Raw genomic sequence first — 461,373 nt, 5'->3', positions numbered from 1 at the left:
GCTCGCCAGATTGTTGGCCGTGCAGGAACGGATGAAGCCTTTTGCCTACTCGTATTCCGAATTCCTGAAGCTGCTCGCCAGCACCATCGACGATCTGAACCCGCAGACGATCGGTTACTCGCAGCTGATGAGCCGCTACGCGATCATACTCGCCAAGGAGCTCGGCCTTCCGCCGAAGCAGATCCGGGATATCGGGACGGCCGCGTACTTGAGCAACATCGGGGTGCTGGGACTGTCGGAAGAGCTGTACTTGAAGGAAGGGCGATTCACCGAGATCGAGTATGAAAAAATGAAGCTCCACGTCGAGGTCGGCGCCGCCATTGCCGAGACGACGCTCGGCAGCCGGGAGATCGCCGATGCGATCCGCTATCACCATGAGCGCATCGACGGCCAAGGCTACCCGCTGGGCCTCGAGGGGCAAGCGATCCCGATCGGGGCACGGATTATCAGCGTCGTCCAGACTTTCCTCGCCAAGGTCAATGGACGCCGTTATCGCGACCCGCTCCCGTTCGACCAAGCGATCAAGTCGATGGAGTCGCTCGCGGGCACCCAGCTCGACAGCGATGTCGTCCAGGCGCTCATCCGCTGGTTCGAGCGCAGCCACAGCGGCGCGCAGTCGCCGGCCGGTACATAATTCGGAAGAGGACAAGTCAGGGCAGTAACCCGCTACGCGCAGGACCACCACCACGAGGGAGCTGATGACGCATGAGTAAAGTAATCGTAACGGGCGGCGCCGGGTTTATCGGCTCGCATATAGTCGATAAGCTGATCCGCCTTGGCCATCAGGTGCTCGTCGTCGACAATCTGAGCACGGGGCGCCTCAGCAATCTGAACCAGGGCGCATTGTTCCGCCGGATGGATATCAACGATGACCGGCTGAGCGACGTGTTCACGGCCTTCAGGCCGGAGGTGGTCATCCATCATGCCGCCCAAGTATCGGTGGCCCACTCCATGAAGAATCCGCTTCTCGATGCCAAGGTCAATATCATGGGCACGATCAACGTGTTGGAGGCATGCCAGCGCAGCGGGGCGGGCAAAATTATCTACGCCTCTTCCGCGGCCGTGTACGGCAAGCCGGAGCGGGCGGTTATCGACGAGGATCATGCGCTTAATCCGATGTCGTTCTACGGCATTTCGAAGCATACGCCCGAGCACTATATCGAGACGTATGCCGAGCTGATCGGGCTGGAATATACGATTTTTCGCTATTCGAATGTGTACGGGGGGCGCCAGGATGCGCATGGAGAGGGGGGCGTCGTCTCGATCTTCACCGATCGTCTCCTCAGCAACGAGAAGTGTCTCATCTTCGGGGACGGCGAGCAGACGCGCGACTTCATCTATGTCAAAGATATCGTCGAGGCCAACATTGCCGCGATGACGCGCGGCAGCGGCCTCATCATGAATATCAGCAACAACACGTCCACCACCGTGAACGAGCTGCTGCGGACGATGTGCGAGCTGCTGGGCAAGCCGTTCAGCCCGACCTACATGCCGTCCCGCCCGGGCGACATCAAGGACAGCATGCTAGACAATTCGCGCGCTCGTCGGGAGCTCGGCTGGGCGCCGGGCTGCACGCTCCAAGTCGGCCTTGAGGAGACGCTCCATTACGAGCAGCTGCAGAAGCGATTGCGGAAAGGCGCCAGTTGATGGCGTCTTTTTTGCGTTGTTAGGAAAATGCAAGGGAATTCTATTACTAGAACATTCTTGACGCAGAATCGGTGGAAACACTTTGTTTAATTACTTGAATTTCGCGTTAGTTAGACAAAAGTTCCCATGGTTCGCTACATACATTGTTCGATCGCTTTGGCTATAATGCGGATACATCGGCATGTTTTGCGCAGTGTCGTGAAATCTCCCTATGACAGAGCGAGGGTTATTCTTGAGCGCGATATTTGGTATTGTCCCACAAACTTCCGATCGTCCGTACGCGCCCGATCTCCCCTTGCGGATGCAGCGCGAACTTGCCCATTATCCGAAGGACCAAGCTGGCCTGTGGAACAGCGGACCGATCGCCTTAGGATCTCATAGCCAATGGATTACGCCGGAATCGATAGGGGCAACCGAACCTTGCCATGATCCGTCGCTGCGGCTTGTCATCGCCTCGGACGCCATTCTGGATAACCGGTCGGAGCTGTTCGACTTGCTCGGCATTCCCCGCCAAGCAAGGAAGCAGATGACCGACAGCAAGTTGATCCTGCATGCTTACCGCAAATGGGGAGCGGATGCACCTAAATTTTTGATCGGCGATTATGCTTTTGCCATCTGGGACGAAGCTCGGCAGGAGCTATTCGGCGCGCGGGACCTGTTAGGCTCGCGTTCGCTTTACTATACGAAGCAAACGGATTATTTTGCCTTCTGCACGGTCGTCCATCCGCTGCTGGCCTTGCCGGGAATGACGAAGGAGCTGAACGAATCATGGCTCGCCGAATTCCTTGCGATTCCGGTTGTGCTGGATGCGGTCGACGTCCAAGGTACCTTATATAAGCATGTTCAGCAGCTGCCGCCAGGCCATCGGTTCCTGTTGCGGGACGGGAGAATGACGTTGGAGCCTTATGATTCGTTGACGTCTCCCATAACTCCGTTACGTCTGCGCTCGAACGCGGAATACGAGGAAGCCTTCCGAGAGGTTTTTCAGACAGCCGTAACGAGCAAGCTTCGTACCTTTCGCAACGTAGGGATCTGCCTAAGCGGCGGACTCGACTCTGCGAGTATCGCGGCATTCGCGGCGCAGCCTTTGCGCGAGGCGGGCCAAACGCTGCATGGATACAGCTACATCCCGGCCGCGGATTTCGAAGATTGGACTTCCCGGCGAATGGCCGCGGATGAACGTCCCTTCATACGGTCGATCACGAATCATGTAGGGAGTATTCAAGCGCATTATATGGACTTTCAAGATCGGCATTCCTTCGAGGATCTGGATGAGCTGACCGCGTTAATGGAGGGACCCTACAAATTCATTGAGAACTCCTTCTGGCTCAAAGGCATATTGGCGCAAGCCGAGCAGGAAGACATAGGCATCTTGTTGAACGGGGGACGCGGCAACTACAGCATCTCCTGGGGGCCGGCAGAGGATTACTACGCGAGCCTGCTGCGAAGGTGGAAGTGGGTTGCGCTGTACAAAGAACTGAAACAGTATGGCAGCAAAATGGCGCTCGGCCGCAAGCGCCTTCTTAGTATCATCGGCCGGCAAGCCTATCCGTCGCTGTCAAGGTTCCCCTTCTTCCGCCAAGCCCGGCACGAGCCAAGGCCTTCGTTAATCCATCCCGACTTCGCCCGAAGAACCGCCGTCTTCGAACGGCTGGCCGGCCATGATGTCGGTTTGAGCGAGGCGACTGGCGGCGATATCGAAGCGAGGCTGTCCGAATTCGGCCAATATTCCGTCTCCAATCACATCGGAACCTCGCAGACGCGGTTCTCGCTCAGATACAACCTGCAAGAGCGCGATCCGACCAGCGACCCCCGAGTCATCCGTTTCTGCCTATCCTTGCCGATCGAACAATTCGTCCAGAATGGCGAGGACCGATCGCTCATCCGCCGGGCGACGCGAGGGCGGCTGCCGGATGACGTCAGGTTGAACCAACGGGTTCGGGGAGTGCAGGGCGCGGATTGGGTTCACCGCATGCGGCATGTCTGGCCGGTTTTCATGCGAGAGGCCGCTGCCTGCGCCGAGGATCCCCGGCTCGCCGCCTATCTGGATGTCGACCAGATTCGGCGTTCGGTCACGGTCATCGGCGATGCGCCCAGCGCTTCACGCGCGTTCGATCCGCATGCGCGCCTGTTAATGCTAAGCGTGATGATGGGCCGTTTTCTCAGTAGGCTATGAGCACGCATTTAGGGCTTAGGGAGAGGAGGTGAACCGAGATGGAGAACGTGAAGAAGGAATGGCAGCAACTTTCACTAGAGATCCTGGAAGTGGATCAGACAATGGGCGGTCCCAATGGCTTCGTGCCGGACAAGAACAACAAAGGAACCAACAAAGGCCAGGTCCATGATTCCTAGATCATAACGTACTTAAGCGCTCGGCTCTAGCTTGATCTAGGGCCGGGCGGTCTTTGCCTTATACGGACTCGCCATTGTTGGCGGCGGGCCGATGGGTTGCCGAAGTTGTCGAACGTAAGGGAGAGGAATGTAGGATGGCGGCAATGTGGGTGTATGTGCGCAAACTGTATGGTTACGCGGGGTTCAGACTTCCGCTCCATCTGATCGGGATGATCGCCGTGAGCATGCTCGAAGGATTGAATCTGTTTATCCTCGTCCCATTGCTGTCGCTGATCGGCTTGTTCGATTCCGCCGGTAACGGGCTTCCGTTCGTCAACCTGCTGTCCGATGCGCTGCAAGGTTTGCCGGCTACGGGGAAGCTCGCCGTGATCCTGGGCCTGTTCGTCGTGATCATCACCTTGCAGGCGGTGTTGCAGCGCGCGCAATCCGATTGGGGCGAACGAATCGAGCAAGGCTATATCCGGCATCTCCGGACGGACATCTATACGGGGTTGCTGCAAGCTCGCTGGACGTTCTTCCTGAGCAAGAAACGCTCGGATTACTTGCATATTCTGACCGCGGAACTGCCTCGGGTCAGCTTCGGCATTTATCAAGTGTTGAACCTTGCCACGGTTCTGCTGTTTACCGCCGTTCAAGTGGCGCTCGCGGTTTATTTGTCTTGGCCGCTGACGTTATGCATCCTTGCCTGCGGACTGATGCTGGCGCTCCTGACGCGGACCTATGCCAGACAAGCCCGGGTTTTGGGCGACGAGGCAACCGCATTATCGGAAACCTATTACGGCGGGATCACCGAGCATTTAAGCGGGCTGAAGGAGATCAAGAGCAACCGGCTCGAGCGGCACCATCTGCAATGGTTCCGCGCGCTTACCTCCAAGATGGAGAAGAACGTCATCGGCTTCAATCGCGTTCAGTCGATGTCGCAATTTTATTATCGCCTCGCTTCCGGCTTGCTGCTGGCTCTATTCCTGTTTCTTGCCGTTGCCGTCTTTCGCGTTCCGGGGGAGCGGCTTGTGATGATCGTGATTATTTTCTCGCGGCTATGGCCGAAATTCGCTTCTCTGCAGTCTGGCGGGGAACAGCTTGCCCAGACTTTGCCGGCCTTCGCGAGCCTGGAGCGCCTCGAGCGCGACTTGGCCGCTGTGCGTGAGGCAGGCAACGATGCAACAACCGACAGTGAACACCCCCTCGTCGTAACCGGGCACATCGAATGCCGCAATGTCTGCTATCGCTATGACACGGAGGCAGCCGGTTACACGCTTGATCATATCCAACTGCAAATCCCCGCGCATTCCATGACCGCGATCGTCGGCAGATCGGGAGCGGGGAAGAGCACGCTGATCGACTTGCTCATCGGTCTCATCGAGCCGGAGCAGGGCACTGTTCTGGTCGATGGAATCCCGTTGGACGCCAAGCGGGCTTTGGCGCTTCGCGACCGGGTCGGCTATGTTCCTCAGGAGCCGTTCCTGTTCCATGCGACCTTGCGCGAGAATCTCCGCCTCGCAGCGCCTGAAGCGACGGAGGACCGGATGTGGGAAGCTCTGCGTTTATCCGCTTCCGAACCGTTCGTCAGGCAGCTGCCGCAAGGCCTCGACACCTTGCTTGGCGACCGCGGGATCCGGCTGTCCGGCGGGGAACGGCAGCGGATCGTGCTCGCAAGGGCGCTTCTGCGCAAGCCGGCTATCCTGATCCTGGATGAGGCGACCAGCGCCTTGGACAGCGAAAGCGAGGTCTTCATTCAAGAAGCGTTGACCAGGCTTCAAGGGAGTATGACGATTATCGTCATTGCCCACCGGCTGTCCACGATCCGTGGAGCGGACCAAGTTCTCGTGATGGACAATGGCGCGATCATTCAACAAGGCGCTTACCATCAGGTTAAGTCCGATACGGACGGCATGTTCAGCCGGCTGCTGCAGCTTCAAGCCTAGGTGGGACATATCCGCGGCCGCTCCTTGCCAAGTCATGGAAATCTGTTAATTATATCCCGTTTTTGGGCTCGTCCAATGGATGAGCCCATTTTGCTGTGCGCGCTCCCGGTGAATCGGAGCGGAGTCAGCGGTTGAGGCGAGAATGGTCACGCCCCGCTTGGCCAGGTCTTGCACGAGCGCGATGCGTTCCCGCGTCCATGGCGTGGCGACGGCATGCCCGTCCCAGCCTTCCCATAGGAAGCCATCGAGCAATGGCGCGCACTGCAGCGCTTCGGCGAAGCCGCGATTTTGCACCCACATCAGCTGAGGGTAACGTCCGCGTGCCACACTGAGCAGCGAAGCATAAGCTTCCCTCATTTCCACCTGGAGCTTCCCCGGCACATAGTCTTCGATATCTCCGACCGTATCGAGCAGTATTCCGTCCAACGGCAGACTCTCCGCCATCCAGCCGATCTCCTCGAGCAGCAGCGCACGGTAGCGCGCATTCCGCAGGTCCATCAGGTACGCATCCCACTCTACAAAATGCTTCGGCCCCCCGTTGATCGTAAGCTTCATCTCCTCCGTCATTGCTGCCCATCGCTTCGTATTCCACGACGGCGTCTCCATGACCGATAAATAGCCGAACACTTGGGTGCCGACTGAGCGGAGATCGTCAAGATCATTGGCGGTCCATTGGCGCGGTTCCACGATCGCGAGGTCGACGGTTGCCAGACGCCGCTTCACTTCCGGGGTTGAGATGCCGTAATAGATAGAGAAGGAGTTTATGGATTGCAGGCGTCCAGCGGGTCTGCGTCTGAATCGAAGCCAATTCAACATCGGATACTCCTTGTGCTCTTGGATGTTCTTAGTTTGCCAACTTAAGCCGCCTTGCTATGCAAAGTTTGGGATTGCAGGAAACAGAATGCGATCACAATTTGCGTATAGGCTAAAAGAACCACAAGGGATTCGTAGTTTTTTGTCGAAAAGATAAAGTTGAAGCTTTTCCCGTTACAGATAGAAAGGAATGACGCTATGCGAAGAATAGGGCGACAAGCCTCCGCGCAGCAAGGCGGTTTTACGCTAGTCGAGATTATGGCCAGCATCGTGGTTCTGGCTATTGTCGGATTAGCGCTTTCGGCCTATTTTATTAATGCGCTCGATAATGCAAAAGGCAATCAGAACAAGACGGTTATGGTCAATCTGGCGAGGAACACCTTGTTTTATATACAGAAACAGGCGGATTTCAAGAAAATTCGCGAACAGATCGATAAGTTGGAGGACGGACAGAACTTTGTCCTCAACTCGGAAGGCTGTTCGGATACGGCGCATTGCAGCGCTTATGAAACATACGTCAGCGACCCGGATTCGCTTACGTCGATCCTGAATCCGGTGATTAACGATATTCACTACAGGGTGGAGATCAGTTATCAGGAGAGTTTGTATGCAACGCTCCAGAGCGATGTGCAGTCGGGCGGCAAGATCAGCGACTACTTGATCCCCGTGCGGGTGGAGATTGAAGAGCTGACGCCTGATGAAGAAGGCAATCTCGTGGTTTCCGATCAAAAACGCGAGAAGACGGAAGTGGAGGGGTATATCGCCGATGAGAAAATTCGTTAAACGATGGCGCCGGCACTCGGGATCGGCTAGCGAGAAGGGCTTCACGCTGGTCGAGCTGATTGCCTCCCTCACGCTGTTGTCTGTTGTTCTTGGCGTCATCTATAGCTCCATTACGTTCGGCCTTAACACATACAACAAAGTACGCATCGAGAACTCGCTGCGCGATGAAGGCGATCTCATTATGTCTTCGATCATTACGCAGCTGTATGCGTTAGGCCCAGAGAAGATCGTGCAGTCGGATAACGGCTCCAGACAGAGCATTGAACTCGTTCTTCCGAAGACCGATGCCGACCAAACGGAAAATCCGAGTTTCGTCATTAGGCTGGCGCCTTCCGAAGATGATCCCGCGAAGACGTCGCTCTACTTGCAAGACGAAGATCCGGATACGACCGATGAAGTTCCGTTGACGTCCAATATCCGCATTAATACGATCACGCTCAACTACGCCAGCGCAGATGTCACGATCGATAAGAATGCAGTGGCGGCCGGTTCAACGGCGTCCTCGGTTGCTAACGGGTCCTACATTCTCCTGCAGTGCAGGAACAGCAACGTACCGTATGGATGCAGTACAGGCCTGATTCATATCGGCCTTCGTCTCAGCCAGACCTACGACGGACGAGATTTTGAGCTGGTCTTGAACAGCAAATTCGGTTTTTAAGGGAGGGGAAGCTATGATACGCGAAGAACGAGGTTCGGCTTTCCTCCTCGTTGTTTTTATGATTTTGTTATTTATGATGATCGGCGTCGCGATCCTTGGCGCTACGATCGGCGGGGCGCAGCGGGCGCAACGCAGCGAGGATAATGTCCAGACCATTCATTTGGCGGACAAGGCATTGACGGAGTCGGTCGCGAAGATCATGGCCCGTTTTGACGGCAAATCGATCACGCCAGCGGAGTTCGTCTCGCAGCTTGAAGATTTCGTCGCCGAGAATCAAGATCCGGGCGATCTGAAAACATCGGAGATCGATGAATTGAAGACGCCAGGCTATCGGTTCGAGAATATGTGTATTGTGGCGACAGCGCCGGACATAACGAAAACAGACTTGTATTGCCCGGATCCTGTTGCTCAAAATAGCACGTCGAGCGGAATCACGGATGAAGATTCGTATCAGACTTATATTAAAGTAACCGCATCGGGGACGGTTAACGGTGTCAAACGGGAGCTAGAGCAGCGGATTGAGTTGAGTACGTATCCGGATTTCCTGAAGTATGCGATGGGATCCGAGGGGGACGTGACCGTAAACGGAGCCCCGTATTTTATAGGCGATATTTATACCGGAGAGATGCTGCGGATCCAGAATGTCGCGGAATATACGTATCACGGCAACGAAGATCCGAATCCGGAAGCCAAAACGCAGTTCCTGTACATTGATACATCCAGTGATACGAGCGGGAGCGGAGACGAGGCGATAGCGGAAGGGAAAATCCAATTAAAAACGAGCGGCAACATTGAGTATCGAACTTCTAAAGGGGATTTGACCAATAAAGATAATCCCCCTTATAGCCAGCTCATTACGGATAACTACGATGCGGGCACATTCGACCCGGCTAATCAGTTCCACGATCTCGATGATAAGATCGAATTGACCGAAACCGAGAAGTTTATTTCGATTGACGTGGGAGACTCTTTCATCGATAAGTTATATGATGCGCTGGCCACGGATTGGATCGACGATAGGAATCAATTGCGAACCGCTTATACCAGCAGCAGTACGAACCCTATCCGCAGCTTGATGGATGCGTTCGAAACCAGGTTCGTCGGGCTATACACTACAGCTCGAGTCATAACGATCCCGACCGAACCGGAGGTTCCGCTGACGGGGGAAGAGGATGAAACATACAAGGCTGAAAAGGCCGCGTATGACGAACAAATGAAAGAACTGAATGATCGATTTAGCTCATTGGATGGACCGATCATCGTCGATGGTGATTTGACGCTCGATGGGGAGAAGTTAAACAAGCTCTACTATGCAACGAAAGATAAGAACGATTGGCTGATTGTGAACGGTAATTTATCGATTGCCAATACCACTACGACGCCGATCCCGGTTCGAGCCAATATCTTGGTCGCTGGCCACGTTACGCTTAGCGGCAGCATCGAGATGGATTCGACCACTTATACGCTGAGTACGGATACCAATGAAATCGTCGATGCGCAGATTCGCGGATTGGCCGATGCTGATGGCAAACGTCGGGAACTCGTCATGATCGCGAACGGACCAATCGATATTTACCGCGTGGACTCTTTCCAACCGCTTGGGAGTGGTTATAGCAGGGACAGCGCGAATACGCTGCATGCTTTTTTCTATACCGATCAAAAAGCCGAGTTATATGGCGTAGGCTCGCTCTTCTGGATATATGGAGGCTTCTTCGCGAAAGGCGGCCTCACGGTTAATGCCGTTCTGGGCAACACCACCGAGCCGTCATCTTCGAATGCGACGGGTCTTAATTTTGATAGTCTCGCTTTAGACGGGGACAAAGGGGATGCCCGCTTCGTGATCGACTACAACAAAGATGTTTTCGAAGATCAAGGCACAGGGTTACCGCATACGAATACGATTAAAGTGATCATCGGCCGGAAAGAACTGCAGCCGGTAACGCAATAGAAGCTAAAGGCCTTATCGTCTCAATGACGATAAGGCTTTTTTTTTTCGTATGTTAGGGAGATTGTCAGCAAAAAAAAACGGCTTACGCCAAGGCGTAAACCGTTCATCGAGATCGCTTAATATTTGTCTTTATTCTTCACGACAATGGTAAGCTTCAAGGTGATTCCGAGTGCAGGCAAGGTAACTGATACGGTCGTCGTGCCTTGCTTAATCCCGGTGACTTTACCTGTGGCCGTTACAGCAGCAACCCCCGTATTGATCGTAGGGAATGTCAGCTGCGAGAGCAGTCCTGAGGCTACATTAAGCGGGTAAATCTGAATGTAATCCTTCAAGTCTTTCGTGCTTCCTGCGTCGAGGGTGACCGTCACGCTGGTCAGGTTTACGATGGTCACGGTTTTAGCGACTTCGAAAACTTTGCCGGCAGGAGATTGAACGGCGGCAACGAGTGTGAATTCCCCGGCAGTCCCTTTCGGCGCCGTAACTTTACCCGTAGTTTTATCTACAACAATCCCATTAATCGTTGAATCTTCAGCTCCCCATGTCGGCAAATAATTGCTTGCCCAGCTTGGCTTTCCGGCATCCTTGATCCAGTCCAGGCTTGGTATTACGCTGCCGCCGGCTGGAAGCTTATCGTTTACGCTGCTAATCGATAGCGCGCGATCCAGAATGGTGATCGGGAGTGAAGCCGTTAGCGTAATATCGCCGACTAACTTCACGGTTGCCGTAATCGTAGTTGATCCGGCTGCTGTCGCTTTCAATTGATTCGTCAGCGAAGTGCCGCTGCTGCTTGGCATCGAACCAAGCGATCCCGCACCGCTCCATGAGACAGACTCGATAAGACCCGTACTGTCCAGAATCGATGTAGCGGATGAAACGAGCTGTGCTGTGAGCGGGAGAACGTCGCCGACGCCAATCTGAGTTAAACCGCTCAACTTAAGCGAAGGTTGGCCAACCGTGACGACCTTTGTTTCCGTGTAAGTGACCGTCGCGTTGGTCAGATTGTTCTTCGTTGTAACGGTCTGCGTAATCGTTACGGCACCAGGTAGAATGCCCAATATATTTCCCTTCATGGAATCATTCGTATTCTTGGAGGCAGTTGCCCTCAAGATGTTCGAAGACTGCCAGCTCGAGCTGATCAAAGTCTCATAGGAGGCTTTCGTTAAGGTGCCCGTTAATAAGATCGTATCGCCGATGATTACCGCATCATCTCCGGTGATGACCAGTTTTCTCGTAATAACCGTAACGGTAGCCGTATCGCTTAATCCTGTAGTCGCATCCCTTACCGTTATGGTCGTCGTACCTTCTCTAACTGCAGTTAGTGATCCGGTAGAAGGATCAATGGTTGCTACAGCCGTGTTCGATGATGTGTACGTAAGCAAGTAAGTGTCAGCTGTTGCAGGTACTAGAGCGGCTTCCATCGGATATTGGTCACCGGCAGCCACTTGCACATCACTGATGGTAATTGCGGTAAGCGGCTGCTTTACCGTGATAACCATTTCTTGCGTATAGGTGTTCGTCGAGTTGGTCAAGCTGTTGCTGGTCGTTACGGTCTGTTTCACCGTAATGGCGCCTGAGGCAACACCAGTAACATCGCTCTTCATAGGGTCGCCGCTCGCAGCGTTCGCTCGTCCGATCGTTGGAACGGAAGAAGTCCAGGTGCTGTTGACTAGCGTTTCATAAGAAGGCTTGGTCAATGTGCCTGCAAGCTGAATCGAATCCCCAACATTCACGATGTTGCTGCCGGTAATGGCCAGACCTCTCGTAATGACGGTGACGGTCGCCGTAGCAGATTCACCGCTTAAGGCATCTTTAACCGTAATCGTCGTTGTGCCGTTTGCAATGGCTGTTACGCTGCCCGTCCCCGCATTGATCGTCGCAATTGCCGGGTTCGATGACGTGTACGTCAGCTGAGATACGTCCGCATTGGCAGGCGTGTAAGCAGCCGCCATCGGATACTGATCGCCTACAGCGACGGTGACGTTATCTAAGGTCAGCGCCGTTACTAACTGTCTCACCGTGATGTCTTTTGTTAGCGTGTAGGTTTTCGACGTGTTGGTCAGGCTGTTTCTTGTTGTTACCGTATGCATCACCGTGATGACGCCGCCTGCGATCCCGTTCACTTCGCTTCTCATCGTATTGCCGGTCGTCGCAGCAATTGTCGCGATTGCAGGATTGGAGGAACTCCACGAACTGCTGACTATCGTTTCATACGGAGGAAGGGTCAAGATCCCCGTCAGCGAGATTGCTTTGCCTGTATCCACGATATCATTGCCAAGAATACTATGGTCTCTTGTAATGACGGTAACTGTAGCTGTAGTGCTCAGTCCGCTTATGTTATCCCGAACGGTAATGGTCGTTGTGCCTGCTGCCTTTGCAGTCAGAACGCCAGTTGAGCTATCGATGGATGCAATGTCCGTGTTGGACGATGTGTACGTAAGACTGTACGAGTTAGCCGTAGCAGGCGTCCGTACAGGAATCATCGTATAGGTATCGCCAACAGCTACTTGCGCATCGCTTAGCGTCAGATTCGTAAGTTTTTGATTAATCGCAATGTCTTTGGTCTCCGTATACGTTCTCTCAGCGCCCGTAATCGTGTTTGTTGTCTTAATGGTCTGAGTAATCGTAACGGTGCCTGGAGCAACGCCTGTTACGACTCCGTTCATCGTATTGGACGTGTTTGCCGATACAGTAGCCTTTGTGGTATCCGAGCTGGTCCATGTAATGCCATTGCTGACGATCGTTTCGTAAGAAGGTTTCGTCAACGTACCAGTCAGATCCAGCTTATCGCCCACGAATACGGAGCTGTTCCCCGTTATTGTCAAGGCTCTCGCGATGACCGTTACGGTTGCCGGTGCACTCAAGCCGCTGATGGAATCCGTCACTGTGATCGTCGTTGTACCTGGAGTAATGGCAGTAAGCACGCCTGTCATGGCATTAATAGTAGCGACGCTTGTGTTAGACGACGTATACGCAGTGGTAAACGAAGCGCCGGATGTAGGCGTGTAAATCGGGCTCATCGTAAACGTATCGCCGACAGCGACCTGCGCGTCACTCAGGGAAAGGCTCGTCAGCTTCCGGCTGACCGTAATTTCTTTCGTCGCGGTGTACGTTCTCGTTGTATTCGTCAATGTATTCGTAGTCGTAACCGTCAGCGTGATCGTTACTGTACCGGATGCGACCCCGGTCACAACGCCGATCATGTTGTTCGAGGCGCTAGCCGCGACGGTAGCTATAGCGCTATTGGAGCTTGTCCACGCAACGGTCTGCACCGATTCGTAGGACGGTTTGGTCAATGTGCCCGTTAAGTTCGTCGTACTGTTGAAATTAACCGTATCGTTACCTGCAAGGGTAAGCGTGCGGTCAATGACGGTCACGGTAGCCGTCGCGTTGACGCCGCTGTTAGCGTCTGTGACGGTTATGGTCGCCGTGCCCACCGCATTAGCTGTCAGTAATCCAGACGTCGAGCTAATGGATGCGACAGAAGCATTCGACGATGTAAACGTCAAGAAGCTCTTATCTGCGGTTGAAGGCGTAACCGTTGGAACCATGGTCAATTGATCGCCCACCGCAATCTGCGCATTCGCAAGGCTAATATTTGTAATTTTTGGTGTCACCGTAATTGTTTTCGTAACGGTGTAGGTCTTAATCTCCTCGGTTAGCGAGTCCAGCGTATTAACGGTAAGCGTTACGTTCACGGTACCGGCAGTTGTGCCGGACAACTGCCGCTTCCAAATGTCGGTCGACGCAGCCAGCGTTGCCGAACCGGTGCCGGTTGCCTGGGTCCACTGGAGCGAACTGCTTACGGTACTTTCATAGGTCGGAATAAGCAGCCGGCCTGTCAATTCAATCGTACCGCCCACAGGGACCGTGTCGCTGCCGGTTATGCTGAGACCTCTCTCAATAACCGTAACAGTGGCAGTCGCGCTCTTACCGGTGATGGCGTCAACAACCGTAATTGTCGTTGTACCTGTCGCAACTGCCGTAAGCAGGCCGGTAGAGGCGTTGATTGTGGCTACATTCGTATTGGATGATGTCCAGCTGAAGCTCGGCGACGTGGCATCCGAAGGCGCATAAGTTGGAATCATCAAATATTGATCGCCTTTCGCCACCTCGGTTCCGCTAATGCTTAGGCTTGTCAGCTTCGTAATGGCATCGAACGAGATCGTTGGGAAAGGCAGTGTCATCGAATCTGTTTCGCCAACATCCTTGTACGTCAGGGTAGAGCTGTTTAATGTAAAGGCTCCGTTCTGCACGGGCTTTACGCCAATGGCAAAGGAAATCGGCGAAGCCACGTAATTCGAACCTGAGAGCGAGTAAGCGATATTGGTGAACGTACCGCTCACGGTATAACCGGTTGTTACGGTACCCGATCTCGTCATCCCGCTAGGAAGACTCGTGATTTCAAGTCCGGCCGGAAGCTTCTCGGAGAACGATATATCTCGAATGACCAGGCTTGACGCGTTGAGCGCCGTCGATGATGCAATCGCTTTTGGCGTTGCGGTATAGTTCAGCGTTGCGGTTGCGTTCTTCTCTAGACGATTGTTGGTCATCAGATCGGAAGTTGTCCGATTCAACGTCAGATAAGACGAGATCTTCTTAACGGTGATCGGGATCGTCTTGGTAACTTGAGCGCCCGTGCTGTCCGTAACGGTAATCTGAATGGAAAAATTGCCGCCATCCGGAAGCGGATTGGCAATCGTCTTCGTAATCGTCGAGCCGGATACCGCATCAGACTGCGTAAAGCTGGAGCTGCTTACGGTAGTGCCATTGACGATGACTTTCACGTCGACATTCAGCTTGCGGTCGGCAAAATCATAATCCTCCGGCATGAAACTGAGCGAAATATCCTGATAGCTCGGAATAAAATTGTCCGTCGTGGACGAGTAGTCCGTTGGGCTGTAGACCGTTACCGTCGGCGCATGGTTAGAGCCCATATATGCACGGTACATCGTATTGACGAACAGCTTCTCTTCCCAATCCGGAAAAGCGTCTGTCAAGGTAGAGTCGTAAAAGATATGGCCAGTACCCGAGTAAGTGACATTGCCTTTGGAATACGTATAGTAATGATACCAGCTGTCATTAGGATCCCGTTGATACGTATCGCCAGAAGCGCTGGTCATGTTGTACCACGGCGTGACGTTTTCATCCTCGAGGTCAAGTGTCCAGTATTGGTCATGCGTCGTTGCGACAGATGGCGTTGAATTCTCCAGATTGAAAGGGAACTCGGTGAGAAGCCCGGAGTTCACTTGCGCAACGGTTGTGGAAGGGTTATTAGCGCCTCTGCCGATTTCTGTTCTTGGCGTAATTTGTCCGGTAGCGGCTTGGAAAGAGGTAAGCCATGGCTCGCTGTTATAGATGGTGTCATGCGTAAACATCACGCTCTGACCCGTATTGATAAAGCTGGTGACGGCCGCAGCGGCAGTCGTGCTCAACGTAGAAGCCGTATTGTAATTATCACGGAAGCCAAAGATCAGCATGTCATAATTACCGTTTAAGTTCCTGTATTCGGTCGAGTTAAATGCCTCCATCGATACAACGTTGATGCTGATCTTGTAATCATTGCTCGATAGATAGGACTGTGTTAGATTCGCGGCTCTATTCAAGCTGCTGACCATGCTTTTGTCATGAGTCACTTGCAGAACGCGAACGTTCGTCACTTGATCACGATAACGGAAGACGCCGGTCTCATAGCTTTTCAGCTTGCTAGACTGGTCGACGAGCTCTAGCTTCCAATAGTAGAGGCCCGAATAGCCTTTTGGCAGCGTATAGGATACGGTGCCGCTCGTGCCGGACACCGTTGTCGACGCGACGACCTGATCGGCGGAGAAGGCTTTGGCGGAATCAAGTCCCAGGTACAGATTCGCAGCGACATTCCCGGACGTGAAGTTCGAGCTGTTCGGAACCGTAAAGTTGAAGGTAATGGTGTCGCCTGCTCGATAGATAGTGCTTGCATCCGTCGTATAGTCCACCGGCTTCGAATCGATGATCAGCTTCGGATCTTGATTCAATAGATTGCTATAAGCCGTGCCGGACAAAGTCGTTGCCAAATTGGACAGCGTCGTTGAAGTTAAGAAGATGACGTTACTTTTCTTGGTTGCGTTCTGGCTGTATCTGAAGAAGCTGTTGTATAGGATACCCTGTGAGTAGGATAAGAATGACCCTGTTTGCTGATCGACCTGTGCTTGATAAAGCAAACCGCTTCCTTTGCTGCTATTGGCAGACGAGTCGCTGTAGAGAAAGACGAGCTGGCCTTTGTTAATGAAGTCATCAATTATTTCATTGGCCTTCAAGGCGGTGATATCATTCGTCATATTCACGGTCTTATGCCCAGCCGTACGGGTGCTGGTTGTTGTTAATAAACCTAGTTTCGAAGGGTTATAGAAGCCTTTGCCGATGTAGATCGCATCATATTTGCCATCGAGCTCGCCGCGGAGGGCGACGAAGCGCTTCATGCTCATCGTATCGAGCAGATAGTTGGCTTTGTAGCCGATGATGGATTGCAGATCGGATGTGCCGCTGTCGGTTACTTCAAGTATGCGGGATACTTTAGTAGCGTGATAGAAGTTAACGGCACTGTCTGAGCTGGCCACTAACGTATTCGAAGAGCTGACTTCCGCGTATCTTGTGATAGTTTTATTTTTACTCGTGTAGGATATTTTAATGGTCAGCGTTTCAGATGATAGTGTCGCAATCGCTAGGTTAGAGTCTGAAGACGATTTATCCGCTGTCAGCGTCCTCGGGTCACTAGACGGGTAACCTACATAATATCCGGTCTGTTTTGATTTCAGATAATAAGTGCTGCCGCCGTTAATCGATACTAATTCAAACCATTGAGCAGCATTGCCGACACTGCTGCTATTCGCATACAGAACCTTGTCGCTCCCTACGGTTACATACTTCGAGTTACTCGCCTTAATCGCATAATATGTCGTCGTTGAAGCATCCGCTTCCTTGATCCCGTATCCGGGAACCGAGATTAGCGTCGTTAACAAGCTCACGACAAGAAGGCTGGCGATCATTTTCTGAAGGCTTAACCTCATTTGCATATCCTCCCCAATCCATCTTATCCATAGATAAACAAGTGTAATGTTACAAAATGATACAGTTCAAAAGTACTACTCCTTACTTAGCTACTATTATACATCGTTAGGCGTGTTAAAACATAGAGAGAAAAGAAGATTTAAGTCGTATATTGTCTAATATATCGGCTTAAGGTTATAATTATTTCAGTGCAAAAAATAGATTGATACAATTTGGTAAATTACGACTTAATTCGACAAATAATATGTGGTCTTTATACCTGAAAATATAGTTATATAGTCCTACTTCTTTTCTGATATGACGTTGCCGATAAAGTTAAGAGAACGACTGTAAGAGGAAGGTGGACGAGAGTGAGTACCGTCAAGAAGAAACGGTTGGGGGATTTGCTCGTCGAGAGCAGCGTCATCTCGGAAGAACAGCTTCAGGAAGCTTTGCGGGAGCAAGCCAAGACGAAGCAGAAGCTTGGTGACCTTCTGATTTCGCAAGGTTACATCACGGAGCAGCAGTTGATCCAAGTATTGGAATTTCAGCTCGGCATCCCTCACGTAAGCTTATTCAAATATCAGATCGACCCTTCGATCACGCAGATTATACCGGAGAGTTTGGCGAGGCGTTACCAAGCGATTCCGCTACAGAAAGAAGGCGGCAAGCTTCTCGTAGCGATGGCCGATCCGCTCGACTACTTCGCGATCGAAGAACTTCGCATGTCGACCGGGTTCCGGATTGAACCTGCAATCTCTAGTAAGGATGAGCTGCAACGCGCAATCGCTCGCCATTATGGTCTTCAGGACTCCATGACCCTGATCATGGGAGAGTTGCCGACAACGGCCGAAGAGATTCGGGAGACGGAGATTACGGATGAGGATTCGCCGGTCGTACGCCTTGTGAATCAGATGATCCAACAGGCCGTACAGCTTCAAGTATCCGATATTCACGTGGACCCGGCGGAAACCAACGTCATGATTCGTTACCGGCAGGATGGTGTGTTGCGGACGGAGCGGATGATTCCGAAGCAGATGCAGGGGTTCATTACGGCGCGTCTGAAAATCATGGCGAAGCTGAATATCGCAGAACGCCGGCTTCCTCAAGATGGCCGGATTAAGATGCAGGTGGATTTTAAGACGATCGATATTCGCGTATCCTCGCTCCCGACGATTCACGGCGAGAAGATTGTCTTGCGGATTCTGGACTTAAGCGTCGGTGTCAAACCGATTGACCAGCTGGGCTTCGGTACGAGAAATTACAATGTGTTCAAAGATATGATTACCGTTCCTTATGGGATTATTCTCATCACCGGACCGACGGGCAGCGGTAAAACGACGACCTTGTATTCCGCACTGCAGCATTTGAATAAAGAAGACGTGAACGTCATTACGATCGAGGATCCGGTCGAGTATCAGCTCGAAGGGATTAACCAAGTCCATGTAAGTCCTCAGATCGGCCTTACGTTCGCAACGGGCCTGCGTTCGATTCTCCGTCAAGACCCGAACATTGTCATGGTCGGCGAGATTCGTGATTCGGAGACAGCCGAGATTGCTATCCGCGCCTCGCTTACGGGCCACTTGGTATTATCGACCTTGCATACGAATGACTCCGTCGGCACGGTTACGCGTTTCCGTGACATGGGCGTGGCGCCTTATCTGATCGCGTCCTCGCTCGTTGGCGTAGTGGCGCAGCGTCTGGTCCGCCGGGTATGTCCGGACTGCAAGACAGCGTACGAACCTAGCGAACAGGAACTTATTTTCTTGCAGCAGCACGGATTCCATGCAGACAAGCTGTATCGCGGAGCAGGGTGCGGGAACTGCAACAAAACAGGTTATCGCGGCCGTGTAGCGATTCATGAAGTGCTCGGCATTAACGATGAGATCCGCCAGTTGATCAGTATGGAAGGGACTCTCGCAGACCTGCGCAAAGCTGCTGCGGACAGCGGGTTAATCCAACTGATGGACGATGGGCTAGACAAAGCGGTCAGAGGTATTACTTCGGTTCAAGAAGTGCTGCGGGAGACGATGACACACTAAGAGAAGGGAGGAAGAAAGAGATGGCTGAAGCTTTGCAGCAGATTCTAGATTTATTGCGCCGGACGCATGAGAGTAAGGCCTCGGACCTGCATCTTTCGGTAGGCTCACCTCCCGTATTGCGCGTGCATGGTACCTTGCAGCGAGTCGGGGACGAACCGATCACGGCGGAAGCTTCCAGCGCGATGGCGCGAGCTTTGTTGAACGGAGAACAAATGGAACGTTTTGAAGCGAACGGGGAGATCGACTTCTCGTACGAGTTGGAGGGTTGTTCGCGTTACCGGATTAATGCGTACCGCCAGCGCGGACGGGTCAGCGTAGCGATTCGGACGATTCCGACGAAGATTCCGTCGCTGGAGCAGCTACAACTGCCGCCGGTTATTAGTACGTTAACCAACAGACATCAAGGTCTCGTGCTGGTTACCGGACCGACCGGCAGTGGGAAGTCCTCTACGCTTGCAGCGATGCTCGATCATATTAACCGGACGCAGAAGAAGCATATCGTCACGTTGGAGGATCCGATTGAATTCCTTCATACGCATGCAGCTTCGGTTGTGGATCAACGTGAAGTAGGTAACGATACGAAGAGTTTCGCCAATGGCCTTCGTGCCGCGCTTCGCCAAGATCCGGATGTTATTCTGGTAGGCGAGATGCGTGATCTGGAGACGATCTCGGCAGCGGTCACGGCGGCTGAGACGGGCCACTTGGTGTTCGGCACGTTGCATACGACGGATGCGCCACAGACGATTGACCGGATTATCGACGCTTTCCCGTCGCATCAGCAAGGACAAGTTCGATCACAGCTTGCAGCCGTGCTCCTCGCGGTAATCTCGCAGCGTTTGCTGCCGCGTGCAGGCGGACAAGGCCGTGTGTGCGCAACGGAAATTATGATGAACACGCCAGCTGTAGCTAACTTGATTCGAACGGAGAAAATTCATCAGATCAAGAGCGTCATGCAGACAGGGCGTGCAGCTGGTATGCACACGTTGGAAGCGACGCTCAAAGAGCTCATGCAGCAAGGAATCATCGACCCGATGACCGCGCGTGCTTACCTGACTGAAGGTGTCCACTAATGGCACAGTTCGCTTATCATGTGAAGAGCGGCAGCGGCAAGCAGCTGAAGGGTAAGATGACGGCCGTAGACAAGTCGTCCGCAGTCGAGGAGCTTCGCAAACGCGGACTCGTCGTGTTGTCCGTCGAAGAAGAGCGCAATACGATTCTGAATATGGACATCTATATCGGTAATCCGGTAAAGGTCCAACATTTCATTATCTATTGTCGCCAGTTTGCCACGCTAATACGCGCGGGCGTTACGATTCTCGATGCGACCCACATTCTTGCGATGCAGACCGAGAGCAAGCCGCTCAAGAAGGCGCTGACCGAGGTCCATGCGAGTTTGCTGCGCGGGAATGCCTTCTCGATGTCGGTCATGGAGCACAAGAAGATCTTTCCTTCGATGTTCACGAACATGATTCGAGCAGGTGAAGAGTCCGGCGATATTGAGGGTACGCTTGAGCGTCTAGCCATCTTCTTTGAGAAGCAGCATATGACGCGGGAGAAGATCAAGTCTGCGCTGACGTATCCGACCGTAGTAGGATTGTTGGCGATCGCAGCTGTTATTTATTTGCTGAAAGCGGTTGTGCCGCAGTTCGTGACGATGTTCGAATCCATGGATGCTGAATTGCCCGCAATTACGAAAGCGGTCATGGCGCTAAGTAATAGTATCTCGAACCAATGGTATTTTTGGGTAATAGGTCTGGTTGCTATACTAGTTGCTTATTTCTTGGTGAGAAGGACTCCTATAGGAGCCTACTATATTGATGTCGTGAAGTTGAAGCTACCCGTGTTCGGGAAGCTATCGCAGAAGGGCGTAATTGCGCAGATGGCTAGAACGATGTCATCGCTTTATGCCAGTGCAGTTCCTATGCTTCAGGCGCTAACAATTGTCGAAGAGATTGTCGATAATAAAGTAGTCAGCAAATATATTCGTCAATCGGCCGATTCGCTGCGCAAAGGTAACCCGCTCTCCGATCCGCTCAAGAAGGCGTGGGTGTTTCCTCCGTTAGTAACGCAGATGATCGCGATTGGCGAAGAGACTGGATCGCTTGATCTCATGCTCTCCAAGGTAGCGGATTTCTACGAGATGGACGTCGAGAATACGGTTGACCGTTTGAAATCGCTGATTGAACCATTATTGCTCGTGTTTCTTGCCGGAGTCGTTGGTCTGATCGTTGCCGCCATTATGTTACCGATGTTCAGCTTGTACGACCAAATGGCCAGCTAGGGTGGCGCTGGCCGACAATATTATTTAGATTTGTAGGAGGAATGAAAGATGTTAGCAACAGCAATGAAACGTCTGAAGAAGAATGAGAAAGGCTTTACCCTGATCGAGTTGCTCGCGGTTATCGTTATCCTTGGTATTATTGCGGCTATTGCGGTTCCGTTGATAGGTAATATTATAACTAAGTCTCGTACTAATGCAGATCTATCAACCGCAAGGCAAATTTACGATGCTGCACGTTTATATGCTATTGGTGAGAAAAACGGCGAAATCGGCGATACTGACGTTACTCTAACTCAATTACAAGCCGCAGGGTATCTTGATGATAATCTCACTCTTCCTAGCACTAAAAAACCGTTGGACGGTGCGAATACTATTGTTGAATTTACTGGTGGCGAAGTTGATAGTGTAACTTTAGATGATACTACCAAATCTGATGATTCAGGAACAGAATATGATGCAACAAAACTAATTAAAGGCGAATAAAACTATTCTTGCTCTTAAAGGAACCGGACTTTTGTTCCGGTTCCTTTCTCATTACATTGGAAAGTGGATGACTTATGACAATCGCCATTGCGATCTACCTCTTCATCTTAGGCCTAGCCTGTGGCTCCTTTTACAACGTAGTCGGCCTTCGAGTACCTGCGAAGCAATCGGTTGTTCATCCACCTTCACATTGCACGAGCTGCGGGACGCAGCTTCGCAGGCGGGATCTCGTTCCGGTGCTCAGCTACGTGCTATCCAAGGGCAAATGCCGTCACTGCGGTGCGGGCGTTTCGTTCGTCTACCCGCTAGGGGAACTGCTCACAGGACTGTTATTCGCAGGTATGTACCTCAGATTCGGTTTTACGCTAGACATGCTCATGGGACTGCTGCTCGTCAGTTTGTCCGTCATCATTACGGTATCGGATCTGAAGTACCAACTGATTCCGAACACCATTTTATTGGCATTCTTACCGTTTCTGGCTGTATTGCGAGTCTACCATCATGATTTACCGCTATGGGAGTACTTGCTCGGGGCGCTTGTAGGGGGCGGTGTAATTGTGCTGGTCATTCTGCTTTCACGTGGAGGCATGGGTCTCGGTGACGCTAAGCTGCTTGCGGTCTTAGGGCTAGTGGTCGGCTACAAACTCATTCTTATCGCACTGTTCTTGGCTTGCCTCGTTGGCACCCTCATTGGAGGTCCGTTGTTAGCACTTCGCATCGTAAAGCGCAAACAGCCGATTCCGTTCGGACCGTTCCTGGCGCTCGGCACGCTTCTGGCTTATTGCTACGGCGACCAATTATTGAACAGTTATTTATCACTTATTTCGTAACGGGAGGTGAACAGCACACATGGCCAAACGCATTGGCTTAACGATTGAGCAATCCGGCGTACGTTATGCTTCGATTCGGAAGAAGAAAGGCTGGGCCATCGATCGTACAGGGTTTCTTCCGCTTCCGGAAGGACTAATCGTCGATGATCAGATTCTGAACGAAGAAAGCTTACGACTGGCTCTTAAGGATTGGATTAAGAAAGAAAAGCTAAAGGGATCATCGGTAACGCTTGCGGTCCCAACTTCGCAAATTATTGTTCGCAAAATGCGCATCCCGACGACAAACGCGAAGGAACTGCGCCATCTTATCGAACTGGAAGTGGAAACGACGCTTCACCTCCCGTTCGAAGAGCCGGTCTACGATTACGTGAAAATAAGCGAGGACGACGAAAGCACGCAGGTATTGATCTTCGCGGCGCCGCGTAAGTGGATCGATACGGCATCGGATATGCTGCATGAGGCGGGGCTTCAAGTCAAAGGCGCCGAGATCGCGGCGGCCGCGATGGCCAAGTCGATCTTCGCGCAGCAGTTCGAACCGATTAGCGAGACGATGATCGTCAACATAACGGATACGGCCCTGGAAGTGTACCTGTTCCATGAAGGCACGCCGTTGTTCATGCGAGCCATCAATCTGAGCGAGAATATGGAACATGAAGCCGGCAAGCTGAACGAATATCAGCTTGCGGAGTTAACGGCTGAGCTTTCCCGTATGCTTAACTTCTATCAATTCGGTCTCCATGAAGGGGCATCGCGAATTACGAAAGCTGTCATAGCCGGACCGGCACCTGCCAAATTCGGCCTTATTACGGCGCTTCGGGATTCACAGCCCGAGATCTCGATTCGGGAAGCGAACTTCGAAGCTTTTGAACCTGGATTCGGGCCGGACAAACAGAATGAGGGATATCTGCTCCCCGCTGCTATCGCTCTGCCGAGTGAACGTATTTTCAAAATCAATCTGCTGCCGAAGGTCGACAGGGAAGCGAGGCTGTTCCCGTATGTGCTCGTCAGTCTGACCCTTGTGTGGGTGGCTTGTCTTGGATTGCTAGGCTACACGTACATGAACAGCCGAGCGGAGCTGGCCGACAAGGAACTTGCCGTTCAGCAGTTGAACGATGAGCTTGTCCTGCTGCAAAATGAACTCATTAATTCGCAAAAGCCTACGACTGCGGATCCAAGAGAAGTCATCGATGCGATCAAGCAGCAGCAGGTCGATGTGGTCTCGATTCTGAACGAGCTCGAGAACCGGCTGCCGAAGCAAGCTTCCATACGCTCGCTGACCTATGCCAAGAACGGTGAACTTACGATTAATACGGTCTTCCAAGCCATGGGCGATGCTTCCCGTTATCTATTCGATCTTCGTAGAATGTCTTTTGCCCAAGGTGTCAGTATGTCATCCGTAACGAAGGAAGAGACTGTTGAAGAGACGGAGCCAGCTGTCACAACGGATACCGCTACGGAGATCATTACCGATCCGGTGACGGGTGAGATTACGGTGCCGGTTGAAACGCCGACGCCAACGCCGACTGAAGTGAAGACCGAAATTGCGTATAAAGCGTCTTACAGCGTAACGATGAAGACCGTGGAAGAGGAGGAGACGACGGATGGAGCAGTTGAATAAGAACCGGACCATGATCGTGCTCATGATGTCGCTGCTCTTCCTCCTGTTGTTCGCCGCGTATATGTACGTGGTGAAGCCGGCTGCTTCCAGCGTTGAAGAGCAAGATACCGAAATCTTAAGTTTGGAGCAACAGCGGGATCTCCTCCAAAAGAAGCTAAGCGAAAAACAAGTGGACACGACCACCGAGTTTCCGGAGGAAACCGTACAGACGCAATTGCCGCTGTGGGATAATTCGGAGCAGCTTGTGCTGGACCTGCAGCGAATTGAGCAGGAAACACAGGCTACGATGACCTCTTCCACATGGATGGCGGAAACCACGGATACGCAAGAGGAGCAAGTCAGCGAAACAAGCACGACGAGTGAATCTGCGGACGGGCAAGGTACCGAAGAAGCTGTGGTTTCGCCGCTTGAGCGAGCGAAGGAGCTCAAAGTAACGGCAACGATTAAAGGACGATATTCGGAACTGTTGGCTTATATTGAAGCGCTGCAGAAACTGACTCGTCTGACTACGATCGAATCGTTGGACGTCACCAAGCCTTCCGTCAAAGATGAGGCAACGACCGATCTTACGCTGAATTTGGTCTTCATCGCTTATTACGATCCTTCTTATAAGGACCTGGTCAAAACGATTGTCCAGCCGTACAAGGAATACGTACCTGAGGACCAAGTGAATACCGGTACCGCAGCATCCAATTCCAACGGTGATTCCGCTGATTCGGCAACGAGCGAGAATGAGTCTGCCTCCGGCAACGGCAAAACGCAAGATGCCACACTAGGCAAAATCGTCGACTCGCTGGAAGCCGATACAGCAACGCAATAACTACGTTGGCTTCACATGAACTGCTTCGAGCCCTGGCCCACCGGTCAGGGTTTTTCTTATACGGCCTTCCATCGACCATATCCATTTTCTCCAATCTCTTAATTCCTCTCCTAACCCGCCCCCTGTAAGCGCTTTTTTGCTATAATAAAACAGCCTGCAAACTATTCTCACCACGAGGAGCACGACGCGCATGAGCCAGAGCGGTACAAGCCGATGGCGGTCGAAAGTGGTCAATCTGCCGATGGAACGAAAGCTGCTGCTGGTGTTCCTGGTGCTGATCACGCTGCCGCTGTCGTTTATCGGATATATCTCGTACAGCAATTATTCGCGGTCGATCGAGGACAATACGATCGCGTATTCGACGAACATGCTCGGCAGCATGATGGATCGGATCGACGACTATATTGAGGATATGATGCGGATCTCCTCGATTCCGGCGTATCAGGACGACATTAAGCAGAATTTGATCGCGTCGAACAGCTACTATGAACAGCGCGCGAAGGTGAGCGGGGATGATACGACGGCGGTGCCGCTTGATTTTGACCTGCTGCTCTCGATTCAGCGGGGAATCGAAGGGAATATTTCGTTCATCAACAACATTAAGCGTGGCGCGAATTCGGTCTATATTTTCGACCAGTACGGCAACGGGTACTATTCGACGCAGGCGGGCGGCATCCGCAGCAACATTAAGGAGAGCTATCGCGCCTGGGTGGAGAAGGTGCGCGATTCGGGCGGGGAAGCCCATCTCATCAGTACGCAGAAGTATACGAACAACTTGCAGAATGTCCGATACGCCTTCACCGTCGTGCGCAAAATCATCGACAATTCGCTGCAGCCGATCGGACTCATCGCCGTCGATGCGAACATCAGCGTGTTCGAAGATCAGATCGTCGAGCTGGACGAGGTGACGCACGGCACGACGACGATCATCGACGAGGAGGGCAATGTCGTCTACGACAGCGACAAGCAGCTGCTGGCGACCAACATCAAGGGCCAGCCGATGGCGAAGCTGGCGACGGGTCAGAAGGGCAGCTTTTATCTGGAGGAGAACGGGCAGCGCCAGCTGTACATCTATACGACGTCGCGGGATACGAACTGGAAGGTGCTGATCTCCATTCCGGTGTACGAATTGACGAAGAATTCGGTCGTCATCCGCAATGTGACGTGGATTGCGACGTTCATTACGATCGGCATCGCGCTGCTGATCTCGATCGTGTTCTCGTTCACCTTGACCAAGCCTCTCCGCAAAATGATGCGCCTCATGCGCACCGTCCAGGAAGGCGACTTCTCCGTGAAGTTCCCGGTCAAAGGCGAGGATGAGATCGGCCAGCTCGGCCGGCAGTTCAACCGGATGATCTTCCGGATCGACCACCTCATTCAAGATATTTATCAGATGGAGACGAAGAAGAAGGAAGCCGAGCTCGCGGCGCTGCAAAGCCAGATCAATCCGCACTTCATGTACAACACGCTTGAATCGATCCGAATGGCGGCCGAGCTGAATGACGATACGGACGCGGCCGATATGCTCTCGATCCTGGGTAAGCTGCTGCGTTACAGCATTAGCGATCTGCACGAAGAAGTGACGCTCGGCGGCGAGCTTAACCATGTGCGCAACTATGTGGAGCTGCTGAATTACCGCTATCCGAACCGCTTCGACTTGGTCATTGAGGTGCCGGAGGAGCTGATGCGCATGTCGGTGATCAAGCTGTCGCTGCAGCCGATCGTGGAGAACGCGATCTATCATGGCATGGATGACAGCTCACGGCTGCTCATTGCGATCACGGCCGAGGAAGCGAGACCGAACGTGCTGATCCGCATTAGGGATGACGGACTCGGCATGGATGAAACGACGCTGACCCGGTTGAACCGCTCCTTGGGCGGAACCGAGCGGCAGGCGCCGAAACCGAGCTCGACGGGCGGCATCGGCCTGCGAAATGTAAGCGAGCGCATTCGGCTCCATTGCGGCCAAGGGTACGGGCTGCAGGCGTCGAGCGCGCTGCGGGAAGGGACGGAGATCGTCATGACTCTGCCGTATCGGGAGGGGGATCGGCCACTATGAGCAAGGATCAAGGATGGTTCCGCCGCGTTATAGGGCTGATGCTGATCGCCGCAATGGCGCTGTATCTGGCAGGCTGCCAGCTGAATGAGCCGACAGGCGAGGCTGGCAAGGAGGAAGAGAAGGCGCATGAAGCGGCCGTTCAGGGTCAGACGCTCACCGTGCTCACGAACCGGGTCGATCTGGCCGAGGACGGGACGTTCGCGCGTTATGCCGAGCGATTCGAGGCGCTTCATCCCGGCGTCAGCGTGGAATTCGAAGCGTTGACCAATTATGTCAGCGACATCATCGTCAGGATGACGACGGGCAATATCGGCGACGTGCTGCTGCTGCCGAACAATGTGACGAACCAGGAGCTGCCGAAGTTTTTTGAGCCGCTAAGCAATGAACGGTTCGAGAAGCTGCGCTTCGCGGACTTCAAGACGTACGAGGGCGGCCGTTATGGCGTAGCGACCGGCGCGTCGACCGAAGGTATCGTATATAACAAGACGGCGTTCGCCGAAGCCGGGATTACGTCGGTGCCGACGACGCTGGAGGCGTTCTACGAGGCGTGCCAGAAGTTGAAGGATGCGGGCATCGTGCCGGTCTATCTCAACTACGGCGCGCAGTGGCCGATGAAGGATTGGGGCGAGATTCTGGTCAGCTATATGACCGGAGATCCGGATTATTTGAACAAAATGGTGGAGAACGAGGCGCCCTGGCAGCTGGATAATGCGTGGGGCGAGGCGATCACGATCGTGAAGACGCTCATTGCCCGCGGCTACGTCGAGCAGGATCTGATCACGAATAACTGGGAGTCGTCCAAAAGCGAGATCGCGTCCGGCCGCGCGGCGATGTTCTTCAGCGGAAATTGGGTCATTAACCAAATCGTCGGCGCAGGGGCAAGTCCGGAGGAGATCGGATACTTCCCGTTCCCGTACAACAATGACGCGCGGCATTATGCGCCGCTTAGCCCGGATTGGTTCATCGGGGTGAGCAAATTCAGCGAGAAAAAGGCATTGGCCGAGGCATGGATCGAATATTTTGTGAAAGAGTCCGGGTACGTGAACGACTCGGGTTTCCTCCCGGTCGACCAGACGCAGCCCTCCAATATGTTGCAAGTGAACGAATTCGAGTCCTACCAGCCGATCTACGTCGAGAGCACGCCGCCGACCGACGAGCTGCTGGAGATCGCGAGCAAGGCACAGATGACCTTCTGGTCAGGCGACTATATTCAGGAGTGGATTGCGGCGAAGGATCTAGCCCAAGCGTTCGAGCAGTACAATCAGCGGTGGGCGGAGGCGAGGAAGGCGGTGCTGGGACTGCCGGTATTGCCATAATATGAGCCAAAGTAAAGTAGTAGTAAAAGAAAAAGCAAAACAAAAGCAAAAGGGCTGCCGCAGCAGCCCTTTCTCTTTGCCTGGTATGTAACCATAGCAGCGCCAACCTTCACGCATCGGCGATCGGCTGAACGCAATCTCCCGCCCGTGACGTGATCCCGCTCCATACGCGAGTATCGCCTACGCGATCGGCGTGCCGTTCGGTACCGCTTCATCCGTCCGCAGCAGCACGACATCGCCTGCATCAGGCACGCCTCCGAGAACGAGGACCTCGGACTTGAAGCCGGCGATCTTGCGCGGCGGGAAGTTGACGACCGCGGCGACCTGGCGGCCGATCAGCGCTTCAGGCGAATAGCGGTACGTAATCTGAGCGCTCAAGGTCATTGGTTTGCGTTCACAATCGAGAGAGTGGGAATGCAGCATTGACCATTGTTGCTACCGGGCCCAAGTCGATACGCAGCTTGATCGCCGGGATTCGCGCTTCCGGGAAGGGCTCCGCTTCGATGATCGTCCCCATCCGGATGTCTAGCTTATGAAAATCGTCAATCGTTGCCATCGTGAATGCCATCCTTATGCTTTCAGCCGCTACACCCGTTCGTTCGTGTACGAAACGCGGGAGGAGAGTACGAGCGATAGCGTGCGCTCATCGGCGTTCCATGCCAACTGCGGCAGATCCAGATCATAGAGCCACCATTTGCGCAGCTCGCCGGTTGCGGTATTCTCTTCAAAATAGAACAGGTTCAGCTCGCTCGCCAGCCGCTCAATCTCGCGGCCGATCGCAGGTTCGACCTGCTCGACGCGAACGGACCAGCCGTTCTCATGCGGCTCAAGGGAGAACGAGCAGCCGTTCGCTTCCGTATCGAGCAGCATTCTGCCGATTACTTGTTTGATCAGCAACTTTTGCTTCACTGGGTTCGTCAAAGGTATAGCCTCCTTAAGGCAGATCGATGAGCATGAAGCGTGTCTGCTCATTCGCCTGCAGGTTAAGCTGAGTCACGTCTGTAATGCGGGCGGAGTCGCGCCAGCCGAGCGTGTCGGAGCCGTTCAGCGTAAGCTGGCCTTCGATCACGAACAGATAGATTCGTCTGCCTGCCGGCTGCTCGAATGTCAGCTCCCGGCCTGCCTCAAGCTCTGACAGGTAGATCGTCAGGTCTTGGTGGATGTACGCGACATTCGGTCCGGATTGTTGCGATACGATCGGCAGCAGTTGGCCTTTGAGCGCGTTCGTGTCATAGGTGGTCGTCTCGTAGGAAGGCGTCAACTTGCTTTCATTCGGGGTAAACCATATTTGAAGGATCTCGCAGTCCTCTTCCGTCGGATTGACCTCGGAGTGAATAAGCCCGGTTCCGGCGGACATGCGCTGTACGCCGCCCCAAGTGGTAACGGCGCTCTCGCCCGTACTGTCCTCGTGCTTCAGATGACCGGACAGCACGACGGAGACGATCTCCATCTCGCGGTGCGGATGGGCGCCGAAGCCGAAGCCGCCCTGGATGATGTCGTTGTTGAAGACGCGCAGCGGGCCGAAGGACGTGTTATTCTCATCGTAATAATCGCCGAAGGAGAAGCTGAGCTGGCTCTTGAGCCAACCGCGGTCGCCTGCAAAGCGGGAAGAAGCGGGATAAAGATTAATCAAGGCAAATCACTCCTTTTTTCCAATGGTCACCAATCATCATTACGATACCATGGTCAGCCCTTTGGTTGCAAAGAAAAGCAAGGACCAGCCATTATGCAGTTCATCATGTTTGTTCAAGGAGTCGATACTTATGAAAACTTATCCATCTCTAACTACGCGTGCCAAACGCTTCATGGCCATTCCCCTGACGGCAGCCGTGCTATTGGGAGGAACGGCGGCGCTGCCAGCGTTGTCCGGAACCTCTTACGCGGCCGTGCAATACCAGCCGGCCATCCAGTTGCAGACGCTGCAAGTGTCCATTAACGGCAAGACGGTTGCCGTGCCGGGCGGGATCTCGGAGAGCCAGACCTACGTGCAGCTGACTTTCCTGAGCAAGCAGCTCGGCCTTACGGCAGCTTGGGACCAGAAGACGAAGGTAATCTCGGTCGCGGGCAAAGGCAAGAAGCTCTCGATGAAGCTCGATGATAACGGCTTCTACGTGTATGACGTCAACGGTCACAAGCTGTCGCTGGGCAGTCAGCAGCCGATTATCGTGAAAGGCACGACCTATCTGCCGCTGCGGTTCCTGCTCGAGCAGATGGATTACAAGATCGGCTACAACAATACCGCCAAGCTGGTGACGATCGAACCGGCGAAGGTGAATGCCCTGACGCTTCAGAACGAGACCTACAACATCTCGAAGCCGAATGTTGAAGTGGACATTCAATATCCGCAGATCGAAGGTCTGGCGAACGCCGATGTGCAGGCGAAGGTCAATGCGCTGCTGCAGGCGGAAGCGGCATCCTTCAAGAAGGATGCGGAGGCGTTCGTGAAGCAAGCCGAAGAAGAACAGGCCGATGTGCCGCCGTACTCCTACGAGATCAATTATACGGTGACGAAGAACGACAACAATTTGCTCAGCGTCCGCTTCGAATATTACGCCTACACGGGCGGCGCGCATGGCATGCCGGACTATATCGGTCATACGTACGACCTGACGACCGGCAAGGAGCTGACGCTCCAGGAAGCGGCGCAGAACAATCCAAGCTACGTCAGCATCATCAATGCCGAGGTCAGCAAGCAGTTCGCGAAGTATGAGCCGTTGTTTGAACCGTTCACGACCATCCCGGCGGATCAGCGCTTCTATCTGCGGGGCGAGTCGCTCGTCGTCTACTTCACCGTGTACGAGTACACGCCGTACGCTGCGGGTATCCCGGAATTCGCGATTCCGCTCTCGAAATTCAAGTAGCATAGCAACAGCGCATGATGCCTCACAACCGAAAGCCAGCCGTCCGCGAAGGACCGCTGGCTTTTTTGTCCCGCGCTAACCGGTCGCCACCCGAGCATGTAGAGCGGCAATATGCCATAATGAACGTATACCATTGAAGGCGGAGGCTGTTGGTCAGGATGAAAGCACTCGTATTCGACCGCTTCGGCGGTCCTGAAGTATTGGAATACCGGGAGGTGCAGGAGCCGGAGCTTGCGGCAGGGACGGTACTCGTCCGGATGCGGGCGATCGGCCTTAATTTCGCCGATGTTTATCGGCGCAAAGGAAACTACCATCTGCAAGGAGAGCCTCCATACATCCTCGGTTATGAGGGAGCGGGAGTCGTCGAACGCGTCGCGGATGATGCGGAAGGGATTCGGATTGGCGATCGCATCGCGTTTTGCGACGTGCCGTTTGCCAATGCCGAGCTCGTTCGCGTGCCGGCGGCTCATGCGATTCCGCTGCCGGACGATATCGCATGCGAGCAGGCGGCCTCCTTGCTGCTGCAGGGGTTGACGGCGCATTATCTGGTGAACGACAGCTACCGCGTACAGGCAGGCGATGAGGTGCTCGTGCATGCCGCGGCGGGCGGCGTAGGGCAGCTGCTCATTCAGCTTAGCAAGGCCAAGGGAGCCCGGGTGCTCGGGTTGACCTCCTCGGAGGCCAAACGGGAGAAGGCTCTTCAGGCAGGAGCGGATGAGGTGCTGATGTATGGGAGCGATTCTTCCTTAGTGTGGAGCGAGACGGTACGCGCATGGTCGCAGGACGGCCAAGGCGTGCAGGTCGCCTACGATTCGGTCGGCTCGACGCTTATGGACAGCTTCGCTGCGGTTCGTACCAAGGGCGCCGTGGTCTTCTACGGAATGGCGGGCGGGGACCCGCAGCCGGTTGACCCCCGAATGCTGATGGATACGTCTAAGACGCTCACCGGCGGCGATCTGTGGAACCATATCACGAGCCGGGAGGAGCGGGTGGCGCGAGCGTCGGCGCTATTCCAAGAACTGCGCGAAGGCCGTCTTCGGCTGGAGGAGCCCGCGCGGTTTGCGCTTCGCGATGGAGCGGAGGCGCACCGGTTGCTCGAGAGCCGCTTGAGCACGGGCAAGATTCTCCTCATCCCTTAATCCTTGTTACAAAAAAGCCGTACACTTGGACGCTCTTGGCGTCTACTGTGTACGGCTGTTTGCGCTGCGCTGTTATTGTCCGACGATAACGGTCTCTTTGGGATATCGGATTCGCACGGGATGATCCTCTTGCTTGAGGAGCAGGAGCATGTTCAGAATGCCTACGCGTCCGATGATCATGACCGTGATCAGGATGATTTTGCCGGCGATCGACAACTCCGGCGTAATGCCCGTCGACAAGCCGGTCGTACCGAAGGCGGAGCACACCTCGAAGATGAGCTGCTGCAGCGGGAACGGATCGGTGAACGACAGCAACACGAAGGCGGTGAAGACGAGCGCCGTGGCCACGAAGAAGACGATGAACGAGCGGCGGATATCGTCTTCGTCGAGCTCGCGCCCGAACACCTTCGAATTTCGTTGCCCGCGCATATAGGACCAGACGGCAGCGATCATGACGAAGAAGGTGGTCGTCCGAATACCGCCGCCGACGCTGCTTGGCGATGCGCCGATGAACATGAGGCCCGACAGCATCATGAGCGTCGAAGGACCGAGCGCGCCGATATCCATGGTCGTCATGCCGCCGCTGCGCGACGACACCGAGTGGAAGAGCGAATAGAACAGCGTTTCATGCCAGTTTTTGTCCGCGAGGAATTGATTGTGCTCGAAGACGAAGAACATGACCGCGCCTAAGGTCGTGAGCACGCCGAACATCAAGATCGCGATCTTCGTCAGCAGGGAGAACCGGTGGCGCTCCTTGCGGTGAAGCACTTTCCATTTCAGCTCGAGCAGGACGGGGAATCCGATCCCGCCGCTAATGATGAGCAGCATCGTCACGATCTGATAGTAGTAGTCATGGGCGAACGGGATGAGCGAAGAGCCGTTCAGATCGAAGCCGGCATTCGTGAACGCGCTGACCGAAGCGAACAGCCCGTGAAAATAAGCCGTATACCAATGGTCGTGATAACCCGTTAACAACGTATGCGTGCCCAAAAGAACAGCGCCGATCAGCTCGATCACGAACGCCAGCGCGAGAATGCTCCGCATCAGTCCCACGAGTCCCGACAGCGTCGGCCGGTTATGGTCGGCGGCAATGAACATCCGCTGCTCGAGCCCGATGCGCTGGCCGAATAGCAGCCAGAAGAAGGTGCCGAGCGTCATGATCCCGATCCCGCCGATCTGGAACAAAATAATGAGAACGATCAGGCCTGCCGTGTTGAACACATCCGAGACGGAGATGACGGTCAGCCCCGTGACGCTGATGGAGCTGGCGGCGGTGAAGAGCGCATCGGTGAAGCTGATCGATACGCCGGGCTTATGCATGAAGGGCAGTCGAAGAATGCCGGCCGAGACGAAGGTAGCCACGACATAGATCAGGACGACAAGCTGGACCGGCCTTAGCTTCTTTTTGCGGTAAATCGTGCTCAAGCGAAGTGCCTCCTGTTGTACAAGTGCTTTTTTACGGTCTATCATACCAGAAATAACCTCGACGATAAAATGCCGAATCCGCCGTCATAAGAGGCGATTCGACAATTTCCCGGGTAATAGCCGAGGGAGTTTCATTTCGATCCGGATGATGCCTTACCTCAGTTGTTTTCCGGCCGTCTGCCCGGCGGCCCATTCGTGGCGAAGAATGCCCATGACGATCAGATCGAAGCTCTGGCCTCCACGAAGCACGGCGGAGCGCAGCCGCCCTTCTTGGGTGAAGCCTGCTTTCAGATACGTCCGGTACGCAGCCTCGTTGTAGGCGATGACCTCCAGGCTGACGCGGTTCAAATTCAGCTCGTGGAACGCGTAACGGAGCGTCATGCGCACGGCGTCGATGCCATAGCCTTTGCCGCGGTCGTCCGGGTCGCCGATCCCGACCGCAAGCTTGGCGGACTGATTGTTCCATTCGATGCCGTGCAGGGCGGCGAAACCGACGAGATGGTCATCGTCGAGCGTCCGCAGCATGAACTCGATCGCATCGCGGGGGACCTCGAGCGCCCGGATCGCGTCAGCATTTTGCGGGACCGCGTATTCGGTGTCGACATCCATCATATAGGCGTAGTCTTCGGTGTATGCAGCGAGAATGTCGGCATCCTCGGGTTGCGAAGCGGCGAAGCGCAACAGCTCGCCGCGGAATAAATCCGCTCTTGTAGGTTTCATAACCATCTTTCACTCCTTAGAAGCATAAGTCGATCTTAGCGGGCGCCTTGTTGTTGCAGCAGTGCGGCAACCTGCTGGTTGCCTTGGCGAAGCGCTACCGCAAGCGGCTTCTCGCCGCCCTCTATAGCGGCGTTCACATCGGCTCCGCGTTCGAGCAGCTGCTGAATCAATTTCGTATTGTCATCGTGAAAAGCGGCCACGTGCAGCACCGTATGCCCATTGCTGTCGAATAAGTTGACCGAAGCGCCATGCTGCAGCAGCATGGAGATGACAGCTTCGCTGCGGGTACCGGCAATCGCTGCGTGGAGGGCCGTATTCGAAGGGATGAACGACAGTTTGGAATGCGAGACGGCATTCACCTCGGCCCCGGCATCGAGCAGCGCCTGCACGACATCGGGATGGCCGAAGTGGGCGGCGTAGCCGAGCGGCGTCAGGCCTTGTTCATTCTCGTGATTCACTAGATCGGGTTGTGACACGATGATCGCTTGTACGTGTTCTAGCTCGTTATGTTCGATGGCATGGAACAATGCGGATAGTGTTGTCGTGTTCATATAATCGCTCCTAAGTTGGAAGTGTTGGTGGTCTTACTGATGTGACTATTGGGCAGTCTTCAGCGGTCACTAGTCTATTCGCTAGCGAGCTTCCAGCCTTGCTTGCCAATAAGCTCGATTATCGAGCCAAGCATGGCATCCTCGTAATGATCCAGGTTATAAGCCGGTTTGATCTCATAAGGCTTGAACAATCGCTTACCGTCGGCAGATTCGACGACCATATAACTGACGTACCTCACGACCTGGCCTTCATCATTCTCGTAGCCCAACGAGTAGGTGAAGATTCGTCCCAATTGGTCTTCTGGCGGAAGGGTTGATTCCGTTCCTGAAGCCATCCAATTCTCGACGGATTGAAGCTCATCGGGCTCGTGAATAGCCTGAATCAGCTCGGGCTGCGCCTTGATGGAATCGCTGCGATAGATCGAGACCAGGACCGAGGCTAGTTGTCCGGAATCGGAAGCGGCTTCTGTATCGGACGAGGAACAGCCGTTGCCGGTACATGCCAGCAGGATAAGGCCAAGTCCAATTATAATGCGACGCGTCATCATTATCTCTCCAATATCCCATTTATTACCTTCCCTATCATAACCTAGCGGCGAAGGGCGGAGTAGTCCTATTTGCTTCGTTCCATGAGCAAGAGAGGAGGCGCTCCAAAATTGTCCGATTGTTAATCGGCTGGCGAACTCTGTTATAATGGTGCGATAACGATGATTTTTTATTGAAGGGGATAACGTTCATGAGCCCGCAAGACCAAATCGCCCAATTCAAGCAACTGAAACATACGATTACCCGCTTTATGATGGTGTACAAATTCGCGCTGGACGAGATGGAGACGAAGATCGAAATTCTGAAGGAAGAATTCCATCTGCTCCATGACTATAATCCGATTGAACATACGAAATCCCGGCTGAAGTCGCCCGAGAGCATTATGAACAAGCTGTTTCGCAAAAATCTCGAGGTTTCGCTGCCGAGCATCAAGAACAATATCCGCGACATTGCGGGCCTTCGCATCACGTGCTCGTTCATCTCGGATATCTATAAAATTTGCGATATGCTGACCCGCCAGTCCGACCTGACGATTCTCGAGATTAAGGACTACATTAAGAACCCGAAGCCGAACGGCTATCAGAGCTTGCATATGCTGATCGAAGTGCCGGTGTTCATGTCCGACCGGGTCGAGAAGGTGTGCATCGAAGTGCAGATCCGGACGATCGCGATGGATTTCTGGGCGAGCCTGGAGCATAAAATTTTCTACAAATATAATGAGGCCGTACCGGAACGTCTGCTGCAGGAACTGAAATCCGCGGCGGAATCGGCCACCGCGCTTGATCGCCAGATGGAGCGTTTGCATGTGGAGATGGGCGAGATCAAGGAGAACCAGGTGCTGGATGCGGAGGAAGAGCTCAGACGTTTTCGCATCGACAACCAGCAGTTCAATATTCCAAGCGCGCTGCTCGAGCTGATCGAGGCCGAACCGAATTCGGACAAATAAGTAACAAGCACGCGTAACCTCTCGCCGCGATGAGCAGCGAGAGGTTTTTTGTCGTGTGCCGGGCGAGCGACCGCGCATCGATCAGGAAACCGTTGATCCATTACATGTCGGTCGTGCGTCTTCATAAGCATGCATAGGACTAGAGTGACGACCATTAGTTCGCCTCTCGAATGAGAGGGTTCAACTCCTCCAAGGAGCGGACCATATAGGCCAGCAGCGAAGGAATATCCTCCATCTGGTCCTCATTGATCGTTCGGCCAAAATCCACCTCGATCGTATTGCGATAGATCGTCGGTTCCTCGCCATAGACGAAGCTTAACCGTTGGACCGGCGGCTGCTCTAGCTCCCAAATCTGCTGCACGATCCGTCCGAGCTCCGCGCATATTGCCTGTTCGCCTCGTACATTCAGGTGAAAACGAAGCAGCAGCCGGCATCCCGGCGACGCGCCTTCCTGTTCCAACAGCTCGGCGGCCAGATCTTTCAGCGATGTGGTGAGCGTCACCTCTGCCGTCACATCCTTGTGTTCCCGCAGCTCGAACAACAACGTGCATTCGCGCGACATTACGGCCATATCGATCCGATCCGCCCGCCCTGTAATGGTAATCGTCTGCTCGAGAGTATCCAGATCGTAGAGCTGATTCTCGAACGCCACCTTCAAATTCTCAAAAATCGTAGGATCAAACAGCATTATAAACCTCCGTTCATGCGTCGTTGCTTCAATATAGCACGGTTGGGTGGCGCTACGCTAACAAGTGAAGTCAGCGTGTCCCCCATCAAGGGGGGGACGTCAAGCGAGAGTCAGCACGGATAGCGCCCAGACGCTCGAACTAACGAGTAACCTCCCAAGGCATCAAAGCCGCGAACGAAGCTCGAAAGCAGAGCTTTGTCCCAGGAGGACGAGGTACATTGCCCTTATGCACCTAGTCCCCGGGACAAAAGCGGGCCCCCCACGAAAGGACAGATCGAAGACGGCCGCGTAACGTGTATGGCCCATTATGGGTGTCCAGAGGGTGATAACCCTTGCGTTCCCCTCCGAGGAGGGGGAAGGGGCGAGGCAAAGGGGGTTCTTAGGGGCGCAGCCCCGCCTAAAAGGGGGCACAGGGGGAGAAATCCCCCACCCCAACGCTCAGCGTTTTTTAAGCAAACCAACCAATCTTTATTCATGGACATTCTAACGATAGATTGATAGGATAGCCTCAGGAGAATAGAGAAACCGGAGGTATCCATGACAAACTACTCACTCAAGCAGACGATGATTGCGTCCGTGGTTGCAGCGGGGCTTGTTCTTGCGCCACTGCCTGGCCTTCAGCCGGGTCATGCCGCAGCCGCTACCGCGCAGACGCTCAGCGTACAAGTATATGTAGACGGACAAAAGCTAGCGCTTACGCCATCGCCGATCGTCCAACAAGGCACGACGCTCGTACCGATGCGCGCGATTTTTAACGCATTGGGCGCAGAGGTGACGTGGAATCAGCAGACGAAGACGGTCATGGCAACGAAAGACGGCGACTCCATTTCATTGAAGATCGGGTCCGCCAGTGCAGTCTTGAACGGCACGACCGTGAAGCTGCAAGTGCCGGCCCAACAGAAGAGCGGAAGCACGCTCGTACCGCTGCGCTTCGTCTCTGAAGCATTAGGCGCGACCGTGGCAGTGAATGGGAATACCATTCAGATTACGTCCGCGCAAGGGCAGACGGAAGAAGAGAATGACAGCACGATCGTGGATACGCGAACGAAGCTCGATACGCAGCAGATTGTGGCCAAGAACGATGAGAAAGTCGTTATGATTTCGACAGATACGGCCCAAGGCAGCGGCGTCGTGGTCGGCGGCAGCCTGATCCTGACCAACCTCCATGTGGTGAGCGATGCATCGGCAGCATCCGTCACGTTGAACGATGGGACGGTGCTCCAGGTCAAAGGCATCGTCGGCTTCAGCGAAGAGAACGATCTTGCGATCATCCAGACGACCAAAGCAATCGGCGTATCGCCGGTTACGCTGGCATCGGCGGACGATATTATGAAAGGCGATCATGTCGTCTCCATCGGCAGCCCGCTCGGAGTGCAGAATACGGCCGCTGACGGCCTGATCAGCAACATCGACGGCAATTACCTGCAGACTAGCGTTCCGATCGACCACGGCAGCTCCGGCGGCGCGCTGTTCAACGAATATGGCGATCTCGTAGGTATTACGACGTCCAAGATCGAGGATACTTCCGCCGATCTGAACTTTGCGATTTCGGTGGAGAGCGTGCTGGCGCTGCTGCAGCAGATCAGCCTGAACCCGCCGGCTACCGTCGCTTTTGCCGGGGGCGCACAACAGGTGTCGTTGGCGAATGCGACGACGGACGAGATTAAGCAATATTTTGAGACCAATTATGGCGAAATCTCGACGACCAAAGGCACGACCGAGCTGAAGCAGCTCGAAGTCAAACGAGATTCGGACGGCTGGCTTGTCGTGAGCGCGGTCATCGATTCTTCGTTCTATATGCTGTATGGCAACAAAACGGCGGACGAGCTGCGTTACTGGGCGATTACGGCCGGCAATGATCTTCGCTCCGCGATCCCGAACCAGACGATCCAGTTGGTCGTCTACTACCAGCAGGACTTCAACTTCAAGCCGCGCGGCTTCGAGGAAGACGAAGTGACGGATCTGGGCAATGGCAAATGGCGCGTGCGCTATCCGGTCATCGACTTGCAGGAGAACGACAAAATTTACGTCAGCGTTCGGACGTAACGAAACGGACTTATCCTTATTCCTATACTAGCGAGATAGGCATTCCGCTCGCGCTTGGCAACAAGCGCCAGCCGGAGTGCCTTTCTTTTTGGGCGCGGAATCCGGTACAATAAGACTATTACGCTTACTAGAAGAGGGAATGAAACCAATATGAAAGTCGTACTGGCGACCTTAAACGCCAAATATATTCACACCTCGCTCGCGCTTCGCTGTCTCAAGGCTTACAGCCAGGACGATTTCGACATCGATATCGCCGAGTATACGATCAAGGATCCTGCCATGAATATTGTGTCCGATTTGTTCGCCCGCAAGCCGGACGTGGTCGGATTCTCCTGCTACATTTGGAATATCGAAGAAACGATCGTCGTGATCGACATGCTGCGCAAGATTATGCCGGAGATCAAAATCGTCCTGGGCGGACCGGAGGTCAGCTATGACGTCGAGCATTGGATGGAACGCCTGACGGATATCGACTTCATCGTCGTGGGCGAAGGCGAGGAGACGTTCCACCATCTGCTGACCGAGATCGAGAACGGCACGAACAAATACCATATGGTATTCGGTATTGCGTACCGTAAACGGCTTAAGGACGATACGATCGAAATTCGCGTCAACCCGGGGCGGCCGAAGCTGGATTTGGCGAAACTGCCTACGCCGTACCGGTTCAAGGAAGACCTCCCGACGCTTGCCAATCGCGTCGTCTATTTCGAGACGAGCCGGGGCTGTCCGTTCAGCTGCCAGTTCTGTTTATCCAGTATCGAGGTCGGCGTGCGGTATTTCGATATCGAGCGGACGAAAGCGGATATTATCTATCTGATCGACCAAGGCGCGAAGCTGATCAAGTTCGTCGACCGGACGTTCAACATTAAGCGCGACTATGCGCTCGAGATGTTCCAATTCTTGATCGAGAATCATCGCGGCTGCGTATTCCAGTTCGAGATTACCGCAGATATTATGCGCCCCGAGGTACTCGATTATTTGGCGGAACATGCGCCGCCGGACATCTTCCGCTTCGAGATCGGCGTCCAGTCGACGAACGATCCGACCAATGAAGCGGTCAAGCGCCGCCAGAACTGGTCCAAGCTGGTCCGGACCGTCACGAAGGTGAAGGACAGCAAGAAGATCGACCAGCATCTCGATCTCATCGCAGGTCTGCCGCACGAGGACTACAACACGTTCCGCAAGACGTTCAACGACGTGTTCGCGTTAAGGCCGGAAGAATTGCAGCTTGGTTTCCTCAAAATGCTCCGCGGCACCGGCATGCGCATCGACGCGGCCAAGTACGGCTACATCTATCAGGACCGTGCGCCTTACGAGATGCTGGGCAATGACCTGATGCCTTTTGGGGATATCGTCCGCATCAAGCGCGTCGAGGACGTGCTCGAGAAATATTGGAACGCGCACCGGATGGATCATGCGCTTCTGTATTTGGTCGATCGCGTTTTCCCGTCGCCGTTCGACTTCTTCCAGCAGTTCGGCGACTTCTGGGAAGGCCGCGGCTGGCAAAAGATCGGCCATCAGCTCGAGGACCTGTTCTCGCGGCTGTGGGCGTTCCTGCAAGAGGGAGCGGCGGAGCTCAGAGACCAGTCATCCGGCTTGAATTACAATCCGGACGTCGTGCTGGGCCTTATGAAGCTCGACTACTTCCTCAACCATAACTACAAGCCGCGCAAAGTATGGTGGGACTTCACGATGGAGAAGTCCGTCTGGGCCGGATGGATGCAGCAGATTGCCGATCGTCCGGAAGACGTATCCGGCGATTTCGCCAATCTGGGCCTAGGGGAGAAAGAACTGCACAAGCACGCGGTCATCGAACGGATCCCGTTCGACCTGGCGCTCTTCCTCGAAACCGGCGAGATCCGCACCGACTCGCACACGCTGCTGATCGTCCTCTACGGCGGAGCGGGCAAACAAGAAGGCGGCGCCAAGCCGTATATGCTGCGGATTGAGCAAGCGCAACAAGCGCACGCTTAATCTAGTAGCCCACAATCAAGTAGCATGCAGCCTTCAATCGGCTCAAGCCGGTTGAAGGTTTTTTTGTGTCGGAGGTACAGCAGGCAGTAAGGAAAGCGTGCCCACGAAGTGGGCGTCAAGCAAGAGTCAGCACGTTTGATGAACTATCTTCGATCGTAGCAGGTCTCCACCCAAGGCATAAAGCCGCGAACGAAGCTCGAACAAAAGCTTTGTCCAAACGGCGGCATGCAGCTATCTGCATACGCCAGGGACAACGCGGGCCAACCGCGAAAGGACAGATCAACGACGGCCTCGTCACGTATTTGGCCACTTACGGGCGTCCAGAGGGCTGTGGCCCTTGGTTCCCCTCGGCGGAGGGGGAAGGGGCGAGGGGAGAAATGGGGTTCAAAGGGCGGCGAGCCCTTGTTCCCCTCCTTCGGAGGGTCAGGGTCTCACCACCCTTGAACGCGCGTTCACAACCGTGTATGATGAGAGAGGTTGCCAAATCATACAACCTGTTTCTAGCAGGGGTAAGGAGCGATAGAACGATGGTCTATCAAGCTAACGAAGCTCGCTATGCAACAATGAAATATAACCGGACGGGACGTTCGGGGCTCAAGCTGCCGGCAATCTCGCTGGGGCTGTGGCACAACTTCGGCGGTGTCGACAAATTCGAGAACGGCCGGGCGCTGCTCCACCGCGCATTCGATCTCGGTATCACCCATTTTGACCTCGCCAACAACTACGGTCCGCCTCCAGGGTCGGCAGAAGAAATGTTCGGCCGCGTGCTGGCAACGGACTTCAAACCTTATCGGGACGAGATGATCATCTCCACCAAAGCCGGCTACTACATGTGGCAGGGCCCTTACGGCGAATGGGGTTCGCGCAAATACCTCGTATCGTCCTTGGACCAGAGCTTGAAGCGAATGGGTCTGGACTACGTCGATATTTTCTACCATCACCGTCCGGATCCGGATACGCCGATGGAAGAGACGATCGGCGCGCTTGACCATATCGTTCGTTCCGGCAAAGCGCTCTATGCCGGCATCTCGAACTACAGTGCCGAACAAGCGGCGCAGGCAATTGAGATCGCGAACCGTCTGGGCACGCCGATTCTCATTCACCAGCCTTCGTACAGCATGCTCAACCGCTGGATCGAAGATGGTCTGCAGGACGTGCTCGAAGAGGGCGGCGTAGGCAGCATCGTATTCAGCCCGCTCGCGCAAGGCATGCTGTCGGACAAGTATCTGAACGGTATTCCGACTGATTCGCGCGCTGCAGGTTCTTCCGTGTTCCTGAGCGAGAAGAACATTACCCCTGAGTTGGTCGACAAGCTCCGCAAGCTCAATGAAGTGGCGCAAGAACGCGGTCAGTCCTTGGCACAGTTGGCGCTCGCATGGGTGCTGCGCCGCGGACGCGTCACTTCGGCCCTCATTGGCGCAAGCAAAGTGAGCCAGATCGAGGACAGCGTTGCCGCGCTGAACAATCTGGAGTTCTCGGACGAAGAGCTTGCGCGTATTGAAGCGATTCTGAAATAATCGCCGCACTTATCGCACAAACAACAACAGCCCCGACAGTAGAGGAATCTACTTCGGGGCTGTTCTTCGTTCTAAGGCGTTACGCTGCGCAATACCGTCAGCTCGCCGGACAGCTCGTAGCCGCCAAGGCTGGCAGGGACCAGGAAGCACTCGCCGGCTTTGATGTCCTGCGAACCGCCATCCCAGCTCAGCGTGCCCGTACCGTCGGCCACGACGAGAATAACGAAGCTCTCCGGCGTGGTGGACAGCTTCCACGAGCCGCGCACGACGCCTTTATCGACGATGAAATACGGCGAAGAGGCGATCTGCAGCCACTCGTTCGGTGCGGCATTGTCGGTTTTCATCCGCGTTGCGCCAGCGCCCTCATAGGCGGTTACATTGAGCGAGTCTTCCACGTGCAGCTCGCGCGGCTTGCCGTCCAGGCCTGGACGGTTGTAGTCGAAGACGCGGTACGTCGTATCGGAGTTCTGCTGGATCTCGGCTACGACCACGCCTGCGCACAGCGCATGGACCGTTCCGGCCGGAATATAGAAGGCGTCGCCGGCTTCAACCGGAACTTCTTGCAGCACGTCCATGACGCGGTCTTCTTCGATTGCGGCAGCCAGCTGAGGGCGGTCGATGCCTTCTTTGAGGCCGTAGATGATTTTGGCGCCCGGCTTAGCGTCGAGGATATACCACATCTCCGTCTTGCCAAGCTCGCCTTCCGGCAGCCCTTCATAATCGTCGGTCGGGTGAACCTGGATGGACAGGTCGTCGTTGCAATCGAGCAGTTTGATCAGAAGCGGGAAGCGGCCGTTGCGTTCGGAGAAACCTTTGGTGCCGAAGAACTCGCGTCCGTACTTCTCGCGGATCACGTCGAGGCCAAGACCGGCCAGTTCGCCGTTAACGACCTTCGTCGTGCCGTTCGGATGGTCGCCGATCATCCAGCCTTCCCCGATCGCGCCTTCCGGCAGCGTGAGCCCGAACCCTTCGAGCGCACGTCCTCCCCATACGCGTTCTTTCATTTCAGGTTGGAATTGCAGTGGATATGCTTGTACCAATGTCATTCTCTCCTCATCCATATATATGTAGTTAGCGGATGATGCCGCGGGGTAAATGGCCGCTCGCCAGACGGCACGTCTTAGGTGTTGTTGGGAATGGCTGACCGCTTACTTCGCTGCAGGCTGGAACATCTCGAGGAATTCGCCGTCCGGTCCTTCGAAGAAGAAATAGCGCGCGCCGTTCGGCAACGTCGTAATCTCGGTGTCGCGCACGACGACGTCAGGCAGCGACTTGATGCGGGCGAACTCCGCTTCGACATCATCGACGGAGAAGGCGACATGATGAACTCGGCCTTCGGCCGGCAGCTCCCCATTGTAGCCCTCGACGAGCTCAAGTTCCGTCTCGCCCGATTCCTTGCCCGCGAGGAAGCCGAGGCGAATGACGCCGTTCGTATGCGTCATCGTGTACAGGTGAACCAGTCCGACAACCTCGGTGTAGAATTGAATCGACTTTTCCATATTGCGAACCATAATACCGACATGCTCAAGCTTACGTACTGCCATGTGTAGCGCCTCCCGATAAATTATTTGCGTTTCTCCACGGCGATCAAATAAGGGGCCGCGGGCTTTTGGATCATCCGATAAATAATGGCTTGTCCCACCGCTTGCGGCAGCACGGACGCCCAAGCTTCGATCGCTGCCGCTTCCCGATCCCCGCCTTCATGGCCGGGGTAGAGGACGGCGGTGACGATACCGCCGGGACGCAGCAGCGCAAGCGCGGCTTCCAATGCCGCAATGGAGGAATGCGCCTGCGTAATGACCGATGGATCGGCTCCGGGCAAATAGCCAAAATTAAACATGATCGCCCCCACTTGCCCATGGGCGGCGGTATCCACATGCTCGCGCATGTCCGCATGGCTGCCGAGGATCAGCCGAAGCTTCGGCTGACGGCCTTCTTCTGCAAGCGGGGCAAGGCGCTCCGCGGTGCGCTGCAATGCTGCCTCCTGGATATCGAAGCCGTATAACGTGCCGCGGGGGCCGATCAACTCGGCGAGGTAGCGGGTGTCGACGCCATTGCCGCACGTTGCATCGATGACGGTGTCTCCGGTCGAGACGCGTTCTTCGATGAACCGGTGGGCAAAGCTAAGTACAGATAAGAAACCCATCGTCAGCAAGCCTCCCATGATTTGCCCTGCCAAGTATTGCGGCTGCGCAGTTCCGCGTCGATGCCGTTGAGCACGGGCCATTTGTCCATGCTCCACATCGGGCCGATCAACAGATCGCGCGGCGCGTCTCCGGTCAGGCGATGGACGATCATCTCAGGCGGGAGAATTTCAAGCGTATCGACGACGAGCTTAATGTATTCGTCCCGTTCGAGGAATCGCAGGAGCCCGGCTTCATACTGTTTCACCATCGGCGTTTTGCGCATCAGGTGGAGCAGATGAATCTTGATCCCTTGCACATCCATCTTCGCGACGGCCCGGCCCGTATCGAGCATCATCTCATGCGTCTCCTGCGGGAGGCCATAGATGATATGCGTACAGACGCGAATGCCGCGGGCGCGCAGCTTGGCGACGGCGTCCGTGTAGCAGGCCGTATCGTGCGCGCGGTTAATGAGCGTCGAGGTGGATTCGTGAATCGTCTGCAGTCCCATCTCGACCCATAGATAGGTGCGTTCATTCAGCTCGGCGAGATAGTCGACGACATCGTCGGGGAGACAATCCGGACGCGTCGCGATCGACAGGCCGACAACGCCGGGCAGCGCCAGAATCGTCTCATAATATTCGCGAAGCTCTTCGACCGGAGCGTAAGTGTTCGTATAAGCTTGGAAATAACCGATATATTGGGCTTCCGGCCACTTGAGATGCTGGCGGTCGCGTATCTTGTGGAATTGCGTGATGAGATCGTCGCGACGGCTTCCGGCAAAATCGCCAGATCCGCGGGCGCTGCAGAACGTACAGCCGCCTTTGGCGATCGAGCCGTCCCGGTTCGGACAGGTGAATCCGGCATCGAGCGTCACTTTGAAGACTTTGCCGTGGAACTGCTCGCGCATTTCGTAGTTCCAGGTATGGAAACGTTTGTCGCCCCAGATGAGGGGCTCCGGCATACCGGCTTGCGGTGAAGCTTGCATGATTCAGACTCCTATACATTGAGGTTATTGTTTATTGTAGCGAAAAACCCAGTAGATTGCTATGCTTCCAATGATCTGCCAACGCCGTTTTACCTAAAATTCAAGGAAGCCAAGCCTTTGCTAAAAGCTGACATGAAAAATGCGGAAAAGCTGTTTTAATGTCAGCTTTTAACCCGCATGAAATCTGGAAAAAGGGCTTGCGTAACCTAACATGATGTGTTATTTTAAAAGTGTAGCAAAAAAGAATTGTAAGCCTTTACACTAGTATTCACACCCTTGTCATAAAACGACGGTTTTCTGGAAACAATGAAATCAAAAAAACCGCATGAGGTGATGGATGATGACGCAAGTTAAAATTCCGCAAGGCGATCAGAAAGTAACGGTTGAACTGACAATGAAAGAACTGATGGCACTGGCTGGGATTCGCTTCCACGGCAATCACAACGTCGAAGTGTCCGCCCGCAAGAAGCTCAACCATGTACTGGAAGAGAAGTACGAACTCGAGAACAACGATCGTCAAATGCTCAACTAGAGAATAGTAACTTACACATATCAAGCCGCACGCCCTAGGGTCTGCGGCTTTTTGATTTTATGGGCATCGCCCATAAGATTTTAGGTAAGCGTGTCCACAAAGTGGACGTCAAGCGAGTGTCTGCTGGGAATCAGCCCAAACGCACCAACCAGTCGGGTCTCCTCCAGGTTGCTACGTATAGCGTGTCCACGGGAGTGGACGTTAAGCGAGTGTCAGCACAAATGAAGCTCCACGCACTAACGCAACAGGTTTCCTCCCCAAGGCAACCAAGCCGCGAACGAAGCTCGAACATGAGCTTTGTTCAGAAGTGGATTGCATCAAGCAATCCACTTCTGAACAAAAGCGGGTCACCGCCGATAGGACACATCGAAGACGGCCGCGTATCGAATCTAGCCCATTACGGGTGTCCAGAGGGCGGTTGCCCTCTGGTTCCCCTCCAATGGAGGGGGAAGGGGCGAGGATAAACCAAGGGGTTCCATAGGGCGCAGCCCTGAAAATATATTCCCCGGGGAGGGTTGTAAAGGATGGTTCCCACCTTTACAACCCCTCCCCATTCGGGCACAATAGGACTAGTTTGCTTTGAAGGATGAAGAAGGAGTAGGTTAACCATGCGTCTTAGAGGAAGAAAAGGAATATTGGAAGCGATCGAGAGCCAGACCGATCTGGTCGTGCTCGACGCGGCGCCGCATAAGGGACACTGGCGCGAGTTTTTCGGCAATGACAACCCGATTTATGTAGAGCTTGGCATGGGCAAAGGCCGGTTCATCAGCGATATGAGCGTGCGCAACCCGCACATTAATTTTATCGGCGTGGATATGTATGACGAGCTCATTCGCCGCGCGAGCGAGAAAGCGCGTGCCGCTTGGGAGAAGCAGGACGTTAGCGATCCCCCGAACCTGGCGCTGCTGCGTGCCAATATCGAGCATATCGAAGACATGTTCGCGCCGGGCGAGATCGAGCGCATTCACTTGAACTTCAGCGATCCATGGCCGAAGGCCAAGCACGCGCGCCGCCGCCTGACGCATCCGCGATTCGTGGAGAAGTATATGGAGATTCTGAACGAACGCGGCGAGATCCACTTCAAGACGGATTCCCAATCGTTGTTCGAATTCTCGTTGAACAGTTTTGCCGACATGGAGCTTGTGATGCGGAACATCTCGCTGCATCTGCATAAAGAAGAAGTGCGCGAAGATCTGGTACTCACCGAGTATGAATCCAAGTTCATCGAGCGCGGCAATAACATTCACCGCGTAGAAGTGGTCATTGGCGCCGAAGCGCTAGCCGCTCACCGAGAAGCAAAAAAGGCCCTTCAGATGAAGGACCAAAGCGAAGAGGACAATGCGCCTGCAAGCGAGCCTAGCACGGCGCCGGCCGCAACGTCCGAAGGGTAATGAAGGCCGAGGTACATCCGCGACCAGGCGACGGACAAGCCGAGCAGTAGCGCAGCAGGCAGCAGCACGATCAGCAATGTCGTATCCACGAGCAGCCAAGGCATAAGCCAAGCGAAGATCGCCGTCGTGTGGCCGGACGGAAAGGACGGATCGAGCAGCGGCTTCTTGCAGATATTCAAGTGAGGCAGCCGCTGATAGGGACGCAGCCGCTTGATTTTGCGTTTGACGATGGCCACCGGAATGTGGCTGACGATGACCGCGAATAAGGCTTGGGCGCCGGCCGCGCTCCAGGAACCCTTCAATAGTAGAAGACCACATAGGGCGGTCGCGAGCGTGAAGCTTGCGCCGCCCGTGTGCGTTATCGTATGCAGCCACCACCCCAACAAGCGCTGAATTCCCCGATTGACAGGCCTGCGGTTCATCCACACCAACATGTCGTTATCCCTGCTGCGCAGCCATCCCACCATCGTCTCCATCAAGGCGTCACCCTCCCGATAAAGCTTATGCGCTTAGCATAAGGCAGCACTGTTTCCGTGGTGTCAACGCGATGCTAACGCCATATTAATGATACCTTCGCACTTGCTTGATTTGCCGTAAACAATTTTCATGTACGCTGGTAGTAATTACAAGAACCGGCGTCTTGAAGGGGCGTATGCAGATCGCCCGGCGTCGGCCAACAGGAGGGGATTCGCGTGAGGCTCGCGCTTTTTACGGATACCTATGAACCTGAAGTCAACGGAGTGGCCAGGACACTTGGCAGATGGGTGGATTATCTGCGCAGAAAGGGCGTACCGGTCCAGGTGTTCGCGCCTGATCCCGCGCTTGGTTTACCCCATGGGGCGGCAGCTTCCGTCGAACGTTTCGCTTCGCTTCCCTTCTTCCTCTACCCGGAATGCCGACTGGCGCTAGTGAATCCCGTCCATATCCGCAGAGCGCTGCATGCGTTCTCGCCCACGCTCATCCACGTTGCGACCCCATTCAATCTCGGACTATGCGGCATCCATTACGCCCGTAAATACGAAATTCCGCTCATTGCCTCGTATCATACGCATTTCGACCGCTATTTGCCGTTTTACAATTTGCAATGGATGGTTAAGATGTTATGGAGATATATGAATTGGTTTCATTATGATTGCAGCCGTATATTCGTGCCGTCCGCTTCGACGAAGAGCGATCTTCTGCAGCGGGGGTGGGAAGAAGAGCGGTTGTCGATCTGGCCCAGAGGAATGGATACGAAACGTTTCCATCCTGCCGTGGACCGCAAGGGGCATCTGGAAAGCCACGGAATCGACAGCTCGAACTTTATCGTGCTGTACGTGGGCCGTCTGGCCCCGGAGAAGAATGTCGATGTCGCGTTGGCGGCTTTTGCCAAATTCCAGCGGACGGCATGTCCGGAGGCACGGCTAGTCGTAGCGGGAGATGGACCTTCCGCCATAAGCCTTAAGGAGCAGGCCGAGCAGCACGACATACCGGTGCATTTCCTTGGCTTCACCGCCGGGGAGGAGCTGCAGAAGTGGTATGCCGCCTCGGATATTTTCCTGTTTCCCTCGCCCACCGAGACGTTCGGCAACGTCGTGCTCGAAGCGATGGCATGCGGTACGCCAGTCGTCACCGCGAATCGCGGAGGCGTGACGGATACCGTCGAACACGGGCTGACGGGATTTTTGTGCGAGCAAGGCGACGCGGACGCGTTCTGCGATGCGTTAACCGAGCTGTACGAGAACCCGTTAATGCGTTACCGAATGGCTTCGCTTGCCCTTGCATACAGCCGCAAACAGTCTTGGGACGATATTTTTGACCGACTGCTCGCCGAGTGCCAATTGGCCGCTTGCGAGGGGCGTTCACGAATTCGTCATACGAAATAGCCCGTGGAAAATGAAACTTTTTTAATTGACGGCTCGTTTACGGAGAAACAGTGATCTTTTTTCCACAAATGGCTGAAAATAAGGGTGAAACGAAGCAAAACAAGGGATTTGGTCGTCTAGAGGTGGATTGATACCGTTTTTCTCCGATCTATCGGTCTTACAAGCGCTTTTAGCACTTTTGACAAACAGCAGCAAGGTGTGGAAAATCAATGGCTGTAGCTTACAAAAACAAAACGCTGCAAGCCGGACACACCGTAATAAAGGGGATTAGCGTAAGTCTCTTACCAAAATAAAGAGAGAGAGCTTCGCAAAAAAAGGGGTCTTAAGGGGGCACTATCCAAATCATGATCAACTTCGTATTAATCGCGCTTCAGGTGATACTCGCATTCGTCGGCGTCTATCAGTTCGTGTTAGCGTTGTTTGGCATTGTTCGCAAGCGCAGAGAGCTTAAGCATGCACCGCAAAAATCGTTCGCCGTGCTGGTAGCGGCGCACAATGAGTCGGCCGTCGTCGGCGCGCTCATCGATAATCTCAAGAACCTCGATTACCCGAAAGAACTTTACGACGTGTTCGTTATCTGCGATAACTGCACGGACGACACCGCAGAGATCTCCCGCAGCAAAGGCGTGTATGCGATGGAGCGCCACAATCCGCATCTTCGCGGCAAAGGCCATGCGATCGAATGGATGCTCAAGGAACTGTGGGCGATGCCGCGCCAATATGACGCCGTCGTCATGTTCGATGCGGATAACCTATGCAACGCCGATTTCCTGCATCACATGAACAACGACCTGTGCGAAGGCCATCAGGTCATCCAAGCGTATCTCGATACGAAGAACCCGGACGACTCCTGGGTTACCGCTTCGTACGGCATTACGTACTGGTACTGCAACCGTCTGTGGCAGCTGTCCCGCCGCAACCTTCGTATGGCCAACTTCCTTGGCGGCACGGGCATGTGTTTCGAGTCCGATCTGCTGAAGGAGATGGGCTGGGGAGCGACAAGCTTGGTCGAAGACCTCGAGTTCTCGATGCGCTGCGTCAAGCGCGGCGTCCATCCGGTGCTGAACTTCGAAGCGAAGGTCTACGACGAGAAGCCGCTTACGTTCAAAGCTTCGGCACGCCAACGTCTGCGCTGGATGCAAGGCCACTTCACGGTGGCGCGCCACTACTTCTTCCCGCTGATCTGGGCGAGCATCAAGGAACGCAGCTTTATCAAATTCGACGCGGCGCTCTACTCGATGTCGGCTTACAACACGCTGCTCGGTTTCGTGCTGACGGCGATGATCTGGATCGACAGCGCGCTTCCGGGGAGCAATGCGTTCATCTCGATCTACAGCTATTTGCCAAGCTGGATCGCGATCGTGTCGTTGACGCTGGCCGCGCTCATGTTCCCGCTTGTCATGATGCTCGAGGGCATCAAGTCGGGCAAAATGTACGCCCATCTCCTCTCGATGATCGTCTTCCAGCTGTCTTGGCTGCCGATCACGTTCTACGCCTTCTTCACGCAGAACAACAAGCAGTGGAGCCACACGCAGCATACGCGCGTGCTTCGTCTGGAAGAAGTGCAGAGCAAGCAAGCATCATAGCCATTGCAGGCTGCTTATGCGCCATGTGCAAGAAGCATGTGAGGTCGATCGTTGGCCTTGCGCTTCCCTGCACTGCCGCATGGCGGCCTTTTTTTTGCCGCACTTCTAAGCAACGAGATGTATAATCCCGCACCGCTTGAGCGATTCTAGAACGTGGACGCCTGCAAAGGCGAATCAGCGCCAAGAAGCGAAAGAGGTGAACGCGAAGATGTCAAACAATGCGAATTACAACAACAACGATCATGACCATATCGATAACAACGAGCAGCGCGAGAACGACGTTCACGGCGGCGAATTCCGCAATGGACGCAAAGCGCAGGTCAAGAACAACAATCCGGACGGCGAGGAAATCCCGAACGAATATGTGAATGACGCCAACATGTAAGGCGCGTTGTCAGCAAGACTAAAAAGCGTGTTGACTTCAGTTGTGCGGCTGTGATATATTATGTCGGTACGAAAGAACGACAAACGAAGACGCACAAGCAGAAGCACCCGCTTCTCACCTTTCCGGCTCTTAGCTGGTTGGTTATGCGACTAAGTATTGAACAGGCCCACACGCTTACATAGCGATGTTGATTGATTGCCTACAATCTTGGTTAATGGAATGCGGGTCCCCAGCGGATCCGCATTTTTTATTGTAGACGCCCGTGAGGGCGCGATATAGCAACACTATTTTTTTTGGAGGTGGCAGGTTATTAGCAGAGAACATCAAATCAACGATGAGATTCGGGCACGGGAAGTACGCCTTGTAGGCGCAGACGGCGAACAGATCGGGATCAAGCCGATCCGCGATGCACTGCAATTGGCGATTGAAGCCAACATGGATCTTGTCAACGTTGCACCGACAGCGAAACCGCCAGTATGCCGCATCATGGACTACGGCAAGTTCCGCTACGAGACACAGAAGAAAGAAAAAGAAGCTCGCAAGAACCAGAAGATCGTGGATCTGAAGGAAGTCTGGTTCCGGGCGAACATCGAGGAGAACGACTATCAGGTGAAATTCCGCAACGTCGTGAAATTCCTCGGTGAAGGCGACAAGGTCAAAGCTTCGGTCCGCTTCCGCGGGCGCGAAATTACCCATGCCGCGATCGGGCAGCGCATTCTTGATCGGCTTCAGAAGGAAGTCGCTGATATTTGTGTCGTCGAGCGGATGCCAAAGCTTGAAGGTCGCAGCATGATCATGATTTTGGCACCGAAAAACAACCAAGCTTAAATTCTTTGAGGAGGATCATCACATGCCTAAGATGAAAACGCACAGCAGTTTGAAAGACCGTTTCAAAATTACAGGTACAGGCAAAGTGAAACGTTACAAAGCGTTCCGCAACCACCTGCTCTCCGGTAAATCCGGTCGTCAAAAACGCGTTCTTGCGGGTCAACCGCTCATGGCAGCTGGCGACGTTCGCCGTCTGCAACAAGGTCTTGCAAACCTGAAATAGTCCGTACGCTTACGGATCTTTGAATATGCACTAAACATTACTCGGGAGGTTTCTACTCATGGCAAGAGTTAAAGGCGGATTCGTCCGCGCACGTCGTCGTAAAAGAATTTTGAAGCTCGCGAAAGGCTACTTCGGTTCCAAACACCGCCTGTTTAAGACAGCAAAAGAGCAAGTAATGAAGTCTCTTATGTATGCATACCGTGACCGCCGTCAGTTCAAACGTGACATCCGCAAACTGTGGATCGTTCGTATCAACGCGGCTGCTCGCCAACAAGGCCTGTCCTACAGCAAATTCATGTTCGGCCTGAAACAAGCCGGCGTTGAAGTAAACCGCAAAATGCTCGCTGACCTCGCGGTTAACGACATCAATGCATTCAACTCGCTTGCTGCAGTTGCAAAAGAAAAAGTAAACGCGTAAATTTGCGTGCTTTTATAAAAGAGGCGTCGGATTCTTGAATCCGGCGTCTTTTTGCTGTTTGTCGTCCGCGCGCGATAGGGACCGGGCCGGAGCTTTTTCCGGGGCGCCGTTGCGGTTAGAATAGGGTATAGACGATGGACAGAGGAGGCTACTACGATGATTACCCATATAGGCTTGCATCATGCGAGCGTGATCGTGACCGATCTTGCAAGGGCCAAGCAATTCTATGAGCAGGTGCTCGGCCTTAAGGAGATGGAGCGGCCGGCATTCGATTTCCCCGGGGCGTGGTATGCGGTCGGCGAGACCGGCCATCAGCTGCATCTGATCGTGCACGATGGCCAGACGAAGCGTAACGGCGGGATCGATACGCGGGATGGGCATTTTGCCATCCGGGTCGCAAGCTATGAGGAGACGATCGCATGGCTTGCGAAGCATGGGATCGAGCATAAGGCCAAGCCGGACAGTATAACGGGATTTGCTCAGATCTTCGTCCTGGACCCGGACCGTAACATCATCGAGCTGAATGCCAGCATCCGCTGATAGGTGACTGTTCGCGGGACAAAGATACAAACCAGATCGCGCCGCAATGAATAGGATAGAGGACAACTAAGCTTGCGCTTATCCGCTTAAGAGGATGGCACGTTAGCGACTTAGCTTAGCTCTATCACATCCTAGGAGGGATTCTTCCATGCAGCGCGTTACCCAAGAGCAGGTCCGCAAACTCGTTGGCAAAACGGTGTATGCCATGCGTAAAGACGGCTCCGTCGCTACAGGCAAACTCGTCCGCGTCTCGAATAATAAACTTATCCTTAAGCCGGTCGGAGCAGACAAAGGGAAGAAAGTCAAAACGAAAGCGATTCTCCCGCTTGTCCTGTTTGACTTGCTTGCTATCGGGACGCTCCCGTATTGGGGAGGCGGTTTCGGCGGCGGCTTCGGCGGTGGATTCGGCCCAGGCTTCGGTCCCGGATTCGGATATGGTCCTGAATTCGCAGGCGGCTTCGACGGTCCTTGCTGTGGTCCTGGCCCAGGATTCGGTCCAGGGGTAGGCCCAGGTTTCGGCGGTCCGATAGGTCCTTACGGTCCTTACGGAGGCTACCCGGGCATTTTCTAGTTTGACGACGATCATTGGTTTGCGTTCCAGGGGTAGGAATGCAGCATTGATCGAAAGTAGATGGGTTTGCGTTCCAGGGGTAGGAATGCAGCATTGATCGAAAGTAGATTGGTTTGCGTTCCAGGAGGGATCAAGTGGCGGAATTAAGCCTCTTCACCATTTCGTAGCAGCGGATTTGGGCGTAGTAGCGCACGGTCGCAAAACCGAGCTTGCGGTATAGCCGGTGGGCCTTGTCATTGCCTTCGTCCACGAAGAGGCGGGCAGCTGTGCAATTGTTGGAGCGGCCGTACGCCTCGCCGTGGGACATGAGCAGGCGGCCCCATTGTTTGCCCCGGTGATCCGGGTGGACGGCGAGCATGTCGTATTGGAGGATGTCACCGATGATGTACAGGTGAAGGAATCCGAGCGGCATGCTCGTTTTTTTGTGCGAAATAACGAAAGTGACGCCTTCCCGCAGCCGTTTGGGTAATTCGCGGATCGTTTGGGTATCCTTAGGATTGGCTGTATGGGACAGCGGCATCAGCTCGGTGCGGATAAGCCGGATAATTTCTTTATCGTCCGTTCGGGGACGACGTCGGCGGATCAGGGCGATGGCATTCATCCCGCTTTCTTAAAATATAGAAATTAATAAGTTTCACGCTTATGAATCATCCTCTATTTCCTCGGAATGAAGCGCGCCAGCGCCGCCAGAGGACGGCGTTAGCCGTTTCACCTTGGTAGGATGCTGTATCGTATGTGGATAAGCGGGTTGCGGTGCAAGTTAGGCAATAAGCACTTTTTCGAATTGCGAGAAAACGACTCCTTGACGAACCTGTATGGGGAGTATATAATCATCAACAAGCTAATAATTACATCTGCAATGATGAGGACGAAGTGTTAAGGGCTCTTTTGCTCAGAGAGCGGACGGATTTGCTGCAACCGTCGCCAAAATCCCTTTCCAACGAGCTCACCTCGGAGCTGTTTCCCTGAAAAGGCATCGCGCCGCATTAGGGGAAATCGTGAGGCACGCGTTAATGTGCCAAGTATGATCAGGAGCGATCGGTCGCTTACTGACGTACTTATTGAGGTTATTCTTCGCGAGGAGAATAACAAACCTGGGTGGTACCACGGAGGCTATAACCTTCCGTCCCTAGTTGTCTTATTCGAAGGCAGCTGGCGGCGGAAGGTTTTTTTGTTTTTCATAGAAGGGAGGACGACTGATGGTCGCGCAAAATGCAACGTTAAAGTCGAAAGAAGAAATCATCGAGAAGCTGAAGAAGCCTGAAGTTATTTCGGGTTCGGAGATTCTGCTTCGCAGCTTGGTGTTAGAAGGTGTGGAGTGTGTGTTCGGCTATCCAGGCGGCGCGGTGTTGTACATTTATGACGCGATGCACGGGTTCTCTGATTTTAATCACGTCCTGACTCGTCACGAACAAGGCGCTATCCATGCAGCCGACGGCTATGCACGCGCAAGCGGCAAGGTCGGCGTTTGTATCGCGACATCCGGTCCGGGGGCGACAAACCTGGTCACGGGGATCGCGACGGCGTACATGGATTCCGTACCGATGGTCGTTATTACAGGCAACGTAGCTACGACGCTGATCGGCACGGACGCTTTCCAAGAGGCGGACATTACCGGCATCACGATGCCGATTACGAAGCACAGTTACCTGGTGCGCAAGGCAGCTGACCTGCCGCGCGTTATCCATGAGGCATTCCACCTTGCGAACACGGGTCGCAAAGGACCGGTCCTGATCGATATTCCGAAGGACGTATCCGCTGAACTGACGATGTTCCAACCGGTAACCGAAGTGAACCTTCGCGGCTACAATCCGACGGTAACGCCGAAGAAACCGCAGATCGACAAGATGATCAAGGCGATCGAAGAAGCGGAGCGCCCTGTCGTATTGGCAGGCGGAGGCGTCGTTTACTCCGGCGGTCATGAGGAACTGTTCGAGTTCATTACGAAATCCGGTATCCCGATCACGACAACATTGCTGGGCCTTGGCGCATTCCCAAGCGGCAACGAGCTGTGGATGGGCATGCCAGGCATGCATGGCACTTGGACGGCGAATATGGCAATTCAGAACTCGGACCTGTTGATCAGCATCGGCGCACGTTTCGATGACCGTGTAACAGGTAAGCTGAAAGGATTTGCGCCGCATGCGAAGATCGTCCATATCGACATCGATCCTGCTGAGATCGGCAAGAACGTACCGACGGACATCCCGATCGTCGGCGATGTGAAGACGGCGCTGCAGATCGCGAACAAGGACGTCAAGTGGGCGGCCAAAGCGGACGCATGGCGCGAGAAGATCGCAACTTGGAAGGCGGAGAAGCCATACAGCTATACTGATTCCGATACCGAGCTTAAGCCGCAATGGGTCGTGGAGATGATCCACGAAGAGACCAAAGGCGAAGCGATCGTAACGACTGACGTTGGCCAGCATCAGATGTGGGCTGCTCAGTACTACAAGTTCAACCAACCGCGTTCGTGGGTTACTTCCGGCGGTCTCGGCACGATGGGTTTCGGCTTCCCGTCCGCGATCGGCGCGCAGATGGCGCATCCGGAACGCACGGTCGTATCGATCAACGGCGACGGCGGCATGCAGATGTGTGCGCAAGAGCTTGCGATCTGTGCGATCAACAACATTCCGGTCAAAGTGGCGATCCTGAACAACCAGGTGCTCGGCATGGTTCGCCAATGGCAGGAGCTGATCTACGACAACCGTTACAGCCATATCGACCTGGCCGGCAGCCCGGACTTCGTTAAGCTGGCTGAAGCATACGGCGTCAAAGGCTTCCGCGCCTCGAACAAAGAAGAAGCGCGTGCGGCTTGGATCGAAGCGATGAATCACCCGGGTCCGGCTGTCGTCGAGTTCGTCGTCCGTAAGGGAGAGAACGTATACCCGATGGTTACGCAGGGCTCCACGATCGACCAGATGTTAATGGGGGATGAAGAATAATGAAGCACACGATTGCCGTTCTTGTGAATGACCAGCCCGGCGTCCTGCAGCGCGTATCCGGCCTGTTCGGCCGCCGTGGCTTCAATATTGAGAGCATTACCGTCGGGGCGAGCGAGGAATCTGGCTTGTCCCGGATGGTAATCGTCACGACGGGCGACGAGAATACGCTCGAGCAGATTACGAAGCAATTGTACAAACTTATCGATGTCATCAAAGTCATCGACCTGAGCGCGAACCCGATGGTTGCCCGCGAGCTTGCGCTTATCAAGGTGAACGCCGAGCCGGCCTCGCGTCCGGAGATTCTGGGGGTCGTCGAGACTTTCCGCGCCTCCGTCGTCGATATCGGCACGAGCACGCTGATGGTACAGGTTGTCGGTGACACGGAGAAAATCGACGCAATGGTCGAGCTCCTCAAGCCGTACGGCATCCGCGAATTGTCGCGCACCGGCGTAACGGCGATGACACGCGGTAACGTAAGAGGGTAAGATTGCGGCACGCAGCACAAGTCCATTAGTAACGTCCAGTTCATCATAATCAGCTTATATACCCGTTTGGGCGGGGGTTAAAGCGGGGAAGACAAGCTCTGCGCAAGGGCGTCAAGGACAAGGCTTCCCCCTTCAACACCCGCTCAAAAGGGTCAAATAAAAGGAGGCATTCTTCTCATGGCAGTTACTCTCTACTACGAAAAAGACGCAGATCAAGGCGTTCTGCAAGGCAAAACAATCGCGGTTATCGGTTACGGCTCCCAAGGTCACGCACAAGCGCAAAACCTGCGTGACAGCGGTCTGAAAGTAGTTATTGGTCTTCGTGCGGGTAAATCTGCCGAGAAAGCGAAGAATGATGGTTTCGAAGTACTTTCCGTCGGCGAAGCGGTTAAAGTGGCTGACGTGGTACAAATTCTGATGCCGGACGAGACGCAAGCGAAAGTCTACGCAGAAGAAATCGAGCCAAACCTGAAGCAAGGCGCAGCTCTCATGTTCTCCCACGGCTTCAACGTGCACTACGGCCAAATCGTGCCGCGCAAAGACACAGACGTATTGCTCGTAGCTCCAAAATCCCCAGGCCACATGGTACGTCGTACGTACGTTGAAGGCTTCGGCGTTCCTGGTCTGATCGCAATCGAGCAAGACGCTACTGGCAATGCGCAAGCAATCGGCCTTGCATACGCTAAAGGCATCGGCTGTACACGTGCAGGGGTTATCGAAACTTCGTTCCGCGAAGAGACAGAAACCGATCTGTTCGGCGAACAAGCTGTCCTTTGCGGCGGCGCGAGCGCACTGGTTAAAGCAGGCTTCGAAACATTGGTTGAAGCAGGCTACGCGCCAGAGATGGCTTACTTCGAGTGCTTGCACGAGCTGAAGCTGATCGTTGACCTGATGTATGAAGGCGGACTTGCGACTATGCGCGATTCCATCTCCAACACTGCGGAATATGGCGACTATGTAACTGGTCCTCGTATCGTTACCGACGAGACGAAGAAAGCGATGAAAGCGGTTCTGGACGACATCCAATCCGGCCGTTTCGCACGCGACTTCATCCTCGAGAACCAATCCAACCGTGCGATGCTGACAGCTACTCGCCGTCGCGAATCCGAACACCAACTGGAGCAAGTGGGCTCCCAGCTGCGTGAACTGATGCACTGGATCAAGAAATAAGCCAGCATTAACGTAATGACGGCCCCTGTGCGTCCTTAACCGGTAGTACGGGGGCTGTTTTTTCTTCCTCACGTTGTGAATTTCTGTCTCTTGGGTGAATATACTAACAAGGGATATTGACAAGATGAATGCGATGGATTAAATTATGAGAATATTAAAATATGTCGATAAGGACCAGTACGATTGTATGGACGCTCAGAGAGCTGTTGGTTGGTGCGAAACAGCCGTCTTGTAGAATCGGAAACTCACCTTGGAGTAGCTCGCTGAACTTGCAGTAAGCGGAGCCGGAGCCTAACCGTTACAGTAGGAGGATGCAGGAATTCCCTGCTCCGCTAAGCGCATATCCGCCCCGAACGGATATGAAGTAGAGTGGTACCGCGTAAGATATCGATGTCTTTCGTCTCTAGTATTGGAGATGAAGGGCTTTTTTGCGTTGTTAATAACATATTTCATCTCACCTTGCGATAAACAACACTTTGACGAGAAAGAAGGTCGTTTGCATGAAGAATGTGGAAAAGTACGCCAGAGGATATTTTATGCCGCCGGCACAGAGCCTCAAATGGACGCAGAAGGAATACATTTCGGAAGCCCCGATCTGGTGCAGCGTCGATCTTCGCGACGGTAACCAGGCGCTGATCGTGCCGATGAACCTCGAAGAGAAGCTGGAATACTTCAAGCTGCTCGTGGCGATCGGCTTCAAGGAGATCGAAGTCGGCTTCCCTGCCGCTTCGGAGACGGAGTTCACGTTCCTGCGGACGCTGATCGAGCAGAACCTCATTCCGGACGACGTCACGATCCAAGTGCTGACCCAATCCCGCGAACATATTATCCGCAAGACGTTCGAATCGCTGCGCGGCGCGAAGAAAGCGGTCGTTCACCTGTACAATTCCACATCGGTGGCACAGCGGGAACAAGTCTTCCGCAAGTCCAAGGAAGAGATTATCGATATCGCACTGACAGGCGCTAAGCTGCTGAAAGAATGCGCGGAAGAGACGGAAGGCAACTTCCAGTTCCAATATTCGCCGGAGAGCTTCAGCGGCACGGAAGTGGAGTTCGCCCTTGAGATCTGTAACGCCGTGCTCGACGTATGGCAGCCGACGGCAGCCAATCCGGTCATCATCAACCTGCCTGCGACGGTATCCATGTCGATGCCGCATGTGTACGCGAGCCAGATCGAGTACATGAGCGATAACATGAAACACCGCGAGAATGTAATCATTTCGCTGCATCCGCACAACGACCGCGGCACAGGCGTAGCCGACGCGGAGCTAGGCATGCTGGCCGGCGCGCAGCGCGTAGAAGGCACGCTGTTCGGCAACGGCGAGCGGACGGGTAACGTCGACATCGTGACGCTGGCGCTGAACATGTACTCGCACGGGGTGAACCCGAACCTGAATCTGGAGAACATCCCGTACATTATCTCGGTCTACGAGCGTCTGACCAAGATGCGCGTCAGCGAGAGACATCCTTACGGCGGCGAGCTGGTCTTCACCGCGTTCTCCGGTTCCCATCAGGATGCGATCGCCAAGGGGATGAAGTGGCGCGAAGAGAAGGAGCCGAAGCATTGGTCCGTGCCTTATCTGCTCATCGATCCGAAGGACATCGGCCGCGAGTACGAAGGCGACATCATCCGCATCAACAGCCAATCCGGCAAAGGCGGCATCGGGTACATTTTGCAGCAGAAATATGGTCTGGATCTGCCGGCCAAGATGCGCGAGCACTTCGGCTATTGCGTCAAGAACGTGTCCGACCATCAGCAAAAAGAGCTCGCCCCAGATGAAATCTACGACATCTTCGCCAAGGAATACGTCAACATCAAAGAGCCGGTCGAATTCATCAAGTACCGCTTCACCGACAATGATGACTTCCAGACGGTCGTTACGATTCGGACAAACGGCGAAGTACGGGAAATTACGGGCAGCGGCGACGGACGCCTCGACGCGATCAACAATGCGCTGCAGACGGAGTTCAACCTCGAATACGGCGATCTGGTCTACACCGAGCATGCGCTCGAGACCGGTTCCAAATCGCAAGCCGTCTCCTATATCGGCATTAAAGCGAAGAACGGTACCGTATACTGGGGCTGCGGCACGGACGTCGATATTATGACCTCCTCCGTGAAGGCATTGTTCAGCGCAGTGAACAAATTGACCCAAGGTTAGGTCTAGGAATGAAGGAGTCAGATCGAACGCCCGCCGATGCGCAGACGTCCGGTTTGGCTCCTTTTTTGAAATACAAGCATTTAAAAGCGGAATGCTGCATTCTCGGTCTTACGACCGAAAACGCAAACCAATCCGTAATAAGCGGAATGCTGCATTCTCGGTCTTACGACCGAAAACGCAAACCAATCCGTAATAAGCGGAATGCTGCATTCTCGGTCTTACGACCGAAAACGCAAACCAATCCGCTTCGTTCCCATGGTATAATGATGCAAAAAAGAGTGTGATGGCGGGGTAGAAAGCGGATGTTGTTTGTTTGGATTGCGTTATGGGTGACTTCGGCGCTGCTCGTCGCGACGAACCGGGGAAACGTAGCGGTGCGGTGGCTTAGCCTGCTGTCGCTGTGCGGCGGGACCGGCGCGCTTGCCGGGACGATGGAAGGGTGGATCGTAAGCGCCGTCGATGCCGGCGGGATGACGGCTGCGGATGAGCGGTTGGCACGAATCATTCAGCGGGGATGCTCCTGGTTGAGCTACTATGGGCTGCCTTACACCTTCTTATGTTTTGCGTCGGTCTATAATCGGGAGGCGCTGCGCGCTTGGATCGTCCGTTGGCTGCCGGTCGCAGCCCTGGCGCCGCCGCTCTTCATGCTGACGCTGCCGATCGAGACGGAAACGCCGGTCAATTTCGATATTCTCGCCATTTGGGCGCTGCCCTACTTCATCGCCGGCGCGGTATTGCTGCTCCGCAAACGGGGGATGAATCCGGCTGAACGCAGAGCGCATCTGGTCGTCACGGCAGCCGTACTGCCGGCGCTGCTCATCGCGATGACGATGAACTATGGCATGCCGCTGTTCGGCGTCTATCGGATGTGGCGTTACAATGTATGGCCGATTACGATCGCCTTCCTTATTTTTATAATCGCCTTGTTTAATTTTGGCTTTTTGGGTGTACAGCTGTTTATTGAGCGGCGGAGAATGGACTATTCCTTGCGCGCCATCACGAGCGGAACCGCGATGCTCAACCATGCGATCAAGAACGATATCGGCAAGATCAAGCTGTTCTCCGACAAAATCGAACGGTCCGCGGAAGGCGAGCAGCTCGGCGAACTGCGCGAAGATATCCGGGTTATCGCCAATGCGGCGCAGCATATTGAAGCGATGATCCGCAGCGTGCATGACCGGACGCAGGAACTGCGCTTGCAGCCGCAGCGGTACGCGCTTGCCGGCCTTGTCTCGCAGCAGCTTGCCTCGCTTGCGCCGGTGATCGAAGGGCGAATCCGGTTGCGCACGAAGCTCGATCCCGACGCCGAAGCGGTATGCGATGCCGCGCAGACGCTCGAAGCGATCGGCAATGTGCTCAGCAACGCGGTTGAAGCGATGCCGCAAGGCGGGGAGCTCTACGTCGAAGTGCGCAGCAGTAAGCGCGGGAGTACCATTGAGGTGCGCGATACCGGCATCGGCATCGAGAAGCGGGAGCTGCGCAAGGTGGTCGAGCCTTTCTATACGACCAAGAGCGGCAAACAGATGAACTTCGGACTTGGGCTTGCCTATTGCTATCAGCTGATGAATCGCCAAGGGGGCGAGCTGCGTCTGGAGAGCGAGCGGGGCAAAGGGACGAAGGTGCTGTTTCATTTTCCGAAGATTAAGGGGAATAAGGCGGCTCAGCAGCCGATTGTGAAGAGCCAACAGGAGGGCAACCATGGATCCCATGCAGAACGAACGGATTAAAATAATGGTCGTCGAGGACGATCCGGACTGGCGGCGCGGGCTCGTCGCCTATTTGAACAATGAAGCGGACTTAACGGTCATCGCGCAGACCGATGCCCCGGGTGATGCGCTTGCGCTCGCGCTTCAGGCCAAGCCGGATGTCATCCTGCTCGACATTATGATGGCGGATAGTCCGGAAGGACTTAAGCTGGCCGGCGAGCTGCCGCAGGCAACCGGCGCGCGGGTCATCATGCTGACCTCGATGGAGGACAAGGCATTCGTCGTCGAGGCGTTCCGCGCCGGAGCGGTGAACTATCTCGTCAAATCGGACTTTACCGCGATCCCGGCTGCCGTTCGTCAAGCCGCGGCAGACCGGTCGGCGATCGACGGCGCGGCGGCTCAGCTGATGCTCGCCGAGTTCCGCCGGCTCAAGTCGGTCGAGCAAGAGTACGAGACCGACAAGTTCAAACGAATGGTCACGCCAGCCGAGGTGCAGCTGCTCTCGATGATCCACGAAGGGTACAGCCAATCCCAAATCGCGGAAAAATCCTTCTTGTCTCTGCGGACGGTGAAGAATCACGTCAACAATATTCTTCGCAAAATCGGAGCGAAAAGCAGTAAAGACGCAGCGCAGCAGGCAAAGGATAAGGGCTTGTTCTAGGATAGTTAAAGCTAATTAAAGTTAGTTAAAGGTATAGACAAGGTCTGGATGACATCCAGACCTTTTGTATTTTTGTGTGGGAAAGAGAGAGCCTGACAAAGAAGTAAAGCGTGTCCACGGTAGTGGACGTCAAGCGAGGGTAGGCACGGAGAAGCGTACCCGGCGCAAACGTACCAGGTCTGCTCCGCAAGGCATCAACGTAACGAACGGAGCTCAAACAAAAGCTTTGTCCCGCTAACTGGAATGGAGCATACCTGAATGCGACCCATCCCAATAAGGGACAACGCGGGCCTCGCTCGAAAGGACAAATCGAAGACGGCCGCGTCCCGTGTCACGCCATTTACGGGTGTCCTCAGAGTTTTCCGGACGGAAAACTCACTTCGGAAGCATAAGCTTGGGCCGTGGCCCTCTGGTTCTCCTCCGTTGGAGGGGGAAGGGGGAGGCAGAAATAATGGTTTATTACATTATCCTATAAAAATGATAGCTTTTATATCTTTGTCTAACGTACCCGATTATGGTACAACTGATAACAGAATGAGAATTCGTGATTATAACCCCGCATGCCGCGCAATCACGCGCACATTGGCAGCGGAATGAACCTAGAGGGAGCTGTGTACAATAATGGCTGACGTGAAGAAAATTGCTGTCATCGCAGGTGACGGAATCGGTCCGGAAGTAGTTGGCGAAGCACTGAAAGTATTGAAGAAAACCGAGGAACTCTTCGGCTACCAATTCGAGACGGAGCACGGCCTGTTCGGCGGCATCGCGATCGACGAGAAAGGCACTCCGCTGCCGCAAGAAACATTGGATATCTGTAAATCCGCTGACGCGGTACTGCTCGGTGCTGTCGGCGGTCCAAAATGGGATAACAACCCGAAAGAACTTCGTCCGGAAACGGGCCTGCTCGGCATTCGTAAAGCGCTTGGCCTCTTCTCCAACATCCGCCCGGCGAACGTATTCGATTGCCTGAAGGAAGCTTCCACGCTGAAACCGGAAGTACTCGAAGGCACTGACCTGATCGTCGTTCGCGAACTGACAGGCGGCATCTACTTCGGCGAGAAATTCCGCCGCGAAGGCGCGCAAGGCGAAGAAGCGGTAGATACTTGCGTCTACAACGTGGTCGAGGTTGAGCGTATCGTGCGCCAAGCGTTCGAAATCGCGCAAACCCGCCGCAAGAAGCTCGCTTCGGTCGACAAAGCGAACGTACTCGAGACATCCCGCCTGTGGCGTGAAGTCGTAAACCGCATCGCGCCTGAGTATCCGGAAGTTGAGCTCGAGCATGTATTGGTCGACAACTGCGCAATGCAGCTGCTCCGCCGCCCATCGAGCTTCGACGTTATCGTTACGGAGAACATGTTCGGCGATATCTTGAGCGACGAAGCCGCGATGCTGACAGGTTCGATCGGCATGCTGTCCTCCGCATCGCTGGGTGAAGGAAGCTTCGGCCTGTATGAGCCGGTACACGGTTCCGCGCCGGACATCGCTGGACAAGGCATCTCCAACCCGATCGCGACAATCTTGTCCGTAGCGCTTATGTTCCGTCTGACATTTGGGTATCATGAAGCAGCGCAACTGATTGAAGACGCGGTGAAGAACGTGCTGGATGCAGGCCATCGCACGGGCGATATCGCAGTCGACAAGAGCAAAGCAATCGGTACAACCGAGATGGGCGATCTGATCGTTGCCGCTATGGTAAAATAATCGTAGATTAAAATCATTACAGTTAAAAAGTCGTTTTCATGTTGACTCTATTTTAATCTAATGCTACTATTTATTCGTAAGTCACGTTTGTGACCGTTGTTTAAATAGAGAACCCATACTGAGGAGGTAGTGTTTCACATGACACAACGTCTTGTAGGTCGTCCGGCTCCAGACTTCGCAATGGAGACTGTTTCCGGTGACGGCAAAACTTTTGGTAAAGCTTCCCTTTCCGATTACAAAGGCAAATGGCTCGTACTGTTCTTCTATCCGCTGGACTTTACGTTCGTCTGCCCAACTGAAATCACTGCACTGAGCGACGCTGCTCCTCAATTCTCCGAGCTCGACACTGAGATCCTCGGCGTATCCGTAGACAGCATCCACAGCCACCGTGCATGGATCAACACGCCAGTTGCCGACAACGGCCTGGGCCAACTGCAATTCCCGCTTGCTGCTGACCTCACGAAGACAGTTGCTCGCGACTACGGCGTTCTGATCGAAGAAGAAGGCGTTGCACTGCGCGGCCTGTTCATCATCGATCCAGAAGGCGAACTGAAATACCAAGTCGTAAACCATAACGATGTAGGCCGCAGCGTAGAAGAGACTCTTCGCGTTCTGCAAGCTCTGCAATCCGGCGGTCTGTGCCCAATGAACTGGAAACCAGGCGACAAGCACCTGGTTGCTCAATAATATACGTACATCTACGAATCGCAGTCGGTGCAAGCGGAATTCCAATCAGGTTGATTGCGAATTCATGCCAGACACCAGAAGAACCCGGCGTCCTCCCAAGGATACCGGGTTTTTCCGTTTTTATAGCGTCGCAAGAAAGCAGGAATTACGCCTGCAGGGAGCGAATACCTTAAAAGAAGCGAAGAGGAAAGCTTAAAGATTGCTGTGGAAATGTCGATATAGATAGAGAGCCGCTTAATAGGCTAGTCTGACCCTAATGGACACGTAGCAGTCTTTTTCTATGGCGATAGAGGATTCAATCTTGAACAGATAGATGGATAAATAGGAGGAGAACGGACATGAGCTTTTGTTGTGGCGCAAGCATGATTGGGACGAACGGCACGTTGAAACACTTCCGGACTCATATTCATAATGTTCCTATTCTTTTTTGTCCGGTATGCCACCGGGTTGAGATTCATCACGGAATCGAGAACGAATACGAGATTCTCGCGGAATACGCGCATGGCGACGGTGCCTCCGAGGTGGATTTCCTGGAGTATGTGGAGCAAGACGGCACTGTATTGTTTGAAAATTGTGTAAATAACGAGAACGAGGATCCGATCGATGTGGTAACGAACCAGATCGATATGGCGCTGGATCTGCTCAGCTTTGCTTCCCAGATCGGGGATGAGGCTTGGAGCCAGGAGCTGAAGAAGCGTCTCAACGTACTCGTTCAACGCAAGATGAAGCTGCGGCAGCGGCGGACTTCGGAAGGTTATTGTTAAGTATTCAAGCCTCCTTATAATTAAGGAGGCTTTCCTTTTTTCGTTAATATACGTACCCCCTCAATACAACCACGGGATGCGAAAACTATGATCAAGAGGTGGAGCGGTTGCTACTCGTACTGTTTAAGCGATTTTTCGGCAAGCAGAGCAGGGGGGCGTCCGAATTCGGCTCACCTGAAGCATATGTAGCTCGCATTCATGCGGGTGAGGCTTCACGTGATCCATTCATCGCCTCCTATGAACCTTACATTGCAAAGGTGACAAGCAAGTTCTGCAAACGTTATGTGAACCCGGCTTGTGATGATGAATTCAGTGTGGCGCTAAGCGCATTCGACGAAGCTATTACCCAGTTCTCGCCTGAAGCGGGCCGATCCTTTCTCGGCTTCGCGGAGACGGTCATGCGTCGCAGGCTGATCGACTATGTCCGCAAGGAGCAACGGCATCTGCAAAGCGTGCCATACAGTTCCTTCGACACGACCGATGAGGACGAGCAAGTCATTAACCCGATTGAGCGGCAAGAAGCGTTAAGCCGCTATGGTCTGCAGCAGGAGGCGGATGCCAGAAGGCTGGAGATCGCGGAATATAACAACGGTTTGAAGCGTTACGACATCCAATTTACAGATTTGCCGGATTTGTCTCCGAAGCATGCCGATTCCAGGCTGCTGCTTGCGTCGATTGCGATGCAGCTGGTCGAGTCGGCTCCTTTATTCCTCTCCCTGGAGGAAAGCGGCAAGATGCCGATCAAGGAGCTGTGTGAGCTATGCGGCGTATCCCGCAAGACGATTGAACGTAACCGCAAATATATTATTGCCATCGCTTTGCTTTGGCAGGGGGATTACCCGTATCTTCAAAGTTATTTGCAACATCTTAGACCGCCAGCAATTACCCAGGATGCAAAGAGAGGAGGAAGCGCATGAATCGCGGCGTCATTATGGAAGTAGGGAAACGGTTTGCAGTCGTCATGACGCCTGATGGCGAGTTCCGGCGTATACGAGCGGCAGCCGATATGGCTGTAGGCGAAGAAATTCGTCTCGAAGACGTGACGGAAAGCCCGGGACGGGCCTTTGCACTCAAATGGAAGTTTAGTGCAGGGGCGGCGGCAGCTGCGGTCGTGCTGCTTCTTTGCGTCCCTTGGCTCACGAAATTCGGAAGCCCAGACCAGGCGGTGGCGGCTTATTTGACGATGGACATCAATCCGAGCATTGAGCTAGCCGTCGACAACGAGGAGAACGTACTCGGGTTGCTTCCGCTCAATCCGGACGCCAAGAAATTGGCGGAAGGTCTGACGTATAAAGGGCAGCCGGTCGAAGTGGTGGCGGCAAGCATAATGGAGCGCGTCGAGAATGCGCATTATTTTGACTCCGGCGATGGCGATGTCGTCATTACGAGCATTCTTGTCGGCCAGGGCGATGAGACGTACGAATCTGAGCTCACGGCTCATGTGCAGACCGCCGTTCAGGAGTCGCTTGCTTCCCACGACGAGAGCGGTACGCGCACCGTGCAGGTAACGACAGTCAGCGCGCCGGAAGAAGTCCGGGAAGTCGCGAAGAAGAGCGGCGTCTCGTCGGGCAAAATGGCTTATTATCTGCTGGCGAAGAGCGAAGGACATGATGTGGATCTGGAGGAGCTGCGCCATACCTCGATTCATAAGTCGGCAGCGGCGCTCGGCGGCGTGGATAAGGTAATCACGACCCAGCCGCAAGCTGAGCAAGGCAGCAGTAAGTCTACGACGCTCAAGTCCAAGCTCAAAGAACTGGCTGAGCAGGAGAAAGCGGCGCGCAAGCAACAAGCGAAGGAGCAAAAGGCGGTAAAGGCGCAAGACAAGAGCAAGACGCAGCCGGCAACGCCTTCAACGCCTTCAACGCCTGCCGCCGCAGGCAAAGGCGCAAGCGGCGAGGCAGCGAAACCTGCTGCCGCAACGGATCCCAAGCGCGGGGATACGAAGAAACCGCCGGCGAAGCAAGGGCAAGAGGATAAGACCAAGCAGAATAATGATCGCCAAAAAAGCAACCGTTCCGGGCAGGATGACAACGGGAAGCGGGATGACGGGCAGCAGGCTGGAAATTCCAGTACTACTGGCCGTCATGATGGCCGTTATACGTATGAGTCTAAGGAACAGGGGTCGGATAATCCGAGTTCCCAGCAAGGGAATCAAGGTAAAGACGACAAGGACGATGACTCGGACGATTCGAGCAAGAAGGAACAGAATAGCAGCAAACAATCGCAAAGCTCGTCGGGAACTCAAGCCTCCGGCAGTCAAAGCAATAGTTCGGGTTCCAAGTCCGCCGGTTCGACTGCCAATGGATCGAATTCGAACAGTTCCAAGTCGAATGGCTCGAAGTCCAATAGCGGGAAATCCACGTCCGAATCCGACGATGACGATGACCGGAACAACGAGGAGAAGCAAGCGCAACAGAAGGAGCAATCGAACGGAAACCAGTCGAAGAACAGCAGCGCGTCATCGAAGGGCAACAACCAGAAGAAGGATACTCAGAAGAACGATGATGGCGACGACGATTCGAAGAACAACGGAAGTTCCAGCCGGGACTAGCACGGGGAAAGCTCGGGCAATACAGCTGCAAGATATGCGCGTGGCAGGCTATGCCGCGCGCTGTCTTTGTTTACTGTTTTGTAGGAACGGCGGTATTCGACAATCTCTTCTGTTGCAATCGGGGAGCGCAATTACTATCATTATTTGTAAGCGCATCCTAAGAACGGGCAATAATCGTTGTCGGTTTTTCGAAAAAGGCTTTTATCCAAAAGCAAGAGCGGAGGCGATGGATTCGTGGAAATGTTGCATATTCGAGATTGGACGGATGCTATCCATGCCCGGCAGAGAGGCAGAGAACTTGCGGCTAAGCTGGGGTTTGGCTTGGTGGATCAGACGATCGTGGCATACACGATATCAGAACTGGCGCTCAAATTGATTCAGTTCCCGGAGAAAGGTCATATGGTGATTCGAAAGCTGCAGCGGAGCAAGGAGGAGTCCGACACCGGCATCGAGGTGCGGATGTACGAGCATTATCGCGGGAAGAGCCGATTGAATTCGTTTTGGGCAGAGCAGCTTGTCGATGATCTCGAATTGATTCTCGATCCTTCGCGCGGGAATGTGGTTTTATTTCGCAAATGGCGGCTCGGCCCCCTGCGTGTGGGTTCACCGATTTATGCGGCAGGAGAGGAGTAGAGCAAAGCATGTTAGCAATTCGAAAGCGCTATTTTCCAGCGCTTGCCGAATATGTACGAAGCGGAAGTGAGCAATCGCTCTACGAAGCAACGGAGATCGGCAAATGGCTGCAGGGCGTCCATCCGGAGGATATCATTGCGATTCATGAGGAATCGATGCAGATGCTCGTCGCCAATGTGGAATCGGAAGAGGCGCTGAAGCTTTACAGTCGATCGTTTATTTTCCTGATCGAGCTTATGGTGGCGTTTCGCTTCCGCGACCAACCGGAGCAGACACCGGAGCAGCGTTTCAGCGAGATGCGGGATATGCTGCTGAACTCCCATCGTTCCGTGCGAATGGTGAAGAACAAGTATGAGAACGTGCTGCAATACATGGACAGCGGCCTTGCGATCTTCGATCAGGACGGATTGCTCTCGTTCGTCAACCTGCAGATGGCCAAGCTGCTCGATATTCCGCGCAAGACGCTGATCGGCTGCAACTTGCTGGAGATTCTGAAGCATAAGCAGCTGCGCAAAGGAACGAAGCGCATCGTCTTGCGCGTTTACCAGGAGATGTTCCACCGCCGCAGCCGGTACATCGAATTCCAGGATGCGAACGGGCGGCATTTGCTCATCACGATTACATACGGCGATCAGCTCGACGGCGATTATTTGTTCAGCGTCAAGGACGTCTCCGAATACAAAATAATCGAACAGTCGGCTTATCAGAATGACAAGCTGGCGATGCTTGGCAAGATTGCCGCTTCGATCGCACACGAAATTCGCAACCCGCTCACATCGATCCGCGGTTTCATCCAGCTGCTGCGTCCGCACCTGATGCAGCTGGGCAAAGAAGAATACGCCCGTATTATCTTAACTGAGATTGATCGTGCCAATGACATCATCTATGAATTCCTCAACTCATCCAAGCCTTCGGCCCCTATGAAACAGAACGTGCATCTGCCGTCGCTCTTGCAGGAAGTCATCCTGCTGTTCGAGAGCGAGGCGCTCATGAAAGGCAGCGAGATTCAGCTCGAAGCCTATGACGAGGAGCTAATCGCTTCGATTGACGTCAAGCAAGTAAAGCAAGTGTTCCTGAATATGATGCGCAATGCGATGGAGGCGATCGAAGAACGCGGCATGGATATTCGCGGCCGCATCGATGTCGTCGCCAAGCGGGAAGGCATGCACGCCGAGATTACGGTGCGCGATAATGGCAAGGGGATGGACCATCTAACCAAGACCCGTCTATTCGATCCGTTCTTCACCACCAAAGCCGAAGGCACAGGACTTGGGCTTGCCGTCAGCTATCGCATCGTACGCAACCACGGCGGTTCGATCCGGGTGACCAGCAATTCCGGGGAAGGCACGGATTTCAAGATCTATTTGCCATTAGTCCAGTAAAAGATTAGAATCGGGTATGTCGGGACTACCCGATTTTTTGCATTTGCACGCCAGGAAAGCGAGGGTATTCATTCATGAGCCAAGTTCAATATACATATGGCATCGGAGATCGGAACGCAGCAGATTATGACGTCATCATTCGATTCGTCGACCGGGATGATCTGAAGGCAGAAGGCGCGGAGTGGATCCATCCGCAATTGGATGAGGCCGTCCGCCAGCATGCAGCCAGAGGGCTGTTCAAAGGAGAGCCGAACGAGACGCTCGTACTGCCCACGCTTGGATTGGTGCCGGCCAGCCATGCCGTGTACGTAGGCGTATCGCATAAAGCGGATACGGTGGATAGTCTGCGCGATGCGTCGGCTGCCGCGGCGAAAGCAGCGAGCAAACTGAAGGCCGTTGCCATCCAACAGCTTCTGCCGGATGCGGCAACGCTCGGATCGTCGACCTACACGCCGGAGCAAGCGGCGCAGGCGATGACGGAAGGGTATGCGCTGTCGTTGTACAAGCGTAATGCGCTGAAGAAGGAGAAGGCCAAGCAAACGGTGCAGGCGGTTGCGTTCATCCCGGGTGCCGCTGCTTCGGAGCAAGCTGCTGCCGGATGGGCCACGGGGATTCGCCGCGGCAGCGTATTCGCCAATGCCGTCAATTACGCGCGCGATCTGACGAATCAGCCGGGCAACAAGCTGTATCCCGAGCAGCTGGCGATGGACATTGAGGACACGTTCGCCGTTTATGATGACATCGAAGTCGAAGTGCTGGATGAGTTCACGGCGAAGGAACAGGGAATGGGCGGCTTGCTTGGCGTAGGCCAAGGCAGCGCGCATCCGCCGCGCATGATCGTCATCCACTATCGCGGCAATGAGGACGAGAAGGAAACGTGGGGCTTAATCGGCAAAGGGATTACGTTCGATACGGGCGGCATCTCGCTCAAGCGGGCGCCTGGCATGGAAGAGATGATCTCCGATATGGGCGGCGCGGCCGCCGTTATCGGCACGATGCGCATTCTCGCGGAACTGAAGCCGGCGATCAACGTTGTCGCGGTTATCCCTTCCGCGGAGAATATGCCGTCCGACCGGGCGTTCAAGCCGGGCGATGTCTTGACGATGATGAACGGCACGACGGTGGAAGTGGTGAACACGGATGCCGAAGGGCGTCTCGTGCTGGCTGACGGCCTGACGACGGCGATCCGCCGCGGAGCGACGAAGCTGATCGACGTGGCGACGCTGACCGGCGCGGTATTGGTATCGCTGGGCGATCTGGCGACCGGGGCTATCGGCAATGACGATCAGCTGCTTCAGAAGGTGATCCTCGCATCGAAGCAAGCCGGGGAGCGGGTATGGCCGTTGCCGAACTATCCGGAGTTCAGACGCCAGCTCGATTCGGATGCAGCGGACCTGAAGAACAAGGGAGCCAACTATGGCGCGGCAAGCATTGCCGGCTTGTTCATCGGCGCATTCGCCGAGGAGCGTCCATGGCTGCATCTGGATATCGCAGGTACCGCATGGCTCGAGCGCGCGCGCGGTTGGGAGCCGAAAGGCGGAACCGGCGTCATGGTACGGACGCTTGCCGAGCTGTTCTTGCGCGAGCAGAACGATTAATAGGAATCAGGGAACGGGCGCTAGTCTAGCAGCTGTTCCTCATGCTATTGCCGGGTCGGGCTGCCGACCCGGTTATTCGCGTTACGGACCATATTTCGTATCCTCTAAACTCCGTCTACTTCCCGATTATCTTTAATAAATTCGATCGCAGTGGAGAAAGCTATAATAACCGGATAACGATTCTACTTGCAAAGGGCGATCGCGTTGAAAATTAAAAAAAGTGTTCCGTTAATCGCCTCGGAGGTTGCCCCCTTATGGACAGGATATTTAGGCGACAGTATGGCCAATAGTGTCCTGCGGTATTTCCTAGCAACGGTGGAAGACCGCGAGGTCAAGACGGTGTTGAAATACGCGTGCTCGCTTACCGAAGAGCATATGGGATTCAAGGATCATTTATTTCAGAGAGAGAGCCTCATTCCGCCCCAAGCCTTCAGCGATCAGGATGTGAACGAGGCTGCGCCCAAGCTGTTCTCGGATACGTTGATGCTCCATTATTTGAAGCAGATGGGCACGGCGGGTATGGTCGCTTATGCATTAGCGCTTACCAGCGCGTCACGTGTGGATATCAGGGACTTTTTCAACCACAATCTGAAGACGGCCGCTGAGCTATCGGAGAAAGCGACAACCCTAATGCTGGAGAAGGGGATTTGGGTCAAGCCGCCTCATCTGACCCCGCCGCAATCGACCGAATGGGTGCATAAGGAGAGCTGGATTAACGGGCTGTTAGGCGACCGAAGACCGCTCAATGCCGTCGAGATTACGCATCTTTTCCTCAATGTGGCTTCGAACGCGCTCGGCAAGGCGATCATGATGGGTTTTGCGCAAGTAGCGGTTGCCCAGGACGTGAAGGATTTCGCCATCCGGGCGAGGGATATCTCGTCCAAGCACATCGAGGTATTCAGCAGCACCATTAAGGACGATGACCTGCCGGTGCCGACGACGCTGGAGGCGGAGGTGTTCGATTCCGTCGCTTCGCCGTTCTCCGATCGGCTGATCCTCTTCCATACGTTGTCGCTCGCGGCGACCGGGATCGGCAATTACGGCACGGCCGCCGCCGCAAGCCCGAGGAGAGATCTGGCGATTACGTATTTGCGGCTGATGGCCGAAGTCGGAACTTTCGCGGACGATGGGGCGGAATTGATGATAAAGAAGGGGTGGCTCGAGAAAATTCCGGGTGCCCTTGAGCGTGACGCGCTCATTCATTCTTAGCAGAGCAAGGTGTAACTATGGCCAAATCGATTCAAATTGAGAAAGCGTTATGGAGCATCGCATTACCGGGATTTGGCCAACTGCTGAATGGTAAATATATCAAGGGGATCGTCTTAATCGCCTCGGAAGTGCTCATCAATGTGAAGGCGCACTTGAATGAGATCATTATGCTTAGCTTCCTGGGCCGGATTGATGAAGCGGTCAGCACGACCAATTTCCAGTGGCTGTTGTTCTATCCTTGTTTCTATATGTTCGGCATCTGGGACGCTTACCGGGACGCGGGGAATGTGAACCGATTCGGTTTCTTGCCGCCCGTAACCGCCGCCTATTGCGCGACCGTAGGCGTCTTTTATGCCAACTGTCATCTATTCGGGGTCAAATGGGGGCCGGTCTGGCTCCCGATGATCAGCTGCTTCGTCGGTCTTGGCCTAGGACGGCTATTGATGGAGCTGCTGAACCGATCCATTCGCAGCGCCGAAGAGTGACTGGGTGCTTAGTCAGTCGTCGATGAACATGAATAAGGGCATAGACGGCTTTGAATTCAGCTGTCCTGCCCTGTTTTATGTATGGAGACATCGTGCGCCCGGATGCCTCGAATAGACGGTGATAGGCCTGAATTAGGCCGATTGCTCATCAGCGGCGACTGGCTTAATATCGTCCGGCTGATCGAATGGAACGCGATCCTCTTCGTAGTACATCGATTCATACCTCCTTTCCCATGCAACCTATTGTAGCCGGAAAACATTATCGCCCCGTTAACGAAATGTATCATTCACGTAAAAAATAGACCAAGCCTGGCGTTCGCCGGCGAATGCGAAAGGCCCTCATCCCGGGATGGGGGCTATGTCCAAATATAAGAATTTATAAGTTGCACGCATATAAGTCATCTTCTATTTCTCCGGAATGAAACGCGCCTACGCCATCAAAGACGGCGTTAGCCGTTTCACCTTGGATTCTCGTCCCGTAGGCCGATGTCTACAGGGCAGCAGGAGACCACTGCTTCAAGACGCGTTCAACCTCTTGGATCAGGATGGGCTTCTCGATAAAATCCTGCATGCCCGCCGCCATGCATCTGGCGCGGTCTTCCGGCCGGACAAAGGCGGTGACGGCAATGATGGCAGGGCCGTTGCCAGGACCGTAGAGCTGATTCATCGCCTCGGCTGCCTCATAACCATTCCTCACCGGCATCTGCAGGTCCATAAAGACGATGTCATAGTGCTTGCCGCCGGCGGCCCGGAGGGCTGCAGCTCCATTGTCCGCGGTATCCGGCGTGTAGCCGAGCTTAGTCAGCATCGCGGACAGCAGCTGTCGATTGACCGGATGATCGTTTACCACCAGCAGGCGAAGCGGGCCATACTGAGCGGCGTTGGAGGCAGAGATTCGCACAAGCTGGCTTTCCGCGGTTGCCGGGGCGAGGGAGACCGCGCCATGCGGTTCCGCGTCAGCCAATCCCATTGCCGCCGGCAGGCGGAATGGCAGCGTAACGGTGAAGGCGGAACCTTCGTCTGCTTCGCTGCGGACTTGGATGGTGCCGCCCATCAGCTCGGCAAGTTTCTTGCATATGGCAAGCCCGAGCCCGGTCCCGCCATACTTGCGGTTCATCATCGGGTGCAGCTGGGTGAACGACTGGAAGAGCAGCGGCTGCTTCTCGAGCGGAATCCCGATCCCTGTATCCCGTACGTTAAATCCGAGCACCAGTTGGTCCGCTTCCGGTCCGGCCATCAATAGTTGCAAGGAGAGGCAGACATGGCCGCGCTCGGTAAACTTGATCGCGTTGCTGATGAGGTTGGTGAGCACCTGCCGCAGCTTGCCTTCGTCACCGGTTACGGTTGGCGGTACGGCGTCGCCAATCTCCCAGTTAAGCGTAATCTGTTTGCCCTCAGCACGGCTCTGGAACAACGATATGATACTGTCGAGCAAGGCAGGCAGATGGAAGACATCCTCAGCGAGCTCCATCATGCCGGCTTCAATCTTGCTGAAATCGAGCACTTCGCTGACGATACGCAGCAATGCCTCGCTGCTGGCCAGGATCGTGTCCGTGTAGTTGCGCTGTTCTTCGGTCAGTTCCGTGTCGGTGAGCAGGTCCGCCATTCCGATAATGCCGTTCATCGGCGTGCGAATCTCATGGCTCATGACGGCGAGGAAGTCCGATTTGGCCTGATCGGCGCGTTCCGCCGATTCCTTCGCGAGTATAATCTCATGCTCGCTCGTCATGTCGCGGAAGACCAGAACAGCTCCCATGAGCTGGTCCTTATCCATCATCGGGGAGACGACATACTCGGCGAGGAAGCTCGAGCCATCCTTCCGCCATAGCACGCCATCTTTGCCGCGACAGGTCCGGCCGGCTTTCATCGCCTGCGCAATCACTTCCTGCACGGCGGACAAGGTCGCGCTGCCGGAATATCCGCAAGACATCGACAGAAGATAGGGCTGACCGATGAGCTCCGCCGGATCGAAGCCGATCAGCTCGGCAGCGCTTGGATTCATGAACATGGTGTTGCCGTCGGTATCCAGTCCGATGATGCCTTCGGAAACGGCGTTGAGGATGAGGGTATACTCTCGGCTCAGCTTCTCGACCTGTTCCATATACCGTTTGCGTTCCGTAATGTCGTTCGATATGCCGAATACGCCAACGACCTCATTGTCTACGATGATCGGGACATTGGTGGAGTTGATCTCGACCAGATGGCCGTCTTTATGGGTAATCGTCAAGTCGTAGCTCTGCGGATAGCCTTGCTTCGCCAGATCGAAATTGCGCAGCGTCTTGGGCAGATCCTTAGGTACGACGATCGGCCCCCAATACATGCCGATCAATTCATCCAGACTGTAGCCGGTCAGCTTCTCCAGATTCGGATTGGCTGTCAAATAATTGCCGTCCAGGCTCATCGAGTAGACGGCGGCCGGATTATGGTCGAACAATGACTTATAACGCTGTTCGCTTTCCTGCAGTAGCTTGTCGGCGCGGATCCGCTTGGTTATATCGCGCGAGACCGCAATTATTTCGCTTACCTCGCCTTGCTCATCATAGGTATAACGGCTGCTGGATTCGAGCCACACGTAGTCGCCGGACTTGTTCCGGAAGCGGAAGATAACCCGGCTGCCGTCACAATGTTTGATATCGCTGAGGAACTGCCGCACATGGTCCAAATCATCGGGATGCACGAGCGCGATGGCGCTCCGTCCGACCATTTCCTCCGGCTCGAAACCGAAGAAATCCCGGCAACTCGGCGAGGAATACACCATTGTGGCCTCCTCATCGGCGGTATGAACGCTAATCCAATCGAGCGACAAATCCGAGATGACCCCGTGCTTCTGCTGGCTTGTGCGGAACGCTTCTTGGAGTTTGCGCTGCTCGGTAATATCGGTGGCTACGACGAGATACGCATCCGCCCCTGCATCAGGCGTGGCAAGCGGGGTCAACTGGAACGATACCCATATCTCCGTACCATCCTGACGAATGAAGTGGCGTTCGATCTCGCAGGGGTCAACGGCACAGGGAACCTCTTGCGACGGGAGTTCGAAGGCAAGCAGCGGCTCGCCGCTATCGAAAGCAGATCCAGCCGATCTGCACAGATCTTCTTCCTTGCAGCCCAGCAGCTGGCACAACGCTTCATTCGCCTGGCCGAAGCTGCGGTTATTCGCATGATAGACACCGATACCGAAGGGGGCGCGATGATAGGCTTGCCGGAATAACAGGGAGTCATCGAACGTAGGGTTCATGGCGTCCTCCTTGGGATTTTACATTAACTTACTTTATCGATGAACATTAGAGCTAAAGCCAGTATACAGTAGGCACGGCACTTTTGGCAGTAAGGGCGAACCTTCCGGCATAGGAAAAAACGACTGTTCTCGCCGGCTTCCTCCGCTATAATGGAGGCAGGCAGAATTGTACCCGTGAAGGAGGCACGCAAGATGGAATCTACAACCTATATGTTGGCGATTGATCAGGGAACGACCAGTTCGCGGGCGATCGTATTCGATAAGAACGGTAAGATCGCCGGATCGGCGCAGCAGGAGATCCAGCAATATTATCCGCAACCGGGCTGGGTGGAGCATAACGCGAACGAAATCTGGGTTTCGGTGCTCAGCGTCATGGCCGGAGCGCTGTCGAACGCCGGGATTGGGCCGGAGCAGATCGCGGCGATCGGCATCACGAACCAGCGCGAGACGGCGGTCGTCTGGGACCGCCATACCGGCAAGCCGATCTATAACGCAATCGTATGGCAGTCGCGCCAGACGAGCGGAATCTGCGAAGAACTGCGTGCCCAAGGGCATGAGGAGCTATTCCGGCAAAAGACGGGACTGCTGATCGATCCTTATTTTTCGGGAACGAAAATCAAGTGGATGCTCGATCATGTGGAAGGCGCGCGGGAGAAGGCCGACAAGGGCGACCTGCTGTTCGGCACGATCGATTCCTGGCTCGTATGGAAAATGACGGGCGGCGCCGTTCATGTAACGGACTACTCCAATGCGTCGCGGACGCTGATCTATAACATCCATGAGCTGCGCTGGGACGAGGAGTTGCTCCGGATCCTGGATATTCCGGCAGTTATGCTGCCTGAAGTTCGCTCCTCATCCGAGATCTACGGCATGATCGTGGATCATCATTTCTTCGGGCATGAAGTGCCCATCGCAGGCATAGCCGGCGACCAGCAGGCCGCCTTGTTCGGTCAGGCATGCTTCGAGACCGGGATGGCGAAGAATACGTACGGCACCGGCTGTTTCATGCTCATGAATACCGGCACACAGCTTATTACCTCCAAACACGGGCTGTTAACAACCATTGCTTGGGGAATTGACGGAAAAGTCGAATACGCGCTGGAAGGAAGCGTATTCGTGGCTGGAGCTGCACTGCAATGGCTGCGCGATGGACTGCGGATGCTGAAGTCGGCCGCGGACAGCGAGCAATATGCAAGCCGGGTGACGTCGGCGGAAGGCGTGTACGTGGTGCCGGCGTTCGTAGGGCTCGGCACCCCGTATTGGGACAGCGACGTGCGCGGGGCGGTCTTCGGCCTGACGCGAGGGACGACGAAGGAGCATTTTGTAAGGGCAACGCTGGAGGCGCTGGCCTACCAGAGCCGCGATGTGCTCGATGTGATGAAAACGGATTCGGGCCTTGCGCTGAAGTCGCTGCGCGTCGACGGCGGCGCTGTGCGCAACGAGATTCTGATGCAGTTCCAGAGCGACATTCTTGGCGCCGAAGTTCAGCGGCCTGCCGTGCTCGAGACGACGGCGATCGGCGCGGCTTATCTCGCGGGCCTTGCGGTCGGCTATTGGTCCGACCGGCAGGAGATCGCGGCCATTTGGAAGGCGGAGCAGCTGTATGCGCCATCCATGCCGGAGCAGGAGCGGGATGCTCTCTATACCGGCTGGCAGAAGGCGGTTCGCGCGGCGATGGCGTTCAAATAAAAAATTCGCAAGAACTTTACTGGGAATGACAAGCAGGGTAATGGTAAGATAAAGGAGTCATTGGTTTGCGTTCATAGATTGGAACGCAGCATTGACTTAGGGTCATTGGTTTGCGTTCACGATAGGAACGCAGCATTGACTTAGGGTCATTGGTTTGCGTTCACGATAGGAACGCAGCATTGACTGGCAATACTAAGTTCATAGCGGTAAGACGAGAAGAAACCTTGGGGCTCTTTTGGTGCGTTCGTGCGCCAAGGAGTGTTCGAGGTTTTTTGGCATAGGAAGACGCTTCGGAGCCAGGGAGGGAGAGAGTCGAATGGCGGACTTGAATGCATTCCATCGGACAACGCAATTGCAGCAGATGGAGGCAAGCGAATATGACGTGCTCATTATCGGCGGAGGGATTACGGGTGCGGGAATTGCGCTGGATGCCGTATCGCGGGGGCTGAGGACGGCGCTCATCGAGATGCAGGATTTTGCGGCGGGCACCTCGAGCCGTTCGACGAAGCTGGTTCACGGGGGCTTAAGATATCTGAAGCAATTCGAGGTCCGCATGGTTGCGGAGGTCGGCAAGGAGCGGGCGATCGTCTACGAGAACGGGCCGCATGTGACGACGCCGGAATGGATGCTGCTCCCCTTCTACAAGGGCGGCACGTTCGGACCGGTTACCGCCTCATTCGGCTTGCGCCTGTACGATTACCTGGCCGGCGTGAAACGTTCGGAGCGCAGGCGAATGCTGAGCAAAGATGCCGTCGTCGGCAAGGAGCCGCTGTTGCGCCGCAAGGAGCTCAAAGGCGGCGGCTATTACGTCGAATACCGGACGGACGATGCGCGTCTGACGATCGAGGTGCTGAAGAAGGCGGCGTCGCTCGGCGCAGATCTGATCAATTACACGCGAGCGGTGCGGCTGCTTCAGGAGGACGGCAAGCTGACTGGGGTGGAAGCGGCAGACGTGCTTGATGGACGTACGCTCACGCTGCGTGCCCGCCGCGTGATTAACGCTACTGGTCCATGGGTCGATGGGCTGCGCGAGCTCGACGGCTCGAAGCAGGGGAAGACGCTGCGCCTCACCAAAGGCGTCCATCTCGTCTTCGACGGCAGACGGTTCCCCCTGCGCCAAGCGGTATACTTCGATACGCCGGACGGCCGCATGGTGTTCGCGATTCCGCGAGACGGCAAAACGTATGTCGGCACGACGGATACCGATTACGAGGGCGATCCGGCAACGCCGCGCATGGATGCTGCCGACCTGCGCTATCTGGTCCGAGCGGCGGGAGCCATGTTTCCGACCTTGAAGCTGACGGCTGCCGACGTCGAGTCGAGCTGGGCCGGGCTCCGGCCGCTCATCTATGAAGAGGGCAAATCGCCTTCCGAGGTGTCGCGGCGGGATGAGATCTTCCAGTCGCCATCGGGGCTCATGACGATTGCGGGAGGCAAGCTGACCGGTTACCGCAAGATGGCGGAGTCGGTGACGGATCTGCTCGTGCAGTCGCTGGAGAAGGAGGGCCACGGCCCGTTCCGCCGCTGCCAGACGAAGACGATCCCGATCTCCGGCGGCGATGTCGGTGGCGCTGCGGGATTCGAAGCTTTCGTCCGCAGCCAGGTGAAGCCAGGCGTCGAGCTCGGCCTGACGGAGTCGGAAGCGGCCCAGTTGGCCCGCCGTTACGGCTCGAACGCGCCCTCGATCATGTTCCGTATGCCTGCGCTGCAGGAGGAGGCAAGACGATACGGCTTGGAGCCGTACGTCATGGCCCAGCTGCAGTACAGCATGGAGCAGGAGATGGCGCACAAGCCGGTCGATTTTCTCATCCGCCGGACAGGCGCGCTTTACTTCGATATTGCCCAGGTGCGCGAGATCAAGGACGCCGTCATACGCGCGATGGCGGAGCAGCTGAAGTATACGAGCGAACAGAAGAAGCGCTACGCGGCCGAGGTGGAGACCGAGCTGAAGGCAGCGGTGACGGGGCAGTCTTCCTCGCCTCAAGTTTAAAATTCTATTAATTCCCAGAAACCTCTATTTATAGGTGGTCTGCTGTGCGCTATAATCATTCCCGTGATGATGCTGTAACGGAGGTTAAAGCGTGAATAAATTTGATCGGGCTTCATTCGTTGCTCTCAAGGATTGCAGTGAACTTGAAGCCATGTTTATCGAGCCATTGCTCGAGTCGGCGAATATTCCGTTCTATCGGGTCGAGCCGGGAACTGGCAACTATTTGCGTCTCTACATGGGGGCGGCTCCGTCTGCTATACGGCTCTATGTTCCGGTCGATTGCTATGAACAAGCGAAGGATATCGTTACATTCATCTCCGAACAGGAGACCGAGGAGGAAGTTGAGGAGAAGCCCCAACACGGTTCGAGGCTGCATGCGATCAGAGGGTTGGCGGCGTTATTCCTGCTCGTGCTTTACTTTTCGGACGCGTTGCCAGGCGCGATGTATATGATGAAAGACGTCCTGGCGCATTTTCGCGAGGATGCCGGCATCGAAACGGAGTATTTTCCTGTGCAGGCCGACCCGGGGCTCGAATTCAGCGATGACTCGGAAGAGATCTATGGCGAGGAGTACGCGGAGGAGTCTAACGATGGTACGTACGAAATCGATTTCCGGTCGATTCCGCAACTCGTGGAACCTGAGCAGGCAGACATTCCGATCAAGCTCCGACCTTAGCGGAATCGGCTTCAAATAACGCAAACGGCAGCCCGATGGCTGCCGTTTGCGTATGGACCTATTTTGTCCCTAGTCAGCGCTTCTGCTCCTACGCTTCCACCGGAATATGAGAGAACGAGTTGAAATCGAACAAGCCTTTGTCCGTCAGCTTCAAGTGCGGGATGACCGGCAGCGTCAGGAACGACAAGGTCAGCAGCGGGTTAAAAGCTTCCGAGGCTCCGATCTGCGCCATCGCCAGCCCGAGCTGTTTCAACCCCTCATACACCTCGAGATAGGGCCGATCGGACAGTAATCCGGCAATCGGCAGCGGCAAGGAAGCGAGCACCTCGCGACCGGCTACGACCGCGGCTCCGCCTCCGGTGCGCGTCACTTCATCGATCGCCGCCAACATGTCGTCGTCGGATGTCCCGACCACCACGATGTTGTGGGAATCATGCGCCACGGTGGTCGCGATTGCCCCGCGCTTCAATCCGAAGCCTTGGACGACGCCTACGCCAACGTTCCCCGTCGCGTTATGCCGCTCGATGACGGCTAGTTTCAGCAAGTCGCTGTTCACGGAAGGGAAGAAGCAGCCGTCCTTCACGTCGACCTGTTCGATCCGGTGCCGGGTCACCAGCGAGTTCGGAATGATTGCGATGACGTGGCAGCGGTCGCCTTGGAGCGGGATCGCCAGGTGAGCCGCTTCGACCTTCTTAGCATTCAGTCCGGGCAGCTTGCCGCTTGCATTGCAGCTGCCGCTCTCCGGTGCAGTCGAAGGGAAGGCCTCCTCCACCAATCGGCCTGCATCCACGACGCAGCGGCCGCGCTTATACACTTGGTGAATCGTGACCTGTTCCAGATCGTCGAGCAGCAGCAGGTCGGCCTGATACCCTGCCGCGATGGCGCCATGATGACGCAGGCGGAAACATTCGGCCGTATTGAGCGTCGCCATCTGAATCGCGGTGACCGGATCGAGTCCCCGGCCGACCGCGAGCCGCACGATATGGTCGATGCTGCCCTCGCTGAGCAGATCGTCGATCAGCTTATCGTCGGTGACGAACAGGCAGCGTCTCGCGTTGCGCGGGGTGACGGCCGGCAGCAGCGCTTCCAGGTCCTTGGCGACCGTCCCTTCGCGGATCATCAGGTACATCCCGAGGTCGAGCCGATCCCGCGCCTCTTGCAAGCTGACGCTCTCATGATCGCTTCGGATATCCGCGGCCATGTACACGTTCAACCCCTCGCGGCTGATCCCCGCGGCGTGTCCGTCGATGACGGCGCCGGCCTCTTGCGCCATCGCGATTTTGTGCAGCATGCGCGCATCCGTACTCGCCACCGATGGATAATCCATCACCTCCGCTAACCCAAGCACTTTCGGGTGGCCATAGAAGGGAGCCAGTTCTTCGGCGCCCAGCTGCGCGCCGTTGCTCTCGAACGGGGTTGCCGGGACGCAGGAGGGCAGCATGACGTAACAATCGAGCGGCAGCCCTTCCGCCGCATCGAGCATATATTGAATGCCGGCCGCCCCTGCGACATTGGCGATTTCGTGCGGATCGGTCACGACCGTCGTGACCCCGTGCAGGAGCGATACCCGGGCGAATTGCTGCGGCGTGAGCAGCGAGCTCTCAATATGAACGTGGCCGTCGATGAAGCCGGGTACGATATACCTCCCTTGCGCATCGACGATTTCTTTGCCCTCGTAGGCGCCGATCCCGGCGATCATGCCTTCTACGATGGCGATGTCGCCTTCCATCAGCTCACCCGTAAATACATTCACGATCCGGCCACCCCGAATGACCAGATCCGCTGGTTCCTGCTTGGCCGCCACTCGGATGCGAGTTTGCAATGCTGCCCGGTTGTTCCCCATCATCCACACTCCTCTTCTCGATAAAAAACAAAAAAATCCCGATCACAAAAACATGTAGGTACGATACACATTTTTGTAATCAGGATTTTACGGCTCCTGGTAGAGACCCTCAAACCATATTATTGAGGTTATACAATACGCAATAAAGTTGTAGCTATTATACGGCAATGGAAAGCTAAAGTTCAAGCAGAATCGAGTCATGTTAGAATAGAGGCAGGCCGGTCGGATAAATCGATAGGAACGGGGAAGAGGCGATAACAATGACGCGCAAGCTAGATTTTCAGCAGGCAACGATCATCTATGCCGGACTTGGTGAACGGAAGGTAGAGCGGGTGATGGACGAGACGGGCGGAAGCTTTATAGTAAAGCCAAGCAGCCATCCATCACGGGAAGCGATGGTCTATGAACAAGTGCTGCCCGCGATCTCGGCCCGCTATCCGAAGCTGCTCTCGCAGTGGGAGGAGGAAAGCAGCGGATGGCTATTGTTCGAGGATCTTGGCGAGCTGGAGCATCCCTACGACCTTGAGGCAGCCAGCCAGGTCATGACCGAGATGGCTCGCTGGCATGAGCTGCCGCCTGCTATTATGTCGGGGATTGCCGGAGAAGGCGTCAAGCCTTCGTATGCCGATATGGTTGCCGAGCTGAGGCGGGATGAGGCAAGACTAGCCGATTTGCTGGGCGGACAGGACAGCGGCGTGGACTTGCGGCGGCTATTGGCCGAGATCGGCAGCCGGACAATCGATACGGATCAAGTGATTTCGCATGGCGATCTGCATGTGGGCAATTATTCGCTGATCGGCGGCCAGTTATATATTCTCGACTGGGAGCATGCGCATCTGAGCTGCCGTTACTGGGACTTGTTCCACGTTATTGACCTCTCGCATCCGTTATATCCGAGGCGAACGGCGCTTGCTTGGCGGGAGGAGCTGCTTCAGACTTACTGGGAAGAAGCACAGCGCTTGGGCGCAAAGCTAGACCGGGAGGCGTTCCTGCAGGCATACGGGCAATTCGCCATCATATTCTCGCTATGGATGCTCAAGCTGATCGCGCAAGATTTATCCGGTGACGGGGGACCTTGGGCAAGGGAGCAGCTGCTCGTGCAGCAGGCGGAGACGTTAGCCATTACGCTGCAACTGTTTGAGCAGTACGGCAGCTGGATATAAAGCTAGTAGAGGGGCCGATGCAGCGCGCGTCGGCTTCCATTGCATTCATCCTTAACCATCCGCACCTGCCGCGCAAGTCGTTGCCAACCTCATTACCTTGCCACTTGACAAAGTTGTTTCAAACTTTTATTATGAGTGTAACTATTAAATATATAGTTAATGTGACGACGCAGCAGGTGAAGGCAGGCGGATCGTCTCATTTATTACTCTAAGTGTAATGGAACTTGTTACAGTTAAAATGAATAGACAGGTGGTGTTCGAAGATGAAATTCCAAGTCAGCGATTGGGTGCAAGGCAACACGGAGAGCGGCGAATTGATCCAAGGCTTTGTCGTCGCCAGTTATGAAGGCGGGGCGGTGGCTAAGGTGCACGTCGTCAAATCCGATAATGAAGACGCCGTAGGCCGGGTCATACCGATGCGCGAAGCGCGGCTGCGTGAGATCCCTGCGGCGGGCGAGAGCATGGGCCAACTGAAGGATCTGATCGATCTGGCGCTGACGGTACGGGATGAGGCATGGTTTCTGGAGCTTTCGGCCAGATTAAATCAGGGTCCCCGCCAGGAAGGACATCCTACGAGCCAATCCATTCCGGATACAGCCAGCTATAATCGTTTAGGCTCGCAAGGATTGAAATAATAAGAGAACAGTCAACCGACTGATTGAAGGAGCGAACCAAGCATGAAACCACAGTACCAACCTCTATTCGACAGCTTCAAACTGAAGAGCGGCGTAGAGTTGAACAATCGCCTCGTGATGGCGCCGATGACCAACTTCTCCTCGGATGAAGCAGGCCATGTAAGCGACGCCGAGCTTAGCTACTACGAGCATCGTTCCGCCGGCGTAGGCCTTGTCATTACGGCGTGTACCTTCGTTACGGCCAATGGCAAAGGCTTCCACGGCGAATTCGCCGGTCATCAGGATGAATTCGTCCCGAGCTTGAAGCGGCTTGCGGACGGCATTAAGTCGAAGGGGGCTAAGGCGATCCTGCAGATCTTCCATGCAGGCCGTCAAGCACCGGCGGCGCTTGTGCCGAATGGAGACGTGGTGAGCGCAAGCGCGGTCAGCTCGGAGCAGAATCCAAGCGTTACGCCTCGCGAGCTGAGCGAGGCCGAGATCGAATCGATCATCCGCGACTTCGGCGAGACGACGCGGCGCGCGATTGAAGCGGGCTACGATGGCGTCGAGATCCACGGGGCGAACGGCTATCTGATTCAGCAGTTCTTCTCTCCGCATGCCAACCGCCGAGAGGACCGTTGGGGCGGCGATCTGGAGAAACGCCTGGCGTTCCCGCTGGCTGTGGTGCGCGAGGTGAAGCGGGTGGTCGCCGAGCATGCGAAGGCGCCTTTCGCGGTCGGTTACCGGTTCTCGCCGGAAGAGGCAGAGACGCCGGGGATTACGATGGAAGAGACGTTCCGCCTCCTCGATACGCTCGCCCTAGAAGAGCTGGATTACCTCCATGTTTCGCTGATGGAATTCTGGTCGGCGCCAAGACGCGGAGCGGACGAGAGCAAGTCGCGCATCGAATGGATCGTCGATCGTGTCGCTGGCCGCGTGCCGGTCATCGGCGTCGGATCGATCCATACGCCGGATGAAGCAGCCAAAGCTTTCGAATCCGGCATTGAGCTGCTGGCGCTCGGCCGTGAACTCATCATTGAGCCGCATTGGGTGCAGAAAGTGCGCGATGGCCAAGAATCGGACATTGCGACAACGCTCACGCGTAATGACCAGGAGCGCCTGAACGTGCCGACTCCGCTCTGGCAGGCGATCGTGAATACGCCTGGCTGGTTCCCGGTCGCGGACTAACCGCGAACTTGCCCGTTCCTATACCAAAGCCCGCAAGCATCATGCTTGCGGGCTTTGCTGCATTCATATATAAGTCAAGACTTGTTCTTCGCTTGGTTGTACAGGGCGAGATTGACCGCCCCGAGGCTGGTGAAGATCGCGAACAGTCCGATGCTGGCGAACAGTTGGCCGCCGAACAAGCCGCTGACGAGGATAAGGACGGCGGCAGTGAAGAAGAGGACGCTGGATATGAGCTGGAGCCTCTCTTTTTCCACGTGAAACAACTCCTTATGAGGCGTTATGAGGCGATATCCTTCAAGTTTCGTCTGATCTCCCGTACGAGCAGCTTCTTCTCGTCTTCCGAGATGCCGTCCGCGATCAGCTTCCGAGCTGCGAGCGGGACGAGCCACGGCTCCACGTCGGCGTAATTAATGCCGGACAATCGCGCATACGTATCCATGAACAGATCAATAAGGTTCTCTCGAATGTGATCGAAGTATGCGGCGGCGGCACGCGGGAAGGACTTGGGCAGGACCGCATAGCGGACCATTAATATGAACTCGGCTAAGTCCGCCTCCGGGTTGCCGATCGTCGCATTCATCCAATCGATCATCGTTACCCGGCCATCGTCGGCCATAATGATATTGTTCGGATTCGGATCGCCATGGCAGATCCGGCGTTTGGCAGGCAGCGAATCGAGCATGGCCATCAGTTTGGATTTCTCGTTAATCGTTAGGTAGGGCGCGCGGAGAATGGCGTCTCTGATGATGGGACGCTGAGCTGGCAGCTGGATGTCGCTTGCTTCGCGATGGATGTTGTGGAGCACGGGAGCCGTTGCGACGAGGGCAAAGCGATCTTCAAGATGTGATCCTGCGTCAGCGCACTCGATCAATTGCCGCGTGAAGCGTCCCATGATCGTCTCACCGTCAATCCGCTCCATCACAAGCCCGTGACGGCCCTCGATGGTGGTCATCTCGTAAGGTTTGGGCGCGGGGAGGCCGTGATCCCAGGCAGCTTTGGTGTTCGTATATTCGAAGCGGAGCGCTTCATAGCTCGTGTTCGGCTTAGCCACCTTAATAATCCGCTTATCGTCTTCCCAGGCATAGACCTCTGAACATCCGCCTTCGCCAATTCGACTTCCCATACGAGGATCATTCATTCTTTAGCATCTCCTTTGCTTGATAACAGCAGATTAGCTAGCGCAAACGATTCGAGAAGCAGCAGATTACCAGTGGTGCTCGGGGGAAAAGGTCAAGTCGACGGTTACCGGTCAGAGTCGGCCACGACCTGCGTACCGGCAATGAAATCATGGATGCTGCGCTTATCGTCGCGGACGCCGACCATGATCGCGGAGATCAAAGCCCCAATACCGAAGGTGATGGCGTATAGGATATTCGAGACGATCGTTCGCAGCAGCATCGTCCCGATCCCGAGCGGCTCGCCGTTCACGCGGATGATCCGAGCGCCGATCGCTTTCTTGCCGAGGGTACGGCCGCCCCAGAGCAGCGGCAGGAAGATCATGTACAAGTAACTAAGCGCATCGACGGAATAGGACCAGACCTTGTTGCCGTTCCATTCGCCGAAAATAAGCAGGCCGACGAAGCCAAGCGGGATAGAGAAGATCAGACCGTCAATCAGCAACCCGCCGAGCCTGGCCCAGAAACCGACCGGTATGGCATAGATATGATCCATGCTTTTCTCGTCAAAGGCGTCTTCATGCATGACATCTTCACGCTCCTCATGATGTATTCCAGTAATTACTAATATTATAAGAGCGGTGGGAACGGTTTGTCGACACCGATCTCCTTGCCAAAAGCGCGAATCCCGCTGCCACTTAAAGTGACGGCGGGATTCGAATGAAGGAATGAATAAAAGGATGGCGGTTCGCGTTAGGCCAGCGCCTTGCGGAATTCTTGCGTCAGGAGAGGCACGACTTCGAACAGGTCGCCGACGATGCCGTAATCGGCAATCTGGAAGATCGGCGCATCCGGGTCCTTGTTAATTGCGATTATGATGCGCGAGCCGTTCATGCCGGCCAGATGCTGGATGGCGCCGCTAATGCCGCAGGCGATGTAGATCTCCGGCGTGACGACTTTGCCGGTCTGCCCGATCTGCAGCGAATAATCGCAGTAACCGGCATCGCAGGCGCCGCGGGAGGCGCCGACCGCGCCGCCGAGCAGCTCGGCGAGCTCCTCGAGCGGCTTGAAGCCGTCCCCACTCTTCACGCCGCGTCCGCCGGAGACGATCACCTTCGCTTCGGTCAGGTCGACCTTGCCGGACATCTTGCGCACGACATCGCGAATGACCGTACGGAGCGGCTTGGAAGGGGAGTAGTCATGTTTGACGATGCCGGCTGCCTGCCCGCCGCCTGCGCTGCCCGCTGCCGGGATATTGTTCGGACGGATCGTCACGACCCAAGGATAGGCGCGGAATATCTTCTTCTCGATCGCCTTGCCTGCATAGAGCGGACGGGTGAAGACGACCTCCTCGCCGGATTGCTCGATCGCGGTGACGTCGGACAGTTGGCCGGCGGACAGCTTCGCGGCGAGCGCAGGCGCCAGATCGCGCCCGAGCGCCGTATGGCCGAGGAAGACGCCGTCCGGCCGGATGCTATCGATGAAAGGAGCAAGCGCATCGACGTAACTTTCGGGATTGTACTGCTTCAGGCTATCCGTCTCGATGACATGAACGTCAGACAATGCGTAGGCGGCAAGTTCGCCGGCGAGTCCATCCAGGTCGCTGCCCAACAGGACGGCGGCAAGCGAATCGCCATCTTTGGCCGCGAGCGATGCTGCTTGAAGCGCTTCCAAGGTAACTTGGCGAAGCTTGCCGTCGCGGTGCTCCGCAATAATGAGAAATGTTCTGCTCATGCTGGAATTCCTCCTTTGATCGCCTCTAGGATTAGATGACTTTCGACTGCGTGCGGAGCAGCTCGACGAGCTTCGCGGCTTGCTGCGGGATGTCCCCGGATAGAATTTGGCCGGCTTGGCGCGATGGCGGAAGCGAGAGCGACGTACGCTCGGTTCGGGCTTCCAGCTGATCTGGCGTCAGGCCGACATCATCCAGCGTCAGCGTGCGCAGCGGCTTTTTCTTCGACTTCATAATGCCGGGCAGGGAAGGATAACGCGGCTCATTGAGCCCTTGCTGCGCGGTGAACAGGGCCGGGAGCGTCACGTCCAGCAGCTCCAGATCGCCCTCGGCGTCGCGCTCCACGCTGGCCGTTCCGCCTTGGAGCGTTAATTTGGTAATCGAGGAAGCATGCGGAATGCCGAGCAGTTCGGACAGACGGACCGCCACCTGCGCGCCGCCGTTATCGACGGAGAAGTTGCCGCCGAGGATCAGATCGTACGATTGCTGCTTCAGATAAGCGGCAAGAACGGTAGCTATCGCATGTTCATCCTGCGGAATCCGCGCGTCTTCGATGAGAACGGCTTCATCGGCGCCCATCGCAAGGGCGGTGCGCAGCGCTTCCGTCGTGCGCGCGGGACCGACGGAGAGCAGGGTGACCGTGCTTCCGTCCTGCTCCTTGATGCGCAGCGCCTCCTCGACGGCGTATTCGTCGTAAGGGTTGATGACGAATTTGACGCCGTCCTCGGATACCGCGCCATTCTCGATGACGATTTTCTCCTCCGTATCAAACGTTTGCTTCAGCAGCACAACCACATTCATCTGACTTGCTCCTCTCTACATGGAAGGGTGGGTAGACGATTTAGAGGTTATTCAAAAAGCCATCCATTGATCACGAAGTAAATCAGGGAGTAACTCGTCATCGAATCTTGCGTGCAGGCTTGAAGTCCGGTGCTCATTTAGGTTTGCCTAAACTCCGCTCCTCCTTCTTCGCCTTCACAGCAAGCTTCTCGGTGCTGAATGGTCGACTTTTTGAATACGCACTTTAAGGCTTCAACGCTCTTAGGAAAAAGGAAACAGTGTTGTCGATCTGCGCGGCAAGCGAATATTTCCGCCCGGCGATGAGCCAGGAGGTCACAACTTCATCCATCGCGCCGAAGATCAGCAGGCGCGTCAGCTTCACATCCAGCCCTTGTCGGAAGGTGCCTTCCTCCATCCCTTGAACCAGGACGTTCTCAATCAGCTGTATGTACGGCTTGACGGTCTGGCCGATCGCCTTGCGCAGCTCCAGGGAGCTCTGGCGCAGCTCGATCTGGGTCACATAAGCCAGATCGGGGTTGTTCTCGAGCTCCGTGTAATGAAGCTCGCATATCTTGCGCAGCGCTTCATCGGCGGTCTCGGAATCGCGGGCCGACGCTTCGAACTTGCCGACCAGCTCGCCTAACCGCTCGCGGAACAGGGAGACGAGGATATCTTCCTTGTTCTTGAAATATAAATAGATCGTTCCGTCCGCGACGCCGGCCTCGCGGGCGATCTTCGATACCTGCGATCCGTGGAAGCCGGTCTCGGCGAACACCTTCACGGCGGCACCAAGGATCAATTCAAATTTATTCATTTTTTTACTTGTCATGTGCGCACCTCGGTGATAAAATTCAAACTGAATGAATCGTCATTCATTTTTCTGATTCCATCTTATGAAATCCGCAAGGCGTTGTCAACGTTATTCGCGCATAAGATTTGTACATGTAAGCAGGCAATAGATTGTCCGCAATCGGCTGGCTGTATGTGTGTTGGAGTTTGAAGAAGACCGTCCCGCAGGCGATGTTTGGCAGGGGGCAAGACGATTCATTTTTTTATTTTCACCGTGAAAAGGCTTACATGAATAGTCTCGCAAGAAAGGACGGGTGCTCATGCTATTGTCGTGGCTGCATTATTTGCTCTTCCTGCTCGTTGCAGGGTACGCCCTTTCGTTATTTTACCGGGCCGTGTACCATCGTTATCTCTACATCCGGCTCGGGAAGAAGCCGGAGAAGCCGTTCGACTGGCGCAGCCGGGTCGGCGACTTGGCGGTTCAGGCGTTCGGGCACAGCAAGCTGCTGAAAGACCGCCGAAGCGGCATCATGCATCTGTTTATTTTCTACGGCTTCATCATTCTGCAGTTCGGCGCGCTCGATCTTATCTATACCGGCTTGTCCGGCGGCGACCCGCTGCCGATCCCCGGCTATTCGGTGTTCGGGCTGACGCAGGAGATTACGGTGCTCGTGATCCTGCTGGCCACCGGATATGCGGCCTACAGGCGTTACGGCGAGATGCTGGCGCGGCTCAAAAAAGGCTGGAAGCCGGCGATCGTCCTGTTCTTTATCTTTTTCCTAATGCTGTCCGTTATTCTGTCGCTCGGCTTCCACCGGGTATGGATGGGCCATGAGGCATCCGGGTACGCGCCAGTATCGTCATTGCTGGCTGCCTTGTTCGGCGGATTGTCTGCAGGTGCGGCGAAAGCGTTGTTCTTCGTCAGCTGGTGGGCGCATCTGGTCATCCTGCTCGCGTTCCTGGTGTACGTGCCGCAGTCGAAGCATTTTCACCTCATTACGGCGCCGATCAATATTTTCCTCGGCCGCAGCGAGCCGGTCGGCAAGCTCGCCAAGCTGGACTTGGAGGACGAAGAGGCGGAATCGTTCGGCGTCGGCAAGATCGAAGATTTCACGCAGAAGCAAATGCTCGACTTCTACGCATGCGTCGAATGCGGACGCTGCACCAACGTATGCCCGGCCTCGAATACGGGCAAGGCGCTCTCGCCGATGCATCTGATCGTGAAGCTGCGCGATCATCTGACGGAGAAGGGAGCGGCGGTCACGAGTAAATCGCCTTGGATGCCGGCCTTTGCTTTCGGAAATGGAAGCGTTCACAGCATGTCCGCACCCGATCTTGCCGCAGGTTGGGAGTCGGAGGGCGTGACGGATATTCAGCCGACGTTGAACTGGCAAAAAGCCGGATGGCAGCAGGCGGAGAAGAAGGCCGAGGAACTGTCGCTCATTGGCGACGTCATGACGGAGGATGAGATCTGGGCTTGCACCACATGCCGCAATTGCGAGGATCAATGTCCGGTCGGCAACGAGCACGTGGACAAAATCATCGACCTGCGCCGCCACCTCGTGCTGATGGAGGGCAGCGTGCCGCATGAGGGCCAGCGCGCGATGCAGAATATCGAGCGCCAAGGCAATCCGTGGGGCATCAGCCGGGCGGACCGCAGCCGCTGGACGGAGGACATCGAGGGCATCAAGGTGCCGACGGTGAAGCAGAATTCGGACTTCGAGGTTCTGTTCTTCGTCGGTTCGATGGGATCGTACGACAACCGCAGTCGCAAAATTTCCCGCGCCTTCGTCCGCCTGCTGCACGAAGCCGGCGTCAGCTTCGCGATCCTCGGCAACGAGGAGAAGAATTCGGGCGACACGCCGCGCCGGATGGGCAACGAGATGCTGTTCCAGCAACTGTGCACGGAGAACATCGAGACGTTCCGGAAGTACGGCGTCCGCAAGATTGTGACCGCATGTCCGCATACATTCAATACGCTGAAGAACGAATATCCCGAATTCGGGATGGAGGGGGTGGAAGTGCTGCACCACACGCAGCTGCTCGACCAGCTGGTGAAGGAAGGGCGCCTTACGCCGCGGCATGCGGTGAAGGAGCGCATTACGTATCACGATTCCTGTTACCTCGGGCGTTACAACGATGTGTACGATCAGCCGCGGAATATACTCCGGGCGATTCAGGGCGTTGAGCTGGTCGAGATGGCCCGTTCGCGGGAGAACGGGATGTGCTGCGGCGCCGGGGGCGGCATGATGTGGATGGAAGAGACGGCCGGCAAGCGGGTGAACGTGGCCCGGACCGAGCAGGCGCTTGCGGTGAATCCGACGATGATCAGCAGCGCATGCCCGTATTGCCTGACGATGCTCGAGGATGGCACGAAGCAGAAGGAAGCGGACGAACGCGTGAAGGCGCGCGATGTCGCCGAGATATTGGAGCAAGCCGTATTCGGTTGATAGGGTAATCCATAACTGTTCTAGGAGGGATCACGTACATGGCAGCATCCATTAAGAAAGCCGCTGTAATCGGGTCAGGCGTCATGGGCGCCAGCATTGCCGCGCATCTGGCGAACGTAGGCATCCCGAGCCTGCTGCTCGATATCGTCCCGCAAGCCTTGACCGCGGAGGAGGAAGCCAAAGGGCTGACGCTGGCCCACCCTGCCGTACGCAACAGATTGGCAACGGCGGCGCTCGCCAAGCTGCCTGCCATCAAGCCGTCGCCGCTGTATGACGATGCGCTCGCAAGCCGCATAATGCCGGGCAATATCGAAGACGATCTTCACAAGATCGCGGGCGTGGATTGGGTCATCGAGGTTGTTGTTGAGAACCTGGACGTCAAGCAGAGCCTGCTGGAGAAGATCGAACGGCATTGGAAGCCGGGCGTGATCGTCAGCTCCAATACGTCCGGCATCTCGATCAACGAGATGGCGAAGGAGCGCGGGGCGGAGTTCAAGCGGCATTTTCTCGGGACGCATTTCTTCAACCCGCCGCGCTACATGAAGCTGATGGAGATCATTCCGGGCGAATCGACTGACCCTGCGATCGTGCACAAGATGGCCGCCTTCTCGGAGCGGGCCCTTGGCAAAGGCGTCGTCATCGCCAAAGATACGCCGAACTTTATCGCGAACCGGATCGGTACTTATGGGCTGCTCGTGACGCTGCAAGTGATGGCGGATAAGGGCTTCACCGTCGATGAGGTGGACGCGGTCACCGGTCCTGCGCTGGGGCGGCCGAAGAGCGCAACGTTCCGCACGCTCGATCTCGTCGGTCTCGACACGTTCGTCCATGTGGCGAACAATGTGTTCGAGAAGGTGGATAACGCCGAGGAGCGTGCCGTGTTCGAGCCTTCGCAGCTGCTGAGGGACATGGTCGCCAGAGGCTGGATCGGGGAGAAGGCGGGGGCAGGCTTTTATAAGAAAATCAAAGGCGCGGCGGGAAGCGAGATACTGTCGCTCGATCTGAACACGATGGACTATGCCAAGGGCAAGAAACCTGCCTCTGCTTCCCTCGAAGCGGCTAAGGCTGCCAAAGGAGCAAAGGAGAAGACGAAGGCGCTGCTCGGCGGAAGGGACCGCTATTCCGATTTGGCCTGGGAGATTACGAAGCTGACGCTTGTATATTCGGCGGCGAAGATCGGCGAGATCGCCGATACGATCGAGGATATCGATAAGGCGATGAAGTGGGGCTTCAGCTGGGAGCTCGGTCCTTTCGAACTGTGGGATGCGATTGGTCTAGTGCGATCGGTCGAGCGGATGGAAGCCGAAGGCACGCAGGTGCCGGCCTGGGTGAAGGAATGGATCGCCGCGGGCAACACGTCCTTTTATAAGAAGGAAGCGGGTTCGGTTGCTTATGCCTACGAGGGCAAGTACCGCCAGGTTGAGCAGCCGAAGGAGAAAATCTCACTGCGCGCGCTGAAGGAACAGGGCAAAGTGATCCGCAGCAACAGCGGCGCGAGTCTGATCGACGTCGGCGACGGGGTGGCGGCGCTCGAGTTCCATTCGCCGAACAATGCGATCGGCGCGGATATTCTGGTCATGATCCAGCAGAGCGTCGATGAGGTCCGCAGCAATTACGAGGCGTTGATCATCGCGAACGAAGGGCGCAATTTCTGCGTCGGCGCCAATCTTATGCTGCTGCTTATGGAAGCACAGGATGAAGAGTGGGATGAGGTCGACGGCATCATCCGGCTGTTCCAGAACACGATGATGAAGCTGAAGCATTCGGAGAAGCCGGTCGTGGCCGCGCCTCATCGGATGACGCTGGGCGGCGGCGTCGAGGTATGCTTGCCGGCCGACGAAGTATGCATGTTCGCCGAGACGTATTACGGCCTGGTCGAGGCCGGCGTCGGACTCATTCCGGCAGGCGGCGGCTGCAAGGAGCTGACGCTGCGCGCCAGCTTGGCGAATCCGAATCCGGAAGTCGATCTGCAGCCGCATATCAACCAGCTATTCCTCAATATCGGCACGGCCAAAGTATCGACGAGCGCGCATGATGCCAGGAAGCTTGGCTATCTCCGCGGTTCGGACCGCGTCATCATGAGCCAGGATTACCTCATCCATGAAGCGAAGCAGGCGGCGCTGCGTCTCGTGCAGGCCGGATACGAAGCGCCTGGACAGCAGAAGATTCGCGTCGTCGGCTCGGACGGCAAGGCGGTCATGAAGATGGGCGCGCTCGGCATGCGCCAAAGCGGGTATATCAGCGACCATGACTTGCTGATCGCGAACAAACTGGCCCATGTGCTCGCAGGCGGCGATGTGCCGGCAGGGACGCTCGTGACGGAGCAGTATATGCTCGATCTGGAGCGGGAGGCGTTCCTCAGCCTGTGCGGCGAACCGAAGACGCAGCAGCGCATGCAGCACATGCTGGCCAAGGGCAAGGCGCTTCGCAACTAACGACGATCGAAGGAGAGGTGTGAACGCATGAGAGAGGCAGTTATCGTAGCTGTGGCACGAACGCCGGTCGGACGTGCGAAGAAAGGGAGCTTCGCGCATACGCGAGCCGAGGACTTAGGCAGAGCGGTGCTGGAAGCCGTGATCGATCGGGCGCCGGGCGTGAGCAAAGCGGATATCGAAGATATCATCATCGGCTGCGCGATGCCCGAGGGCGAGCAGGGGCTGAACTTTGCCCGCATCATGTCGCTGTATGCGGGGTATCCGTCGACCGTGCCGGCGCTGACGATTAACCGATTCTGTTCGTCGGGCCTTCAGTCGATCGCCTTTGCGGCGGAGCGCATTATGGTCGGAGCCGCGGATATCATCGTCGCGGGCGGCGTGGAGAGCATGAGCCATGTGCCGATGGCCGGCTTCAAGCCTGCTCCGCATCCGCGCATCGTCGACGAGCGGCCGGATATCTACATCGCGATGGGCCATACGGCCGAGAACGTGGCGGAGCGCTTCGGCATCTCCCGCGAGGACCAGGACCGCTTCGCGGCAAGCAGCCACCGCAAGGCGGCGCAGGCGCTGCAAGCCGGCGTGTTCCGGGAGGAAATCGTGCCGGTCGCGACCTCGCTCCGCGGCTTCGGAGACAACGGCAAGGCGTGGGAGAAGCCGATCGTGCTGGAGATGGATGAAGGCGTGCGTCCGGATACCTCGGTCGAAGGCTTGGCGAAGCTGAAGCCGGCGTTCAAGGCAAGCGGTACCGTCACGGCCGGCAATACGTCGCAGATGAGCGACGGGGCGGCAGCGGTGCTCATCATGAGCCGCGAGAAAGCCGACGAGCTCGGGCTGAAGCCGCTCGCGGGCTTCAAGTCGTTCGCGCTCGCCGGCGTCGATCCGGATATTATGGGCGTCGGGCCGGTCGAGGCGATCCCCAAGGCGCTGCGGATGGCCGGAATCTCGGTGGACGATGTCGATCTCTTCGAGATCAATGAGGCGTTCGCGTCCCAGTGCCTGCACATTATCCGGGCCCTGGAACTCGTTGAGGAGAAGGTGAACGTGAACGGCGGGGCCATCGCCCTTGGCCATCCGCTCGGCTGCACGGGCACGAAGCTGACGGTCAGCCTGATTCACGAGCTGAAGCGCCGCGGCGGCGGGATCGGCGTCGTCTCGATGTGCATCGGCGGCGGCATGGGCGCAGCCGGCGTGTTCGAGGTGTACGGGGAGTAGCCGGGAGACACCGCCTGGTAGTTGGCGGGCGCGTGCATCTCCAGGTGAGGCTAGACCGGAGTAGCGGTAAATTTGCGGCTAAATGGTGCGCTCGTGTGAAGGTGGATCGGAATAGCGGTAAATTTGCGGCTAAATGGTGCGCCCGTGGGAGTCTGGCTCAGGATAGCAGTAAATTTGCGGCTAAATGATGCGCCCGTGTGAAGGTGGATCGGAATAGCGGTAAATTTGCGGCTAAATGGTGCGCCCGTGTGAAGGTGGATCGGAATAGCGGTAAATTTGTGACTAAATGGCGGTGAGGCGAGCGGAAGATCGGAATAGTGAGCTGTAGTGGACTAACTGGTGGTCAGGCGAGCGAAAGGTCCAGAATAGTGAGCTGCAGTGGACTAACTGGCGGTCAGGCGAGCGGAATTGTGTAGTAGCACCAGTACGACTAGAAGGTGAGTCGAGTAGCGAGTACGTGGCTGCAGTAGTACCAGTGCGACTAGAAGGTGTGTCGAGCAACGAGTATGTAGCTGCAGTAGCGCCAGTGCGACTAGAAAGTAAGTCGAGTAACGAGTATGCAGCTGCAGTAGCGCCAGTGCTACTACAAGTCGGGCACCGCACGCAAAAATCAAAGCTTATGCTTCCGAAGCGAGTTTTTGCTAGACTAACCGTCGGGCAATGCACGCAAAAATCAAAGCCTTTGCTTCCGAAGTGAGTTTTTTGCTCGACTAATCCGTCGGGCTACGCACGCAAAAATCTCTGAGGAGTGTGCAACCATGACCCAAACCAAAAAAGTCGTCGGCGCGAGCTTTATTATCGAAGACCAGGACTTCCACTCGATTGTGACCCCGGATGAGCTGACCGACGAGCAGCGCATGATCGCCGAAACGACGGCGGAATTCGTGGAGCGCGACGTGCTGCCGGTCGACGAGCAGCTGGAGAAGCTGGACTACGACCTGACCGTGAAGCTGATGCGCAAATCCGGCGAGCTCGGCCTGCTCGGCGCGGACGTGCCTGAAGCGTTCGGCGGGCTTGGCCTCGACAAAGTCAGCTCGACGCTCATCAGCGAGCATCTCTCCCGCGCGGCGTCGTTTGCCCTCTCCATCGGCGCGCATGTCGGGATCGGGACGCTGCCGATCGTCTATTTCGGCAATACGGAGCAGAAGAACAAGTACCTGCCTGCTCTCTCGACCGGCGAGTTGATCGCGGCCTATTGCTTGACCGAACCCTCCTCCGGTTCCGATGCCTTGGGTGCCAAAGCCACAGCCAAACTGTCCGAAGACGGCCAGCACTACATCCTGAACGGCACGAAGCAGTTCATCACGAACGCGGGCTTCGCGGACGTGTTCATCGTGTACGCGAAGGTGGATGGCCAGCACTTCAGCACGTTCATCGTCGAACGCACGTATGAAGGCGTCAGCGTCGGACCGGAAGAGAAGAAGATGGGGATCAAGGGCTCCTCGACCCGTCCGCTTATTCTGGAGGATGTGAAGGTGCCGGTAGAGAACCTGTTATGGGAGGTTGGCAAAGGCCACCTGATCGCTTTTAACATCCTGAACATCGGGCGCTTCAAACTGGCGGTCGGCTGCCTCGGCGCTTCCAAGGAAGCCATCGAGCTGAGCGCCAAATACGCGAATACGCGCACCCAGTTCGGCAAGCCGATCTCCTCGTTCCCGCTCATCGGCAAAAAGCTGGCCGAGATGAACACGCGCACCTACGTACTGGAGAGCATCATCTACCGCACGGCCGGCCTGATGGACGCGGGGCTCAGCGACATCGACCATAACAGCCCGGAAGCGGGCGTGCAGTCGGCCAAGGCGATTGCTGAATATGCGATCGAATGCTCGATCAACAAAGTGTTCGGCTCCGAGGTGCTCGACTTCGTCTCCGATGAGGGCGTTCAGATTCACGGGGGCTATGGCTTCATTCAGGAGTACAAAGTGGAGCGGATCTATCGCGATTCGCGGATCAACCGGATTTTCGAAGGGACGAACGAGATCAACCGTCTCCTCATTCCGGGTACGCTGGTCAAGCGCGCGATCAAAGGCGAGCTTCCGCTGCTTCAGAAGGCGCAAGGACTGCAAGCGGAACTGCTGCAGCTCGTGCCGGGCCAAATTTTCGAAGGAACGCTCGAAGAAGAGACGCATCTGGTCTCCATGGCGAAGAAAATCTTCCTCATGGCCGGCGGCACGGCCGTCCAGAAGCTGAACACGAAGCTCGAGCAGGAGCAAGAGGTGCTCAGCGCCCTTGCGGACGTCATGATCCAGATCTATGCGATGGAGAGCGCGCTGCTCCGTACGAAGAAGCTTATCGCCAAGCAAGGCGAGGACAAATCGGCAGCCGCGATCGCGATGGCGCAGGTGTTCATTCACGAGGCGTTCGCCGAGATCGAGGCGTTGGCCAAAGAGACGTTGTCCGCCATCGAGACCGGCGACACGCTGCGCACGCAGCTGTCCGTGCTGAAGAAGCTGACGCGCCGCAGTTCCGTCAATACGGTCGCCCTCAAGCGCCAAATCGCGGCACGAGTGATTCCAGCCGAACGCTACCTGTGCTAATACGCGATTCCGAACCTAAAGAGGTGATGGGTTTTGTCACAACAGCCGTGGTACTCGCATTACCCGCAAGAGGTGCCTTCGACTTACCCGTATCCTGAGCAAAATTTGGCCGGCTTCCTTATCGAGTCGGCCTCGAAATATCCGAACAACAAAGCATTGCATTTCTTGGGCAAGGAGCTGACTTACGCGCAGCTCCTGTCCGCTTCTTACCGATTCGCCCACGCCCTGCGCGGCCTTGGCGTCGGCAAAGGGGACCGGGTGGCGATCATGCTGCCGAACTGCCCGCAGCTGGTCATTGCTTATTACGGGGTGCTGCATCTCGGCGGCGTCGTCGTGATGACGAACCCGCTGTACATGCAGCGGGAGCTAGCGCATCAGTTGCACGACTCCGGCGCTTCGGTGGTCGTCACACTTGATTTTCTATACCGCAAAGTCATGAGCGCGGTCCCGTCCATGACCGACACGCATATCATCGTGACGTCGATCAAGGATTATCTTCCGTTCCCGAGTAACGTGCTCTATCCGATTAAGGCGAAGAAGGACGGCTTGGAGCGCGAAGTCCAATACGGCGGCCGCGTGCACGCCTTCCGCAAGCTGCTGCGCGGTTCCCCGGCAACGCCGCTGCATACGGAGGTCGACGCGAAGCGCGATTTGGCCTTGCTGCAGTACACGGGCGGGACGACCGGACTGTCCAAGGGCGTCATGCTCACGCACTACAACATGATCGCGAACACGATACAGACGAGCCTCTGGGCGTACAAAAGCGTACCGGGACAAGAACGTTACTTGGCAGCTCTTCCGTTCTTCCATGTGTTCGGGTTAACCGTTCTGATGAATCAGGCGATTATGCTGGCCGGCGAGATGCTCCTGGTGCCCAAATTCGAGATCGCTGCGATTCTGAAACTCATTCATACGATGAAACCGACGATCTTCCCGGGCGCGCCGACGATGTATATCGCCCTCATTAATCATCCGGACATCCGTAATTACGATCTGTCCTCGATCCGAATGTGCATCAGCGGGGCTGCGCCGCTGCCGCATGAGGTGCAGGAGCGTTTCGAGGCGATCACCGGCGGCCGGTTGATCGAGGGCTACGGCTTGACCGAGGCTTCGCCGGTGACGCATGCGAATAATATATGGGAGAAGCGCAAATTCGGCTCGATCGGCATTCCGTTCCCGGATACGATCGCCAAGATCGTGCATCCTGAGACGGGCGAGGATGTGCCGGAAGGGCAGATCGGCGAGCTGGCCGTCTTCGGGCCGCAGGTAATGAAAGGCTATTGGAATGCTCCTACCGAGACGGCGAAGGTACTGAACAATGGCTGGCTGCGCACCGGCGACATGGCGCGGATGGACGAGGACGGCTACTTCTACATCATGGACCGGATGAAGGACATGATTATCGCGGGCGGCTTTAATATTTTTCCGCGGGAGGTTGAAGAGGTGCTGTTCGAGCATCCGGCGATCGCCGAGGCCGTCGTCATGGGCGTGCCGGACCAATACCGGGGCGAGACGGTGAAGGTATTCGTCGTGCTGAAGGAGGGCGCGAAGCTGACCAAGGAAGAGCTGGAGAAATTCTGCAGAGAGCGCCTGGCAGCGTATAAAGTGCCGCGGATTTACGAGTTCCGCGCCAGCCTGCCGAAGACGATGGCCGGCAAGATTCTACGGCGCAAGCTGGCCGAAGAGGACCAGAACCAGGAGGCCGAGAAGGTGAAGTAAGCGGGAATGCTGCTAGTTCCATGAACACGCAAACCAATCAGCGTCGCAGAATGCTACATGTTCTAACAAACATGTAAACCAATCTGCGGGAATGCTGCGTGTCCTACCAGACACGCAAACCAATCAGCTAGGGGGTAACTCAAATGGATCAAACAGGCGGACTGATGGCCGACAAGGAGCTGCTCGAACAAGCGAAGCGCACGTTCTGGGGCTACTTGGGGTGCGAACTAGCCGAATTGGATGAACAGAAGGCCGTCGTCACGCTGGATGTGCAGGAGCATCACCTGAATTTGCTGGGCATTCTGCATGGCGGCGTCCATACGTCGCTGCTCGACTCGGCGATGGGGCTGATCGCGATGAACGTGCGCCCCGGAGAGGCGGTCGTGACCGCCGGCCTTAACATGCATTTTACGGCGCCGGTCCGGAAGGGAAAGGTGACCGTCGTTGCAGAGATTGTCCACCAATCCGGCCGGATGATCACGACGGAGGGACGGCTGACCGATGAAGCGGGCAAGCTGTGCTCGATGGCGACGGCATCGTTCCGCGTGCTCGACAAGTAACGTTAATGCTTCGGCGAGTGAGGCTGGCATCTCGCGTGCATGCGGCGACAAGATAACCCGAACGCGGTATAGGTCCATGCTTGACAGACCTAGTAAAATAAGAACGGTGCAGAGGATGGGGGAGCCCATCCTTTTTGCTTTTTTCAAACACGCAGAGGGAAAAAGGAAGTGTGGCGCTATTGACACCATTGCAAACAACCGCGCTCGCCATCGGCGGCCACGCGGTCACGTACCGCGAGCTGTTCCGGCAAGGGCTGATGGCTGAGCAGTTAACGATAATCGAGCACACGATAGACAATCAATTGATCGGACAATGGGCGGACGAGCTGAATGTCCGTGCGACGCAAGAGGAGCTGATGGCCGAGCTCACCAAGTTTCGCAAAGGGCGGCAGCTGTTCACGGCGGCGAAGACGAATGCGTGGCTGTTGCAGCATGGCATGTCCGTATCGGATGCGCTCGAACTGCTCCGCCCCGTCGTTCTCGCCGCCAAGCTCGCGGAGACCGTCATAACCGATGAGACGATCGAACGCTATTTTCACGAACATCTGCCTTCGTTCGAAGAGGTGGAGTTATCTCGGCTGCTCGTGCAGGAATACGGCGAGGCGCAGGAACTGTACTTTCGTCTGGAGGAGGGAGAAGAGTTCTTCCGGTTGGCCCGTATGTTCTCCCTGGACGAGGCGACGCGGATGGCAGGCGGTTATGCGGGAATCAGCAGCAGGTCGGAGCTTGCGCTGGAGGTGGCGGCCTTGCTGCTCGGGGCGTCGGCAGGCGAGGTAGCCGGACCGATCGAGACCAAAGCCGGCTATTGGCTCGTGCGATTGGAAGCGTTGTATCCCGCCGAGCTGACCGATGAAGTGCGGGAGACGATCCGGCAGCAGCTGTTCCGGATGGAGCTGGGCGAGCGGCGGGACCGTACAGACCTGGAGCTTATGATATGGAACGGAGACGAGGACTAGGATGGCCGCGATGAACACAATCGACTATTTGCATCAGGTGCCGCTGTTCAATCTGCTCGCCGGCGAGGAGAAGCGGACGCTCGCGTCTTATATGCGGACCGAGCGTTATCGCATGGGGCAAACGATCGTAAGCGAGGACGAGCCAGCCGAGGCGTTCTATGTGATCGTGTCCGGCCATGCGCGGAAGATCGGCCTTAGCGATCAGGGCATGGAGAAGAATTTGGGCTTGCTCGGACCAGGCGAGCATTTCGGCGAACATGGACTATTCAGCAAGGCGAATTCGCCTCTGCTCATTCGGGCTTCGACCGACCTGGAGGTGCTGCGGCTCGACCGGGAGCGGTTCATGGCGCTGCTGCAGGAGCATCCGGAGCTGGACAACTATGTGCGCAACTATATTTCCTCCGAGGCGCTGAACGCTTTTCTGAAAAATAACACCGTCTTCACCCACGTCGACGCCTCGGCGATCCGCTCGCTGCTCGACCATCTCGAGATCCGCTCGTATGCGGCGGGCGAGACGCTGGTGGAGGAAGGGGAGATCGGCGACGCCTTCTATATCCTGAAGGAAGGGACGGCCGCGGTCGAGAAAGGAGCGGACCGCGCGGTCGTCAACCGCCTGTATCCCGGCGATTTCTTCGGGGAGCTGGCGCTGCTCGCCGATACGCCCCGCCAAGCGACGGTTCGCGCGGCAGTAGCGGTCACGGCGTTCCGGCTGGCGAAGTCGGATTTCGAATCGCTGACGGTCCGTTTTCCCGTCATTCTCGCGTCGATCCGCCGGATCTCCGCCCATTATTCGACCTCGGCGATGCCCGATTCACCGGTCGTAGATGAGGCAGCCGCCGAAGATAGGGGCACTGAGGAAGCGATACGGCCGATCACAGAATCGCGGCCGCATATGCTTCGCGGCGGCTTGAAACTTAGGTTCGGCAAGAAATATCCGGCCTTGATGCAGCAGAACGAGATGGACTGCGGGCCGACATGTCTAACAATGATCGCGCGCTATTATGGCATGAAGGCCAGCGTGAACCGGATGCGCGAGCGCTGCAATGTCGGCGTCGAAGGCACATCAATGCTGTCGCTGACGGAGACGGGGGAAGCGCTGGGATTCGAAGCCAAAGGCTTGAAGCTGACGGCAGCGCAGCTGCAAGACTTGGACGCGCCGTTCATCGCCCATTGGGACGGCAATCATTACATCGTCGTCTACGCCATCGAAGGCGAGCGGGCGACCGTGGCAGACCCGGCGGTCGGCTATGTGGATACGATCCCGCTATCCGCATTCGGCGAACATTGGAGCGGCCTTGTCATTACGCTCACGCCGACAGAGCGTCTTGCGCCGCTGAACGACGAGGAGAGTCTGTTCCGCCGCTATGCCGAGACATTCAAGCCTTACCGGCAGCTGCTGTTCTCGGCTTTGGCTTTATCGATCGTACTGGAGCTTGTCCTGCTCGCGTTCCCGGTCATGACGCAGCAGATTTTCGACCGGGTGCTCGAAGGGAACGAGCTCTCCTTGCTGAACGTACTGCTCCTTGCAATGCTCGCCATGGCTGGTCTCAGTACGGTCGGCATTGCTGTCCGGCAGCTGCTGCTCGGCAAGCTGGCCTATCGCATTGACCGCGCCATGCTGGACCGCTTCTATCGCCATCTGTTCCGTCTTCCTTATACGTACTTCACCAAACGGACATCGGGCGATATCATTACGCGCGTCTACGAGAACGAGAAGGTGCGGCAGTTGCTGACGAACCACGGCATCTCGCTTGTGCTCGATGTGCTGACGCTCTTCGTCTACGGCGGCTTGATGTTCTATTACCATCCGCCGCTTGCCCTTATAGCGTTATCGGTCATGCCGCTCTATGCGGCACTCTACGCTTATATCCTGCCTCGCATGCGCCGCAACTTCCGCAAGCAGATGCTTGCCGAAGGCGAATCGCAGACGCAGATCGTCGAGGCGGTCGGCGCGATCGCGACGGTGAAGGGGCTGGCCATGGAGCATTCGGTCCGCCGGCGGCTCATGGAGAAGCTGTCCAAGCAGCTGAGCTTGCGCTTCGAAGGGAATAAGCAGCAGACTTGGCTGACCGCAGGCTCCACGGCGCTGCAATCGCTGAGCAATCTCGTGCTGCTCTACTTCGGCGCGCGCTTCGTCATGAGCGGCGGGCTTAGCGTCGGCGAACTGGTCGCCTTCACCGTTCTGTTCGCGTCCTTCATGCATGCGCTGGAGGCGATCTCGCATGTGAGCGGGGAGCTGTCGGAGGCGCGCATCTCGATGGAGCGGCTGAACGATGTGTACGAGTCGACCCCGGAGCATGAGGAACGGTCGAAGCTACGGACGCTGCCGAGCATCCGGGGCCATATTCGGCTGGAGAATGTCTCCTTCCGCTATTCTTCCGGGGGCAAAATGATCCTGCAAAACCTGAACGTCGAAATCCAGCCCGGCCAGACCGTCGCGCTCGTCGGACGCAGCGGTTCCGGCAAATCCACGATCGCGAACCTGCTGCTCAAGCTGCTCACGCCGACGAGCGGAGCCATCTATATCGACGGTTATCCGCTGCAAGGCGTCCATGCCGCTTCGATCCGCCGGCAAGTCGGCGTCGTGCAGCAAGAGACCGTCATCTTCCGGGGCAGCGTGCGGGATAATATCGCGCTGGCCGGTACCGAGCATCCCTTCGAAGAGGTGGAACGCGCGGCCAGACTTGCCGGCGCGCACGAGTTCATCGAAGCGCTGCCGCTCGGCTACGGTACGATGATCGGAGAAGGCGGGATCCGCTTGTCCGGCGGCCAGCGCCAGCGCATCGTCATTGCCCGCGCCTTGCTTAGCAATCCGCGCATTCTGGTATTCGACGAAGCGACGAGCGCCCTGGATACGGAATCCGAGCGGATCATCCAGAACAACATGGAAGCGATGCTGCATGGACGGACGACGCTCGTAATCGCGCATCGGCTGAGCACGATCCGGAACGCCGACCTGATCCTTGTGCTGGACGAGGGGAGAATCGTCGAGTCGGGCACCCATGACGAGCTGCTGAACCGCAAAGGGATGTACCATTACCTCGTTCATCAACAAAGTCTCTAGCGAAAGCGGATCGCGGGGCGCTTTACTAGAAGAGATGATTCCTGCTACGGGTGGGAGTCATCTCTTTTTTCGTCATGATTCGACTTAATCCGCTTCCTATCGTTTATAATTGTTAGCGTGGGGAGGGAGCAGCTATGTCAGCAGTACCAGGCTACCAACTAAATCAACTCATTTTCGAAGATGACTATATACGCGTGTGCCACGCGCGGCACGAGCAGACCGGCGCCGAGGTGCTGCTCAAAATGGTGAAGGATAGCCAGCGCGCGATGATCGAGAACGCGAAGCTGATGAACGAATACGAGATTGCCGGCTCGCTCCATATTCCCGGCATTCTGAAGCCGCTCAGCCTGCTTCGGCAAGGCAATGGGCTTATTCTGGCGAGCGAATGGATTCACGGCTTGACGCTGCGGCACTTCTGCCAGAGCGAGCAGCTAAGTATCCCGCAATTCCTGCATATCGCCATTGCGCTCGCGAGACTGCTCGAACAGCTGCATAAGCAGCATGTGGTCCATATGAACATCAGGCCCGATACCGTGATCGTCATTCCTTCCTCGATGAAGGTCTATTTGACCGGCATGGGCCACTCCATCATCGCCGACGGCTCGGGAACGAATGCGCGCACGATGCCGCTCATCGAAGGCAGCCCGCCCTATATGGCGCCGGAACGCACAGGCCGGATGAATCAGCCGATCAGCGGCGCGACCGATCTGTATGCGCTGGGCGTAACGTTGTACGAGATGCTGACGGGCAGGCTTCCTTTCGAGGCCCATGATCCGCTGGAGTGGGCGCATGCTCATGTCGCCAAGCTGCCCAGACCGTTGGAAGAGGCGGGGCGCAACATCCCGCATATTATCTCCCGTATTGTCTTGAAACTGCTAGAGAAATCGACGGCGCAGCGCTATCAGAGCGCTTATGGCCTGCGTGCGGATCTGGAGCAATGCTGGAGCAGCTGGGAGAAGACCGGCGCTTGGGAGGAGTTCGGCTTAGGCGAGCATGAGCGGCTCCAGACGATCGAGCATGATCCTTCTTCCGGGACAGCTGCGAAACCGCTTCCTGCAACGGTCGCAAGCAATGCTGCCATCGATCCGAGCGGCTTCGATTATGCGCATATGCTCGATCTGGCGGCGGTGATGCGCGCCTCGCAAGCCTTCTCGCAGGAGAAGGATACCTCGTCGCTTATCGCAAGATTGATGCGCATTCTGATGGAGCTTGCGGGAGCCGACCGCTGCTGCTATATCGGCATTCGCCCGGAGGGGCTCGTCATCGAGCATGTGCTCGGCATGGGCGGCGACGCGTTCGAGTCGCCGGGCACGATGCTGTCGGATTACGAACCGATCAGCCAGGAGGTCGTCGGCTACGCGCTCGTCAAGCAAGGACCGGTGCTGATGAAGGAGGCCGCCGCGGAAGGGATGTTCGCGACCGATCCGTATATCGCCCGGACGGGAATGAAATCGATGTTATGTATGCCGGTGGAGATCCAGGAACAATGGCAAGCGCTGCTCTATCTGGAGAACCGGGTGCTCGGCAGCGTATTCGAGCCGGAGCGGATCGGGGTGCTGCGTACGCTCGCTTCACAGATTCACGTGGTCCAGCAGCTGCATGCGCATTTCGGCATGGCCCAGACGGCTATTCAAGGGACGCCGGCCAACGCTCCGTCTTCGGCGCTGGTCAGCCCGCTGACGGAGCGCGAACGCGAAGTGCTGCAAGGGATGGCGGAAGGCTTGACGACGAAGGAGATTGCCACGCAGCTCGTCATGTCGCCGGAGACGGTGAAGGTGCATACCCGCCACATCTTCGAGAAGCTGCAGGTGAACAATCGGGTGAAGGCCGTAACGACGGCGGTAAAGTTGAATTTGCTGCCTGCTCCGTAACAGGGGCCTGCCTTATATGATTCACGTTAAAAAGCGCACGTTCGCAAACGGTTGGCTGATTGCCGCCGTTTGCGAACGTGCGCTTATTTGGCGATTAAGAGGTCGACCACTGCAAGGCCGTAATCCGCTCGCCTTGCACCGCGCGGAAAGGGACGTGATGCGGCGTTGCGCCGGTAATCCATAGCTCGGTCGGATCGGCCGGATCGCCGCTCGCCGGACAGCCGGATAAGAAAGCAAGCAGGCTGCCGTTCGGCGACCAGGTGACCGGCGTGGAATAACAGGTCGAAGCGGTGATGGTCTGGCGTCGCCCCCCGCTGACTGCATCTAGTTCGATGAGAGAACTGTAAGTCTCCTGCTCATAAATAGTGGTACTGTAGGCGATGCGTTTGCTGTCGGGCGACCAAGCGGGATTCGCATTTTTGGCCAGAGGACCGCCTTCCAGCTGCACGGTTGCGCCTGTGACGATATCTACGGTGGTAATGAGCGAGATGCTTGCTCCCGGAGAGGTGTAGAGGGCGAATTGACCATCGGGCGATATCCGCACATTGTGAATCGGGCCCTCCGCTTGATTGGTCAGCTGCTGAATGCTCGTGCCGTCGCTGGACATTCGGTACAGCTGGCTGTTGCCCTCTGGATCCGGTGCCGCGAAGAGCAGCTCGCGGCCGGAAGGGAACCAATTGACGTCGTAAGCGCCGTCATAAGGAATCCGCCTCATTTTGTGCGCCATCCGGTCATAGAGAACGATGAACCCATCCTTGGCATAAGCAAGCACCCGGCTGTTCGGCGACCAGCTGAGCAGGGTGTAAGGTTCGAGTTGCTCGATTTGCGCCGCCGCACCGGTTAGTACATGGACCGTGTACAGCATGTTCCGCTCCCCGATGAAAGCGATTGTACGATTGTTCGCAGACCAGTAAGGAACGGAGAAGCGCTCGGCGAGTCCCCTCGTCAGCGGTGCGCCCCAGCCATCCGAAGGCCGATAGATCTCCATATGGAAGGCTCCTCCGCGATAGACCGTGTAAGCGATGAGGCCTAAGCCGTTTTGCTGCTGTCTTTCAACTTGCTGCATCTCCTCTCCTCCTTCATGATCGACGTGCTACTAAGCAGTATATTCAGCAGTTGGAAGAATACGGACTTGGGAAAAATTTCACGGAATGGATCGCCCCTTTCCTAGTCAAATTATCAAGGAGGAGGGGAAGATTATGGCTGCGATCATCAGAATCGTCATGTGCTGCGCACTGTCGGCAGTTAGTGTTCTGCTCAATGTTGCGGCCGCTTCAGGTTCAGCCGAACCGATACGCATTAGCATTCAAACATCGCCCAAAGCGGTGCCTGCGACTGAGCTGCCATTGCCATCCGCCGATTGGAAAAAGGCGTTCGAGCATGCAGCTGAGACGAAAGGCAGCGGTCCGCCTGTCACGGATATGGTTGTGTTGCAGGGTGAACATCGGTATGCCGTTAACGGAGACTATCAGCTCTACGATGCGCAGCAAGGCACGCTCATTACGCTTCCTGCAGACTATCGGCGTATGCTAAGGGGCTATATGGCCTGGTTGCGCTCCGTTCACTATGGCGAGCTGCTGACCTGGCCGCAGGCCAAGCAAGTGCTGACGATGAAGTCCCGGTTCACCGTGCACGATCTCGAGACGGGGCTCCGCTTTCACGTGCAGCGTCGCGCGGGCAGCACACATGCGGACGTGCAGCCTTTGACGAAGCAGGATACGCGAATTATGAAGCAGATTTATTCGGGCAAATGGACATGGAAACGCAGAGCCATTGTCGTCGAGAAGGACGGTCATACGATAGCGGCCTCGATGCATGGCATGCCTCACGGCGGGGACGGGATTCCGGACAATGATTTTGACGGGCACTTCTGCATTCATTTTTTGGGCAGCAGCACGCACAAAACGGCGACCGTCGATCCCGACCATCAGACGATGGTGCATAAAGCGGCGGGCGAGCTGTACCGTTACGCGGACCGTTCGTCGGCGGCCAACGTGATAGCGCTCTTTTTCATCGCCATTAACCAGCAGGATCCGGAAGTAATGAGCGCGCTGTTCCAAGTCCGGAACCATCCCGGCCTTCAAGCTGCCTTGGCCGAGCTTGGGCAGATTACCGCCATTAAGCGCGTAACCGATCTTCCCGACGAAGCGGACGACGGCATGCTGGTGCGGAACATAGAGGCTCGGGCTGTGGTCTATCGGTTGGAGAAGCGCAAGGAAGAACGAACCTTCGTCTTTCAATTGCGGAGAAGCGGGCCTTGGCAGCCTTGGAAAATCGAAGCGGTCGAATCGAAATGACGGCAATCGTGGAATGTGAGGTGGAGCGCAATGAAAGCAATATGGCTGGCGGTTCTGCTGGCCGTGACGCAGCCGTCTGGTCTGCAGGCTGAACAGTCTTCGGACCATCTGACGGTCACGCTGGGGGAAGGAAGCACGTTATCGGTGAACCGGATGGATTATGCCTTGCCGGGAATTACGATGGTCGATCTCGATAAATTCGATCAGTTGGCGGCCCGCATACGCAAGCAGACGCTGGAGCCGGCCAAGAACGCGTTCATCGGTCCCAGCGGCGGCATCGTGCCGGAGAAGCCGGGCAGACAGCTGGATCAACTGAAATTCTTGGAGCAGTTCTACGGCTACTTTCATGGCACGGGGCCAATGACGATCGACCTGCCGATGAAGCCGGTTCTGGCCAGGGTAGACCGCGAATTGCTGGCTAGCATTCGGCAGAGACCGATTGCTTATTACGTAACCTATTACAATTCAAGGAATACGAACCGCGCCCACAATATCGCCTTGGCGGCCAGCGCGATCAATAACACGGTCGTGTTCCCCGGCGAGCGGTTCTCCTTCAACAAAGTGGTGGGCAGACGCACGAAAGCCGGCGGCTACAAGGAGGCGCCGGTTATCGTCCGGGGCGAACTGTCTGAAGGCATCGGCGGCGGGATCTGCCAAGTGTCCTCGACGCTGTTCAACGCGACAGATCGTGCCGGCCTGCATATCATCGAGCGGTATTCCCACAGCCGCAGCGTGCCGTATGTCCGTTCCGGCCGCGACGCCACGGTCAGCTGGGACGGCCCGGACTTCACGTTCCGCAACCAGTACAACCAGCCGGTCCTCATCCGGGCTTACGCGCGCCACGGCACGATGTCGGTCGGTCTATTCTCCTCGGAGGAGATGGAATACAAACCGCGCAACGTCCCGGGCATGAACGAAGAACTGCCGGAAGAAGTCCCAGCGGCAGTGAAAAAGAAACCCGCGCAAGCGCATTAGGCAAGCAAAATGCCCTTCCTCGGCGGAAGGGCATTTTGAGCTGCAGTCCAGCTGCAGTATATGCAGTTAAAGAAGTCAGCGTGTCCACGCAGTGGACGTCAAGCGAGGGTCCGCTCGCTGTGCCGCCAATCCGTAGCCAAGCAGGTCCCCACAACAAAGAAGTTAAAAGTCAGCGTGTCCACGCAGTGGACGTCAAGCGAGAGTCAGCTCGCTGCCAGGCAAATCCGACTATCCCACCAAGCCCCCACCCCAAGGCATCAAAGCCGCGAACGAAGCTCGCACCAGAGCTTTGTTCTAGGAGCAATCCGCATGTCCATGGGACGTGCGAATTGCTCCTAGAACAAAAGCGGGCCAAGCCCGAAAGGACAGATCAACGACGGCCGCGTCACGTGTCACGCTTATTATCGGTGTCCAGAGGGCGATGGCCCTTTGGTTCCCCCAATGGAGGGGGAAGGGGCGAGGCTAACAAAGCTGGGTCATAAGGGCGCAGCCCTTGTTCTCCCAACGGTGGGGTCAAAGGGGAGGGCTACCTAGCTCTCCTCTTCCTCTTATGATACACAAACCAAGCCATGCCGCCGATCCCGAGCGCCAGCAACGCGCCGAGCACGATAATATAGTACAGGTGAACCAAGCTTTCACTCATTGGAATAACCTCCTTACGCCAACGCTTACCCACATAGGATGAATCTGTAGCGGCAAATTATGCGGTGGCTGTAGGAAGCGAATAAAATAACTTTCATCTGTGATTTTTTTCACATGCAGCGTGCAACGGATGGCTTATAGTAAAGGTGTAAGGAAGAACAAGCAACAAGCAGCAAGCAGGAAAGGAAGTGTTCGCGTTATGAAGCGATCCCGAACCTCCATCTCAAGAAACAGCAGCCACTCACTGCATATGAGAATGTGAAAATATTCACTAACTTAAGCGCAATCCACTTATATACGACCACAACGCATTTAACAACTACCTATATTGAGGAGTGAGTCAAGATGATGGAATTCTTACGGAAAAATGTTTACGTCGCAGGACTTATGTTGGTTCTTCGGGTTTATGTCGGCTGGCAATGGCTGAACGCAGGCTTCCACAAGCTGAAAGACGGGTTTGACGCGGCAGGCTTCATGAAAGGGGCGATCGGCAATCCGATTGCGGACAAAGCGACTGGCGAATTGGTCTATCCGACCTTTACGCGTTTCCTCGAACATGTTGCATTGCCGAATGTGAAATTGTTCAATGTACTCATCCCGCTCGGTGAATTCCTTGTCGGCCTTGGTCTCATACTCGGTGCATTGACAGCGACAGCCGCATTCTTCGGTCTCTTCATGAACTTCATGTTCCTCTTCGCCGGAACCGTAAGCACGAACCCATGGCTCATCCTGCTGGGCGGGATCGTAATGATGGCAGGCGCGAATGCCGGACGCTTCGGGGTTGACTATTACCTGCTGCCGCTGCTTCGCAAACTGATCCGCAGAGACGGCACGACAGGGCAAGGCGGCATGACGATTAAAGGCGCCAAGAAGACGGCGCACATCTAAGCGGACCGAATAACAACCGCGCAACGCGTAAAGTAGGGCTTGGGAGGTAAACTCTCCCAAGCCTTTTTGGTTTGACAACATACCCCCATGGGTATATAGTATACCCCATGGGGTATACGAAACCAACCAACAAACAAACCAGAAAGCAGGGATCATAGATGACAAGGAAAATCGTGATTGTCGGAGGCGTCGCAGGAGGGGCTTCCGCCGCTGCCAGACTTCGAAGGCTGAACGAGCAGGATGAAATTCGAATGTTCGAGCGCGGCGGGCATATTTCTTTTGCCAACTGCGGGCTGCCTTATTATATCGGGGATACGATTACGTCGCGGGAGCGGCTGCTGCTGCAGACACCGCAGGCGATGAAGAACCGGTTCGGCATCGACGTCCATATCCGTACGGAGGTAACGGCGATCGATCGGGAACGTAAGGTCGTCCGCACTGAGCAGCTCGATACGCGTGAAGTCGTGGAATATAGCTATGACGTGCTCATTCTGTCGCCTGGGGCGAAACCGATCGTGCCGGATCTTCCGGGCATTGCGGAGGCGAACAACCTGTTCACGCTGCGCAACATGGCCGATACCGACCGGATGAAGGCATTCGTCCAGGAACGCAATCCGAAGCATGCGACGATTATGGGCGGCGGCTTCATTGGAGTCGAGATGGCGGAGAATCTGCGGCACCTTGGCGTGGCTGTCACGTTGATCGACCGTAACGAGCAAGTGCTCGGCGCGCTGGATCCAGAGATGACGCGTCCGGTTGAACGGCATATGGAGCTAAAAGGGATCGAGCTTGAATTAGGCGAGACGGTAGAAGCTATCCGCAACAACGGCAGCTTAGTTAAGCTTGCTTCAGGGCGTGAGTTTGCGACCGATATGATCGTTCTGGCGATCGGCGTGCAGCCCGAGAGCCAGCTGGCAGCGATGGCGGGACTTGAGCAAGGCGTACGCGGCTCGATACGCGTGAACGAGCATCTGCGGACAAGCGATCCTTCCATCTACGCGGTCGGCGATGCGATCGAGGTGATGCATAAGGTGCTTGGCATGGAGACTGTCGTTCCGCTTGCTTGGGAAGCGAACCGGCAAGGCCGTCTGGCGGCAGACCACATCAGCGGATTGAAATCCTCCTACACCGGAGCATACGGGACTGCGATTGTGAAACTATTCGATCTGACGGCTGCTGTGACCGGCGCGAACGAAAAAATGCTGCGCAAGCTCGGCGTCCGGTACGAAGCGGTTCATACGCACCCAAGCTCGCATGCCGGCTATTATCCGGGCGCTTCGCCGATCGCGATGAAGCTGCTCTTCGAACCGGAGACCGGTCGTATTCTGGGGGCGCAGGCGGTCGGAGCCGATGGCGCGGACAAACGAATTGACGTCATCGCAACAGCCATGCGCGGCGGACTAACGGTCCATGATTTGGCTGATCTGGAGCTTGCCTACGCACCGCCGTATTCGTCGGCGAAGGATCCGGTCAACATGCTCGGCTATGTCGCCTCGAACGTGTTGGATGGATTGGTTACGACGATGCAATGGCACGAAGTGGATGCCTATGTGAACGGGGGAGGCCTCCTCATCGACGTCCGAGATCCGATCGAACGTGAGATGGGCTTTATCCCGGGCTCGACGAATATTCCGCTGAACGACCTGCGCAGCCGTCTGCACGATATTCCGAAGGACGCGCCGATCGTGGTTTCATGCCAAGTGGGACAACGGGGATATGTAGCAGCAAGATTACTGTCTCAGCACGGCTATCAGGTGCGCAACGTCGACGGCGGTTACAAAACCTACGCGGCGATGTTCGGCGGGACAGCTGCCAAGCCAACGCCTCCACCGGCTGCTGCCAATTCGGCAGTACAGTCTGCCGTCCATGCAGCCACGCATGAGCAAGCAGCCGCGCAGGAAGCGACGACTCCCGAACCTGTGCGAATCACGGTCGATGCTTGCGGACTTCAGTGTCCAGGACCTATTATGAAGGTATATGAAACGATGAATACGTTAAGCGACGGCGATCTGTTGGAAGTGAAAGCTTCGGACTTCGGTTTTGCCGCGGATATTGCCAAATGGAGCGAGAAGTCCGGTCATACGCTGGAATCGCTCGATACGGCGGGAGGCGTCATTTCGGCGGTCGTGCGCAAAGGACAGCAACTGCCATCCCTTTCCGGCAACGCCGCCGCGAAGGAAGGCACGACGATGGTGGTGTTCAGCGGCGATCTGGACAAGGCGATCGCGTCCTTCATCATCGCGTCCGGCGCTGCGGCCATGGGCAAGAAGGTAACGATGTTCTTCACCTTCTGGGGGCTCAATATCCTGCGCAAGCCGGACGGGCCCGCGGTGAAGAAGAGCGCGATCGAGCGGATGTTCGGGATGATGATGCCGAAGGGAACGAAGGCGCTTCCGATGTCGAAGATGAATATGGGCGGCCTTGGTCCGCGCATGATCCGCTACGTGATGAAGAGCAAGAACGTGGAATCGCTCGAGTCGCTGATGGCGGGGGCGATCCGCTCGGGCGTCCACATCGTCGCATGCACGATGAGCATGGACATCATGGGCATTAAGAAAGAAGAATTGATCGACGGCATCGATTATGCAGGCGTGGCCAGCTACCTCGGGGATGCGGAGGATGCAGGGGTTAACCTGTTTATCTGATAGGAGTGAACGGGCTTGGAATACGATAACGCAACGAAGAATCGGCTGAAACGAATCGAGGGCCAGGTGCGCGGCGTGCTGGCTATGCTGGAGGAAGGCAAGGACTGCCGCGATATCGTCACCCAGCTGTCGGCGATCCGTACGGCGGTGGACAAGACGATCGGTACCGTCATCGGCGCCAATCTGGAACATTGCATTCAGGAAGAACTAGCCGAGGGCCGGTCGCCCGATGCGGTCATTAAGCAAGCCGTAGATTTGCTGGTCAAGAGCCGTTAGCGGCCAGGAGAGGACCTCGCCTAACATCTTCATTGGAGATGTCGGGAGGGGTCTTTTTCATATCGACGAAGGGTAATTATGAGCTTTCATCGCAGGGATGAAAATTAATGCGAGTTTCACAGGAGGGATCACCCACGCTTGCGCTGTCGTGGTATGATAGCATCACGGCATTTTTCATTAGTTACGAGCAGAAAGGAAAGACGGCCCATGACACGATTTGTGGATGAACAGACTGGGGTATTCCCATCGGTCTGCTCACTCGATTGCCCGGACCAATGCGGGCTGCTCATTCATAAAGAAGCGGGAAGAATCGTTAAGGTGGAAGGGGATCCTTCGCACCCGGTAACGCAAGGCAAGATATGCAACAAGGTTCGGAATATGGCCGAGCGGCTGTATGACCCGAAACGGCTGGAGTATCCGATGAAGCGGATCGGCCGGAAGGGCGAAGGGCTCTTCGAACGAATTAGCTGGGAGGAAGCCGTCGAGACGATCACGTCGAAGTGGAAGCGGCTGATCGCCGATGAAGGCGCGGATTCGATTATGCCGTATTCCTTCTACGGGAATATGGGGATGCTTGGCACGGAAGGGCTCGACCGCAGATTCTTTCATCATCTTGGCGCGACGCGCCTTCAATATACGATTTGCTCGGCTGCGGGATCGGAAGGCTACGGCTATACGATGGGCGGCAGCTTCGGTATCGACCCTGAGGATACGGTTCATTCCAAGCTGATCGTGATGTGGGGCATTAATGCGGCAAGCACGAATATGCACCAAGTCATGATCGCGGAGAAAGCCCGCAAGAACGGAGCCCAGATCATCGTTATCGATGTGCATAAGAATCAGACGGGCCGCTGGGCGGATTGGTTCATTCCGATTCAGCCGGGCACGGATACGGCGCTGGCGCTTGGCCTGATGCATATTCTATTCGACGAAGGCATGGTCGACGAAGCGTTCCTTCGTGACTATACGGTCGGCGCGGAAGAGCTTCGCGAGCATGTCAAAGCCTACCCGCCGCAGCTTGTCTCCTCAATCACCGGCGTGCCGGTCGAGGATATCTACAAGCTGGCGCGTCTCTATGGCGAGACGAAGCAGTCGTTCATCCGGATCGGCAACGGACCGCAGCATCACGATAACGGCGGCATGTGCATCCGGACGATTGCGTGCTTGCCTGCGCTCACTGGCGCGTGGATGCACCAAGGCGGCGGCGCGATCAAAGGAAACGGCGGCTATCTGGAGCATAATGCGGCGAAGCTGCAGCGCCCGGATTTGCTGAAGGTGAAGACGCGCCGCGTGAACATGAACTTGATCGGCCAGGCGCTCACCGAGCTGGATCCGCCGATCCGTTCGATGTACGTGTACAACTCCAACCCGGCGGTCGTAGCGCCTGATGCGAATAAGGTTCGCGAAGGCTTGCAGCGCGAGGACCTGTTCACCGTCGTCCACGAGTTGTTCATGACCGAGACGGCCAAATATGCGGACATCGTACTGCCGGCGACCTCTTCGTATGAGAATACCGACTTCTACGCTTCTTACTGGCATCATTATATTCAGATCCAGCAGCCGGTCATTCAACCGTACGGAGAAAGCAAGTCGAACACGGATGTATTCCGCCTGCTCGCTCATGCGATGGGCTTCACCGAACCTGCGCTGTTCGATTCCGATGAGGAGCTCATCCGCCAATCGCTTGATGCCTCGAGCAATCCGGTGCTGGAAGGCATCACGTACGAATCGCTGGTGGAGCATCAGTTCGTCCGCGGCCAAGTGAAGCCGCTCATGTCGAGCAAGCTGCCTACGCCTAGCGGCAAGATCGAGTTGTACTCCAAAACGATGGAACGCAGAGGTTATCCGCCGTTGCCGACGTACACGCCGCTTGTGGAAGACGGGGATCTGCCGTTCCAGTACATCCCGGCGCCGAATCACAACTTTCTGAACTCGACGTTCTCGCATAATGACAAGCATGTGAAGCTCGAGAAAGCGCCGAAGCTGCACATGAACGAAGCCGATGCAGCAGGCCTTGGCATTGCGACCGGCGACCGGATCCGCGTCTGGAACGGGCGCGGTTCGTGCGAGCTAACGGCAGCGGTCGGCACCGACGTGCAACCGGGCGTCGTGCTCAGCCAAGGGCTGTGGGCGGACGCCTCGGTAGGCGGCGACACGCTGAACGCGCTCACCCCGGCGCGCGTCGCCGATATGGGCGGCGGCGCCACCTTCTTCTCCGGCCGCGTCCAGGTGGAGAAGTGCGGCTAGCATAGCTTGTCGATAATGGAATGCCCTGATGCTTATGGCTCGGGGCATTTCTTTTTTACGCAAGGGGGAAAGGGATAGTCGTTCGGTATTGAGCACACCATACTCGCTCGTAAGCAGGCAATTCGCACAACAAGAGCCAATCACGGAAAATGAATAACATTCATTCATAAAGCGTTTATGATAGGTTTAACATGCTTTTAAGCGCAAAAAAAAATCAACCCGATCGAAATTTACGTTAGACAGCTTGCGGATGGAGTGAATGTGGCCTTGCATTAGCAAACTACAACCAATGCGAGCTGTAAGGAGAGAGAGAAAATGAGAATCAAAGTTACGAATGTATTGGCTATCATTCTAGGATCGGCAATCATGGGTTTCGGCGTCAATTATTTCAACATCGCCAATGGGTTGGCCGAGGGCGGCATTATGGGCGTCTCCCTAATTCTGAACTATGTGCTCGGCTGGAACCCGGGCTTGACGAGCATCCTGATCAACATCCCGCTCTTGCTCCTCGGCTGGAAGGTGATGGGGCGCGTCTCCTTCATCTATGCGATGATCGGCGCAGTATCGCTGTCGGTCTTCCTGTATATGTTCGAGTTTGCGACCAAGCCGCTCGGCGATCCGTTGCTCGCATCGCTGTATGCGGGGGCGTTCGTCGGCATCGGCCTTGGCATCGTGTTCCGCTATGGCGGCATGACCGACGGCATGGATGTCGTCGCGATGCTGTGCAAGCAATATCTCGGCTGGAGTTTGGGCAAAACGTTGTTCCTGACGGACGCCGTTATTATCGTCGTCTCGCTGGTCTACCTCGATTTGCATCGTGCGATGTACACGTTCATTGCCATTACCGTCGGCGCGCGCCTGATCGACTTCGTGCAGGAAGGTTCTTATTCGGCGAAGGCGGCGACCATTATCTCGAGCCAGCCGGAGGTCATCGCCGCGAAGGTGCTCGAGCAGATGAAGCGAGGGGTTACCTTCCTTAACGGCAAAGGCGCGTATACGAGCGAGCCGAAGGAAATCGTCTACTGCGTCGTGAGCCATCGGGAGATCGGCCGACTGAAGACGATCGTGATGGAAGCGGATCCGAGCGCTTTCGTCATATTTAACGATGTCCATGAGGTGGTCGGCAAAGGCTTTAATAACCAGCCGGGTTGACTTTAGTTCCTAACCATCACCCCCAAAGAGGGTTGCACGCAAAACAAGGCTGAGCTATAGTAAGACACAAGAAAAGGAAATGAATGATATTCAGTCATTGGGGGTTGAATCGTTGTCGGCAACTACGGTAAACGACAAGTATAACGCGATCTTGCAGGCAGCTATCGAGATCATCTCCGAGAAAGGCCTATATAGCACATCCATATCGGATATCGTGAAGAAGGCGGGTGTCGCGCAAGGAACGTTCTATTTGTACTTCCGTTCCAAGAATGCGCTGATTCCGGCGATCGCGCAGAACCTGATCTCCATCACGATGGAGAAGATCAAGGAGAAGACGAAGGACCACGCGGACTTCATGGAATTTCTTCGGACGTTCATCGAGGAGATTTATAACATTACGGATGAGTACAAGGACGTGATCGTACTCGTCTATTCGGGACTCGCCATCGACCATTCGATGGAGATATGGGAAACGATTTACAAGCCCTATTATCAATGGTTCGAGGACGAGATGCAAAGGGCAATTGCGAATAACGAAATTATTGGCCAGCTGAACGTCAAGTGGACGAGTAAAATGATCGTAAACGTGGTAGAAAACGCGGCGGAACGCTTCTTCATCGGCCGTGACCAGGATATCACCCGCGAAGAGTCGCAGCGAGAGGTATTCCACTTCCTGCAGCGTTCGATGGTGGCGGCCAAGTAAGCTGCCAAGCGCAGATCCGCTATGAGTCTCCTCGAAAAGAAACGTAAAGCGTGTCCCCAAAGGGGACGTCAAGTGAGGGTCAGAACGCTGAACCATCAACGCTCAAACCGAGCGAGTCATCTCCCTAAGGCACCAAAGCCGCGAACGAAGCTCGAAGTCAGAGCTTTGTCCTAGCGATATGATACTTGTTCCATGCAAGTATCATTTCGCAGGACAAAAGCGGGCCATCCACGAAAGGACACAACGAAGACGGCCGCGTATCGAGCGACGCCGCTTACGGGTGTCCTCGGAGTTTTCCGGATGGAAAACTCACTTCGGAAGCATAGGCTTGGGCGGTTGCCCTCTGGTTCCCTTCCGATGGAGGGGGAAGGGGCGAGGCTAAATAAGGGGTTAGAGGGCGTAAGCCCTGGGTTCTAAATGGGTGCTCGAGGGTCCCCTCGAATATTCCCTCAAAGGGAAGGAAAGGGCGTTTATTATGAAGAAACAAAATCTTTTAATCGGCGGGCGCGAGGTCGAAACAACGCGCTACACGCCGCTAATCGCGCCATATTCCAAAGAAACCATTGCCGAGATCGCCGACGGCGGGCTGGAAGAAGCCAATCTGGCCATCGAAGCCGCTGCGGCAGCCAAGCCGCTTATGCGCAAGATGCCTGCCCATAAGCGGGCGGCTATCCTGGAGAAACTGGCCCGTCTGCTGACCGAGCGCAGAGAAGAAGCGGCCAGACTGATCGCGCGAGAAGCAGCCAAGCCGCTGAAGGCTGCCTATGGCGAAGTCGACCGCACGATCCAGACCTATCAATTCGCCGCGGAGGAAGCGAAACGCATTCACGGCGAGACGATCCCGCTCGACGCAGCGCCGGGCGGCGAAGGCCGCTTCGGCTATACGGTCCGCGAGCCGATCGGCGTCGTTGGCGCGATTACGCCGTTTAACTTCCCGATGAATCTGGTGGCGCACAAGCTCGGCCCGGCCATAGCATCGGGCAATACGATTGTACTGAAGCCCGCGCCGCAGACGCCGCTGTCCGCTTACTTTATCGCGGACCTGCTGAAGGAAGCGGGGCTGCCGGATGGAGCATTGAACGTCATCACCGGCGATGGCAAGCTGCTCGGGGAGAAGATCGTGACCGATCCGCGCGTCGGCATGATTACCTTCACCGGAAGCGCGGGCGTCGGTACGAGCATCCGGGCGATGGCCGGCCTCAAGCGCGTGACGCTGGAGCTTGGCTCGAATGCTGCGGTCATTATCGATCGGGGCACCGACCTGGATACGATCGTGCCGCGCTGCGCCGTAGGCGCATTTTCCAACCAAGGTCAGGTATGTATCTCGCTTCAGCGGATCTATGTAATGGAAGAGGCGTATGAGGCGTTCGTCGAGAAGTTCGTCGCCGCCGTACAGGCATTGAAAGTGGGCGATCCGTTGGACGCCGATACCGATGTCTCGGCGCTCATCGCGGATCGTGAAGCGGCACGCGCGCTCGATTGGATCGAGGAAGCGCGCAGCCTCGGCGCTTCGGTTGCATGCGGTGGAACGGCGGAGAACGGCGTCCTGCAGCCAACGGTACTGCTGAATGTACCGTCTCCTGCGCAAGTGTCGTGCAAGGAAGTTTTTGCGCCGGTGGTGCTGATCAATAAGGTGAATTCGATCGAAGAAGCGATTGAACGCGTCAATGATTCCTCCTTCGGCTTGCAAGCGGGCATCTATACGAACGATCTGAAGACGGCGATGGATGCGGCCGAACAACTGCATGTCGGCGGCGTGATGATCAACGATATCCCGACTTTCCGCGTCGATCATATGCCTTACGGCGGCGTGAAAGAAAGCGGCATCGGCCGCGAAGGCATCAAATACGCGATCGAGGATATGACGGAGCTGAAGCTCGTCATCTTCAACCGCAATTAACCGTTCAGCCATTCTTCGGCAGCAGTTATGCGCCGGGAGTGGCTTTTTCGCATGGACAATTAATCCTCCGTCAGCATAAGCTTGCAATCCCCAATCCCCAATCCCCAATCCCCAATCCGCAAGTTAGGGTGCGGCTTCCAATCGTGGTATGATAAAAACCTAAGGAAGTTCGGATTTCAAGCGGGGAAAGGAGGGCTCTCCTATGGTTCGCAATCGTTGGCTCATCTTGGCCAATGTCTCGGTCGGCACGTTCATGGCGACGCTTGACGGCAGCATTGCCAACGTCGCGCTGCCGACGATCTCGGAACAGATGGATACGCCGGTCCACGTCGTCCAATGGGTGCTGACCGCCTATCTGCTGACGATCTGCGCGACGCTGCCGATCATGGGCAAGATCTCGGATATTTTCGGCAGGAGCCGCGTCTACAACTACGGCTTCCTCTTGTTCGTGTTCGGCTCCGCGCTATGCGCGTTGTCCGTGACGCTGCCGATGCTGATCGTCTCGCGCGTGCTGCAGGCGCTCGGCGCTTCATGCCTGATGACGAACAGCCAGGCGATCGTCGCGGAGGCTTTCCCGGCGAATGAACGCGGGCGGGCCATGGGCATTACCGGAACGACGGTGTCGCTGGGTTCCTTATCGGGTCCGGCGCTCGGCGGCGTGCTGGTCGGACAGCTTGGCTGGCCGTCGATCTTCTGGATTAACGTGCCGATCGGCATCATCGGCTTTATAGCCGGCTTGTTCTTGTTGCCGAAGGGGGAGCGGAAGCCGCGAACGGAGCCATTCGATTATACCGGCTCTGGACTGTTCATGGCGGGCATGGTGCTGTTCTTGTTCATCCTCTCGAACGGTCAGGATTTGGGCTGGCTGTCGGCGGCAACGCTGGCAGGCGGATTCGGCTCGATCGCGCTGCTGGTGATGTTCTACCGGGTGGAGAAACGGACGAAGCACCCGATGCTGGACTTCAGCCTATACCGCAACCGCACGTTCGCGATCGGCAACGTGACGGCGATGTTGTCGTTCGTCTCGCTGTTTTGCATGAACGTGATGATGCCCTTTTATATGCAGAATCTGCTCGGTTTCACCCCGGAGCAGACGGGCTATACGATGATGATCTATCCGCTGACGATGGCGGTGATCGCGCCGCTCTCGGGCTGGCTGTCCGATCGGATCGGACCGAATCTGCTGACGACGGCAGGACTTGCGATGAATGCGCTCGCCTTCGCGCTGCTTAACACGCTTACCGCGGATGAGAGCGCTTGGCTGATCGGGCTGCATCTGGTGCTGTTCGGCGTGGGCGGCGGTTTGTTCCAATCCCCGAACAACGCGAGCGTGATGAGCGCGGTCCCGCGTCAGCAGCTTGGCACGGCCGGCGGCTTGAATGCGCTGGTGCGCAACGTGGGCATGGTGATGGGGATCGCGATATCCGTCTCGCTATACACGACGGTGCTCGGGCGTTACGGCGCAGTTCCGGAGAGCGCCGAGGCGGATGCGGCCATGCTCGCTGCGCTGCATACGGTGTTCTGGACGGCGGCGGGGATTTGCTTGGCCGCGCTTGCGGTCTCGGCACGGCGTCTCCGGACTAAGGGCACGCTAGAGGAGCAGCAGAGAGCGTAACCAAGACGAAGAAGAGAGTCTCTTTGAGGGACTCTTTTTTTTGTTCACTACGAATTGTATCGAAAATTCGCGTTAATTGTCGGATGTTATCAGATGAAAACGTAGATAAACAGCCAATCACACGAATTTACACACTTTAGAAAATCTAGCTATTGATACGATGTGTAACGTGCGTCTATAATAAAAACATGATCCGAATTGCTGAAGCGGCGCTGACGTTTGCATGGACAAGCTTGGGCCGGATCCGCACAGAGCGTTATCAAATCAGCTGGCGAAAGGGTGTCGTGCTAGACATGTTCAGAGGCAGAGGCAGAAGCAGCAAAATCGTATTGATCGGAATCGCACTCCTTATGTTGTTCTCCATGGTTCCACTAACGGCGATGGCGGCCGAACCGACTTTCACGTTATCGGTAAGTCCGGAGACATCCTCGGAAGGGCAGCAGGTGAACGTGAAAGTCATCGGCTCCGATCTGGCGGATGTGTATGGTTATGAGCTTAAGCTGACGTTCGACGCGCAGCAACTTAGCTACGTCAAAACTGTAAGCGCATTATCCGGCTTCTCGGTTCCGCCGAAAGATACGACGGGCGGCAAGCTGGTATTCGCGCACACGAAGATCGGCAACACCGCCGGCGTGAACGGGACGGTTGAACTGGCGACGATTACGTTCACGGCTTTGAGCAAGGTAGCAGGCGAGGCGCTCGTCACGCTGGACAACGTGAGACTGGTTAAGAGCGACCTGAAAGCATCCGACGTCGCCGCCAAAGCGACCGCGAACATCAAAATTACGGCAGTCGAAGAAGTGAAGCCGATTACCTTCACCGACCTGGACGGCCACTGGGCGAAGAACGCGATTGAACGCGCAGCAACGCTCGGTATCGTGAACGGCTATACGGATGGAACGTTCCGTCCTACAAATAACGTAACCCGCGCTGAATTCACGGCGATGATCGCCCGCGCGTTCTCGCTGGAGTCCGCAAGCGGCGTAACGCCTGAATTCGCCGACGCGGCACAACTGCCGAACTGGGCGAAGACGGCGATCGCGGAAGCGGCAGCGGCAGGCATCGTAACCGGCTATGCCGATAAGACGTTCCGCCCGAACCAGCTCATTACGCGGACCGAGATGACTGCGATCCTCGTACGCGTGCTCGATCTGCAGCTGGATGCGAATGCGCAGCTGACGTTCGCGGATACGGACAAAATCGCGGCATGGGCACGCCCTTCCGTTGCGGCAGCCGTTAAAGCCGGCATCGTGAAAGGGAGCGGCGGCAACAACTTCACGCCGATGAGCAACGCCAGCCGCGCGGAAGCGGTATCGGTCATCATCTCTGGCCTGGACTACCTTGCAGCGCAGCAGCAATAAACGAGTACACGCGGCAACGCGCACGATTAATCGTGCGCGTTGTTCTGCGTTTATAACGGTTGTTAAGGCGAACGGGTCTACATTATCGTTATACGCGGTCATCCTGCTGCAATAGCTGAAGGAATCGCTCGGCTGTAATCGACAGGGAAGCATCCTGCCTGGTGACGATGCCGATCACGCGCGGGGGAATGGGAGCGAGGAGCGGCAGCTCGAACAGCGTGCCCTCCGCCAGTTCCTGCTGCACGAAGGCGCGGGTCAAGAAGGCGGCTCCGTAGCCCCGCACCGCGAGCTCGATCAGCATGTCCAAGCTGCTCAGCTCAATATCGACTTCCGCGCTCACGCCTTGGGCGCTCAGCCACGTGTCGACGAACTGCCGCGTGCTGCTCCCGGGGGTGAACAGCAAGAGCGGAATCCGGGTCAGCTCCAGGACGGACAGCGGCTGTTCGGATCGTGCTTGATAATTCCGGCCGACGACGAAGCAATCTTGAATCTCGCATAAGGGACGAACCGCGAGCTCCGGATCCGAGAGCGGCAGGTGGACCAGTCCGATATCGAGCTGGCCGTTCTTCAGCCGGCGGGCAATGTCGGAGGTGCTGCCTTGGGAGAGGCGGATGCGCACGCTCGGGTGATCGGCGTGGAAGCGATCCAAGGAAGGCAGCAGGAGATGCTTGATCATCGGGCCGCTGGCGCCGATGCGCAGTTCGCCGCTCGCGAGATTCTTGATCGCGTGGAGCTTCGATTCTGCGGCCTCGAGCAGCGTGAACGACTTCTCCACATAGTCGAGCAACGTTGCGCCTTCGGGGGTAAGCGCGACGCCTTTGGAGAGACGGTCGAACAGCTTCACGTCCAGGCTGGCTTCCAGCTGCTTGATCGCATAGCTTACGGAAGGCTGCGTAATATGGAGTTCTTGCGCGGCTTTGGTCAAGTTGCCGAGTCTGGCCGTCGTCAGGAAGATCCGGTACCATTCCGAATTGATGATGGTTGTGATATAGAACACCTCTATGACAAATGTAATGAATTTCAATTTCTCTTATGTCTTGAACCGAATTATAATGGACATAACGATTGAGGTCAAAAAGATTCGGGAGGCATATCAGATGGCAGGAAGCACATACGGTGAAGTTTTTAAGCTGACGACGTTCGGAGAATCGCACGGGGAAGCGGTCGGCGTCATCGTCGACGGCGTTACGCCGGGCGTAGAGATCGATAACGCCTATATTCAGAAGCAGATGGACCGCCGGAAGCCGGGACAATCCTCGGTTACGACGCCGCGCAAGGAGTACGATACGATTAATATCGTATCCGGGATCTATGACGGCAAGACGACGGGTACGCCAATGTGTATCCTGCTGTACAATACCGACATGAAGCCGGAAGCGTACGATGACATTCGCAACGCGTTCCGTCCAGGCCATGCGGATTACACGTACCTTCAGAAGTACGGCATTCGCGACCATCGCGGCAGCGGCCGCGCGTCCGGCCGGGAGACGGCAGGCCGCGTAGCGGCAGGCGCAGTCGCGCGCAAGCTGCTCGAACGCCGCGGCGTCGAGATCGTCGCGTACACGAAGTCGCTTGGCGGCATCAAGTGCGAGACTTACGATGAGAGCTACATCGAGCAGAACCCGGTGCGCGCTTGCGATCCGGTCGCAGCCGAGAAGATGATCAACCGCATCCATGAATTGGCAGCAGCCGGCGACAGCTGCGGCGGCATCGTCGAATGCCGGATCCGCGGCGTGAAGCCGGGCATCGGCGAGCCGGTGTTCGACAAGTTGGACGCTGAGTTGGCGAAGGCAATGCTCTCCATCGGCGCGGTCAAAGGCATTGAGTTCGGCGCGGGATTCGCGGCGGCGGAGATGCTCGGCAGCGAGCATAATGACCCGATGGACGCGAGCGGATTCCTCTCCAACAATGCGGGCGGCATCGTCGGCGGCATCAGCAATGGCGCGGAGATCGTGTTCCGCGTCGTCGTGAAGCCGACATCGTCGATCTCGAAGCCGCAGCAGACGATGAACGTCCGGGGCGAAGAGCAGACGATCGTAACGATCGGACGCCACGACCCGAGCATTTGTCCGCGCATCATTCCGGTTGTTGAGGCGATGGCGAGCATCGTGCTCGAGGATCTGTACAAGCGCCAAGGCGCGCTGCACGATCAATAGGACAGAAGGCTTTGCCGATGGGAGCGTAGTGCTCTTGCCGGCAAAGCCTTTTTTGCATCGTATGAGGTGAGGATGGATTGCGGCGGTGCGACGAATGAACCCGCCAAGGGAGTCCACTGGTACGACAAAGCCCGCCGGACCCTTAATGGGCGGCGGGCTTTATTGTTGGCTGCTAATGAATGGATTATGCAGCGTTCTTGTTGTCGCTGCCTTTGTTCTTGTTCTGCGTCCAGAGCGCTTCGATTTGCTCGAGCGACTTGCCTTTGGTCTCGGGTACGACGCGCCACGTGAACAGCAAGGTGATCAGCGACATGATGCCGAAGACATAGAACGTAGGGCCTGCGCCGAACGAGTTCAGCATCGGCGGGAACGATTGGGAGACGACATAATCGGCTGCCCAGAGCGCCATCGAGGCGATTGCCGTTGCCCGGCCGCGAATGCGGTTCGGGAAGATTTCCGACAGAATAACCCAGACGACAGGTCCAAGGGAGACCGCGAACGATGCGACGTACAGCAGAACGAAGATCAGGACAAGCGGACCGGACGTATGACCCGTCTGGAAGGCGATCCCGATGACGAGCAGACAGACGGTCATCGATGCCGATCCGACGAGCAGCAGCGCTTTGCGGCCGACTTTATCGATCAGCCACAGCGACAAGATCGTGAAGATGAAGTTGATGAAGCCGACCAGAATGGTCTGGTAGAGCGACGCGTTCGTGCCTGCGCCTGTTTCTTTGAAAATTTCCGGCGCATAGTACATGACTGCGTTAATGCCGGTTACTTGCTGCAGCACCGCCAGTACGACGCCGACGATCAGCGCCAGGCGAAGGCCCGGGTTGAACAGTTGGCGAAGCGAGCTGCTTTCTTGACCGAACGATGCTTTGATGTCGAGCACTTCCTGCTTGGCCAATTCCTCGCCATGAATGCGGACCAGAATCGGCAGAGCTTCGGCGGGGCGGCCCTGCTTAATGAGCCAGCGCGGGCTTTCCGGTACGAAGAACAGCAGAACAAGGAAGAGCAGGCCGGGAACCGCGCCAACGCCGAACATCCAACGCCACCCGTTCTCGATGTCCCATGCATGGTCACCATAGTTTGCGATGCCGGAGTTGATGAAATACGTCAAGAAAATACCGGTTACCGTTGCGAATTGGTTGAACGCAACCAACCGGCCGCGGTATTTGGCAGGGGCGATCTCCGCATTATAGAGCGGGCAGAGCGTCGAGGTGAAGCCGATCCCGATCCCGCCGATCATCCGCGCAATAACGTAGCCGGTGAACGTGCCGGGGATGGCCGAGCCGATCGAGCCGATCACGAACAGCAGCGCAGCGGCGATGAGCACTTTTTTGCGCCCGAAGCGGTCACTGGCGACGCCGGACATCGCAGCGCCGACGATACAGCCGACGATGAGACAGGAAACGGCCCAACCGACTTGTACCTCGCTAAGCGTGAATTTCTCTTCCATAAAACCGACGGCGCCGGAGACGACGGCCGTATCGAAACCAAACAATAAACCGCCAAGCGCGGCAACGATGGAAACAAGCGTGACGAACTTCATGCTAACCCCATCCTTGGGGGTCTGAATCGTGGATTCCACAGGTGTTGAACTCCCTTCATTTGAACTAGCTTCGTCATTATAGCATGGGGCAAACGCCCGCAAATGAAGGATAAACAGCATTAAAGCGGCGTCTTCCCGCATATTTTTGAGGCGGGGTTCAGGAGGATAGGCGCAAGGTGCCATTGGCTAGCATTATGTTGAGATTCGGGGACAAGAACGTGCTAGTAGAGGGGGATTTGGGGGATGTTGGAAGGCGTGATGCTGGCGTGAGGGGGCAAGGCGTAGGACTCGCGACACAGCCGTTAACGAATCGGATCAGGCACAAGAAGCCAAGTCCGGGCGTTACCCGTGCTTGGCTTCTTTTAACGCGCTGCGGTATTCGGTGGGCGTGACGCCGGTGACTTTCTTGAAGACGCGGCTGAAGTAGTTCGGGTCGCGGTAGCCGGCGGCGAAGCAGACTTCCTTCAGGCTGAGCTGGTCGTCGGCGATGAGCGACTTGGCCCGGTCGATGCGCAGGCTGGTCAAATAGTCGATGAACGTCTCGCCGACCTGCTGCTTGAACACTTTGCTGAAATAGTGCGCGTTCAGATGCACGTAATCGGCGACCTCTTCGAGCGACAGCTCCTCCGTGAAGCGCTCCCGCATGTACTGCTTGGCCCGGTCAAGGACGGAGACGGTCTGCTGCTCGCGCTCCTCGCGGATGCGCTGCAAGGCGGAGAGCACATAGGCGCCGGTCGGGCCATCCCCGCCCGGCAGCTCCCCATCCGGAGGAATCGCAATCCCGCTGCCGCCTTCCTTCAACTCTTCAAAATGGCATACCGCCGCCCCTTCGGCCTGGCAGGTGGAGGCGAATACAGCCTCATAATACGAATGGCGGAGGCCTTCCGCGCCGTTTTGCACCGAACCGATCCCGATGCGCACCTCAAGCCCCGCGATGCGGACCGCTTGCTCGGCAAGCGATTCGGCAAAGCGAATGACCCGCTGCCGATCCACGGAAGATAGATCCGCACTAGGGACCAAGCCCCGGACAAAAATCGTCATATGGCGCTCTATCAACGAGCTGATGATGCAGGAACCCGCGGTCGACTTCACCAGCGAGCGAATACTGTCGTACAGCTTCTTGCTCTCCGCCACGTTCAACCGTTCCGGGAACGCCACTACAACCGCGCAAGCCTGCTCCAGCGGAAAATGAATCCATTCCGACAGCTGCGCGCTCCCGACTTGCTGCACATGGTCGGCCATCAGCATGAGCGCCAGCTCGTTCTCCGCCAGCGGCAGCAGCTCCGCAATCTGATGGCGCAGCGCAAGCTCCTCGGTGCGCCGCTGCTTCTCCTGCTCTAGCTCCTGTACGAGCTGCGACAGCACGGTTACGACTTGCTCGCGGCTTGCCGGCTTGACGATATATTCCTTCACCCCGAGCGTGAGCGCTTCCTTCGCATAGGCGAAATAATCGTAGGCGGTCACAAGGACCAGCTTCGCTCCCGGCAGCCGCGCCTTAATCTCGCGCAGCGCCGCAAGTCCCTGAATGCCCGGCATGTTCACGTCCATGAAAACGATATGCGGACGCAGCTCTTCGGCCCGCTCAATGGCGATCCGCCCGTTGGCGGCATGGATCACCTCGAATTGCCCGGGCATCATTTTGCTGACGATCCATTCCAATCCTTCGCGTTCGAGGTCTTCGTCATCGGCGATCAATAGGCGGTACATGGCTGCTAGGACTCCTCCTTTCTATTAGGGATATGGATGGTGATGCTCGTGCCGGCGTCTGGCTCGCTCCATACCGTGACCAGGTCGGTCCTGCCATAGAACAGCGCGAGCCGCTTGAATACGTTGCGCATGCCGAGTCCGGTTCCGCCAGCGGCAGAACGTCGTCCTGCCAATTGTCCTTCCTCCAGCCGGATGACCGCTTCGCGGACCTCCGCCGGCATGCCCCGGCCGTTATCCGAGATCGTCACTACCGCGCCGCCATCTTCGGCCGGCTGAACGTTCAGCCGGATCGTGCCGCCGCGCTCGATCCCTTCAATGCCGTGCACGAAGGCATTCTCGATCAGCGGCTGGATCGTCAGCGCCGGCAGCTCCATATGCAGGACGTCGGGGTCAGCCGAAGTCTCGAACTGGATCCGGTCGCGGAAGCGGGCTTTTTGAATGCGGATATAGGATTCGACGTGTTTCAGCTCATCCGAGAGCGGCACGGGTTGATCCAACCGCTGCAGATTATAACGGAGCATGCTGGACATCGAGACGATCAGATCGCTCGTCTGTTCGGCGCCTTCCATCAGTGCCAGCTTCGATAGTACATTAAGCGTGTTGAACAAGAAGTGCGGATTGATCTGATTCTGCAGGGCCGCCAGCTCCAGCTCCTTGACCAGACGATCCTTCTCGAGACTTTCTTTGTCCTTCTCGATCAGATGCTTCAGATCGGCTAGCATTCGGCGGAACGCATCGGACAAGGCGCCGAGCTCATCGGCGTGGCTTTTCTCCTGCGCAGGCATCGTGGAGAAATTGCCTTTGGCAATCCGTCCGGCCCAATCGACGAGCCGTGCGACGGGTCTCGTAATGCTGCGGGAAATCCAGATCGCGACCGCGATGCTGAGCGCCGTATTCACGAGGAAGACCGCCATGCCCAGCCGGTTCATCCGTTCGTTCTCCGCTTGTACCTGGGCATAGACTGGCGCATAAGCGGTCAGCTCTTGATCCACGAGTTCCGCGCCGGCCTCGCGAATAAACCCGGTGGTCTCTTCGGCTTGGTCATAGCGGGCAAAAGCTTGCTGCTGCTCGCCGGGCTTGGCCGCGACCGCCGCGCTCGCATGGTCGACCAGCGTGCTGACCAGATTGCTGTAGCTGACGAAGGCCGGCGTGCTCTCGGCATGGCCGGCCGTAAGCCCGCGCACTCGCAGCTCATCGCGCAGCAGGCCAAGGTCGCGGGAGGCGTTCACGGTCTTCGTCTTGGCGGCCTCCGTCGGATCGATCAAGTAATTATAGAGCGTCTGCAGCTGCGATTCGGAAGCTTCGGTCGTCTGCTGGACGAGCAGAATCCGGTCCATCAGCGTCTGGTAGCTGGTCTGAACGACTTTGCTGCTCTCGAACAGGAAGAACGTAATCGCGTTCGCGAGAAGCACGAGGAGCGGGAGGAAGACGAGCAACTTGGTCCGGATACTCATCGGCTACCGCTCCTCCGCCAGGCTATCTACCGTCAAGGCATCCAGCACGAAGGTGGCGGTGAACTGCTCTGCCGCGATCTGCTCGCCCTGCCAATGGCGCAGCAGCAAATCGACGGCTTGAACCCCCATCTGGCGCGGCTGCTGGATGATGGATGCTTCAATCTGACCGCTGCGAATGCCGTCCTTCGTCTCGGCGAGGTCGTCGAACGCGAAGATCCGGATATCCTCGCGCCCGAGCCGTTTGACCGCATCCATCATGCCGGCGCCGTCGAGGGCGCTGAAACCGACGAGAATGCGGATCTTCGGTTCGCTTGCGAGCAGCTCTTCCGTTTGCCGTTGGGCTTCGAGCCGCGAAATATTGGAGGAGCGGACACCGGCAAGACGAAGCGCCGGAGCCCCTTGAATCGCCGCCCGAAGTCCGGCGAGCCGCAGCTGCTGGTTGGCGGCCTGCTCATCGCCGATCAGGACGCCGATGAACGCTTCGCCGCCGGCATGCGTCTGAATCAGCTCGCCCATCTGCTGGCCGGCCTTGTAATTATCCGTGCCGACATAAGCGAGGCGAGCGCTGCCCGGCTCGTCCGTATCAATAGCGATGACGGGTATATGCTGCGACACGGCGCTATCGATCAAGGACTGGTAGGCCGGATCGACGCTGCCCAAGCCCTGCAGCAGGATGGCATCGGCTTTGGCTGCGATGGCCTTGCGCAGCAGCTTCGTCTGTTCTTCGGGATTAATGCGCAGCGGCCCCGTATATTCCAACTCCATGCCGGCGGCCTCGGCTGCCGTGCGCGCGCCTTCCGCAATGGATTGCCAGAACGGATTGTCCCGTTCCTGGGAAATCAAGACGATATGTTTTCGTGTAGCGTCAGCGTCCATGTTCGCGCCGTCCGCAGAGGGCTGCGCCAGCTTCCGGATCGAGGCCGAAGAAGAGACGAACTGCAGCAGCAGCAGCGACAGCAGCAGGAACAGGAGCAGAATGGTGACGTTCCATATGCGATTGGACACGGTTTAAGAACTCCTTGTGTTGTAGGTACAATTGCTACCATTATACCGAAACGGATCTGTTTTCCAAACGAACCGCATCTTGCCCAAAAGAAAAACAAGCCTATTCCGGCGACTCCGATTCGCCGTGAATGAGCTTGTTCTTCGTGGATTCGTCATAAAACTCATCGAGCTCTTCATCCGAACAGAAGCTGCAGCTCGATAACACATCCATATTGCGCAGCCTGGCCGTCAACTGGTTGAGGTTGCTGATCAGCTGCCGCTCCTTATTAATATCCAGATAGAACTGAATGCCGTATTCGAACAAGGCGGGCGCGATCTCGGTCTTGCGCGTGATCGCGCCGATCAGCTTGACGTTCTCGTTGAACAGCTGGAAGGAGAACTCCAGCAAGAGATTGACGTGAACCGGCAGGTTCAGCCTCGAATGCATGCGGATGCCGCCTGCGCTTATATCTTTAATGGCGATCTTGGAGTATTTGGTGTCGGTCACATTACCGCTGACAGCGATGATCTTCAGGAGCGCGGACAGCGGGATTTTGAGGTCTACTCGAAAAAACTCCCGTTTGTTAACCATTTGCATATGTTGTTCATCAGCCTTCAGGATATTTGTGGTATTTATTATACAATAAAGTTGTCCTTTTAACAGGATAGCCGGGCAAGGGATTTTTATCCAGGCAGATAATTGTAAAATTTAAATTCCTACTTTACAGATTGGAATTATTGTGATAATTTATCTTCATCGGAAATATCTTTCCAAAAAGATAAATGCCAAGAAGAACAAATGCAAAGCCTACTGGACCAACCAATGGCTTCTGACCAAGCGAGATTGCCGCTTAACGCCAGCACACGAGTGCCGACCGCGTAAGCCTTCTCGCCTTGCTCGGAAGCCTTTTTGTTTTGCGTGGAATGAGGGGGAGGAAACGATGGAAAGGCATGCGCTGCTGTCCGAACTGGACGACACCTTTCGAAAGATGATCCGCAGATTCGTTGTGGAGCGCGACAAAGTACAAATTCTAGGGGAAATCTCGCCGCCGATGATTATCGTGCTGAGCCGTCTGATCCGGGAAGGCCCGCAGAAGGCCGGCGAGCTGTCGGAGGCAATCGACTTTTCGTCGGGAGCGACGACGCAATTGTGCAACAGGCTGGTGAGCAATGGCTATATTTACCGGACGCGGCCGGAAGACGACCGCCGTACGGTGCTGCTCCACATCACGGAGAAGGGCCGCCGGTTCATGCAATGGCTGCAGAGCCATGACGACCATCAACGTTACGGCTTGTTCGAGAATTTCGATGATCGGGAGCTAGAGGCCATGATCAAGTATTGTGTCCGGATCATGGGGAATTTCGGCGATTACTTCGGGGGCTTCGCCAAGTTGACCGAGCTTACTACGGAAGAAGCCATCGGGGAAGTAGAGCAGTACCGGGAACTTAACAATGGATAGGGAGAGGGTCATTAATGAAAGTATTCATTCGCGGACAAAAACGATTCGGGTATAAAGGAACGGTATTGCTGCTCGTCGCCATGCTGACGGCGCTGCTGTCCGGCTGCGGCAACAATAGCGATTCTGCGAACGCGGGAGGAGAGGCGAGCACGGAGGCTAGCGCAGAGGCGAGCGCCGAGCCGGTGAAGGTACGTTTCGCGCTGGATACGGCGGCAACGGGTTCCTTGCAATTCCGCACGGCAGTCGCGCAAGGATTCTTCAAGAAGCATGGCATCGAGGCAGAGGTATCGAACTTCGCTTACGGGATCGACACGATCAACGCGATGCTGGTCGAGCGGGCGGATACGGGATCGGCCGCCGATTACGCCCTCTTGAACTCCCTCTCCAAAGGCGACTTCAAGGTCGTCAGCACGTTGTCCCGCGAGACGGAGCAATCGGCGGCATCGTCGGTCATTATCGCCAAGGGCGATGACATTACAAGCGCCAAAGATCTGGAAGGCAAACGCCTCGGCGTCGTGAAGGGCACCGTGTATGAGTACATCTGGTCGAAGTATCTCGAGAACGTCGGCGTCGACGAGAGCAAAGTGAAATTCGTGCCGTACAGCACGCCGGATGAAGGATTGATCGGCATGCAGAAAGGTCAGATCGACGCGGTTATCGCCGCAAGCATCTTTATCGAGAAATTCCTCGGCATCAAGGGCGCGCATCAGATCGGCGACTTGTCCGACGCCAATGCCAGCATTTCCTCCTACTTCGTCGTCCAGTCGAAGTTTATCGAGGAGCATCCGGAGGCGGTCGCGAACATTCTGAAAGCCGTCAAGGAAGCGGTCGATTATATCGCCGATCATAAGGAAGAGACGGCGCAGCTCGCGTTCGACGAAGTGAAACTGCCGAAGGAAGGCGTGCTGAAGGACCTCGAGCAGCTGACGTACACGATCGGATTTAGCCAAGAGGATTACGAACATCTCGAAGAAATGAAGAGCTTCATTAAAGACAAGGGCATTCTGAAGGTCGATTACGACTTGAAGAGCAAGCTTGCGCTGGATCCGCTCCGTGAGGCGTTCCCGGATCTGGTCACTTACAAATAAGGATCGAGAGGGGATATCGCCATGACGAGCCAACCCGCGGGCCAGACGCCTGCTGCCATCCGAATCGAGAATTTGCGCAAATCGTTCCAAGCCGGCACCGGCAGCCGCGAGCCGCATTACATCATCAAGGATATCGATCTGACGATCAAGGGCGGGGAGTTCTTCATTCTCCTCGGCCCCAGCGGCTGCGGGAAGTCGACGCTGCTCAATATGATCGCCGGCTTCATCGGCAAGACGGAAGGGCGAATCGCGCTCGGGGATAACGAGATCGAGCGGCCGGGGAGCGAGCGGGCCATGGTGTTCCAACAGGCGGACGCTTCGTTGTTCCCGTGGCTGACCGTACGCGAGAACGTGGAATTCGGGCTGCGGATGAAAAAGGTGCCGAAGGCGCGCCGCAAGGAAGTCTCCGACCGCTATATCGCGCTCGTCGGCTTGGCCGGCCACGAGAACAAATTCCCGAAGGAGCTGTCCGGCGGCATGAAGCAGCGGGTGCAGCTGGCCCGGGTGCTCGCGAACGATCCGGCGATCCTGCTGATGGATGAGCCGTTCGGCGCGCTCGACGCGATGACGCGTCGGACGATGCAGAAGGAGCTGATCCGCATCTGGCAGGAGACGAAGAAGACGGTCATCTTCGTCACCCACGATATTCAGGAAGCGATTCTGCTAGGCCAGCGGATCGGCATCATGTCGGTCGGCCCGTCGTCGCGCATTACCGATCTGTACGATATTCCGCTAGCCTATCCGCGGGATTTGTCCGACCCGAACGTGCTGGACTTGCTGAGCACGATCGAATCCCATTTTGACGAGTAGGAGTGCTTGCGATGAATCGATTGAAACGAATTCTGCAATACGGCGTTCTGCCATGGCTGGGCGCATTGCTTATCTGGCAGCTGGCTTCCATGCCATCGAACCCCGATTTCCTCCCGGGTCCTTACAGGACGCTGCAAGGAGCGATCGAGCTGGCCCAGGACGGCTCGCTGCTGACCTACATCATCTATAGCTTCTACCGCGTCTTCACGGGCTGGCTGCTCGGCAGCTTAATCGCAATTCCGGTCGGGCTTGCGATGGGCCGCATCCGCATCATCCGCGCCATTACGGAGCCGATCCTGAACTTCGTCCGTTTTATCCCGGCGCTGGCCTTCATTACGTTGTTCATGCTCTGGTTCGGCATCGGGGAGCAGTCCAAGATCATTCTCATCATGTACGGCACGATCTTCACCGTTATCATCAATACGATGACCGGGGTGCTCGCAGTCGAGGAAGACAAAATCCGTTCGGCGCGCAGCATGGGCGCTTCGGAGTGGCAAATTCTGCTCCATGTCATTATTCCGGCGACGATTCCGTACATGTTCACCGGCGTGCGTCTGGCGATGAGTACCTCGTATATGGCCATTCTCGGGGCCGAGATGGTCGCAGCCAACGAAGGCGTCGGCTTCCTGATCTGGAACGCGCGGCTCTACTTCAAGACCGACTGGATCTTCGTCGGCCTGATCGCGCTTGGCCTGATGGGCTTCGCGACGGATCGCCTGCTCGGCTTCATCGGCCGCAAGCTGCTGTATCGGTACGGCATCGTGTTCACCAGCTCTTCCGCGCGTAAGCCGGCTTAACGAATCCATAACGAATCTAATCTACCCGTAAGCGAAAAAGGAGGCTTATTCCATGTCTAATTGGAAGGTTAACAAGTTCGAAGGTATTATCGGCGCGACCGTACAGGATTCCACGCCGAATTGGCCGCAGCCGGCCGGGTCGCCGGAAGGCTCGCCTAACGTCGTCGTCATTCTGCTCGATGATCTCGGTTTCTCCCATCTGGGCAGCTACGGATCCGATATCGCGACGCCGAATATCGATAAGCTGGCGCAAGGGGGCTTACGTTACAACAACTTCCATACGACGGCGATTTGCTCGCCGACGCGGGCGGCGCTCTTGACCGGACGCAATCCGCACGCGACCGGCGTATCCTTCGTATCGGGCTTCGATAACGGCTTCCCGAACACGCGCGGCAAGATCAGCAAGGACAACGCGCTGCTCTCCGAAATTCTCGTCGAGAACGGCTATAACACGTTCGCGGTCGGCAAATGGCATCTCGTTCCGGCAGTCGAACATACGGCGGCAGGTCCGTTCGACAATTGGCCGCTGGGCCGAGGCTTCGAGCGCTACTACGGTTTCCTGGAGGGAGCGACCAACCAATGGAATCCGGATCTGGTCGAAGATAACCGTCCGGTGAAGCAGCCGAAATCGGTCGCGGAAGGTTACCATCTGACCGAGGATCTGACGGATAAGGCGATCGAATACATTCGCGACCAGAAATCCGCGGCGCCGGATAAGCCGTTCTTCGCTTATGTGGCCTACGGCGCGACCCATGCGCCGCATCATGCGCCGAAAGCTTATATCGACCGGTATAAGGGCAAGTATGACAAAGGCTGGGACGTCACACGCCAGGAATGGTTCGAGCGTCAGAAGGCGATCGGCATTATCCCGCAGGACGCCGTATTGCCGCCGCGCAATCCGAACGTGAAAGAATGGGACTCGCTGAGCGAGGACGAGAAGCGTCTGTTCGCGCGCCAGCAAGAAGCGTTCGCCGGCTTCCTTGAGCATACGGATGAGCATATCGGACGGCTCGTGGATTACATCGAGGAGATTGGTCAATTGCACAATACCGTGGTCGTGCTCTTGTCGGATAACGGCGCGTGCGCGATGGGCGGACAGGAAGGCACCGTCCATACGTGGGCGGAAGGCTTCGGCATAAAGGAGACGTTCGAGCAGAAGCTGGCGCGGATCGACGAGATCGGCTCGGACTTCGCGAACAACCACTACCCGGCCGGATGGGCGCAAGCGGGCAATACGCCGCTCAAATGGTACAAATCGTTCGTGCATGCCGGCGGCGTCAAGGACCCGCTCATCATCCACTATCCGAAGGGAATCCAAGACGGCGGAGCCGTTAGAACGCAATTCTCTTACGTAACGGATATTGTTCCGACCGTGCTTGAGCTGATCGGCATCGAGGCGCCGGAGGTGTACAAAGGCGTCACGCAGCAGCCGATTCACGGTACGAGCCTGGCGTATACGTTCGCGAGCGGGGATGAGCCGACGCGCAAGCCGGCGCAATACTTCGAGATGGTCGGCAACCGCGGCATTTGGCACAAGGGATGGAAAGCGGTAGCCGCCCACAAACCGGATACCTCCTTTAACGACGATGTCTGGGAACTGTACAACGTGGATGAGGATTTCACGGAATCGAACGATCTGGCGGCGACGCATCCGGAGAAACTTCGCGAGCTGGTCGATCTGTGGTGGGCGGAAGCCGGCCGCAATGGCGTCTTGCCGCTGGATGGCCGTTCGATCTTGGCGAAGGTACGAAGCATCGAGGCAGCTAAGCGGGCAAGCGCCGGAGCGGCGGCACCGCAAGTGACCGAGCGCGTCTTCTACCCGTCCTCGTTCCCGCTGCCGTTCGCCAAGTCGCCGGACGTGCGCAATAAGCCGTTCGAGATTCGCGCGGAGGTGTTCCGCCATTCGGTGGAAGAGGAAGGCGTCCTCGTCGTGCAAGGCGGTCGCTTCGGAGGCTACGGTCTGTTCATCGAGGCCAATAAGCTGATCTTCCATTACAATCATTCATGGGGCGTTCAATATACGGTCGTCTCCGAGCAGGAGCTGCCGGCGGGTGAACTGTCGCTGGCGTTCCGTTTCGCGAAGACGAGCGAAGCGGAGGGAGTCGGCACGTTGTATGTGAACGGAGCGCGGGTCGGGGAAGGACCGATCGGCCATGTCGCGCAGCTCGGCTTCTCGAGCGACCACTTCCACGTGGGCGAGAACGGGTCGACGCCGCTTAGCGAGACAGCAGGCGCCGCGACCGCTTATCAAGGGCAGCTGAAGCGGGTCGTCTTCACGCTGGGCGGCTACTCGAACGATCTGGCATCCCAATTGGCGGTTGAATTAGCTACGGAATAATGTAGGCGAAGTGTGAGAGAAGCTGCAGGACGGAAACAAAGATAAGAAACAGATCTAGGTAGTAGATGTAAGAGAAGGTCCATGCGAAGGCTGATCATGCCTTAGCGTGGGCCTTTTGTCGTGTACGTCAGAGGGAGCAAATCTTGCGGAAAACAGGGTAATCTTACAAAATTCTTCTGAGAATTATCCATGGTCGGAGGGGGATACGTTACGTATAATCAACAATGATAATCAATCTCAATGAGGGTAAATAATGTATTGCCAAGTGGCCCTTCGCAAGGCAGCTGCCAGGTTACAGCTAGCTTACGCACGAGAGAAGCAAGCAGTAAGGTCGATACGAAGGGAAATAGTAAAGAGCCGTGAAAAGGATCTCCAACCACAAGTAGGTGAGAGGCAGATAGCTTCAAGGAAACGCCGAGCCAAATGTCCAGGAGACAGGCAGGTTATTACAACATTCAGGGCTAAAGTAGCGTTGACGGTCTTGGAGCGGGTCGCTAATATTGGTCGTACTCAAATTGATAATGATAATCATTTTCAAAATTAAGCGCAGACTGTGCACGCAGAATTGGCGGTATCTCAGTTCGGTGGTGAAGGGATTGAAATTATGAATGGTTCAGGGATAAAGGGCAAGGTAGCGCTCGTTACCGGCGGAGCTCAAGGCATTGGGGCGGCCGTAGCCAAGGCGCTGGCGGAGCAAGGCGCTCTGGTCGCGGTCGTCGACCGGAATGAAGGCGGCGTCAAACAGGTTGCGCGCGAATTAATCGGCAGCGGGTATTGCGCGAAGGCTTACGCGGCCGACGTCAGCGACGCCAATGCGGTCGAAGCCGCAGTCGACGCGATCGAACGGGAGATGGGACCGATCGAGCTGCTGGCGAATGTCGCGGGCGTCCTGCGTATGGGACCGATCGACGCCTACAGCGACGAGGACTGGGCAGCAACCTTCGCCGTCAATGTGAACGGCGTATTCCACGTCTCCCGGGCAGTCGTCCGCAAGATGGCATCCCGAAACGCGGGCGCCATCGTCACGGTCAGCTCGAATGCCGCGAGCGTCCCGCGTACGAATATGGCCGCCTATGCCGCCTCCAAAGCGGCCTCCACCATGTTCACCCATTGCTTGGGGCTCGAGCACGCCAAGCATAACATCCGCTGCAATGTCGTATCCCCCGGCTCGACCGATACCGACATGCAACGGCTGCTCTGGCATGACGAGAGCGGACCCGCGGCTGTTATCGCCGGCTCGCAGCAGGATTACCGGATCGGTATTCCGCTGCAGCGGATCGCGGATCCGGCGGACATTGCCGACGCGGTCGTGTTCCTGCTCTCGGACAGGGCGAAGCACATCACGATGCATGACATGCGTGTCGATGGCGGCGCAACATTAGGCGCTTAATGAAGGAGGTTCTCGAGAAATGAAGCAAACAGCACTTAACGTATTGTCGAACCGGTTATTGGATGCCTATCAGGGCGGAACGTCGTTCTTCATGGCATCCTCGTCCCGTACGCTCCTGACGGAAGGCGTCGCTGCCGAATTGAGCAAGCAGGAGCAAGGCGGGCTGCAGACGCTCCCCGCCCGCGCGGCTTCGCTGCTGGCCGAGGCGCAACGTAACGGGCACAGCAGTCCGGTTCTCGTGGGCGCGATTCCTTTCGACCCGATGAAGCAAGCTCATCTGATCGTGCCTGAGAAGGTGCAGTGGAGCGGACCGCTCGAGTTCGAGAACGCGGGCGTAGGCGAACTGGCGGGGACTTCGGCTGCGGCCTATACAATCAACTCCGTCCCGACGCCGGAAGCTTTCGCGCAAGGCGTGGAGCAGGGGATTGCGCGCCTTCGCTCAGGTGAGTTGTCCAAGATCGTGCTCTCCAGGGCGCTGGAGCTGACGTCGCAGCAGCCCGTTGACCTCCAGCAGCTGCTGCGCAACTTGGCGCGTTCGAATACCCGCGGCTATACGTTCGCGGCTGATCTGCCTAAGCAGAATTCGGCCGGAGCGACAGGCGCGAAGGAACGCCGGACGCTCGTTGGCGCAAGCCCGGAGCTGTTGGTCAGACGTACCGGGCGGCAGGTCATCTCGAATCCGCTTGCCGGCTCGCGGCCGCGCAGCAAGGATCCGATCGAGGATCAGCGCATCGCCGCCGAACTGCTCATTAGCGAGAAGGATCTGCATGAACACGCGGTCGTCATTGAAGCGGTAGCTGCAGCGCTGCGGCCGTTCTGCAAGACGCTGGATGTTCCGTCCCGTCCGTCTCTCGTCCATACCGAGACGATGTGGCATTTGTCGACCGAGGTTGCGGGCGAGCTTGCCGATCCGTCCACCTCTTCCTTGGAGCTGGCGGCAGCGCTGCATCCGACGCCGGCCGTGTGCGGAACGCCGACGGACTCGGCTCGCGAAGCCATCTATGAGATCGAGCCGTTCGACCGCGAATTCTACACCGGCATGGTCGGGTGGAACGATGCGAGCGGGGACGGGGAATGGGTCGTGACGATCCGCTGCGCCGAGGTCTATGACCGTTCGCTTCGGCTGTACGCGGGAGCCGGCGTCGTGCTCGGGTCGAGTCCCGAGGGGGAGCTGGCCGAGACCTCGGCGAAGTTTCGCACCATGCTGCGCGCCATGGGGCTGCAGCAGGAATAGATAATTGAACGACTTAAGGAGGGACTATTGATGTTGGCAAATTGTAAGCCGTGGCCGGAGGAATTCGCCTCGCTGTACCGGGAAGCCGGATGCTGGGAGGGCTTGTCGTTCGGCGGGATGCTTCGGGATCGCGCGGCCAAATATAGCGACCGGACGGCTGTAGTCAGCGGCGACCGCAGACTGACTTACCGGGAGCTGGATGCGCGTGTCGACCGGCTGGCCGCAGGGTTCCGCGCGCTCGGGATCAGGCCGCTGGAGCGGGTAGTGGTGCAGCTGCCGAATATCGGCGAGTTTATCGAGGTCGTGTTCGCCTTGTTCCGTCTGGGGGCGCTGCCGGTGTTCTCGCTTCCGCTGCACCGCAGCAGCGAGATTGCGTATTTCTGCGAATTTGCCGAGGCGGCGGCTTATATTATTCCGGATATGCACGGCGGGTTTGACTACCGGGCGCTGGCCGCCGAGGTGCAAAGCAAAGTGCCTGGCCTGAGGCATGTGATTGTCGTCGGCAATCCGGAGAGCTACGGCTTCACTCCACTGGAGGCACTCGATCAGGAACCTGTTGCGCATACGAAGGTAGACCCGGCAGAGGTGGCCTTCATGCAGCTGTCCGGGGGAAGCACCGGCTTGCCGAAGCTCATTCCGCGGACGCATGAGGATTATATGTATAGCTTGCGGATGAGCGTCGAGGTCTGCAAGTTGAATGAATCGAGCGTCTATATGGCCGCGCTTCCGGTTGCCCATAATTTCACGATGAGCTCGCCGGGCGTGCTCGGTACGTTATACGCAGGCGGGACGGTCGTGCTGGCGCCGAATCCGAGTCCGGACGAGGCCTTCGCGCTGATCGAGAAGGAGCGGGTCACGATGACGGCGCTCGTGCCTCCGCTGGCCCTGGTGTGGCTCGAGGCAGCGGCTTCCCGCAATCGCGACCTGTCTTCGCTTCAAGTGCTGCAGGTCGGCGGGGCCAAATTCAGCGCCGAAGCCGCGCGCCGGGTCAAGCCCGAGCTCGGCTGCACGCTGCAGCAAGTGTTCGGCATGGCGGAAGGGCTCGTCAATTACACGCGGCTGGATGATCCCGAGGAAGTTATCGTGCAGACGCAAGGCAAGCCGATGTCGCCTTACGACGAAGTACGAATCTGGGATGAAGACGACTGCGAGGTGGTCGTTGGCGAGGAAGGGCATCTGCTGACGCGCGGACCTTACACGATCCGCGGTTATTACCAAGCCGAGGAGCATAATGCCAAGGCGTTCACGCCGGATGGATTCTACCGGACCGGCGATGTCGTCCGCATGACGGAAGAGGGTTATCTGGTCGTCGAAGGCCGAGCCAAGGATCAGATCAACCGCGGCGGCGACAAAGTGGCGGCCGAGGAGATCGAGAATCATCTGCTCGCGCACCAAGGCGTGCACGATGCGGCGATCGTCTCGATGCCGGACGACTTCCTCGGCGAGCGCTCATGCGCCTTCGTCATTCGCAGGGAAGGACAGCTTACGGTGCCTGCGATCAAGGCGTTCCTGAGGGAGCGGGGGATTGCCCCTTATAAAATTCCGGACCGCATCGAATTCATCGAGGCGTTCCCGAAGACGAGCGTAGGCAAGGTCAGCAAGAAGGCGCTGCGCGAACTGATCGCCGCGAAGCTGAGCGGCGCAGAGGTTGCGCGCGTCTAGCCAGACTCGGCGCGGGACTTAGCCGTAGCTGTAAGGCATTATTTTTCAAAACTTGAGTAGAAAAGAGGGATTTTCATGGCGCTTCCAGCCATTTTGCCATATGCAATGCCGACGCAAGCCGAGCTTCCTGCCAATAAGGTAGCTTGGACACCCGATCCGACAAGGGCGGCGCTGCTCATTCACGACATGCAGCAGTATTTCGTCGATGCGTTCACGCCGGGACAGTCGCCGATCGTGGATCTGCTCGCGAACATTAATCGCCTGCGCAGTATGTGCCATGCGCTGGGCATACCGGTCATCTACTCGGCCCAACCGGGCGCGCAGAAGCCGGAGGACCGAGGGCTGCAGACCCAATTCTGGGGTCCGGGCATGAGCGATGGGGTGCACAAGGAGATCGTCGCCGATCTGGCTCCGGAAGAAGGCGATATCGTGCTGACCAAATGGCGGTACAACGCATTCCGCAAAACGAATCTGCTGGAGCGGCTGCAGGAGCAGGGACGCGACCAGCTCATCATCTGCGGCATCTATGCGCATATCGGCGTGCTGATGACGACATGCGATGCGTTCATGCAGGACATCGAGCCGTTCTTCGTGGCGGATGCCGTCGCCGACTTCTCGCGGGAGGATCATGAGATGGCGATGTCTTATGCAGCGAAGCGGTGCGCGGTCACGTTGACGACGCAAGGGATGTTGGATGCGCTGGGCAAGGCTCAGGCCGAGCAGAGCGAAGCCAAGGCTGCGGCTGAGGTTTCCGCTTCCTCCGAGGCGCCGGGTGCGGGGGAATCGCTCACGATCGAGCACCTTCGCGTTCAGATCGCGGAGCTGCTGCATGAAGCGCCGGGGAATCTGGGGGATGACGACGATCTCATCCATGATTGGGGGATGGACTCGGTCCGCGTCATGAGCCTGGTCGAACGCTTCCGGCGCGGCGGAGCGGAAGTGACGTTCGTGGAGCTGGCGGAGCGTCCGACGATCGCGCAGTGGTGGAGCCTGTTGCTTGCGAAAGCGAAGCCGGCCTTGCCGAATATCGATTATTTTGCGGTGCAGAGGGGGTAGGAGGCGATGTCTGAAGCAAGCCGAAAGCGGCTGCGGCTGTCCGGTGCGCAAGCGGGCATCTGGTTCGCCCAGGAGCTGGACCCTCACAGCCCGATCTATAATACGGCCGAGTGCGTGGAGATTCACGGGACGGTCGATCCGGTGCACTTCGAGCGGGCGCTTCGTCAGACCATAGCCGAGACCGAGGCGCTCCATGTGCGTTTTGGCGAGGATCACGAAGGGCCTTGGCAGGAGCTGAACGAGGAGCTGAATTGGCAGCTCCAGCTGGTGGACGTAAGCGGAGAAGCGAACCCGCGGCAGGCAGCCGAGCAGTTGATGAAAGCGGACCTAGAGCAGCCTGCCAATCTGCGCAGGGGGCCTTTATTCACGGAAGCGCTCATTAAGCTCGCCTCCGACCGCTTCTTCTGGTACCAGCGCATCCACCATATCGTGATGGACGGCTACGGTTACTCGCTGTTGGCGCGCCGCACGGCTGAACTCTACACGGCGTTCGCCCAGCGGCAGCCAGCCTCTGCGCGGACATTCGGTTCGCTGCAGGCGATCCTCGCGGAGGATGAAGCCTACCGCTCGTCCGCCCGTTATGAACAGGACAGCGCGTTCTGGATGGATCTTTATGCCGATGAGCCGGAGGTGGTCGGCCTGGCCGAACGGGCGCCGAGGATGAGCGCCGGTTTCTTGCGCCGCACCGCTTATCTTACGCCGGACGCGGTGGAGCAGCTGCATGCCGCTGCCCGCAGCAGCTCGGTGAACTGGTCGGATCTGGTGCTGGCGGCAACCGCAGCTTATATGCATAGGCTGACTGGATCTAAGGACATCGTGCTCGCCTTGCCGGTCATGGGCCGGCTCGGCTCCGTATCGCTGCGCATACCGGGCATGGTCATGAATTTGGCGCCGCTGCGTGTATCGGTTCAGCCCGCTATGCATGTCCATGACCTGATGCAGCAGGTGTCGGAAGAGATCCGCCGCATCCGCAAGCATCAGCGTTACCGCCATGAAGACCTGCGCCGCGACCTGAAGCTGCTCGGCGACAATCGGCGGCTGTTCGGTCCGCAGGTGAATCTGATGCCGTTCGATTATGCGCTCCGTTTCGGCGGCCATCGCACGACGATCATGAATCTGTCGGCCGGTCCCGTCGAAGACCTGTCGATTAACGTATACGACCGGGCGGACGGCAGCGGTCTCCGGATTGACATGGATGCGAATCCTTACTTGTACAGCCAGGATGAATTGGCTGTCCATCAAGAGCGCTTCATGCGGTTCCTGGAACGATTCGCTGCGGGTGACAACCAGACGGCGATCGGGAACGTTGCGCTTCTGTTGGAACAGGAGAGGCAGCAAGTGCTGGCCGATTGGAACGAGACGGACCGCGACTTCCCGCAGCAGCGGGTACCCGCGCTATTCGAGGCGCAAGTTCGCCGCACGCCGGAAGCGCCGGCCGTCGTGTGCGAAGGTCAAGTATTAAGCTATGCCGAGCTGAATCGCCGCGCGAACCGGCTGGCGCATGAGCTGATCGTGCGCGGAGCCGGACCGGACCGCATCGTCGCGCTTGCCGTTCCGCGCTCCGCGGATATGGTCGTCGCCTTGCTGGCCGTGCTGAAGGCGGGGGCTGCGTATTTGCCGCTCGATCCCGATTATCCGGCCGACCGCGTCGCCTATATGATCGAGGACGCCCGGCCGATCTGCCTCTTGGCCAGCACGCTGAGTGCGGCCAGACTGGACAGCTGCGGGGCGCCGATCCTTGCGCTGGATGACCCTTCGACGGATGATCGCCTGAAGAATTGCCCGGATACGAATCCGCTCGCGGACAATTGGCACGCTGCCAGCGATCTGCGCGAGTTGGCATACGTCATCTATACGTCGGGCTCTACGGGCAAGCCGAAAGGCGTCATGATCGCCCACGACAATCTGACGAATTTCCTGTGCGCCATGCAAGCGCAGTTCAAGCTCGTGCAATCCGATCGGCTGCTCGCCGTGACGACCATTGCCTTCGATATCGCCGCGCTCGAGATGTTCCTGCCGCTCTTGAACGGAGCGAGTCTGCACATCGCCGCGAAGACGACGATTCAGGACCCCGCGGCCTTGTCCGCGTACATCCGCGAGACCGGAGCGACGATCATGCAGGCGACGCCGACGCTCTGGCAATCGCTCGTTGCCTACGATCCATCCTGTATTGGGGGGCTCCAAGTTCTCGTAGGCGGCGAAGCGTTGCCGATCGCGCTGAAGGAGGCGCTGCATGGGGCAGGCTGCAAGATCGCGAATATGTACGGTCCGACGGAAACGACGATCTGGTCGACGACCGAGCCGGTCCGCGCAGAAGACCGCGGCGTTCCGCCGATCGGCCAGCCGATCTGGAATACGCAGATTTACGTGCTGGACAGCGCGCTGCAGCCCGTTCCGCCCGGCGTAATCGGCGATCTGTATATTGCGGGCACAGGCCTTGCGCGCGGTTATATGGGACGGCCGGATCTGACGGCCGAACGATTCGTGGCCGACCCTTACGGGAAGCCGGGAATCCGCATGTACCGGACGGGGGATCTTGCGAAATGGCAGCCGGACGGGCGCCTTGCCTACATTGGCCGCGCCGACCATCAGATCAAGATTCGCGGCTTCCGCATCGAGCTCGGCGAGATCGAAGCGGCGCTCGCGAAACATCCCGCCGTGGCGCAAGTTTCGGTTATCGTCCGCGAGGATCAACCCGGCGATAAAAGGCTTGTCGCTTATATCGTGCCGGAAGAGGGACCGGAACCGGAAGCCGCCGAGCTGCGCAAAGATGTTGCCGGGATGCTGCCGGAATATATGGTGCCGCAGGCTTTCGTGAAGCTGGGAGCATTGCCGCTCACGCCGAACGGCAAAATCGACCGCAAGGCGCTGCCGGTGCCGGACCTGACCGCTTTCTCATCCGGACGGGCGCCGCGCACGCCGCAGGAGGAGATTCTGTGCGACTTGTTCGCGGAGGTGCTCGCCGTGCCGCGCGTCGGCATCGATGACAACTTCTTCGAGCTCGGCGGCCATTCGCTGCTGGCGGGCAGGCTAATGATCCGGGTACGCGAAGCGCTCGGCGCGGAGCTTGGCATCGCCAGCCTGTTCGAAGCGCCTTCGGTAGCCGGCCTTGCCAAGCGGCTGGATACGGCGCAGCAAGCGCGTCCTTCCGTCGTGCCTGCCGCGCGTCCGGACGAAGTGCCGCTCTCTTTTGCGCAGCAGCGTCTATGGTTCCTGCATTGCCTGGAAGGCCCGAGCCCGACCTACAACATTCCGCTCGTGGCGAAGCTGTCCGGCAAGCTGGATCTCGAAGCGCTGCAGGCATCGCTAGTTGATCTGGCGGAGCGCCACGAGACGCTGCGCACGATCTTCCCGCAAGCGGGCGGCACTTCGCGCCAGCTGATTCTGCCTGCTGCCGAAGCTAGACCCGAACTGATTATCGCGGATTCGAGCATTGATGCGATCTCGGAGCGGTTGGCCGAAGCCGTGCGATACAGTTTCGATCTGGCTGCCGAACCATCGATCCGCGTGCAGCTGTTCAAGCTCGGCGAGGAGCGGTACGTGCTGCTCTTGCTGCTCCATCACCTGGTCGCCGACGGCTGGTCGCTCAATGCGCTGACCCGCGATCTGACGGCCGCTTATACGGCACGTACGCAAGGGCAGACGCCGGTATTGCCGCCGCTCCCGGTGCAGTACGCGGACTACGCGGTATGGCAGCATAAGCTGCTCGGCAGCGAACATGACCAAGACAGCTTGATCGCCAAGCAGCTGTCGTATTGGACCGAGACGCTGCGCCATTTGCCCGACCAGCTCGAACTCCCGACCGATTTCCCTCGTCCTGCGTCGGCGAGTTATCAGGGCGGAACGATCGACATCGGCATCGACGCCGAGTTGCATCGGCAGCTGCTGGCGCTCTCGCGGGAGAGCAAAGTATCGCTGTTCATGGTCTTGCAAGCGGGATTGTCCGCGCTGTTCACCCGTCTTGGCGCAGGCAGCGATATCGTGCTCGGCAGCCCGATCGCCGGCAGAAGCGATGACGCGCTCGGCGATCTGGTCGGCCTGTTCGTCAACACGCTCGTGCTGCGTACCGACACCTCGGGCGACCCGACGTTCCGCGAGCTGCTCGGGCGCGTCCGGGCCGTCAATCTGGCGGCTTATGAGCACCAGGACGTTCCGTTCGAACGGCTCGTCGAGGTACTCAATCCGGTCCGCTCCCGTTCACGCCATCCGCTGTTCCAGGTGATGCTGGCGTTCCAGAATACGCCCGAAGCCGCGCTTGCGCTCCCGGGAATCGAGAGCAGCCTCCAGATCAACAGCGTCGGATCGGCCAAATTCGATCTGACGCTGGAGCTGACCGAGCGCCGCACGACAGACGGCGTGCCGGATGGCATTCACGGCCTCATTGAATATAGTGCGGATCTGTTCAAGGAATCGACCGTCGAGGCATTGGGTGCAAGACTGCTGCGCTTGCTTGCCGAAGCGGCGGCCGAACCGGATCGTCCGATCGGGCATCTCGATATTCTGTCTCCCGAGGAGCGTTACCAGGTTGTTACCGGATGGAATGAGCGGTTGGAAGGGCTTCCGGAAGCGGTCATTCCGCAAATTTTCGAAGCCCAGGCGGCGAGAAGCCCGGAAGCAATTGCGGTCGTGTACGAAGGGGCGTCGCTGAATTATGGGGAGCTCAACTTGCAAGCGAACCGCCTTGCCCATCGGCTTATCGCCGAAGGCGCCGGCCCCGAGAAGATCGTGGCCCTGGCCTTGCCAAGGTCGATCGATATGGTCGTCGGCGTGCTTGCGGTGCTCAAAGCCGGGGCGGTCTATCTGCCGATTGATCCCGATTATCCGGCCGACCGGTTAGCCTATACGCTTGGCGATGCCGACCCGCTGTTCATCCTGTCGAGCACGGCAGTTGCCGGCAAGCTCCCAATGGCCAAGGCTGTGCCGGTCATTCTGCTGGATGACGAGGAGACCCTTCGCGGGCTGGAACGTTATTCGAGCGGGAATCCGGACAACGCGAGCCGCCGCGAGCCGCTATTGCCGCATCATCCGGCGTATATCATCTATACCTCCGGTTCGACGGGACGGCCGAAGGGCGTCGTCATCCCTCACCAGAACGTGGTGCGGCTGTTCAGCGCCACCGATCATTGGTACCGCTTCGAAGCGGGGGATGCCTGGACATTGTTCCACTCGTATGCCTTCGACTTCTCGGTCTGGGAGATCTGGGGACCCTTTTTCTACGGCGGACGCCTTGTCGTCGTGCCGCATACGATCAGCCGCTCGCCTTCAGAGTTCCTGAAGCTGCTCGCCGACGAGAAGGTGACGGTGCTGAATCAGACGCCTTCGGCCTTCTACCAGCTGATGCAGGCGGACAAAGAACATCCGGAGGATGGATCGCGGCTGTCCTTGCGTTATGTCGTCTTCGGGGGCGAAGCGCTGGAGCTCGGCCGTCTCGCGGATTGGTATTCGCGCCATGACGACCAGGAGCCGCTGCTCGTGAATATGTACGGGATCACCGAGACGACCGTGCATGTCAGCTACCACGCGCTGAACCGCGAAATCGCGGCCGGCAGAGCGAATTCGGTGATCGGCCGGGCGATTCCGGATCTGCAGATTTACGTGCTCGATCAGGCGCTGCAGCCATTGCCGCCAGGCGTGGTCGGCGAGATGTATGTCGCCGGGGCGGGGCTGGCCAGAGGCTATCACGGGCGGCCGGACCTTAGCGCGGAGCGCTTCGTCGCCAATCCGTTCGGCGCGCCGGGCACGCGTATGTACCGTACCGGGGACTTGGCGCGCTGGCTGGCGGACGGCACGCTCGATTACATCGGCCGCGCCGACCATCAGATCAAGATCCGCGGCTTCCGCATCGAACTCGGCGAGATCGAAGCCGTGCTCGCCGGTTATCCCGAAGTTGCGCAGGTCGCGGTCATCGTCCGCGAAGACCAGCCGGGCGACAAACGCCTCGTCGCGTACGTCGTCGCAGGCCAGGAAGCCGAATTGGACTCGGCAGCATTGCGCCGCCATGCCGCGAGCAGCCTGCCGGATTATATGGTGCCGTCGGCGTATATCGTCATGTCGGATTTGCCGCTGACGCCCAATGGCAAACTGGACCGCAAGGCGCTGCCGGCGCCGGACTTCACGTTGCCTGGAGGCGGCCAAGGTCCCCGGACGCCGCAGGAAGAAATCCTGTGCGATCTGTTCGCCGAGATTCTCGGCTTGCCGCGCGTCGGGATCGAGGACAGCTTCTTCGAATTAGGGGGACATTCGCTTCTGGCCGTCCGGCTGATGAGCCGCATCCGCGAGTCGCTGGGCGCGGACCTCTCCATCGGCAATCTGTTCGAAGCGCCGAGCGTGGCGGGCCTTGCGGAACGGCTGCGGATGGGAAGCAGCCAGAGCGCGCTGGACGTCTTGCTGCCGCTTCGTTCCACGGGCGAGCAGCAGCCGGTCTTCTGCGTGCATCCTGCCGGGGGCTTAAGCTGGTGCTATGCAGGGCTGATGAAGTCGCTTGGCCCGGACGATCCGATCTATGGCTTGCAAGCCCGCGGCATCGCGAAGAAGGAGGAGCAGTTACCGCGTTCGCTCGATGAGATGGCCGCCGATTATATCGCTCACATCCGTCAGGTGCAGCCGAAGGGGCCGTATCGGATCCTCGGCTGGTCGCTCGGCGGCAACGTGGCCCACGCCATTGCCGTGCAGCTGCAGCAAGACGGCGAAGAAGTATCGCTCCTGGCCATGCTCGATTCCTACCCGAGCCACTTCCTTCCGATTAAGGATGGGCCGGATGAGAAGGAAGCGCTGATCGCCTTGCTGGCGCTCGGCGGCTATGATCCGGACAATATGGGCGACAAGCCGCTGACCATGGACGGCGCGATCGAGATACTGCGCAGCGACGGCAGCGCGCTGGCGAGCCTTACGCCGGAGACGATCATGAACTTGAAGGAAACCTACGTGAATTCCGTCCGAATTATGGCGGAATACAAGCCGAGGCCGTACAAGGGAGATCTGCTGTTTTTCCGTTCGACGATCATACCCGATTGGTTCGCGCCGATCGATCCGAAGACGTGGACGCCGTATATCGACGGCGAACTGGAGCAATACGATATCGCCTGCCGGCACAAGGACATGTGCCAGCCGGGACCGTTGGCCGAGATCGGCGAGCGTCTGGCCATCAAGCTGCACGCGCTAAGAAGCGGCCATGCAGCGCAGAATGAAAGGGAGCTAATCTATGACTAATCCGTTCGAGAATCCGGAAGGGTTGTACCATGTTCTGATGAACGAAGAGGGCCAATATTCGCTATGGCCCGCCTTCGTAACGGTGCCGGCAGGCTGGACGGTTATCCGTGAGAGGGAAAGCCGCCAGGCCTGCATCGATTACATTCAAGGCGAGTGGACCGACATGCGGCCGCGCAGCCTGATCGTCCACCAAGGGAGCGCGATCGAGGCGTGACGAATAATGCCCGTCTTAACCCGAAACTCATCGTCTGCATCATCTATGTGGCAACCATGTTCATGGTTGCCATGGATGCGAACATTCTGAATGTCGCGCTGCGCACGATCGGCAGCGAATTCGGGATGGCGCCTTCCTCCGTAGGCGTCATTAATGTCAGCTATTTGGTCAGTCTGGCGGTTGTGCTGCCGGCGGCGGGGTGGCTTGGCGACCGATTCGGCACAAAGAGGATGTTCTTGCTAGCCATTAGCATGTTCACCGTATCCTCCGCGCTGTGCGGCCTGTCCGCCAATCTGGAAACGTTATCGTTGTTCCGGGTCATTCAGGGCGCGAGCGGCGGCATGCTTACGCCGGTAGCGATGACGATCCTGTTCCGGACATTCCCGCCGCAGGAGCGGGCGAAGCTGTCCCGTTATCTAGTCTTCCCGATCGCGCTTGCACCGGCATTCGGTCCGATACTGGGCGGATTCTTCGTCGACTACTTGACCTGGCGTTGGGTATTCTTCGTCAACATTCCGATCGGAGCGGCCGCCGTAGTCTTCGCGATGGCCTATCTGAGCGAGCACCGGCAGCCGGATGCGGGTCGTCTGGACTGGCTGGGCTTAGCGCTGGCCGCGCCGGGATTCGGGATGCTCGTCTATGCGCTGCATCAAGGCGCGGCAGAAGGGTGGGCAGAGCCGGTCATTCTAATGACGGGCATTGCCGGAGCGCTGCTGATCGCCGCGCTCGTCTTCGTACAGCTGCGCACGGCCAAGCCGCTGCTTGATCTGCGTCTGTTCGGAGACCGGCTGTTCCGGACGATGGTGCTGATCTCGGTCTTTACGGCAGCGGGTCTGCTCGGCATGCTGTACGTCTTCCCGCTGCTCTACCAGGATGCCCTCGGCGCTTCGGCCTTCGACAGCGGCTTGACGACGTTCCCGGAAGCGCTCGGTCTGATGCTCGCTTCGCAGGTTGTGCCGTGGACCTATAACAAGCTTGGTCCTAGGCGCCTCATCACGATCGCGCTTATCGCGTCCGCCGGTCTGTATGCGCTGCTCTGCGAGGTAGGGGCAAGCACGAGCCCATGGTGGATCCGCGCGCTCATGCTCCTATGCGGGTTCTGCCTCGGCCACGTCGTCAGCTCCGTGCAATTCTCGGTATTCGCCAACATTCCGCCTGCCTCCATGGGCAGGGCGTCGACGCTGTTCACGATGCAGAACCGCTTATCTTCCGGGCTTGGCCTCGCGGTGATCGTCAGCATATTGGCGGCAGCGGGAACCGGTTCGAGCGCGCTGCCGGGAGAGGGAGGTTTGTCGATCGAGGCTTGCCGGATCGCGCTCTACAGCGCAGCCGGCTTCCTGCTGATCGCCTGCCTCTTCGCGCAACGAATCCGTGCAGCGGATGTCGAGCTGACGCTGCAGAAAAGGAAGGCGGCCGCTGCGGCTAAACCCGGCTCCGCGCCGGCAGCCGCCAATCCGCAGGCGAAAGGACCCGCTGCGGCCTCGAATGGATCAGCGCCAGCGGCGAAGGCGCAGAAGATGCAAGCGGAGAGCTCTTAGCGCCGTAAGCCGCCAGAGCCTCGCCCGTACACGATAACCCGACTGAAGGTGGAACTTCTCTTTCGAACAAGAGGTTCCGCCACAGTCGGTTTTTTGTGGTTCGCAGGCAGCGAGGGGCTTCCAATATTATGCGTATCGGCGCCTTGCGGTATAATGAACAGCAGCAGACATAACGTTGACCAAACAGGAGGCATCCCTATCATTGACGGCATTATTCACACTTGAACGATTGACCAAGTACCTGCCGGAGCAGCCGGAGCAGCCCTTATTCAGCGGCATTACGGCACAGATTACGGCCGGGGAACGGATTACGCTGCTCGGCGCCTCCGGCCAAGGGAAGAGCACGCTCATGCGAATCATGTCCCTGCTGGAGACGAGCGATTCCGGCAGTATCGCGCTGGATGGCAAGCCATCTTCCGCGTGGCAGGCGAAGGACTGGCGCAAACAGGTCTGTTATGTCGCGCAGCAAGCCGTAATGCTGCCGGGATCGGTGGAGGCTAACTTGCGGACGGTCAGCAACCTGCACAGCATCCCGTTCGAGAAGGAGTTGGCCGCTCAGCTGATGGAGGCGGTGGGCTTAAGCCGTATCGATTGGACGCGGCCCGCCGGCGATCTCTCCGGCGGCGAGAAGCAGCGGGTCGCGCTGGTGCGGGCGCTGCTGCTGCATCCGCGGCTGCTCTTGCTCGACGAGGTGACGGCATCGCTCGACCCCGGGAGCAAGCAGGAGGTCGAGCGGCTGCTGTTGTCCTGGTCGGAGCGGGAGCATACGGCCTATCTGTGGGTGACGCATGATTTGGCGCAAGCGGCCGAGGTGAGCGACACAGTCTGGTTCATGGCGGAAGGACGGCTGCTCGAGACGAGCGGGACCGCCGATTTCTTCTCGGAGCCGAGTACGGACCAGGCGCGTTCGTTCATCCATCGGGAGTCCGCGCAAGGTGGTGTTGCCGATGAGTAACTGGGCGCTCGCCTGCACGCTTGTGTTCGTGGTCGTCACGATCCTGCTGTCCGTGCAGCGGAAGCTGGGGCTGGAGAAGGAGATCGCGATCGGTACCGTTCGCGCCGCGGTGCAACTGCTGCTGATCGGATATGTGCTCCACTACGTGTTCGATACGAGGAAGCCGGCGTTGATTGTTTTGATCGTACTGCTCATGATTACGGTCGCTTCCTTCAATGCCGGCAAGCGCGCCGACCGGATCCCCGGCATTCGGCTGCGAATCGGCTTGACGCTGCTCGTGACCGAATCGATTACGATGGGCCTGCTGCTCTTGCTGCATATCATTGAAGCGACGCCGCAATACATCATTCCCGTCAGCGGCATCATCGTGGGCAGTTCGATGATCGTCTCCGGGCTCTTCTTAAGCCAAATGAACCGGGAACTCGAGGCGGCCCGCGGCGAAATCGAGACGCTGCTGACGCTCGGCGCGACGCCGAGGCAGGCGATCGGCCATTCGGTGAAACGTGCGATCCGCTCCAGCATGATTCCGACCTTCGACGGCATGAAGACGGTCGGCCTCGTCCAGCTTCCCGGCATGATGACCGGCATGATCGTCGCGGGAGCCGAGCCGATCGAAGCGGTCAGGTACCAGATCCTCATTATGTTCGTATTATCGTCCTCGGCAGCCGTTACGGCCATTATGCTCGGCGGCATCAGCGCGAAGTTGTGGTTCACGAAGGAAGGGCTGCTACGTAAAGGCTAGCTGAATTCAATCCTCGTTTTGTCCAATAATTGACAGCCCCTCCCTTCGCGCTTATGATGGGTGAAGAAGTTGATAATCATTCTCACAAGAGCGAATACGGGCGTGAGCGAAGAAACGGACATGGGGGCGAGGGGACGGATGGAGCAGCACGGAATGGATTTTTCGTTGGTTGAGATGTATTTCCATATTTCGCCGGAAGGCATGGAGGAGGCAGTGTTCCAGCTGCCTGCCGCGGAGTTTCGGAATAAGGAAGCGATGCAGATCGCGCTGGCAGCGGGCGGACAGATGGTGCAGGCAACGGGCAATGAGCTGGCGGCCTCCTTCATCGGCACTTCGCTCTGCAATGCGTGTTCGGTTATGCTGCTGATGGCCGCGCAATACAACCGGCTGCTCGATCTGTCCATGAACAACCTGACGCTGCAGGTGGAGCTGCATGACGATCATGCGCATCTCGGCTATAAGATCGAATCGCTGCGCTGGCAGGACTTGCCGCAGGAGGAGCCGGCATGGTCGGGTTTCTTGCTGGCGCGAATGACCGACTACATAACGAATGAAGTGGTGCCGGCTGTCGAAGCCATCGCCGAGCATGCGGGCGTCAAGAACGCCATGATCTGGAGTCAATATGCGTACCAGCTGGCTTTCGTGCGGGACTTCGTCCAGGAGAACGAGCCGCGCCAAGAGGTGCTCGCCCGCTTCCTTCGGGGGTATGAGCTCGTAACGGAAGGGATTCCGGCCGAGGCGTTCAACCGCAAGCGCAACCCGTTCCTCATGACGAGTCCGCGGTTCGTCGACAATCCTTGGGAGCCGGAGAAGCCGATAATGCTCCGATCCTCGTGCTGCATGTATAATTGCCGGGTCGGCGGCGAGAAATGCTACAATTGTCCGAAGATGACGCATGATGAGCGGGAGATTCGCAAAGCGCAGGTGCTCGCTGAACTGGAGAAATCGACGGCGACTGCCTGAGCCTTTATTTTCCTATTCCGATTGCAAATACCCCCTGCACTTCATGCGAAGCGCAGGGGGTATTTGCGTTTTTTTGCTTACGAAGGCGCAGCGCTGCGCCTAGACGCTAAGTACCTTGCTGATAAATTTCGCCAGCAGGGCTGCGGCCTCTTGCTTAAGCATCGGGGATTGCGGATTGTATTCGGCAGCGCCGTCCGCTCCGATGACGACCTCGGGTCCGTACAGCTTCGAACCGACGACATATTGCACGCCTTCCAACGCCCACGGCGCAGGCGCGGTCTTCAGGTCGGCTTCAACAGGCGGCGCGTTCAGCGCGAGATGGGCAACGCGCCATAGAATCGCCGCCGCTTCCTGACGGGTAATCGGCCGATCCGGTTCGAACCGCTGATCCGGCGTGCCTGTCAGGCCGCCAAGTTCCACGATCGTCTGCACGTAGGCCGCAGCCGGATGGCCCTCAAGATCGGCGAATACGGCCGGTTGCTGCGATGGCTTCAGACCGGACAGACGCGTCAGAATGCTGACGAAGTCGGCACGGGTTATTGTCGATGCAGGTTGGAACGAAGCTTCGCCTTCATCCCCCAATGCCTCTAGCGAGCGGAGCAGATAGATCGAATCCGCATAAGGATGGTCGCTCGCGACATCATCGTAGGCCGCGGGCGTCGCCGTTTTCTCAGACATGCTGTCAGGCGAGTTGTAGTAGAAGTAAGCGATCCCGCCTTGCTCATCTTCTTTGAACGCCGCCGGCGCACCGATCTCATCTTCGAAGAGGAGCGGCCCGGTCTGCTTCAGCTTGTGCGTCCCCATGGCGTCTGTCACGACGAGATAACCTTCTTCGGCCGTTATGTTGGATGCCATGAGCGGCGTCCTTAGCCCGCGGTAAATCCCCTCGAAGCGTGCCAGCTGCTGTTTCGTGGATGACAGATAGTTGGTCGTACTTTGCTTCTTCGGATAGAAATGGTCCATGAAGGCGGCGAAGAAAGCTTCGCGAACGCTAACGGTCACATCGCTGTTCGTAATGATTAGACCGCCGACTTTATGCTCGGGCAGCATCCACATCCAAGAGTGGTAGCCCGGCAGGTCTCCGCCCTTGCCAATGACGAGCTGATCGTTATGTTTTTGATGAAAGAAGGATTCGAATCCGTAGGACACGATCGGGACTTCTCCATCGGCGAGCGAATAGTGAATGTCATGCATGTTCTTGGCGGTCTGCTCCTGTAGAATGCGGGCATCGCCGAATTGGCCGTTATCCAGATGGGCGATCAGGAAGTTCGCCATGTCGCTGCCGCTGGCGAGCATGCCTCCTTCGGGTGCGACGGTTGGTACGACCGGATAGGCGTCATAAGCTTCTTTGTCAATCGTGTAGCCGGTGGCTAGGTTATCAGCTGCCTCTTTCGTTAGGCGCATCGTAGCGTGATCCATCTGCAGCGGCTCGAAAATATGCTCTTCCACATACGTATCGAACGGCTGGCCGGAGACGTTCTGGACGATATATCCTTGCATCGTAAAGGCGATATTATCATAGCGGTAAGCTTCGCCGGGCGTGCGAACGACGGTAGGCGTCTCTGCCTGTATGAGGTCGTGGATCGAGACTTCTTTGCCTTCTTCTGCACTCATGACCGAGTCCGTATAGTCAAAACCCGTCGTGTGGGTCATCAGATGCTCAACTGTAACGGGAACACCGGTGTCGTTCGGAATTTTGATCTCCGGCATGTAGGCGGAGATGTCTTGCTTCAGATCGATCTTGCCCTGCTCGACGAGCTGCATGACGGCTGTGGAGGTGACGGATTTGGTGATGGACGCCATTCGGAACAAAGTCGTATCCGGATCAATGGCCTTCTTCGCCGCGACATCGGCATAGCCGTAGCCTTTGTTCAGTAGAATTTGGTCATCCTTGACGACAACGGCGAGCGCGCCGGCAAGCGAAGCCGCAATCTCCGGGCGAGCGAAGAATTGGTCGGCGAATGCCTGGACTGCGGCAGCATTAACCGGCACGGCTGCCTCAGCGGCTGAAGCTGTGTTCGAGCTGGCGGTCTGCGTCAGTTGAACGGGGGCAGTGGCGTAGACGGAGGCAGGGACGGTTAACATGGCGGCCGTGAGCAGTGCGGTCAACATGATGGAAGTCGTTTTCATTGTGGAGCGTTTGCGGGACATTAGATAATCTCTCCTTCTCCTCAAGGGGGTAATTACCACTTTATGGTAGATGATAGAGAGCAGAGATTGAACCGTCCCCGGGATGAAATATGCGCGGGACCTGGGGACCGGGAATAGCGGACCTTAAGACGGATGAAGACTACGACCCGGGGATGAATCGTCATGCCAACAATGGTGCGCAATATGGGCTCAAACAGGAAGAAACCGCCGGGCCCGATAGCCGTCAGCGGTTACAGTTGTTCTTCGATAGGGCAGCGATACTGCTAGCGGCTGCCTAAGCGTCTTACGTTTCTTTTTTCTTTTTCATAAAAGGCAAATGGAGCGCGAACGGCTTGCACGGCGCTTTGGCCTGGCCGGTCCTATCGAAGTGCCGGACCGCGTTGATCTCCCCGCCAAGGACGATCACGATGCTGGAGAGGTAAAGCCAGGTCAGCAGCACGATAATGCCGCCGATGCTGCCATAGGTTTTGGAATAGTTGCTGAAATTGCTCACGTAGAAGGAGAACGCCAGCGACGTCACGATCCAGCCGACCGTGGCGAAGATCGCGCCGGGCAGCACTTCCTTGAACTTCAGATGCAGATTCGGCGCGAACATGTACAGCATGGCGAAGACGATGACCATAATGATGAGCGGCAGCACGAACTGCGCAATGCTCCAGATGATATCGATATTGCCGGGCAGCTGCGTCCAACGGTACAGATGATCGCCGATGACGCGCCCGAAGATGAGCATGACCATGCTCGAGACGATGACCAGCGCCAAGACGACGGTGAACAGCAGCGCGAGGCCTTTGACCTTCCAGAACGGACGCGATTCCTCGACGTCATAGGCTTTGTTAAGAGCTTTCATGACCGCTCCGATCCCGTTAGAGGCCGACCATAATGTCACGAGCAGACCGAAGGATAGGAGCGAACCGCTGCGGGAGTCTTGAATCTCTTCGAATGCCTCCGCGATCGTCGTGGTCGACATCTCGGGCAGCACCAGCCGTATGCCGTCGATGACGTCCCTCACCGTCAGATCCGCGAAGCTGAGCACCGCGATGATAAAAATAAGAAAAGGGAAGAAAGCTAGAATGAGATAATAGGTCAACTGAGCCCCCATTGCCGGCACCTCGTCGTCTTGGAAGCGGCAGTACAGGCTCTGGGCAAAATTCCATGCGCGCGTCTTGAAACTGTCGTTCTTGCTCGGCGCGTTCGAGCGGTTCAAGCCGGACTTTCCGGCTTGACCGGCGTTCCCCTTGGCGGGGCTGCCTTGTTGCGGATACGTATTGGCCATCGGTCCAAGCCTCCTTTCGTCAGTTCTCATTACCCGCCGCATGGACAGGTAAACCGACCCGAAGAGGAGCGCCCGACCCGAGCGCACTCAAGGCGCGGACGGATCGGCCATCGTGCCGAGGAACACCAGCGTGCCTGTGGTGGCCTCCTCAATGGCATAGAAGAAGGGCCGGTCGATCTTCATGGCAAAAGGTTCCGCGGGCGCACTTCCCGTATCCGTCATGATGGCAGTGGCAGCTGCCGCTTCCGTCCCTTGCTCGTCGACCTGAATGAACGTCTTGTGCAGCACCTCCTGGATAAAGTAGCTCGCTCCGTCTTCCGCCATGCCGGAGAAATCCGCTTGGCTCCGGTCGAAGGGATGCACCATGCCAAGTTGCTTGAGCGTCTCCTTCAGCTTGAACGACGATTGCGCAGTGAACCGCGGCAGCTCGACTGTGCCGAATGCATCGGAGAGACCATCTTGCCACAAGGACGGGTCGGCGAGCAGCTCGGGCAGCAGGGCGGCGAGATCCTTACCGGCCGCCGGCAGCACGATCGTCATGTGCCAGTTCCCGTTGCCGTAGGGCAGCTCGATCGCCTGGAAGCTGCTTTCCTGCTTGTAGGGGAACGTCTCCGTTTGCTTCATCATCGGAACGGCTACGGAACGGTCTTTGCTCAAGTAGACCGGCACTTCCCGGGTCTGCGACTTCTCGAAGGGCTCGCTCCACTTGCCCTGGAAGGAGATCGCGTTGATCAGCACCGCTGTAGACTCGTCGCTGAGCTGCTCGATGATCGTCGGTATTTTTCCTCCCGTCTGCTTGCTCACCCAGCGGTTCATCGTGTCGACCGCTTCTTGCTCATCGCCGAATTCCAACTGCTTCACGGGAGCCGCATAATACTGCTGCATGCGAGACACGTAAGGCTCGCGAAGCGGCGTACCTTCATCGGCCCATAGGGAATTGGCGATCTGGACGGTAGTATCCGAGTCGCTTGCTTCTAGCAGCTCCATCAGCACTTCGCTGCCGCGGTCCATGTCCTCCGCCGACAGGCCGCTTGCTGCAAGCGTCCGAAGCATCTCGGCCTGAGTCGCGCCCGATGCTCCGCTTGCCGCCATGGAGAGGGCGAGCGAGATGCTGAGCGGGGAGATCAGATGGTTCTGTCCATCAGCGGCGACCAGCTTCTCGGCCAGCCGCAGCGCAAAGGCGTTATGCGCTTGCACCTGGCTGGTGCTCACGTCAGCAGCCGTGAAGCGGGTAGTTGATGTCTGCTGGCCGCATGCGCTGCAGCCGAACAGAAGGCAAGCTGCGATAAGCAGCAGGAACCATGGACGCAATAGCCGTTGTAGCATGGGCAAGTCCCCCTCTGTATCGATACAATCTATAATACGAATTCCATATTAAGGTAAACGAGAAGCTAAATTGGATTGTTGCAAGGACTCGTATTTAATTATGGGAAATTTTGATTAAAACGCTTAACGCCGCTCGGATGCTGTGATAATCTGGTGGAATCCATCTCAAACAGGAGGGGCCTATGAAGCTTCAGAAATCGAAGGTTTCCATATCGCACTATGCGGCTTTAATGCGGCGCTACTTGCTGCCGCAGCGCGGCGCGTTGATCGGGCTGACGGCGCTGCTCTTCGCTTCGATCGCCCTCCAGCTGGTCAATCCGCAGATCATCCGTTATTTTATCGATACGGCGCAAGGGCAAGGGTCCATGACGCCGCTTTATTATGCGGCAGGGCTGTTCATCGCGTTCTCGCTGGTGCAGCAGATCGTGTCGGTCATCGCCACCTTTATGAGCGAGAACGTCGCCTGGCGGACGACGAACAAGCTGCGCGGCGATCTGGCGGAGCATTGCTTGACGCTCGATATGAATTTCCATAAATCGCACACTTCCGGAGCGATCATCGAACGGGTGGACGGCGATGTGAATGCGCTTGCGAACTTCTTCTCGAGCATGATTATCCACTTGGCGGGCAATGTGCTGCTCATCGCGGGCATTATCGCGCTGCTCTATCGGGAGAATTGGATGATCGGCCTTGGCATGACGCTGTTCGCGGTGTTCGCGATCTTCATCATTCAGTGGATCCGCAAATTCGCCGTGCCGATATGGAGCAGTTGGCGGCAAGTCAACGCCGAATTCTACGGGTTCGTCGGCGAGCAGCTGGAAGGAACGGAGGATATCCGGGCCAACGGCGCGTCCGGGTACGTCATGCGGCGGTTCTACGGCCTGGTGGGCCGAATGCTGCCCGTGCGCGTGAAGGCGTTTCTCGGGTTCGCGACGATGTGGAATGCGACGATCGTAATCTTCGCGCTCGGCAACGCGCTTGCCTTCGGCGTCAGCGCTTACTTGTGGCACCAAGGCGAAGTGTCGCTCGGCACGGTCTACCTGATCTTCTACTACACCGAGCTGCTGGCCAAGCCGATCGAGAAAATCCGTACCCAACTGGAGGATCTGCAAAAGGCTGACGCGAGCATCGTCCGGATCAACGAGCTGTTCGAGATGAAATCGCTCATCGCCGACGGGCCGGGCACGCCGATCGGCAGCGGTCCGCTGTCCGTCGAGCTGAGCGATGTGTCGTTCAGTTATGAGGGGGCTGAAGGCAAGCCGACGCTGAGACAGCTTGATTTCAGGCTCGCGCCGGGCGAGGTGCTCGGCCTACTCGGGCGGACGGGCAGCGGGAAGTCCACGCTGGCGAGGCTGCTGCTGCGATTCTATGATCCGCAGCAAGGAGCGATCCGGCTAGGCGGGACGGATATTCGAGACGCGAAGGTGAGCGAGCTGCGTTCACGCGTGGCGATGGTGACGCAGAGCATCGAGATTATGGAGGGAACGGTGCGGGATAACTTGACGTTCTACGACGAGCAGATCTCCGATGCGCGGATTGCCGAGGTGCTCGATGATCTGGGGCTTGGATCCTGGTACGCGTCCTTGCCGCAAGGGCTCGATACGATGCTCGCCTCCGGGGGCGGCGGGTTATCTGCCGGCGAGGCGCAGCTGCTTGCTTTTGCCCGGGTATTCCTAAGCGATCCGGGACTGATCATCATGGATGAGGCTTCGTCGCGTCTGGACCCGCTCACCGAGCAACGGATTGAACGGGCGACGCAGAAACTGCTCGAAGCGCGCACCTGTATCATCATTGCGCATCGTCTGGCGACGGTGCAGCGGGCGGACCGCATTCTCGTGCTCGAGGACGGCGAGATCGTGGAAGAAGGGCTGCGCGCGGCGCTTGCGGCCGAACCGGGTTCCAGATTCAGCCGCATGATGAAGACGGGCATGGAGGAGGTGCTGGTATGAGTACGATGACGTTCCTATGGCGGCTGATCGCCTATCGTCCTTACCGCTATATCTTCAATGCGGTAGCTTGGACCGTAATCTATCTGGCGCCGATCGCCCCTGGCCTGATTACGAAGGAGTTCTTCGATTATCTCTCCGGCAGCCAGACGCTCAGCTACGGAACGGGGGGCATCATCGCCCTGCTGCTCGGAGCCGCGCTCGGGAGGGTCGCGCTTATCTATATCGGCTTCATAACCGACGTGCAGTTCCGCTTCCGGATCGGGATGCTGCTGCGCCGCAACATGCTCGCCCATGTGCTGAAACAGCCCGGGGCGAGGGCGATCCCGGTGTCGCCCGGCGAAGCGATCAGCCACTTCCGCGACGATGTGGATCAGACCGAGGAGGCGGTGAGCTGGTCGGTCGACGCATTCGGGATGACTTGCTTCGCCATCGTCTCCGGCTTCATTCTGATCGGGATCGATGCCGAGCTGACGCTCTACGTGTTCCTTCCGCTGGTGCTCGTCGTAACGGCTGCGCAGCTGGCGACCTCCCGCATTCAGAAATACCGTGCGGCCAGCCGCGAGGCGACCTCCAAGGTAACGGGAGCGATCAGCGAGATGTTCGCCAATGTGCAGTCCATCCAGGTGGCCGGCGCGGAGAAGCGCGTCGTCGACCGGTTCCGGAAGCTCGGCGAGGAGCGTCGCGTCACGATGGTGAAGGATAAGCTGATGAGCGAGATGCTCGACTCGATCTTCTCGAACTCGGTCAATCTCGGAACAGGACTTATTCTATTGCTGGCAGGCCAGAAGATGCGGGGCGGAGACTTCTCCGTCGGCGACTTTGCGCTGTTCGTCTACTATCTGACTTTCGTGACGCAGTTCATTACGAATTTCGGCAAATTCCTGACGTTCTACAAGCAGATGGGCGTCGCGCTGGTGCGGATGGTCAACCTGCTGCAGCAGGCGCCGGCGAAGGTGCTCACCGCCTTCGAACCGCTGGATCTGACGAGCAAGGAGCGCAGGCAGCGGGAAGAAGCGGAGCGGGCCGAGGCGGACCGTGGGCCCCAAGCCGAACCTTTGGAACGCCTGGACATCGCGGCGCTCGGCTATCGGTATCCGGACACGGGCAGAGGCATCTCCGGCATCGATATTACGCTGGAGCGGGGGACCTTCAATGTAGTCACGGGCATGATCGGTTCCGGCAAAACAACCCTAGTCCGCGCGCTCCTCGGCCTCTTGCCCGCCGAAGAAGGCTCGGTGCGCTGGAACGGGCGCGCGATCGAGGATCCGGGAACGTTCTTCATCCCGCCGCGCAGCGCTTATACGGCGCAGATCCCGCGGCTATACAGCGATACGCTGCGCAACAATATTCTGCTCGGCATCGAAGAAGAAGGCGGCAATCTCCCTCGCGCGATCCATGCGGCGGTGATGGAATACGACATCGAGCATCTGCAGCACGGACTCGAGACGGTCATCGGGCCGCGCGGCGTCAAGCTCTCGGGCGGCCAGGCGCAGCGGACGGCGGCAGCCCGGATGCTCGTCCGGGACGCCAAACTGTACGTGTTCGACGATCTGTCGAGCGCGCTGGATGTCGAGACCGAGCGGAAGCTGTGGGAGCGGCTGTTCGAGGCTAGAGGCGGAGCAACCTGTCTGGTCGTCTCCCACAGGAAGGCGGCGCTCGCGCAGGCCGATCAAATTATCGTCATGAAGGATGGCCGGATCGAAGCGAAGGGCACGGCGGAGCAGCTGCTCCAAAGTAACGAATCGTTCCGGGAACTGTGGTACGGCGAGGAAGGTTCTTAGCCATCCGATAGGCGCTTCGGCAGCCACCGTTCGCGTAGTCATTGAGGAACGCTCTCTAATGTTCGTTATTAGAGAGCGTTTTTCCTATTTTTCAGCAATAACATCCCACTAAACTCCTTTAATTCCTCACACTTTCGACAATTAGTGACAAATTATGCTATATACATCTAAAATGCGCATCGGTATAATGATCCAGAGCGTTAAAAGATTAAACTTTTGCGTGCATCGTCAGACCTAATTCGACTTTTTCCGATAAAGGCAAACCAGTGGAAACATTGGGACGCAAAGCCGCGGCCTAAGGCAGCTGATCGCTTCAGCACGCTATGGTAGACAGGTTACCGATTTGCTAGGGAGCTATCCTTCCATATCGGGATGGCTCCCTTTTCTATTAGAAGTTGTTCAAAAAGTCGCCCCTTGATCGAAGCCAATCAGGGACTTCCCCGACGTCGAGTCTTGCGTGCAGGCTTGAAGTTTGGTGCTCATTCTAGGTTTGCCTAAACTTAAGCTCCTCCTTCTTCACCTTCACGGCAACCTTCCCGGTGCTGAATGGTCGACTTTTTGAACGCGCCATATTAACTAATTGAAAGCGTGGATATGACGTGAATCAGAGTGATTTTGTCGAAACGTATCATTTGGGCTTAGTGGGATTATGTCTAGTCATCGGTCTATGCGCCTCTTATCTTGCTCTCGATTTGTCGAGGCGAATTCAGCAAACGACCGGGCGCATCCGCACGGCATGGCTTTACGGAGGGGCCGCCACATTGGGCTTGTCCATATGGGCGCTGCAATTTATCGGCACGCTGGTGTACCGGCCGGCTCACATGACCGTTGCGTATAACATGCCGCTCGTTCTCTTGTCGGTCGTGATTGCGGTAATCGTCATGATCGGGGCGATCTGGACAGGGAGCAGAGCCCACGTTAAGCCCTTCCAGCTCCTCGGATCCGGGCTCGTTGCGGGGGTCGCGGTATGCGGAATCCATATTATCGGCATCGAAGCGATGCAGCCCGTGCAGCTTCAATACAATCCGCTGTTGATCACATTAGGCAGCAGCCTGACAATTGGACTGTGCATGGCCATTCAGCTCCTTGCCTACAGGTTCCGCACCCGGGTAACCGCGCTGTACAAAGTGCTGAAACTCGGCACTTGCATCATCGTTGGCGGGCTCGTCGTGGCCATCCATTATGTGTTCACGTCCGGGATTCGCGTACGGCAAACGGATATGCAGCAGGTTGCGCAAGCGGCGGAGCATCCTTCCTTCTGGGTGGCGATCGGCGTCGCTGGCTGGTCCGTGCTGGTGCTCGGCATTATGATGATATGCGCTTATGTGTCGGATCAGCGCGCCGTGGAGCAGGATGCGCTGAACGGATCGCTGCTCGAATCGGCGAGCGACGGCATCGTCATGATCGATAGCAAAGGCGTCATCATCGAGTTCAACCCGGTTGCGGCGCAAACTTTCGGCTACCGCCGGCACGAGGCGATCGGAAGACGCATGAGCGAGCTGTTGTTCTCTTCTGGATTATGCGGTGACTACGCCGAGGAGATAGAACGTTTCATGAAGCAGCCGAGCGAAAGCGTTTTTGACAGCCGCTTGGAGACGACGGGGATGCGGGCGGACGGGACGTTCTTCCCGATGGAGATTACGGTCACCCGAATTGGCAAAACGGGCCCATCCGTAGCAGCAGCCTTCATCCGGGATATTACGGAACGCAAGCGGGTCGATGCGGCGCTGCGCGAGAGCGAGGAACGTTACCGCAAGCTGATTCATTACTCGCCGGATCCGATTCTGGTTCATCTCAACGGCATTATTCTATTCGTCAACAACGCTGCAGCCCAGACGCTTGGAGCGGGTGATCCCGAGGAATTGACTGGAAGATTCCTCATTGAATTCATGCACCCGGAAGACCGCGAGTTTGCCGATATGATCCTGCATTCCGCCACGCATCGGTTAGCGGAACTCGACCCGCTCGAGATTCGCTGCTACAAGATGACCGGCGAGCTCATCGATCTGGAGGTCAAGTCCATTCTGGTCAAATGGAACGGCAAAGGCGTCGTCCAGACGATCGCGCGGGACGTGACGGTGAAGAAGCAGGCGGCGGAGATGATGAGGCGGATGGCGTACTACGATCAGCTGACCGGCCTTGCGAACCGCAATCTGTTCCTTGAGCAAGCAAGCGCGCATCTCGCTAAGGTGAAGGGGAAGATTCATCACGCTGCCGTGCTCTTCATCGATCTGGACCGCTTCAAGATGATTAATGATACGCTGGGCCACCATATCGGGGACGGGCTGCTGAGGGAATTCTCCTGGATGCTGCAAACTTGCTTGCGCAAGGAGGATATTGTATCGCGGATCGCGGGCGACGAGTTCCTGGTCATGCTGCCGGATACGACCAAAGAGGAAGCGGAGCAGATTGCCAAGTCGATGATCCTGCAAGCCAGCTCGCCGTTCTTGATTGACGGGCATAATCTGATCGTGACGCCAAGCATCGGGGTCGCGCTGTACCCCGAAGATGGCGAGGATGTCGATCGCCTCATGAAGAACGCCGACGCGGCGATGTACCGGACGAAAGAGCTTGGCAAGAACAGCTATTCCTTCTACGAGCCGAATCTGCGTACGGCGACATCGCGCGAGATGCAGCTAGAGCAGAGCCTTCACCGCGCTTTGGAGCAGGACGAGTTCATTCTTCATTACCAGCCGCGGTTCGATCTGAAGACGGGTGCCATCGCAGGCGTCGAGGCGCTCATTCGCTGGGACAGCGCCGAGCATGGACTGGTCAGCCCGCAAGAATTTATCCCGCTGGCGGAGGAGACGGGCATGATCGTGCCGATCGGCGAGCGGATTCTCCGCAAAGCCTGCGAGCAGGCCAAGCGCTGGATCGATGCAGGCAAGCCGCCGATCCGGATGGCCGTCAATCTCTCGCTCTTGCAATTCAAGCAAGTGCACCTTGTGGAGCAGATTGCCTCTATCCTGGAGGAGACGGGGCTGCCGGGCCGGTATTTGGAGCTCGAGATTACGGAAAGCGTCGCAAGCCAGAACGAGAAGGCGGTCGCGGAACGGCTGCGCGAGATTAAGGAGCTAGGCATTACCGTCTCGATCGACGACTTCGGCACAGGCTACTCGTCGCTGAGCTACTTAAGGCAGTATCCGCTCGACGTGCTGAAGATCGACCGCTCCTTCATTCGCAATCTCGTCCAATCGCCGGACGATACGGCCATCGTCAAGGCCATCATCGCGATGGCGCACAGCCTCCACTTAAGCGTCTGCGCGGAAGGCGTCGAGACGGAGGAGCAGCTCGTATTCCTGCGCGACCATGGCTGCGGCGAGGTACAAGGCTTCTTGCTGGCCAAGCCAAAGCCGGCGGAAGAAGTCGAGCATATCCTTGCCAGGACGATCACGTATCCGGTTCATGCGGCTTCATAAGCAAATACAGGGCGCTCTCATTGGGGCAATGTCATTTGGACATTGCCCCTTGAGGGCGCTTTTTTTTTCGCGGCTAGGCTCAGGGTCCGATTGCAAGTGAACAGGTGCTTTGCGATAATGGGTGAAAATGGAAATTGGAGCTGGCACTTATGAGGAAACGAACCAAGGTTAGTCTCATGGTCGTTATTGTCGTCGCCGCGAGCGTAATGATGGCCGCTGTGCAGTTCGGGAGAGAATATACCATGTCTGTGAATGTCATTTGGGTACACGACGTATCCGTGCAGCAGGGCGAGGCTTATATTACTGGCGGATTTGTCACAAGCGCTGACGATTATCGCGGCTATAAGACGCATCAGGAAGGGAACACGCTGCAACTTGAGGTGCAAGGAAGTATCCTGGCTGTCGGTCCGCGCAGCGATGCCTTCACGGTAGAGGTGGATCTGAAGGATGGTCTGCGGGATCAGATTGATGCGATCTATCTGCGGGATGACGAGACGACCCGGTTGATCTGGTCCAGGGCGGCTGCAGGTTAGCTGCAAGCAAGGGATACCGTTCACAACGCTTCCCGAGGTGCAAATTTCCACGAAAAATGTCGGTTGACGGTAACGCTTTCTTTGCGTTATGATGAGCACATATTCATACGGATGGCGTGTTACCTCGTCCGAGGGCATGAGCCAAGAGAACGATTCTGCAGCGCAGAGTCTTTTTCTTGGCTCTTTTTTGTGCCTTTTTGCCATACTAAGCCAAGGTGATGACATTGATGACAAAGAGGGATGCAGCATTGCGAATCGAACGCGCAATCAACAATAACGTCCTGCTTGTGATGGATGACCAGTCCAAAGAAGAGTTCGTGCTCATGGGGAAAGGGATCGGATTCGCCGGCAAGAGCGGCGAGACGATTCTGGCAAGCGATACGCGGATCGAGAAGCGGTTCCGCCTGGATGATCCGAAGGAGATGGTGCAGTATCACTCGCTGCTCGGGGATATGGATCCGGAAGTGATCCGCATCTCCGAAGCGATTATCCAGCTCATCACGGCGCAGCTGGGGGAGCTAGTGAATCGCAAAATATATTTTGCCCTGCCGAGCCATATTCAGTTTGCCATCTATCGCCTGCGCAACGGCATGGATATCGTCAATCCGTTCCTGTACGAGACTCGCATGTGCTACAAGAGCGAATACGAGATCGCCAGGCAGGCGGCGGAGCTGATCGGCTCCACCTTCGGCATTGCCGTGCCGGACGAGGAGATCGGCTTCTTGACCTATCATGTCCATTCGGCGGTGACGAACGTTCCGATCGGGCAGATCGTGAAATTCACGAATCTCGTGAACGAGCTTGTCGAAAAAATCGAGGAACGCCGCGCGATTCGTATTTCCCGGGAAAGTATCGACTACATTCGCCTTATTACGCATCTGCGATATATGGTAGAGCGCATCAGTCAAGGCAAGCGGGCGAGCAATCCGCTGCTCGATTCGCTCCATCAGCAAATGCCGGAAGCGTATGCGCAAGCACGCGAACTGGCTGGACTTATGGAAGAGCAGCTGAGTCAGCCGATAACGGAAGACGAGATTGGCTTCCTGGCGATTCACCTGTACCGGTTGTTTGAGGTGTTCCCTTCGCCGGTAACGGGAATTTGACTGCGAGAGGCAATAGCACAACAGAACAACAGACAGTACGACAGAACGTTAAGACACAGTCCGCGATGACTGCGCAACTAGATTGAGTCCACCATCAGGAGGTAAGCCACATGTTTGGTAAATTGTTCAAAGCAAAGAAAGAGACATTCACGATTAGAGCTCCGATCACGGGCAAGGCGGTTTCGCTGACAGAGGTTCCGGACGAGGCATTCGCTGCCGGCCATATGGGCAAAGGCATTGCGATCGAGCCAACTGTCGGCAAAGTGGTAGCGCCGTTCGACGCGATCGTAGCGCATATCATCCATACGAATCATGCGGTCATTCTCGAGCATGCTTCCGGCCTGCAGCTGCTCATACACGTCGGGATCAACACGGTCGCGATGAAGGGCGAAGGGTTCAACGGTCTCGTGCAGATGGGCGATCAAGTCCGTGCAGGTCAGACGCTGATCGAATTCGACATCGAGAAAATCCGCACGGCGGGCTATCCGCTGATCACGCCGGTCGTCATCGCCAACGAAGACGAAGCGGTCACGGAAACGGAAGTGGTGGAAGGTAAGGTTACAGCTGGCCAGGATGCGGTCATTCACGCAGTATTGGCGAAGTAACGATAGAGCATTAGACACATTTTAGGGGGATACGACATGTTAGCTTTTTTGCAACGGATTGGTAAAGCGCTTATGCTGCCGGTTGCAACGCTTCCGGCGGCTTCGCTGCTGCTTCGCTTCGGCAGCATCGATTATGTGAATGAGTTTCACCTGGGCGACAATGTAGGCGGTTTCTTGAACCAGTACATCGCGCCGTTCCTGAACGCGGGCGGCTCCGCGATCTTCGATTACTTGCCGCTTATCTTCGCGGTAGGCGTGGCCATCGGCCTTGCCGGCGACGCGGTCGCCGCGCTTGCTGCTGTAATCGCTTACCAGGTGTTGATCACGGTACTGACGAAAGTGCCTGTCGCCTTCCCGGATATCGTCGGCGCGGACGCGAAGCTGAATATGGGCGTCCTGGGCGGTATCTTGGCCGGTCTCGTCGCTTCGTTCATGTATAAACGCTATCATACGATCAAACTTCCGGATTGGCTCGGCTTCTTCGCAGGCAAACGTTTCGTTCCGATCGTCACTTCGGTGTCGATGGTACTCGTCGGTATCGTTTTCGGTCTCATCTGGGGTCCGATCCAGACGCAGCTGGATGTGTTCGGCCGCTGGATCGTCGGCCTCGGCGGCATCGGCGCCGCGATCTTCACGGTTGCGAACCGCCTGCTCATTCCGTTCGGTCTGCACCATGTCTTGAACTCGATCGCCTGGTTCCAGATCGGCGATTACACGGACGCGGCAGGCAATGTCGTGCACGGCGACTTGACCCGCTTCTTCAAAGGCGACAAAACGGCAGGGATGTTCATGACCGGCTTCTTCCCGATCATGATGTTCGCATTGCCGGCCGCGGCGATTGCCATTATCCAGACGGCGAAAAAAGAAAAGCGCAAAGCGATCGCGTCGATCTTCATCGGTACGGCGATTGCTTCGTTCCTGACGGGAATTACGGAGCCGCTCGAATTCGCATTCATGTTCGTCGCTCCATTGCTATTCGTTATCCATGCGCTGCTTAGCGGCGCGGCCGCTTACATTGTGGCCGAGATGGGCGTGAAGCATGGCTTCGGCTTTTCCGCAGGTTTTATCGATTATACGGTGAACTACTCGCTCGCAACGAAGCCGTTGCTCAGTATTCCGGTTGGTCTCGTATTCGCAGTCATCTACTATCTGTTGTTCCGCATTCTCATCGTAAAGCTGAACCTGAAGACGCCTGGGCGCGAGGATGATGAACCGGCGGCTGTAGCAGCATCGACAGGGAAGGCAACTAGTGCCGGAACTGGCAGCTTCAGCGACAAAGCTGCGAACGTGCTGGATAACCTGGGCGGATCCGACAACATTACGAGCATCGACGCGTGCATTACCCGTCTTCGCCTTGTCGTGAAAGACGAGCAAGCGGTCAATGACGCGGCGCTCAAAGGTCTTGGCGCTTCCGGCGTCATGCGTCTTGGCTCGGGTGCGGTACAAGTTATTTTCGGCACGCAATCCGAGCGGCTGAAGGACGAAATTTCGAAAATGATGAAATAGGCAGATCGCGTCAGGCGATAGAACCAATATATACAGATATAGGAGTGGAGAGCATGCAACAAACATTCACAATTGCCAACCTGCTGGGATTACACGTTCGTCCGGCGAAACAAATCGTCGAGGCGGCGAAGAAATATCCGAATACGCAAGTTTTCGTCGAAAAAGACGGTAAGAAGAACAGCGCGAAGAGCCTCGTCAATGTGCTGACGCTTGGCGCAAAGCATGGCGACGCCGTAACGCTGATCGTGGAAGGCGAGCAGGAGGCGGCAGCGCTTGCGGAGATCGGCGCGATTCTAAGCGCGAATATCGACGGACACGGTGCAAAAGCATGAAGATCCGCGGAATCGGCGCTTCTCCCGGTATCGCGCTTGGACGAGTTCTGCTGATGGAGGAGGCGTCGCCGGAAGGGGCGGCGGCTGCATCTATCGAAGCTTCGGCAGCTCCAGCTGAGCTGGCCCGTCTGCGTGAGGCGATCGGCCAAGCGGCTGCGGAAGTCGCCGCGCTGCGCGATGAGCTGAAGGAGAAGGGAAGGGAGCATGAATCGGAGATTTTCGACGGGCATCTTATGCTCCTGGAGGACGAGGAACTCGTGGACCGGGCGAAGCAGGCGATCGAAGAGGACTTGCTCAGCGCCGAGTCCGCTGTTGCGGTTGCGCGCGATGAAATCGCGGCCATGCTGGAAAGTCTGGAAGATGAATACCTGCGCGAACGCGCTGCCGATATCCGCGATGTATGCGGACGTATTATCGGGAAGCTGAGCGGTCGGTCGAACTTGCTTGCAGATAGCGGGAATAGTGAGCCGGTTATTCTAGTAGCGGGGGATTTGACGCCGTCGCACACGGCGACGCTTGACCCGCAGGCGGTAGCAGGTTTCGTCACGCTGCAGGGCGGCCGGACGTCGCATTCGGCGATCATTGCCCGCTCGATCGGCATTCCGGCGATCGTCGGGATGGGTGGCTCGCTTGCTTCGCTGCAAGGCGGCGAGTTCGTCATCGTCGACGGCGAGACGGGCGAGCTGCACGTCGAGCCGGATGCGGCGACGATCGAGCAATACCAAGCTCGCCGAGCTTCGGATCTGGCGAAGCGGCAAGAACTGCAAGCGTTGATGGGCGCCGAATCCGTCTCGCTGGACGGCGTACATGTGGAGCTTGCGGCCAATATCGGCTCGCCAGCCGATGCCGAGGCAGCCAAGGCCAAAGGAGCGGAAGGCGTCGGCCTGTTCCGCACCGAGTTTCTCTACATGGGACGCGACACGCTGCCATCCGAAGACGAGCAATATGAAGCGTATGTGAGCGTCGCGAAGACGTTCGGTCCGAATGCGCCGGTGGTCATCCGCACGATGGATATCGGCGGCGATAAGGAACTGCCGATCCTCGATCTGCCGAAGGAAGACAATCCGTTCCTCGGCTACCGGGCGATTCGGATCTCGCTAGACCGGCATGACCTGTTCAAGACGCAGCTGCGTGCCGTGCTGCGGGCAAGCGCCTATGGCAATCTGAAGGTGATGTTCCCGATGATCGCAACGCTGGCGGAATGGCGTGCCGCCAAGGCGGTCGTCGAGCAATGCAAGGACGAGCTGCGGGCGGAAGGCGTCGCCTTCAACGAAGCGATCGAGTGCGGCATCATGATCGAGATTCCGGCAGCCGCGCTGCTCGCGGACCGGTTCGCGAGCGAGGTCGACTTCTTCAGCATCGGCACGAACGATCTGACGCAGTACACGTTCGCGGCCGACCGGATGAACGAGAAGCTGACGGCGTTGAACGATCCGCTGCAGCCGGCTGTGCTTCATCTGATCGAACGCGTCATCAAAGCGGCGAGAGCAGAGGGCAAATGGGTAGGCATGTGCGGCGAGATGGCCGGCCAGCCGCATGCGGTGCCGCTCTTGCTCGGCCTCGGCTTGCAGGAATTCAGCATGAGCGCCGGTTCGGTTCTGCAAGCGCGCGCGCTGATCCGCAAGCTCGACCAATCGCGCATGGCGCAACTCGCCGCCGAAGCGCTCGAACTCGAATCGCCGGAAGCGATCCGCGCCTTCGTCGAGGAGCGCGTGCCGGAGATCCGGTTGTAAAAGGTATTGAAAGGAAGCCCCGTAAGTCACGGTTCGTGACTTGCGGGGCTTTTTGCGCTATAGCACTTGGCGGGACTTGGCAATCGATTCCATCAAGCGCAACCAAAGTTTCGGGTATGAATCGCTAATCTTCGGCATATTCCACCGCTTGTCACGCAGGTATACTTGGCATGCAAGCAAGCGATAACGCTTACCAGCCGAAGGGATGTGACATAGCCGAAGAACCGCACTGGATGACCGTTCCAACAATGAGCCGCCGGACATGTTGGACCGCCTATTCGCTACCTACATAGGAGGTTTCAGTAATGAAGTTGACTCACCAGCCCAGCACAAGGCTGCGCAAAACGCTGATCTACATGCTCTCTTTATCGATGCTGCTCTCGATGGTAACTTCGCTCACTATCCGGGAGGCGCAAGCCGCCGGATCGTATCTGCTGTCGCAAGGACGCACCGCTTATGCCTCTTCCAGCGAAGGCGCGAATGCGGCAAGCCTGGCCGTGGACGGCAATACCGCCACGCGATGGGGCAGCGCATGGGGTTCCGATCCGCAGTGGATCTACATCGACTTAGGCGCGCAGGCGACGATCGACCGCGTGAAGATTCAATGGGAAGGCGCCTATGCCAAAGCGTACAAAATCCAAGTGTCCAGCGACGAGATGACGTGGAACGACGTGTACAGCACAACGACAAGCGACGGCGCGACAGATGATGTGACACTCAGCGGTACGGGCCGCTTCGTCCGCGTCTATGGCACGCAGCGCGCGCTTGCCGCGTACGGGTATTCGATTGTGGAGCTCGAAGTATACGGGACGGGCGGCGTGAATCTCCCTCCAACTTCATATGGCCCGAACGTTGCGCTCGGCAAACCGGTTACGGCCTCTTCGTATGAGCAATCCGCTTATTTGCCGGCAGGTTCGACGCTGCCTGCCAATGCAGTGGACGGCAATCCGGCGACGCGCTGGTCGTCCAATGCGACCGACAGCGAATGGTTCGCGGTCGACCTCGGAGCCTCCCGCACGATCGGCCGGATCGTCTTGAACTGGGAAGCGGCGTACGGCCGCGCTTTCGACCTGCAAGTATCGGCGAACGGGACGCAGTGGACAACCGTGTACCGCGATCTGCGCGGAGCAGGCGGCAAGCAGGAGATTCCCGTATACGCGACAGGCCGTTATGTACGGATGAACGGTATCGGCCGCGGGACGACGTTCGGCTACTCGCTGCTCGAACTTGAAGTGTATGACTATGTGGCCGGAGAGCCGCAGCCGACGTATACGATCGAGCCGCTCCCTACGCCGCAGACGGTTCAGGCGGGAGCAGGCAGTTATCTGACGAATGATCTCAAGATGCCGCAGCCGAAATATCCGGCGAACAAGTCGGCTTCGGTAACGACGCCGATCGCTTCGAACGACTGGTGGCAATCGATCCTCATCAAGCCGATGGGCGATTACCTGATCACGTTGCCGCTGAAGTCGAAGTTTTTCCCGCAAGGGCTAGGCTTGCTCAATCCAGGGGCAGGTTGGCTGAACAGCGGGGGGACAGCGGTGAATGCGGACGGCAATCCTGACCTCTACGTCATGAATAGCGCCATCGACAGCTCGAAGATGAAACCGCGCGTGACGGGCATTGGCGATTGGTCGGTCGACACGGTTCTGAGCGATGATGCTACGGACAAAATGAAGACGACTTTCGTGAAAGGCTCGCCATATGTGTACAGCACGTTCAGCGATCCGAATTCGGTCGAGATTTATTCGCCGCTCATTACGCAGCTGTTCGATGACAGCGGAGCTTCCGTTCTTACCACGGACGGTCAGACGCTCACGACCGACCATATCGGCGTGAAGCTGGTCAATACGGACGGCAGCCCGAACGCGACGCCGCAGACGCGTTATTACGGGATCTTCGCACCGCCGGGAACGGTCATTACGAAAGCGGGCGCGAAGCTGAAGATCAAGCTTGGCGGCGGACAGAATTATCTTGCCGTAGCGGCGCTGCCTTCCGCGGCGGACCTGAACTATTTCTACCAGCATGCGTACGCCTTCGTTACGGGAACGCAGGTCAGCTACGATTATAACGAATCGACCTCCCAGGTGACGACGAACTTTAACGTCACGACATCGCTCAAGCGTACGGGATTCTCGAACCAGACGCTGATGGCGCTGTATCCGCATCAATGGAAAGTATCGTCTTCCCCGCTGACGACGCTGACGTATCCATCCGTTCGCGGCACGCTCAAAGTGCGGGAGGGCAATAGCTTCACGACGGTGGACCGCTTCTACGGCATCGTGCCGCAGTTCGTGGAGCCGACGAATCCGGAGTATAGCAAGATGGCGATGATCTCTTACTTGCAGGCGCTCGACGAAGAGACGACGAGCAATCTGATGGCGGCCGACGCCTACTGGCAGGGTAAGAAACTCCATCCGCTCGCCATGGGCGTGCTCGCAGCGAACGAAATGGGCGAGACCGCGTACCGCGACAAATTCCTTGCCCGCATCAAGACGATTCTGACCGACTGGTACACGTATACGAGCGGCGAGCCGGACTATTTCTTCTACTATAATAACGACTGGGGCACGACGTACTACCGCGTCAGCGAGTTCGGCGCGAACAACGGCATTACGGACCATCATTTCACGTACGGCTATTATGTATTCGCCTCGGCGGTGCTCGCGACGTTCGACGATAGCTTCCGCACGCAGTACGGGCCGATGGTCGAGCATCTGATTCGCGATTACGCGAATCCGTCGCATACCGATCCGCTGTACCCGTTCTTCCGCAGCTTCGACCCGTATGAAGGCCATTCGTGGGCGGGCGGCTACGCGGACAACGACAGCGGCAACAACCAGGAAGCGGCCGGCGAATCGCTGTTCGGCTGGGTTGGCCAGTACATGTGGAGCCTGCTCACGGGCGATACCGTGAACCGCAATACGGCGATCTATGGCTTCACGACGGAACTGAAAGCGGTCGAGCAATATTGGTTCAACTACGACAACGACAACTGGCTGCCGCAATGGACGCACAAGACGGTCGGCCAAGTGTACGGCTCGTCGAATTTCTACGGCACGTTCTTCAGCGGCGCGCCGGTGCATATCTACGGCATCCACTGGCTGCCGACGGCGGAATACCTGACCAGCTACGGCCTGGATCCGGCCAAAGCCGCCTCGCTGTACAACGGATTCGTCACCGATAACGGCGGTCCGGAGACCGATTGGCAGCATATCGTATGGCCGATTCAAGCGCTGAGCGATCCGCAAGGCGCTCTGGCCAAGTGGGATGCGTCGAAGCTGCAGCGTAACGAGATTTTCAACACCTACTGGTTCGTCAATAGCATGGCGACGCTCGGTACGCGTACGAAGGACGTATGGGCGACGGGCTGGAGCAGTGCGACGGTGTACAAAAAAGGCACCGCCTACACGGCCGTCATCTGGAATCCGACGGCGAATCCGGTAACGGTCACGTTCACGAACGCTTCCGGTACGACAGGCACGGCGGTCGTCGCGGCGCATTCGCTCGTGACGGTCAACCCGATGACCTCGTCGAACGCCGGCGATAACTGGGCAGCGCCCGGCAGCGGCGGCAACAATGGTGGTGGGAACGAAGGCGGAGGCGACAATGGCGGCAATACCGGCACGAATGTCGCACTCGGCAAGACGGTGACCGTCTCTTCGACGGAGGCGCCTTTTGCCGGAACGAATGCAACGGACGGCAGCGGCGAGACGCGCTGGGCATCAGTTTCGGGTGCCGATCCGCAGTGGCTGAGCATCGATCTGGGCACAACGCACACGCTGAGCAAGGTGAAGCTGAATTGGGAAGCTGCCTATGCCAAATCATACAAAATCCAAGTGTCGCAAGACGGATCGACGTGGACCGATGTGTACAGCACAACGACGGGCGACGGTGCAATTGATGAAGTGAACGTCAGCGGAACAGGCCGCTACGTTCGTATCTATGGCACGGAGCGCGGCACGATCTATGGCTACTCGCTCTATGAGGTGGACGTGTACGGCACGCTTGCCCCTGCGCAGAATGCCTCGCTCTTGTCGCTGAACCAATCGGTAACGGCCTCCTCCGTGCAAGATCCATTCGTCGCGGCAGCGGCTGTCGATGGCGATAACGGCACACGGTGGGGCTCCGCAACCGGCATCGATCCGTCATGGATAACGGTTGACCTCGGCCAATCACGAACGGTGACCCGGATTAAGCTGAGCTGGGAGGCGGCATATGCAAAATCGTTCAAGCTGCAAATCTCCGCGGACGGCACGAACTGGACCGACCTGTACAGCACGACGACGGGAACGGGCGGAGACAATGACCTGACGGTAAGCGGCACGGGACGTTACGTGCGGATGTACGGAACCGAGCGTGCGACCCCGTATGGGTACTCGCTCTGGAACTTCGAAGTGTATGGCTACTAAACGATAGACGGCTTGCAGCAGGGCTGGTCCTCTCGCATTCTTCGGGGTGTGAAGGACCGGTCTTTTTTCTTGCGCGCAGAAGCATCTGCGACAAGGTGTGGAGCAAGCTGAGAACCACAATGGGGTTGAGATAGTCCTTAGACCCTAAATTTCTCTTTTCTTGGCTGGTCATTCCTTTGTATACTGATTGTGGTTTACCGATTATTCCTTTTCCTGGAGGGGCTTATATGACAGAGAAGAACAACAACGAACCGATGGACAAGCTTGAACTGGAGGACCTTCCCGAAGAATTGTCTATGGAGGAACAGGCAGAAGTGAAGGGCGGGGATCTGAAAACAGGCTCCAAACCGCCTAAAGGGAAATCCTTTAAGGACTTGCACATTTAAGGGTGAACGTACGGATGTCGCATCAAGCGGCGAATGAGACACAGTTATGACAAACGGCCCTGCTCGCGATCGAGCAGGGCCGTTTCCGTTACGGACTGGGAGTTACTCCATTCCAGGCGGCAAGTTGCTTATTAGCTCTCCCCGCCGCGCTCGCGTGCCGTCATCTGCTGCCAGACGGAGCCGGCCGCTTCTTCGCCGCGCTCGATCCGCTCGAGCGCCATGCGCGCTTGCAAGCGAACCTCGAATTCGGGATCGTCGACGGCGCCGCGCAACGCCTCGACAGCCGTTTCGTCGCCGGCTTCGTACAGGAAGCGGGCCGCGCGCCAGCGGACCAGTTTGTTGCGGTCGGTAATTGCGATCGTCATCGGACCGATAGCTGCCGGATCGCCGAGATCGGACAGCGTGTCGCCCGCGGTCCGGCGGACGGAGGCCGAAGCGTCCTGAAGCGCCGTGAACAGATGCGGCATCGCTTCAGGCAGGCGCAGCTCGCCGAGGTAAACGACGGCCAGACGGCGGATCGAGACGTTCTCGTCGCGCAGGCATTGCGCCAGCAGCGGCAGCATCTCGGGCTCGGCGAGCGTACGCGAGAGCGCCTCGTAGCGTTCGCTCCACTCCGGCGACTGCAAGCGCTCGGCGAGCTCCTCGGTCGTCAGCGGCTTCGGCCGCACGGGCGCGGCCGGAGCTTCGCCTGCCGGAGCGCCGCCGGCCGCGATCGCATCGGCGACGAGCTCGTCGAGACGCTGCTGCGGGTAAGCGGCCGTCAGCTCCCGGACGAGCTCGGCCGCGATCTCTTCCGGCTCGCCATAGCGGACGCCCAGCTCCTCGAGCTTCCGCTCGCGGATCATCGTCGCTTGGGCCGCGGAGGTTACCGCATCGGTGAACGCCTGCGGCATCGCGGCGCGCACCTCTCGGCCGCCTTCGCGTACGCGCACCTGGATCGGGATGCCCCGATACAGCTGCACGAACGCAAGGGCTTCGCCGAAGCTGTCCGCGGCAGGGCCTGCGGCATCATCGGCGGCGGAGCTTCCTTCGCCGAGCAGTGCTCTGGCTTCGGCCAGAATCCGCTCCCAGTCCGCGCCGGGCTTGCGGTCGAGCGCAATGAAATCCGCCGTGCGGAACAAGCTACGCACGCCATCGATGGCCAGCAGGCCGCGGAGCGGCTCAGGAGCCTTGTCGGCTTCGGCAGGGACATAGGTTTCGCGCCGTCCGGCCGGAAGCTTGACGTCGACGTTGAGCTTCATCGAATTCGGGCTTGGCGTTGGTTCAATAAAAGTTAAGCGCATGTGAGGGACCTCCTATAACAGCAAGTTTCTTATTGTCGTGAGGATAAGGCATATACAGCAAGTGTACCGTATTCCCGGCGCGGAAGCGAGTCGGCGGGAAGAGCGGGGATATTCGGGCAGGCCGCAAGGCGGCGGAATGCCTGATACGGCACGGTCAGCGGGGATTTGCGATTCAATCGCCCGGTTGGTATCGTAGAGAGGAAGGGTTCATAAGGGGGATATGCGCTGATGCGTTACGCAAACTTGAATCCGGCCGCGACCACAAGTTCGATGAAGGATCTGCGCCGCTGGCGCAAGGAGCGCGCCGGGAAGATGAAGCACAAGGATTTCTCGTGGGTGGTGCCTACAGCTGCGGCTGCGAGGGCGTATAAGAAGGACGCGGCTAACGGCGAGCCATCCATCGTCTGGGTCGGCCATTCGACTTTCCTCATCCGGCATTCGGGCCTGAACATCGTGACCGATCCGGTATGGGCGGGCTCTATGGGTTTCCAGAAACGTCTAACCAAGCCCGGAATCGCAATGAACGAAATGCCGAAGGTCGACGTCATTCTGTTGTCGCACTCCCATTACGATCATCTTCATCTGCCTTCCGTTAAGGCGTTGGCCGGCCAGACAGAGGCAACCTTAATCGTCCCGGTCGGTCTGGCCGCGATGCTGCGCCGCAAGGGCTATTCTTCGGTTATTGAGCTGCAATGGTGGGAGTCTGCCACGGTCGGCGGGGCCAAATTCACCTTCGTTCCGGCGCAGCATTGGACGAGGCGCACGCTGACGGATACGAACCGCTCGCATTGGGGCGGCTTCATTATCGAAGACATGACCGCGGATCGTGAGCGGCAGCCGGAGCCGACGGTTTATTTTGCCGGAGACAGCGGATATTTCGAAGGGTTCAAGCAGATCGGCGAGCGGTTCGATATCGATGTCGCGCTGATGCCGATCGGAGCCTACGAACCGGAATGGTTCATGAGAATGCAGCACGTGTCGCCGGAAGAAGCGCTGCAAGCTTTCCTGGACGTGAAGGCCAAGGTGTTCGTGCCGATGCACTATGGCGCCTTCGCGCTGGCGGACGATACGCCGCGCGAAGCGATCGACCGGCTAGAGGCGGAGCGGGCCAGGCTTGGCATCGAACCGGAGCGCATCCTAACGCTCGCGCTGGGCGAAGTGCTGGCACTTGGGAACGCACCGCGCATGCAAGAGCAAAATCGGAACGAAAAATAACTAGCCGCCCAGTTGGCGCAATCCTGCACTGTCCATTAAACTGGAAGGATACCGTCTCTATATGAGGCAATCTATTCGTTACCATGCCAGCACTACTACCATCACCTTGTAGGAGGATTTCGTCATAATGAGCCAGACCGTCAAAATCGGCATTATCGGCGCAGGCGCCATCGGCAACGCGCATATGGGGGCTTTCCAGAAGATAGAAGGCGCGCAGGTCGCCGCAATTACGGATACATTCTTGCCGCATGCCGAGCAGCGCGCAGCCGAGCACAATATTCCGCTCGTGCATCAGAGCCCGCAGGCGCTCTTGGAAGATCCGGACATCGACGCGGTCGTCGTAGCCGTGCCGAACAAATTCCATGCGCCGCTCGCGATCGAAGCGCTGAAGCAGGGCAAGCACGTCTTGCTCGAGAAGCCGATGTCGATTAATTCGGAGACGGCGCGCGAGATCGTCGAGGCGAAGGAGAAGTCGGGCAAAATCCTCATGATGGCGCACCAGATGCGCTGGGAAGGCTTATCGCGCGCGCTGAAGAACGAGATTGACGCCGGCAAGCTCGGCCGCGTCTACAATGCGAAGGCCGGCTGGATTCGCAAGAAAGGCATCCCGGGTTGGGGCTCCTGGTTCACGCGTATGGACGAGTCCGGCGGCGGTCCGCTTATCGATATCGGCGTGCATATGCTCGATCTGACGCTGTACATGATGGGCAATCCGCGCCCGATCTCCGTATACGGCACGACCTATGCCGAGTTCGGTCCGAAGAAAACGGGCATCGGCAACTGGGGCACGCCCAACTGGGACGGCTACTACGACGTAGAGGATCTGGCGACGGCGCTGATCAAATTCGACAACGGCGCAACGTTGTCGCTCGAAGTCAGTTGGGCGGCACATGCGGCCGGTTTGAGCGAAGATCCGTTCATCTACCTGATGGGGACGGACGCCGGCGCATCGATCGTCGGCAGCACGGGCAAGATGGTCACCCACGAGAACAACATCATTATCGAGTCTTCGCTGACGGCGGAAGAGGGCGATGCGCGCCAGCTGATGAGCGAGCACTTCGTCACGTGCATCCGCGAAGGCAAGGAGCCGATCACGACGGCGCTCTCCGGCTATACGAACAACCGCATTCTCGACGCGATCTACGAGTCGTCGGCGACCGGCAACGAAGTGAAGCTGAACTGGGATTAACGGCTAGTAGCCAGCAGCAGGCAGACAGGTTAGGAAATGAAATCGAACAAGCCCAGACACCGATCGGCGTCTGGGCTTGTTTGTTGCTAACGTCTTAATCATTACGCTTCCTTCTTCGACTCATACTGGCTCATCAGATGGCGCACTTCGCCATGGCTGACATGAATATCGGACGTAATTTGCTGCTGATTGGCGCTTTGCTCGCTAACGGTTGCCGACAGCTGATCGAGCGTGGCGGACAGCTCCTCGATGAAAGCCGCGAAGTCGGAAGTCGCCGTCTTCACGTTGGCTGACTTCAGCCCGATCGTGCGGGTCTGCTCGTGGTTGCTCTTGATCTTCTCGGACAGGACGCCTACGGCAGACTCGATGGTGCGGAACGCTTCGCGGGTTCCATCGGTCATCGTGACCGACTGCACCATCTGCTCGACGTTCGTGGTCATGAGCGACTGGACGGCGTGCGTCTGGTCTTCGATCGTGCGAATGCCGTTCATCATTTCGTCGGCCAGCGCCGTGCTCTGGGAAGCGAGCGAGCGAACCTCCTGGGCGACGATCGCGAATCCGCGGCCGAGCTCCCCTGCGCGGGCAGCTTCGATACTCGCATTGAGCGACAGAATATTGGTCTGCGACGATATCTCGTTAATCGAGCGGACGGAATTGCTAATGTGGTCGATGCTGCCTTGCAGGGCCGCCATTTCCTTGCTCATATGTTCGAACGAGCGTTGGAACGCCTGGATCGTCTCCGACAGGGAGATGACCTGCTGGGAGCCGGCCTTGCTGGCTTGCTCGGATTCCGCCGCCTTCTGCTCGAGCGTCTCCGATTGCTCGACCATACGGGCGACCATCTGGTTCGTCAGGTCCAGCTCATCGGTAATTTGGCTGATCGTCGCGGCTTGCAGCGTCACGCCGGAGGCAATCTCCTGGAAGCCTTGATTGATTTGCTGCATGGACTCGTAATTGATATTGTTCTTCGTGAAGATCCGGTCAATGCTGGTCGACAGCGAAGCGGACGAAGAGCGAAGGCGCTCCTCCTGCTCTTGCTGCTCATGGAGCAGTTCGGTCAGACGCGATTGGTTCGCTTGAACATCGCTCATCAGATGCTCGGCAATATTTCCCTTGAGGAACATGACCACGCAGACGACGATGTAGATGGCAATGTGAATCGCGATCGTATTCGTGGATCCGTCCAGCATCGGATCGCCTTGATGATAGACGAAGAAGCCGGCATACATGAGAATACCTATGGCAAAGTGAAGCAGCATGACCGCCTTGCGCATATAGATGGAACCGATCGTTGCCAGCAGGTAGAGCATCATCAAGTTCGACATCGTCGCCGAACGCAGCAGGAAGATCAGAATGACCCCGGTTAGCGAGATTAACGCGACATAAGGGAAGATGTTCACGCCTTTGTGGCGCCTGTTCATCACCATGAGCACGATCATCACCAAGGTACACAAGATGAACGTAATCTTCGATGTCCATGCGTTATTCAAGGCGAACTGCATTAAGGTGCCGAGCACGCCGGCAAACAGCATGGCTGAGCCGGCCAGCCTGTTCTTGCGCTGCCGGTCGATTTGGTTTAACGACTGTAAATCCATAACTTTCCTCCCGAGTCGATCTATTCTTCTACTCTTCTTATATCGGCGGATAACCGGCTAAATTATAGACATGGACGACCCGATACGCGCCTTGCATCGGCAAGGACTTTTCTTGCCGGTTATGGTATAATGGTGCGATGAGGTTCAAATGAAACAAAAGGACGGGATCGCGCACAATGATCAGTACAAGTGGCGTAACGCTTCGATACGGGAAGCGCGCCTTATTCGAGGATGTTAATATCAAATTCACACCTGGCAACTGCTATGGTCTTATTGGCGCCAACGGCGCCGGCAAATCGACGTTCCTGAAGATTCTATCCGGTGAAGTGGAGCAAACGAACGGCGAAGTGCACATCACGCCGGGCGAGCGTCTTGCCGTCCTGAAACAGAACCATTACGAGTACGATCAGTTCAAAGTGCTCGAGACGGTTATCATGGGCCACAAGAAGCTCTATGAAGTAATGAAAGAGAAAGACGCGATCTATCTGAAGGATCCGTTCACGGATGAAGACGGCATGCGTGCCGGCGAGCTGGAAGCGGAATTCGCCGAGATGAACGGTTGGGAAGCGGAGTCCGAAGCGGCTGGCATGCTGAACGGCCTGGGCATCCCGCCCGAGCTGCATGACAAGCAAATGTCGGAGCTGTCCGGCAATGAGAAAGTCCGCGTCCTCTTGGCGCAAGCTTTGTTCGGCAGCCCGCACATCCTGCTGCTCGATGAGCCTACCAACCACTTGGATATGCAGTCGATCGAATGGCTGGAGAACTTCCTGGCCGGGTACGAAGGTACCGTTATCGTCGTATCCCATGACCGTCACTTCCTGAACCAGGTTTGTACGCATATCGCGGATATCGACTTCGGCAAGATCCAGATGTATGTCGGTAACTACGACTTCTGGTACGAGTCCAGCCAGCTGGCTCTGACGCTGATGCGCGACCAGAACAAGAAGAAGGAAGACAAGATCAAGGAACTGCAAGCGTTCATCCAGCGCTTCAGCGCTAACAAGTCCAAGGCGAAGCAGGCGACTTCCCGTAAGAAGTTGCTCGACAAGATCTCCCTGGACGATATCCGTCCTTCCAGTCGGAAGTATCCGTTCATTAACTTCAAGCCGGAGCGCGAAGCGGGCAAGCAGCTGCTGCTGACCGAAGGCCTTACGAAGTCGATCGACGGCGAGAAAATCATCGACAACCTGACGCTGACCGTGAACAAAGGCGACAAGATCGCTCTCGTCGGTCCGAACACGCTGCCGAAATCGGTATTGTTCCAACTGCTCACCGGCGAGCTGGAAGCAGACAGCGGCACATACGCATGGGGCGTTACGACAACTCAGGCTTACTTCCCGAAAGACAACTCGGCTTACTTCGACGGCGTCGAGATGAACCTCGTGGACTGGCTGCGCCAATATTCGAAGGATCAAGACGAATCGTTCATCCGCGGTTTCCTCGGACGGATGCTGTTCTCCGGCGACGAAGCGCTGAAGAAAGCCTCGGTACTCTCCGGCGGCGAGAAAGTGCGCTGCATGCTGTCCAAGATGATGCTATCCGGTTCGAACGTCCTGCTCATGGACGAACCGACGAACCACTTGGATCTCGAGTCCATCACCGCGCTCAACAACGGCCTGATCGATTTCGACGGTACGCTGATCTTCACATCGCATGACCATCAGTTCGTGCAGACGATCGCGAACCGCATCATTGAGATTACGCCGAACGGCGTCATCGACCGCATCATGTCGTATGACGAGTACCTGGAGAGCAAAGAAGTTAAAGAACTGCGCGAGCGGATGTACCCGGCTGAATAAGCCTTGCGTTCGATCGGCATAGAGAAGAGCCCTGCGGCGTGCCGCAGGGCTCTTATTTGTTCTGGCATTATGGGATGGATCTCAGACAGCTGATGCAATAACCTAGTCACGGCCGTCGACCACGGCTCGCAGCTGACTAATAATGACGTTCAGGAAGTCTTCCTTATGCAGCTCGATCATATCGGACCGGAGCAGCTCGAGCAGCTCTAACGCAACCGTAACGCTGGATTGCGCATCGGTCAGCTTGCCTGAACGGGTGAAGCGTGCGGGCGCAGGCGCAGGATAGGAAGGCGACATGCCTGGCGCATCATCTTCTTTAAGCTGCCTGGAGATGAAACTCACCATCGACTCGATCCGATCGAGCTCGACGCTCTTCGGATGACACAATAACCAGCCTTGTCCATTGTCATGCCAGGCGGGCTGCACATCGAACAGGACCGTGCCGCCTTCGCGGGGCCGCATGTTCAGCTCCACGGCATGCCGCGCCACGGCTTCCGGATTCAGCATCCGGGAAGCTTTGGTCAGGGAGCCGGGATCAAGGAGGTCCGTGAATGAGGCGGATTCGCTCAGCTCAAAGACGCGCCGCGCGGCCAGATTCGCATCTAGAATCGACAGGGTCGGATCGACGAGAAACAAGGGGGTGGGGATGGTTCTCCACTCAGGTACTGCAAGCATTAGGCTCTCTCCAGACATTGGTGTTCTTTAACCCAGCTCCTGCAGTTCGGATGATAGAGTAGTATACCTTGCAAGCCAGGATGATAAATCGACTAGATTGGGAATCAATTCGGTATTCGGCGATACGTATGGGCGCAGGTCATACGTATCGAGCAATCGGCTGCCGACCATGATCGTCGGCCCATGGAGCTGCTGCTCGAGCGCTTCGACGTAGCTTTTGACCTGCATAATTTGATCCTCCATCGTGAAGGAGATGGCAATGACGTCGGGTTTCCAACTCATCGAGCTGGTCATCGCATATTCAAGCGGCATATTAGACCCGTAGAACCGGACATCCCAATTGTATTCACGGAAGAGGGAGGCGCACATTTTGAGTCCGAGATCATGCATCTCTCCCTCCACGCAGAAGAGCATCGCGCGGTTGGGCTGTGAGCTTACGCTGGGCAGCATCGGCTCCAACTTGTCGAGCAGCCAGTCGCATACGCCCGATGCCAGATGCTCATCGGCAACCGACACGAGATTGTTCTCCCATAGATCTCCGATATAACGCATAGCGGGCATGATCAGCTGCTCGCACAAAAATAGGTTGTTCATGCCGTTCACTCGGTAACGGACAATCCGTTCCATCGCAGCGCTGTGGCTGCCTGATACAAGCAATTCTGCGAATTCTTCGACTGAGAGCTGCATGTTCAATTAACCTCCGCCAGTCTAGATTGTGCTCTCATTTTACAATAGTTTTCAAAGCGTATGCTAGAGTAGAAATCCGCGGAAAAATAGGTATTTTGACGGTTGGTGAAATGGGGAAATAAATTGGGAATACAAACCTTGTTTCATGTTTCGAAAACGGGTTTAATGGTTAATGAGTATTAATCTCGTACACTTTGGGTCTCAAATTGGAGGAGCCATTTTAATGGATGATCGATTTAAACATCGGGGAGGCAGATGATGGGCGAACAAGAGATTCGTGTCGTTGGCATCGGTGCTTCCGCCGGTGGGTTGGAAGGGCTCAAGACGTTGTTTCGCGAAGTGGGCTCCGATACGGGGCTGGCTTTTGTGATCGTGCAGCATTTGTCGCCGCATTACAAGAGCTTAATGAACGAAATTCTGTCGAAGCAGACAGACATGCCGATTCAAGTCGTTGAAGAAGGAATAGAGGTCGCTTCGAATTCCATTTATTTGGCTCCTCCTCGCAAATTAGTTCGTATCCATCAAGACAAGCTGTATCTCGAAGACCCTGAGGCAGGCGAGATACATTTTCCAATTGATTATTTCCTGCAGTCGCTGGCATCTGGCCGAGGCTCGGAAGGCATCGGCATTATATTGTCGGGCACGGGAACGGATGGGACCAAAGGCATTGCCGCATTAAAACGTTCGCGCGGGATCGTCATCGTGCAGAATGAAGCGACAGCCAAGTTCGACGGCATGCCCCGAAGCGCCATACAGAGCGGACAGGTAGACTACGTCCTGTCGCCGGAAGGCATCGCGGCCAAGCTGAACTATCCGGCAACGCTTATACCGAGCCCGTCTTCCATCGGTGATCATGAAGTGGGTACCGAGGACGAGAAGGATGAGATTGTATCGAGCATTCTCGACCGGATACGGATCGCGACGAACATCGACTTCAGCTATTATAAGCGTTCAAGCCTGATGAGACGGATCGAGAAGCGCATGCATGCGACCAACAGTCCGAACGTCGCCAGGTATTATAAATATTTTAACGAGAATGAAGACGAATTGGCTGCGCTGCGCAAAGATTTGCTCATTCATGTAACGAATTTTTTTCGCGACCCGGAAGCATTCGGCATCATGGCCGAGCAGGTCCTGCCGCAAATCATCGAGACCAAGTCGCAGGAGAAGGAAATTCGGGTGTGGACCGCAGGTTGTTCGACCGGCGAGGAAGCCTATTCCTTGGCGATGCTTATTACCGAACAGCTCGACAAGATCTCGGACGGCGCTTCGTTTACGGTCCGAATTTTCGCCACGGACGTGGACAAGCAGTCGATCGAATATGCCAATTTCGGTGTGTACCCGACGAGTATCGAAGGGACCGTCAATGCGGAGCGGCTCGCGCGCTTCTTCGTGAAGCAGGGAGACACTTATCAAGTCAGTAAAGAACTGCGAAGAATGGTCGTCTTCGCGCCGCATAATCTGATCAAGGATCCGCCCTTCAGCAACCTGGACTTGATTACTTGCAGGAATATGCTTATTTATTTGGAAGGCGATATGCAGAGCAAGGTGCTGTCGTTATTTCATTTTGCGCTGAACCCGTCAGGCTTCCTGTTCCTAGGTCCGAGTGAAACGATCGGTCGGCTGAATCATCTGTTCGAACCCTATAACAGCAAGTGGAACTTCTTCCAGCATCGAGCATACCGATTCGGAGTCGGCGGGCAGCCTCTTCATATTGAAGCCAAGGGTGCATCAGCGAGCAAACCCGAAAACTTAACGAAGCGGATGGTTAAAGAGATGCCCAAATCCATTGAGACACGCCGTTCAGACGAGTTGTACGCAACGCTTGTGAGCGAGCATATGCCCCCATCGATTCTGATTGATGAGAATCTGGATGTAAAGCACATTACCGGCAAGATGCAGCCCTACCTGTCACCGATGGAGGGAAAACCGAGCTGGAATATCCATAAGATGCTCGATCCGCGTCTTGCGATGACGATCGTAACGGCCGTCAGCAAGCTCCGCAACGGCGGGGCTGAAGTCGTTCTGAAACATGCTCGCTACGAGAGTTTCTTCGGCTCTGGCGAAGTCAATATTACGGTGCGTCCTTTCTCGCAATTAAACCGGCAGTTCCAGGGGATGCTCATCGTGCTGTTCGAGCCTAGCGAGCGCGAGGAGAGCCATGCCAGCATCGTGGACTCGATCGAAGTCGACGAGAACGTGCGCCGCCAGATGATATGGCTCGAGCAGCAGCTGCGTCTGACCGAAGAGAAGCTGCAGGCGACGATCGAGGAGCTCGAGACGTCGGGCGAAGAGCTGCAAAGCACGAACGAAGAATTGATCGCCTCCAACGAGGAGCTGCAGAGCACGAACGAGGAACTGCAGGCGGTGAACGAAGAGCTTGTGACGATCAATGCGGAGTACCAGTACAAGATCCAGGAGTTGACCGAGCTCAACAACGATATGGACAACTTCCTGGTCAGCACGAAGATCGGCACGATTTTCCTCGATACGCAACTGTGCATCCGGCGCTTCACGCCTGCGGTTACCAAGGAGATTAATCTGCTCGACGTGGATTACGGCCGTCCGTTCAGCCATATCTCGCACAATTTTTACTACAATGATTTCATGAAGGATGCCGGCAAGGTGCTCAAGACGCTCAAGTCGACCGAGAAGGAAGTCAAGAGCAAGTCGGGGCGCTGGTACAGCATCCGCATTATGCCGTACCGGACGACGGAGCTGTTCACCAAAGGGGTCATCCTCACGTTCGTGGACATTACCGAGCTGAAGAAGATCAACGAAGACTTGCTGAAGCTCTCGTATGCGACGGACCAAAGCCCGAGCGTTGTCGTCATTACCGATCTCGACGGCTCGATCGTGTTCGCGAACCGCACCTTTCATACCATTTCGTCCTACAGCAAGGAGGAGACGATCGGCAACCATCTGTCCATGTTGAACGATTGGTCCTCGGCGGGCGTGGAGTTCGCGGAGATCTGGCGCAAGCTGCAGGCCGGTCAGACGTGGGAGGGCGAAGTATCGGGCATGGCCCGTGACGGCTCGACCTATTGGGAGAAGGCGAAGCTGCATCCGATCATCAAGAAGGGCCGCACGATCTATTATATGAAGATGTCGGAAGTCATCACCGAGCGCAAGGAAGCGGAGGAAATGCTGCGCAAATCCGAGATGCTCTCCGCGATCGGCCAGCTGGCCGCAGGCATCGCCCATGAAATTCGCAATCCGCTGACATCGCTCAAGGGCTTCACGAAGCTGATGAAGGAAGACAACAAACGCAATTATATCTCGATTATGACGATGGAGCTCGAACGGATCGACCAGATCGTCAGCGAGCTGCTCATTCTGGCGAAACCGCAGGCGGCCGAATTCCAGGTGACTTCCCTCTACAGCGTGCTGAGCGACGTGGTCATGCTGCTCGAGACGCAGGCGATTATGAGCAATATCCAGATCGAGATGCACAGCGAGCCGGGCGTATTCTTGGTCGAAGGGATCGCCAACCAGCTGAAGCAAGTGTTCATTAACTTGCTGAAGAACGGCATTGAAGCGATGCAGGGCGGCGGCACGATTCGGATCCATTCCGGCGTGATCAACGGCAATATGGTCTGGACGAGCGTAAAGGATGAAGGCGGCGGCATCCCGGCCGAGATGTTGAACCGCTTGGGCGAACCGTTCTACTCGACGAAGACGAAGGGCACGGGCCTGGGTCTCATGATGAGCTACAAAATCATCGAGAACCACCAAGGCAAGCTCTACTACGAAAGCGAGATGGGGATTGGCACAACCGCCAATGTGGGCTTGCCTCTTCTCGAAGCGAAGCAAGTAAGCGAAGAAGATATCGAGGCTCAACCCGACCCGAAATCTCAAACGCAGCCCCAAATGGAGCCCCAAACGCTGGTAAGTAATCAAACCAGCGAAACCCATTAGTTCAGCCTTCGCCAAGAAGGCCAAGCCTAGCCTGCCGATAAATTCGGCAGGCTTATTTGTTTTAAAGTGCGCAGCACGAAAAAAAGGCAAAACGTAAGCGTGTCCCCGAAGGGGACGTCAAGCGAGGGTCATCTGATAGGAAGTTCACGCGTACAAATACAACAGGTCACCACCCCAAGGCACCCAAGCCGCGAACGAAGCTCGAACGTGAGCTTTGTTCCATTAGCGGATTGCATGAAGCAATCCGCTAATGAAACAAAAGCGGGCCACCGCCCGAAAGGACACATCGAAGACGGCCGCATCCCGAGTCACGCCTATTATCGGAGTCCAGAGGGTGATGACCCTCTGGTTCCCCTCCAATGGAGGGGGAAGGGGCGAGGATAACAAAGGGGGTTGAGGGGGCGAAGCCCAATTAAACGGTTGTACTTGGGGGCACGGGGGGCAAAGCCCCCATAGAAGAAGGAAGGGTGTCGAGAGGGCACAACCCTTTCGCCCCCGCCGGGGAGGCAAACACCTGTCGATTTGTGATAGAATAGGAGAAATCAAGACGAATCGCGTAAAGCTTAAAGGAGACGATCGAGCATGTCCTTTTTTGATAAAGTGAAGCAAGGCGCATCCGAAGCGGCCAAGAAAGCGCAGCAATCCGCTGCAGAGGCGGCGCGCAAGGCACAGCAGGCGATGGAAGTGACGAAGCTTAGAGGCCAGATCGCCGGCAAGGAGAAGGATCAGGAGCACATCTTCCGCCAGATTGGCGAGGCCGTTTATCGGAATCATACAATTGCAGCATCAGAGAGCGCGGACCCAGCGGCGGAAGTGGACGGGTATCTCCGTCAGCTGGATGAGATCCAGATGGAGATCGAGATGATCGAGGAGCGGATCAAACATATCCGGGCCGATCGTTCATGCGGCAACTGCGGCAAGGCCGTGCCGTTCGAGGCGAATTTCTGTCCGGACTGCGGAGCGCCGGTGGCCCAGTTGGAGCCGCGGGTAGTCGTCGAGGATGAGCTGGAAGAGTCGGACGAGATTCCGCTTGCGCTTGAGGAACCTAAACCGGCGCCCGTGCCGGCGATGAGTGATGGCGAGATTCGCGTCATCTGCAGCCGCTGTCTCCATGAGAACGAGCTGACGGCGAAGAACTGCGTGGTATGCGGCACCAGCCTAACCGGCGCGCACAACCACACCTAACAGCAAAGGCATCGCTGGCGCGATAATCGAGCCAGCGATGCCTTTTTGTATCCATTCTAGTATGAGGCCAACGTGTGGGTCATGAGCGACGACCCTTAACGGGTCTTTGCCTTAATCTCAGTGGTCTGCAGCATGTATTGGATCAACAGCGCAAGAAGAGCGATGCCTCCACCGTTCCAGAGGAAGAATTCGGCGGCGGTGAAGTCCGATTTTCGTGTCAGATCGCTAGTAAACGTGACGATCGCGTTGCTGTAGGAGCGAACTTCAAGACTGAACGAGATCAGCAGGTACAGTCCGATGCTGAACATGCCGATGATTTTACCGAAACGATAGAACGTCGTGGCAATGAAATGGCCGCCCAGAAAAGTGGAAGCGCTCAAGATCAGCCCTTCCGCCACGATGGCGGGGAAATCAACGGCAGTCTTGAATAGATGCGGCTGCGCGAACGCTTCCTGCCAGGCGTTCGAGGAATAGGCCGCATGCTCAAGCGCAAAACCGATACCCATCATGATGCCGTTAGCTAACGTGAATACGAGCGCGAACAACAAGGTCGCCAAGGCCATCTGTTTGCGGGTTACACCATGGTTCATCAGGATCGTGAGATGTCCGTAAGTAACGCGCACGCCGACTACGAAGGCATAGATATTGAGGGCCTCGAACACCTGCTCCCAATAGCTGCTCCGGATCCCGGGCGAATCGACCGCAAGCAGCAGGACGGTAAGGATTCCCGAGACCCCCCAGAAGAGCGTGAACGTGAGCCACGTGCTTCGGGCGAGAATTTGCCAGGTCAGCACGACAGGGGAAATCGGCTTCGTCATCATGATGACGGCACCTCCTTGCGGCTGGTCAAGTGAACGATAATATCTTGCAGCGGTACAGGCTGGATGTCCAGATGGTACAGATCGGCCAGCCGCTCCTGCTCCTTCGACAGCTCGCCGAAGACGACCGCCGACTTCATATTGCCGAGCACCTGGGTGTGCAGCACCTGAAGCGAATCGGTGAACCGCTCCACGTCGGGCGCCGTCCCGATGACCACGTACGTCATCATGAGCAGCTGCTCGGTTGTCTCGTGCAGTACGATCGTACCCTGGTCGACCAGGACAACCTCCTCGAACAGCCGCCCGACTTCCTCGATGAGATGCGTGGAGAGGACCAGCATTCGCGGCGACCGCATATAATCCTCAAGCAGTTCCTCGTAAAATAAATAGCGCGAAGGCGCATCCATCCCATTATAAGTCTCATCCATCAGCGTGAGCGGGGCCCGGCTGGCCAAGCCGATGATCGCGTTCAGCGAAGACTCCATCCCGAGCGACAGGCTTTGCACCTTCTTCTCAAGCGGCAGGCTGAACCGCTCAGCCAGATGCAGCGCATAGCCGTGATCCCAATTCGGCCAGGAGGCGCTTGCCAGCTTAAGCGCTTCACGTACTTTGAACGAGCCATAGGTCATGCGGGAATCGCGGACGAAACAAATCTCGCGGGCCAGAGCCCGATTCTCGAACGGTGCTTGCCCATTGATCAGCAGCTGGCCGGAAGTTGGGCGCAGCAGCCCTTTGATTAACGCGAGAAGGGTTGTTTTGCCCGAGCCGTTGCGGCCGAGCAGGCCGATGATTTTGTTGCCGGCGATGGTGCCGTTAACATGCGTGAGAGCTGAATGAGCGCCGTATGATTTGGCCAAGCCCTTCCATTCCACGGTTACGCTCATGAATCCTTCGCTCCTTCTTGCTGTTCCAGTCTTGCAATAATCTCCTTCAGCGGCATGCCGATCTTGTACGCCTCCTCGATCATCGGGTCGACGATCTTCGCGAAGAACTGCTGCCTCCGCTCGGCGAGCACCTTATCGCGCGCGTTCCGGCTGACGAACATGCCGATGCCGGGCTTCATATATAAGATGCCTTCTTCCTCCAACTGCTCGAATCCCTTCGCAGTCGTCGCCGGATTGATCTGATAGAAGGAGGCGTATTGGTTGGTGGACATCACCTGTTCTTCTTCATGCAGTTTACCGCTGACAATATCATCTTTAATCCGCTGTGCAATCTGGCTATAGATTGGACCGGCGTTCATCGAAATCACGGATGCGCCCCCCTAAATCATTCGCTTCTTAACATATGTGACTAACGTTATCATCGCGGCGCAAAAGCTGTCAATTGGTGGGAAAGTTAAAATTTAGCTATAGATGGATAACCGCGTGCGCGGCAGCCGGCGAAGAAGACAGGAGGGGCATGTTTCTTTTGGAGCGAAGGCGGACATGCTAGGGTAGGAGTTGCTAACGGTGGAGATATTTGGCGCACAGTCATGGATTGGTTTGAGCGACCCGAAGGTCGGTCAGCATTCCATTTAAGATGTTGCATACGATCACAAAGTGGGAGAAGCCGCAACATTGTTTCTCTAGACCCACACGAAGCGGCTCAAGTAACATACAAGTAAGAAGGAAAAAAGGAAAATAACTGTGTAAGTTCATGGGCGATGAGCGAAGGAGAGAGGAGGCAGGCGGACTGTGGATCAGTATCAAGAGATCAAGCAAGGGGAGAAGGGCGCCTGGGTCAGCATCGGCGCTTATCTGGTATTGTCTTCATTGAAGCTTGCCGCTGGATATGGGTTCGCCTCTGCCGCATTGGTTGCGGACGGGTTCAATAATTTGACCGATATTATCGCATCGGCCGCGGTGCTGATCGGTCTTCGGATTTCGCAGAAGCCGCCGGACAAGGATCATCCGTACGGCCATTTTCGCGCGGAGACCATTGCGGCGCTTATTGCGTCTTTCATTATGGCGACGGTCGGCATTCAGGTACTCATCGGGGCAGCCAGATCGTTATTCGCCGATCACCGGGCAGCGCCGGATCTGATTACCGCTTGGGTGGCGCTTGGCGCTGCGGTCTGCATGATCTTCGTCTATCTCTATAATAAGCGGCTGGCTAAGCGGATCAACAACCAGGCGCTGATGGCCGCGGCCAAAGATAATCTGTCGGACGCGCTAGTCAGTGTCGGCGCTGCGGTCGGGATTATCGGCGCCCAATTCGGCTGGCACTGGCTCGACCCCGTAGCCGCGCTGTTCGTCGGCGGGATTATCTGCAAGACCGCCTGGGAGATTTTCTACTCGTCGACGCATGCGTTAACCGACGGGTTTAATGAAGATGAGCTGTACAATCTACGCAGCACCATCGAACGCACGCACGGCGTCCGCTCGATTAAAGATATTAAAGCCCGCGTACACGGCAGCAATGTGCTGATCGATGTCGTCGTCCAGGTCGACCCGAATCTCTCCTTGGTAGAGAGCCATCAGATCAGCGACGAGATCGAACGCCAGATGGAGCGCAAGCACAACATCATGAGCGTGCATGTGCATGTCGAACCGCTCGAAGAACCAGCAAAAACGCTGCGCCACTAGCAAAAAAATCGAAGGCTGTTCCTTTCCAATGGAGGGAACAGCCTTTTGTGGCTGGCAAGAAGTGTCCAAAAAGTAGAGCGTGTCCACAAAGTGGACGTCAAGCGAGGGATAACTGGTATTGAAGTCTGATCGCACAAAATCAACAGGTCTACTCCCCAAGGCATAAAAGTAGCGAACGAAGCTCGACTAAGAGCTTTGCCCTGTAATGGTGCGTCCGCATGTGTATGACATGCGGGCGGTCCGTCATGGCAAAAGCGGTCCAACAACGAAAGGACAGATCGAAGGCGGCCGCGTGCCGAGTCACGCCAGTTACGGGTGTCCTCAGAGTTTTCCGGCGGAAAACTCACTGCGGAAGCATAGGCTGGGCGGTTGCCCTCTGGTTCCCCTCCAATGGAGGGGGAAGGGGCGAGGTGAAGAAAAATGGTGTCCAGAGGGCGGTAGCCCTTTGGTGAAAAAGCGTATAACCTTCCCAATGGAATGCCATTCTAATTTTGTTCGTGTCTACCGCGCAGGAAAGATTGAAGATGAGTGAAGCTTGGGAGGAGAGAGTAACATGATTAACGTTCCAGAGCTGCCGGAACGGTACGAGAAAGATTTGCTGCAGCTAATGGCGCGGGATGCCCATACGCTCTACGTGTATTGGGAGATCAGCAACCGCAGGCGGTGGCTGGCGGCGCAGCATTTTCAGACGGATTGGCATAATCTGCCGAAGGTGCTGCGCGTATATGACGTGACGAACGTGTATTTCAACGGGAACAACGCGAACGGTTATTTCGACATCGAGACTACGCCGGAGTCCTGCAGCTGGTACATCAATGGAGCCGGAGCCGGTGCTACATATATGGTCGACTTTGGTACATACACCTGGAACCGCCAGTTTGTTCCGCTCGTTCGCTCGAATTTCGTGGCGTTGCCGCGCGCGACCGCCCCGGCTTACGGCGAGCCTGTCGTTGCCGCATGGCCAACCGTGCATCCGTATGGACAACGGGTGCTGCCGCATCTGTTCGAGAACATTCAGACGCTCGCGCAAATCAAGAAAGGGGGAATCCGCCACGATGATGAACAAAATACGGCAGAGGCCGATCTGCAAAGGGTATATCACCCTGGTGCTACACATGCATCTGCCTTACATTCGCCATCATGACCGGGATGACTATCTCGAGGAGCGATGGTTCTACGAGGCGATGCTCGAGACCTACCTGCCGCTCTTGGAGACGATGGAACGGCTCGACAGCGAAGGCGTCGACTTCCGCATTACCGTATCGATGACCCCGACATTGCTCGCGCTGCTCGACGATCCGCTCATGCAGCAGCGGGTGCTTTCGCATCTGGACAAGCTGATCCGGCTGGCGGAGAGCGAGAAGCTGCGGCTGGCGAACGATTCGGGGCTGCTGCCGCTGGCGCATATGTATGCGGACAAATTCAAGCATTACAAGCAGATGTTCCTCGCGTCGGGCATGAAGCTCATCCCGCGGTTTGCGGCGCTGCAAGCGACCGGCAAGCTCGAGATTATGACGAGCGCGGCGACGCATGCGTTCCTGCCGCTCGTGAAGACCGAGGAGGGGATCCGAGCGCAGATCGCAACGGCGGTGAACGACTATGTGCGCCACTTCGGTCGCAGGCCGCGCGGCATCTGGCTGCCCGAGTGCGCCTACAGCATCGGCGTTGACCGGATTCTCCGCCAATACGGAATCGACTACTTCATCTGCGATTCGACGGCTGTGGAATATGCGACCCCGCGGGCGAACAGGGAGCTGTATGCGCCGCTGCTAACGCCTTACGGCGTCAGCGCCTTCCCGCGGGATCCCGCTTCCTCGCAGCAGGTGTGGAGCTCGACGGACGGATATCCGGGCGATTTTGACTATCGGGAATATTACCGCGATATCGGCTGGGATCTGGGCTGGGAGTCCGAGCAGGCGTGGAACTACATTAAGCCTTACGTGCTGCCGACCAACGAGCGCGTGAATACGGGGATCAAATATTACCGGATCACCTCCAAAGGCTCCTACAAAGAGCCGTATAACCCCGACTGGGCGCGCAATAAAGCGGCGATGCAGGCGGACCATTTTATCGCGTGCCGTCAGGCGGAGGCCGACCATGCTTACAACTTCCTGGATCGGACCCCCCTCATGCTCTCCCCTTACGATGCCGAGCTGTTCGGCCATTGGTGGTATGAGGGGCCGGTCTGGATCGAGGAGCTGTGCCGCAAGCTGTATTACGACCAGCATTCGGTGAAGATGATCACGCCGTCGGAGTATCTCGCCCAATATCCGCTTTCGGACACGGGGAAGATTAATGATTCGTCTTGGGGCCGCAATTCCACCGCCGAGGTCTGGCTCCAGAACCATAACGACTGGATCTACCGCCATCTGCATCAGGCGGAGGAACGAATGATCCAACTGGCCAGCGCTCATGCCGACTTGGCGGAAGAGACGATGCTCCGGCAGCTGACTCGTCGGGCGCTGAATCAAGCGGCGCGCGAGCTGATGCTGGCGCAGAGCAGCGACTGGGCGTTCATTATGGATGCCGGCACGGTCGTCGATTACGCGGTCAAGCGGACGAAGCTGCACCTGAATAATTTCCACCAGCTATGCGACGCGATCGACAGCGATCAGCTGAACCCGGAGTGGGTGGCGAAGTTGGAGGCGGAGCACAATTGCTTCCCCAACATCCAGTTCGGCGACTATATCCAGATCGATGCGCCAACCCCGGTCTCGCTGCTCTCGAAAGAGCGGTTGCAACAGGTGCTGAAGGAGACGGAGGGCAAACGCAATATTTTCATGCTCGCGTGGGAATATCCGCCTAAGAATGTCGGGGGGCTGGCGAAGGCCGTCAGCGAACTGGCGCAGGAGCTGGCCAGACGCGGCGATGATATCGTCCATGTCGTCACGACCTCGCAGTACGGAGCGCCATACTTCGAGAAAGCGGAAGGGGTCTACGTTCACCGCGTGCCCGTGCTGCATTCCGGGGATACGGATTTCTATCATTGGACGTTCGAGATGAACCTCGCGATGACCGACCATCTCGTGCAGTGGAAGGAAGCGGGCGGCCGGATCGACATGCTGCATGCGCATGACTGGATGGTCTACTACACGGCGCGCGAGATTAAGCTGAGCTATCATATTCCGCTTATAGCGACGATTCATGCAACGGAGTGGGGGCGCAACGGCGGGGCGCTGCATTCCGAACTGCAGCACAACATTCACCGCCTCGAGAGCGGCCTGTGTTATGAAGCGACCAAGGTGATCGTATGCAGCAAGCCGATGGTCGAAGAGGTGCGCCACTGCTTCAATTTGCCGGAGGACAAGCTCGCGCTCGTCCCGAACGGGATCGATCTCCATCACGCGGTGCCGGCGGTGCCGAAGCGGGAAGACGGCAAGGTGATTTTCTATATCGGCAGGCTCGTCTTCGAAAAAGGGGTGCAGGTGCTCATCCAAGCGCTCCCGCAAATCCTTCATCATGTGCAAGACGCCAAGCTCATCATCGCCGGCTCCGGACCGATGGAGCATACGCTTCGCCAACAGGCCGCGCATCTCGGAGACCGCGTCAGATTCGTGGGCTTCATTCAAGACGATGAGAAAGCCGCCTGGATGGCGCGTGCGGACGTTGTCGCCATACCGAGCCTGTACGAACCGTTCGGGCTGGTCGCCCTCGAGGCGATGCGCTACAAGAGACCGCTTGTCGTCTCCGATACCGGAGGGCTGGCGCATATCGTGGAGCACGGCGTGCAAGGCTTCAAGGCGTTGCCGGGGCATGTGGATTCGCTCGCCTGGCACGTCACGGAGATGCTGCTCTTCCCAGGCAATGCGGTGTCGATGGCGGAGAACGCCTATGAGAAGCTGGTGACGGAATACCAGTGGGATCGTCAAGCGGAACGAATCCGCGATATCTACGAGGATGCGGCTGACCGCATGTATGCAGCAGGCAATGCGAATTAAGCAACCGACCTAATCCGTTATCTTGGTAAGCAACCGATGTACGAGACGACAGAAGGGGGATGTGCCTTTCGTGAAAGCAGTCATCATGGCAGGGGGCAAAGGAACGCGTCTCAGACCGCTCACATGCTCGCTTCCCAAACCAATGGTTCCGCTGCTGAACAAACCGTGCATGAGTTATATTATCGAGTTGCTGCATGAGCATGGCATTCGGGATATTGCCGTCACCACGCAGTATATGCCGGAAGCGATCACCTCGTATTACGACGATGGCAGCTCGCATGGCGTGAACCTGCATTATTTTGACGAGACGGTGCCGCTCGGGACGGCAGGGAGCATCAAGAACGCCGAAGCTTTCCTCCAGGAACGGTTCGTCGTCATTAGCGGCGATGCCTTGACGGATATCGATCTGACGGAGGCCGTCGCTTTTCATGAACAGAGCGGCTCTAAGGTCACGATCGTGCTCGCCCGCGTCGAGCAGCCGCTGGAGTTCGGCGTCGTGCAGACGGGACCGGATGGACGCATCGCCCGGTTCATCGAGAAGCCCGACTGGTCGGAGGTATTCAGCGACACGGTCAATACCGGCATCTACATCATCGAGCCTGAGGTGCTCGGCCACATCCCGCAGGGGCAAGAGTACGATTTCAGCAAAGAGCTGTTCCCGACGCTCATGGAGGCCGGCGTGCCGCTCTTCGGCTATATCACGGAACGGTACTGGTCGGATATCGGCAGCATCGAGCAGTACAAGCAGACGCAGTTCGATATGCTCGACGGCAAAGTGAACGTACGCCTCTCCGGGCGGCAGATCAGCCCCGGCGTCTATGCGCACGAAGAGGCGGAGCTGCATCCGGCGGCTACGATCGAAGGGCCGGCCTATATCGGCGCTGGCGCCTCGATCGGCGGAGGTGCGGTGCTCGGCCCGTATACGATTATCGGCGATTCGGCGCGGATTGGCGGCAGGTCGGAGCTGGGCCGTTCGATTGTTTGGCATCGGGCGGAGGTGGGCGACGGCGTCGAGATGAACGGTTCGCTGCTGTGCAATCACAGCATTGTCGGATCGGGATCGCGGCTGAGGCAGCAGTCGGTCGTCGGCAGCCATTGCCGGATCGGCAAGAAAGCGACGCTTGCTTCGGAGGTGCATATCTGGCCGGACAAAGAAATCCGCGACGAAGCGCATGTGCATAGCTCGCTGATCTGGGGCAGCACGGTCACGAGGCGATTGTTCGCGACATGGGGCGTCTACGGCCTCGCTGGCATCGAAATGACGCCGCAATTCGCAGCCCGATTCGCACTCGCCTACGGGTCGCAATATCCGGTAGGCAGCAGGCTGCTGCTCACCTGCTCGGATAACAATTACTGCGGCGTGATGCAAGAGTCGCTGCTCGCCGGTCTGCGGACGATTGGCCTCGATATCGTGGACGGCGGCATTACGCTTCCGGAAGCGGCCAGAGCCTATGTCACCGAAGCTGGCTTGGACGGCTCCTTGCATGTCCAGCACAGCTTGGAAGATGCGAGGCTCGGCGTACGGCTCGAATGCTCGGACGGCGCAGGCTTGCCGATTCCGAAGAGCCTCGAGCGGAAGATCGAGAGCGCCTATTGGCACCAAGATTTCCGTCGCGTCGATCCGGAGCAGATTGGCGGCAGGGCCGATGTCTATGTGAACGACGTGTACGCCGAGCGGTTCACGATGGCGGTCGACTGGTCGCAGCATCAGCCTGCCGCTTCTGCTCAGCGTGCAGGCAGTGGCACCGGAGGAGGACTGATCGGCAAGGTGGCGATCTACGCGGAGCCGGCGGTCTACTCGCTTGCCGCCGCGCTGCTGGGTCCCGGGGCGGAACGCATCGTCTATGCAGGAACGCCCGGAGATGCCAACGCCCTCTCCATATTTGCCCGTACGTCCGATGTGTGCCTCGTGCTGGATGAGAGCGGACGCGGGCTGCAGGTGTTGCTGCCCGATGGAACGAAGGTTGAAGGGGACGATATGATTTGTTTGGCGATGCTCGCTGCCAGCCACCACGGCGTCAAACGGACGATCGCCCTGCCTGTCGACGCTCCTGCCGTTGCGGAGAGTATTGCGGAGGGGCTCGGATTTACGGTCTTGCGGACGAAGCATGATCCGCGTTCGATCCTGCAGGCGTCCGAGGCGCCATTGTTCCATCCGCTCTACAGCGGATTGTATGCGGCGGCGATGCTGATGCTGCATATGGCGGGTTCCGGGCAGAAGCCGGAAGAGATGCTGGCGGCGATTCCGCAGCAATACCGCCGCAGGCAATGGATCGATTGCCCATGGGAGCGCAAAGGGGCGATTTTCCGCCAACTGGCCGAGCGCGACGGCAGCAGCCGCCGCCAGGTCGAATGGTCCGGCGGATTGCGCTTCCATCAAGAAGACGGCAGCATCCTGGTGCTGCACGAAGCCAACGCGCCGCAGCTGCAGCTGATCGTAGAATCCGACTCGGCGGATAAAGCCGATGCAATAATTGGGCAATATCAGGAAGAAATTGCGCAGTACCTCATATAGATGTAAGTAGGCGGATTTTTACAAGGTCATCACATGAATTCCCCATCTAGCTGAATGCTGAGTTTCCCAAGGAAACGTCAAACCAATCAGCTGGCTGAATGCTGAGTTTCCCATGGAAACATCAAACCAATCAGCTAGCTGAATGCTGAGTTTCCCAAGGAAACGTCAAATCAATCAGCTGACTGAATGCTGAGTTTCCCATGGAAACGTCAAACCAATCAGCTGACACAAAACCAATTAACGAGGAGGGTTACTGGATGCTATTGCCGGTTGAATCGAAACAGATTGCATTCTGCTCGTACAATGAGGAGAAGGCGGAGCTTCAATTGTACTACCACACGGGAGAGGTCGTCGCGTATCACTCTGTGGGCAAAGCCGATTATCAGTCGGTTGTGGAATCCACGAACCGCCTTGACGCACTGATGAAACTGACGCAGAAGGGACATGTGCCATTCGGGACAGAGGCCTATCTGGACCATGTTGGTGAGATGACATGACACGGCATATCGCGATCGGCAACGGGCAGCTGCTCGTCAATCTGGATAGCAACTCGTACATTCGCGACATCTATTATCCGTACGTCGGCCAGTACAATCATGTCGGGGGCCAGTTGTGCCGCTTCGGCATTTGGATCGACGGGCAATTCAGCTGGCTGGATAATCCGGCTTGGCACAAGGAAAGCCGGTATGCGGATTCCACGCTTGTCGCAATAACGGAGGCGGTACATAGCAGCCTTGGCATCCGCCTGGTCATCTATGACGGCGTGCATCAGCGCGAGCCGATTCTGCTCCGGACGGTCGAAGTGTTCAACGAGTGGGACAATGAACGGGAGGTCCGGCTCTTCTTCCATCAGGACCTGAGCATCGGGGAGAGCGAAGTCGGCGATACGGCGGCGTTCCTCCCGGAGAACGGCAGCCTGTTCCACTACAAGCGCAACTTCTACTTCATGTTCAACGGCTGGTCGGACAGCGGCGGCATCGCGCAGTATTCGATCGGGATCAAACGTTTCGGCGGCGCGCAGGGGACATGGGTCGATGCGGAGGACGGCCATCTGATGGGCAATCCGATCTCGCAGGGCTCGGTCGACAGCACCGCCGGACTGACGACGCTGGTCCCGGCCAAAGCTAGTGCCAAGTTGGCCTATTGGATGAGCGTCGGCCAGAATTTGCAAAGCGTCCAATCGCTCGACGCCTACGTGCGCGAGAACCGGCCGGAGAAGCTGCTGCGCCGCGCGGCCGTCTATTGGGAGGGCTGGGCGACCAAGGTAAAGCATAACTACGGCGGCATGAGCGAGCGCGCCATTCGGCTGTTCCGCCACAGTCTGCTCACGATCCGGACCCAAACGGATATTCGCGGCGCGATCACGGCGGCCAACGATTCCGATATTCTCCAATACAACCGCGACCATTACAGCTATGTATGGCCGCGCGACGGCGCGATGATCGCGCTGGCGGTGTCCGATGCCGGATATCCGGAGCTGGTCGAGCCGTTCTTCGTGTTCTGCGCGGAGGGACTGTCGCCGGAAGGATATTTGCATCACAAATACAATCCGGACGGCACGGTCGGCTCCAGCTGGCATCCGTACCTGTCGGAAGGGGCGCCGCAGCTGCCGATCCAGATCGACGAGACCGGTCTCGTGCTGCATGCATTCTGGAAGCTGTATGAACAGCATGGCGACATCGCCTTCGCGCAGTCGCTCTACAAGCCGCTTGTCGTCCGCGCGGCGAAGTTCCTCGCGTCCTATCTGGATCCCGAGACGGGTCTGCCATCGCCTTGCTACGATCTGTGGGAAGAGCGGCACGGCATCTACACGTATTCGGTATCGGCGGTCCACGCCGGCCTAATGGCGGCTTCGAATTTCTGCCGGCTGTTCGGCAATGAGGAGCGGGCGAACCGGTTCCTTGAGGTGGCCGACAATGTGAAGGCGGCGATCTTGAAGCATCTATGGGACGAGGAAGAGGGACGCTTCATCCGCGGCTTGTACCGCAGCGGCGGCGCTTGGGTGAAGGATATGACGCTCGAGAGCAGTATCTATGGCATTGCCGCATTCGGCGTGCTGCCGACGACGGACCCGCGCGTAGACAAGACGATGCGCGCTATCTCCGAAGGCTTGCTCGTCCGCACGCATGTCGGCGGTATCGCCCGTTACTACAACGACTACTACTTCCAACGGACTGGCAACCTGAACGAAGCGCCGGGCAACCCGTGGATTATATGTACGCTGTGGGTCGCCGATTGGAAGATCGAGTCGGCCACGTCGCTCGAGGAGCTCGAAGCAGCGAGCAAGACGATCGAATGGGTTGCCGATCATGCGCTGAAGACCGGCATGCTGCCTGAGCAGCTGGATCCATTCAGCGGATCGCCGCTATCCGTTACCCCTCTGACGTGGTCGCATGCGACCTATGTAGCGACCTGCATGAAGTACATTAACAAGTACAAAGAGTTGACGAGTACATCGTCGCGTCCGCAGCAGGAGACGAGCATGGTAGGCAAAGGTTAAGCCGCTCTTGCTCGAGGCCGTTTAACCGTGATTGGCAACATTTACATGTGCTGGCCATGGAGAGCGCTTTTGTAGGACTAAAGGTATAAGAAGCCGGACCGTTCCAGAGGCAGGCCGACAAGGCGCCTAACTCACTGTTCCCTTAGCGTTGAATCGCATGGGAGCAGGAGGGAGGCGTCTTTTTGCTATGCCGCATCATCGTGATCAAGGTGGTTCCGCAAGCCTAGCGCATTCGACAAGATGGGACAAGGGGTCGATACCAAACAGTGTGTCGATCTACGTACAATTGAGCTAAGCAAAACGGCCAATGGTCAAGAAAACACGTTAGATGTCAGCACTTATCATAGATCAGATCCAGCTCTAGCAGCATCTTAGCGAACAACTAGACATTCGGAGGGAACTACTTGATGAAGAAATGGACAGCACTGACGATGGCAACGATCTTTGCCGCTTCTCTATCCGCACCACTAGCCGCATCGGCTGCAACGGGAACTGCCGAGGTACAAGCTTCCGTCAGCTTCCGCACAGAGCCTTCGACTTCTTCGGGCGTCATCCGGTATCTCAAATCCGGCGAATCCGTCAAAGTCATCAGCGAAGTGAACAGCTACTGGCTTCAAGTACAAGATAGCAGCGGACAAGTCGGCTACGTCTCGTCCAATGCCAAATATATCGATTTCGTGGAAGACAGCGTAACCGCGCCTGCAACGGCAACGGGGAATGCGACGGTAACGTCCTCGGCTTCGTTCCGCAAGAGCGCATCGGCTTCTTCGACGCGCATTCGTTATTTCAGCAAAGGCGAGAGCGTGACGATCCTGTCCCAGCCGAACAGCTACTGGTACCAGGTGAAGGACGCGAATGGCGTAGTCGGTTATGTGGACACGGATTATGTCGCGACGAGTGGGACATCCACGCCTTCGACAAGCACGCCGGTGGTAACGGCACCGGCGGACGCGAACGCGGTCATTAACGCTTCCGTCTCGTTCCGTACGGCTGCATCCACATCGGCTTCCCGTATTCGTTACTTGAAGTCGGGCGAGCAAGTGACCGTCATCGGCCAGCCGAGCAAATCCTGGTATCAAGTGCGCGATGGCAGCGGCGTCGTCGGTTATGTCAGCTCGGATGCCCAATATATCACGACGAGCTACAGCTCTGCGCCTGTCATTACCAATCCGTCGGCTGCCATCGAGTCTGTCATCGCGGCAGGCATGAAATATTGGGGCACGCCGTACGAGTACAGCTCTGACCGCAATACGACCACGACCTTCGACTGCTCGGACTTCGTGCGTACCGCTTTCCGCGACGCGCTTGGCCTGATCCTGCCTTCGGACTCCCGCGATCAAGGGACGTATGTGAAGAGCAAAGGCGCCGTGACGACGGACTACACGCAGCTGAAGCGCGGCGACTTGATGTTCTTCATGTCCTACAAAGGCTCGAAGGCGTCCTCGTACAGCGGCGTGAACAAATCGACGGCGACGATCACGCATGTCGGCATCTACCTCGGCAACGGCCAGATCCTTCATACGTATTCGACAGAATCGGGCGGCGTCAAGATTAGCGACATTGCCGGCACGCATTGGGAATACCGTTTCCTGTACGGCGGCAGCGCCCTGTAGGCGTAGTTTCTAATAATGACAAAGAGCGCAAGCCTTCAATGGCCTGCGCTCTTTGTGCTGCTTGCGGAATGTGTGCGGTTTTGCTAAAAGTCTTACGGCTATGTTCGTCGTTGTTGCCTCGAGCCCGCTAGTCACGCACCTGTCTGCGCGCGACGCCGGAATCGACGGCTGCTTGCACGACGCGGCGCCTGACCTCCTCCACGACGCGTTGATTGAATACGCTCGGGATGATATAGAGGGGACTCAGCTCTTCATCGGTGATGACGGAAGCGATCGCTTCCGCCGCGGCCAACTTCATCGCCTCGTTAATATGGCTTGCCCGGCAATCCAGGGCGCCTCGGAAGATACCCGGGAAGCAGAGCACATTGTTGATCTGGTTCGGATAATCCGACCGTCCCGTCGCGATGACCGCGACGATGTCCTCTGCCGCTTCCGGGCGAATCTCCGGCTCCGGATTCGCCATCGCGAACACGATCGGGTCGGACGCCATGCGTCCGATGTATTCGCGCTTCAAGATCCCGCCGGCCGATACGCCGATGAATACGTCCGCGCCATCCAGCGCCTCCGCCAAGCCGCCACTGCGGCGTTCCTCGTTCGTATGGTCCGCATACCATTGCCAGCTTTCGCTCGCATACGCGTTGTCCCTCGTCAGGATGCCTTCGCGGTCCACGCCGATAATATGCTTCGCGCCGCCGGCCAGCAGCATCTTCGTACAAGCGGTCCCGGCCGCGCCGATCCCGCAGACCACGAATCGAGTATCTTCGATCTTGCGCTCGGTCAGTTTCAGCGCATTGAGCATCGCGGCATAGAGCACGACGGCCGTGCCGTGCTGATCGTCATGGAAGACGGGAATGTCGAGCTCCGCCTGCAGCCTTTGCTCGATCTCGAAGCAGCGGGGAGCTGCGATATCTTCCAGATTGATCCCGCCGAAGCCTGGAGCGAGCGCCTTCACGGCAGCGATGATAGCTTCCGTATCCTGCGTGTCCAGGCAAATCGGGAAGGCATCGACATCCGCGAACTGTTTGAACAGCATCGCCTTGCCTTCCATGACCGGCATCGCCGCATAGGGGCCGATATTGCCCAGGCCGAGCACCGCGCTGCCATCGGAGACGACGGCGACGGTGTTCTTTTTGATCGTCAGATTGAACGCCTTGCTCGGATCTTCGTGAATGGCATTGCAGACCCTGGCCACTTCAGGCGTGTAGACGCGGGACAGATCGTCCCGGTTCTGAATCGGCGTCTTCGGCTGAATCGTGATTTTGCCCCCGAGATGGAGGAGGAACGTGCGGTCCGAGATATTGACCAACCGGATACCTGTCAGCTCTGCGAGCGCTTCGGAGATTCGCTGCGTCGTTCCTTGCTCGGATACTTTAATCGTTAAGTCGCGCGTGGATCGGCCTTTGCCGGTCTGTATGACGTCAATGGCGATAATGTCGCCGCCGGCCTGCTCGATCGCGGTCGCCGCCTTGCCGAATTGCGCCTGCTGGGTATCGAGCTCCAGCCGCATGATGACGGTCTTGCCGTCCAATGCTTTGTTATTGGCCATCTGCCTGTCCTCCTTCTAAGCCTATGCCGTAAAACACACCTACGCTATCTTTACCCTTCCTCCGATTACGCTATGCACGAGAGGGGGTACAAGCTTGGGCAGAGCGGCGGGAAACGAGGTGAAACGGCTAACGCCGTCCTCTGGCGGCGTATTAAGTTTCATTCCGGAGAAATAGAAGATGATTGATAAGCGTGCAACTTAGTAATTCTTATATTTCGAAGAAAAACCGTCACTGCATAAACTGCAGGACGGCTCTCGAACATTGCGTGGGATTATATTGTTGGTTGCGCTTGGACAGCAGCTTGCGGCGGTATTGCACCGCTGCGTACGGCTCTTGAATGAGGTGGAACCACTTCTCGATCGTGTCCGTCGACTCGAGCATCTCGCCGAAGCCGTTGTTGACGAAATATTCGCAGTTCTCTTCCTCCTGGCCGGGAATCGGTTCATAGAACAGCATCGGAATGCCTTTGCTGAGGCCCTCCGTGCAGGTCATGCCGCCGGGCTTCGTAACGAGCAGATCCGAGACGTCCATCAGCTTGCTGACCTCGCGGGTGAAGCCGAGCACCTTCACGTTGGGGTGCTGGAAGCGGGGATCCGCGAGGAGCCGGTCGCGGGCTTCCTCGTTGTTGCCGACGCAGTAGATCAGCTGCACGCGGTCGCGGTACTCCGTCATATGCGCGAGCAGGTCGTCGCTGTTCAGGATCCCCCAGCCGCCGCCCATAATAAGAACAGTCGGCATGTCCTTAAGGCCGAACTGGGAATGGATCTCGGCCTTGTCGTACGTATGCCAGAAATTCGGGTGGACCGGGATGCCGGTCACCTCGATCCGCTGCCGCGGAATGCCGCGATCGATCAGCTTCTGCATGACGAGCGGCGTGGAGACGAGATATTTGGTCACTTCCGTGCTGGTCCATGTGCCATGTGCGTCATAGTCGGTTATAAGAGTATAGAGCGGCACATCCAGCCCGAGCCGCTTCAGCCGCGAGACGACGGCGTTAGGCACCGGGTGAGTACATACGATAAGATCCGGCTTCAACTGATTGATGACTTGCGATGTATGAGTATAAAAAATGCGATGCAAGGCGAGTTGAGTCAGTCGGTTCAATGATTTCTTGTATTGTCTGCGGTATACGATGCCGACGAGTTTGGGTTGCTTCACGACCGTCTTGCGGTAAGCGTTGACAATCATCGGACCGAGTACCGGGTTTAAGAATTTGCCTAGCTCTATTACTCGCGTTTGAATGCCCGGATCAAGCTCACGCAGCCCGAACGCAAGCGCATAGGCGGCTTGGGTATGTCCGGAACCGAACCCCTCCGAGAGCAGAAGCACTCGTTTCTTGCGCATCTTCTCACCTGCTTTTCTGTATAAGATGAGAACAACTGTCTTAAGTTCTGCATCTGTCGTCCGTGGCGTATGTGTCTTATATCATATTACGACGCTGAGGACGGTAATACAAGATTATCGGGCTGTCCAAAGGTGGAATACGAGGTAATAATCACCTTAAATTTGGGTAAAAGTCACTGATTGGTTTGAAATCAGGTTAAGGATTTCAACATTCAGTGGAATGTTTGGTTTGTGTTTCCAATCGTAAGATTGGAAATACAGCATACAGCGTGTTAGGCTGATTGGCTTGCGATCCCGATCGGGATAGCAGCATTCAGTGGAGTGATTGTTTTGAAATCCGGTTAAGGCATTACTACATTCAGCCAATTTTAACTTTACATTTTCGCCGGCAAATCGTTTCCCCGTACTACGACGACTCAACGTGCCAAAAGGTTCGGCTGTGAGGCATAGCCCCGTCCGCTTGCTTCGGGCGGAACACTTCCTATATTCTAATGTAAGAAGATGAGAGATGGAGCGTGGGATGAGATGAGAACGAATGAAGCTTACCGGCCGGAAGCCGGCGCCCTTGTAATGGCTCAGGTGAAGACGGGGGAGTATATTGGTGAAGTCGTGGAAGTGAACGGCCCGCGTGCGCTGGTCAAGATTCTGGCCGTCGTGAAGCACCCGGAGCAGGGCGACCTGCATAACCCGTATAATCCAGATGTGCCGTTCTTCCATGAACGCCGCGCGCTTAGCTACACCGAGAAGACGAATGTGCTGGCGGGCGATATCCGCCCTTATGCCGGCAGCGTGCCGGATTATAAGGAATCGCTGACGCTGGCGCTGGCCCGCGAGATTGAAGGCTTGGACCGCTTGAAGCGTTGGGCGGAGCGGGGCCTCGAACTGCTCGAGCAGCTGGGTAAGGAGTATCGCTAGTGAGCGATGAAGCGCGGCAGGCGGCAAGCGGGCAGCGACAACCGATGAAGGAGACGATGTTTCTAACGATGGATAAACAAATGATGGCTCAGGAGATTTACAAGCTGGCGCATCTGCACGGAGCATTCAGGATGCGCAATGGCGGCACCTCCGAGAATTATGTGGATCCGTACCGGTTCGAATCCGATCCAAGATTAATGGGCGCGATCGGCTGGGAGATGTCGACCTTTATACCGGTAGGCACCGAGGTGCTGGCCGGCCTCGAGCTTGGCGGCATTCCGCTCGTGACGGTGCTGTCGATGGAGACGCGGCTGCCGGCCGTCTTCGTGCGGATCGAGCCGCGGGCCTACGGCACAGGGCGGTTGGCCGAAGGCGCCGATGTGGCAGGCAAGAAGGTCTGCGTCATTAAGGATATCGTGTCCACGGGCAAGCAGGTCATCAATAGCGTCAACGATCTGCGCGCCGCAGGGGCGATCGTGACCGATGCGATCTGCGTCATCGAGCAAGACCCGGCAGGCCGCACGAATGTAGAAGCCGAAGGCGTCCGTTTCCATGCGCTGTTCACGATGGACGAGCTGGCGACGCTCGGCGAGAGCGGCGTGCCGAACATTGCGGAATAACGCGCAGGAGAGGCAGTCGGCTTAACGTCGGCGTATCACATAAAATGTACAAATCCCCCGCATCTGCATAGCGCAAGAAACGCTGTGCGGAGTGCGGGGGATTTTTCATAAGAAAACGCGATTATTCGTTAATGAAGACCGTCTGGATCGGCTTGCGGTAGGTGACCTGATAGCCGAGGCCTTTGGACAGGGCAGCGAGCGGGAGATAGGTCGACGATGTCGTCTTGCCCGTCTTCTCCAGGTAAGCCGGCGTCGTAAGCGGGAGCGTCTGTCCGTTCACCTTCATCGTCTTGGCGCCGATCGTGAAGGAGACGACCTTGCCTTCCGACTTAAGCGTGGCCGTCTGCGTCTTGCTGTCCCAAGTGACGGATGCGCCGAGCGCATTGGCGACATCCCGCATCGGCAGGAAGGTCGTGTTGTTCTTCACTACCGGCTTGTTGCCGCCAGTCAATTCTTTGCCGCCCACGACGATGTGAAGCGGGACGCCGGCAGGCAGCGTGCTAGCTTCGCGGTAAGCGCCCCAGATCGTGTCGGCGAACTGCTGGGCGATAATCTTGTAGCCGCTATTGTTCGGATGTACGTCGCCTTCGCGGATGGACGTGAGCAAGAATTCCTTGCCCGCGAACGGGGTGGAGATGTCAACAATCGACAGATTAGAACCTTTAGCCGCATAGTCCGATTGCAGCGCGATGAGCTCATCATGCAGGTCCGCGACGCCTTGTTGGAGCACGGCATACTGCTCTTCCGTTACGGCCTGGATGATCTGATTCGGTTTCGGCACCGGCAAATATTGGTCGGCCAGCACGATGGTCACGTCCGGATTGAGCGTATAGATCGTATCCAATGATGCGGTAAGCGCGGCCTTGTACGCGTCTACCAGATCGGCGAGCAGCTTCGTGAGCTCCTCGGGCGTCACCTCGCGCGAACGGATTTCATTAAATAATGGAAGGAAATCGTTGCCCCCGATCGTCATCGTGATCAGATCGGCGCCGGTGAGCGCGTCCTTCAGCTGCGTTGTTTGCTCGATGCGTCCGGCAGTTGTCGCGTACTTGGACAACCCGGATTGCGCTTCCTCGGCCGTGATGGCCTTTCCTTGCGCAGCTGCCTCGAGCCAGGCGGCAAGGCCATTGCTCTTGAGCCCGAGCACGCCGAAGTTGGTAAGTTCTGCCGCGCCGTGATAGAGCGCTTGCTCATAGAGTCGATCGGCATAGCCATATGGCGTCGCATCCGCGGTCATCCCGAGCGTATAGCCGACCGTAAGCGAATCGCCGAGCGCGACGACTTGGAGCGGATTGTTCGCACTTGACTCGTTTTGCGTAAGGAGCGGAGCAGCCAGCGGAACCGCCGATTGTGGGGCATTCGCACCTGTACCGACTCCTGCAAAAGTATAAGTTGCTGCAGAGGCCGAAGTTTGCGGAGCGCTGCCTTGCGCGCTAGCTGCAGGGACGGCGCAGGTCACCAAGACGGCGGCTGCGGCGAGAAGGGCGAGCTGATTTTTCCTGAAGTTGCTATACAATGAGACCACTTCCTTTTGTTATAGTGAAAATATCTGAATAATCTTAACTGACACATTCGGTTAACAACTCTTATCGCGGACATAAAAATATTAAATTGATATCCCAATGGGGTGATGTTATTATCATATAAATACAAAAATTGCGCATTGGATATTCTTGCTTCGGTACATCGACGTGATAAAGCGAGATTCCGAATGTTAGAAGGTGGTATGGGCAGCAATGTTCGTACTCAAGTCGAATGCGGAAACGGTCGAGGGTTGCACTCCTTTTCCATTCTAAGCGATTGTGCTTCGAAATTGAAGCGTATGGCCGTCACTGATTTACGTTTGCACAAAAATCTTCTGATAGAAAGGTTGCACGCAATGAAAGAGAATCGTTTCGGATTGCCGCCGAAGCAAGGCCTGTACGATCCGCAGTTTGAGAAAGACGCTTGCGGTATGGGCTTTGTGGCAAACATCAAGGGGAAAAAGTCGCATAATATCGTACGTCAGGCGCTTACGGTGCTCGAGAACATGGAACACCGCGGCGGCCAAGGCAGCGAGCCTAATACGGGGGACGGAGCGGGAATCATGCTTCAAATTCCGCACACGTTCTTTGTCCGTGAGATGCAAGGGCTTGGAATCGAACTGCCAGAGAACGGCGAATATGCGGTAGGCATGCTGTTCTTGTCCCAGGACGAGACCGTACGCGGCAACAACGAGCGGGAGCTTGAGGCGATCATCCGCGAGGAAGGACAGACGCTGATTGGCTGGCGTACCGTACCGACCAATGATGAGAAGCTGGGTGCTTCCGCCAAAGCGGTGAAGCCGTATGTTCGCCAAGTGTTCATCGGCAAGTCGGCCGACCTGAAGGACGAATTGTCCTTCGAACGCAAGCTGTACGTCATCCGCAAACGCGCGGAGCTTGCGATCCGTTATGCAGGCGCCGAAGGCGGAGACATGTTCTACTTCCCGAGCCTTTCGAGCAAGAAAATCGTATACAAAGGGATGCTCACGACCGAGCAAGTTCGTTCCTTCTATATGGAACTGAACGACGAAGCTGTCGAGACAGCGATCGCGCTCGTGCACTCCCGTTTCTCGACGAATACATTCCCGAGCTGGGAGCGCGCGCATCCGTACCGCTATATGATCCACAACGGCGAGATCAACACGCTGCGCGGCAACGTGAACTGGATGCACGCTCGTCAGTCGCTGTTCGAGAGCGAGCTGTTCGGCGACGATCTGGCGAAGATCAAGCCAATCATCAATCCGGACGGCTCGGATACGGCGATGTTCGATAACACGCTCGAGTTCCTCTACCTGTCCGGCCGTTCGCTGCCTCATGTAGCGATGATGATGGTACCGGAGCCATGGTCCAACCATGAGACGATGGACGATGAGAAGAAAGCTTTCTACGAATACCACAGTACGTTGATGGAGCCATGGGACGGACCGGCAGCAATGGGCTTCACGGATGGTACGCAGATCGGCGCGATTCTCGACCGTAACGGACTTCGTCCAGCACGTTACTACGTGACGAAGGATGACCATATCATCCTCGGTTCCGAGGCGGGCACGGTGCACGTCGATCCGGAGAACATTCTGTACAAGGACCGTCTGCGTCCAGGCCGGATGCTGCTCGTTGACACGAAGGAAGGCCGCATCATCTCCGATGAAGAGGTCAAAGAATCGATCGCGAAGGCGAATCCTTACCGCGAATGGCTGAACGAGCATCTGATCGGTCTCGACGATCTGCCGGATGCCCCAGAGCTTCCGGAACCGAACCATGAGACGGTTGAACGCCGTCAGCAGGCTTTCGGTTACACGTTCGAGGATCTGCGCAAAGTGCTCGAGCCAATGGCAGGCAGCGGCGTAGAGCCGATCGCATCCATGGGTTACGACGCGCCTTTGGCGATTCTGTCCGAGCGTCCGCAGCGTCTGTATAACTACTTCAAGCAGTTGTTCGCCCAAGTAACGAACCCGCCGATCGACGCGATCCGCGAGGAGATCATTACGGCGACGACGACGACGATCGGTCCTGAGCGCAACCTGCTCAATCCGGAGCCGGAGAGCGCAAGACATATCACGCTCGCATCCCCGGTATTGTCGAACGAAGAATTCGCGAAGCTGCGCCATGTGCGCCGTCCGGGCTTCAAGTCGATCACGATTCCGATCCTCTTCCCGGCCGACCAAGGCGAAGAAGGCTTGCGCGAAGCACTGAAAGTAATGAACGAAGCGGCTGACCGCGTTATCGCGAAAGGCCATAACATTATTATTCTGTCTGACCGCGGCGTAGACCGCGAGAATGCGGCTATTCCGGCGCTGCTCGCCGTATCTGCGCTGCATCACCACCTGATTCGCGAAGGCACGCGTACGCGCGTCAGCATTCTGCTCGAATCCGGCGAACCGCGCGAAGTGCACCATTTTGCATTGCTGCTCGGTTACGGCGTAAGTGCGGTTAACCCTTATCTGGCGTTCGAGACGCTCGACGATATGATCCGCCAAGGCTTGCTGCGCGGCGTGAAGCATGAGAAGGCCGTTAAGAACTTCATCAAGGCTGCGACGAAGGGCGTTACGAAGGTACTGTCCAAGTACGGGATCTCGACGATCCAATCGTACCGCGGCGCGCAGATCTTCGAGGCTGTCGGCCTGCAAGAAGATCTGATCGAGCAATACTTCACATGGACGCCATCGCGTATCGGCGGCATCGGCCTCGATATCATTGCGCAAGAGACGCTCAAGCACCACAACCGCGCGTTCTCCGAGCAAGAAGGCCGCGTGAAGGAACTGGATTCCGGCGGCGAATACCAATGGCGTAAGGACGGGGAAGACCACCTGTTCAGCCCGATGACGATTCATACGCTGCAGACGGCATCGCGTACGAATAACTACGAGCTGTACAAGAAGTTCTCCCACATGGTCCAAGGCGAAGACAAGAAGCATCTGACGCTTCGCTCGCTTCTCGACTTCAACTTCAATGCCGAGCCTGTGCCTCTGGATGAAGTTGAATCCGTGGAATCGATCGTCAAGCGCTTCAAGACGGGCGCGATGTCCTTCGGTTCGATTAGTAAAGAAGCGCACGAAGCGCTCGCGATCGCGATGAACCGCATCGGCGGCAAGTCCAATACGGGCGAGGGCGGCGAAGACCCTGCGCGCTTCATCCCGGATGCGAACGGCGATTCCCGCCGCAGCGCGATCAAGCAGGTTGCTTCCGGTCGTTTCGGCGTAACGAGCAATTACCTCGTCAACGCAGACGAGATTCAGATTAAGATGGCGCAAGGCGCGAAGCCAGGCGAAGGCGGACAGCTGCCAGGACGTAAAGTATACCCTTGGGTTGCTGAAGTTCGCGGATCTACGCCGGGCGTAGGCCTGATCTCGCCACCGCCGCATCACGATATCTATTCGATCGAGGACTTGGCTGAGCTGATCCACGATATGAAGAACGCGAACCCGCGCGCTCGCATCAACGTGAAACTCGTATCCGAGGTTGGCGTTGGTACAATCGCAGCTGGTGTAGCTAAGGGCCGTGCGGACGTTATCCTCGTCTCCGGCTACGATGGCGGTACAGGCGCATCGCCGCTTGCATCGATCCGTCACGCCGGTCTGCCTTGGGAGCTGGGTCTTGCGGAGACGCACCAGACGCTCATTCTCAACAACCTGCGCGACCGCGTCGTTGTCGAGACAGACGGCAAGATCATGAACGGCCGCGACCTTGCGATCGCAGCATTGCTCGGTGCGGAAGAATACGGCTTCTCGACAGCTCCGCTCGTCGTACTCGGCTGTATTATGATGCGCGTCTGCCAGCTGGATACTTGTCCGGTCGGCGTGGCGACGCAGAATCCGGAGCTTCGCAAGAAGTTCATGGGCGATCCGAGCCATATGGTCAACTACATGCTGTTCGTGGCGCAAGAGTTCCGCGAGATCATGGCGCAGCTGGGCTTCCGTAACGTCAATGAGATGGTCGGCCGCGTTGACCGTCTGAAGACGAAGGAACTGATCGATCATTACAAGCTCAAAGGCATCGATCTGGCGCCGCTGCTCCATCAAGTGGAACTGCCGGCTGGATCCGAGCGTTATCAAGTGCAAGAGCAGAACCATCTGCTCCACGAATCGCTTGATATGCAGAAGCTGCTGCCGCTTGCGCAGCCTGCGATCGAGAATGGCGAGCAAGTACGCGCAACACTGCCGATTGCCAACACGAACCGCGTAGTCGGTACGATTGTCGGCAGCGAAGTGACGCGCCGCTACGGTGCGCAAGGCTTACCGGAAGACACGATCTCGTTCCACTTCGTCGGATCGGCTGGTCAGAGCTTCGGTGCATTCGTACCGAAAGGCATCACGCTTTCCCTCGAAGGCGACTCGAACGACTATGTGGGTAAAGGTCTGTCCGGTGGTAAGATCATCGTCGCACCTTCGCCGCAGGCAACGTTCAAGGCCGAAGAGAACGTCATTATCGGTAACACGGCATTCTACGGCGCTACTAACGGCGACGCTTATATCAGCGGTATCGCTGGCGAGCGCTTCGCGGTACGTAACTCCGGCGTGAAAGTCGTCGTCGAAGGCGTAGGCGACCACGGCTGTGAGTATATGACTGGCGGACGCGTCGTCGTCCTAGGCGGCACAGGCCGCAACTTCGCGGCTGGTATGTCCGGCGGTGTCGCGTATGTGCTTGACGAGGCGGGCACGTTCCTTCAGAACTGCAACCTTGAGATGGTACTGCTCGAGCGCGTCGAGTCCGAGAGCGAAGCGGCTGAGCTGCGCGGCATGATCGAGCGCCACGTTCAGAACACCAGATCGGCTGTCGGCGACCGTGTCCTGTCCGACTGGGCATCGTACCTGCCGAAGTTCGTTCGCGTTATTCCGAAGGATTACAAGCGGATGCTGGAGCAGATCGAGAAAGTCGAAGCGACTGGCCTGAGAGGCGAGGAAGCCCTTCTGGCGGCGTTCGAAGCGAACATGAGAGAATTAGCACGCGTAGGCGGCAACTAAGTCGTATACGTCAAGGAGAGCCCTGAGAAGGGCTCTCCTTTTGTTTTAGATGATACAGCTTGTTTCTGTCATTATTCGACAAAATTAGAACTGGAAAACCTGGATTTCACTTCAAGCTTCGACACACTTTGTAGCAATCATGCTTTATAATGACATTATCAGCTTGAGAGAGAGATAAATCATGGAATGGCGAGGGAGATACAAAATGATACATACAATGGACCGCGCGAAGAACACGAATAGCGGAACGAAGCCGGAGAAAATTACGATCGACGTGAATAGATTGCTGGAACAATTGGAACTGCAAGACAAGTGGGAAGCGTTCCAGAAGGACGAAATGAAGAAACGCCTGCGTAAGTAGTAGGGTGCAGGAACTAAATAAGCGGTGTAGGAGGTCTGATGTCCCCTACACCGCTTATTTTTATAGGATAAATAGAACATATTCGACAAAATTCTAATAAATTTAATGAGAATCGCTATCAAATTCCGACAGTATCTTGAGGCAAGGTTGTTTATAATGGAACTTGTTGGTTCAACCGGTCCTTGTACGGACCCATGAGATAGAAGGAATAGGAGTCGAAGCGAGATGAACATGAGCACTGCGATGACAACCGAGAACAACAGAGGCAACATAACCCTGGATGTCCTTGACGTGGTTACCCAGCTCGGCTTGAATCGCTCGAACTGGCCGTCCGATCTGCCCCCGCTAGGGGAAATTACCCCCGATACGCCCACCTGAAACGGTGTGAAGAACAAATAAACCATAGACGGCATCAAGTGCCGTACTATGGTTTTATTCCTCAAAAATAGGACCGAAAGGTCCCTTATTTATTCATCATCCGTTCGGCCCGTACGAAAGCAATGAAACGCCGGGCTTCCTCTGCGGATAAACGTTTCCCATCTATCGTGAGATCGAATTTATCTAATAGTTCATCGTCCGCCAGCTCCAGCTGATCGACGAATTCTTTGACTGGCTCATCTAATATAGCATGAGGGTTATTCGTGCGACCGACCAGGTAGTCAACAGACACATGGAACAAGTTAGCGAATTTCAATAACGTCTCGCTATCCGGCTCCCTTCGGTTCTTCTCATAATGGGACAGTGCTGCTCGCGAGATCCCCAGAGATGCCGATGTCTGTTCTTGTGTCCATCCCCGATCTTCCCTCAATTTCGCAATACGGCTGCCGATATTCATACAACGCCACGCCTCCTAAATTACTGCTCGTTATTACATATTAATACGAAACGCTTACAAATGCATTGATTGCGACAAAACGTCGCATTCTTGTAAAAACTATGAAAAACGTATTGACATGTTACGTTCTGTATCGTAAAGTAAGAAATGCGAACGATACGTTCCGTATCATACATAATATTAAGGATTTCCACAATAAGTGAATGTTATTCAAGCAAAACTTACATAGCACGACAGTAAATAGTAACAATTACTTCACAAATTGGAGGCATTTAGACGTGGAATTGAAACAGTATTGGGCGGTAGTGAGGAAGAGATTGTGGTTGATTGCAGTGATCGTTGTGCTCGTTACCGTAGCGGCAGGAATTAAGACAACTTCAACGACTCCACTTTATAGAGCAAATGCAACATTAATTGTAAATCAAGCCCCACAAATAGATGGAACTTATATTGTTAACCAAAGTACAGTTGCAACCAATATTCTTCTAATTAATTCCTATAAGGAAATCATTAAGTCTAGTGCGATTATGAGTAAAGTTAATGCTGAATTTCCTGAGTTGAATATTTCAATTAACGATTTAATTAACCATATCCAAGTCTCCGCGGCAAGTGACTCACAAGTTATGAATTTAAGTTACACAGATACCTCGTATGAAAGAGCTGCAAAAGCTGTGAATGCAATATCTATAGTATTCAAGGCTCAAATCCCTCAAATTATGAAAATTGACAATGTCACAATCTTGAACGAAGCAAATGAGCAGGCGAATGCTTCTCCTATCAACATAAATGCTGGCATGAATATAGTAGCGGGGCTTCTCGTGTCCCTTCTTCTTGCTATTGGTCTAGTGATGTTGTTGGAATATCTAGATCAATCATACAAAACGGAGTTAGATGTAGAATCTGACTTGGGATTACCGGTTTTAGCTTCTGTTATGAAAATGAATGAGAATGATCGGATGCGGCACGGTCAGAGTAAACAGAAAGTTGGTGAGGGGAAATATGCCACGTTCAACTAAAGAAAAACAGCTAGCATTAATTAGTACAAAATCGGTTGTCACAGAAAATTACAGAAACTTAAGAACAAATATACAATATGCTTCGACCGAAAAAGCAACTCAGGTGATATTAATATCCTCTGCGAAGAGGTCTGAAGGCAAAACTACAACTAGTAGTAATTTAGCAGTTGCTTATGCGAATGAAGGTAAGAGAGTAATGCTAATTGATGCCGATTTGCGAAATCCAGCATTACATAATGTTTTTTCAATACACAATACAAAAGGTTTATGTGAAAGATTGGTTGATGAGTCTAATACAAGAGAAGTCATCCGTGAGACGGGTATCGCAGGTTTGTCATTGATTACGAGTGGGATTATACCTATCAATTCAGCAGAACTTGTTTCATCAGAGGCAATGAAAAGTTTAATTGATGAACTTAGAAATAGTTACGATGTAATTATTATTGATTCGCCCCCTGTGCTACTGGTTTCCGATGGTCTTGCCTTAAGCACGCTATGCGATGGTGTGGTTATGGTGATTGATTCCAAGAAGACGGAAAAAATCCATGCTAGAAAAGCTAAGATGTTATTTGAACACGTAAATGCACGCCTTATCGGTGTGGTTCTTAATAATGTGAAAAGTAGTGAATTGCGGAAAGTTATGAACTACAGATAAAAAATATTTGCTTAGGTAATGTCTACTATACCTATATCATTGTAGACACTCGATCACGCTGTGGGTCAGCTGACCTTAGACATGAATTGTCGAGGGTGTGATGTGAGGTAGGGTTAGATGCCCTTGTTTTTCTAAAAATTGGAGCTATCGTTTTCATTAAATTAAGTGAAAGCGATAGCTCGAATTTTTAGTATTTCATAATAAATAGGATAGGGTGAAAATTATGAAAAAAGTACGCAAGGCTATTATTCCAGCAGCTGGATTGGGAACAAGATTCCTTCCAGCAACAAAAGCTATGCCAAAAGAAATGTTGCCGATCGTAGACAAACCGACAATTCAGTATATTGTTGAAGAAGCAATTGCTTCAGGTATTGAAGATATTATCATTGTAACAGGGAAAGGAAAAAGGGCGATCGAGGATCATTTCGATATTGCTTTTGAATTGGAACAGAATTTAATAGAAAAAGGGAAATATGGTTTACTTAAAGAAGTGCAAAAATCATCTTCTGTTGATATACATTACATAAGACAAAAAGAAGCAAAGGGTCTAGGCCATGCGGTATGGTGTGCGAGGAATTTCATTGGTGATGAGCCGTTTGCAGTCCTTTTGGGCGATGATATTGTTGAATCAGACACTCCTTGCACTAAACAATTAATTGAGCAATACGAACAGACAGAGCAATCTGTTATAGGAGTCCAAACTGTTTCTTATGAACAGACGGATCGTTACGGAATTGTTGATCCCATCGATTCAAGTGGCAAACTATATAAGGTAAACCGTTTTGTAGAGAAGCCTAAATTCGGTACCGCTCCTTCTAATCTAGCTATTATGGGAAGATACATTTTGACACCAGAGATTTTTGAATTCCTTGAGAAGCAGGAAAAAGGAGCTGGTGGGGAAATTCAACTAACTGATGCAATTCAGCGTCTTAATGAAACTCAAGGTGTTAATGCTTATGATTTCGAAGGAACTAGATACGATGTTGGTGAAAAGTTAGGTTTTATCACAACGACTATAGATTTTGCGCTGAAAAACAGTGAATTAAGAGAACCTTTAATTGCTGCCTTGGGACAGATTATGGAGCGTGAACAGGCAAATAAGGTTACATTAGATATGTAATAGGAGGATGAATAAATGACTCCACAACGTGGCGATTCTGAGGCTGTATTAGACGCATACTATCCTTCTATCGCATTAGAGAAGAAGAAAAACATAAGGATGTACCTAATGGCCAAGAGAGCATTGGATATTATTGGTGCCTCCATTGGTATCTTGATTCTTCTTCCGCTTTTTTTAGTTATAGTCATCATAATGAAAATTGAGGACCCTCGCGGTCCTATTTTTTTTCATCAAAAAAGGGTTGGTAAGAACGAAATACTCTTTAAGATGTATAAGTTTCGTTCAATGGTTACTAATGCAGAAGAATTACTCCAAAGTTTACTAAGCAAGAACGAAATTGAAGGGCACATGTTTAAAATGAAGGACGATCCTAGAATAACGAAATTCGGTAAAATTATGAGGAAAACAAGCATTGATGAACTTCCCCAGTTATGGAATGTGTTACGCGGGGATATGTCTTTGGTTGGACCTCGACCAGCTCTTGAACGTGAGGTTGCTGAGTATACCAAACATGACAAGTTAAGGCTTAAAGTGACACCTGGCTGCACAGGGCTATGGCAAGTAAGTGGAAGAAATAGTCTTAGTTTCTCTCAGATGGTGGATTTAGATATTCAGTATATTAGACAACGTAGTATCGTTTTTGACATTAAGATAATACTCAAGACTGTAAAAGTACTCTTTGGTTCAAAAGATGCATTTTAATATTGAGGTATGATAAATGAGGTATAAACTGGAGAAAGATAAGCTTTCCGATGAGTTCAAGTTTTTACTTTCGCTAATTGCTCATTCAAAAGAAAATAAATTTAACTCTGAAATGAACTGGGAACTATTTGTTCGTTTAGTTAGACATCATCGATTGTATCCGGTTGTGTATGGGGATATTCAGTCAATAGGAGAGAGGGAGCTTCCTAATTTCGTAATTGCTGAATTAAAGGAAGAGTACAGTAGAAACACATTCAAGATGTTTGCGTTAACCGGAGAAATGGATCGGGTGAATAAGTTATTCGCTGAGAATTCAATTAGATCACTAATACTGAAGGGACCTCCGCTAGCTCAAACGTTGTTTGGTGATGTATCTCGTAGAACATCTAAAGACTTGGATATACTCGTGCCAGTAGAGAATTTTGAGCAGGTAAATGAAATACTTATGCAAGATGGATACATACCTAAGAAGAAATTTGTTCCTGATATCTTAGGTGACTGGAAAAGAAGAAGGCACCATCTGTCGTACTTTAATCCCAAGAAACAGGTTCAGATTGAAATCCATTGGAGAATGAATCCAGAGATGGGTTGTGAGCCGAGTTTTGAAGACTTATGGCTACGAAGACAAAAAAGTAATTTAACTGGATCAGATATATTTCTTTTGAGTAACGAAGATTTGTTTTCTTATTTAATAATGCATGGGGCTAGGCACGGATGGTTTCGTCTTCGTTGGTTACTTGATATTCATTATCTATTATCAGTTAAGAATATTAATTGGAGATCAGTGAGCGATGGTTTTATAAAGAATGGACAGCAAGCTATTGCGGGTCAAACATTGATTTTGCTCCATAGTCTCTTTAAGACAGAAGTACCTTTGGAAATGGAGTACTTGTTGGATGCAAGAAAATCAGCTGTATTAGCAGAACGAGCCATGTTGTTTATTATCGGAACTAGTGATGTGTCAGTCGATTCTGAGGATAGGGATTTGGTTAGAGAGTACCAGCGATATCTATTTGCTATTAAAACGAGCAAACAAAAATGGGAGTATGTACGAGAGAGACTACTCCCAAATTCTTATGATGCAAATACATTGTATTTGCCAAGAACTTTACATTTTCTTTATTACCCTCTAAGGCCCTTCCTCTGGTTTTGGAGAAGAGTAAAAGAACAATTAACAACCTAAGAATAGATTAAAAATGCAAGCTGTTTCGTTAAATAGCTTGTATTTTTAATCTAATCTGTATGGAAATATTAGAGATATAATACAGATATATAGGAGTAGATTCGATGGAGAGCGAAGTTAAGCAAAAGGTTGTTATTATTGAACCAGCTGGTAAAGGCGGTATTTGCCACTATACTTATAAACTTGCAGCATCAATCAAGGCCCATAATTATAACACCGTCCTAATTACTAATAGAGATTATGAATTTGAAAATGATAGTAATATCAACTTTCAAGTAAAAAACTGGTTTGTTAACCTTAGATGGAATAAGAAATTTAAGAAGTACAGCAGAATGTTAAATGGAGCATTGTATGTGCTCACATTGATGCGTATCGTTCTCTATTTAATATTGAGTCAGTCAAAACAGGTTCATATGCAATGGATTTCTTCACCTACTATAGATAGAGTTTTTATAAGTATCCTAAAAATTATCGGTATAAAAGTAATTCTTACCGCTCACAATGTATTACCACATGAACCTACTGAAAGTGATCGGTTTAAATATGAACACCTTTATAACAAGGTAGATCATGTTATCGTTCATTCAGAATCTAATATAAGTCAAGTGAAAGAGAACATCAATATCACGAACTTGGATAAGTTTACTGTTATTCCTCATGGAAATTATATGTTTGAGAATATGAATCAAACGGAGCATCATGTTATCCCTAAGGAAGTAATAAAAGGTAAAAAAGTATTGCTGTTTTTCGGTGTTATTCGTCCTTACAAAGGTCTAGATATTCTACTAGATGCACTTAACAATATGAAAGGTGAATATGAGGATTGGGTGCTTGTGATTGCTGGAAGTTGTGACAATTTTAATGAATATGAAGAAATGATAAATAAATACTCCCTTGAAGAGAAGGTTATACGACATATCAAGTATATCCCTATGGAAAACATTGCAGCTTATTTTTCCATCTCTGATGTAGTGGTATTGCCATATCGTAATATATATCAAAGCGGCGTTGTCCAGATGGCCTACGCATTTGGGAAACCGGTTATTTGTTCAAGAGTTGGTGGCTTTGTTGATGTAGTGGATGAAGGAGAAACGGGGTTATTATTCGAAACAGGTTCATCAGACGAATTATCTAAAATATTGCTATTTGCTTTGACAAAAGCAGATCTTAACCAAATGGGTCAGAATGCAAGCTATCTAGCACGCACAAAGTATTCATGGGAACAAATATCGGTCAAAACAATTGGATTGTATGAAGGGAAATCAATGTATAGTAAGGCTATTTAACTGAGGAAAGGAACAGTAGCGATGTTCAAGTGGCTTTATATCTTGGCAGGAATATCATTATGGCTTCCTTCCTTTGCGGTTTTTACAATCGGTGAACAAACAGGGATTCAACTGGCATTACTGTTCTATAGTATTATATTTATTCTTCAATTTGTTGTTAATAGAACCACATTAAGAAGAGATAATACATTGATCTATGTCTACTTAATGTGGGCTATTTGTTTATCTCTATCAATTTTTGCTTCTGATAATATCTCAGCATCTGTGAGGGGAATTATCGCGTATATTAGCACGCTAACAGTATTCTTTACGATTGTTCTAAGTCAGATTGATAGGAAGATAATTATCTCCTCGACCATAAGTGGTTATTTAAGTGGTGGAATATTGTCTTCTCTATACGGAATCTACCAGTATTATGGTTTTAAATTCTCGTTACCCTATACAACATTGCTTCAAAATAACCAGGCTTTCTCAAGTTATGCTAGCAATGTAGGGGATTATTTTAGTATAGGTACTAGAGCATTTGGATTTACTGCTGAGCCCTCTCAATTCTCAGCTCTATTATTAGCAGCAGTTCTAATTGCTGCTTTAAATATTAAAGAATCTAATGGTAACATTTCACATCTAAGATTATTAAGGCTTGTTATATTATTTGTCGGATTGCTAACATCTGGTTCTTTATCTTTGCTTACATCATTGCCAATTATTTTCATATTACTTTTAGCGACAAGTTCTGAGTGGAGACGGTTACTATTAAGCTTTGTGACTGATAGGAAAAAGTTGTGGATCACTTATTTGGCTATTATTGTAGTTTGTATTGTTTTTATCAACGGATATATTGATTTAACAAGGGTCCAGTCACTACAGACTGACAAGTCTTTTCTAGTTCGTGCAGGCTCAATTGTTGCAGCAGTGTTAATTTTCTTGAACCATCCCCTGACTGGTTATGGTCTTAATGCCATGGGGCCGGCTTATCAGAAATATATGCCAGATTATGTTTTTGCTCTTCAGGAGAAGACAGGAACAGATAGTTTATTCTTAGCTATAGCAGCTGAGCAGGGCATATTTGGGCTCATTGCTATCTTGTCCATGGTTATTATAAGCCTGATAAGATCAAAAAGTAATTTAACACTATATACAGTAGTAATTGTTCTGTTGGTAACCTTTGCTATCCAAACTCCATACATGTATTTATATCATTTTTGGGTATTCTTAGCTCTTGGTTTTATTAGTAATGAAAATGGTCGCTTTGTAAATACAATGGCTCTAAAGAAAAACAAGCTCTACAATAAGGAAGGACATGAATATGCATAATATTGTAATAGGTCATAGTTTATATCCACCTCATATCCTTGGTGGGGCTGAGATTTCTACAAAGATATTGGCTGAGTGTATGTCTAAGCACTTAAAAGTTAATGTCCTGACCGTTGGTGATCAAAGAGACGCTATCGTAAGAGAAACCCAAAACGAGGTGTCAATTGTGAGATTACCAGCTAAGAATATCTTCTGGTATGGGGATAAAGATAAACAAAGTAACTTTAATATTCGGAGATGGCATGTCCAGGATATCTACGCAAATTATTATTATAAGCAAATTAGAAATGAGCTTGAAAGAATAAATCCTACATTAATACATACACAAAAGATCGCTGGTTTCAGTCTTGCAGTCTGGAAGGCAGCGCATGATTTGAAAATTCCAATCGTACACACACTTCGTGATTACTCTTTGCTGTATCCGCGATATTATAGACTTCCTGCAATATATTTCACTAAATATGTAAATGCCGTTATTGGATTGTCACAGTATACACTTGATGAACATCTGGCAAGCAAAATGTTTACAAATTCAGCGAAGTATGTTGTTCCAAATGCAATTAAGGGAATCGCAACTCCGAAAAATAAGGTTAGACATGGCGAACCGCTTATAGTCGGATACTTTGGAAGGCTTGCGGAGGATAAAGGAGTATCATTTTTAATCGAGGCTATTAAGGGGTTACCGGATACCATCGTAAAGGAACTTCGGATTTACGGAGAAGGGCCATTTGGTGAGCAGTTGATTAAGGAAGCCATAGGTGATAAACGGATAATATTTGCTGGAAAGAAAAAGGAACTAGAAGTACAAATTGCTATGGCAGATGTAGACATTACGGTTGTTCCTTCTAAGTGGAATGAGCCATTTGGTAGAGTAATTATTGAGTCATATGAGGTCGGTACACCAGTTATCGCTAGTAATATCGGGGGGATACCTGAGGTAATACTTGATAAAAGCTATTTAGTTGATGTTGGTCAACCAGAAGCTATACAAAAGGCACTATACGAATACTACCACTTGGATGAAAATAAAAAAGAAACGCTCCGAGAAATATGTTTGGAACACAGTAACAGTTTTTCAGAAGAAAATCTTATTAAGAGACAGCTTGAGATTTATGATCTTGTCTTGAAGGAAAGTAACCATGTCAACCGTTAATAATGCGAAGTGGTCTTTCTTAAATGGCGTAGGAATGCAAATGATCGCGTTAGTTACTAATGTAGTTTTAGCTCGATTATTATATCCAGAAATATTCGGTCTCCTAGGTATGGCTACAGTCTTATTGGGCCTATTGTTGATTTTTCAAGGAGCAGGGGTAAGTTCGTATATCATATATGATCAAGAATGTAGTAAGGAAGAAGTTGTTACGTCGTTTTGGCTAAATATCATAATTTCTACGTTAATAGCAACATTACTTATTATATGCTCACCCCTTATTTGTAATTTCTACAATGACGAAAGGCTTCAACCTATCTTAATAATTACTGCTGTTGGCCTATTCTTTGGTTCATTTGGTATTACAGGTAGAGCTTTGTTTACAAGGGATGGACACTTCAAAAAACTAACTATTATCGATTTTATTGCGGAACTTATCGCTTCCAGTGTTGCGATAGGAGCAGCATTGTATCATCACGAGACGTTTGCTATCACTTCACGGTTACTAATTAAACCGATTATTCAATCGGCGGCACTAGTGTTTCTAACTCATAAGGGATCAGTGGGCCTACCACAGTTTAAAAATGTAAGAAAGATACTACCTTATGGAACTAAAATTCTAGGTTCCCAGGTATTCATTTATTCAAATAATAATTTGGACTATTTGCTAATCGGGAGATTTCTTGGCAGTAGGGAGCTTGGTATATATACGATGGCATATCAATGGAGTATGATTGCGCGTATTTATATAGGCGGAGCTATTAACAGAGTGGCATTCCCGCTAATATCTAAGCAAGAAGGGAATTTAATTAGTATTAAAAAAATCTACACAAACATGATTACAAAGGTTGCTATGGTTACATTCCCCATATGTTTTGGACTTATGGCAATCTCCAACGAGTTCGTGAATTTACTTTACGGAGATAAGTGGTCTGAGGCAGTACCCGTTCTGTCAATCCTTTTGTTTGTAGGTGCAATCACTTCAGTAGTGACGGTTGGGGGATCTGTATTTAACGGTTTAGGGAAGCCAGACATAGATATGAAAATCAATATGGCATCGTTTATTGGAGCAGTAATTATTTTTCTCTTAAGTTGGCGTTATGGCATAATTGGAATCGCAGTAGGAGTTTTAATCAAATGTATCGTGTTTGATTCCTTTAAGCTCCTTTGGGTCTCGAAACTACTAAAAATGAAAGTTAAAGAATTGGCACAAATGTTCATAAAAGCATTACTACCATCCTTGATTATGTTGCTTTGTTTACTGGCAACTAAAAAAGTTATTACTGTTTTACCAGGTAGTTTGCTAATGATAATTCTGATTATCGAAGGTATCATAATATACTCGATTAGTTCGTACTACTTAAATAGAGATAATTATATGTGGTTAATTAATAAATTAGCTTCAAAGGCGCCATTTAAAACAAAAATTAAAATTAGAGAACAAGGGTTATAAACAAAAGAGATCAGCAATAACTGCTGATCTCTTTTGTTTTAGAAAAGCAAGTAGAAAGGGCTAAAATATGAGGATTGCATTTTATAACCATACGAGCGCAGTAAGTGGTGCTGAAATAAGTATGTTACTAACAGCAAAACACTTTAGTAAAGCAGAGCCGATTATTTTTGCCCCAGAAGGAGAAGTTCTTGAACGAGCGCAGTCAATAGGTATAAGAGTGATGCCTACGCCAAGCTATAGAGCACGCCTTCGAAAGAATCCCTTTTTACTGATCAAAGATATGATCGGTATGCTTGCTGCGGGCTGGAAATTGGCTTCGATATTGAAAAAGGAACCAATTGATCTTATACATGCAAACTCAATAAGAGCAGGTATAATGGCTGGATTATTTAAATGGTATCACAAAACACCTATTATCTGGCATATGAGAGATATTCCGCCAAAAGGCCTTGTAGGAAGAGCGGTTAAACTACTTGGTAGGATTACCGCGGAAGGTTTTATAGGGATTTCAAAATCTGTTCTCGAGAATTTCAGCGATTCCTCATTGAAAGCTAGATCATATTTAGTTCATAACGGAGTGGAATTAACATATATAGGTGATCAAGAAAAACAAGACTACCGTAAAAAAATTAGAGAAGAACTGCGTACTCCCCAAAATGCAAAAGTAGCTACAATCATTGGTCAAATCGCGCCATGGAAAAGACAAGAGGATGCGATTCGTGCTACTGCAAAATTAATCCAGGATGGAACAGAAGTGTTCCTCTGGATAGTTGGAATAGCGAAATTTAGGAAAGAGAATGAATTATATTTTGAAACATTAAAATCCCTTGTATATGAATTAGGGATTGAAGATCGGGTCATTTTTGCAGGGTTTAGAGAGGATGTTTTAGAAATTTGTTGTGCCTCAGACATTTTGTTATTGTGCTCAGATAATGAGCCCTTTGGGAGAGTAGTTATAGAAGCGATGTCACAAGGGACACCGGTTATTGGGACTGAAGCAGGGGGCGTTCCGGAAATAATTCGAAATGGAATAAACGGAATGATGTACCCAGTATCAGAATATATAAAGTTATCTCATTTAATGAGTCAGTTGTTTAATGATCCTCAATTAATGAAGAGATTAAGTGATAATGGATTACTAAATGCTGAACAAAATTTCTCAATTAAGCAAACAGCTGAGAAGGTTGAGAATATTTATCAAAATGTATTGCAGGGTGATGCTTCAAGAAGTATTGATCCCGCGCATTCAAGGGAAGTGGCCAAATGAATAATGGTATTAAAGTTGCTATTGTGCATGATTATTTGAATCAAGCAGGCGGAGCTGAACGAGTCGTAGGTGTATTCCGGAAGCTTTTTCCAGATGCTCCGATATATACGTCTATTGTTGATGAAAATAAGCTGCTACCGGAATTAAAAGACGCAGTTATACATACAACTTTTATGCAGAAAATACCTGGAATAATGAAAAGATTTAAGCTCTTCTTTTGGTTATATCCTTTTGCCTTCAGAACAATAGACCTGACGGAATATAATTTCGTTCTAAGTTCTAGTAGTGCATATGCAAAGGGTGTGAAAAAAGGAAAGGGTAGCGTTCACCTATGCTACTGCCATACTCCAATGCGTTTTGCTTGGGATTTTGAAGGATATATGGAAGGTGTAAATGTACCAGATTTCGTAAAGAAGACAGCTAAATTACTTACTTATCCTCTAAGAAGTTGGGATAAGAAAAATTCTAAAAATGTAGATCAATTGATAGCAAATTCAACTGTAGTTAAAGAGAGAATTAGAACCATTTATAACTTAGATGTTCCAATAATTTACCCACCTGTTAACGTAGATAGATTCTCTATTGCAAATGATCCACCAGAAGATTATTTCTTAATCGTTTCAAGACTAGTTTCTTATAAAAAGATCGATATTGCGGTTGAAGCATGTACCAGAACTAATAAACGTCTTATTATCATAGGCGAAGGGCCAGACAGGAAACGACTTGAAGGTCTAGCTGGGAATTCAATTGAGTTTCTTGGAAGAAGAAGTGATGAAGAAGTAACTTATTATATGCAAAGATGTCAGGCTCTATTGTTTCCTGGTGTTGAGGATTTTGGAATTACTCCTTTGGAGGCTAATGCATGTGGCAGACCGGTTATTGCATATTATGAAGGTGGTGCACTAGATACCATTAAAGAAGGACTTAATGGTCTATTCTTTAAGGAACAAAATGCTAATTCATTAGCAAACGTTTTGTCGTCATTTAATGAACGGAATTGGGATAGCAATTCTGTTCGTAAGCATGCTGAGACATTTAATGAACAAATCTTTATGAAAAACCTTGAAAGCAATATTAAAACACTTATAGATAAAATTGAAATAAATACAAAGACAATAAGTATGGGAGTGGAAGCGTAATGAAGGTAATTCTATTGTCAGGTGGTTCGGGTAAAAGGTTATGGCCATTATCTAACGATATCCGCTCAAAACAGTTTCTAAAGGTTCTCGATGAACAAGATGGCCAACCATATTCAATGGTTCAACGGGTTTGGAAACAACTGGAGTCCGCCAAATTGCAGGATTCTGCAATCCTAGCGACTAGCAGACCACAGGTGGAAATGTTGCAAAGTCAGTTGGGGCACGATATTGAAATTATTGTGGAACCAGAGAGAAGAGATACGTTTCCAGCCATTGCATTAGCAGCGGGTTACTTATATTCAGTAAAAGGTGTTAGCTTAAACGAAGTTATTTTTGTTCTTCCTGTGGATCCATATGTGGAAGACCACTTCTTTGCAAAGATAAAGGATCTTGAAGAAGTTGTTAAATATACTGAAGCTGAAATTGGACTGATCGGCGTAACCCCAGATCATCCTTCTGAGAAGTTCGGGTATATAGTACCTGCAGACGAAAATGTAATGGAAAATGGAACGAAATATAGTAAGGTTGAATGTTTTATTGAAAAGCCCCGTGAGGAAAAGGCGACACAGTTGATTGAACAACGTGCGCTTTGGAACTGCGGGGTTTTTGCTTTCAGACTTGAATATGTGATCAATGAATTGATCAGTCGCGGCCTACCAATTCAGTATGATGAACTACTGAAACAATATGATCGGATTGAAAAGATAAGTTTTGATTATGCAGTAGTTGAAAAAGCAAAGCATGTAGTGGTCACTTCTTACAAAGGTTCCTGGAAGGACCTGGGCACATGGAACACATTAACGGAAGAAATTAAAAAACCTTTAGTTGGTAAAGGAATTGTAACAGAAGACAGTTTTAATACACATGTAATAAATGAACTTGATATACCAATTACTGTAATTGGCTCGCCTAATTTAATTGTAGCTGCTAGTCCAGACGGGATTTTAGTCTCTGATAAAGACAGCAGTCCTCGAATCAAAGAAGTGATGAAACTCGAAGATCAAAGGCCTATGTATGAAGAAAGACGCTGGGGCCGATATCGTGTGCTTGATTATATAAAATATCCGGATGGCCGAGAGGTTCTTACTAAGCGCATATGTGTTTCTGAAGGTAGAAATTTAAGCTACCAATATCATAATAAACGAAATGAAGTATGGACTGTAATTTCAGGTCTGGGTGAGATGGTGTTGAATGGAAAAGTATCTTTATTAAAAGCTGGCGACGTTATCTCGATTCCGCTTGAGGCTAAACATAGTATTCGTGCAATACAAGAGATGGAAATTATTGAGGTGCAAACTGGTTCTGAGCTAGTAGAAGAAGACATTGTTCGCTTAGCACTTGATTGGTCAGAAATATTGGAAATGAGCTATTAAAAATATAATTAATAAAATAATCGGGAGTGGAACATTAATGAATATTACAGTAATTGGAACAGGCTATGTAGGACTTGTATCTGGAGTATGCTATTCGGAACTTGGACATAACGTTCAATGTGTAGATAAATTGCCGGAAAAAGTTGTTATGTTACAGAACGGGGAAGTGCCAATTTATGAGCCGGGCCTTCAAGAACTCATGATCAAGAATATGGAAGCTGGTAGACTGAGTTTTACTAATGAAATTTCAGATGCTATGGTAGACGCAGACTTAGTCATAATTGCAGTAGGCACCCCACCTCTCCCTAATGGTGAGGCTGACATGCAATATATTGAAGCTGCCGCTAAAGAGATTGCTCAATCTATGAATGGTTATAAGGTAGTGTGTGTGAAGAGTACAGTTCCAGTAGGGACGAATGAACATGTACGTGGGATTATTGCAAATCATTTCAAAGGACAATTTGATATCGCGTCACTTCCTGAATTTTTAAGAGAAGGAACTGCGGTAAAAGATACCTTGCATCCTGACAGAATTGTAATCGGGGCTGAGAGTGAACAAGCAAGTGCGCTTCTCACGGAATTACATCGTCCCCTTACAAAAGAGATTGTTGTTACCGATATTCGAAGTGCTGAAATGATTAAGTATGCTTCGAACGCTTTTCTCGCAACTAAGATATCCTTCATTAATGAAATTGCCAATATCTGCGAAAAAGTTGGTGCTGATGTAACTGAGGTTGCTAAAGGAATGGGGCTTGATCGTCGAATCGGCTCATCTTTCTTGAAGGCCGGTATAGGTTATGGAGGCTCTTGCTTCCCCAAAGACACTAAAGCGCTAATTCAAATAGCTGGTAATGTAGAGTATGATTTCAAGCTGCTTAAAGCGGTTGTAGAAGTAAATCGTCATCAACGCTATGGAGTGTTAGATAAATTGTTTCATGCAATAGATAATGTTTATGGAAAAACAATTGGTATCTGGGGACTATCATTCAAACCAGAGACGGACGATGTTCGTGAGGCACCAGCTATCGAAGTTATTGATCGCTTAATTGAACTTGGGGCTAAAGTTAAAGTGTATGACCCAATTGCAATGGAAAGTTTCCGCAGAATTTTAGACCATCCTTCTATTGAATGGTGCGAAAATGCATTAGAAGTAGCTCGTGGAAGTAACGCTTTGTGTCTATTAACTGAATGGAACGAGTTTGTAGAAGCAGATCTGTCCGAAGTAGAAGCTGCTCTACTGCAACCGGTTCTTGTTGATGGTCGAAACGTATTCAGTATTGAACAAATCAAGAAAACAGGTCTAAATTACTATCCAGTAGGCCGACCTGTCTTTCAAACTGAGAAGCAGTATTCTAAAGATGTAGTTTAAGTGTTATAGAGAAGGGGTTACATAATTATGTAATCCCTTCTATACGTTATGACATATAAAGCTAACTAAGGAGGTAAAATTGAAGAAAAACTTTTTCACTGGCCCAATTAGTCGTAGGGAGGCACTTATTGGCTTAGGGATAGCAGGTATTGGGGCTTTTACAATGTTGCCTTTTAAAAATGAACATGCTGAAGCCAATACTTTAAACCCTTATTCCCCTCTTGGTATTTTATTTGATGAAATCAGAGGTAAATATAAAAACGATACTGAAGCTTTACAGGCGGCGTTATATATAGTTAATGAAAAGGGTAACGGTACGATTATCCTTGGTGCAGGGAAAACATATAAAATTGAAAAAGGCATTAGTATTCACGCAGATAAGGTCAATCTTGTATGTTATAACGGTACAGCTACTTTAGATTTTTCTTCAGTGACGTCTTCACCTGCAATAAAATTAATTGGATCAAGTAGTAAGAATAACTCTCCGAGAAATAATATGCATAGAATTGAAGGAGTAATTATTAAAGGAGCTAACAGATCTGGAGTTGTAGGTGTGGATTTTTCGTCCCAAACTAGCTACACATCCTTTTATTCAATGGATAGATTCTCTATTGTGGACTTTGTTGTATGCCTTAAAATTGGGAGTAATTCTTGGGGTAATCAATTTACAAATGGTTCCATTACCACTTCTAACGGTACTTGTGTATTGGTACCGGGAGATGGTGAAAATTACGGTGAAAGGTTAACATTCCAAAATGTAACATTTTATAATTCAAAAGAAGCGGTCAATGCACAGTCTGGAAGTGCTTCAATTTATTTTATTAATTGCTCGTTTGATTATTGTTTTCGTTTCTTTAAGATTAAGAGCGGAGCAATTATGGTACAATCTTCACATTTAGAAACTGGGAAGGAAAAAGCCGATCAATCACCATTAATTGAAATAAGTGGTGATGGGGGTAGTTTGCATATCTCTAATAGCGTTATGAGAATATATGGAGAATGGACTCGAAATTATCTTGGAGTTGTTGAAGGTAACACAGAAAATTCCGTGAATTTCGGGGGGTTATATTTAAACAACTGCCACTTAGATATTCACGACAATAATTATAAGAAGGAAGCTCTAATAAGCGGCAATGGTAGGGTCGTCGCTTCAGGGTTATCAGCATATTATAATGGTTTAAAAACACCAATAGCGAAACAAATCAATTTATTATCAATCAGTGGATCGGAAAGAGACCTTTCAGAGTGGACTACGGATAGGCATGTTGGTTATCTTCCAGCAACACTAGATACAGATAATAAACGGTCAGGTAAACCATCAATTCTTCTATCGTCAAGTACAGAGGGTCAAAAAAGAAATATGAAATTTAGATTTATGTCAGATCCCTCTAAAAAACCCTTAATATCATTTAATCTAAAGACGGAATTTTTTAATAAAGATGAATTTTATATTAAATTTCGTTGCCTGAATATGAATGGAGAAATATTAGCTACGGACTCTAGTGAAAAGTATAATGAATCACATGATTGGGAAATCATTAAATATCAACCGAGAATTACTGTGGTACCTTCTGGTACTACTTACATGGAAATAGAATTTGCGACAATGGAATCAGGATGGAGCTTAAAAACAAAAGTGTGGATAAACGATTTGTTAATTAATTTAGTTTAGTAGAGCAGAGATTATAAAATATAAAATGAAAAAAAGTGAAAATGTCCATATCGTTTGGGCTATAACTAATACTTTTCGATATGGATATCACCCTTTACTTTGGTAGTTCGTTAAAGAAAAGTACCTCCTCGTAAACCTCCTTTTGATTAAGCCCCATATATCTAATCGATTGACGTTCCTTCTTTTTTGGGTTATGAATGTTTTTTGGTCTTATATCTTCCGAAAATCAAATCGATTAAACTGAGAATCTGAAGTACATTTCAAAGTTCACCTTTGGGTTATTAATTGAATATCATGTATATAAATGGTGTTGATAAGGTAGGTGAATGGATGTGAGCGCAGAACAAACGGATAACATGGGTATGCACAAATTATCAGATACTGAGCAAAGACTCGAAGACAATTTTCAAGCAATAGACGAAGAATTCAGTGATCGTGGAGTAAACATTCGATGGAAGGGTGCCGACAGGGACGGAATAATTGATAGTAGTGAGGCGATAAAAGAAGTATTTCTGACTGGTGCTTTTTCAATTTTTATACCCAAAGGTACTTATTTGATCTCTAAGAATCTTACAATTGGGACAGACAAAAAAATCGTTTTCGGAAGAAAGGCAAGACTTAAACCAGCTGCGGGAGTAACCATTACCTTGAATTGTGCAATTGATGCGCATCTGGATGATTGGATTTTTGATATTTCAGCTGGAGGTATCATAAATGGTTCGATGAAAGTAAACGATATTACACCAGAATGGTTCGGTGCTAAAGGGGATGGTGTCACAGATGACGCGCCTTTTATACAAGCAGCGGTAAACTCACATCGTCTCGGGGGTAATAAAATTTCGTTTAATGGAATGAAAACGTATAAAATAAATTCAGAGTTGCAATTTATGGTCGATAGACACACGATTGATGGCCATGGATGTACATTAGATTGTTCTGGAATTCAAAGCGGTCAAGCAATTAAAATCACTTCAAGCTTAACAGGATCAAACAAAAATGAACATGGTATAAAGGATCTCATTCTAAGAGGTTCTAATCGAGAAAACGTAATTGGTATAAATATGGATGGTTCAGATGGGAAAGTTTTAAATAGCTATTATTTTGAAAGAATAAATATCAGGGATTTTGTTACTGGCGTAAGAATTTATAGCAATGCATATATCGTGAAGTTTCATAGTGTAAATATTGTTTCTCCTATAGGGGTATGTGTGTATATTCCAGCCGGGGGTACGAATTATGGTGAAAGGATTGTATTAGATGATTGTACCCTATTTGATTCAAAAGAAGGGCTGAGAAATGAAAATGGAAGCTCTACAGTAATGCTGAATAAGGTTTCAGTTGATTATTGTTATAGAGCTATTACAATTACAGCTGGTAGGGTCTTTGCTGTAAATTGCCATTTTGAGTGTTCGAAAAATAAAACCGATCAAGACAATCAATTCTACGTATCAGGTGATGGTGGGTCTCTCCATATAGTGGCAAGTGCGATCTTAATGGGTGGCAATTGGGAAAAGTATTCAATAGGATATGTAAATCAGACTAAAGGAAATGAAACGCACTATGGTGGTTTATTAATTGATAATTGCTCAATTGAAGTTGACTATAATAATTACAATCGAAAATTTTTAGTTGATGGTGAAGGACGTGTCTTATTAAGTAACATTACCTCTTACTTCAATGGACTTCGAGGTGTTCGTATTGCGAACTCACTTAATCATTTAGCAGATGGTAGCTTTGAAAGCTCGAACCCTTTGGGACAATGGGAAACACAGTATGAATTACCTATCATAAGTAATACAAATCCAAAAGAGGGCAAACAATCGGTTATTTTTCAAACGACATTAAGACAACAAATGTTTGTTGATCTTCCATATCGAGTCCCTCAGAAAATAAACATCTCATATTGGATAAATATCGTACGGTTGGAAGTTGGAAACACATTAAGTGTAACTTTAAGTTACTTAGATTCTAATAAAAATGTTTTATCGAACGTAAGAGTAACTCATAAAACTATACAGGAATGGACACAGATTAGATGGCAGCCAGGCCCAGCCGTTCCCCCAGCGGGTACACTGTTTATAAGGCTTACATTCGATACTGCGGGGTGGCAGCAAGGAAGTGAAGTATATTTAGATGATGTATATATATACTGTATATAGAAAAGGTATCAAAACCTAGCATGAAAAACTCAGGCTATCTTGGACTATATCTAGTTCAAAGATTGCTTTTTTGTCCAATAAAAAGTGGATACATAGATTATCATATTAAGTTAATAGAAGTATCATAAAAAAAGGATGAATAAATAAGAAGCCCACTCGGTTACGGGCTTTTTATTTATTTGTCTTTTTTATTGTTGTTAATGATACAATTTGTGCCCACAATATTATAACAATTGTAATCAATTTGTAAGTTGTTCTCATAGTAGAACTGCGACATCATTTATCCTTTCAGAATTAAAGGAGTGATACTAATGAAGTCAATATTGGTCACAGGAGCATCAGGATTCTTAGGCTATAATTTATCCGTTAGTTTACATTCAATAATTGGTTGCAAGGTTGTACTTCATGATAAGGATGACTTCTGTAACAGACTAATGAGAGAACCATATACAACTATACTTTTAAGTGATCTAACACTTAATTCAGTGACGTATAATGAGACATTCGATTACATTATTCACCTCGCAGCAATGCCACACGTTGATTTCTCCTTTTATCATCCCGAAGAAGTGTATAAAAACAACGTTATTAGTACTCAGAGAGTCTTGGAACTCGCAAGAAAGCATGATATCCCGATACTAATTGGATCATCGGTTGAAGTATATGGAGGAGAAGAAAACCGAAGCTATTGTGAGGGTGACCCCTATAATCCAGCTTCGCCATATGCAGCATCTAAAGTAGCGTGTGAGGTTCTAACTCAAACATATATAAAGTGTTATGGACTTAAAGCCAGGATTGTTCGCTTTACCAACTTGTATGGCCCTTGGCAGCTGCCAGATCGAATTATCCCACGTAATATCGCTCGTATGCTTGAAGGCCAGTCTTTAGATATCCAAGGCCACGCCGTTAGAGATTTTTTATACATTGATGATGCATTAGAGGCTATACATACCGTTATGCAATATGGACAGGATGGAGAGACCTATAATATATCCACAAACATTGGGACGACAATGAGGGAGATCGGTGACCTGCTGGTCACAGGGTATGGCTATCCGGCGCCTGCAGCCTTACTAGAACAAGAACCCACGAATTCTAGAGGTTCTAGCTTAGTTATCAATTCTGATAAGCTACGCAGCCTAGGTTGGGCACACAGGACTCCCTTAACTGATGGTTTGAAGCGAACCTATGAATGGTATAAGGCTAACTATGAATGGGTGAGTCAATTCAGAGATAGTTACTCTATTCCTCGTCATGACAAAAACTTCATAATCGATACCGCAAGAAATATGTTATTTGTCTAACCTTGTTTTATTTTACTGGAATTTGTTTAATAACTTATATCTTTGCTAAAACGCGCGATTTTCAGCATTTTACTAGTTACAATTCGTATCATATACGCTATAATTACATTACGTAGTGTAACACTTAACGATTACAACACGTCTAAGAGAGCAAGTGGACCAGGAGGACTTATGAGTGTCATCGCAGGCATTCTGAACATGAATCATGACCCCGTGTCCTTTGAGAACAGCTTGAGTATGCATCGAGCGATATACAAGTATACCGCAGATCGGCAGCTCGCTTGGCAAGGCTATGGAGTCTGGCTAGGCTGCGCCGAGCGATACATAACGGAAGAAGAAGTGAATCGTCCGAATCCGCTTGAGCACCAGCAACAAAATCTGGTGATTACTGCAGATGCCATCCTGGATAACCGGGAAGAACTATTCGCTAAGTTAGATGTTCCTCGTGCGGAACGGCAGGCGATCACGGATTGTGAGCTGATCTTGCTCGCGTATGCGAAGTGGAGATCAGACGTGCCCCAATATCTGCTAGGCGATTATGCCTTCGTGATCTGGGATCGAGAGGAGCGGACGTTGTTCGGCGCTCGTGATCTGTTCGGAAATCGGACGCTCTATTACGTACAGCACGAGCAACAGTTTGCCTTTAGTACGATGATCGAGCCTTTGTTCGCACTGAATGGTATGACAAGGCGGCCGAACGATTCTTGGATATCCGATTTTCTCGCGATTCCGATTGTCTTGGATTCGGTTGACCCTCATCAGACGATCTATCAGGACGTCCGGCAGTTGCCGCCGGCTCATAGCTTCATCGTTAGGGATGGGCAGCTAAGACTTCAAAGATACGCGACGGTCGAACCGGAAGAGACGCTGCGGTTGAAATCCAACGAGGACTATGAGGCAGCTTTTCGAGAGGTATTCGGTCAGGCGGTGACTTCGAGGCTTCGCACCAATCGGGCAGTTGCCTCCAACTTAAGCGGGGGGCTTGATTCGGGAAGCGTCGTCGGCTTTGCCGCTCCAACACTCCATGCGCAGCACAAGTCGCTGCTTACCTACAGCTATATCCCTCCCCAAGACTTCGTCGCATGGACACCGCGTAATCGAGTACCTGACGAAAGGCCCTTCATACACGAGACCGTGAAGCATGTCGGGAATATTCAAGATCATTATCTTGACTTCGATGGTAGAAGTCCCTATTCCGAGATGGATGACTGGCTCGCGTTAATGGAAATGCCTTACAAGTTCTTGGAAAATTCATTCTGGATTAAAGGCATTTTCGAACAGGCTGCATCCCAAAACATCGGCGTACTGCTAACGGGTTCACGCGGTAACCATACCATCTCATGGGGTTCAGCAATCGACTATTATGTCTATCTGCTCAAGCGATTCCAATGGCTGAAGCTGCATCATGAACTGAAACGTTACAGCCGGAGAATGGGTGTCGGCCGCAAACGACTGTTACCTGTTCTTGGCCGGTATGCCTTCCCTCAATTCGATCGGGCTGCTAAGCGCGAAGCCGCAACCGAATCCCCATCCTTAATTGATTCTGGTTTCGCCCGCAAAACCGATGTATACGAACGGCTCCGGCAATATAATGTCGGTATTGATGGATTTGCCTCCTCGATCCTTGAGGAGCGCAGGAGCCACTTCAACAATCAAGCGATTTTCAGTATGCAAGGGACGAACAGCACGAAACTCTCCGTTCATTATGGATTGTTGGAACGGGATCCAACGTGTGATCCAAGAGTCGTGCGTTTCTGCCTCTCTCTGCCATTGGAACAATTCATCCAGGACGGTATCGATCGTTCCTTAGTTCGGCGTGCAACGAAGCAGATCTTACCGGATACGGTCCGGCTGAACCAACGTTACCGTGGTGTACAAGGATCGGATTGGGTTCATCGCATGCTTCCAGACTGGCCTAAGTTCGTGCAGGAAGTGCGTGAGATGCTTTATCATTCCGAGATGCGTGAATATCTGAATGTGCCTTACTTAGAAGGCACATTGGCGCGGATCGAGCATCAGCCTCGTGCAGATCTCGCTTTCGATATGGATATGCGAATGTTGATGCGAGGGCTTGTTCTGTACCGCTTCTTCAAGAAGCATTGGCTGTGAATGAATCGGTACACTCTTGAAAGGAGGTGAATGCAAATGGCTAAAAAAGCGTGGCAAGCTCCAGTATTGGAGACGTTGGATGTGAACAACACGATGGCGGGTGTCGGTACAAAATATATCGACTACATCTTCGTGGATAAGGACTTCGACATCACGGACTCTGCTGACCCAGGTTCCGTAATCGTTGCTCCAGCTCCATCCCTTCCGGATATGAGCTAATCGGGCTAATACTTAATTCTTTTGTCTTGTGTTCCTCTGTGAAGCCGAGTGCTCCACAGAGGAACCTTGCATTAATGACTAAGTAAAGGGGTTCATCCTTACATGACGGAATCATACATCTATGAAGCCTTTGGGCTGCAAATCCGTAGCCAGGTTGCTATGCCGGAACTTGTACTTACAATGGATCCATCTAAACCAGTCGATGTAGACATTCTCCTCACTGACCTCAATCCAGAATGGCAGAAATACGGAGTCACGACTAATGACTTCGTTGTAGATGGCAACAAACTCTACTTCTGTATTGAAGATACTGCGCTCTATTGTATTGAGGATGGCACGCACATCAAGATCTCCACTTTGGAAGGTTATGACGAGGACAAGCTACGACTTTTCACCCTAGGTACCTCTATGGGCGTGTTGCTGCTTCAACGCAATGTGTTACCCCTGCATGGCAGCGCAATCGAGATTGACGGCAAGGCCTATCTCATTGTTGGTGAATCCGGCGCAGGCAAATCAACGCTTGCTGCAGCCTTAATTAGCCGCGGCTACCGTATTCTTAGCGATGATGTTATTCCCGTCACCATAAATGAAGAAACACAGGAAGTTCTGATTACTCCTTCATACCCTCAGCAGAAGCTGTGGCAGGAGAGTCTGGATCGACTGGGCATGAATGACCAGCAGTACCAACCGCTGTATCAAGAATTAACCAAATTCGCGATACCTGTAACCGAACACTACCATCGGGAATCGGTTCCTCTTGGCGGGATCTTCGAATTAAACAAGACGGAAGGCGACCAGTTGGAGCTCTTAACGATTGAAGGGCTGCAGAAGCTTCCCGTGTTTCAATTCCATACGTACCGCAATTTCCTGATTCCGTTGATGCGCAAGATGGATTGGCATTTCCAGCTGACGGCGCAAATTGCCAGTCAGATCGAGATGTTCCGCATTCGTCGGCCGGAGTCAGTCTTCACGGTAGAGCAACTAGTTGATTTTGTCTTATCCAAAGCGAATAAAGGAGCGGGAGTCGCATGAGTACAGTAGCAGAACAATTTGTTCAATCCAAAGGAAGCCTAGCCAGCAACATGGATGGCGAGAAAGTGATGATGCGCGTTGAGACCGGCAAGTACTATAATCTAGGCGCGATCGGCGGACGGATCTGGGATTTGCTTGAACAGCCACAGACCGTGAATCAACTGGTTGAGGCGCTAACGCAAGAATATGAGATCGGGATGGACGAGTGCACAGCGCAAGTGGAGTCTTTCTTGAAGCAGCTTCAGAGCGAGCAATTAGTCGAGGCGGTATAAGTGGGATCAAGCGAATGGTTCGAATTCCGATGTAATCCAGTGGAACGAAAGGCGAGAAGGTGACGACATTGAAGGAACTATTGATTTTCTTGAAGCGAATGCACCACGTATCGGGCGTGAAGCTCTATTTTAACTTCTTCGGCATGATGCTCATCAGCTCGCTGGAAGGCATTGCGATCTTTTTGCTCGCTCCACTGCTCAGCATTACCGGAATTACGAACATGCAAACAGCTAGCATACCCTATATTACGCAAGTAACGGATTGGATTAAGCAGATCCCAGGCAACTATCAGCTGCTCGGCATTCTGTTGCTCTATGTTGCGTTGGTTGTAGCGCAAGCCGTTATCCAACGGAACCAGACGATCTTGAACAGCCAGATTCAGCAGGCGTTCATCAAGCAACTGCGTCTCGATACGTATCGGGAGCTGCTGCAGGCCAACTGGACGCTTTTCCTTCGTACGCGCAAATCCGATATTAACCATATCCTCAATACGGAACTTGTCCGTATTATCTCTGGTACGAGTATGGCCCTCAAGCTGGCCACCACCTTCATCTTCACGATTGTCCAAATCGCGTTCGCGATGTTTATATCCCCTAGTCTGACCGTGTTTGTCATTATCTGCGGCATCGGCCTTGCTCTATTCTCCAAACGATACAGGAAGCGGGCACAGGTTCTCGGGAAGGAAACAACGGAACTCTCGAAGAGCTATATTGCCGGTATTACGGATCACTTCAACGGCATCAAGGATATTAAGACGAATATGCTCGAACAGCAGCATTATCATTGGTTCCGCCAGATTTGTATCCAGCTCGAACGTAATTTCAATCAATTTGCCCGGCTTCAGACGACCTCTCAGCTCTTCTATAAGGTGACCTCGGCCTTTATTATTGGTCTCTTCGTTTTCTTGTCCTTCGAAGTGTTCAAGGTACAAGGCGGCGAACTGCTGCTCATTATTCTGATCTTCTCGCGGCTGTGGCCTAAATTCACCGGCATACAGAGCAGCTTGGAGCAGATCATTCAGTCTCTTCCGGCTTTCAAAAGCTTAGTCGAGCTGCAGCAGGAGTGCCGTGAAGCGCGCGAACTCGAATCCTTGGAGCTGTCTAACTACGAACAACCGTTACGCATTCGGCATGATATCGCCTGCCAGCATCTCAGTTATCGCTATGAGGGCAGTGCTTCGGCCTATGCGCTACATGATATAAATCTGACGATACCTGTCAACAGTACAACGGCGATCGTCGGTAAATCCGGAGCAGGTAAGAGTACGCTTATCGATATGCTCATCGGGTTGATCCGCCCGGAAAGCGGAATGGTGACCTTCGACGGCCGGCAGTTGAATGACCAGGAACGCATTGCGCTGCGCCAGTCGGTCAGTTATGTGTCTCAAGATCCGTTCCTTTTCCATGCCTCCATCAAGGATAATATGCGGATGGCTCAGCCGGATGCAACGGAAGCCCAAATGTGGGAAGCGCTCGAATTCTCGGCGTCGGCCGAATTTATTCGTAAACTGCCGCAAGGCCTCGATACGATTATTGGCGACCGCGGGATCCGTCTGTCGGGCGGAGAGCGGCAGCGGCTCGTTCTCGCCAGAGCAATCTTGCGCAAGCCTTCTATTCTTGTCTTGGATGAAGCGACCAGTGCGCTAGATTCCGAGAATGAAGCGAAGATTCAGCGCGCGCTCGATCAGTTGAAAGGTTCAATGACCATCATCATCATTGCGCACCGGTTGTCGACGATTCGCGATGCTGATCAGGTTATTGTCCTGGAGGGCGGGCGAATCATTCAACAAGGCGGTTATGTCCAGCTATCCAAGGAGACCAAAGGGGAGTTCAGCCGACTACTCTCTTATCAGTTCGGCGTCAATGCTTAAGGATATAGGTATTAATTCCTAATAATATGAATCCTTGTAATTATGGCAAATAATAGTTTAATAGGATAAATTGGTTACGGAATAAAACATTTGTAAAAGAAAGAGACATAAGGAGGAAAAATGTTGAAGAAGTCGTTTTTCAGTAAATTTCTCACCTCGATGCTACTCATCGTCATGCTCGTATCTGCACTAAGCAGTGCCGCTTTCGCGGCGCAGGCTAATCCGATTCGCGTCTGGTTGGATGGCACGGAGATCAAATTCGATGTCACGCCGACCGTTAAAGATAACTCGGTCTATGTACAGTTCAAGCAGCTGTTCCAGAAGCTGGGCTACTCGATTAATTTCGTGAATGAAACGAAGACGTTGACGGCTGTATCCGCTGACAAGAAAGTGAATATTACGCTCAAGACTACAGGTGCAACGGTGAATGGCAAGGCATTCTCGAATGCCAAGGCGCTGTTCGCTGAAGGCCGCGTACTGGTGCCGCTTCGTTTCGTTGGTGAGACGGCTGGACTTAAAGTGGTCTGGGATGCCAAGGCGCGTGCGGTTCAACTGACGGCGATCCCGCAAGAACCGACTGAACCGGCTCTGTCGAACGAGACGCTGGCAACGACGTTTACAGACGAGCTGTTCAAGGCGCTGAACACGAATAACGCTGAAGCTTACCTGGCGTTGTACGATCCGAAGATGGAGAACTACGAGATGACGAAAGCAGCTATCACGTACTACCTGCCGACATCCGCTAAGGTAGATAACGCTTATAGCGACCTGAAGATCATCAGCGCAACGGATTCGGAGATCAAATTCTCCTACACGATGACGATGAAGAAGCCGGAAGGCAGCACAGACTTCTACATCGATCGTGAATACAAGGTTCAATCGACGATTACGAAGAACAGCGAAGGCAAATGGCTGCTCACGGCAAGAACGACTTCCGACCAGAAGTTGCTTAATGAACAACCATTCGTCGAACAGGCGAATGTGGCGGAAGCGGACAAGAAAGCAGTCCTCGCCGTGGTTGAGAATAACATCAAAGCGCAAAATCAGGAGAATGTTGATGCATTGGCAGCAACATGGGATCAGAACTCGCCCTATTTCAACCTCTTCAAAGAGAACTACACGAAGCGTTTCAAGAACCTTGAGGTAACGACAACGTTGGAGAAAGCGGTTCTTGTGTCCTACACGGATGAGCTTGCCTATGTGTATGCCGAGATCAAGACCGAGACGAAGCTGGTGAACAGCACGTTCAAGGACAACCGTATCTCGACCGTCATCCGTCTGACTAAGGGTGCGAATGGCCAGTGGGTCGCGGATCCATCCAATGACACGCTGAAGTACCAAGAGATTTAAGTAATGGCCTAGCGCCCGCACTGCTCACCATGAGCGTGCGGGCGCTTTTTACGTTGGGGCTGCTGGTGCAGCGACTACCCATTTGCACTAAAGTGTGATACAATATGTAACTAATAAGAGGTGTAATGATACACCCTTCATTGCTCGGGAAATGAAAGGAGGCGTTTGCCTTGTTACGGAAGATCAAGAACTTGCTGGCCATGAATAATCGGATGAAACTCTACCTACTTGAGGCCCTCCTGTATTTGGGCTGGGCGCGTATTCTGAAGGCAAGGCAATTCGCTAAAGTGGCGCCGACGTTGGGAATCGAACGTGAGGAGACGAGCCATGAGCATCACGAAACAACGGAACGAACACTCGGTTATGTCTCCAGATCTGTTCGCACAATGGCCAAACATACACCGTGGGAGAGCAAATGTATGGTGATGGCGATGGCCGCGATGAAGATGCTAGAGCGTAGGGGAATCGAGAGCACGCTCTATCTCGGAACGGCCAAGGACCATACGGGGAAGATGATCGCGCATGCCTGGCTCCGCTCGGGCCCCTATTATATTACCGGTTACGAAGAGATGAACAAGTTCATAACCGTAAATACGTTTGCTAACAAACTGTCAGTCCGCGGGGAAGCGAGCAAGATGAGGCAAACTTCTTAGTATTAGGTCGCATCTAAGGAAGCAGGGTGAATCGGTCAATTCTTGTCGAACGATTCATTCGTTGGCAGCCTAGACAATTATGGATACAGATTGTATCATTATGAAGAGAATATAAAGTTGGATATCCCCTTTATTATGTCAAGTGTGTAAAGCGGGATCATTTTCGATGTCTATACAGATACGAATTGTATCTTACAAAGTAAATTTGTCGTTCAGGGAGCGGTTACGAGCATGAAGCTGAACAAGGACTTCACCTACCGGAGGCATGTCCGGATTCGCTTGTCGGATGGCACGCAAGCGAAAATTTCCATCTACAATGTGTTCGGAAGCCAGGTGCAGTCCGGTGAGATCACGGTGGATGTACATAACGTTAGCCCAATAGGCATGCAATTTGCGACGCATCTTCGATTCCCGGTGAGCAATGATTTTGCCATCCAGATCAAGCTCAAGTTGGCGGACTGGGAGTTCGCATTAATCGGCCATATTGAATGGCGCCGTAAGGAGGACAACCAGTTCCTGTATGGGTGCTCATTCCTGCCGGATCACAAGACGAGGCTAGCGATTGTAAGGGCGTTGAACGATAAGTTACGGCTGATGAGCCCTCAGCATGTCCGCATTCATGAGTTGTATCAGCGTGTGTCGGATATGGACAGGTATTGGTCCAACCAGATGGACGCCCGCGGCTAGCATTCGCTCCTGGAAGCTTCGAAGCTCGCGATTATTTTCCTAATCATCCCTGTCGGGAATGAGGTTCCCGGCATAATCTTATCGTTAAGAGGATAGTTGTGCTTAAGGGATAAGAGAGGAGTAGGAGAACGATGATGCGCTTGCTCGTTACAGGAGGTGCCGGATTTATTGGCAGCAACTTTATCCGTTACATGGTGGAGCGATACCCGGACTATACCATCGTCAATCTGGATTTGCTTACCTATGCCGGTAATCTGGAGAATTTGTCGGACGTGGAGGATCATCCGAATTATTACTTTGTCCATGGTGATATTGCAGACCCCGCTCTAGTCGAACGTACGCTGAAGGAATACACGCTCGATACGATTGTCAATTTCGCGGCGGAATCGCATGTCGATCGCAGCATTGCCGATCCGTCGGTATTCGTTCGTACGAACGTGATCGGGACGCAGGTGCTGTTGGAAGCGGCTAGAAGGCATTCGATTGCGAAGTATGTCCAGATTTCGACAGATGAAGTTTATGGTACTCTAGGTGCGACTGGTTATTTCACCGAGAAGACACCGCTAGCTCCGAATAGTCCTTATTCTGCGAGCAAGGCTGGCGCAGACTTGCTGGTGCGAGCCTATTATGAGACCTATGGGCTCAACATGAATATTACCCGGTGCTCGAATAACTACGGACCGTATCATTTTCCGGAGAAGTTGATTCCGCTCATGGTGACCAACGCTATCGATGATCTTCCGTTGCCCGTCTACGGGGATGGCAAACATGTGCGCGATTGGCTGCATGTCCGTGATCATGCCGCAGCCATTGATCTGGTACTCCATAAGGGCGAACCTGGTGAAGTATATAATATTGGCGGTCATAATGAGCGTTACAACATCGATATTGTGCAGCGCGTGCTTAAATTGATGAATAAGCCGGAATCGCTCATCCGTTATGTCCCTGACAGGCTCGGCCACGACCGCCGCTATGCGATCGACCCGACGAAGATGATGTCGGAACTTGGTTGGCAGCCTTCCTATACGTTCGACCGAGGGATTGAAGAGACGGTGGGATGGTATACAGTTCATGAAGACTGGTGGAGAAGGGTGAAGTCCGGTGAATATACGGCCTACTATAAGAAACAGTATGGCGATGTGTGACTGTAGAGAGAAGCATAGCCGAAGAGATTCGCTAAGAGAAGGCTAATAGCCTTTTCTTTTTAACGTTAATTGTAAGCGTATACACGACAAATTTTGCGATTTTTCGTTGTTCGTTATTGACAATTATCGATCAATGTCATAATCTTAAATTATCTGATACGTAATGTAACATAAATCGCGAAATTGATACATATAGTAGTATAGATAACGGGGTCGAAGGAGATGATCGTGGTGCAGAAGGAACGATTTTGTTGTGTGGGTTGTGGGGAGATGCTGGCATTCGAGCAGGCGCATATGGTATTCCAGACAGCCTTCTACCGTGTCGTGCAGAAGCTCGGCTGCTGCACGGTGTGCATGGAGAACGCTGTGAATCCTAACGGCATGGAAGCGGAACATGCGACGGAATCAAGTAAAGAAGCAAGTGTGCTGCATCTGCCGCAGGCCAAGCCGGCAGATAGCGGATATGGCGATTCGACACCGGCTGCGTCATTCGCTGTACATATTCCGATGGTAGCTTCCCTATAATCAAGTCCCGATGCCTGCTATGGCGGTCTTACGACCGGTAGCAGGCATTAATTTTTGTTAAACTTCCACACAACGAACTTCCAAACGTTTCCTGTATACCGTATAATGATGGGGCTTAGGTGCTGCAGGTTAAGGGCACTTGCGTTGACGGGAGGAAAGTACATGGATCGGCCAATACCAAATGGTTCGGTCGTGCAGCTGAAGAACGTGACCAAGCGTATCGGCAAGCGTACGATTATCGACAATTTGTCGCTCGATCTGCCGGAGGCAGAAGTGTTCGGCTTCCTCGGGCCGAACGGATCGGGGAAGACAACGACGATTCGGATGATGGTTGGGCTTATGGCGCTTACGGACGGGGATGTCATTATTCGCGGTCATAGCATTCGAACCGAATATGAGAAGGCGATTCGCCATGTAGGGGCGATCGTCGAGAATCCGGAGATGTATAAATATATGTCAGGTTATCAGAATCTGCTGCATTTCTCGCGGATGATACCTGGTATTACAAGGCAACGGATCGATGAGGTCGTAGATCTCGTCGGGCTCAAGGGAAGAATTAACGACAAGGTGAGAACGTATTCCCTTGGTATGCGTCAGCGGCTCGGCGTCGCTCAGGCCATTATGCACAAGCCGTCGCTGCTCATTCTGGACGAGCCGACGAATGGATTGGATCCGGCTGGCATACGCGAGCTTCGGGACTATCTGCGCAAGCTAGCCAAGAATGAGGGGATTACGGTATTCGTCTCCAGCCATCTCTTATCCGAGATGGAGCTGATGTGTGATCGAGTCGCGATCATTCAAGCGGGCAAGCTGATTGACGTTCAGAGCGTCCGTCAGGCGGGCACTGCCAACGATGCCTCGGCGGTATCGACCGTCGTGTTCGAGGTGGATCAGGAGGAAGGCGCGTTGCAGCTGCTCCAAGGTCGCTTCGGCGTGAAGCGGAGCGAGGGTGGGCTGACGATCGAAGCGGATCGGGATACCGTCGCAGCCGTGAATGCCGAGCTCGTTCAGCAAGGGATTAAGGTCTACAGCATTCGCGTCTTGAGCAAAACGCTCGAGGATCAGTTCCTCGAGATTACGGGAGGCGAGAGTGTTGTTTGATTTCATCCAACTGATTCGTAATGAGAATATGAAGATCTACACCCGCGTGCGCACGTGGATTATGCTCGGTATCCTGGTCGGGCTCGTGTTGGCTATCGGGATTATCGCGCTTACCATGGGCGAGTCCCCGAATAATTGGACGATGATGCAGACCGAGTCGATGATTCTATTCATGCTCGTCACGATCTTCACGGTCGTCATCTCTGCCGAGAGCGTAGCGGGCGAGTTCACGGCGGGCACGATCAAGCTGTTGCTCATCCGGCCATGGAGCCGCTCGAAGATTCTGCTCTCCAAGTATATCTCGCTCCTGCTGTTCGCGCTCTTACAAGCCGCTGTACTGTTCGTCTTCACGTTCGCGGTGAATGCGATCCTATTCGGCTATGACGGATCGCAGGCGGTGACGCAGCAGGTGCTAGGGGTTAATCGCGATATTCCGCCGCTGGCCTTAATGCTGCTTGAATATATCTGCCAGATCGTGAACCTTATCATTGTCGTGACGATGTCGTTCATGATCTCGACGGTGTTCCGCAGCGGCGGTCTGGCGATCGGTCTCTCCTTGTTCCTCCTGCTTGGCGGCAGCATGATTACAGGGCTGCTGTCGATGCTGAATAAGGCGTGGGTCGATTATATTCTGTTCCTGCATATGGATCTGACGCCGTACATCAGCTCGCCTACGATGGATATACGGGAAGGGGTCAGCGTATCGCTTGGCTTCTCGCTAGGCGTGCTGGCTGTATACTATATCGTCTTCATCGCCGTTACATGGTACGTCTTCAAGAAGCGGGATGTGGCAGCGTAAGAAGGAATAATCGGCTAGCATTCTCCTAACCGAAGCTAGCTCAGATGTCTTGAATTTGGCCTGTTGGAATAAGTTATTCCAACGGGCTTTTTGTTTTTTATGCAAAGAAATTGCCTATTCTTGGGCTGTTAGTACCATATTGTCGAAATCACCTTCCATCATTTGTTGGCATTTGTCGACGGAAATCATGTCGAATACAACCATCAATCGACGAATTGGCAGAAAAGTGGATGCTATCCTTGTAGATTCGACGAATTGTTTGTCTGAATTTAAGCGTTTTCATTGACACTATTTTTTCCAAATTTTCGGCAAAAACATCAGTGATCACCTAGGTCTATGAACGCTTTTAACTTTTTTTGGCAACTGCTATATTATTCCTTGCCACCAATGACACACGTAAGAGTCCCCTCCGATAAATTCCGCCGTATGTAGTCTTTGCGACATACGGAGAGGTCTTTATATAAAGTACATAGGGTGGAGGATGTTGGATGAAGCGCTTTGGTCCGTCTAGGAAATTTGTCATTGCCATCATGCTTGTGGTTGTCTCCTCGTTGTTATTCGCCTCTGTCAGCATGGCTGCCCCTGTCGCACCGCTTAAGCCCATCAAGGTTTACCTCGAGAAGGAGGAACTGAAGTTTGACGGCGAGCCGATCGCGGTTAAGAATGTCGTCTATGTGGATTTTCGTCCGATCCTAGAGGCGCTTGGCTTCACGATCACGTATGACAATGCCACGAAGAAAATTACGGGGAAGTCGGCTAAACACCAACTCGAATTGGTCGTCGGTTCTAGCGAAGCGACGCTCGACGGGAAATCGTACACCATTCCGCACAAGCCGTTCGTTCAGAACAACCGTCTTGTGGTACCGATTCGATTCGTCGGTGAGGCTTCCGGCCTGAAGGTCACTTGGGACCAAGTGGCGCGTACGATCGTGCTGACGCATATCGAGACGCAGAAGGAAGAAGCCGTTCCTCCAACTGCCGAAGAGCTGATCAATATCTTCAAGAAGCAGAAGGAATTGACAAGCGCCGGCGACCTGAAAGGCTTCCTTGCCACCTTCTCTGCCGATTCTCCGGTACTTGCTTACTATGGGAAGCAGGAGAAGATGTTGGCTGAGCTGACGAAGACAGCGACTACTTTCAGCGACTTTGTCGTGAAACCGGGCGCTGACGGTAAGTTCGACGTGACGTTCAAGACGACGACGAAGAAGGATGGCGAAGGCTTCTATCTGGAGTCGACGCAATGGGTTGAAGCTTCCGTCGTGAAGGGCACTGACGGCAAGTGGAAGGTATACGACATCGATACGGTCAAGACGACGTACAACAAGCCTTGGGATTCGCTCTCGAGCGAAGCTTCTGTACCAAGTGCGGACAAAGATGCGATCAAAGCCGTTATCGACGCGAACGAGAAGGCGCTGAACGAAGAGAATCTGGACGCTGTTATCGCGACTTTGGACGCGGAGACAGGATTGGTTCCGGGCCTTTCGGCAGATCTGAAGGCAGACTTCGCAGCGTATGACGTGAAGGTAACGAACGAAGTCGAGCGGATCGTTTACTTCAAGGATTCCCTCGCTTACGTGTATGTCGTGCAGAAGAATGAGCTGGTGAAGGGCACGGGCTTTACGAGCCACAAAACCTACAAAGTATTCGCAGTTCGCAAGAATGCCGACGGCAAATGGGTCATCAACCCATCGAGCCAGCTGGTGTACTATCAGAAGCTGTAGATTCAAAGAGACGGAGGGAGCAGTTTGCTCTCTCCGTTCTTTTATGTATAGAAAGTCATGTCCGGACAAGCTCCAGCATAAAAATAAAGCAAGCCCTAAAGGCCTGCTCCTATGTACGTTCGACCGTTAACCCGCCTGACGCGCTTTCTCTTTGCTGGCGGCTTCGCGAATAGCCGCTTCCTTGTTGGATGCCTCTTTGCCTATCAGTTGAGCCTGCTCCTGATCCGCTTGATGACGGCCGCGGTTCTCTCCGGGCCGATCCATCTTGCAGCTGCCGTTGAAGATAGCCCCATCCTGAATAAGCAGCGTGTGGGCAGTCGCATTGCCGTGAAGCTGACCGGAGGCGGTAATCGTCAGCCGGCCTTTCGTCACCACATCCCCGTAAACTTTGCCGGCGATCGTAACATCCTTGGCGGTTACATTCGATCTTGCAATGCCACATTCCCCGATAATGACATCGCCCTTGCACTCGATATCGCCGCGATACTCGCCTTCGATCCGAATACTCGCTTCGCTGACCATTCTTCCTTCCGCCTGCGTACCTTGGCCAATCAGCGTATCCGTGATTGCCTGCCGCTTGGATTCCTTGAACATAGGCCTTCAATCCTCCTTCACTAATCGCAAATACGGGAGCGGGTTCACTGCTTCATCCTTCTGCATGATCTGGAAGTGCAGATGCGGAGCGGTGCTGCGGCCGGTACTGCCGAGTTCGCCGATTTTGTCGCCGCGCAGGGCGGAATCGTTTAACTTGGCCGTAATGCGCTTTAAATGATAGTAGACCGTCTGAAGCCCGTTAGAGTGGGTAATGACGATATAGTTGCCTTTGCTGCTGTCGCTGCCGGTCTCTGTTACGAGACCATCTCCTGCAGCGAATACGGGATCACCGGGCTCGCCGCCGATATCAATGCCTGCATGGAAGGTGCTGCGACCGGTGAAGGGATCCGTGCGGTAGCCGAAGCTGGAGGTGAGGGTACGGGAGATCGTAGGCCAGCCGGAGGGGAGCGCATCGAGTTCGGCTTGCCGTTGCTTGGCTTGGCGCAGCGATTCGGACATCGTCTTCTCCATGGCATCGACCATAGTGGAGACGGCCTTGAAGTCGAGATTAGATTCTAGCGCGAGCCTTGCCATATAGGCCGCTTCCTTGTCTGCGGAGTAGGCCGCTTGTTCATCCGATTCACGTACGGAAGCGGCATCCTCCTTGTATACAGGGTAGGAGGGTTGGACGGTGGCGCCATAAACTTCGGTGAACTGCTTGAGCTTGGCCTCGAGCGCTTGCAGATCCGTGAGCTTGGTGTTCATGTCGTTAGCTTGCCGCACGGCTCTCGCAAGCTCGTCTTGAAGCTCTTCAATCTGTCCCTCTTTGAGGTGAATGGCTTGCCTGTGTGCGTTGGCTTGCGAAGCAAGGGTACCTTCTAGTTGATCGATCTGATAGGCGGAGCGAAGCTCGAGCCCGGCCACACAACCTGACACCACGAGGACGCAGGCTGCCGGCGCGGCGACGATGGATCGCTTCGAGACGCGGAATTGCTTCACCTTCCGGTCCGGACCGCGCATGACAAGCAGGGACCAACTGACTGAACGGCGTGGTTTCACATGCGTTCTCCTCCCGAGGGTAAGGGCCCTTAAAGTTTCGAACGTACTATAGCTATTTATTCCTGCTAGCTATAAAACATGCTAATAAACGACGTATAGCTGCAGGGCTGCGCGTAAAAACTAACGATATTTCCAGTTACAGGGGGGCGCAATCATGATCTGGATCGTACTGGCGCTGCTTGTATTCATTTTTCAGATGGGGACGATTCTTGTACTGGAATTCCGGAAACCGTCGAAGACCGTTGCATGGCTGCTCATCATGTTTATTTTTCCTATCGTAGGCTTCGTTATGTACTACTTCCTGGCACAGGAGTACCGGCATCGCAAGACGGTGCGCAGGCGTAATATTGTGGCGGAGGAGATGCGGCTCCAGGCGCTGCTTCGCTGTAAAATGGTCCATCGTCCAGCCGATCTCGGCACCGGCGAATTCAGTCACCAGGAGCGGCTATTCCGCCTGCTGTCGGGCATGTCGACATCCCCGATCACCAGCTGTAATGAGACGCGCGTCCTGACGAACGCGGTGGAGACTTATGAGGCGATCCTCGAGGCGATTGGGGAAGCCAAGGACCATATTCACGTCGAGTATTACACAATTCGTAATGACGGTATCGGCAATAGGCTCAAGGAAGCGCTTATACGCAAGGCCCGGGAAGGCGTCGAGGTACGCGTTATCTACGACGGTATCGGCAGTCTCGAGCTGCACGGCAGCTACGTGAAGGAGCTTAGGGAAGCGGGTATTCAAACGCAATGCTTCCTTGCTCCGCGGCTAGCGCTGTTCGACAAGCGGATCAATTTCCGGGACCATCGCAAAATCGTCGTCGTCGACGGTCTCACCGGTTTTGTCGGCGGGATTAACATCGGCGATGAATATCTCGGTCATAATCCGAAGCTTGGGTTCTGGCGCGATACGCATCTGCAGATTAAAGGAGACGCCGTGTACTTCCTGCAAGAAGTGTTCATGAAGAATTGGTGGTTCACGGCAAAGGAACGCCTGACGGATTCGAAATATCTGCCCGAGCATCGATGCGTGGGTCAAGAGCAGGTACAGATCGTTGCCAGCGGCCCAGACAGCATCGCGGACGCGATATTGGAATGCGTCTTCGCCGCGGTATCGGTCGCGCAGCGGCGGATCTACATCACGACCCCGTATCTGATCCCCGATGCCAGCGTACTGATGGCGCTGCGAACAGCGGCGCTCAGCGGAGTCGATGTAAGGCTCATCATCCCGTATGTCGGGGATTCGAAGCTGGTGCTGCGGGCCTCGCTCTCGTATGTCGAGGATTTGCTTGCAACGGGGGTACGGATCTACCGTTACCGCAAAGGCTTCGTCCACGCGAAGGTGCTCATCGTCGACGATCTGGTCGCCTCCGTCGGCACAGCGAATATGGATATGCGCAGCTTCTTCAGCAACTTCGAATTGAATGCGCTGCTATTCAGCAAGGAAGCGATCGATCGACTGGAGCAGGATTTCATGGCCGATCTGGAGGAATGCGAGGAGCTGAGCCTCTTTACCTTCGAACAGCGGCCCAAGCTGGAGAAGGCGAGCGAGGTAATCGCCCGCATGCTGTCTCCATTGCTATGAATGTAAGATTACGTATCATTTTGTTAGGGAAAAGGAAAAATGTTGATACATATCGTATCGAATGTGGTAAAATAGCCATAACGACGTTAAATGATGGAGAGTTCCAATGACGACAAAGGAATCCTTACTGCAGATACAGAGTGACCTGTTGACGATGAGTGCCATGGTAGAGGAGCAAATTGGGCGGATCGACCGCATTATGCTAGAGAGCGGGGCGAAGCCGGAGGGAATAACGGATGTGCTAGGAGAGCTAGAAGAATAGGAGTAAGGATGACAAGCCGATTCTTAATAGGATTCGGCTTGTCATCTATTATGAGTATAATAATCCTAATACCGTATAGTATTCATAATGAAGGGTGCTGACTTTACGTAGCATGTAGCTGTTGATAGTTGTTATATAGCATCATAGAAATCCTATATTAAAAATTTCACGCATTTTTCTAATCCTCCAGTATTTATCACAACGAGATACATATGATACATTATGATTTTTTGCATATAAAAAATATTGAAGGAGGCGATTATTAATGTCATATGTCATACACAAAACAATAAATAGAATTTACAAAAAAATCAGATATTTATTCGTAAACGGAATTGCATCCTCTATCATTACACCGCAATTTATACGCTTCATAATTTACAAGCTATTTTTAATGGATGTAAGGACAACAAAGATATTATCAAGATGTTTCTTCAGTTCAAGCAAAATAAGCATTGGAAGAGGAACACTAATAAACAACGATTGTTACTTTGAGTCATATGAAAATATAATAATTGGAAAGTATGTGTCGATTGCCCCACAAGTAATGATTTGCGCGTCTACTCACGAGATCGGCCTTGAACACAAAAGAGCTGGAAAAGCGATAGGGCAAAAGGTAATTATTGAGGATGGTTGTTGGATCGGAACACGAGTGGTGATATTACCAGGCGTGAAAATTGGTATGGGATGCATTATTGCTGCAGGTGCAGTGGTCACAAAAGATTGTGAACCGAATGGTATCTACGCTGGGGTCCCTGCCAAGCGCTTAAAAGATATTGAGAGCACGGAAGACGGTATGGAAACGATATTATTAGCTAAGACAGTTGGCTAATATAACGATATCTGCTAGCACTCTCATAGGAGGGTGCTTATTCTTTTGTAAATACTATTTTATTAAAGTCTACACGCATGATACAATATGTATCAAATAGATATAAGGAGTGGGATAGTTGAAAGTCAAAGAGAGGGATGTAAGGGTAGATATCTTACGATTTATTGCAATTGTTGGGATCATCTTAGCACACAGCGAACCGTTCGGGGCGTTGTTTCAGTTGAGAAATTTTGATGTTGTGCTTATGGTTCTACTTTTGGGGACATCTTTTTACCTTAGTAATCATAACAAAAAGGCTGTTCAATTTGGTGATTACCTAGTCAAACGCTTTAATCGTCTTGTAGTTCCGACATGGCAATTTTTGTTTATGTTCTTTGTTTTGTTTTGGCTTATTTCATTGATTAACGGAGACAGTTATTATTTTAAAATTTGGAATATAGTCGACTCTTTTGCTTTAATGAACGATGATGGGTCCAGTAGCATTGGTTATGTATGGATTATGAAAGTGTTCTTCGTGATAGCAGTAATTAGCCCATTCTTATTAAAGTTAAGTCAAGTGATCAAGAACAATTTCGTATATCTGTTACTTCTTTCAGCGGTATATGCAATCTATGCTGGGTTAGTATATATAAATGATTTTATATTTAACGGTTTAGTCCACAACATGATTGAAAACTTTTTAATTTATGGAATTGGTTACGGTCTAATTGCAGCATTTGGGATTCGATTAAAATTATTTAGCAAGAAAGAAATTAAAGTTCTAACTGCCATATTCTTTGTGCTTTTCGTCACATTGTATTTTGTACATAATCACGCGCCGACTCAGCAATTCAAGTATCCGCCAATGCTTTATTATATGGCATATGGTTTATTGGTGAGTTTACTTCTGTACCAAATTCTCCAAGTTAAATGGATCTATAGGATATTGAATAACAAGTTCGTTCTGTTCGTATCTAAAACTTCACTCTGGTTATATTTCTGGCATATAATACCGATTTATTTCGTGAAACTATTCGGTAATCTTATCCCAATCATAGATATGAATTTTATCACTCGGTTTACATTTTATTTTGTGGCCGCATTACTTTTAACTTATATTCAAGAGCTAGTCAACAATAAAAGAATGGCGATCCGTAAGAACAAGAATCTGCTAAAGGTAGGCTAGATCCTTGAATAATTAAATTGGTTAATCGAAATAGAGGTTCTAAATCCAAACGTGATACGAAGGCAGTTACAATTAATTATTGATATCTCAGGTATTGTATGAAATCATGGATCTTTTTATTGAACGTAACAAAAGCAAACAATATCGCTCCTGTCACTATCATACCAACAAAATTAGACTTATTGTCATGTTCTTCGCCATTCTCAGTATCATCGTCGAAGTCATCAAACATTATATGGCCCCCGTTTTGTTTTTCTTTCTTAATATTAAGGGATTGTAACACGCTTGTATGTCGAATTTTGGGACTAAAGATAGAAAATATTATTACAATAGTCATACAAGAAAAACCATGTATGTAATGTTGAGGAACAGTAGAACTATATATTATCTATTGGCGTATGCTGCATATCCTATATGAATTGCTAACAGCTTAAACTTCATTAGTTATAAATGTATGTATATCAGTGAAAAGGCAGTAAGACTGAGAGTTAGGGGTTAGCTAAATAAATGATGGCATTTCTAGTTAAGATTATCTATACCTTACTCTTGCCGCCTGGATTATTTGTAATCATGTTATCTTGCTTTACCTTTTATCTTTTTATGAAGAGAGTTAAGAGGTTTGCCTATGTTACGCTTATTTTCACATTGATTGCATATATTTCATCCTGCACATTTATAGGTAGCAGTCTCCATAAGCTCAATGTTAATAAATTCCCTATTCCAAGTAACCTACATTTAGGAGATAGTATCCTCATGCTTGGAGAAGGTGCGATGGCAAACTATGTATCAGTCGATGGAAAAGGGCAGTTATCCACACAGACCTCAATGAATGCAATCGCCGTAGTGAAACTATACAATAGACTAAAGTTGCCAATCATTCTTTCAGGAGGGGAAGGGCTAGGAGTCAAGGATGCAGGCAACGAAGCTCAATTAGCAAAGCGGGATTTAATTGAGATGGGCATTCCCGAAGAGGTTATTACGATAGAAGATAAGAGCCAGACAACACAAGAGAATGCTCGTCTCTCCTCGACTATTCTTCGTAAAACGGGCTATAATCACCCCATATTAGTCACCTCTGCGTCTCATTTAGCGCGATCAGTTAATCTCTTCGAAAAAGAAGGAATTGCAGTAATCCCTATGCCTTCTCAATACACCGAAGAGACAGATGAAAGATCATTTTTCGATTTTCTTCCTTCAACAAAAGGTTTAACACTGGTTAATCAATCTTTGAAGGAATTCCTTGGAAGACTGCAATAAAAGAAAAAATAGAGCCGTCTACTCTTATGTAGTCGGCTTCTTTTATCTCTTGTTTCTTTATAATTCTTCCCTTACTCCCCACGCCCCGCAATCTCAATCAGCGCCGCGATCTTCAGCGCTTCCATCTCTTCTTCCGACACGCGGCTGAGCAGCAGTTCCTGCATCTCGGCTTTCTCTTCGGCGGTGATCCCGCCTTTGGCTTTGCTCACCAGATCGAGCAGCTCGCTCTTACTGAATTTGTCCATCATGAGATCCATCGCTTCTTCACGGGACATCACAGGGGTTGTCGAAACGGGGGAATCAGCCGACGAGCTTCCCGTTCCTGATCCTTGCCCGGCATCGGACCCTGATCCTTCCCCATCCTCGCTTCCAGTCCATTGCCCCGCGCCCGTACCGCTACTCTGCTCCCCGCCAGTTCCAGTTCCTGACCCACCGCTGCTCACACTGCCAGCCAGCTCATCCCGCAGGGCAGGGACGTTTTCCTCGAGAATCTTCGCGATCTCCGGGTCGTTCTTCATCTCCTCAATCTCCGCCGGCGTGATGATTTCGTCGGCGAGCTTGTCCATCATTTTATCCGACACGTACGATTTGGCATAGGGGTAACCGATGACGCCGCCGGCAACGAGAACGGCCAACACGGATAACGTAATCTTCCATCCACGCCGCCGTTTCTTGGGCCGCCGAGGCGATAGGGTAGTGGTATCTTCATCTCGCATAGGGGATTGTTGCATGGTTCGTTCTCCTTCACCAATGGAATCTCATTTACTCTATATAGTGCAAACGAGCGAAGCCCTCTAAAAGTTACAGCCGCTTCTTCCGGGGTGAGGTTGACAATACCTTCGAATAGATACATAATGTAACCCATTATCGCAACTAGGGATGTGTGATCCGTGTTAAGATTTGCGCTTGCCGTCATTTGGATGATCTTTTTGTTCATCTGCACCTGCACGACTAATTTCCAGAACATGGTGTTACATTACGATATCAGCTTCAAGTTCGATGCTTCGCCGGACTGGAACCAACTGTTCATATTGCCCAATACCGATGTCATTCGTGATCATATCCGATGGTATTCGTTCCAGAAGATCGGCCACTTTACCGGGTTTGCGATTCTGACGCTGATCCTGACCAATATGGGACAATGGAGATTAGGCGTCATCCCGGCAGTAGGCTATGCGATCGCGACAGAGATCCTGCAGCTGTACTTCATGCGGGATGGGCGAATCGTGGATATGTTCATCGATAGCAGCGGAATTCTGCTGGCGTATCTGTTCGTCGTTCTCATCAATAGGAGAAAGCCTCCGCGTTCAGCCCGCCCTTGGCCCTTATAGTCCACTAATAGTCCACGCAAAAAACGCACCGAGTTCGCCTCGGTGCGTTTCGTCGTTCCCATATATGCTACAGCGAGCTAATTGCCGTCCTGCTTCGCAAGCTCCACGACTGCAGCTACTTTCAGCGCCTTGAACTCGGAGTCCGAGATGCGGCTGAGCAGCTTATCCTTGATTTCTTTCTTCTCCTCGGCCGTCAGTCCGCCGTTCGCTTTCTCCGCGAGCTTCAGCAGTTCGGACTTGCTGAATTTGCTCAGGAGAAGCTTGGACGCTTCGTCCTTGGTCATGACGTTGGACGTAGAGGAGGCGGAATCGTCGCTCTTAGTTGACGTCGATGTGGACTTCTCGCTATTCGTTGTTGTCGTGTCGGTTGTACCGGAAGTGCTCTTCGTCGTGCTGTCTTGCTTATCGGTGTCCTGAGCTTCCGTATTCGATGCGACCGTGTCGGTTTCCTGATCAGTTGTCGTCTCGGCAACGGTCTCCGTAATTTCCGGCAGGGAGATATTCGGGATATTCTCCTTCAGGATCTTCTGAATCTCCGGATCTTTCTTCATCTCTTCCATTTCGGAAGGGGAGACGATTTGGTCCGCGATGTTGCTCATCATTTTATCGGACACATACGCCATGGCAAAAGGGTAAGCAATGAATCCGGCAATGACAAGCACGCCAAGCGTGGATAGGGCGATCACCCATCTTTTGCGTGAGCGACTCTTGCGGGTCGGGGCTCCTCCAGATGATTCGTTTGTTTGGTTGCGCGTAGGTAAATCCAACGTTTCGTTCCCTCCTTCATGTTGTGCATGAAGGATATTCGCCACAAACGGACATAATTCCTGTTATTTCGCCAATTTTGATGCGCGACAGTATTTGGATTCCCTCTTCACGATGACGCAAAAAGCCGCGGTGCACGACCGCAGCTCCTTCATTCCCTTCACACCATCTGCAGCGTTCTCCGATCCAGCCGCACAATATCTTCGGCGGGATGGACTTCCCCGCTCAGCTTGCTCAAGATCAGCTTCGCGCCGAGCATGCAGTACACGTCGCCGTTGCCGCCGTAGCCGAGCACATAGTACACGCCAGGCCGCGCAGGGTCTTCCCCGAGGAAGGGGAGGTTGTCCCGGGAGCCGGCGAACAGCGCGTTCCATTGATACTCGGCCGGCGGGAGGAGGTCTCCCACAAGCGCCTGTACTTGCTCGTACAGCTTGCCGACGTACTTCACGATCTGCGCCGGACTGTTATACGGCACGATCGACTCCTGATCGAGCCCGCCGGCGACGATCCGGTTATCTGCAGTTGTCCGGATATACAGGTACGGCCTGGCCGTCTCCCAGAGCAGCCACTTCTGATGCCAAGGATCACGACCTGCCACCGGCTCCGTCACCATGGCAAAAGACCGGTTCATCGTCTGCTTGATGAGCTGTCCCTTCAGCTGCTCCGGCTCATAACCGACAGAGTAGACGACATGTTCGGCTTCGACGACAGCGCCGCTGGCGGTCGTCAAACGCTGTAATCCTTGTGCAGTCGTGTCATGCGAGACAATATCCGTCTGCTCGCAGATTGTCATCCCATGACGGACAGCCGTGTCGGCTACGGCATGGACGAATTTGAACGGGTTGAATTCCCCATCGCCATGGGTGACGATCGCGCCGCTCTTGCGGAAAGGGAAGCGGGCTGCGATCTGCGCCGGCTCCCAGTATTCGACGTCGAATCCATTCGCCCGCAATGCCTCATATTCGCGCTTCAGCTTGATCAAGTCCTGCTCGGTGCTCGCGTAGTACAAGCTGCTGCGGTCGAAGTAATCCACGTTCGCGCCAACCTCGGAGGCGGTCTGCTTCAGGTCCAGCACCGCTTGGCGGCACGCTTCATAGAAACGTACGGCCGGCTTATCGCCAATCTGCTTCATAAGATCCGATAGCATAATATCGTTGGAGAATTGCAGGAGACCGGTATTGGCGGATGTGCTGCCTCCCGCAACATGGCTGCGTTCCAGGAGGACGACTTCGAATCCGTTCTTCGCCAGCGTGTAGCCGACGATGCAGCCGGACATTCCGCCTCCGATGATCGCAACCTTGGTCCGTACGTTCTGCTGCAAGGCAGGATAGGTACTGGTGCTCGGCAACGTCGTGGGCCAGAACAACTTTCCATTATGTAAATCTTTGATCATCTGCGCATTCCTCCCGCCCTTAGCATGCCGGAGGGGCCGCTCGATCATTCATGCCAGCTGCTCCACCATCGTCTCGCGATCCAACCGGACGATCTCGGCAAGCGGGCTGTCTGCCTTGCCGTTGATCATCTCCAGCAAGAGGGAGGAGGCCATCATGCTGTATACCGTGCCGTTCCCGCCATAACCGAGGCAGTAGTAGACGCTGGCATACTTAGGATCGCGGCCGATGAAGGGCAGACCATCGCGGGATTCGCCGAAGGTGGCGCTCCATTGTGCGGTGACAGGGGCCGTTATGCCCGGGATATGTGCCTGTAGCTTCGCATACAGCCGCTCCGTATGTTCGCGCAGCAGCGCTTCGTCCTGGACCGGCTGCGGACAGCTTTCATCCAGCCCTCCGATGATGATGCGGTTATCCGGGGTTGTCCGCATGTACAGATAAGGCCTGGCCGTCTCCCAGATCAGCCACCTTTTGTGCCAATGCGCCAGTTCATCCTCGGATACCGGTTCGGTCACCATAGCGAAGGAGCGATTCAGGTTCGCGCCGATCAATTGCCCGCGCAGCTCTTCCGGTTCATAGCCGATCGCGTAGATGACATGCTCGGCTTCCACCCAGTAGCCGTCGGATGTTCTTAGCTTGTGCCGGCCGTTCGGTAGCTGCTCATGTCCGATGACGTCGGTGTCCTCATGAATGCGAAGGCCGCTGACCGAGCCTGCCTCAGCCAGCGCATGGACGAATCGGAAAGGGTTGAGCTCGGCATCGCCATGGGTCACGATCGCTCCGTGTTTCCGGAAGGGAAACAGCCGCTCAATCTGCTCCTCCTCCAAATATTCCACGTCGAAGCCCGCATGGAACAGCGCTTCGTATTCGCGCCTTAACCGCGGCACGTCTTCCTCGTGACTCGCATAGTAGAGGGAGCTTCTGCGGGAAAACCCGACATCGCATCCGAGCTCTTCGGCCACCCGAGCTAGATCTTCGACCGCCTCCCGGCAGGCGGCATAGAACGTATGCGCTTCGTTCTCGCCGATTCGGTCGATCATCTCGGTCAGCATCATATCGTTGCTGAATTGGAGCAACCCGGTATTCGCCGACGAGCTCCCGCCGGCAACTTCGCCGCGTTCGAGCAGAACCGTACTGATTCCTTCGCGGGCTAGGCGATAACCGCACAGCGTGCCGGACATGCCGCCGCCGATAATGGCGACTCGAACCCGCTTATTCATCCGAAGCGGAGGGTAGCTGCTGTAATCGGGCAGCGTCATTGGCCAGTACAGCTCTCCGGTATACAGTTCTTTGCTCATGCTCATCGCCTCCTAAGCTCATTGGTTAAGCTCATTGGTTTGCGTTCGCAATCGTCAGATTGGGAATGCAGCATTGAGCTGCTTACTCGCTCATTGGTTTCTTGTTCACAATCCTCAGATTGGGAATGCAGCATTGAGCTGCTTACCCGCTTACCCGCTTACTCGCTCATTGGTTCGTTCGCAATCGTAAGATTGGGAATGCAGCATGGAGCTTCTTAATTACTTTTTTATACCCGTAATTACACAAGCCGATTCTCCGTTCAGACAAAAAAGAAGACGACCCGATTATCCGGGCCGTCTCCTATCACTCCGCTATTCCTGCTTCGGATCGGGTACCAGCCCGTCCTCTTCCAGCTCCTGATTCGTCCGCATCCGCTCCATATCGTGGCCTAGCCGCTTCAGATCGTCCAGATCCTGGACCATCGAGCCGTTCTGCGCCGTCTCGACCGGCGTGGAAGCGCGGCCGGCCTGCCCGGCCCTGTTCACCGGATTAGGATTGGTAAGCAGGGGTGGGGGTAGTGGGACTGCTGCTCCCATTGGCCAAGCTATGGCCGGAATCGGATTTCTTCGCCGAAGCTTCGTCCGTTTCCTCCGCATCTTTTTTCATCTGCTGGAATGTGCCGGCTGTCGTATCTGCGACCGTGGAGACTTTCTCCGCCGCCAGTTTACCGATCTCATTCACGCGTACTCTTGCCTCGCTCGCCTTATCCTTCGCTTGGGACGCCAGTGCGGTAGCGCGCTCACGGGCTGCCGCCGTCAGATCCGACGATTTCTGCATGAGGGATTCTCTCATGTCCTTACCTGTCTTCGGTGTCAGAAGAAGAGCTGTCACCGCACCTACAGCACCACCAATAAGAATACCTTTGATTGCGTTCGCCATTGTTCGTCACTCCTTGTATCAGGTTTGGATGAAGCGTGTTTCCGATAGAGACGTTGTGTACTGTGCTACGCCTTCATGTCCTATCTATAACCATCGCCGGACAAGGTTGAAACCCGCTGCCAGGGAGAAAAACGCGCGTCGACCGATGGCGTTTCAGCGGGGTTGCCAGTGGTGTATAAGCTCAATAGGACGGCGCAGACAAGCTGCAGCCGGCGATTCTAAGGTCGCTACTAACAGAAAGGCGGGATTAACATGCTAGGATGGGCATTGTTATTTTTAGTCATCGCCCTCGCTGCGGGAATAACCGGATTTTTCTGGCTTGCTTCGGCAGCGGCGGCAATCGCGAAAGTGTTGTTCTTCATCTTTATTATCTTGTTCATCGTATCGCTGATCTTCGGCGGACGAAGACGAGCCTGATGAGGGCAGCGTCACGGAATAAATTCGAATTTCGATTTTTCTTTAGGAGGAACTCGCATATGGCTACGAATTTGACGACGCAGACGAACGTGCATACCGTCGATACGCTGCAGGAAGCGAAGGCGCAAGTAGATCGGTTTGTGGCGCAGGGGTATACGAAAGACCAGCTGTTCGTGCTGGCGCATGACAAAGACCGCACGGAGCGGCTGGTAGAGGAGACGGATACGGAGCGCATCGGCCTCGAGGAAGAGGGCGTTATGACGGCGGCGGCGAATCTGTTCCGTTCACGCGGCATGGAGCTGCGGGCCAAAATGCAGTCCGTCGGCATCCGCGCCGAAGAGGCCGAGCGTCTGGAGAAGGAGCTCGACCGGGACAAGATCGTCGTGATCGCCTGGGGCGGCAAGCCTTACGGCGACGATGATTACGATCCGGCGATTATGTTCTATCCGCCGTTCATCGTTTAAGGCAGGACGACACGAGGAGACCGTTCCCGACAAGGACGGTCTTCTTGCTTTTGAATTACATATCGGTTATCGCCAGCTATCGATAGGGTGTCGTTACAAATCCCTTTCAGCGTGAGCGAGAGACCAAGGGAAGGAGGGCATACGACATGTTGGTGCCCAATCGTTTCTTAAGAACGTGCTTGAATGTCATTGCGCTCTTGCTCATCATTTATCTGGCCTCGAAGGTCAGCTTCTTGCTGAATCCGCTCCAGACGATCTTCAACATTCTGATCGTGCCGTTCATGCTGGCCGGTTTCTTCTACTATCTGATGCGCCCGATCGTGCAGTACTTGATCGCCCACAAGATGAACCGTTTCGTGGCGATATTGTTCCTCTATCTGCTGCTCGGCGCGCTGACCGCCATATTCTTCATGCTCGTCTGGCCGACGCTGCTGCGGCAGGTCGAATATTTTACCAAGGGAGCGCCGCAGTTAATTGAAGGGTTCCAGCGCCAAATGGGAGAGCTCCAGCAGAGCAGCCTGTTCTCCTCTCTCACGACCAACGTGCCGGATATATCGACGGAGGTGACCGAGTACTTCAGCCAAGCCGTTACGTCTGCCTCGAACTATGCGAGCGGGATCGTGAACGCGGTGACGAGCTTCGTCATCGTGGTGACGACGGTGCCGTTCATTCTGTACTACATGCTGAAGGACGGGAGGACGCTGCCGCATTCGCTGCTCTCGATCGTGCCGCGCCGTTACCAGGCCGACGGCAAGGAGGTGCTCCACGAGATCGATCAGGCGCTCAGCAGCTTCATCGTCGGGCGGATGCTCATTACGTTCCTGCTCGGTCTGATGATGTTCATCGGTTTCCTCATCATCGGTCTGCCTTATGCGCTGCTCGTGACGGTCGTAGCCGCGGTGCTGAATCTCATCCCGTATCTCGGTCCGATCCTCGGCGGCATTCCCGCGGTCATCGTCGCTTTCACCGAGTCGCCTACGATGGTCGTCTGGGCGCTCGTCGTCATGATCGCCGCGCAGCAGATCGAGAATAACGTGCTGTCGCCGCTCATCTATGGCAAAAAGATGCATGTTCATCCGCTGACGACCATTCTGTTGCTCTTGGTAGCTGGCGAATGCGCAGGCATTCTCGGCATCATCCTTTGCATTCCCGTCTATATCGTGGCCAAAATTATCCTCGTCCGCATCTACCGGCTGTTCCTCGCCGAGAAGGTGGAGGAGCTAGTGGAATAGAACGCCTTACACCAGCTTCATCGATTCGCGGTACGCGCTGGGCGACATGGCATAGAACCGGCGGAATTGCTTGGAAAAATAAAGCGGGTCGGCAAAACCTGCCGACGCGGCAATCTGCTCGATCGTCAGCTCCGGCCGCTCCCGGAGCAGCTGGCGCGCCTTATCGATGCGGAACTTCAGCAGGAACGTCACCGGGGTCATGCCGGTGCGCTGCTTGAACAGCCGGGACAGATACGCGCGGTTGTAACCGAGCGTATCGGCCATCATCTCGATCGAGACCGGCTCCGCATATTGGGTCGAGAGGTAGCGGATGATCTGCGCGACGAGCGCCTCGCCGTCGTCGCTGCCCCGGTCCAGCTGGCCGCTCGTCTCCTGCACGGCCGCGCCGAATTCGGCGAACAGCAGCTGCAGATAGGCGGACGCCCGCATATGCGCGAAGCTGCCGCCGATCCGGAATACGCGCTCGATGCTGCGGAACAGCACGCCGATCCGGCGGTTCGGGCCAGTGTTGACGCATGGGCTGCCCGGCGTCAGATGCGCGGCGAGTGTCAGATCAGCCGCCTGCTTGCCCTCGAAGGCGATCCAGCGGTAGCGCCACGGGTCTGCCTCGTCCGAGGCGTAGCTGATCAGCTGCTCGGGACGGATGAGGAACGTCTCGCCCGACTGGAGCGGGTAAGTGGCGTCCCCGACGGTAAAGCTGCCTTTGCCGGACAGCACATGATGCATGAGATAGAAATCGTAGACCTTCGGCCCGATCCGGTGCCCAGGTCTTGTTTGGCTTTCGCCGGAGAATAATACGTATAAATCGCCATGCTCATTCGGCACGGGATTGGAGACGACCGAGTAGCTGAATTCGCGCTGTGTCATAGTAGAATTCCCTCGCTTGCAACCGTAATAGATTACATGTATTGTAGCACATTCGGCGGTAAGGCGAAGAATGATCCGATCATAAAGTCACATTTCTCCATGTGTGATGCACTTCCCGCCATTTTGTTTGATCCGGCCATCCGCTATACTAGCATTACAAGCAGGACCAAATCTGCACCTACAGGAAAGAGGTCACGACATGGCAAACATTCAAGAGCTTACACAGCGATTCATAGACATCTACGGCGGCACGCAGGACGGCTTGGCCGTATTCCATGCCCCAGGCCGCGTGAATTTGATCGGCGAACACGTCGACTACAACGGCGGTTACGTGTTCCCGGCGGCACTGACGTTCGGCACGACGCTGCTCGTTCGTCCGCGCCACGACCAAGTGCTCGGCTTCGCCTCCACGAACTTCGAACTGCGTAAGGAGCTGCCGCTCTCGCCGGTTGTCTTCGATGAAGCGGACGACTGGATGAACTATCCGAAGGGCATCGTCGCGACGCTGCAGCAGCAAGGCAAAACATGGAACCATGGCTTCGACATGCTGTTCCATGGCGAGATCCCGAACGGCGCAGGCCTTTCCTCCTCCGCATCGATCGAAGTGGTTACGGCTTACGCGCTGCTGAACCTCGGCGGATACGAGACGAACACGGTCGACATCGCGGTCTTGTCGCAGAAGTCCGAGAACGAGTTCAACGGCGTGAAATGCGGCATCATGGACCAGTTCGCGGTAGCCAACGGCAAGAAGGATCATGCGATTCTGCTCATGTGCGACACGCTCGAATACGATCTGGTTCCGTTCCAATCCGGCAGCTACAAGCTGGTCATCGGCAACACGAACAAGCGCCGCGGACTGGTCGACTCGGCTTACAACGAGCGCCGCAGCCAATGCGAGCAGGCGGTCGAAGAGCTGAAGCCGGCATTCCCGGGCCTGACGCTGCTCGGTCAGCTGTCCCTGGAAGACTTCAACGCCAATGCGCACCTTATTAAGGAAGACATCGTCCGCGACCGCGCGCGCCATGTTATTGAAGAGATCGACCGCGTGAAGCGTTCCATCGAAGTGCTGAAGGCGAATGACCTGGTGGCGTTCGGCGAACTGATGAACGGTTCCCATGATTCGCTCCGCGATCTGTACGAGGTCACCGGCGCCGAGCTGGACGCGATGGTTGCGGCGGCGCGCCAAGTACCGGGCGTACTCGGCTCCCGCATGACGGGCGCAGGCTTCGGCGGCTGTACCGTCTCGCTCGTGCATGAAGATTCGATCGAGGCCTTCAAGGAGCAGGTCGGCAAGCAGTACACCGAAGCAACCGGACTTGTACCGGACTTCTACGTCTGCTCGATCGGCAACGGCGTCGAGCGTCTCGTATAAGCGAGAGCGAACCTGGCGATTTAGCACGAAATACACTTAGCAGCGGCATCAGCGGATGCTATAATTTGTAAGTTGGGCGCTTGTCCGATCAAGATCAGATGCTTGAGCGCGAGATGCGCGTCCGACTGCAGATATAAATATAGGAAGACGGGAGAGATTAACAATGGCAGTATTGGTAACTGGAGGCGCAGGGTATATTGGTTCGCACGCGGTAGCGGCGCTGCTCGAGCGCGGAGAAGAGATCGTCATCGTTGACAACTTGCAGCAAGGCCATCGCGACGCGATTCTGGGCGGCAAACTGTATGTGGGCGATCTGCGCGACAGCGAGTTCCTCGATACGGTATTCCAAGAGAACGAGATCGACGCGGTTATTCACTTCGCGGCTAACTCGCTCGTAGGCGAGAGCATGAAGGATCCGGGCAAATACTATCACAATAACGTGTACGGCACGCTGTGCCTGCTCGAATCGATGAATAAATACGGCGTGAAGAAAATCGTCTTCTCCTCGACGGCGGCTACTTACGGCGAGCCTGAGAGCGTGCCGATCAAAGAAACGGACCGCACGCTGCCAACGAACACGTACGGCGAGACGAAGCTGGCGATGGAGAAAATGATGAAGTGGTTCGATACCGCTTATGACATCAAATACGTCTCCCTGCGCTACTTCAATGCGGCGGGCGCGCATGCCAGCGGCAAAATCGGCGAAGACCACAGCCCCGAGACGCACCTGATCCCGCTCGTGCTTCAGACGGCGCTCGGCCAGCGCGCGCACATCTCGGTGTTCGGCGACGACTATCCGACGGAAGACGGCACTTGCATCCGCGACTACATCCACGTCAGCGATCTGGCTGACGCGCACGTGCTGGCGGTCGACCGTCTGCGCAAAGGCGGCGACAGCGCCGTATACAACCTTGGCAACGGCACCGGCTTCTCCGTGAAGCAGGTTATCGACATCGCGCGCCAGGTGACGGGCCGCGAGATCCCGGCTGTCGTCGAAGCGCGCCGCGCCGGCGATCCGGCAACGCTGGTCGCATCGAGCGAAGGCGCACGCACGGAGCTGGGCTGGAATCCGACGCGCAATAAGCTGGAAGACATCATTAGCAGCGCATGGGCATGGCACTTGGCTAACCCGGCCGGCTATAACGATAAGTAACACGAATGTAGGCGGCGGGCACTCGCATCCATGATGAGCGCCCTAACGCTGCCGTCTGAAAGGGGCAGAATACTTATGACAGAACAACATCAGACGACCGGAGCACGCGAGGCGCTCATCCTGATCGAGAGGCTCGTTCAATTCGCCGGGCAGAATGCGATGGTGGATCCGCTCGATACGTACGCGGCACGCAATGCGCTGCTGGACCTGTTCAAGTTCACGGAGAGCCATGACGGGGTAGTAGAGGAAGAGAAACTCGACAGCCCGGTAGAGCTGCTCGAGCAGCTGCTCGATTACGGCGCGTCGATTGGTCTCATTCCGGACAATACGACGACTTACCGCGATCTGCTTGACGCCCGCATTATGGGGCTGCTCATGCCGCGTCCTTCCGAGACCGTACAGGCGTTCAAGCGTACGGCGCAGGAGCACGGCATCTCGGCGGCGACGGATGCTTTCTATAAGCTCAATATCGACTCGAACTACATCCGCATGGACCGGATCAAGAAGAATCAATATTGGGAGCAGCCGACCGAATACGGCAATCTGGAGATCACGATCAATCTCTCGAAGCCCGAGAAGGATCCCAAGGAGATTGCGCTCTTGAAGACGATGGCGCCGAGCCATTATCCGAAGTGCCTGCTCTGCATCGAGAATCTCGGTTATGCCGGCCGCGCGGATCATCCGGCCCGCCAGAATATCCGCGTGGTGCCGCTCCAGCTGCAAGGCGAGGGCTGGTACTTCCAATATTCGCCGTACGTGTATTACAACGAGCACAGCATCGTCTTCAACAGCCAGCATGTACCGATGCGGATCACGCCGACGTCTTTCGCGCGTCTGCTTGATTTCGTCGAGCAATACCCGCATTACTTCATCGGTTCGAATGCCGATCTGCCGATCGTCGGCGGTTCGATCCTGAACCATGACCACTTCCAGGCGGGACGCCATACGTTCCCGATGGAGACGGCGCCTGCCGATGCGGTATTCGCGAATCCGTCGAAGCCGGGCGTGCGCTACAGCATCGTGGCTTGGCCGATGTCGGTCGTGCGCTTGAACGCCGCGAGCAAGACCGATCTGCTCGCGGCAGCCGACGAGATGCTTAGCGCTTGGCGCGCGTACAGCGACGCGGAAGCGGACGTCTTCGCCTTCACGGAGCAAGAAGGCAGCGAGCCGATTCCGCACAATACGATTACGCCGATCGCCAGGCTGAAGGATAACGGCGAGTATGAGCTGGATCTCGTGCTGCGCAACAACCGGACGAGCGACGAGCATCCGGACGGTATTTTCCACCCGCATCAGCATCTGCACCACATCAAGAAGGAGAATATCGGCCTGATCGAAGTCATGGGTCTGGCGGTGCTGCCAGGTCGCCTGAAGACGGAACTGTCGTCGATCGCGGCGTATCTGACCGGCGCATCCGCGTATTCGACGGAAGCGGTGGCAAGCGGCGAGCTGAGCAAGCATGCCGAGTGGATCGGCGGCATGGTCGCGGCGCACGGCACTTCCTTGAGCGAAGAGCAAGCGGCAGCCGTTCTGCGTGACGAAGTCGGCCGCAAATTCCTCGACGTGCTCAAGGATGCGGGCGTCTACAAGCGTACGCCGGAAGGCCAGGCGGCATTCGCCCGGTTCCTGACGTCGCTCGGATTGACGGCGCAATAATCGAGCCATAATCGTGATAACCTATACGGTCCTGCTTGTTCCGATTGCTTCGGTTCATGCGGGACTGTGTTCTTTTGAACCGATTTTCATGGTGGAACAGCATTTAGAAAAATTGCAATATTAAAAATAAATAAATAATGGAATTTATTTATAAAAAAAATAAAGGATTATGGTTACTGTATAGCGAATAACGAGGGACAAGGTAATTCCGAGGAGGGGTTTAAGTGACGATTGCGATTTGTCCGCTCGATGACTTCCTTAGATTGACGGCAGATGAGCAGGTTGAGAAGCTAAAGCAGTACAAGATTGACTACACGCTGAAGGACATCCGTGAGGTATGGGGCTTCAAGCATTCCGCGCAGTATTACATGCTGCTGAAGAAGCTTAGAATCTATGAGCGCGTGGTGAACAAGTCCGACAAGTTTTACCCGGAGCAACTGTTGCCTTCGCGCGGCGGCTACGACACGGGCTACACGTATGCGGCAAGCGGGCGTCGTGCGCCAGCCGACCAGTTCGTGTATGAGCTGAATGTGTCGCTTAGCGGTCCGGAGCTGGCAGATAAGCTCGAGCGGCTCGCCCATTTCTTGCGCGGCGAACAGAAGAATGTCACGATCAAGCTTTCGATCTCGGGGGATACGCTTACAGGCGACGAGACAGAGGACGAATTGCTGCAAGAAGACGCTTTATAATTTTACACCTTGACGCTTTAGCGAGACAACGCATTTATGCTTTAAGTTGGGAACTTTTAGACGCACCACAGCTTTAAATCGACCGGGCCGACCGGAGCTAGCATAAAGTCTCATTTGCCACCCTCCTTCTTGGCCCTTCGCATCCGGGCATTCATTATCAACCTTAAGAGGCGTTTTCCATCATGACGAGGAAGATGCCTCTTTGCGTTATTCGCGGTGCTGCCGCTCAAGCCGAAGGCTCTTCATCGAGAAAAAGCGCCCGCACCTTATGGTGCGAACGCTTCTTGGAGTCCGTTCTATTTGCGCAGCTGGCCGATTTCCGACACGAGCGCTTCTACTTCGCTGATGCTGAACTTATCCTTGCTGGCAATGATGTCATAAATATCCTTGATATCCTCGTAGCGGGCGATATCGAAGTTGGAAGCTTGCATCGCTGCGCCGGAGGCCATCCGAAGCTTCATTTTGATCTCTTCGATCATATATTCCACGTTCTCGGCAGTTGCTTCGCTTAAGTTTCTCATCCGTGACACATCCTTTGGACATAAATTGGCTGTACGTATTGTACCACGGTGGGGCATGAGCCTGCCACATCAGGATATAGGCATCGTTATTTGTGACGACAGCGCAAGTTCGAGTACAATATGGGGTAGGGAGGTAGATGCAGCCATGGGAAGCCGGACCAGATCCGACCGCCATCGGGACAAAGAAACAACGCCCTGGCAGCGCGCTAATGGCGAGCAGCTGCAGCAATTCCTTCATCGCATCGCCCTGCAGGTACCCAGCATGGATCAGCTTGCCGTCGTATGCATCGGGACGGACCGATCGACCGGAGACAGCTTCGGCCCGTGGGTCGGCACGATTCTCGCGGAGCTCGGCTGGCCGCTCGTTATCGGCACCTTGGCGGCGCCCTGCGACGCGGAGCATTACGAGGCGATGATCGCGGGCATCCCGGAGAACAAGACCATTATGGCCATCGACGCCAGCCTTGGCCGGCCGGACGCCGTAGGCGGTTTTCTAATTGCGGAAGGACCATTGTACCCGGCAAGAGCCACGGGAGGCAGCCTGGCGCCAATCGGCCATTATAGCATTGCGGGCGTTGTTGGGCCGCATAGCCCAAGAGCCTATTGGAGTCTGCAGCGCGCTTCGCTCTATCAGATTATCCGGATGGCCAAGCAGGCCGCGGCGGCATTCTGCGAGGCTTGGGACCAAGAACAGCCGCGGAACGAACGCTGTGTGGATAGGATTGGAAGCGATCCGGCGGCGCTTGTCCGATTCATCCGCTAACAAGTAGGGTGAATGAAGAATACATAAACGCTTTGCTTATAGAGGTTTTTTTGGAACACGCACGCACGATAAAAACCGGTGAAGGACGTGGATGATATGACTTCGATTACACTAGCCAACCGACAGCTGGAACTTCCGAACGGACAACGTATCGCCTATTACGATTCGGGCGAAGTGGAAGGCATTGTGCCGCAAGGCACAGCGGTCATTCTGCTGCACGGCTTCTGCGGCAGTTCGGCATACTGGGAAGAGGTGCTACCCTACATTAACAAGCTCGGCCGTATCGTCATCCCGGATCTTCGCGGCCATGGGATGAGCTCGGCGCCTCAGGATGAGACGTACGAGATGGAGGCGTTCGCGGATGACCTGAACCAGCTGATCGGCCAGCTTGGCCTGGATCAGATCTGCTTGTTCGGCCACTCGCTTGGCGGCTATGTGTCGCTTGCTTTCGCGGAGAAGCATGCAGACAAGCTAAAGTCGTTCAGCCTCGTCCATTCGACTTCCTTGCCGGACAGCGCGCAGGCGAAGGTCGGACGGGATAAAGCGATAGCGACCATCAACGAGAGCGGTATCGGCGCTTTCGTCGAAGGCCTCGTGCCGAAGCTTTTTGCCCCTGACCATCTGGAGGGCTTGAAGGATAAGGTTGCGCGCATCAAGAAGATCGGCGAGGCGACATCGCCTGCCGGCGCTGCCGCTACGGCGCTCGGGATGAAGAACCGGATGGACCGCCGCAGCGTGCTCGAGAATCTGAAGGTGCCGCGCTTGCTCATTGCCGGATCCGAAGATGGCGTCATTCCGGCGCAGAACACGTTTACGTCCGAGGGGACCAATGTATCGCAGGTACTGCTGAGCGGTTCGGGCCATATGAGTATGGTCGAGTCTCCATCGGAGCTGGGGAACCGGATCGTGGCGTTCGTCCGTCATATGTACGTAAAAATCTAATGGCTTGACCGATGGGAGAGGTACGGGAGCGATGTTTCAACGCGATTATTTCATGCGCATGATCGAGCAGATCGGCGAAGTCAGCGGCGTGCTGCTCGGACTGCGCAAAGAGAAGAAGCAGCAAGAGGCGCTTCAATTCATCGACGAGCAGCTCGACAAGCTGTTCCGGATGAATGGCAAGCTGATCCGCTCGTTGTCGGATACGGATCTGATCAAGATGATGTCCCGCAACGGCGTGGTCGAGACCGCGAATGTGCAAAGTATCGCCCTGCTCCTGAAGGAGGAGGGCGATCTGCATGAAGAGATGGAGGATCCGGAGGCGGCTTACGCGTCCCGATTGAAGTCGCTTCATCTGTTCGCCCGGATGGCGCTGCTCGATGCGCAGCCGCTCGTCAAGCCCGCCGCGGAGATGACGATGGAGCTGCTGCAGACGCTTCGCCAGTATGAGCTGCCTAGCCAGACGAAGCTCTTGATGGCGGAGTTCTATGAAGGGGAGCGCCGCTACGACAAGGCGGAAGATATGAATTATGAGCTTATGGAGGATGGCGTGCTTCCCGCAGAAGAGATGGGCGAGTTCTATAGGCGGCTGCTGCTGCTGCCGGAGGACATCTTGACCGCGGGCGGCCTGCCGCGGGACGAAGTTAGCGACGGCTTGAGCCGTCTGAAGCTATAGTACATAGAGGAGCTGAAAGAGAAGCAACATGGAACAATGGCAGAATGAAATCCAGCAAGCAATCGAGACCGGAACCTTGAAGCAGGCGACGTTCAGTCAGCTGAAGCGCAAGGACGGCGATACGCCGGGCAAGACCGCGATCCGTCCGATCGAGCTGCGCGGCAGCCGGTATTACCAATTCGAATTTCATTACCCTACCAAAGTGACGCATGAGAACGTACCGGAGACGGAAGCGGCCGCTCGCATGACCGCATGGCTTACGGATCATTACCGTCAGGCGCTGCTCAAGACGAGCGAGGCGGACATTCAGATCCTGTTCAACAAGAAAGGCAAAGCCGCCGTCCTGAATAAGCCGTCGACCGCCAAATCCGACGCGCAGCCGCTAAGCCATAACCGCCAGAAGCAGCGCATTCTGCAGGAAGGGACCGTTGCGCCGTTCCTGGTCGAGCTCGGCATTATGACGCGGGACGGACAAGTCATCGCCAAGAAGCAGGATAAGTACCGCCAGATCAACCGCTTCCTGGAGATGGTGACCGACGTGCTGTCCGAACTGCCGGAAGGACGGGAGATCCGGATCGTTGATTTTGGCTGCGGCAAATCGTATCTGACCTTCGCGTTATATCATTTGCTTGCCGTCGAGCAGCAGCGCCAAATCTCGGTCGTCGGCCTTGATCTGAAGGCAGACGTTATCGCGTTCTGCACGGAGCTCGCCGAGAAGCTGGGTTACGATAAGCTGAAGTTCCAGGTCGGGGATATTGCGGATTACAACGAACAGAGCGCGGTGGATATGGTCGTGACGCTGCACGCGTGCGATACGGCTACCGATGCGGCGCTCGCCAAAGCCGTCGGCTGGGGAGCTTCCGTTATTCTGTCGGTCCCTTGCTGTCAGCATGAGCTGTTCAAGCAAGTGAAGAACGATATGCTGAAGCCGCTGCTCTCCCACGGGCTCTTGAAGGAGCGGTTCACGGCGCTGGCCACCGATGCGGTACGCGCGCAGCTGCTGGAGGTCATTGGCTACAAGGTCCAGATGCTTGAGTTCATCGACCCTGAGCATACGCCGAAAAATATGCTGATCCGGGCGACTTTGGGAGGGTCCAAAGACTCATCCCGTAAATGGGAGGAATATGTGGCCTTCCGCGACGGGTTGCATCTTTCGCCCTATCTGGAGAAAGCGCTCGCTAATCGGCTGGAACAGTTCAAGTAGGCGATAATCGGATGATGTTGTACTCCGTGTCCAATAACTGACAAGAATATTGTCTGCTAAATAAACGCTGTGATAGAATGAATGGGTACAGTTAGTCCTAGATCGATTTAATGATTATCAGGTTGATAGGAATGATGACAGTGGGACTGATGGCATGGATCAACCTGGGCTTGTTTCTCGTTTTATTTGCAATGTTCATTCATATTCTCACCCACAGCGTCATCACCGTTCTGCACAAGACTTACTTGCTTTTTCACTTCTGTTTGATGCTTTGGCCGCTTGGCCAATTCGCCGCCAGTATAACGGACTCCGCTCAGACGCAACAGTTTCATCTCACCTTATCGTATGTTGGCTTGTCCTTGGTCGGCTACGGCTGGCTTATGTTCGCCTTGTCGCTCACCGGGCACATTGAGGGTATGAGGCGCCGGGTAATGCTATTGCTATGCTTGCCGGCGCTTGCCGTGGCGATCGGATTCTCCTGGGCGTTCGAAGGGCACTTCGACATGCTGCTCTGGACGATGCAGCTTGAGCTTTTCGTTTATGCGTTTGGTTCCTTGGCGCTGCTGATCGATGCTTATCGCAAGGTTAGCGCCGTTCGGGAACGGCAGCGGATTGGCATGGCGATTACGGGCCTTCTTATTCTGATCGCGTTCGGACTGCTGGAATTGACGGTCAATATTCTGCTTAGGCAGCATTTTCCGTCTATTCCGGGCATTTTAACGGTCGGATCGGTCGTATCCTGCAGTTATTTCATGCTCATGATCGAGAAACGGGGGCTGCTCGACATCCTTCGGATCGCCCAACAAGACGTGTTCGATACGATCTCGACGGGTCTGATCGTGCTCGACGACGAGGATTACGTGCTGGAGAAGAACCAGTCGGTTCTTCCTTTTATGCGACAGGATGAGCAAGGACGCTTCGATCTTGAACGGCTGTTGTCTGAGGCGCTACATGGCGAGGAGCAGGAGTCATTCCTGGCTGCTTACCGGTCCGATCCTCCCAAGCGGGCCAGCACGGAGCTTACGTTGCTCGGCGATCATGGGAGAGCGGTGCATCTGCTAATCGATCAAGCCCCTGTCGTTGTCGCGCGGAGGCGGATCGGGAGAGTTATAACCGTTCATGATGTCACGCAGATGAGACAGCTAATCGATGAGACGCACATGCAGAATGAGCAGCTGATGGATCGTAACCGGGAACTTATCCGGATGCAGGACGAGTTGTTCGCAGCCAATCGCCAATTGGAGCAGCTGGCTGTGACGGATAGTCTCACCGGCTGCTATAACCGCCGCTACCTGATGGAACATATGGAGCGGGAAGTTATGGCTAACAGCCGTTATGGGATCGCTTACTCGCTATTCCTGTTCGATATCGACTTGTTCAAGTCGGTGAATGACGTTCATGGCCATGTGATCGGCGATGAGGTCATTCGTTCAACGGCGGAGATCGTGCGGAATACGCTCAGGCGGACGGATACGCTGGCACGTTACGGCGGCGAGGAATTCGCTGTCTACTTGCCTCATACAGGCGCCTCGCAGGCGGATATGCTGGCACAGCGGATTCGGACAGCGGTGGAGAATAATGAAATTAACATGGGCAACGGCGAGGACAGCATCGGGGTTACGATCAGCATCGGCGTGTTAACGATTGAGCCGTTGCATGGATCGGGCATTAACGATCCGAAGCGCTATGTGGAGGCGCTGTTCGCCAAGGCGGACGAAGCACTCTATCGGGCTAAAGGAGAAGGTCGCAACCGGGTTGTCAATTTATAAGTTTTTTCATGCAGGCGGCACAATGAAAGTTACCTTTAAAGGCGGAGTAAACGATGAGAAGAGCGCATATATCCTCAGTTAAACCGGGTGACAAGCTGGGACGCGCCATTTTTCAGGAGAATGGCAATGTGCTGCTTGGAGACGGCGTGGAACTGACCCAACGATTCATTGATCGCCTCACCAACATGGGGATCGATATGGTGTACATAGAAGATCCGTTTACCGAGGATCTGGAGCCATCGAATGCGATTTCCGACGAGACGCGGAAGAAGGCGATCAGTACAGTCCATAAGACGATGACTTCGCTCATGGATGCGCCGACGACGCGGGGAAGGGCGATTGCGCCGGAGATGGGACGAACCTTCCGGAACGTATTCGGCCAGCTGCTGAACGATCTGGCAGCGCGCGAGGAACTTCTCGTCAGTCTGACGAATATTCAGGCGACGGATGCTTATCTGTTCAACCACTCGGTGAACGTAGCGATTCTGGCCGGCATTATGGGCGTGGCGAAGGGATATAACCGCAACCAGCTGGAGGAGCTTGGCGTCGGAGCTTTGCTGTTCGACATCGGGATGACCCAGATGCCGAAGGAGCTGCTCGGCAAGACGTCGCCGATCACGCAGGAAGAGCGGGCCGTTATTGAGAAGCACGCGGAGGATGGCTTTAATCTGCTTCGCTCGCAGCACGATATCTCCTTGTTGTCCGCGCACTGCGCATTCCAGCATCACGAACGGTTCGACGGCAGCGGCTATCCGCGCAAGATCAAGGGCAGCGAGATTCATGAATATGCCCAGATCGTGGCGATCGCGGACGTCTATGACGCGCTGACCTCGCCAAGACCGCATCGCCGGAGATATACGCCGACCGAAGCGATCGAGTTCCTGTTCGCGGCCGGGGGCACGTTCTTCGATGTGAATCTGATCAAAATGTTCTGCCAGCATATCTCGATTTACCCGATCGCAACGACGGTGCTGCTCAGCACAGGGCAAATCGCGGTCGTCTGCCGGAATAACATGCTTGCGGTTCATCGCCCGACGGTACGTATTCTGCGGGAGCCGGATGGCAATCCGCCGGCTGCGCCATACGAGATCGAGTTAAAAGATACGCACAATCTGATGATTGTGAAAGAAGTGTAGGTTCGTCACGGGAATCATAACAATTGCATGCATGACAAAGGCAAACTCGTCGAAAGGCGGGGACGCAAAGCTACAGGGTCTAAGGTTCACGGGAATGGTGAACGACGACAGCCTGGCTGCCGAACGCGAGGGCATCCGTCCACAGGATGACGAAGTCGGCTCTAGGAATGAAGCGGCTTTTTTATTTTGTGCACGGAGGTCTCATCATGATGAAATCAACGAGAAACGCTCGCGATACCGGCGTCTACGGCGCTAATAATACGACGTATCCCATTCAAGCATTGCTGCACAGCCGGACTGTAGTGGAGAAGGACGGCTATGTGGCGACAGGCATGCTCACGCATATTGAAGGCGAGATTATCGAGGTCGAGATGTCCGAGTTCAAGACGTTCGAGCTGGGCGATCCGGTTCATCTGACCGTCTACGCGCCTGTCGGCATTCAGCGCCTGCACTCCACGGTTATCGGCAAAGCGGACGGGGCGCTGGCCGTCCTGCTCCCGCCGCGGGCATTCGGCGGACTCGAAGAGAAACGCGAAGCCGGCAGGGTCGATGTGCACCATAAAGGCACGCTGCTGCAGGTGTTGGCCCGGGACGTAGTGCTCAAATCAGGCGAGACCGAGCGCGTCGAGCTGGAAGAGTGGGTGCCGATCGTCATCCGCAACATCTCGGTCACGGGCGTCGGAATGGAAGTAAGCGAACATTCGGAGCTTGCGCCGGCCGACCTCTACACGGTGAAGCTGGACCTTGGCTTCGAGCTAGTGTGCGAGCTTGAGATCGTGCGCCGCGACAGCAGCAGCGGCCAAACCTTCTACGGCGCGCGATTCAACGGTCTGGACGACTTGCAGACACGCAAGCTGCGCGCCTTCTTTATCCGGGAGCAGATCGGCGCGTATTATAGAAGCAAGGCCCAGAAGATCAAACAACGGAACTTCTCCAGTTAATCCAATCAAGCGGTGGCGCCAATGCGCTCACCGCTTTTTTTGGTTACAATGGGATTAAAAGGGGCAGAGCGTGGGAGTCATGATTCGCAGTAAGCGTGTCCACAAAGTGGACGTCAAGCGGGAGTCAGTTCATAGTAGCGCCCCAAGCGCCTACGCACCGAGTTTCAGCCCAAGAAAAGTCAGCGTGTCCGCGAAGCGGACGTCAAGCGAGTCCAAGCTCATAGCTGCGCCCCAGACGCCAACGCACCGAGTATCCGCCCAAGAAAAGTAAGCGTGTCCACGCAGTGGACGTCAAGCGAGGACACGCACACAGCTGCGCCCCAAGCGCCAATTCACCGAGTTTCCGCCCAAGAAAAGTCAGCGTGTCCACGAAGTGGACGTCAAGCGAGGACAAGCACATAGCTGCGCCCAAGCGCTCAACGTAACACGTCTCCACCCCAAGGCACCAAAGCCGCGGACGAAGCTCGAACAAAAGCTTTGTCCGCACGCTGGAATGGAGCATGTTGACATGCGAATCATTCCCCTCGAGGGACAACGCGAGCCCACGCCGAAAGGACACATCGAAGACGGCCGCGTACCGAGCCTCGCCTGTTCCCGGGTGTCCAGAGGGACGGGGCCCTCTGGTTCCCCTCCGATGGAGGGGGAAGGGGGAGGCGAAGAGAACGAATGGGCTTGGGCGGAGCCCAAAAAGGCCTTTGGCTATAGAAAGGAGGTTCACATTGTCGCTAGCCGCCATATGGCTTACCGCACTTATAATAATCGTGTCCTATCGAATGGGCATGTTTTTCGACAGCGCCTTCTTCTACTGGGAAGGCTTCATGGCAATAACGCCGTTGGCCTCCATAGGCACAGCATGGGGGCTGCGGAAGCTTCGCGGAATGCGCAGCGGCGCTGCGGCCGCAAGGGGCGACGATCCCGATTGGCGCCGCATTCCGCTGGCCGCGTACGGCCTGTTCGCGATCGCAATCTGCTACGGGCTATCGCTGCTCGGCCATCCGGCTTCGCGGGAGGGGACGATCGAGCAAGCGCTGCGTTATACGGCGTATGGCGCTTTTCTGTGGACAGGCTTCTTCTGGTTTGCCGGTCGAGAGCGGCCGGGGCATGAGCAACGGAGGAAGTGGATTCCCCGCCGTACGGTATGGCTGGCAGTCATGCAACTGTCAGGGCTGTTTGTACTCGGAGGGGCGCTTGCCGGCTGGATGGGATGGCTGCACTTTCCGAATCTGATCATGGTAACGGAGGATGCGGAGCTGTCGGCTTCCGGCGCGCGGCTCGCCGGCTTCGTCCAATATCCGAACACGCTCGGGGCGCTGGCGGCGGCTTACTTGCTATGCCAGTGGCGGCTGATGGCGTATGCCCGAACGAAAGCCGAATTCCTCGTCCCCAGCGCGATGTCTACGCTTAGCGGCCTTGTATTGCTGCTCACCGAATCGCGCGGTGCATGGATCGCAGCGCTGCTCGGTTGGCTGCTTGCCTTCGTCTTCATCGGCAGAAAGTCCATCTCCAGATGGCTGGTGTTCAGCGGAGTATCGCTCATCGGGATCGGCGTCGTTTATCGGATTGCCTTGCCTGCTGTGGCGGTAGACCGTCCCGCTACGCTGCCTGGCAGCAAGGCCGCCGATTGGCAATTGATCCTCCTCTGGCTCGCGGGTCTGCTCGTCTTAATTGGATTATTTGTGGCCATTCAACGTCTCGAGCCCAAGCTTCGAATTTGGCAGGCCGCCATCTTCTGGGGGATGTCCTCCGCAGCCGCCATCGCGATATTGCCGCGCGTCGCTTCCGGCCGGTTGGAGGGCCATTATGATACGGCCGCAGCGCGCACCTTGTTCTATTGGGACAGCCTTAAGCTGATTAGCGAGGCGCCTCTGTTCGGCAGAGGCGGCGATACGTGGCGCATGTTGTTCCGGCAGATCCAATCCCAGCCTTATGTCGGCAATGAGGTGCATAGCGGATATTTGGACATCGTGCTCGATCTCGGGATTGTCGGTGCCTGCGTATTCCTGCTCGTCCTCGCGGCCCTGCTGCTGCGGGTGTGGCGATGCGACCGTTCCGGACTGATCCCGATCGGCGTGTTATTGCTTCATGCCGGCGTCGACTTTGATCTGTCTTATGGCTGTTACTGGCTCATCCTGATCGGATTCATCGTGATGCATGCGAGTGATGATGGGCATAGCCAACTTCAACAATCGCATAGTCCTAGTCCTATCCGCGTAACGCGAGCGAAATCCGTCTGCGCGATCGCCGCGCTCATCCTGCTCTTCGTCTCAGCGCTTGGAAGCTGGAGGCTGGATGAAGCGAATACGCTGTATGAGACGTCCTCAACCGCGGCAGACGAACAGCACAAGGAACAGCTGCTGCGCGAAGCGCTGGAACGCAATCCGAATTTGACGCAGGCCCGGCTCGATCTGGCCGAACTGATTCCTCTGCCTAGCAGAGAGGCGCTGCTACTTGCCGGGTTGAGCAGGGAGCCGGATTCGCCGAGGCTGTTGTTCGCGCTAGGGAAAGCTGCGGCTGCTCAGGGGCAGGTACCGCAAGCGGTGGCGTGGATGGAGGAGGCGCTGAGGCTGGACCGTTATCATGCCGAACGTCAGACGAAGGCCGTGTCAGCCATGGTGGAACTTGCCATTGCGAGCGCGAAAGAGGGGAAGCGGGAGGCCGCAATCCAAGCGGCGCAAGCAGCGGTTGCAATGGATAAACGATATGCGCAGCTTACGGAGGAGCCGCTCCGCGTGAACGGGAGGCGCTTCGAGCGGACGGAGGAAGCGGAGGAAGCTGCGGCGCGCAGCAGCGAGCTGTTGCAGCGGTTGGCGCCTTAAGAGACCGCTTTTCCCATCAGCCGAGGCACTTTCTCGCGCGAGAACATAGGGCATCCTCTCGACGACGGGTAACATCCTCCCGAAGCTGCCATCTTTATTCCACGTGCCCGGCTTCCTTTGCAAAATAGGTATCCGAATCAGTCGCTTTGTCCAATCCGCTCGCGAATCTTGGCATACGCTGAAGATAAACGTGAGAGGAGTGAAAGAGATGGCATCCACGAAAGTAAGACCGAAGCTGAACGCACCGAGCAAGGGTAAAGTCCTCAAGACCAGAACGCCCCTCGTAAAACGGTTACAGACGGGTCCTTACCTGAATCGTTTGACGGTGCTCTGGGTTCAGACCAACGGCGTTACGTTCAACACAACCGGGTTCTTCGCTCGTGTATTCCGCGGCAACACACTGATCGCAACAGCGTTCTTCGATAGGTTCGGCGTCGTTCAGTTTGCGAACATCGGCACATTGACGACCGCGAATCTCACGGTTCGTATCTTCAACTCGCAGGGCGTCCAGTTCCGCTCGCGCAGTATCCCGGCCGGATCGGAAGCATTCGCGGTTATCGGCTAAACCCGCGAGTCAGGCTCCGGCTAGAAAACACAAAAACAGCAGTGCGGCTCACGGCGGAGCTGTACTGCTGTTTTGCTGCGCGTATTAACCGCCGAAGGCGTCGCGGAACGCGATCTGCAGCTTCTCGCGGTCGACCTCCCACAGCTCGGCGATCTCGGCGGAGACGTTCTCGTCCCACCAGTCGGCAAGCTTGCGGCGGTTGCTCTGGTTCTCGGAGATCCAGATAAGGTTCGCGGCAACCTTCTTGAAGTACAATTTTTCGGCAGCCTCAAGCTTCTCCTTGGGAAGGTAGATCCCCAGCCGCTTGGCGGTCCGGTACAGCTCGTTATCGCAGGCGCGTCTGATTTTCCGCGCGGTAGGGTAGCCAGATTGATGCTTTTGCTTCGGGGTAGTGGATTTCATGATGACCGACTCCTCTCTACCCCTATATATGCGAGTACCCACCGGGCTGTCACATAGCGGAAGCGGCAGACGTTATTGGACGGAGATGTAGCCGACCATCGGCCCGTTCTGCTCCGGCGTCGTATGCGTGAGGCAGACGATTTGGTAGATGCCTTTTTGCTCGGCCTTGAAACGAACGACGGTCGTTTTGCCTTTCGACACCGTACCCTTCACATCAAGCCCCTCAATGACAAAAGGATGGTCCTGCCCGCTGATCCCCGTAATTCGGAGTTCCACCTCTTCGCCGGCTTTGACCGGCAGCGACCCAGGGAACCAGCCATACGCTTCGATCATCTTGCCGTCGGGGGAGCGGGACTCGAATTCGCCTGTCACCATCTGATACACCTTCACGCCCGGAGCGGGGTCGGCTGAGCCCATGGCAGCCTGCGATTGCTGATTCCATTTCAGACACGCGGCGGCAACGAGCAAGAGGAGCAGAACCAGCGTGGCGATGCGGACATGCTTTTTGGTAATGACCAGGAATTTCGTCATGCAACCTGCACCTGCTTTCGTCGTATTTTACTACGGCTAGTCTATGCACAGGCTTGTCATGGCATGTCTATCTATTGGGCTGGAATCTTAATTGTTCAGAGCGATACGGTGAGCAGGCTTAGAATGTCCGCGAATGAAACGCACCAAGCCTAGAGGTTGGAGCCCGGCAGACGTTTTCCCTCGATACGGATGGAATAAGATGACAAAAGTGTCACGAAGCTGTACGTAAGGCTTATGGAGGCATGTCAGCAGTTGTGCTAGAATACCGATAGAGAGAAGAAAAATGCCAAAAATTTGTATGATGGGAGACGGAGAATGGATTGGATTCACGAGCTGGCGACGACTGCCCTGCATTGGATTGAGGGGCTAGGGTATTGGGGCATTATTATCGGTCTTGGGATCGAGGTTATTCCGAGTGAAATCGTTCTGTCGTATGGCGGCTATTTGGTCTACCAGGACAAGATCACGTTCCTGGGAGCTGTTATCTGCGGTACGATCGGCGCTGTTCTGCAGCAGTGGATACTATACGCCATCGGGCGATACGCAGGCAGGCCATTCTTCGAGAAGTACGGCAAATTCATTAAGATTACACCGAAGCATCTGGATAAAGCGGAGGGCTGGTTCAACCGGTACGGCTCCGGCATCGTATTCACCGCGCGTTTCGTGCCTGTTATGAGACAAGCGATTTCCATCCCGGCCGGCATGGCGAGAATGAATTTCTGGCTCTTCACCGGTCTGACGACGGCAGCCTCCATTCCGTGGGCCATCCTGTTCGTCTATCTGGGATCGACCTTGGGCGACCAATGGGAGAACATCGACGAGAAGGCGGGCCAGTACGTACAGCCGGCAATCTTGATCGCTATCGCGCTGCTTGTCGTGTACGTCCTGTACAAGGTGCTGCGCAAACGCGGCAAGACGGTTTAATTTGGTGGAACAGGCTTCCTTTGATACAATAAAGAGAGTAAGACTCAAGCTTGTTCGCTAGCGATTCGCGAGTGGACACGGCGTCATTCTATTCGATCCTCAAGGAGGTTGCTTGAATCTATGAGCAAGAATGTAGCGTCCAAATTAGGCAAAGGCATTAGCCCGCAGCAATTTATCGATACGATGACGAAGAATAAGGAAGCGTTCGTCGATTGGTCGAACCGCTTCGAATGGCAAGACGAATCGGACCAGCGCTTCTTCGAAGGGCTGAACAGCCGCGACGATCTGCGCGTGCTTATCCTAATGGCGGATTGGTGCGGCGACGTCGTCCGCAACGTACCGGTCGTGTTCAAGGCGCTCGAAGTCACGGGCATTCCTACGGAAGTGCTCGTTATGGAGGAGCATCTCGATACGATGGATGAGTTCTTGACGATGGGCGGACGCTCAATTCCGATCGTCATCATCGCCGACGCAAGCGGACAGGTGCTGGCGCAATGGGGACCGCGCCCGGCGCATGTACAGGAAGCGATGATTGCTTTCAAGCAGGCGAATCCGGACCGTGAGGCCGCAGACTACCAGGAGAAGCTGGGAGAGACGCGCCAAGAGATGGGACGCCGCTACGGCGAAGGCACTGGATATCAACAGACGATCGTGAAAGAGCTGCGCGAGCTGCTGGCGAGTATCTGATCATGAGTTTACATATCGACACCTTCAGTCTAGGCCCCCTGCAGACGAATTGTTATTTGGTTACCGAAACGAATGAAAACCGCGCCTTCATTATCGATCCGGGCATGGGTCCGAAACGCCTCTTGGAGCGGATCAAGGATCGCGGCCTTACGATTGAGGCGATCGTGCTCACGCATGCGCATTTCGACCATATGGGCGGCGTAGAGGAAGTGCGCAAGGCGTTCGGTTGTCCGGTCTATCTTCACGATCTGGAAGCGGATTGGCTGACCGATGCGAAGAAGAACGGTTCGACGCGCTGGCCGGACGTGACCGGTCCGCTGACGACGGAGCCGGCCGAATTCGCGCTGGCGGAAGGCCAACAGCTGACGCTGATCGGCCATACGTTCCAGGTGCTGCATACGCCGGGGCATTCGCCAGGCAGCGTGAGCATCGTGAGCGGCGAGCATCTGTTCAGCGGCGACGTGCTGTTCCGCCAGTCCGTCGGACGCACCGATCTGCCCGGCGGCCGCGAGCGGGATCTTTTCGATTCCATTCGCACCAAGCTGTATAAACTGGCGCCTAACACGCGCGTATATCCCGGCCATGGCCCGCAAACGACGATCGGCTTCGAGATGGCAAACAACCCTTATGTCCCGGCTTAAGTCCGGGGATAAGGGTTCCCTTATTTTTATGCAGATAGAAGTAACTCGTGTGATGGAGGCATAGACCATTGGCTGATATGAAGCAAGTAACGAGAGTAGAAGAGTCGGAAGCGGGCGGCAAGACCGAGTTGACGCCGCAGGAGCAGGCAGCCGAGCAGGAACGTATCGTCAAGCGCATCTCGGCGGAGATCGGCGTGCCGCTGACCAAAGTGAAATCGGCGGTCAGCTTGCTCGATGAGGGCAATACGATTCCGTTCATAGCCCGTTACCGCAAGGAGATGACCGGCGAGCTGGACGAGAACGAGCTGCGCGCCATTGAAGAGAAGCTGCAGTATATGCGGAATCTCGAACTACGCAAGCGCGAAGTAATCCGGCTGATCGACGAGCAGGGCAAGTTGACCGACGAGCTGCGGGGCGCCATTATCGCCTCCGTGAAGCTGCAAGAAGTCGAGGATCTGTACCGTCCGTATCGCCAAAAGCGCAAAACCCGCGCGAGCGTAGCCAAGGAGCGCGGCCTCGAACCGCTGGCGCAATGGCTGCTGTCGCAGCCTAGAGGCGGGGAGCCGCAGAAGGAAGCGGCGCGCTATATCGATGCCGACAAAGGCGTCGCGACCGCGGAGGACGCGCTGCAAGGGGCGATGGATATCATCGCCGAGCAGATTGCCGACGACGCGAAGATTCGTGCCTGGGTGCGGCGTTACACCTTCGATAACGGGCTGATTCGCACGGAAGCGAAGGATGCGAGCGCGGAGTCCGTCTACGAAATGTATTACAACTACCAGGAGCCGATCAAGAAGCTGCCTCCTCACCGTACGCTTGCGATCAACCGCGGCGAACGCGAAGATATTCTGCGCGTGGCGCTCGATGTGCCGGTGGAGCGCATTCATGACTATATCGACCGCCAGATCGTGCGCGGCGGTACGCAGGGAGCGATTCGCGACCTGCTCGTCCAGACGCTCGAGGACGCCTACAAACGCCTTATCGCGCCGTCGATTGACCGCGAGGTTCGCGGCGAGCTGACCGATAAGGCCGAAGAGCATGCGATTCAGATTTTCTCCGCCAATCTTCGCAATCTGCTGCTGCAGCCGCCGGTCCGCGGACATATCGTGCTAGGCGTCGACCCGGCTTATCGGACAGGCTGCAAGCTGGCCGTGATCGACGAGACCGGCAAGCTGCTCGAGGTAGCCGTCACGTATCCGACGCCGCCGAACAACAAGGTGGCCGAAGCCGAGAAGCTGATCAACGGCCTCATCGACCGGTACAAGGTCGAGTTGATCGTCATCGGCAACGGTACGGCCTCGCGCGAGACGGAACAGTTCATCGCGAACCTGATCGCCGGCCGCAAATCCGCTGGCAAGGACAAGGAGCGGGGCCTCAAGTACATTATCGTCAGCGAAGCCGGCGCGAGCGTCTATTCGGCCTCCAAGCTGGCGGCGGAAGAGTTCCCGTCGCTGGACGTCGCGGAGCGCAGCGCGGTATCGATCGCCCGCAGGCTGCAGGACCCGTTGGCCGAGCTCGTGAAGATCGAGCCCAAGGCGATCGGCGTCGGCCAATACCAGCACGATGTCGCCCAGAAGCGGCTCGAAGAGAGCCTCGGCGGCGTCGTCGAGTCGGCGGTTAACCATGTCGGCGTCGATGTGAATACGGCGTCGCCATCCTTGCTCTCCTACGTCGCGGGTATCAATGCGACGACGGCGAAGAATATCGTGAAGTACCGCGAAGAGAACGGCAAATTCGGCGACCGTAAGGCGCTCAAGAGCGTGCCGCGCTTGGGGGCGAAGACGTATGAGCAGTGTATCGGCTTCATCCGCGTGCTGGAGAGCGCCAATCCGCTCGACCGGACGCCGATCCATCCGGAATCGTACGCGGTGGTGGACAAGCTCTGTAAGGCGCTGGGGCTTAAGCTGAACCAATTGTCGACCGAGGCCTTCCGATCCGAGCTGGAAGCGGTACAGACGGCTCAGCTCGCCGAGAAGCTGGACGTAGGCGAGCCGACGCTGCGCGATATTATCGACAGCCTGCTCCGTCCGGGACGCGACCCGCGGGAAGAGCTGCCGCCGCCGATCTTCAGCACCGACGTGCTGGCGATCGAGGATCTCAAGCCGGGCATGGAGCTGCACGGCACGGTGCGGAACGTCATCGACTTCGGCGCCTTCGTCGACATCGGGATCAAGAACGACGGGCTCGTGCACATTTCGCAGCTGAGCAATAAGTTCGTCAAGCACCCGATGGACGTCGTCTCCGTCGGCGACAACGTGACCGTCTGGGTACTGAGCGTCGACTTGAAGAAGGGACGCGTTAGCTTGACGATGCGCAAGCCGGAATAACGCCGCTGCGCAAGCGCGGAAGACAGGATAAGTATAGGTTAACAAAGAGGCCCCGACATCCACTGTCAGGGCCTCTTCCTGCTGTTGTAATAGCGATGAATAGGGCGGGGATTCCGCCGGATGGCTTCATCCAAATTGGTATCGGCTTGACGCCGATCTAATGCAGTTCGACACTATCGTCATCCGAACGTTGCTTCGTCCGGTAGAAGTACCAGCAGTCGTTTAACAGCCGGATCTGCCGCCGGTCTTTTTTCAAGAAAGCACGCATCAGTTGGTTGCACAGCCATTGCGGCATTCGCATCGCCCTCCTTCCTCTGCAGTCACCTTATAGTAACTAGCATATGGGCGTGGGCGAGTGTCCGTGCAGGTCCAATGAAAACGGTGAAAATTAAGCTTCGAATTCTTCCTCGTACCATTGTTCGAGCTGCGCTTGAAGCGCGCGGATCTCGGTCAGCAGCGAGATGAGCGGATAGGACTTCTCTTCAATGGACGAGAAGCTCTTCTCGAGCTCGTTCAGGTAATCCAGTCCGGAATACACGACGAGCGATTGGTTATGGAGCTCAAGATTGTCGCACTCCGCGATCGCGTACGGCAGAGAAGGGACATTGGCAGCGGTCAGCTTGTCGATCTCTTTATGTAAGCGAAGATTAAGCGCGCTTAATTGGTAAGCGTGCGATTCCGGCATTTCGACAAAGGAAATGCCTTGTTCACCGCTCAGGATGATGAATCTCATTTGTGGCATGTGGTCAGTTCTCCCCTCGAACACGTCAATACTACTTGACAGTGTAGCCTATCCTTCCATTAAAATTCAAGTAGCAAACCCTGCAAGCTTGGCATTACCGAGGCCAGCTCGCGGACAGGAGAATCGACAATGAACGACGATATGCTGCAGCGGTGGGTAGAGGAAGTATCGCTGCGTGATTTTGGACGGCCGTTCCGGCATAAGGCGACCTTCAACGGCAGGCTGAAGGCGACAGGCGGGCGTTATTTTACCAAGTCCCATAATATCGAGATCAGCCCGCATCAGCTGGCCGCTTACGGCGAGGCAGAGACCGAGAAGATCATCAAGCACGAGCTGTGCCATTACCATCTGCATATTCTGAAGATGGGGTATCAGCACCGTGACGCCGATTTCAAGAATTTGCTCGTCAAAGTAGGCGGAAGCCGCTACTGCCAGCAGCTGCCCGAGCGCCAGCAACGGAAGCCTGCGCCGTACAAATATAAGCTCGTCTGCGTCAGCTGCAAGATGGAATACCTGAGGAAGAGAAAGGTCGATCCGCGGCGTTACGCTTGTGGAAAATGCAGGGGGAAATTATTGATCCAGGCCCTTGACTTAACGAAACAGTCATGATAAATTAATACTTGTCACTGTTCAATATTCCCTGATAGCTCAGTTGGTAGAGCACTCGACTGTTAATCGAGTTGTCACAGGTTCGAGTCCTGTTCGGGGAGCCATTTATGGAGAAGTACCCAAGTGGCTCAAGGGGACCCTCTGCTAAGGGGTTAGACTGCGTAAGTGGTGCGAGGGTTCGAATCCCTCCTTCTCCGCCACAATTGAACTGACCAAGGACCGATGATATCGGTCCTTTTTTGTTGCCCAAAATCCGTCATGCGTGCGTCTGGATTAGACGGTTCAGAACGCTCTAATGAGGCGAAAAGGGCGTATATAAAAATGAAAATTGGGTATTGCAGAATTCGTCGAATGGTGATAAGATCTTACTTGTGCCTGTGAAGAACAGGCTATTATTGAGCATTCTGGCCCGTTGGTCAAGGGGTTAAGACACCTCCCTTTCACGGAGGTAACAGGGGTTCGAATCCCCTACGGGTCACCATTATCTTGAGCCATTAGCTCAGTTGGTAGAGCACCTGACTTTTAATCAGGGTGTCGTAGGTTCGAGTCCTACATGGCTCACTTTTCTATTTGCGGTCGTGGTGGAATGGCAGACACACCATCTTGAGGGGGTGGCGGGGCAACCCGTGCGAGTTCGACTCTCGCCGACCGCATCCTAAGTTAGAACGAGTGAAACCCTTGCGGAGCAAGGGTTTTTTCGTGTTTTAAACGCAATGTGATTCATGATCGAAGGCTTGCCCGTCAGAGAAACAATGCTCCCGAGGGAGTGTTCCAATTGCATTGTCTGCGAGTTATGTACGTTGCTCAGGGTTCATCGCTGAACGCAAAAAAACGGGAATGACTCGCATTCCCGCGTACAATCAACTTGCTGTTGCCTCTGCCATGAGCGAGGTGCTTATCCGAGCCTAACGTGATACCGGCCTTTCGGTACGACCATCGGTGATCCGGATACGGGGTCATCGATGACGGTGCTGTCCATGCCGAACACGGTATGGATGAGATCGCTCGTAATAACCTCCGAAGGCGCTCCCTCGGCCACCAGCTTGCCTTGACGCAGCGCGATTATATGGTCGGCATAACGGGCGGACAAGTTAATATCGTGCAGCACCATGACGATCGTAGTGCCTTGTCTGCGGTTCAGTTCGGTCAGCAGATCGAGGATCTCGACCTGATAGGTGATATCCAGGAAGGTCGTCGGTTCATCCAGGAATAAAATGTCGGTCTGCTGCGCCAATGCCATCGCAATCCAGACGCGCTGCCGTTGACCGCCCGACAGCTCATCGATATTCCGGTTGGCCAGATCCGTAATCTTCATAATTTCCATCGCTTCGGCGACGGCCTCATAATCCTTCTTGCTCCATCCGCTGAACAACGATTGGTGAGGGAACCGTCCCCGGCCAATGAGATCCGCCACATTGATGCCTTCGGGCACGACCGGGGACTGCGGGAGCAGGCCGACCACGCGGGCCAATTGCTTGGGCGGAATTTTGTCGATCGGCTTGCCATCCAGCGTAATGCTTCCGGAGGTCGGTTTGATCAGCCTTGCCAATGTTTTCAACAAGGTCGACTTCCCGCAGGCGTTAGCGCCGATAATAACGGTAATTTTGTTGCTCGGAATGGCGAGACTTACGCCTTGGACGATCGTTTTATTCTCATAGCCGGCAACGACACCTTCGGCTTGAAACTGATGTGCCTTGATCATTAGAATTCTCCCTTTCGACTCATTCGGATGAGCAGATAGATCAGATACGGTGCTCCGAGTATGCCGGTAATAACGCCGACAGGGAATCTGGTCTCAAACGCAAATTGTCCGATTAAATCAGACGCCAGCACGAGAATAACGCCGATCAGTCCTGCTGGAATAACGGTTGAGAAGCCCACGCCGACCAGCCGTTTGGCGATCGGTCCCGCGAGGAAGGCAACAAAGGCGATCGGGCCCGTAACGGAGGTAGCCAAGGCAATCATGCACACCGTGCTGGCAATAAGCAGAACCCGTGTCCGGTCCGTATGTACGCCGAGCGTAGTGGCCGACTGCTCGCCAAGCTCTAACAGGCTCAGTTGTTTACTTAGCGCGATGACGAGCGGCGCTAGAACGACAACCGATATGATCAGAGGCGGGAGCTCCTCCATCTGCGCGCCGTTCAGGCTGCCGGCAAGCCAGCGATAAGCAGCGGGGACATCCGATTGCGCGCTCTTCATCAGCAGATAGGTAATGACCGCTCCGAGCATGGCCTCGATCCCGATGCCGATTAGAATTAATCGCCCGGTGGAATAGGTTTTCCTGCGGGATAAGACATAGATAAGGGCTACGGTCGCGAGGCCTGCAATCACGGAAGAGATGGATACGATGGCCTCGCTCGTATGTAGAATGACAATGCAAAAGACAGCCGCCACACTCGAACCGGACGTGATGCCCAGTACATTCGGGTTGGCAAGCGGATTACGCAGCATCGTCTGGAACGTAGCTCCGGCAATACCGAAAGCAAAACCGGCGAACAGACCTGCGAGCATCCGCGGAAGACGAATGGTCTCCACCGCAAAAGAAACGCCTTTGATCTTCTCTCCAAGAAGCGCCCGCACGACGTCGGTAACCGGATAAATGGTGTTGCCCAGCATGAGCATGGCGCAGCAAAGCATCAGGGAGAGGAACGCAAGAAAGCCAGTGATTAGCATCCAACGGCGGCGGCGTTGACGCCTGCCCGCCATAATAAGAGCAACAGTAGTATTGGTCATAATGAGCGCACTCTCGATCTCATCGCTAGAATGATTAAGATTGGAGCGCCTATAAACGCGGTTACGACGCCGACTTCAAGCTCTCCGGGACTGCCGATCAGCCTGCCGATAACATCGGATAACGTCAAGACGATCGCTCCTGCAACCGCGGACATCGGAATGATCAAGCGCAGATCGGCACCGAGAATAAGGCGTACGATATGCGTCGACAGCAGCCCGATGAAGCCGATGGGGCCTGCAAGCGCGGTAACCGCACCGCACAAGATAACGCCTGCTACGGCGGCCACAAGCCGCAGCGTCCCTGTTCGAACGCCAAGTCCAGTCGCGGCTTCGTCTCCAAGCGCCAGCGCATTGAGCGCAGGTCCCGTAACGATGGCGACGATCACGCCGACGATTAGGAATGGGGCAAAGGTAGAGATGGAATCCCAGCTAGCTGCGCCGACACTGCCTACTTGCCAGTATCTGAATTGATCCATGACATTCGTGCGCGGGATCATAATAGCGCTCACAAGAGAGGATAGTGCTGCGCTTGTCGCCGCTCCCGCCAGAATCAGCTTAATCGGCGTAGGTCCGCCTCGGCCCATGGAGCCGACGCCGAATACGAAGATGGCTGTAAGCCCAGCCCCAGCCAAAGCCAGCCAAATATATTGGCTGGCTGTGCTGATGTGTAAGAATGCTATGCCGCAAACAACGAACAAGGCGGCGCCTGTGTTGACGCCCAGGATGCTGGGATCCGCAATCGGATTGCGGGTAATCGCCTGCATGAGCGCTCCGGATATGCCGAGCGCTGCGCCGCAGAGCAAGCTGAACACGGTTCGGGATATCCGTTTGTGTACGACGCTGGACTCGTAGGAATCTACGCCGGGATGCAAGATGGCGTTAGTCAGCTCATCCCATGTCACTAGCCTGGAGCCAAGAATGAGAGAAGCGAGCACGCTCAAGCCGAGCAGAACGATCGAGATGACGAGCACCTTCGAGAAGTGCCTCGGCTTGTGCGAGTGAAGCGAGATATTCTCCGAGATCGATGAGCTACTCATTGGCCTTGCCGGCAGCTTCAGCGACCTTGCCCAGGTACTCATCAATCGTGTACGCAATCGACAGCGGGCTTGGCGTGCCGGAAGCTGCCAGTGGCGTATTGTCGCCGATCAATGCAACTGCGCCTTTCTGGATGGCTGGAACTTTACCCATAAGCGGATCTGCCTGAAGAGTTTTCAGGAAAGCTTCATCGCCGTAAAGAACCAACAGGTCGGCGTCGTTAAGAGCGTCGGCATTCTCCGAGCTCAGCTCGATGTAGAAGGCCTTGTCATCGGTAACTTTCTCTTGGAGGCTCGAAGGGAATTCCATCCCAAGTTCAAGCAGGAACCCGCCGCGCGGATCTGCAGGCGTGTAGACATAAATTTTGGACAGATCGGAAGGCGAAAGGCTGACGAAAGCTACTTTCTTGCCTTTTATCTCTGGGTGTTTGTTCGCTGCTGTTTCAATGAGAGCTTCCGTATCCTTAACAAGCTGCTCGCCTTCCGCTTGCATGCCCATGCCGGTTGCGTTATCGAGGATTTGCTCGCGCCAGCTAGTGATCCAAGGAGCCGTTCTATAGGCAACGACAGGAGCGATTTTGCTCAGCGTATCGTAGTCTTCTTGCGTAATGCCGGAGTACGACGCAAGGATAACATCCGGGTCAGCATCGGAGATCGCTTCGAAATCAAGACCGTCCGTATCTTTGAACAGGTTCGGCTTGTCTACGCCAAGCTCCGCGAGCTTCTCCTTTGTCCATGGGAGCATGCCGCTGCCATCCGTTACTCCGTAATTTCCTTCCGAGAAACCTACTGGGACAACGCCGAGTGCGAGGGCTACGTCATGGTTGGCCCATTGAATCGTAGCAACGCGCTCCGGCTTGCTCTCGATAACAGTCTCGCCGAAGGCGTGTTTAATCGTGATCGGGTATTGCGTTGTTGCTTCTTGAGTAGCGGCGCTATTGTTAGCGGCTGCGTTATTGGTCGTTGCGTTATTCGTCGCGGCTGCGTTGGAGTCGGCCGTCGAATTGTTGGAATTGCTTCCGCAGGCTGCGAGCGGGATCGCGACGACTGCCGAGAGCAGCAGCATTTTTAGAGCGTTCTTTCTTTTTGCATTCATGTTGGATACCTTCCTTATCTTGTGTTATAGACTTACCCCTTGAGTATCATCGTTAAGTGAGAACTTATCGTTGATAATGATTATCAAAATCACTATATAATCGAAACGTCAGCATGTCAATATAAATTGTTAAAGTTTCCAGTGTAACTAGAATCATTCGCCAGGAGAGCTTCCTGATATCGGAAATTGCCCGCTTACACGAAATCGCTCATCGCGTCTAATTATATAGCCGCTCCTTAGAGGGGCCTACTTCATGGATCTTGGTATGGAGTATTATTCTGCCGCTAAGACCGACTATGGTATTCACATAAATGTACCAGAGATGGAAACGTCTGAATTAGGCGGCAAGTTGATCCGTTGGAGCAGCAGGTATCATTGGCGACTCTATTAAAAATGTACTTTTCTCCTCTATCAAATACCTTGTCCGTCGCTAGGAGACGAGCATAATCTGTAGTATCAAGTGCAAAGGAGGTGGTAATATGGCTCTTTTGTTACCTGTTCAGACGTTTAACCTGGGTGCTAACGTCGGCAAATCGTACTACGAGGATCTGGCCGGAGGCTCCAAAGCCGTCGTCATCGTGTACAACACATCGGCCAACCCTGTAAACCTGGTCCTTTATCGCGTCGATGCGACAACGATTTCTTACCTTGTCCCCGCTTTTAACTCGCTATCGATCGTTGTGGAGAAATTGCTGGTGGCTGCTCTGCTCACGACAGCTGCGGGCGCCGCTTCGGGTACGATCGAAGTAGCGACAGCGCAATTGTAATGTGATCGGCAACAAAGCGCTCAAGCCGTTCTATTCCCTCGCGGAATGGAGTGGCTTGTTCCATTGTGAGAGACGAATCAGCTTCGCTTCATCTGCTAATAACGAACGGCATATAATTGCGCCTTGTATCCCGCCGCGATATCTCCTATCGTAAGGGGTAACGAGAGATGGGGTCATGGGAGGCGAGCGAAGCATGATGGTACAGGTGGATTTGAATTGCGATTTGGGCGAGAGCTTCGGAGCCTATCGGCTAGGCGCGGACGCGGAGATTATGCCATATGTCACGTCGGTGAATATCGCGTGCGGCTATCACGCCGGCGATCCGTCAGTTATGCGGCAGACGGTTAAGCTTGCGCTAGGCCATCAAGTTAGCGTTGGCGCTCATCCTGGCTTGCCGGATTTAGTTGGTTTCGGCCGCCGAACGATGACCATTACGCCGCAAGAAGCTTACGAGATGGTCGTCTATCAGATTGGGGCGCTATGGGCGTTCACGCGCGCGGAGGGCGCAAGGCTTCGGCATGTGAAGCCGCATGGAGCGCTCTATAATATGGCGTCAGGGAGCCGCCCTATATCGGAAGCGATCGCGGAGGCTGTCTACCGGGTCGATCCTGAGTTGGTTCTGTACGGAGCGTCCGGAAGCGAGCTTGTGCAAGCCGGGGAACGGATTGGGCTGCGCACGGCGCATGAAGTATTCGCGGATCGCTCCTATGAGCAGGATGGTACGCTTACGCCGCGTTCAGAACCGGGGGCGGTCATTCACGATCGTGAAGCAAGCGTCAGCCAAGCGATTCGACTCATTAAGGAAGGCGTCGTCCGTACACGGCAAGGCGGGGATATTCATTTGCGCGCGGACACGGTCTGTCTGCATGGCGATACGCCTGATGCGCTGGCATCCGCTAAGGAGCTGCGCAGCCGATTGGAGCAAGCCGGCATCGCGCTGCGAAGGGTGGGGAGCTGACATGGCGAAGAAGCGGGATCAGCATAGCGAGGAGCCGAGCGTACCCGACCGCGAAGTGTATGAGCTGCATCCGCTGGGCGATGCGGCGGTCCTGATTCGATTGGGCGATATGATCGACCGCAGGACGAATGAGCGGGTCAATGCCATCATGGCCAAACTGGCGCAGGACCCGATTCCCGGCATGATCGAATGCGTCCCCGCATACACAAGCGTGACGGTGCATTACGACCCGATTCGCGTCCACAAGTTACATACCAGGGCGGTACAACCAAGCGGCAGCCTATACGATTCGGTATGCGCGATGCTAGAGGAGCGTATGGCTTCGATCGGGCCGGCCGCGCAAGCCGCAAGCCGAATCGTCGAGATCCCGGTCTTGTACGGCGGAGAACAAGGTCCGGATTTGCAGTACGTGGCCGATTACCACGGATTATCGGTCGAAGAGGTCGTGCAGCTGCACTCAGGTGGCGATTATCTGGTGTATATGATCGGTTTTGCGCCGGGGTTCCCGTATATGGGCGGGCTTCCGCCGCGGTTGGCGACGCCTAGACGGGCGACCCCGCGCACAACGATACCGGCCGGCAGCGTAGGGATCGGAGGAGCGCAGACCGGAGTTTACTCTTTGGCGACGCCGGGGGGCTGGCATATTATTGGGCGTACGCCGCTCGCCTTGTTCCGTCCGGATGGGACGCCGCCGAGTTATTTGGCAGCTGGGGACTCCGTGAAGTTCCGTTCCATATCTGAGGAGGAGTACGATCAGTTGGCTCAGGAGGTGCTCGCATGAGTCTCTATGTCCATCGACCGGGATTACTGACGACGATTCAAGATCGCGGCAGGTACGGCATGCAGCAATACGGCATTCCTGTGAGCGGGGCCATGGATGCGAGCGCGCCGCGTATCGCCAACGCTTTGGCAGGGAACAACGAAGAAGAGGCTGTGCTCGAGGTCACGCTGCAAGGGCCGGAGGTGTCGTTCGAGCACGGAATGCTTATAGCGATTGCGGGCGGAGATCTGATGCCTGCCATTAACGGAATGCCGGTCCCCATGTATCGGCCGGTATACGTTGCGCAGGGCGCTCGTCTAACCTTCCGAGGCTGCCGGGAAGGCTGCCGTTCTTATGTGGCTGTCGCCGGGGGCTTGGACGTGCCCGTCGTGCTCGGCAGCCGAAGCACATACCTGCGAGCGGCGATAGGCGGGGTTGAAGGCAGGGCGCTGAAGGCCGGCGATCGGGTCGGTATCCGGAATGGAGGCTGTACGCTGCCGGGTTCGTCCGCATACAGGTTGGAGCAAATATTAGCCCTTGCTGCTTCAATGGCAGGGCAGCCGTTTGCGTCCGTAGACTGGTTCGCGCCGCCGCTCGCGGATTACCGGCGTAAGGTAATCCGGATTGTGCCGGGAACGCACTATCGTTATCTGACGGAAGAAAGCCGTAATAGGCTCGTGCGGCAGCCATTCGCCGTAGCGCCGCAATCCGACCGAATGGGCTACCGGCTGAGCGCCGAGGAGCTGTCGCTTCAAGCGCCGCTTGAACTGCTATCGGAAGCGGTGGTCAATGGGACGATCCAGCTTCCGCAAGACGGTCAGCCGATCATTCTGCTCGCGGATCGTCAGACGACAGGCGGATATCCGAGAATTGCGCAGGTAGCGACGGCCGATCTGCCCGTCATGGCGCAATATAAGCCGGGTGACCGGTTCGGTTTTCAGCTCGTATCGCATGAGGAGGCGGAGCGGCTGCTGATCGATCATGAGCAGGATTGGATTAGGCTCCGTATGGCCATTAGTTTGAAAATGAAGGAATGGGGGCGATAGCTATGCGAGTTACCGTATTAGGCCCATGGGGCGCTTATCCGAAAGCAGGTGAGGCGACAGCCGGCTACTGGCTGTCTATCGGAGGCCGCAACCTGTTGATCGATTGCGGCAGCGGCGTACTGGCCCAGCTGCAGCGTTATTGTCCTTTGCATATGCTCGACGCCGCCGTCATCTCGCATCGGCATTATGACCATGTCGCCGACTTGGGGTGCTTGCAATATGCGTGTCTGATCGATACGGATCTGGCCCAGCGCAGCGACAGTCTCCCGATCTTTATTGCCGGCGAGAGGGATGAAGATCTCGGTTATAAGGCGATGAAAGGCTCGGACATTCACCGAATCTCGGACGGACAGACGCTGCATGTATGCGGCGTGGACATTACGTTCTTCAAGACATTCCATGGCGCCTACTGCCTAGGCATGATCGTTCAAGCGGGAGGCCGGAAGCTGGTGTACACGGCGGACACCTGCTATGACGAGTCGCTCATCGCTCATTGCGCGGGCGCGGACGTGCTGATCGCGGAAACTTCCTTCTATGCGGATATGCCCAATGCCAAGCAATACGGGCATATGAATGCAACGGAGGTGGGGCAGCTTGCGAAGGAAGCGGGCGCAGCTAAGCTGGTGCTGACGCATTTGCCGCATTTTGGCGACCGGAGCCGACTTGCGGCGCAAGCGGGCCAGATCTTCGGCGGGGCGATTGAGACCGCCTCCTGCGGATTAAGTTTCGACGTGTAATCATCTCTTCGCGACAACGAGAAAAGCCAGCAGCGATCAACTCGCATGCTGGCTTCTTGCGCGTTCTCCAAAACTAGTCGAAAAATAAAAAGTGCGTCGGCAGCGAACGCAAGCTGCCGTCCGAAGGGTGATTGATGATCTTGCCGTCAAAAATGAGAGACGTGGAACCTCCGCCGTCCAGATTGTAACCGTCGATCGCGCCGTACCGGCTGAGCAGCAGCTGCATCTCTTGCAGCGTCGCGCCGGAGCTGCCGGTCTCGTTATAGCCGTCCACGACCAAGAAGAGCAGCTGATTATCCTTGTAGTTGCCGATGACCGTGCGCGGCGCCCGCTTGGGGCTCGTCTGCCACTTGGACGGGATCGCCTGCATCACCTTGTTCTTCAGCAGTACCGGGACGAACGACGCGCCGAATTTCGGCTTCAGCTTGTCCAGCTGGGCCTGGGTCTTGAACTCGCCGCCGATCAGCTTCATATCCTCGCTGATGCCGACGAAGAACAGATCCTTATAGCTCGGCTCGAAGCCTGACGTATACCTGCCGTTCATGACGGTCGTGCTCAGCGGATAACGCTTGCTGCCGCTGTCGGCGAATCCGCCTGCATTCACGCCGGCAATCGCCTTGTAGCGCTTAACCGCGGAGAGCGTCGTCTCCGAACCGCCGACTTTGTCCTGGCCGAGCACCATCTTCATCGCATCCCGGCTCTTCAGCTTCACCTTCAGGGCGTAACCGGTGAAATTCTGCGCGCGGATCGTGAACAGCTGCGCGGTAATGTTGTCGGACGTAATCGTGCGCGTCGGATAGCCGATCTTCTTCGTGATGCGGCTGTCATAGATCAGAGCGGGGCGGGTCATCTGCGCGGCAGCCGTCTTCGCGATGCTGGCCATCGACTGGTTCGTCTGCGTATACAGCTGGACCGTCTTCTTGATCGACTGCGCCGTCGTGATCGCCGCTTGCTTGGCGGTATCGAGCGCGCTGATCAAGGTCCCCGTCTGCTCGGGCGCGAGCGCGGTTAAGCCAGCCGCTGCCTTGGGGAAGGCGCTGCTCGGCAATGTAATCGGGACTTGCGTGAGCATTAAGTATAGTAGGATGCCGAAGAACGGGCCGGTGACGAGCAGTCCGAACCGGTTGATTTGTTTGACGCTGATCATCATTTCAGCACGTCCAAATTCTTCTTCAGCTCATCGAGTTGCTTCTGCACGGCGCTCAGCTGCGTGAACAGCTGGTTGCTGTTGTCCGTCTTCGAGCTAATGTTGTCCTTCGAGAATTGGAGCAGCTCATTCAAGGCGTCGACCTTGCCCTGGAGCGTGGTCAGATCCGCTTGGTACTGCGTCTCCAGCTGCGTGATCCGGTTGTTATAATCCTGCTGCATAGCCGTGATCTGCGCCGAGGTCTGCGCTCCGACATCAGCTGTGATGTCCTGCTTGATCTTGTCCGTGTACCAGACTGCGCCGAGCACGCCGGTCGCGATCAGAATGACCCATACGGCGAGAAAAATAATCGGCGACGGGCCGGTCCTGCGTCTTGCTTTGCGTTCCACCATCGGGCTCGCGGAAGCGGTTGAATACTCTGTGTTCAAGGTTATCTCCTCCTACCTGTTCTTTAGACGAATCTGCGTTGGTTTAGTTACAGGACGGCTAGTAGGAAATAACATTGTATCATAGATTCCCCGATAGATTCATAGCATGGCGGATATTTTCAAAAATATGCCAAATAATGCGGGGCTGCCAGACGAACCGGTAGGCGCGGTCTACGGCGGCATGCGTGAGACAACCCTAAGAAGCGAGAGGGGAAGGATTAGCGATGGACGTCTGTCTCCTTACAGGGTCAGAATCGGTAGCCGCTCTAGTCCCCGGAACAAAATATTGTGCCTGTACTGCGGCTTGCCGGCGGCCAGCCGCATCTCCGGATAGTGCGCCAGCAGCGTCGATGCGGCGATCTCGCCTTCCATGCGGGCGAGCGGCGCGCCGAGGCAGAAGTGGACGCCGGCGGCGAACGACAGATGCCGGTTCGGGCTTCGATGAATGTCGAAGCGGTTCGGATCGGCGAATTGCTCCGGATCCCGGTTGCCCGCGGCCAGCAGAACGGTGATGTGCTGGCCCTTCCGCAGCAAGCGGCCGCTAACTTCAACATCCGCTCCAATGAATCTGCCCGTCATCTGAACCGGTGGCTCGTAGCGGAGCATCTCTTCGACGGCAGACGGGATAAGCGAAGGTTCGCGCACGAGAAGTTCTTGCTGATCGGGATGCAGCAGCAGCGACTGGATGCCGTTGCCGATCAGATTCACCGTCGTTTCGTGGCCGGCCACGAGCAGCAGAATACAGGTGGCGACCAGCTCCGCATCGGAGATCGGTTTGCCCTCGTTCTGGGATTTCAGCATGCTGCTGATCAGATCCTCCTGCGGGTTGCGCCTCCGTTCCTCGGCCAGCTTCTCGAAATAATCCGTCATCTCCAAAACCGTGACGCGCACTTGTTGAATAAACGCAGGCGTCTGATACGAAACATCGAGCAGCTTGGCGATCAGATGGGACCATTCTTTGAACAGCTCCCGATCTTCGGACGGTACGCCGAGCAGCTCCGCGATGACAATGACCGGGAAAGGGAAGGCGAAGGAGGTGATTAGGTCCGGCGTATCGCTGTCGGCCAAATCGGCGGCGAGGTCGGAAGCGATGTGCCGCAGCTGCTGTTCGAGCTGGGCCATTGCGCGCGGCGAGAAGCCGTGGCTGACGAGACCCCGCAGGCGGGTATGATCCGGCGGATCGCGGAGCAGCATCCAGTGGTGCATCATCTCGCCGATGGGCTTCCAATCATCGGCAACATCCGGGGACGGCGCGCCTTGATGCTCCTGCGGGATCTCGCGGATGAACTGCGGACTCTTGAGCACCTGCTGAATGTCGGCGTAGCGCGAGGCGACCCACATGCCGCGCTCTTCGATGTAGAACAGCGGATCTTCCTTCAGCAGCGCCGTATAGAACGGGTAGGGATCGGCGTGCAGCTCTTCTTGATAGCTGCTGAACCATTGCGACTTATGGGCAAGAACGTCTTTGCTCATGAAACCATCACTCCCTTTTGGGTTCGGATCAGCCATTGCGAGACTGACTCTTAGATATTCGATAACGATGGATGAATTACCTTTATATGGAATGTGGATTTGCCCGGGAGTTAAGAAGGAAGGTTGTTTATAGGACAGCCTTGGAGGTTAATAGAGCATACGCAGCGCCTATTCTACCTAACAGGTAAGGAAAAGCTGCTTCTCAAACAGTCCGAAAGGAAGTGGACCAAATGACAAGTCAGTCTAAAAAGGTCGCTTTTCTGCTAGCAAACGAATTCGAAGATTCCGAAATGAAAAATCCATATGATGCGATAACGAAAAACGGCAACGATGCGGTCATTATCAGCTTGCAGAAGAAGGCGGAGCTTGCCGGCAAGAACGGCACCAAATACGTATCCCATCTCGCTATAGATGAAGCGAACGCGGCGGATTACGAAGCGCTGATCATTCCCGGCGGCCATTCGCCGGCTCATCTGATGGAGGACGAGCGCGTGCTTGACTTCGTCCGGGAGATGGACAAACAAGGCAAGACGATCGCCGCGATCTGCCACGGGCCGCTCCTGCTCCAGAAAGCCGGCTTGATTCACGGGCGCAACATTACGGCGTATCCGGGGCTTCATGCGGAATTGAATGATGCAGGCGGACGATTCATCGACAAGCCGGTCGTCGTCGACGAGAACTGGATTACGTCGCGTACGCCGGAGGACGAGCCGTACTTTATTGAAGAGACGATCAACCGTCTTGGCGTGACCGCCTACTAACAATGCCTCAACTACGCAAAAGCAAAGCCGCTCCCGACAAGGAAGCGGCTTTGCTTGCGTCATGCGTATCGTATCGGTGAATGTCGATTAATGCCTAATCAAGGCTTGATGAACTGCTGCGTCCAGTAATGGCGCATGCTGCCGCCAGCGGCATAGCCGACGCCGATCTCCGTGAAGTTCGGGCTCAGGATATTCGCTTTATGGCCGGGACTGTTCATCCAGGAAGTCATGACCGCTTGGGCCGTCGTCTGGCCAGCGGCGATATTCTCGCCGGCGTACGAGTACGAGAGGCCGAACGCCTTCATCATTTCGAACGGGCTGCCGTAAGTCGGCGACTGGTGGGAGAAGTAGGCTTTGTCGCGCATATCTTCGGACTTGACGCGGGCTACGCGGGACAGCTGCCAGTTCAGCGTAAGCGGCTTGAGGCCGGCTTTGGCCCGTTCGGCGTTCACGAGCTGGGCGACCTGCGATTCGACCGATTTGGTCCCGGTCATGAGCGGAATCGTCAGCCTTTGTCCCGGGTAAATCCAGTGCGGGTTGGCAATGCTAGGGTTAGCATTGATGATTTCGGATAAGCCGATCTGATACTTGACCGATATGATCCACATCGTGTCGCCGGGCTTAACGGTATACGTGTCCGTATCGGCAGGCGCGGCGTGAACGGCGCCAGCGGCGGCCGGGAGCATGGCAAGAGCCAGCAAGGCGGCCAGAATCCTTTTCTTCATCGAGAGAACGCTCCTTTATGATATGGCTTCTTGATGGAATGCTGATCGGCCTATAGCCGTTCGAACCACCCCATCTGGTTCCACGTGTAATATGTTCATTCCGCGGGGGCGCTATCCTAATCCGGACAAGGGTGAAAAAGGCGGGCATCGTGCATCGCTACCAAAATAAGCGGCTCATGTTAGAATAACTAACAAAAAGCTCCTTCTGCCGATTGTATACGGCTGTGACTGGCACTACAATGAGAGCAATCATTGAACCGTTCCAAGCGGACGGTAGCTGCAAGTCACTTAGGGGGAGGGAATGAGATGCACAATATTATGCCTAAGGTCTATCGGGCCATGGTGGCTGCGCCGCATTATTTGGCCAGCTCGGTAGGCGCCGCGATCCTTCGCCAGGGAGGCAATGCGTTCGACGCTTCCGTTGCGATCAGCGCGGCGCTTGCCGTCGTGTACCCCCATATGACAGGGCTGGGCGGCGATGCTTTCTTCATGTGCTATCATGCCGATACGAAGCAGTTCCAAGGATATAACGGAAGCGGGCGATCCGCGAAGCTGGCGGAGCCTGATTATTATCTTGCCAAAGGGATGAACCAAATCCCGCAGCGCGGCGTAGACAGCGCCATTACGGTGCCGGGGATGGTCGACGCATGGTGGAGCGTATGGAGTCGTTACGGCAAGCTGCCATGGGCGGATCTGCTCGCGCCCGCGATTCAGTATGCGGAAGAAGGGTTCCCGGTTTCGCGCCACCTGCGGGAATGGATTCTGAAGGACGAGTCGCTTATTCGGGCGCATCGTCCGCTTGCCAAGCTGTTTCTCCGCGATGACGGAGAACTGCTCGAGGAAGGGGATCGGCTTATTCAACCGGATCTCGTCCGGACGCTTCGGACGATCCAGACCGAAGGTAGGGACGCATTCTATAAAGGCGGTTTGATGCTGAGCTTGGCCGAAGCGATCGAGGCGGACGGAGGCTTGCTGCGCGAGGAGGATTTCCGCAGCCACTACGGGGAATGGGTAACGCCGCTTACGGTTACGTATCGCGGCTATGACCTGTACCAAATGCCGCCTAACTCGCAAGGATTCTCCCTTCTCATGATGATGAACATGCTCGAGCATGTGGGGCTTGGCGAGATTCCCCGCGAATCGGCCGACTTCTACCATCTCGCCGTTGAGGTGGTGAAGAAGGCGTTCCGCGAGCGGGACGCAGTGCTGACCGACCCGGATTTCAAAGCGATACCGATGGGACGTCTCTTGTCCAAGGAATTCGGCGACCAGCTGTGGGAGGAGGTCGTGCAATCGGGCTCGCAAGCGGCGTCCTTCTTGTCGCAGGCGATGGGGCAGGATACCGCGTACGCGGCCGTCGTGGATGAGGAAGGAAACGCCGTCTCCTTTATCCAGAGCTTATATTACGATTTTGGGGCAGCCTATATCCCGGGAGACACCGGTGTCATCATGCAGAATCGGGGTTCCTTCTTCACCTTCGATCCCGCCTCGCCGAACGTGCTGGAGCCGTGCAAGCGTTCTTTCCATACGCTGATGCCGGCGATGGTGGCAAGGGATGGGAAGCCTTGCCTGCTCTACGGGACGCAGGGGGGCGAAGGGCAGCCGCAGACCCAGCTGTCGGTCGTGACCGGCGTGCTGGACTACGGGCTCACGATCCAAGAGGCGATCGGACTGCCGCGGTTTATCTACGGCCGTACCTGGGGAGAGGAGAGCGATACGCTGAAGGTCGAGAGCCGCTGCGGCGACGTAACGGTAGAACGGCTGCGCGCGATGGGCCATCAGGTCGAGGTGCTGGACGCCTGGGATGGCCGGACCGGCCAGTCGCAAGGCATCGCGATCGATGCAAGCGGCGTGATCAGCGGCGCGGCGGATCCGCGAAGCGACGGATCGGTGATCGGCTGGTAGCCGAAAGAGATAAAGAGCGAATTGCACTTATAGTTGTAAGTTCGAGCAATGATGACACAGCATCCAATGAGGCTGTAACCAATTGACGATGGCGCTGCGGGCGATAGCCTGCGGCGTCATTTTTTGTGAACATCCCCCAAAATAAATGTTAGAAAACTTAACATTATGGCTTGAAATTCCTCCTCTTATACCATAATGTAAGGTTAAATGACATTAGATCCGAGTATAGAGATACGGGGGTGCGCTGAGATGTATATGACCGTTGAACAAGCGTTGTCGGTCTACCCATTGACCGAAGCGAAGTTGATTGCGGGAGAAGCGGGTAAGCGAAGGATCGTGAAATCCGTCAACGTGATGGACGCGCCGGATATAACGGACTGGATCAAGGAAGGCGAGATGCTGTTCACGACGGCCTATCTGATTAAGGACCATCCCGAGGATGCGGAGAAGCTGATCTACAAGCTGAACCAGTGCGGCTCGTCGGGGCTTGGCATCAAGCTCGGGCGCTTCTGGACCCAGGTGCCGGAGAATCTGATCGTGAAGGCGAACGAGCTGGGCTTCCCGCTGATCGAGCTACCGTATCAATTTACGTTCTCGGACCAAATGGGCGGGCTGTTCCGCGACGAGATGAAGCGCAACACCGGCGCGCTGCAGGACATTATGGGCAAGCAGGTCCGCCTCATGCGTTACGCGCTGCAGTCCGAGCCGATCGGCAGCCTGTTCGAATCGGTCGCCGAGGTGATCGGTTATCCGATCGCCGTCATCGGTTCGCGCGGCCAGATGATGTTCAATTCATCGGGCATTCCGGATGAGCAGCTGCTCGCCAAGCGGCCGTGGCCGATCCAGCAACAGTGGATGAAGGCGCCGGAGTGGCAGGCCTACCGGATTCCGCTTATGCGCCAGCAGGAATGCACGGGATTCGCCCTCTTTTTCAGCGCGCAGCCGTTCCTCTCTTCGATGGAAGAGGGGTTGTATTCGCAGGCGGCCGAGCTGATCGCGCACCATACCAATCTGAAGCTCGAAGATTACTTCGCCATCTCGGTGCAAAAGGATTTCGCCCAACTGCTCAAGCGTTACCTGAAGCATGGCTTGCCGCTGGCCGCCCTGCAGACGTATGCGGAGCGATGGGAAATCGACTTGCTGAACCAGCCTTACCGCTGCGTCGTGACGGATCTTCGCGCTGCGCTCGACGGCAAGAAGCGGCTCGAGCTGCTCGAGAGCTTGAAGACCGCGTGCTTGAGCCATGCCCGGATGCAGGAGCTGCAAGGGGTTCACGTCGTGTTGGACGACGGCCTTGTCTCGCTGGTGCCGGATCCGGACGGCCAGGCGGAAGAGAAAGTGAAGACGGCGCTCATCTCCTGCTTCGACGGATGGAAGCGCGGTTATGAACCGCAGTCAATTATCTCCAGCCGCAAAAGGCGCGCCGATCACCTGTTCGAATCGTTCGACGAATGCTGCCGCGCGCGTCAGCTGGCTTCGGATTGGGAGCTGGGCGACTCGATTATCAGCTACGACTCGCTCGATCTGGCGCTTGTCTTCGAACAGGTATCCGAGACGCGGATGAAGACGTTCTGCGACCGATGGCTCGGCAGTCTGCTCGAGAAGGAACCGGAGTATGCGCAGGAGATGCTGCGCACGCTCGAGACTTACCTCGAATGCGACGGCCAGCTAGGCGAGACGGCGAAGCGGCTCTTCATCCACCGCAATACGGCAACCTACCGAATCGAGAAGCTGAGCGAGCTGCTGAACGTCGATTTCAAAAAAATGAACGACCTTATGCGCTTGAAGCTGGCCTTCGTCTTCCGCAAGCGGCTTGAGCGATAATGTCGGAGCATAAAGGCGCTCGTCTGTCGGGCGTGTGCGGTAAGGCGTGATGGCAGGTCCATCACGCTTTTTGCGTCTCTAGAGGCACGGTGCACAATGAAAACAGATACCTTTTAGAGCGAACGCCAATAGTATGTCAGATTAATTGACGCTGTAAGATAGACCAACTTATAGTGGGAGTAATTCGAATCGATAATTCAGGGAGGCGTTACGCGTGGATGAACGTGAAAGAGAGATTCATATCCGCCTGCTGAAGCGGTGCGTCGAGCTGTCTATCGCAGCACGGGAGTCGGGCAATACGCCATTCGGGGCGCTGCTGGCCGGACCGGGCGGGGAGATTCTGCTCGAGCAGGGCAATATCGAGATTACGCAGTCGAACTGTACCGGGCATGCGGAGACGACGTTAATGGAAGCGGCCTCGGCCAAATATAGCAAGAAGGAATTGTGGGCATGTACGCTGTATACGTCGGCAGAACCTTGCGCAATGTGCGCGGGATCGATATATTGGGGCAATGTCGGCCGGGTTGTCTATGGCATTTCGGAGAAAAGGCTGGCCGAGCTGACCGGCGAAGATGAGCAGAATCCGACGCTAGATCTGCCATGCCGGGAAGTTTTCGCACGCGGGAACAAGCCGATCACGGTAGTCGGTCCGTTCCCGGAAGTTGAAGAAGAAGCGGTGGCGGCGCATGAGGGGTATTGGCAATGAAGAAGAGCATGTCGGAATTAAATGCATTATCGCAAGAAGAGTTCGCTTCGTTCCTGAGCGAGGTGTTCGAGAATTCGCCTTGGGTGGCGGAGCAGGCGGCGGCTGGCCGTCCTTACGAAACATTGGATGAGCTGCATGCGGCGATGCTGCGGATCGTGAAGGAAGCGCCGAACGATGAGGAGCTGGCGTTCATTCGCAGACACCCGAATCTGGCGACGAGATTGTCTGTCGGCGAGAACTCGGCCAAAGAGCAACAAGGCGTAGGACTTGACCGGCTGACCCCGGAAGAGTTCGAATGGTTTACGCGGATGAACGATACGTATATGGAGAAGTTCGGATTCCCGTTCATCTTCGCCGTTCGCGGCAGGACGAGAGCGGATATCGAGGAAGCGATGAAAGTCAGGATCAATAATGCGGTCGATGAGGAACGTGCCGAGGCGATTCGTCAGATCACGCGGATTACGCGGCTGCGCCTCGATGATCTCATTGAAGGATAACGCATAAGGCGAGCAGATTGGGAAGGGCGGGGTATCCCGCCTTCGTCCGTAGCATGGGGGAGGAGAGCGATTCATGAGCGGCAGATTAACGACGCATGTGCTGGATATGGCCGCCGGCGGTCCGGCCGTCGGTTTCCGGATCGAGCTGTGGCAGGTGCCACAGGCAGATGGGGGAACGGGTGGAACCGTCCTGATCAAGGAGATTCGCACGAACGATGACGGAAGAGCAGATGGTCCTCTGCTGCAAGGCGAGGAGCTGGTACCGGGCGTTTATGAACTGGTATTCGCGGCTGGCGAGTATTTTGCGGACCGGGGCGTTACTGCGCTTGGAGAATCGTTCCTCGATCAAGTGCCGGTCCGGTTCCGGGTAGCGGATCCGAATGCGCATTATCATGTGCCGCTCTTGGTTGCTCCCGGCGGCTATAGCACGTACCGAGGCAGCTAAAGGGGGAGTTCGTCATGGCAGAGGTTGAGCGTTACGATTGGATCATTCGCGGCGGAGAAGTTGTGACGGCTGCGGAGGTGCGCAAGCTGGATATCGGCATTCGGGCCGGCCGGATTGCCGCGCTCGCCGAGACGCTTCCGCTAGAACTTGCGAATCACGTGCTGGATGCGGCTGGTCAGCTGGTATTGCCGGGGATGATCGACATGCATGTTCATCTAAATGAGCCGAACTTCGGCCATTGGGAAGGTTTTGCGACCGGCTCGGCGGCGCTTGCCGCCGGCGGCATTACCGCTTATGCGGATATGCCGCTGAACGGCAATCCCCCAACGGTGACGCGCGATGCGATGAAGCTGAAGCTTGCCCTTGCGGACGGAAGCTCGGCGGTCGACTACACGATCTGGGGCGGGCTTGTGCCGGGCAATCTCGATCATTTGGCAGAGCTGCATGAAGACGGCGTCATTGGCTTTAAGGCGTTCATGTCGAATCCGGGAGGCGAAGGCGAAGGGCGTTTCCGCGAGGTGGACGATGCGACCTTATTCGAAGGAATGAAGGTCATCGCTTCCCTGGACAGCTTTGTCGCGCTGCATGCGGAGAGCGATGAAATGACTTCGAGACTGCATGACGAGGCGGCGGCCGAAGGAAGGGCCGACGCTTGGGCGTTCATTCAGGCGCGTCCGGTCGAAGCCGAGCTCGAAGCGGTGGCGAAGGCGATCGCGATGGCGGAAGAGACGGGATGCAAGCTGCACTTTGTCCATATCAGCAGCGCCGACGGCGTGGAATTGATCGAGGAAGCGAAGCGGCGGGGGACCCCGGTGACGGTGGAGACGTGTCCGCATTATTTGCTCCTGACCGATGAAGACATGGTGCGCCTCGGACCTGTGGCGAAATGCGCGCCTCCGCTGCGCGGCTCCGATCAAGTGGAACGGCTGTGGGCGCATCTGGCCGAAGGAAGGATCGACGTCGTCGCTTCCGATCATTCGCCGAGTCCGTTCGAACTGAAGGATATGGCTGGCGGCCGGACGTTCTCGCAAGCATGGGGCGGGATCGCAGGCGCGCAGAGCAGTCTGGAACTTATGGTGGGCGAAGCGCTTAAACGGGGGATCCCGCTCACCCGGATGGCGGAGGTACTGTCCTCCGGCCCGGCCAAACGCTTATCGATCTATCCGCGCAAAGGCGAGATCGCCGTCGGCTTCGATGCGGATCTGGCCATTATCGATCCGAATGCGTCCTATACGCTGCGGGAGGAAGATCTGCTGCAGCGCCACAAACACAGCCCTTACATCGGCTGGGAAATCCCATGTCGCGTCGAGGCGACGCTTGTGCGTGGGCAGCTGGTCTATAGCAGGGAAGCCGGCTTGATTCAATCCGGGTCCGGCGTGATGGTGAGGCCAGCTGGTGCGGCTGTTGATGCTTGACCGCCGCGTTGTGGAGATGGGCAGGTAGAGGAGCAAGTCTGGAATCGAGTGAAAGTATGGGAGGGGGAGGCCTATGAAGCTGTCGGAGCATCGGGATATGGCCGCTCAGTCGACGCTTCAGCTGCTGGATGAGCTGGCGGTATTCGGAGCCGAAGAGAGCGGCGGCGTTACCCGTCTTCTCTATACGAAGCCATGGGTGGACGCGCAGCGTTTTTTGGCGGAGCGGATGCGCAAGGCAGGGCTTGAAGCGCGTTTCGACCGGGCGGGCAACTTAATTGGCCGTCTGGCCGGAACGGATTCGGGATCCGGGGCGATCGTGACGGGGTCCCATATCGATACCGTCGTCAATGGCGGTCGGTATGACGGGGCGTATGGCGTCGCCGCGGGCATTGCGGCCATCGAATATTTGCTCGAGGCCTATGGACCGCCGAAGAGGACGCTGGAGGTCATCTCCTTTTGCGAGGAGGAAGGCAGCCGGTTTCCGCTTACGTACTGGGGATCCGGACATCTCGTCGGAAGCCATAGCTGGGATCAAGCGGATGCCATTGCGGACGCAAGCGGCATTAGCTTGCGCGAAGCGATGGAGGCGGCTGGATTCGGCGACCCAGCGCAGCCAGACCCCGTGCGGCAAGATATTGAAGCGTTCGTCGAATTGCATATCGAACAAGGCATCGTGCTGGAGCGCCAGCAGCTTCGCATCGGGATCGTCGATACGATCGTCGGGCAGAAGCGGTATATCGTGACGCTCGAGGGCGAGAGCAATCATACGGGGACGACGCCGATGGGACTTCGCCGCGATGCGCTTGCCGGGGCGGCGGAGATGGTCGTAGCGATCGAGCGGCTGGCGGTTCAATATGGCGATCCGCTCGTGGCGACGGTAGGCAAGATCACGTGCGAGCCGAATACGCCGAACGTTATCGCCGGCCGCGTGAGCTTCACGCTCGACATCCGGCTCGATGACGGAGTAGCGCTCACGCAGGTTAGCGAGCGGATTCTGCAGGAGCTGGCCGCTATCGCGGAGCGCCGGGAACTTGTTTTCCAGGCGGTCAACTGGCTGTTGACCGAGCCGGCCCCGATGTCGCCTGAGCTCACCGGCATGCTGGAGCGTATCTGCCAAGAGCAAGGCGTAAGCGCAAGGCGGATGGTCAGCGGAGCGGGGCATGACGCCCAGCTGCTGACAGGCGTCGCGAAGACGGCGATGATTTTTATCCCGAGCCGAGGGGGAATCAGCCACTCGCCGGACGAATACTCTACGCCAGAGCAATTGAGCGACGGCGTCATGCTGCTGACGGATATGCTGTATGCGCTCGCGTATTAGGCGCCGCGCACATTAAGTTGATAAGGAGCAAACACCATGAACGTATTCCCGGAATTATCGCCGTCCTTGCGCACGATTATGACACCGGGTCCGGTCGAGGTCGATCCGCGGGTGCTGCGGGCGATGTCCTATCCGATTCTCGGCCAGTTCGATCCGGAATTCACGAATTTAATGAACAATACGATGGCGATGCTGCGCCAACTGTTCCAGACGAGCAATCAATGGGCCTATCCGGTAGACGGCACTTCGCGTTCGGGTATCGAAGCGGTGCTGACTGCGCTGATCGAACCGGGGGATCGTGTGCTCGTCCCGATCTACGGACGGTTCGGCCATCTGCTCGTCGAGATCGCGGAGCGCTGCGGAGCTGAAGTGTCGATCATCGAGACGACGTGGGGCGAGGTGTTCGACCCGCAGACGGTCATAGACGAGATGCACAAAGTGAAGCCGCATCTGGTTGCCATGGTCCACGGAGAGACGTCGACTGGCCGCGTGCAGCCGCTAGCTGATATCGGACGCGCCTGTCGGGAAGCTGATGTGTTGTTCGCGGTGGACGCAGTCGCTACGATCGGCGGCGTGCCGGTAGAGACGGATGCCTGGTTCATCGATGCGGTCATCGGCGGCACGCAGAAATGCATCTCGGTGCCGTCTGGCATGGCGCCGATCTCCTATAACGAACGAGCCGAACGCAAGATTCTGTCCCGCAAGCGGGTGGAGCGCGGCTTGCGGTCCGGACAGCAGGAGAAGGTCGAAGGCTTCCGCATCCAGAGCAATTACTTAGATCTCAGCCAGCTGCAGGATTACTGGAGCCCGGCGAGGCTGAACCATCATACCGAGATGACGTCGATGCTCTACGGCCTCCACGAAGGGCTGCGCATTCTGCTCGCCGAAGGGCTGGAGGCGCGATTCGCCCGCCATCTGCTGCATGAGGAGGCGCTGGTCGCCGGCCTTCAGGCGATGGAGCTGCCGCTCTACGGCAATCCGGCCTGCAAGCTGCCGGTCGTCACGTGTATCGAGATTCCGGACGGCATCGACGGCGAATCCGTTCGCGCGATGCTTCTCGAGCGATTCAGCATCGAGATCGCGAGCTCTTTTGGCCCGCTGAAGGGGAAAATATGGCGGATTGGCACCATGGGCTACAGCTGTAACCGCAAGAATGTGCTGCACCTGCTCGGCGCGTTGGAGGCGGTGCTGTTGCGCCATGGACTTAAGCTGCCCGCCGGCGCAGGCGTGCAAGCGGCGCTCGACGTGTACGACAAGCATGAGAGAATCGCATAGCGTGAAGGGAGGACGGCTGCCGACTGGGCAGCTGTCTTTTTTATGCGGAGGGGAACGATGGGAATGGTGGCGTGACGAGGCTGCCGGGTGCCGAGTGCTCTGCGGCGTTAATGAACGCGCCATTGTGCCAATAGGGCGGGTCACTGTCAGGCTTGGGTAGAGAACTGCGGCAGACGATCGGCCGAGTTGGAATCTATGGAGGTTGAGAATGTGAATGGTAGTAGATTCTAGTGCCGAGATCTGAACATTCCCCGCAAAATCGGATCGATTGTTAAGTAATTTCACACATTTCACGAATCCTCTGTGCACGAAACCAAAGAACGTTCTCTTTTTTAGAACCATTCACAAATTGATGTTAGGTAAGTTGACGCTACTATTCGACGCTCGCTATAGTGAGAGTAACAAATCACATACGTAAGCTTGATGGAGGGGAAAAGAATGGGTAAAGGTTGGTCGAAGGGAAAATGGTTCCATAGCAAAAGTATGGTGTTGATGATGCTTGCCGGGATGCTGGTGGTATTGGCAGGCTGCGGAAGCAGCAATGGTAATAACGGCAATGGCAGCAGTGAAGGAAATAATACGAAGGAAGCTTCCACGGCGTCCACAACAGAATCTACGAATACCGGGACAGAGCCTGCCGCAGAAGCGAAAGATCCGCTCGATGTGAAAATCGTGCTGAACTGGTTCGCCAAGCATGAACACGGCGGCTTGTATGCGGCAGATATGAAAGGGTTCTACAAGGACGCGAACTTGAACGTGACGATTGAGCCGGGCGGTCCGAGCGTATCTTCCATCCAGCTGGTGGCGTCGGGCAAGGCGGACTTCGGGATCGCGCACGCGGACCAAATTTTGCAGGCGAAACAAGAAGGCATTCCGCTCGTAGCGATCGCGACGACGTTCCAGATCAGCCCGCAGGCGATCATGTTCCACAAAGGCCAGCCGATCAAATCGTTCGAGGATCTGAACGGGCGCTCGGTGTTCATCCAACAAGGCCAAGCGTACTGGGAATATCTGAAGCACACGTACAACTTGACGGAAGCCAAGGAGCTTGCGTATACCGGCCAACATGCCAACTTCATTAAAGAAGAGGCGTCCGCAAGCCAAAGCTTCGTGTCCGGCGAGCCATACGCACTGGAGGCGCAAGGCGTTGAAGTCGAGACGATGCTTGTTGCCGATTCGGGATACAAGCCGTATGCAGCCGTTATTTACACAACGGAGAAATTCCTGAAGGATCACCCGCAAGAAGCGAAGGACTTCGTCGCCGCTACGGTTAAAGGGTGGAACTACTACAAGGATAACGTAGATGAAGTGCACGCGAAACTGCTCGAAGTGAACCCGAACATGAAGAAAGAAGAGTTGGAGTTCGGCGAAGTGACGCAGCGCGACTTCGTCTTCGGCAATGACGCGGCTGAGCACGGCGTCGGCTACATGACCGAGGAACGCTGGAGCACGCTGATGAAGCAGCTGGTCGAGATCGGCTTGCTGAAGGAAGAGATCGACGTGAACACGGTATTCACGACCGACTATTTGCCGCAATCCTAAGCCTTAAGGATGGGATGAAGATAGCAGTGGAGGCAGAGGGCCTGGTTAGCAGCCAGGCTTCTCGCTTGAGATATGCCTTGCGACGAAGGGAGAGATATGGATGAGCAGCCAGCATGCGTTTGCAAGTGAGACACAACGTGAGACAACGGGCAAAGGACGCCAGCTCGTGGCGATGAAAGAGCTGGATAAGGTCTACGGTAACGGCACGGTCGCGCTGTCCGATGTCAATATGACCATTAATGAAGGTGAATTCATCTGCTTCCTCGGGCCTTCCGGCTGCGGGAAGTCGACGATCTTCAAGCTGATCGCGGGCCTGGAAGAACGCACGCGAGGCGACATTGAGATTCTGGGCATGTCACCGAAGGAGGCGCGCAAGCAAAGCGATATCGCCTTCGTCTTCCAGGATCATACGTTGCTGCCTTGGTGCAGCGTCATCGACAATGTGATGCTGCCGCTCAAGTTAAGAGGCGTGCCGAAGCAGGAGCGGCTGCAGGAGGCAGAACGGGTGCTCGCACTTGTAGGATTGAGTGATCACCGGAAATCCCTGCCTCGCCATCTGTCCGGCGGGATGAAGATGCGCGTGTCGATCGCGCGGGCGCTCGCTTCGCGGCCGAAGTTGCTGCTGATGGATGAGCCGTTCGGAGCGTTGGATGAGATTACGCGCCAGTCGCTGCAGGACGAGTTGCTCAAGATCTGGCAGCAGGATCCGTCGATGACCGTCCTGTTCGTCACGCATAACACCTTCGAAGCAGTCTACCTGTCCACCCAAATTGTCGCCATGACGGCAAGGCCGGGTAGAGTATCGGCCGTCCTGAACGTCGACGAGCCGTTCCCGAGAGATGATAGCTTCCGGACTTCGGCTGCCTTCAGCCAATGGGTCCGCACCGTGTCGGAGCATATGCAGCACTAAGATTTTTACCGCCCATTGTGGCTGGAGAAGGGGGAGACGTATGAAGAACAACGTACAACCGTCCGCGGCAGGCCATGCCTATGCAAGCAGCAAGTCAACAACGGACAGCGGGAAGCCTGTAATCGCGCAGAGAAACTCCGCATTCAAAGGCTGGGGGGTAAAAATTCTGCCGCCGCTTATCGCCTTCGTCGTATTCATCGGGGGCTGGGAGCTGATCGTCAAGCTGCTCGGCACGCCGGCCTATATCTTCCCGAAGCCGAGCGACATCGTTCGCGCTGCCGCCGAGAATTTCAACAATCTGATGGTATCGGTATGGACGACGATCGTGGAGGCGGTGCTCGGCTTCCTGCTCAGCATCGTGCTCGGGATCGGCGGGGCAATCCTGCTGGCCAGCAACCGTTATATCGAAAAAGCGATCTATCCGTACGCCGTCATCCTGCAGACGATTCCGATCGTGGCCATTGCGCCGATTATCGTCATCTGGTTCGGCGCCGGGACGAACGCGATTGTAATCATTTCCTTCCTGATCGGCTTCTTCCCGATGCTGTCGAATACGCTGATCGGACTGCATTCGACCGACACGAATATGTTGAATCTCTTCACGCTGTACAATGCCAGTCCGCTGCAGACGATGTGGCGCCTGCGGATACCGGCTGCGCTGCCTTATATCGTCGCCGGTCTCAAAATCTCCTGTACGCTCGCCGTCGTCGGCGCGATCGTCGGAGAGTACGTCGCCGGAATCGGCGGCGGCAAGGGCGGCCTCGGCTACGCGATCACGATTGCGGCCTCGCAGCTGCAGACGGCGTTCCTGTTCGCGGCCGGCCTGTCGGCTTCCGTTCTCGGAATCGGGCTGTTCCTGATCGTCAACTATTTGTCGAGCCTGCTGCTCAGCTCCTGGCATGAGTCCGAGATGAAGAAGTAGCAGCCTCTGCATCATTACGGTATGAAAAAAGGTCGTGCGTCCCAATTGGGCTGCACGACCTTTGTGTATTTGATGGGGGAAGGCAAAACTACGCCTCGACGATCATCACGCCGCGTCCGGCAAGCTCGGTCACGCCGGATACGCTGCGGTCGGTCAGGAGATCGACGCCGCCGTCCTTCAGATCCACGTTCACCGCTTCGGCATTGTGGTTCATGACGAACAGGTAGGAACGTCCGTCCTTGACGCGCTCGGTCACTTCGACGCCGCTCTGCACGCCTGGCAGCGCCGCAATGCCGCGCGCCTCGCACAGCTCGCCGAGGAAGCCTTGCAGGAAGCTGGCTTCCGGGCTCGTGGCCACGTAGTAAGCTTCGCCTTGTCCGAAACGATTGCGCGTCAGCGCCGGCATCCCTTGGTAGAAGTCTTCGCCGTATACGGCAAGCACGTCAGCGCCTTCGCTGTGAATGAGATCGCACAGGATCGAGCAGCTGTATTCGCCTTGCAGATTGCCCAGCGTATCCTTCATGACGATTTTGTTCGTCTGGCCAGGGAAGAGCGCGTCGATCTCCTCGGCCCAGATGCCGAGTACCTTGCGCAGCTCGCCCGGATATCCGCCGACCGTGACCAGATCGTTCTCGTTCACGATACCGCTGAAGAAGGTGGTAATGAACGTGCCGCCGTTCTTCGTATACGCTTCGATCCGGTCGGCCACGCCTGGCTTGACCATGTACATAACAGGCGCAATAACGATATCGTAAGCGGAGAGATCGCTCTCGAAGCTGACCATATCCACGCTGATGCCCAGTTGGTACAGCGCATCATAATACTTGTGCACTTCGTCCACGTATTTAAGCGCAACGGTCGGGCCGCTGGAGAATTCGATCGCCCAACGGTTCTCCCAATCGTACATAATCGCGACTTTGCTCTTGGCGCGCGCGCCAAGGATCTTGTCCCCGAGCTTGCTCAGCTCGCTGCCGAGCTCGGCGCACTCGCGGAAGACGCGCGTATGCTCGTGGCCGACATGCTCAATGAGGGCGCCATGGTACTTCTCGCAAGCGCCGATCGAGCGGCGCAGCTGGAAGAACATGATGCTGTCCGCGCCGTGCGCAACGGCTTGGTAGCTCCACAGGCGCATGACGCCCGGGCGCTTCAGCGTGTTATACGCTTGCCAGTTCTGCTGGCTCGGCGTCTGCTCCATAAGCAGGAACGGCGCGCCGTCCTTCAGGCCGCGCATCAGATCGTGCGTCATCGCCGTAAAGCTGAACGGCGTATCGGCGGACGGGTAGTTGTCCCACGAGATGATGTCCATATGCTTGGCCCATTTGAAATAATCGAGAGGCTTGTAGGTGCCCATCAGGTTCGTCGTGACCGGAACGTCCGGCGTATGCTTCTTCAGTGCGTCGTACTCGAGCTTGTAGCAGTCGAGCAGGCCGTCGGAGTTGAAGCGGGCATAGTCGAGCGAGATGCCTTGGAAGTTCGTTCTGTCGCCATGCCATGCCTCGCTCAGGATGTTCGGAGGCACAATCTCTTCCCAATCATAGAATGTATGACCCCAGAAGCGGGTGTTCCACTGCTCGTTCAGCTTGTCCAGCGTGCCGTACTTTTGGCGGAGCCAAACGCGGAAGGCTGCCGCGCAGTTGTCGCAATAGCACTCGCCGCCGTATTCGTTGGAGACGTGCCAGAGCAGCAGCGCCGGGTGATCCTTATAGCGCTCGGCGATCTTGTCGGCAAGCTGTACCGAGTATTTGCGATAGACTTCGCTGCTCGGACAGGAGTTGTGGCGGCCGCCGAATTTACGTTTGCGTCCGTCGAAATCGACGCGCAGAATCTCCGGATATTTGCGCGCCATCCAAGCCGGATGAGCCCCTGTAGCCGTCGCCAGACAGGCGAAAATTCCGTTCTGATGCAGCATATCCATAATTTTGTCGAGCGTCTCGAAGTTATAAGTAACCTCGTCGGGCTGCAGCATCGCCCATGAGAATACGTTCACGGTGGCGATATCCATGCCGGACAGGCGGATCATGCGCATATCTTCCGGCCATACGCTCTCATCCCACTGTTCGGGGTTGTAGTCGCCGCCATATAACATTTTGGACAGTTTCGTTGTATCCAACTCATTCGCTCCTTCATTATCATGCATGCGCTTACAGGTAAGCACTTTCCTGCATGCATGGCTAGGATTATGGTTTCATTTTATGCTATCATTCAAGCTAGAGAAATATAATATATGAACAAGCAGGGTATGAAAATATGGAACAGATTGTCCGTCGAACAGAGTTTGTGGTTGAAGGTCAAACGAGGCGGTTCCTGTTCGCGCTGAGCGATAGGGATCTGCCGTTATATGTGGAGAGCATCGGCTTTAATCCCGAGCAGGAGCCGATGGTCAGACGTACCGGCTACCCGGTCTTTCACTGGTTGCAGACGCTCGAAGGCGAAGGCGAGTTCGAGCTGAGCGGTCGCAAGTTCTCGCTTCCTGCAGGCAACGGGGCGCTGCTGTTCCCTGGCGTACCGCACGCGTATGCGCCCAAAGGCAAGGTGTGGAAGACGCTCTATCTGACCTTTGGCGGCTCGCTGGCCGACGCGATTCTCGCTGCACTCGATATTCGCCATACGGAATGGTTCCATTGGAACGAGGATGCGCCGGTGACGGAGCAGCTCCTGGCGATGGTGGAGCAGGCGGAGCACGATGAGGACCGTACCGGTCTGAATGCGTCGAGCCAATTGTATCATTTCATAACCGTACTGAAGAAATACGGCCAGACCGGGAGCCGCTCGTCGTTGTTCCACCATCTGGAGAAGCTCGACCCGCTGCTGCAATGGCTGGACGTCCATTACGGCGATCCGGAGATCGGGCTGACGGATATGGCGCAGCAGTTGGAGATCAGTCCGCGGTACTTGAATGCCCTCTTCCGCCAAGCCTTCGGCATTACGGCATATGCTTATCTGATCCGGCTGCGCATCCGCAAGGCCAAGGAACTGATGAGCCGGGGTGAGCGGAGATCGGTCAAGGATATCGCGCTCGCATGCGGTTACCGGGACCCGAGCCATTTCATCGCGGCGTTCGGCAAGACGGAGAACATGACGCCGGACCAATTCCGCAAGCTGCATGGCTGGGCTACTTAATAGATCGAGCGCTTGTCCCGCTATAGGCGGCAAACTTCATAATGAAGCGGGAGGCAAGCGGTGCGAATAGATCGGAGCGACTACGAATCATGGATGTGAAACAATGCGGAGTATGCGGCCAGGAAAAGCCGTTAACCTCCTTTACGAAGCGTTCCGGGCGCAGCGGAAGGCGGGGGACGTGCCGTTCTTGCCTGCGCAGGCGCGGACGGGCGGACGATCCGGCGGAGACCGCGGGTGCTGAAGATAGGTTGCCGGAGACCAAGGATGTTGAGGCTCTGCGCCCGATGAATGGAAACGCCGTTATTGCTGCACCGGTTGATACCGGTCAAGGACATGACCAGCCCGAAGATTCGACGGTCGAAGAAACGGCCGAGGGATCGGCGCTGCTCGTACCGGAGAGCGCAGAACCAGCGAAGAAGAAAAGGAAGCGCAAGCGCCGCCGCAGACGGAAAGTAATTCAATTATCGGAACAACCGGCTGATACGGATTCGGCTGCGGAAGCGATCATAGCGGCCAAGAGTACGGATGCTAAGGTGGAGGAACAGACCGATCACGCAGACATAGCCGATGCGTCTTACGAAGAGGCTGATGACGTTACCGATCTTACGGTAGACGCCCCGGCGAAAAAACGCAAACGCAGAAGGCGGAGGCGCAAATCGAAGGCGAAGCAGGTGCTTACCAGCAGCCTGATGCCCGAAGGAGAGCAGCAGGCAGGTTTCGACTGGAAGCCGGCTGCCGCCAAACCGGGCGAGTCTGAGCTCACCCTGGTCCACGGCGCCGCGGCAGGGATCGGCAGCCTCTCTCCATCGGAAGAGCAGAAGGAAGCCGCGGATGCAGATGGCGATACATCGCCGCGCAAGCGCAAGCGCCGCCGCAGGCGCAAACGGCGGGCGAATGCAGCCGTTGTGGAGACGGAGGCAGCGCCGCCCGTACGTCCGCCTTACAAGCGGATTGTGCCGATCAAAGGCCGCTTCACGTATGACCCGTCCATTCTCGACGACCGGGGGACGGGGCTCATCCGCCTGCGGGGCCGCCGCGAGACGGGCAAACGCTGGTCGACGGAGATTCCGACGGAGATGGCGGTCCGGATGGTAGCGGAGGGAGCGGCAGGCATTATCCATCCGTCGCTCATCCACAAGCTGTATTCGAAGACGGATTTCCGATTGCTCATTCTTCAGCGGGATAACTATGTGTGCAAATATTGCGGCCGGTTCGGAGATACGATCGACCATGTGATGCCCAAGTCGAAGGGCGGCCTCTCCACGCCGGACAACTGCGTCTGCGCGTGCGCGGAGTGCAACCTGCGCAAAGCCGATCATTTGGATTTCGTCTTCGATGAACTGTAAACAAGCAAAAAATACCGCTCGCGAAAGCCTCTGGGCTTCCGCGGGCGGTATTTGTATGATTCGCCTTTATATTATGGAGAGGGGCGGTTCGTAGGGCCGAAGAACGGCGCGGAGATGGTGCTTATTCGCTGGCGTAAGCTGAATAACGTTTGTTTGCTTCGTTTGAGGTCCTCGCTCAGTTCCTGGGATGCAAGGGAGCGGTCCCGCTTCAGAATAGCCATCGCTTGGCGGCGGTACTCGGATTCGAAGAATAACATCGCACATTCCTCCTTTAGGATAAGCGTCCTTCTTTATTGCAAGCGCTTACACTATAGTTATATTATACACAATATTCTGAACATTTGAAAAGAGTGATATGCCCATCGATAGTTGAACGTCTTGAATCGTAAGCAATGATCGTATGTTACAAGTTGGAAACAAAGTAGAGATGTTGGCGAAATAAGGGTAAACTATCTTCACGATAGAGGAGATGGGTGGATATGGGTAAACGAATATTGGTCGTCGATGACGAGCAAAGCATTGCGGGCGCGATCGCATACGCTTTTCGGCGTGAGGGTTATACGGTGGAGCTTGCCCATGACGGCGAAGAAGCGCTCGCGAAAGCCGCAACGTTCGAGCCGCACGTTATGATTCTCGATGTCATGATGCCGAAGCTGAGCGGCTACGATGTGTGCCGGAAGCTAGAGAACCGCAGCGGGCTGGGCATTATTCTGCTTACGGTGAAGAACGATATTGTCGATAAAGTGCTCGGCCTTGAGCTTGGGGCCGATGATTATATGACGAAGCCGTTCGATCTGCGTGAGTTAGTGGCGCGGGCGAAGGCGCTCCTTCGACGGCTCGAGAACAAGGCGGAGGATGAGAAGCAAAGCGTCCAGGTTGGCGGCTTGACGCTTCATATACCGAACCGGACGGTAGAGATCGAGGGGAAACAGCTGGACTTGACGCCGAAGGAATTCGATCTGCTGGCGTTGCTGCTTACACATCCGGAGCGGGTCTATACGCGGGATGAACTGCTTGATCTCGTGTGGAGTCTCGATTATGCCGGCGGGACGCGCACGGTCGACATTCATATGCAGCGCCTGCGCAAGAAACTCGGCGAGCCGTATCAGCAGCTGCTGCAGACGGTCTATGGCGTCGGTTACAAATCGCTGCGGGAACTGCCGTCATGAGTGGCCAGAAGGCGGTGTCAGGCGCGGCCAAGGCCAGGAAACGGCGGCGGCCTTACATCAGCTTGCGATGGCGGTTTCTGGCCGCCTTGGCCGCGCTGCTCGTCCTGACGATCGCCGTGCTGAGCACGCTGGTGCTGCGGGATATCGAGCGGAATCAGCGGCAGCGAGTCGAGTCGATCCTGAAGCAGCGCAGCGAGCTCGCGAATTTGCGCATCTCGCAGACGTATCTGGGGGATCCGCAGGTCGATGCGCAAACTTTTCTAAGACGGAGCGGTCCCCAGCTGGCGGCGGACGTGAGCAATCTGCTCAGCGGCACGCATGTCGTGATCTACAATGCGGACGGTATCGAGGTCGGCAACTCGCAGCCTTTGTCCCGGACCGGGAATGTGGCCGATACGCTGGCGATCGCCAATCAGGGCAAGACGGTGTATCAGGAGGCGGACTCGCAGTTAATCTATATGTCGCCGCTCGTCTGGACGATCGGGCAAGTCGGCGTCGTACAATTCGAATATTCGCTTGCCGGCGATCAACAGTTCTATCACACCATCGCGTTGAGCATCCGCACGATCGGACTGATAGCGTTGGCTGCGAGCTTCCTGCTCGGTCTGATTTACGTACAGCGCGTCGTTCACGCCATTCGGAAGCTGCAGCAGGCGACGGAGCAAATTCGCTCGGGCGAATACATCGTCGAGCCCCCGGTGAAGCGCAGCGATGAGCTGGGCGATCTGAGCGAGGGGATCACGTACATGAGCCTTGCGATCAAACAGAGCATGGACCGCCAGAAACAATTCATCGGCAGCATCAGCCATGAATTCAAGACGCCGCTCACCTCGATTATCGCCTATACGGATTTGCTTGATATGTATCGTGACGATCCTGAATTGTTGGAGGAAGCGCGGTGCAATATGCGTCGGGAGGCCGACCGGCTGCTCGAAATGGTCGAGAAGGTGCTGCGGCTGTCGGCGCTCGAGCAGTACGAATTCAACCAGAACGCCGAGCCCGTGGAGCTGGCGTCGCTGCTCGCCGAATGCTGCTCCCGAATGAGCGGCAAGGCCACGAAGTTCGAGCTGTCGCTAACGACGAAGTTAGCCGAGGTCACGGTGATGGCGGATCGGGAGAGCCTCGTTCATCTTTTTCTCAACTTGCTGGATAACGCGATCAAATATAACGTGCAAGGCGGTGAAATTGTCGTCAGCAGCACAGCGGAAGGCGGTTATGCGGTCATCAGTGTCCGTGACACCGGAATCGGGATCCCGGAAGAAGCGATGGACAAGTTGTTCCAGCCCTTCTACACGGTGAGCAAGGACCGCGCCCGATCGACGGGCGGAACGGGGCTTGGCTTGTCGCTGGTGAAGCAGCTGGCGGAACTGCAGCAAGGGAAGATTGCGGTGAAGTCGGCGATCGGCGCGGGGTCCGAATTCACCGTTACGCTGCCGCTTGCTCCAGAAGCGCCGAAACGTTTACAACGCGGAAACAAGTCCGAGACGAAGGCGACATAATGCACCTGTAGGATAAAGCTATGAACTTTGACGAGGAGGCAGCAACATGAATACATCTTCGAAACCGAAGCCATTTCGCACAGCAGCAGCGGCAGCCGGCCTGGCTTGTATAATAGCGATCACAGGGTGCAGCGCAAGCAAAGCCAATGAAGACCGGGAGGTTATCACGAAGCCGGACAAGACGATTACCGTCGTCAGCAGCGAGCCGGCCAAAGCCGAAGCCGGCATCGACGTTGGCAAAATCGATAAGCTCGATGGCGTGAGGGGGATGGATTGGATCAGCGACGAGCTGCTCGTCATTACGAAGCCCAATGATCAGGCGAATCAGCTCACCTTCGAGGGGACTACGCGTTACCCGAACAATTTGTACATCCGCAATGTGACGACAGGCGCCGATGAACTGCTGAAGCAGGCCGATCTCGATCAGTACGCGGCCATCGTGTCGCCGGATAAGAAGCATCTGTTCTTCAAGCAGGACGATAACGGGACGGTATCGGGATTCATTATGGACCTGTCCACTCGCGAGGTCGTACAGACTGGTACGCTGCCGCTCGGCCTGGTGGATGCGGAGTGGGTAGACAATGAACGTTTACTGTTCACGACGGAGAGCGGAGACATCGCCAGATCCGATCTGACCGGCGCGACCGAGATCATCGTCGAAGCTGGCCATCCGGCGACGATCAATACGAAGCAGATCGGTTCGACGATTTATTATATCGGCCCGAATTACACCTTGTACGCCTACGATACGCAGGCCACCGCCAAAGAAAAGAAGGTGCTGGCTACCGATGTCGTGTGGTTCATACCGTCGCCGGACGGCAAACAGTTCGCAGTCGTCAAGAAGGTGAACAAGGACGAGGATCCGCTTAAGATGGAATTGGTCCTGACGGACACCGCGCTTAAGACGAAGAAGTCGATCGCCAAAGGAAACCAGATCTTCGGAACGAGCTGGTCGCCGGACGGTACGCGCCTGGCGTATACGGTCATGAACAGCGACGGCGGCACGCAAGGCATCTATGTCGCCGATGCGGTTTCCGGCGAGACGAAGCAGATTACGGTGGACGCGCAATATGTATCGGATACGCTGCGTTGGAACCAAGCCGGCAACAAGGTGATGGCCGTCACCTCGTCCTTCGTCGACAACGCGATTAAATTCGTGACTTATGTAACGACGTTGAAGTAAGCGGATCGATATGGCTGATCGAAAAAAAAGGACGCATTCTCTTCTTCTGACGAGAGCGCGTCCTTTTGGCATATCCGGAGATGAGGAGCGTATCGCAGCGCCTCGAAATAACAAGGTTATTCCGATCCGTTTGGCCGCTAAGACAGCCAATAGATTAGCGCAGCGATACCGAACGAGATCACGCTGCCGAGCATCAGCCAATCGGTCGCTTTCCCGCGCGCATGGCGATCTTCCTTCGTCTCGGAATAGAAATTCGCCCGCTGCCGGTCGCCCGATACGAATGTTCCGTTGAATATGGCGGCAAGGACGAAGCCAACGATGCCAATAATGATGAATACCTGCATCCCCGTAAACAGGAAGTTGCGGTGCGAAGTTGCGCGAAATCGTAACCAATGGTTATTATTGAAAAAACGAAGTCGGCGGAGCGGCATCTGCGATGACTGCGATCACATTACGTAAAGGGGCGCTAAAGTTTATGCCGGAAGCGGCCGATCGACGCAAGAGAATGACGGAAGAGATGAAGAAGTCCGTTCGCCAAGCGGCGGAGCGGCTATTCATTACGCGGGGGTATGAGGCCGTAACGATGCGCGAGATTGCGAAGGAAGCGGGATGCTCGCATACGGCGATCTACCTTTATTTCAAGAATAAGGAGGATCTGCTGCAGCAGATTGCGATCCCGTCGCTGCTCGAACTCGAGCATTCGATGCTCCGCAAGCTCGAGGAAGGAAGCGGGGATCGGGCCGCAGCGCTGGTCGAGCTGCTGAAGGCGCATGTCGTATTTTGCCTGACCCACGGCAGTCTGCATACGGTGCTGTTCAACGCCGGATCGGTACGCGTCGACGAGGACGCGCCGGAGCTTGAGATTAATCAGATCCGCAAGCGGTTGTTCGATCATATCGGCAAGGCGCTTCACCTTGCCTTATCCGCGCATCAGCAGCTGCCGGAGACCGGCGAGGAGGCGGTGAACCGGGCAAGGATTCTGTTTTATTACGTGCAAGGTTATGTCGCCACGTATACGAATCATCGCGAGCCGGTTGATCAGCTGCTGAGCCGGACGCTGCCGTATTTTGAACTTGGCATCCGCACGATGGTCAGCGGCATGCAAACCGCGCTGCATTCCGATCTGCCTGCCGATTAACGCGCGATAATGTAGACGGAACGCTGGTAGTTTTTGCACTATAACGAATGAATCCCGAGCATGAATGACGGTCGATCGCGCCCGTCGTTCATGCTTTTTCTTGAACACGCTGTCTAGCAGCGGCTGCCGAGATACCTGACATGAACCCGACTTCCGTATATTACCGCTAGAGCGGTCTGTTTGGCCGTGGTAACCTTTTACACGAGCCGAAACTTTATGTACGGGGGACTAAACAGGGGCATGCCACGCATGGAACCTGCCGCTTCTTGCTCAACCATGCAAGAGCGGAACTTCGCGAATACCGCTGCAGTTTGGACATGTCTTCCAATGCGGTTGCCGCTTGGGGTGAATCGCCAAGGACGCTTGCTTCGCGTCCGGGAGCGTAGGGCTGAACTCCTCGGCCCGAATCCGACAACTAACCTCGTAGGCCACAAGCAGGAGCAGATCTATTGAACGGTTATGTGTTCGATCTGCTCGCGATGACGAAGTCGAGCGTCGTTAGGACGGCGCGATTTCGTAAACCAAAGGAGGATATGCAATTGTTCACGAAGTTCAAAAAAGGTATGGCAGCGGCTGTCATCGGGCTGGCCCTGTTGTCCCATGCGGGCGCAGCGAGTGCGGCAACCCTCTACAAGGCAACGGACAATGATACGTTCTGGAGTATGTCGAAACGGTTTAACGTCAACATCGATGGGCTGATGAAAGCAAATCCGACGGTTAACCCGCTTAACATATACGCTGGGCTAACGATTGTCATTCCAGACGGAGGCGCAACCGCTCCAGCTGCTCCCCAAGCGAAAGAAACGTCCGTCAAATCCGCTAAAATGAGCATGATGGCGGTCGAGACCGCGGCAGCGGCAGCTCCGAGCAGCGATACGCTGACGGTAAGCGGGCAACCAATTGCGTATTCAGACAGCTTCCAGGTAAAAGCAAGTGCTTACACGGCGGCAGCAAGCGAGAATGGCGGATACGGCGCAGTCGATTATTTCGGCAACGCCCTGAAGGTCGGCACGATTGCCGTAGACCCGGAGCGGATTCCGCTCGGAACGAAAGTGTACGTAACAGGCTATGACTACAACGGATTGCCGCAAGGCGGCATGTACGCGATCGCTTCGGATACGGGCGGTGCGATCAAGGGCAACCGGATCGATATCTTCGTTCCTTCTTCCCAGCAGGAAGCACGCACATTCGGCTATCAGTACGTGACGGTATATGTCCTGAAGTAGGTCGGGCCGGGCAAGACCAAGCACATACAACAAATGACGGCGCTTCTCCTTTATTGGGAGGGGCGCCGTTTGATGTTGAAAGGCTTCGTGCGTGCGACGGGTCGGTTGATCAACTCGGGCAAGGTTACGATCTCGTAGCCTTTGGCCTGCAGCATCTTGATGAGCTGAGGCAAGGCATTCAAAGTGCCCGACAAGTCCTGCGTCGCGCCGCCGCCGGCATGCTGCAGAATGATGGATCCGGGCTGCAAGGTGCTCTTAATATTCGCCATAATCAAACTGCTGTTGATGCTGCGCCAATCCTCGGAATCGACGTCCCAGTTGACGATCGTGTATCCGTTGCGCCGAGCCCATTCGACCTGATTCGGCGTAATGGCCCCATACGGCGGCCGAATGAGCCGCGGACTGTAGCCCGCGAGCGAGCGGAGCAGCTTGTCGGCTTCGGTGATCTGCTGGCCGAACTGGTGGGCGGATAGGGAAGTGAACACCGGATGATCGTAAGAGTGATTGCCGATCATATGCCCTTCCCTGCGCATGCGCTTCACGAGATGCGGGTAGGCGGCAGCCTTCGAGCCTAATACGAAAAACGTGGCGCGCACCTTGTATTTGGCCAATATATCGAGCACCTTGGGCGTATACCGCGGATCAGGCACATCATCGAACGTGAGGGCGACTTTGCGTTTCGTTCTGGAGCCTTGGGTGAAAAAGGTTCCCGGGTAGTGGCGTTGCAGCTCAATCCACGACATTTGCTCATTGCCGTGCTGCTTGCGCTTGCCCAGTTGGCCGTTGACTTCTCTGGCGTCGCCAGCGGGGGCGGCAGCGCGAGTTGCAGCATCGTCTAGGCGTACAGTCTGGGCTAGCTTGGCAGGGACGGTGTGCGGGAATAAGGAGCAACTGCAAAGAGTGGTAGTAATCAAGCAGACGGCTAGCGAGCTAACGAGCAAACGCTTGTACCGTCCAGGCGGATGCATGCCAACCATTCCAAACTCCTCCTATTCTGTAGGGGCTCGCTTAGAAATCGTTGTCTGCTCATTTTCCCACTGATGACAGCTCTTCATGCATGCGCGCGAAGGACAACGGGAATTGGCGCGATTTTTAACTGCAAAGGTGGGAGCGCGCGATCGCCGAGATGCGTGCCGTGGATCCGCAGGTCGAGCTTGTGCCGAGCTCGTTCCAGACGCCGCTCGCCGAATGTTTCGACCTGTATTTCACGGGCGTTCGCGGAGCCCGCATCCATGTCAAATACGCCCGTCCGAGAGGCGATCAAGGACCGCATCCGGCCGTGCTGCACTTCCATGGCTACTCGGGCAATGTCGGGGATTGGAGCGAACGCCTAGGTTACGTATCGCTTGGCTATTCGGTATTCGCGATGGATTGCCGGGGCCAAGGCGGCGGGTCCGAGGATGTCGGCGGCACCAAAGGAAATACTCACCACGGGCACATTATCCGCGGCCTCGACGACGAGCCGGATAACCTGCTGTTCCGCCATATCTTCCTCGATACCGCGCAGCTGGCCTCGATCGCGATGGGGATGGACGAGGTGGATGCCGATCAGGTCTATGCGACCGGCTGGTCGCAAGGCGGGGCGCTGACGATTGCCTGCGCTGCCCTGGAGCCGCGGATCCGTAAGCTGGCTCCGGTCTACCCGTTCCTGAGCGACTATCGCCGCGTATGGGAGATGGATCTGGCCAAGGATGCGTATGGGGAGCTGCGCACCTACTTCCGTCATTTCGACCCGCAGCATAAGCGCGAGGATGAGATTTTCACGAAACTGGGGTATATCGACATTCAGCATCTGGCTGAGCGGATTCAAGGGGAAGTGCTGCTCGGCGTCGGGCTGATGGATACGATCTGTCCGCCTTCGACGCAGTTCGCCGCCTACAACAAGATCGGCGCGCCCAAATCGGTCGAGATCTATCCGGACTTCGGCCACGAAGGCTTGCCGGGGCTGCACGACAAGATCATTCAATTCTTGCTTTCATCGGAGAGCGCTTAAGGGGGATATGCAATGTTGCTGCATGCAAAATCCAAACTGGTGATGATCGGCGATTCGATCACCGATTGCGACCGGGCAAGACCGATTGGCGAAGGGCTGTTCGGCGCCAACGGCAAAGGGTATGTGTCACTCGTAGACGCGCTGCTGACTGCGGCCTACCCGGAGCTGGGCCTGCGTATCGTCAATATGGGAACGAGCGGCAATACCGTTCGCGACCTGAAAGCGCGCTGGCAGACGGACGTGCTTGATCTGAAGCCGGACTGGCTGTCGATCATGATCGGCACGAACGATGTATGGCGGCAGTACGACCTGCCGACCATTCCCGAGCAGCATGTGTACATCGAAGAATACGAAGAGACGTTGGAACAGCTGATAGCTCAGACGCGTCCGCAGCTGCAAGGTCTTATCCTTATGACTCCGTTCTACATTGAGCCGAATGCATTGGACGCGATGCGCAGCACGATGGACCAATACGGCGCGGCCGTGAAGCGTCTGGCCGCCAAGTACGACGCGCAATTCGTCGATACCCAAGCCGCCTTCAACCAGGTGATGAAGCACATCTACCCAGCCACGTTGGCATGGGACCGCGTGCATCCGACAGCGACGGGCCACGCCGTGCTCGCTCGCGCGTTCCTGCAAGCCATCGGCTACGACTACAACAAAGGTTTGTAAAAGAAGAAGGGCTCTCCAAGTCATCGAAGATGACTTGGAGAGCCCTTTTTAATTGCACTTGTATTTAGGTAAGCGTGTCCACAAAGTGGGCGTCAAGCGATAGTCAGCTCATGGTCTCGCTATCTGCTTAAAATCAGCAGGTCACCACCCCAAGGCACCAAAGTAATGAACGAAGCTCGAACGCAGAGCTTTGTCCCAAATGACGGCTTGCATGGAGAATCGACATGCAAGCGTCATCGGGACAAAAGCGGGCCAACCCCGAAAGGACAGATCGAAGACGGCCGCGTAACGAGATACGCTTATTCCGGGTGTCCAGAGGGACGGGGCCCTCTGGTTCCCCTCCGATGGAGGGGGAAGGGGGAGGCTAAGAAAGGGTTAAGGCGCCCCTTAAACTTTAAACACCGATATGGTCCGCTGTAGCTGACTCACATTCTGCTGCATCCGCTCCGTCTCCGAGATGACGGCTTGTACCGATGCGATCTGCTCGTTCATCGAGGCAGCCACCTGCTCCGTGCCGGCAGCGGATTGCTCGGTAATCGCCGAGATGTTCTGAATGGTGTCGGAAATCTTGCGCGTGCTGTCGAGCATCGCGTTGCTTTCGGCAGCGAAGTGGCCGATCTGTTCGCTGATGAACTGGACGCTTGCGATAATTTCGGCAAAGGTTTGCTCGGTCTGATGGAGCGCTTCGGTCTGAAGCTTCACGACCTCTTCATTGGCTTGAATGCCGGTAATGGCTTGCTTAACGGCGGCTTCAATGCTTTTGACCAGCGTGAAGACTTCCTTGGTAGCGGAATTGGATTCCTCCGCCAGCTTGCGTACCTCCTGAGCGACGACCGCGAAGCCGCGTCCGTGCTCGCCTGCGCGTGCAGCCTCGATGGAAGCGTTGAGCGACAGCAGATTCGTCTGCTCGGCAATCTCCGAAATCGTATGCGTGATGGCCGAGATACCGTCCGCTTTATGCGCCAGATCTTCGATCGAAGCGGCGACGTTCGCGGTCGCTTCCACGTTGCGTTTCATGCCGTCCGCTTGGCTTTCCACGGCTTGACGGCCTTTGTCGACCAGGGTAAGCGCGAGTTCGGAGCGTTCGTTCATTTGCTTGGTCGTTTCCACGTAATTAGTGAAGCTATGCTCCATATCGCGGATGGAGTCAGCCATCACGCTAATATCGGAGGAGATTTCGGAGGCGCCCGTCGCCAGCTCTCCGGCTGAGGCGGACACTTGATCCATCACTTGCTTCAGCTCATTGTTCTTGCTGAAGATCGTACTGCTTGAATCGTTGACGACCGTGGAGATACCGGAAGTTTCTTTCAGAATATCGCGAATTTTGGTGGTCATGTTGTTGAATGCATGAGCAAGCTCGCCGCCTTTGGCCGTATCGAGCTTCTGGGTGAAGTCACCTTTGGAGACGGAATACGCAATCGTCTTCATCTCCTCGATCGTGCTCGTTAAGGATCGCTCGAAGAAAAGTGCAATCGGGAAGGTAAGAATGGCGATCACAGCAATGATGATGAGACCAGCGAGCAGCGAACCATCAGAGACGAGCAATGCGACAAGCAACAGGATGGCGAACAATACCACATTCAAATAGAAGCCTATCATTAATTTCTTGCGGATGGATAAAGAGTGCAACCAATTCATCGAACGTAACGCGCCCCTTTCGACCTATAGCCAAATTATTCTAGGTAACTTTCCTTATTATAACATCGGCATTTTGGTTGTCTATATTTGTCTAAAAACAGTACTTTAGGTCGACATGTGGCACTGAAACTAATCTGATGGTGTCATTTTTGAAAGAAAAATGAAATAAGATGTAAGAATTTTATAAAAAATGTTTGAAAATTGTAAGAAGACTGGCATATAATGAGTCTTAGGAACTAATGGAAAGATTTATGAAATTTCACTTAACGAGGTGTATGGAATTGATGAGCATGGAGGCAATGCCGCTTGCGCGGCAGGTAGATTACGTTTTTCGGCAAATGGAAGCAGAATTAACGCATGCCGCAGCAGGTACAGTCATCCTACATATTCGCAACAATGTCGTCGGCAAGTATGGGATTTGCCACAATCCCATTGAGAGCCGTAACGGCATTATAGAAGAGCAGGAGAGCGAGCAAGGCCTGTCGTTCGAACAGGTGCAAGCTTTCCGCAAGCTGGCCGTGGATTCGCTTCGCTATAAGCGGGGATGGACGCACGGGGAGATCAAATTCGACTTCAGCGTCCGTAAGGGGAACTGGTCGGCAAGCATTACGATGGAGTCGAACTACAACATGAACGTCGCGAGCAGCATGTTCCGATATCAGCCGAAGCACGGACAACAAACATTCAGGGATTCGTCCTCATAGCCACATACAGAAAAATGCTGCCCCCGTAAGGAGAGGCAGCATTTTTGTTATTGCTAGAGCTCGTTATTAGCGATATGTACCAGCCAGTTGTTGCTCCGCTATTTGAACGAGCTTGCGAGTGATGTAACCGCCAATGGCGCCAGTATCGCGTGTTGCCATATAGCCGTAGTAGCCGTCTTGCGGGATTTGGATGCCGAGCTCTTGAGCGACCTCATATTTCAATTGGTCCAGGGCTTGGCTAGCTTGAGGTACAACAAGAGTGTTGCTGCTGCGGGATTGTCCTTGTCCTGCCATCTGTGTTCACCTCCCTTGTGTAATCATAGTATGGTTAGTTGGATGAATGTTTATGCGAAAACGGATACAGAGGAAACGGAAGTAATTTTTTCCAGTTAAGAGTCGAACTGTTGGTCAAAATTATAATCCGGATACACGTAAGGCGAGGACGGCGCGGCGATCGGCGTAATCCGGGTCACATTCAGCTGCAGGATGGGGCCGCCGTCGTAGCTGCCTTCCTCGACGGTTCCGGTAACGCTCACCCACGTATCTTTCTGGAATGCAGCGGCTTGATCCGATTTCACCATGAGCCCGTAAGGAAGAGAATCGGCGGAGCAGCAATTCATAGCGAACCGGCTGACGGCAAATTGCTCGCTTCCCATCGCTTCATCCCGATACACGAAGCCGCTGACGGTAACCGTCTTGCCTTGGAATGCCGACCGATATAGATCGATCGTAGTAAGCGTCTCGATGAACCACTTGTCCGTGACGTCGATCGCCGGCTGCTGAACAAGCTGCTTGCCATATGCGGCGTAGGATTTCGTATATTCGTCGTATGGAAAAAGCGCATTTGCGCCGCCGGCGCTGCTATCCATCGCCGCAGCGGGCAGCGTCGCTTGACCGCCGCTCGATGCCTGCAGCGTTTCGGCGCCGCCGAACGTCATTCCTTTCTTGGCGGCAAGCGAGCTGCCTAGCGTCGATTCCGGCAGGACGAAGCCGAGCGCGAGCGGCAGTATGAACAGGCCGTACACGATGATATTTTTGGTAATCGAGCTTGGGGGCTCATGATCGCAACCGCAGTCGGCTGCTTGTTGACCGTTCCACGCCTGCAGGGCGGCATACACTTGATAGATCGCCGTCACATACAGCGCTAGCGCGGACAGCTTGACGAAAGTTGCCATACGCGGGGCGATATACAGCCCGAGATTATCCTGCATGACCAGATGAGCGATGAATAGGGCGAAGCCCGTAAGCAGCGCGGCGCGCACCAGATGGTGAACGAACCGTCTGCGGTCATTCGTTGCCACAGTCATCATCCTTTCTGCCGTGAAAGCTTCACATGAGCAAGTGTCCGGTAATAATCGATCCCGCCAGCACGAGGACGAACAGCAAAGCAATCATGGCCGCGACAACCTTCGTACGGAATGTCGCCAACAGCATAAGCGTGCTTTTCAGGTCGACCATCGGCCCGAATACGAGGAAGGCGAGGAGCGCGCCGGGCGGGAATACGCCGTTAAACGAAGACGCGACGAAGGCGTCCGAGGTGGAGCATAACGATAGCAGGAACGCGAAGCCCATCATGAAAGCACTACCCTGGATCGCGCCGCTGCCGAGGGACAGTAATATTTCACGGTCGATCGTCGTCTGGACCAGCGCGGTCAGGAATGCGCCGAGAATGACGTATTTGCCGATGTCGAACAGCTCGTCAGAGGCATGGGCGAGCGTGGCCGTTATGCGTCCGCGCAAGCCTTTGTTGCCGGCCGAATGGTCATGCTCGTAGATGCCGGCGATGCCGTTATTGGCTTTGGCAAGGGAATAGGCATCATGCTTGAGCGGATCGCGTTTCATGAACTTGTACAGCACGACGCCGAATATGACGCACACGGCCAGCGCAAGCCCAAGGCGGGAGTAAGCCATGCTCGGCTGCCCGCGGAACGCGGTGAAGGTCGAAGTGAAGACGACGGGATTGATGATCGGTCCGGCGAAAATAAAGATCATGCCGATGTAGGCCGGCATGCCTTTGCGAATCAATCTGCGCACGACCGGGATCATGCCGCATTCGCATAGCGGCAGCAGCAGGCCGAGCAGGCTTCCGAATAGGACGCCGCCTACGGGACCTTTGGGCGTAATGCGGGCAAGCCTTTCATCCGAGACGAACACTTGCAGAATGGCCGATACGATGACGCCAAGCAGGATAAACGGGAAGGTTTCCAATATGATGCCGATAAACAGCAGCTTGAAAGATTGCAGCACCTCGCTGTCGATGGAGGAGAGCTGTTCGATTAGACCATGATCGGCCAGAATGAGCATCAGCATGAGCAGGCAGCCGACGCCCAAGAGCGGTGTGCCAAAGCGATAGACGACACTCAAGGGGCATAAACTCCTTTCGAAGAAAACTTGTCTTGGTTTCTAAAGCGTGAACTTGTCTTTGTCTTAGTTACTAAGATATGCGTGCGAGGAGCCGCACAGGACAACCACTTGAGACAATTTCATTCAATTCGCCCAATTGGCATTAAATTGGAAAGTGTTGCTTGACTTTTCGAAAACGGGAGTTATAATCTACGTAAATGCGAGGATGGGAATAAGTAATCGTGCAGTCGTATCTGTCAGAGAGCCGGTGGTTGGTGCGAACCGGTCGGAGCGAGCGCGGTGAATGGATCCCGGAGCAGGGCTGAGGAAAGCGTTCGGTCGAACGCAGTATGCGGCTATCGTTTCGTTCCGCGTTAAGGAACTCAAGGCTTGTTCGCGCATGCTTCATGTTGAAGCGGGCAGACAAGCGAATTAGGGTGGTACCACGGTCCTTCGTCCCTTACGGGAGGAAGGGCTTTTTTGTTTTAAAAGGAACTTCGTGCACCCAAGTGCACGGACGCAATTAGCGCACATCAAGTGCGCGCTAGCAGTAAGCTTGTGGCCACAAGCGAGTCCCAAAGGAACTTCGTGCACCTCAAGTGCACATTCGCAGTAAGCCTGTGACCGCAGGTCACAAGCGAGTCCCAGCACCAACGCATCAATCCACCAACGAAAGCAACACCCTTCCACTCCATCGAGGCGAACAAGCCGCGGAAGAGCGCCTAACCCGGAGCTTTGTCCGAAGCGGACAAAAGCGGGCCACGCACCCAAGTCTCATCGAAGACGGCCGCGTAGCAGAAGTCGCCGATTCGGGGTGTCCAGAGGGCGCGTGCCCTCGGAATCCCTCCTCAGGAGGGACTTAGGGAGGGGGAATTGTTTTAAAAAAGAAGAAGTTTTCTTTAAAAGTGAAGGGGAGGCATAACCACTATGCAAAGAGTCCTATCAGGCATCCAGCCAAGCGGCCAGCTGACGCTCGGCAACTACATTGGCGCGATCCAAAATTTCGTGAAGCTTCAGCACACGCATGAATGCTTCTTCATGGTCGTGGATCTTCACGCCATCACCGTGCCGCAGGATCCTGCCGCGCTGAGGGAACAATCCGAAGCGGTAGCCGCCATCTACTTGGCTGCCGGCATCGATCCGAACAAAGCGAACGTGTTCATCCAATCGCATGTGCCGCAGCATGCCGAGCTCGGATGGTTGTTCACGACGCTCGCGTACATGGGCGAGCTCGAGCGGATGACGCAATTCAAAGACAAGTCGCAGGGCAAGGACTCGGTCGGCGCAGGGCTGTTCGTCTACCCGACGCTCATGGCGGCGGACATTCTGCTCTACAATGCGCACCTGGTGCCGGTCGGCGACGACCAGAAGCAGCATCTGGAGCTGACGCGCGATCTGGCGGGCCGCTTCAACTCCCGCTTCAGCGATTACTTCAATATTCCGGAGCCGTACATTCCGAAGGTAGGCGCACGGATTATGTCGCTCGATGATGCGTCGAAGAAGATGAGCAAGAGCAACCCGAATCCGGCAAGCTATATCGCGCTGCTCGATCCGCCGGACGTCATTCGCAAGAAGCTTAGCCGCGCGACGACCGATTCCGGCCGCGAGGTGAAGTTTAACCCGGCCGAGAAGCCGGAAGTGAGCAACCTGATGGGCATTTACTCGCATTGTGCAGGCATGTCGCTGGAGGAGATCGAAGCGAAGTATGAGGGGCAGGGCTACGGCGCGTTCAAGAAGGATCTGGCTGAGCATGTCGTCGCGACGCTGGAGCCGCTGCAGCAGCGTTATCAGGAGATTCGCAGCTCCGGAGCCGTGCATGATATTCTCAAGCAAGGCGCGGAACGCGTAACGGAGACGGCGAGCAAGACGGTGCGCGACGTCAAAGAGCGGATGGGCTTCTTGCTGCCGCGCTAATAGAAGACAACAGAACAAACGCCGCGAAGGCAGGGGTTAACCCTGCGCGCGGCGTCTTAGTTTAGCTTTGAGCACGAACCCGTAGCCGATGCAGCCCATCGTCAGCACGAAGAGTGCAAGAGTGAGCCAAGCGTTGTAGCTGATGGCAATACCGGTAGCGGTCATGAGCAATACGGAGACGATAGCGAACAGTAATGAGATAGGCTTGGACATGGTGGAAGACACTCCTTTTAAGGTTTTGAAAAATAAGATTCAAATCTAAGCATATTCTTCTCGCTTACGTATCATAATAAGCTTGCAAGCTTGCAACACATACTAAGTGCAGAGGATGAAAGGAGAAATTCCACATGGCAGGACAATCTCGCAGCAGCAATACGCTGGTCGTACCTCAAGCAAGCGCAGCACTGGAACAACTGAAATACGAGGCTGCTCAGGAGCTTGGTATCCAAATTCCTGCAGACGGTTACTACGGCAATTTCGCGACACGCGATGCAGGTTCGCTTGGTGGCTACATCACTCGCAAACTTGTACAAATCGCCGAACAACAACTGTCCGGTTCGCAATTCCGTTAATTAACGGATTGTGAGTTGGCCACACCAGGCTCAAGGGAAACCTTGAGCCTTTTTATATGCGCGCAATCATGACCGTGTATCCGCCGGGAACCGAAAGATTCGCTCCCCATAGGCAAAAAGAAAGTCCCTTCTTTATTCTGCAAGAAGGGACGCTCTTTCGTCAAGGTTTGCCAGTGTGCCACTAATAGGTATTCATGCGCAGCCGTTTTTGCAGCCGTTCATCGCTGAGCCAGCCGACATAGGAGCCGAGCGTCTTGTATTCCGAGTCCATGAGCAGCACGCCGACGAAGGGATACTGCTTGCGATGGCGGTAACGAACGTCCGACCAGCGGACCTCATAGCCCCAGGAATGTTCTTTCACTTCCGCGCAGGCGAACGAGGTGAACGACAAGAATGACTGAATCGAACGGTCGTTCATCGACTGTTCGACGGCCGGATGATCCGAGCAGCGGGCACTGTCCACCCAGCGCAGCTTGCTGCCGTGTTTGAGATCTCCGATGACGTAGGAGCCGTCTGCCCGTTGCTTCACCACATTCCAATCGTATAAGGAAATGGTCGGAATGAGCAGGTACGAATCCTGGTCCTCATAATGATCATCTAGGGAAGGAAGCCGCTTGTGAAGCGAGTAGCGGGCGGTGACTCTCCATAGATAATAGACGATCAGGACGGCATACAGGCCCGGGAACAAATAAGCGGGATCTGCAAGCCGAAGCGCCCAACAGGTAATGGCGATCACATGGGCGGTGAAAATGACCGGGTCGAAGATATGGATGATGTTCCAGGACACCCACTTCTTCGAGAACGGCCGGTAAGCCTGCGTGCCATACGTGTTGAACAGATCCGTGAATACATGGATCACGACGGCAAGCAAGATCCAACCGATAAGATGGAGCCAAGGCAACGTGAACCCGTAGGCAAGTTGCAGCAAGAAGGAGATCAGTAACGTCCAGATCGCGATCGCCGGAATCGAATGCGAGGCGCCGCGATGGTTGCGAATATAGATGGCATTGCCCTTGAGCCGCAGCAGCGTATCCAAGTCTGGCGCTTGCGACCCGACAATCGTGCCGATCAGAATGGCCGAGTAGACCGTTGGATCGGCAGTGACGACAGGGTCGACGGTAGCCAGGCCGGCAAGCCCAAGTCCCATGACCAAATGCGTTCCGCTGTCCATTAGAGTAGCACCTGCCTAACGAAATGGTATACTTCTATTTGTACGTTTTAGTATTTTCTGAATCGCTGGTTATTATAACGGAGGAGGAAGTTCCCAGATGGCCGTCTGTTTTGTCGAATATCGGATTGCAGAAGAACACGAAGAGGCATACCTTGAATGGATAGCGCAGCAGCAAGCAGCCGATCCCCGGTTTCTATTATATGAAGGAACGGATCAGCCGTTATTGTTCGTCGAGGTCTGGCAGGCAACGGATGTACAAGCCGCGGAAGCCATAAAAAAAGAACGCTGCGATGAGCGTTCTTCGTGGCGCCTCTTGTCGGAGTGGATTCCCGGAGGGCCGGCAAAACTCCATGCGTGGACATTCCGTCCGGTAACTTAACGTCCGTTCGTAGCCGGAAGCGTAGTAGCTGTAGGGGCAGTCGTGGAGGCGATCGGCGTGCTGTTCGAGATGGAGCCGCCTTGGAATGGGTATTCATAGGCAATCGGGCCGTCGAACGTGACATAATCCAGATTGAGCGTCAGGAGCAGGAAGCGCATCCCGGTTGCGGGGTCGCTGATAATGATATGATCCCGGCCGGCAGCTTCAATAATGCCTTTGAAAATTTTAGCATTCCACTGACTATTGTTCTCGTAAGTCATGTAGAACGTCGCCATCTTGCCGCGGTTCAGACGTAGTATGTTCTCTACATATGATTCCTCGACAACAGGCATCGTAACGATGTTACCGCCTGTTGGTGTAACAAAAGCACCGCTAGGTACGCCTACTGGAGGCTGCGTCTGAACACCGGCAACTGCTGTTTGCGGCATCATGGAAGGCATCATGGAAGGCATCATGGAAGGCATCATGGAAGGCATCATCGACGGCGTCATCGTTGGCATGGCGGAAGGCATCATGGAAGGCATCATGGAAGAACCAAAGCCAGGTGCCGATGCAGCGGTCATACCAGGATATGGAGTGGCATGGCCGTAACCATAACCCGCAGTTGTTGCCGGACTTACTGCACCTTTGTACCCGTAACCGTTAGACATGATTCAATTTCCTCGCTTTCTGAACATTAACATGAGATAGGCTCTTGCAGGCTGCTAAGCCTTAATACACGCGTGGGCAATCGGACCGCGTAGGGATGAAGAAACAGTGAGCTTTGTAGCGTCCTGAATTGGTTTGGTCGTACCATTCAGCGGGACAGCCTCCCGCAGGCTTGAAGAACCAGAGCGCGTTCGAAGCCGGGTGCTGGCGCTCCCCGTTAACCATCCGCTTGGCAAGACGGATTTCGCGATCGCGGGCACTTTGGTAGAAGTAGCCTTTTTGCGTGGCCTCGAAGCCCCCTGGACTTTGGTAAACCATCTGCGGAATGGAACGGATATTCTTGAAGTCGAGACAGCCGCTTCTGACGCGATTAACGCCGACGTTGCCGACCATCAGCATACCGAGGTCGCCCTCGCCTTCAGCTTCGGCTCGCATGAGGCGGGCCAGCATTTTAATGTCATCGGAGGTTGCTTTTATGACGGCCATGTGTCGTAGGATCTCACTTCCTTCCGTCTTCAGTTGGGCGATAATCCACAATCACATACTATTATGGGGTGGGCGAAAAGGTTCCTTCGGATTGCGCATCCGGCTGTGGAGAAAATGTGACGGTGCAAACGCGAACATTGTCAAAGGATTGCGACTTGAGGTATGATTAACATCGACTTATTACTACTACTATAGATGGACGTGCGCCTCGCGCGTCTTTATCGGAATACGCGATGCGCGGGCATCTTGTATTCCGCCGGAATGAAACGGGCATCGTCATCCGTGGCGTAAGCCGTTTCACCTTGGTAACCTAAGCTTAGGAGGCTCTCTTGTGTTGAAAGAATACATAGCCCTGACGAAGCCGGGATTGTTGCGCTTGAATGCATTTGCCGCGTTCGGCGGGTTCTGGGTGGCTTCCAAGTGGGACATTGATTGGCTCTTGCTGATCTATATGCTGGTGGGGACGACGCTTACGATGGCATCTGCATGTGTCATCAACAACTACTGGGACCGTGAACTGGATAAGAAAATGGAACGGACCCAGAAGCGCGCGCTCGCCGAAGGCCGTTTACAGCCATTGCATGTGCTGATCTACGGGATCGTGCTGGGCATTGTTGGACTAGCCATCCTATTTACGCTGGTTAACCCATTGTCGGGCTGGCTTGGGGTACTTGGCATTTTTGCCTATGTGGTCATCTACACCATGTGGCTGAAGCGCTCCTCTACCTGGAGTACCTCGATTGGCGGGATTTCCGGAGCGATGCCGCCGGTTATCGGATATTGCGCGGTGACCAATGTGGTCGACCTGGGCGCCTGGCTGTTATTCGCCTTGCTGTTCCTCTGGCAGCCGCCGCACTTCTGGTCGCTTGCGATCCGCAGGGTCGAAGAGTATCGCGCAGCCGGGTTTCCGCTGCTGCCGGTGGTCAAAGGCGTAAGCCGTACGAAGCTGCAGATGATTCCGTACATTGTTCTGCTTATTCCGACAGGCATCCTGCTCTATGCGTATGATTATGTAGGGGTCTTTTTCTTGATTATTTCGATTGCGCTCGGCGCAGCTTGGCTCGTACAGACTTTGATGGGCATCAAGGCGCATCAGGCGATCGAGACCAAATGGGCGAAGACGAATTTTTTCTTCTCCATTAACTACTTAATGGTGATTTTCCTGCTCATGATCGCGAACACAACTTGGTCATAACCATGGTAAGCGGCACCGTCTCCTGATGGGAGCCGCTTTTTGCAATCGGCCTTAGCTGACGGCAAAGGAGGAAGAAGGCTTACTGCGCTTGGGGGAGCGTGGCGAATTCGGCGAGGGGCAGCAGGCAACATGTCCTTCACCACATCATAGGGGGAATAGGAAAGTGGCATTCATACGTAAACATCAATTCAAAATCGCGGTGCTTGCGCTGTGCGTTGCGATGGGGATTTATTTGCTCATCTCGATGCAGGACAAAACGACCGTTACCTTCGAGTCGAATGAACCTGCGCCGGAGTTTACGCTCTCGGATCTGGACGGCAATCCGGTGAAGCTGTCGGATTCGAACGGCAAAGCAAGGGTCGTCTATTTCTATTACGCGAATTGTCCGGATGTATGTCCGCCGACAACATTCCTGATGAGCGAGCTGCAGAACGAGCTGAAAGCCGACGGCACATTCGGCAAGGACGTGGAATTCATCTCGATCACGTTCGACCCCGTGCGCGACACGCCGGATGCGATCCGCAGCTTTATCGATAAGATCCCGAATGAAATCGATCAGACCGGTTGGAAATTCTTGCGCGGCGATGACGAGCAGGCGACGGCCAAGCTGATGACCGATTTCGGCATGATGGTCGTCAAGGATCCCGAGACAGGGCTGTATTCGCACAGCGATCTCATTACGTTCATTGACCGCGACGGCAATATCCGCAAATATGTGAGAGGATCGATGGACGAGCTGGTCTCCGCCGATAAGCTGAAAGAGATAACAGACGCGCTCATCGACTTATAAGGGGAATGACCGTACTTAGCTCGATCGTCATGAACAATGTGCTGCCGCTGTCGGTAATGATTGCCTTGGGCTTTATCCTGCAGCGGTCGTTCTCTCTCGATATTCGGACGTTGTCCAAGCTGAACTTTTATTTGTTCTCGCCGGCCATCATCTTTAATTTGCTGTATACGACGGCGATCTCGCTTGAGGTCGCGTTGAAGACGTTATTATTCATCGTATTGTTCATGCTGCTGCAATACGCGGTGGTGGAGTTGGTGGTACGGCTGCGCGGCCATAAAGGCGGGATGCGGGCGGCGATGCGCAACAGCGTGCTGTTCTTCAACAGCGCGAACTACGCGATTCCGCTCAACCAGCTGGTATTCGCGAACAACCCGTTCACCATGTCGGTGCAGGTGATCGTCATGATGACCCAGTCGTTGCTGCCTAACACGTATGGCATCTATAGCGTCAATGCGCATAAGAGCAGTCTGCGTGACGTCATGCGCACGATTCTGACGCAGCCGGTGCTGTACGCGATCCCGCTCGGGGCGCTGATGCGTACGTTCAAGATCGAGCTGCCCGTCGCGCTCACCGCGCCGATCGGCTATCTGGCGGGAGCGTTCATCGGAACGGCCCTCATTACGCTGGGCGTCCAGCTCGGCAGTATGAAATGGTCGCTGCGCGCACTCGCGCTGCCTGACGTGTGGCTGTCCTGCGGGCTTCGTCTTGTCGCAGGTCCCTTGCTCGCTGCCGCAGTCGTGTGGGCGATGGGCATCGACGGGCTGATGGCGCAGGCGCTGATCGTGGCCTCCGCCGTACCGACTTCGTTATCCAGCGTCCTGCTTGCCGTCGAGTTCGACAATGAGCCGGAATTCGCTTCGCAGACCGTATTCATGTCGACCGTTCTAAGCATCGTTACCGTAACGGTCGTGATCTTCGCGCTGAATATTCAAATTTGATCTTCTTTGCTCCATGGAGCGGGATCTGGGGACGGGTACAGAATGTACGACTCCAGACCCGCTTTTTCTAATTGTTCGATCAAATAATCCTCGGGCGTCTTCTCCACGCCGGGATACCCTCTGCGCGTGTAGATATGCTCGGCATCCGGGAAGGCGTCGCGCAGCATCCCGCGGATCCGCTTGCCGGACGAATCGTTATCGGTGAACAGGTAAGCCTGCTTGCGGCCGACTTGCTTGCGCAACGTTTCAATCTGGTTCGTACTTGGCGTTCCATATGTACAATAGATCGGAATTTCCTCGCTCAGTACGCGTCTTAGGCGGCTGCGGTCATTTTTACCCTCGACGATAATCGCAATGTCCATCGCTTCATCACCTCTTCCTTATTGTAGCCCATTTTGCCAGGAAGCCCATAGATTGACTGATGATTCAGCGATTTTTCAGGGCGGTGCAACTGTTACTTTTTGATCGGCTGTCTCGTCTTAAAGAAAGGAGAAAGGCGACCTGCTAGTAGCAAGCCGCCTTTAACTTAGGGGAGAAGGATTAACACCAGAAACCGCCAAGTACGATTACGAGCAGGATAAACAGTACGAGGATAATTCCTGCCGAATTGAAACCGCCAACCTTGCCATGGCAACCATGATCAACATATTGGGACATGGTATATTCACCCCTCTTTCGGATCTAAGTTTCTTTGGCTCCGACGCTTCCGCGTTTACCGCGTTAGTCGTTTGCCACACCATATCCTATGTAGGAGGGGGTTAGCGGCCCTGTGCGTTTACCCAGTTTTTGAAAAATGGGCGCTGCTCCCTCCCGAGCTCTTGATCGCGTGGAAAGGGAGAATGGAGACGGCGAGCATCAGTGCGACGAAGGCGATGTAATAAGGCGATACGTAGGTGCGGAAGTGGCCGGCCATCAGCGGGCCGATGAACGCGCCGATCGAGAACGCAATCGACAGGACGGAGAACGTTCGCCCGTACCGCGCGCCTCCGCTAAGCTCAATAAGCAGGGATGACAGAGCCGGGAAGATAACGCCTTTGGCCATACCAAGAATGAAGAGCAGGACATAGAACGGCAGCGGAACGCCGGCAGCGATCGCAAAGTAGGTAATGGCCATCATGAAAGCCCCCCACAGCGTGCGCAGATAAGGCGACTTGCGATTCAGGAACATCATGCTGAGCGTCGACAAGGCGCCGAGACTGACGACCGAGAACAGCAGTCCTGTCGTCATCATCGCCTCTTGCGTCTTGGCCATCATCGGCAGCTCGAAGGACAAGATGCCTTGCGCGCAGCTCATGGCCACCGGGATAACGAAGACGAGCCACGGGATCGTCTGTCCCGTACCTGCGTCGCTGTCTGCATCACGGCCGAGTGCCGGGGCGTCATGGCCTCCGACCTCGTCGATACCGTCGGCCGCAACGGCTTTCTTGGGCGCTTCGCGAATGAACAGGAGAGCGCAGGCAGCCGTGCCGATGAGTACCCAACCGAGCACCAGGAACGCGGTCGTGAACCCGATCTGCGCGACCAGATAAGCGCCTGCCGCTGGCGAAACGACGGACGCAAGCGTATGTACGAAGCCGTTGCCGGCCATCAGCTTGCGCTGCTCAACCTGGTTTCGGGCGATGCGCGCAAGCAGCGTCATGCAGGCAGGCGAGAGGAAGGCGAGCACGAAGCCGCTGATCGAACGAAGCGCGAGCAGCTGCCAAGGATCGGTCACCGTCGATTGGAAGATAAGAATGATTCCGGCTGCCGCAAGCGAGAAGACGATGAACAGCCGGCTTCCGAAACGGTCTACGCCGATGCCGGCGACGACGTTCCCGGGCAGATGCGTGATGGAGTATATGCCCATCATGAGGCCGATGAATGAAGGCGCAGCGCCAAGGGAGATGGCGAATGGCGTCAATATCGGGTACTGGGCATGCAAATCGAATAACGCGACGAACAAGAACAGATACAGCCATACTGCGGTTTTCAACGGTTTTTCCTCCCCACACGCCCCTTGGCGAACGACTTGCCCGTCCGCTATAGACGTTCTTCTTTAAGGTGTTACGGTTGCGGCGACGGTGCCTTGCAAGTGGACCAGCTGAGCTTGGCTTACTTGAGATACAAGATGGTATGTTCATGATCTTGTATTACGGAAGTGAAACGCGCTCCGCTCTTTAACCGGCGAATCCGCAAATGCCGGTTCACGATTGTGACCTGTTACTACTTGTACGCTTGGACATGGAAGGTTATGTCAGCCGCGTCGTGGCGCAAGCCAGCCGGAAAGCTTGTCCCTGCAGCGTTTACGGGCCTAGACCGTTCGGGTATAATGTTTTGTATTCAAGGTATGCAGGCGGTATAATGGAGGAGTTAATCGGATGGGCTTTAATTTGAATTACGATTGGGAAACGTGGGTTGAATTTTTCAAGGATAACTGGCTCATTCTGCTGATTGCGCTCGTCGTACTGTGGTTGGTCATCCGGATCGTGAAGACGGTCGTAAAGTGGCTGATCGTCGGGGTTATCGTCATCGGCATTATCGTATACAGCGGTTATACACTGGAAGACGTGAAGGGTATCGGCACCAAGGTAGCCCAAGAGGCCAAGGAGCAGGCGATCGCGGCAATGGTCGGCGAAGCGAAGGACGCGACGTTCACCAATAACGGCGACGGTACCTTTACGGTGAAGACCAAGAACGTTGAGCTTCACGGAACGCCGGGCGACAATAAGGTAGAGGTTATGTTCCGCGGCACCAAGATCGGAACGTGGGAGATTGACGATACGATCCAAGCGTTAATTACGCAGGCGAAGAACAACGGCTAGCATGCTTGACGCCGGATGATTGAACCGTGCGGCGCCGGACAGGTGCAGCTATAGGGAATGGGAGGAGAACGAAGCCATGGATTCGTGGATGCAGGCATTGATAAAGCCGGAGCCTGTAGCGCTTATCATCTTGGTCGTCCTGCTCGGCTCGCTGATTCAAGGGATGAGGAGAGGTGCGTCGGGTTCTGCGAAGCACCTTTTCTTTTTTGTATGGGATGCGGCTACCGCAGTCCTGTCCTTGATCGTGGCAGGCCGTGCTGCCTCCTGGCTGTCACCTTATGTCCGAGATTGGCTTATTGCGCGGGAAATAACGGTACCGAAGCAAGAGCTTGGCATGTTTAGCCAGCTCTGGTATACACTGATAACGAGCTTGCGGGATTTCGAGCTGATGCGCTTCGGGATCTTGTTCCTGGCCGTATACTTTCTGCTGCGCTTCCTGCTTAGCCTGCTTCATCCGCTTGGCGCGATGCTGTTCGATCTGCTGTCCCGGAGCCAAACGGAGACGCGGATGCGCGACGCCGGCATGCGATCGGCAAGCCGGGCGACCGGTGCGATTATCGGCAGCCTGCTTGGCGTTGGCCGGGCATTCATCGTGCTGGCCATTCTGTTCGTCTATGTGACGCTGCTGCCGGATGCGCCGCTCGTGGATTCCATCCGGGGGTCGTCCTTCTATGCGAAGACAGCCGATGAAGTGCTGATGCCGGTAGCCGGTGATGTGCTGGCCAAACGCGGGCCGGTGCTGACCGAAGCGGTCCAGACGGAATTCAAGCGCGTGCTGCAGCGTAAGTATGAAGTGATCGATGCGGCCGTGCCGCCGGATATCGAGGAGGCAGCGCGCCAAGTGACGCTGAAGGCCGGCAGCGACGAAGAAAAGGCGAAGGCGCTGTACGATTGGCTCGGTACGCGAATCGCTTACGATTGGGACAAAGCCCGCAATTATGAGGAGCATGGGATATGGAAGGAACAATCGCCTGCCGAGACGTTCCAGACGAAGACCGGCGTTTGTATTGACATAGCAAGACTTTATGCGGTGATGGCCCGCACGGTAGGGCTTGAAGTGAAGGTCGTGACCGGACAGGGCGCCGACGGACGGGGCGGCTTCGGGCCGCATGCGTGGAATGAAGTTCGCTTGAATGATCAAGAGGGCGGCTGGATACCGCTCGACGCGACTTGGGCATCATCAGGCAACTGGTTTAACCCGGAAGACTTTGAAGAGACGCATATTAAAGAGATTTGATGGAGAGCGGGAGGAGGCATATCCGTGCAGGAGGATCCGCAGAAGCGGGAGATTAGCAACCGGAGACATTTTTCGTTCCGGCTTAACATGTTCTTTTTCGTCACTTTTTTTCTATTCAGCATCCTGATCGTTCGTCTGGCGATCCTGCAATTCGTTGAAGGACCGCAATTGAAAGAAGAGGAGTCTTCGATGGGCTCCAAGAACGTCCTGATCCCTCCGATCCGAGGTAATATTTACGATTCCGGCAATCAGGCGGTCGCTTATTCGACCTCGACCCAGTCGCTGTATTACACGATTGAGCCTGGTACGAGCAAGGACGATTCGATCGCGCTGGCGAACCGTCTGTCTGGCGTATTCGAGAAATACGGCGATCCCAAAGCAGCGCTGACGCTCGATAAAATCATCAAGAACATGGACCTGGACTACCGGAAGAATACGATTTCGGTGCCAAGGCGGGTGAAGAGCGGGCTGAACTCGAAGGAGATCGCCTACTTCCTCGAACACCGCGACCTATACAGCGGGATTGAGGTCGTCGAGGAGAGTATTCGCCACTACGATCAGGAGACGCTGGCCGTTCAGCTGGTCGGCTATCTGAAGAAGTTCGAAGGCGGCGCCGAGTCGACCGAGACGTATAAGGACCGGGATAGCAATGAAGTGCCGGCGCTGGAGCGTTATCTGGGACAGGAAGATGTCGGCTTCGACGGTCTGGAGATGCTCTATCAGGACGAATTGCGCGGCAAGAACGGCTTGAAGACGTATCCGATCAACTCGGAAGGCCGGATTATCGGCCCGCCGGTCATCACCAAGCCGGAGAAGGGCAATAACCTGTACTTGACCATTAACCGTCAGGTGCAGCAGAAGACGGAAGAAGCGATTCTCGACCAGATCGATTACTTGCAGCATACGTCCGACTCCTCCAAAAGACAGCCGATGGCCCGGACCGGTTATGCGGTTGCGATGGAAGTCAACACAGGCAAAGTAATCGCGATGGCCAGTATGCCGGATTACGATCCGAACGTCTGGGAGGGCGGCCGGATCAGTCCGGAGGATTACGACGACATTAAGGGCATTATGTATAACGGCACGATCCGTCAGATCTACGGTCCTTATAAGGATGACAAGGAGATCAGCAAACTGCCTTCGTCCTTGGTGCCGCTCGGTTCGACGCAGAAGCCGTTATCCGTTCTGATCGGGTTGAACGAGGGTCTGTTCACGACTTCGACGACATGGAACGATACAGGCGCGTTCTATTACGGTAAAGAAGGAACGGCGCATCGCCGTAAGATCGGCAATGCCAAAGGGCATGCCTACGGCGTGCTGGATCCGGCGAATGCGATCGCCAAATCATCGAACCCGTGGATGGCGAAGATGATCGGGGATGCCTTATATCGCCGGGAATCCGGCATGGAAGCTGTAGAGATTTTCGACAAGTACGAGAAGGCCTTCGGACTTGGCGTCGTCACGGGCAGCGATCTGCCGGGCGAGAGCGCCGGCAAGATCAACTACTTTGAAGAAGCTGAAGCCGCGAGCGTGCAGTCCGCGATGATCTTCGCATCCTTCGGTCAGCAAGGCCGGTACACGACGCTGCAGCTGGCGCAGTATACGGCGATGCTGGCGAACCGCGGCAAGCGCATGAAGCCGCAATTCGTTAATATGATCAAGGATTCCGAGGGCAACGTGGTCCAATCCTACAAGCCTGAGGTTCTGAACACGATCGATATACCAGAGTCGTATTGGGAAGAAGTCGAGCGCGGCATGTCCAAGGTTAACGTCTCGGTGTTCAATGACGCGCCGTACAAAGTTAACCGCAAGACGGGTACGTCCCAGCAGGATGTCGGCGGCAAGACGATCGATAACTCGGTGTTCATCGCTTACGCGCCTGCCGAGAATCCGGTTCTCGCAGTGGCCGTTATCGTACCGTACGGCGGCTTCGGCTCGGATGGAGCAGCGCCGATCGCACGTAAAATTTTCGACGCTTACAACGATGAGATTGGCCTGCATGGCACACCGGCCAATCCTTCGACCGCTGCTACGGATAATGCGACCGGCACGGAAGTGGCCGCGAATAGCACCAGCACGGATGCATCTACGAATGCTGCTTCAGACGAACAGCAGCCATAATGATCGGCGCAAGGGCCGTCTTATTCTCGGGAGACCGAGAGGGGACGGTTCTTTTTTTGTGGCCAAAATCCGGGAGTGAAGAGTCAGGCATGCTGTAAATGGTTGTAAAAGTTGCGTTCGGGAAACTTTTTTATCGAAAATGTTGCACTAGAGAAACTTTTTTGTATAATATTAAAAAAGAGGCATAGAGTAAACTAGTGTGACCCAGGGAAATAAATATGGATGTTCGTACCAGTTTTCGGATTGTGGATACAAGCGCAAGAGTTAATTATTTTGGTAAAGGTGGTTTTATCATGCGACATAAAGTAAAAGCTCCGTTCCGTCGGTGGATGTACGTCGTTCTGTTCTTGACGGCTTCCGTACTTGTATTAAGCGGATGCGCTGACAGCAAGGAGACGACGGGCGCTGAGGGCGAAGGGAAGCTGAAGATTACGACGACGACCGGCATGATTGCCGATGTAGCGGCTAATATCGGGGGCGCATATGTTGACGTTACCGGTCTTATGGGGTCTGGCGTGGATCCGCACTTATACAAGGCAACGCAGGGCGATATCCGGAAGCTGGATGACGCCGACATTATTTTCTTCAACGGGCTTCACCTGGAAGGCAAGATGACGGAGATGTTCGACAAGATGGCGGAGAAGAAGACGGTGGTGGCCGTATCTGAGCAGCTGCCGGAATCGGCGCTGCGGACGGATGGATCAGGGGTTCATGACCCGCACATTTGGTTTAACGTGCGCAATTGGATCTCGGCGGCCGAGGTGATCCGCGACACGCTCATGGAGCAGGATCCGGAACATGCGGATGCTTACCGCACCCAAGCGGAAGCCTATCTGGCCGAGCTCGAGCAGTTGGACACCTATGTCAGCGAGCAGATCGCATCCATTCCCGAAGCGGATCGCGTGCTCGTGACCGCGCATGATGCGTTCGGTTACTTCGGCGACGCGTACGGCATTCAAGTGATGGGACTGCAAGGGATCAGCACCGCTTCGGAATACGGGTCGAAGGATGTCGCGAATTTGCGGGATTATCTGGTCGACAACAAGATCAAGGCCGTCTTCGTCGAATCCAGCGTGCCGAAAAAATCGATCGAGGCCGTCATTGAAGGAGCCGCCAAGCTGGGTCATGAGGTGAAGATCGGCGGAGAGCTGTTCTCGGACGCACTCGGCCCATCCGGCACGGAGGAAGGCACGTATATCGGAATGGTCCGGCATAATGTCGACACCATTGCAGCCGCATTGAAATAACCGCGATCCGCGAACGAATAAGGAGTGAATGTCCATGCAGCGCACAACGGAAGCCCTTACTGCCCCTCCCTTGGCGATTAGCGGCCTAAGCGTCGCCTACCAGAAGAAGCCCGTGCTTCGCAATGTATCGTTTCAGCTGCCTCATGGCGAGCTCGTCGGTGTCGTCGGCCCGAACGGAGCCGGCAAATCCACGCTCATTAAAGCCGCCTTGGGGCTCATTCCGAAGCTTGCCGGCGAGGTTCAAGTATTCGGAGCCCCTAGCGCGTCCCAGCGCAAATTGATCGGCTATGTGCCGCAGCGGGAATCGGTCGACTGGGATTTTCCGACGAACGCGCTCGATGTCGTCATGATGGGCCGCTACGGCCATCTGGGGTGGTTCCGCCGCCCCGGAGCGAAAGAGAAGCGCCTCGCGTTGGAATGTCTGGCGAAGGTCGGCATGGCCGATTATGCGAATAGACAGATCAGCCAACTATCAGGCGGCCAGCAGCAGCGGGTGTTCCTGGCCCGGGCGCTGGCGCAGGATGCGCGTCTGTATGTCATGGATGAACCGTTCGCCGGCGTAGACGCGGCTACGGAGAAGGCGATTATCGGCCTGCTGCAGGAGCTGAAGCGCGAAGGGAAGACCGTTATGGTCGTTCATCATGACCTTGCGACGGTGAAGGAATATTTTGATTCGGTGCTGCTTCTCAACGTAGAGGTGCAGGCGTTCGGCAAGACGGCCGAGGTGTTCACGACGGCTAATCTGGCACAAACCTATGGCGGGCGCTTCGCTTACTTGAACCAGCAGGATGCAGAGATGAACGAATCCGGCGCAGCTTCCGGGATCGGGAGAGGGTGATCGGCATGGAATCGTTCTGGTCGATGCTGACGGATCCGAATGCCCAATGGATTCTGCTTGGTTGTATGCTGCTCGGGCTGTGCAGCGGCGTCATCGGCTGTTTCGCGTATTTGCGCAAACAGAGCTTGATGGGCGATACGCTGGCACATGCCGCCTTGCCGGGCATCTGCATCGCTTTTATGCTGTCGGGCACCAAATCGATCGGGCTGTTCCTGGTCGGCGCAGGCATAGCGGGTCTGCTCGCAACATTCGGGATCGGTTGGATCACGCGCTATTCCCGTATTAAGAGCGATGCTGCGATGGGCATCGTGCTCTCGAGTTTCTTCGGCCTCGGCATCGTGTTGCTCACGCAAATTCAGCATAGCAATTACGGCAATCAGAGCGGTCTGGACAAATTCCTGTTCGGCCAGGCGGCTTCGATGATCGGCTCGGACGTGACGATCATGCTGATCGTCAGCCTAGTTATCGTCGCGGCCTGCACGCTGCTGTTCAAGGAGTTCAAGCTGCTTTCCTTTGACCCGGGTTTCGCTAAAGGGCTCGGATTCCCGATTGCGCTGCTGGATCAACTGCTTATGTTCTTCATCGTCGTATCGGTCGTGATCGGGATTCAGGCGGTGGGCGTCGTGCTCGTGGCGGCGCTGCTCATTACGCCGGCGGTCTCTGCGCGGTATTGGACGGATCGACTTGGCGTCATGGTGCTGCTCTCCGGATTGTTCGGCGCCTTGAGCGGCGTGGTGGGGACTTGGCTCAGTTCCACGACGGTCAGCTTGCCGACAGGACCGGTCAGCGTGCTGGCGCAGACGCTGTTGTTCGGACTATCGCTGCTGCTCGGACCGCGCCGCGGTCTGCTGGCCAAACGGCTGACGCATCGTAAGGCGAAGCTCGTCCTGCAGGAGGAGCAGCGCATGCGCGCTACGGTCAGCGGAAAAGGAGGTGTCGATGCATGACGGATTTCTGGATTATTCTGACGGGCTCGCTGGTGGCGACCTGCTGCTCGATATTAGGCTGCTTCCTGATTCTAAGGCGGATGGCGCTTATCGGCGATGCGATCAGCCACTCCGTACTTCCCGGGATCGTCATTGCCTTCATGGTAAGCGGCTCCCGAGACTCGTTCATTATGCTGCTGGGCGCTTCGGTGCTGGGTCTCGTCACGGTCTTCCTGATTCAGCTGTTCCAACAGAGCGGCGTCCAATCGGACGCCTCGATCGGCGTCGTCTTCACCGCGTTATTCGCGGTCGGCGTCGTGCTCGTCAGCTTGAATTTGCGCCAGGTGGATCTCGATCTGGACTGCGTGCTCTATGGGGAGATCGCCCACGTGCACTGGAATACGTGGACGCTCGGCGGGACGGACATGGGGCCGAAGGCGGTCTGGCTGCTCGGCTTCACGCTGCTGGTCATCGTCACGCTCGTCAGTTTGTTCTACAAACAGTTCAAGCTGTGCGCCTTCGACCCGCTGCTGGCCGCTGCGGTGGGCATTCCCGTCGCGCTGTTCCACTACCTGCTGATGGGCCTCGTGTCGATGGCGACGGTCAGTTCCTTCGAGAGCGTCGGCGCGATCCTGGTCGTCGGCATGCTGATCATCCCGGCATCGGCCGCTTATCTGCTCACCGACCGTCTGGGCCTGATGATCGTCATCAGCGTCGCGATCGGTATCGCCAGCACCGTGCTCGGCTATGCCGCGGCTTACGTGCTAGATGCGTCGATCGCAGGCTGTATGGTCTGCGCGGCAGCGGTTCTGTTCATCCTCGCGTTCTTGCTCTCGCCAACCCACGGTCTGGTGGCGCGCAAACTATGGCGCCGCATGAACCAGCAAAGCTTATAATCCATACCCTGCAAGCCCTGCGAGCCGTCAAGGCGAGCAGGGCTATTGTTTTTGTGAACTGTTAGCCGAGTTCAACTGCGTATTCGAAATGTTCTTCCGATCGCTGTTGTTCGGGGATTCCTTGATTGAAATGGTAAAGGTGGGATTCCCCTCACAAAGGCGAACGCTGCCGCTTCTTCAGAATCATTCGAACACTCCGTTTCGGGCTAACTGTTCATGAAACACTGAACAGGACAAAGAAAATCAGCGTGTCCACAACGTGGACGTCAAGCGAGAGTCAGCACGCTATTTTTAATTCGCACAATAGTTGGTGTCTGCTCCCAAGGCGCAAAGTCGCGAACGAAGCTCGAACAAAAGCTTTGTCCCGCATTGCGGGGGCTGCGTGTCAATGACATGCAAGCTAATCCGCCGTGGGACAACGCGTGCCCGCCACGAAAGGACAGATCGAAGACGGCCGCGTATCGAGCGATGCCGATTACGGGTATCCTCAGAGTTTTCCAACGGAAAACTCACTTCGGAAGCATAAGCTGGGCGGTTGCCCTTGGTTCCCCTCGGCGGAGGGGGAAGGGGCGAGGGGAAAAGGAACTTAGGAGGTTTTGGTGTAGAAGAAGGGGGCGTACGGGGCACCCCCCGCAAAATCAAACAACTTTTGCCCAATATCCGATACAGCGTTGCACAAAACGTGCACGTATAATAGGCGTTGAGTTTGGAATCAGCCCAACATGTGTTAAAATTGCTCTATGTCATGGGATGCTGCAGCCCTTAAGGGGCGCATCATGCTTAAGGAGGGCAAGGATGAATACAATCAAGCTGGTAGCGCTCGACATGGACGGGACGCTTCTTAACGATGTGCAGGAGATCAGCGCCGAGAATGCGAAGTGGATCCGCAAAGCATTGGACGCAGGCATCAAGGTATGTTTTGCGACGGGACGCGGATTTCGCAGCGCGCTGCCCTACGCGGAGCAGCTGAAGCTGGATACGCCGATGATTACGGTCAACGGCGGGGAGATCTGGTCCAAGCCGCATGTGCTGCACCGCCGCTCGCTCATGCCCGTTTCGTCGATCAAGCGGATGCACGAGCTGGCGCAGCGTTTCCCCGAGGTCTGGTACTGGGCGTATACGGTGGACGGCATCTACAATAAGGAAAAATGGATTACGCCTGCCGACGATTACGAGGCCCATCACTGGCTGAAATTCGGCTACTACACCGAGGACGATGCAGCCAGAATGAGCATCTATGAGGAAGTCGCCAGCTGGGGCGGCATGGAGATTACGAACTCGTCGCCATGGAACTGGGAGATGAACCCGGAAGGCGTCTCCAAAGCGAGCGCGCTTCGCGAGCTATGCCAAGTGCTCGGGATCGAGATGTCGCAAGTAGCCGCCATGGGCGACAGCTTGAACGATATCGCCATGATTCAAGAAGCGGGCCTAGGCGTTGCGGTCGGCAATGCGCAGCTGGCGGTGAAGGAAGCAGCCGATGCCGTCATCGTGAAGAACACCGAGCATGCGGTCGCCCATCTCCTCGAGCATTATGTGCTGAAGGGGTGACCTTGCGATGGAGATAGCCGGTTGGATTCTTGTTATCGTTCTATTCCTTGTTGGCATGGCCGGTACGATTTTTCCGATTCTGCCGGGCGCTGTCGCGATCTACGCCGCATTCTTCGTATATGGCTTCTTCCTGACGTTCGAGCATTTCGGCTTCTGGTTTTGGACGATGCAGACGTTGATCGTCGCGGTGCTTTTCTTGGCGGACTATGCGGTCAGCGCGTGGGGGGTCAAGAGGTTCGGGGGCTCCAAAGCTTCCATCATCGGCAGCACCATAGGGGCCATCTTCGGACCGTTCGTCATTCCGGCGTTCGGCCTGTTGCTAGGACCGCTGCTCGGGGCGATAATCGGGGAGCTCATCGCCGGATCGGATTTCGAGAAATCGCTGAAGGTGGGCTTCGGCTCCGTGGTCGGATTATTCTCTAGCATGGTCGTGAAGATCATTCTGCAGGTCGTGATGATCGTTCTGTTCATTCTATGGATCTTATAGAGACCCGCATATACAAGGAGGAATTCAAGAATGGTTAAAGTTACGGTATGGAATGAGTTTTTGCACGAGGTTGTACACGAAGAAGTGAAGAAGGTTTATCCGGACGGCATACATAACGCATTGGCTCAAGGCATCGGCACGGACGGTTTCGAGGTGCGCACGGCAACGTTGGACCAACCGGAACACGGCCTTACGGAAGAAGTATTGGCGAACACGGACGTTCTCATCTGGTGGGGCCACATGGGCCATGATAAAGTAGACGATGCGATTGTTGAGCGCGTGCATGCGCGCGTCATGAACGGCATGGGTCTCGTCGTCCTGCACTCCGGCCACTTCTCGAAAATCTTCAAGAAGCTGATGGGCACGGGCTGCGATCTGAAATGGCGCGAAGCGGGCGAGAAAGAACGGATCTGGACCGTCAACCCGGCGCATCCGATCGCAAGCGGCCTGCCGGAATACTTCGAGCTCGAGCATGAAGAAATGTACGGCGAGCACTTCGATATTCCGGCTCCGGACGAGCTGATCTTCGTCAGCTGGTTCGAAGGCGGCGAAGTGTTCCGCAGCGGCTGCACTTGGAGCCGCGGCCAAGGGAAGATTTTCTACTTCCGCCCAGGCCACGAGACGTACCCGACCTACTACAACAATAACGTCCTTCAAGTTATCCGCAACGGCATTCGTTGGGCAGCGCCATCCGGCGCGGCAGCTCCGGTGCGCGGCAATCACCAACCGCTCGAGGAGATCAAGTCGAAGTAAGGCATTCCACAGTAAATGGAAGGTTGACCTATGGTAAAGAAGGATTCACTCATTAAAGGTACGATCATCCTAGCGGCAGCAGCGCTGGTAGCCCGAGTTCTCGGGCTTTTCCAGCGCGTGCCGCTTGATTATTTAATGGATGATGCGGGCAATACGTATTTCAACACCGCGAATAACGTGTATTTACTGCTGCTTGTGATCGCGACCGGCGGGATTCCGAGCGCGATCAGCAAAATGGTGTCCGAGCGTTATGCGCTAGGACGCAAACGCGAAGCGAAGCAGATCTACAAGGCAGCGATTATGTTCGGCGCCGTAACCGGTGTCGTCATCGCTGTTTTGCTGTTTGCATTCGCCCCGCTCTATGCGCGGCTCGCGGATAATCCCGGCGCGCATCTGGCGGTTGCCGCCATCGCCCCATCGCTCATTCTGTTCCCGGTCATTGCGATGATGCGCGGCTACTTCCAAGGCCGCCAGTTCATGATGGCGGGGGGAATCTCGCAGATTGTCGAGCAGATTGCGCGCGTCGTCACGGCGATCGCGCTCGTACTCATCATCTTGTCCTGGAACTGGGATACGGAGTGGGTTGCCGCAGGAGCCGCTTTCGGCAGCGTATTCGGCAGCGTAGGCGCATTTGTCATCATGCTCTATTACGCTCGCAAGCTGCGTGGCCAGGACAATTCGTCACAGCTAGAGGATCAGCCGGATACGAGCAGGACGCTCCCGTTCAAGACGATCTACCGGGAAATGTTCGGCATCTCGGTCCCGATCGTGGTCGCGGCGGTAACCGTTCAATTCGTCTATTTCTTCGACACTTCGGTCTTCTACCGGTTGACCGATTACGTCAGCCGGGGAGTCGCGGAGCAAGCATTCGCGGCACTGGGCACAAGAGCGCAGGCGCTGGCCGGCATTCCGCCGATCCTCGCGATCGCGCTGAGCACATCCATCATCCCGATTATTTCTTCGGCCTACTCGATCCGTAATATGGATGAAGTGAAACGCCAGACCTCGCTCGTCATGCGGATCGTCGTGCTGACCGGCGTTCCGGCCGCGCTGGCGCTAACGGTCGCGGCCGTCTCCGCCACCGGATTCTTCTTCGAAGATACGGACGGCAGCGGTCTGGTGGCAGCCCTAACGGCGGGCACCATTTTCCAAATTACGATGATGACGACCAACTCGGTGCTCTTCGGCATGGGGAAAGCGAGAATCCCGATGAAGCATACGATTATCGGCATGCTCGTCAAAGTGGTCGGAAGCGTGGCCTTAGCGCCATTCTTGGACGCATACGGGCTCATTATCGCATCAACGTTATGTTTCTTGACGATCAGCACGCTCAACCTCCGGGTTATCCGCCAGGAAATCCCGCTATCAGTACTCGGCAAGCGGTGGACGGGCTATATCGTTACCGTAGCGGTGGCTGCTGGCGTCGGCTTTATCGTTGACCTAGCGGGTCGCAACTTGCTGGATGCGCTGCCGGCCAAGGTAACGTATTTGCTTACCCTTGGCGCGACGGGAATCGCGGCCCTCGGCGTTTATGCCGTGCTGCTTATCGTGCTTCGCGTCATTACGCCGGAAGAGATCGGTCAATATCCGGGTCCGATGCGGAAACTGCTGCGTCCGCTCATGCGGTTAACCGCGCGGAATTTGTCGAAAAGTAAATAGTCTCCAAATCTACCAGAACGCCCCCTTCCCATGATAGAATAGACCTCGGTCTCTTATATTGGGGAGGGGTTTTATTGTGATGAAAAGGTTTTTGGGGAGAAAAACATTGCTGGCCGCTGCGCTAGCGGTCGTCATGATCATTGCGGCCGGCTGTCAGGCCGTAGGCGGGCTGGACTTGAATCAAATGCTGAAGCAGTCGCTTAAGGTGACGTCTTATGAAGGCAGTCAGACTTTAGAGCTTCAGCTTCTGACCGATGAGCAAGCAATCGCCGCGATGGATGAGGAAGAAGCGAAACTGCTCAAGTTGTTCTCGAATGTAAAGCTGTCGCTTACTGATCTGAAGGTAGCGGATGAAGAGCATATGTCGCTTAAAGGCAAGCTTGAGCTGACGGACCGCAGCATCGGCTTCGCTGCGACGGTGAACAAGAACAAGGTCACGTTCGAGCTCGATGGCATCAACAAAGTATTCGATCTCAATCTGGATCGACTCGGCATGCCGCTGGACAGTTCGCTTCTCGCGGTTCCCGAAGATTTCGAGAGCGCGGAAGATGCAGCTGAAGCAGCAGCGACCGAAGAATCGGCTATGGCTGCGCTAGAGCAGCTGACCGACCTGATCTCCGGTTTCGTGATCGACCATCTTCCGAATCCGAGCGGCATCTCCGTGCAGCCTGCTGAAGTGACGGTGGGCGGTCAATCGATCAATGCCATGCATGTATCCGCTTCGCTCAGCGGCGAGCAGATCTATGAATGGCTGCTAGCTTTCATGGATGCACTCTCGCAAGATAAAGAAGGACTCAAGACGCTGCTCCATTCCATCGTCGACCTGCTGGAGAGCCAGGAATCCGCAGTCGGCGGGGAGAGCTTGGAAGAGCTGTTCGGCTCGACGACAGAGGAAGCGCGGGCGGAGATCGACGAAGCCGTGAATGATATGGTGGACAGCATTGCCGAGATGAAGGAAGAGCTCACGCAAGCCAAAACCGAAGATCCGGAAACCTTCCAGGCGATCTTCAATGCGAATACGTCCGTGAAAGCGGATCTGTATGTCGACGGCAAGCTCGATATCCGCAAATCGGTCGTTCAAGCTTCCTTCGTTGCCGGAGAAGAGCTGGTGGAAGAGGAAGTTATGCCGTTTAACGGCTTTACCGTAACGTCAACGACGGAGATGTCCAAGGTGAACGAGTCGATCACGCCGGATGTGATCTACCCAAGACCGTTCGAGACGATCAAGGATTACCAGTTCGAGCGTATGCAGCAGCACCAGTTCCTGAAGCAGATCGATCCGGGTTCGGACCTGTATAAGCTGCTGCATGACGACCTAGGCGTCTTCAAACAACAAGTCATGCTCTTCCCGGATTATGATGAGGCTTATGCGCCAATCGAGACGCCGGAGCACATTACGCTCATCCCATTGCGTTTCGTCGCGAATGAATTCGGCGCTAACGTATCCGGGAACAAGCAACAGATTCTTGTCTATGATGAAGCGACAGGGAAGACCGTCAAGTTCCAGATCGGCGGCAAACAGTTCGACGTGAATGGCGAGATCGTTGCCGCGTCGTATCCGGTGACGACGATTGACGGCGTTACTTATGTAGCCGCGCGCGACTTTGTGAAAATATTCGGCGGTAAGGTATACTGGAACTATGAAGACTATGAGGACTTCAAATATCTCGTCATCGAGCGCGATCTGTAAGACATCCGCGTTCGATGCGGGTTCTAGATGAGAGGTGCTGATGACGATGGAAATCATCCGCGAAGAGGCTTCATTCCGTGAAGCCGTTGCGCAAGAAGGCTTAAGCGTTGTCGTGTTCAAGACGACATGGTGCGCGGACTGTCATTTTATTGATCCTTTTATGCCTGACGTTGAAGCGAAATACGAAGGCAAGATCAAGTTTTACCAAATCGACCGCGACGACCTGCCGGACTTGTGCAGCGAGCTGAACATTCTCGGCATTCCGAGCTTTATCGCATTCCGCAATGGCAACGAAGTCGTCCGTTTCGTAAGCAAGCTGCGCAAGACGCGCGACGAGATCGAACAGTTTCTTGAGCGTGCGCTTCAGGTCGCAGCCGCACTTTAAGGTTTAGCAGCACCACCGAACTGCATGCTCACCGATTCTTTCATCCGCCTTGGGCGGGGGTAAGGAATGGTGGGCATGTTTGCTTTGTTTGGGCCGATTATTGCGCACAATAGAGATGATGACAAAGCTGTGAACCGGGCAGACTTTGTGATTGTGTTCACATTTTCAACATGGTATTTGATATTTGTAATCGTTATAATGAGTGAAGATCATACGCATAGAAACCAGGTGATGACTTTGATATCTAGACGCTATCGTGTACTTGTGCTTGCGGCCTGTATCGGCATGCTCCTTGTCTTGTTAGCGGGAGCGCTTGTAACGAATACGGAGTCGGGGCGTGGCTGCGGAGATGATTGGCCGCTGTGCAACGGCAAATTCGTCCCGGCTTATACGGTTGAGTCGCTCATTGAATATTCGCACAGGCTCGTAACCGGCGTGGTCGGCTTGATCGTGCTGGCGGTATTTGCACTTACACTTAAGGATTATCGGCAATATAAGGAAGCGGTATGGTATTCGGCGGGGACGGGATTCTTCACGATCCTCCAGGCGCTTCTTGGCGCTGCTGCCGTCATATGGCCGACATCGCCGCCGGTCATGGCGCTGCATTTTGGCTTCTCGATCATGGCCTTTACTTGTACAATGCTTCACGTCATGTGGGTAAGAAGGATGCAGAGAGGCTACGATGAGAGCAAGCCGGCGCGAGCGGTTCATCCTGCCGTCTTCTCGCTCACCATGGGGGCGCTGGCCTTTTCCTACGTTGTTATTTATTTGGGAGCGTTCATCCGTCATACGGATTCGGCGGGCGGATGTATCGGCTGGCCGCTATGTAACGGTGCCGTCATTCCGGAGATGGAAGGTGCCACGAGCATTGTATTCGCGCACCGCGTCGGAGCCATTATTCTGGCTTCGCTCATCGGCTGGCTGTACTTTAAGGCTTCCAAGGTTGCGTCCGACATGCCGGGTATCCGACGTTCCGCGAGAGCTTCGTTCGTTCTCGTCATTTGCCAAATCTTCAGCGGCGCGCTGCTCACGGCGACATTGACGAACGAAGATTGGTTCTTGTTCACGAGCTTGCTGCACAATGTCATTGTCTCGTTCTTGTTCGGGGTGATGACCGATCTGGCGATTCGTTCATGGCGCTGGCGGGAAGGACGTTACCGTGGATAACCCAAGCTTGGACGCATGGAATTACCACGTTTGACGGCTCCGGATGCCGGGTAAGCTAGATCAACGATGCGCCAGGAGGTGACGGACAAGCGATGCTTCGAGGAATGTTCGGCGAATCGCCGCGTGAGGCGCATGGCAGACTGCTCGAGTCCATCCAGGCGATGGAGAAGTTCGCTGCCATGCTTCACAAGCGGATCGCCGCTGGTCGAGACGATGACCATAAATTGCGCAAGTATGAAATTTGGACCTATGGTTTGCTCGCCTCGCTGGACGAGCTAGAGCAAAGCTACTATGCCGCGCAGAAATTCGCGGCGATGGTCAAATCCGATTCGTTGGAAGCCATGTCTCCACAGGAGCGGCTTAATTATCAACGGCATATTTATTACGATAAGAATGGATTTATTCGGCTATTCGCGCTTCTGGATAAGCTGGGGACGCTCTTGAATGACTTTTTATCGCTCGGAACCGAGCGGATCAAATCGCAATTTTCTTATTTTACGGTGCTTCGCAACATGCGCGAGCATAATTTGCATCAAGAGTTGTCTGGCGGGTTGAATGCGCTGAAGGACAAGCATAAGGAAGCCGTGAATCGTCTTCGCAAACGGCGTAATACCGAAATTCATTATATGAATTCCGAAATGCAGGATGATCTGAAGCAGAATCACGAAGATTACGGCGGTTACCATAAAGTCGAGGATCTTGGTGCGCAGATGGCGGATTCCCAGCAAGGGCTTGACCTTGTTATCGATAGCCTGCTGATCACGTTCGAATACGCGAGCCGGCAGATGAGGAAACTGAGGTAATGTGCTATACTCTCCATGAGCGGCAGACTTAAGGCATGTGGTGCTTAAGTCTATCGCCTCATGTCAGGGGAGGGTGGATCATGGAGCTCAAGGGGAGGACAGCGCTTATCACAGGCAGCGCCAAAGGCTTGGGAAAAGTGACAGCGCTCACATTGGCAAGGCTTGGCTGCGATATCGTCCTGAATTACGTCACAAGCGAGCAGGAGGCTAAGCAGTTGGCTGCAGATCTTGAACGTTATGGCGTCCGGGCTACCGCAATTCGCGGGGATATTGCGGAGGCAAGCGATGTGACGCAGCTGGCAGCTCAAGCGAAGCAATGGTCGGTCTCGGGAGTCATCGATATTCTCATCAATAACGCAGGCCCGTTCATCCGCGAGCGTCGTTCGTTCGCCGATTATGAAGAGGAAGAGATTACAAGGCTCGTTAATGGTAATTTATTGGGCGTGATGTTGCTTGACCATAAGCTCCTGCCTGGGATGCGCGGGCGCCAATGGGGACGGATTATCCACTTCGGCTTCGGTCATGCGGGAGAAGGGCGAGCATGGCCGCATCGGTCCGTCTATGCGGCTGCGAAGACCGGTCTTGTCTCGTTCACGAAGACGCTGGCCGTCGAAGAAGCTCCGAACGGAATTACGGTACATATGATATGTCCGGGAGATATTAGAGGCGCGAACAAGGAGAAGACGATCGATCAAGTACTCGGCGAACGGGATGAAGAATCCAGGCTTGGACGCCCGGGAACAGGGGAGGACGTCGCTCGGATGGTCGCATTCCTCTGCTTGCCGCAATCGGATTATTTGACCGGCAATATCGTCGACGTGACGGGCGGATTCGATCCGATCAAGACCTCGATCCGATAAGCCAAATAAAAGAGTCTTGCCCTTTCCGCTGGCGGACCGGGCAAGACTCTTATTGTAAGGAAGTACCTTAGAATACTTGGACAACCTCTTGTACGCCTTCGACTTCCTCAAGCAGTGCACGCTCGATGCCTGCCTTGAGCGTGATCGTGGAGCTTGGGCAGCTACCGCATGCACCCATCAGGCGCAGCTTAACGATTCCGTCTTCTACGTCAACGAGCTCTACGTCACCGCCGTCACGTTGTAGGAACGGGCGGAGCTTATCGAGAACGTCCAATACTTCATCATACATCGTTGCTGTATTATCGCTCATTGCAATCAACTCCTTTCTTCCTCTATTATAGTACAAAGTGAGTCAAATGAAAATGGATATCAACGTTAGGTGTGGTGAATGAATGTTAAAGCCAATCATTGAATTTTGTGCGAGCAATATGCATCATGGAACAGACCGGATAATGAATCGGCTCGAACAGAATCCCGATTACGATGTGATCGAGTATGGCTGTCTGGGTAACTGCGGCGAATGCTACTTGGCACCGTTCGGATTAGTGAATGGCGAGATTATCGCGGCCGAAACGGTGGACGAGCTGGAACAACTCATCCTGGAAGCCGTAGAGAAGCAGCAAGCCGAGCGTGAAGCGCTTGATCGGTTAATCGACGATATGTAACGCTTCACCGCCGCCGATTAACCGATATGGTGCTTCGATTTCCAGAGCACGCCGCTCTTCAGCATACGAGGTACGCGTCCCATAAGCGTCGTCTTGCCCATAAGGCCGAATCCGGCTTTCTTGCCGAGGGAGCCGAGCACGCCTTTCAGCTTCATTGGACCTAAGCGAATCGTCTTGTCGTTCCACATCGCTTGCATGACTTGGGCAACCTGTTTGCCCTGCGCGCCTGCGGCTTGGCCGCTCGGAGCGAATGGAATCGAGGCGCAGTCGCCGACGATGAATACTTCCGGATAATCGGGCAATTGATGATATTCATTAATGACCAGGCGGCCTTGCTTATCTTTGGCCAGCGCCATCTTTTGTACGAGCGGAACCGGCTGGATGCCTGCAGTCCATACCGTAGCATCGGTGTAGATCGGCTCAGGCGAATTCGCATCATAGAGCACGCCTTCTTCCAACCGATTCAAGGAAACATGGCTGCGCATCTCGACGTCGTGCTCCAGGAACCAAGAGGAAACGTATTGCTGCACTTTGCCAGGGAAAGCGGACATAACCGAACCGCCGCGGTCAATGATGCGGATGTTCAGATCCGGACGGCTCTCGCGAAGTTCTGCCGCAATCTCGACGCCGGACAGGCCGCCGCCGATAATGGACACCTGGCCGTATGGCTTGACATCGTTCAGCTTATTGTACGTTTGGCGTGCTTGGGAGAAGGTTTGGATACTATTGGAATACAACTCAGCGCCTTCAATCCCGTGATATTTGTCCGTACAGCCGAGCGCGATGACGAGCTTCTCGTATTCAAGCGGGTCTTGGCCGGCGAGATGGACTTGCTTCTTCTCTAGATCGACATCGGTTACTTCGCCGTAGGTGACGATCAGCCGCGGGTCGGACGGGAACGGGACGCGCAGATTGTAATCGGACACTGTACCTGCTGCCAGCGCGTAATATTCCGTCTTCAAGCCCTGATGAGGCATGCGATCGATCAGTACGATCACCGTATCATCGGGAATTTCCCCTTCAAGCAGCTCATGGGCGACCGTAAAGCCGCCATAGCCGCCCCCAAGAATCACAAAACGTTTCATAGAAAATCCCAACCTTCATATCAGCGATTATGTGTAGAACCGGTCATGGACCGGTATACATGATGAAAAAGTCCGCTAACATACGTAGTATGTGCGGATGAGGGGTCGATCACTCGTAAACCTTGACCTCGTTATAGAACGTGTCGCGCTCGACCGGAATACGTCCGGCGCCTTTAATCAACCAGATCAGATCTTCGCGGGTGATGCCTTCAGGCGTAAGCGCGCCGGCTGCGTGGCTGATCTTTTCTTTGACGATCGTGCCGTGCGCATCGGAAGCGCCCATCGTCAGCGCAACTTGGGTCAGCTGCGTGCCGATGTTGATGAAGTATGCTTTGATGTGCTGGAAATTATCGAGCATCAAGCGGCTGATCGCAATGGTCTTGAGATCTTCGAAGGCCGAATTGCGTCTTCGGATGCCGGCTTTCGGATTAATCGGCTGCATGGACAACGGAATGAACACCAAGAAGCCGTTCGTCTCGTCTTGCAGTTCACGGATCTGCGTCAAGTGATCGATGCGGTCTTCGTGTTTCTCGATGGAGCCGTAGAGCATCGTCGTATGCGTGCGCAGCCCTAATTCGTGAGCGGTGCGGTGAACTTGCAGGTATTGGGAGACATCGGCTTTGGTAACGCGCATTTTGCGGCGGTATTCATCCGAGAGAATTTCCGCGCCGCCGCCCGTAAGGCTTTTGAGGCCGGCTTTAATCAGTTCTTGAAGCACTTCTTTGTAGCTGAGTCCGCTGATGCGGGAGAAGAAGTCGATTTCCGCTGCCGTGTAAGCCTTAAGCGTTACATCGGGATAGCGCTCATGTAATGCTTTTAACGAATCTACGTAGTATTGAAACGGAACGTGCTGATTATGGCCGCCAACGATATGGAATTCGCGAACGCCAGGGTGGATGTGCTGCTCGACGTATTCGATCATTTGCTCGCCGCTGAGCGTATAAGCGCCTTCCTGGCCTTCGTCCTTGCGGAAGTTGCAGAATGCGCAGTGCGCTTCGCAGACATTCGTGAAGTACAAGCTCATATTCTCGATAAAATAGACTTTGCGGCCGTTCTTGCGCAGGTTGGCTTCATTCGCCAGCTGTCCGATCGTCAGCAGATCATCGGAACGATACAGGAAAATGCCGTCCTCACGGGTTAAGCGTTCGCCAGCGCGGACTTTCTCGATGATGGCTTGCATTTGTTTGTCTTCTGTCGGTATAACGACGTTCATGAGGGCTTCCTCCTTGTCCGCCGGGCACTGGAAGGTCCGGTCAATAGGGTGTTGGGCAGTGACTTGGTGCGCGTAAGGCTAATCAGCCACGCGGTGCTGTGCATATTCTAGCACTATGTGAAAAAAATTACTTGCACAGCGTCTTACGCCGTACCAGTCCGTCCGAAAGCAAAAGCTCCCCCTATTATAAACCTCACTTCACAGGGCGGCAACTAGAAAGTCGAACAGTGACGAACCTAACCAGCCATTACCAATGCGGAGGCGACCGTCTCTTGAGCGTTCGGGTTAAACGGAGTATACTAAAGGTAATCGAGCGTTTGACCGCTCGCGGCATGCTGGCTAATAGCCGGCGTGACACGTATACGGCCTTGCGCAAGTCAGGGAGGGAATGCAGATGATTACTATTAGCGACACAGCGAACGATAAGATAAAAGAAATGCTCGCCGCCGAAGAAACGCCGGACTTGTTCCTGCGCATCGGGGTGAAAGAAGGCGGCTGCAGCGGCTTCTCCTACGGGATGGGCTTCGATGACGAGCAACACGATGACGATCAGGTCCTGGAGATGTCCGGCCTGAAAGTAGTGGTCGATGCAGAGAGCATCCGATACCTGAACGGTCTGCAGATCGACTTCAAAGAGTCGGCGATGGGCGGGGGCTTCACGATCGATAACCCGAACGCGACGGCAACATGCGGCTGCGGTTCGAGCTTCCGTACAGCGACGGCTGCGGGCAAGCCGAGCGCTGCAGGCGAGTGCTGATCGCTTAAGCGCCGTTCAATAGAAGAACCTCCTGGCGGTTGTCCGCTTCAGGAGGTTCTTTCTTTTTTATCGCCGAATGCCAACCTCAGGTTAAAGCTATTCGTACAAGAAGTGCTCGATGCTGTGCAGCACAACCGCGAACACAACTTCAAAGATCGTTTCCATAACGACTCCTTTCTTGTTACTTGGTGATGCGGTCTTAACCGTTGTTGCGCCGGAAAAAGGATAAAGAATATCGTGCCCGGATGCCGGTCTTTTATGCATCGGAAGGGGATGGATGAACGCCGGAATGCAGATGCAGTGGAGTGGAACGCAAAGGAAAAGAGAGCCCTTGTTACAGGGCTCTCCTTGACGGTGAATTTAGAATGAGTCAACCTACAGTCGCACAATCTGTTTTAAGAAATCTGGCGTTTATAACCTTGAGCATAGCTCTGCGGCACAACCCCTCGCTTCTTCAATCAGGAATGTGTTACTTCAGCCTATCTCCTGTGAGTTCTTGCCCCAATCGGTTCAATGGAACCACACCTCTCTCCTCACCGTCCTTTATAGAATGGCCCGAATCGGCGGTTCTTATACAGCTTGGCGAGAAAATTATTTTGTTTTTGTAAAAGGTTAACGGTTGGCGCAAACCAGACCGGTTTTCCGGGCAAAAGAAAAGAGAGCCCTTGTTACAGGACTCTCCCTGACGGTGATCATAGAATGAGACAACTTCAGGTTTCACATCTGTCAAGAAATCCGGTGTTTACAACCTTGAGCATAGCTCTGCGGCACAACCCCTCGCTTCTTCGATCAAAATGTGTTACTTCCGTTTACCTCTTGTGAGTTCGTTCACCGTTTGGCTCAATGGAACCACACCTCGCTTCTCACCGTCGATATTATAATGTCCGGGAAGGGGCCGGTCTATTCATCGGGTCGAAAAAATCATTTTTCGCCTTTCCCGCAAGCAGGATCGCAGTCAGGGCAGAGACAGGGCAGGCAAAAGAAAAGAGAGCCCTTGTTACGGGGCTCTCCTTGACGGTGATTTTAGAATGAGACAACTTCAGGTTTCACATCTGCTTCAAGAAATCCGGTGTTTATTACCTTGAGCATAGCTCTGCGGCACAACCCCTCGCTTCTTCAATCATAATGTGTTACTTCCGTTTACCTCTTGTGAGTTCGTTCACCATTTGGCTCAATGGAACCACACCTCGCTTGTCACCGTCGATAATTATGATGTCCGGCTAGCGGATGTCCTATACAGGACGAGCCGCATTTTTATAAAAAAAGTTACTCTGCCGCAATCCCGCGAATCTCGACGAGCGTAGCTTCATCCAACGTTACATCGGCAGCCGGCAGAATGCCGGTAATGTGCGAAGGTTTGCGTACGCCGACCAGAGCGCTGGTCAGCGCAGGGTGGGCAAGGACATAGGCTACCGCCAGTTGAGGCAAGGTCAGATCGAAGCGGGCCGCAATGGCTTTAAGACGCTCGGCTTTGTCGACGTTCTGACGCAGGCCTTCGCCTGTATGGGCTTTATTGCGCGAACGCCAATCGTCTTCGCTGAACTTCGTATCGTAGGTGTAGTTGCCTGACAGCAGTCCGGAAGTGAGCGGACTGTATGCGACGACGCCAATCCCATGCTGCTGACAGAAGGGAAGTACCTGCTGCTCTACGGCAGGGCGGAGAATGGAGTACGGCGGCTGTAACGAATCAACGTGCCTAACCGTGAGCGAACGCTCCAACTGTTCAACAGTATAATTGGACATGCCGACATGACGGATTTTGCCGTCTTGCACGAGCTTGTCCATCGCGCGCATCGTCTCTTCCTGCGAGGCATCTTCGGCTGGCCAGTGCATTTGGTACAGGTCGATGTAATCGGTGCCGAGCCGCTTGAGGGAAGCTTCCGCTTCACGAAGGATCGATTCATAGGCGCCGCTGCGGGCAATCGTATTGCGCTCATCCCATACAAGCCCGCATTTAGTGGCTAGGATAACCTTGTGCCGGTCGCTGCCGATCGCCCGTCCGAGCACTTCTTCCGAGTGGCCAAGACCATATACCGCCGCCGTATCGTAGAAAGTTACGCCCGCGTCGAGCGCGACCCGCACGCTCTCGATCGAGAGAGCATCGTCCTGCTCGCCCCATGCGCTTGCCCAGCCGCCGCCGCCGATGGCCCATGTTCCGAATCCGATAACCGAGACGTCAGGTCCGTTCTTCCCCAGCTTGCGATATTTCATCTTCTCCTCACTCCTTCATGAATGTGTAGGCCGTTTAAGCCGCCATTTCCATTATAAAGCAGTTGCCGTTCGTATAAAAATTCGTCCCCTAGTTACTTAAAATGTTCACAGAGCTCGGCTATACTTGGTCCGAGCCTCACGTATATATAGGCATGCTCATCCAATTCATGGGATGGCAGGAAGGTGTCGTAATGTGTCGATACGTATGCTAGTATTAGAACGAACAAGCGTAACGAAGAGAGGGAACTAGCGAATGAGACATTGGGCAAAAGGCCTCCTGGCGGCAAGCATCTTGCTTGGATTCGGATCGGCATCGGCAGGGAGCCTTGTTCCGCATGTATCCGCAGCGGCCGCATTGACGGCAAGCCAAACCAAGATGCAACAGCAGCTGACCAACGCACTGAATCAGCGACTGGACTCCTATACGATTTCCTACAGCGGCACCAAGGCTTCGCTTAAGACAGACGTGGATAAGGCGCTGGAAGCCGCGATGGCCGCTAACGATTATCTCCATTACATCGTCAAATCCTATGCGACGACCGCCACATTCAAAGGGAATGCGGCAACGGTTGTGTTCAAATTTACGTATTGGGAGTCGCTTGAGCAGACAAAGCTCGTCCAGCAGCGCGTGACCAAAGTGCTGAGCAACATCGTGTCAAAGTCGATGAACGATCATCAGAAGGCCAAAGCGATCCATGACTGGATCGTCGCCAACCTTGCGTACGACACGAAGCTCGTCTCCCATTCGGCTTATGACGGCTTATTCAAGGGAAGCACGGTATGCCAGGGTTATGCGCTGCTCACCTACGAGATGATGAAGCAGGCGGGCATTCCGGTGCGGATCGTGGAAGGAACGTCGCGCGGGCAAGCCCATGCCTGGAATCTGATCCAGCTCGGCGGCCAATGGTATCATATCGATACGACCTGGGACGATCCCGTGCCGAACGTGGCAGGCCGGGTGACGTACAACTATTACAACGTGACGGATACGCAGCTGCGCGCCGACCATGCGTGGAAGAGCGCGGATTATCCGAAGGCCGTGACCGCGTATGAGCAGACGCTTCAGAAGCTGGCGGCATCGGATAAGAGCAGATCGGCCTTTTATACGAATTTGTACAACACGATGGGTTACATCTACCTGACGGACGCCTACACGGTCACAAGCGTGCAGGGGCTGATCGACAAGATTACGGCTGCCGCCAGCCAAGGGCAGAAGACGCTGACCTTCCGTTATACGAGAGGGTCGACGGTGACGGCGGACTTGAAGAAGGCGCTCGCCGCGCAGACCAATCTGTCCAAATTCAGCTATACGACCGAATCTTACAGTCGTACGCCGTCGTCCACGGACAAATTGATTCGCCTTACGCTAGTTTACGCATGAGGCACGGTAATGCGCTTCATCTCCCAGTATTTCGCCGAATCCGCCTTTATGGCGGATTTTTTTATGCGGATCAAATCATCTTAAACCACTTGCCGCTCCATCCCTAAATTAAGCATTTGATGGTAAAATTAGATTGTTAATAGCATAGGCCGAGCAAAGGAGAGACACGATGAACGGGCAGGCAACGATTCTGATCGTGGACGATGATGATGATATCCGCAGGATGATCGCTGTTTATTTACAGCAGGCCGGCATGGCTACAGTCTTGGCCGAGGATGGCTTGACGGCGTTGAAGCACGTAGCGCGAGGCGGGATCGATCTGGTCATTTTAGACGTTATGATGAAGGGAATCGACGGTATTGAAGTATGCAGGAGGATACGGGAAACCTCTTATGTTCCGCTTTTATTTCTTAGCGCCAAATCGGCCGAGTGGGATAAAGTTCATGGGCTTGCTACCGGTGCGGATGATTATTTGTCGAAGCCCTTTAGTCCCATAGAGCTTGTCGCGCGCGTGAATGCGCACCTAAGAAGGGTATCGTATATGGGCCGAACCCCGGACGTTACCTCAACCAACCGGATTGTCAGGAACGGCTTGGAGATCGATTTGCTTAGCCGGACCGTATTCCTGTTCGGGAAGGAGATCCGGCTGACGAAGACGGAATACGACATATTAGTTCTGCTCGCTCAGCACCCGAACCGTGTTTTTCCATCCGAAGAAATATTCGAGCGTGTCTGGGGAGAGCGCGGCATGGAGGGCAACAACACGGTAATGGTCCATATCTCCCGTCTGCGGGAGAAGCTGGGCAAGCATGCTGGCGAGCTGGATCTGATTGTGAATATGTGGGGTGTTGGCTATAAAATTCAAGAGAATCGCATACCGGGGAATTAGAATCAAATTGTACGGATTATTCCTGTTCAGTCTGATAGGAGCGGGCATCAGCATCATTCTTCTCCAAATCGTCATAGGGCAGTTCGGCATCCGTACGGAAGCCTTGGAACAGCACTATTCGTTCCTCTATGTGATCCTCTTCTTGCTCATATCCGGCACTTTCTTTCATGTTATGGCCAGATCGATCATCACGCGGTTGAGGTCGCTTCGCGAGCACATGTTCCATTATCGCGAAGGCCGGCTTGACGTCCGGATCGCGGATCGTACCGATGACGAGATCGGCGATTTGGCGCGAAGCGTGAACGAAATGGCGGCTAGTCTACAGGGGTCCCTTGAGCGGGAACTGCTGTCTGAGCGTATGAAAGTCGAACTGATCGCGGGCATCTCCCATGATTTGCGGACGCCGTTAACCTCGCTGACCGGTTATTTGGGTTTGCTCCACAGCAGTTTGCAGGACGCTTCGCAGGCAAGTATCGATTATGCGGAGATTTGCGAGCGCAAGACGCGCGAACTGTCGACCCAGATCGAAGCGCTTCTGGAGTATAGCTACATGGAGGTACCGGCCAGTCCGCTTCACAAGGTGAGTTTGAATCTCGTGGCGCTGACGGAGCAGGTGGTGGTGGATTTCATTCCGCAAATGGAACGTGAAGGAATCGATTGGGAATTGGCCGGCGAGAGAGTATTGCCCGTGAACGTCGATCCTAACCTCATTGTCAGGGTATTCCATAACCTGATCGCCAACAGCTTGACGCATGGCAAAGAGGGGGAGCGCATCCGGATCGAATGTCAACGAAGTGCGGACGGCTTCGCCCAGGTTCAAGTCGTCAACTATGGCGCGCCTATCGATGCCAAGGAACTGCCGCATATATTCGAACGCGGTTATCGAGGGAGCGACGCCCATTCGCTGCATTGTGACGGCAGAGGAATAGGCTTGTCCGTCGCGCTTAAGATCATCGAGCTGCACGAAGGGCGGTTAGAGGTTCATAGCGATTCGGCGCAGACCTGCTTTACGGTCATCCTCCCGCTAGCTCCAGGCTAGGATTTCTTAAGGAAGTCGTAAGAAAGAATTGCTTGAGCCGCAAGGTCGCCCCGATAGGATGGAGATATCATCTTATCCAGGGAGTGGTCGAATTGTCCAACAGCAGCAGATTGTTGTATTGGATCGGAGCGCTTGTATTTCTATTGCCGGCATTAGGCTGGGGGCTGGTATTCTTCATCGGCGGGACCATCGGGGCCGCAGCTTGGTGGGGGCTGATCGGCTTTAGCTTTGCAAGCGCGGCATGCGCAGGAGTTGCATGCGTACTGCTTATACGAGGATTGTGGGTCAGACGCCATCCCATGCGCTACTTGATGCTGCTCGTGCTCTCGCTGCCGGGGGCCGGTCCGCTAGCCCTATTATTCGGTATCTGGCACCCTGTATTTCCGGTGAATATCGATCGCGCGACGCCTGCCACGACCATCGGGCTTCCTTTGCGGGAACCTGCGATCGTGGGCTGGGGCGGCAACGAGTACAAGCATAACCGTCATGTGGTTTGGCCGATGGAGCGATTCGCGTACGATTTGATGATGGAGCCGGCCCTTACAGGCAGCCATCGCTTATTCGACTACGGAATTTATGGTGCTGACGTCATTGCGCCGGCTTCAGGCGTTATCGTCGGCGCTTATGACGAGGAGGCGGATCAGACGCCAGGCGAAGAGCAATATGAGACCATGCTTGGGAATTACGTCTATCTGCGTATGGACGATAGCCATACCTACCTCGTGCTATCCCATCTTAAGCAAGGATCGGTAGAAGTTGAAGTCGGTCAACATGTTCAAGCAGGCGAATTGCTTGGTCAAGTGGGGAATTCCGGTGCCTCCAGCGAACCTCATCTTCACTTGCATCATCAACGGCAGGATCCCTCGAAGACGAGCATGTTTCTTGCCGAAGGGTTGCCCCTCTACTTCAAGGCGATCCATGGACATTCCCAGCCTAAAGGCGGAGTCGAGATAATCGATGGCCGCAAAGTGCTGACCGGCGATGTCTTGATCCCCTTGCAGAACCCCGAATAATGAAGGCAGTCCCCATGACGCTTGGTCAAGGGGACTGCCTTCATTCGTTTGCCGGTCGCCGGTCGCCTCAGGAAGTTTCCGCCTGCGGCACTAAGCGCCGTGGCGGATGGGCAGCACCAGCGACAGCACGCAGCCTTGCTCGGCGGAAGCGATGCGCAGGGTACCCCCAAGCTGGAGGACGCGATCCTCCATAACTTTGAGACCAGGCCCCAATTGCGCTGCCGTATAAGGCAGCCCATTGTTGACGAGGGAGAAGGTGACCGAATCCTCCGACCGTGTCAGCACCAGATCGAAGCGATCGCAACGGCCGTGGCGGATGCCGTTGGCGAGTCCTTCCTGCAGCGCATGGTAGAGAACGCGCTTCTGAAGGATGGTCAGTTGCTCGGGCAACGGATCGAACCGGTGTTCGATGCTCACGCCGTAAGCGGCGCTCGTCTCGGACATCAGTTTCTCCATCGACTGCAGCAGATCATAGTAGGACGGATCTTCCTGCAGCAGCTGGAGCGAGCCGCGAATTTCTTCCAGCCCTTTGCGGACGAGCTGCTGGGCGGCATTGAATTTGAGGCGGGCAAGCTCCGCATCCTTCTCGAGCAGCCGCTTCGCCGCTTCCATCTGGACAATCGTCGCCGTCAGCGTATGGCCGAGCGTATCGTGGATCGTATACGCCATTCGCTGGCGTTCCTCGAGCACCAAGGCGGACACCATCGCTTCGGCGGAGTCGCGCATCGTGACCTCCAGCTGCTGGCTCGCCGCTTCCAACTGGCCTGTCCGTTCCTGCACGATTGCCTCCAGATTGTGATTGAAGGCCGCGAGATCCTCATTCAGTTTATCGTAACGGGCATACATCACGCGTATGAAGCAGATGAGCAGCAAGAAGATGCTCCAGAAGACGAGCGTATTGTTCCAGTAGCGAAGCAGCGGCAGCCATTGTTGGAGCTGCCAGTACAACGGAATGAAGGCGACGCTGCACAGGTGCAGCAGCGCTTGCAAGGCGACGACGGCAAAACCGGCCGTCATCCCGATTTGCTCCTTATCGCCATAGCTGCGGAAGGCACGGAAGATCGTGCGGGCAACGAACGCAAGCGTGACGAGGCAGAGAGGCGGGAAGAAGCGAAGCAGCAGCAGGTCGTAAACATACGCGGATGTCAGCGCGGCCGTGGTACAGGCAAGGCAGAACACTAGCAGCACGGCTTTCAGCCTTCGGTGGGCTTTTGGGTACAAGCCCGGGTACAGATGCGCAAGGAATCCGACGAAAGCGAACACCGCAAGCGGAAGTACGAGATCGTGCAGATAGGTAAACCAGGTGTTCGTCGAGATCAGCATGAAGGTCTGATTCCGGACGAATGCCGCATACCCGATGGCAAAGGCGAACAAGGCAAAATAGAGATAAGCCCGCTCGCGCCTCCTGTACCAGAAGAAAAGTGCAGCAGTACCGCAGAAGACGAACAAGGCCGACAGCATATAATTGCTGAACTCCTGCTGGAACAGCCATGGATACAGGGCTTCCGCCCCGGTCGTGCGAATGACGGGCAGCGGGAGATTCATTCCTTCCGTATCGAGGTAGAGGACAAGCTCGCTAGTCTTCATGCTGCCAGAGAGCGGAACCAGATACCAGATGTAATACGGATTAATCGGAGCGCTGTGCGTTGGTATGGCGCTTGGTGCTAGTTCTTCGCCGTCCGCGAAGAGCCGAATCGATCGAACATGATATATATAGAGGGAAGTCTCCGCTTGTCCCGATCTGTAGGAAAGTTCGAGAGGGAGCCTCAGCCAGTAACGTCCTGGGGGAATGTAGCCGTCGAAACGGGGGAACAGCTCCCGGATCTGATGCCACTGCGTGCCGGAAGGAGCACCGGCTGCGGCGGCATCAGCAGGCGGGTTTGCTGCCTTAGCCATCTGCATGCTGCCCATGGGGAGGGGCGGCGACATATTGACGCGTGAAGCGACCGTATGCTGCACGAGCGATATGGCGAGCAGGATCAAGAGCAGGACTGCCATAACGAGCAGGAGCCGGGAAGTCTTCAGCCAATTCGAATGGTTCAATCGGAGGTCTCCTTTGGTCCGACAGGCGCTGATGTCCGTTCGGGGGTTGTCGATACGGCAATTGTACGCCCCGAGCAGCGTCTATGACCAGTCACCGTGGTCATAGAAGAGTCATGTCTTTAAGCCAAAGGACGGCTTGTGTGCGATCGTTGGTTCCGATCTTGTCGTAGATGGTGCTGACGTAGTTCTTGACGGTGCCCTCGCTCATGAACAGCTTGCCGGCAATCTCGCGGTTCGTCATTCCTTCCATCATAAGCGCAATGACCGTCTTCTCCCGATCGGTGAACCGGATCGGAATGGTTTTGTCCAGGGCGGCACCGCGTCCCTCGGAGCCTTTCTTCTTGACGGGCTCTTTGCCGGAAAGCATCGCGATACGCTCGGCCAGCTTGGAGGCGATCGCCGTCGGCATCATGAGCTCGCCGCGAATCGCTTCGCGGATGGCTTGAAGCAGCCGGTCGCCGGGCATATCCTTGAGCAGGAAGCCGCATGCGCCGCCGGCAAGGGCATCGACGATATAATCGTCTTCGGCGAATGTCGTCAGTACGAGCACCAGCGTGCCTGGGAATTCCTTGCGAATGAGCCGCGTGCTTGCAATGCCGTCCATGACCGGCATGCGGATATCCATCAGCACAAGATCAGGCTGATGAAGCTTGACCAACTCGTAAGCCTCTGAGCCGTTCTCGGCTGTGGCGACGACCTGCATATCGTCTTCGAGCTGCACGATCGTCTGCAAGCCGTCGCGCATAAGCGTCTGGTCGTCGGCAATTATGATCCGGATTGTCATGTTTCGTTAGCTCCTCGTCTATGGGTTGCTGACCTCATTATACTGAAAAAGAACGCTGCGGCGAGCCATTTTTTTGCAGGCGGCGAAGAGGCCCTGCGGATATTTAGGCGGCTTCCTGCACTTCGAATGGCGGGATTGAACGCGAAAGGCGACGAAAGGGGCATAAGGGCGCGGCGAATCTACCAACCTCTTCAATCAGGCGACTTGCCAAGGTCAATCATCCAAGAGAAAGCTGTCTCCGGGGCATATGCTATTAGCAGATTGCTAGCAGAAAGGAGAGACGCACCATGGGTGATGAACTCGGCAGGCAGCTAGCCAGCAAGTGGGCCAAAACGGAGGCGCTGCTGTCGCACGGACGAATCGCGCCCCATATACCGCCGACCCGCAGGTTCACTTCGGATAATCTGCGCAGCATGCTGAGCAGCCACGGGATGGTTGTCGTGAAGCCGGTTAAAGGGGCGGGAGGCCATGGCGTCATCAAAGTAACGAGGGAAGGGGCGGCGGGCTATACGTATACGTACTATTCGATGACCAAGCGATTCGATAACTTCGAAGCGATGTTCCGCTCCTTGGACCGGAAGCGCAAAGGCCGCCGCTATTTGATCCAGAAGGGAATCCGCTTGGCGACCATCGGCGGGCGCCCCATCGATTACCGGGTGAAGTACGTGAAGGAAGACGGCGTATGGCGGATTCGCGCCATCGTAGGGCGACTGGCCAAGCCGGGCTTGTTCGTGACGAACCTATGCCGCGGCGGTGAGCTGCTGAGCGGCTCGGAAGGCATCAGACGTTCGCTGTCCCCCGGCAAAGTAGCTTCGAAGAAGCGGGAGATGCGGGTGCTGACGCACATCGCAACAGGCATTCTGGAGTCCAGGTTCCCTGGCATCGGACAGCTCGGATTCGATTTCGGGATCGACCGGAATGGTAAGCTATGGATCTTCGAGGTGAATACGAGGCCGCAATAATGAATGGGATGTAATATATTTGATTAATAGATTTATAGATATTCATTAAACTTTTTTATTGAAAAATGGTTGTCCCGCTCTGTGTATAAACGTATCCACATTATCCTCCTTGATTTTCCTGTTTATTCCTTGAATACGCACAATTTACACACACGCTGTCCACACCATATTGTGGATATCTCGAACGCTTGTTCTGATTTTGGGGACATGCTAAGATGAGCAAGGAAGAAACAGGAAGGGAGTGTGGAACCTTGGAGATTCTGTCTGACGAGCTGTTATTGGAAGCTTACCATGCGGCCATTTCGTTTAATTTGGAACCCGAATTCATCCATCTGCTCGCTGCTGAAATCAAACGCAGGCAGATCAACCCGGACAACTTTCGTCGTATTACCGCCTAGAGAATTACTTGGAGCTGAGTCGATCAGCCCCCGTTTGCAAGCCATTTCATGACAGCCACTTCCTGGCTTTGCCCGCACTGTGTGCAACAAACAATGTGTTTGCAATTTTGATCGCCTTCATGAGAGACGATGGTTCCATGGGAGCCGTTAACCATGCCGTAATCCGGCTCATAAGGAGCATATGGACCGGCGTAATCAGAGAGCGGGCCGCAGTCTGCCGCCGTATTCCCGCAGCTTGCGCATACCGTGGAAAGGGATTCCAACCCATTGCATACTGGACATAACATAAAGGGTATCCTCCTTGTCGCCGCTTCCTGATCAGAAGCAGGTCATCACAGGTAGGATACCCTCTTTCGTTTAAACATTCAGGGCGTTGTTACGCCAAGAACGAACCGTGCGAGGCATGCACATCGCGGTTCGCCTGGGCATATTATATTTTCATGTTATAGAATGTAATCGTCTCCATTGCAAGGTTGCGACTATTAAGGATTATAGACGTATATCTTCATTAATTGTTCGAGTTTCAAAGGACTTTGATCAACCGCCTCCAAGCGTTAGAAATTTGCACCATTATGAAGCCGTTTACAGCCTTGAGAAAGGCGGCATAATATTGTGCAAATTGTATAACCTTCTAAAGATTTTCGTATATTTGTACCTTGAACTTTGGGTGAAAAATTTGTATTATGTGTGATATTAAAAGATAGGGTTCGAATGGTGCATCATGCTTGATAATGAAGCAATTTTCATATTCTGCCTATAGAGAGAGAAAACCGATATTTTAACTGTGATTGTGTAATTTTTCACAATGCTAAAGAAACAGGAATGGATGGGATTATTGAGATGAGCAACATACCGAAGATTGTCATCCTCGGAGCGGGTTACGGCGGTATCCTTACTGCGCTTCGACTTCAGAAAGAGCTCAATTATAATGAAGCCGATGTCACGCTTGTGAATAAGCATGACTACCATTATATTACAACTCATCTACATATGCCTGCTGCCGGCACGGACAAAGCGGAGAACGCCCGTGTCAGCATCTCGAAGCTTATCGATGAGTTTAAGATTGATTTCGTCAAATCGACCGTTGTCCAAATCCGGACGCAGGATAAGAAAGTCATTCTGGAGGACGGCACGCTATCTTACGATTATCTCGTTATCGGCGTTGGCGGCGAGCCAGAGACGTTCGGCATTCCTGGCATGAACGAGTACGCGATGAATATTCGCAGTATCAACTCGGTTCGTCTGATCCGCGAGCATATCGAATATCAATTTGCCCGCTACAAGCGCGAGCCGCATCGCACGGATTACTTGACGTTCGTAGTCGGCGGAGCCGGCTTCACGGGCATCGAGTTCGTCGGCGAACTGGCCGACCGTGTACCGGAGCTGTGCAAGCAGTTCGACGTGGACCGTCAACTCGTGAAGATTATTAACGTGGAGGCGGCGCCGACCGCGCTTCCGGGCTTCGATCCGGAGCTGGTCGAGTATGCGATGCAAGTGCTGACGAAGAAGGGCGTTACGTTCCGGATCGGCACTGCCATCAAGGAATGCACGCCGGACGGCGTAATCGTCGGCGACGGCGAGGAGATTCGTTCGGCAACCGTCATCTGGGCAGCCGGCGTCCGCGGCAACCGTCTTGTCGATGAAGCAGGCTTCGAGACGATGCGCGGCCGCGTGAAGGTGGATGAGACGCTGCGTGCGCCTGGCCACGACAATATTTACGTCATCGGCGACAACTCGCTCATGTTCAATCCGGAAGGCCGTCCGTATCCGCCAACCGCGCAGATTGCCATGCAGCAAGGCGTCACTTGCGCTCACAATCTGGTTGCATCCATTCGCAATCAGCCGCTGCGCAAATTCGAATTCAAGAATAAAGGCACGGTAGCTTCCCTAGGTAAAGGCGAAGCAATCGGCCTCGCGTTCGGCAAGACGTATCGCGGCCGTACGGCGGCATGGCTGAAGAAGCTGATCGATCTTCGTTATCTGTTCATCATCGGCGGAATCCCACTCGTGCTGCGCAAAGGCAAGTTCTTCTAATGCGGCACTGCAGCGTGCAAGTACGCGGTTTGCTGACGCGCGATGAACTGGACCGCTATAATGCCCTGATGGAAGTCGGATCGTTCCTGGAATCCCAGACACGCTATGATTTGTCCGCCGTCGTCCAGAAGGAAGTGGATCTTCTCATCCAGCCCGCGATTGAACGGTTGAAGGAGAAGGGACGCGAGCGTGATCGTCAGACGGAGATTTATCTTGAGATGAAGCGTCTGATGGAGGAAGAGGAGAACGAAGATTAGTTGGTCGCCATAATAAAAGCGGATGAAGCTAAATGCTTCATCCGCTTTTTCATGGCGTTCATTTAGATCGAGAGCAATTGTCCAAGCTTCTCTTCTGTCAGCAGGTTGCCGACATAGAAGTCGCCGAAGTCGCCGAAGCGTGCGCTTACTTCGTCGAAACGCATTTCGTAGACCAGCTTCTTGAATTGCAGCGCATCCTCCGCGAACAGCGTAACACCCCATTCCCAGTTGTCGAAGCCGACCGAGCCGGTAATGATTTGTTTCACCTTGCCTGCATACGTGCGGCCGATCATGCCGTGGCTGCGCATCATCGTGCGGCGCTCGTCCATGCTCAGCATGTACCAGTTGTCTGCGCCGTCGCGGCGCTTGTTCATCGGATAGAAGCAGATATGCGCCGCTTTCGGCAGCGTAGGCTTCAGGCGGGCGACGATCTCCGGATTCTGCATCGGGTCGCTGCCCGGTGCGGCCATGTAATTGCTCAGCTCGACGATCGATACATACGAGTACGTCTTCAACGTGAATTGGGCGAACGTCGTTTTGTTGAAAGCCGTCTCGATCGCATTCAGTTCTTCGAGCGTCTCGCGCAGATGCATCAGCACGAATTCCGCCTTCTGTCCGACAATGCTGTAGAACGCGGTGCTGCCGGTCTTCGCGTCCTCCGCTGCCTGCCATTCTTTCAATAAAGTATGTAGCTCGTCCAATGCGCGCTCACGTACGCCAGCCTCTGCATTCTTCCAGGCCGTCCAATCGATGGAGCGGAAATCATGTAGCGCGTACCAGCCTTCTAGTGTCTGTGCTGCTTCACTCATCGCTATCGTCTCTCCTTTAGTCAAATGGTATTTTATTACTTGGGAACCGCTTCGATTAATCGCTCTCATTGTATCGTAATCGAACAAACAAGAGCAAATGACGGACTTGTGACAAGAAGTGGCTAGAAATTGACTTCCTTGGGCCCATCTACTAAACTAATTTGTAGTGAAAGGGGAATAACGGATATGCTCCAACTCGTAATCGCAATGGTGCTGTTCTTCGTCATGATGTTCGGGATCGGCTTTATTCTCAACATGCTGCTCAAGACCACCTGGTTTCCGATTTATTTATTTATCCTCGTGCTTGTTCCGGTGTTCATCTGGCAGACGTGGGATGACTCCAAGAATTTCGCCGGCAATTTCACTGCCTTTACATTCGTGGATATTCTGCCTGTGATCGGCGCGCTTATCGGTGCTTATGTAAGCGGGTCCACGATTCGCTACCTGCGCCGCGGCGGTTACAAAATGTTCTAGGCCAGTCGTAAACATGAAAGTCATACAGGTACGGGCATGCTAAGGAAAATAGCTCGCATCGGCATTAAGCCGAGCGTTATATCCGAGGTGATGTTGCGTGCCTTTTTTTCGAGATGGAGATATTTCAATACAATACCGTAACGAAGGTTATGGCGTACCCGTAATTTGTGTGCATCCGCCATGTACGAGCAGCCGCTTGTTTACCTATGTGAAGACGGAGCTGTATGATAAGCGGCGGATCGTGACTTTCGACGTCCGCGGCCATGGACACAGCGAAGCCGGAGAGTCTAAGCTCACTATTCCGCTTATCGCGGAAGATATGCGCAGATTGCTCGATGAGTGCGGGATCCGGACCGCGTATGTGTGCAGTTACGGTGCGGGGTCGCTCGCGGCATTGCTGGCGCTCAAGTCGTATCCGGACCGGTTCCGCGGTGGAATTCTCATCTCTGGCGCTCCCGGTTACCATGACCTGATTAGCCGAACGAAGCTGAAAGCCGCCCATCTTGCGAGCCGGTTCAACGCCAAGCGCGCCATCGCGCTGCAGTCGGCCTGGAGCGAGGCTGACAACCGGCCGGCTTTTCAAGGCATGATGGACGATGCGATGCAAGGGGATGTCAAGCGGTGGCAGGAATACATCGATGCTTGCTTGCGTGTTTCGCTTGAACGCGAGCTGCATGGGATCCGGCAGCCGATGCTGCTTATCTATGGAACGTCGGATCATGTCGGATCGCATTATGCGTCCGCCATGTACCGAATGCTGCCGAATGTGGAGATGTACGGTATTCAAGGGGCCGAGCGCAAGCTTCTCATGAAGGAGCCGGGCAAGACGGCGCTCATTATGCGGCAATGGATCGACAAGCTTGAGAACGGAGCGCTGGCCGACACGTTCGAGGAACGCGATGCATTGATGCAAGAGCTCGCCCAACATGGCATTACAGGCGGTGTGGACGGCGAGAATTGGGCGCCATAACCGAGGCTCGGAAGGACCGAGACGCAAGCGGAAAATTCCCTCAATCGAGGGAATTTTCTTTTTTTCGACTCTATCGCAAAGTGTGGTAGAATAGGAGAACAATCTAAGGGGATGGGGTAGATAGACGAATGCGGATCGGTAACTTGCATCAATTTACAGAGCATCACCGTTACTATACGTTCCGCGATTTTGCGATGAGCGCGCTGGATCGCAAAATGCTCGCGCTCATATATCAGCCCATGATCGGTGCTTTTGCAATAGGACTCTATGAGCTGCTCTATCAGCAGACGGCGGAAGATCGGATCGGATATTCGCCGCTATCGCCGCAGCGTAAGCTATTCCTGGGACTTGGCATGGACATGAATGAACGCGGGCGCCAGGAGCTGATCGACCAGTGTTCCAGGCTCGAAGCGGTCGGATTGCTGCAATGCGCGAGACTCGGCCTGACGGATAACGATGATTTCGTCTATGAGTACGAGATGGCCAAGCCGCTTATGCCGGACGAGTTCTTCAGCAATCCGCATCTGACGATGCTGCTGCGCGATAAAGTGGGCAAATACGCCGTGATCTCTTTGCGGGAAGCCTTCTATGCGAAGGAGGCCGACGAGCTTGCCGGGGCGCAGGACCTGCAGCGCGAGAGCTTGACCATGCCTTTCTATGAACTGTTCCGATTGAATGCTTATGCGGTCGATCAGGAGCTCGATCAGGCGCTTGCCGAGGTCGCGCCGGTGCGCGCCGTAACGCCGAAGCCGCAGATGGAGACGGCGGGAATACAATATGCGGAGATTATTACGCGCTTCCCGCGCAATTCGGTAAACCGCAAATATGTCGAACGTCTGCGCGGTGACGAGGAGCAGCTTGCGCAGCTGAACTACGCCGCGTACAAATATAATCTGTCCGTCGTGGACTTGTGCCGTCTGCTGGATGAAGATGATATCTTCAATTCGCGCGGCGAACTCATGTATGATGAATTACAGTTGCGCGCGAATCAAATGTACCGCCAAGGCCGCAAACGTACCGAGGAGCGTGAGCGGGTAATCGGGCGCGTTGCCGCAGCGGATACCGCCGCCGCCGTCGATCAGGGGTCGGAGGAGACGCCCGATGAGGTGGGCGTACTCGAGGAGTTCTATATGGACGTGCCGATGGCGCTTCAAGGCCGCTGCGATATCCACCAGTACAATATGTTGATGCGCAACGAACCGCATACCCGTTTCATTGCGCGTTTCTTCCCGGGGGCAGTGCCGGAATGGCTCATTCGCGTGTTCGAAGTCATTGACCTTAATTATAAGCTGAGCGGCCCCGTGATTAATGTCCTTATTCATTATGTCCTAGGCGTCAACGACGCGCAGCGGGTGACGAAGACTTATATCGATGCAGTGGCATCGAATATGCTCATGAAGCGGGTCGACACGTATGAGAAGGCGATCGGCTACGTGAAGGAGCAAATGAAGCTGGAGCAAGAACGCGGCAGCAGAAGGGAATCCGGCTACGCTGGAGCTGGCGACAGCCGCAAGCGTACGGGCGGGCGCGCCACAGGCCAATCGGCTGCGAGAGGCAGCCGTCGGAAGATGGATGTCGTGCAGGAGATGCCGAAGGGTCCGGAGATGTCGCCTGAGGAACTGGCGGAGCTCTATAGACTGGCGCAAAGCTTCGACGGTAAGTAAGAAGAGTGAGTGAATAAGGGGGATGATGGAAGATGGCGATGATGGAAGCGCTGGGCGATGTGCTGAAGCGAATGCCGAACGGCCGGGACGCGCTGAAGCAGGCGGACCGGATGATGCAGGATTTGCTGGCCGAACCGCTGGTCGTGAAGCTGCGCGCCAAATACCCCGAGCTGGACGAACATACGATCAAGCTGAACTTGAACCGCGTCTATCAGCATGTGAAGGAGTACCGGACGTGCTCGAATTGTCCGGGACTTGAGCAATGTCCGAATGATTTCGAGGGCCACTACACGATCCTCTCGTGCGAGACGGTTGCGGGTTTCACGCAGCTGATCGACCGGAAGGTGCCGTGCAAGCGGCTGCTGGCCAGACAGCGGGAGCAGCAGATCCGCAGCCGGGTACGCAGTTTCTATGTGGACGATCGTGCGCTCGAGGAAGGCTATTCGGCACAAGAAATTTTGACGAATGACCCGGAACGGATGAAAGCGGCGGGCCAAGTCATGAGATATATTGCGAAGACCAAGGAAGATGGCTTGCAGAAGCAAGGGATGTTCCTGACCGGCTCGTTCGGGACGGGCAAGACATTCCTCATGTGTTATATGCTCCATGAGCTGGCCAAGTCCGGCTTCACAGGGGTCATTGTGTACATGCCCGATTTCGTAGAGGATCTGAAGGCGCTGATGCATGATGCGGGGAAGCTCAAAGAAACGGTCGATATGTTGAAGGAGACGGATCTGCTCATCTTCGACGATATGGGCGCGGAGAATTTGAGCCCGTGGGTGCGCGACCATGTGCTTGGCGCCATCTTGAATTACCGGATGAACCGCAAGCCTACGTTCTATACGTCGAACTATGATCTGGACATGCTGGAGCAGCATTTCAGCTTTACGAACCGTGAAGGGGAAGAGCTGCACAAGGGACGCCGGCTGATGGACCGGGTACGTCCGTTCGTGGAGACCGTCATTGTAACGGGGCATAACAAGCGGGGGAATCATACCCCATAACAGATGCATTTGTAACCTTCAGCCCAAGCGGCGGGAGGTTTTTTTTGTTTGTCGCAGCGCATAAGAAAAGGCCTACTGCTTAGTAGGCCTCGCTCCTGATTATCCTTCATAAATTTGATCAAATAAGCCCCCATCGGCAAAATGCTTCTTCTGCGCTGCGTCCCAGCCGCCGAAAGCCCGAATGTTAGTTAACGTCAATGTCGGGAATTGCTTCGCATATTGCTTGGCAATTTTCGGATTGGACGGACGGTAGAAGTTCTGCGCGACGATTTTCTGCCCTTCTTCGGTATAGAGATAATCGAGATAAGCTTTCGCTACGTCACGGGTGCCGTGCTTCTCGGCGTTTTTGTTTACGACCGCGACAGGCGGCTCAGCGAGAATGCTGTAGGATGGAGTGACGATTTCAAAATCTTTGCCGTGCTCCTTGAGTGCCAGGTATGCTTCATTCTCCCAAGCGAGCAGGACGTCGCCGATGCCGCGTTCCACGAAGGTCGTTGTCGAGCCGCGGGCGCCGGAGTCGAGCACCGGTACGTTCTTGTACAATTTGCGAAGGAACTCGGTGGCTTTCTTCTCGTCATGGCCGTTCTTATTCAGCGCGTAGCCCCATGCCGCAAGATGGTTCCAACGGGCGCCGCCGCTTGTCTTCGGATTCGGCGTGATGACCGAGATATCGTCTTTGACCAGATCGTTCCAGTCTTTGATTTTCTTCGGGTTGCCTTTGCGCACGAGGAAGACGATCGTGGATGTATAGGGTGAGCTGTTGTTGGCGAACCGTTTCTCCCAGCCTTTATTGATCAGGCCCACCTTCTCGATGGCGCTGATATCATAAGCGAGAGCGAGCGTGACCACGTCGGCTTCGAGACCGTCGATGACGGAGCGGGCTTGTTTGCCGGAGCCGCCGTGTGATTGTTTAATCGTTACCTTTTGCCCCGTTTTCTTCTTCCAATAAGCAGCGAAAGATTTGTTGAAGGAGTCGTAAAGCTCGCGTGTCGGATCGTAGGAGACGTTCAGCAGCGTGATGTCTTTGGGCTTGGCTTTTGGCGCTGCCGCGAAGGAGCTAGTGCCGAGCGAGAACACCAAGGTCAGAATCGTAAAAGCGATCAACAGTTTTTTGTGCATTTTCTCATCTCTCCCCAGAGCATGTTTTGGGCCAAAGAATAGCAAAAGAGGTCCCGAATCAAGCATGCCTCGATGCAGCGAGGGGCTCGATTATTGGGACCTCTGGTGGACCAGTTGGCTCAATGGCTTCATCATAAACAGACAATTCCTACCTGTCAACTATGATTTTTTCGCGCCTTAAGGGCTGCCAACTGCAGGGGATGTTGCTTTATTAATAAGAAGAACTTATAGGCTTGATTAGAAAAGTGAAATAATCGTTGACAATTTGGAATGTCCCCTGCTATTATCATCCATATAAACCGACTAAACAGGTAGGAATTATATCGTTTTCAACCGGACCGCCGGAGTAGACGTAAGTTTCATTTATCTGTATCTAACAGGTGAGGGGTGCTTTTACATGTCAAACATGGCAAAGACAAAGAAATTCTCGTTACGCTCGATTATGATCCTTTCGGTATTCGCTCTTGCGCTTGCCGGCTGCGGCGGTGGCAATGGCAACAACAGCGGTAACACTAGCGGCAATTCTACGACTACAACGGACAATGCGAGCAACACTTCTGGCAGCAACGCGACGGAGCCTAAGCCGGCGGTTGAACTGCTGAACGTATCTTATGACCCGACAAGAGAGCTCTATGAAGCTTACAATAAACTGTTCATCGACTATTGGAAAACGGAACAAAATCAAGACGTTACCATCAAGCAGTCCCATGGCGGCTCCGGCAAACAAAGCCGTGCGGTCATCGACGGACTGAAGGCAGACGTAGTGACGCTTGCGCTCGGTTACGATATCGACGCGATCGCGGAGAAGGGCCTGATCGGCACAGACTGGCAGCAGAAGTTCGACAACAATAGCTCGCCTTACACGTCTACGATCGTCTTCCTCGTACGGAAGGGCAATCCGAAGGGCATCAAGGACTGGAACGACCTGATCAAAGACGATGTCGAAGTCATTACGCCTAATCCGAAGACAAGCGGCGGCGCCCGTTGGAATTACCTCGCGGCATGGGGGTATGCGCTGAAACAAAACAACGGCGACGAAGCGAAAGCGCAAGAGTTCGTAGCTGAATTGTTCAAGCATGTACCGGTACTCGACTCCGGTGCGCGTGGATCTACAACGACGTTCGTAGAACGCGGCCTCGGCGATGTGCTGCTCGCTTGGGAGAATGAAGCGTACCTGTCCGTTAACGAGCTGGGCAAGGACAAATTCGAGATCGTGTATCCTTCGATCAGTATTCTGGCCGAACCGCCGGTTGCTGTAGTCGACAAAGTCGCGGACGACAAAGGAACGCGCGAGGTAGCCGAAGCGTACCTGGACTTCCTGTACACCGAGGAAGCGCAGAAGATCATCGCGGAGAACTACTACCGTCCGCAGCTTGCTTCCGTGGCGGAGCAATTCAAGGACCGTTTCCCGACGCTTGAGCTGCTCACGATCGATAAGGATTTCGGCGGCTGGAAGGAAGCGCAGACGAAGCACTTTGCCGATGGAGGCATCTTCGACAAGATCTACGTGCCAGGTTCGTAAGATAACGTTAGAATGTGACGGGGGCTGACTTCACATGAAAGGTTCCAAGGCTCGCAGCGTGCTGCCAGGTTTTGGTTTATCGTTAGGATTCACCGTGTTCTACTTGTGCATTCTTGTCTTGATCCCATTGGCGGGCATCGTCGTCAAGACGACGGGCCTTACCTGGGACCAATTCTGGCAGACGGTGACGAGCCAGCGGGTCCTGGCTTCGTATAAGATTAGCTTCTTCACTTCGTTCTTCGCTGCTCTGATCAACTTGGTGTTCGGTTTAATCGTGGCTTGGGTGCTGGTGCGATACAAATTCCCGGGCAAAAAATTGGTGGACGCCTTGGTGGATTTGCCCTTCGCGCTGCCGACAGCCGTTGCGGGCGTGGCGCTGACCGCGATTTATGCACCGAACGGATGGGTAGGCTCCTTGCTGGAGCCGCTCGGCGTTAAAGTGGCATTCACGCCGCTCGGTATCACGATCGCGCTTATCTTCATCGGCCTTCCGTTCGTCGTCCGCACCGTACAACCGGTGCTGCAGGACTTAGAGAAGGAGACGGAAGAGGCGGCCGTTATGCTGGGCGCCTACCGGTGGCGCACGTTCCGCCGCGTCATTCTGCCGGAGCTCATTCCGCCGCTGCTCACAGGGTTCGCGCTTGCGTTCGCCCGGGGGCTTGGCGAGTACGGGTCGGTCGTCTTCATCTCCGGCAACATGCCGATGAAGACGGAGATCACGCCGCTCTTAATCATGACGAAGCTGGAGCAATACGATTACAGCGGCGCTACGGCGATTGCGCTTATGATGCTGCTAGCCTCCTTTGCCATGCTGCTTCTGATCAACTACATCCAATGGCGCAGCAACCGCCGCGCTGTAACGGAATAAGGAGGGCGGCTCACGATGGCAGGAGCAGTTACGTCTCATTTGTCACACGAAGCGGCCAAACGGCCGAAACATATTACGGAATCGCCTATTGTGAAGTGGGTGCTCATCAGTATCGCGTTATTATTCCTTGCTTTGGTCGTACTGCTGCCGCTGATCTCGGTGTTCATCGAAGCGTTCAAGCAGGGGATGAGCGTCTACTGGGCTTCGATTACCGATCCGGATGCGGTATCCGCGCTGAAGCTTACGCTCATGACGGCACTCATCGCGGTTCCCTTGAATACGATCTTCGGGATCGCCGCCGCATGGGCGATTACGAAATTCAGTTTCCGCGGCAAAAACTTACTCATTACGCTAATCGATCTTCCTTTCTCGATCTCGCCGGTTATCTCGGGTCTTATCTTCGTCCTGCTTTTCGGCGCGCAGGGCTGGTTCGGTCCTTGGCTGGATGATCATAACATTCAAATTCTGTTCGCGCTGCCGGGTATCGTGCTGGCGACGACGTTCGTTACCTTCCCGTTCGTAGCCCGCGAGCTCATCCCGCTTATGCAGGCGCAAGGCGTGCATGAAGAGGAAGCGGCCGCCAGTCTCGGGGCCAAAGGATGGCAGATCTTCTGGCGTGTCACTCTGCCGAATATCAAGTGGGGATTGCTCTACGGCATTATTCTGTGTAATGCCAGGGCGATGGGCGAGTTCGGCGCCGTATCCGTCGTCTCCGGCCATATTCGCGGGGAGACGAACACGCTGCCGCTGCATGTCGAGATTCTCTACAATGAGTATCAATTCTCCGCTTCGTTTGCCGTTGCTTCCTTGCTCGTGTTCTTGGCCGTTATCACGCTAATCGTCAAGAGCATCGTGGAATGGAGAACGTCAATCGTGCAGGCCGGGAAGGAAGGGGAGCAAGCAGATGCACATTGAACTTAAGGGCGTATCCAAGACATACGGATCGTTCAAAGCGGTGGATAACGTCAGCTTTGCCATCGAGCGAGGCAAATTGATTGGTCTGCTCGGACCGAGCGGCGGCGGGAAATCAACGTTGCTGCGCATCCTGGCCGGTCTCGAGACGCCTGATAGCGGCGAGATCCGGATCAATGGCAAACGGGTAAATGATGTTGCGCCGCAGGAACGCGGCATCGGATTCGTTTTTCAGAACTATGCGCTGTTCAAGCACATGAGCGTCTACGATAATATTGCGTTCGGGTTAACGATTCGCAAAGCCAGTAAAGCGGAGATCAAGAGCAGAGTCGATGAACTGCTGGAGCTGACCGGATTACGCGGGTTCGAGAAGCGATATCCGCATCAGCTGTCCGGCGGTCAACGCCAACGGGTAGCTTTCGCCAGAGCGCTTGCGCCTCGGCCGGATCTGCTGCTGCTCGACGAGCCATTCGCCGCGATCGATGCGAAAGTTCGCAAAGAGCTGCGTACGTGGCTCAAGCAGTTAATCGCCACGATCGGCATCACGTCGATCTTCGTGACGCACGATCAGGATGAAGCCGTCGAGGTTGCCGACGAGATGTTAATCGTGCAGCAAGGGAAGCTGGAGCAGCAAGGAACGCCGGTAGAGGTGTATACGCAGCCCAAATCGGCCTTTGTGGCAAGTTTCGTCGGGCATTCGACCATCATCGACGATCCTGCCGGGTTGCACGGATTCGATCAAGCGGCAATTCCGGCCGGAGCCAAAGGGATTATCCGTCCGGATTTCGTCGAGGCTGGCCGCGCCGACGAAATCAGCCTGCCTTCCGCAGCTGCCAAAGGAACGGTGAAGCGCGTATTTTTCCGCGGCACGCATCTGGAGCTGGAGCTTACGGTTCGGGCCAATCGGCTTATCGCCAATCGTTCGCTCGATCAGCCGCCGCTCCAACCTGGTGATGAAGTATCCGTCCTTATTCATCGCATCTATGTCCTTGCTGAGCAATCCGCGGTTATGGTGGAGAACCCACTCAAACTTGACCCACTGCCTGTTCATATTTAGAAGCGTGAACTTATAATTGGAGGGATTACTAATGGCTAAACCAGTCGTACTTGATCAAGAATGGTTGGATCGTATCGCGTCGCAGGTGAATGGTCTGGAATATGGTTCGGTGTTGATTACGATTCATGACGGCCGCGTCGTCCAGATCGATCGTACGGAACGCAAGCGGTTCGATGCAGCAAGCGCCCGGCAGCAAGGCCAAACACCGTCGCAAGGCAGCGATAAGCTGAAGGCTCTTCATGGATAGTGATTGTAGAATTCTCTTCTTAACAAGCTAGCGCTCTCGCCTCGTTATTCACGAAGTGAAAGCGCTAGTTTTTTATTTGTGATGAGGTTGGGCCGTTTAAGCTTCACTCCTCTATTTGAGCGTAGCCTCGCGCCCTTACGTGGGAGGTTCGTTTGGCTGCCGTTTTCTTTAGCCGCTGGCTTGCCGATTGCTCTTTGCGGGCATGACGGGCAAGCTCGCGGCTTGTTTTGTGATAGCTGCCTAGCCGTTTGCCTTCCAGTTCGCCTGCTTCGATGGCGGCCAGAACGGCGCATCCGGCTTCCGATTCGTGTTTGCAATCCCGGAAGCGGCATTGCGCCGCAAGCGTCTCGATGTCGGAGAAAGCCTCGTGCAGCCCGTCCGCTGCCTCCCACAATCCCAGTTCGCGCATGCCGGGCGTATCCATCATAATTCCGCCGCCAGGCAGGGCGAAAAGCTCGCGGTGGGTCGTCGTATGACGGCCCCTTGCATCGTCTTCGCGAATGCCTTGAACGCGTTGAAGATCATCGCCGGCGAGGTTGTTGAGCAGCGTCGATTTGCCAACGCCGGACGAGCCGGTGACGGCGATCGTTGCCCCCGGCGTAACATAAGCCGCAAGGGAATCCATTCCGTTGCCTTGCAGAGCGCTGACGGCGTGAACGGCTACGCCTGGCGCAGCGGCTTCTACGGCAGCGACGCGCAGAGCGACCTCCTCGCATAGATCCGCCTTCGTCAGCAGCACGACCGGCTGCGCGCCGCTTTCCCAGGCGGCAATCAGATAGCGCTCGATTTTACGGATATTGAAGTCATCGTTCAAGGCGCATACGATCAACAACGTATCGATGTTCGCGCCGATGACCTGTTCATGCAGGGCGGGACCCGCGGCTTTGCGGATCATCGCGCTCCGGCGAGGCAGCAGCGCGTGAATGATCGCCCGGGCTTCGCTATCGATCGGCTTCACAGCGACCCAATCGCCTACGGCCGGATAATCGCCGGGCGTGGCAGCTTGGAATTGGTAGCGGCCGGACACCTCGGCACTCCTATCGCCGAATGCCGTCACGACTCGGTACTGGTGCGAATATTGAGCCGTAACCCGCCCGGGAATCCAATCGTCATTGCCGCTGCGTGCCTCCTCAAATTCAGCCATCCATCGTTCATCCCAACCATAATCGTGTAATCCCTGTTTCGTGTTTGTGTTCAAATTCTGTTCTCCTTTTATTTTCAAATGGCGATGCACAAAAAGCCGCAGGAATACTCCTGCGGCTTTCGGACAGAGGCAGCAAACCGCGCTAGGGCGCAGCAGATTGCTTCTTTCGAAATGACAAAAAAACCGCAAGGATACCGGCGAGCGGCCGATCCTGCGGTTTTCTACACGGCACGTACAGCGAACAAGCACCAAAAAGGGTTAAGGATAACGTTCCTTCTGGGTGCCTATGCTATTTACGTGATCGTCATTTCGAATCGCAAGAGACTGCTGCGCGCGGTCGTATGAAGCTTATCGTTAAGCGTAGTCATGAACGTGCTCATCGTACATCAGTCTCCTTTCCTTTCATGTGATGCTATTGTAGCCGGAGAGGGCTTGCCAATGCAAAGCACAGAATGGTTATAGTGAATTTTTACTGTAGTGTTCCGGTGGTCGTAACGGTACGTCAACAAGTCCCCCAAAATGCAAAGGGGCTGCAAGCGCTTAACAACGCGAGCAGCCTAGTCCTTATTCCGAGGACTACGAGATTGCAAACTTGATAATGACCATGACGGCGAACACAACGAACATAAAGCCGAAGAATCCGCCGAATCCGAACATCAAATCGAAAAAGTCGTTGCGCGGTTCTTCGTTATAATGCTCGCGCGGGTCTCTAACGTTCTCCATTGCTACAGTTCCTCCTCGGACGAAGATTGCTTCCCCTAGTATACCCAACAATCAAATTAAATGTAAAGCTGATCCTTGCATTTGATTGGACAAGTTTGAAATCTTTGCCGCTTGGACGGTGCATGGGTTATGGAGCAAACAGTTGTTCGCTGTGGTACAATAAGAACAGTTCAAGAGGTAGTCGACTTGGAAGCTTAAGGAGGGGAGCGACCTGGAGCAGAAGGAAAGCAAGAACCGTTCGGCGAAGGAACAGGCGGCCGAACATATACGAAGCAAGCTGGCCTTGCTGCCGGACCAGCCCGGTTGTTATTTAATGAAGAATGGGGACGGGACGATTATCTACGTGGGCAAGGCCAAGGTGCTGAAGAACCGCGTCCGGTCCTATTTTAACGGAAGCCATAACGGCAAAACCCAGCGTCTCGTATCGGAGATTCGGGATTTCGAATATATTGTCACGTCGAGCAACATGGAAGCACTTATCCTTGAATGTAACTTAATCAAGCAGTATCATCCCCGGTACAATGTCCTGCTGAAAGACGACAAGACGTTTCCGTATATTAAAATAACGAGCGAGAAGCATCCGAAGCTGGAGGTTACGCGGCGCGTGATCAAGGATAAGGGGAAGTATTTCGGCCCTTATCCGAACGCTTACGCGGCTCAGCAGACGATGAAGCTGCTGGAGCGGCTGTATCCGCTGCGCAAATGCGGCACGCTGCCCGATAAAGTGTGCCTGTATTATCACCTTGGCCAATGTATCGCGCCTTGCGAGTATGACGTAGAGCCGGGCACCTACGAATCGATGACCCAGGAGATCGCCAAGTTCCTGAACGGCGGGCATGACGAGGTCCGGAAGATGCTGCAGGGGAAGATGGAAGCAGCCGCGGAGTCTCTGGAGTTCGAACGGGCGAAGGAGTTCCGGGATCAGATTATGGCGATCGACGCCATCATGGAGAAGCAGAAGATAACGCTCAACGATGCGATGGACCGTGACGTCTTCGGTTTTGCTACCGACAAAGGCTGGATGTGCGTGCAAATCATGTACATGCGCGGCGGCAAGCTGATCGAGCGGCGCGTGACGATGTTCCCGTATTACGGCGAGCCTTATGACGACTTCATGACGTTCGTTACGCAATATTACAGCGATAATCCGGCACTGCCGAAGGAGATTCTCATTCCTGCTGCGCCGGAAGAACAGGGAGAAGCGGCAGCGCCTGATGCAGAGGCAGACCATACGCCGGCGGCGGAGGAGTCGATCGCGGAGGCAGCGGCTGCCTATGAAGCCGTAACGGACATTGCCAGCGCGGGGGACGAGGAAGAAGACGAGCCTGCTGCCGGCAGCACGGGCGAAGAGATCCGCACGGCGCTGCAGAAATGGCTGAAGGTGAAAGTCTTCATGCCTAGACGCGGCCGTAAGCGCGATGTCGTCCTCATGGCAGTGAACAATGCGAAGGTTGGACTGGATGAGAAGTTCAAGCTGATCGAACGCGACGAGGAGCGTACGAGCAAGGCGGCCGATGGCTTGGCGCAAGCGCTTGGACTTGCTCAGGTACACCGGATCGAAGCATTCGATAACTCGAATATTCAAGGCACGAATCCCGTCTCCGCCATGGTCGTGTTCACCGATGGCAAGCCGGATAAGAACGAATACCGCAAATATAAAGTGAAGACCGTGCAAGGGCCGGACGATTACGAGACGATGCGCGAGGTGATCCGCAGGCGTTATGAACGGGTGCTGAAGGAAGGGCTGCAGCAGCCGGATCTGATCATCGTCGACGGCGGCAAGGGGCAAATCTCGGCCGCGCTCGATATTCTGGAGAACGAGCTGGGTTTGAATATTCCCGTATGCGGCATCGTAAAGGATGACAAGCATAAGACGGCGCAGCTCATGAAAGGCGAATCGCAGGAGATCGTGCCGCTTGGGCGCGACAGCCAGGAGTTCTATCTCTTACAGCGCATTCAAGACGAGGTTCACCGCTTCGCCATTACGTTCCACCGGGAGCAGCGGGGCAAGTCGATGATCGCTTCCAAGCTCGATGCGATTCCGGGCATTGGCGAGAAGCGCCGGAAGGCGCTGCTGAAGCATTTTGGCTCGATCAAAAAAATCAAAGAGGCCGGAATCGAAGATTTCCGGCCGCTGTCGATCGGCGAGAAGCTCGCCGCGCAAATCATTGAAGCACTGAGGGAGGAGCCGTGATATCACGGGCTCTTCCTTTTTTATTGGCCCACCATCGGATCAGCGCGGCTACCAACACCGGCGTGACCATGTAGAAGAGGCCGATGATAATATTGCCGGCCGAGCCGAGGAACATGAGGGAGAGGGCCATCATAATCAGATCCAGTACGGCGTGAGCGAAGATGACGGTAATCAGCCCGTACCGCAGGAAGAAGAAACTGAACAGAAGGCCCAGGATCGTCAGCTCGATCAGCCTCGTAGTCGACGGATAGATGGCATAGGTGACATGCCCCAGCGCCCAGATGATGGTCGGAATCAACGACGCAACGAAGGCGTTCTTGAACCATTTTCTCAGCAACCCAATCCCGAATAGCCGGAATACCACTTCCTCCGAGATGGCCGCGCACCAGGCGAGCGCCGGGAATACCCATGGGGCCGCGAAGTTATAGGGCGACTGCATGACATCCGTCGTGGACCAGGCGTCGGTCGATAGCTCCAGAACAATGAAGATGACGGTCTGAATGCCGAGCAGGATGAATGCGATCAGGTACCCGAGCTTCATGCTGTCCCACACATGCTGGCCATAACCGGCTTCCCCCATACGCGGCCACAGCTGTTTGCCCATGGAGCGCCATAAGCCGTCGCCGGCAACGAGCGAGAAATATACGGAGGCGGCCAGCAGCACCGTAATGATGCTCTGGATGGCCATGCCGGTCACGGCGTAGAGGAACGCATTCTCATCCTCGCCGTAGTTGGCGACAAGTCCGTCAAGCATGTTCCAGTTGTTCGCCATGTAGATCAATAGGAACAGCGCGGTCAGCAGCCAACCGCGGTTGAAGGAGGTTTGCTTGCGGTACAGCACGGCGTAGACGATGGCAAGCACGAAGAGGACGAACGACATCAGCGTACTGCCGATCAGGGACAGCCCGTTGGCCAGCTTATCCTGCTCCTTAACGTAGCTGGTATAGGAAGCGGGCACGGTGAACTCCGGCTTATATTCCGCGACGGCGAATTGGCCGCTAGCTAGTTGGATCATGCGAATCTTTAGCGTCAGGTTGGCTTCATGCGCTTGTTCGCCTTTGACTTCAAGCGTCAAGACGTCCGATACGCCGGTATCTTTCACCGTGAGCGAGCCGGATTGGAAGCCGCGCTGCTCCGCGTAAGCAATCGCTTCATCCTGCCACTGGTCGGCAGATAGCTGCTCGTCAATACTCGCATCAGGCTTATTCCAGGCGACGACCTTCCCGGTCTCCATATGAACATAGACATAAAATCGGCTCTCATCGGGGAGCTTGGCGGTCACTTGGAACGTATCGGTCGGAAAATCGGCGTCATAGCGCTTGTCGTAATCCTCCAGCAGATCTTCCTTGGACAGATAGCCATAGAAGAGACTGTCGGATTGATGCACGGTATGCGTGCTGATCGGTTGTTCGCCGAATTGCGCTTGAATGAATTGGGCGGCTGCCTGTTCGGCTGCCTGCTTCGTAATGACTTGCGCTGTTCCTGTGCCGGTAAAAGAGCCGACCGTGGCCGGCAGCACTTGAACGAACAAGTAAATAATGGCACAGACCAACGCTGTCCAGGTGTACCTTGTCCAATCCGGTTTGAGATCTAGTTGATTCAATCGTGCACCTCATTTCATTCGCGGGTAGAGTGAAAATTTTATACAAGAGCTTGTCAATGGTTTTACCCTATCATACATATGCGAGGCAGAGCGAGAAAAACCATTCAAATTGGACCAGCGCCGAGATAAATGGTCAAGAATAATAGCAAGAGAAGGATTTGTTGATACCCTATACGTATTTTGCCGCAATTCGGTGCTTTTTCTGCACGTTTTGCATTTGGTGTTTTTTCATGCCGGACTTATAATGAGTAGCAATTGGATACAACAGCCGAATTTCATGATGAAAACGGGGGAACCATAACGCTGTCCTTCATGCCTTATCCATTGAAGACAGCATGGGGTGAATTTCGTGCAGGACAATCGTTCTTGCACGAATAGGGCTGCCTTTCCAGGCCCGAATCCGTCAGCTAACCTCGTAGGCTGTGTGGAACAGGACTCATCGCAGACAGCATTGGGGTTCCAGTGCTTTTTTTTGTGCGCAAAAATGGGTAATTCTTGGAAAGCGGAGGTCGTTATGCGCGCATGATTTCATTCTTCAAATTGTCCAAATGGTCGCCGCCGCGCATACTGATGGTGGGCTTCGCCGCTATCATTCTGCTTGGAGGCGTGCTGCTGTCACTGCCGTTCGCGACTAAGGGCGGCTCCGAAACCCATATTATCGATGCGCTGTTCACGGCGACATCGGCGACATGCGTAACCGGACTGGTAACGGTCGATTCCGGCTCTCATTGGTCGTTAGCGGGACAATTGATCATCATCTGCCTGATACAGGTCGGGGGCCTCGGCTTCATGACCATGTCGACGTTGATCGCGATCGTCCTCCGTAAGCGCATTTCGCTGAAAGAAAGGCTGATTCTCCAGGAAGCCATGAATCAGAGCAGCATGGAAGGCATCGTCCGGTTGATCCGCAAGGTCGTCTTCTATTCGCTGGCGATTGAATTCGCCGGAGGATTATTGTTCGCTTTACGATGGTCATTCGATATGCCCATCGGCCAAGCGGTTTACTTCGGCATGTGGCATGCGGTATCGATGTTCAACAATGCCGGATTTGATCTGTTCGGCGAATTCGGGACGCCATTTGCCAGCTTTACCCGTTATATCGACGATCCGATTATTAATCTGGTTACCATGGCGCTCATCGTACTGGGCGGGATTGGTTTTATCGTCATGTCCGATGTCATCGAATACCGGACGCGCAAGCGGCTGTCGCTTCACTCGAAGGTTGTCCTATCGACCACAGCCGTATTGATTGGTGTTGGTGCAATCGTCATCTTTATCTTCGAATTCACCAATAAGGCGACGCTGGGCAGCGTAGGATGGGATGGCAAACTACTAGCTTCTTTCTTCCAGTCCGTCGCGCCAAGGACGGCAGGACCGAATACGTTAGATCTGGCTGCTATGCGTCAGGCGTCTCAATTCTTTATCGTCATCTTGATGTTTATCGGCGCTTCTCCTGGCTCCACAGGAGGCGGCATTAAGACGACGACCTTTACGACGCTGATCGCTGCGGTTATCGCAATGATCCGAGGCAAGGAAGATATTGTGCTGTTCCAAATGCGGCTTGCCCGTGAACGGATTTTCAAAGCGCTCACGATTACCATACTATCTCTTGCACTCGTCATCTTCGTCACAATGGTGCTGTCCACGACGGAGGATCAAGCGTTCTTGAAAATATTGTTCGAGACGACGTCGGCCTTCGGTACGGTTGGTTTGTCGCTTGGCGTCACGCCTGAACTGACCGTATTCGGCAAGATCGTGATCAGCCTTATGATGTTCGCGGGCCGTCTCGGCCCATTAACCCTTGCTTACGCGCTTGGGCCGCGGGCAGAAAAAGAACTATATAGATACCCGGAAGGGAAAATTACGATTGGTTAGGGGAAACAACAGATGAAGAAGAATCAGTTTGTCATCATTGGTCTTGGCCGCTTCGGCTCAAGCCTTGCGAAGGAACTCGTGGAACTTGGTTATGAGGTGCTCGGCGTAGATAAGGACGAAGAGGCCGTCCAGGATTTGAGCCAAATCCTTACGCATGCCGTTGTCGCAGAGGCGACGGATGAGGATGTGCTTCGCTCGATCGGCGTCCGCAACTTCGATTGCGGCGTCGTCGCGATCGGCGATGATATTCAAGCGAGCATCCTTACCGCGATCCTCCTGAAGGATCTCGGCGTGAAGAAGGTCGTAGCCAAGGCATTGAGCGAACTGCATGGCCGCGTGCTGGAGAAAATCGGCGTCGACCGGGTGGTGTATCCCGAGCGGGATATGGGCATTCGCGTCGCTCATCAGCTTGTCTCCCCGAACCTGCTGGACTATATCGAGTTATCCAAAGATTATACGATTGCCGAATTGGCCGTTCCGAAGTGCCTGAACGGCAAGTCGCTGCAGGAGCTGAACCCGCGCGGGCGCTTCGGCTGCAGCATTGTGGCGATCAACAAGCCGCAGGGCGTTATCATCGCGCCGATGGCCACGGAAGTGCTGGCCGAGAAGGACGTCATGGTTATCATCGGGACCAACTCCGGAATCGAGCAATTCGAGGAAACGATCGTTCGCTGATTTATCCATACGTTTTTTATGGTACGGAATATAAAGCATGGCACGCATTGTCTTGCCATGGATTCCTTAAGCTAATATGGTAAGAATAAAGGACAGGGCCCTTATGAGGCTGCTGTCCTTCTTGTTATGCATCGAGTTAGCAAAAAGTTGAGGGATCGTTGCCGGATTGCAGGCTTATGAACCGTTGTACAGTTTGGAGATTTCATCGACCCATTGCCGCAGCGAAGGCGGCATGCTCTCGAAACCGGCGTGGATCAAAGACGTGGTCCGCTTCGTCTCTTCGAGCTCGCGGATGCGCACGACCGTCAAGTCGTTGTCGGCCAGCAGCTGGGGACGAAGGTAAGAGCGCGGCAGCAAGGTGCAGGCGCGGCATGTATGCAGCAGCCTTAGAATCGCTTCGAAGGAGTCGATCTCCATCCGCACGTCAGGCTGAAGATGGTATTTATCGAACAGTTCGTCGGTCAGTATCCGGTACCATGTTCCTTTGGAGAAGAGAATCATCGGCAGGCCGTTCAGGTCCGCGATTTCATGCTTGCTCTTGTCCATCATGTAATGGTTGCGCGGCAGGACGAGTTCCAGGTTATCATCGAACAGCGGCATGCAGGTGAGCGACTGATCGTCGATCAACGAGGCGACAATGCCGATATCGGCGCGTTTTTCGCGAACGAGCGTAACGATTTCGTGCGTCTTGCCGGTGATCGCTTTAATGTCGAGCTCCGGATTGCGCAGCGTCAGCGCCCAGATCATATCCGGCAACGTGGCTTGGAGCGTCGTCAGGGAGGCGCCGATCGTCAGCGTCGAACGTCCGGCTTCCTTATAATCGCCGACGAGCTGCATGAAGCGCAGATGGCGTTGGCGGGTTTCGACGGCATATTCGTACGTCAGCTGGCCCATTCGCGTCAACTCAAGCCGTTTGCCGACGCGCCGGAACAATTCGACACCCAGCTGTTCCTCCAGTTTTGCAATTTTGCGGGATAGAGCGGGCTGTGACAAATTTAGCAGCGAAGAAGCTTTATTCATGCTGGATTGGTCGACAACCACGGCAAACATATTTAATTCTTCTAGCATCGCTCTCGCTCCGATCATTGCTTATGCAGAATTGTTATTAACTTTAATGAAAAATACGCAATACCATTATAAGTACAAAAGGAGTATGATGTGAAGTGTGAATAAACTGTGTCAGGTATGAACGGCATGAAACGTGCATTTTCTCCGCGTGAGCGGTAGCGGTTTCATCCATTTTTTCCGGAACGAAACGCACCACAACTTCCGATAAGTTTCGCGCCGTCTCACCTTGAAATCCAAGCATTTGTACGTCGCATTAGGTGCGAATCATCTTGTATTTCTCCGGAATGAAACTTACCTGTGCGACCATATAGGCGACGGTTCGTTTCACCTTGTTGACGCTGTTTAGGGGCGGGAGTTACAATTTAAGTGTTTTGGCGAATTTTAGCGAAAAAGAAAGCTCTAAGTCGTGAAAGGAGAACGCACAAGTTATGAATGGAAACTCTTATTTAGCACGCAAGATCCACTCCCTGCTCGGAGTGATCCCCCTCGGTTTGTTCCTCATCGAGCACATGATCACCAACTTCTCGGCCTATGAGGGCGGACCGGAAGCATTTAAGGATAGTGTTACGTTCCTGAACGAGTTGCCGCTCGTGTTCTTCCTGGAACTGTTCGGCATCTGGCTGCCGCTGTTGTTCCATGGCGTGTACGGCTTGTACGTGGCTTACCAATCCAATCTCAACACGGGCCGTTTCCAATATGGCCGTAACTGGGCGTTTACGCTGCAGCGTATTTCCGGGGTTATTACGTTCATCTTTATCGTATGGCATCTGTGGCAGACCCGCGTACAAGTGGCTCTCGGCAATGTGTCCCATGAAGAGCTTGGCGGCCTGATGCATGATGTGGCGAATAACGCGTTCTTCTTCGTGATGTACATCATCGGGGTAATCGCGGCGACTTTCCACTTCAGCAACGGCATGTGGGCGTTCCTGGTTAGCTGGGGCATTACGATCGGCCCTCGCGCGCAGCGTATCTCCTCTTATATCTGGATGGGCGTCTTCGTCATCTGCGCTGTCATGTTCCTGATGTCGCTGGCAGCATTCCGCGGTGACGAATTCAAGGACGCTGCTTCTGCCGCACTGGCATGGGCGAATCTCGTTTAGGCTTTAGGATAAGGAGCGAAGCATAATGGCAAAAAGAAAAATTATCGTTGTCGGCGGCGGTCTCGCCGGCTTGATGGCTACAATTAAAGCAGCTGAAGCAGGCGTGCATGTAGAACTATTCTCCGTCGTGCCCGTTAAGCGTTCCCACTCCGTATGCGCGCAGGGCGGCATCAACGGAGCTGTAAATACAAAAGGTGAAGGCGACTCCCCTTGGGAGCACTTTGACGATACCGTATATGGCGGCGACTTCTTGGCGAACCAACCGCCGGTTAAAGCCATGTGCGAAGCAGCCCCTGGCATTATCCACCTGATGGACCGGATGGGCGTTATGTTCAGCCGTACCCCGGAAGGCTTGCTGGACTTCCGCCGTTTCGGCGGCACGCAATACCACCGTACGGCGTTCGCCGGCGCGACGACAGGCCAACAGCTGCTGTACGCTCTGGACGAGCAGGTACGCCGCTGGGAGACTGCGGGTCTTGTAACAAAGTATGAGCACTGGGAGTTTACCGGCGCCGTGCTCGACGACGACGGCGTGTGCCGCGGCGTCTCCGCACAGGATCTGCGCTCGATGGAAGTGCGCGTATTCTCGGCAGATGCAGTTATTCTCGCATCCGGCGGTCCTGGCATTATTTTCGGCAAAACGACCAACTCGGTTATTAATACAGGTACGGCGGCTTCTGCCGTGTACCAGCAAGGCGTTCACTACGCGAACGGCGAATTCATTCAGATTCACCCGACAGCGATTCCAGGCGACGACAAGCTGCGCCTGATGTCCGAATCCGCGCGCGGCGAAGGCGGCCGGATCTGGACGTACAAAGACGGCAAGCCTTGGTACTTCCTCGAAGAGAAGTATCCGGCATACGGCAACTTGGTTCCGCGGGACATCGCGACGAGGGAGATCTTCTCTGTCTGCGTCGACCAGAAGCTCGGCATCAACGGCGAGAACATGGTTTACCTCGATCTGTCGCATAAGGATCCGAAGGAGCTAGACGTTAAGCTCGGCGGTATCATCGAGATCTACGAGAAGTTCATGGGCGACGACCCGCGCAAAATCCCGATGAAAATCTTCCCGGCAGTCCACTATTCGATGGGCGGCATGTGGGTCGATTACAACCAAATGACCAATATTCCAGGCCTGTTCGCTTGCGGCGAATGCGAATACCAGTATCACGGCGCGAACCGTCTGGGCGCGAACTCGCTGCTGTCCGCCATCTACGGCGGCATGATTACGGGTCCTAAAGCGGTTGAATATATCAAAGGTTTGAAGAAGTCGACCGATGATATCTCCTCGACGGTGTTCGATCGCGAGACTAAGCGTCAGCAGGACAAATACAACAGCATCATCAAGATGAACGGCACCGAGAACGCGTACGTGCTTCACAAAGAGCTTGGCGAGTGGATGACGAACAACATGACCGTCGTTCGCTTCAACAAGAAGCTCGAAGAGACGATCGCGAAGATCAAAGAGCTTAAGGTTCGTTACAACAATATCAACATCAACGATACTTCGGGCTGGAACAATGCAGGCGTTGCGTTCACGCGTCAGCTGTGGAACATGCTTGAGTTGTCGGAAGCGATGACGCTAGGCGCGCTGCTCCGTAACGAAAGCCGCGGCGCTCACTACAAGCCGGACTTCCCGGATCGTAACGACGAGGAGTTCCTGAAGACGACGAAGGCAACTTGGACGCCGGATGGCCCGACAATCTCCTACGAGGAAGTTGACGTCTCGCTCATCAAGCCGCGCAAACGCGACTACTCGAAAGATAAATAAATCGAAGTAAGCAAGGAAAGGAGAACAACACAATGGCTGAAGCAACTGCAACCAAAACCGTCAAGTTTATTATCGAACGTCAGGATGGACCGGATAAACAGCCGTACAACGAGGAATTCGAAGTTCCATACCGTCAGAATATGAACGTGATCAGCGCGCTGATGGAAATTCAACGTAACCCGAAGAAAAGCGACGGCAGCTCCACATCGCCGGTATGCTGGGAATCGAACTGTCTGGAGGAAGTGTGCGGCGCATGCTCCATGGTGATCAACGGCAAGCCCCGCCAGGCTTGCAGCGCCCTCATCGACCAGCTTGAACAGCCTGTACGCCTGCAGCCGATGCGTACGTTCCCTGTCGTGCGCGACCTTGTCATTAACCGCGAGCGGATGTTCAATGCGCTCAAGCGCGTGAAAGCATGGATCCCGATCGACGGTACGTACGATCTGGGACCTGGCCCTCGTCTGGCCGAGACCAAGCGTCAATGGGCATATGAACTGTCCAAGTGCATGACGTGCGGCGTCTGCCTGGAATCCTGCCCGAACGTGAATGACCGCAACAGCTTCATCGGTCCTGCTGCGATCTCGCAGGTGCGTCTGTTCAACGTGCATCCAACAGGCGAGATGAACAAAGAAGAGCGTCTCGAGACGCTGATGAGCGACGGCGGCATCGAAGGCTGCGGCAACTCGCAGAACTGCGTACGTTCCTGCCCGAAAGGTATTCCGCTTACGACTTCGATCGCAGCAATCAACAAGGATACGACGAAGCATCTGTTCAAAAAATGGCTTGGCATGTAGTAGGTTAAGCTTGTGCAATAAGCCGTCCCCATGGGGGACGGCTTATTTTCGTTAGAGGAAGCATTCGAGGCGAGAGAGGTTTAAAAATTAAAAACTGCCGTCCCATTCAGGCGGCAGCTTAGCACCAAGATTCGCCCCATTCTTGAATCGATTGAATAACCGGTTCAAGCCCGCGGCCCTTGGTTGTTAATTCGTATTCAATGCGTACCGGCATCTCCGGATAGACATGGCGTTTGACGAGCTGGCAGCTCTCAAGCTCCTTCATCCGATCAGTGAGCATCTTGTCGCTCATCTCAGGGATTTGCTCTTTAATTTCTTTGAACCGTTTGGGTCCCCCGAGCAAAACACGAATAATTAAGCCCGTCCATTTCTTGCCGAGCAGCTCGGCGGCGCTTTCATATTTCGGGCACATTTTGGAATAGTCCATAGGTATCACCCCTTTGTAGGTATTCCTATTGTAGCACATCACCCTCCCAAAAGGGAGAGGTCTCGGATAAAATCCGCTATGACTAATGTTTGACTATAAACTTAATATTTATAAGTTAATATCGAGAATTGGACAAGATTAAGCGGGTAATGGGTATATATAACAAAGTTTCATCATGTGGAAGGCTGAATGAAAATGTTGTCAACTGATCAGAATTCGTGCGAAAAGCATTAGTATAATGTCGATTGAAACCGTTATAATGGTTGTTAAGCTGACAGTAAACTAATTCTACGAATAAATGAGGTGCATCATGGCAGACGAGTGGGGGTTCTATGAACGGCTGACGGAATCGGAGCAGATGCGCATCCTCGTCAATAGCGGGTATAAGACAGAAGCGCCGCTTACGGACTACAGCGAACTATTGTCCGTAACGCTCAACCTTTATATGGTACGGAATACGAGCAAGTCGAAGAAAGCGTTGATCATGCAGTTGGAACAGTATGAGTCGAAGCTGGAGAAGTGGGCTTCTTCAACCTTTCAGGCGAAGTACGTCGGCCGTATCAATACAGCGACGAGACTGGAATTTTACTATTATACGCGTAAGGATGCCTTCTCTTCCGAGAAGTTTAAGCAGTGGATGGAGGCGGAGTGGGAGTTTCGGGCGCAGAATTACGTCAAGGAAGATGCTGAATGGTCATTCTATCATTATCTTCTCCCGAACGGTCTAGAACAGCTTTACGTCCATAATGCACATATGATCTACGCCTTAATCCATAAGGGCGATAATATTGGGCAGCCGCGGAACGTGTATCATTGGCTGCTCTTTCGCGAAGCGAAGGACCGGCAGGAAGCGCAGTCTGTGCTGCAGACGATGGGTTACAAGATTGAGAAGGAGCGGGCGACCGAAGCGGATGCCAGCTACCCGTTCCCGCTTGTCATCAGCCGCTTCGACGATGTGAAGCTCGATACGGTGAATAAACGGGTGAGGGAGCTGCACGGGCTCATTACCGATCATAACGGCCGTTACGACGGTTGGGGATCGTCCATGAAGCTGACGAACATCAAGAAGTTCCGAACGAACTTCCGCAAGCTGCTCGGGGCTACGCTGAAACGTTTGAGTCCGGGAAGGCGTTAACCGCCCCCGATCGGATTAAGAGGCTATAAGCGCAGACAGATAAGCCCGACGAAGAGCAGGAGGAAGGCGGCCGTTTGCAGCTTGCTGAGCCGTTCCTTGAACAGGATGATGGAGCCGATCGCGACGACGAGACCATTCGCGGCGAAGATCGGGGCCGCAATATTGGCTTGTCCATCTTGAAGGGATAGCGCATAGAGCTGCAGGCCTCCATAGGAGAAGACACCGGCTGCGAGGCCTAGACGTAATCCAGTCCTTGCCGGTGTCCGCGTGGTACGTGCAGCTACAGCGGGAAGAGATGGCCGGAGAGGGCCGACAGACTGGATTGCCGTCCACTCGCGAGCTGCCAATACGCCAAACCAAGCAATCGAGATGGCATAAGCGACGAATAACACGGCGGCATTGGATAACCCAAGCTCCTCCGTAACCTTCAGTCCTCCGTTACGGACAGCGAACAGCAGTATGCTTGCCGCTACATAGCCGTACCAGCGAATACTGCGGATACTAAGCTTTTCATTCGTACGGACCGAGACGAGGACGATGGCGCAGAGCAAGAGCAAGACGCCGGTCACTTCCATGGACGAGAACGGCTCTCCGTAGACGAACGTGCCGAGCATAATCACGAGCACAATGTTCATATTCGTCAGCGGCGAGGTTAAGCTGGCCGGCCCATAGTCCAATGCTTTCATGAACCAAGCATTCCCCATCGCAGATCCGATACCGATCCACACACCCGCAATCCAGACGCGAGGATCGCCAAGCGCGTCAAGCAGCGTTCCCTCTACCGTGGCATGAATGCCGAAGCCAATCGTGCCGGATATATATAAGCCGAGCAGCATGAAGGCCGTATGTCCGCCCCGCATCTGGGATACCTTCATCCACCAGCCCGCCAATCCAAACAGCAGTGCGCTTACCACTGCTTCCGTAAACCACATAACTTTCCTTCATCCCCTTATCTCGATAGGCTGGCAGAGCGTTTAAGAAATTGACGTCCATAATCACCATGAGGATGGATTCGGGCGTGCTCGGTCTGAATCGTGGCATGCTCAATGCCGTACTTCATTCGAAGTGTCTCATGAATAGCCAGGATGACGCAATAGGGTTGGATATTTTCCCGGACGAACACATGCGCCGTGAGCGAGTAGTGACCGGTAGAGATGGCCCACAGATGCATCTCATGGACGTCTTCTACACCTTCGACCTCCATAATCGAACCGCGTATTTCATCCAGATCGAATTGATGAGGCACGGCTTCCATCAGAATCGAGTAGGACTCCCGAATGATCCGCCAGCCGCCCGCGAATATGATCACGCCGATCAAGACGCTGATCAGCGGGTCGAAGAAGGTCACGCCTGTGAAATAAATGATGACGGCCGACACGATAACGCCGACGGAACTAAGCAAGTCGCCGAAAAAATGCCACAGCGCGCTTTGCACATTCAAGTTCTGTTCTTCTTTCATGCTGCGGCTTAGAATGACGGTCAGGACGATATTCACGATTAGCCCGATTGAAGCGATCGTCAGCATAAGCGGAAAATCAATGGCTTGCGGCTGCAGAAACCGCTTGACCCCTTCGATGAAGATTCCGATTGCGATGATGGCGAGCGCGGCGCCGTTCAGGAACGAGGCCAAAATTTCAAAACGCAAATAACCGAACGTGTACTTGGCGTTCGGCTCACGGCTTGCCATATAGATAGCGGTCATGCTTAATCCGAGAGCAAGGACGTCCGATACCATATGGGCAGAGTCGGACAGCAGCGCAAGTGAATGACTCATGATCCCACCGATAATTTCGACAATGGTGAAGAACAACGTTAACCCTAACGTAAGCCATAGCGTGCGCTTCGTGGCCGCCTGTTTCTTCACGTGACCGAGGTGATGGTAGTCGTACACGCGCTTCATCTCCTTATTTGTTACACAAATGAAATGTGGCTGTTACCGTCCTTTCATATAAGAGGGCTATTATAATAAACAAGACCCCCTTTTAATAATATATGGATTGGGACCTGCGGCGTGCAGGTCCATTTTTTTTGTCTAGGCTTCGGTTAAGGCAAGGGGCAAGATCTACGAGATCGGGACAATGACAGGCTGCCGTTCCTTATAATAGACCCACTGCTTGAACCCGATCTCCTTCAAACGCTGCTGGACGAGCTCCCACTCATCGCCGACCCGCGAAGGCGTGTGCGCATCGGAACCGAAGGTCACTTGTACGCCATAGAAATGCGCGCGTTCAAGAATGGCATCGGAAGGATACCAGCCGCCTACGTCCTTGGTGCTGCCGGACGTGTTGATCTCGATGGCCACCTGGCTGTCGGCGATCGCCTGCAGAGCCAGATCAACGGCTTCCGTTGCCGGGATATCGGAGAAAGCCGGATAGTAACCTTTCATCGCATCGATGTGGCCGAGAATTTGGAAGGCGCCGCTCTTCGCTGATTGCCGGATCAATTCGTAGTAGTGCAGCTTCTCGGCGATTTGCTTCTTCTCGTTCAAGCTCTTCCAACGATTGCGGTTGAAGATGCTCACGCCGTTCGTCTGATGAACCGAGCCGATTATGTAGTCGAATGGATACTGTGCATACATGCTGCGGTACAATTCGATATGTTCAGGGTAGAAGTCGGACTCGATGCCGAGCAGCACGTCGATTTTGCCTTCGTATTTGGCTTTCAGGCGGAGTACCTCATCGACATAATTCTTGAAGTCGCTCTTGGCCATCGCGATCCGCGGCTGAGGCTGATCCTCTTTGCTTGCAAAATAAGGCGAGTGATCCGAGATCCCGATCGCCGTCAATCCTGCTTTAATCCCGGCTTGGATGTATTGCTCGATATCACCGTCAGCGTGTCCGCATCTGAAGTGATGCGTGTGCAGATCGAATTTGATCGTCGTCATGACGAGCCACCTCCAGTGTTGTGTTGGGGGAATAAAATTTGAAAGTCATTGTTCTATTTTTCGCAATGCTGCGAGCCGAATACCCGCTCGCAAGCCATTGCTATCCTTTGAACAATGCTTGGTGCCGTAATTCACGCACCAAAACCAATTGCTCTACTTTTCGCAATGCTGTGTGCAATAACCTGCACACAAGCCATTGCTATCCTTTGAACAATGCTGCGAGCCTTATACCTGCTCGCAAACCATTGTTCCACTTTTCGCAATGCTGTGTGCAATAACCTGCACACAAGCCATTGCTCATTCACTACTTATAAACTGCGCCTCCGGCATTCCCTTCACGTCGCTCAAGAACTGCTGCATCGCGGAATTGAGATATCGCCCTGATTTGTAGGCTACGCCGACAGGGTGGTTGGTATCCAACTCATGGACTTTGATCATCTTGAGCGTACCGAGCCGCACCTCATTGGCCACCGCGAGCTTGGACACGACGGCCGCTCCGAGATTGAGCTCCGCCATTCGTTTCACTTCCTCGCTGCTGGACAGCTCCATGACGATATTCGGCTGAATGTTATGCTTGCGGAACATTTTATCGATGAATTTGCGCCCGAGCGCGTCCGGCGACAGCATGATCATCGGCACATCCTTAAGCGCTTCCACGCTGGTATGCTTCAGATGGGCCATCGGATGATTAGGAGCGACAACCAGCTCATAAGTATCATAGTACAAGATCGAGGTCACGATGTTCGGATTGCTTTCGGACAAATAATTAATGCCGATATCGACGGTACCGTTCTCGACGGCCGTCATGACTTGTGAGGAGGGCATGGATTGAATGGTCGTTTTGATTAATGGAAACTGATCCTGGAAATACGAGAGGACGCGCGGCAGAATCTGAATCGCGATGGATGTCGTTGTTCCCAATATAATATGTCCTTGCGGGGTCTGATTCAAATCGGAAAGCCGCGACTTCAACTCTTCGACGATGCCTAGAATTCTCTCTGCATGCTCGAGAAACACTTTGCCGCGATCCGTCAAGGTGACCGGCTGGTTCCGGTCAATGAGCACCGAGCCGAACTCGTCTTCCAGGCTCTTGATCTGGGCGGAGACGGCAGGCTGGGTAAGGTTGAGCAGCTCGCCCGCTTTCCGGAAACTCATCGTCTTCGAAATCGTTAGGAGTGTCTCCAGTTGGCTTAAATTCACGGAATTCCTCCTTGTCGATTAATATTTTTTATCACCATATATCACTATTATAAACGTATTCGCAGCAAACGGCAAAGGTGGATGGTTGTCTGTCTCATCCTTACCACACTTGGATGGCAGCGTATACATGGAATTGGTTCCTTGTGGTCTTTACAAGATTTTTAGGAGGAAATCTTGCACAATCGTCGAATGGAGTGCTCACGGAAACTGTTCAACTAGCAAGGCGACAAGAGGGGAGACCTGACATTGAACCGAAAAGCTATTCGCAGCTGGCTCATGTACGACTGGGCGAATTCCGTATTCGCGACCACGATGCTTGCTGCGGTCATGCCGATTTACTACAAGGACGTCGCCGGGGCAGGGCTGCCTGGCAACACGCCCGAGAACTACTGGGGCTATACGCAGTCGATTGCGATGCTGTGCGTCGCCGTCATGTCCCCGCTGCTCGGGGCGATCGCGGATGCATCCGGCTCCAAAGTGAAATTCCTGTCCTTCTTTGCCATCCTGGGGGCAATCGCCAGCTCGGCTATGGCATGGGCAGGCGAAGGAGACTGGCTGCTCGCCTCCATCTTCGTCATTCTGGGCACGATCGGTTACTCGGTCGGCAATACGTTCTATGACGGCCTGCTGACGGATCTGGCCGGTCCTGAAGATCGTTCCGCGATCAGCAACAAAGGCTACGCTATGGGATACCTCGGCGGGGGATTGCTGCTGGCCGTCAACATCGCGATGATCGAAGGTTGGGAGATGTTCGGATTCCCGGATAAGACGACAGCGACGCAGGCGGCTTTCTTCACGGTCGGCGTCTGGTGGATTCTGTTCACCATCCCGATTATGCGGCATGTGAAGGAGCCGGCGAGAGTGCGGTCGGAGAGCCTCGCAAAGCTTATCGGCAATGGATTCAGCCGCATCGGCACGACCTTCCGGAACGCACGCAAATATCCGGAGCTGCTCAAATACATGCTTTCCTACTGGTTCTTCAACGATGGGATCAACACGGTAATCGTCATGGCTACGATCTACGGACGAGGCATCGGCATTGAGACGACCCACTTGATCATTGCGCTCTTGATCACGCAATTCGTCGGCTATCCGAGCACGCTGCTCTTCATTAAGCTTACGCGCAGGATGGGCGACAAACGGGCCTTGTATGTATCGTTATCGATCTATGTGCTGATCGTCGTGCTCGGCTATTTCATGAAGAACGCGATTCACTTCTACATTCTGGCTACCATGGTCGGCTTAGTGCAAGGCGGAAGCCAGGCGATCTCGCGCTCCTTGTACGCCAATATGACGCCGCCATCGAAGACTGCGGAGTTCTTCGGCTTCCTGAGCTTATCCAGCAAATTCTCCTCGGTTGCCGGACCGCTCGTCTTTTCGATCGTTGGCACCATAACAGGCTCGAGCCGTACCGCGATCATCTCGGTCGCCGCATTTTTCATCATCGGGATGATTCTGCTGAAGTTCGTGGACTTGGAGAAGGGGCAGCGAGAGGCGTTGGAGGAAATATAGCCAGGGCGATTGGTTATCGTTCGCGCTCGTCTGCGTAAGAACATAAAAACCCGGTTCTCGTACGCATACGGGAACCGGGTTTGTTGTAGTTATATAGGCGATATCGTTACAGCCAATCCTTCTTGCGAAATACCCACAGCATGCCGAAGCCTAGGACGGCCATGACGCTGAGCAACACGTACGATGCGCCGTGGATATGGGCACCGGGCAGATAGTCGATGTTCATTCCATACACGCCGGTCAAGAAGGTGAGCGGCATGAAAATAACGGTGATCGCGGTGAAGACGCGCATGATTTCGTTCGCCCGGTTGGACAGGCTGGACTGATAAGCTTCTCGTAAGTTGCCCATCAGATCGCGATACGTCTCGAACGTCTCGGTAATCTTCACGGCATTCTCATGAATGTCGCCAAAATACTTTTGCAGCTGGTCGTCGATAAGCCGCAAATCTTTCTTGTTCAAGGTGCCGATCACGTCGCGCTGCGGACCGAGCATCTTCTTGAGCCATAGAATCTCGCTTCGTAGACCGATAATCTCGTTCAGATGCGACTTCTTCGTATGCATCAGTATGTCTTCTTCGAGCGCCTCGATTCTCGCTTCGATTCGGTCGCCGACCAAGAAGTAATTATCGACGACCAAGTCGACTAGATGGTAGAGGAACCGGTCAGGGCGGGTAACCTCTTCTTCCCATAGCAGCGGCTTGAGCGAGCGCAGCTCGTTAATCTTCGTTTTGGTAACGGTAAGAATGAAATGACGTCCTAGAAAGATATTGAGCGCTCTTAGAAAAATCTCTTCGTCATCGAACCGGATGCTATTGATAACGATAAAATAATGGCCTTCGTAAATTTCGATCTTCGGCCGCTGCTCCTCTTCGCTGAGGCAGTCCTCGACGGCCAGATCATGCAGTGCAAACAGCGGCTGCAACACGCTTAAATCGTCGATATCCGCATCGATCCAATAGAAGCCTTGGGCTGGTGCGACGAGCGTGGTGCTGATATCTTCGATCGGCGTAAACACGCCTTGATTGACGAGTCGGATCTTCATCCGTGCCCTCTCCCTTCATCCATGATGTGTAGCTTCCCCGGATGCCGGATGCCGTAATGAGAGGTGCCTCCTTAGCTTCTCGTCATGCTGCTTTAGGCAAGTCCTATAGTTGATAGGCGGCGTAAAGCGAACATGGCTGCTTGCCCTATTGGATGCCCGCTCACACGGTACCGGTTCTTATTGCGGATGCCCGCAGGCCTCGGGTCGCCGTCCATATTCGTAAACACCCCTTTAATCGTCGATTTTGTTGCGAGAAACTCGCTTTACTGGATAGCTGGCATAGCCGTTTCACCTTGAAATATAGGATCGTATAAGGTTACACGCTTATACATGGTCCTCTATTTCTCCGGAATGAAACGCGCCTTGCCGCCTAGCCGGCACAGCCGTTTCACCTTGAAATATAGGATTGTATAAGTTACACGTTTATACACGGTCCTCTATTTCTCCGGAATGAAACGCGCCTATGTCGCCTAGTTGGCATAGCCGTTTCACCTTGTCTAGTATACCCTCCGCTTACAATCCATACAAGCGCAAAAAGCGAGTGTTTTCGCTGATCTTCTACCATATGCGCCCGTCTATTTTACGGTGCATCCGGCCCTTGTTTTTTGCATAAAACCCGCTTGACGGAGAGCCCTGATATCCTTTAAAGTAAAACGTGAGCTTAAGCTTAGCTCACAATTGAATACGTTAAGCTATCTTATCAAGAGCAGGCGGAGGGACTAGCCCGATGAAGCCCGGCAACCGGCGTAAGCACGGTGCTAATTCTTGCGGAGACTTTTTGGTTTCTGGGAGATGAGAGGCGCATGAATGATCCCATTATGCCCCTTTCTATCTTAGGAAGGGGCTTTTTGCCTTATCATTTTCAAGGTGCCGACCAAGATCCGCTCATGACAACCAAAGACAGCCATCGTCAACAGGAGGAGTGATAGGGATGCCAATTAAGGTACCGGACAATTTACCAGCGAAGGAAATTTTGACAGCAGAGAACATTTTCGTAATGGACGAAAGTATCGCTTACCACCAGGATATTCGGCCGCTACGAATCGTCATATTGAATTTGATGCCTACGAAGGAGACGACTGAGACGCAGCTGCTCCGTCTGATCGGCAACACGCCGCTGCAGGTGGAGGCAGTCTTCATTCATCCGAAGACGCACACGTCGAAGAACACGTCGGCAGAGCACTTGGAAACGTTCTACAAGACGTTCGAGGATATTAAGGACGAATACTATGACGGCATGATCATTACCGGCGCGCCGGTCGAGCATCTGCCATTCGAAGAGGTGACATACTGGGAGGAACTGCAGACGATCATGAACTGGTCGAAGCGCAAAGTGACCTCGACGCTGCATATCTGTTGGGCTTCCCAGGCAGGGCTGTATCACCATTACGGCGTTCCGAAGTATAACCTCGACGAGAAAATCTTCGGCGTCTTCTCCCACACGCTCGAGAAGCGGAATGTGCCGCTGACGCGCGGCTTCGATGAACTGTTCTTCGTTCCGCAATCGCGCCATACGGAAGTGCGGGCGGAGGACATCGAGCAAATCAACGATTTGGAGATCCTGTCGACTTCAGAGGAAGCAGGCGTCTACATCGTAGGTTCCAAGAACGGCAGGCAGATCTTCGTCACCGGCCATTCCGAATACGATCCGCTCACGCTGAAGTGGGAGTACGACCGCGATGTCGCGAAGGGCCTGCGAATCGATGTGCCCAAGAATTATTTTCCGAAGAACGATCCGACGCTCGCGCCGCTCTCCAGCTGGCGTGCCCATGCGAACCTGTTGTTCTCGAACTGGCTGAACTACTATGTATACCAGCAAACGCCTTATGAGCTTGGAGCCGGCATCTAGACTTTTCCCCAACTTGGCAGCACGCGAATCAGACAATTACGATACCGCTTAAAGGAGCTAATAGTCATGAAAATCGAAAGCCGTTTGGCCCAAATCGGATCGGTGCAAGAGCCGGTCACCGGATCCGTCAGCTATCCGATCTACCTGGCGACTGCATTCCGTCACCCGAAGCTTGGCGAGAGCACAGGATTTGATTACGCCCGTACGAAGAACCCGACTCGTAAAGTACTTGAAGACGCCGCCGCCGAACTGGAGTCCGGCGATGCAGGTTTTGCTTGTAGCTCAGGCATGGCTGCCCTGCAGACGGTATTCTCCTTGTTCGGTCAAGGCGACCATCTGATCGTTTCGCTTGACTTGTATGGCGGAACGTATCGCCTGCTCGAGCGTATTATGAGCCGTTTCGGCGTGACTGCTTCGTATGTCGATACGAATGACCTGGATGGCATCGCACAGCTGTATACACCGCAGACCAAAGCGATTCTGATCGAAACGCCGACGAACCCGCTTATGATGATCACCGATATCGAGCGCATCAGCCAATGGGCAAAAGCCAAAGGCATTCTTACGATCGTCGACAATACGCTCCTTACGCCGTTCTTCCAACGTCCGATCGAGCTTGGCGCCGATATCGTCGTACATAGCGCAACCAAGTATCTCGGCGGCCATAACGATGTCCTTGCCGGCCTGATCGTGACCAAAGGCAAGGAGCTGTCGGAACAGATGGCGTTCCTGCACAACTCGATCGGCGCGGTGCTCGGAGCCCAGGATTCCTGGCTGCTCATGCGCGGGATGAAGACGCTGGCGCTTCGGATGGAGCGCCATCAGGAGAATGCGACGCGCGTAGCGGAGTGGCTGCTCGAGCACGAAGCGGTCGAAGAGGTGTACTATCCGGCGCTCCCGCATCACCCGGGCCATGACGTTCAGAACCGTCAGTCTTCCGGCAATACGGGCATTTTCTCCTTCCGCCTGAAGGATGCGCGCTATGTAGAGCCGATTCTGCGCTCGATCAAGCTGATTGCTTTTGCCGAGAGCCTCGGCGGCTGCGAATCGCTCATGACCTATCCTGCGGTGCAGACGCATGCCGACATTCCGGAAGAGATTCGCCGCCAGATCGGCGTCGACGACCGGCTGCTTCGCTTCTCGGTGGGCATCGAACACGCGGAAGATATTATCGCCGACCTTGGGCAGGCGCTAGCGATCGCCAAGAGCGAGATCGGGGAGGTCTAGCGGCATGGCGGATCAACGTTACGATTTTGACAAGCTGATCGACCGGACAGGCAAAGGCACGTACAAGTGGGACCAGTCCGAGAAGCTGTTCGGCCGCAAAGACATTCTGCCGCTGTGGGTGGCCGATATGGACTTCGAGCCGCCGAAGGAAGTCGTCGAAGCGGTCGTTGCCCGGGCTCAAGAAGGGGTGTACGGTTACACCATTCGGACGGAAGCTTATTATGAAGCGATTGCCGGCTGGCTCAGCCGCCGCCATAACTGGGACGTGAAGCACGAGTGGATTACATCCAGTCCCGGTGTCGTGCCGGCGCTCAGCATGATCGTGATGGCGTTCACCGAACCTGGAGACAGCGTCATTCTGCAGTCGCCTGTCTACTATCCGTTCTATGACGTCATTAAGATGAATGGACGCAAAGTTGCGGACAATGCGCTCATTCTCGAAGACGGCAAATTCAAGATCGATTTCGAACTGCTCGAACAGCAGGCGAAGGACGGAGCCAAGCTGCTGCTGCTCTGCACCCCGCATAATCCGGGCGGCCGCGTCTGGACGGAGGAAGAGCTTACACGAGTCGGAGACATTTGCGTCAAATATAACGTGCTTGTCGTGGCTGACGAGATTCATCACGATCTCGTCTTCCAAGGCCATCGTCATGTGCCGTTTGCTTCGATCTCCGAAGCTTTCGCCGAGATTTCGTTCACTTGCGTTGCGACAAGCAAAACGTTCAACCTGGCAGGCCTGCAGGCTGCCTCGGTCATCATTCCGAATGGCGAACTTCGCCGCAAGTACAACCATCTGCTCAAGGCGCTGTCGATCCACATGGAGAGCTTCTTCGGGCAGACGGCTGTAGTCGCCGCGTACAACCATGGGGATGAGTGGCTCGACCAGCTGCTCGTCTATCTCGAGGGCAACCGCGATTATTTGACGGACTTCGTAGCGAAGCATATGCCGGAGATCAAGGTAATGGTTCCGGAAGGCACGTATATGGTGTGGATGGATTGCAGCGCGATCTCGTCCAGCCCGCAAGAGCTGAAGAAGCTGATGTTCGAGGAAGCCGGAGTCGCGTTCAGTGAAGGCTCCGTATTCGGCAAGCAGGGCGAAGGCCATCTGCGCGTCAATCTCGCTTGCCCGCGTTCGATCCTCGTTGAAGCACTGGACCGTTTTGCCCAAGCGGTGCACAATCGGAAGGCTGTCCAATAGGGCGAAATGAAGAAATAACGGAAGTTAGCTGCTATATATATGTGCGTAATCCGCCACAGTTGCCAATTTGCGCGAGGTGACTGTGGCGGGCTTTTTGTGTTACGATGAATAGGAACGTACAAGGGAGCAATCAGCTCGAACGGAAGAAGGAGGGTCCGATTGAATATGAGCCAAGTGGACCGCATTTTACAGCAAGCGTTAGACGGCCAACGTCTGATGCAGGAAGATATCATTACGTTATTCGAATCCGATGAGATTGAGAAAATGGGTCATGTCGCGAACCAAATTATGATTCGCAAACATCCGGAACCGATCACGACCTTCGTCGTTGGCCGGAACATTAACTATACGAACGTCTGCGACGTGTACTGCCGTTTCTGCGCATTCTATCGCGCGCCAGGATCGAATGAAGGCTATGTCCTGTCAGACGAGCAAATTCTCCAGAAGATCCAGGAGACGATCAATGTCGGCGGTACCGAGATTCTGATGCAAGGCGGGACGAACCCGAACCTGCCATTCCAATACTATTTGGATATTTTGCGCAAAATCAAACAGCATTTCCCGAACATCACGATGCATTCCTTCTCGCCTGCCGAGATTCATAAGATGAAGGAAGTCTCGAACGGCCTCTCCCTAGAGGAGGTTATCCGCCAGATCCACGAAGCAGGGCTGGATTCCTTGCCGGGCGGCGGCGCGGAGATTCTCGACGACCGGACGCGCCGGAAGATCAGCCGTCTGAAGGGCTCGTGGACCGATTGGATGGACGCGATGAAGACGGCTCACCGGATCGGCATGAACACGACGGCGACGATGGTTATCGGCTTCGGCGAGTCGATGGAAGAGCGTGCGCTCCACTTGCTGCGCGTCCGCGAAGCACAGGACGAGTGTATCGCGGGCGGCTACAACTCGAAGGGCTTCCTGGCGTTCATCCCATGGACGTTCCAGCCTGATAATACGAACATGAAGCGCGAGAAGGCAACGCCGGAAGAATATTTGAAGACGCTGGCCATCAGCCGGATCACGCTCGATAACATCGATAACTTCCAATCGTCGTGGGTGACGATGGGCCCTGAGATCGGCAAGCTGACGCTCAGCTACGGCTGTAACGACTTCGGCAGCACGATGATCGAGGAGAATGTCGTCTCTGCCGCGGGCACGACGCACAAGGTTACGATCCAATCGACGCTGGACATCATCCGCGAAGCGGGCAAGATCCCGGCTCAGCGCAACACGAAGTACGAAATCTTGAAAGTGTACCACGAGAACGACCAAGCTGAGGTCGATTTCGTCATGCAAAACTAGTTGCAAACCCAAGCTGTATTCCGGCGCCAAGCCGGGATACAGCTTTTTTGTTTGCCAAACCGTCGTTGTTCGCACTCAAGCAAGCTTCTCGCCAAAGTAAGCCTGCGGCCACAAAGTGGACCGCAAGCAACTCCCAGCACGCCGTACAATGGGAGCCACTCCCATCATGCCAACCACATGTACCCTTGGGGTGTCCAGAGGGCCACATGGCCCTTGGATCCCCTCCGAGGAGGGGTGGGGGAGGCAAAAACGAATTTGATTTAGAAGGGTATTCTTCCATGTGGGGAGTTAGAGGGGGCGTCCCACCCTTCAACTCCCACTCCTTGTATCGTATATCTGCATTTAGTCAGCCATATACTGATTAAGGAAGGAGGAATGATCGTATGGAACTGTTCACCGTTTCTTTAATGTCCGCTTCAGACGAAGCGATGGAACGGCTCGAGCGTTACTTGCACGAGGAATTCGCCGATTTACATAGCAATGCACGCAATAGCGATCGATTCCAGCTCCACATAACGAGAGCCGGCCAAGAAATTCGCTGCTTGGCAGAACTGCCGCAATTTCGCTTGGAAGCCCACGGCCAGCTGGTGTACCGTAAGGCCGCTCTCGCTTTTGCCCAGTATATTCTGACCGAACTGGAGCCGCTGCTGATCAAGGCGATTATTCGGAAGCAGTTTAATTACGAGCATCCGGACGAAGCCGAAGCGGTGGAGCGGTATTGCCGCAATCTGTTGATAGGACCGGAACAGGCAGGGGAAGACAGTGTGCTGGATGATTATGAAGCCGATAGGCTCCGCCGCAAGCTGAAAGTCGCGGATGAACTGGAAGCGTTTTTGAACCAGCATGCCAGGATCCATCTGGACGGGTTCGTGACTTTCCGCTTAGCCCCATACTGGGAAGAGTTGCGAGAGGTAGCGGCTTATGCGGTCGATGAGTATGTCATGGATAAGCAATACCAGGAGTTTATATCGGTGCTAAAATATTTCGTGCGGATGCAAGAGGTCAAAATGCCGATTGTGCATGTCCTGCACAAAGGCGGCAGCGAATTCGCTCTTTACGACGAGAATTTCGACCTGCTTGAGTCGGCGCCTGCCGACCGGATCGTCGTCGATATGCTCGAATCCGAGATGAACATGGAAGACATGATCGTCAGCACCCTGATTACCGTGTCCCCGAAGCAAATTGTCATTCACACCAGACAGCCGGAACTTGCCGTCATGCGGACGCTGGAGACGATTTTCGAGCAGCGCGTAAAGTTATGCGTCGCCTGTGAACATTGCGGCGAATATTTTGAAGAAACGGTTCATCAACCGGATCTGGTCCGATTTAAACGGATACGTACTTGACCAACCTCGAACCGGTTGTTTATAATAACTGCAAGAAAAGCATTGACAGAGACATGTATCTGCTTAAGGCGCACGTTCCAGAGAGAGGAAACTTGGCTGTAATTTCCTTACGTTGCGAGAGTGGATATACCCCTTTGTAGCTGTGCGATTGAAGCGGATGAATGCATCTGTAGTAAGTCGTGCCGGGCCGTTCCCGTTACAGAATGCCTAAGGATCTTACTAGCGTGTTAGAAGCGGGACATCCCGTAAGCGCAGTTCGAAGATCGAATGAGGGTGGAACCACGGGTCTGACAAGCACTCGTCCCTTTGCGGGATGCGTGCTTTTTTTGTTGTTTTCAAAAGAAGTGCGCCTCCCGCGTGGCTTGAACAAAGTCGAAAAGGAGCAAGAAAAGTCATGGCAATTCAAGTAAAACTGCCGGACGGAGCTGTCCGGGAATACGAGCAAGGCGCAACAATTGAAGACGTAGCCGCATCGATCAGCAGCGGGCTTCGCAAGAATGCCGTCGCAGGTAAACTGAACGGGAAGGTCGTCGACCTGTACGCGCCGCTCGAGCAAGATGCAACGGTGGAGATTGTTACACTGGATTCTGCTGACGGCCTGGAAGTATACCGTCATAGCACAGCGCATCTCATGGCGCAGGCGATCAAGCGTATCTACGGCAACACTACAGTTAAGTTGGGTATCGGACCGGTAATCGAAGATGGCTTCTACTATGACATCGACATGGAGCAGCCGCTCAGCTCGGACGATTTGACCAAAATCGAGAAAATGATGGAGAAGATCGTGCAGGAGGATCTGCCGATCCGCCGTCGCGTCGTCAGCCGTGATGAGGCTGTCGCTATCTTCACAGAACTTGGCGATCCGCTGAAACTGGAATTGATCCGCGATCTGCCGGTGGAGTCGGAACTGACGATCTATGACCAAGGCGAGTTCTTCGATCTGTGCCGCGGCCCGCATCTGCCATCTACAGGTAAAATCAAAGCCTTCAAACTGTTGAGCGTCGCAGGCGCTTACTGGCGTGGAGACTCCAAAAATAAAATGCTGCAGCGTATCTACGGAACGGCGTTCCCGAAGAAAGCGCAGCTGGATGAGCATCTTCATTTCCTTGAAGAAGCGAAAAAGCGCGACCATCGTAAACTTGGCCGCGAGCTGAAAACGTTCACTTTTGCCCGTGAAGTCGGTCAAGGCCTGCCGATCTGGCTGCCATACGGTGCTACGATTCGCCGGACAATGGAACGTTATATCGTGGACCTCGAAGAGCGTCTCGGTTACCAGCACGTATACACGCCGGTACTGGCGAACGTTGAGCTGTACAAAACAAGCGGCCACTGGGAACATTACCAGGAAGATATGTTCCCTAAGATGGAGCTGGATAACGAAGAACTCGTGCTCCGTCCGATGAACTGTCCGCACCACATGATGGTGTACAAGAGCGACATGCGCTCGTACCGCGATCTGCCGATCCGCGTTGCGGAGCTGGGTACGATGCACCGTTACGAGATGTCCGGGGCGCTGACTGGCCTGCACCGTGTGCGCGCGATGACGCTGAATGACGCGCATATCTTCTGCCGCCTGGATCAGATCAAGGATGAATTCGCGCGCGTCGTTAACCTGATTCGTCAAGTCTATGACGACTTCGGCATCAAAGACTATCGTTTCCGCCTATCCTACCGGGATCCGCAAGATACCGAGAAATACTGGCCGGACGACGAGATGTGGGAGACAACGCAGCGCATGCTGCGCGAGGTCGTAGAAGAGCTCGGACTTCCATTCTATGAAGCGGAAGGCGAAGCGGCGTTCTACGGTCCGAAGCTGGACGTTCAGATCAAGACAGCGCTCGGCAAAGAAGAGACGCTCTCGACGGCTCAGATCGACGTTCTGCTGCCTGAGCGTTTCCAGCTCGAGTATGTCGGCGAAGACGGCAAGAAGCACCGTCCGGTCGTTATTCACCGAGGCATCATCTCCACAATGGAACGGATGACTGCCTTCCTGCTCGAGAACTTCGCAGGCGCGCTTCCGCTGTGGCTCTCGCCTGTTCAAGCGAAGATCATTCCGGTCTCCATCGCATACGAAGGCTACGCTCGCGAGCTGGCGGATAAGCTGCAAGCGGCTGGCATTCGCGTAGAGTCTGATCTGCGCAACGAGAAGCTGGGCTACAAGATTCGTGAGGCACAGCTTGAGAAAGCGCCTTACATGCTCGTCGTCGGCGAGAACGAAGCAAGCTCCGGCTCGGCTTCGGTCCGCAAACGCGGCGAGGGAGACATCGGCGCCAAATCGGTCGATGAGATTATCGCGCTGCTGCAAGAAGAGATTCGCACGAAGCAGATCTAAATAAATATCACCCGCATAAAGCTTGTCGCATTGGGAGATCCTTCGTCATAAGGAGGAGTACATCCAGATGTTGACAAGCTTTATGTCTTTGAAACGCATTATCCCCGCTGCTACTTTGGCGACGGTCGTGTATGCTGGTACAGCAAGCGGCTGTGCGGCGTGGGAGCTGACAAGCCAAGCAGGTCTTTTCACGGAAGCTGAAATGGCATTCGGCGAGGAGCCGGACCGAAGTAAGCCGAAACCGGGCAGTAAACCACAAACACAGGCTAAGAGCAATTCCGGCAAGGCCAACGCTAAGACTCCGGCGCAGGCTCACGAGGCCTCCGCTCTCCCTGGCGTGCCGATCAGCAGGGTGAAGGTTGTGGCGACGGGCTACACGGCGGGAATTGAATCGACAGGCAAGCGGCCTGGGCACCCGCAATATGGCATTACCTACTCCGGAGTAAAAGTACGGCGTGACCTAGTCTCGACGATTGCGGCGGATCCGAAGGTATTTCCGATCGGAACGCTTCTTTATGTGCCGGGATATGGCTACGCCGTCGTTGCGGACACCGGGTCGAAAATAAAAGGGAAAAAGATCGATCTCTATTTCGAAACCAAAAAACAGGTGTATAAGCAGTGGGGCAAGCGCGAGGTGACCGTCCAGGTGCTGAAAAAAGGCGAAGGCAAGCTGACGGAAGCGTGGCTGAGAACGCTGAATAACGCAGTGATAGCAGACAAAACGATACCGGCCGAGCTTCTGGAATCGTGATAGAAAAGGGCCGGCGAATAGGAGTGGGAGAAGTACGGGGGGCGGGAGCCTATCCGTACTTTTTTCTTTTTTTTTGTCAACCGGAATGGTAAAATATGTGCAAACGCTGTCACATTTAGATGGAGCGGATCAACCTATGGAGTACAAACCGTTAATCGGCGAGGCCGATGGATTGACTTTCGAGCATTATGAAACCATGCTTCGCGAATTGTACAATCAGATGATCCGGGTCGCTTATGCCAAGCTGAGCAACAAGTCGGACGCGCAGGATGCGGTGCAGGAGGCGTGGCTGCGTATGCTGCAGAAGCAGGAGATGCTTCGGGAGCAGGATAAGCTGCACGCTTGGGCGAAGACCATCACGGCCAATGTTGCCATCAACATGAACCGGAAGACTTCCCGGACGGCAACCCGATCGTTAGAAGACAATGAAGGGGCTCTCGATGGCAGCGTCCCGCATTACCCGAGAGAAGCCGAGCTGCTCATGGAGATTTCGGACTTGCTCGGCGCTCTTGACCCACGATCTCGCACCATGCTCTTATACAAGTTCTATTACGGTTTTAAGGATCAAGAAATCGCTGACGCGCTGCAGCTTCCGGTCGGCACGGTGAAGGCAAGAATCCATCGGTCGAAGGTGCAGTTGAAGCGGATGCTGCAAGAACAAACGAACGGCTGATCACCAGTTTTTTCCGTACATAGCCTCAGTCCTGACCTGCCATACTAGGTTATGTCGGGGAGGTGATTCGAATGGCTAAAAAGAACAAGAACGTTGTGAATACGTCCAACCAGTATAACGCTGAGTTCTCCGAAGAGAACGCAGCAAACACAGCTAACTCCGCAGGTAAAGCAGCTCAGCAAAAAGCTGAGAAGTAATCGGAGCAGCGTACTTAATCGAGTAGGTAAGCAGCAGAGGGGGACCGCGAGGTCCCTCTTTCTGTTTGGCTATGAAAAGGGTCTGAAGTAATAGGAGCTGACATGGGATACATGTTATGATGCAATTTAGACACGAATTAGGGGTTTGCAAACGAGAAATGATCGTGTAAAATAAGTTATGTAAATTTAAATAACATGAGTGGGATAGGGGAATTGTCATGACGGATCCGATCGTATATGCATTGCCAACTCGAATACAACGCCGGAAGGCCGCTGACGTTCTTCCATTCCTAGAAGCTTATATTGCCAAAAAAGAGCAAGAGATCGCGGAGATCGAACAGATGGTCGAGCGCTACGAGAAGCGCCGCCTGATGGAAGAACGCGCTTATCAGTCGATGTCGGCATTCCGCCGCCTGCTCGCAGGCAAGAAACCGGACCACCATCTGGCGGTTGAATACATCCATTACGTCAAGAAACCGATGGAGAAGGTTCGCATGCTTCGCCAAGAGATCGAGAGCGCCCGCGCGATCCAACAATCCTCCCCGACAGATCTAGTTACGCTATCCGGCGAATTAGCCGATGAAATGAACTAAAAGAACTCATTAAATAATAATCTCTAATCAAAACAGCCCGCCAGGCAACTGGCGGGCTTTGCTTTGCTGTGCTTTGCTTTGCTGTGCTTTGCTGTGCTGTGCTTTGCTGTGCTTTGCTGTGCTTTGCTGTGCTGTGCTTTGCTGTGCTCTGCTATGCTCTGTTTTGGTCTTTAAAAGTAAAGGCGGGTCCGCCCAAGCGGACGTAAGCCGAGCACGCGCGCATACCTCTCATCCATCCTCTACCGTCCCGAATCTCCTCTCTACCGAGGCATCAAAGTCACATTCAACGCTCGCCCTAAGCTTTGTCCCGCAAGGGACAACCGCGTTCATACCGTGAAAGAACCGATCGAAGGCGGCCGCGTTTCGAGTTTCGCCCATTACGGGTGTCCAGAGGGCCGTGGCCCTTGGAATCCCCTCCTCAGGAGGGGACTTAGGGGAGGTAGTAAAAAGGAGAGGGGACTTAGGGGAGGTAGTAAAAAGGAGAGGGGACTTAGGGGAGGTAGTAAAAAAGGAGAGGGGACTTAGGGGAGTTAGTAAAAAAGGGAGGTAGTGGAGTGGTAAAGGAGGTGGTAATGGAATTAAAAGAACCCCCTCGCATGAGGGGGCCAAAGGGAAAGGGCAACGCCCTTTATATGAGCATGGGGCCCGGGGAAGTGCTTACTTCCCCGCCTTAATCCGCTCCACATCCAAAAAGTCATGCTCCTGATTATAAGCAGGCACGCCATGGATCCCCACGTCCAGGCCGATGAGCTCTTCGTCTTTGGAGACGCGGACCGGAGCGATTTTCTTGATCAGCCAGAACGCGCCGAAGGTCAACAGGAACCCCCATGTGGCAATCACTACAAGACCCAGCGCCTGGACGCCGAGCAGATTCCAGCCGCCGCCGTAGAACAGGCCGTAGTATTCTTGGCCGACGCCCTTCGTTAGCTCCGGCTGGGCGAACAGGCCGACGGCAAGCGTGCCGATGCTGCCGCTGATTCCGTGAACGGCGAAAGCGCCGACCGGGTCGTCCACTTGTTTGCTCTCGAGGAATTCCGTAGCCAGCACCATCGCGATGCCGCAGATCACGCCGATAAGAATCGCCGCGCCGTCGGAGACGAATGCGCAGCCGGCGGTAATGCCGACAAGGCCGGCCAGCGATCCGTTAATAACCATAGGCGGATCCGCCTTCTTATATCGGAACATCGTGAATAGAATACAGGTGGCGCCGCCTGCCGCTGCGGCGAGCATGGTCGTAACCGCAATATGGCCGATGGAGCCGTTGGTTGCGCTGAGCGTACTGCCGGAGTTGAACCCGAACCAGCCGAACCAGAGAATGAACGCGCCTACGGAAGCGAGCGGCAAGTTGGAGGGCGGTACGATGTTGATCTTGCCGTCCGGCGTGAATTTGCCAATCCGAGGCCCGATGAAGATGGCTGCCGCAAGGGCGGAGAATCCGCCAAGGGAGTGGATGACGGCAGATCCGGCGAAGTCGATCATGCCCAGCTTGCCGAGCCATCCGCCTACGCCCCATACCCAATGGCCGGCCAACGGGTAAATCAATCCCGTCATCAAGATGGTATATAAGATGTATGCGCGGAAATGAATGCGTTCCGCTACCGCGCCGGAGACGATCGATATAACGGCAATGACGAACGCGCACTGGAACAGCCAGTAGGTGTCGTGCGAGATGTTCAGGTTAATATGGGACAGATCGCCGCCCATGAGGAAGCCGCTTGTCCCGATGAGGCCGCCGGCATCCTTGCCATACATGATCGCGAAGCCGAAGAAGTAGAAGATAAGCGCGCCGAAAGTGATGTCGACAAAAACTTTCATAATAATGCTGACTGCATTCTTCTGTCTGACGAACCCAGCCTCCAGAAGCGCGAAGCCGCCTTCCATCAGCAGAATCATTGCAGCCGTCAGGACGACCCAGATGGTGTCCATCCCTCGGGACAGTGTTGCTACATCCATGATTTCAGCCCCATTCTTTGAAGTAAAGATTACATGTCAGGTTATATGTCTTGTACCAGTCCGTTGATCATTATATAAATCTTGTGTTAAATATGTCAACGCATTGGAGTCATGAGAAATGACATCGTTTTCATGATTTTGGTAATTACGTTCAAACCGGCTCGGTCTGCAGACGTAGACGTTTTCAATCGGGAGACCCTTTATGCCCGCTTGCGGCATGGGGTATACTGGGAGTACAAACCTTGCAGGAGCAATTGGGAGCTGGTGAAACGAATGAACGAACATTTTGCAAATCGACTCATGTGGGGCATATTTATTATCGGAATCGGGACTGTGCTCATGCTTCGGCAGAGCGGCCTCATCGAATTCGATATCGGTGATATCGTTTCCCTTTTTTGGCCGGTCATTCTGTTGTTTCTAGGTGTGCAGAGCATGATCCGTCGAATGGCAACCGGTCATGGATCGATGTTCGGAGCGGCGATTCTGCTGCTGGTCGGCTTCGTCTTCCTAGGACGGAACCTCGACCTGTTCGAATGGTCGGTGTCTGATATCGGACAGTTCGCATTGCCGATTGTTATTATTCTGTTCGGTCTGCGGATGATTATGAAGCCCAAGCCAAAAGAGGCGCCGAAGAACCCGTCGCCGAGCGATGAGTGGCAGGCATATCCGTATCGCGCCAATGACAACGTGCCGCCAGCGCCGCCGCTTCATCCGGATCCGACGAAACAGGAGACGCCAAGCGAAGAGATGGCGCAATCAGGACCAGGCGGCATTAATCTGTCGAAACCGCCGCTCTATGGAGACGCTACTCACGCGGATAACGCTAAAGCTTCCTCTTGGCAGTCGCATGGGCATGAATCGATCGAAGCGCGCATTCGCGAGAAGATCGAGAAGAACCAGCGCAAGGCGGAGCGGGTTCACGAGAAGATGAGGCAGCACGCTGAACGGATGCACCGCCACCACCATCATGGCAAAGGCAAAGAGCGGGTGGAGTGGTGGAACAGCGATCCGAACGTACAGAACCGGTCCGGATTTATCGGCGATATCTATGTGGGGCACGATTATTTCGAGCTGAAACCGATGAACATCTCGCATTTCATTGGCGATACGGTGCTGGATCTGACCAAGGCGCAAATTCCGTTCGGCGAGACGCGGATTCATATCTCTTCCTTTATAGGGGACGTGAAAGTGTTCCTGCCCAACGATCTGGAGACGGGAATACACGTCGTATCCAGCGCCTTCATCGGAGATGTCGCGGTGCTCGATCAGAAGGATGGCGGTCTGTTCAAGAACATGGATATCGAAACGCCTTATTTTCCGGAGACGGAGAAGAAAATAAAGCTTGTGGTCAGCACGTTCATCGGCGATGTGCGCGTGACGAAGGTAGGGTGAGAAACTTCCTATGATGGTGAGACTACTTCGAAGCAGCAAACTCGAAATGATCTTATACTTTATCGCATCGTCCATTCTATCGGTGCTCGTGTGGGAACTCGGAGGACATTACATCGATTCGCAGATCGGCAAGCACGATCTGTGGATCGGTGTCGTCGCCGTTTTTTTGCTTGTCAGCTGCGCATTCGGTTATTGGTCGGCCCAGCGCATTCAGCTGCGGCTCGATATGATCCATCTGGGGCTAAAGCAGGCTGCCAATGGCAATTACGCCATCCGGCTGCCGGAGGAAGGAGCGCGTTCCTTTGCGCCTGCTATCCGCGAGTTCAATGAGCTGCAGAGCGCGCTCGAGGAACGGGTGAAGCTCATTCAGAAACATGGGGAAGAACAGGTCATGCGCGAGGCGGCCTTGAATGAAGAAGCGGTTCAGGAGGAGCGCAAACGCCTGGCGAGGGATCTGCATGACACCGTCAGCCAGCAGCTATTCGCCATCCATATGTCGGCTTCCTCGCTGCCGAAGCTGCTGGAGTTGGACCGGAATCGGGCGGAATCGCTCATGACGCAGCTGATCACGATGTCATCGACGGCTCAGAAGCAGATGAGAGGATTCATCGCGCAGCTGCGGCCTCTGGAGCTGGAGGGGCGGTCATTGCGTGAGGCGCTCGATAAGTGGTTCCCCGATTATTGCCGGCAGAATAATCTGCAGGGCGTGCTGGAATGGCGGGTGAAGGGCAAGCTCTCCGAAGCGAAGGAGCATCAGTTGTTCCTTATTATTCAGGAAGCCATGGCTAACGTCGTGAAACATGCAGGCGCACAGACGGCGCTGCTGACATTGACCGAGACGGAGCATCAGATCGTGATGACGCTGCAAGATGACGGAGCGGGCTTCCGGGCCGATCAGGTCAAACGGGGATCTTATGGACTGTCGACGATGCGCGAGCGCGCAAGCAAGCTAGGCGGGGATGCTTCGGTCATCAGCAAGCCGGGAAGCGGCACAAGAGTGCGGGTTACGCTTCCGAACTATAATCAAAAAGGGGTCGAAGAAAACGATGAGCGCAAATGAGCAATGGAGAATCATGATCGTCGATGATCACGATATGGTACGCGCGGGACTGCGCACTTATTTGATGCTGGAGCCCAAATTCGACGTTGTGGCCGAAGCGGGCGATGGCGAGGAAGCGCTTCGCATGCTGCAGCAAGGGACTATTCCCGGCGGCCCGCCTCATCTGGTGTTGATGGATTTGATGATGCCGAAGATGGACGGCGTTGAAGCGACGCGCGCGATTATGGCGGAGTTCCCGGATCTGAAGATCGTGATGCTGACCAGTTTCTTGGAGGACGAGAAGGTTGTGGCGGCCGTTGAAGCCGGCGCTGTCAGTTATGTGCTCAAGACCGTTTCGGCGGAGGAACTGATTTATGCTTTGAACGGCGCGGCCAAAGGAATGCCGGTTATGACCGCCGATGTGTCGCAGGCATTGACCCGGGGCCTTCGTCAGCGAACGGCGCAAGGAGCCGATGAAGGCTTGACCGAGCGCGAGAAGGAAGTGCTGCTCTTGATCGCGGAGGGACGCTCGAACAAGGAGATCGCCGAAGAGCTTCATATCAGCATCAAGACGGTGAAGACGCACGTGAGCAATCTGCTGATGAAGTGCGAGCTGGAGGACCGGACGCAGCTTGCCGTCTACGCGCACCGCAAAGGCTGGGTTAAGACAGGTTAAGGATAAGGCGGAATATTCGGGGCATTCTATAGCAAAAAGCACAATGCAGGAAGGAAGCTGCCGATGATCCCGCTTACGTCCAAATTGGAATCGTCCGAGAAGGAATTTAATGTGTTGAAGCAAGAACTGGAGGAGGAGCAGTTCTCGATTGGCGGGGACTGGACGTATGAGCATGGCATGTTCGACCGTGCGCTAGACGAGGCCAACAAAGTGTGGCTCCGCATCCCGTTCGAGGTGGTCTCCGGTTCAGTCGACGGTGAAGCGGACGAGAACGACGCTAAGATCCGCATTGGACAGCCATTCGTGCTGAAGCATCTGTACGAGGAAGGCATTGATCATGGCCAATCGTCTCCGGTGTTCGGCGCGTTGTTCAATCAGTTCCAGACGCCGACGGATCCGGACGCGAAGATTGAGCCGAAGTGGGTAGACAAAGCCAAGCAAGTGCTCAGCCAAGTGGAGCAGCGCATCATTCACTAGTTTCGAAACGCGGATGATAGATCGCCATACAATCATCGAAATGCCGATAAAGCTGCAATAGCTGCGTCGGTTTTTTTATTTTCGTTTATACAAATTTTAAGTTTGATTTAAGGTAGATTGTGCATGATAGAAACATAAAGAGCAAGCGCAAAACCGGAGACATCATAATAATACAACCGATATTCATGAGGAGGAGAATCAACATGGAAGACAACAAAAAAAGTCCTTACGATGATTTCTTTAATCATAACAACGATAATCAAGAAGGCGGCGACGAGCCGAGCGAGAGCAAGGTAGAGCAGGAAGAGAAGCCGTCCTATTACTACTCCTACGGACCATACAAGTCTACTGCGGATGACGCGAAAGAGCCCGTGGCGCAACCGTCGAACACGCAGGCGAATCAGCATCAGTCGCAGCCTATTCCCGAATCCCAAGTCGAGATGACCCCGCCAACCCAGATTCGCCCGTTCGCGCCGACGCAGCAGGCGCAAGGGCGCAGCGGCTGGCAGGTGAAAGAGAAGCGCAGAACTTCCTTCAAGGCGATGTTCGCTTCCTTCATGGTCGGCGTCGTAGCCGTAGGCGGCCTGATGGTATATGCGGACCAATCGAACCTGTTCAGCGGCAATCAAGCGCTCAGCTCGAGCGCGGCGACCACGTCGGTGTCGACGGCGGCGAGCACAAGCACTTCTAATGCGGGCGTAACGAATGCGGCTGACGTCGTCAGACCCAACAACATCGCGCAAATTTTCGAGAGCGCAAGCCCGGCTGTCGTAAAAATCGAAACGTACGAGCGCCAACAAAGCTCGAGCAGCATGATGAACGATTCATTCTTCCGCCAATTCTTCGGCGACCAGTTCGGCGATCAAGGCGGCAGCCAAGGCCAGACGGATTCCGGCAGCAATTCGGGCGAGCTGACGTTAAGCGGTATGGGTACCGGTTTCTTCTTTGAATCCGACGGCTATATCTTGACGAACCAGCACGTCGTGGGCGACGCCGAACAGATTAAAGTAACGGTGCAAGGCTATGACGAGCCGCTTGTCGCGACGAAGCTCGGCGCAAGCTACGATCTGGACCTTGCGGTATTGAAAGTCGAAGGCACGGGCTTCCCGACCCTGAAGATCGGCAGTTCCGACAGCATTAACATCGGCGACTGGGTTGTCGCGATCGGTAACCCGTACGGCTTCGATCACACGGTAACGGTTGGCGTGCTGAGTGCCAAAGAACGTCCGATCAGCATCTCCGATACGGAAGGCGATCGCAACTATGAGCACTTGCTCCAGACGGACGCTTCGATCAACCCGGGCAACTCCGGCGGTCCGCTGCTGAACCTGCAAGGCGAGGTGGTCGGCATTAACACGGCCGTAAGCTCGGAAGCTCAAGGCATCGGCTTCGCTATTCCGACGAGCACGATCATGGAGAACATCGAAGCGCTGAAAGCGAACCAAGAAATTCCGAAGAAGCCATCGCCGTTTATCGGCGCGACGCTGAGCGATATCAGCGATTCGATCCAGCAAGAACTTGGTCTTGAGAGCAAAGAAGGTTCCGTCGTAGCGAATATTCTGTACAAGTCGCCGGCTTATCTGGCAGACCTGCGCCAATATGACGTTATCACGGGCATTGGCGGCACGGCTTACAAGACGAAGGAAGAACTGATTGCGGAGATCCAGAAGAAAGCCGTCGGCGACAAGGTCGTATTGAACGTCATCCGCAACGGCCAGAAGATGGATGTCACGGTGGAGGTCGGCAATAAGAACGACTTTACGCAAGCGACGCAACAAACGCAGCAATAACGGCTAGGTCGTAAGAGGCGCAGGCAGCATCTGCCTGCGCCTTCGCCTGTCTATATTCGTTTTGCGCTTATTCGCAAACGGCTGGATTACGCTATAATAAGAGAAATATGACGATGATAAAGTGGGGGTTCGGCTATGAGACCGCATGTACTAGTAATTGATGACGATGACAAAATCACCTCGATGCTGAGACGTTCCTTGGCTTTCGAGGGCTATGAGGTAACGACGGCGAACAACGGGCTCGAAGGATTGAAGACGATGCTCGCGAGCGATCCGGATCTGCTCGTATGCGATGTGATGATGCCGCATGTCGACGGGTGGGAGGTGGTCCGCCGCGTGCGCGAAGGCGGCAGCGCGGTTCCGGTACTGATGCTGACGGCGAAGGATGACATTCAGGACCGGGTCAAGGGTCTTGATCTTGGCGCTGACGATTATTTGGTCAAGCCCTTCGCGCTGGAGGAACTGCTGGCGCGCGTGCGTGCCCTGCTTCGTCGCAAAGCGGACAAGATGGAGGAGGAATCGAACCGGATCGTGTACGAGGATCTGACCTTGGACTTGGATTCGCGTGAAGCGATCCGCGGCGGCAAGCGCATTGAACTAACGGCGAAGGAATTCGATCTGCTCCACCTGTTCATGCAGAATCCGCGCCGCGTGCTGACCCGGGATTCCATCATGGACAAAATCTGGGGTTACGATTACAGCGGGGAATCGAACGTGCTTGAAGTATATATCGCCATGCTCCGCCAAAAAACGGAGGAAGGCGGAACGAAGCGGGTTATACAAACGGTGCGCGGCACGGGTTATGTGCTGCGAGGGGAGAACTGACAACAATGTCGATCCGGCTGAAGCTTACCCTTTGGTATTCGACGCTCCTTGCGGTGACGCTGCTCATCCTCGGGGTCAGCATTTATACATTCGTCAACTACAACACATACCGCGATATGAAGGAGCAGCTGCAGGCCGGTTACAAGCAGGTCAAGGTGTATGCGCCGGGCGGCGACCCGTCTAATTTGCAGTTTGCACTCGGCGCAGGGCGCATCGAGCGGAACGTCTATATGCAGGTTGTGGATTACGCCAACGGTAGGTTTGCCCAATCCAACAACTTGATTGATATGAATATGCAGCTTCCTTATCCGGAGAAATCCGCGAACTTAACGGAAGGGTTCGTCACGATGCGCGTGGACAAATATAATTTCCTTGCTTATCAAGTACCGGTGGAGCTAAACGGCGAAGTGGTCGCGCTGATTCAAAGCGCAGCATATACGGGCCGCGAGGATCAATATTTGTACGACCTGCGGACGATCCTCATCTTCTCTTCGGTCGCGGTCGTGCTCCTTACCTTTACGACGGGGCTGTTCATTGCAAGGCAAGCGCTTCGTCCGCTTAAGGGAATCATTCAAGCGGCCAACCGCGTTCAGGACGGCTCGAACTTGAGCGTCCGGATCGAGCGTGGCAAGCCGAACGACGAGCTGGGCAGGCTGACCGATACGCTCAACGGCATGCTGGAGCGGATCGAGACGACGTACAATGAGCTCGATGAAGCGTATAACGCTCAGCGCAGATTCGTATCCGATGCCTCGCATGAATTGCGGACGCCGCTGACGACGATCCGAGGCAATATTGAGCTGCTTGAGAAAATGTGGTTGCCTGCCCTTGAATCCGCAGGCTCCAAAGAAAGCACGGCGCTCACGACGATCTCCGCTTCGCACGCCGAGCTGACGCGCGAAGCGATGCTCGATATTGCGGGCGAGTCCAAACGAATGTCACGCCTGGTGAACGATCTGTTGTCGCTTGCCCGCGCCGATGCCGGCCAAGTGATGGAGAAGGAAGTGCAGCCGCTGCAGCCGCTCGTGGAGGATGTTGCCCGGCGTGCGCAGATGCTGCCAAGGTCAGCCGAATGGCGCATTGGCGATTTGTCCGCGCTCGATGGCGTGGAAGTGCTCGCGAATGCGGACTATATCCGCCAGCTCTTTTTCATATTCGTGGAGAATGCCTTCAAGTATACATCATCCGGCTACGTCGATTTCTATGCGGTGAAGGCAGATGGCCAGGCGGGCGTCGTCATCAAAGATACCGGGATCGGCATGAACAGCAGCGAAATTCCGCACATCTTCGACCGCTTCTACCGTGCTGACGAATCCCGCGGCAAGACGAGCGGCACCGGGCTTGGTCTGTCGATCGCCAAATGGATTATCGACGAGCATAATGGGTCCGTGGAAGTATCGACGCGCGAGGGAGAAGGTACCACATTTACAGTTTGGCTGCCAGTTGCTTTTCTCGACAAGCCGATTCAGGTATAATAGAAGAAGTTTGAGGTTGGCTTGAAAGAAAGCAGGTGCTTATAGATGGAGATTGTCAAAATATCGCCGCGCGGGTACTGCTATGGCGTCGTTGATGCCATGGTGCTTACACTCCAGACGGTGAAGAATACGGATTTCCCTAGACCTATTTATATCTTAGGTATGATCGTTCATAATTCCCATGTCACGGAAGCGTTCAAGCAAGAAGGCGTCATTACGCTCGATGGCGAGAATCGGATGGAGATTCTGGAACAGATTGATCAAGGTACGGTTATCTTCACGGCTCACGGTGTCTCTCCCGAGGTGCGCCGCCGCGCCAAGGAGAAGGGGCTTACCGTAGTCGATGCTACTTGTCCGGATGTGACGAAGACGCATGATCTGATCCGGGAGAAAGTCGCTGAAGGCTATGATATCATCTATATCGGCAAGAAGGGGCATCCGGAGCCGGAAGGCGCAATCGGCGTCGCGCCGGATCGTGTGCATCTCATTGAGCGCGAGGACGAGGTCGCACGGCTTTCCCTGGACTCGCAGCGGATTATTATAACGAACCAGACGACGATGTCCCAGTGGGATATCCGCCATCTGATGCAACGGCTGCAGGAGAAGTTCCCGCACGCCGAGATTCACAATGAAATTTGTATGGCAACCCAGGTCCGCCAAGAGGCAGTAGCCGGCCAAGCCGGCCAGGCCGAATTGGTCATCGTGGTCGGCGACCCGCGGAGCAACAACTCCAATCGTCTGGCGCAAGTGTCGGAGGAGATCGCGGGCGTACCGGCATACCGGGTGTCCGACGTATCGGAGATCGATATTGAGTGGCTGAAGGGCAAACAGCGCGTTGCTGTCACCTCCGGAGCTTCTACGCCGACGCCGATCACCAAAGAAGTGATCAGCTATCTCGAGCTGTTCGATGAGGCGAACCCTGAGACGTGGGAAATCAAGAGAACGGTCAATATGAACAAGCTGCTTCCCACACTTCGAACGAAATCGACCGTTTAGGGAAGGGGCGCACCTCATGAACAAGCAGAAGAAGCCGCGCTCCTTGAAACGGTGGATCAAACTGAAGTATACGGAACTGATGCGCGCGCCGGGTGGACCCTCCTTCGTCGCGCTGGGCTTCTCTATCGGCATGGCGATCGAGATGTTTACGCTGCCGACATACGGGCTTGCGTTCTTCCTGATCTTCCCGTTAATCTATTGGCTGAATGGCAGCTTGGCCGGCGCTTTGATCGGATTCGTGGTGGGCAAAATCATCTTTATCCCGGTGGCCTTCATCAATAGCCGGGTTGGCGGATGGGTGCTGCCGGACCATATGAAGATCCATCTGTCATTCGCACCGGATTGGCTGAATCATATCCTCTTGGTCAACTTAAAGCTCATCGTTGGCGGTATCATTGACGGAATCGTACTCGGGTTCATCTTCTACTTTCCGATCAAATACAGCATTCGGTATGTCGCGGACAAAAGAAGAGAGAAGCGCAGAATCCGGCGCAGCATGTTCGATGCGCACGGGAACCGGACGCCTGCTACAGAATAAATGGAATCGGTCTCTTGACGGGACCGATTCTTCTCGTTATAATTGCTTTAACGGATAAAAGCGTAAAAGCTTAAAAGCATATAAGCGTTGAAGCGAAAAAGGAGTTGTCCACTATGATCGTAGTGACGAATACAAGCATTTCGGAAGAAAGAATCGGACAGATCGTACATGAGATTGAGAAGTCGGGCGTTCAAGCACATGTGTCTCGCGGGACGGACCGTACCGTGATCGGTATTATCGGGAAGGTAGAGCCGACGCTTGCCGAGCATCTGCGCCAGATGAAGGGCGTGGAGAATGTCATCAAGATTTCCAAATCGTATAAGCTCGCGAGCCGCGATTTCCATCCGGACGATACGATTATCGATATTAAAGGCGTTAAGATCGGCGGAGATAACCTTGTCATCATGGGCGGGCCATGCGCGGTGGAATCGCCAGAGCAGATTGACGAGATTGCGCGGCTAGTTAAGGCTGCTGGCGGTCAAGTACTGCGGGGCGGCGCATTTAAGCCTCGTACGGGGCCGTACAGCTTCCAAGGGGTAGGCGTTGAAGGGCTTGTTATGATGGCGGAGGCAGGACGCAAGCACGGCCTGCTCACGATCACGGAAGTCATGACCCCGGAATATGTCGATGTGTGCGCGGAATACGCCGATATTCTACAGGTCGGCACGCGGAATATGCAGAACTTTGATCTGCTCCGCAAGCTCGGCACGATCCAAACGCCGGTTCTCCTGAAGCGCGGATTCAGCTCGACCTACGACGAATTCCTCAATGCGGCGGAATACATCCTTGCCGGCGGCAATCCGAATGTCATGTTATGCGAGCGCGGAATCCGAACGTTCGAATCTTACACGCGGAACACGCTCGATCTTGCAGCGATCCCTGTACTCCAGCAACTTAGCCATCTGCCGGTAATCTCTGATCCTAGCCACGGCACCGGGCGCCGCGAATTGGTAGAGCCGATGTCCAAAGCATCGGTAGCCGCCGGCGCCAACGGTCTGATTATTGAGATGCATACCGATCCGGACAATTCCATGACGGGCGACGGCGTACAATCGTTGTTCCCGGATCAGTTTGCCAACTTGCTTAAAGAGCTGGAACAACTGGGGGCCTTGGTTGGCAGACGTTTCGAGACGCCGAAGGCGCCAGCTGAAGCGTTCGCCGTCTGGACGAAGTAATCGGCAAACTGCCTCACATAGAACTTTAATAAGGAAGCTGTTCGATCCCTGACAGGCAGGGCGGGCAGCTTCTTATTTTTGTGAACCCTTAACAAAAAAGGCATTATAACAAATGTGTGAAGATAGCTAACACTTCTACAAAAAATACCTTACATGGCTATTGACGATTGTTTGTTCAGAATTCTATAATAACAATCATAGTTTAGTGCAAAACTTGAACGTTCAACGTTCAACACATCGCTAATGTTCGGAAATGGAGGAAATAACCACATGTCAGTTCAAAATGTTTTGAGCACAATCCAAGAGAACAACATCCAGTTTGTCGATTTCCGCTTTGTAGACCTTGCAGGTCGCGCGCACCACATCACACTTCCAGCGACAGAAGTCGACGCTGATACGTTTGTAAATGGTGTAGCATTTGACGGTTCCTCGATCGAAGGTTTCCGTGGTATCGAACAATCCGACATGGTCATGATGCCAGATACGGAGTCGGTATTCGTTGATCCTTTCACAGATCATCCAACTCTGAACGTTATGTGTAATATCCACACGCCAGACGGCGAGCGTTACGACCGCGACCCGCGTTCGATCGCACAGAAAGCTGAAGAGCTTCTGCAAGCATCCGGCGTAGGCACTACTGCATTCTTCGCACCTGAATCCGAGTTCTTCGTCTTCGACGACGTTCGTTACGAGTCCGGAATGAATAAATCGTACTTCGAAGTTGATTCCGAAGAAGCAGCTTGGAACACTGGCCGTAAAGAGGAAGGCGGCAACCTTGCTTTCAAAATCGGCGTTAAAGGCGGCTATGTACCTGTAGCTCCGTTCGACTCCCAACAAGATATCCGCAGCGAAATGGTTCGCGTTATGCAAGAAGCGGGTCTTCGCGTTGAGCGTCACCACCACGAAGTTGCTACAGCTGGTCAAGCTGAGATCAACTTCCGTTTCTCCACACTGACTAAAACAGCTGACAACCTCATGCTGTACAAATATATCGTTCATAACGTTGCTCGCCAATACGGCAAAGTAGCAACATTCATGCCTAAACCGCTCTTCGGCGACAACGGTAGCGGTATGCACGTTCACATGTCGATCTTCAACGGCGACGAGCCGCTGTTCTACGACAAAGGCGCTTACGCTAACCTGAGCCCGCTCGCTATGCACTACATCGGCGGTATCCTGCACCATGCACCGGCACTGATCGCGCTGACTAACCCTTCGACGAACTCGTTCAAACGTCTCGTTCCAGGTTATGAAGCACCGGTTAACCTCGTATTCTCCAAAGGTAACCGTTCCGCAGCAGTACGTATTCCAATCGCTGCTGTAACGCCTAAAGGCTGTCGTATCGAGTTCCGTACTCCGGACTCCACAGCTAACCCTTACCTCTCGTTCGCGGCAATGCTGCTTGCAGGTCTGGACGGCATTAAGCGTAAGATCGATCCAGTTGCATTGGGCTATGGTCCTTTCGACAAAAACATCTACGAACTGTCCGACGAAGAGAAGAAAGAAATCCGTTCCGTACCAGGCACGCTGGACGAAGCGCTTGACGCTCTTGAAGCAGACTACGAGTTCTTGACTGAAGGCGGCGTATTCACGGAAGACTTCATCCAGAACTATGTATCCATCAAACGGGGCGAAGCAAAAGCAGTGGCAATCCGTATTCATCCACACGAATACAGCCTGTACTTCGGCTGCTAATACCGGGTATTATACGATCCTATATGGACAATCAACGAGCTCTCCTGATTCGGGGGAGCTCGTTTTATTTCACTATCGGCAGCGAATACTAATTTCGTTCGAAAAAGGGTTGCGATTACACGGTTCCGCAAACTTCTCCGACGAAAAACCGAATATTAAATTGACAAGATAATCGGGATGTTCGACTTTTTGACACTTGAAGGGTTAGTGTAAACTTGCTATAGTAGCCATAGGATATAAGAAGACTGGAGTGGGATACGGTGACGAAACGGGCTTACAATTTTAATGCTGGACCGGCCGCGCTGCCGCTGGAAGTGCTTCAACAGGCGCAGGAGCAATTTGTCGATTATGCAGGTGCGGGAATGTCGATTATGGAGATGTCCCATCGCAGCGCATTGTACGAGCAAGTGAATGACGAGACGCAATCGTTGCTTCGCGAATTGTACCAAATTCCGAGCAACTACAAAGTGTTGTTCCTCCAAGGCGGAGCTAGCACGCAGTTTGCCATGATTCCGATGAATCTGCTGCCTGCCGGCAAGGTCGGCGCGTATGTCATGACTGGCAGCTGGGCGGATAAGGCGCTGAAGGAAGCGAAGCTGATCGGCGAGACGGCGATCGCCGCGAGTTCCGAAGCTTTCAAGTTTAACCGGATCCCGGATTTGTCGACAATTGAAATTCCGGATCAAGCGGCGTATCTTCATGTGACGTCGAACGAGACGATCGAAGGCACGCAATTCAAGTCGTTCCCTGTCACGGGTGATGTACCGCTGATCGGCGACATGTCCAGCGACATTCTGAGCCGCCCGGTAGACGTCAGCCAATTCGGCATGATCTACGCGGGAGCGCAGAAGAATCTCGGACCTTCCGGCGTGACGATCGTGATCGTTCGTGAGGATCTCGTGCAAGAGAGCCCGAAAACCATCCCGACGATGCTGCGTTACGATACGCATGTGAAGAACAATTCGCTCTATAACACACCGCCATCCTTCTCGGTCTACCTGGTCAACCTGATGTTGAAATGGGTACAAGGCAAAGGCGGCGTTGCGGCAATCGAGCAATACAACCGCGACAAGACGCAGCTGATTTACCAGACGATCGATCAGAGCGGCGGTTTCTACAAAGGCTTCGCGGAGACGGCTGACCGTTCGACGATGAACATCACGTTCCGGATCCATACGGAAGAGCTGGAGAAGCAGTTCGTGAAGGAATCGGAGCAGCAAGGTTTTGTTGGTCTGAAGGGCCATCGCAGCGTTGGCGGATTGCGCGCTTCGACGTACAACGCCGTACCGCTGGAGAGCTGTAAAGCGCTGGCTGACTTTATGGCCGACTTCCAACGCCGTAACGGCTAAGGTTTAACAAAAGCAGGACCGCCCCAATCTCTTGGCGCATACCAATGCGCTGGTGATAAGAGATTGGGGCGGTCCTCTGTCATGGGAGCACTTGCCGTATTAGCCGATCGAAGTATCGGCAGCGGCAGGGCCCGAAAGCTTGTAACCGACGTTGCGGACGGTCATGATATATTCAGGGGAGCGTGCATTATTCTCGATTTTGTCACGCAGATGGCTAATATGCACGTCTACGATCCGCGTGTCGCCAAGGAAGTGGTAATCCCACACGCCATGAAGCAGCTGCTGGCGGCTGAGTACTTTGCCGCGGTGACGGCATAGGAAGAGCAAGAGCTCATATTCTTTGGGCGTCAGCTCGACCGGCTTGCCGTCAATATGCACTTCGCGTTGTTCCGTATAGACGCGCAAGCGTCCGATTTCATGAATGACGTTGTCGCCTACGCCGGGCAATGCCTGCGTCCTGCGGAAGATCGCCTGAATGCGGGAGAGCAGTTCTTGCGGCGAGAAAGGCTTGGTCATATAATCATCGGCGCCATTGTCGAGTCCCGTTATTTTGTCCGTCACATCCTGCAAGGCTGTCAGCATTACGATCGGTACGGCATTGTTCTGCTTGCGAAGCTCGCGGCAGACTTGAATTCCGTCCATCTTAGGAAGCATGAGATCAAGAACAATGAGGTCGGGACGAAACGGCTTTAACATGTCGAAGACAGCTTCGCCGTCCTGGACGCAGCGAACGTCATACCCGGCTAGTTTCAAGTTGAATTCGATTAACATGGAGATGGAAGGCTCGTCATCGACGACCAGTATTCTTTTCTTCATCATTCCCGGTCTCCTTTATGGATAAGTTCTTTTGTTATTATGAAGGCGGACATTTTTCCCCAGATTAAGGTAACGTTAACCGGATGTAAAAATTAGCTCGAGGTGAAATGAAACATGGCTTTTCATATCGTATTGGTGGAACCGGAAATTCCGGCGAATACAGGTAATATTGCAAGAACATGCGCGGCGACAGGAACGCATCTGCATCTGGTGCGCCCGTTAGGATTTAACACGGATGACAAAACGCTGAAGCGTGCGGGGCTAGACTATTGGTACGCGGTACAGGTGCACTACCACGATTCTTTCGAAGAGTTGAAGGCGCTGTATCCAGACGGACGGTTCTTCTGCGCTAGCACGCGCTCTTCGCGTCCTTATACGGAGTACCAGTATCAAGACGGGGACTTCTTCGTCTTCGGCAAAGAAACGAAGGGGCTGCCGCAAACGATTCTCGATGCGCACCCGGACACTTGTCTGCGGATCCCGATGACGGATAAAGTACGTTCGCTCAACCTGTCGAATTCAGCGGCGATCGTCGTATTCGAAGCGTTCCGCCAAGCAGGTTTCCCGGGGTTGGAGTAAGGAATAGAGCGGTGGATGGAAGGGATTAGAAGGGAAGAGGAAAGGCTTTGGAATGCCGGTTGTATACCGTTTTGGCCATCTTTGCATGAAATTAAGAAATAACCTTCATGGGGAGGAAAACAGCTGCTCCCCTCGAACGTTATACAAGCAATGGTTTCTAGAACTGGCTTGCGAATCTAGACTTGTAAAGAGGTGAAAACTTTGAAACCAGCTGGTGTTGTGCGCAAAGTGGATCAATTGGGACGGATCGTCCTCCCGAAGTCGCTTCGTAAAAGATATCAAATGAATGAAGGCGATCCCGTGGAGATTCTTGTCCAGGGCGACCATATTATCTTGGAACGTTATCGTCCGCGCTGCGTATTCTGTGGATCGATGGACGAAGTGCGAGAGTTCAAAGAGCGCTATCTCTGTACCCCGTGTATTACTGAGATGTCCCATATTCGTCGTGACGCCTAAATAGCGAGAATAACAAACAAAAGAAGCTTTCCGCTGCAGATCGTAAGATCAGCCGGAAAGCTTCTTTCACATGTGATGATTTAGAGGCCCTTCGTCTTGTCGTCATTGTATGACGAAGTCCAAATGGCGGTCAAGAACAACACCGAGACGGTCGTTACGATTAGAAAACCAATCGTCATTCGTGTACACCCCCAGTAATTCTGCCTGTCCATCACAGCTCGAATGCTGCGAATGCTTCGAAAGACGAAGCCTATTTTATTATACCCAACACCCAATAAAAAGAAAATCCACGAAGATGTGAACAACTTGTTACAAAGCGTTCAATGGTTTGTAACTTGCCGGATGAGGAGTGCGATATTTGCCTAGAAAATGGCGGAGATTCTATCGCATCTGGACGACGTCCGAATATTCGATGAAAGAGGTAGCTCTTTGGCCTACTCGAACGTACTATATGGTAAATGGCTCAAGGAGGCGAACGGGAAATGGATTTTCGAATCTCCTCCCGTATCCAGCAAGGAATCGAACGAGGACGTAAAACAGCAGCACGTAGGCCCATCTTGGAGGGATCAGACCTTATCCATCTGGACGGAACCCGTCTGGGCAAGGAATTGATCCCGTTCGAGGCGATTCGGGAAGCTTATGGGCAAGCGCTAGCGCCGGACAACGAGATTCAATCGGCCGCAGCAACCAGTTGCGAGCCGCTGCATGAACAGCTTCGCACGAGATTGGCTTCGGCTCAGCAGCGCATACAGCCCGGCCAGTTATTGCTCGCCCATCATACCGGTCAGGCATTGGAGCTTGCGGTCCGCACTCTAACGGAGGCGGGAGATTGCATCCTTGCGGAAGAGGCGGCAGACCCGTTTACGCTCCAGCTGTTGCGCCTTAACGGGGTAGATGTGCTGGCGGTTCCTTATGATGAAGAGGGCATTAGCCTAACAGAACTGGCAGGACTCATCCACAGCTGTAAACCGAAACTGATCTATGTGAATCCGGGATTCAGTGCGACCGTTGGCCGAACGTGGAGCATGAAGAGGCGGAAGGCATTCGTGCGTCTCTGCACGGAGCATAAGCTGCCGATTGTGGAAGAGGATCAGTCAGGGACGCTCCATGGCGGATATAAAGGAAAGGCCCCGTCCTTGTTGTCACTGACGGGCTTCATTGAAGACAGCCCGGTCATTCACATTGGCTCGTTCTCGCACGTCATTGCACCCGTCTTGTCGACCGCATGGGTGATAGGCAACATCGGCGTGCTAAGTGCAATGGCCGTGGTGCAACAAGCGTTCAGCCGTCAGGCGTCCGTGCTGGACCAGATGGCGCTCCATGCCTTGCTCGAACTGTTCGATGTGGATGCGCAGCTCCGGCGAGTGGAGGCTATATGCGAGCAGCGTCTTCGGCTGATAACGGATCTGCTCGAGCGGAAGGGCTTGCCGGATGTAACGTGGCAAATACCGAACGGCGGCAGATTTCTATGGATTGAGCTGCCGCAAGGGCTCGACGGGCATGCGCTGCAGCGGGCAGGGGAGATTGAAGGCGTCGCCTTTGATCCCGGAGCGCCTTTCTTCCTCCTTAACGGGATGCCGAATACGGTCAGGCTTAACGTTGCATGGGCATCTGAAGCGCAGCTGCAGCTCGGGATGGAACGATTCATGACGGCAATCGAAGCGTTCTTGGCTCGGGCTTAAGCGCGGGGTAAGCTTCGCAATTGAATAAGGCGTGCATCTCATTCTGCGATGAGGTGCACGCCTTTTTCTAATCAGCTTTCTTCTATTATTTCTCGAGGACCGCAAATTGGCCGTCCCGAATCTCTACAGGCCGGCATTCGAGATGCTCGCCGGGTACATTGGTCGATTCGCCGGTTAGGATATCGAACGCCCAGAAGTGAAGCGGACAGATGAGCTCATTCTCGTGCGGACGAACGAGGCCGCCGGCATGCGGGCAGATGGCGGAGACGAGCCGATAGGCGGGATCATCGTTGTCATTCGTCTGCACAAGAAAGAAAGGATCGCGGTCAATCGTAACCGTCGCCGGAAATGATGGGAAGTCATCTACATTGCCAAGTATACGGTAGCTGCCTTGTTCTTGTTCACTCATCGATTGCTTCTCCTTTAACGATAGGATGTCTCGTTTGCAGCCATGCGTCGATGACATCGGCGTGCTCGACGATCGCCTTCGCGCCTGCATCTTTTAACCGATATACCCCGCGGTCAACCCGTTCAAACCACCCGTAATAATCTTTTTGCAAAAAATGGCTCGCCCGGACGATCTCCGTCAACTCCGCCGTCTTGCGCGGCGATAAATTCCCGTGCGTGCTCAATGCCCACGCAATGCGAAGCGCCTTCTCCCGATAGGCGGTCACGAGCTTGCGCTTCGTGCTGCCTCCCGTATTATAATCCCCGCTGCGTTCGCGGAATTCGGTCAAGAGCCGGCTCTCCCGCATTCTGCGCCGGCCGCGCACAGGCAGATCGCCCGGCTCGCACAGCATCTCGACGACGGGCGCTTTCGTTTTATAGAACGTAATGGTCATAAGTCCGATGCCTAGCATGCGGCACAGCTCGGCCAGATCGCCGAAGCGCTGGTTGACGGCGCCGCTCTTCTTGCGATTGCGCTCGACGGCCAGAATGACGCGGTCGGTCAGCCGCAGCCGTTCCACGCCTTGCAGGAGAAGGGCGAGGTTGAATGTTTTTTTCATTTCTACGATAACGGTCTCGCCCGTTGCCGGATGGATCGCGACAAGATCGCAGTGCATGACTTCGGCCTTGACCTCATAGCCTCGTGCTTGCAGAAAACGTTTGATCGGCGGATACAGCTCCGTCTCATGAAGAACAGCCATGACGTGACGTACCCCTTTCGGAAAGAATGAACGATAAGACGCATTATACCATAGATAAGGAAGCGCTTTAAGCATTCAGCCGTCAGGGGAGCAGGCATTCCTAAATGCTTTTGCTTGATGATTGGCAAAATCAGCGTGCAGCTATGTAATCGACCGACTGTATTCGACGTGATGCGACTAGATCAGAGCAATCTTGCGAAGGTGGCGAACCCGGTTAAGGGATTGTAAAACAAGCCTGCCCGTGTCAGGTTCGAAAGGGAGGGCCGATCCTATTTTTCCACAATTACGACAATTGGAGCATGCCTTCGGGCGAACATGCTTTCGCTTCTGCAGCATCCCGGAGAGCCTGGCAGACGGCATCCTTTAGGTGGCTCATGGCATCTGACAAACGTCGGATTTTGCTAGATTGACGGTTAAAATATAGGGCAACTTCCCTTCCGCAAGCGCATAGGATTGTAATACTTCAACCTTATTCCTAATTGAATACCTAGCTGCCAGAGAAACGAAACGGCCCGCGGTAATGCAAGTCAGACTTGAGACGCATCGGAAGGGACGAGAGGAGGACGGCATGGATATTTTAAAACGGATATCTGCGTACAAAGCGGAGAGCGATAAGCTCGCGTGGACTGGAACTTTCAAGGACTACCTGGAGAACTTAAAGAATGACCCAACGCCCGCCATGACTGCACATGCTCGTGTCTACGAAATGATTGAGTCGTATGGGGTTGTGGAAGACAATGGCCGTAAGAAGTACAAATTTTTCGAGCAAGAGATTTTTGGCTTGGATCGGGCGATCGAGAAGCTCGTGGAGGAATATTTCCATTCCGCGGCACGCAGGCTTGATGTCCGCAAACGGATTTTGCTGCTTATGGGGCCGGTTAGCGGTGGTAAATCGACGCTCGTAACGATGCTCAAGAGAGGGCTCGAGCAGTTCTCGAGGACGCAAAAGGGCTCCGTATATGCGATTAAAGGGTGCCCGATGCACGAAGATCCGCTTCATCTCATTCCGAATGAACTGCGCGCCGAAGCCGAGAAGGAACTCGGCGTACGCATCGAAGGCAATTTGTGCCCATCCTGCCAAATGCGGCTTCGTACGGAGTTTGGCGGCGATATCGAGAACGTGCAGGTAGAGCGTGTATTTCTGTCGGAAGAAAATCGCGTCGGTATCGGGACATTCAGTCCATCTGACCCGAAATCCCAGGATATCGCCGATCTGACGGGTTCCATCGACTTCTCGACGATTACCGAATTCGGTTCGGAGTCCGATCCGCGCGCATACCGGTTCGATGGCGAGCTGAATAAGGCGAACCGCGGACTCATGGAGTTCCAGGAGATGCTCAAGTGCGACGAGAAGTTCCTGTGGAACTTGCTCTCGCTCACGCAAGAAGGGAACTTCAAGGCTGGGCGATTCGCGTTAATCTCGGCCGACGAGCTCATCATCGCGCATACGAACGAAACGGAGTACAAAGCGTTCATTGCCAATAAGAAGAATGAAGCGCTCCAATCCCGGATGATCGTCATGCCGATCCCGTATAACCTGAAGGTGTCGGAGGAAGAGAAAATTTACGCGAAGCTGATCAGCCAGAGCGATATGAAGCATATTCATATTGCGCCGCATGCGCTGCGCTCGGCGGCGATCTTCTCGATCTTGACCCGCCTGAAAGAAACGAAGAAGCAGGGCATGGATCTGATCAAGAAGATGCGCATGTACGACGGCGAAGAGGTTGAAGGCTACAAGGAAGCCGATCTGAAGGAGATGCAGAACGAGTACCTGGAAGAAGGCATGTCGGGCATCGACCCGCGTTATGTCATCAACCGGATCTCCAGTGCGCTCATTAAGCAAGACCTTCAATATATCAATGCGCTTGACGTGCTCCGCGCGCTCAAGGAAGGGCTCGATCAGCATCCTTCGATTACGAAAGAAGAGCGTGAACGGTACTTGAACTTCATCTCGATCGCGCGTAAGGAATACGATGCGCTCGCGAAGAAGGAAGTGCAGAAGGCATTCGTCTATTCCTTCGAAGAGTCCGCGAGGACGCTGTTCGAGAATTACCTCGATAATATTGAAGCGTATTGCAACTGGTCCAAAATCCGCGATCCGCTCACGGGCGAGGAGCTGGATCCGGATGAGCGCCTCATGCGCTCGATCGAAGAGCAAATCGGCGTCTCCGAGAATGCCAAGAAGGCATTCCGCGAAGAGATCCTTATTCGCATCTCCTCGTATTCCCGCAAAGGGAAGAAATTCGATTACGCCAGCCACGACCGGCTGCGCGAAGCGATTGAGAAGAAGCTGTTCAACGATCTGAAGGATATCGTCAAGATTACCACCTCGACGAAAACGCCGGACGAGAAGCAGCTTAAGAGGATCAATGAGGTCATCTCGCGCCTGGTGGATGAGCATGGCTATACGCCGGCCAGCGCCAACGAGCTGCTCAGATATGTAGGCAGCCTGTTGAACCGATAAATAAAGTTTTGGTAAAGGAAACAGCTGCGGCGGTGCGCATCTTGCGTGCTGCCACGGCTGTTTTTTGCTTTTAAAGGTGGGGATTCGTGTCAATTAATGAAATTCTTCCTTTGGTCCATACTAGCTACATAAGGATGGACATGCAGCAAGGCCAAGGAGGAAGAGTAGACGATGATCAATGTTTCCGCTGATCGCAAGCGGCAGCTGAGTTTCACGGGAATCCGCGATGAGGATGTGCAGCTGCTTGCCAAGCATCGCGATCTGTTCAGCAAAGTGGTCAATGAAGTCGTGGACCGTTTCTACGACCGGATCGGCAAGGAATCGGAACTGCGGACGATGATTAATAAATTCAGTACGATCGACCGCTTGAAGGAGACGATGCGGATCTATTGGATGTCGCTGACGGAAGGGAAGATCGATGACGATTTTATCGAGAACCGGATTAGAATCGGAATCGTGCACTCCAAGATCAGTCTGACGGCCGACTGGTATCTAGGCGCCTATGCGATCTATCTGGATATCGGGGCACAAGTGCTGCAGCGTATGCTTCCGGATGACTGGGCTAAGGTCTATCATGCGCTGACCAAGATGTTCAACTTCGATTCCCAGCTTGTGCTCGAAGCCTATCAGCGCGTGGAGAAGAAACAGGTGCAGAATCTGGCTGATGAACGGCAGGAAGTGCTGCGGTCGGTTACGAATGCGGTCCAGGATCTCGCGGGCATGATCGTCGAGCTTGAAGATAATACGAAGGTGATCGCAAGTTCAGCCCAGACGACGGCGAGGTCGCAAGAGCAGTCGAGCCGGACGCTTGGAGAGCTGATGAGCGACGTGGAGAGCATCGGCGAAGTAGGCACGCTCATTCGCGGCGTGGCGGAGCAGACGCATCTGCTCGGGCTTAACGCGGCGATCGAAGCGGCGCGGGCCGGCGAGCATGGCAGAGGATTCAGTATCGTGGCAGGCGAAATACGCAAGGCGGCAGCTTCCTCCCAACAGGCGATGGAAGCAATCCAGTCGCGTCTGAAGGAAATCGAGAAGAAAGTCGTGCTCGTGCGCAAAGATTCCGATCAGACGACGATCCAGGCGCGCGAACAGGCGGCACGTTCGGAGGAGTTGATTTCCTTCGTGTCGGCTATTGAAAAGGTTACCGAAGATCTGAAAAGGTTGAACACTCCCACCACCTAAAGAGGTGGGGGGATTCTTGGATTGTCAAACCCATCGGTTTGAAGTTGTCCTGCTTATGCAGTACCCCAAGAGAAGTTGTGGTTCCCACAACTGGTTGAGCGAGCGACTATATAGCGACTCGCTTAATATTTTGAGCGGCATTGTCGTCCCGATCATGACACGTCCTGCATGATGGGCAACTCCACTGCCGTATCGATAGCTGTTTGACTTCTGGATTCACAAAGCCGCACACATGACAGGTCTGGCTTGTAGGTGCGAAGGTATCCGCAAACTTCAAGGTGCGTCCATACCATTTCGCCTTGTACGTAAGCTGACGTTCAAACTCACCCCAGGACGCATCTGCGATCGATTTGGCAAGCTTGGTGTTTTTGAGCATGTTCGCCACATCTAAGCTTTCTATGCTGATCGTTTGGTTTTCGCGAATCAGCTTGGTTGTTAACTGTTGCAAGAAGTTCTCGCGGATGTTGGCGATCTTCTCGTAGATGCGAGCGACGTTCACCTTGGCTTTATGCCAATTCGAGCCGCCCTTGGTACGGCGGCTCATGCGGCGTTGCCAAAAGGCTAACTTCTTTTCATAGCGGAGGAATGCCCTCGGGCTTGCCACACGCAGTCCGTCTGAGCAGACGGCAAATTCCTTCAGGCCCAAGTCAATACCGATATGCTTATTGGCGGCAGGAAGCGGCTCTTGCTCAACTTCACAAAGGATGGAGACGAAATACTTGCCTGATGCACTAAGCCGGATCGTGGCTGAGATAATGCGACCTTCGCATGCCCTAGAATTAGCAAAGCGCATCCAGCCCAACTTAGGAAGTTTGACCTCATGGCCACGGATGGCGATATTGCCGTTCGTATGTTTAGCCGTGTAGCTCTGAACCGGATTACGGCGGCTTTTGAAACGCGGAGCACGGTTTTTCTTCTTGAAGAACCGATCAAAGCTGTTTGCAAGATGACGGGCGGCAGATTGAAGTGCTGTACTGTCCACATCTTCCAGCCATGGCAGGGCGGTTTTTAATGCAGGCAGTTGTGTGGCACATTTGTTGTACGACAACCCTTTGCCTGTTTCCGCATAAGTTGTATTCCACTTGTCCAGGAAGTGGTTGTAGACAAAGCGGCAACAGCCCAACGTTTTTTGAATGAGTACTTGTTGTTCATCGTTAGGGTAGATGCGATACTTGTAAGCCTTTTTTATCAACATGCCTAAAACCTCCTTTCCAAGGATGGATAGGTATATTGTAGCACATATGTTCTCATTTTGAGCAAAAAAAAGAAAAGAACTCGATTCATCCCCCGCGTAGCAAATGCTTGAAGTGGGGCATTCTCACTAGAGCAGGATAAATAGTTAAAATGCCGCATAAAGTTTAGAAAGCGGGGAAAAAGGCAAGACCTTATTACTGGAGGTCTTGCCTTTCGTGTTATATTAGTTGACATGTAAATCGTATTTCATGTATGATTTAGGTAATATCACCCGGAAACATTCGGATTTACTATCATTTATTTGACATTATACTAACATATGAGGGCTTTGGAGGCGGTTTGCATGTCAATTGCCGTACAATCACAGTTTCATTCTTATGACGCGGACTCGTTCTATGATGAGATGTTCGAGCGGGATTTGAAGGTGAGGGCGCATTACGAGGGCGTCTACCGGACGTTCTCCCGCATGAAGCCGCCAGAGCTTGCCGCCCGGCAGCAGGCCTTGCAGCAGCGCATGCTCGAGGAGGGCATAACGTTCACGCTCTACACGCCGGAACAAGCCGAGCCTCTGGAGCGGACGATCCCGTTCGATTACATTCCGCGCATTATTCCGAAGCAGGAATGGCAGTTGATCGAGCAAGGCATGAAGCAGCGGGTTCGCGCGCTGAACGCCTTCGTCCACGATATTTATCACGGACAGCAAATTGTGAAGGAAGGGATTATCCCGCGGCGCATGATCGTCGGCAACCGTTACTTCCGTCCGGAGATGGCGGGCTTGGAGGTGCCGGGCGGCGCTTATATGACGGCTTCGGGGATTGATCTGATCCGTAACGAGACGGGCGAGTACTTCGTGCTTGAAGATAATTTAAGGACCCCCTCCGGTTTCTCCTATTTATATCGCGGCCGCAGCATGATGAGCGAGCATTTTCATGACCTTTATCTCTCGAGCGCCGTCGCCGATATTGACCAAAGCCTGAATATCTTCCTCCGCTCCCTTCGCAGCCTTGCCCCTTCCGGCAAACGCGATCCGCTCATTGCGCTGCTCACTCCAGGTGCCTATAACTCTGCGTATTACGAGCATACCTTTCTGGCCCAGCAGATGGGCATTCATTTGGTGGAAGGCCGGGATTTGGTCTATAAGGATCACAAAATTTATTTGCGCGACCTGCGCGGCCTTCGCCAGGTAGATGTCATCTATCGCCGGCTGGACGACGATTATTTGGACCCGCTTGCGTTCGCGCCGGATTCGATGCTGGGCGTGCCCGGACTGATGAATGCGTACCGTGCCGGGAATATTGCCATTGCCAATGCGCCGGGTACGGGGGTTGCGGACGATAAAGCGGTATACGCCTATGTGCCGGATATGATCAAGTTTTATTTGAATGAGTCGCCTGTGCTGAACAATGTACCGACGTATATCCTGGATCGCAAGGAAGACCGGGAATATGTGCTGGATAACCTGAAGGATCTGGTCGTGAAGGAAACTTCGCTCTCCGGGGGCTATGGGATGTTGATCGGCCCGACGGCAACGGCAAAGGAAATCGAGATGTTCGAGCGGGCGATCCGTCAGGATCCCGGCAGGTATATTGCCCAGACGACGATGCAGTTGTCCCGGGCGCCTGTTATGGTCGGAGGCGAGATGACGCCAAGGCATATCGATCTGCGCGCCTTCGTGCTGATGGGGGCGGAGGAAGAGACGCACGTTATCCCAAGCGGATTGACGCGCGTAGCGCTTAAGGAAGGCTCTCTTGTCGTCAACTCCTCGCAGGGTGGCGGCGTGAAAGATACATGGGTACTGAATCGTTAGACGAATACAAGAGCGGAGGAATGAACGATGATTAGCCGAAATGCGGAGGCGCTGTTCTGGATCGGTCGTTATATGGAGCGGGCGGAGAATCATGCCCGGCTTATCGATGTCCATTATCATCTGCAGGCGGAGGAGCCGCTTGTCGCGCTCCAGCAAGGCGGGGATGAAGAGGCCAAGGATCCGCTCTGCAAATGGGGGCGAATTGTCGACGCGCTCGGCAGCCGCGGCGCCTACGAGCAGCAGTATGGCGCGTATACGGAGCAAGATGTGGTCTATTACGTTACGCTTGACCGCGAGAATCCCAATTCGCTCGTCTCCTGCGTGAACTATGCCAGAGGCAATGTGAGAACGCTGCGCGAGAAGCTGCCGGCCGAAGTATGGGATACGGCGAATGGCTTCTATCTGTGGCTGCGCGAGAAGCAGCCGGCGGATATGATGCGGGAATCGCCGCATCAGTTCTTCAGCCGCGTGAAAGAATGGACGGCGCTGTTCCAAGGGACGGTGCAGTCGGTTATGCCGCGCGAGAACGAATGGTATTTCATCGAGTGCGGCCGTTACATGGAGCGGACCGAGAATACGCTGCGCATTCTGCGCTCAGCAGGCCTGATCGCGCCGCAAGGGGCAGGCGTCTCCGACGGGTATGACCCGGTCTATCCGTATCTGCAGGCGGTGCTGCGCTCGGTCAGCGCGTATCAGCCGTTCCGCCGCTATTATGCGGATGGGTTCTCCCTCGAGTCGATCGTGGAGTTCCTCGTCCTGAACACGGCCTTCCCGCGTTCGGTGCATTTCTCGCTCCATCAGCTGGATGACCACTTGCAAGGTATCGAGCTGATGGAAAAATCGATGCGCGTGGCCCATGACCGCGTGCTTCGCCAGATTGCGAAGATCAAGGCGGATCTGGCTTGCCTCGAGCGCGAGGATCTGTCGCCGCAAGGCGAATCGCCGGTCGTCGCCCATTTGCTTCAAGCGGTGCAGCAGCTTGGGGCGTCGTTCGCTCAGACCTTTTTTCGCATCGGAGAGGCAAGCGCATGAAGCTGCAAATTACCCATACTACCCAATACGCTTACGCATCGCCGGTAACGGACAGTGTCAATGAGCTGCGATTGACTCCCTTTACCAACGAGCATCAGTCCTGCTACCAGCACGGCATATCGGTCGAACCGAATGCCCCGCTGTTCAGCTACGAGGACTTTTTCGGCAACCGCGTCCATGCCTTCTCGGTCAACGAGCCGCACCATAAGCTGACGATTCGCACGCAGATGACGATCGTGACGAACGCAGCCATGACATGGCCCAAGGATGGAGAAGAACGGATGCCGGCCGAGGAATCATGGCGCTGGCTTTCGAGCGCGGAGACGCAGAACGAGTTCGCGGAGTTTCTGCTGCCGACCGCCTATACGGGCATTAATGATGAAGTAGACGCGTTTGCGTCTACGGCTGCCGGGGATAGAGTACCGCAGGAGGCGGCCTCGGACCCGCTGTTGCCGGATGTTTACGATTGGCTGATCGGCATCTCGAAGCGGATCAAGCACGATTTTGTCTATGACCCGCAGGCGACGGACGTGCATACGGTCGTCAGCGATATGATCGTGAGCAAGCGCGGCGTATGCCAGGATTTTGCCCATCTGATGATCGCTGCCTGCCGTTCCAAGGGCGTGCCTGCCCGATACGTCAGCGGATATCACTTCGTTGGCGACCTTCAGGGCGGCAGCGCCGATTTCGAGCAGGCGTCCCATGCTTGGGTGGAAGCCTATGTGCCCGGCCTCGGCTGGTGCGGCTTCGATCCGACGAACGATGAGTTGATCGGCGAGCGGTACGTCAAGCTCGGCCACGGTAGAGACTACAAAGATATCGTCCCTGTTAAGGGCGTCTATCGCGGAACGAGCGAAGCCAGACTGGACGTAAAGGTGGATGTGCGGAAGGTTAATTGGTAAGAGATTCGTGTTATTGCAAGAGAGAGATAAACGCAATCATCACATTCGTAAACGTAGAGCAGGGATCGGGGATTGACGAGGCGTCAGACCGAGTACGGGCAAGTTAGCGGCGTCTAACGGCTGAAGGGCTGCAATAGGGGCAATGGCAGTTTACGGGTTCAAGCTGCTGCAGCAAGGGGACGGGCTGTTTCCTTCTTCGGAAGGGAAGCCCGTCTTTTCTCATTCACGGGAGAAGGGGCATGAGCAGTTGCCCGGCTATTGACTTGTAGCGGCGCGCTCACTATAATAGGGGCAACTTTAGGAAGAATCTCGGAACGGATAGCCGAATTCAGTTTATCGGCAACAGAAAGAAGGAGTTCACCCATGTCCATTAGCAGCCGCTTCTCCGTCGCTGTTCATATTCTGACGCTGCTGGATTACACCAAGGATCAACGGATCAGTTCGGAATTCATCGCAGGCAGCGTCAATACCAATCCGGTCGTCATCCGTCGGATTATGGGGCAGCTGAGCAAAGCGGGCCTCATCGCGACAAGTCCTGGCGTAGCCGGCGCCTCGCTCACCCGCGAAGCGAATGCGATCACGCTGCTCGACGTGTATCTGGCCGTGCAGCAGGAGCAGCGCGACGAGCTGTTCGCCATCCACGACAAGCCTAACCCGCTCTGCCAAGTCGGCCGCGGCATCCAAGGCGCGCTCGAGACCTCCTTCGCCAAGGCGCAATACGCGATGGAGCAGGAGCTTGCCCGCACCACGATCGCGGAGCTGGCCGCACAGATGGACCAGACATAGCAATCGCCTCCCCCTTCAACCGAAGGAGCAGGCGATTTTTTTGTGTAAGTATAGTTTTGCGTGAGTCCCGGTTAGATGAATTTGAAGCCCGTTATCTTTTTTAAAGAAGTCGCAATGGGCGAGAACGTGTGCGACAATCAGTTTGTTTTGGATCAGGGTATTACTATCGTGCAGGAAGGTATAGCAGCTGCGACAGCTAACTGATTGAAATTTTGGTAAGGATGGATATAAAAGGAGAGATGTAAGGTGACTATGCTGCTCAGTGTATTGATAGTTGCTATTTGTTACTTGCTGTTTCTGTATTACAACCAGAAAAGTTTGTTAGAGAACTACCGCAGAACTGCGCTTGATGTGATCTCCTTTGTATAACCGTTTCAAGCGGGACTTGGAGCAGAAGAAAGACGAAGATCCGCTATTGTTTGAACATTTTGTTGCTGATATCATGACAACCGTTCGAGGCGGAAGCAGCTACGTTACAAAGAGCACAGGGGATTTTGGCATCGATATTGAAGAACGGACAGAAAAAGGGCTATATCTTGGACAAGTGAAGTGCTTCAACGATACGAATCTGGTTGGGTATGCTCCGATCGCGATTATCCACTCCCAGATGGTTAAGCAAGGCGCTGTGGGCGGCTATGTGGTGACGACAAGCGATTTTACGTCTGGTGCTCGTAGCTATGCGCAGGGGTTAAATATCGAATTGATTAATGGAAGGCAGTTGGTGGAGTTATGGCTTAGGCATTTGGATACCAAGCGTGAATGGATTGCTGAACAGAAGTTAATACCACAGGTGTAGGAAGGGGCTGTGAATTTGGCGGAATACTTGGCGTGAAAGTTATATGAATAAAGTAGAAATGGAATGCCAAGAAAATGAGCTATTGAGCTGCATTATTCTTGGCACTTTTTATTCTTCATCAGGATCAATTCCCCAGAAAATATGATGAGACGATCCTGAATTTGCGAAATAGCAAGCATCAACGTAGACCTCGTGTAAAGAATGATCAACCCTATAAATAATGACTACGTTACCGATAAGGGTCCATGAATAGCCATTAAACGAAAATCCAGGGAAGTCCGAGATTCCGTATGCTTTATGATCCGGTTGAGAGGATAAGATGGCTTTTATACGCCGGAAAACGTTCATTGGATCAATTTGGTAAGGCTGCATCTTTGCAAGGGCAACGCGAGCATAACTCGTCCATAGAACTTTATATCGTTTATTTTCCATGATTCATTTCGTTGAGGAACCGGGCAAATTCATCTTCGTCATCACTGTAGGTTGAAATTCCGTTATGTCGGTCATTCTCAGCTTGGGTAAGTTGATGAATGACGTTTTGATCGCGAAAGATTTCCGAGGTGAGTTTCTTTTTTTGTGTATCCGTCAGTTCTACCGACTGTTCCAAACGAGTTAACTGAACATGATACCCAAAATGGTCCTCAATTAAATGAACAAGATCTTCAAGTTCTACGACAGATTTATCTTTGAAGCTTTGCTCTAATGCTTTTTTTGATAAAGACATGTTGGTCACCGTCCTTTAGATAACATTTTACCACATGTGCTTATTTTCTAATACGTTGTCTAAAAGATGATTGAAAATTGAAAATATCCTTTGATGACGGGGAACATATGTTCTACAATAGCATTGGATTATGATATTCAGAGGGTGAAAGAATGGACAAGAGATATACGGCTTTTATTAGCTATAGTTGGGACGGACCTTCCCATGAGCAGTGGATCAGAGACCTTGTCAATGATCTGAGATTGTGGTGCTCACCAAAGCATATGCCCAGAAAGCGGATGGCTTCCAAGGTGGAGTTGGTTTTGAAACGATGCTGTCGTTACCTGCTTTAAGAACAGAACCCGATAAATTTATTTTCCTCATGCGTGAAGGAGACTACACGAACGTCTTTCCATATCATTTTCGCGATTATTATGCCATCAACTTTAGTCAGGATTCAGAATACAAAGCAAAATTAGATGAATTAATTCGCCGTATTTACAAGAAAGGTAAATTTGAAAAAGCACCATTGGGAAATATTCCTGATTTTGGTGTAATGGATCAAATGAGTACACAAGTACGGTCAGTAGAAGTTCCTACTTCCAAAAGTGTATTTCACGATCTAGATTTACCTGGTGTGAGAAAAGTAAGCGATCTGGATAAAAAGAAATTCATCAACAAGAGCTTTATTGAAATTTGCAGTTTATTTGAACAACTATTTGATCAATTGAGTAGAAAGCATTCTGGTTTTGAATTTAGCAGCGAGCAGATTAATAATCAGAAAAAACTATTCCTTCTGTATTTGCACGGCAATCAAGTATCAGGAGTGAAAATCTGGATTGGTGGGTTAAGCTACGATTCTAATTCCATTTGCTTGAGCTACGGTAATCATATAAATGTGAGGTTAGACAGTTCAATGAACGAGATGATCAGTGTAGATGTTAATCAGCAAAACCAAATGATACTTAAAATTACACTTAGCTTTTTTACTAAACATGAATCAGTTACTCCAGAAGATGTTGTGCGAGCAATTTGGACATCTTCTTTAGCACATTCATTTAAATTCTAGTGCACCGGAATGGACAACATTATTAACGAAGGATTTCTGGCGAAAGTGAACAAGGAAAATACAGGCTTTATTTTTTTATCACTGGATCCAAAAGGGCTAACGAAAGGTAATTTTATTATAGATGATAAACCAAATAATCGAGTTTCAATGAGACGATTAAGTATAAAGGACATAATAAGTATAGATTGCACCCTTTCCAATTACGGAGCAGATTTTTATGGATATCAATTAGGCGGTGCATAGCATTGCTAATTGCTTTGGTAAAACCATACCGAATGCGCCAAAGGTTCAATTCAAATGGCAAAATTACTTGCCGGCATATTCCAACGCTTTCGACGAATTAGGGGATGGCATGTGCTTTCCTAATTCTTGAGGCATAATTCGGGGGCATTAGCAGTCATAAATGATTACGAACGTCTAAGGAGATTACGATCGTGAATGAGGATGATCTGACCCTATTGGAACGAGCTGTTTATGTACTTGATTCAGATTCAGACATCATGCAATCGATCGAACAATCCGATGAAGATATCAAACAAGGTAAGGTCTATACGACAGATGAAGTGATTGAGCAAATAAGAGAAGGCAAGCTGTAGAAGGAATCAACGGATAATCTGAAGGAGCTAGATCCAAGTGTCGAATCCGGATGAGAAAGCCATACACACCTATCAAGATTGGTTAGCCTGGGACGGAACGTGGGAATTAATTAACAGCAAGGCTTATAGCATGTCGCCGGCTCCAAACGCGCTGCACCAGTTTGTCGTTGGAGAACTGCATTTCGCCTTGCGAACCTACTTTCAAAATCAAGGCTGTTTTGTATTCGTTGCACCATTCGACGTATTCTTCAGCGAGAGGGATCAGTATGATACGCTTGATCATGTCATACAGCCGGATCTGTCTGTCGTCTGTTCCAAGAAACAGATATCCAAAAACGGGTGTCACGGTGCTCCAACGATGATTATCGAAGTACTGTTACCATCTACCGCACTAAAGGATTTCAATGAGAAATTCAATCTGTATCAGAAATATGGCGTGTGGGAGTATTGGATTGTCGACCCTGGAAACCGGACGGTTCATGTGTTGTATACGGAACAGGACAACGTACAATCGATTGTGTTCCAAGATTTCCAGGTACCCACGAGTAAACTGTTCAGCTTGGAATCGTAATTCATAGAACAATGACGGATAAAATATAGAACGTAAAAATCGCCTCCCCCTTCAATCGAAGGAGCAGGCGATTTTTTTGTGTAAGTATTGGTTTGTGCTAGTGCCGGCTTAGATGAACTTGCGGCTCGTTTTTTTGCCATCGCAGCTGAAGACGATCTTCTTGTCTTCGACGACGGTTTCGAGGTGGACGCTCTTGCCCCACAGTTGGACGACGTAAGGGAGCGTGCGCTCGACGTAACGCAGATCGAGCTCCACGCCCTCATATTGGTGCGTGAGGTACATCTCGCCGACCCGGTTATGATCGCCGTCGGTGACGACGAGGCTCGGGAAACCGCCGTTGACGCGGGAGTAGACGAGTTGCTCGCGGATGTTCTCCCAGCCTTTGTCGGTAATTTTCCACTCTTGGCCCTTCTTCTCGAAGACGTACAGGTCGAGATCCTTCACCAAGTCCTTCGTCAAGTAGTTGCGGAGGAAGGAGATATCGGAATCGAGCTCGCGCACTTCGAAAATTTTGTCGCGGCCGCCGCCCGGCTTACGGCCGAGCCTTTCCTGCTCTTCGCGAGTCGGTTTATCCCAGCGGCGCTCGATGTCTTCGAATATTTTCAACCCCAGATAGTACGGATTCAAACTGTGGCGAGACGGCTGCACGACGGAGGAGTTGAGCTGCGCGAATTCGATCGTCTCGTCGCTCGTCAGGTCGAGCTCGCGAAGGATGCGCTGATGCCAGTACGAAGCCCAGCCTTCATTCATGATCTTCGTCTCGATCTGCGGCCAGAAGTAGAGCATCTCGTCACGCAGCATCGACATAATGTCACGCTGCCAGTCCTCCAGAATGCCCGAGTATTCCTCGATGAACCAGACGAGATCCTTCTCCGGCTTTGGCGGAAAACGCTTCGGTTCCCCGGCAGAGGCTTTTTGCTCCTGCTCCGCAGCTTCTTTCGCCGCTGTATCCAAATCCCAAATATCCTCATAGCCATACGTGGCCGGCGGACTGTCGGAATGGCCCTGCTCCTTGGTGAGCAGCTCAATATAGCGGGTTTTATCCAGTTGATACGGCTTGATCAACGTCGGATCGACATGTTCCTGAATGGCGAGGACGGCATCGATGAAACTCTCGACGCGCTCGGTCCCGTACTGCATCTCGTACCGGCTGACGCGTTCGGCCGTCGCGGACATGCTCTCGACCATATTGCGGTTGGTCGCGCTGAAGCGGGCGTTATTCTTGAAGAAGTCGCAGTGGGCGAGGACGTGCGCGACGATCAGTTTGTTCTGAATGAGCGAGTTGCCGTCGAGCAGGAAGGCATAGCACGGATTGGAGTTGATGACCAACTCGTAAATTTTGCTAAGGCCAAGGTCATACTGCATCTTCATTTTATTGAAGGTTTTTCCGAAGCTCCAATGCGAGAAGCGGGTCGGCATGCCATATGCGCCGAAAGTGTAAATAATGTCAGATGGGCATATTTCATACCGCATCGGGTAAAAATCCAGATTGAAGCCTTTGGCGATTTCCGTTATCTCATCAATCGCTCGTTCAAGCGCCTTGATCTCATCCTGGTGCACGGCGCACTTCCCCCTTTGGCAGGCGATTAGCCCCTTAATCGTTCATATCTATACTTATGGGAGAAGAGCGGCTGATATGTCGATAGAGCCAAAAGCCCGCGCGAGGCGGACAAACCATAACGGCTTGTTCCCTTCGCGCGGGCTGCTGCAAGAAGAAAGGGTTTTAGTAGACGCGGCGGGCGCCGGCGTAACGCGGACCCCAATACGTGTTGTCGAGCTTCTGAATGTAGATGCCTTTGGAGCTGAGCGCCGAGATGAACTCGCCGTTGCCCAGATAGAAGCCGACATGGTCGATCGCGCCGGTGGAGCCGATCTTGAAGAACACAAGGTCGCCCGGACGGAGCATCGATTTCTCAATCGAAGTACCTTGGGTATAGAGCACGCTCGAGGAGACACGTTTCTGGGCGACGCCGAACTTGTTGAACATGAAGTAGACAAAGCCCGAGCAGTCAAAGCCCGCAGGCGTGTAACCGCCCCACAGGTAAGGCGTGTTGAGGTAATTCAGCGAGTCGGCTAACAGCGCTTTTTTGACAATGGCATGCGCAATCGCTTCACTCGTCATCGGTCCGACAACGCCATCCGGATAGAGGCCGTAGTCCTTCTGGAAGGCGATAACGGCATCGCGTGTAATCGTGCCAAAGTAATTCGTAATCGTCGGATAGGTAAAGTAGCCAAGTGCTTTCAAATCCGTCTGGAGCTTCATCACCGCATCGCCGGTCGAGCCGACTTTATAATAAGTGACTGTCGAAGTTGTGGTCGCAGTCGTCGTAGTAGATGCGCTGGTCGTGCCGGTTGCCGTCGAGGTCGTATCGGTAGTCGTAGCTGTCGTCGTGCTCGTCGTTGTAGTCGCCGCAGAGGCAGACTCAGCAAAAGATTCATGCACCGTTCCGGCTGCAGTCAGAATCATCGTAGCGCTAAGAATGGCTGCTGTCTTCTTGATCATGAGAGAATTCCTCCTTGGTTGGTGTCTTGCTGTCTGTACATAGCATAACAACCAATCTAGCAAGGATCATCTATCAATAGATGGTAACTAGGGAGCCGAGCAGGTGTAATAGGCTATAGGAATAGATTTGCAGCTATAGCGGAAATGGATGGCAAGGTACGTACAAGGGTAGACTAAGGCGTAACTGAAGCATGGGATTCGTGCATCAACCAGAACGGAGAAGGCGGTGGAGAAACAATGACTGGCCGTACCTCCACGAATCGAACAAGGCTACGGATTGTGTTGGTCTTGGCTGCGATCGCCCTAATCGCCGTAGCCGCTTATCAAATCGTTGTTTTCAAGCCAAGTTCTGTTGCTCGTAAGGCTTTGCAAAGCGATGGCGTCGTGCACGTGACCGATGCGCCGCGGTGGTGGCAGCTGGAACCGGCTCAAGCAGTCAAGCGAACGCCGTCGGTCATTTTCTATCCCGGGTTTCTAGCCGATACGGCCAGCTATGCGCCGTGGGCCAGAGAGCTGGCGGAAGCGGGACATGCCGTGTATTTGGTCAAAATGCCGCTCCATCTGTCGCCGCTCGGCTTCAATCGCGCATCGGCCATCATGAAGGCGCATCCAGACGAAACGTTCGTCATCGGCGGCCATTCCTTAGGCGGCGCGACCGCTGCAAGATTCGCGGCCAACCATGGCGAGCAGCTCGCGGGCGTCTTCCTGATGGCCTCCTTCGTAGGCGAGCGCACCGGCCAGATGGTGCAGGAGCTACCCGTCTTGCAAATCGCCGCCAGCAAAGACGGCATCGTACCGCTCAGCCGCTCCAAGGAAGAGCATGAGGAGCTGCCCAATCGAACGGAATATGTCACGATCCGCGGCGGCAACCACCAACATTTCGCGTCCTTCGCCGAACGGTGGCAAGATTATCCTTCTACCATTACGGAACAAGAGCAGCTGCATCAGGTAGCGACGATAATAAGAGAGTGGCTAGGGCGGATTGAAACCGATAATCGTTAGGGAACTGTATTCACTTCACAGTCGAATGTTCTTCCGATCGCTGTTGTTCGAGGACTCTTTGATTGAATGGTTATAAGGTAGGAGAAGTTCACTCATAGAAACAAACAAACCGATGCGCCACAGGTAATCAGCCTGTGGCGCATTTGTGTTCAGCGCCCAAAGGGCGCCACTAATCCTTTAAGTAAAGCGTGTCCACTGAAGTGGACGTCAAGCGAGGGTCAGCTCTATTGAGCGCTACACGCACCAAAGCAACAGGTCTGCTCCCAAGGCACAACGTAACGAACGAAGCTCGAACCCAGAGCTTTGTCCAAGCGGAATCGGCATGGTATCCGTCATGCCGATTCCGCAGGACAAAAGCGGGCCACGCACGTGAGGACACATCGAAGACGGCCGCGTCCCGAGTCGCGCCCCTTACGGGTGTCCAGAGGGCGGTTGCCCTCGGGGTCCCCTCCAATGGAGGGGGAAGGGGCGAGGTAAACAAAGGGTTCTTCAGGGCGAAGCCCTAAACTAAAAAAATCCCTGCCCATGGAGGTGGCGACCTCTCAAAGGCAGGGAATATTGTTTTACATAGAAGGGTCAAAGGGCAGCGCCCTTACTCTTTCGAGTGGATGGAAACCGGCGCCCCGCCAAAGCTAACGTCATCGTTAGCTTGGCGCGACATGAACGGCCACCAGTTCGCTTCGCCGAACATCCGGACCATGACCGGAATGAACAATGGCAGCATCACCATCGCATAGAGGAACAAGCCGCATAGCACGATCGTGCCGATCTGCAAGAGCGACATGACCCCGGACGGGAGCATGGCCGCGAAGGTACCGCCGAGAATGAGCGCGGCCGACATGATGACGGTGCCCATATTTTCCATTGAGCGGAGAATCGCTTCTCTTGGCGACAGGTGGCGGTACTCTTTGAACCGGTCCATCAAGAAGATGCTGTAGTCGATGCCGAGCGCCATCAGCATGACGAAGCCGAAGAACGGCACCGCCCAGCTAATGCCGGACAATCCGAGAATGCGGACGAAGATGACCTCGGTAATCGCCATCGAGGTGTAGAACGTCAGCAGCAAGGAGAGCAACAGGTAGAGCGGCATGACGATCGAACGGAACATGATGATAAGAATGAGGCCGATGCCGATCAGCATGAGAATCATCGTGCGCGAGTAGTCCTCTGCCGAGATGTTGCGCAAGTCGTTGTTGATGCTGGATACGCCGCCGACAGCGTACTCGGCTTGTTGGAAGTCCGTATTCTTGAGCGCGCGCGCAACGGCGGTCTCCAGCTCGTCGACCTTCACCAAAGTATCAACGGCGTACGGATTGCCATCGAAGACGACATCGAAGGTCACGGTCTTGCGGTCCGGAGAAAGATAAGCATCCAAAGCCTGCTGGAAGTCTTCGCCGTCGATCGCTTCCTGCGGGATATACCACCCGGTCAGCTGCTTATCCGGCGCGCTCGCCAATCCGTTCAAGTAGTCGCCAGCGGTAGCAAGGCCGGTCGACACTTGGTTCAGGCCGTCGACGCTCTGATCGAGTCCGTCGGTCAGTTGGCCGAGTTGGCCGCTAAGCTCGGCAAAGCCGGTCTTCAGCTCTTGCTGGCCCGCGGTGAGCTGATCGAATCCGCCCGTCAGGGCCGGCAGCTTCGAGACGATCTGGCCCTGGCCGTTCGCGGCTTGGGCGATGCCGTTCTTCAGCTGTTCAAGCCCAGCCGAGAGCTTCGCCAGTCCTTGCGTGAGCGCGGCCTGACCGTCAGCCGCTTGCTGGAAGCCGGCATTCGCTTGCTTCATGCCGCTTGCGGCGTCGGCAAGCTGGCTGTTCAGCTGCGCCAATCCGCCGCCGATCTGCTCCGAGCCGGATTGAAGCTCGCGGGCGGAAGTTTGCGTCCGGACGAAGTCCGGATCAGCCGCTAGCTCGGGATATTTGGTCGCCAGGCTGCTCAGGCTTTGATCCAATCCGGTCAAGCCTTGCGTGATCGCGGTTTGCTGCTTCGAAAGGCTGCTGTAGCCTGCCGACAGCTGGTCAAGTCCAGTGCCGAGCTGGGTGTAGCTGGCCACGAGCTTCTCGCTGGCGGCATGCAGCTGATCCGCGCTCGCTTTGGCTTGCTTAAGCCCCGCGCTGAGTTCGGCCGCGCCGCTTTCGCCGCTTTCGAGCCCTTGCTGCAATTGCTTCAGGCCTGCGCCGAGCTGCGTGACGCCGTTCTTCAATTCATTCGTGCCGTCGATCAATTCGCCAACGCCGCTAACGGCTTGCTCCAGTTTCGGCGCGTTGGCCGACAAGGAGCTGCTTGCTTCCGCGAGGCCGCTGCCGATCTGATCGAGGCCATCCTCGCTTTGCACAAGGCCGTCGCCCAGCTGGGTGACTTGATC

At 54.6% G+C, this 461,373-nt stretch carries 396 protein-coding genes, 5 tRNA genes, 3 pseudogenes, 6 riboswitches and 2 other annotated features (2 of these 412 running past the window's edge); of the genes and pseudogenes, 294 read left to right on the top strand and 110 right to left on the bottom strand.

Annotated elements, in window-relative coordinates; all coding sequences use genetic code 11:
• The 5 genes from FHS18_RS03780 to FHS18_RS03760 all read left to right on the top strand — a co-directional run.
• Nucleotides 1–634, top strand: partial view of an HD-GYP domain-containing protein gene (locus FHS18_RS03780; RefSeq protein WP_183597097.1) — the 3' end only. The gene continues 1,043 nt to the left of window position 1, outside the view; 634 of the gene's 1,677 nt are visible here — the last part of the coding sequence; its start codon lies beyond the left edge, outside the window; the stop codon is at nt 632–634.
• Between the two features lie 71 nt (nt 635–705).
• Entirely contained in the window at nt 706–1,647 is a 942-nt protein-coding gene (locus tag FHS18_RS03775) for an NAD-dependent epimerase/dehydratase family protein (protein WP_183597095.1), read from the top strand.
• 232 nt (nt 1,648–1,879) lie between these two features.
• Entirely contained in the window at nt 1,880–3,823 is a 1,944-nt protein-coding gene (locus FHS18_RS03770) for an asparagine synthase-related protein (RefSeq protein ID WP_183597093.1), read from the top strand.
• A 38-nt stretch (nt 3,824–3,861) separates the two neighbouring features.
• On the top strand, nt 3,862–3,999 hold the full coding sequence (locus FHS18_RS03765; protein ID WP_183597091.1) for a paeninodin family lasso peptide: 138 nt from the start codon (nt 3,862–3,864) through the stop codon (nt 3,997–3,999).
• Nucleotides 4,000–4,133: 134 nt separating this feature from the next.
• Nucleotides 4,134–5,924, top strand: a complete 1,791-nt coding sequence (locus FHS18_RS03760; RefSeq protein WP_183597089.1) for an ABC transporter ATP-binding protein — start codon at nt 4,134–4,136, stop codon at nt 5,922–5,924.
• Between the two features lie 45 nt (nt 5,925–5,969).
• Here the strand turns inward: FHS18_RS03760 and FHS18_RS03755 are convergent, their stop codons facing one another.
• On the bottom strand, nt 5,970–6,740 hold the full coding sequence (locus tag FHS18_RS03755) for a glycoside hydrolase family 66 protein (RefSeq protein ID WP_183597087.1): 771 nt from the start codon (nt 6,738–6,740) through the stop codon (nt 5,970–5,972).
• Between the two features lie 195 nt (nt 6,741–6,935).
• Between FHS18_RS03755 and FHS18_RS03750 the strand changes: the two genes are divergently transcribed.
• Genes FHS18_RS03750 through FHS18_RS03740 form a run of 3 tightly spaced genes read left to right on the top strand, consistent with a single transcriptional unit; the run spans nt 6,936 to nt 10,126 of the window.
• Complete coding sequence (locus FHS18_RS03750; protein WP_183597085.1) at nt 6,936–7,520, top strand: type IV pilus modification PilV family protein; 585 nt, start codon at nt 6,936–6,938, stop codon at nt 7,518–7,520.
• Nucleotides 7,504–8,178 (top strand): prepilin-type N-terminal cleavage/methylation domain-containing protein, encoded by a 675-nt coding sequence (locus FHS18_RS03745; RefSeq protein ID WP_183597083.1) that lies wholly within the window; start codon nt 7,504–7,506, stop codon nt 8,176–8,178. The genes FHS18_RS03750 and FHS18_RS03745 overlap by 17 nt, the downstream gene beginning before the upstream one ends.
• A 13-nt stretch (nt 8,179–8,191) precedes the next feature.
• Complete coding sequence (locus FHS18_RS03740) at nt 8,192–10,126, top strand: hypothetical protein (protein WP_183597081.1); 1,935 nt, start codon at nt 8,192–8,194, stop codon at nt 10,124–10,126.
• A gap of 116 nt (nt 10,127–10,242) precedes the next feature.
• On the opposite strand, the gene FHS18_RS03735 is transcribed toward FHS18_RS03740, so the two are convergent.
• Entirely contained in the window at nt 10,243–17,166 is a 6,924-nt protein-coding gene (locus FHS18_RS03735) for an Ig-like domain-containing protein (protein WP_183597079.1), read from the bottom strand.
• 351 nt (nt 17,167–17,517) lie between these two features.
• Between FHS18_RS03735 and FHS18_RS03730 the strand changes: the two genes are divergently transcribed.
• The 9 genes from FHS18_RS03730 (at nt 17,518) to FHS18_RS03690 (ending at nt 28,595) form a co-directional block, all read left to right on the top strand.
• A complete protein-coding gene (locus FHS18_RS03730) occupies nt 17,518–19,188 on the top strand; it encodes an ATPase, T2SS/T4P/T4SS family (RefSeq protein WP_183597077.1) in 1,671 nt (556 codons plus the stop codon).
• 20 nt (nt 19,189–19,208) lie between these two features.
• The gene (locus tag FHS18_RS03725; RefSeq protein WP_183597075.1) at nt 19,209–20,258 is read left to right on the top strand and encodes a type IV pilus twitching motility protein PilT; all 1,050 of its coding nucleotides are present in this window, start codon (nt 19,209–19,211) and stop codon (nt 20,256–20,258) included.
• Nucleotides 20,258–21,469 (top strand): type II secretion system F family protein, encoded by a 1,212-nt coding sequence (locus FHS18_RS03720; protein ID WP_183597073.1) that lies wholly within the window; start codon nt 20,258–20,260, stop codon nt 21,467–21,469. The genes FHS18_RS03725 and FHS18_RS03720 overlap by 1 nt, the downstream gene beginning before the upstream one ends.
• A 48-nt stretch (nt 21,470–21,517) precedes the next feature.
• A complete protein-coding gene (locus tag FHS18_RS34850) occupies nt 21,518–21,952 on the top strand; it encodes a type II secretion system protein (RefSeq protein WP_183597072.1) in 435 nt (144 codons plus the stop codon).
• 74 nt (nt 21,953–22,026) lie between these two features.
• Nucleotides 22,027–22,782: a prepilin peptidase gene (locus tag FHS18_RS03710; RefSeq protein ID WP_183597070.1), complete on the top strand. Its 756-nt coding sequence runs from the start codon at nt 22,027–22,029 to the stop codon at nt 22,780–22,782.
• 19 nt (nt 22,783–22,801) lie between these two features.
• Complete coding sequence (pilM, locus tag FHS18_RS03705) at nt 22,802–24,400, top strand: pilus assembly protein PilM (RefSeq protein ID WP_183597068.1); 1,599 nt, start codon at nt 22,802–22,804, stop codon at nt 24,398–24,400.
• On the top strand, nt 24,384–25,220 hold the full coding sequence (locus FHS18_RS03700) for a hypothetical protein (protein ID WP_183597066.1): 837 nt from the start codon (nt 24,384–24,386) through the stop codon (nt 25,218–25,220). Before pilM ends, FHS18_RS03700 begins: the two co-directional genes overlap by 17 nt.
• A gap of 190 nt (nt 25,221–25,410) precedes the next feature.
• Complete coding sequence (locus FHS18_RS03695; RefSeq protein WP_183597064.1) at nt 25,411–27,279, top strand: cache domain-containing sensor histidine kinase; 1,869 nt, start codon at nt 25,411–25,413, stop codon at nt 27,277–27,279.
• On the top strand, nt 27,276–28,595 hold the full coding sequence (locus FHS18_RS03690; RefSeq protein ID WP_183597062.1) for an ABC transporter substrate-binding protein: 1,320 nt from the start codon (nt 27,276–27,278) through the stop codon (nt 28,593–28,595). The genes FHS18_RS03695 and FHS18_RS03690 overlap by 4 nt, the downstream gene beginning before the upstream one ends.
• A gap of 180 nt (nt 28,596–28,775) precedes the next feature.
• Here the strand turns inward: FHS18_RS03690 and FHS18_RS03685 are convergent.
• The 3 genes and pseudogenes from FHS18_RS03685 to FHS18_RS03675 form a co-directional block, all read right to left on the bottom strand.
• A pseudogene (locus FHS18_RS03685) lies at nt 28,776–29,151 on the bottom strand (tRNA-binding protein).
• Nucleotides 29,152–29,180: 29 nt separating this feature from the next.
• Nucleotides 29,181–29,516, bottom strand: a complete 336-nt coding sequence (locus tag FHS18_RS03680) for a hypothetical protein (protein ID WP_183597060.1) — start codon at nt 29,514–29,516, stop codon at nt 29,181–29,183.
• A gap of 13 nt (nt 29,517–29,529) precedes the next feature.
• Entirely contained in the window at nt 29,530–30,228 is a 699-nt protein-coding gene (locus tag FHS18_RS03675) for a pirin family protein (RefSeq protein ID WP_183597059.1), read from the bottom strand.
• A 130-nt stretch (nt 30,229–30,358) separates the two neighbouring features.
• Here FHS18_RS03675 and FHS18_RS03670 point away from each other — a divergent pair, with 130 nt between their 5' ends.
• Both FHS18_RS03670 and FHS18_RS03665 read left to right on the top strand, forming a co-directional pair.
• Entirely contained in the window at nt 30,359–31,456 is a 1,098-nt protein-coding gene (locus tag FHS18_RS03670; protein ID WP_183597057.1) for a stalk domain-containing protein, read from the top strand.
• 158 nt (nt 31,457–31,614) lie between these two features.
• Nucleotides 31,615–32,595: a quinone oxidoreductase family protein gene (locus FHS18_RS03665; protein WP_183597055.1), complete on the top strand. Its 981-nt coding sequence runs from the start codon at nt 31,615–31,617 to the stop codon at nt 32,593–32,595.
• Between the two features lie 72 nt (nt 32,596–32,667).
• On the opposite strand, the gene FHS18_RS03660 is transcribed toward FHS18_RS03665, so the two are convergent.
• The 4 genes from FHS18_RS03660 to FHS18_RS03645 all read right to left on the bottom strand — a co-directional run bounded on the left by FHS18_RS03660 (nt 32,668) and on the right by FHS18_RS03645 (nt 35,839).
• A complete protein-coding gene (locus FHS18_RS03660) occupies nt 32,668–34,065 on the bottom strand; it encodes a TrkH family potassium uptake protein (RefSeq protein ID WP_183597053.1) in 1,398 nt (465 codons plus the stop codon).
• Nucleotides 34,066–34,173: 108 nt separating this feature from the next.
• Nucleotides 34,174–34,740, bottom strand: a complete 567-nt coding sequence (locus FHS18_RS03655; RefSeq protein WP_183597051.1) for a GNAT family N-acetyltransferase — start codon at nt 34,738–34,740, stop codon at nt 34,174–34,176.
• 35 nt (nt 34,741–34,775) lie between these two features.
• Nucleotides 34,776–35,291 (bottom strand): ankyrin repeat domain-containing protein, encoded by a 516-nt coding sequence (locus FHS18_RS03650; RefSeq protein WP_183597049.1) that lies wholly within the window; start codon nt 35,289–35,291, stop codon nt 34,776–34,778.
• 74 nt (nt 35,292–35,365) lie between these two features.
• Nucleotides 35,366–35,839, bottom strand: a complete 474-nt coding sequence (locus tag FHS18_RS03645; RefSeq protein WP_183597047.1) for a hypothetical protein — start codon at nt 35,837–35,839, stop codon at nt 35,366–35,368.
• A gap of 188 nt (nt 35,840–36,027) precedes the next feature.
• On the opposite strand from FHS18_RS03645, the gene FHS18_RS03640 reads away from it, so the two are divergent.
• On the top strand, nt 36,028–36,783 hold the full coding sequence (locus FHS18_RS03640) for a GTP pyrophosphokinase (RefSeq protein ID WP_183597046.1): 756 nt from the start codon (nt 36,028–36,030) through the stop codon (nt 36,781–36,783).
• A 154-nt stretch (nt 36,784–36,937) separates the two neighbouring features.
• Here FHS18_RS03640 and FHS18_RS03635 read toward each other — a convergent pair whose 3' ends face one another.
• Nucleotides 36,938–37,471 carry a hypothetical protein gene (locus FHS18_RS03635; RefSeq protein ID WP_343060379.1) on the bottom strand — a complete coding sequence of 178 codons (534 nt, stop codon included), beginning with the start codon at nt 37,469–37,471 and terminating at the stop codon, nt 36,938–36,940.
• 537 nt (nt 37,472–38,008) lie between these two features.
• On the opposite strand from FHS18_RS03635, the gene FHS18_RS03630 reads away from it, so the two are divergent.
• From FHS18_RS03630 to mgrA, 3 genes are all read left to right on the top strand, one after another.
• Nucleotides 38,009–39,517: a stalk domain-containing protein gene (locus FHS18_RS03630; RefSeq protein ID WP_183597044.1), complete on the top strand. Its 1,509-nt coding sequence runs from the start codon at nt 38,009–38,011 to the stop codon at nt 39,515–39,517.
• A gap of 150 nt (nt 39,518–39,667) precedes the next feature.
• Nucleotides 39,668–41,491, top strand: coding sequence for a B12-binding domain-containing radical SAM protein (locus tag FHS18_RS03625; RefSeq protein WP_183597042.1), 1,824 nt, complete (start codon nt 39,668–39,670; stop codon nt 41,489–41,491).
• A gap of 527 nt (nt 41,492–42,018) precedes the next feature.
• Nucleotides 42,019–43,008, top strand: a complete 990-nt coding sequence (gene mgrA, locus FHS18_RS03620) for an L-glyceraldehyde 3-phosphate reductase (protein ID WP_183597040.1) — start codon at nt 42,019–42,021, stop codon at nt 43,006–43,008.
• Nucleotides 43,009–43,079: 71 nt separating this feature from the next.
• On the opposite strand, the gene FHS18_RS03615 is transcribed toward mgrA, so the two are convergent.
• The 4 genes from FHS18_RS03615 to mnmL form a co-directional block, all read right to left on the bottom strand.
• Complete coding sequence (locus FHS18_RS03615) at nt 43,080–44,048, bottom strand: type I phosphomannose isomerase catalytic subunit (RefSeq protein WP_183597038.1); 969 nt, start codon at nt 44,046–44,048, stop codon at nt 43,080–43,082.
• A gap of 108 nt (nt 44,049–44,156) precedes the next feature.
• The gene (locus tag FHS18_RS03610) at nt 44,157–44,552 is read right to left on the bottom strand and encodes a VOC family protein (protein WP_183597036.1); all 396 of its coding nucleotides are present in this window, start codon (nt 44,550–44,552) and stop codon (nt 44,157–44,159) included.
• A gap of 20 nt (nt 44,553–44,572) precedes the next feature.
• Nucleotides 44,573–45,154, bottom strand: a complete 582-nt coding sequence (mnmM, locus tag FHS18_RS03605) for a tRNA 5-(aminomethyl)-2-thiouridylate-methyltransferase MnmM (RefSeq protein WP_183597034.1) — start codon at nt 45,152–45,154, stop codon at nt 44,573–44,575.
• A gap of 2 nt (nt 45,155–45,156) precedes the next feature.
• Complete coding sequence (gene mnmL / locus FHS18_RS03600) at nt 45,157–46,119, bottom strand: tRNA modification radical SAM protein MnmL/YtqA (protein ID WP_183597032.1); 963 nt, start codon at nt 46,117–46,119, stop codon at nt 45,157–45,159.
• A gap of 337 nt (nt 46,120–46,456) precedes the next feature.
• On the opposite strand from mnmL, the gene FHS18_RS03595 reads away from it, so the two are divergent.
• Together FHS18_RS03595 and trmB are read left to right on the top strand one after the other, a co-directional pair.
• Nucleotides 46,457–46,651: a hypothetical protein gene (locus FHS18_RS03595; protein ID WP_183597030.1), complete on the top strand. Its 195-nt coding sequence runs from the start codon at nt 46,457–46,459 to the stop codon at nt 46,649–46,651.
• 608 nt (nt 46,652–47,259) lie between these two features.
• The gene (gene trmB / locus FHS18_RS03590) at nt 47,260–48,042 is read left to right on the top strand and encodes a tRNA (guanosine(46)-N7)-methyltransferase TrmB (RefSeq protein WP_183597028.1); all 783 of its coding nucleotides are present in this window, start codon (nt 47,260–47,262) and stop codon (nt 48,040–48,042) included.
• On the opposite strand, the gene FHS18_RS03585 is transcribed toward trmB, so the two are convergent.
• On the bottom strand, nt 47,961–48,518 hold the full coding sequence (locus FHS18_RS03585; RefSeq protein WP_183597026.1) for a phosphatase PAP2 family protein: 558 nt from the start codon (nt 48,516–48,518) through the stop codon (nt 47,961–47,963). The two genes, trmB and FHS18_RS03585, sit on opposite strands and share 82 nt — an antisense overlap.
• Nucleotides 48,519–48,734: 216 nt before the next feature.
• On the opposite strand from FHS18_RS03585, the gene FHS18_RS03580 reads away from it, so the two are divergent.
• The 8 genes from FHS18_RS03580 (at nt 48,735) to FHS18_RS03545 (ending at nt 54,458) form a co-directional block, all read left to right on the top strand.
• The gene (locus tag FHS18_RS03580) at nt 48,735–49,907 is read left to right on the top strand and encodes a glycosyltransferase (protein WP_183597024.1); all 1,173 of its coding nucleotides are present in this window, start codon (nt 48,735–48,737) and stop codon (nt 49,905–49,907) included.
• A gap of 344 nt (nt 49,908–50,251) precedes the next feature.
• Nucleotides 50,252–51,493 (top strand): glycosyltransferase family 2 protein, encoded by a 1,242-nt coding sequence (locus FHS18_RS03575; RefSeq protein ID WP_183597022.1) that lies wholly within the window; start codon nt 50,252–50,254, stop codon nt 51,491–51,493.
• A 208-nt stretch (nt 51,494–51,701) separates the two neighbouring features.
• Nucleotides 51,702–51,878 carry a hypothetical protein gene (locus FHS18_RS03570; RefSeq protein ID WP_183597020.1) on the top strand — a complete coding sequence of 59 codons (177 nt, stop codon included), beginning with the start codon at nt 51,702–51,704 and terminating at the stop codon, nt 51,876–51,878.
• A 327-nt stretch (nt 51,879–52,205) separates the two neighbouring features.
• The gene (infC, locus tag FHS18_RS03565; RefSeq protein WP_183597364.1) at nt 52,206–52,706 is read left to right on the top strand and encodes a translation initiation factor IF-3; all 501 of its coding nucleotides are present in this window, start codon (nt 52,206–52,208) and stop codon (nt 52,704–52,706) included.
• A 22-nt stretch (nt 52,707–52,728) separates the two neighbouring features.
• The gene (gene rpmI, locus FHS18_RS03560) at nt 52,729–52,929 is read left to right on the top strand and encodes a 50S ribosomal protein L35 (RefSeq protein ID WP_183597018.1); all 201 of its coding nucleotides are present in this window, start codon (nt 52,729–52,731) and stop codon (nt 52,927–52,929) included.
• Nucleotides 52,930–52,987: 58 nt separating this feature from the next.
• On the top strand, nt 52,988–53,347 hold the full coding sequence (gene rplT / locus FHS18_RS03555) for a 50S ribosomal protein L20 (RefSeq protein WP_183597016.1): 360 nt from the start codon (nt 52,988–52,990) through the stop codon (nt 53,345–53,347).
• A gap of 156 nt (nt 53,348–53,503) precedes the next feature.
• Entirely contained in the window at nt 53,504–53,887 is a 384-nt protein-coding gene (locus FHS18_RS03550) for a VOC family protein (protein ID WP_183597014.1), read from the top strand.
• Between the two features lie 148 nt (nt 53,888–54,035).
• Nucleotides 54,036–54,458 carry a hypothetical protein gene (locus FHS18_RS03545; RefSeq protein ID WP_183597012.1) on the top strand — a complete coding sequence of 141 codons (423 nt, stop codon included), beginning with the start codon at nt 54,036–54,038 and terminating at the stop codon, nt 54,456–54,458.
• Nucleotides 54,459–54,588: 130 nt separating this feature from the next.
• Here FHS18_RS03545 and FHS18_RS03540 read toward each other — a convergent pair whose 3' ends face one another.
• Nucleotides 54,589–55,059, bottom strand: coding sequence for a GNAT family N-acetyltransferase (locus FHS18_RS03540; RefSeq protein ID WP_183597010.1), 471 nt, complete (start codon nt 55,057–55,059; stop codon nt 54,589–54,591).
• 598 nt (nt 55,060–55,657) lie between these two features.
• Here FHS18_RS03540 and ilvB point away from each other — a divergent pair.
• From ilvB to FHS18_RS03460, 16 genes are all read left to right on the top strand, one after another.
• Nucleotides 55,658–57,403 carry a biosynthetic-type acetolactate synthase large subunit gene (gene ilvB / locus FHS18_RS03535; RefSeq protein WP_183597008.1) on the top strand — a complete coding sequence of 582 codons (1,746 nt, stop codon included), beginning with the start codon at nt 55,658–55,660 and terminating at the stop codon, nt 57,401–57,403.
• Nucleotides 57,403–57,888, top strand: coding sequence for an acetolactate synthase small subunit (gene ilvN, locus FHS18_RS03530; RefSeq protein WP_183597006.1), 486 nt, complete (start codon nt 57,403–57,405; stop codon nt 57,886–57,888). Before ilvB ends, ilvN begins: the two co-directional genes overlap by 1 nt.
• 177 nt (nt 57,889–58,065) lie before the next feature.
• On the top strand, nt 58,066–59,058 hold the full coding sequence (gene ilvC, locus FHS18_RS03525; RefSeq protein WP_183597004.1) for a ketol-acid reductoisomerase: 993 nt from the start codon (nt 58,066–58,068) through the stop codon (nt 59,056–59,058).
• 155 nt (nt 59,059–59,213) lie between these two features.
• Nucleotides 59,214–59,466 (top strand) — a binding site (T-box leader).
• A gap of 92 nt (nt 59,467–59,558) precedes the next feature.
• Complete coding sequence (leuA, locus tag FHS18_RS03520) at nt 59,559–61,220, top strand: 2-isopropylmalate synthase (RefSeq protein WP_183597002.1); 1,662 nt, start codon at nt 59,559–59,561, stop codon at nt 61,218–61,220.
• Nucleotides 61,221–61,522: 302 nt separating this feature from the next.
• Nucleotides 61,523–62,947, top strand: a complete 1,425-nt coding sequence (locus FHS18_RS03515; RefSeq protein WP_183596999.1) for a sensor histidine kinase — start codon at nt 61,523–61,525, stop codon at nt 62,945–62,947.
• A complete protein-coding gene (locus tag FHS18_RS03510; RefSeq protein ID WP_343060377.1) occupies nt 62,919–63,587 on the top strand; it encodes a response regulator in 669 nt (222 codons plus the stop codon). Before FHS18_RS03515 ends, FHS18_RS03510 begins: the two co-directional genes overlap by 29 nt.
• A gap of 621 nt (nt 63,588–64,208) precedes the next feature.
• The gene (gene leuB, locus FHS18_RS03505) at nt 64,209–65,288 is read left to right on the top strand and encodes a 3-isopropylmalate dehydrogenase (RefSeq protein WP_183596997.1); all 1,080 of its coding nucleotides are present in this window, start codon (nt 64,209–64,211) and stop codon (nt 65,286–65,288) included.
• Between the two features lie 138 nt (nt 65,289–65,426).
• Entirely contained in the window at nt 65,427–65,975 is a 549-nt protein-coding gene (locus FHS18_RS03500) for a peroxiredoxin (protein ID WP_183596995.1), read from the top strand.
• Nucleotides 65,976–66,313: 338 nt separating this feature from the next.
• Nucleotides 66,314–66,739: a hypothetical protein gene (locus FHS18_RS03495; protein ID WP_183596993.1), complete on the top strand. Its 426-nt coding sequence runs from the start codon at nt 66,314–66,316 to the stop codon at nt 66,737–66,739.
• Between the two features lie 98 nt (nt 66,740–66,837).
• Nucleotides 66,838–67,656: an RNA polymerase sigma factor SigI gene (sigI, locus tag FHS18_RS03490; protein WP_425497307.1), complete on the top strand. Its 819-nt coding sequence runs from the start codon at nt 66,838–66,840 to the stop codon at nt 67,654–67,656.
• Nucleotides 67,653–69,290, top strand: a complete 1,638-nt coding sequence (locus tag FHS18_RS03485) for an anti-sigma-I factor RsgI family protein (protein ID WP_183596988.1) — start codon at nt 67,653–67,655, stop codon at nt 69,288–69,290. Before sigI ends, FHS18_RS03485 begins: the two co-directional genes overlap by 4 nt.
• Nucleotides 69,291–69,524: 234 nt before the next feature.
• Entirely contained in the window at nt 69,525–69,923 is a 399-nt protein-coding gene (locus FHS18_RS03480; RefSeq protein WP_183596986.1) for an ATP-binding protein, read from the top strand.
• Between the two features lie 8 nt (nt 69,924–69,931).
• Nucleotides 69,932–71,305, top strand: coding sequence for an ATP-binding protein (locus tag FHS18_RS03475; RefSeq protein WP_183596984.1), 1,374 nt, complete (start codon nt 69,932–69,934; stop codon nt 71,303–71,305).
• Nucleotides 71,306–71,379: 74 nt separating this feature from the next.
• Nucleotides 71,380–72,903 carry a leucyl aminopeptidase gene (locus tag FHS18_RS03470; protein ID WP_183596982.1) on the top strand — a complete coding sequence of 508 codons (1,524 nt, stop codon included), beginning with the start codon at nt 71,380–71,382 and terminating at the stop codon, nt 72,901–72,903.
• Between the two features lie 186 nt (nt 72,904–73,089).
• Entirely contained in the window at nt 73,090–74,112 is a 1,023-nt protein-coding gene (locus tag FHS18_RS03465) for a DUF3231 family protein (RefSeq protein WP_246427411.1), read from the top strand.
• Nucleotides 74,113–74,129: 17 nt separating this feature from the next.
• Entirely contained in the window at nt 74,130–74,597 is a 468-nt protein-coding gene (locus tag FHS18_RS03460; protein ID WP_183596980.1) for a hypothetical protein, read from the top strand.
• A gap of 490 nt (nt 74,598–75,087) precedes the next feature.
• Here the strand turns inward: FHS18_RS03460 and FHS18_RS03455 are convergent, their stop codons facing one another.
• On the bottom strand, nt 75,088–77,832 hold the full coding sequence (locus FHS18_RS03455) for a PAS domain-containing hybrid sensor histidine kinase/response regulator (protein WP_183596978.1): 2,745 nt from the start codon (nt 77,830–77,832) through the stop codon (nt 75,088–75,090).
• Nucleotides 77,833–78,024: 192 nt separating this feature from the next.
• On the opposite strand from FHS18_RS03455, the gene glpK reads away from it, so the two are divergent.
• From glpK to FHS18_RS03440, 3 genes are all read left to right on the top strand, one after another.
• Nucleotides 78,025–79,521, top strand: coding sequence for a glycerol kinase GlpK (glpK, locus tag FHS18_RS03450; protein WP_183596976.1), 1,497 nt, complete (start codon nt 78,025–78,027; stop codon nt 79,519–79,521).
• Nucleotides 79,522–79,837: 316 nt separating this feature from the next.
• Entirely contained in the window at nt 79,838–81,511 is a 1,674-nt protein-coding gene (locus tag FHS18_RS03445; RefSeq protein ID WP_183596974.1) for a glycerol-3-phosphate dehydrogenase/oxidase, read from the top strand.
• 91 nt (nt 81,512–81,602) lie between these two features.
• The gene (locus FHS18_RS03440) at nt 81,603–82,187 is read left to right on the top strand and encodes a putative signal transducing protein (protein WP_183596972.1); all 585 of its coding nucleotides are present in this window, start codon (nt 81,603–81,605) and stop codon (nt 82,185–82,187) included.
• An 88-nt stretch (nt 82,188–82,275) separates the two neighbouring features.
• Here FHS18_RS03440 and ade read toward each other — a convergent pair whose 3' ends face one another.
• Nucleotides 82,276–84,030 carry an adenine deaminase gene (gene ade, locus FHS18_RS03435; protein WP_183597360.1) on the bottom strand — a complete coding sequence of 585 codons (1,755 nt, stop codon included), beginning with the start codon at nt 84,028–84,030 and terminating at the stop codon, nt 82,276–82,278.
• Between the two features lie 56 nt (nt 84,031–84,086).
• Nucleotides 84,087–84,186: riboswitch (purine riboswitch) on the bottom strand.
• A 104-nt stretch (nt 84,187–84,290) separates the two neighbouring features.
• Between ade and FHS18_RS03430 the strand changes: the two genes are divergently transcribed.
• From FHS18_RS03430 to FHS18_RS03420, 3 genes are all read left to right on the top strand, one after another.
• On the top strand, nt 84,291–85,193 hold the full coding sequence (locus FHS18_RS03430; RefSeq protein ID WP_183596970.1) for a phosphotransferase: 903 nt from the start codon (nt 84,291–84,293) through the stop codon (nt 85,191–85,193).
• 263 nt (nt 85,194–85,456) lie between these two features.
• Entirely contained in the window at nt 85,457–85,828 is a 372-nt protein-coding gene (locus tag FHS18_RS03425; RefSeq protein ID WP_183596968.1) for an IDEAL domain-containing protein, read from the top strand.
• 42 nt (nt 85,829–85,870) lie between these two features.
• Nucleotides 85,871–86,995, top strand: coding sequence for an NADH-dependent flavin oxidoreductase (locus FHS18_RS03420; RefSeq protein ID WP_183596966.1), 1,125 nt, complete (start codon nt 85,871–85,873; stop codon nt 86,993–86,995).
• 74 nt (nt 86,996–87,069) lie between these two features.
• Here FHS18_RS03420 and FHS18_RS03415 read toward each other — a convergent pair whose 3' ends face one another.
• The 6 genes from FHS18_RS03415 to fadR form a co-directional block, all read right to left on the bottom strand.
• Nucleotides 87,070–87,249, bottom strand: a complete 180-nt coding sequence (locus FHS18_RS03415) for a hypothetical protein (RefSeq protein WP_183596964.1) — start codon at nt 87,247–87,249, stop codon at nt 87,070–87,072.
• A gap of 23 nt (nt 87,250–87,272) precedes the next feature.
• Nucleotides 87,273–88,133: a phosphotransferase family protein gene (locus FHS18_RS03410; RefSeq protein ID WP_183596962.1), complete on the bottom strand. Its 861-nt coding sequence runs from the start codon at nt 88,131–88,133 to the stop codon at nt 87,273–87,275.
• A 104-nt stretch (nt 88,134–88,237) separates the two neighbouring features.
• A complete protein-coding gene (locus FHS18_RS03405; protein ID WP_246427410.1) occupies nt 88,238–88,696 on the bottom strand; it encodes an RDD family protein in 459 nt (152 codons plus the stop codon).
• A gap of 167 nt (nt 88,697–88,863) precedes the next feature.
• Nucleotides 88,864–89,844, bottom strand: a complete 981-nt coding sequence (locus FHS18_RS03400) for an electron transfer flavoprotein subunit alpha/FixB family protein (RefSeq protein ID WP_183596960.1) — start codon at nt 89,842–89,844, stop codon at nt 88,864–88,866.
• A 31-nt stretch (nt 89,845–89,875) separates the two neighbouring features.
• Complete coding sequence (locus FHS18_RS03395; RefSeq protein WP_183596958.1) at nt 89,876–90,643, bottom strand: electron transfer flavoprotein subunit beta/FixA family protein; 768 nt, start codon at nt 90,641–90,643, stop codon at nt 89,876–89,878.
• Nucleotides 90,644–90,866: 223 nt separating this feature from the next.
• On the bottom strand, nt 90,867–91,451 hold the full coding sequence (gene fadR, locus FHS18_RS03390; RefSeq protein ID WP_183596956.1) for a fatty acid metabolism transcriptional regulator FadR: 585 nt from the start codon (nt 91,449–91,451) through the stop codon (nt 90,867–90,869).
• Between the two features lie 280 nt (nt 91,452–91,731).
• On the opposite strand from fadR, the gene FHS18_RS03385 reads away from it, so the two are divergent.
• The 9 genes from FHS18_RS03385 (at nt 91,732) to FHS18_RS03345 (ending at nt 108,215) form a co-directional block, all read left to right on the top strand.
• Nucleotides 91,732–93,861, top strand: a complete 2,130-nt coding sequence (locus tag FHS18_RS03385) for a (Fe-S)-binding protein (RefSeq protein ID WP_183596954.1) — start codon at nt 91,732–91,734, stop codon at nt 93,859–93,861.
• A 38-nt stretch (nt 93,862–93,899) separates the two neighbouring features.
• Nucleotides 93,900–96,296 (top strand): 3-hydroxyacyl-CoA dehydrogenase/enoyl-CoA hydratase family protein, encoded by a 2,397-nt coding sequence (locus FHS18_RS03380; protein WP_183596952.1) that lies wholly within the window; start codon nt 93,900–93,902, stop codon nt 96,294–96,296.
• A gap of 27 nt (nt 96,297–96,323) precedes the next feature.
• Nucleotides 96,324–97,508, top strand: a complete 1,185-nt coding sequence (locus tag FHS18_RS03375; RefSeq protein ID WP_183596951.1) for an acetyl-CoA C-acyltransferase — start codon at nt 96,324–96,326, stop codon at nt 97,506–97,508.
• Nucleotides 97,509–98,266: 758 nt separating this feature from the next.
• Complete coding sequence (locus tag FHS18_RS03370) at nt 98,267–100,045, top strand: acyl-CoA dehydrogenase family protein (RefSeq protein WP_183596949.1); 1,779 nt, start codon at nt 98,267–98,269, stop codon at nt 100,043–100,045.
• Between the two features lie 33 nt (nt 100,046–100,078).
• Nucleotides 100,079–101,764 (top strand): AMP-binding protein, encoded by a 1,686-nt coding sequence (locus tag FHS18_RS03365; RefSeq protein WP_183596947.1) that lies wholly within the window; start codon nt 100,079–100,081, stop codon nt 101,762–101,764.
• A gap of 143 nt (nt 101,765–101,907) precedes the next feature.
• Nucleotides 101,908–102,324, top strand: coding sequence for a PaaI family thioesterase (locus FHS18_RS03360; RefSeq protein WP_183596945.1), 417 nt, complete (start codon nt 101,908–101,910; stop codon nt 102,322–102,324).
• Between the two features lie 179 nt (nt 102,325–102,503).
• Nucleotides 102,504–103,280 carry a peptidylprolyl isomerase gene (locus FHS18_RS03355; RefSeq protein ID WP_183596943.1) on the top strand — a complete coding sequence of 259 codons (777 nt, stop codon included), beginning with the start codon at nt 102,504–102,506 and terminating at the stop codon, nt 103,278–103,280.
• A gap of 10 nt (nt 103,281–103,290) precedes the next feature.
• Nucleotides 103,291–106,344, top strand: a complete 3,054-nt coding sequence (locus FHS18_RS03350; protein WP_183596941.1) for a peptidase domain-containing ABC transporter — start codon at nt 103,291–103,293, stop codon at nt 106,342–106,344.
• Nucleotides 106,345–106,478: 134 nt separating this feature from the next.
• Nucleotides 106,479–108,215: a protein kinase domain-containing protein gene (locus FHS18_RS03345; protein WP_183596939.1), complete on the top strand. Its 1,737-nt coding sequence runs from the start codon at nt 106,479–106,481 to the stop codon at nt 108,213–108,215.
• 94 nt (nt 108,216–108,309) lie between these two features.
• Here FHS18_RS03345 and FHS18_RS03340 read toward each other — a convergent pair whose 3' ends face one another.
• Complete coding sequence (locus tag FHS18_RS03340) at nt 108,310–109,281, bottom strand: TolB family protein (RefSeq protein WP_183596937.1); 972 nt, start codon at nt 109,279–109,281, stop codon at nt 108,310–108,312.
• Nucleotides 109,282–109,414: 133 nt separating this feature from the next.
• On the opposite strand from FHS18_RS03340, the gene FHS18_RS34205 reads away from it, so the two are divergent.
• The 11 genes from FHS18_RS34205 (at nt 109,415) to FHS18_RS03285 (ending at nt 124,916) form a co-directional block, all read left to right on the top strand.
• Nucleotides 109,415–110,512, top strand: coding sequence for a hypothetical protein (locus FHS18_RS34205; protein ID WP_246427409.1), 1,098 nt, complete (start codon nt 109,415–109,417; stop codon nt 110,510–110,512).
• 30 nt (nt 110,513–110,542) lie between these two features.
• A complete protein-coding gene (locus tag FHS18_RS03330) occupies nt 110,543–111,487 on the top strand; it encodes a VanW family protein (RefSeq protein ID WP_183596935.1) in 945 nt (314 codons plus the stop codon).
• Nucleotides 111,488–112,474: 987 nt separating this feature from the next.
• The gene (locus FHS18_RS03325) at nt 112,475–113,017 is read left to right on the top strand and encodes a DoxX family membrane protein (RefSeq protein WP_183596933.1); all 543 of its coding nucleotides are present in this window, start codon (nt 112,475–112,477) and stop codon (nt 113,015–113,017) included.
• Nucleotides 113,018–113,175: 158 nt separating this feature from the next.
• Nucleotides 113,176–115,662, top strand: coding sequence for a CoA-disulfide reductase (locus tag FHS18_RS03320; protein WP_183596931.1), 2,487 nt, complete (start codon nt 113,176–113,178; stop codon nt 115,660–115,662).
• 15 nt (nt 115,663–115,677) lie between these two features.
• Nucleotides 115,678–115,938: a metal-sensitive transcriptional regulator gene (locus tag FHS18_RS03315; RefSeq protein WP_183596929.1), complete on the top strand. Its 261-nt coding sequence runs from the start codon at nt 115,678–115,680 to the stop codon at nt 115,936–115,938.
• 207 nt (nt 115,939–116,145) lie between these two features.
• A complete protein-coding gene (locus FHS18_RS03310) occupies nt 116,146–118,185 on the top strand; it encodes a molybdopterin oxidoreductase family protein (protein WP_183596927.1) in 2,040 nt (679 codons plus the stop codon).
• 315 nt (nt 118,186–118,500) lie between these two features.
• The gene (locus FHS18_RS03305) at nt 118,501–119,337 is read left to right on the top strand and encodes a YitT family protein (RefSeq protein ID WP_183596925.1); all 837 of its coding nucleotides are present in this window, start codon (nt 118,501–118,503) and stop codon (nt 119,335–119,337) included.
• Nucleotides 119,338–119,449: 112 nt separating this feature from the next.
• A complete protein-coding gene (locus FHS18_RS03300; protein ID WP_246427408.1) occupies nt 119,450–120,040 on the top strand; it encodes a TetR/AcrR family transcriptional regulator in 591 nt (196 codons plus the stop codon).
• Nucleotides 120,041–120,515: 475 nt separating this feature from the next.
• A complete protein-coding gene (locus tag FHS18_RS03295) occupies nt 120,516–121,940 on the top strand; it encodes an aldehyde dehydrogenase family protein (RefSeq protein ID WP_183596921.1) in 1,425 nt (474 codons plus the stop codon).
• A 202-nt stretch (nt 121,941–122,142) separates the two neighbouring features.
• Complete coding sequence (locus FHS18_RS03290) at nt 122,143–123,555, top strand: MFS transporter (RefSeq protein ID WP_183596919.1); 1,413 nt, start codon at nt 122,143–122,145, stop codon at nt 123,553–123,555.
• A gap of 293 nt (nt 123,556–123,848) precedes the next feature.
• Complete coding sequence (locus tag FHS18_RS03285; RefSeq protein ID WP_183596917.1) at nt 123,849–124,916, top strand: S-layer homology domain-containing protein; 1,068 nt, start codon at nt 123,849–123,851, stop codon at nt 124,914–124,916.
• Nucleotides 124,917–125,004: 88 nt separating this feature from the next.
• Here FHS18_RS03285 and FHS18_RS03280 read toward each other — a convergent pair whose 3' ends face one another.
• A complete protein-coding gene (locus tag FHS18_RS03280) occupies nt 125,005–125,940 on the bottom strand; it encodes a LysR family transcriptional regulator (protein ID WP_221401174.1) in 936 nt (311 codons plus the stop codon).
• Nucleotides 125,941–126,013: 73 nt separating this feature from the next.
• On the opposite strand from FHS18_RS03280, the gene aroC reads away from it, so the two are divergent.
• Entirely contained in the window at nt 126,014–127,072 is a 1,059-nt protein-coding gene (gene aroC, locus FHS18_RS03275; RefSeq protein WP_183596915.1) for a chorismate synthase, read from the top strand.
• Between the two features lie 184 nt (nt 127,073–127,256).
• Here the strand turns inward: aroC and FHS18_RS03270 are convergent, their stop codons facing one another.
• The 5 genes from FHS18_RS03270 to FHS18_RS03250 form a co-directional block, all read right to left on the bottom strand.
• On the bottom strand, nt 127,257–128,747 hold the full coding sequence (locus FHS18_RS03270; protein WP_183596913.1) for a sugar porter family MFS transporter: 1,491 nt from the start codon (nt 128,745–128,747) through the stop codon (nt 127,257–127,259).
• A 222-nt stretch (nt 128,748–128,969) separates the two neighbouring features.
• The gene (locus FHS18_RS03265) at nt 128,970–130,334 is read right to left on the bottom strand and encodes an AraC family transcriptional regulator (protein WP_183596911.1); all 1,365 of its coding nucleotides are present in this window, start codon (nt 130,332–130,334) and stop codon (nt 128,970–128,972) included.
• Between the two features lie 5 nt (nt 130,335–130,339).
• A complete protein-coding gene (locus FHS18_RS03260) occupies nt 130,340–131,788 on the bottom strand; it encodes a sensor histidine kinase (RefSeq protein WP_183596909.1) in 1,449 nt (482 codons plus the stop codon).
• A gap of 3 nt (nt 131,789–131,791) precedes the next feature.
• On the bottom strand, nt 131,792–132,793 hold the full coding sequence (locus FHS18_RS03255; protein ID WP_183596907.1) for a substrate-binding domain-containing protein: 1,002 nt from the start codon (nt 132,791–132,793) through the stop codon (nt 131,792–131,794).
• 100 nt (nt 132,794–132,893) lie between these two features.
• Nucleotides 132,894–133,370, bottom strand: a complete 477-nt coding sequence (locus tag FHS18_RS03250) for a PilZ domain-containing protein (protein ID WP_183596905.1) — start codon at nt 133,368–133,370, stop codon at nt 132,894–132,896.
• A gap of 343 nt (nt 133,371–133,713) precedes the next feature.
• Here FHS18_RS03250 and FHS18_RS03245 point away from each other — a divergent pair, with 343 nt between their 5' ends.
• From FHS18_RS03245 to FHS18_RS03175, 15 genes are all read left to right on the top strand, one after another.
• Nucleotides 133,714–134,232 (top strand): MarR family winged helix-turn-helix transcriptional regulator, encoded by a 519-nt coding sequence (locus FHS18_RS03245; protein WP_183596903.1) that lies wholly within the window; start codon nt 133,714–133,716, stop codon nt 134,230–134,232.
• Nucleotides 134,233–134,246: 14 nt separating this feature from the next.
• The gene (locus FHS18_RS03240) at nt 134,247–135,320 is read left to right on the top strand and encodes an ABC transporter substrate-binding protein (protein WP_183596901.1); all 1,074 of its coding nucleotides are present in this window, start codon (nt 134,247–134,249) and stop codon (nt 135,318–135,320) included.
• Nucleotides 135,321–135,341: 21 nt separating this feature from the next.
• Nucleotides 135,342–136,130, top strand: a complete 789-nt coding sequence (locus tag FHS18_RS03235) for an ABC transporter ATP-binding protein (protein WP_183596899.1) — start codon at nt 135,342–135,344, stop codon at nt 136,128–136,130.
• An 11-nt stretch (nt 136,131–136,141) separates the two neighbouring features.
• On the top strand, nt 136,142–136,927 hold the full coding sequence (locus tag FHS18_RS03230; RefSeq protein ID WP_183596897.1) for an ABC transporter permease: 786 nt from the start codon (nt 136,142–136,144) through the stop codon (nt 136,925–136,927).
• 52 nt (nt 136,928–136,979) lie between these two features.
• Nucleotides 136,980–139,265, top strand: coding sequence for an arylsulfatase (locus tag FHS18_RS03225; RefSeq protein WP_183596895.1), 2,286 nt, complete (start codon nt 136,980–136,982; stop codon nt 139,263–139,265).
• A 604-nt stretch (nt 139,266–139,869) separates the two neighbouring features.
• The gene (locus FHS18_RS03220; protein ID WP_183596893.1) at nt 139,870–140,655 is read left to right on the top strand and encodes a 2,3-dihydro-2,3-dihydroxybenzoate dehydrogenase; all 786 of its coding nucleotides are present in this window, start codon (nt 139,870–139,872) and stop codon (nt 140,653–140,655) included.
• Nucleotides 140,656–140,674: 19 nt separating this feature from the next.
• A complete protein-coding gene (gene dhbC, locus FHS18_RS03215; RefSeq protein ID WP_183596891.1) occupies nt 140,675–141,889 on the top strand; it encodes an isochorismate synthase DhbC in 1,215 nt (404 codons plus the stop codon).
• Between the two features lie 30 nt (nt 141,890–141,919).
• Complete coding sequence (locus FHS18_RS03210; protein WP_183596889.1) at nt 141,920–143,551, top strand: (2,3-dihydroxybenzoyl)adenylate synthase; 1,632 nt, start codon at nt 141,920–141,922, stop codon at nt 143,549–143,551.
• A 75-nt stretch (nt 143,552–143,626) separates the two neighbouring features.
• Complete coding sequence (locus FHS18_RS03205; RefSeq protein ID WP_183596887.1) at nt 143,627–144,607, top strand: isochorismatase family protein; 981 nt, start codon at nt 143,627–143,629, stop codon at nt 144,605–144,607.
• A 6-nt stretch (nt 144,608–144,613) separates the two neighbouring features.
• Nucleotides 144,614–151,816, top strand: a complete 7,203-nt coding sequence (locus FHS18_RS03200; RefSeq protein WP_183596885.1) for an amino acid adenylation domain-containing protein — start codon at nt 144,614–144,616, stop codon at nt 151,814–151,816.
• Nucleotides 151,809–152,030: an MbtH family protein gene (locus FHS18_RS03195; RefSeq protein WP_183596883.1), complete on the top strand. Its 222-nt coding sequence runs from the start codon at nt 151,809–151,811 to the stop codon at nt 152,028–152,030. Before FHS18_RS03200 ends, FHS18_RS03195 begins: the two co-directional genes overlap by 8 nt.
• Nucleotides 152,027–153,568, top strand: a complete 1,542-nt coding sequence (locus tag FHS18_RS03190; RefSeq protein WP_343060373.1) for an MDR family MFS transporter — start codon at nt 152,027–152,029, stop codon at nt 153,566–153,568. Before FHS18_RS03195 ends, FHS18_RS03190 begins: the two co-directional genes overlap by 4 nt.
• A 202-nt stretch (nt 153,569–153,770) precedes the next feature.
• Nucleotides 153,771–154,523, top strand: a complete 753-nt coding sequence (locus tag FHS18_RS03185) for an ABC transporter ATP-binding protein (RefSeq protein WP_183596881.1) — start codon at nt 153,771–153,773, stop codon at nt 154,521–154,523.
• Nucleotides 154,516–155,265 carry an ABC transporter permease gene (locus FHS18_RS03180; RefSeq protein ID WP_183596879.1) on the top strand — a complete coding sequence of 250 codons (750 nt, stop codon included), beginning with the start codon at nt 154,516–154,518 and terminating at the stop codon, nt 155,263–155,265. Before FHS18_RS03185 ends, FHS18_RS03180 begins: the two co-directional genes overlap by 8 nt.
• A 102-nt stretch (nt 155,266–155,367) precedes the next feature.
• A complete protein-coding gene (locus tag FHS18_RS03175; RefSeq protein ID WP_183596877.1) occupies nt 155,368–156,228 on the top strand; it encodes a hypothetical protein in 861 nt (286 codons plus the stop codon).
• A gap of 99 nt (nt 156,229–156,327) precedes the next feature.
• Here FHS18_RS03175 and FHS18_RS03170 read toward each other — a convergent pair whose 3' ends face one another.
• Entirely contained in the window at nt 156,328–158,379 is a 2,052-nt protein-coding gene (locus FHS18_RS03170) for a serine hydrolase domain-containing protein (protein ID WP_183596875.1), read from the bottom strand.
• Between the two features lie 89 nt (nt 158,380–158,468).
• Between FHS18_RS03170 and FHS18_RS03165 the strand changes: the two genes are divergently transcribed.
• A complete protein-coding gene (locus FHS18_RS03165) occupies nt 158,469–158,657 on the top strand; it encodes a hypothetical protein (RefSeq protein WP_183596872.1) in 189 nt (62 codons plus the stop codon).
• Nucleotides 158,658–158,662: 5 nt separating this feature from the next.
• Here FHS18_RS03165 and FHS18_RS03160 read toward each other — a convergent pair whose 3' ends face one another.
• Nucleotides 158,663–159,655, bottom strand: coding sequence for a YihY/virulence factor BrkB family protein (locus FHS18_RS03160; protein ID WP_183596870.1), 993 nt, complete (start codon nt 159,653–159,655; stop codon nt 158,663–158,665).
• Nucleotides 159,656–159,742: 87 nt separating this feature from the next.
• Nucleotides 159,743–160,981, bottom strand: a complete 1,239-nt coding sequence (locus FHS18_RS03155) for a serpin family protein (RefSeq protein WP_183596868.1) — start codon at nt 160,979–160,981, stop codon at nt 159,743–159,745.
• 182 nt (nt 160,982–161,163) lie between these two features.
• Here FHS18_RS03155 and FHS18_RS03150 point away from each other — a divergent pair, with 182 nt between their 5' ends.
• The 11 genes from FHS18_RS03150 (at nt 161,164) to FHS18_RS03100 (ending at nt 178,740) form a co-directional block, all read left to right on the top strand.
• A complete protein-coding gene (locus tag FHS18_RS03150) occupies nt 161,164–162,930 on the top strand; it encodes an ABC transporter ATP-binding protein (protein ID WP_183596866.1) in 1,767 nt (588 codons plus the stop codon).
• Nucleotides 162,927–164,711 carry an ABC transporter ATP-binding protein gene (locus tag FHS18_RS03145; protein ID WP_183596864.1) on the top strand — a complete coding sequence of 595 codons (1,785 nt, stop codon included), beginning with the start codon at nt 162,927–162,929 and terminating at the stop codon, nt 164,709–164,711. Before FHS18_RS03150 ends, FHS18_RS03145 begins: the two co-directional genes overlap by 4 nt.
• Nucleotides 164,712–164,958: 247 nt before the next feature.
• Nucleotides 164,959–165,054, top strand: a riboswitch (cyclic di-GMP riboswitch).
• 418 nt (nt 165,055–165,472) lie between these two features.
• Entirely contained in the window at nt 165,473–168,130 is a 2,658-nt protein-coding gene (locus FHS18_RS03140; RefSeq protein ID WP_183596862.1) for a bifunctional diguanylate cyclase/phosphodiesterase, read from the top strand.
• A gap of 149 nt (nt 168,131–168,279) precedes the next feature.
• Nucleotides 168,280–168,663, top strand: a complete 384-nt coding sequence (locus tag FHS18_RS03135; protein WP_183596860.1) for a hypothetical protein — start codon at nt 168,280–168,282, stop codon at nt 168,661–168,663.
• 227 nt (nt 168,664–168,890) lie between these two features.
• Nucleotides 168,891–169,766: a PRD domain-containing protein gene (locus FHS18_RS03130; protein WP_183596858.1), complete on the top strand. Its 876-nt coding sequence runs from the start codon at nt 168,891–168,893 to the stop codon at nt 169,764–169,766.
• A 110-nt stretch (nt 169,767–169,876) separates the two neighbouring features.
• Nucleotides 169,877–170,371 carry a PTS sugar transporter subunit IIA gene (locus tag FHS18_RS03125; RefSeq protein ID WP_183596856.1) on the top strand — a complete coding sequence of 165 codons (495 nt, stop codon included), beginning with the start codon at nt 169,877–169,879 and terminating at the stop codon, nt 170,369–170,371.
• A gap of 36 nt (nt 170,372–170,407) precedes the next feature.
• Complete coding sequence (gene nagE / locus FHS18_RS03120) at nt 170,408–171,877, top strand: N-acetylglucosamine-specific PTS transporter subunit IIBC (protein WP_183596854.1); 1,470 nt, start codon at nt 170,408–170,410, stop codon at nt 171,875–171,877.
• Nucleotides 171,878–171,930: 53 nt separating this feature from the next.
• Entirely contained in the window at nt 171,931–172,209 is a 279-nt protein-coding gene (locus tag FHS18_RS03115; protein ID WP_183596852.1) for an HPr family phosphocarrier protein, read from the top strand.
• Nucleotides 172,206–173,942 carry a phosphoenolpyruvate--protein phosphotransferase gene (gene ptsP, locus FHS18_RS03110; protein ID WP_183596850.1) on the top strand — a complete coding sequence of 579 codons (1,737 nt, stop codon included), beginning with the start codon at nt 172,206–172,208 and terminating at the stop codon, nt 173,940–173,942. The genes FHS18_RS03115 and ptsP overlap by 4 nt, the downstream gene beginning before the upstream one ends.
• Before the next feature lie 305 nt (nt 173,943–174,247).
• Nucleotides 174,248–178,354: a discoidin domain-containing protein gene (locus FHS18_RS03105; protein ID WP_183596848.1), complete on the top strand. Its 4,107-nt coding sequence runs from the start codon at nt 174,248–174,250 to the stop codon at nt 178,352–178,354.
• Between the two features lie 227 nt (nt 178,355–178,581).
• Nucleotides 178,582–178,740, top strand: a complete 159-nt coding sequence (locus tag FHS18_RS03100) for a hypothetical protein (RefSeq protein ID WP_183596846.1) — start codon at nt 178,582–178,584, stop codon at nt 178,738–178,740.
• A 131-nt stretch (nt 178,741–178,871) separates the two neighbouring features.
• On the opposite strand, the gene FHS18_RS03095 is transcribed toward FHS18_RS03100, so the two are convergent.
• Entirely contained in the window at nt 178,872–180,023 is a 1,152-nt protein-coding gene (locus FHS18_RS03095; protein ID WP_183596843.1) for a virulence factor, read from the bottom strand.
• A 228-nt stretch (nt 180,024–180,251) separates the two neighbouring features.
• Between FHS18_RS03095 and FHS18_RS03090 the strand changes: the two genes are divergently transcribed.
• Together FHS18_RS03090 and FHS18_RS03085 are read left to right on the top strand one after the other, a co-directional pair.
• The gene (locus FHS18_RS03090) at nt 180,252–181,238 is read left to right on the top strand and encodes an MBL fold metallo-hydrolase (protein WP_343060371.1); all 987 of its coding nucleotides are present in this window, start codon (nt 180,252–180,254) and stop codon (nt 181,236–181,238) included.
• 127 nt (nt 181,239–181,365) lie between these two features.
• Entirely contained in the window at nt 181,366–182,427 is a 1,062-nt protein-coding gene (locus FHS18_RS03085) for a Gfo/Idh/MocA family protein (protein ID WP_183596841.1), read from the top strand.
• 101 nt (nt 182,428–182,528) lie between these two features.
• Here FHS18_RS03085 and FHS18_RS03080 read toward each other — a convergent pair whose 3' ends face one another.
• Nucleotides 182,529–184,022, bottom strand: coding sequence for a methyl-accepting chemotaxis protein (locus FHS18_RS03080; RefSeq protein ID WP_183596838.1), 1,494 nt, complete (start codon nt 184,020–184,022; stop codon nt 182,529–182,531).
• 176 nt (nt 184,023–184,198) lie between these two features.
• On the opposite strand from FHS18_RS03080, the gene FHS18_RS03075 reads away from it, so the two are divergent.
• Nucleotides 184,199–185,821, top strand: a complete 1,623-nt coding sequence (locus FHS18_RS03075) for an ABC-F family ATP-binding cassette domain-containing protein (RefSeq protein ID WP_183596835.1) — start codon at nt 184,199–184,201, stop codon at nt 185,819–185,821.
• A gap of 102 nt (nt 185,822–185,923) precedes the next feature.
• Here the strand turns inward: FHS18_RS03075 and FHS18_RS03070 are convergent, their stop codons facing one another.
• Together FHS18_RS03070 and FHS18_RS03065 are read right to left on the bottom strand one after the other, a co-directional pair.
• On the bottom strand, nt 185,924–186,496 hold the full coding sequence (locus FHS18_RS03070; protein WP_183596832.1) for a nitrogen regulation protein NR(II): 573 nt from the start codon (nt 186,494–186,496) through the stop codon (nt 185,924–185,926).
• A gap of 27 nt (nt 186,497–186,523) precedes the next feature.
• Entirely contained in the window at nt 186,524–187,183 is a 660-nt protein-coding gene (locus FHS18_RS03065; protein ID WP_183596829.1) for a cobalamin B12-binding domain-containing protein, read from the bottom strand.
• 255 nt (nt 187,184–187,438) lie between these two features.
• Here FHS18_RS03065 and FHS18_RS03060 point away from each other — a divergent pair, with 255 nt between their 5' ends.
• Together FHS18_RS03060 and FHS18_RS03055 are read left to right on the top strand one after the other, a co-directional pair.
• Nucleotides 187,439–191,101 carry a CheR family methyltransferase gene (locus tag FHS18_RS03060; protein WP_246427407.1) on the top strand — a complete coding sequence of 1,221 codons (3,663 nt, stop codon included), beginning with the start codon at nt 187,439–187,441 and terminating at the stop codon, nt 191,099–191,101.
• Nucleotides 191,102–191,683: 582 nt separating this feature from the next.
• The gene (locus FHS18_RS03055; protein WP_183596827.1) at nt 191,684–192,286 is read left to right on the top strand and encodes a hypothetical protein; all 603 of its coding nucleotides are present in this window, start codon (nt 191,684–191,686) and stop codon (nt 192,284–192,286) included.
• Nucleotides 192,287–192,381: 95 nt separating this feature from the next.
• Here FHS18_RS03055 and FHS18_RS03050 read toward each other — a convergent pair whose 3' ends face one another.
• Genes FHS18_RS03050 through FHS18_RS03040 form a run of 3 tightly spaced genes read right to left on the bottom strand, consistent with a single transcriptional unit; the run spans nt 192,382 to nt 194,347 of the window.
• A complete protein-coding gene (locus FHS18_RS03050; protein ID WP_183596825.1) occupies nt 192,382–193,107 on the bottom strand; it encodes a hypothetical protein in 726 nt (241 codons plus the stop codon).
• Complete coding sequence (locus FHS18_RS03045) at nt 193,104–193,988, bottom strand: ATP-binding cassette domain-containing protein (protein WP_183596823.1); 885 nt, start codon at nt 193,986–193,988, stop codon at nt 193,104–193,106. The genes FHS18_RS03050 and FHS18_RS03045 overlap by 4 nt, the downstream gene beginning before the upstream one ends.
• Entirely contained in the window at nt 193,985–194,347 is a 363-nt protein-coding gene (locus tag FHS18_RS03040) for a GntR family transcriptional regulator (protein ID WP_183597348.1), read from the bottom strand. Before FHS18_RS03040 ends, FHS18_RS03045 begins: the two co-directional genes overlap by 4 nt.
• 433 nt (nt 194,348–194,780) lie before the next feature.
• Between FHS18_RS03040 and FHS18_RS03035 the strand changes: the two genes are divergently transcribed.
• The 7 genes from FHS18_RS03035 to FHS18_RS03005 all read left to right on the top strand — a co-directional run bounded on the left by FHS18_RS03035 (nt 194,781) and on the right by FHS18_RS03005 (nt 206,237).
• Entirely contained in the window at nt 194,781–195,671 is an 891-nt protein-coding gene (locus FHS18_RS03035; protein WP_183596821.1) for a cation diffusion facilitator family transporter, read from the top strand.
• Nucleotides 195,672–196,224: 553 nt separating this feature from the next.
• The gene (locus FHS18_RS03030) at nt 196,225–196,815 is read left to right on the top strand and encodes a DUF4912 domain-containing protein (protein WP_183596820.1); all 591 of its coding nucleotides are present in this window, start codon (nt 196,225–196,227) and stop codon (nt 196,813–196,815) included.
• Entirely contained in the window at nt 196,727–199,609 is a 2,883-nt protein-coding gene (locus tag FHS18_RS03025) for a 1,4-alpha-glucan branching protein domain-containing protein (protein WP_183596818.1), read from the top strand. Before FHS18_RS03030 ends, FHS18_RS03025 begins: the two co-directional genes overlap by 89 nt.
• A 70-nt stretch (nt 199,610–199,679) precedes the next feature.
• Nucleotides 199,680–202,124, top strand: coding sequence for a sugar phosphate nucleotidyltransferase (locus tag FHS18_RS03020; RefSeq protein ID WP_183596816.1), 2,445 nt, complete (start codon nt 199,680–199,682; stop codon nt 202,122–202,124).
• Between the two features lie 257 nt (nt 202,125–202,381).
• Complete coding sequence (locus tag FHS18_RS03015; RefSeq protein WP_183596814.1) at nt 202,382–202,621, top strand: KTSC domain-containing protein; 240 nt, start codon at nt 202,382–202,384, stop codon at nt 202,619–202,621.
• Nucleotides 202,618–204,624 (top strand): glycoside hydrolase family 15 protein, encoded by a 2,007-nt coding sequence (locus FHS18_RS03010; RefSeq protein ID WP_183596812.1) that lies wholly within the window; start codon nt 202,618–202,620, stop codon nt 204,622–204,624. The genes FHS18_RS03015 and FHS18_RS03010 overlap by 4 nt, the downstream gene beginning before the upstream one ends.
• A gap of 407 nt (nt 204,625–205,031) precedes the next feature.
• Nucleotides 205,032–206,237, top strand: coding sequence for a C40 family peptidase (locus tag FHS18_RS03005; protein ID WP_183596811.1), 1,206 nt, complete (start codon nt 205,032–205,034; stop codon nt 206,235–206,237).
• A gap of 127 nt (nt 206,238–206,364) precedes the next feature.
• Here FHS18_RS03005 and FHS18_RS03000 read toward each other — a convergent pair whose 3' ends face one another.
• Together FHS18_RS03000 and FHS18_RS02995 are read right to left on the bottom strand one after the other, a co-directional pair.
• Nucleotides 206,365–207,783 (bottom strand): NAD-dependent malic enzyme, encoded by a 1,419-nt coding sequence (locus tag FHS18_RS03000; protein WP_183596809.1) that lies wholly within the window; start codon nt 207,781–207,783, stop codon nt 206,365–206,367.
• 229 nt (nt 207,784–208,012) lie between these two features.
• Nucleotides 208,013–209,128 (bottom strand): MGDG synthase family glycosyltransferase, encoded by a 1,116-nt coding sequence (locus FHS18_RS02995; RefSeq protein WP_183596807.1) that lies wholly within the window; start codon nt 209,126–209,128, stop codon nt 208,013–208,015.
• A 525-nt stretch (nt 209,129–209,653) separates the two neighbouring features.
• Between FHS18_RS02995 and kapB the strand changes: the two genes are divergently transcribed.
• Complete coding sequence (gene kapB / locus FHS18_RS02990; RefSeq protein WP_183596805.1) at nt 209,654–210,043, top strand: kinase-associated lipoprotein KapB; 390 nt, start codon at nt 209,654–209,656, stop codon at nt 210,041–210,043.
• Nucleotides 210,043–210,663, top strand: coding sequence for an orotate phosphoribosyltransferase (locus FHS18_RS02985; RefSeq protein ID WP_343060368.1), 621 nt, complete (start codon nt 210,043–210,045; stop codon nt 210,661–210,663). Before kapB ends, FHS18_RS02985 begins: the two co-directional genes overlap by 1 nt.
• Before the next feature lie 121 nt (nt 210,664–210,784).
• Here FHS18_RS02985 and FHS18_RS02980 read toward each other — a convergent pair whose 3' ends face one another.
• Entirely contained in the window at nt 210,785–212,179 is a 1,395-nt protein-coding gene (locus FHS18_RS02980) for an SGNH/GDSL hydrolase family protein (RefSeq protein ID WP_183596801.1), read from the bottom strand.
• A gap of 363 nt (nt 212,180–212,542) precedes the next feature.
• Between FHS18_RS02980 and gltB the strand changes: the two genes are divergently transcribed.
• Nucleotides 212,543–217,147 carry a glutamate synthase large subunit gene (gene gltB / locus FHS18_RS02975; RefSeq protein WP_183596798.1) on the top strand — a complete coding sequence of 1,535 codons (4,605 nt, stop codon included), beginning with the start codon at nt 212,543–212,545 and terminating at the stop codon, nt 217,145–217,147.
• Between the two features lie 205 nt (nt 217,148–217,352).
• Nucleotides 217,353–217,508, top strand: a complete 156-nt coding sequence (locus FHS18_RS02970) for a hypothetical protein (RefSeq protein ID WP_183596795.1) — start codon at nt 217,353–217,355, stop codon at nt 217,506–217,508.
• A 463-nt stretch (nt 217,509–217,971) separates the two neighbouring features.
• Here FHS18_RS02970 and FHS18_RS02965 read toward each other — a convergent pair whose 3' ends face one another.
• On the bottom strand, nt 217,972–218,343 hold the full coding sequence (locus FHS18_RS02965) for a helix-turn-helix domain-containing protein (protein WP_183596792.1): 372 nt from the start codon (nt 218,341–218,343) through the stop codon (nt 217,972–217,974).
• A 278-nt stretch (nt 218,344–218,621) separates the two neighbouring features.
• Here FHS18_RS02965 and FHS18_RS02960 point away from each other — a divergent pair, with 278 nt between their 5' ends.
• From FHS18_RS02960 to FHS18_RS02820, 29 genes are all read left to right on the top strand, one after another.
• On the top strand, nt 218,622–219,359 hold the full coding sequence (locus FHS18_RS02960) for a Wzz/FepE/Etk N-terminal domain-containing protein (protein ID WP_183596789.1): 738 nt from the start codon (nt 218,622–218,624) through the stop codon (nt 219,357–219,359).
• Entirely contained in the window at nt 219,343–220,014 is a 672-nt protein-coding gene (locus FHS18_RS02955; RefSeq protein WP_183596786.1) for a CpsD/CapB family tyrosine-protein kinase, read from the top strand. Before FHS18_RS02960 ends, FHS18_RS02955 begins: the two co-directional genes overlap by 17 nt.
• Nucleotides 220,015–220,237: 223 nt before the next feature.
• On the top strand, nt 220,238–221,134 hold the full coding sequence (gene galU / locus FHS18_RS02950; protein ID WP_183596784.1) for a UTP--glucose-1-phosphate uridylyltransferase GalU: 897 nt from the start codon (nt 220,238–220,240) through the stop codon (nt 221,132–221,134).
• Nucleotides 221,135–221,149: 15 nt separating this feature from the next.
• Complete coding sequence (locus FHS18_RS02945; protein WP_183596781.1) at nt 221,150–221,836, top strand: sugar transferase; 687 nt, start codon at nt 221,150–221,152, stop codon at nt 221,834–221,836.
• Between the two features lie 16 nt (nt 221,837–221,852).
• Nucleotides 221,853–223,019: a nucleotidyltransferase domain-containing protein gene (locus tag FHS18_RS02940; RefSeq protein ID WP_183596778.1), complete on the top strand. Its 1,167-nt coding sequence runs from the start codon at nt 221,853–221,855 to the stop codon at nt 223,017–223,019.
• 104 nt (nt 223,020–223,123) lie between these two features.
• On the top strand, nt 223,124–224,305 hold the full coding sequence (locus FHS18_RS02935; RefSeq protein ID WP_183596775.1) for a glycosyltransferase family 4 protein: 1,182 nt from the start codon (nt 223,124–223,126) through the stop codon (nt 224,303–224,305).
• Between the two features lie 21 nt (nt 224,306–224,326).
• The gene (locus FHS18_RS02930) at nt 224,327–225,619 is read left to right on the top strand and encodes an O-antigen ligase family protein (protein ID WP_183596772.1); all 1,293 of its coding nucleotides are present in this window, start codon (nt 224,327–224,329) and stop codon (nt 225,617–225,619) included.
• On the top strand, nt 225,612–226,772 hold the full coding sequence (locus FHS18_RS02925; RefSeq protein WP_183596769.1) for a glycosyltransferase family 4 protein: 1,161 nt from the start codon (nt 225,612–225,614) through the stop codon (nt 226,770–226,772). Before FHS18_RS02930 ends, FHS18_RS02925 begins: the two co-directional genes overlap by 8 nt.
• Entirely contained in the window at nt 226,759–228,222 is a 1,464-nt protein-coding gene (locus tag FHS18_RS02920; RefSeq protein ID WP_183596766.1) for a lipopolysaccharide biosynthesis protein, read from the top strand. The genes FHS18_RS02925 and FHS18_RS02920 overlap by 14 nt, the downstream gene beginning before the upstream one ends.
• 67 nt (nt 228,223–228,289) lie before the next feature.
• The gene (locus FHS18_RS02915) at nt 228,290–229,489 is read left to right on the top strand and encodes a glycosyltransferase family 4 protein (protein WP_183596763.1); all 1,200 of its coding nucleotides are present in this window, start codon (nt 228,290–228,292) and stop codon (nt 229,487–229,489) included.
• On the top strand, nt 229,486–230,628 hold the full coding sequence (locus tag FHS18_RS02910) for a glycosyltransferase (RefSeq protein ID WP_183596761.1): 1,143 nt from the start codon (nt 229,486–229,488) through the stop codon (nt 230,626–230,628). The genes FHS18_RS02915 and FHS18_RS02910 overlap by 4 nt, the downstream gene beginning before the upstream one ends.
• Nucleotides 230,628–232,001 (top strand): sugar phosphate nucleotidyltransferase, encoded by a 1,374-nt coding sequence (locus tag FHS18_RS02905; protein ID WP_183596758.1) that lies wholly within the window; start codon nt 230,628–230,630, stop codon nt 231,999–232,001. The genes FHS18_RS02910 and FHS18_RS02905 overlap by 1 nt, the downstream gene beginning before the upstream one ends.
• Before the next feature lie 37 nt (nt 232,002–232,038).
• Nucleotides 232,039–233,370 (top strand): UDP-glucose dehydrogenase family protein, encoded by a 1,332-nt coding sequence (locus FHS18_RS02900; RefSeq protein WP_183596755.1) that lies wholly within the window; start codon nt 232,039–232,041, stop codon nt 233,368–233,370.
• Nucleotides 233,371–233,449: 79 nt separating this feature from the next.
• Nucleotides 233,450–235,042, top strand: a complete 1,593-nt coding sequence (locus FHS18_RS02895; RefSeq protein WP_183596752.1) for a hypothetical protein — start codon at nt 233,450–233,452, stop codon at nt 235,040–235,042.
• Nucleotides 235,043–235,374: 332 nt separating this feature from the next.
• Nucleotides 235,375–237,201, top strand: a complete 1,827-nt coding sequence (locus FHS18_RS02890; RefSeq protein WP_183596749.1) for a hypothetical protein — start codon at nt 235,375–235,377, stop codon at nt 237,199–237,201.
• A gap of 311 nt (nt 237,202–237,512) precedes the next feature.
• Nucleotides 237,513–238,505, top strand: coding sequence for an NAD-dependent epimerase/dehydratase family protein (locus FHS18_RS02885; RefSeq protein ID WP_183596746.1), 993 nt, complete (start codon nt 237,513–237,515; stop codon nt 238,503–238,505).
• Between the two features lie 171 nt (nt 238,506–238,676).
• The gene (locus FHS18_RS02880; RefSeq protein ID WP_183596743.1) at nt 238,677–240,614 is read left to right on the top strand and encodes an asparagine synthetase B family protein; all 1,938 of its coding nucleotides are present in this window, start codon (nt 238,677–238,679) and stop codon (nt 240,612–240,614) included.
• A 36-nt stretch (nt 240,615–240,650) separates the two neighbouring features.
• Nucleotides 240,651–240,833 (top strand): paeninodin family lasso peptide, encoded by a 183-nt coding sequence (locus FHS18_RS35330; RefSeq protein WP_183596740.1) that lies wholly within the window; start codon nt 240,651–240,653, stop codon nt 240,831–240,833.
• 102 nt (nt 240,834–240,935) lie between these two features.
• Nucleotides 240,936–241,865 carry an aldolase gene (locus tag FHS18_RS02870; protein ID WP_183596737.1) on the top strand — a complete coding sequence of 310 codons (930 nt, stop codon included), beginning with the start codon at nt 240,936–240,938 and terminating at the stop codon, nt 241,863–241,865.
• The gene (locus FHS18_RS02865) at nt 241,862–242,137 is read left to right on the top strand and encodes a lasso peptide biosynthesis PqqD family chaperone (RefSeq protein WP_183596735.1); all 276 of its coding nucleotides are present in this window, start codon (nt 241,862–241,864) and stop codon (nt 242,135–242,137) included. Before FHS18_RS02870 ends, FHS18_RS02865 begins: the two co-directional genes overlap by 4 nt.
• 68 nt (nt 242,138–242,205) lie before the next feature.
• Entirely contained in the window at nt 242,206–244,008 is a 1,803-nt protein-coding gene (locus tag FHS18_RS02860) for an ABC transporter ATP-binding protein (protein WP_183596732.1), read from the top strand.
• Nucleotides 244,009–244,128: 120 nt separating this feature from the next.
• A complete protein-coding gene (locus FHS18_RS02855) occupies nt 244,129–245,358 on the top strand; it encodes a copper amine oxidase N-terminal domain-containing protein (RefSeq protein ID WP_183596728.1) in 1,230 nt (409 codons plus the stop codon).
• A 200-nt stretch (nt 245,359–245,558) separates the two neighbouring features.
• Nucleotides 245,559–246,011, top strand: a complete 453-nt coding sequence (locus FHS18_RS02850; RefSeq protein ID WP_183597343.1) for a lasso peptide biosynthesis B2 protein — start codon at nt 245,559–245,561, stop codon at nt 246,009–246,011.
• A gap of 231 nt (nt 246,012–246,242) precedes the next feature.
• Nucleotides 246,243–246,698 carry a PilZ domain-containing protein gene (locus FHS18_RS02845; RefSeq protein WP_183596726.1) on the top strand — a complete coding sequence of 152 codons (456 nt, stop codon included), beginning with the start codon at nt 246,243–246,245 and terminating at the stop codon, nt 246,696–246,698.
• 134 nt (nt 246,699–246,832) lie between these two features.
• A complete protein-coding gene (gene rfbB / locus FHS18_RS02840; RefSeq protein WP_183597341.1) occupies nt 246,833–247,843 on the top strand; it encodes a dTDP-glucose 4,6-dehydratase in 1,011 nt (336 codons plus the stop codon).
• A gap of 270 nt (nt 247,844–248,113) precedes the next feature.
• Nucleotides 248,114–248,368, top strand: coding sequence for a hypothetical protein (locus FHS18_RS02835; protein ID WP_183596723.1), 255 nt, complete (start codon nt 248,114–248,116; stop codon nt 248,366–248,368).
• Nucleotides 248,369–248,530: 162 nt separating this feature from the next.
• On the top strand, nt 248,531–249,469 hold the full coding sequence (locus tag FHS18_RS02830; protein ID WP_183596720.1) for an ABC transporter ATP-binding protein: 939 nt from the start codon (nt 248,531–248,533) through the stop codon (nt 249,467–249,469).
• Nucleotides 249,462–250,268, top strand: coding sequence for an ABC transporter permease (locus tag FHS18_RS02825; RefSeq protein WP_183596718.1), 807 nt, complete (start codon nt 249,462–249,464; stop codon nt 250,266–250,268). The genes FHS18_RS02830 and FHS18_RS02825 overlap by 8 nt, the downstream gene beginning before the upstream one ends.
• Before the next feature lie 488 nt (nt 250,269–250,756).
• The gene (locus tag FHS18_RS02820) at nt 250,757–251,989 is read left to right on the top strand and encodes a copper amine oxidase N-terminal domain-containing protein (protein WP_183596715.1); all 1,233 of its coding nucleotides are present in this window, start codon (nt 250,757–250,759) and stop codon (nt 251,987–251,989) included.
• Between the two features lie 126 nt (nt 251,990–252,115).
• On the opposite strand, the gene FHS18_RS02815 is transcribed toward FHS18_RS02820, so the two are convergent.
• Together FHS18_RS02815 and FHS18_RS35080 are read right to left on the bottom strand one after the other, a co-directional pair.
• Nucleotides 252,116–252,583, bottom strand: a complete 468-nt coding sequence (locus FHS18_RS02815; protein ID WP_183596712.1) for a bactofilin family protein — start codon at nt 252,581–252,583, stop codon at nt 252,116–252,118.
• A 6-nt stretch (nt 252,584–252,589) separates the two neighbouring features.
• Entirely contained in the window at nt 252,590–253,582 is a 993-nt protein-coding gene (locus tag FHS18_RS35080) for a peptidoglycan DD-metalloendopeptidase family protein (protein WP_183596709.1), read from the bottom strand.
• A 154-nt stretch (nt 253,583–253,736) separates the two neighbouring features.
• Between FHS18_RS35080 and cls the strand changes: the two genes are divergently transcribed.
• The 5 genes from cls (at nt 253,737) to FHS18_RS02785 (ending at nt 258,680) form a co-directional block, all read left to right on the top strand.
• Nucleotides 253,737–255,164, top strand: coding sequence for a cardiolipin synthase (gene cls / locus FHS18_RS02805; RefSeq protein ID WP_183596705.1), 1,428 nt, complete (start codon nt 253,737–253,739; stop codon nt 255,162–255,164).
• A gap of 106 nt (nt 255,165–255,270) precedes the next feature.
• On the top strand, nt 255,271–255,426 hold the full coding sequence (locus FHS18_RS02800) for a hypothetical protein (protein ID WP_183596702.1): 156 nt from the start codon (nt 255,271–255,273) through the stop codon (nt 255,424–255,426).
• Between the two features lie 265 nt (nt 255,427–255,691).
• Nucleotides 255,692–256,258, top strand: a complete 567-nt coding sequence (locus tag FHS18_RS02795) for an acyltransferase (RefSeq protein ID WP_183596700.1) — start codon at nt 255,692–255,694, stop codon at nt 256,256–256,258.
• A gap of 118 nt (nt 256,259–256,376) precedes the next feature.
• Entirely contained in the window at nt 256,377–257,423 is a 1,047-nt protein-coding gene (locus tag FHS18_RS02790) for an acyltransferase family protein (RefSeq protein WP_183596697.1), read from the top strand.
• Nucleotides 257,424–257,930: 507 nt separating this feature from the next.
• A complete protein-coding gene (locus FHS18_RS02785; protein WP_183596695.1) occupies nt 257,931–258,680 on the top strand; it encodes a YdcF family protein in 750 nt (249 codons plus the stop codon).
• Between the two features lie 71 nt (nt 258,681–258,751).
• Here FHS18_RS02785 and FHS18_RS02780 read toward each other — a convergent pair whose 3' ends face one another.
• Nucleotides 258,752–259,411: a hypothetical protein gene (locus FHS18_RS02780; protein WP_183596692.1), complete on the bottom strand. Its 660-nt coding sequence runs from the start codon at nt 259,409–259,411 to the stop codon at nt 258,752–258,754.
• Between the two features lie 159 nt (nt 259,412–259,570).
• Between FHS18_RS02780 and FHS18_RS02775 the strand changes: the two genes are divergently transcribed.
• On the top strand, nt 259,571–260,011 hold the full coding sequence (locus FHS18_RS02775; RefSeq protein ID WP_183596689.1) for a VanZ family protein: 441 nt from the start codon (nt 259,571–259,573) through the stop codon (nt 260,009–260,011).
• Nucleotides 260,012–260,088: 77 nt separating this feature from the next.
• On the opposite strand, the gene FHS18_RS02770 is transcribed toward FHS18_RS02775, so the two are convergent.
• From FHS18_RS02770 to FHS18_RS02750, 5 genes are all read right to left on the bottom strand, one after another.
• Nucleotides 260,089–260,778, bottom strand: coding sequence for a hypothetical protein (locus FHS18_RS02770; RefSeq protein ID WP_183596687.1), 690 nt, complete (start codon nt 260,776–260,778; stop codon nt 260,089–260,091).
• Nucleotides 260,779–260,936: 158 nt separating this feature from the next.
• The gene (locus FHS18_RS02765; protein WP_221401172.1) at nt 260,937–262,169 is read right to left on the bottom strand and encodes an NAD(P)/FAD-dependent oxidoreductase; all 1,233 of its coding nucleotides are present in this window, start codon (nt 262,167–262,169) and stop codon (nt 260,937–260,939) included.
• Between the two features lie 48 nt (nt 262,170–262,217).
• Nucleotides 262,218–263,465 (bottom strand): NAD(P)/FAD-dependent oxidoreductase, encoded by a 1,248-nt coding sequence (locus FHS18_RS02760; RefSeq protein WP_183596684.1) that lies wholly within the window; start codon nt 263,463–263,465, stop codon nt 262,218–262,220.
• 312 nt (nt 263,466–263,777) lie between these two features.
• Entirely contained in the window at nt 263,778–263,951 is a 174-nt protein-coding gene (locus FHS18_RS02755) for a hypothetical protein (protein WP_183596682.1), read from the bottom strand.
• 4 nt (nt 263,952–263,955) lie between these two features.
• Complete coding sequence (locus tag FHS18_RS02750; RefSeq protein WP_183596679.1) at nt 263,956–264,345, bottom strand: YtxH domain-containing protein; 390 nt, start codon at nt 264,343–264,345, stop codon at nt 263,956–263,958.
• Nucleotides 264,346–264,597: 252 nt separating this feature from the next.
• Here FHS18_RS02750 and FHS18_RS02745 point away from each other — a divergent pair, with 252 nt between their 5' ends.
• The 3 genes from FHS18_RS02745 (at nt 264,598) to FHS18_RS02735 (ending at nt 266,458) form a co-directional block, all read left to right on the top strand.
• The gene (locus FHS18_RS02745) at nt 264,598–264,762 is read left to right on the top strand and encodes a DUF1328 family protein (protein ID WP_183596676.1); all 165 of its coding nucleotides are present in this window, start codon (nt 264,598–264,600) and stop codon (nt 264,760–264,762) included.
• Nucleotides 264,763–264,821: 59 nt separating this feature from the next.
• Nucleotides 264,822–265,226 carry a YflT domain-containing protein gene (locus FHS18_RS02740; protein WP_183596673.1) on the top strand — a complete coding sequence of 135 codons (405 nt, stop codon included), beginning with the start codon at nt 264,822–264,824 and terminating at the stop codon, nt 265,224–265,226.
• A gap of 146 nt (nt 265,227–265,372) precedes the next feature.
• The gene (locus FHS18_RS02735; protein ID WP_183596670.1) at nt 265,373–266,458 is read left to right on the top strand and encodes an AI-2E family transporter; all 1,086 of its coding nucleotides are present in this window, start codon (nt 265,373–265,375) and stop codon (nt 266,456–266,458) included.
• A 6-nt stretch (nt 266,459–266,464) separates the two neighbouring features.
• Here the strand turns inward: FHS18_RS02735 and FHS18_RS02730 are convergent, their stop codons facing one another.
• Nucleotides 266,465–267,325, bottom strand: coding sequence for an AraC family transcriptional regulator (locus FHS18_RS02730; protein ID WP_183596666.1), 861 nt, complete (start codon nt 267,323–267,325; stop codon nt 266,465–266,467).
• 199 nt (nt 267,326–267,524) lie between these two features.
• On the opposite strand from FHS18_RS02730, the gene FHS18_RS02725 reads away from it, so the two are divergent.
• The 4 genes from FHS18_RS02725 to FHS18_RS02710 all read left to right on the top strand — a co-directional run bounded on the left by FHS18_RS02725 (nt 267,525) and on the right by FHS18_RS02710 (nt 272,195).
• A complete protein-coding gene (locus FHS18_RS02725; protein ID WP_183596663.1) occupies nt 267,525–268,697 on the top strand; it encodes a galactokinase in 1,173 nt (390 codons plus the stop codon).
• Between the two features lie 163 nt (nt 268,698–268,860).
• On the top strand, nt 268,861–269,850 hold the full coding sequence (gene galE / locus FHS18_RS02720; protein ID WP_183596660.1) for a UDP-glucose 4-epimerase GalE: 990 nt from the start codon (nt 268,861–268,863) through the stop codon (nt 269,848–269,850).
• 75 nt (nt 269,851–269,925) lie between these two features.
• Entirely contained in the window at nt 269,926–271,506 is a 1,581-nt protein-coding gene (locus FHS18_RS02715) for a UDP-glucose--hexose-1-phosphate uridylyltransferase (RefSeq protein WP_183596657.1), read from the top strand.
• Nucleotides 271,507–271,730: 224 nt separating this feature from the next.
• Entirely contained in the window at nt 271,731–272,195 is a 465-nt protein-coding gene (locus FHS18_RS02710; RefSeq protein ID WP_183596656.1) for a hypothetical protein, read from the top strand.
• A gap of 296 nt (nt 272,196–272,491) precedes the next feature.
• Here FHS18_RS02710 and FHS18_RS02705 read toward each other — a convergent pair whose 3' ends face one another.
• A complete protein-coding gene (locus FHS18_RS02705; RefSeq protein ID WP_183596653.1) occupies nt 272,492–272,716 on the bottom strand; it encodes a DUF1128 domain-containing protein in 225 nt (74 codons plus the stop codon).
• Nucleotides 272,717–272,861: 145 nt separating this feature from the next.
• Between FHS18_RS02705 and yyaC the strand changes: the two genes are divergently transcribed.
• The 9 genes from yyaC (at nt 272,862) to FHS18_RS02660 (ending at nt 283,525) form a co-directional block, all read left to right on the top strand.
• Nucleotides 272,862–273,479, top strand: coding sequence for a spore protease YyaC (yyaC, locus tag FHS18_RS02700; RefSeq protein WP_183596651.1), 618 nt, complete (start codon nt 272,862–272,864; stop codon nt 273,477–273,479).
• Between the two features lie 96 nt (nt 273,480–273,575).
• Nucleotides 273,576–274,421: an alpha/beta fold hydrolase gene (locus tag FHS18_RS02695; RefSeq protein ID WP_183596648.1), complete on the top strand. Its 846-nt coding sequence runs from the start codon at nt 273,576–273,578 to the stop codon at nt 274,419–274,421.
• A gap of 31 nt (nt 274,422–274,452) precedes the next feature.
• Nucleotides 274,453–275,094 (top strand): DUF6483 family protein, encoded by a 642-nt coding sequence (locus tag FHS18_RS02690; protein WP_183596645.1) that lies wholly within the window; start codon nt 274,453–274,455, stop codon nt 275,092–275,094.
• A gap of 28 nt (nt 275,095–275,122) precedes the next feature.
• Nucleotides 275,123–276,298 carry a class I SAM-dependent methyltransferase gene (locus FHS18_RS02685; protein WP_183596643.1) on the top strand — a complete coding sequence of 392 codons (1,176 nt, stop codon included), beginning with the start codon at nt 275,123–275,125 and terminating at the stop codon, nt 276,296–276,298.
• Nucleotides 276,299–276,429: 131 nt separating this feature from the next.
• Complete coding sequence (locus FHS18_RS02680) at nt 276,430–278,067, top strand: GGDEF domain-containing protein (RefSeq protein ID WP_183596640.1); 1,638 nt, start codon at nt 276,430–276,432, stop codon at nt 278,065–278,067.
• Between the two features lie 53 nt (nt 278,068–278,120).
• Nucleotides 278,121–279,203 carry an HD-GYP domain-containing protein gene (locus tag FHS18_RS02675; RefSeq protein WP_183596638.1) on the top strand — a complete coding sequence of 361 codons (1,083 nt, stop codon included), beginning with the start codon at nt 278,121–278,123 and terminating at the stop codon, nt 279,201–279,203.
• Between the two features lie 29 nt (nt 279,204–279,232).
• Nucleotides 279,233–279,327, top strand: a riboswitch (cyclic di-GMP riboswitch).
• A gap of 82 nt (nt 279,328–279,409) precedes the next feature.
• Nucleotides 279,410–280,144 (top strand): PilZ domain-containing protein, encoded by a 735-nt coding sequence (locus tag FHS18_RS02670; RefSeq protein ID WP_183596635.1) that lies wholly within the window; start codon nt 279,410–279,412, stop codon nt 280,142–280,144.
• Nucleotides 280,145–280,863: 719 nt separating this feature from the next.
• Nucleotides 280,864–282,960, top strand: a complete 2,097-nt coding sequence (locus tag FHS18_RS02665) for an O-antigen ligase family protein (protein WP_183596632.1) — start codon at nt 280,864–280,866, stop codon at nt 282,958–282,960.
• A gap of 208 nt (nt 282,961–283,168) precedes the next feature.
• Complete coding sequence (locus FHS18_RS02660; protein ID WP_183596629.1) at nt 283,169–283,525, top strand: hypothetical protein; 357 nt, start codon at nt 283,169–283,171, stop codon at nt 283,523–283,525.
• Between the two features lie 84 nt (nt 283,526–283,609).
• On the opposite strand, the gene FHS18_RS02655 is transcribed toward FHS18_RS02660, so the two are convergent.
• Together FHS18_RS02655 and FHS18_RS02650 are read right to left on the bottom strand one after the other, a co-directional pair.
• Nucleotides 283,610–283,927, bottom strand: a complete 318-nt coding sequence (locus tag FHS18_RS02655; RefSeq protein WP_183596626.1) for a dehydrogenase — start codon at nt 283,925–283,927, stop codon at nt 283,610–283,612.
• Nucleotides 283,928–283,999: 72 nt separating this feature from the next.
• Complete coding sequence (locus FHS18_RS02650; protein ID WP_183596623.1) at nt 284,000–284,458, bottom strand: cupredoxin domain-containing protein; 459 nt, start codon at nt 284,456–284,458, stop codon at nt 284,000–284,002.
• A 315-nt stretch (nt 284,459–284,773) separates the two neighbouring features.
• On the opposite strand from FHS18_RS02650, the gene uptA reads away from it, so the two are divergent.
• The 4 genes from uptA (at nt 284,774) to FHS18_RS02630 (ending at nt 289,037) form a co-directional block, all read left to right on the top strand.
• A complete protein-coding gene (gene uptA, locus FHS18_RS02645) occupies nt 284,774–285,382 on the top strand; it encodes an undecaprenyl phosphate transporter UptA (protein ID WP_183596620.1) in 609 nt (202 codons plus the stop codon).
• 120 nt (nt 285,383–285,502) lie between these two features.
• Nucleotides 285,503–286,069, top strand: a complete 567-nt coding sequence (locus FHS18_RS02640) for a thioredoxin family protein (RefSeq protein WP_183596618.1) — start codon at nt 285,503–285,505, stop codon at nt 286,067–286,069.
• 2 nt (nt 286,070–286,071) lie between these two features.
• Nucleotides 286,072–286,710, top strand: coding sequence for an MBL fold metallo-hydrolase (locus FHS18_RS02635; RefSeq protein ID WP_183596615.1), 639 nt, complete (start codon nt 286,072–286,074; stop codon nt 286,708–286,710).
• A 77-nt stretch (nt 286,711–286,787) separates the two neighbouring features.
• Nucleotides 286,788–289,037 (top strand): Tex family protein, encoded by a 2,250-nt coding sequence (locus FHS18_RS02630; RefSeq protein WP_183597337.1) that lies wholly within the window; start codon nt 286,788–286,790, stop codon nt 289,035–289,037.
• A gap of 157 nt (nt 289,038–289,194) precedes the next feature.
• On the opposite strand, the gene cmpA is transcribed toward FHS18_RS02630, so the two are convergent.
• Nucleotides 289,195–289,332, bottom strand: coding sequence for a cortex morphogenetic protein CmpA (cmpA, locus tag FHS18_RS02625; protein WP_183597335.1), 138 nt, complete (start codon nt 289,330–289,332; stop codon nt 289,195–289,197).
• A 93-nt stretch (nt 289,333–289,425) separates the two neighbouring features.
• On the bottom strand, nt 289,426–289,779 hold the full coding sequence (locus tag FHS18_RS02620; RefSeq protein WP_183596612.1) for a hydrolase/acyltransferase: 354 nt from the start codon (nt 289,777–289,779) through the stop codon (nt 289,426–289,428).
• A gap of 129 nt (nt 289,780–289,908) precedes the next feature.
• Between FHS18_RS02620 and FHS18_RS02615 the strand changes: the two genes are divergently transcribed.
• From FHS18_RS02615 to FHS18_RS02590, 6 genes are all read left to right on the top strand, one after another.
• Nucleotides 289,909–290,388: a SprT family protein gene (locus FHS18_RS02615; RefSeq protein ID WP_183596609.1), complete on the top strand. Its 480-nt coding sequence runs from the start codon at nt 289,909–289,911 to the stop codon at nt 290,386–290,388.
• A gap of 28 nt (nt 290,389–290,416) precedes the next feature.
• Nucleotides 290,417–290,492 (top strand) — tRNA-Asn (locus tag FHS18_RS02610).
• Nucleotides 290,493–290,497: 5 nt separating this feature from the next.
• A tRNA-Ser gene (locus tag FHS18_RS02605) sits at nt 290,498–290,588 on the top strand.
• 206 nt (nt 290,589–290,794) lie between these two features.
• Nucleotides 290,795–290,869 (top strand) — tRNA-Glu (locus tag FHS18_RS02600).
• Between the two features lie 7 nt (nt 290,870–290,876).
• Nucleotides 290,877–290,949: transfer RNA gene (locus FHS18_RS02595), tRNA-Lys, on the top strand.
• An 11-nt stretch (nt 290,950–290,960) separates the two neighbouring features.
• Nucleotides 290,961–291,041 (top strand) — tRNA-Leu (locus FHS18_RS02590).
• A 242-nt stretch (nt 291,042–291,283) separates the two neighbouring features.
• Here the strand turns inward: FHS18_RS02590 and FHS18_RS02585 are convergent.
• From FHS18_RS02585 to FHS18_RS02570, 4 genes are read right to left on the bottom strand one after another with little or no spacing between them, the layout of a single operon-like run.
• A complete protein-coding gene (locus tag FHS18_RS02585) occupies nt 291,284–292,090 on the bottom strand; it encodes an ABC transporter ATP-binding protein (RefSeq protein ID WP_183596607.1) in 807 nt (268 codons plus the stop codon).
• Entirely contained in the window at nt 292,090–293,121 is a 1,032-nt protein-coding gene (locus FHS18_RS02580; protein WP_183596604.1) for a FecCD family ABC transporter permease, read from the bottom strand. The genes FHS18_RS02585 and FHS18_RS02580 overlap by 1 nt, the downstream gene beginning before the upstream one ends.
• On the bottom strand, nt 293,118–294,158 hold the full coding sequence (locus tag FHS18_RS02575) for a FecCD family ABC transporter permease (RefSeq protein ID WP_183596603.1): 1,041 nt from the start codon (nt 294,156–294,158) through the stop codon (nt 293,118–293,120). The genes FHS18_RS02580 and FHS18_RS02575 overlap by 4 nt, the downstream gene beginning before the upstream one ends.
• On the bottom strand, nt 294,151–295,251 hold the full coding sequence (locus tag FHS18_RS02570) for an iron-siderophore ABC transporter substrate-binding protein (protein WP_183596600.1): 1,101 nt from the start codon (nt 295,249–295,251) through the stop codon (nt 294,151–294,153). Before FHS18_RS02570 ends, FHS18_RS02575 begins: the two co-directional genes overlap by 8 nt.
• A 479-nt stretch (nt 295,252–295,730) precedes the next feature.
• On the opposite strand from FHS18_RS02570, the gene FHS18_RS02565 reads away from it, so the two are divergent.
• From FHS18_RS02565 to FHS18_RS02545, 5 genes are all read left to right on the top strand, one after another.
• Entirely contained in the window at nt 295,731–296,018 is a 288-nt protein-coding gene (locus FHS18_RS02565) for a hypothetical protein (RefSeq protein ID WP_183596598.1), read from the top strand.
• 196 nt (nt 296,019–296,214) lie between these two features.
• Complete coding sequence (locus FHS18_RS02560) at nt 296,215–296,976, top strand: LamB/YcsF family protein (protein WP_183597333.1); 762 nt, start codon at nt 296,215–296,217, stop codon at nt 296,974–296,976.
• A 1-nt stretch (nt 296,977) separates the two neighbouring features.
• Nucleotides 296,978–297,757: a 5-oxoprolinase subunit PxpB gene (gene pxpB / locus FHS18_RS02555; protein WP_183596595.1), complete on the top strand. Its 780-nt coding sequence runs from the start codon at nt 296,978–296,980 to the stop codon at nt 297,755–297,757.
• Nucleotides 297,754–298,782 (top strand): 5-oxoprolinase subunit C family protein, encoded by a 1,029-nt coding sequence (locus FHS18_RS02550; RefSeq protein ID WP_183596592.1) that lies wholly within the window; start codon nt 297,754–297,756, stop codon nt 298,780–298,782. The genes pxpB and FHS18_RS02550 overlap by 4 nt, the downstream gene beginning before the upstream one ends.
• Before the next feature lie 2 nt (nt 298,783–298,784).
• Nucleotides 298,785–299,519: an MBL fold metallo-hydrolase gene (locus FHS18_RS02545; RefSeq protein ID WP_183596589.1), complete on the top strand. Its 735-nt coding sequence runs from the start codon at nt 298,785–298,787 to the stop codon at nt 299,517–299,519.
• Nucleotides 299,520–299,592: 73 nt separating this feature from the next.
• On the opposite strand, the gene FHS18_RS02540 is transcribed toward FHS18_RS02545, so the two are convergent.
• The 3 genes from FHS18_RS02540 to FHS18_RS02530 form a co-directional block, all read right to left on the bottom strand.
• Nucleotides 299,593–300,669 carry a phosphodiester glycosidase family protein gene (locus FHS18_RS02540; protein WP_183596586.1) on the bottom strand — a complete coding sequence of 359 codons (1,077 nt, stop codon included), beginning with the start codon at nt 300,667–300,669 and terminating at the stop codon, nt 299,593–299,595.
• Nucleotides 300,666–301,094 carry a hypothetical protein gene (locus FHS18_RS02535; RefSeq protein WP_246427406.1) on the bottom strand — a complete coding sequence of 143 codons (429 nt, stop codon included), beginning with the start codon at nt 301,092–301,094 and terminating at the stop codon, nt 300,666–300,668. Before FHS18_RS02535 ends, FHS18_RS02540 begins: the two co-directional genes overlap by 4 nt.
• Before the next feature lie 240 nt (nt 301,095–301,334).
• Nucleotides 301,335–302,567: a cytochrome P450 gene (locus FHS18_RS02530; protein ID WP_183596584.1), complete on the bottom strand. Its 1,233-nt coding sequence runs from the start codon at nt 302,565–302,567 to the stop codon at nt 301,335–301,337.
• Nucleotides 302,568–302,797: 230 nt separating this feature from the next.
• Here FHS18_RS02530 and FHS18_RS02525 point away from each other — a divergent pair, with 230 nt between their 5' ends.
• Nucleotides 302,798–303,328: a DJ-1/PfpI/YhbO family deglycase/protease gene (locus FHS18_RS02525; protein WP_183596581.1), complete on the top strand. Its 531-nt coding sequence runs from the start codon at nt 302,798–302,800 to the stop codon at nt 303,326–303,328.
• Between the two features lie 98 nt (nt 303,329–303,426).
• On the opposite strand, the gene FHS18_RS02520 is transcribed toward FHS18_RS02525, so the two are convergent.
• Nucleotides 303,427–304,053 (bottom strand): CAP domain-containing protein, encoded by a 627-nt coding sequence (locus tag FHS18_RS02520; protein WP_183596578.1) that lies wholly within the window; start codon nt 304,051–304,053, stop codon nt 303,427–303,429.
• A 306-nt stretch (nt 304,054–304,359) separates the two neighbouring features.
• Between FHS18_RS02520 and ggt the strand changes: the two genes are divergently transcribed.
• From ggt to FHS18_RS02465, 11 genes are all read left to right on the top strand, one after another.
• Nucleotides 304,360–305,958: a gamma-glutamyltransferase gene (gene ggt, locus FHS18_RS02515; protein WP_246427405.1), complete on the top strand. Its 1,599-nt coding sequence runs from the start codon at nt 304,360–304,362 to the stop codon at nt 305,956–305,958.
• Nucleotides 305,959–306,207: 249 nt separating this feature from the next.
• Nucleotides 306,208–307,782, top strand: coding sequence for a PucR family transcriptional regulator (locus tag FHS18_RS02510; protein WP_183596576.1), 1,575 nt, complete (start codon nt 306,208–306,210; stop codon nt 307,780–307,782).
• A 214-nt stretch (nt 307,783–307,996) separates the two neighbouring features.
• Nucleotides 307,997–308,488, top strand: a complete 492-nt coding sequence (locus FHS18_RS02505; protein WP_183596573.1) for a deaminase — start codon at nt 307,997–307,999, stop codon at nt 308,486–308,488.
• Nucleotides 308,485–308,985, top strand: a complete 501-nt coding sequence (gene uraD / locus FHS18_RS02500) for a 2-oxo-4-hydroxy-4-carboxy-5-ureidoimidazoline decarboxylase (RefSeq protein ID WP_183596570.1) — start codon at nt 308,485–308,487, stop codon at nt 308,983–308,985. Before FHS18_RS02505 ends, uraD begins: the two co-directional genes overlap by 4 nt.
• A gap of 73 nt (nt 308,986–309,058) precedes the next feature.
• Complete coding sequence (gene uraH / locus FHS18_RS02495) at nt 309,059–309,430, top strand: hydroxyisourate hydrolase (protein ID WP_183596567.1); 372 nt, start codon at nt 309,059–309,061, stop codon at nt 309,428–309,430.
• Between the two features lie 14 nt (nt 309,431–309,444).
• A complete protein-coding gene (gene allB / locus FHS18_RS02490) occupies nt 309,445–310,845 on the top strand; it encodes an allantoinase AllB (RefSeq protein WP_183596564.1) in 1,401 nt (466 codons plus the stop codon).
• A 73-nt stretch (nt 310,846–310,918) separates the two neighbouring features.
• Nucleotides 310,919–312,163 (top strand): allantoate deiminase, encoded by a 1,245-nt coding sequence (gene allC, locus FHS18_RS02485; RefSeq protein ID WP_183596561.1) that lies wholly within the window; start codon nt 310,919–310,921, stop codon nt 312,161–312,163.
• 36 nt (nt 312,164–312,199) lie between these two features.
• Nucleotides 312,200–313,438, top strand: a complete 1,239-nt coding sequence (locus FHS18_RS02480) for a pyridoxal-phosphate-dependent aminotransferase family protein (protein ID WP_183596559.1) — start codon at nt 312,200–312,202, stop codon at nt 313,436–313,438.
• Nucleotides 313,439–313,876: 438 nt separating this feature from the next.
• A complete protein-coding gene (locus FHS18_RS02475; RefSeq protein ID WP_183596556.1) occupies nt 313,877–314,980 on the top strand; it encodes an ABC transporter substrate-binding protein in 1,104 nt (367 codons plus the stop codon).
• Nucleotides 314,981–315,152: 172 nt separating this feature from the next.
• On the top strand, nt 315,153–315,890 hold the full coding sequence (locus FHS18_RS02470; protein WP_409348528.1) for an ABC transporter ATP-binding protein: 738 nt from the start codon (nt 315,153–315,155) through the stop codon (nt 315,888–315,890).
• A 40-nt stretch (nt 315,891–315,930) separates the two neighbouring features.
• Entirely contained in the window at nt 315,931–316,812 is an 882-nt protein-coding gene (locus FHS18_RS02465; RefSeq protein ID WP_183596551.1) for an ABC transporter permease, read from the top strand.
• A gap of 88 nt (nt 316,813–316,900) precedes the next feature.
• On the opposite strand, the gene FHS18_RS02460 is transcribed toward FHS18_RS02465, so the two are convergent.
• Nucleotides 316,901–318,922, bottom strand: coding sequence for a beta-galactosidase (locus tag FHS18_RS02460; protein WP_183596548.1), 2,022 nt, complete (start codon nt 318,920–318,922; stop codon nt 316,901–316,903).
• 137 nt (nt 318,923–319,059) lie between these two features.
• Here FHS18_RS02460 and FHS18_RS02455 point away from each other — a divergent pair, with 137 nt between their 5' ends.
• Together FHS18_RS02455 and FHS18_RS34190 are read left to right on the top strand one after the other, a co-directional pair.
• Nucleotides 319,060–319,932: an AraC family transcriptional regulator gene (locus FHS18_RS02455; RefSeq protein WP_183596545.1), complete on the top strand. Its 873-nt coding sequence runs from the start codon at nt 319,060–319,062 to the stop codon at nt 319,930–319,932.
• 89 nt (nt 319,933–320,021) lie between these two features.
• Entirely contained in the window at nt 320,022–321,278 is a 1,257-nt protein-coding gene (locus FHS18_RS34190) for an HNH endonuclease (protein ID WP_246427404.1), read from the top strand.
• A 71-nt stretch (nt 321,279–321,349) separates the two neighbouring features.
• Here the strand turns inward: FHS18_RS34190 and FHS18_RS02445 are convergent, their stop codons facing one another.
• Entirely contained in the window at nt 321,350–321,535 is a 186-nt protein-coding gene (locus FHS18_RS02445) for a hypothetical protein (protein ID WP_183596542.1), read from the bottom strand.
• A gap of 222 nt (nt 321,536–321,757) precedes the next feature.
• Here FHS18_RS02445 and FHS18_RS02440 point away from each other — a divergent pair, with 222 nt between their 5' ends.
• From FHS18_RS02440 to FHS18_RS02430, 3 genes are read left to right on the top strand one after another with little or no spacing between them, the layout of a single operon-like run.
• Nucleotides 321,758–322,447, top strand: coding sequence for a response regulator transcription factor (locus FHS18_RS02440; RefSeq protein WP_183596539.1), 690 nt, complete (start codon nt 321,758–321,760; stop codon nt 322,445–322,447).
• Nucleotides 322,444–323,946 carry a sensor histidine kinase gene (locus FHS18_RS02435; protein ID WP_183596537.1) on the top strand — a complete coding sequence of 501 codons (1,503 nt, stop codon included), beginning with the start codon at nt 322,444–322,446 and terminating at the stop codon, nt 323,944–323,946. Before FHS18_RS02440 ends, FHS18_RS02435 begins: the two co-directional genes overlap by 4 nt.
• 46 nt (nt 323,947–323,992) lie before the next feature.
• Nucleotides 323,993–325,129 carry a TolB family protein gene (locus FHS18_RS02430; protein WP_183596535.1) on the top strand — a complete coding sequence of 379 codons (1,137 nt, stop codon included), beginning with the start codon at nt 323,993–323,995 and terminating at the stop codon, nt 325,127–325,129.
• A 137-nt stretch (nt 325,130–325,266) separates the two neighbouring features.
• Here the strand turns inward: FHS18_RS02430 and FHS18_RS02425 are convergent, their stop codons facing one another.
• Nucleotides 325,267–325,473 (bottom strand): DUF5316 family protein, encoded by a 207-nt coding sequence (locus FHS18_RS02425; RefSeq protein ID WP_246427403.1) that lies wholly within the window; start codon nt 325,471–325,473, stop codon nt 325,267–325,269.
• A 92-nt stretch (nt 325,474–325,565) separates the two neighbouring features.
• Here FHS18_RS02425 and FHS18_RS02420 point away from each other — a divergent pair, with 92 nt between their 5' ends.
• Nucleotides 325,566–326,267 carry a TetR/AcrR family transcriptional regulator gene (locus FHS18_RS02420; RefSeq protein WP_183596530.1) on the top strand — a complete coding sequence of 234 codons (702 nt, stop codon included), beginning with the start codon at nt 325,566–325,568 and terminating at the stop codon, nt 326,265–326,267.
• A gap of 194 nt (nt 326,268–326,461) precedes the next feature.
• Nucleotides 326,462–326,712: riboswitch (cyclic di-AMP (ydaO/yuaA leader) on the top strand.
• 4 nt (nt 326,713–326,716) lie between these two features.
• A complete protein-coding gene (locus FHS18_RS34845; protein WP_281378625.1) occupies nt 326,717–327,493 on the top strand; it encodes a 3D domain-containing protein in 777 nt (258 codons plus the stop codon).
• 50 nt (nt 327,494–327,543) lie between these two features.
• Here FHS18_RS34845 and FHS18_RS02410 read toward each other — a convergent pair whose 3' ends face one another.
• A complete protein-coding gene (locus tag FHS18_RS02410; protein WP_183596527.1) occupies nt 327,544–328,470 on the bottom strand; it encodes a polysaccharide deacetylase family protein in 927 nt (308 codons plus the stop codon).
• A 128-nt stretch (nt 328,471–328,598) separates the two neighbouring features.
• Here FHS18_RS02410 and FHS18_RS02405 point away from each other — a divergent pair.
• Nucleotides 328,599–329,486: pseudogene (locus tag FHS18_RS02405) on the top strand (alpha/beta fold hydrolase); the annotation flags it as partial.
• A 12-nt stretch (nt 329,487–329,498) separates the two neighbouring features.
• On the top strand, nt 329,499–330,158 hold the full coding sequence (locus tag FHS18_RS02400) for an SGNH/GDSL hydrolase family protein (protein ID WP_183596522.1): 660 nt from the start codon (nt 329,499–329,501) through the stop codon (nt 330,156–330,158).
• Nucleotides 330,159–330,545: 387 nt separating this feature from the next.
• On the opposite strand, the gene FHS18_RS02395 is transcribed toward FHS18_RS02400, so the two are convergent.
• Nucleotides 330,546–331,796, bottom strand: a complete 1,251-nt coding sequence (locus FHS18_RS02395) for a methyl-accepting chemotaxis protein (protein WP_183596519.1) — start codon at nt 331,794–331,796, stop codon at nt 330,546–330,548.
• 284 nt (nt 331,797–332,080) lie between these two features.
• Between FHS18_RS02395 and FHS18_RS02390 the strand changes: the two genes are divergently transcribed.
• A complete protein-coding gene (locus FHS18_RS02390) occupies nt 332,081–332,500 on the top strand; it encodes an O-methyltransferase (RefSeq protein WP_183596517.1) in 420 nt (139 codons plus the stop codon).
• A 66-nt stretch (nt 332,501–332,566) separates the two neighbouring features.
• Here the strand turns inward: FHS18_RS02390 and FHS18_RS02385 are convergent, their stop codons facing one another.
• The 3 genes from FHS18_RS02385 to FHS18_RS02375 all read right to left on the bottom strand — a co-directional run bounded on the left by FHS18_RS02385 (nt 332,567) and on the right by FHS18_RS02375 (nt 334,864).
• On the bottom strand, nt 332,567–332,794 hold the full coding sequence (locus FHS18_RS02385; protein ID WP_183596514.1) for an alpha/beta-type small acid-soluble spore protein: 228 nt from the start codon (nt 332,792–332,794) through the stop codon (nt 332,567–332,569).
• A 95-nt stretch (nt 332,795–332,889) separates the two neighbouring features.
• Nucleotides 332,890–333,807: a TIGR03943 family putative permease subunit gene (locus tag FHS18_RS02380; protein WP_183597323.1), complete on the bottom strand. Its 918-nt coding sequence runs from the start codon at nt 333,805–333,807 to the stop codon at nt 332,890–332,892.
• Between the two features lie 22 nt (nt 333,808–333,829).
• Nucleotides 333,830–334,864 (bottom strand): permease, encoded by a 1,035-nt coding sequence (locus tag FHS18_RS02375; protein ID WP_246427402.1) that lies wholly within the window; start codon nt 334,862–334,864, stop codon nt 333,830–333,832.
• 193 nt (nt 334,865–335,057) lie between these two features.
• Nucleotides 335,058–335,307, top strand: a binding site (T-box leader).
• Between the two features lie 463 nt (nt 335,308–335,770).
• On the opposite strand from FHS18_RS02375, the gene trpS reads away from it, so the two are divergent.
• Nucleotides 335,771–336,757: a tryptophan--tRNA ligase gene (trpS, locus tag FHS18_RS02370; RefSeq protein WP_183596512.1), complete on the top strand. Its 987-nt coding sequence runs from the start codon at nt 335,771–335,773 to the stop codon at nt 336,755–336,757.
• Between the two features lie 36 nt (nt 336,758–336,793).
• On the opposite strand, the gene FHS18_RS02365 is transcribed toward trpS, so the two are convergent.
• The gene (locus FHS18_RS02365) at nt 336,794–336,970 is read right to left on the bottom strand and encodes a DUF5325 family protein (RefSeq protein WP_183596508.1); all 177 of its coding nucleotides are present in this window, start codon (nt 336,968–336,970) and stop codon (nt 336,794–336,796) included.
• Nucleotides 336,971–337,104: 134 nt separating this feature from the next.
• Here FHS18_RS02365 and FHS18_RS02360 point away from each other — a divergent pair, with 134 nt between their 5' ends.
• Nucleotides 337,105–337,329 (top strand): alpha/beta-type small acid-soluble spore protein, encoded by a 225-nt coding sequence (locus FHS18_RS02360; RefSeq protein WP_183596505.1) that lies wholly within the window; start codon nt 337,105–337,107, stop codon nt 337,327–337,329.
• 181 nt (nt 337,330–337,510) lie between these two features.
• Here FHS18_RS02360 and FHS18_RS02355 read toward each other — a convergent pair whose 3' ends face one another.
• On the bottom strand, nt 337,511–338,500 hold the full coding sequence (locus tag FHS18_RS02355; RefSeq protein WP_183596502.1) for a metal-dependent hydrolase: 990 nt from the start codon (nt 338,498–338,500) through the stop codon (nt 337,511–337,513).
• Between the two features lie 97 nt (nt 338,501–338,597).
• Here FHS18_RS02355 and FHS18_RS02350 point away from each other — a divergent pair, with 97 nt between their 5' ends.
• Nucleotides 338,598–338,879, top strand: coding sequence for a hypothetical protein (locus tag FHS18_RS02350; RefSeq protein WP_183596499.1), 282 nt, complete (start codon nt 338,598–338,600; stop codon nt 338,877–338,879).
• On the opposite strand, the gene gerQ is transcribed toward FHS18_RS02350, so the two are convergent.
• Complete coding sequence (gene gerQ, locus FHS18_RS02345; RefSeq protein ID WP_409348522.1) at nt 338,876–339,310, bottom strand: spore coat protein GerQ; 435 nt, start codon at nt 339,308–339,310, stop codon at nt 338,876–338,878. The two genes, FHS18_RS02350 and gerQ, sit on opposite strands and share 4 nt — an antisense overlap.
• 10 nt (nt 339,311–339,320) lie before the next feature.
• On the opposite strand from gerQ, the gene FHS18_RS34180 reads away from it, so the two are divergent.
• Nucleotides 339,321–339,470 carry a hypothetical protein gene (locus FHS18_RS34180; RefSeq protein ID WP_246427458.1) on the top strand — a complete coding sequence of 50 codons (150 nt, stop codon included), beginning with the start codon at nt 339,321–339,323 and terminating at the stop codon, nt 339,468–339,470.
• Between the two features lie 120 nt (nt 339,471–339,590).
• On the opposite strand, the gene FHS18_RS02340 is transcribed toward FHS18_RS34180, so the two are convergent.
• On the bottom strand, nt 339,591–340,013 hold the full coding sequence (locus FHS18_RS02340; RefSeq protein ID WP_183596494.1) for a cell wall hydrolase: 423 nt from the start codon (nt 340,011–340,013) through the stop codon (nt 339,591–339,593).
• Between the two features lie 331 nt (nt 340,014–340,344).
• On the opposite strand from FHS18_RS02340, the gene cyoE reads away from it, so the two are divergent.
• The 3 genes from cyoE (at nt 340,345) to FHS18_RS02325 (ending at nt 342,936) form a co-directional block, all read left to right on the top strand.
• Entirely contained in the window at nt 340,345–341,208 is an 864-nt protein-coding gene (gene cyoE / locus FHS18_RS02335; protein ID WP_183596491.1) for a heme o synthase, read from the top strand.
• Nucleotides 341,209–341,371: 163 nt separating this feature from the next.
• Entirely contained in the window at nt 341,372–341,998 is a 627-nt protein-coding gene (locus FHS18_RS02330) for an SCO family protein (protein WP_183596489.1), read from the top strand.
• A gap of 5 nt (nt 341,999–342,003) precedes the next feature.
• A complete protein-coding gene (locus tag FHS18_RS02325) occupies nt 342,004–342,936 on the top strand; it encodes an AEC family transporter (RefSeq protein ID WP_183596487.1) in 933 nt (310 codons plus the stop codon).
• Here the strand turns inward: FHS18_RS02325 and FHS18_RS02320 are convergent.
• The 3 genes from FHS18_RS02320 to FHS18_RS02315 form a co-directional block, all read right to left on the bottom strand.
• On the bottom strand, nt 342,927–343,298 hold the full coding sequence (locus tag FHS18_RS02320) for a toprim domain-containing protein (RefSeq protein ID WP_183596484.1): 372 nt from the start codon (nt 343,296–343,298) through the stop codon (nt 342,927–342,929). The two genes, FHS18_RS02325 and FHS18_RS02320, sit on opposite strands and share 10 nt — an antisense overlap.
• Nucleotides 343,299–343,476: 178 nt before the next feature.
• On the bottom strand, nt 343,477–343,593 hold the full coding sequence (locus FHS18_RS34015) for a YjcZ family sporulation protein (RefSeq protein WP_221401170.1): 117 nt from the start codon (nt 343,591–343,593) through the stop codon (nt 343,477–343,479).
• 118 nt (nt 343,594–343,711) lie between these two features.
• Nucleotides 343,712–344,908: an MFS transporter gene (locus FHS18_RS02315; RefSeq protein ID WP_183596483.1), complete on the bottom strand. Its 1,197-nt coding sequence runs from the start codon at nt 344,906–344,908 to the stop codon at nt 343,712–343,714.
• Between the two features lie 385 nt (nt 344,909–345,293).
• Between FHS18_RS02315 and FHS18_RS02310 the strand changes: the two genes are divergently transcribed.
• From FHS18_RS02310 to FHS18_RS02235, 16 genes are all read left to right on the top strand, one after another.
• Nucleotides 345,294–345,737, top strand: a complete 444-nt coding sequence (locus FHS18_RS02310) for a hypothetical protein (RefSeq protein WP_183596481.1) — start codon at nt 345,294–345,296, stop codon at nt 345,735–345,737.
• Between the two features lie 76 nt (nt 345,738–345,813).
• Entirely contained in the window at nt 345,814–346,974 is a 1,161-nt protein-coding gene (locus FHS18_RS02305; RefSeq protein ID WP_183596479.1) for a transglutaminase domain-containing protein, read from the top strand.
• A 24-nt stretch (nt 346,975–346,998) separates the two neighbouring features.
• On the top strand, nt 346,999–349,095 hold the full coding sequence (locus tag FHS18_RS02300; protein WP_343060361.1) for a peptidoglycan D,D-transpeptidase FtsI family protein: 2,097 nt from the start codon (nt 346,999–347,001) through the stop codon (nt 349,093–349,095).
• 293 nt (nt 349,096–349,388) lie between these two features.
• Nucleotides 349,389–350,342 (top strand): metal ABC transporter solute-binding protein, Zn/Mn family, encoded by a 954-nt coding sequence (locus FHS18_RS02295; protein ID WP_183596463.1) that lies wholly within the window; start codon nt 349,389–349,391, stop codon nt 350,340–350,342.
• Between the two features lie 34 nt (nt 350,343–350,376).
• Nucleotides 350,377–351,180, top strand: a complete 804-nt coding sequence (locus tag FHS18_RS02290; RefSeq protein ID WP_183596461.1) for a metal ABC transporter ATP-binding protein — start codon at nt 350,377–350,379, stop codon at nt 351,178–351,180.
• A 5-nt stretch (nt 351,181–351,185) separates the two neighbouring features.
• Nucleotides 351,186–352,127, top strand: coding sequence for a metal ABC transporter permease (locus tag FHS18_RS02285; protein ID WP_183596459.1), 942 nt, complete (start codon nt 351,186–351,188; stop codon nt 352,125–352,127).
• A complete protein-coding gene (locus FHS18_RS02280) occupies nt 352,124–353,002 on the top strand; it encodes a metal ABC transporter permease (RefSeq protein ID WP_183596457.1) in 879 nt (292 codons plus the stop codon). The genes FHS18_RS02285 and FHS18_RS02280 overlap by 4 nt, the downstream gene beginning before the upstream one ends.
• A gap of 795 nt (nt 353,003–353,797) precedes the next feature.
• Entirely contained in the window at nt 353,798–354,550 is a 753-nt protein-coding gene (locus tag FHS18_RS02275) for a Cof-type HAD-IIB family hydrolase (RefSeq protein ID WP_183596455.1), read from the top strand.
• Between the two features lie 7 nt (nt 354,551–354,557).
• Nucleotides 354,558–355,037, top strand: a complete 480-nt coding sequence (locus FHS18_RS02270; protein WP_183596453.1) for a DUF456 domain-containing protein — start codon at nt 354,558–354,560, stop codon at nt 355,035–355,037.
• 30 nt (nt 355,038–355,067) lie between these two features.
• Nucleotides 355,068–355,790 (top strand): ThuA domain-containing protein, encoded by a 723-nt coding sequence (locus FHS18_RS02265; protein ID WP_183596451.1) that lies wholly within the window; start codon nt 355,068–355,070, stop codon nt 355,788–355,790.
• A 30-nt stretch (nt 355,791–355,820) separates the two neighbouring features.
• Nucleotides 355,821–357,449: a putative polysaccharide biosynthesis protein gene (locus FHS18_RS02260; protein WP_183596449.1), complete on the top strand. Its 1,629-nt coding sequence runs from the start codon at nt 355,821–355,823 to the stop codon at nt 357,447–357,449.
• A 79-nt stretch (nt 357,450–357,528) separates the two neighbouring features.
• Complete coding sequence (locus FHS18_RS02255) at nt 357,529–359,139, top strand: stalk domain-containing protein (RefSeq protein ID WP_246427440.1); 1,611 nt, start codon at nt 357,529–357,531, stop codon at nt 359,137–359,139.
• Between the two features lie 46 nt (nt 359,140–359,185).
• Complete coding sequence (locus FHS18_RS02250; protein ID WP_183597318.1) at nt 359,186–359,524, top strand: thioredoxin family protein; 339 nt, start codon at nt 359,186–359,188, stop codon at nt 359,522–359,524.
• Between the two features lie 237 nt (nt 359,525–359,761).
• Nucleotides 359,762–360,691, top strand: a complete 930-nt coding sequence (locus FHS18_RS02245) for a COX15/CtaA family protein (protein ID WP_183596445.1) — start codon at nt 359,762–359,764, stop codon at nt 360,689–360,691.
• 92 nt (nt 360,692–360,783) lie between these two features.
• The gene (locus FHS18_RS02240; RefSeq protein WP_183596443.1) at nt 360,784–361,494 is read left to right on the top strand and encodes a Cthe_2314 family HEPN domain-containing protein; all 711 of its coding nucleotides are present in this window, start codon (nt 360,784–360,786) and stop codon (nt 361,492–361,494) included.
• 80 nt (nt 361,495–361,574) lie between these two features.
• Nucleotides 361,575–362,354: an SDR family oxidoreductase gene (locus tag FHS18_RS02235; RefSeq protein WP_183596441.1), complete on the top strand. Its 780-nt coding sequence runs from the start codon at nt 361,575–361,577 to the stop codon at nt 362,352–362,354.
• A gap of 67 nt (nt 362,355–362,421) precedes the next feature.
• On the opposite strand, the gene FHS18_RS02230 is transcribed toward FHS18_RS02235, so the two are convergent.
• Entirely contained in the window at nt 362,422–362,664 is a 243-nt protein-coding gene (locus FHS18_RS02230) for a NifU family protein (RefSeq protein WP_183596439.1), read from the bottom strand.
• 82 nt (nt 362,665–362,746) lie between these two features.
• Between FHS18_RS02230 and FHS18_RS02225 the strand changes: the two genes are divergently transcribed.
• A complete protein-coding gene (locus FHS18_RS02225; RefSeq protein WP_183596436.1) occupies nt 362,747–363,019 on the top strand; it encodes a YuzB family protein in 273 nt (90 codons plus the stop codon).
• 17 nt (nt 363,020–363,036) lie between these two features.
• Here the strand turns inward: FHS18_RS02225 and FHS18_RS02220 are convergent, their stop codons facing one another.
• The gene (locus tag FHS18_RS02220) at nt 363,037–364,104 is read right to left on the bottom strand and encodes an NAD(P)/FAD-dependent oxidoreductase (RefSeq protein ID WP_183596434.1); all 1,068 of its coding nucleotides are present in this window, start codon (nt 364,102–364,104) and stop codon (nt 363,037–363,039) included.
• A 109-nt stretch (nt 364,105–364,213) separates the two neighbouring features.
• Nucleotides 364,214–365,317: an aminofutalosine synthase MqnE gene (gene mqnE / locus FHS18_RS02215; RefSeq protein WP_183596432.1), complete on the bottom strand. Its 1,104-nt coding sequence runs from the start codon at nt 365,315–365,317 to the stop codon at nt 364,214–364,216.
• A gap of 394 nt (nt 365,318–365,711) precedes the next feature.
• On the opposite strand from mqnE, the gene erpA reads away from it, so the two are divergent.
• A complete protein-coding gene (gene erpA / locus FHS18_RS02210) occupies nt 365,712–366,074 on the top strand; it encodes an iron-sulfur cluster insertion protein ErpA (RefSeq protein ID WP_183596430.1) in 363 nt (120 codons plus the stop codon).
• A 1,266-nt stretch (nt 366,075–367,340) separates the two neighbouring features.
• Here the strand turns inward: erpA and FHS18_RS02205 are convergent.
• Nucleotides 367,341–368,285 (bottom strand): aldo/keto reductase, encoded by a 945-nt coding sequence (locus FHS18_RS02205; RefSeq protein ID WP_183596428.1) that lies wholly within the window; start codon nt 368,283–368,285, stop codon nt 367,341–367,343.
• 253 nt (nt 368,286–368,538) lie between these two features.
• Here FHS18_RS02205 and FHS18_RS02200 point away from each other — a divergent pair, with 253 nt between their 5' ends.
• The 4 genes from FHS18_RS02200 to FHS18_RS02185 all read left to right on the top strand — a co-directional run bounded on the left by FHS18_RS02200 (nt 368,539) and on the right by FHS18_RS02185 (nt 372,607).
• Entirely contained in the window at nt 368,539–369,666 is a 1,128-nt protein-coding gene (locus FHS18_RS02200; protein ID WP_183596426.1) for a transglutaminase domain-containing protein, read from the top strand.
• 169 nt (nt 369,667–369,835) lie between these two features.
• Nucleotides 369,836–370,555 (top strand): response regulator transcription factor, encoded by a 720-nt coding sequence (locus FHS18_RS02195; RefSeq protein ID WP_183596424.1) that lies wholly within the window; start codon nt 369,836–369,838, stop codon nt 370,553–370,555.
• Between the two features lie 7 nt (nt 370,556–370,562).
• Nucleotides 370,563–371,594: a sensor histidine kinase gene (locus tag FHS18_RS02190; RefSeq protein ID WP_183596422.1), complete on the top strand. Its 1,032-nt coding sequence runs from the start codon at nt 370,563–370,565 to the stop codon at nt 371,592–371,594.
• 92 nt (nt 371,595–371,686) lie between these two features.
• Nucleotides 371,687–372,607 carry a M23 family metallopeptidase gene (locus FHS18_RS02185; RefSeq protein WP_246427401.1) on the top strand — a complete coding sequence of 307 codons (921 nt, stop codon included), beginning with the start codon at nt 371,687–371,689 and terminating at the stop codon, nt 372,605–372,607.
• A 90-nt stretch (nt 372,608–372,697) separates the two neighbouring features.
• On the opposite strand, the gene FHS18_RS02180 is transcribed toward FHS18_RS02185, so the two are convergent.
• A complete protein-coding gene (locus FHS18_RS02180; RefSeq protein WP_183596420.1) occupies nt 372,698–374,650 on the bottom strand; it encodes a sensor histidine kinase in 1,953 nt (650 codons plus the stop codon).
• A gap of 100 nt (nt 374,651–374,750) precedes the next feature.
• Nucleotides 374,751–375,434, bottom strand: a complete 684-nt coding sequence (locus FHS18_RS02175; RefSeq protein ID WP_183596418.1) for a response regulator transcription factor — start codon at nt 375,432–375,434, stop codon at nt 374,751–374,753.
• Nucleotides 375,435–375,721: 287 nt separating this feature from the next.
• Between FHS18_RS02175 and FHS18_RS02170 the strand changes: the two genes are divergently transcribed.
• From FHS18_RS02170 to FHS18_RS02155, 4 genes are all read left to right on the top strand, one after another.
• A complete protein-coding gene (locus FHS18_RS02170) occupies nt 375,722–376,396 on the top strand; it encodes a YheC/YheD family protein (RefSeq protein WP_183596416.1) in 675 nt (224 codons plus the stop codon).
• Nucleotides 376,397–376,611: 215 nt separating this feature from the next.
• A complete protein-coding gene (gene sda, locus FHS18_RS02165) occupies nt 376,612–376,794 on the top strand; it encodes a sporulation histidine kinase inhibitor Sda (RefSeq protein ID WP_343060358.1) in 183 nt (60 codons plus the stop codon).
• An 840-nt stretch (nt 376,795–377,634) separates the two neighbouring features.
• Nucleotides 377,635–378,828, top strand: a complete 1,194-nt coding sequence (locus tag FHS18_RS02160; RefSeq protein WP_183596414.1) for an NAD(P)/FAD-dependent oxidoreductase — start codon at nt 377,635–377,637, stop codon at nt 378,826–378,828.
• Complete coding sequence (locus FHS18_RS02155) at nt 378,828–379,085, top strand: hypothetical protein (protein WP_183596412.1); 258 nt, start codon at nt 378,828–378,830, stop codon at nt 379,083–379,085. Before FHS18_RS02160 ends, FHS18_RS02155 begins: the two co-directional genes overlap by 1 nt.
• A gap of 62 nt (nt 379,086–379,147) precedes the next feature.
• Here FHS18_RS02155 and hemQ read toward each other — a convergent pair whose 3' ends face one another.
• Entirely contained in the window at nt 379,148–379,894 is a 747-nt protein-coding gene (gene hemQ / locus FHS18_RS02150; protein WP_183596409.1) for a hydrogen peroxide-dependent heme synthase, read from the bottom strand.
• Between the two features lie 186 nt (nt 379,895–380,080).
• On the opposite strand from hemQ, the gene FHS18_RS02145 reads away from it, so the two are divergent.
• The 4 genes from FHS18_RS02145 to dnaI all read left to right on the top strand — a co-directional run bounded on the left by FHS18_RS02145 (nt 380,081) and on the right by dnaI (nt 384,006).
• Complete coding sequence (locus FHS18_RS02145; RefSeq protein ID WP_183596407.1) at nt 380,081–380,368, top strand: YuiB family protein; 288 nt, start codon at nt 380,081–380,083, stop codon at nt 380,366–380,368.
• Nucleotides 380,369–380,465: 97 nt separating this feature from the next.
• Complete coding sequence (locus tag FHS18_RS02140; RefSeq protein ID WP_343060357.1) at nt 380,466–381,338, top strand: alpha/beta fold hydrolase; 873 nt, start codon at nt 380,466–380,468, stop codon at nt 381,336–381,338.
• Between the two features lie 143 nt (nt 381,339–381,481).
• A complete protein-coding gene (locus FHS18_RS02135) occupies nt 381,482–383,002 on the top strand; it encodes a replication initiation and membrane attachment family protein (RefSeq protein WP_343060356.1) in 1,521 nt (506 codons plus the stop codon).
• Nucleotides 383,003–383,043: 41 nt separating this feature from the next.
• Nucleotides 383,044–384,006, top strand: a complete 963-nt coding sequence (gene dnaI, locus FHS18_RS02130; protein WP_183597312.1) for a primosomal protein DnaI — start codon at nt 383,044–383,046, stop codon at nt 384,004–384,006.
• Between the two features lie 99 nt (nt 384,007–384,105).
• Here the strand turns inward: dnaI and FHS18_RS02125 are convergent, their stop codons facing one another.
• A complete protein-coding gene (locus FHS18_RS02125; RefSeq protein ID WP_183596401.1) occupies nt 384,106–385,125 on the bottom strand; it encodes a sulfate ABC transporter substrate-binding protein in 1,020 nt (339 codons plus the stop codon).
• A gap of 406 nt (nt 385,126–385,531) precedes the next feature.
• On the opposite strand from FHS18_RS02125, the gene FHS18_RS02120 reads away from it, so the two are divergent.
• The 5 genes from FHS18_RS02120 to FHS18_RS02100 are packed head-to-tail and all read left to right on the top strand — an operon-like array spanning nt 385,532 to nt 389,731.
• Entirely contained in the window at nt 385,532–386,647 is a 1,116-nt protein-coding gene (locus FHS18_RS02120) for a sulfate ABC transporter substrate-binding protein (protein ID WP_246427439.1), read from the top strand.
• Between the two features lie 34 nt (nt 386,648–386,681).
• Nucleotides 386,682–387,515, top strand: a complete 834-nt coding sequence (gene cysT / locus FHS18_RS02115) for a sulfate ABC transporter permease subunit CysT (protein ID WP_183596399.1) — start codon at nt 386,682–386,684, stop codon at nt 387,513–387,515.
• 15 nt (nt 387,516–387,530) lie between these two features.
• Nucleotides 387,531–388,430: a sulfate ABC transporter permease subunit CysW gene (gene cysW / locus FHS18_RS02110; RefSeq protein ID WP_183596397.1), complete on the top strand. Its 900-nt coding sequence runs from the start codon at nt 387,531–387,533 to the stop codon at nt 388,428–388,430.
• The gene (locus FHS18_RS02105) at nt 388,420–389,484 is read left to right on the top strand and encodes an ABC transporter ATP-binding protein (protein WP_183596395.1); all 1,065 of its coding nucleotides are present in this window, start codon (nt 388,420–388,422) and stop codon (nt 389,482–389,484) included. Before cysW ends, FHS18_RS02105 begins: the two co-directional genes overlap by 11 nt.
• Before the next feature lie 31 nt (nt 389,485–389,515).
• On the top strand, nt 389,516–389,731 hold the full coding sequence (locus FHS18_RS02100) for a YezD family protein (RefSeq protein WP_183596393.1): 216 nt from the start codon (nt 389,516–389,518) through the stop codon (nt 389,729–389,731).
• A 103-nt stretch (nt 389,732–389,834) separates the two neighbouring features.
• Here the strand turns inward: FHS18_RS02100 and rsgA are convergent, their stop codons facing one another.
• Both rsgA and FHS18_RS02090 read right to left on the bottom strand, forming a co-directional pair.
• A complete protein-coding gene (rsgA, locus tag FHS18_RS02095; RefSeq protein ID WP_183596391.1) occupies nt 389,835–390,875 on the bottom strand; it encodes a ribosome small subunit-dependent GTPase A in 1,041 nt (346 codons plus the stop codon).
• Between the two features lie 576 nt (nt 390,876–391,451).
• Nucleotides 391,452–391,598: a YqzM family protein gene (locus FHS18_RS02090; protein WP_183596390.1), complete on the bottom strand. Its 147-nt coding sequence runs from the start codon at nt 391,596–391,598 to the stop codon at nt 391,452–391,454.
• Nucleotides 391,599–391,911: 313 nt separating this feature from the next.
• On the opposite strand from FHS18_RS02090, the gene uvrC reads away from it, so the two are divergent.
• Nucleotides 391,912–393,792, top strand: coding sequence for an excinuclease ABC subunit UvrC (uvrC, locus tag FHS18_RS02085; RefSeq protein WP_246427400.1), 1,881 nt, complete (start codon nt 391,912–391,914; stop codon nt 393,790–393,792).
• On the opposite strand, the gene FHS18_RS02080 is transcribed toward uvrC, so the two are convergent.
• Nucleotides 393,764–395,395 carry a CPBP family intramembrane glutamic endopeptidase gene (locus FHS18_RS02080; RefSeq protein WP_183596388.1) on the bottom strand — a complete coding sequence of 544 codons (1,632 nt, stop codon included), beginning with the start codon at nt 395,393–395,395 and terminating at the stop codon, nt 393,764–393,766. The genes uvrC and FHS18_RS02080 overlap by 29 nt on opposite strands.
• Before the next feature lie 256 nt (nt 395,396–395,651).
• Nucleotides 395,652–395,832, top strand: a riboswitch (cyclic di-AMP (ydaO/yuaA leader).
• Nucleotides 395,833–395,917: 85 nt separating this feature from the next.
• Between FHS18_RS02080 and FHS18_RS02075 the strand changes: the two genes are divergently transcribed.
• Nucleotides 395,918–397,270 carry a TrkH family potassium uptake protein gene (locus FHS18_RS02075; protein WP_183596386.1) on the top strand — a complete coding sequence of 451 codons (1,353 nt, stop codon included), beginning with the start codon at nt 395,918–395,920 and terminating at the stop codon, nt 397,268–397,270.
• A gap of 12 nt (nt 397,271–397,282) precedes the next feature.
• The gene (locus FHS18_RS02070) at nt 397,283–397,945 is read left to right on the top strand and encodes a potassium channel family protein (RefSeq protein WP_183596385.1); all 663 of its coding nucleotides are present in this window, start codon (nt 397,283–397,285) and stop codon (nt 397,943–397,945) included.
• 174 nt (nt 397,946–398,119) lie between these two features.
• Here the strand turns inward: FHS18_RS02070 and FHS18_RS02065 are convergent, their stop codons facing one another.
• Nucleotides 398,120–399,013 (bottom strand): LysR family transcriptional regulator, encoded by an 894-nt coding sequence (locus FHS18_RS02065; protein ID WP_183596383.1) that lies wholly within the window; start codon nt 399,011–399,013, stop codon nt 398,120–398,122.
• 428 nt (nt 399,014–399,441) lie between these two features.
• On the opposite strand from FHS18_RS02065, the gene FHS18_RS02060 reads away from it, so the two are divergent.
• Genes FHS18_RS02060 through sdhB form a run of 3 tightly spaced genes read left to right on the top strand, consistent with a single transcriptional unit; the run spans nt 399,442 to nt 402,678 of the window.
• Nucleotides 399,442–400,113, top strand: a complete 672-nt coding sequence (locus tag FHS18_RS02060) for a succinate dehydrogenase cytochrome b558 subunit (RefSeq protein ID WP_183596381.1) — start codon at nt 399,442–399,444, stop codon at nt 400,111–400,113.
• A 25-nt stretch (nt 400,114–400,138) separates the two neighbouring features.
• A complete protein-coding gene (sdhA, locus tag FHS18_RS02055) occupies nt 400,139–401,884 on the top strand; it encodes a succinate dehydrogenase flavoprotein subunit (RefSeq protein ID WP_183596379.1) in 1,746 nt (581 codons plus the stop codon).
• Between the two features lie 32 nt (nt 401,885–401,916).
• A complete protein-coding gene (gene sdhB, locus FHS18_RS02050) occupies nt 401,917–402,678 on the top strand; it encodes a succinate dehydrogenase iron-sulfur subunit (RefSeq protein WP_183596377.1) in 762 nt (253 codons plus the stop codon).
• Between the two features lie 118 nt (nt 402,679–402,796).
• On the opposite strand, the gene FHS18_RS02045 is transcribed toward sdhB, so the two are convergent.
• Nucleotides 402,797–403,105, bottom strand: coding sequence for a winged helix-turn-helix transcriptional regulator (locus tag FHS18_RS02045; RefSeq protein WP_183596375.1), 309 nt, complete (start codon nt 403,103–403,105; stop codon nt 402,797–402,799).
• A 310-nt stretch (nt 403,106–403,415) separates the two neighbouring features.
• Here FHS18_RS02045 and FHS18_RS02040 point away from each other — a divergent pair, with 310 nt between their 5' ends.
• The gene (locus tag FHS18_RS02040; RefSeq protein WP_183596373.1) at nt 403,416–404,240 is read left to right on the top strand and encodes a DUF695 domain-containing protein; all 825 of its coding nucleotides are present in this window, start codon (nt 403,416–403,418) and stop codon (nt 404,238–404,240) included.
• Nucleotides 404,241–404,263: 23 nt separating this feature from the next.
• Here the strand turns inward: FHS18_RS02040 and FHS18_RS02035 are convergent, their stop codons facing one another.
• The 4 genes from FHS18_RS02035 to FHS18_RS02020 form a co-directional block, all read right to left on the bottom strand.
• A complete protein-coding gene (locus FHS18_RS02035) occupies nt 404,264–405,172 on the bottom strand; it encodes a DMT family transporter (protein ID WP_183596371.1) in 909 nt (302 codons plus the stop codon).
• 17 nt (nt 405,173–405,189) lie between these two features.
• On the bottom strand, nt 405,190–406,131 hold the full coding sequence (locus FHS18_RS02030) for a cation diffusion facilitator family transporter (RefSeq protein WP_409348523.1): 942 nt from the start codon (nt 406,129–406,131) through the stop codon (nt 405,190–405,192).
• Nucleotides 406,132–406,302: 171 nt separating this feature from the next.
• The gene (locus tag FHS18_RS02025; RefSeq protein WP_183597306.1) at nt 406,303–407,115 is read right to left on the bottom strand and encodes a histidinol-phosphatase HisJ family protein; all 813 of its coding nucleotides are present in this window, start codon (nt 407,113–407,115) and stop codon (nt 406,303–406,305) included.
• A gap of 306 nt (nt 407,116–407,421) precedes the next feature.
• Nucleotides 407,422–408,324 carry a LysR substrate-binding domain-containing protein gene (locus FHS18_RS02020; RefSeq protein ID WP_183596367.1) on the bottom strand — a complete coding sequence of 301 codons (903 nt, stop codon included), beginning with the start codon at nt 408,322–408,324 and terminating at the stop codon, nt 407,422–407,424.
• Nucleotides 408,325–408,570: 246 nt separating this feature from the next.
• Between FHS18_RS02020 and FHS18_RS02015 the strand changes: the two genes are divergently transcribed.
• Nucleotides 408,571–409,836, top strand: a complete 1,266-nt coding sequence (locus tag FHS18_RS02015; protein ID WP_183596365.1) for an MFS transporter — start codon at nt 408,571–408,573, stop codon at nt 409,834–409,836.
• Nucleotides 409,837–409,942: 106 nt separating this feature from the next.
• Here FHS18_RS02015 and corA read toward each other — a convergent pair whose 3' ends face one another.
• Nucleotides 409,943–410,878, bottom strand: coding sequence for a magnesium/cobalt transporter CorA (gene corA, locus FHS18_RS02010; protein WP_183596363.1), 936 nt, complete (start codon nt 410,876–410,878; stop codon nt 409,943–409,945).
• 694 nt (nt 410,879–411,572) lie between these two features.
• Nucleotides 411,573–411,677: riboswitch (SAM riboswitch) on the top strand.
• Between the two features lie 132 nt (nt 411,678–411,809).
• On the opposite strand from corA, the gene metA reads away from it, so the two are divergent.
• The 10 genes from metA (at nt 411,810) to FHS18_RS01965 (ending at nt 422,346) form a co-directional block, all read left to right on the top strand.
• Complete coding sequence (gene metA, locus FHS18_RS02005; RefSeq protein ID WP_183596361.1) at nt 411,810–412,727, top strand: homoserine O-acetyltransferase MetA; 918 nt, start codon at nt 411,810–411,812, stop codon at nt 412,725–412,727.
• Between the two features lie 66 nt (nt 412,728–412,793).
• Nucleotides 412,794–413,954, top strand: coding sequence for an aminotransferase class I/II-fold pyridoxal phosphate-dependent enzyme (locus FHS18_RS02000; protein WP_183596359.1), 1,161 nt, complete (start codon nt 412,794–412,796; stop codon nt 413,952–413,954).
• 4 nt (nt 413,955–413,958) lie between these two features.
• On the top strand, nt 413,959–415,152 hold the full coding sequence (locus FHS18_RS01995; protein ID WP_183596357.1) for a MalY/PatB family protein: 1,194 nt from the start codon (nt 413,959–413,961) through the stop codon (nt 415,150–415,152).
• A gap of 165 nt (nt 415,153–415,317) precedes the next feature.
• Nucleotides 415,318–416,454: a cyclic dehypoxanthinyl futalosine synthase gene (gene mqnC, locus FHS18_RS01990; protein ID WP_183596355.1), complete on the top strand. Its 1,137-nt coding sequence runs from the start codon at nt 415,318–415,320 to the stop codon at nt 416,452–416,454.
• A 383-nt stretch (nt 416,455–416,837) separates the two neighbouring features.
• Nucleotides 416,838–417,800, top strand: a complete 963-nt coding sequence (locus FHS18_RS01985) for a putative sporulation protein YtxC (RefSeq protein ID WP_183596353.1) — start codon at nt 416,838–416,840, stop codon at nt 417,798–417,800.
• A 394-nt stretch (nt 417,801–418,194) separates the two neighbouring features.
• The gene (gene thrS / locus FHS18_RS01980; protein ID WP_183596351.1) at nt 418,195–420,132 is read left to right on the top strand and encodes a threonine--tRNA ligase; all 1,938 of its coding nucleotides are present in this window, start codon (nt 418,195–418,197) and stop codon (nt 420,130–420,132) included.
• 67 nt (nt 420,133–420,199) lie between these two features.
• Entirely contained in the window at nt 420,200–420,883 is a 684-nt protein-coding gene (locus tag FHS18_RS34840; RefSeq protein ID WP_281378624.1) for a 3D domain-containing protein, read from the top strand.
• A gap of 136 nt (nt 420,884–421,019) precedes the next feature.
• A complete protein-coding gene (locus FHS18_RS01970; protein ID WP_183596349.1) occupies nt 421,020–421,556 on the top strand; it encodes an RNA polymerase sigma factor in 537 nt (178 codons plus the stop codon).
• 71 nt (nt 421,557–421,627) lie between these two features.
• Nucleotides 421,628–421,753: a hypothetical protein gene (locus tag FHS18_RS34835; RefSeq protein ID WP_281378623.1), complete on the top strand. Its 126-nt coding sequence runs from the start codon at nt 421,628–421,630 to the stop codon at nt 421,751–421,753.
• Between the two features lie 218 nt (nt 421,754–421,971).
• The gene (locus FHS18_RS01965; RefSeq protein ID WP_183596347.1) at nt 421,972–422,346 is read left to right on the top strand and encodes a hypothetical protein; all 375 of its coding nucleotides are present in this window, start codon (nt 421,972–421,974) and stop codon (nt 422,344–422,346) included.
• 657 nt (nt 422,347–423,003) lie between these two features.
• On the opposite strand, the gene FHS18_RS01960 is transcribed toward FHS18_RS01965, so the two are convergent.
• Nucleotides 423,004–424,299 (bottom strand): ammonium transporter, encoded by a 1,296-nt coding sequence (locus tag FHS18_RS01960; RefSeq protein ID WP_183596345.1) that lies wholly within the window; start codon nt 424,297–424,299, stop codon nt 423,004–423,006.
• Between the two features lie 273 nt (nt 424,300–424,572).
• On the opposite strand from FHS18_RS01960, the gene liaF reads away from it, so the two are divergent.
• The 12 genes from liaF (at nt 424,573) to serC (ending at nt 437,726) form a co-directional block, all read left to right on the top strand.
• A complete protein-coding gene (liaF, locus tag FHS18_RS01955) occupies nt 424,573–425,691 on the top strand; it encodes a cell wall-active antibiotics response protein LiaF (protein ID WP_246427438.1) in 1,119 nt (372 codons plus the stop codon).
• 10 nt (nt 425,692–425,701) lie between these two features.
• The gene (locus FHS18_RS01950; protein ID WP_183596343.1) at nt 425,702–426,751 is read left to right on the top strand and encodes a sensor histidine kinase; all 1,050 of its coding nucleotides are present in this window, start codon (nt 425,702–425,704) and stop codon (nt 426,749–426,751) included.
• Nucleotides 426,738–427,406, top strand: coding sequence for a response regulator (locus FHS18_RS01945; RefSeq protein ID WP_183596341.1), 669 nt, complete (start codon nt 426,738–426,740; stop codon nt 427,404–427,406). Before FHS18_RS01950 ends, FHS18_RS01945 begins: the two co-directional genes overlap by 14 nt.
• 63 nt (nt 427,407–427,469) lie before the next feature.
• Entirely contained in the window at nt 427,470–427,883 is a 414-nt protein-coding gene (locus FHS18_RS01940; protein WP_183596339.1) for a YugN family protein, read from the top strand.
• A gap of 203 nt (nt 427,884–428,086) precedes the next feature.
• On the top strand, nt 428,087–429,673 hold the full coding sequence (locus tag FHS18_RS01935) for a S1C family serine protease (RefSeq protein WP_183596337.1): 1,587 nt from the start codon (nt 428,087–428,089) through the stop codon (nt 429,671–429,673).
• Nucleotides 429,674–429,808: 135 nt separating this feature from the next.
• Nucleotides 429,809–430,498 carry a response regulator transcription factor gene (locus tag FHS18_RS01930; RefSeq protein WP_183596336.1) on the top strand — a complete coding sequence of 230 codons (690 nt, stop codon included), beginning with the start codon at nt 429,809–429,811 and terminating at the stop codon, nt 430,496–430,498.
• Nucleotides 430,499–430,503: 5 nt separating this feature from the next.
• Nucleotides 430,504–431,973, top strand: a complete 1,470-nt coding sequence (locus FHS18_RS01925) for a sensor histidine kinase (protein ID WP_183596334.1) — start codon at nt 430,504–430,506, stop codon at nt 431,971–431,973.
• 45 nt (nt 431,974–432,018) lie between these two features.
• Complete coding sequence (locus tag FHS18_RS01920; RefSeq protein WP_183596332.1) at nt 432,019–432,969, top strand: 4-hydroxy-3-methylbut-2-enyl diphosphate reductase; 951 nt, start codon at nt 432,019–432,021, stop codon at nt 432,967–432,969.
• Between the two features lie 16 nt (nt 432,970–432,985).
• Nucleotides 432,986–433,507, top strand: a complete 522-nt coding sequence (locus FHS18_RS01915; RefSeq protein ID WP_183596330.1) for a DUF2062 domain-containing protein — start codon at nt 432,986–432,988, stop codon at nt 433,505–433,507.
• Between the two features lie 113 nt (nt 433,508–433,620).
• Nucleotides 433,621–434,682: a 3-deoxy-7-phosphoheptulonate synthase gene (gene aroF / locus FHS18_RS01910; RefSeq protein WP_183596328.1), complete on the top strand. Its 1,062-nt coding sequence runs from the start codon at nt 433,621–433,623 to the stop codon at nt 434,680–434,682.
• 270 nt (nt 434,683–434,952) lie between these two features.
• A complete protein-coding gene (glnA, locus tag FHS18_RS01905) occupies nt 434,953–436,377 on the top strand; it encodes a type I glutamate--ammonia ligase (protein WP_183596326.1) in 1,425 nt (474 codons plus the stop codon).
• A gap of 260 nt (nt 436,378–436,637) precedes the next feature.
• On the top strand, nt 436,638–437,726 hold the full coding sequence (gene serC, locus FHS18_RS01900; RefSeq protein WP_183596324.1) for a 3-phosphoserine/phosphohydroxythreonine transaminase: 1,089 nt from the start codon (nt 436,638–436,640) through the stop codon (nt 437,724–437,726).
• A 99-nt stretch (nt 437,727–437,825) separates the two neighbouring features.
• Here serC and FHS18_RS01895 read toward each other — a convergent pair whose 3' ends face one another.
• The gene (locus tag FHS18_RS01895; protein WP_281378622.1) at nt 437,826–438,545 is read right to left on the bottom strand and encodes a response regulator transcription factor; all 720 of its coding nucleotides are present in this window, start codon (nt 438,543–438,545) and stop codon (nt 437,826–437,828) included.
• Nucleotides 438,546–438,656: 111 nt separating this feature from the next.
• Between FHS18_RS01895 and trmL the strand changes: the two genes are divergently transcribed.
• The 3 genes from trmL (at nt 438,657) to FHS18_RS01880 (ending at nt 441,259) form a co-directional block, all read left to right on the top strand.
• A complete protein-coding gene (gene trmL / locus FHS18_RS01890; RefSeq protein WP_183596322.1) occupies nt 438,657–439,121 on the top strand; it encodes a tRNA (uridine(34)/cytosine(34)/5-carboxymethylaminomethyluridine(34)-2'-O)-methyltransferase TrmL in 465 nt (154 codons plus the stop codon).
• A gap of 201 nt (nt 439,122–439,322) precedes the next feature.
• Nucleotides 439,323–439,577 carry an AbrB/MazE/SpoVT family DNA-binding domain-containing protein gene (locus tag FHS18_RS01885; protein WP_183596320.1) on the top strand — a complete coding sequence of 85 codons (255 nt, stop codon included), beginning with the start codon at nt 439,323–439,325 and terminating at the stop codon, nt 439,575–439,577.
• Nucleotides 439,578–440,059: 482 nt separating this feature from the next.
• Nucleotides 440,060–441,259 (top strand): aminotransferase-like domain-containing protein, encoded by a 1,200-nt coding sequence (locus tag FHS18_RS01880; protein ID WP_183596318.1) that lies wholly within the window; start codon nt 440,060–440,062, stop codon nt 441,257–441,259.
• An 85-nt stretch (nt 441,260–441,344) separates the two neighbouring features.
• On the opposite strand, the gene FHS18_RS01875 is transcribed toward FHS18_RS01880, so the two are convergent.
• Nucleotides 441,345–441,668: a Rieske (2Fe-2S) protein gene (locus FHS18_RS01875; RefSeq protein ID WP_183596316.1), complete on the bottom strand. Its 324-nt coding sequence runs from the start codon at nt 441,666–441,668 to the stop codon at nt 441,345–441,347.
• Complete coding sequence (locus FHS18_RS01870; protein WP_183596314.1) at nt 441,661–442,407, bottom strand: DUF2161 family putative PD-(D/E)XK-type phosphodiesterase; 747 nt, start codon at nt 442,405–442,407, stop codon at nt 441,661–441,663. Before FHS18_RS01870 ends, FHS18_RS01875 begins: the two co-directional genes overlap by 8 nt.
• Nucleotides 442,408–442,975: 568 nt before the next feature.
• Here FHS18_RS01870 and FHS18_RS01865 point away from each other — a divergent pair.
• Nucleotides 442,976–444,871, top strand: a complete 1,896-nt coding sequence (locus FHS18_RS01865; RefSeq protein WP_183596312.1) for a PrkA family serine protein kinase — start codon at nt 442,976–442,978, stop codon at nt 444,869–444,871.
• 171 nt (nt 444,872–445,042) lie between these two features.
• Nucleotides 445,043–446,053 (top strand): globin-coupled sensor protein, encoded by a 1,011-nt coding sequence (locus FHS18_RS01860; RefSeq protein ID WP_183596311.1) that lies wholly within the window; start codon nt 445,043–445,045, stop codon nt 446,051–446,053.
• Between the two features lie 106 nt (nt 446,054–446,159).
• Here the strand turns inward: FHS18_RS01860 and tnpB are convergent, their stop codons facing one another.
• On the bottom strand, nt 446,160–447,248 hold the full coding sequence (tnpB, locus tag FHS18_RS01855; protein WP_183596309.1) for an IS200/IS605 family element RNA-guided endonuclease TnpB: 1,089 nt from the start codon (nt 447,246–447,248) through the stop codon (nt 446,160–446,162).
• Between the two features lie 342 nt (nt 447,249–447,590).
• Here tnpB and FHS18_RS01850 point away from each other — a divergent pair, with 342 nt between their 5' ends.
• From FHS18_RS01850 to FHS18_RS01835, 4 genes are all read left to right on the top strand, one after another.
• Nucleotides 447,591–449,054, top strand: a complete 1,464-nt coding sequence (locus FHS18_RS01850) for a circularly permuted type 2 ATP-grasp protein (protein ID WP_183596307.1) — start codon at nt 447,591–447,593, stop codon at nt 449,052–449,054.
• Nucleotides 449,055–449,081: 27 nt separating this feature from the next.
• On the top strand, nt 449,082–450,086 hold the full coding sequence (locus FHS18_RS01845; protein ID WP_183596305.1) for an alpha-E domain-containing protein: 1,005 nt from the start codon (nt 449,082–449,084) through the stop codon (nt 450,084–450,086).
• On the top strand, nt 450,083–450,988 hold the full coding sequence (locus tag FHS18_RS01840; protein WP_183596303.1) for a transglutaminase family protein: 906 nt from the start codon (nt 450,083–450,085) through the stop codon (nt 450,986–450,988). Before FHS18_RS01845 ends, FHS18_RS01840 begins: the two co-directional genes overlap by 4 nt.
• A 363-nt stretch (nt 450,989–451,351) precedes the next feature.
• The gene (locus tag FHS18_RS01835; protein ID WP_183596301.1) at nt 451,352–451,774 is read left to right on the top strand and encodes an Rrf2 family transcriptional regulator; all 423 of its coding nucleotides are present in this window, start codon (nt 451,352–451,354) and stop codon (nt 451,772–451,774) included.
• Nucleotides 451,775–451,867: 93 nt separating this feature from the next.
• On the opposite strand, the pseudogene FHS18_RS34175 reads toward FHS18_RS01835, so the two are convergent.
• Nucleotides 451,868–451,960: pseudogene (locus tag FHS18_RS34175) on the bottom strand (SpoVR family protein); the annotation flags it as partial.
• Nucleotides 451,961–452,159: 199 nt separating this feature from the next.
• Here FHS18_RS34175 and FHS18_RS01825 point away from each other — a divergent pair.
• A complete protein-coding gene (locus FHS18_RS01825; protein WP_246427399.1) occupies nt 452,160–452,570 on the top strand; it encodes a restriction endonuclease in 411 nt (136 codons plus the stop codon).
• 421 nt (nt 452,571–452,991) lie between these two features.
• On the opposite strand, the gene FHS18_RS01820 is transcribed toward FHS18_RS01825, so the two are convergent.
• On the bottom strand, nt 452,992–453,294 hold the full coding sequence (locus FHS18_RS01820) for a hypothetical protein (RefSeq protein WP_183596299.1): 303 nt from the start codon (nt 453,292–453,294) through the stop codon (nt 452,992–452,994).
• Nucleotides 453,295–453,538: 244 nt separating this feature from the next.
• Between FHS18_RS01820 and FHS18_RS01815 the strand changes: the two genes are divergently transcribed.
• The 4 genes from FHS18_RS01815 to FHS18_RS01800 all read left to right on the top strand — a co-directional run bounded on the left by FHS18_RS01815 (nt 453,539) and on the right by FHS18_RS01800 (nt 455,509).
• Nucleotides 453,539–454,342: a hypothetical protein gene (locus tag FHS18_RS01815; RefSeq protein ID WP_183596297.1), complete on the top strand. Its 804-nt coding sequence runs from the start codon at nt 453,539–453,541 to the stop codon at nt 454,340–454,342.
• Between the two features lie 9 nt (nt 454,343–454,351).
• Nucleotides 454,352–454,585, top strand: a complete 234-nt coding sequence (locus FHS18_RS01810) for a hypothetical protein (RefSeq protein ID WP_183596295.1) — start codon at nt 454,352–454,354, stop codon at nt 454,583–454,585.
• 191 nt (nt 454,586–454,776) lie between these two features.
• Nucleotides 454,777–454,938 carry a hypothetical protein gene (locus FHS18_RS01805; protein WP_183596294.1) on the top strand — a complete coding sequence of 54 codons (162 nt, stop codon included), beginning with the start codon at nt 454,777–454,779 and terminating at the stop codon, nt 454,936–454,938.
• Between the two features lie 37 nt (nt 454,939–454,975).
• Entirely contained in the window at nt 454,976–455,509 is a 534-nt protein-coding gene (locus tag FHS18_RS01800; RefSeq protein WP_183596292.1) for a Uma2 family endonuclease, read from the top strand.
• 108 nt (nt 455,510–455,617) lie between these two features.
• Here the strand turns inward: FHS18_RS01800 and FHS18_RS01795 are convergent, their stop codons facing one another.
• Together FHS18_RS01795 and FHS18_RS01790 are read right to left on the bottom strand one after the other, a co-directional pair.
• Entirely contained in the window at nt 455,618–457,069 is a 1,452-nt protein-coding gene (locus tag FHS18_RS01795; protein ID WP_183596290.1) for a SpoVR family protein, read from the bottom strand.
• A 163-nt stretch (nt 457,070–457,232) separates the two neighbouring features.
• A complete protein-coding gene (locus FHS18_RS01790) occupies nt 457,233–458,012 on the bottom strand; it encodes a C40 family peptidase (RefSeq protein ID WP_246427398.1) in 780 nt (259 codons plus the stop codon).
• A 237-nt stretch (nt 458,013–458,249) separates the two neighbouring features.
• On the opposite strand from FHS18_RS01790, the gene FHS18_RS01785 reads away from it, so the two are divergent.
• Nucleotides 458,250–459,014 (top strand): alpha/beta fold hydrolase, encoded by a 765-nt coding sequence (locus FHS18_RS01785; protein WP_183596288.1) that lies wholly within the window; start codon nt 458,250–458,252, stop codon nt 459,012–459,014.
• A 592-nt stretch (nt 459,015–459,606) separates the two neighbouring features.
• Here the strand turns inward: FHS18_RS01785 and FHS18_RS01780 are convergent.
• Nucleotides 459,607–461,373, bottom strand: partial view of an MMPL family transporter gene (locus FHS18_RS01780; RefSeq protein WP_183596286.1) — the 3' portion only. The gene runs 1,413 nt beyond the window's last position; the window shows 1,767 of its 3,180 coding nt (coding positions 1,414–3,180); its start codon lies off the right edge, out of view — the gene reads right to left on this strand; its stop codon occupies nt 459,607–459,609.

The organism is Paenibacillus phyllosphaerae (assembly GCF_014192105.1).
GTDB lineage: Bacteria > Bacillota > Bacilli > Paenibacillales > Paenibacillaceae > Paenibacillus_Z > Paenibacillus_Z phyllosphaerae.
The sequence above is the reverse complement of the archived record's forward strand: the minus strand, read 5'-3'. Positions and strand labels throughout refer to the sequence as shown.

What these genes read in the sequence shown, in the direction of transcription:
- FHS18_RS03775 (WP_183597095.1), top strand. Translation starts at nt 706, where the DNA reads ATGAGTAAAGTAATCGTAACGGGCGGCGCCGGGTTTATCGGCTCGCAT.
- FHS18_RS03765 (WP_183597091.1), top strand. Translation starts at nt 3,862, where the DNA reads ATGGAGAACGTGAAGAAGGAATGGCAGCAACTTTCACTAGAGATCCTG.
- FHS18_RS03760 (WP_183597089.1), top strand. Translation starts at nt 4,134, where the DNA reads ATGGCGGCAATGTGGGTGTATGTGCGCAAACTGTATGGTTACGCGGGG.
- FHS18_RS03755 (WP_183597087.1), bottom strand. Translation starts at nt 6,740, where the DNA reads ATGTTGAATTGGCTTCGATTCAGACGCAGACCCGCTGGACGCCTGCAA.
- FHS18_RS03750 (WP_183597085.1), top strand. Translation starts at nt 6,936, where the DNA reads ATGCGAAGAATAGGGCGACAAGCCTCCGCGCAGCAAGGCGGTTTTACG.
- FHS18_RS03745 (WP_183597083.1), top strand. Translation starts at nt 7,504, where the DNA reads ATGAGAAAATTCGTTAAACGATGGCGCCGGCACTCGGGATCGGCTAGC.
- FHS18_RS03740 (WP_183597081.1), top strand. Translation starts at nt 8,192, where the DNA reads ATGATACGCGAAGAACGAGGTTCGGCTTTCCTCCTCGTTGTTTTTATG.
- FHS18_RS03735 (WP_183597079.1), bottom strand. Translation starts at nt 17,166, where the DNA reads ATGAGGTTAAGCCTTCAGAAAATGATCGCCAGCCTTCTTGTCGTGAGC.
- FHS18_RS03725 (WP_183597075.1), top strand. Translation starts at nt 19,209, where the DNA reads ATGGCTGAAGCTTTGCAGCAGATTCTAGATTTATTGCGCCGGACGCAT.
- FHS18_RS03720 (WP_183597073.1), top strand. Translation starts at nt 20,258, where the DNA reads ATGGCACAGTTCGCTTATCATGTGAAGAGCGGCAGCGGCAAGCAGCTG.
- FHS18_RS34850 (WP_183597072.1), top strand. Translation starts at nt 21,518, where the DNA reads ATGTTAGCAACAGCAATGAAACGTCTGAAGAAGAATGAGAAAGGCTTT.
- FHS18_RS03710 (WP_183597070.1), top strand. Translation starts at nt 22,027, where the DNA reads ATGACAATCGCCATTGCGATCTACCTCTTCATCTTAGGCCTAGCCTGT.
- pilM (WP_183597068.1), top strand. Translation starts at nt 22,802, where the DNA reads ATGGCCAAACGCATTGGCTTAACGATTGAGCAATCCGGCGTACGTTAT.
- FHS18_RS03700 (WP_183597066.1), top strand. Translation starts at nt 24,384, where the DNA reads ATGGAGCAGTTGAATAAGAACCGGACCATGATCGTGCTCATGATGTCG.
- FHS18_RS03695 (WP_183597064.1), top strand. Translation starts at nt 25,411, where the DNA reads ATGAGCCAGAGCGGTACAAGCCGATGGCGGTCGAAAGTGGTCAATCTG.
- FHS18_RS03690 (WP_183597062.1), top strand. Translation starts at nt 27,276, where the DNA reads ATGAGCAAGGATCAAGGATGGTTCCGCCGCGTTATAGGGCTGATGCTG.
- FHS18_RS03670 (WP_183597057.1), top strand. Translation starts at nt 30,359, where the DNA reads ATGAAAACTTATCCATCTCTAACTACGCGTGCCAAACGCTTCATGGCC.
- FHS18_RS03665 (WP_183597055.1), top strand. Translation starts at nt 31,615, where the DNA reads ATGAAAGCACTCGTATTCGACCGCTTCGGCGGTCCTGAAGTATTGGAA.
- FHS18_RS03660 (WP_183597053.1), bottom strand. Translation starts at nt 34,065, where the DNA reads ATGATAGACCGTAAAAAAGCACTTGTACAACAGGAGGCACTTCGCTTG.
- FHS18_RS03655 (WP_183597051.1), bottom strand. Translation starts at nt 34,740, where the DNA reads ATGAAACCTACAAGAGCGGATTTATTCCGCGGCGAGCTGTTGCGCTTC.
- FHS18_RS03650 (WP_183597049.1), bottom strand. Translation starts at nt 35,291, where the DNA reads ATGAACACGACAACACTATCCGCATTGTTCCATGCCATCGAACATAAC.
- FHS18_RS03645 (WP_183597047.1), bottom strand. Translation starts at nt 35,839, where the DNA reads ATGATGACGCGTCGCATTATAATTGGACTTGGCCTTATCCTGCTGGCA.
- FHS18_RS03640 (WP_183597046.1), top strand. Translation starts at nt 36,028, where the DNA reads ATGAGCCCGCAAGACCAAATCGCCCAATTCAAGCAACTGAAACATACG.
- FHS18_RS03635 (WP_343060379.1), bottom strand. Translation starts at nt 37,471, where the DNA reads ATGCTGTTTGATCCTACGATTTTTGAGAATTTGAAGGTGGCGTTCGAG.
- FHS18_RS03630 (WP_183597044.1), top strand. Translation starts at nt 38,009, where the DNA reads ATGACAAACTACTCACTCAAGCAGACGATGATTGCGTCCGTGGTTGCA.
- FHS18_RS03625 (WP_183597042.1), top strand. Translation starts at nt 39,668, where the DNA reads ATGAAAGTCGTACTGGCGACCTTAAACGCCAAATATATTCACACCTCG.
- mgrA (WP_183597040.1), top strand. Translation starts at nt 42,019, where the DNA reads ATGGTCTATCAAGCTAACGAAGCTCGCTATGCAACAATGAAATATAAC.
- FHS18_RS03610 (WP_183597036.1), bottom strand. Translation starts at nt 44,552, where the DNA reads ATGGCAGTACGTAAGCTTGAGCATGTCGGTATTATGGTTCGCAATATG.
- mnmM (WP_183597034.1), bottom strand. Translation starts at nt 45,154, where the DNA reads ATGGGTTTCTTATCTGTACTTAGCTTTGCCCACCGGTTCATCGAAGAA.
- mnmL (WP_183597032.1), bottom strand. Translation starts at nt 46,119, where the DNA reads ATGCAAGCTTCACCGCAAGCCGGTATGCCGGAGCCCCTCATCTGGGGC.
- FHS18_RS03595 (WP_183597030.1), top strand. Translation starts at nt 46,457, where the DNA reads ATGATGACGCAAGTTAAAATTCCGCAAGGCGATCAGAAAGTAACGGTT.
- trmB (WP_183597028.1), top strand. Translation starts at nt 47,260, where the DNA reads ATGCGTCTTAGAGGAAGAAAAGGAATATTGGAAGCGATCGAGAGCCAG.
- FHS18_RS03585 (WP_183597026.1), bottom strand. Translation starts at nt 48,518, where the DNA reads ATGGAGACGATGGTGGGATGGCTGCGCAGCAGGGATAACGACATGTTG.
- FHS18_RS03575 (WP_183597022.1), top strand. Translation starts at nt 50,252, where the DNA reads ATGATCAACTTCGTATTAATCGCGCTTCAGGTGATACTCGCATTCGTC.
- FHS18_RS03570 (WP_183597020.1), top strand. Translation starts at nt 51,702, where the DNA reads ATGTCAAACAATGCGAATTACAACAACAACGATCATGACCATATCGAT.
- rpmI (WP_183597018.1), top strand. Translation starts at nt 52,729, where the DNA reads ATGCCTAAGATGAAAACGCACAGCAGTTTGAAAGACCGTTTCAAAATT.
- rplT (WP_183597016.1), top strand. Translation starts at nt 52,988, where the DNA reads ATGGCAAGAGTTAAAGGCGGATTCGTCCGCGCACGTCGTCGTAAAAGA.
- FHS18_RS03550 (WP_183597014.1), top strand. Translation starts at nt 53,504, where the DNA reads ATGATTACCCATATAGGCTTGCATCATGCGAGCGTGATCGTGACCGAT.
- FHS18_RS03545 (WP_183597012.1), top strand. Translation starts at nt 54,036, where the DNA reads ATGCAGCGCGTTACCCAAGAGCAGGTCCGCAAACTCGTTGGCAAAACG.
- FHS18_RS03540 (WP_183597010.1), bottom strand. Translation starts at nt 55,059, where the DNA reads ATGAATGCCATCGCCCTGATCCGCCGACGTCGTCCCCGAACGGACGAT.
- ilvB (WP_183597008.1), top strand. Translation starts at nt 55,658, where the DNA reads ATGGTCGCGCAAAATGCAACGTTAAAGTCGAAAGAAGAAATCATCGAG.
- ilvN (WP_183597006.1), top strand. Translation starts at nt 57,403, where the DNA reads ATGAAGCACACGATTGCCGTTCTTGTGAATGACCAGCCCGGCGTCCTG.
- ilvC (WP_183597004.1), top strand. Translation starts at nt 58,066, where the DNA reads ATGGCAGTTACTCTCTACTACGAAAAAGACGCAGATCAAGGCGTTCTG.
- leuA (WP_183597002.1), top strand. Translation starts at nt 59,559, where the DNA reads ATGAAGAATGTGGAAAAGTACGCCAGAGGATATTTTATGCCGCCGGCA.
- FHS18_RS03515 (WP_183596999.1), top strand. Translation starts at nt 61,523, where the DNA reads ATGTTGTTTGTTTGGATTGCGTTATGGGTGACTTCGGCGCTGCTCGTC.
- FHS18_RS03510 (WP_343060377.1), top strand. Translation starts at nt 62,919, where the DNA reads ATGGATCCCATGCAGAACGAACGGATTAAAATAATGGTCGTCGAGGAC.
- leuB (WP_183596997.1), top strand. Translation starts at nt 64,209, where the DNA reads ATGGCTGACGTGAAGAAAATTGCTGTCATCGCAGGTGACGGAATCGGT.
- FHS18_RS03500 (WP_183596995.1), top strand. Translation starts at nt 65,427, where the DNA reads ATGACACAACGTCTTGTAGGTCGTCCGGCTCCAGACTTCGCAATGGAG.
- FHS18_RS03495 (WP_183596993.1), top strand. Translation starts at nt 66,314, where the DNA reads ATGAGCTTTTGTTGTGGCGCAAGCATGATTGGGACGAACGGCACGTTG.
- FHS18_RS03485 (WP_183596988.1), top strand. Translation starts at nt 67,653, where the DNA reads ATGAATCGCGGCGTCATTATGGAAGTAGGGAAACGGTTTGCAGTCGTC.
- FHS18_RS03475 (WP_183596984.1), top strand. Translation starts at nt 69,932, where the DNA reads ATGTTAGCAATTCGAAAGCGCTATTTTCCAGCGCTTGCCGAATATGTA.
- FHS18_RS03470 (WP_183596982.1), top strand. Translation starts at nt 71,380, where the DNA reads ATGAGCCAAGTTCAATATACATATGGCATCGGAGATCGGAACGCAGCA.
- FHS18_RS03460 (WP_183596980.1), top strand. Translation starts at nt 74,130, where the DNA reads ATGGCCAAATCGATTCAAATTGAGAAAGCGTTATGGAGCATCGCATTA.
- FHS18_RS03455 (WP_183596978.1), bottom strand. Translation starts at nt 77,832, where the DNA reads ATGAACCCTACGTTCGATGACTCCCTGTTATTCCGGCAAGCCTATCAT.
- glpK (WP_183596976.1), top strand. Translation starts at nt 78,025, where the DNA reads ATGGAATCTACAACCTATATGTTGGCGATTGATCAGGGAACGACCAGT.
- FHS18_RS03445 (WP_183596974.1), top strand. Translation starts at nt 79,838, where the DNA reads ATGGCGGACTTGAATGCATTCCATCGGACAACGCAATTGCAGCAGATG.
- ade (WP_183597360.1), bottom strand. Translation starts at nt 84,030, where the DNA reads ATGGGGAACAACCGGGCAGCATTGCAAACTCGCATCCGAGTGGCGGCC.
- FHS18_RS03430 (WP_183596970.1), top strand. Translation starts at nt 84,291, where the DNA reads ATGACGCGCAAGCTAGATTTTCAGCAGGCAACGATCATCTATGCCGGA.
- FHS18_RS03425 (WP_183596968.1), top strand. Translation starts at nt 85,457, where the DNA reads ATGAAATTCCAAGTCAGCGATTGGGTGCAAGGCAACACGGAGAGCGGC.
- FHS18_RS03420 (WP_183596966.1), top strand. Translation starts at nt 85,871, where the DNA reads ATGAAACCACAGTACCAACCTCTATTCGACAGCTTCAAACTGAAGAGC.
- FHS18_RS03410 (WP_183596962.1), bottom strand. Translation starts at nt 88,133, where the DNA reads ATGAATGATCCTCGTATGGGAAGTCGAATTGGCGAAGGCGGATGTTCA.
- FHS18_RS03405 (WP_246427410.1), bottom strand. Translation starts at nt 88,696, where the DNA reads ATGCATGAAGACGCCTTTGACGAGAAAAGCATGGATCATATCTATGCC.
- FHS18_RS03400 (WP_183596960.1), bottom strand. Translation starts at nt 89,844, where the DNA reads ATGAGCAGAACATTTCTCATTATTGCGGAGCACCGCGACGGCAAGCTT.
- FHS18_RS03395 (WP_183596958.1), bottom strand. Translation starts at nt 90,643, where the DNA reads ATGAATGTGGTTGTGCTGCTGAAGCAAACGTTTGATACGGAGGAGAAA.
- fadR (WP_183596956.1), bottom strand. Translation starts at nt 91,451, where the DNA reads ATGACAAGTAAAAAAATGAATAAATTTGAATTGATCCTTGGTGCCGCC.
- FHS18_RS03385 (WP_183596954.1), top strand. Translation starts at nt 91,732, where the DNA reads ATGCTATTGTCGTGGCTGCATTATTTGCTCTTCCTGCTCGTTGCAGGG.
- FHS18_RS03380 (WP_183596952.1), top strand. Translation starts at nt 93,900, where the DNA reads ATGGCAGCATCCATTAAGAAAGCCGCTGTAATCGGGTCAGGCGTCATG.
- FHS18_RS03375 (WP_183596951.1), top strand. Translation starts at nt 96,324, where the DNA reads ATGAGAGAGGCAGTTATCGTAGCTGTGGCACGAACGCCGGTCGGACGT.
- FHS18_RS03370 (WP_183596949.1), top strand. Translation starts at nt 98,267, where the DNA reads ATGACCCAAACCAAAAAAGTCGTCGGCGCGAGCTTTATTATCGAAGAC.
- FHS18_RS03360 (WP_183596945.1), top strand. Translation starts at nt 101,908, where the DNA reads ATGGATCAAACAGGCGGACTGATGGCCGACAAGGAGCTGCTCGAACAA.
- FHS18_RS03350 (WP_183596941.1), top strand. Translation starts at nt 103,291, where the DNA reads ATGAACACAATCGACTATTTGCATCAGGTGCCGCTGTTCAATCTGCTC.
- FHS18_RS03345 (WP_183596939.1), top strand. Translation starts at nt 106,479, where the DNA reads ATGTCAGCAGTACCAGGCTACCAACTAAATCAACTCATTTTCGAAGAT.
- FHS18_RS03340 (WP_183596937.1), bottom strand. Translation starts at nt 109,281, where the DNA reads ATGCAGCAAGTTGAAAGACAGCAGCAAAACGGCTTAGGCCTCATCGCT.
- FHS18_RS34205 (WP_246427409.1), top strand. Translation starts at nt 109,415, where the DNA reads ATGGCTGCGATCATCAGAATCGTCATGTGCTGCGCACTGTCGGCAGTT.
- FHS18_RS03330 (WP_183596935.1), top strand. Translation starts at nt 110,543, where the DNA reads ATGAAAGCAATATGGCTGGCGGTTCTGCTGGCCGTGACGCAGCCGTCT.
- FHS18_RS03325 (WP_183596933.1), top strand. Translation starts at nt 112,475, where the DNA reads ATGATGGAATTCTTACGGAAAAATGTTTACGTCGCAGGACTTATGTTG.
- FHS18_RS03320 (WP_183596931.1), top strand. Translation starts at nt 113,176, where the DNA reads ATGACAAGGAAAATCGTGATTGTCGGAGGCGTCGCAGGAGGGGCTTCC.
- FHS18_RS03310 (WP_183596927.1), top strand. Translation starts at nt 116,146, where the DNA reads ATGACACGATTTGTGGATGAACAGACTGGGGTATTCCCATCGGTCTGC.
- FHS18_RS03305 (WP_183596925.1), top strand. Translation starts at nt 118,501, where the DNA reads ATGAGAATCAAAGTTACGAATGTATTGGCTATCATTCTAGGATCGGCA.
- FHS18_RS03295 (WP_183596921.1), top strand. Translation starts at nt 120,516, where the DNA reads ATGAAGAAACAAAATCTTTTAATCGGCGGGCGCGAGGTCGAAACAACG.
- FHS18_RS03290 (WP_183596919.1), top strand. Translation starts at nt 122,143, where the DNA reads ATGGTTCGCAATCGTTGGCTCATCTTGGCCAATGTCTCGGTCGGCACG.
- FHS18_RS03285 (WP_183596917.1), top strand. Translation starts at nt 123,849, where the DNA reads ATGTTCAGAGGCAGAGGCAGAAGCAGCAAAATCGTATTGATCGGAATC.
- aroC (WP_183596915.1), top strand. Translation starts at nt 126,014, where the DNA reads ATGGCAGGAAGCACATACGGTGAAGTTTTTAAGCTGACGACGTTCGGA.
- FHS18_RS03270 (WP_183596913.1), bottom strand. Translation starts at nt 128,747, where the DNA reads ATGCTGTTTATCCTTCATTTGCGGGCGTTTGCCCCATGCTATAATGAC.
- FHS18_RS03265 (WP_183596911.1), bottom strand. Translation starts at nt 130,334, where the DNA reads ATGTACCGCCTATTGATCGCCGATGACGAAGACCTCGAACGCGAAGGA.
- FHS18_RS03260 (WP_183596909.1), bottom strand. Translation starts at nt 131,788, where the DNA reads ATGAGTATCCGGACCAAGTTGCTCGTCTTCCTCCCGCTCCTCGTGCTT.
- FHS18_RS03250 (WP_183596905.1), bottom strand. Translation starts at nt 133,370, where the DNA reads ATGCAAATGGTTAACAAACGGGAGTTTTTTCGAGTAGACCTCAAAATC.
- FHS18_RS03245 (WP_183596903.1), top strand. Translation starts at nt 133,714, where the DNA reads ATGGAAAGGCATGCGCTGCTGTCCGAACTGGACGACACCTTTCGAAAG.
- FHS18_RS03240 (WP_183596901.1), top strand. Translation starts at nt 134,247, where the DNA reads ATGAAAGTATTCATTCGCGGACAAAAACGATTCGGGTATAAAGGAACG.
- FHS18_RS03235 (WP_183596899.1), top strand. Translation starts at nt 135,342, where the DNA reads ATGACGAGCCAACCCGCGGGCCAGACGCCTGCTGCCATCCGAATCGAG.
- FHS18_RS03230 (WP_183596897.1), top strand. Translation starts at nt 136,142, where the DNA reads ATGAATCGATTGAAACGAATTCTGCAATACGGCGTTCTGCCATGGCTG.
- FHS18_RS03225 (WP_183596895.1), top strand. Translation starts at nt 136,980, where the DNA reads ATGTCTAATTGGAAGGTTAACAAGTTCGAAGGTATTATCGGCGCGACC.
- FHS18_RS03220 (WP_183596893.1), top strand. Translation starts at nt 139,870, where the DNA reads ATGAATGGTTCAGGGATAAAGGGCAAGGTAGCGCTCGTTACCGGCGGA.
- dhbC (WP_183596891.1), top strand. Translation starts at nt 140,675, where the DNA reads ATGAAGCAAACAGCACTTAACGTATTGTCGAACCGGTTATTGGATGCC.
- FHS18_RS03210 (WP_183596889.1), top strand. Translation starts at nt 141,920, where the DNA reads ATGTTGGCAAATTGTAAGCCGTGGCCGGAGGAATTCGCCTCGCTGTAC.
- FHS18_RS03205 (WP_183596887.1), top strand. Translation starts at nt 143,627, where the DNA reads ATGGCGCTTCCAGCCATTTTGCCATATGCAATGCCGACGCAAGCCGAG.
- FHS18_RS03200 (WP_183596885.1), top strand. Translation starts at nt 144,614, where the DNA reads ATGTCTGAAGCAAGCCGAAAGCGGCTGCGGCTGTCCGGTGCGCAAGCG.
- FHS18_RS03195 (WP_183596883.1), top strand. Translation starts at nt 151,809, where the DNA reads ATGACTAATCCGTTCGAGAATCCGGAAGGGTTGTACCATGTTCTGATG.
- FHS18_RS03180 (WP_183596879.1), top strand. Translation starts at nt 154,516, where the DNA reads ATGAGTAACTGGGCGCTCGCCTGCACGCTTGTGTTCGTGGTCGTCACG.
- FHS18_RS03170 (WP_183596875.1), bottom strand. Translation starts at nt 158,379, where the DNA reads ATGTCCCGCAAACGCTCCACAATGAAAACGACTTCCATCATGTTGACC.
- FHS18_RS03165 (WP_183596872.1), top strand. Translation starts at nt 158,469, where the DNA reads ATGCGCGGGACCTGGGGACCGGGAATAGCGGACCTTAAGACGGATGAA.
- FHS18_RS03160 (WP_183596870.1), bottom strand. Translation starts at nt 159,655, where the DNA reads ATGGCCAATACGTATCCGCAACAAGGCAGCCCCGCCAAGGGGAACGCC.
- FHS18_RS03155 (WP_183596868.1), bottom strand. Translation starts at nt 160,981, where the DNA reads ATGCTACAACGGCTATTGCGTCCATGGTTCCTGCTGCTTATCGCAGCT.
- FHS18_RS03150 (WP_183596866.1), top strand. Translation starts at nt 161,164, where the DNA reads ATGAAGCTTCAGAAATCGAAGGTTTCCATATCGCACTATGCGGCTTTA.
- FHS18_RS03145 (WP_183596864.1), top strand. Translation starts at nt 162,927, where the DNA reads ATGAGTACGATGACGTTCCTATGGCGGCTGATCGCCTATCGTCCTTAC.
- FHS18_RS03135 (WP_183596860.1), top strand. Translation starts at nt 168,280, where the DNA reads ATGAGGAAACGAACCAAGGTTAGTCTCATGGTCGTTATTGTCGTCGCC.
- FHS18_RS03130 (WP_183596858.1), top strand. Translation starts at nt 168,891, where the DNA reads ATGACAAAGAGGGATGCAGCATTGCGAATCGAACGCGCAATCAACAAT.
- FHS18_RS03125 (WP_183596856.1), top strand. Translation starts at nt 169,877, where the DNA reads ATGTTTGGTAAATTGTTCAAAGCAAAGAAAGAGACATTCACGATTAGA.
- nagE (WP_183596854.1), top strand. Translation starts at nt 170,408, where the DNA reads ATGTTAGCTTTTTTGCAACGGATTGGTAAAGCGCTTATGCTGCCGGTT.
- FHS18_RS03115 (WP_183596852.1), top strand. Translation starts at nt 171,931, where the DNA reads ATGCAACAAACATTCACAATTGCCAACCTGCTGGGATTACACGTTCGT.
- ptsP (WP_183596850.1), top strand. Translation starts at nt 172,206, where the DNA reads ATGAAGATCCGCGGAATCGGCGCTTCTCCCGGTATCGCGCTTGGACGA.
- FHS18_RS03105 (WP_183596848.1), top strand. Translation starts at nt 174,248, where the DNA reads ATGAAGTTGACTCACCAGCCCAGCACAAGGCTGCGCAAAACGCTGATC.
- FHS18_RS03100 (WP_183596846.1), top strand. Translation starts at nt 178,582, where the DNA reads ATGACAGAGAAGAACAACAACGAACCGATGGACAAGCTTGAACTGGAG.
- FHS18_RS03095 (WP_183596843.1), bottom strand. Translation starts at nt 180,023, where the DNA reads ATGCGCTTAACTTTTATTGAACCAACGCCAAGCCCGAATTCGATGAAG.
- FHS18_RS03090 (WP_343060371.1), top strand. Translation starts at nt 180,252, where the DNA reads ATGCGTTACGCAAACTTGAATCCGGCCGCGACCACAAGTTCGATGAAG.
- FHS18_RS03085 (WP_183596841.1), top strand. Translation starts at nt 181,366, where the DNA reads ATGAGCCAGACCGTCAAAATCGGCATTATCGGCGCAGGCGCCATCGGC.
- FHS18_RS03080 (WP_183596838.1), bottom strand. Translation starts at nt 184,022, where the DNA reads ATGGATTTACAGTCGTTAAACCAAATCGACCGGCAGCGCAAGAACAGG.
- FHS18_RS03075 (WP_183596835.1), top strand. Translation starts at nt 184,199, where the DNA reads ATGATCAGTACAAGTGGCGTAACGCTTCGATACGGGAAGCGCGCCTTA.
- FHS18_RS03070 (WP_183596832.1), bottom strand. Translation starts at nt 186,496, where the DNA reads ATGCTTGCAGTACCTGAGTGGAGAACCATCCCCACCCCCTTGTTTCTC.
- FHS18_RS03065 (WP_183596829.1), bottom strand. Translation starts at nt 187,183, where the DNA reads ATGCAGCTCTCAGTCGAAGAATTCGCAGAATTGCTTGTATCAGGCAGC.
- FHS18_RS03060 (WP_246427407.1), top strand. Translation starts at nt 187,439, where the DNA reads ATGATGGGCGAACAAGAGATTCGTGTCGTTGGCATCGGTGCTTCCGCC.
- FHS18_RS03055 (WP_183596827.1), top strand. Translation starts at nt 191,684, where the DNA reads ATGTCCTTTTTTGATAAAGTGAAGCAAGGCGCATCCGAAGCGGCCAAG.
- FHS18_RS03050 (WP_183596825.1), bottom strand. Translation starts at nt 193,107, where the DNA reads ATGATGACGAAGCCGATTTCCCCTGTCGTGCTGACCTGGCAAATTCTC.
- FHS18_RS03045 (WP_183596823.1), bottom strand. Translation starts at nt 193,988, where the DNA reads ATGAGCGTAACCGTGGAATGGAAGGGCTTGGCCAAATCATACGGCGCT.
- FHS18_RS03040 (WP_183597348.1), bottom strand. Translation starts at nt 194,347, where the DNA reads ATGAACGCCGGTCCAATCTATAGCCAGATTGCACAGCGGATTAAAGAT.
- FHS18_RS03030 (WP_183596820.1), top strand. Translation starts at nt 196,225, where the DNA reads ATGATTAACGTTCCAGAGCTGCCGGAACGGTACGAGAAAGATTTGCTG.
- FHS18_RS03025 (WP_183596818.1), top strand. Translation starts at nt 196,727, where the DNA reads ATGATGAACAAAATACGGCAGAGGCCGATCTGCAAAGGGTATATCACC.
- FHS18_RS03015 (WP_183596814.1), top strand. Translation starts at nt 202,382, where the DNA reads ATGCTATTGCCGGTTGAATCGAAACAGATTGCATTCTGCTCGTACAAT.
- FHS18_RS03010 (WP_183596812.1), top strand. Translation starts at nt 202,618, where the DNA reads ATGACACGGCATATCGCGATCGGCAACGGGCAGCTGCTCGTCAATCTG.
- FHS18_RS03005 (WP_183596811.1), top strand. Translation starts at nt 205,032, where the DNA reads ATGAAGAAATGGACAGCACTGACGATGGCAACGATCTTTGCCGCTTCT.
- FHS18_RS03000 (WP_183596809.1), bottom strand. Translation starts at nt 207,783, where the DNA reads ATGGCCAATAACAAAGCATTGGACGGCAAGACCGTCATCATGCGGCTG.
- FHS18_RS02995 (WP_183596807.1), bottom strand. Translation starts at nt 209,128, where the DNA reads ATGCGCAAGAAACGAGTGCTTCTGCTCTCGGAGGGGTTCGGTTCCGGA.
- kapB (WP_183596805.1), top strand. Translation starts at nt 209,654, where the DNA reads ATGAGAACGAATGAAGCTTACCGGCCGGAAGCCGGCGCCCTTGTAATG.
- gltB (WP_183596798.1), top strand. Translation starts at nt 212,543, where the DNA reads ATGAAAGAGAATCGTTTCGGATTGCCGCCGAAGCAAGGCCTGTACGAT.
- FHS18_RS02970 (WP_183596795.1), top strand. Translation starts at nt 217,353, where the DNA reads ATGATACATACAATGGACCGCGCGAAGAACACGAATAGCGGAACGAAG.
- FHS18_RS02965 (WP_183596792.1), bottom strand. Translation starts at nt 218,343, where the DNA reads ATGAATATCGGCAGCCGTATTGCGAAATTGAGGGAAGATCGGGGATGG.
- FHS18_RS02955 (WP_183596786.1), top strand. Translation starts at nt 219,343, where the DNA reads ATGCCACGTTCAACTAAAGAAAAACAGCTAGCATTAATTAGTACAAAA.
- galU (WP_183596784.1), top strand. Translation starts at nt 220,238, where the DNA reads ATGAAAAAAGTACGCAAGGCTATTATTCCAGCAGCTGGATTGGGAACA.
- FHS18_RS02945 (WP_183596781.1), top strand. Translation starts at nt 221,150, where the DNA reads ATGACTCCACAACGTGGCGATTCTGAGGCTGTATTAGACGCATACTAT.
- FHS18_RS02940 (WP_183596778.1), top strand. Translation starts at nt 221,853, where the DNA reads ATGAGGTATAAACTGGAGAAAGATAAGCTTTCCGATGAGTTCAAGTTT.
- FHS18_RS02935 (WP_183596775.1), top strand. Translation starts at nt 223,124, where the DNA reads ATGGAGAGCGAAGTTAAGCAAAAGGTTGTTATTATTGAACCAGCTGGT.
- FHS18_RS02930 (WP_183596772.1), top strand. Translation starts at nt 224,327, where the DNA reads ATGTTCAAGTGGCTTTATATCTTGGCAGGAATATCATTATGGCTTCCT.
- FHS18_RS02925 (WP_183596769.1), top strand. Translation starts at nt 225,612, where the DNA reads ATGCATAATATTGTAATAGGTCATAGTTTATATCCACCTCATATCCTT.
- FHS18_RS02920 (WP_183596766.1), top strand. Translation starts at nt 226,759, where the DNA reads ATGTCAACCGTTAATAATGCGAAGTGGTCTTTCTTAAATGGCGTAGGA.
- FHS18_RS02915 (WP_183596763.1), top strand. Translation starts at nt 228,290, where the DNA reads ATGAGGATTGCATTTTATAACCATACGAGCGCAGTAAGTGGTGCTGAA.
- FHS18_RS02910 (WP_183596761.1), top strand. Translation starts at nt 229,486, where the DNA reads ATGAATAATGGTATTAAAGTTGCTATTGTGCATGATTATTTGAATCAA.
- FHS18_RS02905 (WP_183596758.1), top strand. Translation starts at nt 230,628, where the DNA reads ATGAAGGTAATTCTATTGTCAGGTGGTTCGGGTAAAAGGTTATGGCCA.
- FHS18_RS02900 (WP_183596755.1), top strand. Translation starts at nt 232,039, where the DNA reads ATGAATATTACAGTAATTGGAACAGGCTATGTAGGACTTGTATCTGGA.
- FHS18_RS02885 (WP_183596746.1), top strand. Translation starts at nt 237,513, where the DNA reads ATGAAGTCAATATTGGTCACAGGAGCATCAGGATTCTTAGGCTATAAT.
- FHS18_RS02880 (WP_183596743.1), top strand. Translation starts at nt 238,677, where the DNA reads ATGAGTGTCATCGCAGGCATTCTGAACATGAATCATGACCCCGTGTCC.
- FHS18_RS35330 (WP_183596740.1), top strand. Translation starts at nt 240,651, where the DNA reads ATGGCTAAAAAAGCGTGGCAAGCTCCAGTATTGGAGACGTTGGATGTG.
- FHS18_RS02870 (WP_183596737.1), top strand. Translation starts at nt 240,936, where the DNA reads ATGACGGAATCATACATCTATGAAGCCTTTGGGCTGCAAATCCGTAGC.
- FHS18_RS02865 (WP_183596735.1), top strand. Translation starts at nt 241,862, where the DNA reads ATGAGTACAGTAGCAGAACAATTTGTTCAATCCAAAGGAAGCCTAGCC.
- FHS18_RS02855 (WP_183596728.1), top strand. Translation starts at nt 244,129, where the DNA reads ATGTTGAAGAAGTCGTTTTTCAGTAAATTTCTCACCTCGATGCTACTC.
- FHS18_RS02850 (WP_183597343.1), top strand. Translation starts at nt 245,559, where the DNA reads ATGAATAATCGGATGAAACTCTACCTACTTGAGGCCCTCCTGTATTTG.
- FHS18_RS02845 (WP_183596726.1), top strand. Translation starts at nt 246,243, where the DNA reads ATGAAGCTGAACAAGGACTTCACCTACCGGAGGCATGTCCGGATTCGC.
- rfbB (WP_183597341.1), top strand. Translation starts at nt 246,833, where the DNA reads ATGCGCTTGCTCGTTACAGGAGGTGCCGGATTTATTGGCAGCAACTTT.
- FHS18_RS02835 (WP_183596723.1), top strand. Translation starts at nt 248,114, where the DNA reads ATGCTGGCATTCGAGCAGGCGCATATGGTATTCCAGACAGCCTTCTAC.
- FHS18_RS02830 (WP_183596720.1), top strand. Translation starts at nt 248,531, where the DNA reads ATGGATCGGCCAATACCAAATGGTTCGGTCGTGCAGCTGAAGAACGTG.
- FHS18_RS02820 (WP_183596715.1), top strand. Translation starts at nt 250,757, where the DNA reads ATGAAGCGCTTTGGTCCGTCTAGGAAATTTGTCATTGCCATCATGCTT.
- FHS18_RS02815 (WP_183596712.1), bottom strand. Translation starts at nt 252,583, where the DNA reads ATGTTCAAGGAATCCAAGCGGCAGGCAATCACGGATACGCTGATTGGC.
- cls (WP_183596705.1), top strand. Translation starts at nt 253,737, where the DNA reads ATGATCTGGATCGTACTGGCGCTGCTTGTATTCATTTTTCAGATGGGG.
- FHS18_RS02800 (WP_183596702.1), top strand. Translation starts at nt 255,271, where the DNA reads ATGACGACAAAGGAATCCTTACTGCAGATACAGAGTGACCTGTTGACG.
- FHS18_RS02795 (WP_183596700.1), top strand. Translation starts at nt 255,692, where the DNA reads ATGTCATATGTCATACACAAAACAATAAATAGAATTTACAAAAAAATC.
- FHS18_RS02785 (WP_183596695.1), top strand. Translation starts at nt 257,931, where the DNA reads ATGATGGCATTTCTAGTTAAGATTATCTATACCTTACTCTTGCCGCCT.
- FHS18_RS02780 (WP_183596692.1), bottom strand. Translation starts at nt 259,411, where the DNA reads ATGCAACAATCCCCTATGCGAGATGAAGATACCACTACCCTATCGCCT.
- FHS18_RS02765 (WP_221401172.1), bottom strand. Translation starts at nt 262,169, where the DNA reads ATGATCAAAGATTTACATAATGGAAAGTTGTTCTGGCCCACGACGTTG.
- FHS18_RS02760 (WP_183596684.1), bottom strand. Translation starts at nt 263,465, where the DNA reads ATGAGCAAAGAACTGTATACCGGAGAGCTGTACTGGCCAATGACGCTG.
- FHS18_RS02750 (WP_183596679.1), bottom strand. Translation starts at nt 264,345, where the DNA reads ATGGCGAACGCAATCAAAGGTATTCTTATTGGTGGTGCTGTAGGTGCG.
- FHS18_RS02745 (WP_183596676.1), top strand. Translation starts at nt 264,598, where the DNA reads ATGCTAGGATGGGCATTGTTATTTTTAGTCATCGCCCTCGCTGCGGGA.
- FHS18_RS02740 (WP_183596673.1), top strand. Translation starts at nt 264,822, where the DNA reads ATGGCTACGAATTTGACGACGCAGACGAACGTGCATACCGTCGATACG.
- FHS18_RS02735 (WP_183596670.1), top strand. Translation starts at nt 265,373, where the DNA reads ATGTTGGTGCCCAATCGTTTCTTAAGAACGTGCTTGAATGTCATTGCG.
- FHS18_RS02730 (WP_183596666.1), bottom strand. Translation starts at nt 267,325, where the DNA reads ATGACACAGCGCGAATTCAGCTACTCGGTCGTCTCCAATCCCGTGCCG.
- FHS18_RS02725 (WP_183596663.1), top strand. Translation starts at nt 267,525, where the DNA reads ATGGCAAACATTCAAGAGCTTACACAGCGATTCATAGACATCTACGGC.
- galE (WP_183596660.1), top strand. Translation starts at nt 268,861, where the DNA reads ATGGCAGTATTGGTAACTGGAGGCGCAGGGTATATTGGTTCGCACGCG.
- FHS18_RS02715 (WP_183596657.1), top strand. Translation starts at nt 269,926, where the DNA reads ATGACAGAACAACATCAGACGACCGGAGCACGCGAGGCGCTCATCCTG.
- FHS18_RS02705 (WP_183596653.1), bottom strand. Translation starts at nt 272,716, where the DNA reads ATGAGAAACTTAAGCGAAGCAACTGCCGAGAACGTGGAATATATGATC.
- yyaC (WP_183596651.1), top strand. Translation starts at nt 272,862, where the DNA reads ATGGGAAGCCGGACCAGATCCGACCGCCATCGGGACAAAGAAACAACG.
- FHS18_RS02695 (WP_183596648.1), top strand. Translation starts at nt 273,576, where the DNA reads ATGACTTCGATTACACTAGCCAACCGACAGCTGGAACTTCCGAACGGA.
- FHS18_RS02690 (WP_183596645.1), top strand. Translation starts at nt 274,453, where the DNA reads ATGTTTCAACGCGATTATTTCATGCGCATGATCGAGCAGATCGGCGAA.
- FHS18_RS02685 (WP_183596643.1), top strand. Translation starts at nt 275,123, where the DNA reads ATGGAACAATGGCAGAATGAAATCCAGCAAGCAATCGAGACCGGAACC.
- FHS18_RS02680 (WP_183596640.1), top strand. Translation starts at nt 276,430, where the DNA reads ATGATGACAGTGGGACTGATGGCATGGATCAACCTGGGCTTGTTTCTC.
- FHS18_RS02675 (WP_183596638.1), top strand. Translation starts at nt 278,121, where the DNA reads ATGAGAAGAGCGCATATATCCTCAGTTAAACCGGGTGACAAGCTGGGA.
- FHS18_RS02670 (WP_183596635.1), top strand. Translation starts at nt 279,410, where the DNA reads ATGATGAAATCAACGAGAAACGCTCGCGATACCGGCGTCTACGGCGCT.
- FHS18_RS02660 (WP_183596629.1), top strand. Translation starts at nt 283,169, where the DNA reads ATGGCATCCACGAAAGTAAGACCGAAGCTGAACGCACCGAGCAAGGGT.
- FHS18_RS02655 (WP_183596626.1), bottom strand. Translation starts at nt 283,927, where the DNA reads ATGAAATCCACTACCCCGAAGCAAAAGCATCAATCTGGCTACCCTACC.
- FHS18_RS02650 (WP_183596623.1), bottom strand. Translation starts at nt 284,458, where the DNA reads ATGACGAAATTCCTGGTCATTACCAAAAAGCATGTCCGCATCGCCACG.
- uptA (WP_183596620.1), top strand. Translation starts at nt 284,774, where the DNA reads ATGGATTGGATTCACGAGCTGGCGACGACTGCCCTGCATTGGATTGAG.
- FHS18_RS02640 (WP_183596618.1), top strand. Translation starts at nt 285,503, where the DNA reads ATGAGCAAGAATGTAGCGTCCAAATTAGGCAAAGGCATTAGCCCGCAG.
- FHS18_RS02635 (WP_183596615.1), top strand. Translation starts at nt 286,072, where the DNA reads ATGAGTTTACATATCGACACCTTCAGTCTAGGCCCCCTGCAGACGAAT.
- FHS18_RS02630 (WP_183597337.1), top strand. Translation starts at nt 286,788, where the DNA reads ATGAAGCAAGTAACGAGAGTAGAAGAGTCGGAAGCGGGCGGCAAGACC.
- cmpA (WP_183597335.1), bottom strand. Translation starts at nt 289,332, where the DNA reads ATGCCGCAATGGCTGTGCAACCAACTGATGCGTGCTTTCTTGAAAAAA.
- FHS18_RS02620 (WP_183596612.1), bottom strand. Translation starts at nt 289,779, where the DNA reads ATGCCACAAATGAGATTCATCATCCTGAGCGGTGAACAAGGCATTTCC.
- FHS18_RS02615 (WP_183596609.1), top strand. Translation starts at nt 289,909, where the DNA reads ATGAACGACGATATGCTGCAGCGGTGGGTAGAGGAAGTATCGCTGCGT.
- FHS18_RS02585 (WP_183596607.1), bottom strand. Translation starts at nt 292,090, where the DNA reads ATGATCAAGGCACATCAGTTTCAAGCCGAAGGTGTCGTTGCCGGCTAT.
- FHS18_RS02580 (WP_183596604.1), bottom strand. Translation starts at nt 293,121, where the DNA reads ATGACCAATACTACTGTTGCTCTTATTATGGCGGGCAGGCGTCAACGC.
- FHS18_RS02575 (WP_183596603.1), bottom strand. Translation starts at nt 294,158, where the DNA reads ATGAGTAGCTCATCGATCTCGGAGAATATCTCGCTTCACTCGCACAAG.
- FHS18_RS02570 (WP_183596600.1), bottom strand. Translation starts at nt 295,251, where the DNA reads ATGAATGCAAAAAGAAAGAACGCTCTAAAAATGCTGCTGCTCTCGGCA.
- FHS18_RS02565 (WP_183596598.1), top strand. Translation starts at nt 295,731, where the DNA reads ATGGCTCTTTTGTTACCTGTTCAGACGTTTAACCTGGGTGCTAACGTC.
- FHS18_RS02560 (WP_183597333.1), top strand. Translation starts at nt 296,215, where the DNA reads ATGGTACAGGTGGATTTGAATTGCGATTTGGGCGAGAGCTTCGGAGCC.
- pxpB (WP_183596595.1), top strand. Translation starts at nt 296,978, where the DNA reads ATGGCGAAGAAGCGGGATCAGCATAGCGAGGAGCCGAGCGTACCCGAC.
- FHS18_RS02550 (WP_183596592.1), top strand. Translation starts at nt 297,754, where the DNA reads ATGAGTCTCTATGTCCATCGACCGGGATTACTGACGACGATTCAAGAT.
- FHS18_RS02545 (WP_183596589.1), top strand. Translation starts at nt 298,785, where the DNA reads ATGCGAGTTACCGTATTAGGCCCATGGGGCGCTTATCCGAAAGCAGGT.
- FHS18_RS02540 (WP_183596586.1), bottom strand. Translation starts at nt 300,669, where the DNA reads ATGATGATCAGCGTCAAACAAATCAACCGGTTCGGACTGCTCGTCACC.
- FHS18_RS02530 (WP_183596584.1), bottom strand. Translation starts at nt 302,567, where the DNA reads ATGAGCAAAGACGTTCTTGCCCATAAGTCGCAATGGTTCAGCAGCTAT.
- FHS18_RS02525 (WP_183596581.1), top strand. Translation starts at nt 302,798, where the DNA reads ATGACAAGTCAGTCTAAAAAGGTCGCTTTTCTGCTAGCAAACGAATTC.
- FHS18_RS02520 (WP_183596578.1), bottom strand. Translation starts at nt 304,053, where the DNA reads ATGAAGAAAAGGATTCTGGCCGCCTTGCTGGCTCTTGCCATGCTCCCG.
- ggt (WP_246427405.1), top strand. Translation starts at nt 304,360, where the DNA reads ATGCACAATATTATGCCTAAGGTCTATCGGGCCATGGTGGCTGCGCCG.
- FHS18_RS02510 (WP_183596576.1), top strand. Translation starts at nt 306,208, where the DNA reads ATGTATATGACCGTTGAACAAGCGTTGTCGGTCTACCCATTGACCGAA.
- uraD (WP_183596570.1), top strand. Translation starts at nt 308,485, where the DNA reads ATGAAGAAGAGCATGTCGGAATTAAATGCATTATCGCAAGAAGAGTTC.
- uraH (WP_183596567.1), top strand. Translation starts at nt 309,059, where the DNA reads ATGAGCGGCAGATTAACGACGCATGTGCTGGATATGGCCGCCGGCGGT.
- allB (WP_183596564.1), top strand. Translation starts at nt 309,445, where the DNA reads ATGGCAGAGGTTGAGCGTTACGATTGGATCATTCGCGGCGGAGAAGTT.
- allC (WP_183596561.1), top strand. Translation starts at nt 310,919, where the DNA reads ATGAAGCTGTCGGAGCATCGGGATATGGCCGCTCAGTCGACGCTTCAG.
- FHS18_RS02480 (WP_183596559.1), top strand. Translation starts at nt 312,200, where the DNA reads ATGAACGTATTCCCGGAATTATCGCCGTCCTTGCGCACGATTATGACA.
- FHS18_RS02475 (WP_183596556.1), top strand. Translation starts at nt 313,877, where the DNA reads ATGGGTAAAGGTTGGTCGAAGGGAAAATGGTTCCATAGCAAAAGTATG.
- FHS18_RS02470 (WP_409348528.1), top strand. Translation starts at nt 315,153, where the DNA reads ATGAAAGAGCTGGATAAGGTCTACGGTAACGGCACGGTCGCGCTGTCC.
- FHS18_RS02465 (WP_183596551.1), top strand. Translation starts at nt 315,931, where the DNA reads ATGAAGAACAACGTACAACCGTCCGCGGCAGGCCATGCCTATGCAAGC.
- FHS18_RS02455 (WP_183596545.1), top strand. Translation starts at nt 319,060, where the DNA reads ATGGAACAGATTGTCCGTCGAACAGAGTTTGTGGTTGAAGGTCAAACG.
- FHS18_RS34190 (WP_246427404.1), top strand. Translation starts at nt 320,022, where the DNA reads ATGGATGTGAAACAATGCGGAGTATGCGGCCAGGAAAAGCCGTTAACC.
- FHS18_RS02445 (WP_183596542.1), bottom strand. Translation starts at nt 321,535, where the DNA reads ATGTTATTCTTCGAATCCGAGTACCGCCGCCAAGCGATGGCTATTCTG.
- FHS18_RS02440 (WP_183596539.1), top strand. Translation starts at nt 321,758, where the DNA reads ATGGGTAAACGAATATTGGTCGTCGATGACGAGCAAAGCATTGCGGGC.
- FHS18_RS02435 (WP_183596537.1), top strand. Translation starts at nt 322,444, where the DNA reads ATGAGTGGCCAGAAGGCGGTGTCAGGCGCGGCCAAGGCCAGGAAACGG.
- FHS18_RS02430 (WP_183596535.1), top strand. Translation starts at nt 323,993, where the DNA reads ATGAATACATCTTCGAAACCGAAGCCATTTCGCACAGCAGCAGCGGCA.
- FHS18_RS02425 (WP_246427403.1), bottom strand. Translation starts at nt 325,473, where the DNA reads ATGCAGGTATTCATCATTATTGGCATCGTTGGCTTCGTCCTTGCCGCC.
- FHS18_RS02420 (WP_183596530.1), top strand. Translation starts at nt 325,566, where the DNA reads ATGACTGCGATCACATTACGTAAAGGGGCGCTAAAGTTTATGCCGGAA.
- FHS18_RS02410 (WP_183596527.1), bottom strand. Translation starts at nt 328,470, where the DNA reads ATGGTTGGCATGCATCCGCCTGGACGGTACAAGCGTTTGCTCGTTAGC.
- FHS18_RS02400 (WP_183596522.1), top strand. Translation starts at nt 329,499, where the DNA reads ATGTTGCTGCATGCAAAATCCAAACTGGTGATGATCGGCGATTCGATC.
- FHS18_RS02395 (WP_183596519.1), bottom strand. Translation starts at nt 331,796, where the DNA reads ATGAATTGGTTGCACTCTTTATCCATCCGCAAGAAATTAATGATAGGC.
- FHS18_RS02390 (WP_183596517.1), top strand. Translation starts at nt 332,081, where the DNA reads ATGAGCATGGAGGCAATGCCGCTTGCGCGGCAGGTAGATTACGTTTTT.
- FHS18_RS02385 (WP_183596514.1), bottom strand. Translation starts at nt 332,794, where the DNA reads ATGGCAGGACAAGGACAATCCCGCAGCAGCAACACTCTTGTTGTACCT.
- FHS18_RS02380 (WP_183597323.1), bottom strand. Translation starts at nt 333,807, where the DNA reads ATGACTGTGGCAACGAATGACCGCAGACGGTTCGTTCACCATCTGGTG.
- trpS (WP_183596512.1), top strand. Translation starts at nt 335,771, where the DNA reads ATGCAAAGAGTCCTATCAGGCATCCAGCCAAGCGGCCAGCTGACGCTC.
- FHS18_RS02365 (WP_183596508.1), bottom strand. Translation starts at nt 336,970, where the DNA reads ATGTCCAAGCCTATCTCATTACTGTTCGCTATCGTCTCCGTATTGCTC.
- FHS18_RS02360 (WP_183596505.1), top strand. Translation starts at nt 337,105, where the DNA reads ATGGCAGGACAATCTCGCAGCAGCAATACGCTGGTCGTACCTCAAGCA.
- FHS18_RS02355 (WP_183596502.1), bottom strand. Translation starts at nt 338,500, where the DNA reads ATGGACAGCGGAACGCATTTGGTCATGGGACTTGGGCTTGCCGGCCTG.
- FHS18_RS02350 (WP_183596499.1), top strand. Translation starts at nt 338,598, where the DNA reads ATGGCCGTCTGTTTTGTCGAATATCGGATTGCAGAAGAACACGAAGAG.
- gerQ (WP_409348522.1), bottom strand. Translation starts at nt 339,310, where the DNA reads ATGATGCCGCAAACAGCAGTTGCCGGTGTTCAGACGCAGCCTCCAGTA.
- FHS18_RS34180 (WP_246427458.1), top strand. Translation starts at nt 339,321, where the DNA reads ATGGAAGGCATCATGGAAGGCATCATGGAAGGCATCATCGACGGCGTC.
- FHS18_RS02340 (WP_183596494.1), bottom strand. Translation starts at nt 340,013, where the DNA reads ATGGCCGTCATAAAAGCAACCTCCGATGACATTAAAATGCTGGCCCGC.
- FHS18_RS02325 (WP_183596487.1), top strand. Translation starts at nt 342,004, where the DNA reads ATGACCGTACTTAGCTCGATCGTCATGAACAATGTGCTGCCGCTGTCG.
- FHS18_RS02320 (WP_183596484.1), bottom strand. Translation starts at nt 343,298, where the DNA reads ATGGACATTGCGATTATCGTCGAGGGTAAAAATGACCGCAGCCGCCTA.
- FHS18_RS34015 (WP_221401170.1), bottom strand. Translation starts at nt 343,593, where the DNA reads ATGTCCCAATATGTTGATCATGGTTGCCATGGCAAGGTTGGCGGTTTC.
- FHS18_RS02310 (WP_183596481.1), top strand. Translation starts at nt 345,294, where the DNA reads ATGGGCTTTAATTTGAATTACGATTGGGAAACGTGGGTTGAATTTTTC.
- FHS18_RS02305 (WP_183596479.1), top strand. Translation starts at nt 345,814, where the DNA reads ATGGATTCGTGGATGCAGGCATTGATAAAGCCGGAGCCTGTAGCGCTT.
- FHS18_RS02295 (WP_183596463.1), top strand. Translation starts at nt 349,389, where the DNA reads ATGCGACATAAAGTAAAAGCTCCGTTCCGTCGGTGGATGTACGTCGTT.
- FHS18_RS02290 (WP_183596461.1), top strand. Translation starts at nt 350,377, where the DNA reads ATGCAGCGCACAACGGAAGCCCTTACTGCCCCTCCCTTGGCGATTAGC.
- FHS18_RS02285 (WP_183596459.1), top strand. Translation starts at nt 351,186, where the DNA reads ATGGAATCGTTCTGGTCGATGCTGACGGATCCGAATGCCCAATGGATT.
- FHS18_RS02280 (WP_183596457.1), top strand. Translation starts at nt 352,124, where the DNA reads ATGACGGATTTCTGGATTATTCTGACGGGCTCGCTGGTGGCGACCTGC.
- FHS18_RS02275 (WP_183596455.1), top strand. Translation starts at nt 353,798, where the DNA reads ATGAATACAATCAAGCTGGTAGCGCTCGACATGGACGGGACGCTTCTT.
- FHS18_RS02270 (WP_183596453.1), top strand. Translation starts at nt 354,558, where the DNA reads ATGGAGATAGCCGGTTGGATTCTTGTTATCGTTCTATTCCTTGTTGGC.
- FHS18_RS02265 (WP_183596451.1), top strand. Translation starts at nt 355,068, where the DNA reads ATGGTTAAAGTTACGGTATGGAATGAGTTTTTGCACGAGGTTGTACAC.
- FHS18_RS02260 (WP_183596449.1), top strand. Translation starts at nt 355,821, where the DNA reads ATGGTAAAGAAGGATTCACTCATTAAAGGTACGATCATCCTAGCGGCA.
- FHS18_RS02255 (WP_246427440.1), top strand. Translation starts at nt 357,529, where the DNA reads ATGAAAAGGTTTTTGGGGAGAAAAACATTGCTGGCCGCTGCGCTAGCG.
- FHS18_RS02250 (WP_183597318.1), top strand. Translation starts at nt 359,186, where the DNA reads ATGGAAATCATCCGCGAAGAGGCTTCATTCCGTGAAGCCGTTGCGCAA.
- FHS18_RS02240 (WP_183596443.1), top strand. Translation starts at nt 360,784, where the DNA reads ATGCTTCGAGGAATGTTCGGCGAATCGCCGCGTGAGGCGCATGGCAGA.
- FHS18_RS02235 (WP_183596441.1), top strand. Translation starts at nt 361,575, where the DNA reads ATGGAGCTCAAGGGGAGGACAGCGCTTATCACAGGCAGCGCCAAAGGC.
- FHS18_RS02230 (WP_183596439.1), bottom strand. Translation starts at nt 362,664, where the DNA reads ATGAGCGATAATACAGCAACGATGTATGATGAAGTATTGGACGTTCTC.
- FHS18_RS02225 (WP_183596436.1), top strand. Translation starts at nt 362,747, where the DNA reads ATGTTAAAGCCAATCATTGAATTTTGTGCGAGCAATATGCATCATGGA.
- FHS18_RS02220 (WP_183596434.1), bottom strand. Translation starts at nt 364,104, where the DNA reads ATGAAACGTTTTGTGATTCTTGGGGGCGGCTATGGCGGCTTTACGGTC.
- mqnE (WP_183596432.1), bottom strand. Translation starts at nt 365,317, where the DNA reads ATGAACGTCGTTATACCGACAGAAGACAAACAAATGCAAGCCATCATC.
- erpA (WP_183596430.1), top strand. Translation starts at nt 365,712, where the DNA reads ATGATTACTATTAGCGACACAGCGAACGATAAGATAAAAGAAATGCTC.
- FHS18_RS02205 (WP_183596428.1), bottom strand. Translation starts at nt 368,285, where the DNA reads ATGAAATATCGCAAGCTGGGGAAGAACGGACCTGACGTCTCGGTTATC.
- FHS18_RS02200 (WP_183596426.1), top strand. Translation starts at nt 368,539, where the DNA reads ATGAGACATTGGGCAAAAGGCCTCCTGGCGGCAAGCATCTTGCTTGGA.
- FHS18_RS02195 (WP_183596424.1), top strand. Translation starts at nt 369,836, where the DNA reads ATGAACGGGCAGGCAACGATTCTGATCGTGGACGATGATGATGATATC.
- FHS18_RS02175 (WP_183596418.1), bottom strand. Translation starts at nt 375,434, where the DNA reads ATGACAATCCGGATCATAATTGCCGACGACCAGACGCTTATGCGCGAC.
- FHS18_RS02170 (WP_183596416.1), top strand. Translation starts at nt 375,722, where the DNA reads ATGGGTGATGAACTCGGCAGGCAGCTAGCCAGCAAGTGGGCCAAAACG.
- sda (WP_343060358.1), top strand. Translation starts at nt 376,612, where the DNA reads ATGAGCAAGGAAGAAACAGGAAGGGAGTGTGGAACCTTGGAGATTCTG.
- FHS18_RS02160 (WP_183596414.1), top strand. Translation starts at nt 377,635, where the DNA reads ATGAGCAACATACCGAAGATTGTCATCCTCGGAGCGGGTTACGGCGGT.
- FHS18_RS02155 (WP_183596412.1), top strand. Translation starts at nt 378,828, where the DNA reads ATGCGGCACTGCAGCGTGCAAGTACGCGGTTTGCTGACGCGCGATGAA.
- hemQ (WP_183596409.1), bottom strand. Translation starts at nt 379,894, where the DNA reads ATGAGTGAAGCAGCACAGACACTAGAAGGCTGGTACGCGCTACATGAT.
- FHS18_RS02145 (WP_183596407.1), top strand. Translation starts at nt 380,081, where the DNA reads ATGCTCCAACTCGTAATCGCAATGGTGCTGTTCTTCGTCATGATGTTC.
- dnaI (WP_183597312.1), top strand. Translation starts at nt 383,044, where the DNA reads ATGGAAGCGCTGGGCGATGTGCTGAAGCGAATGCCGAACGGCCGGGAC.
- FHS18_RS02125 (WP_183596401.1), bottom strand. Translation starts at nt 385,125, where the DNA reads ATGCACAAAAAACTGTTGATCGCTTTTACGATTCTGACCTTGGTGTTC.
- FHS18_RS02120 (WP_246427439.1), top strand. Translation starts at nt 385,532, where the DNA reads ATGGCAAAGACAAAGAAATTCTCGTTACGCTCGATTATGATCCTTTCG.
- cysT (WP_183596399.1), top strand. Translation starts at nt 386,682, where the DNA reads ATGAAAGGTTCCAAGGCTCGCAGCGTGCTGCCAGGTTTTGGTTTATCG.
- cysW (WP_183596397.1), top strand. Translation starts at nt 387,531, where the DNA reads ATGGCAGGAGCAGTTACGTCTCATTTGTCACACGAAGCGGCCAAACGG.
- FHS18_RS02105 (WP_183596395.1), top strand. Translation starts at nt 388,420, where the DNA reads ATGCACATTGAACTTAAGGGCGTATCCAAGACATACGGATCGTTCAAA.
- FHS18_RS02100 (WP_183596393.1), top strand. Translation starts at nt 389,516, where the DNA reads ATGGCTAAACCAGTCGTACTTGATCAAGAATGGTTGGATCGTATCGCG.
- rsgA (WP_183596391.1), bottom strand. Translation starts at nt 390,875, where the DNA reads ATGGCTGAATTTGAGGAGGCACGCAGCGGCAATGACGATTGGATTCCC.
- FHS18_RS02090 (WP_183596390.1), bottom strand. Translation starts at nt 391,598, where the DNA reads ATGGAGAACGTTAGAGACCCGCGCGAGCATTATAACGAAGAACCGCGC.
- uvrC (WP_246427400.1), top strand. Translation starts at nt 391,912, where the DNA reads ATGAAGAATGGGGACGGGACGATTATCTACGTGGGCAAGGCCAAGGTG.
- FHS18_RS02075 (WP_183596386.1), top strand. Translation starts at nt 395,918, where the DNA reads ATGATTTCATTCTTCAAATTGTCCAAATGGTCGCCGCCGCGCATACTG.
- FHS18_RS02070 (WP_183596385.1), top strand. Translation starts at nt 397,283, where the DNA reads ATGAAGAAGAATCAGTTTGTCATCATTGGTCTTGGCCGCTTCGGCTCA.
- FHS18_RS02065 (WP_183596383.1), bottom strand. Translation starts at nt 399,013, where the DNA reads ATGCTAGAAGAATTAAATATGTTTGCCGTGGTTGTCGACCAATCCAGC.
- FHS18_RS02060 (WP_183596381.1), top strand. Translation starts at nt 399,442, where the DNA reads ATGAATGGAAACTCTTATTTAGCACGCAAGATCCACTCCCTGCTCGGA.
- sdhA (WP_183596379.1), top strand. Translation starts at nt 400,139, where the DNA reads ATGGCAAAAAGAAAAATTATCGTTGTCGGCGGCGGTCTCGCCGGCTTG.
- sdhB (WP_183596377.1), top strand. Translation starts at nt 401,917, where the DNA reads ATGGCTGAAGCAACTGCAACCAAAACCGTCAAGTTTATTATCGAACGT.
- FHS18_RS02045 (WP_183596375.1), bottom strand. Translation starts at nt 403,105, where the DNA reads ATGGACTATTCCAAAATGTGCCCGAAATATGAAAGCGCCGCCGAGCTG.
- FHS18_RS02040 (WP_183596373.1), top strand. Translation starts at nt 403,416, where the DNA reads ATGGCAGACGAGTGGGGGTTCTATGAACGGCTGACGGAATCGGAGCAG.
- FHS18_RS02035 (WP_183596371.1), bottom strand. Translation starts at nt 405,172, where the DNA reads ATGTGGTTTACGGAAGCAGTGGTAAGCGCACTGCTGTTTGGATTGGCG.
- corA (WP_183596363.1), bottom strand. Translation starts at nt 410,878, where the DNA reads ATGAAGATCCGACTCGTCAATCAAGGCGTGTTTACGCCGATCGAAGAT.
- metA (WP_183596361.1), top strand. Translation starts at nt 411,810, where the DNA reads ATGCCAATTAAGGTACCGGACAATTTACCAGCGAAGGAAATTTTGACA.
- FHS18_RS02000 (WP_183596359.1), top strand. Translation starts at nt 412,794, where the DNA reads ATGAAAATCGAAAGCCGTTTGGCCCAAATCGGATCGGTGCAAGAGCCG.
- FHS18_RS01995 (WP_183596357.1), top strand. Translation starts at nt 413,959, where the DNA reads ATGGCGGATCAACGTTACGATTTTGACAAGCTGATCGACCGGACAGGC.
- mqnC (WP_183596355.1), top strand. Translation starts at nt 415,318, where the DNA reads ATGAGCCAAGTGGACCGCATTTTACAGCAAGCGTTAGACGGCCAACGT.
- FHS18_RS01985 (WP_183596353.1), top strand. Translation starts at nt 416,838, where the DNA reads ATGGAACTGTTCACCGTTTCTTTAATGTCCGCTTCAGACGAAGCGATG.
- thrS (WP_183596351.1), top strand. Translation starts at nt 418,195, where the DNA reads ATGGCAATTCAAGTAAAACTGCCGGACGGAGCTGTCCGGGAATACGAG.
- FHS18_RS34840 (WP_281378624.1), top strand. Translation starts at nt 420,200, where the DNA reads ATGTTGACAAGCTTTATGTCTTTGAAACGCATTATCCCCGCTGCTACT.
- FHS18_RS01970 (WP_183596349.1), top strand. Translation starts at nt 421,020, where the DNA reads ATGGAGTACAAACCGTTAATCGGCGAGGCCGATGGATTGACTTTCGAG.
- FHS18_RS34835 (WP_281378623.1), top strand. Translation starts at nt 421,628, where the DNA reads ATGGCTAAAAAGAACAAGAACGTTGTGAATACGTCCAACCAGTATAAC.
- FHS18_RS01965 (WP_183596347.1), top strand. Translation starts at nt 421,972, where the DNA reads ATGACGGATCCGATCGTATATGCATTGCCAACTCGAATACAACGCCGG.
- FHS18_RS01960 (WP_183596345.1), bottom strand. Translation starts at nt 424,299, where the DNA reads ATGGATGTAGCAACACTGTCCCGAGGGATGGACACCATCTGGGTCGTC.
- liaF (WP_246427438.1), top strand. Translation starts at nt 424,573, where the DNA reads ATGAACGAACATTTTGCAAATCGACTCATGTGGGGCATATTTATTATC.
- FHS18_RS01950 (WP_183596343.1), top strand. Translation starts at nt 425,702, where the DNA reads ATGATGGTGAGACTACTTCGAAGCAGCAAACTCGAAATGATCTTATAC.
- FHS18_RS01945 (WP_183596341.1), top strand. Translation starts at nt 426,738, where the DNA reads ATGAGCGCAAATGAGCAATGGAGAATCATGATCGTCGATGATCACGAT.
- FHS18_RS01940 (WP_183596339.1), top strand. Translation starts at nt 427,470, where the DNA reads ATGATCCCGCTTACGTCCAAATTGGAATCGTCCGAGAAGGAATTTAAT.
- FHS18_RS01935 (WP_183596337.1), top strand. Translation starts at nt 428,087, where the DNA reads ATGGAAGACAACAAAAAAAGTCCTTACGATGATTTCTTTAATCATAAC.
- FHS18_RS01930 (WP_183596336.1), top strand. Translation starts at nt 429,809, where the DNA reads ATGAGACCGCATGTACTAGTAATTGATGACGATGACAAAATCACCTCG.
- FHS18_RS01925 (WP_183596334.1), top strand. Translation starts at nt 430,504, where the DNA reads ATGTCGATCCGGCTGAAGCTTACCCTTTGGTATTCGACGCTCCTTGCG.
- FHS18_RS01920 (WP_183596332.1), top strand. Translation starts at nt 432,019, where the DNA reads ATGGAGATTGTCAAAATATCGCCGCGCGGGTACTGCTATGGCGTCGTT.
- FHS18_RS01915 (WP_183596330.1), top strand. Translation starts at nt 432,986, where the DNA reads ATGAACAAGCAGAAGAAGCCGCGCTCCTTGAAACGGTGGATCAAACTG.
- aroF (WP_183596328.1), top strand. Translation starts at nt 433,621, where the DNA reads ATGATCGTAGTGACGAATACAAGCATTTCGGAAGAAAGAATCGGACAG.
- glnA (WP_183596326.1), top strand. Translation starts at nt 434,953, where the DNA reads ATGTCAGTTCAAAATGTTTTGAGCACAATCCAAGAGAACAACATCCAG.
- FHS18_RS01895 (WP_281378622.1), bottom strand. Translation starts at nt 438,545, where the DNA reads ATGATGAAGAAAAGAATACTGGTCGTCGATGACGAGCCTTCCATCTCC.
- trmL (WP_183596322.1), top strand. Translation starts at nt 438,657, where the DNA reads ATGGCTTTTCATATCGTATTGGTGGAACCGGAAATTCCGGCGAATACA.
- FHS18_RS01880 (WP_183596318.1), top strand. Translation starts at nt 440,060, where the DNA reads ATGGATTTTCGAATCTCCTCCCGTATCCAGCAAGGAATCGAACGAGGA.
- FHS18_RS01875 (WP_183596316.1), bottom strand. Translation starts at nt 441,668, where the DNA reads ATGAGTGAACAAGAACAAGGCAGCTACCGTATACTTGGCAATGTAGAT.
- FHS18_RS01870 (WP_183596314.1), bottom strand. Translation starts at nt 442,407, where the DNA reads ATGGCTGTTCTTCATGAGACGGAGCTGTATCCGCCGATCAAACGTTTT.
- FHS18_RS01865 (WP_183596312.1), top strand. Translation starts at nt 442,976, where the DNA reads ATGGATATTTTAAAACGGATATCTGCGTACAAAGCGGAGAGCGATAAG.
- FHS18_RS01860 (WP_183596311.1), top strand. Translation starts at nt 445,043, where the DNA reads ATGATCAATGTTTCCGCTGATCGCAAGCGGCAGCTGAGTTTCACGGGA.
- tnpB (WP_183596309.1), bottom strand. Translation starts at nt 447,248, where the DNA reads ATGTTGATAAAAAAGGCTTACAAGTATCGCATCTACCCTAACGATGAA.
- FHS18_RS01850 (WP_183596307.1), top strand. Translation starts at nt 447,591, where the DNA reads ATGTCAATTGCCGTACAATCACAGTTTCATTCTTATGACGCGGACTCG.
- FHS18_RS01845 (WP_183596305.1), top strand. Translation starts at nt 449,082, where the DNA reads ATGATTAGCCGAAATGCGGAGGCGCTGTTCTGGATCGGTCGTTATATG.
- FHS18_RS01840 (WP_183596303.1), top strand. Translation starts at nt 450,083, where the DNA reads ATGAAGCTGCAAATTACCCATACTACCCAATACGCTTACGCATCGCCG.
- FHS18_RS01835 (WP_183596301.1), top strand. Translation starts at nt 451,352, where the DNA reads ATGTCCATTAGCAGCCGCTTCTCCGTCGCTGTTCATATTCTGACGCTG.
- FHS18_RS01820 (WP_183596299.1), bottom strand. Translation starts at nt 453,294, where the DNA reads ATGTCTTTATCAAAAAAAGCATTAGAGCAAAGCTTCAAAGATAAATCT.
- FHS18_RS01810 (WP_183596295.1), top strand. Translation starts at nt 454,352, where the DNA reads ATGGACAACATTATTAACGAAGGATTTCTGGCGAAAGTGAACAAGGAA.
- FHS18_RS01790 (WP_246427398.1), bottom strand. Translation starts at nt 458,012, where the DNA reads ATGATCAAGAAGACAGCAGCCATTCTTAGCGCTACGATGATTCTGACT.
- FHS18_RS01785 (WP_183596288.1), top strand. Translation starts at nt 458,250, where the DNA reads ATGACTGGCCGTACCTCCACGAATCGAACAAGGCTACGGATTGTGTTG.